We start from the raw sequence: 448,066 nt of genomic DNA, 5'->3' as shown, positions 1-448,066 counted from the left end.
ACCTCGATGCCGGTGCGCTTGAGCCATACCGACTGGCCCTGATCGTCATAGATCGCGACCTCGCCGGGCTTGAGGTTCTTCAGCCGGTGGTTCTGGTCGTTGGTCGCGATGATCACGCCGTTCGAGCGGTCGCCGCCGATGAAGACCACGACGCCGTGGCAGCCTGGCAATGGCATCGACGTGAAGCCATACTCGGCGACCCGGATGGTGTCGTCGCGGATCTCAGCGGCGCTCAGTAGCACCTGCTGCCGCTGCACCATGCCGGAGTCGTCGCCGGTCGTGATGCGCCCGCGGCCCACCACGAGCAGCATGCGCCGCCAGAGCTTTTCGATGGCCGATATTTCAGCACTCATCTGCGCACCTCGTTGCCCCATGGATCGCCGATACCAGGATTGGCCGGGATGTCGTTGAACGTCGGCAATTGAAGAATTGGGATCGGCAGAAACGCCTCAGGCCGCATGATCGTCAGCGCAGCCGTGGTGCCGTCCGCATCGCGCCGATAGGTCACCTGCGTGACGAGCCACACCAGCTTGTTGTCCTCGTCGCCGCACTTCAGGGTAGGCAGCGACAGCGGCACCAGCGTGTTCGGCGTCCACAGCACGCCTGCCTGGTCGCGCCAGCTGTCGGTGACGAGGTTGAGCTGCTGCGAGCGCCCGATGCGGCGGTTTGCTTCCCATGTCGCTCGCTTCTGGGCGAAATCTCGGCCACCCGTGGGCGACTCCGAAATGATGTCGCGCGATCGATGCCTCGGCACGCCTTCGTCGGTTGCCATGGCCTGCAGGTTGCCGCCTTCGCCGACATCATTCATGACCTCGAGGCTTTGCTGGAAGCAAAGGTACACCGAGTACCGTTGATCCATCGACGTCGCCATGCTCGCGCTCTGGACGTTGACGCCTTCCGTGAAGCCGCTGGCGGCCACTACTTGCGCGGCCTGCGAAAGGATCAGGCTTCCGTCGGGCTGGTCGTATGCGAGCAGCGCGCCGTAGCGACACACGCGCTCGATGATCTCGAATGCGGTCTCGCCGTGCATCAGGTTGAACAGCTGGACGATCTCGCCCTTGCTGCCCGGCGCGCTCACGGTGATGGCATAGGGTTGCGCGAGCTTCTGGGCGATCCCGAGAGCATCGGAACCAGCGATCTGCATGCCCGGCCACTCGGCCGAGCAGTCGACCAGGTCCGCGCACTTGCTTCGACCGATCACCGTGACGGTGTGCTGATACGGCGCGAGCGCATAGTGAACACGATCGATCGCCCCGGTCAGCACCAGATCGGGCCCGAGGAGCACAGTACAGGCGTCGCCCGGCTGCACCACGAACGCGTCGGCTTCGCCCGGATAGCGCTCTGTCAGCGAGATCTCGAAATCGGACGGACAGTGCTCGATTCCACGGGTGACGCGGACAGTTGACCACCCGCTGAGTTGTCGACCGCCGACAGAAAGGGTAAGTTCGTCAGTCATTTGATTCCTTCTTGGGTTGACCGCGCTCCGGGCTGAAGCGCGTGTTTGGATGCCGGGCCATGACCGGCGGAGTGGCCGGGACGAGTGCGACGTACCTCATGCACCGCCTCGTTTGAAGTGGTCAAGCAAGTCGGTGCGCATGTGCAGCGGCGTCCTCAGGCATTCGGTCCGCATCTGTCTCCGGGCATCCTCGCTGTCGCCGAACTGATCGCAGACGCGCAGGGCGGCCTCGATCAGTTCGGCCGCGGTGTGTTCGGCGTCGCGAAGGAACTTGATCAACTCCGGTTTGTGGGCCACCAGCAATTCGCGCAGAGGTGGCGTCAACCGATCGGCAGGCTTCAGCACCAGCTCGGCGCCGTCGGCCCTGACCGTCATTCCGGCCGCGTAGATCGCGCGGCAGATCTCGACGGGGCTCACAGCCGGGCCTCCACAGTCGCGCTTTCGCAATCTGCCTGCGAAGTAAGCGAAGAATCAGGGCTGGCGCGGGTTTCCGCTTGATTTTTCGATCCGCGCGACCCGCGAAGTTGCGAAGTATCTATGCCTTCCCGCGGCCATATTTCGCCAACTTCGCTTTCTTTGCGAACATCAAAATCGGTCGCAAAGCCGCGTGGTTGCTCATTCTTCGCCACTTTCGCATTCTTAGCGCCGATCATTCGATAAACCTTGGACGAACGGCCTTGCGTCGGGATCGTCTCGACTTCGATCACGGGTGGAGTAGCTACAAGAAGCTCCTCAAGCGCAGCGTCGATCTTGTCCTTGTTGAGGTGTCCGCCGAAACATTCAGTCGTGATCGCGCTGCGCGTCGCTGTACCCCTCTCGCTGAGGAACCTTACGATGCGGTCCGCCGTGGCGCTGATCTCGGCGGCGGTCTCCTCATCCATGGCCGTCGCGAAGACGAACTTCACGGAATCGGACCAGTACCGAACCCAGGCGAGCGCGGCCTCGATGTGCTGCACATCGACTTCCTGGCTGATATCGCAGATCGCAAAGAGCATGGCCAGGCGAAGCAGCGTCGGGGCACGCCGCTCGAGCAGCGCGCTCACCAATTCGCCCGCACTCTGGTCGTTCAATTCCCCGAGGTACAGCTTGGCGTACAGCTTTTGCGCGGCGGGCGTGAGCACGGCTCGATGCGCATCGGTGTCCACCGGTCGGTCGGCGCCAACCGCCTTCAGCACCGTGATGATCTGCTCGGCGAATTCGTCGATCTTGTTCTGGGGCGTGGCCTGCGGAAACGGCAGGACGCGGTTGCGCTCGGCCCACACCAGCAGGAAGCGGTTGGCAAAGCCGTTGGTCAGCTCGCGAGCTGCGAGCATGGTGCGCATCTCGCCCGGGGTCACGGCACAGGACATCGTGACGTGCGGATCAGTCGCCCACACACGGTTTCCCTTGGTAGCGGGCCGGATCGAGACGCCATCCCAGCAGTCGCGCAGCGCGGCCGACAACGTATTGCCCTCGCGCTTTGTCTGGCTCAGGACGTTGGCGAACTCTGATTCGACGACCCAAAGGCGCTTGTCGTGCACGGCCTCGACCTCGGTCTTGCCTTCGCTGAAGCCGTCATGGATCAGGTAGGCAAGGCCTTCACGAGAGGACAGGCCGCCTCGGTGCACCTGCGGCGGGAGGTGTTCATTGCGCTGACGAATCGCTTTGTCGATGCGGTGAACGATGCTGACGGCATCACCCTTGCGGCCGCGGCCGGTGCGCCCGACATGGATCACGAACAGACGAGCGTGGTGCCAGGTGTTGCCCACCGGCAGGTATGTGCCCCGGCCCACCGCGGCGCTCATGTAGGCAATCATGTTGGCCGCCACCGCGAAGGGGTTGGCCTCCGTGGTCTCTGCCGCTGTCCGAGCGATCTCACCTATCAGGCCGTGAAGACATGCGGGCTCGGGCCGAGGTGCATTGCGATGGAGGTCGACGTGGTCATCGTCGGCATCGGAGACGGGCTGCGCTGCGTCGACAGCCTTCTTGATCACGTTCATCCCTGCATCTCCACCGCGCCGGCGAGTCGGTGCAAATCGTTGAAGTCAGTGTCATGGTCACCGCGCGGCAGGCCTTGGAAGTTCGGCACAGCAAGGAGGCCGCCGACAGCGCGAGCGGCCTCAGTCGCGGCGGCCAGGCCAGGATTGCCCTCGGTTTTCCAATCGTCGTCCCCGGCGAGCACAAGGGTGATGCACGGGAACTTCGAGCGCAGCGCCTTTGCGACCGGCAGCATGTTGCCGCTGTTGAACGCGATCGCCACGGCATGGCCGGTGTCTTCATGGATCGTGGCGCCGGTGGCATACCCCTCGCACACCACCAGCCGACCCGCGGGCTTGCCGATGGCGTGGTAGCAGCCCTTCACGCGGCCGCTGGGCATGAAGCGCTTCGATCCATCCGGTGCGATGCTCTGCAGGCTGTGCATGCGACCGTCGCCGTCACGCATTGGAATCAGCAGCGTGTGGCCGGCCTCGAGGCGGATGCCGTGGGCCTGGACGGCTTTGGAGCTCAGGTAGGGATGCTGGGCCGCCGGGACAGCAGCGGTCCATCGGATGGCAGCTGCTGCGGCCGCCTCGGCCTGGCGCTGGCGTTGCTCGGCATCGTGTTGCCGGCGCAGGGCATCCATGCGCCGCGAAAACGCCTTGCGCTCGGCTGGGGTCAGCTCGCGCCCATGCTGTCTGGTCTCAACAAGGCCGCAGCGAAAGCAGTGGGCCACCCCGTGGTCGTCGGCCGCGATGGTGACGCCCATCGTCTTGTCATTGGGCTTGCGCCCGCAGGCCGGGCACAAGACGCGATGGTCGCCGATGGAAAGGTCGGTCCAGACGATCATGCGGCCCCACCGATCTGCCGGAGGAATTCCTCGACGTCATGGAAATGGGTAAAGCTCCGGGCCTGGCCCCAGCGGCTGACAGTGCAGATCACGCGGCCGTCGCGGTTGCGCGCCACAGTCATCTCGTGCCCGGCCAAGGCAAACTTGGCTTTGAGCGTGGCCACCGTCTTGCTGTCCGCGCCGACGTGGCCGACAATCAAAACCTCTTCAGTGGTTTCCCCTGCGAATTGCCCGCCTGCCAGTGGGCTTTCGCGCTTCTGGGGCCCCGTCATTGCGCCATCTCTCCCTGCTTGTCCCGCCAAGCAATCAGCTCGTCGAGGCGGAAGACGGTGACACGAGGCCCGATCTTCACGGGGCGCGGAAAGTCGGGTCGCTCTTTCACCCACCGCCAGAGCGTCGTGTTCCCGATATTGCCGAGGAGTGCCCGAGCTTGGGGCGGCCGGACGGAGCGGGTTTCGATCTTGTCCATGTAGCTCTCCATGTAGTTCCGCGGTGCCTAAAGCGGCTGCGGCATGGAGAGGGACTGTCGTCCTGCAAAAACTACTGAACCAACCCTTCACTAGCGTCCTGAACCGAGTTCAGTCGCATTTGATTTTCTTTCCTCAGCTGTTTCCGAATATGGTCCGCAGAGCACCCATATCTCTTCGCAAGGATGCTGGCCACGTCCCTGCTGCCTTTGCCCTCTTCGACCAGCTTTTGACGTTCCTGGCGAAGCCTCTCAGGTGCTGGAACCTTGGAACTGGCTCGGCGTTTGACCGCGCTGGCCAAGCCACCAACTCGAGCGCTTCGGATCATTTTCTCGTAGGTAGCAGCCTTGAGCGGGCCGCCATCGATCCAGTCAATCAGGGTAGTTGCAGCGCGCGAGATAAAAGTAGCGACTTGGTGTCCAGGCTGCGCGTGCCGCAGCGCAAACTCAAGATCGATCATGATGAAGAAGTACTGCATCGCAGCGCGCTGCTTGGCATCCCACCTTGGCGCCTCGGCAAGTTCCTCATCTGACACGAGTTCCAAGGCTGCGATGCGGCTTTCGAGGGATTCGCGCAGCGTCGGAAATACCCGCCGCAGCTCCGCACGTGCGCGCTTGACCAATTTTCTGATCTCCCCACGATAGCTCTCCTCGTCATCGCCGAGCGTCAGGATTGGATGTTCGAAACCGTAGTAGCGCTCTTCACGACGGGGCAACACATCAAACTCTGGAATCTTGAGCCAGTTGTCTGGGTCCGCTTCGTTGATTTCCCAAGCGGCAAATTGAGCCTTGGTTAGCTTCATCGAGCAGCGCGCTGCAGCGGTAAGACTTTTGCCTTGTGCGGGCGCGATTCACAGAAATCCGCCCACGCCTGCATCATTTGGAGCCGCTTGGCGAGCATGTCGCCTCGTCGATAGGCTGCCTCAACCTTGCTTTCGATCGTGTGCGCGAGCGCCATCTCGGCGAGCTCGCGCGGAAAGTTCGTGCGCTCTGATGCCCAGTCACGGAACGTCGAGCGGAACCCGTGCGGTACGGCGTCGACGCCCATGCGGCGCATCACGGCGCTCAGCGTCATATCGCTCAGGACCTGGCCCTTCACGCCCCAAAAGACCACGTCTGAGCCTTCAAAGCGAGGGGTCGATTCAAGCAGCTTGATCGCTTGCTTGGAAAGTGGCACCCGATGTTCGCGGTGCCCTTTCATCCGCTCAGCCGGAACCGTCCAGAGCTTGGCCTTCAGGTTGAACTCGCTCCACAGCGCGCCACGGACCTCGCCTGACCGCGCTGCCGTGAATATGGCGAACTCGAGTGCGCGGGCACCCATTCCCGGAGCGGCACGCACCGCGGATATGAATCCCGAGACGGCATCCACCGCCACGGCGGGATGGTGTTCAACCTTCGATACCTTGGACGGCTTGGGCAGCAGCTGCTCAAGGTGGCCTTTCCATCGTGCCGGGTTGTCACCCTGCCTGTACCCTCGCACGGTCGCCCAATCGAGCACAGCTTCAATGCGACCACGCACACGAGTCGCCGTCTCGGTCTTCTCCTTCCAGATCGGCCGTAGGACTTCCAAGACGTGGGTCATGGTGATGTCGCGCACCAAGAGTTCGCCCAGCTTGGGATCGGCGTAGGTCTTCAGCGTGTTCGTCCACTGCTGACGGTGCTTTGGGTTGCGCCACTCTTCGCCCTTGTCCTCGATGAATGCCTTGTAGCACTGGGTGAAGGTCTTGGCAGTAGCGTTCTCGGCCATGAGCAGCGCCCTCGCCTGCTTGCGCTGCTCCACGGGATCGATGCCCTGCATGACCTGCTCCCGCGCCCGACGGGCCGCTTCCTTGGCCCCAGCAAGGGTGACATCAGGGTAACCGCCGAGCCCAATGTCCTTGCGCCGGCCGCCCACCAGGACGCGAAGCATCCAAGATCTTGCGCCGCCTACCTTGATGAACAGGTGCAGGCCAGCCACACCGCCGACGGCATGCCGCCCCGGATCCTTCAACCGACCAACCTGCAGTGCGCCGAGCTCTACCGCCTTCTTGGGCATCCCCACTCCATGTACATCTGTTCCCACAATGTATGCGGAATTAATCGGAACTACAAGGATCGACGTGGAACCGAGAATATGGGCTCTTCCCTGCTAGTCTCTGCAAATCTGGCATACCGCGGGACAACTCGGGCCATCTTTTTGCGGACGCCTGCTCCGCCAGACATGGTTGCGCCGTCCACCGCAGCCCACCCTCGCCTTCTCAAAAGCCCCTGTCCACGGGGCTTTTTCACGTGCGGCTTCCGTGACAGGATGTCCACCCTCTTGATGCGCGACCCGGGCCGGTCCAGTCCTGTGGTGTAAATTGCGCGCCGGGAGGAGAACACATGTCCAAACTGGCAAGAATGCTGGGCGCCGTGCTGGCGCTCATGGTGGTGGCACAGATCACGGTCGCACAGACGATCAAGGAAGTCAGGCAGCTCGAAGGCATCACCGAATACGCGCTGCCCAACGGCTTCAGCCTGCTGCTGGTGTCGGATGCATCCAAGCCGACGACCACGGTCAACCTGACCTACCGCGTGGGCAGCGGCCATGAAGGCTATGGCGAAACGGGGGCTGCGCACCTGCTCGAACACATGCTGTTCAAGGCCAGCGCCACCGTCGCCGACCCCAAGCTCGAGATGACGCGCCGCGGCGCGCGCTGGAATGGCACCACCCGGGTGGACCGCACCAACTACTTCGCCAGCTTCAACACCGACCCCGAGACGCTCGACTGGATGATCGGCTGGCTCGCCGAGGCGATGACGCAAGCGAAGATCCAGAAGAGCGATCTCGACAGCGAGATGACGGTCGTGCGCAACGAACTCGAACGCGCGGAGAACGTGCCCGCTGTCGTGCTCGGCTCGCGCATGGTCTCGGCGGCCTACGACTGGCACGGCTACGGCCATCACACACTGGGCGCGCGCTCCGATGTCGAAAACATCTCCATCGAACGGTTGCGAGCCTTCTACGTGCGCAACTACCGTCCCGACAACGCGGTGCTGGTGGTGGGCGGAAGCTTCGATACCGCAGCGGTGCTGGCCAAGGTCGAGAAGGCTTTCGGGCCCATCGCCCGGCCCGCGACACCGATCGAGCCGGCCTACACCGTCGAGCCGGCGCAGGACGGCGAGCGCAGCGTCACCGTGCGCCGCGCAGGCGGCAGCACCAGCGTGGCCGTGATGTACCACGTGATGCCGGCCACCTCACGCGAGTTCGCGGCCGTGGCCGTGCTGGCGCAAATGCTGAAGCTGGACAACGGGCCGCTCGGCGAAGCGCTGACGCGGCGCGGTACCGGCGTCGCGCAATGGGCCTACACGCTCAACGCGCGCGAGCCGGGATATCTCATGGCCGGCCTCACGCTGGCCGACAACGCGGACGAAGCCGGCGCGGCGCAGGCCGCCCAGGCGCTCGTGCGCACGATGGAAACGCTGCAAGTCGCCGACGCGCAGGTTCAACAGGCGCGCACCCTGGCGCTGAAGTACATCAACGATGCCCAGCGCGATCCCGAAGCTCTGAGTCTCGGCCTGAGCGAGTCGATTGCGTGCGGCGATTGGCGCCTGTGGTTCGCGATGCGCGACTGGATCGAAGGCGTGACGCCGGCCGATGTGCGGCGCGTGGCGGCCAACTACTTCCTGGCTTCGAACCGCACACTCGGCAGCTACCTGCCCGCGAAGGCGCTGCCGCTGCGGGCCCCGCTGCCGCCGCCGGTGGACGTGGCCGCGGAACTGGCCGACTACAAGGGCAAGGCCGTGGTGGCCACTGCGGTCGACTTCGAACTGACACCCGAGAACATCGAAGCGCATACCGTTTACCGGCGCCTGACCGTGAAGGGCGAACCCGGACTGCGCCTGGCGATCTTGCCGCGCCCCACCAAAGGCGATCGCGTCAGCGGCACGCTGCGGCTGCATTGGGGCACGGCCGAAACCATGAACGGCCAGGCCGTGCTGGCCGGCATGGTCGGCCCGATGCTGATGCAGGGAACTCGCCAACGCAGCGAAGACGATATTGCCAAGGCCCTGCTGGCGCTCGACGCCCGTCTGAGTATTGCCTCGGGTGCGGGGGGACTCACGGCCAACTTCGAACTGCCGGCCGGCAACATGCGTGAATTCGATGCCTTGCTGTCCGAACTTCTGCACGAGCCCAGCTTCGGCGAAATCCCCTTCGAACGCCGGCACAAGGCCATGCTCGCCATCATGCAGAACGTCCGGTCCGACCCGGCCGTGGTGGCCGACAATGCCTTGCAGCTCGTCTTTGCCGCACCCGCGAGGGACCAGGCCGGCCGCGACGCGGGCCGCTACGCCATCGGAGACCCGCGCACCGCGCGCACGCAGGAGCAATCCGAAGCGCTCGCACGAGGCATCACCGCTGCCCAGTTGCGCAGCTTCTGGGTACGTTTCGCGAGCGCCGCCCATGGCGAGCTGGCACTCGTCGGCCCGGTGCAGCCTGACGAGTTGGCTGCGCAGTGGCAAAGGGAATTCGGCGAATGGGAAGCGCCCGAGCCGCGCCGGCCCTGGTTCTTCGAATGGCCGACGGACCTCGATCGCATCCCGCCCTTGCCACCGCTGCAGGTGCCGGACAAGGCCAATGCCGCCTACGTGGCGCGCATCCCCTTGGCCATGGACTCCGACGATGCGGACTTTCCAGCGCTCTATGCCGGCATTCAAATGCTCGGCGGACGGCCAGGGACGGCGCTTTGGAAGCGGGTTCGTGAAGAAGAAGGCTTGAGCTACGGCGTCAGCTCTTCCTTGTTCGTGCCAGCACACAGCAGTCTGCAGCCCGAGGGCCGTGCAGCGTCGATCAGCCTCTCCGCGAGCTTTGCGCCGCAGAATCGCGAGAAGCTGCAGGTTGTTGTTCGCGACGAAATCTCGAGGCGTTCGGCTCACGGCTTCAGCGGCATCGAGGTGAGCTTCGCACGGCGTGCGATCCTGAGCGCGCGGGCCAATGCGCTGGCGCAACCGGCGAATCTGGCTGGGATCCTCGCGAACAACCTGCGCTATGGCCGCGATATGACACGCTATGCGCAACTCAACGCAGCCTATGACAAGCTCGACGCCGACACAGTGAATGCCGCGCTCAGGAAGTATCTCCGGGTGGAGCGCATGGTGGAGATCACTGCCGGCACTTTCCCGCGGGAGCGCGAGGGCGCCGGCAGCAACTAGCGCGTTCGTTTGACCCTGCATGCAGTACGCTCTCAGCCTTGCAAAAGATCCACGAGAACCCCATGCGATGCAGTGTCTGTGGCGGGCAGTCTTTCACCGCGCACCCAGTGCTTTGGCCGGCCCTGATCAATGAGTGGCAGCTCTCCGATATCGAAGCTGCCTACATCGACCGCCAACAGGGAGAGACGTGCAACGGATGCGGCTCGAACCTGCGCTCCATCTCGTTGTCCGATGCCCTGCTGTCCTACCTCGGCTTCGGCGGCACCTTGCGCCAAGCGACCCAAGTGGCGGCGGCCCAGGCGCTGCGCCTGCTGGAACTGAACGAGGCCGGCAACCTGAGCCCGGTCCTCCGCGCGTTTGGCGGTTACGCATTCGGCGCCTATCCAGAGGTCGACATGCACTCGATTCCATTCGCCAACGAAACCTTCGACGTCGTGGTGCACTCGGACACGCTGGAACATGTTCCCCATCCGGTTCACGCGCTCGCCGAATGTCGGCGCGTTCTGAAACGCGGCGGCGCGCTGTGCTTCACGGTGCCGGTCATCGTGGGCCGCATGAGCCGCGATCGCAGCGGCCTGTCGAAGAGTTTTCACGGCAGCCCGGCCACGGCCGTCGACGACTATGCGGTCCAGACCGAGTTCGGTGCGGATGCGTGGACCTATGTCATGCAGGCTGGATTCACGAAACTCTCAATCCATGCGGTTGCGTATCCTGCAGCGATTGCCTTCGCAGCGCTCAAGGATTGAAAAACCTCGGCGATCGCCTTCGGCCGCCTGCCCCGGCCAGAGCCGGAAGCTGCCGGAGACTCTCGCAGGGACTTTTCATGCGGGGCCATCGCAGTGAGGTCAGCCGGGCTTACCATCCTCCCCCTGTCGTTCTTCAATCTTTCCAGGAGCCTGGATGGCCCGACCTCACACATCTCGCGATCGAGCGCCGGCATCGCTCGATCAAACCCTCGACAAGACGGAAGCGGTCGCAGCCGATGTGCAGCGCGCATCCGACAACCTCGCGGTCATCAATACCGTGCTGGAGCAGGAGCTGCCCGACGACATCCAGGTGGGCGAGGTGGCCCAGGCCATCGAACATGCCGGGCAACTCGAAAAGAAGCTGGCGCAATCGGCGGAAACGCTGGCCGAGGTCAATGCCGCGCTGACCCAGGAAATCGAGCGGCGCGTCGAGGTCACGGCCGAGCGCGACGAAAACCAGGCCATGATCGACAAGCTGAATACCAAAGCCCGATCGTCCCGCGGCGCATCGACCGAGGGCTGACGCACGGCCGTCTGCTTTCTCCTACGCGATAGCGCGCTGCCGGCTCCTGGGCACTGCCCGGACACAAAGATTAAGTTGAGCAGCTAGTTTCGTAGGCATCCAGACGCATGGCCCTCTTCACGTTCCTTGTCGAAGACAACAGGACCATCCGAGAAAACCTGATCCCCGCACTGGAAGATCTGGCCGGCGTGCAAGTCGTCGGTTGCGCTGAAACGGAGGCCGCCACCATCGAGTGGCTCGCCGCCCATGCCGACGAATGGCAACTCCTGATTGTGGACCTCTTCCTCAAGGAAGGCTCCGGCCTGGGCGTGCTCAGAAGCTGTGCCAGGCGCGCACCGCAACAGCGCGCGGTGGTGCTCAGCAACTACGTCAATGCCGACATTCGTTCGCGCTGCAAGGCACTGGGCGCCGACGCCGTGTTCGACAAGTCGAGGGATCTCGAAGCCTTCTTCGACTATTGCAACAGCGACGCTGCGCCGACCGGCAGCACCTAACGAAAAAGGGGCCCGAAGGCCCCTTGTCTTTTGGCGCGATGCGCTCAGCGCACGACGGCGATCTGCACGCGCTGGCCACCCTTGTAGGTGTAGAGCGTCAGCGCACCGTTCTTGATGTCGCCCTTTTCGTCGAATGCGATCGGACCGGTCAGGCCCTTGTATTGGATCTTGCCGACTTCAGGCAGGTACTTCTCGGGATCGGCCGAGCCGGCCTTCACCATCGCGGCAGCCAGCACCTCCACAGCGTCGTAGACATACGGTGCATAGATCTGGACCTCGACGCCGTTCTTTTCCTTGAACTTCGCCTTCCAGGCCTCCAGCGGTGCCTTGAAGTCGCCTTCGACACCACCGGCTTCGGCGCAGACGACCTTGTCTTCGCCGATCGCGTCGCCGGCCAGCTTGGCCAGCTCGGCCGTGCACAGGCCGTCGCCGCCCATGAACTTCACGTCCATGCCGAGCTGCTTGACCTGCTTGAGCATCGGGCCGCCGACGGCGTCCATGCCGCCGAAGAACAGCACGTCGGGCTTGGCGCCCTTGAGCTTGGTCAGGATGGCGTTGAAGTCGGTCGACTTGTCGGTCGTGAATTCATGGCCGACGATGGTGCCGCCGGCAGCCTTGGCGGCCTTCTCGAATTCTTCAGCGACGCCCTGGCCGTAGGCGGTGCGGTCGTCGATCACGGCGATGTTTTTGCCCTTGAGCGTTTCGACCGCGTACTTGCCCAGCGTGCCGCCGAGCTGCGTGTCGTCAGCCACCACGCGGAAGGCCGTCTTGAAGCCCTGGCGTGTGTACTTGGGGTTGGTCGCCGAGGGCGAGATCTGCGGAATGCCGGCATCGCTGTAGATCTTGGAAGCCGGGATCGTGGTACCAGAGTTCAGGTGACCCACGACGCCGTTGACCTTGCTGTCGACCAGCTTCTGGGCAACCGCGGTGCCTTGCTTGGGATCGCCTGCATCGTCTTCGGCCACCAGCTCGAACTTGGCAACCTTGTCGCCGATCTTGACATTCGCGGCATTCAGATCCTCGATGGCCATGCGTGCGCCCAATTCATTGTCCTTGCCGAGGTGGGCGATGGGGCCGCTGGTCGGCGCGACGTGTCCGATCTTGACGACCAGTGCATCGGCGGGAGGCGCAGCCGCAGGTGCCGCTGCAGTGGGTGCGGGAGCCGCCGCGGGCGCAGCAGCTTCTTCCTTCTTGCCGCAGGCCGCGAGGGTGATAGCAGCAGCCAGTGCGACCGCAGTCCATTTCAATTGCATGGGAACCTCCAGAACATTGATGAATAGAGTTGAAAACCGGTCTTTCGATCCGGGCACAGCCACCGAGCAAGTACCGCGCCGAGGATGCACAGCGCCCTCGCGCTTTCGACCCGGCGCGCAGTTTAGCCCAAGGTTTGCGCGCGCAGCGCTGGCGTAGACCCTGTGTTGTCCGAAAGCTCGTGGGCCAGCGCTTCACTCACCAACGCACGCAAAACCGTCTCGATTTCATTGCGCAATCTGGGGATCAGGGCATCGAGTTGCTGCTGAACGGCAGCTGACACCGCGTCGCTCAGATGCTCCTCCAGGGACAGGTCGACGCGCTGCAGCACGCGATGCAGCAACTGCTCCTCGAGCCGGAAGATCTCGGCTTCGGACCGCTGCGCCTGCGGGTCCAGCGCGATGGTGCGCGACGGCTCGCTCACCGCTGGCGGCGGCACATCCGCAGGCAAGGTCGCCTCGGCGACAGGCGCGGCCTCCGGCGGCAGTTCGAGGACCGTCGTCAAGGTGGGAACGAAGCGAGGCGGTGTGCGCTGCGTGCCGGCCATCAGCTGGAGCTTCCTGCAAAGTCGTGGCGCTGGATCGCATAGCCGCGATCCGCGTAGTGCCGCCAGCGCTTGCGGGCTGCGGAGCGATCGGCGTCGTCGTCGCCGCTGACCGTGTCGATCAAGCGTTCGAAGCGCTCGAAGCCTGCGGGCAGTTCGGCGCCGAGATTCAGCAGCACCTGGCGGTGGGGCGATGGCGCATCGGCGCTGTCCGCCAGAACGACCGGCGAGCGCGACACGGTCTGCGGCTCGGCGGTGCTGCGGCAATGGGCGATGAATTCCGGCGGCGAGAAGGTCCACAGCATCTGGTCGAGCGCATCCAGCGTCGCGCCGTCGGCGACCACCACCACGCGCGCATTGCGGCCGCCGACCGCCTTGCGCAATAGCCGGCAGGCATAGCCCAGCTTGTCCGGCATGTTGAAGTGGAAGTCGATCTCGGTCACTTCGCCGACGCAGTCTTGCGAGCCTTGCGCGCCTTGGGCGACGCAGTCTTCGCGTTGTCCGAGGAAGCCCGGCCCAGCAGGTAGGCCAGCAGCAGTCCGACCGGCCGACCGGTCGATCCCTTGGCCTGCCCGCTCTTCCACGCCACGCCCGCGATGTCGAGATGCGCCCAGGGGAAGTCGGTGGTGAAGCGTTGCAGGAACTTGGCCGCGGTGATCGCACCGCCTGCGCGGCCGGCGATGTTGGCCACGTCGGCGAAGTTGCTCTTGAGGCCCTCCGCATAGTCTTCGTCGAGCGGCATGCGCCAGCAGCGGTCCAGCGACTCCTCGCCCGCGGCCTGCAACGCGCTCGCCAGCGCTTCGTCGGTCGCGAAAAGACCGCTGCGCACACCGCCCAGTGCGATCACGCAGGCACCGGTCAGCGTCGCGATGTCGATCACCGCGGCCGGCTCGAAGCGCTTGGCGTAGTTGAGCGCGTCGCACAGGATCAGGCGGCCTTCGGCGTCGGTGTTGAGCACCTCGATGGTCTGCCCGCTCATGCTCGTCACCACGTCGCCCGGCTTGAGCGCGCGGCCGTCGTTCATGTTCTCGCAGCTCGGGATCAGGCCGATCACGTTGATCGCGGGCTGGATGTCGCCGAGCGCGCGGAACACGCCCAGCACGCTGGCTGCGCCGCACATGTCGAACTTCATCTCGTCCATCTCGGCCGCCGGCTTGAGCGAGACGCCGCCGGTGTCGAAGGTGATGCCCTTGCCGACCAGCACCACGGGGGCCTGGTCCTTGGGCGCGCCCTGGTAGCGCAGCACGATGAAGCGCAGCGGCTCGGCGGACCCCTGGGCCACGCCAGCGAAAGCGCCCATGCCGAGCTTCGCGACCTCCTTCGGGCCCAGCACCTCGCACTTCACGCGCGGCAGCGCGGCCAGCTTGCCGGCGGCATCGGCCAACAGCGAAGGCGTGCAGTAGTTGGCCGGACGATTGCCCCATTCCTTGGCCAGCTCGACACCTGCCACCGTGGCAGCGGCCTGGTCGAAGGCGCCGCGCTGCGCGGCCGAATCGGCCACGCCGAAGACCAACTGCCGGATCGTGCGGGGCTCGGCCTTCGACTTGGTCGTGGTGTAGACATAGCTCGCATCGGCCGCCGCCACCACGGCGCTGCGCAGACAGGCAGCGTCCACGGCGCCGGCGAACACGATCGCGAGGCGCTTGGGGTTGGCGGCCTTGGCTGCGTTGACGGCCGCCGTCACCGCGCTTCGCACCGACGTGGGCTTGCCGTCGCCCGCCGAGACCAGCAGCACGCGCGGCGCAGCGATCCCTGGCGGGCGGTAGAGCGAAAGCAGTTTGCCAGCCTTGTCGGGCAGGTCGCCGGCCTTGCGGGCTTCGGCGATCAACGCCGAGAGCGCATCCTTGGAGGTGCCGGCCTGGGACGCCACGAGGACGATCAGCGCGTCGGTTTTCTCGGCCGCGGCCTGAGCGATGGAGAGGGTCTTGAGTTGAAAGTCCATAATCCTTTTTTTCCCTCGACGATGTTATTCCATTCCTCTCTACGCAAGGAGCTGTCGCGCAGCTTCGGCGCCACGCTCGTGGTGCTGGTCACCATCGTCATGACGATGATGCTGATCCGCACGCTGGGCCTGGCGTCCAAGGGCAGCGTCAATCCCTCCGAGGTCTTCCTGGTGATGACCTACACGGTGCTCGGCTACATGCCCACCATCCTCAGCCTCAGCCTGTTCATCGCCATCGTCGGCACGCTGTCGCGCATGTACAGCGACAGCGAAATGGTGATCTGGTTCTCCAGCGGGCGCGGCCTGGCCGATTTCGTCGAACCGGTGTTCCGCTTCGCATGGCCGGTGCTGGTGCTGATCGCGATGTTCGCGCTGATCGGCTGGCCGTGGGCCAATTCGCAGACCCAGGGCATGCGCGATCAGTACGAGCACCGCAGCGACATCGAGCGCGTGGCGCCGGGCGAATTCCGCGAGTCGGCCGGACGCAACCGCGTGTTCTTCATCGACAAGGACACGCCCGATGGCGCCACGGCATCGAACGTCTTCATCTCCTCGGTCGAGCGCAACCTGCAGATCACCACCTCGGCCCGCAGCGGCCATGTCGAGACCATCGGCGATGCGCGCTACCTGCTGCTGAGCAACGGCCAGCGCGTCGAGCGGCCGTTGTCCAGCACGGAGCTGAAGATCAGCGAATTCCAGACCTACGGTGCCAGGACCGGCGGCGACTCGGGCAATTCGGGCGACGCCGAGCCGGCCCGCTCGCTCACCACGCTCTCGCTGCTGCGGAAGCCGACCCTGATGAACCTCGGCGAGCTGGCATGGCGCTTCGGCATGGTGCTGGCGGGGGCCAATTTCGTGCTGCTGGCACTCGCGCTGTCCAGCGTGAATCCCAGGGTCGGGCGCAGCGGCAACCTGCTTTTCGCACTGTTTGCGTTCGTCATCTACTACAACATGATCAACCTCGGCCAGAGCTGGGTGTCGACCGGCCGTTACGGCATGGGCGGCTTCCTGCTTGCGCTGCATGGCGGGACCCTGCTGATCGGCCTGGCCTGGCTTGCCAAGCGACACTACAACTGGAGCCTGCTGCCACGTCGCGCCGGCAGGTCACCCGCGAACGAATCCCACGCGTGAAAACCATCCGTCGACTGATCTACGTCGAGGTGATCAAGGCGGTGGCCTTCGTCACGCTCGGCTTCCTGAGCCTGTTCTTCTTCTTCGATTTCGTCGACGAGCTGCAATCGATCGGCAAGCCCACGAGCCTGGGCTACGGGGCCGGCCAGGCGCTGATCTACGTCACCCTGCTGATCCCCAGCCACCTGTACGAGCTGCTGCCGATCACGGTGCTGATCGGCACCATCTTCGTGATGGCGAGGTTCGCCCAGAGTTCCGAATACACGATCCTGCGTACCAGCGGCCTCGGACCCTGGCGGGCGTTGCGGGCGCTTCTGCTGCTGGGTCTCGGCTTCGTGGTGCTGACCTTCGCCGTGGGCGACTATGTCTCGCCGATTTCGGATCGCACGGCCCAGCTGCTCAAATCGCGCTATCAGAACGTCTATGCGCTGGCCGGCAATACCGGCGCCTGGCTGAAGGAGAAGCAAGGCGACAAGTCCTATGCGGTCAACGTGATCTCGATGGGCCGCGACGGCACCCTCAAGGACTCGCGCATCTTCGAATTCGATGCCAAGGGCTTTCTCGTCGCACAGACCTCGGCTTCGCTCGCGCGCATCGAGAACGGCCAATGGCGGCTCTTCGGCGTCGAGCGCCAGCAGTACGAAACGAGCGGAACCGGTGACAAGGCGCGTGTCGTCACGAGCACGTTGCCGACCCTCGTCTGGCCGAGCTCCCTGTCCAGCGAAATGGTGTCGGTCGCCCTGCTGCGCCCGGACCGCATGCGCACGCTCGACCTGTTCGAATACATCCGCCACCTCGATGCCAACGGCCAGACGGCGCAGCGCTACGAGATCGAGTTCTGGCGCAAGGTGTTCTATCCGCTGTCGTGCCTCGTGATGGTCGTGCTCGCCCTGCCCTTCGCCTACCTGCACTTCCGCCAGGCGGGCCTGGCGACCTACGTGTTCGGCGGCGTGATGATCGGCATCAGTTTCTTCCTGCTGAACAACGTGTTCGGGTACCTGGGCAACCTGGGCAACTGGGTGCCGTGGTTCACGGCGGCGGCGCCGGGAATGATCTATTCGGTGATGTCGCTGGCCGCATTCACCTGGCTGGTATTGAGGCGCTAGCGACGATGGCTGCAATCGCCGGCATCGTGCTGTTCGCGCACGGTTCGCGCGACGAGCGCTGGCGCCTGCCGGTGGAGGCCGTGGCCCGACGCGTTCAGGCGCTGGACCCGTCCGTCCGCGTGGCCTGCGCCTACCTCGAGCTGGTCGCTCCCGATCTGCGCGAAGTCACGGCCGGCCTGATTGCCGGCGGCGCCACCGCCATTCGCATCGTGCCGCTTTTTCTCGGCATGGGAAGGCACGCGCGCGAAGACCTGCCGCATCTGGTCGACGAGATGCGCCGCCTTTATCCCAATGTGGCGTTCTCGCTGGCCAGGGCCGTCGGCGAGGAGCCGGACGTGATCGAACTGCTGGCGTTGAAGGCATTGGGCCGATGACCGGACGCCGATCCGACATAGACTCCGAAGGCATAATAAAAACCGAATTAAGACGGAATTTGTTATGAATCTTCACCAGTTCAAGTTTGTGCAGGAAGCGGTGCGGCGCAACCTCAATCTGACCGAGGCGGCCAAGGCGCTGCACACCTCGCAGCCTGGCGTGTCCAAGGCCATCATCGAGCTCGAGGAGGAACTGGGTGTCGAGATCTTCGCGCGCCACGGCAAGCGCCTCAAACGCGTGACCGAACCGGGCCAGCACGTGCTCGCGAGCATCGAACTCATCATGCGCGAGGTCGGCAACCTCAAGCGCATCGGCGAGCAGTTCAGCGCGCAGGACAGCGGCACCCTGTCGATCGCCACCACGCACACGCAGGCGCGCTACGTGCTGCCGGTGCCGGTGGCCAGGCTGCGCGAGGCCTATCCGAAAGTCAACGTGAGCCTGCACCAAGGCTCGCCCGATCAGGTCGCGCGCATGGTGATCGACGAGATCGCGGAGATCGGCATCGCCACCGAATCGCTGGCCGACTACGCCGAGCTCGTGACCATGCCGTGCTACGAGTGGCAGCACGTGCTGGTGCTGCCCAAGACCCATGCGCTGGCGGACAAGGAACGCATCTCGCTCGACGACCTGGCGAACGAGCCGATCATCACCTACCACCCGTCTTTCACCGGCCGCACGCGCATCGACCATGCGTTCGCACAGAAGAAGCTCACGCCGCGCATCGCGCTCGAAGCCATCGATTCCGACGTGATCAAGACCTATGTGCGGCTCGGCCTCGGCGTCGGCATCGTGGCCGAGATGGCAGTGCGCGACGACTCCAATGCCGATCTCGTCGTGCGTCCGATGGGCCACGTGTTCGGCGTCAACATCGCGCGTGTCGCGTTCAAGCGCAGCGCCTACCTGCGCAACTTCGTCTTCAAATTCGCCGAGTTGCTGTCGGACCGGCTCGACCGCAACCTGATCGCCAAGGCCTTGGCCGGTCACAACCAGGACTACGAACTGTGAGCTCCGCCCTTGCCCGCACGCCCGCCGTCACGACCAAGCTGCCTGCGGTCGGCACCACCATCTTCACCGTGATGTCGGCACTGGCCGCCGAGAAGAATGCGGTGAATCTCGGCCAGGGTTTCCCGGATTTCGATTGCGATCCGAGGCTGCTCGAAGCCGTCACGCGCGCGATGGCGGCCGGCCACAACCAGTACCCGCCGATGCCCGGCATCCCGGCGCTGCGCCAGGCGATCGCCTCGAAGATCGAGACCCTCTACGGCCACGGCTACGACCCGCAGACCGAGATCACCATCACCGCCGGCGCCACGCAGGCGATCATCACCGCCATCCTGGCCGTGGTGCGGCCGGGCGACGAAGTGATCGTGCTGGAACCCTGCTACGACAGCTACGTGCCCAACATCGAACTGGCCGGCGGCAGAGTGGTGCGCGTGCCGCTGACGCCGGGCACCTTCCGTCCGGACTTCGACAAGATCGCGGCCGCCCTCACGCCGCGCACGCGCGCGATCATCGTCAACACGCCGCACAACCCGAGCGCCACGGTGTGGACCGAAGCCGAGATGCGCGCGCTCGAGTCGCTGCTCGCACCCACCGATGTGCTGGTGATCTGCGACGAGGTGTACGAGCACATGGTCTATGCCGGCGCCCGCCACGAAAGCGCGAGCCGGTTCCCGGACCTGGCCGCACGCAGCTTCATCGTGAGCAGCTTCGGCAAGACCTATCACGTGACGGGCTGGAAAGTCGGCTACGTGGCCGCGCCGGCGCCGCTGTCGGCGGAATTCCGCAAGGTGCACCAGTTCAACGTGTTCACGGTCAACACGCCGATGCAGCATGCGCTGGCGAGCTACATGGCCGATCCGGCGCCGTACCTCGAACTCCCGGCCTTCTACCAGCACAAGCGCGATCTGTTCGCGGCCGGCCTCGCCAGCACGCGGCTGAAGCTGCTGCCCAGCGCGGGAACCTACTTCCAGTGCGTCGACATCAGCGAAGTCAGCGACCTGGGCGAAGCCGACTTCTGTCAGTGGCTGACGAGCGAGATCGGCGTCGCGGCCATCCCGCTGTCGGCCTTCTACGGCGATGGATTCGACCAGCGCGTGGTTCGCTTCTGCTTTGCCAAGAAGGACGAAACGCTGCAGGCGGCCATCGACCGACTGGCACGGCTCTGACATCCGCGGTAGAAGAGTCCTGACCGCGGGAAGGCGCGCCTTCCGTCGAGGGTGCCGAAGGAAGGCGTCGAGCATCGGCTCTTCCAAACATTCCGCCCTAGGAGAACTCCATGTCCCTGTCGTTGATCCTGCTGATCATCGTGATCCTGCTTCTGGTCGGCGCGCTGCCGAGCTGGGGCTACAGCCGCAGCTGGGGTTATGGTCCGAGCGGCGGCCTCGGTCTGGTGCTGGTCATCGTGATCGTGTTGCTCGTGATGGGCCGCATATAGAGCCCCCAGGCGTCGTTCGATACCCCTGCAGAAAGACCCGCTTCGGCGGGTTTTTCTTTACCTGCTCGGTTCGATGATGCCCGCTCAGCTCTCGCCGCGCGGCACGCCGGTCGCCAGACGGCCGCCTCCTGCAGTCGCGGCAGGCCGCAGATGGCGGCGCTGCGAATAGAAGTCCAGCACCCAATAGATGACGAACGACACCGCGACCGCCGAGACATAGAAAAGAATCGGCGAGCGCAGACCCGTCTGCTTGAGCAGGAAGTAGACCGACATGTGAACCAGGTAGAGCGGATAGGAAATATCACCCAGCAAACGCAGGACTGCGGATGCGCGCGCGTTCTGGATCGGCCTGCGCGCCAGGCGCACGAAGGCCCAGAGCACCAGGGCGAGGGTGCAGGCTTGCAGAAGGTTGTCGACGATGTCGTGCGTGAAGAAATCGGGCACCCCGCCGTGCTTCCAGCGCCAGCCGAACTGAATGGCCGCCGCGAGCAGGATATGCACCGTGAAGATAAGTGCGATGTCTTTCAGGACCGGCACTGGGTTCTGCAAATTCCTCGCCAGCCGCAGCCCGGCCAGCCAGATGAACGCCAGCAGCAACAAATTGGCGCCGTATCCGAGGCCGGCATAGTAGTCCAGATGGAACAAGGTGCGTCCGCAGGTGTACGCCACGTAGCAGCCGAATGACACGAACACGAGCTTTCGCAAGGTCGAGTCCTTCAGCGTGAAGAACAGGGGCGTGAGGCTGTAGAGCCAGAACTCGAGCGCGAGGCTCCATGCAGGCCCGACGAAGGAGGTCGCGGTGACGATCTGATTGAGGAACAGCACGTTGGCCAGCAGCGCCAGCACGGGGGGATGCGATCCGTGCTCCATCACGAACACGATGTACGCAAGGACGATGCTCGCCAGGTAGACCGGGTAGATGCGCTTGACCCGGCGAATCAGAAATCCGTCCGGCACCTTGATGAAGGAAGCACCGATGGAGTAGCCACTGATCAGCAGAAAGCCCAGCACCGCTTCGAAGGCACCGAGCTTCGGGATCAGGCTCCAGGCGCCGATGGGAACGTATTCGCGCAGGTGGTCGAAGGCAACGATGGAGGCGAGCAGAAACCTGAGCGCGGCCAATAGGCTCCATTTCTCGAACTGCGGCAGTTGCATCACGTGTTCCTAGGCTGATGGGGGGCCAAATTTCATCGACCCCACACGGCGAGGCGGGCTGGATCCCAATCGTAACGCAATGCATACTTTTGTATGCGAATATTTTCTCGCCCAAACGGCATATTTACATCGATAGCAGTGCCCAGAGCTTGTCCAGCCGCTTGACGCTCACCGGCTGCGGCGTGCGCAGCTCCTGGGCGAACAGGCTGACCCTCAACTCCTCCAGCAGCCATCGCAGTTCGCTCATGCGCTCGTCGACCTTGCCCTTGCGCTCGGCCACCAGGCGCCAGTAGCGCTGCTCCTGCGGCCGCAGCTCGGCCATCCGCTGCGTATCGCGCGCGGGATCGGCGCGCAGCTTGTCCAGGCGCAACGTGATGGCCTTGAGGTAGCGCGCGAAGTGCTGCAGCTGCGGCCACGGCGTTCCGATGATGAAGTCTCGGCCGATCAGGCGCTGCAGCTGCTGCGACGCATCCGCCGCGGTATCGGGCGCGGCCTTCGAATCCCTGATCTTGCGCAGCGCCGTGCCGTACTCGACGAGGATCACGCCGGCCAGCCGCGCGACCTCGTTGGCAATCAGCGTGAGGCGGCCGCGGCCTTCCTCGACGCGGCGCTTGAATGCGGTCTCGTCGGCCGGCAAGGGATCCTGCAGGAACGCACGCTCCAGCGCGACATCGATGATCTGCGCGCGCAGGTCCTCGAGCGTGCCGAGCGGCATGTAGAGCACCGCCATCTTCTGCAGGTCGGGGATGTTCTTCTCGAGGTATTTCAGCGCGTCCCTGAGCTGCAGCGCGAAGAGCCGCCGCAGGCCCGCGCGATGCTTCGCTGCCGCGACGGCCGGCTCGTCGAAGACTTCGATCGTGACCGCGTCGCCGCCGTCGATCAGCGCCGGAAAGCCGATCAGCGATTGCGCGCCGCGCCGGACTTCCATGAGTTCAGGCAGCTCGCCGAAGGTCCAAGCGGTATAGCGCTGTCCCGCGGGCGGCGCGGCTGCGGCCGGTTCCGCGGACCGGGCAACGCCGGCATCGGCGACCGATCTTTCCGGCCCTCCGGCGCCTGCGGGCGGCACCGAAGCCCTGACATTCAGGACGGCCAGTGCCTGGAACGCGCCGCGCGCCTGCGCGCCGAGCTCCGCCTTCAGCGCGCCCAGATTGCGCCCCATGCCGAGTTGCCGGCCATGCTCGTCGACCACGCGCAGGTTCATGAAGAGATGCGGCGGCAGCATGTCGAGCTTGAAGTCGGCGCGCTTCACGTCGAGGCTGGTCTCGTCGCGCACGCGCTTGAGCACGGCATCGGTCAACGCGCCGGCACCGAAGACCTCGGGCGCCGAGAGCTGTTCGGCGTAGCGCGCCGCGGATTCAGGCAACGGCACCAGCCGCGCGCGCGGCTTCTGCGGCAGGCTCTTTTGCAGCGCCTGGATCTTGTCCTTCAGCATGCCGGTGACCAGCCACTCGCAACGCTCCTCGCTGACCTGGTTCAGCACGAAGAGCGGCACCGTGACGGTGAGGCCGTCGCGCGCATCGCCGGGCTCGTGCAGGTAACTTGCCGCGCAATCGACGCCGCCGAGGCGCACGGTCGCCGGGAAGGACTGCGTCGTGATGCCGGCCGCCTGATGCCGCATCAACTCGTCGCGTGTGAGATACAACAGCCGCGGCTGTTCCTTCGACAAGCGCCGGTACCAGTTCTCGAACATGACGCCACTGGCCGCGTCGGCCGGCAGCTGGGCATCGTAGAACGCATAGATCAGCTCGTCGTCGACCAGCACGTCCTGCCGGCGCGACTTGTGTTCGAGCCCCTCGACCTCGCGCACCAGCTTGCGGTTGGCGGCTAGAAACGGCAGCCTGCTTTCCCACTGCCCGCCGACCAGCGCTTCGCGAATGAAGATGTCTCGCGCCGCGACCGGATCGACCTTGGTGAAGTCGACGCGCCGTCCGCTGTACACCACCAGCCCGTAGAGCGTGGCGCGTTCCAGCGCCGTGACCTGGGCGCTCTTCTTTTCCCAGTGCGGATCGAGCAGCTGCTTCTTCAGCAGATGGCCGCCGACCTGCTCCAGCCATTGCGGCTCGATGTTGGCGATGCCGCGGCCGAAGAGCCGCGTGGTCTCGACCAGTTCGGCCGCGACGATCCAGCGCCCCGGCTTCTTCTTCAGATGCGCGCCGGGATGGCGATAGAACTTGATGCCGCGCGCGCCGAGGTAGGCCTCGTCGTCCTCGGGCTTCCAGCCGATATTGCCGAGCAGACCGGCCAGCATCGACAGATGCAATGGTTCGTAGCCCGCCGGCTCGGCGTTGATGCGCCACTTGTGCTCGGTGACGACGGTCAACAATTGCGAGTGGATGTCGCGCCATTCGCGCACGCGGCGGATGTTGATGAAGTTCTGGCGCAGCAACTGCTCGTACTGGCGGTTGCTGAGCTTGTGGCTGTCGCCATGGCCGCCGCGCGCATCGTGGATCCATTTCCATAATCGCAGGTAGCCGCTGAACTCGCTCTTCTCGTCGTCGAACTGCGAATGCGCCTGGTCGGCCTGCTGTTGCGCTTCCATCGGCCGGTCGCGCACGTCCTGCACGCTGAGCGCGCTGGCGATCACCAGCACTTCCTCGAGCGCGCCGCGCGTGCGCGCTTCGAGGATCATGCGGCCGACGCGCGGATCGAGCGGCAGCCGCGCCAGCTCGCCGCCGGTCGGCGTGAGTTCATTCGCATCGTCCACCGCGCCCAGTTCGTTCAGCAACTGGTAGCCGTCGGCGATCGCGCGCCGCTGCGGTGCTTCGAGAAAAGGAAAGCGCTCCACGTCGCCCAGGTGCAGCGACTTCATGCGCAGGATCACGCCCGCGAGCGAGGAGCGCAGGATCTCGGGGTCGGTGAAGCGCGGCCGGCCTTCGAAATCCTTCTCGTCGTAGAGCCGGATGCAGATCCCGTCCGCCACCCGGCCGCAGCGTCCGGCCCGCTGGTTGGCCGCGGCCTGGCTGATCGGCTCGACCAGCAGCTGCTCGACCTTGCTGCGGAAGCTGTAGCGCTTGACGCGCGCGGTGCCGGTGTCGATCACGTAGCGGATGCCCGGCACGGTGAGCGAAGTTTCGGCGACGTTGGTGGCCAGCACGATGCGGCGGCCGGTGTGGCCGTCGAAGATGCGGTCCTGCTCGGCCTGCGACAGGCGCGCGAACAGCGGCAGCACCTCGGCGCTGCGCATCAGCGGCTGGTGGCTCAGGTGCCGCCGAAGATGATCGGCGGCCTCGCGGATTTCGCGCTCGCCGGGGAGAAAGACCAGGATGTCGCCCGCGTGGTGCGGATCGCGCCAGAGCTCATCGACGCCCTCGGCGATGGCGTCGTTCAGGTCATGGTCGCGCGACTCCTCGAAGGGCCGATAGCGCTGCTCGACCGGAAACATGCGCCCCGACACCATGATCGTCGGCGCCGGTCCCTTGGCAGAAGCAAAGTGCTGCGCGAAGCGATCGGCATCGATCGTGGCCGAGGTCACGATCACCTTCAGATCGGGCCGTCGCGGCAATATCTCGCGCAGGTAGCCGAGCAGGAAGTCGATGTTGAGCGAGCGCTCGTGCGCCTCGTCGATGATCAGCGTGTCGTAGGCCTTGAGCAGCGGATCGGTCTGCGTCTCGGCCAGCAGGATGCCGTCGGTCATCAGCTTGACGGAAGCGTCGCGCGACAGCCGGTCCTGGAAGCGCACCTTGAACCCGACCACTTCGCCCAGCGGCGTCTTCAGTTCCTCCGCGATGCGCTTGGCGACAGAGGACGCCGCGATGCGCCGCGGCTGCGTGTGGCCGATGAGCCGCCCCTTGCCAGCCGGCGCGTTGAGCTTGCCGCGCCCGAGCGCCAGCGCGATCTTGGGCAGCTGCGTGGTCTTGCCCGAACCGGTCTCGCCGCAGACGATCACGACCTGGTTCGCGGCGATCGCGGCCATGATTTCGTCGCGCCGGGCCGACACCGGCAAGGACTCGGGAAACTCGATTCGAAGAGGAGACGAAGACAAGGCGGGCAGTTCGGGGAAAATCGCCGATTATCTTGCGCCGGCCTTTCCGCCGCTCCCACCCTCCCCATGTCCACCGTTTTCAACTTCACCTTCGTCCCCTGGTTCCGCTCGGTGGCGCCCTACATCCACATGCACCGCGGCAAGACCTTCGTGGTTGCGATCGCGGGCGAAGCCATCGCGGCGGGCAAGCTTCCGAACATCGCGCAGGATCTGGCGCTGATCCAGAGCATGGGCGTCAAGGTGGTGCTGGTGCACGGCTTTCGCCCGCAGGTCAACGAGCAGCTGCGCGCCAAGGGCCATGCGGCGCGCTACTCGCACGGCATGCGCATCACCGACGAGGTCGCGCTCGATTGCGCGCAGGAGGCCGCAGGCCAGCTGCGCTACGAGATCGAGGCCGCATTCAGCCAGGGCCTGCCGAACACGCCGATGGCCGGCTCCACCGTGCGCATGATCTCGGGCAACTTCATCACGGCGCGGCCCGTGGGCGTGGTCGACGGCGTCGACTTCCAGCATTCGGGCCTGGTGCGCAAGGTCGATGCCGTGGGCATCCGCCGCGGGCTGGATTTCGGCGCCATGGTGCTGATGTCGCCCTTCGGCTTCTCGCCCACCGGCGAGGCCTTCAACCTCACGATGGAAGAGGTCGCGACCAGCGTGGCGATCTCGATCCAGGCCGACAAGCTGATCTTCCTGACCGAGATCCCCGGCATCCCCCTCGACACCAGCCGGCCCGTCGGCGAGGACAACCCGATCGACACCGAGTTGCCGCTCGACACCGCGAAGAAGCTGCTGGCCTCGCTCGCGCCGGCGCAGCGGCCGACCGACACCGCGTTCTATCTGCAGCACTGCGTCAAGGCCTGCGAGGCGGGCGTGGAGCGCAACCACATCCTGCCCTTCTCCGTCGACGGCTCGCTGCTGCTGGAGGTCTACGTGCACGACGGCATCGGCACGATGGTGATCGACGAGAAGCTCGAATCGCTGCGCGAGGCCACGGCCGACGACATCGGCGGCATCCTCCAGCTGATCGAGCCCTTCGAGCGCGACGGCACGCTGGTCAAGCGCAGCCGCACCGAGATCGAACGCGACATCGGCCAGTACACGGTGATCGAGCACGACGGCGTGATCTTCGGCTGCGCCGCGCTCTACCCCTATCCCGAGGCGAAGACCGCCGAGATGGCGGCGCTGACCGTGTCGCCGCAATCGCAGTCGCAGGGCGACGGCGAGCGCATCCTCAAGCGCATCGAACAGCGCGCCAGGGCGCTGGGCATCGAAAGCATCTTCGTGCTGACCACGCGCACCATGCACTGGTTCCTGAAGCGCGGCTTCCAGCAGGTCAACCCCGACTGGCTGCCCGAAGCGCGCAAGCGCAAGTACAACTGGGACCGCAAGAGCCAGGTGCTGGTCAAGCGGCTGTAGCCCTGACGCACACACGACAATCCAGGCCATGAACCCCCTGCTCGCCAAACTGCAGCCCTACCCCTTCGAGCGGCTGCGACAACTCTTTGCGGGCGTCACGCCCAATGCCGATTTCAAGCCGATCAGCCTCGGCATCGGCGAGCCCAAGCACGCGACGCCGCAGTTCATCAAGGACACGCTGTGTGCCAGCCTCGGCGCGCTGGCCGCGTACCCGGCCACGGCCGGCGAACTCAAGCTGCGCGAGGCCTTCACCGGTTGGCTGAAGCGGCGCTACGACCTGCAGCTCGACCCGGCCACGCAGGTGCTGCCGGTGAACGGCTCGCGCGAGGCGCTGTTCGCGCTGGCACAGACCGTGGTGGATGCGACGAAGACGCCGACGCCGGTGGTGCTGTCGCCCAATCCCTTCTATCAGATCTACGAAGGCGCGGCCCTGCTCGCGGGCGCCGAGCCGTACTACGTGCCGAGCGTGCCCGGGCGCAACTTCGCCGTCGACTGGGACAGCGTGCCCGAGGATGTGTGGCGCCGCACGCAGCTGGTGTTCGTCTGCTCGCCCGGCAACCCGACCGGCGCCGTGATGCCGCTCGACGAATGGCGCAAGCTGTTCGCGCTGTCCGACCGGCATGGCTTCGTGATCGCCGCCGACGAGTGCTACAGCGAGATCTATTTCCGCGACGAGCCGCCGCTCGGCGGGCTCGAGGCCGCGGCCAAGCTGGGCCGCAACGACTTCCGCAACCTGATCGCCCTCACCTCGCTGTCCAAGCGCAGCAACGTGCCGGGCCTGCGCAGCGGCTTCGTGGCCGGCGATGCCGCCATCATCAAGTCCTTCCTGCTGTACCGCACCTACCACGGCAGCGCGATGAGCGGCGCGGTCGCCGCGGCCAGCATCGCGGCCTGGAACGACGAGGCGCACGTGGTCGACAACCGCGCGCAGTACCGTGCCAAGTTCGCCGCCGTGACGCCGCTGCTCGAACCGGTGCTCGACGTGCGGCTGCCCGACGCCAGCTTCTACCTCTGGGCCGGCATCCCGGCTTCATGGCAGGGCGACGATCCGGCCTTCGCCCGCGCGCTCCACGCTCACTACAATGTGACCGTGCTGCCCGGCAGCTATCTCGCCCGCGAGGTCGGCGGCCACAACCCAGGCCGCGGACGCATCCGCATGGCGCTGGTGGCGGACACCGCCGAATGCACCGAGGCTGCGCAGCGCATCGTGAACTTCATCCAGAACCGAGCTTTCTCATGACCCAACAACTTCAGCAGATCATCGACGCCGCGTGGGAAGACCGCGCCAGCATTTCCCCCAGCAGCGCGCCGAAGGAAATCCGCGATGCCGTCGAGCACGTGATCGTCAAACTCAACAACGGCAAGCTGCGGGTCGCCACACGCGAGAGCGTGGGCCAGTGGACCGTGCACCAGTGGATCAAGAAGGCCGTGCTGCTGTCGTTCCGCCTCAAGGACAATGAACAGATCCAGGCCGGCGCGCTGGGCTTCTACGACAAGGTGCAGACCAAGTTCTCGCACCTGTCGGCCAACGAACTCCAGGAAGCCGGCGTGCGCATCGTGCCGCCCGCCGTGGCACGCCGCGGCAGCTTCATCGCCAAGGGCGCGATCCTGATGCCTTCCTACGTCAACATCGGCGCCTACGTCGGTGAAGGCACGATGGTCGATACCTGGGCCACGGTCGGCTCCTGCGCCCAGATCGGCGCCAACGTGCATCTCTCGGGCGGCGTCGGCATCGGCGGCGTGCTGGAGCCGCTGCAGGCCGGCCCGACCATCATCGAGGACAACTGCTTCATCGGCGCGCGCTCCGAAGTGGTCGAAGGCGTGGTGGTCGAAGAGAACTCGGTGCTGTCGATGGGCGTGTACATCGGCCAGAGCACGCCGATCTACGACCGCGCGACCGGCGAAGTCAGCTACGGCCGCGTGCCCGCGGGCTCGGTCGTGATCAGCGGCACGCTGCCCAAGGACAATGGACGCTACAGCCTCTACGCCGCGATCATCGTGAAGCGCGTGGATGCGCAAACGCGTGCCAAGACCTCGCTGAACGACCTGCTGCGAGACTGATCTCAACCCTGACGCCGAGGAGTGGACCGATGAACACGATGGAGCGAATTCTTCGCCTGATGGCCGAGCGCAAGGCCTCCGACATCTACCTTTCGGCCAACTCGCCGGCGCTGATCCGGATCAATGGCAACTGCCTGCCGATCAATGCGCAGGTGCTGCCGCCCGAGGCGCCGCTCAACCTGCTGGCCGAGGTGGTGCACGAAAGCCGCATCGCCGAACTCGAACGCAGCGGCGAACTGAACATGGCGATCGCGCTGCCTGGCGCCGGCAATTTCCGCATCAGCGCCATGCGCCAGCGCGGCAGCTACGCGGTCGTGGTGCGGCACATCGCATCGGTCATTCCGTCCTTCGACGAGCTGAATCTGCCGGAGATCCTCAAGACGCTCATCATGGAAAAGCGCGGCCTGATTCTGATGGTGGGCTCCACCGGCGCCGGCAAGAGCACCACGCTGGCGTCGATGCTCGACTACCGCAACGAGAACGCCACCGGCCACATCCTGACGGTCGAAGAGCCGATCGAATTCACCTTCACCAACAAGAAGTCGATGGTGAACCAGCGCGACGTAGGCAGCGACACGCAGTCGCTGCAGATCGCGCTCAAGAACGCCCTGCGCCAGGCGCCCGACGTGATCCAGATCGGCGAGATCCGCGACCGCGAGACCATGACGGCCGCGATCGCCTATGCGCAGTCGGGCCATCTGTGCGTGGCCACGCTGCATGCCAACAACAGCTACCGCGCGCTGAACCGCATCCTGAGCTTCTATCCGGTCGAGGTGCGTGCCACGCTGTTGGGCGATCTCGGCGGCGCACTGCGTGCGATCGTCGCGCAGCGCCTGCTGCGCACGCCCGCGAACACGCGCGTGCCGGCGCTCGAAGTGCTGCTGAACACGGCCCTGGTGGCCGACCTGATCGGCCAGGGCGACTTCTCGGCCGTGAAGGAGGCCATGGAGCAGTCGATGGCCGAAGGCTCGCAGACCTTCGAGGAGGACATCGCGCGCCTGGTCGTGGGCAACGTGGTCACGCGCGAGGAAGGCTTGTCGCAGGCCGACTCGCCGACCAACCTCATGTGGCGTCTGCAGAACCGCACGGCGCCGCCCGCGCGCAACGAGGACCGCGCCCTGCTCGACCAGGTCGAAGAGCCGACCTTCACGGACATCACGCTCGACGTCCGGTTGTAGAACTGAACCCCCGATGTCGCGAACGCTGCAGCTTGCCGAACAACTGATCTCCCGCCCTTCTGTCACGCCCGAGGATGCGGGCTGTCAGCAGATCCTCGGCGAGCGCCTGGCGGCCCTCGGCTTCCGGCTCGAAACCATCGAGGGCGGGCCGGCCGACTTCCGCGTGACCAATCTCTGGGCCGTGCGCCCGGGCTCCGCCGACGCGACGTCGGCGCGGACCGCGGCCTTCGCGGGCCACACCGACGTGGTGCCCACCGGCCCCATCGAGCAGTGGCGCAGCCATCCGTTCACGCCCACCCATCGCGACGGCCGGCTCTACGGCCGCGGTGCCTGCGACATGAAGACCTCGCTGGCGGCCTTCGTCGTCGCGATCGAGGAGTTCCTCGCCGCCACGCCCGAGCCGCGCCTCACGCTCGCCCTGCTGCTCACCAGCGACGAGGAAGGCCCCGCGCGCGACGGCACGGTGGTGGTCTGCGACACGCTGGCTGCGCGCGGTGAACGCATCGACTACTGCATCGTTGGCGAACCGACCTCGGTCGAGCGCTGCGGCGACATGATCAAGAACGGCCGGCGCGGCACGCTGAGCGGCAAGCTGACCGTGAAGGGCGTGCAGGGCCACATCGCCTATCCGCACCTCGCGAAAAATCCTGTGCACGCATTGGCGCCGGCACTGGCCGAACTGGTCGCCATCAACGAGGCCGGCGGCTGGGATGCCGGCAACGCGTTCTTCCAGCCGACCAGCTGGCAGGTGAGCAACATCCATGCGGGGACCGGCGCCAGCAACGTGATTCCGGGCTCGGCGGTGATCGACTTCAATTTCCGCTTCTCGACCGAATCGACCCCCGAGTCGCTGCAACAGCGCGTGCAGGCGGTGCTCGACAGCCACGGGCTGGACCACACGCTCTCATGGACACTCGGCGGCCTGCCCTTCCTCACGACGCCGGGCGAACTGGTCGAAGCGGTGCAGCAGGCGATCCGCGACGAGACCGGCATCGAGACCGAGCTGTCGACCAGCGGCGGCACCAGCGACGCGCGTTTCATCGCCAGGATCTGCAGGCAGGTGATCGAGATGGGCCCGGTCAACGCGAGCATCCACAAGATCGACGAACACATCGCAGTCGCCGAGATCGAGCCGCTGAAGAACATCTACCGGCGCACGCTGGAACGGCTCGAAGCGCTGCTGCCGACATGAGCAGCGTGATCGAGCTGATCGAAGCCGGCGCAACGCAGCTGACCGACGCCGGCGTCGCCTTCGGCCACGGCACCGACAACGCGTTCGACGAAGCAGCCTGGCTGGTGCTGTGGCGGCTGCAGCTGCCGCTGCACGAACTCGACGCGGTGACCGATCGCCCGGTCTCGCCGTCCGATGCGGCGCGTGTCGCCGAACTGTTCGCGGCCCGCATCGCTTCGCGCAAGCCGGCGGCCTACCTCACGAAGGAAGCGTGGCTTCAGGGCGTGCCCTTCTACATCGACGAGCGCGCCATCGTGCCGCGCAGCTTCATCGCGGAGCTGCTGGCGGACGGCAGCATCGATCCGTGGCTCGGCGCGCACACGCGGCGCGTGCTCGACCTGTGCACCGGCAACGGCAGCCTCGCGGTGCTGGCGGCGCTGACCTATCCGGAGATCGCGGTCGACGCCGCCGATCTGTCGGCCGAGGCGCTCGAAGTGGCGGCCATCAACGTGACGCGCCATCAGCTCGATGCACGCATCACGCTGCTCGCGTCCGACGGGCTCGCCGGCGTGCACGGTCCCTACGACCTGATCCTCTGCAACCCGCCCTACGTCAATACACAAAGCATGGCCGCGCTGCCCGCCGAATACCGTGCCGAGCCCGCGCTGGCGCTGGCCGGCGGTGCCGACGGCATGGACTTCGTGCGCCAGCTGTTGCACGATGCACCCCGATGCATGACGCAGGCGGCGGTGCTGGTGCTGGAGATCGGCAATGAGCGCGCCCACTTCGAGGCCGCGTTCCCCGCGCTTGAGGCCGTGTGGCTCGAAACCTCGGCCGGCGAAGACCAGGTGCTGCTGCTGACCCGCGACGCGCTGGCGACCCTGGCCGGCTGAACGGGCGCGCGGCATGACCGTGCTCGCGCCGACCTGCAGACGCAAAGAATGAACGTCCTTCTCGACACCCGATTGCCGCGCACGCTCGACGCCTGGGTGCAGTCGATGCTGGCCGACGGCCGCCCCGGCCTTCGCATCGATGCGTGGCTGTTCGAAGGGCTGGCCGCACGACGTGCCGCCGAACAACGCCTCGCGGAGGCCGGCATCGCGGCACGCTTTCACAGCGCCTACAAGCCATTGGTCCATCACTTCCAGGAAGAGGTCGACCTTGCCGGGCTGGCCAGCGTGACGGTTCACTGTCCGGTGCATCCGATGGCATCGGCGCGCCGCTTCGCGCTGGAGGCCTATCCGCTGGCGGAGATGCTTGCGGGCGTCGAACTGCAGCTCGTGCCGCAGACACCGTCCGAGGCCACGCCGTGCCACGAAATCGAACTGCGCTGGCACGATGGCAGGCAGCGCACCGACTGGGTCTTCGCACCCAACCGCGTGCACCAGGATGTGCTCTTCAACACCCTGCTGTCGCCCTGCGCCTGGATGAAGATCACGCAAGGCGAAGCGCCGGTGACGGACGGCGCGCGGCCCTCCGACTACGAAGCGCTGTTCCGGCTCGCGATGGACACGCTGCGCCAGCATCCCTGGCCGGCCACCGAACCCTGTTTCGAACGGCTCGACATCCGCATCGATCTGCCGGGCGTCGCGGCCACGGCGGAGAGTGGTGCACCCTGGGTCGATCTTCACGAGGCGCTGCACGAGGATCTGTACTTCTCGCTGCTGGAGCTGTTCCAGCAGCGCAGCGGACGGCCGCCCGGCGATCGCCGCTTGCAGCCGGGCCAGATCGTGCCGGACGTGCGCGTGAGTGAAGGCGAAGTGGGCTTGCGCATCGGCTTGCGCGAATACCCGGCACCGATCGCCGATGAAGCGGCCGCGAACGACATGCCGCTCGACAGGATTACGGCCCCGCTCGGCTTCGCGCGCATCGCGCAGGAACTTGCCGGGATTCCCGGTCAGCGCTTCGAAGCCACGAGCCGGCAAGGCCGGGCCGTGGTCGGCATCTACCATCCAGGCGCCGGTCCGGCGGTGATCGTCAGCGGCGGCCAGCATGCCAACGAGACCTCGGGCGTCGTCGGCGCGCTGCGCGCCGCGCGGCATCTGGCCGCGCAGCCGGACGCGCACTTCGCGCTGATCGCGCTCGAGAACCCCGACGGCTACGCGCTGCACCGCGAGCTCTGCGCGCACTCGCCGCAGCACATGCACCATGCGGCACGCTACACGGCGCTGGGCGACGACGTCGAATACCGCGAGCATGCGCCCTTCCACGAGCGCGAGGCGCGGTACGAAGCGCTGCGCCTGTCGGGCGCCGCATTGCACATCAACCTGCACGGCTACCCGGCCCACGAGTGGACGCGCCCGCTGAGCGGCTATCTCCCGCGCGGCTTCGAACTGTGGACGGTGCCCAAGGGCTTCTTCCTGATCCTGCGCTACCGCAAGGGATGGGCGGACACGGCGCGGCGGCTCGCCGAGCATGTCTGCGGCCGGCTGGCAGAGCGGCTCGAACTCATGGCCTTCAACGCGGCCCAGCTCGCCACTTACAATACGCATGCTGGCGAGCTTCCCTTCGAAGTCATCCACGGCACGGCCTGCTCCCTCAGCGAGGTCGACCGCCCCGGACCCGCCCTGACCCTGATCACCGAGTTTCCGGACGAAACGATCTACGGTGGTTCCTTCGTATTTGCCCACGACACCCAGACCGCCGCCGTGCTGGCCGCGGTCGAAGCCATAGGCCTGATTTCGCCGAGTCCATGATCACCCTGAAGAACGTCATCCTGCGCCGCAGCGCCAAAGTGCTGCTCGACGGCGCGAGCGTCACCATCAACCCCGGCGAGAAGGTCGGGCTGGTGGGACGCAACGGCGCCGGCAAGTCCACCTTGTTCGCGCTCTTCAACGGCACGCTGCACGAGGACGGCGGCGACTTCTCGCTGCCACGCCAGTGGCGCATGGCCCAGGTCGCGCAGGACATGCCCGAAACCGAGGAAGGCGCCAGCGATTTCGTGGTCGGCGGCGACACGCGGCTGGTGGAACTGCGCCAGGCCCTGGCGGCCGCCGAAGCGGCGCACGAGACCGACCCCGACGATCACGACATGGGCATGGCCCTGGCCCATGCCTACACCGACCTCGCCGATGCGGGCGAGCACGATGCGGTGCCGCGCGCCCAGGCGCTGGTCCTCGGCCTCGGCTTCAAGGTGCACCAGCTCGACCAGCCGGTCAACAGCTTCTCGGGCGGATGGCGCATGCGCCTGCAACTGGCGCGCGCGCTGATGTGCCCGAGCGACCTGCTGCTGCTCGACGAACCCACCAATCACCTGGACCTGGACGCCCTGGTCTGGCTCGAGTCCTGGCTGCAGAAATACGCCGGCACCATGATCGTGATCAGCCACGACCGCGAATTCCTCGACGCCGTGACCGACGTCACGCTGCACATCGAGCATGCCAAGCTCACGCGCTATGGCGGCAACTACAGCGCCTTCGAAACGCTGCGTGCGCAGCAGATGGAGCTGCAGCAGTCCGCCTTCACCAAGCAGCAGGACAAGATCGCGCATCTGCAGAAATTCATCGACCGCTTCAAGGCCAAGGCGAGCAAGGCCAAGCAGGCGCAGAGCCGGGTCAAGGCGCTGGAGCGCATGGAAAAGGTGGCGCCGCTGCTGGCCGAGGCCGATTTCACCTTCGAATTCAAGGAGCCGGGCAACATCCCGAACCCGATGCTCTCGATCAGCGATGCGAGCTTCGGCTACCGGGCCGAAGGCGAGCCGCCGAAGACCATCCTGCGCGGCGTGAGCCGCTCGGTGCTGGCCGGCCAGCGCATCGGCATCCTGGGTGCCAACGGACAGGGCAAGTCGACGCTGGTCAAGACCATCGCGCGCGAAATGGGCGCGCTGGCCGGGACGGTGACCGAGGGCAAGGGCCTCAACATCGGCTATTTCGCGCAGCAGGAACTCGACGTGCTGCGCCCGCAGGACACGCCGCTCGAGCACATGGTGCGCATGGCGCGCGAGCTCGGCGCGAGCGTCAAGGAGCGCACCGGCGAGCAGGACCTGCGCGGCTTCCTCGGCAGCTTCAATTTCAGCGGCGACATGGTCAAGCAGCCGGTTGGCACGATGAGCGGCGGCGAGAAGGCGCGCCTGGTGCTGGCCATGATGGTCTGGCAGCGCCCCAACCTGCTGCTGCTCGACGAGCCGACCAACCATCTGGACCTGGCGACGCGCGAGGCCCTGGCCGTCGCGCTCAACGAGTTCGAAGGCACGCTGATGCTGGTGAGCCATGATCGGGCGCTGCTGCGTTCCGTCTGCGACGAGTTCTGGCTGGTCGGGCGCGGCGTCGTCGCCGACTTCGACGGCGATCTCGACGACTACCAGCGCTACCTGCTGGACGAGGCCAAGCGCCAGCGCGAAGAGGCCAAGGCGGCCACGCGCGACGCGATCGCCGCTGTCGCCGTGGCCGAAGCGCCGCCGCCCGCCGTCCAGGCAGCGAAGACGCAGGCGCCCGCGGCCCCCGAGGCGGCGTCCGGCAGGACTCAGCGCAAGGCCGACGCGCAGGACCGCCAGCAGCGCAGCGACCAGGCCAAGCCGCTCAAGCGCGAGCTCGCGCAGATCGATCAGCGACTCGCCAGCGCCGGCGCCGAGAAGGCCTCGCTGGAAGCCCGGCTGGCCGCGCCGCTTGCAGCGGCGGAGATCGCCGAGGCCGGCAAGCGGCTCAAGGCCCTGAACGACGAGATCGGCGAGCTCGAGGAGCGCTGGCTGGCCCTGTCGGATCAGCTGGAGGCGCTCGCCGCATAACGAATAGGCGTGATAGGCTGCACGAAGCATGCCTTCGGCCATCGAACTTGCCCAGGGGGATCCCCAGCTCATTGCCGCGATCCAGCGCAGCCGGCGCCTGCTCGGGCGCAAGGCGCTCATCGCTGCCGCGGCGAGCGCGGTCCCGCTGCCGGGTGTCGACTGGGCCGCCGATGCTGCCCTGCTCACGCGGCTGGTTCCGCAGATCAGCGCCGAATTCGGCCTCTCGGTGACCCAGATCGAACGCCTGGCGCCGCACGAGCGCGACCGGATCCAGAAAGCGGCATCGGCGGTCGGCGCCTTGCTGGTCGGCAAGTTCGTGACGCGCGAGCTGCTGCTCAGGCTGGCGCGCCATGCCGGGATCCGGCTGACGGCGCAGCAGGCAGCCAAATACGTCCCGGTCGCGGGCCAGGTGGTATCTGCCGCGCTGGGCTACGCCGCGCTGCGCACGCTGGGCGAGCTGCACATCCGGGATTGCGTCAAGGTCGCGCAGTCTGTCGGACGCAGGCTTCCCTCGCCTCTGGCCCCCGAGGAAGGAGGGCCGGATAGGCCGCGAACCCCTTCGCGCCTCACTCGAACATGGGATCGCCTGCGGCTGCGATGAGGCCGACCATCGCAGGCCGTTTGCCCCCACAGGCTGTTGGCCTACCACGACACGCGATCCTGGACAATTGGCCAAGAGGGTCATAATCACCATACTCGGGTACGGATGCGGAGACGACCGGCAAAGGCGACACGAGACAGATCAAGGTGACGTCGTTCCGCACGGCGAAATCGGAGGAGCGGAAGATGAATGAGACAGACCTTGCAGCAGCGATAGAAAGGCTCATGGCCCGAGTCGACTACTACCTGCACTGCGAATTGGACGAAGAGTACGACCACGATCGGCCGGATACCGCGCGCCACCTGCTCGAAGCAGCGCTGAGGCAGGAACTGCTGCGCGCCAGCGCAGTCGGCATGGTGTCTGCCATCACCACCGCCGGCGCTTCCGCCCTGGACGACGAAACCCCCTGACACCGCTGCCGAAGCCTGCAAGCAGTCCTTGCAACGCTGATTGGGCTCGTCCCGCACCGGCCGGTGCGCTGGCGAACACGGTGCGCTAGAGTCGACCGCAGTGGACAGCCTCGACCTGATCAAGACCTTCTGCGAAGTTGCCGCGCACGGCAGCTTCTCGCGCGCCGCCAAGAAGCTCGACATGTCGAAGGCTTCCGTGAGCAAGTACGTGGCCGAGCTGGAAACCCGCTTCGGCGTGCGGCTGCTCAATCGCTCGACACGTTCCGTGAGCCTGACCGATGCCGGCGTGCTGCTGCTCGAGCGAAGCAAGCCCGTTCTCGAAATGGTGGAGCTCACCCAGGCCGAACTCCAGGAGCATGCGAGCCGGCCCACCGGCCGCCTGCGCATCGCGGCACCGCACGGCATGGGACAGGGCGATCTGCCCAAGCTGCTCGGGCAATTCATGGGGCACTACCCTGAAGTCAGCCTCAGCGTGCAATTCAGCAGCCGCACGATCGACATGGCCGAAGAAGCCATCGACCTGGCGCTGCGTTTCGGCCCGATCGAGGACGACAACCTGATCGTGCGCAAGCTGGCGCTCGTCAAGCTGGCCGTCTGCGCATCGCCGGCCTACTGGAAGAAGCACGGCACGCCGCTGCATCCTGCCGAGCTGTCCGACCACGAGGCGCTCACCCATTCGCGTTCCGGCCCGCATCCGCAGTGGCGCTTCGAAGTCGATGGCCATCCGCTCGACGTGGCTGTCAAAAGCCGGATGGATGCGACCGAGAACGCCGCATTGGTCCAGGTGGCGCTGCAGGGCTTCGGCGTGGTCTATATGCCGGCCCTCATGGTGCAATCGCACATCGACCATGGCGATCTGGTGCCTGTGCTGCAGGACCATGTTCGCAACGACATGTGGCTTTCCGCCGCCTACCTGCAGCGACGCCACAACAGCGCAGCCTTGCGGGCACTGCTGGATTTCCTGCAGACGCGGATCGGCGTGAAGGATGTCGCAGGGCGCTGAAGCGCAGGGATGCGGGTCGTCTGGCGGGGACGCCTCGCATCCGACGCAACCCGCCGATGCCCAATTTCGAATCCGGGTCGCACTCGGCCGGGCCGGCGATCGACGCCGCCCTCTCTTTATCTATGACTCTTCCGGCTAGCCCGTGAAGATGTTGTAGTCCGCACGATTCGCGTCATAACAGCTCAAGGGAAGGTGAGCCGCGCAAGCCGATCAAGAAGCCCAAGCGCACGCGGGGCGCAAGGCTGAGAAGAAAAGCGCATGACGATGATCACAGGCTCTTCGGGGCCTTCTTCGTGACGTGGAAGTGCCGGCAATCGGCGTGGCGACAAAACTAGATGCCACAGCCCTCAGCCAAACGCTTGTTCGCCAGATCCAGTCTTTCATTCATCCAGCCAAGCTTCGACTCATCGAAATCGCCGTCGCCCTCTTTCATGTAGTTCAGCATGGTGCCGATGCCTCTATCCATGCCGCGCAGTACGTGCCAAGGCCGTTCACAGGGCTACAGGCAAGGAAGATCTGATCTACCTCTCGTCGGAGTTCCTGCAACGTAGCTATCGGGCCTGACAGCTGTTCACGAGGAGTTTGAGGCCAGGCGGACTGCGTCTTGCCAGCGAAGGCGTAGGTCACCGAATTTTGAGATCTGCCCTTCTCTCTCAGCTTCCGCTGCGGCGGCGGCCTGCGTGGCCTGTTCTACCGTATGGGCATGCCATCCAAAGCCCGCTGCCACTGCGACAAGAACAGCTAGCACGAGCGTCCAAAAGACAAGTCGTTTCGTCATGGCAACAGATTGTGGAGCAGTAGTGCGGAAGTCCTTCTGGCAACAATCTGACAATGAAGCAGCCAAAGAAAATGCCTGCCACCGAATAGATAGCAGGCCTTCTATATTCCACGCGGGTTGAATGGTAGGACGTACAAGATTCGAACTTGTGACCAACGGATTAAAAGTCCGCTGCTCTACCAACTGAGCTAACGTCCCACTCTCGATTTCATCGACCCTGCGTTGCGCGGACGAATCCGGCAAAGCCCGAAATTATAGCGTGGTGCCGCGAGCCAGCCGGTCCATGACCCAGCCGGCGGCGCACTGGCCGAAGGTGGCCGTGACGCTCACCATCGAACCATAGCCATGGCAATTGAGCGAGCCATCGCCTTCCATGGCGCACGAGGCATCCGGGGGTGCGACGCTCTCGCGGCTGAAGACGCAGCTCACGCCGATCTTGCGTCCCTCGCGCGGCGCACCGTGCATCTTGCGCAGGCGCTGGCGCAGCTGCGCCAGCAGCGGATCGTGGGTGACCAGCGCGAGGTCATCGATGTCGACCTTGTGCGCCAGCCGCTTTCCGCCGGCCGCGCCGGCCGTAACGAAAGCCGTGCCCGACTCACGTGCCCATGCGGCCATCACGAGCTTGGCGCGCACCTGGTCGCAGGCATCGATGACGGCGCTCACCGGTCCGTGGGCTGCCTCTGCGCTTGCCAGCAGCGCCGCCCAGTTGCCGGGCTCGACGAATTCGTCGATCGCAAGAACCTTGCACGCCGGATTGATATGGGCAATGCGCTCACGCATCGCTTCGACCTTGGCCTGGCCCACAGTGGTGTCGAGCGCGTGGATCTGGCGATTGATGTTGGATTCTGCAATGTGGTCGAGATCGATCAGCGTCAAGCGGCCGACCGCGCTGCGTGCGAGCGCCTCGACCGCCCATGAGCCGACACCGCCGATGCCGGCGACAAGCACGTGGGCATCGCGCAGACGCGCCGCTCCTGCCACGCCGTAAAGGCGCTCCAGTCCGCCGAAGCGACGGGCCAGATCGGCATCGTCCGCCTGGACGATGGGAGACAGGGTGCTCGACACGCTGCGCGCCCGGCGCTATCGGAGTCGGGAGAGGCGCTCTCGCCCGGCCTGCGCGGCTTCCGACTGGGGATAGGCCTTGACCAGATCTTCCAACGTGCGCCGCGCCGCGCGCGTGTCCTTCAGCTCGATCTGGCAATTGGCGATCGACAGCACGGCCTCGGGCGCCTTCGCATGGTCGGGCGCGAGGGAAAGCATCGACCTGAAATTGGCGATCGCCTCGTTGTAGTTGCGCGTGGCGTACTGCGCATTGCCGAGCCAGAACAGGGCCGAGGCGTTGTAGCCGCTTTGCGGATAGCGCTTCACGAAGTCGGCGAACGCGGTCTGTGCCTGCGCGAACTGGCCGCCGCGAAACACGCCGAGCGCGGCATCGAAGTCGGCCTTTTCCTTGGGATCGGCGGTGAATTCGCGGCCGTCCACCGACACCTTGGTCGGCTCGTTCTGCTTGAGCTTGTCGCCGATCGCGGTCTGGTTCTGCTGCAGCTCGGTGATGCTGCGCGTGAGCTGCTCGTTCTGCCCGGTCAGGCGCTGCATGTCGCCGCGCATCTGCTCGATCTGGTTCTGCAGATCGAGCAGGCTCCGCCGCAACTGCGCGTTGTCGTCAGTTTGGCGTTGCTCGCTCTGCTGGCGCATGGCTTCGACGCGCTGGCGCAGATCGAGGATCGCCTTGCGAGCCTCGTCGTCCTCGAACAGCGCGGCGTGCGCGCCCAGCGAGGCGCATAGCAAGGCGGCGGCAATGGCCGCGCCTCGCAAGGAGGCGCGTTGCCTCATTGCCGGTAGGAGATCTCGGCGCGGCGGTTCTGCGCCCACACTTCTTCACCGGTACCCTGCACCGCCGGCTTTTCCTTGCCGAAGCTCACGGCCTCGACCTGGTTGTCGGAGACGCCGAGCAGATTCAAGGCCCGACGCACCGCTTCCGAACGCTTCTGGCCGAGCGCCAGGTTGTATTCGCGGCCGCCGCGTTCGTCGGTGTGTCCTTCGATCGACACATGACGTGCCGGGTTGGCCTTCAGGAAACGCGCATGCGCATCGATGAGCTGCTGGAACTCGGGCTTGACCGTGTAGCTGTCGAAGTCGAAATAGATGATCCGCGCGACGCCGACCGGGCCTTGCGCCGTGCCGGCGTTCGGGTCGATGGTCACCGGCGCCACACCGCTGGCTGCGCCGCCCGCGCCGCCCACGCCGCCATTGCGGTCGACCACCGGCGTGTCGTTCAGCTTGGTGCCGGACGAGCAACCGGCAATCAGCGCCACGATGGCCAGCGAATAAATCGTACGTCTTAACATTTCGAACTCCTCATGTGAATCATTGCTTTAGAAACGGACCCCAGTCCGGTTCCCGGATGTCTCCCGCCTGTCCTGCCAGTCGAGCTTTTATTTTTCCGTCGAGCGTGGTGGTCATCAATGCCTCGCGGCCTTGCAGGCGCGTGGCATAGACGATCAGCTTGCTGTTGGGGGCAAAACTCGGCCGCTCGTCGGCCGAGGTGTCGGTGATCGATTGGACATTTCCGGTCGCCAGTTCCATCACCTGGAGTTTGAACGCACCGCCAATGCGAGAGATGTAGGCCAACCACCGGCCATCGCCGCTGATCGCAGGAGAAATGTTGTAGGTGCCGGAGAAGGTCACGCGCGTCGGATTGCCGCCGCCGGCGCCCATCTTGTAGATCTGCGGTGCACCGCCGCGGTCGCTCACGAAGTAGATCGTGCCGCCATCGGCCGAATAGAACGGCTCGGTGTCGATGCTGTTGCTCTGCGTGAGCCGGCGCGGTTCTCCACCGTTCGAAGAGATCGTGTAGAGCTGCGACCCGCCGTCGCGGCTCAGCGTGACCGCCAGCGTGCTGCCGTCCGGTGCCCAGGCCGGCGCGCTGTTGGAGCCGCGGAAGTTGGCCACCAGGCGACGCTGGCCGCTGGAGACGTTGTGCACGTACACCACCGGCTTGCGCGACTCGAAGGACACATAGGCCAGCTGCGTGCCGTTGGAAGACCAGCGCGGCGAGATGATTGGCTCCGGACTGGCCAGCGCGGCCTGCGCGTTCTCGCCGTCGGCGTCGGCCACCCAGAGGTTGTAGCGCGCGCCGTTCTTCGTGACGTAGGCGATGCGGGTCGAGAAGATGCCCTTTTCTCCGGTCAGCTTTTCGTAGACGTAGTCCGCGATGCGATGCGAAGCCAGACGCAGGTCGCCTTGCGGCACGGTGTAGCTCTGGCCACCGAGGTCTTGCCCGCGGACCACGTCCCACAGCCGGAAGAGCACCTCGTAGCGGCCATCGGCCAATCGCTTGACGCTGCCCACGACCAGCGAATCGGCCGTGCGCTGGCGCCACAGGCTCAGGTCCGGATGGGAGGCCTCGTCCAGATCCTGCCCGGACGCGTCGACGCCGCGAAACTGCCCGCTGCGTTCGAGGTCGGCCTGGATGATGGCGGAGATCTTTTGCGGCGACGCATCCTGCCCCTTGAACGGAACCAGCGCGATCGGCAACTGGGTCAGCCCCACGCCGGAAACCTCCACCCGGAACTGGGCAAGGACCGGAAACGCGGGAGAGGCAACAAGAGCCGCAATCAGGGTGCGACGGGCCAGGAACGATGAAGAAGGGGTTGGGGAGATATCTTGCAACGGCTTGTTCATGCAGTTCGGAGAAGTTTCCGGCGATTAAGTTTCAAAGCCGGACGGGGCTCCATGGTACACATTGCAATGGATGCAGCGTCACAAGACGTAGAGGAAACCGGCTTGGTCCTACAGGCGCGACCGTAGAATCCGCCGCCATGCAGCCTTCCCCCGCCGCCGAGATCGCGCGCCCCCCTCTGAAGCGCCGACTCGCGCGACTCATGTCCTGGTTCGGCGGCTCGCGTCGCTGGTGGGTGATCGGCATCGTCTCCGCGATGCTGGCCGCGCTGACCGAACCCCTGATGCCCGCGCTGCTGAAGCCGCTGCTGGACCGTGGCTTCTCGCGCGGACAGCTTGCGCTCTGGACCGTGCCGGCAGCCATCATCCTGCTGTTCGCGGTGCGCGGTCTCGCGCAGTTCGTCTCGCAGTACGCGCTGGCGCGCATCGCCAACGAAGGCATGCAGCGGCTGCGCCGCGTGCTCTTCGAGCGCCTGCTGGCGGCCGAACTCGCGCTGTTCTCGCGGCAATCGGCCAGCGCGCTGTCGAACACCGTGGTCTACGAAGTCCAGACCGGCGCGATGCTGCTGGTGCAGGCGCTGCTGGGCGTTTCGCGCGATGGCTTCACGCTGATCGCGCTGCTCGCCTACCTGCTCTATCTGAACTGGAAGCTCACGCTGATCGTCGGCGTGCTCGTGCCCGGCGTGGCCTGGATTATGAAGGTGCTGTCCAAACGCCTCTACCACCTCACCCGCCTCGGCCAGCAGGCCACCGACGAACTCGCCTATGTGGTCGAGGAGAATGTGCTGGCCCATCGCATGGTGCGTCTGCACAACGCCGAAGCCGGGCAGACCGCCCGCTTCGAGCGCCTGAGCCACAGCCTGAATCGGCTCGCGGTGAAGTCGACCATCGCATCGGCCGCGATGACGCCGCTCACGCAACTGCTGGCCGCGGTCGCGCTGTCGGTGGTGGTGATGATCGCGCTCTGGCAAAGCGGCGAGCAGGGCCTGACGGTAGGCGGCTTCGTCGCCTACATCACCGCGATGCTGATGCTGATCGCGCCGATCCGCCGGCTCGCCGACATGGCCAATCCCATCACGCGCGGCCTGGCGGCGCTCGAGCGCGGGCTCGCGTTGATCGACAGCGTCGCCTCGGAACCGCAAGGCCGCTTCGAGCTGCCTCGCGCCGAGGGTCACATCGAGCTGCGCGACGTGCGGGTCAACTACCGCGGCGACGACGAGGCACGCGCGCTCGACGGCGTCAGCCTCGCCATCGAGCCCGGCGAGGTGGTGGCCTTCGTCGGACCTTCCGGCTCGGGCAAGACCACGCTGGTCAACCTGCTGCCGCGCTTCGTGCTGCCGAGCGCCGGCCAGGTGCTGCTGGACGGCCACGAGACCGCCGAATGGCAGCTGCGAAGCCTGCGCGCGCAATTCGCGATGGTCAGCCAGGACGTGGTGATGCTCAACGACACGTTGGCCGCCAACGTCGCGCTCGGTGCATCGATCGAGCGGCAACGCGTGCTGGAATGCATCGCAGCGGCCAACCTGACCGGGCATGTCGACAGCCTGCCGCAGGGCATGGACACCGTGCTGGGCCACAACGCCACCCAGCTCTCGGGCGGCCAGCGCCAGCGGCTCGCGATCGCGCGGGCGCTCTACAAGGACGCGCCGATCCTGCTGCTCGACGAGGCCACCTCGGCGCTCGACACCGAATCCGAGCGGCTGGTCCAGGACGCCCTCCAGCGGCTGATGCAAGGCCGCACCACGCTGATCGTCGCGCATCGGCTGTCGACCATCCAGCATGCCGACCGCATCGTCGTGATGGAACACGGCCGCATCGCCGAGCAAGGCAGCCATGCGCAGCTGATGGCGCTGGACGGGCTCTATGCGCGGCTGCAGACCAATGCGATCAAGAAGACCCCCGCGGGCCAGACAGCCACGCTCTGAAACACGCTGGCGCCCTGCCCCTTCGCGAAACACCGCGGAACCGGCTTTGCCGGGCCGCAGGTGTTGCCCCCGGCAGGGGGTTGGCGAAGCGACACGAAGTGCGCGCAGCCTGGGGGCGAGCTAGAGAAGCACGATGTCGTATTGGCCCTGGCCCATCGCAGGCTCCGCCTGCAGCGAAATGGGCTTGCCGATGAAGTCGCTCAGCCCCGCAAGATGCTGGCTCTCCTCGTCGAGAAACAGCTCGATCACCTGCGGCGAGGACACGATGCGGAACTCGCGCGGCGTGAACTGCCGCGCCTCGCGCAGGATCTCGCGCAGCACGTCGTAGGCCACGCTGCGCGCGGTCTTCACGATGCCCTGGCCCTTGCAGGCGGCGCAGGGCTCGCACAGCATGTGAGCCAGCGATTCGCGCGTGCGCTTGCGCGTCATCTCGACCAGGCCCAGCTGCGAGAAGCCGCCCGCCGTGGTCTTGACCCGGTCGCGCGCGAGCTGCTTGCGAAACTCGGCCAGCACCTGCTCGCGATGGTCGTCGCGCGCCATGTCGATGAAGTCGACGATGATGATCCCGCCCAGGTTGCGCAGCCGCAGCTGGCGCGCGATGGCCTGGGCCGCCTCGAGGTTGGTCTTGAAGATCGTGTCGTCGAAATTGCGCGCACCCACGAAGCCGCCGGTGTTTACGTCGACCGTGGTCAGCGCTTCCGTCTGGTCGACGACCAGGTAGCCGCCCGACTTCAGGTCGACCCGCCGGCCAAGCGCCTTCGCGATCTCCTCGTCGATCGCATAGAGGTCGAAGATCGGCCGCTCGCCCTTGTAGAGCTGCAGCTTGCCGGCTGCCTGCGGCATGAACTCGAGGCCGAACTTGAGCAGCGCATCGAACTGCTCGCGCGAGTCGATGCGGATGGTCTGCGTGTCTTCGCTGGTCATGTCGCGCAGCACGCGCTGCAGCAGGCTCAGGTCCTGGTGCAGCAGCGACATCGCGGGCATGCGCATCGACAGCTCGCGGATGCGCGACCAGGTCTTGCGCAGGTAGGCGATGTCCTCGGCCAGTTCGGCGTCGCTCGAATCCTCGCCATTGGTGCGCAGGATGAAGCCGCCCGTGTTGACCGGCAGCACACCGCCGCTCTCGGCAACGGCAGCGGCCTCGATCAGCGTCTGCATCCGCGCGCGCAGCGCATCGCGCAGGTCGGGCGGGATCTTCTGCGAGACGCCGACATGGTTGTCCTGCGGCAGGAACACCAGCAACCGTCCGGCGATGCTGATCTGAGTCGACAGCCGCGCGCCCTTGGTGCCGATCGGATCCTTGATCACCTGCACCAGCAGCGACTGACCTTCGAACACCTGCTTCTCGATCGGCACCATGGCGCTCGCGTTGCGGTGATCGCGTTCGGGCTGCACGCTGCTCGGCCGCGAGCCCGGCGTGAAGGGCGTCACGATGTCGGCCACGTGCAGGAAGGCGGTGCGGTCCAGTCCGATGTCGATGAAGGCCGACTGCATGCCGGGCAGCACGCGCGAGACCTTGCCGAGATAGACGTTGCCGACCAGGCCGCGCTCGAGCGTGCGCTCCACGTGAAGCTCCTGCACGGCACCTTGTTCGACCAGCGCGACGCGGGTCTCCTGCGGCGACCAGTTGATCAGGATGTCTTGAGTCATTGGCTCGCCCCCCAGGCTGCACGCACTTCGTGTCGCTTCGCCCACCCACCTACCAGGGGGCGCCACCGGCGGGCCGGCGGAGCCGGACCCTCGGCGGCCTTGGCATGGGGTGGTGGCAAGGCGCTTGTCATGGTCTCAGAGAGTAAAGCCGACTTTGCGCAGCAATTGCGCTGTCTCGAACATCGGCAGGCCCATGATGCCCGAATGCGAGCCGCTGATGTGTTCGACGAAGGCCGCGGCGCGTCCCTGGATCGCATAGGCACCGGCCTTGCCCAATGGCTCGCCGCTTGCCACGTAGTCGGCGATGCGCGCTGCACCAACGGCGGCGAAATGCACACGCGACACGCTGAGCGCCGCGTGCCTGCGCTGGCCGTGCTGCACTGCGACCGCAGTCAGCACGCGGTGCGTGTGTCCGGCGAGCAGGGCCAGCATGCGCTGCGCATCGCGTGCATGCTCGGGCTTGCCCAGAATCGCCCGGCCCAGCGCGACGGTGGTGTCGGCGCAGAGAATGGGCGCCGGGGGCAGGCCCAGGCGCCGATGCCGCGCCACCGCCGCATCGAGCTTGAGGGCCGTGACACGCTGGACATAGGCCGCGGGCGCTTCGCTCTTCATCACCGCCTCCAGTGCTTCCGCGTCTTCGTCGGGCGCGGCCAGCAGCAGTTCGTGGCGAACCCCCAGCTGCGTCAGCAACTGTGCACGGCGCGGACTCTGCGACGCCAGGTAGATGAAGCCGACCTTCATTCGCGGTGGTACGGATGGCCGGCATTGACCGACCATGCCCGGTACAGCTGCTCGACCAGCAACACCCGCGCCATCGCATGCGGCAGCGTCAGATCGGACAGCCGGATGCGCTCGTGCGCCGCGGCCTTGAAGGCGGGATCGAGCCCATCGGGGCCGCCGATCACGAGTGCGACGTCATCGCCCTCGCCTTGCCATGCCTGCAGACGGGCCGCGAGCGCCTTGGTGGTGAGTGCGGTGCCGCGCTCGTCCAGCGCCACGACGCGCATGCCCTTGGCGATCGACGCTTCGATGCGATCGCGCTCGGCGGCATGCAGCGTCTCGATCGTCTTGGAGCCGCGCGGCTCGGTCTTGACCGCGCGCAGTTCGAGCTTGAGTTCGGGCGGGAAGCGCTTGGCGTAGTCGTCCCAGGCAGTCTGTGCCCAGTCGGGCATGCGCTGCCCGACTGCGACCACCAGCAGCTTCATGACTTCGGCGAGGGGGTCTTGCGCGTGGCTTTCCTGGCCGTGGGAGCGGCCTTCCTCGAGGCGCCGGCCGTTGCGGCCTTTTTCGCGGGCGCCTTGTTCACGATGACTTTCTTCAGCACCGGTTTGGTCGCTGGCTTCTTCGCCACGAGCTTCGGCTTGGCCGCTTGCTCAGCGGCGCGGATCGCCGTCTTGGCGGCGCTGGTGCGGCGCAGGGAGGTGGTCTTTGCCGACGCCGGCTTGTTCTCGACCAGCTTCAGGACCGGAGGCGCTGCGGGCTTGGAAGCACCGAGCTTGGAACGCACCGGCTTGTCGCCCCAGATTTCCTCGAGATGGTAATACTGCCGGATCGCCGGCTGCATGATGTGCGCGACCGCCGCGCCGCAGTCCACGATGATCCATTCGCCATTGGCCTCTCCCTCGACGCGGGGCTTGCCGAAGCCGGCGTCGCGCACCGCATCGCGAACGCTGGCGGCGAGCGCCTTGGTCTGACGGTTGGATGTGCCGGAGGCGACGATCACGCGCTCGAAGAGCGGCGAGAGATGCTCGGTATCGAAAACCTGGATGTCCTGCGCCTTGACGTCTTCCAGCCCATCGACGATGGCTCTCTGGAGTTTCTGGGTGTCTTTCTTGGCGGCGGCTTCAGTGGTCATCAGGCGGAGTGGTAGAGGTGATGTCGGTCAATATAGCGTGCAACCGCCGCAGGAACCAAGCTGGAAATATCTTCGCCGTGCGCAACGCGTGTCCGGATCTCGGTCGCGCTGACGTCCATCGCGGGAAGCTCGAGGGGCTCGAAGCGCGCGGTGGCTGGCAGGTCAGGCAGGATTCTAGGGTCAAATCGATCGGCAAAGCCCGCGGCTGTTGCGCGATACGCTACAGAAACGATAGCGATCGACAAGATGTCCCGCCAGCCATGCCAGTTGGGAAGGGCCGTCGCCTGGTCGGCGCCCATGATCAGCACCAGTTGCGCCGCCGGCCGTTCCTGCTGCAGCTCGCGCAGGGTGTCGAGGGTGTAGGACGGCCCCGCGCGCCGGATCTCGCGGACATCGATCACCGTGTTCGCGAGGCCGGCAAAGGCCAGCTGCGTCATCGCCAGCCGATGCTCGGCAGCGCTCAATGCATGCTGCTTGTGCCAGGCCTGGCCGGTCGGAAAGATGCGCAGTTCGGCCAGTGCCAGCTGCGCCAGCGCCGCCTCGGCCAGGGCCCGGTGCGCGTCGTGCGGCGGATCGAAGGCGCCGCCGAACACGCCGATGCGCAGCGCCTGCCGCGCGTCGCCGGGGGGCGCGCCCGTCACAGCCATTCGCGCCGCACGATGAAGTGCTCGTACAGGGCGGCCTCCGCACTGCCCGGCGCGGGCTGTTGGCGATAGGCCCAGCTCGCGAGCGGCGGCATCGACAACAGGATCGATTCGGTGCGACCACCCGACTGCAGGCCGAAATGGGTGCCGCGGTCCCACACCAGATTGAACTCGACATAGCGCCCGCGGCGGTAGAGCTGGAAGGCCCGCTCGCGCTCGCCGTAGGGCGTGTCGCGGCGCCGCTCCATGATCGGCAGATAGGCCGGCAGCAAGGCGTCGCCGACCGAGCGCAGCATGGCAAAACTCCGAGCGAATTCCAGCTCAGCGAAATCGTCGAAGAAGATGCCGCCGATGCCGCGCTGCTCGTTGCGATGCTTCAGGAAGAAATACGCGTCGCACCACTTCTTGAAGCGCGGATATTTGTCGTCGCCAAAGGGCGCGAGCGCATCGCGGCAACTGCGGTGGAAATGCACCGCGTCGTCCTCGAAGCCGTAGTACGGCGTGAGGTCCATGCCGCCGCCGAACCAGCACACCGGCGGCGCGTCGGCTGGCAGCGCGGCAATCATGCGTACGTTCATGTGCACGGTCGGCACATAGGGATTGCGCGGATGGAACACCAGCGAGACGCCCATCGCTTCGAAGGGCGCGCCGGCGAGCTCGGGCCGGTGCTGCGTCGCCGAGGGCGGCAGCTTCGGCCCGCGCACCTGCGAGAAGCCGCAGCCCGCGCGTTCGAACAGCGGGCCATCCTCGAGGATGCAGGTCAGGCCGCTGCCCTGCAAGGGCTCGCCCGGTTCCTTGTGCCAGGCATCGCGCACGCAGGCCGTGCCGTCCGCCGCCTCGAGCGCTGCCACGATGCGCTGCTGCAGCCCGCGCAGGTAATCGCCGACCGCTTCCGGCTGCGAGGGCATCAGCTCTGCGCGCCGCGCGCGTGGACAGCGCGGTGCCCGATGTCCTTGCGGTACTGCGCGCCGTCGAACTGGATGCGCGCCGCCACCGCATAGGCGCGCTGCTGCGCCTGTTTGACGCTGTCGGCCAGCACGGTCACGCAGAGCACGCGGCCGCCACTGGTGCGCAGTTCCTTGCCGTCGAGCGTGGTCCCCGCATGGAACACCACGGCATCGGGCGCTTCGGGCGGAATGCCGACGATGCGATCGCCCTTGCGCGGCGCGAGCGGATAGCCGTGCGCCGCCATCACCACACCGAGCGCGACGCGGCGGTCCCAGTCGAGTTCGACCTGGTCCAGCGTGCCGTCGGTCGCATGCCAGAACACCTCGAACAGATCGGACTTCAGCCGCATCATGATCGGCTGCGTCTCGGGATCGCCCATGCGGCAATTGAATTCAAGCGTCTTCGGGTGGCCGGCGGCATCGATCATCAGGCCGGCGTAGAGGAAGCCCGTGTAGGGAATGCCGTCCTTCTCCATGCCGCGGATCGTCGGCAGGATGATCTCGCGCATGGCGCGCGCGTGGACCTCCGCGGTCACCACCGGCGCCGGCGAATAGGCGCCCATGCCGCCGGTGTTCGGCCCCTGGTCGTCGTCCTGCAGGCGCTTGTGGTCCTGGCTGGTGGCCAGCGCGGTCACGTTGCGGCCGTCGCACAGCACGATGAAGCTGGCCTCTTCGCCCGCAAGGAACTCCTCGATGACGACGCGCGGCGACGCCCTGCCGTCCTCGCCCTCGTTGTGCGAGACGCCGAACTTGTTGTCGACCAGCATGAAGTCGATCGCCTCGTGCGCCTCCTGGACCGTCATGGCGACCACCACGCCCTTGCCGGCCGCCAGGCCGTCGGCCTTGACGACGATCGGCGCGCCCCGGGCGTCGACGTAGGCGTGCGCGGCCGCGGCATCGGTGAAGGCCTCGTACTCGGCCGTCGGAATGCGGTGGCGCTCCATGAAGGCTTTCGAGAAGGCCTTGGAGCTTTCGAGCTGCGCCGCCGCCTTGGTCGGCCCGAAGATGCGCAGCCCGTTGGCGCGGAACTCGTCGACCACGCCGGCGGCCAGCGGCGCCTCGGGGCCGACCACGGTCAGCGCGATCTTTTCCTTCGCGGCCCAGGCCCGCAGGGCGGCGGGCTCGGCCAGGTCGATGCATTCGTAGCGCGAATCGGTGCGCGTGCCGCCGTTGCCGGGCGCCACGTAGACCTTGCTGACCCGTTCGGCCTGCGCCAGCCGCCACGCCAGCGCGTGCTCGCGGCCGCCTCCCCCGATCACCAGTACCTTCATGCGCAGGCTTTCATGGGTTGTGTCATTCGGACAGCGCGGCGTTGTGGTAGATCTCCTGGACGTCGTCCAGGTCTTCCAGCACGTCGAGCAGCTTCTGCATCCTGGCGGCTTCGTCGCCGGCCAGGTCGATGGTGTTCTCGGCCCGCATCGTGACCTCGGCCAGCTCGGGCTTCAGGCCCGCGGCCTCGAGCGCGTTCTTGACCGCCTCGAAATCGCCGACGGCCGTCAGCACCTCGATCGCGCCTTCGTCGTCGGTGACGACGTCCTCGGCGCCGGCCTCGAGCGCGACTTCCATCACCTTGTCCTCGCTGGTGCCGGGCGCGAACACGAACTGGCCGCAGTGCTTGAACTGGAAGGCGACCGAACCTTCGGTGCCCATGTTGCCGCCGTGCTTGGAAAAGGCATGGCGCACCTCGGCGACGGTGCGCACGCGGTTGTCGGTCATGGTGTCGACGATGATGGCGGCGCCGCCGATGCCGTAGCCTTCGTAGCGGATTTCCTCGTAGTTGACGCCTTCGAGGTTGCCGGTGGCCTTGTCGATGTTGCGCTTGACGGTGTCGGCCGGCAGATTGACCGCCTTGGCCTTCTCGACCGCCAGCCGCAGGCGCGGATTGGCGCTCAGGTCGCCGCCGCCGGTGCGCGCGGCCACCATGATTTCACGGATGGCGCGGGTCCAGAGCTTGCCGCGCTTCTCGTCCTGCCGGCCTTTGCGGTGCTGAATGTTCGCCCATTTGCTGTGTCCGGCCATGGCTTTCTATCTCGCTATCTTGTGTTTTCGAAGCAGGAAGCGAGTTTACTGTCCGCCGCGTACAACGCCCGGCGCATGCCTACAGGGCCGTCGATGCCTTTTGGGGATAATCGTCCAGGCTGATGCACCACGGCCCGGAAGGGGCATGGACCCCGAACCCTTTGAAGCCCTTGCGCATGAACACCACAACGACGAACGAAGCCGCAGCGATCGCGCAGGACACCTGCGACGTGTTCGTGATCGGCGGCGGCCCGGGCGGCTCGACGGCGGCCGCGCTGCTCGCCCGCCAGGGCCGCAAGGTCGTGATGGTCGAGAAGGCGCACCACCCGCGCTTTCACATCGGCGAATCGCTGCTTCCCGCCAACGTCGCGCTGTTCGACAAGCTCGGCGTGCGCGACCAGCTCGAGCGCATCGGCATGCCCAAATGGGGCGTCGAGTTCGTCTCGCCCGATCACGACTTCGTGACGCGCCTCGAATTCTCGGAGGCCTGGGACAAGACCATGCCCTATGCCTGGCAGGTCCGGCGCTCCGAGATGGACGAGATCCTCTTTCGCAACGCGGCAGCACAAGGCGCGCACACGATCGAAGGCTGCCGCGTTCGCGACGTCAGTTTCGATGCCGACGGCGCCACCATCCAGACGGTGCTGGACGACGGCGCCAAGCGCAGCTGGCGCGCCGGCTTCGTCATCGACGCTTCGGGCCGCGACACCTTCCTCGCCAACAAGTTCAAGGCCAAGGAGAAGAACCGCAAGCACAACAGCTCCGCCCTCTTCGGCCACTTCACCAATGCCGAGCGCGCGGCTGGCAAGCTCGAAGGCAACATCACCATCTTCTGGTTCGACCACGGCTGGTTCTGGTACATCCCGCTGGCCGACGGAACCACCAGCATCGGCGCCGTGTGCTGGCCCTACTACCTCAAGTCGCGCAGCAAGCCGTTGAAGGATTTCTTTGCCGACACCATCGCGATGTGCGCGCCGCTGGCCGAGCGACTGAAGAACGCCACGCTGGTCGACGATGCCGCCTACGCCACCGGCAACTACTCCTACACCAGCAGCCATTGCAGCGGCGAGCGCTACCTGATGCTGGGCGACGCCTTCACCTTCGTCGATCCCGTTTTTTCTTCCGGCGTCTATCTGGCGATGCACAACGCCTTCGAAGGCGTGGAGGTGGTCGGTGCCGCACTCGACCGGCCGCGCCAGGCCGCGGCAGTGCGGCGCCGCTTCGAGCGCTACATGCGCAAAGGCCCGCGCGAGTTCACGTGGTTCATCGTCCGCGTCACCAATCCGACCATGCGAGAGTTCTTCATGACCCCATCCAATCCGTTTCGCGTCGGCGAGGCACTCATGTCGCTGCTGGCCGGCGACATCCACGGCAAGACGCCGATCTGGCGCTCGCTGCGCATTCTCAAGCTGATCTACTTCGCCGTCTCCGCGGGCAATGCGAGACGAAGCTGGGATGCCTGGCAAAGACGCCGTCGCAACATCCGCGACCTCGGGCCGCTCGCCGGCGAAAACATCGTCGAGGCCAAGTGACCGCGCGCGATCCCCTCGGGGCCCCTCCCCTGCGCGTCGAGCGGCTGTCGCTGCCCGACAGTCTGGCCCTGGCCGCGGACGGCCGTTCGCCCTTCGGCGCGCTCGGCTACGGAACGCCCGACGATCTCGCATGGATGCCTACCGTCAACGCGCGCGTGCTGTCGCAGGCGGGCGCGATGGCCGATGTCTGGCATGCCAGCGAGCACATCGAGTCGGGCACCACCGGCGTCGTGCGCTGGCGCTGCGACGGCCACTGGATGCTCGGCGCCATCGACCTCGACGAAGCGGTCGAGAAGGAAGGCCTGGCCGTGCTGGCGCAGCGCGCCTACCACGACCTGTTCGAAGCTCTGGCGCAGACCGGTTGCGCGCACCTGCTGCGTGTGTGGAACTACCTGCCGCAGATCAACGGCGACGGCGGCGGCATGGAACGCTACCGGCAGTTCAACCTGGGCCGGCAGCAGGCCTTCATCGACGCCGGCCAGGCCGCGTTCGAAGGCGCGCCCGCCGCCTGTGCGCTCGGCATCCGGCAGGGCGCGCTGTGCATCCGCTTCCTGGCCGGGCGCGTCGCGCCCCTGCCGGTCGAGAATCCGCGGCAGGTCTCGGCCTACCGCTATCCGCCGACCTACGGCCCGCGTTCGCCAACCTTCTCGCGCGCCGCACTGGCGGAGATCGGCGGCGGCGACGTGGCGCTCTTCATCTCGGGCACGGCGAGCATCGTCGGGCACGAGACGGTGCACATCGGCGATGTCCGCACCCAGACCCAGGAAACACTGCGCAACCTGGCCGCGGTGATCGAGGCGGCCAATGCGCGCGCCACCACCCGCTTCGATCTTTCGCGCCTGGACTGCGTGGTGTACGTGCGCCATGTCGACCAGGCACCGATGGTGCGCCAGGTGCTCGAGGAAACGCTGGGCGCGGCGTCTCACACCGTGAGCCACGCCGTCTATCTGGAGGCCGACATCTGCCGCCAGGACCTGCTGGTGGAGATCGAGGCCCACGCGGTCACCGACGGCGCGTTGCGCCCCTGAATGCGCCGGCACCCAATGAACCCGCAGCTTCGCTGGGCCCTCTCGATTCCGCTGGCCCTGCCGCTCTATGCCCTGCTGCTGGGCCTGGGCAGCATCTCGCTGGTCTGGAACCTGATCGCGATGCTGCTCTATCCGGTGCTGCCGGCGGCCACCGGCCGTGCGCTCGGCCGCAGCGTCATCGCGCGGGCCTACCGTTTCTTCTGGGCCGCCGCCTCGGCCACCGGCATGATGCGCATCGACGCCGGCTGCCTGGACGCCCTGCGCGACGAACAGGGCCTGATCCTCGTGGCCAATCACCCGACGATGCTCGATGCGCTGCTGCTGGTGGCGCGCCTGCCGCGCAGTGCCTGCATCATGAAGGCCGACCTGATGCGCAACGTCTTCCTCGGTGCAGGCGCGCGGCTGGCGCGGTACATCTGCAACGACTCGGCGCGCACCATGGTGCGGCTCGCCGTGGCCGACCTCAAGAACGGCGGCCAGCTCGTGATCTTCCCCGAGGGCACCCGCACCGTCACGCCGCCGCTCAATGCGTTTCGCCCCGGCGTCACGTTGATCGCCAAGCTGGCGCAGGCGCCGATCCAGACCGTCTTCATCGATACCGAATCGCCCTACCTCGCCAAGGGCTGGCCGCTGTGGCGCGTGCCGCCGCTGCCGATCGTCTTCACGCTGCGACTCGGCCAGCGCTTCGCGCCTTCGCACGACAGCGACCTGCTGCTGCGCCAGATCGAACAGTACTTCCGCCATCCCTCGGAACAGCGCGCCCCCGAGGCGCAGCCCGCATGCCAGACGCCTCGCGCACCCACCTTGTCCTGATTCCCAGCTACAACACGGGTGAGCAGCTGTTCTCCACGGTCCGTGCGGCGCGTGCGCAGTGGAATCCCGTGTGGGTGGTGGTCGATGGCAGCACCGACGGCACCGGCGAGCGCCTGCAGCAGATGGCAGCCTCCGACCCCGGCCTGCGCGCGTGGCTGTTGCCGACCAATCAGGGCAAGGGCGCTGCGGTACTGCACGGCCTGCGCGCGGCTGCAGAGGCCGGCTTCACGCACGCGCTGACGATGGATTCCGACGGCCAGCACCCGCCCGATCTGATTCCGACCTTCATGCAGGCCTCGCAGGCCCGGCCCGACACCATGGTCCTCGGCCGTCCCGTGTTCGATGCCAGCGCACCGCTGCTGCGCGTGCGCGGCCGGCGCGTCTCCAACGGCTGGACCCAGGTCGAGACGCTGTTCGCGGGCATCGGCGATTCGCTCTACGGCTTTCGCGTGTACCCGGTCGCGGCGTTGATCGCCATCATGGCGCGGGAACCCTGGATGCGGCGCTTCGACTTCGACACCGAAGCCGTGGTCCGCCTCGCCTGGCGCGGCGTGAAGCCGGTCAACATCGACGCGCCGGTCAAGTACCTCACGGCCGCCGAGGGCGGCGTCTCGCACTTCCGCTACGTGCGCGACAACCTGCTGCTGAGCTGGATGCACGGCAGGCTCTTTCTGGAGTTCATCGTGCGGCTGCCTTCGCTCGTGCTCCGCAGGCTGCGTCGACGGCCGCCCTTCCAGCCCTGAGCAGGCTCAGATCATTCCGCCGTTGATCGAGATGATCTGGCCCGTGATGTAGGCCGCTTCGTCGCTGGCCAGGAAGCCGGCCAGCGCCGCCACTTCCTCGGGCGTGCCCGCGCGTTTGACCGGCACCAGCTGGTTGATCATCGCGGCGTCGAAAGCGCCGTCGGCCATCGGCGAGGCGATGATGCCCGGCGCGATCGCGTTGACCGTCACGCCGCGCGCCGCCACTTCGAGCGAGAGTGCCTTGGTCGCGCTGTTGAGCGCGCCCTTGGCGGCTGCATAGTTGACCTGCCCGCGGTTGCCGGCCAGCGCCGCGACCGACGAGATGTTGAGGATGCGGCCCCAGCGCGTGCGCAGCATCGGCAACAGCAAGGGCTGGGTGACGCGGAAGAAGCCGTTGAGCGAGACGTCGATCACCCTGTGCCACTGCTCGTGCCTCATGCCGGGCAGCACCGCGTCGTCGTGCACGCCCGCGTTGTTGACGATGACCTGCACCGGGCCGCCCTCGAGCATGCGCTCGCAGGCGGCGCGCGCCGCATCGTCGCTGCGCAGATCGAACACCACGCATTCGGCCTTGCCGCCGGCGGCGACGATGGCGGCGGCCAGTTGCCCGACCGCTTCGGGCCGCGAGTTGGCATGCAGCAGCACGGTGGCGCCGTCGCGCGCCAGGCGCTGCGCGATGGCCGTGCCGAGCGCGCCGCTGGCGCCGGTGACGAGAGCGCGTTTTCCTGTGAGAGTCATGAGAGAACCTCCGCCCTGCGGGCTGCGGTGCGAGCGCCTTCGGGCGGCCGGGCGGCGCTCATGGACTTTCCTTGCCGGCCAGCGGCGTGTTGAGGACGACCACCGCCCGGCCTTCGGCCAGCGCCCGGCCTTGCGCGTCCTTCACTGCGAATTCATAGAGGATCTGGTTGACATCGCCGGACATGCGCTGCGCATGCACATGGAGCGTGCCGGCCACGTCGTCCAGGCGCTCGACCGCCAGCCGCACATTGCGCGCGCTGGCGAGAAAGCCGGCCGAAGGCTCGCTGCCCTCTGCCGCCAGCAGGCCGCCATGCAGCGCCATCGCCTGCGCCGCGTACTCGATCGCGTTCGGCGACAGCAGGCCGCCGGCGGTGCGCAACGGATTCTCGGCCCGCGCATGCGTGGTGGTGGTGCAGTGAATGGCCTGCGCGTCCCACGATTCCAGCCGCTCCAGCAGGCACATGGTGCCGCTGTGCGGAATGCGTTGCGCGATGCCGGCCCGATCGAGCGTCTGGGGCACAGTCATGAAAACTCCTTGAGATCGGCCACGAGCAGCACGTTGGCGAACGGCGTGCCTTCGCTCATCGGCAGGCTCTGCACGGAAAAGCCAAGACGCTGCAGCAACGCCATCCAGTCCTTCAGCGGCCGGCCCCAGGTCGGCGAGACCCGATGGCCGCGCACGCGCGTCACGGTGCGGTCGACATACTGGCTGATCGCGAAGGCGCGCCGGTCGGCTGCATCGCCGATGCGCAGCAGCAGGCGGCCACCGGGCTGCAGCGCGTCGCGCACGCGGCGCAGCACGCCTTCCTGCGCCTCGAGGTCGACGTAGTGCAACACATCGAGAATCACCACCAGATCGGTCGCGGGCAAGGCAGCGGTGCACATGTCGGCACAGAGAAAGCGCGGCGCCGGTTGCAGATGGCCCACCGAAGCCTCGGCACGCGCCACGTCCTTCGGCATCAGTTCGATGCCGGTGTAGTCGGCCGGCGTCGCCGTGACGCACCAGGAGGCCGGCCAGCGGCCCGGCTGCGACTGCATCGCACCCATGGCCGACAGAAGGCTGGCGAACAGGCCCTGGCCGCAGCCGATGTCCACCACCCGGCTGCGGCCCTCGCCGATCAGCCCGCGCTCGACCAGTCCGCGGAACACCGGATCGCGACCGAGCTTGCCGCGCGCGAAATGCCACGCGAACTTGCCGGCCTTCTTGTACGGCGCAGTGGCGGCCTCGTGCAATTGACGCCACGCGGCGTCGGTCGACACTCGTGCATTCATGCGGCCAGCGCTTCCGGCAAGGTGACGGCACGCAGCCCATCGGCACGGATGCGCGCCAGCAGCGGCGGCAGCACTTCGAGCACCACGGGCCTCCCGGCCGCGGTGCGCGCCGCATGGCCGTCGTGCAGCAGCAGGATGTCGCCGGCCGCGAGGCCGCGCGTGAGGCGGGCCAGCACGGTGGCCGCATCGCGCTCGCGCGTGTCGAAGCCGCGGCGCGTCCAGCTCACCAGCAAGAGCCCCAGCCGATGCAGCACCGGCGCGAGAAAAGGATTGCGCAGGCCCGCAGGCGCGCGAAAGCAGCTCGGGCGCTGACCGGTGGTTTCTTCGAGCACCTGCTGCGCGCGCGAGATCTCGGCCGCGAAGCCGCGCGGCCCGAGGAAGGAAAAATTGTGGCGATGCTGTGCCGTGTGGTTCTGGATGCTGTGGCCGCGCGCGACGATCTCGCGCGCCAGCGCCGGGTGCGCGAGCACGCAGTCGGCGATGCAGAAGAAGGTGGCGCGCTGGCCGTGCGCGTCGAGCAGGTCCAGTACCCGCGGCGTGACCTCGGGGTCGGGGCCGTCGTCGATCGTCAGCGCGATCTCGCGCCGGTCGGCCGCGGCCTTCGGCAAGCGCGTGACGTTCGGGCCCAGCAGGCTGCTGCGCGGCGTGAGGCCGGCCGCGGTGATCAGCACATGGTTGAGCACGATCGCGCCGATGGCCCACGGCGCCGCGCCCGGTACGAACACCGCTGCGCCGACGGCCAGCAGATGCCAGCCCACGCTGGCGCGCACGATCGGCGGCCAGGGCCAGGATTCGGGGGCGGAAGCGATGGTCGACATGACGGCGGATTTTCCCATCAGCGCCGGGGCGGGGCCGGTGCGCGCGCAAAGGCGGCCGACAGCAGCAGCGCCAGCAAGGCGCCGGGCGCGACCACGCGTCCGATCGACGACAGTGCCGGAATGTTCGATATCGCGATCAGGCCAAAGGACACCACGGTCGTGAGATTGGCCAGCATCAATGACGCCAGCGTGTCTTCGTCGGCGCGGCCGGTCTCGCGCAGCTGATCGAAGAAGAGCGCGTAGTTGGAGCCGACGGCGACGATCAGCAGCAGGCCCACCAGGTGCAGGATCCCGAGCGGCACCTGCAGCGCCGCCATGCCGCCGAGCGTCAGCACCACCGCGACCACCAGCGGCTGGCACACCGCCAGCAGCCGACGTCCGGAACGCAGATAGAGGCCCAGCAACACCACCACGGCGAGCGCGCCCAGCATGACCTGCACGAAAGCCTCGTGCAGGTAGCGCTTGTAGAGGCTCGCGAGCTCGTCGCCGACGTTCACCACCTGCACGTCGGCCATGCCGTCGAGTGCCGCCGCGAGGCGCGCCGCATCGAAGCTGGCGCCGGGGTGCAACGCGATCAACGTCGACCAGCCGCCGGCCTGGCGCTCGAACATCAGCGCGTTGATCACGGCCTCGAGCGGGCTGTCCTGCAGGTCGGCGCGCTCGATCATGGGCTGCGTCCTGGCGGCCTCCACATCGGCAATGAAGGGCTCCAGCCGCGAGGCCGGCAAGGGCAGGCCCTGCGTCGCTTCGGCCAGGCGCGCGCGCAAGGTCGCGGCGTCCGGCAGGCTTGCGATGCGCGCGGCCTGCGCCGCCTCGCTCGGCAGCAGGCGCGAGACGGTCTCGTAGCCGGCGAGTTCGCCCTTGTCCACCAGCGCGTCGAGGCGCATGCCCGCCGCCTCCGTGCTTCGCAGCGTGGACTGCACGTCCGCGCCGTGGATCACGATCAGCGTGCCGCCGTCGCTGGCGCCGATGTCGCCGCGCAGCTCGGCATCGAGTTCCTGCGCGGCCTTGGGCACCGGGCTCATCGCGCCGAGATTGGCGCGCCACAGATCCCCGCCCTGCCACAGCACCAGCGCCAGCGCCGCGACACCAAGGCCGACGAACACCCAACGCAGCCGCGGCAGGTTGCGCACCAGCACGCCGGCGACCCGCGCCATCTGCCCGCGCATACCCATGCCGGTCGCGCCATCGGGCGCGAGCACGGGCAGCACGTAGCGCGCCACCAGCGCGGCGGCGATCAGCCCGGCGAGCGAGAACACCCCCAGTTGCGCGAGTCCCGGAAAGCCCGAGAAAACGAGCGCGGCAAAACCACACACCGAGGTCAGCAGGCCGAGCCGCACCGTCGGCCAATGGATGTCGCGCCAGCGTTGCCACCCGGTGCCCGGCACGGCCGCGCCGCGCGCCTGGATCAGGTAGTAGATCGCGTAGTCGACGGTCTCGCCGATCAGCGTGCTGCCGAAGCCCATGGTGAGGCCGTGCACGCCGCCGAACACCACGCTGACGGTGGCCGTGCCCGCGACCACGCCGGTGGCCACCGGCAGCAGCGCGATCACCAAGGCGCGCGGCGATGCGAAGGCCAGCAGCAGCAAGGCACCCATCACGATGCCGCCGACGATGGCCAGGTGGATCGCCTCGCTCTTGATCTGGTCGCGGCTCTGGACCGAGAACACCGGTGCGCCGCTGAGTTCCAGCCGCGGTCCCGTGCCGGCCATGTCGTGCGTCGCGGCATCGAAGGCGCCCTGAATGCGCGCGATCGCCGCCGCGACCGCATCGAGGTCGCTGCCGGCGGCGCGTGTGGTCGCCAGGATCAGCGCGCGCGGCGCACTGCGCGACACCCACACGCCCTCCTCGCTGCGCGGCGAGCTCGCCGGGATCAGCGCCTCGGCGATGCGCTGCGTCTCGCCGATGGGGTCGCGCTCCAGCAGCGGCTTGAGCGCGTTGCCGGCCGGTGTGCCGAGCATCGACAGTGCATCGACGATGCCGTCGCGCAATCCCGCGGCGGTGAAGCGCTCGGGCGTGACATCGGACGAGAGGCGGAACCGGTGGTCGAAGACCCAGGTGCCGGCCGACTTCCATTCGCTGGTGTCGCCGTTCTGGACCTGGTCGAAAAGCCGGCTCTCGCGCATCGATGCCGCCACCGCACGGGACACCACCGCGCGCTGCGCCGCATCCTTGCCGCCTTCGATGCCGATGAAGATCGTGCGCGACGCGATGCCGCTTTGCAGCTGCTCGATCAGCACGCGCTGCCGCGCATCGGGGCTCTCGGGCAGGAAGGCCGACAGGTCGGCGCTGAAATGGGTGCGCGCGATCAGCGTGATGCCGACCAGCAGCATCAGGAGCCAGATGCCGAGCGCCAGCGCGACATGCCGCCGGCTGGGTGCAGCGCCGCGCGTCATCACGGCGGCGAACGCGAAGGCGCCGTGGCCGGCGTGCCGGCGCTGCGTTCGGGCGTGATGGTCATCACCGAGCGGTCGCCGCCGATGAACACCATCTCGACCCCGAGCACCTCGCCGCCGCGTCCGCTGAGAACCAGCATGCGCACCTGGGCGGCCAGCCGCTCGTCGATCGGTGTCAGCGAGAGCGTCCAATGGTCGCTGGAACCCGCGACCGTGCTGCGGAAATAGCGCTGCAGGCTCTGCGTGTTGCCGCTCAGCGTGCCGCGCATGGCTTCCACCAGGCCGAGCAGTTCGGGCATGCTGTCGAGCGTGAGCGTGCGGGTGCGGCCGCCACGCGACAGCGTCAGCGTGTTGCCGTCGACGCTCATCGTTTCAGGCCGCGGCGTCAGCGTGCGCCGGGTCAGCTTGTCGGGCGCGGTGAAGCTCAGCACGCCGCTGGCATCGAGCGGGCCTTCGAGGCCGTGCACGAAGCGCTGTTCGGTGAAGCGCGCCTCGCCCTTCTTCTGCCGTGCCAGCAGGCCCATCAGCTCGGGCAGATCGAAGGCCCAGGCCGACGAGGCGGAGAACGCCAGCACGATCAGCAGGCCTCGGCACCAGCGGTCAAACCGAATCTTCGAGCCAGAAATCATGGAAGTTGAACCAGTTGTAGGGGTAGGCACGGCACAGCGCCTCGAGCCGCGTCACGTAGCTTTCGAGCGCGGCGCGGATGCGCCGCTCCCGTTCCTCGGGGTTGGTGATGCGCTCGCTGAAATCGGCCAGCGGCTCGAAGAGCACATCGTAACGGGCGCCGCCGGCATAGAGCCCGGCCATGAAGAAGACCTTGCGCCGCAGAAGCGCGGCGAGCCGGAACGGGCCATCGTTGAAGAGCGCCGGCGCGCCGAGAAAAGGCAGCGCGATGCTGCTGCCGCGCTGCTGGCCCGCTTCCTCGGGGCCGGACAACGTGCGGTCCGCCAGCAGGCCTGCGAGGCCGCCGGTATCGAGCCAGTCGCGCAGCGCCAGCATCGAATGCGGCCGGCCCAGCGCGATCACGTGCGGCCGCAGTTCGGGCAGCGCGATCGCATTGAGCACCGCGTTGATCTGCTGCGCGTTGTCCGGGTACATCAGCATCGCGAGCCGAAGATCCTCGGGACAGTCGCTCTGGTGCTTGCAGGCGCCGAGCGCCTCGAAGCTGCCGACGTGCGCACCGAGCAGGAAGGCGCCCCGGCCCGCCTGCGCTTCGGCCTCGACCGGCACGTTGCCCTGGACCTTGACGTCGAACAGGTCCATGCGGCCGCGCAGGAAATAGATGCGGTCCAGCACCGTCGATGCGAAGGCATGAAGCAGCTTGTAGCCGTCGCTCCATCCCGCATTCGGCCCGATCGCACGAAACAGGTAGCGCTTGATGTGACGGCGCGGCGTCGGCGAGAACAGCAGGAAGTACACGCTGATCAGGTGCAGCACCCCCCGCGCGAGCGGGCGCCCGCACTGGATGGCGATCCAGCAGATCACGCGCAGCGCCAGCATGTTGCTGCGCTCGGGCGTGCGCGACCATTCGGCCTGGCGCGACTTGGTGCCGCCGGCCTCGGGTGGCGGTCCGCTCATGCCGGCGCGCTCGCCGCCGGCGTCCAGCGCCCGCTGGCAGCGATCACGCCGTCGCAGCGGACCTCGAAACGCAGCCCGCGCGAGGCGCCCGTTTCAGGGACGAGATCGATCACGAGCGCGCTGCCCGGGCGCACGGGCGCGAGGAACTTGGCCGCGGCCAGCGTCGGCTGCGCGCCGATGCGGGCCGCCAGCGCGGGAACGCCGCGGATCACCTCCAGCACCTCGGACAGCAGCAGCGCGCCAGGCAGGAGCGGCTGGCCCGGAAAGTGGCCGGCGAAAGCCGGATGGTCCTGCGGCACGTCGCGCGTGATCTGCACCGGCGTGCCGTCCGAGGCCAGTTGGGCCAGTGCGAACTCGCGCAGCGAGCGCGCCGTGAGCTTGCCCGTGCCCTCGCGCGGAAACGCCGCAACCTGCACCACGCGGCGCGGCACGAACACCGCCTCCAGGCGCTCGCGCAGCGCCGCGATGATCGCGTGCGCATCGAGCGTCGGCGCCACCACGAAGGCGACCGGTCGCACCACGCCGTCGGTCACGTCGTCGGGCAGCCAGAACGCCCCGTCGACGACGCCGGGAATGCTGTTGAGATGGTGGTTGAGGTAGCCCAGCGAACTGCGCCGGCCGGCGACGTGGATCAGGTCGTTGGCACGGCCGAACAAGCGGAAGCGGCGCGCATCGAGCAGCTCCAGCACGTCGGCCATCGGCGTCGGTTCGGGAATGAAGTCGCCCTCGAAGACGAAGCGCTCGGCGCCCTTGTCGTCGCGCTCGGCATGCACGCGGATCTCGCCGAAGGTTTCCCAGATTTCGCTCTGGGTCGGCCGCCGCGTCGCGACCTGGCCGGATTCGGTGCTGCCGTAGATCTCGATCAGCGCACCGCCCATCGCCTGCTCCGCCTGCGCCGCGAGCTGCGGCGAGAGCGGTGCCGTGGCCGACAGGATCAGGTCCACCGGCGGCAGCTCGATGCCGGCCAGCAGCAGCGTCTTCAGGTGGAAGGGCGTGGTCACCAGCGCGCGCGGCTGCGGCACCGAGGCGAGCGTGCGCGCCACGTCGGCCGGAAAGAAGGGCCGACCGCTGTCGAATGCGGCGCCGCCCAGCATGGCCAGCAAGGCCGAGGACTCGAGTCCGTAGCTGTGCTGCACCGGCACCGTCGCGACCAGCGTCAGCCCGGCCAGCGAAGGTCGCCCGAGCATGCCGGACAGGCGATCGACCGCGGCAGCCACGTCGCCGACCAGCGTCTCCCAGGTCTTGGCATGCGGCTGCGGCGTGCCGGTCGAGCCCGAGGTCAGCAGGCTCACCGCATGCAGGCCGGCGTCGATCGCAGGCACGGGCTGATCGGGTGAAGCCACGGCAGCGGGCTGTGCCTCGAACAGCACGCGCGGCATGCCGGGCGTCTCGGTGTTGGCGGCGTCGGCAATGGCAAAAGTCCGGCCGCCGGCGTCGCACAAGCGGGCCAGCGTGTCGGGGCGCGCATCGGGCGGCAGCAGGCTGGTCAGTCCGCGCACCAGCGCGGCGCCCAGGCTGACGGCGAAGGCATAGCGATCGCCACAGAGATTGACGGCCGGACCGCCCGCAGGCAGCGTGGGGGCGAAGCGCGCCACGTCGGCGAGGAACTCGCGCGCACTCACCGGCACGCCATGGCGCCAGGCCAGCGGCTGGTCGAGGTCGCGGCTCGCGAGCAGCGGCAAGAGAGAAGAATGGCTCAACGTCGGAAGCTCGTCGTTCAACGGCGCGCGGCGGGATCGGCCGGCGCGCCATAGAAGGCGCGCACGGCATCGATCATGCGTGTGCGCTCGAATTCGGGATGCAGGCGATAGCGCAGCAGATGCTCGCCCACGAAAAGACCGACGATGCACAGCGGCGTCAGCAGATTGGCCAGCACCGACCAGGCAGCGAAGGACAGGCTCGCATAGACCGCGACCGAGGCCACGGCCATCAGCGCGAAGTACAGCGTCCAGACACGCGTCACGTTGCCGGTGTAGGTGCACATGGCCGGCGACATCGGATGCACGCGCGCGGCGAACTGGCCGATGAGGGACAGGCCGTCGCCGCGCAGCGAAGCGCCGAACCAGCCGCACAGCAGCACATTGATGCTCACGTGCTGCAGCATGTAGAGCAGGTTGGGGTCACCGATGCCGCCGCGCAGCACGAAGGCGAACGCAACCAGTCCGGCCACAGCGCCCAGCACCATGCCCCAGGCACCGAAGCGGCTGGCGACGATGCCCCATGCGGTGAGCCACAGCGGTCCGAGCAGCACCACCACGGCCCAGGGTGCGGCCGCATGGTAGAGCATCATCCATTGGGAAACGCCGGCATAGCTCACCCCCGCGATCAGCAGGAGCGCCATGCGCCATCGAGACATGGATCAGGAAGCGCCGCGATTCTGCGCGACGTGCGTCGCAAGACTGCGCAGCGACTCGAAGATTTGCTGATTGCGCTCATCGTCGGAGCGCAGCTGGAAGCCGTACTTGCGCGACACCTCGAGTGCGACTTCGAGGATGTCGATCGAGTCGAGCCCGAGCCCTTCGCCATAGAGCGGCGCCGTGGGCACGATGTCCGAAGGTGCGACCTCGAGATTGAGCGACTCGACCAGCAGCACGGCCAGCTCGTTCTCGAGAGGAGATTGTTCGGACGCGTCGCCAACGGCGGAAAGGGGGGACTGGGCACTCGATGACAAGGCAAACTCCGGGAACTTTTTCGGGAACTATCGCACGGTCCGGAATTATAGGAGGCCGGCTTCGATAGACTGCTCCTCGTACCAACGAACGGACCCCCCATGGCCGACCCCTTGCTGATCGCCCGCCACGACACCACCGAATGCAGCCTGCTGCCGGGCCTTGCCAACCGGCACGGCCTGATCACCGGCGCGACCGGCACGGGCAAGACCGTCACCCTGCAGACCATCGCCGAGAAGCTCTCCGGCATCGGCGTGCCCGTGTTCATGGCCGACGTCAAGGGCGACCTGACCGGCATCAGCCAGCAGGGCAGCATCGGCGACAGGATGGCCGCCACGCTGAAGGAACGCGGGCTCGAGCAGCCCGCCGCCCTCGCCTGCCCGGTCACGCTGTGGGACGTGTTCGGCGAACAGGGCCACCCGGTGCGGGCCACGATCTCGGACATGGGCCCGCTGCTGCTGGGCCGCATGCTCGACCTCAACGACACCCAGGCCGGCGTGCTGAACATCGTCTTCAAGATCGCCGACGACAACGGCCTGCTGCTGCTCGATCTCAAGGACCTGCGCGCGATGCTGCAGCACGTCGGCGAGAACGCCAGCCAGTTCACCACCCAGTACGGAAACGTCAGCGCCGCCAGCGTGGGCGCGATCCAGCGCGGCCTGCTGCAGATCGAGAGCCAGGGCGGCGACAAGTTCTTCGGCGAGCCGATGCTCAACATCGCCGACTTCATGCAGACCGTCGGCGGCAAGGGCGTCGTGAACATCCTGGCGGCCGACAAGCTGATGAGCTCGCCGCGCCTCTACGCGACCTTCCTCTTGTGGCTGCTGTCCGAGCTGTTCGAGCAACTGCCCGAGATCGGCGACCCCGAGCAGCCCAAGCTGGTGTTCTTCTTCGACGAGGCCCACCTGCTGTTCAACGAGGCGCCCAAGGCGCTGGTCGAGCGCATCGAGCTCGTGGTGCGGCTGGTGCGCTCCAAGGGCGTGGGCGTGTTCTTCGTCACGCAGAACCCGCTCGACATTCCCGACTCGGTGCTGGCCCAGCTGGGCAACCGCGTGCAGCACGCGCTGCGCGCCTTCACGCCGCGCGACCAGAAGGCGGTGAAGGCCACGGCGACCACCATGCGGCAGAAGCCGGGCCTGGACATCGAGGCCGCGATCACCGAGCTGGCCGTCGGCGAGGCACTGGCGAGCTTCCTGGACGACAAGGGCCGGCCGACCGTGACCGAGCGCGTCTATGTGCTGCCGCCCGGCAGCCGCATCGGCCCGATCACGCCCGAGCAGCGGCAGGCGCTGATGGCGAACTCGCTGGTGGCCGGTGTGTACGAGAAGACGGTGGACCGCGAGTCGGCGTACGAGAAGCTGAAGGGCCGCGCCGATTCCGCGCCCGATGCGCCCGTGGCTGCAGGCCCGGCGGGCGCACCGGCCACGCAAGCCTCGGGCGGCGGCGTGATGGGCAGCCTCAACGAGATCCTGTTCGGCTCGACCGGTCCGCGTGGCGGCAAGCACGACGGGCTCGCGCAGACGATGGCGAAGTCCGCCGTGCGCACCATGGGCACCACCGTCGGCCGCGAGATCCTGCGTGGCGTGCTGGGCGGGATCTTCGGCGCCAAGACGCGGCGCTAGCTTCAGAACCGATACAGGCCGGGTCGCCGGATCGGCGTGCGCATCGCCGCTTCGCGATGCGAGCCGTGACGATGATCGTCGTCATGCTCTAAAGTGTGTTTTTGGAGAACGCCATGCCATCCGTCGATGCCCCGTCGCTCAATCCTCCACCGGGGTCCGCCGCGTCGCCGCGCCACATTCGCCTGACCTCGCACGCAGGCGGCTTCGGCGCCCTGCCGATCCACTGGGGCGCGGCCACCGCGACCGAGCGCGGACCGGTCGTCGGCACCACCACCAAGCGCGCGCACCGCAACGTGATCGGCACGCACAGCGGCTCCTACAGCGTGTACCGCGCCCTGGCCGTGGCTTCGGGCGCGCTCGATCCGAAGCACAAGGCCGACCTCACCAACACCTCGCCGACCGACGTGATCGGCCCCTATCCGCAATGGAGCGAGCCCGGCCGCATCGTGTCGCTCGATCCCTGGGGCGCCTTGGTGGCCGACGTGTTCTCGGCCGAGCTCGCGGCCGGCTACGACATCCGGCCCACGATCGCCATCACCAAGGCGCACGTGATCCTGCCCGAGGTGATCGAGGCGCTGCAAAGCGGCCGCCTCAAGGCCGACGGCAAGTTCCTCACCGCCGGCGGCGCGGCGATGGTCACCAAGGCGGCGATCGAGCCGGTGTGGTTCCTGCCCGCGGTTGCGAAGCGCTTCGGCTGCTCCGAAACCGACCTGCGCCGCGTGCTGTTCGAGGAAACCGGCGGCATGTACCCCGAGCTCGTCACGCGCTCCGACCTCGAGGTGTTTCTTCCACCGATCGGTGGCCAGACGCTCTACATCTTCGGCAACCCGCGCGACCTCGCCAACCCGGAGGTCGAGCTCACGGCCCGCATCCATGACGAATGCAATGGCTCGGACGTCTTCGGCTCCGACATCTGCACCTGCCGGCCCTATCTCACCCACGCGATCGAGGAATGCATCCAGGGCGCGCAGCGCGGCGGCGTCGGCCTGATCGCCTATTCGCGCAAGGAAGGCCGCGCGCTCGGCGAGGTCACCAAGTTCCTGGTCTACAACGCACGCAAACGCCAGGTCGGCGGCGACACCGCCGACCAGTATTTCGCCCGCACCGAGTGCGTGGCCGGCGTGCAGGACATGCGCTTCCAGGAGCTGATGCCCGACGTGTTCCACTGGCTCGGCATCCGCAAGATCCACCGGCTGGTGTCGATGAGCAACATGAAGTTCGACGCCATCACGGGCTCGGGCATCGAGATCGGCACGCGCGTCAACATCCCCGACGAGCTGATCCCGGCCGACGCGCGCGTCGAGATGGACGCCAAGATGGCGGCCGGCTATTTCACGCCCGGCGCGGTGCCGGACGCCGAGGAACTGAAGAAGGCCAAGGGCCGAGGACTGAGCGAATGAGCAAGGACAACTACGGACTGGACCCCGACCGGCCGACCGCCAATGCGGCCGTGCGCAGCGCCGATGCGCACGGCCACGTCGACCCGCTGGTCGAGCTGCGCGACGACACCCGCCAACCCGCCGGCGCCGCGGCCGTGCTGCGCACCACCGCCGCGATCCGCGAACGCGCGGCGGCGCTGCTGGCGCGCGCGCGCCGCGGCGAATCGAAGTGGTTCACCATCGGCGACGACAACGCGATGGAGGACACGGCCCGCACCGTGTCCGAGGTGACGCGCGACCGCTATCCCTGGAACCCGATCCCGTACCACAGCCGCTGGCGCCATTTCGAGGCCGGCGGCGTGAACCGCCTCGCGGAACTCGACAAGCTGCTGGGCCGCGCCGACCTGCGCCAGCGCGCCCGCGCCCACATCGACCTGGTGCTGGTGAGCGTGCTGCTCGATGCCGGCGCCGGGCCCGACTGGCTCTATGTCGAAGCGTCCACCGGCCAGCGCTTCACGCGCTCCGAAGGCCTGGGCGTCGCGAGCTTCCATGCCTTCACGAGCGGCCTGTTCTCGTCCGACCCCGACCAGCCGCTGCAGGCCGATGCGGCCGGCCTGCGCGCCCTGGTGACCGACCGGCTGGGCGATGCCTTCCAGGCCAGCACCGCCAATCCGCTGGTCGGGCTTGCGGGCCGTGCCACCCTGCTGCGCCGCCTCGGCGAAGCGATGCACGAGCAGCCTGAGGTCTTCGGCGACGATGGCCGTCCCGGCGGCCTGTTCGATGCGCTGGTCGGCCCCTACGGCCCTGCCGCGCCGCCGACCGCCGAGATCTCCGCGCACGAGATCCTGTCGCTGCTGCTCGAATCGCTCTCGCGCATCTGGCCGATGGCCAATGCGATCGACAGCATCGCGGCCGACGGCAGCGACACCGCCGGCGCGATCGGCTCGGGCGATCCCGCGCTCGCGCTCGGCGACTGCTGGCGCCACAGCGCCGTCACAGGGCCCGGACTGACCAACGGCTGGATGCCCTTCCACAAGCTGTCGCAGTGGCTCGCCTATTCGCTGCTCGAGCCCTTCGAATGGGCCGGCGTCAAGGTCCGCCACGTCGACGCGCTGACCGCCTTGCCCGAATACCGCAATGGCGGCCTGCTGATCGACAGCGGCATGATCGTGCCGAAGGATGCGGCCTTGCTGGAGCGGACCTGGAAGGTGAGCGACGAATTCATCGTCGAATGGCGCGCCCTCACCGTTGCCCTGCTCGACGAACTCGCGCCGCGGGTGCGCAAGGTGCTCGGCCGCAGCGACGAGGAACTACCGCTGGCCCGCGTGCTGGAAGGCGGCACCTGGGCCGCAGGCCGCACGCTCGCACAGCGCCTGCGCGACGGCGCGCCGCCGCTGCGCATCGAGAGCGACGGCACCGTCTTTTAGACTCCACCCATGAACAACGTCCACCTCATCGACCATCCGCTGGTCCAGCACAAGCTCACGCTGATGCGCCGCAAGGAAGCCAGCACCAACAGCTTCCGCCGCCTGCTCAACGAGATCAGCATGCTGATGGCCTACGAGGTCACGCGCGACATGCCGATGCAGGACCTCGAGGTCGAGACACCGCTCGAGACCATGACCGCCAAGGTGATCGACGGCAAGAAGCTGGTGCTGGTGTCGATCCTGCGCGCCGGCACCGGCATCCTCGACGGCATGCTCAGCGTGGTGCCGGGCGCGCGCGTCGGCCACATCGGCCTGTACCGCGATCCCAAGACGCTGACCGCGGTCGAGTACTACTTCAAGATGCCCGGCGGCATGGAAGAGCGCGATGCCGTCGTGGTCGATCCGATGCTGGCCACCGGCAACTCGGCGGTGGCGGCGGTCGAACGCCTGAAGGAACTCAATCCGAAGTCGATCAAGTTCGTGTGCCTGCTGACCTGCCCCGAAGGCATCAGGACCTTGCAGGCCGCGCATCCCGACGTGCCGATCTACACCGCCGCGATCGACCGCGAACTCGACAGCCACGGCTACATCCTGCCCGGCCTGGGCGACGCCGGCGACCGCATCTTCGGCACCAAGTAGCCGTCAGGCGGCCGCCGTCGCGGTGCGCACCGCGAGGCCCGAAGGCGCGAGCTTGGCCTCGTGCTTGGCGATTGCCGCTTCGTTCGCCACTTCCTCGACCCGCCGGCACAGACCCGGCGTGACGCGCACCGCGCCGATGGAGAGCGCGGCGAAGGAGAACAGCCGCGCGGTGCCATGGCGGTCCTCGGCCTCGATGCCGCCGGCCGCGCGCGCCGGCTCGTCGTAGAAGTCCGCCGCCTCGCGCGCGAAGTCCTCGATGATCAGGCGGCAGCGCTGCTCCCAGTCGCGGCTCTGGAACAGGACGATGAAATCGTCGCCGCCGACATGGCCGACGAAATCGCGGCGCTCGTCGCAGCGCGCGCTCAGGAGCCGCGCCACCGCGCGCAGCATCTCGTCGCCGAGCCAGTAGCCGTAGTGGTCGTTGAAGGGCTTGAAGTTGTCCAGGTCCGCATAGCACGCCACGAAGTCGGCGCCACTGGCCAGCAGGCGCTCGATGTGCATGCTGATCGGCACGTTGCCCGGCAGGAAGGTCAGCGGATTGGCATGCCGCGCCGACTCGATGCGTGTCTCGGTGACCGCGCGCACCAGCTGGTCGCCGGTTCCCAGGCCCAGGTAGCGGCCGTTCTCGGCAATGATGAAGCCGTCGCTCAGGTAGCGCTGGTCCTGCGAGGTCAGGATGCCGATCAGCTCCTCGACATCGTCGTCGAGCTCGACCACCCGCGGCGTGCGGTTGGCATAGTCCACGGCGGGCCGGCGTCCGTGCACCTCGCGGAAATAGAGCCGCGCGTAGTGGTCCATGAAACTCTGCCGGTTGATCAGCGCCACCGGCTTGCCCTGGTCGACCACGGCCACCGCATGCAGGTCGGTGCGCCGCTGGAACAGCGCGGACACCGCGTCGTTGGTGGTCTGCGGGCCGATGTCGGGCGCCCGGATGATCGGCAGGCCGCGCAGCACGCCGACCCGGGCCAGCTGCCTCACGCCCGGCATCACGGCGATGCGCTTGTCCTTGACGACGCCCATCACCACGGCCGGTGCAGCCGTCGCCGGCGCCTTCTGCGGGCGGCCCAGCAGGTAGCCCTGGCCGTAGGCGACGTCGAGGTCGCGCAGCACGCGAAGGTCGTCCGCGGTCTCGATGCCTTCGGCCACGAGCCGGGTGCCGAAGGCCTCGCTGATGCCGCGGATGGCGCGCACCATCTCGAAGTTCTCGGTGTGGCTGGCAATGGCGTGGGTGAAGAACTTGTCGATCTTGACGAAGTCGGGCTTCAGCTCGGCCCACAGGCGCAGGCTGGAATGGCCGTCGCCGAAATCATCCAGCGCCAGCAGCGCGCCGATCGCATGCAGGCCTTTCACCGCCTGCTGCAGCACGCGGATGTCGCTGCTGCGTTCGCGTTCGGTGAGCTCGATCACCAGCGTGCGCGCCGAGACCTGCGAGGTCGCCAGCATGCGCTCCAGCAGGCACGAGGGCGTGCCGGTCATGGCATGCACGAGGCCGTCGGCGCTCAGGTTCACGAACAGCAGCCCGGGCTGGCCCAGGCGACCCCAGGCGTGCAGCGTGACGTCGACGCAGCGCAGTTCGAACTCCCTGGACATCGATTCGCGCGCCGCCAGCTGCAGCAGTTCGGCCGGCATGTGGAAGGGCCCATCGGCCGGGCCGCGGATCAGCGCTTCATGGCCATACACGGAACCCTTGCGCAGGTCCAGCAGCGGCTGGAAGACCGGGTACAGGCCGCCGCTGTCCATCAGGCGTTGCAAGGGGCCGTCGGCGTTCGGGCGTGGCCGGGGCGGGGCAGCGACGGCCGCGTCTGCGGGGTTCATGGTCGGGTGATGCATTCTGGAAATCCTGCGGCAGCATAGGAAGGTCGCACGTCGGCCGCATGACGCGCGCGCGATTCGATGCCCGCGGCGTGACATCCCTCACGAAGCTCGCCGCCGCTGCCGTGCCCTGCGCGCCCGGCTCGCGGCGGCACGCTCGTCCTGCCCGAGCGAATTTCGGCAGCGGCCATCGCGAAAAATGATTCTTTGTGCAGCAGAACCAGATGCCTAGCATCCGTCACAGCCCTGACATGCGCGCCTCTTTGCGTTCCGCGATGGTCAGCCGCACGGTCTCTTTCGCAATCTTCAAAGAGGAGTCTCCATGGAAGCTTCATCGAACATGCATCGCCGGCAACTGCTCAAGGCCTCGCTGGCCACCAGTGGACTGGCGCTCGGCGGCCTGATCTCCGTGGATGCGCTGGCGGCCGACAAGGCCGAGATCAAGATGCAGCTCGGCTGGATCGCCGGCGGCAACCAGATCGGCGAGGTGGTGGCCAAGCGCCTGGGCTACTACGAGCAGGAGGGTGTCGACTTCAGCATCATTCCCGGCGGTCCGAACGTCGATGGCGTGGCGGTCGTGGCGGCGGGCCGGCAGGAAGTCGGGCAGGTGTCGTCCAGCCCCTCGATCATGCTCGCCGTGTCGCAGGGCTTGCCGATCCAGTGCTTTGCGATCGGCGCCCAGCGCCATCCCTACTGCTTCTTCTCGCTCGAAAAGAAACCGGTGCGCAAACCGGCCGACTTCGTGGGCAAGAAGGTCGGCATCCAGTCCACCGGCGTCGTCCTGCTGCGCGCGCTGCTGGCCAAGAACGACATCCCCGAGAAGGACGTCAACATCATCCCCATCGGCGCCGACATGTCGCCGCTGCTGAACGGCCAGGTCGATGTGGTGACCGGCTGGCTCACCAACACCACCGCGCTCAAGGTGCTCGGCAAGGATCGCGTCGATCTGAGCCTGTGGGATTCGGGCGTGAAGCTCTATGCCCTGCCCTACTACGCCACGCCCGACACGCTGAAGAAGAACAGCAAGGCGATCGCCGGCTTCGTGCGCGCCACGGCCAAGGGCTGGCACTACGCGCAGGCCAACCGCGACCAGTCGGTCGATCTGCTGATCAAGGAATACCCGAACCTGGTGCGCGCCGACGAACGCGAGGCGCTGGATGTGATGCTCGCCTACGCCTTCACCGACACCACCAAGACGCAAGGATGGGGCACCATGGATCCGGCGATCTGGCAGGACCAGATCTCGCTGTATTCGCAGCTCAAGCAGTTCACCGCCAAGACGCCGAAGCTGGAGGACGTCATGACGATGGACATCCTCAAGACCACCGCCGCTGCCCGTACGGCGAAGGCCTGACGCGCGATGGCCGCCGTGCTGAACACCGATGCGCCCGCGATCGCGGCGCGCGACATCGGCGTGCGCTTCTTCACCGAGCGCCGCGACGTGGTCGCCCTGCAGTCCCTCGACCTCGAGGTGAAGCACGGCGAATTCCTCACGCTGCTGGGCCCGTCGGGCTGCGGCAAGTCGACCTTCCTGCGCGTGGTGGCCGACCTGCAGCCGGCGAGCCGCGGCAAGCTCAGTGTGCTGTCGGTCGCGCCCGAGGTGGCACGCGGCCATCGCGACATCGGCTTCGTGTTCCAGGATGCCGCGCTGCTGCCGTGGCGCACTGCGCTCGAGAACGTCCAGCTGCCGCTGCAGGTCGGCGGCGGCGCCGCACGCAAGGGCCGGCGCACGCCGCAGGAACTGCTGGAGCTGGTCGGCCTGAAGGACCGCGCCAACGCCTATCCGCACGAGATGTCGGGCGGCCAGCGCCAGCGCGTGTCGATCGCGCGCGCGCTGGTCTGCGACCCGAAGATCCTGCTGATGGACGAGCCCTTCGGCGCGCTCGACGAGATCACGCGCGACCGGCTCAACGAGGAACTGCTGCGCGTGTGGAAAGAAACCGGCGTCACGATCCTGTTCGTCACCCACAGCATCCATGAGGCGGCCTTCCTCGGCCAGCGCGTGCTGATGATGGCGGCCAATCCGGGCCGCGTGCGCGAGATCGTGCCGGTCGAGCTGCCCGACGAGCGCACGCTCGACATGCGCGACACGCCGGCCTTCGTGCAACTCACCGCACGGCTGCGCCGGCTGCTGGAAACCTGCTGAGAGGAATCGACCATGAGCGCCACAGCCCTTCATCCGGTTCCATCGAGCGCGCCGGCCGCCGATCCGGAATACGCCGCATGGGCGGTGCAACGGCGTCGCCGCCTGCGGCGCAGCCGCATCCTGCCGGCGCTGGGCATCGTCGGTCTGATCCTCGGCTGGTGGGCCATCGTCGTCTGGTTCGGCGTCAAGCCCTTCGTCGCGCCCTCGCCCTGGGTGGTGGTGGACACGCTCTGGACCAAGCGCGACGTGCTGCTGAGCAACCTGATCCCGACCGCCATCGAAGCGGGCGGCGGCTTCCTGCTCGGCAACCTCGCGGCGATCCTGATCGCGACCGTCTTCGTGCACAACAAGACGCTGCAGGAGATCTTCTTCCCGGTGGTGCTGATGTTCAACGCGATCCCCGTGGTCGCCAAGGCGCCGATCCTGGTGCTGATCATGGGCAACGGCATGGAGCCCAAGATCACGATCGCGGCGCTGGTGTGCTTCTTCCCGACGCTGGTCAACACGGTGCGCGGGCTGGAATCGGTCAATCCGCAGGCGATGGAATTGATGCGCGTGCTGTCGGCCAGCAAGACCGAGATCTTCTTTCGCCTGCGCCTGTTCAACGCCCTGCCCTTCCTGTTCTCGGCGCTGCGCATCGCAGCCTCGATGGCGGTGATCGGCGCGGTGGTCGGCGAATGGGTCGGCGCCAATGTCGGCGTCGGCGCCATGATCATCCAGGCCACCTTCAATTTCGATTCGGCGCTGCTCTATGCGGCGATCCTGATGAGCGCCAGCCTCTCGGGATTCTTCTTCCTGCTCGTCGTCCTGGCGGAGCGCTGGATCATCCGCTGGCAACCGGAAGACGCGCATTGAGGCCGCTGGGGTCCAGCAATCGCGAACGAATGCAAAGGAGTTGGTCATGAGCCGAATCGGAGACTGGATTCAGGAGCCCGCGCACGACGTGCGCGTGGCGGCCGAAGCCGACGTGGTGGTGGTGGGCGGCGGCCCGGCCGGCCTCGCGGCGGCCTACGGCGCCGCGCGCAACGGTGCCCGCGTCACGCTGCTGGAGCGCTACAACCATCTCGGCGGCCTGGCCTCGGGCGGCATGGTGCTGGTGCTCGACGACATGTGGGACAGCCACCTGCGCGAGATCTCGGTGCGCGGCACCTGCATGGAAATGATCGACCGCATGGCGGCGCTCGGCCTCGCGGCCTTTCCGAAGAGCCATGAATGGGGCAGCGCACCGGCCAGCATCGACAAGTGGCTGCGCTGGGGCACCTTCGATTTCCACAGCAAGGAGAAGCCGCACCCGATCTGCTTCGCCGCCGCCTTCGATCCCGACGCGTGGAAGCGGGTCTCGATGGAGAAGGTCAAGGAGCTCGGCATCGAGCTGCGGCTGCATTCGTGGTTCTCGCGCACGCTGGTGGAGGACGGCAAGGTGAAGGGCGTGATCTGCGACACCAAACAGGGACGCGAGGCGATCCTCGGCGGCGTGGTGATCGACACCACCGGCGACCTCGACGTGGCCGCCTCGGCCGGCGCGCCGCACGTCGGCGGCAGCTACATCATGACCACCGTGTTCCGCCTCGGCGGCGTCGACACCGACGAGGCCGAGCGCTTCGAACGCGAGGAGCCCGAGGCCTTCGAGGAGATCGACCGCGAGATCAAGCGCCTGCTCGGCGGCAGCTGGGCGCAGTGGTGGCTGAAGACGCCGCTGCCCGGCGTGGTCTGGTGCAACTGCCCGCACATGCCGGGGCTGGACGGGCTCAAGGTCGACGATCTCACGCGCGCCGAGGTCAACGGCCGCAAGGCGATCCACGAGGCGGTGAGCGTCATCCGCGCCAGGCTGCCGGGCTTTCGCAACTGCTTCGTGGTCGACCTCGCGCCGCAGACCGGCGTGCGCCAGACACGACTGCTCGAAGGCGAGTACGTGATGACCAAGGACGACGTGATGCATCGCGCGCGCTTCGCCGACAGCATCGCGCGCGGCCGCGACTACTACTACCCCTACCGCACGCTGGTGCCGCGCAGCGTCGACAACCTGCTGGTGGCCGGCCGCCACTATTCAGCCACGTCGGCGGCGCAGAAGATCTCGCGCGAGATCCCGCCCTGCATGGCGATGGGCGAGGCCGCGGGCGTGGCCGCCGCGCTGGCGCTCGATGCCGGTGTCGCGGTGCGCGATGTCGACGTCGCCGCGCTGCAGCGCACGCTGCGTGCGCAGGGCGCCGATCCGGGCGACCAGGGCGGACCCAACGCGGATGTGCCGCCGCTGGCATTGGCCGCACAACGCGAGGTCACGGCATGAACACCCATGACACCACGAAGCTGCCGCTCGCCGGCGTGCGCGTGATCGACTTCACGCAGGTGATGATGGGCCCGGTCTGCACGCAGATGCTGGCCGACCACGGCGCCGACGTGATCAAGATCGAACGCAAGGGCGCGGGCGACCTCAGCCGCTCGACCTTCGCGCCGGTGGCCGGGCACGACAACCCGATCTTCTGCAGCCTGAACCGCAACAAGCGCAGCGTCGAGATCGACCTGCGCGACGCGGCGCAGATGGACCTCGTGAAGGCGCTGATCGCCGACGCCGACGTGGTGGTGAGCAACTTCCGCGCGGGTGTCATGGAGCGACTCGGCCTGAGCTACGAGGAGTGCCGGCAGCTGAACCCGCGCATCGTCTACGCGATCGGCACCGGCTTCGGCGAGACCGGGCCCTATGCGCACAAGGGCGGCCAGGACGTGCTGGCCCAGGCCATGACGGGCGTGATGGCGCGCCGCGCCGACGACGACATCCCGGTGTCGATCTACCCGACCGCGCTGGCCGACTACACCGCGGGCATGCACCTGGTGCAGGGCATCCTGTTCGCGCTGCTGCAGCGCGAGCGCACGGGCGAAGGCCAGAAGATCGCGGTGTCGCTCTACAACTCCATGCTGGCGATGCAGATGCAGGAAGCGGCCATGATCATGATGGCCGACTCGGAAGTGAACTGGGCCGCGATGCCGCTGTCGGGCGTGTTCCAGACCACCACCGGGCCGCTGGTGCTGGTCGGCGCCTTCAAGCCCAATCCGCTGCGCGACATCTGCGCGGCGCTCGACCTGCCCGACCTGTCGCAGGAAGCGCGCTTCTCCAACCTCGAACAGCAGTTCGCTCACAAGGCGGAGCTGCACGGCATCCTGCGCAGCCGCTTCGCCAGCGACACGCGCGACCACTGGCTGGTGCGGCTCGAAGCGCAGGACCTGCTGTCGGCGCCGGTGCGCGACATGCGCGAGGCGCTGGTCGATCCGCAGACGCTGCACAACGAGATGATCCTCGAGGGCGCGGCGGCCGACGGGCGCGCCCTGCGCTTTGTCGCCAGCCCGATCCGGATGTCGGGCGCAGCCACCGGCATCCACCGCGAGCCGCCCCGGCTCGGCGAGCACACGCAGGAAGTGCTCGCGCAAGCGCGGGCGCTGCTGGCGGGAGCTGCGGCATGACGGTGCGCTACGCCGTCGAGGCGCACGTCGCCCGCGTCACCATCGACCGGCCCGCGGTGATGAATGCGGTGGACCTCGCGACCGAGGCCGAACTGCAGCGCATCTGGAAGGACATCGAGCAGCGCGACGACGTGCGCGTGGTGGTGCTGAGCGGCGAAGGCGAGCGCGCCTTCTGCGCCGGTGCCGACCTCAAGAACCCGTCGGTCAAGGGCGTCGAGTACTGGGCGGCCGCGCGCGAAGGCGGCTTCGGCGGCATCGCGCTGCGCGAGACGCTGGACGTGCCGGTGATCGCGCGCGTCAACGGCCTCGCGCTCGGCGGCGGCTTCGAGATGGTGCTGGGCTGCGACATCGTCGTGGCCTGCGAGGAAGCGAGCTTCGGCCTGCCGGAACCACTGGTGGGGCGCATGCCGCTGGACGGCGGCATGACACTGCTGCAGCGGCAGATCCCGTTTCGCCAGGCCATGGGGATTCTGTTCACAGGCCAGCGCGTGAGCGCGCGGCGCGCGCTCGAACTCGGTCTCGTCAACGAAGTGGTTCCGCGCGCCGAGCTCGACGCGGCCGTTCAGCGCTGGGCCGATCAGATCCTGGCCTGCGCGCCGCTCTCCTTGCGCGCCATCAAGCAGGTGGTGCGCCGCACCTCGACGCTCTCGCCCGCCGACGCGCAGGCGGTGCGGCTGCCGGCCGTCATGGCGGCGCTGCAATCGCAGGATGCCGACGAGGGCGTGCTGGCGTTCCAGCAGAAGCGCAAGCCGCAGTGGCTGGGACGCTAGGGCACCCGGGGCGATCCGCATGACCCACGTCATCGGCTCCGCCTGCATCGACGTCAAGGACGGCGCCTGCGTACTGTGCTGCCCGGTCGATTGCATCTACGAAGGTCAACGCACGCTCTACATCCACCCGGACGAATGCATCGACTGCGGCGTCTGCATCTCGGCCTGTCCGGTGCAGGCGATTTACGAGGACCGCCGTCTGCCGTCCGACCAGGCGAACTTCCTCGCGATCAACAAGGAATTCTTCGAGCCGCAGGTGTCCGGCCTCGGCGCACCGGGCGGCGCCTGCGACATCGCGAAGCCGGTCTGCGATCATCCGGTGGTCGTTGCCTGGCCGGTCGCTCGAACACCGCCCTGATCACGTGCAGCGGCTCACCGGAGACTCCGCGCCATGCACGCCAGCGTTCTGAAGTATTTCCTGGAAGTGGCCCGTTGCGGCTCGGTCCGCAAGGCCTCGGAGAACCTGTTCGTCGCCTCCAGCGCGGTCAACCGGCAGATCCTCAAGCTCGAGGAGGAACTCGGCCTCGAACTGTTCGATCGCCTGCCCGGCGGCATGCGCCTCAACACCGCCGGCGAACGCCTGCTCAAGCACGTGCAGGAGACGCTGCACGACTTCCAGGTCACGCGCGCCGACCTGCATGCGCTCAAGGGCGAGCACACCGGCCACATCAAGATCGTGGCGATGGATTCGATGTTCGAAGACGTGCTGCCGGCGGCGGTCGAGGAGTTCGCCGAGCTCTTCCCCGCCGTCACCTACACCCTCACCTCGGTCGCGCCGATGGATGCGCCCGCGATGGTGTTGTCGGGCCAGGCCGATGCCGCCGTGACTTTCGTCAGCCGCCTGCCGCCCGGCGTCAAGACCGCCGCGACGGTGAACCTGCCGCTGGGCGTGATGATGCCGCCCGGCCATCCGCTGGCGACGCGCGAATCCATCAGCCTGGCCGAATGCGTGGGCCAGCCCTTCCTGCGCTCGCTCGGCCAGCCGCCGATCAGCAGCTCGATGTGCCCGGAGTTCGGCGACTTCTGGGATCAGCTCGAATTCACCGCCACCTGCAACTGGACGCCGACGGTCAAGCGGCTGCTCATGGCCCGGCTCGGCATCTCCTTCTTCTCGAAGACCGCCTTCATCGGCGAGCTCGGCCGCGGCGAGCTGGTGTGGCGGCCTTTCGAGCTGCCCGCGCTGCGCGACCTCAAGGTCGGCATCGTGGTGCCCGCCCACCGCGACCTGCCTGCGGTGACGCAGAACTTCATCGGCCGCATGGCGCGCCGCCTCAAGCAGGTCGAGGCCGCTGCAGCGGCGGTCTGAGCCCGAACCCGGCGACGGCGGCAGAATCGCTTCCATGCTCGATCTTCTCGTCACCCACGCCACCCTGCCCGACGGCCGCACCGGCATCTCGATCGCGGTGCAGGACGGCCGCATCGCCGAAGTCACGCCCGGGCTCGACGCGCCCGCGCACGAGAAGCTCGATGCGCAGGGCCTGCTCGTCGCGCCGCATTTCGTCGACCCGCACTTCCACATGGATGCCACGCTCAGCCACGGCATGCCGCGCGTCAACCGGAGCGGCACGCTGCTCGAAGGCATCGCGCTGTGGGGCGAGCTCAAGCCGCTGCTCACGCCCGAGGCGCTGATCGAACGTGCGCTGGCCTACTGCGACTGGGCCGTGGCCAAGGGCTTGCTCGCGATCCGCAGCCACGTCGACACCAGCGACCCCAGCCTGCTCGCGGTCGATGCGCTGCTCGAAGTCCGGCGGCGCGTGGCGCCCTACCTCGAGCTGCAGCTGGTCGCGTTCCCGCAGGACGGCGTGCTGCGAACGCCCGGCGGCGTCGACAACCTGAAGCGCGCGCTCGACAACGGCGTGGACGTGGTCGGCGGCATCCCGCATTTCGAACGCACGATGGCCGACGGCGCCGCCAGCGTGAAACTGCTGTGCGAGCTCGCCGCCGAACGCGGCCTGCCGGTCGACATGCACTGCGACGAATCGGACGATCCGCTGTCTCGCCACATCGAGACACTGGCCTTCGAGGCGCAGCGACTCGGCCTGCAGGGCCGCGTCACCGGCTCGCACTGCACCTCGATGCATTCGATGGACAACTACTATGCGAGCAAGCTGATGCCGCTGATCGCCGAGAGTGGCGTGAGCGTGATCGCCAATCCCCTGATCAACATCACGCTGCAGGGCCGGCACGACAGCTACCCCAGGCGCCGCGGCATGACGCGCGTGCCCGAGCTGATGGCGCACGGCGTCAACGTCGCCTTCGGCCACGATTGCGTGATGGACCCCTGGTACGGCATGGGCTCGGCCGACATGCTGGAGGTCGCGCACATGGGCCTGCACGTCGCGCAGATGACCAGCCAGGACGGCATCCGCCAGTGCTTCGATGCCGTCACCACCAACGCCGCGAAGCTGATGCATCTCGAAGGCTATGGGCTCGAAGCCGGCTGCGACGCGAGCTTCGTGCTGCTGCAGGCGCGCGACCCGGTCGAGGCGATCCGGCTGCGGGCGACGCGGCTCAAGGTGTTTCGCCGTGGCCGGCTGGTGTCGGAAACGCCCGGCGCAACGGCGGCGCTGCATCTCGATGGGCGCCCGGGCGAGACTGCCTTCATGCCGAGGCGAGCTGCCGGGCCATCGCCCCGCTAACGTTGCCGCGGCGACGCCCGCTCCAGCGCATCCCGGCGCATGATCTCCTTCACCATCGCGGCGAACTGCCTGCCCAGCTCGCGGCGCACCGCCATCTTGCCGATCACGGGCGGCACGGCGAAGTCGGGGACCAGGCGTCCTGAATAGGACAGCCGCACTTCGCCGCTCGGCAGGTCCTGCAGCGTGTAGCGGCCCTCCATCTCCCGCAGGTTGCCGCCGACCGCGCGCGCGACGATGCGCTCTCGCGGCGACTCGACCACCGCCAGCCGGACCTCGACGGGTTGCTGGAAGAACAGGAAGCCGAATTCGCCCGTCTGCTCGACGACCAGCTTGTCGCCGTCGCGCTGGACCACGCGCGAACTGTGCATGTCGGGGATGAATTCGGCCAGATGGTCGTAGTCGGAAATGACGTCCCACGCGGTGCGCGTGTCGACCTGCATGTCGGCGGAGGCCGTCACGGTGATCGCACCGTCGCGGCCGGAGGTCTCGATGTTGAGCTGCTGCGCCAGCGCGGCCACATGGGCACAGAGCGCGCACGCCAGGATCAGCGCCGCCGTGCCCGCGCGTGCGCTCACGACAGCTTCCCAGGCACCAGTGAGGCCTGGCTGTCGACGCTGTGTGCACGAATGCTGAAGCGCAGGCTCAGGCGGTCCTGCACCTGGATCGCGCCGCCGAGGATCGAGAAAGGCTGGATGCCGAAATCGGACTGGTTGAATTCGAGCGCACCGGCCACGCTCAGCGCGTCGCGGCCGGTCGTCATCTGCGCCGGAATCTCGAAGCTGCGGGTCACGCCATGCAGCGTGATCGCGACGTTCAGCCGAACGCCCGTCGACGTCCGTGCGAGCCCGCTCACATGGATCTGCGCGAACGGGAACTGCTGCGTCTGGAGCACCTTGTCGAGCATGTTGGCACGCGTGCCGGCGATGTCGGCCTCGGTGGGCTGCGTGTCCAGGCCGGCCTCGGCGCGCAGCGCGGGCTCGTCGACCGCGAGCGTGTCCAACGCAACGTACAGATCCGCACGCCCTTCCTCCGGCGCGATGGCGCCCTGCGTGGCATGGCTGGCAACGATGTGGTCGTGCCCGAGTCGCGCGAGCGAACCGCTGCGCCGCACCGTGATCGACACCAGCGAGGCCGCAGGGTCGATGCGGTAGACGGGTCGGCCCTGCGCCGCGGCCCGCGCGTAGGTATCGGCGGGAAAATCCTTCGGCAGCTGGTGCGCCGCGGGCGCCGCGACAGGCGCTGTCTCGCGCGCCGGCTGCGCGCATCCGGCAATGAGCGCAGCGAAAACCACTGCAAGCTGCACGCGCCGCAAACCCATTCGGGAAACACCGCGGATCCGGCTCTGCCGGTCCACCGGTGTTGCCCCCTGCAAGGGGGTGCAGCGCCACACGAAGTGGGCGAGGCTGGGGGTGAGCTTCATCTTTTCAGCCGCACGTGGAATTTGACGGCCACGTCGGCACCGATCACATCGGTCGCCGTCCACTCGCCGGTGCCGATGCCGAAGGGCCCGCGCTTCACGCTGAACTCGCCGTCCATCGTCGCGCCATCGGCTGCGGCATGGAAGCTGAACGGCACCTCGACCGTCTGCTGCCCGCCCTTCAATGCCAGCGTGCCGCGGGCGACATAGCGATCGGAAGTTCCGCCCGTCGGCGCACGCCGGATGTCGGTCGCATGAAACTCGGCCTGCTGATGGCGCGCGAAGTCGAACCACTCGGCGCCGGCGATCGCCTTGTTGATGTCGGCGCTCGCCATGTCCGCGCTCGCCACCCGGATCGTGACGTCCAGATGGCCGCCGGCAGGCTTGTCCGGATCGAAGCCCAGGCGCACGTCGAAGTCCTTGAAGACGCCCGGCGCCGGCGTCTTCTCGAAGCTGGCGGCGAACTCGAGCTTGCTGCCGGACGGATCCATCTTCCAGTCGGCGGCGCGCGCTGCATTCACGAAGACAAGGGCCGGCACGAGCGCCAGCGCGGCGAACTTCTTCATCTCGAAGCACCTCTTGCCGGCAGCATCCGGCGCAGCACGTCGTCATGCTTGACGAAGTGATGGCGCAGCGCGGCGCCGATGTGCAGCACGAGCAACGCGGCCAGCGCGACGAAGAGCGAGAAGTGCACGGCGGCCGCGAGGTCCGCGGTCTGCTTGTCCGGCGCCACAATCGCGGGCAACGGGATGAGCCGGAAGATGCGAAAGGGCACGCCGGCCGCGGCGTTGAGGACCCAGCCGCTCAGCGGCATGGTGATCATCAGCAGGTACAGCAGCACGTGGCTCGCGCGCGCCGCGGCGCGCTCCCAGGCCGGGGTGTCGGCGGGCAGCGCGGGTGTCGGCGTGACCAGCCGCCACAGCAGGCGCAGCACGACCAGGGTCAGGATCAGCATGCCCGTCGACTTGTGCCAGATGAAGAGATCGAGCTTGGTGGGCGAGAGCCGCCAGCTCGCCGCGAGCCAGCCCAGTGCGAACTGCACGAAGATCAGCGCCGCGACGAGCCAGTGAAAGCACTTGGCCACCGCGCCCCACGGCGCATCGGCGCGTCGGGAGGCGCACCCACCGGCCCTGGCCCATGGAAAGTTCACTCGCATCGCGTGGAGTGTCGCAGCTTGGCCGTCGGCGCGTGCAAAAATGCGCGGCCCTGCCCCGCCGGCCATCGCACCGGCGGGGCAGATGCCGCGTCCTTTGTCACTTGCCGAGGAGTCGCGCCTTGTCCGCCCCGCTGATTCTGACGGACCGCATCGCGCGCACGCCGCATGCTGGTGCTGACCGAGGGCGTGGTGCAGCACTGGATCGTCGATTATTTTTCGCCGCAGATGATGCGCTTTCGCGATCGGCCCGCGATCCGGCGCGGCATGCAGAACGCGCCGTGGCGCTTCCGGCCCGAGGACTGCGACCGTTTTCCGCTGCTGCTGCTGCTGCTGCGCAGCTGGATCAGGCTGTCGTGGCCCTTGTCGCCGCCGGACAAGCGCGACGCGCTCATGAAGATGGCAGGGTACGTGGTGTTCGAGCAGGCCTGAACCACATCCGCGACATGGGCGCGCTCGAAGGCGAGACCGTTCTCAAGGCTGACGAACGCTGACCCCGGCTTCGACCGGCGCGGTTTCGAGCTGCGCCGACAGCTCGGCCAGCGCCTCGCCGACCGGACGTTCGATCTTGAGCGTCAGCAACGCGTCGGCCCGCGTGCGGCCCAGGTTCACCGCGGCGACCGGCTTGCCCGCCGCCACCGCGGCCTGGACGAAACGGAAGCCCGAATACACCATCAGCGACGAGCCCGCCACCAGCACCGCGTCGGCCTCGGCCAGGCCCGCGTGGGCCGCGGCGACGCGGTCCCTCGGCACGCTTTCGCCGAAGAACACGACGTCGGGCTTGAGCACGCCGCCGCAGCGCGGACAGGCCGGTACGTCGAAGCACGAGAAGTCGCGGCCGTCGAGATCGGCATCGCCATCGGGCGCGGCACGCGCCTGCAGCGCAGCCCAGTCGGGATTGCGGCGCAGCAGCTCGGCCTGGAGCGCCGCGCGCGGGCTGCGGGTTTCGCAGCCCATGCAGCGCACGGTGTCGATGCGGCCATGCAGGTCGATCACGTCCCGGCTGCCGGCAGCGTGGTGCAGGCCATCGACGTTCTGCGTCAGCAGCCGGCCGATGCGCCCCGCCGCCTCCAGCCGTGCCAGCGCGCGATGCGCTTCGCCGGGCCGCGCACGGCCCATGGTCGGCCAGCCGAGCAGGCTGCGCGCCCAGTAGCGGCGGCGCGTGGCCGCTTCACCCATGAAGGCCTGGTAGGTGACCGGCGAAGGGCGCTTCCAGTCGCCGTTGCGATCGCGGTAGTCGGGGATGCCGGAATCGGTGCTGCAGCCGGCGCCGGTCAGCACGAAGAGCCGGCGGTGGCGTGCCGCGAAGTCGGCGAGCGCGGAACGTGGGTCCATGCAGGCAAGCATACGCGGCGTGCCGCGCAAGCGCCGTGTGCGAGCCCGGCAGACCTGTCAGGCGTCCGTGGCCACGCTGAAGCCGACGGTCGTCATGCCGTCCTTCGAGCGCGCGAACACATTGCCGTGGTGCATCACCGCCACGGCCTTGACGATCGACAGGCCGAGGCCGTGGTTCTCGCCGCTGTTGCGGCGCGAGGTGTCGACGCGATAGAAGCGGTCGAACAGGCGCGGCAGCTGTTCGTGGCTGATCGGCGCGCTGGGGTTGGAAAAGCTCACCTCGGCCGCGCGGTCGTGCGCGCCGATGCGCACCAGCACGCTGGCGCCGGGGCGCGAATGCTGGATCGCGTTCTGCAGCAGGTTGGTCAGCGCGCGGCGGAACAGCGAGGTCTCGATCGGCGCCACCGCGTCGCCCTCGACCTGTACCGTCATGCCGGCCTCGTCGAGCAGCAGGTCCAGGAACTCGACCGTTTTGCCGACTTCCTGCGCGATCGACGAAGCCACCAGCCCGTGGGCGCGCACGCCCTGCTCCGCGCGGGCCAGGAACAGCATGTCGGCGACGATGGCGCGCAGGCGCTCCAGCTCCTCCAGGTTCGACTGCAGGACTTCCTGCAGCTCGGCCGCGTTGCGCTGGCGCGCGAGCGCCACCTGGGTCTGGCCGATCAGGTTGGCCAGCGGCGTGCGCAATTCATGCGCGACGTCGTCGTTGAAGGTTTCGAGCTGCCGATAGGCCGCGTCGAGCCGGTCGAGCGCCGCATTGAAGGAGCCGCCGAGATCGGCCAGCTCGTGCGGCAGGGCCGGCAGCTGCAGGCGCTGCGCGCGGTTGTCGGGACCGACGCGCTGGGCGTCGGCCGACAGCCGCTGGACCGGCTGCAGGCCGATGCGCGCGATCCAGTAGCCCAGGCCGGCCGCCAGCGCGGTGCCGGCGAGCGTCAGCAGCGCGAGCGCGGTCTCGAAAGTGCGCACGGTGTTGCTGAAGGGCTCGAGGTCGACGCCGGCCATGAAGCGCACCTCCGGACGCAACTCGGTGGCCGGCATCGTCTCGGCACGCACGCGCATGCGCACGCGATGCGGCGGCGTGCCGACCGGGACTTCCACGCTGCCCTGCTTGCCGGTGTCTGCAACCTGCGGCATGTCGTCGCCATAGCGGTACGCGGGGTCCGCGCTCCACATCCAGGAGCGGGTGCGCGTGTCCGCGGCGCTCAGGGTCTCGAGCTTTTCCTGGATGCGCTCGCCGAGGTTCGTGGCGCGCCCATGCTGCAGCATGTACGACATGTCCTCCAGGCGCGCGTCGATCTGCTCCTGCTGATGGCGCGCCAGTTCGCGCGACAGCACATGGTGCAGCGCGCCGCCGACCAGCGCGAAGCCCATCAGCGCCGCGGCCGCGAACATCAGAGCCAGCCGGATCGCGATCGAGTTCTTCATGGCTTGTCTTCGGCGCTGCGGTCCTCCAGCACATAGCCCATGCCGCGGATGGTGTGCAGCAGGTTCTGACTGAATGGTGCGTCGATCTTGGCGCGCAGGCGCTTGATGGCGACTTCGACCACGTTGGTGTTGCTGTCAAAGTTCATGTCCCACACCAGCTCGGCGATCACCGTCTTGGAGAGGATCTCGCCCTGGCGGCGCGCCAGCACCGCCAGCAGCGCGAACTCCTTGGCCGTCAGGTCGATGCGCTGGCCTTCGCGTATCGCCTTGCGCCCGAGCAGGTCGATGCGCAGGCCGCCGACGCGCAGCAGCGTCGATTCGTGGCTGCGGCCGCGCCGCGTCAGCGCCTGCAGCCGCGCCAGGAGTTCGAGGAAGGAGAAAGGCTTGACCAGGTAGTCGTCGGCGCCGTCCTGCAGGCCGCGTACGCGGTCTTCCACGCCGTCGCGCGCGGTCAGCATGATGACCGGCGTGTTCTTCACGCTGCGCAGCGACTTGAGCACCGAGAAACCGTCGAGGCCCGGCAGCATCACGTCGAGCACGATGACGTCGAAGTCGAAGTGCAGCGCCATGTGCTGGCCGTCGATGCCGTCGAAGGCGAGATCGACCGCGCAGCCCTGCTCCGTCAGGCCCTGGTAGAGGTAGTCGGCCGTCTTGCGTTCGTCTTCGACGATCAGCACCTTCATTCGGCGGGCACTCCCACCGCCGCTTCCGGCGGCCTGTGTTGCTGCTGCCGCGCCGCCTTGCGCCGCACGTACCAGTGGTGCGCGCGGTCGAGGTAGAGGTAGATCACCGGCGTGGTGAAGAGGGTCAGCATCTGCGACAGGATCAGCCCGCCCACCATCGCATAGCCCAGCGGTCGCCGCAGCTCGGAGCCGGCGCCGTGGCCGAGCATCAGCGGCAGGCCGCTCAGCAGTGCACACATGGTGGTCATCATGATCGGTCGGAAACGCAGCAGGCAGGCCTCGAAGATGGCGTCGCGCGGCGACATGCCCTTGTCGCGCTCGGCATGGAGCGCGAAGTCGACCATCATGATCCCGTTCTTCTTGACGATCCCGATCAATAGGATGATCCCGATCAGCGCGATCACCGTCAGATCGTACCCGCCCGCCATCAGGATCAGCAGCGCACCCACGCCGGCCGACGGCAGCGTGGACAGGATGGTGAGCGGATGGATGTAGCTCTCGTAGAGCAGGCCCAGCACGATGTAGACCGAGACCAGCGCAGCGGCGATCAGGTAGGGCTGCGTGCGCAGCGAATCGCCGAAGGCCTGCGCCGTCCCCTGGAAGGTGCCGCTCAGCGTGGGCGGAACGCCCATCTCGTTCTGCGCCGCGGTGATCGCGTTCACCGCCTGGCCGAGCGAGAAGCCGGGCTTGAGGTTGAACGAGATCGTGATGCCCGGGAACTGGCCCTGGTGGTTGATCGCCAGGTAGCCCATCTTGCTGGTGTCGATCTTGACGAAGGTCGACAGCGGGATCTGCTGGCCGTTGATCGGCGAAGTGAGATAGAGCTTGTCGAACAGCCTGGGATCCTTCTGCAGCGCGGGCGTGATCTCGAGCACCACGTTGTAGCTGTTGAGCTGCGTGAAGTACTGCGCCACCTGGCGCTGGCCGATCGCGTCGTAGATCGTCGCGTCGATCAGCGCCGGCGTGATGCCGTAGCTGGAGGCGCGCTCGCGGTCGATCGTCACCTTGGCGGTGGGCGCGGCGTTCTGCTGGTCGGACGTGACGTCGGTGAGCTCGTTCAGCGTGCGGAAGCGCTGCTCGAGCCGAGGCGCCCAGTCGTTGAGTTCATCGAGGTCGGAGTCGGTGACCGTGTACTGGTACTGGGTGCGCGACAGCCGTCCGCCGACGTTGATGTCCTGCCCGGCCTGCATGTACAGGGTGATGCCGCTCACCTTGGCCAGCTGCGGGCGCAGCCGCGTGATCACCTCGTCGGCCGTCGACTTGCGGCCTGCGTCGAGCGGCTTGAGGCCGATGAAGAAGTTGCCGGAATTGAAGGTGCTGGCGCCGGCCTGCATGCCGAAGGTGCTGACGTCCGGATCCTTGCGGATGATGTCGGCCAGCTTCAGCATGCGGCCGTGCATCACCTCCGAGGACGAATCCTGCGCGGCGGCGGCCGAACCGAAGATGAAGCCGGTGTCCTGCTGCGGGAAGAAGCCCTTGGGAATGATGACGAAGAGCACCACCGTGGCCGTCACCGTCGCCAGGAAGGTCATGAGCGTGATGAAGGGATGGCGCAGCACGACCGTGAGCCCGCGCTTGTAGCCGTTCAGCATGGCATCGAAGCCGCGCTCGAACAGCTGGAACAGCTTGCCGTGCTGCTCGCCGTCCTTGCCGCCCGCATGCAGCTTGAGGAATTTCGCGCACAGCATCGGCGTCAGCGTCAGCGAGATCAGCACCGACACCACGATGGTCAGCGTCACGGTCACGGCGAACTCGCGGAACAGCCGCCCGACGATGCCGCCCATGAGCAGGAGCGGAATGAACACCGCGATCAGCGACACCGAGATCGAGATGATGGTGAAGCCGATCTCGGACGCGCCCTGCAGCGCCGCGTCCAGCGGTTTCATCCCTGCTTCGACGTGGCGGTAGATGTTCTCGAGCATCACGATCGCATCGTCCACCACGAAGCCGACCGCGATGGTCAGCGCCATCAGCGAGAGGTTGTCCAGGCTGTAGCCCACGACGTACATCACGGCCGCGGTGCCCAGCAGTGCGAGCGGAACGGTCACGCTCGGAATGGCGGTGACCGTGGCGTTGCGCAGGAAGACGAAGATCACCCCGACCACCAGCGCGATCGACAGCAGGAGCGTGAACTCGACGTCCTTGACCGAGGCGCGGATGGTCTGCGTGCGGTCGATCAGCTGGTTGACCGTCACGCTCGGCGGAATCGAGGCCTTGAGCTTGGGCAGCGCGGCGTTGATGCGGTCCACCGTCTCGATCACGTTGGCGCCCGGCATCTTGGTGATCGCCAGCATGATAGAGCGGCCATCGGTGATGTTGTTGTCGGCGGGCGCGGCGGCGCCGGCGAAGCCCCAGGCCGCGATCTTGGCGTTCTCGGGTCCGTCGAGCGCGATGCCGATGTCGCGCACGCGCACCGGTGCGCCGTTGCGCCAGGCCAGGACCATGTCGTTCCATGGCGCGGCCTTGAGCAGTTGGTCGTTGGTGTAGACGTTGAAGGCCTGGGTGTCGCCGTCGACCGTGCCGGTGGGTGCGCTCACGGTGGTGTTGGCGATCACGCCGCGAACGTCTTCCAGGCTCAGGCCCAGCGCCTTGAGCTTGGCCGGGTCGGCCTGGATGCGCACCGCGGGCTTCTGCGAGCCGAAGATGTTGACCAGCCCGACGCCGTCGATGCGCGAGATCTGCTGCGCCAGCACGTTGTCGGCGTAGTCGTTGACCTGGATCAGCGGCAGCACCTTGGACTGCACGCCCAGGATCAGCACCGCCGAGTCGGCCGGGTTGATCTTGCGAAAGCTCGGCGGGCTCGGCAGGTTCTTCGGCAACTGGCCGGTGGCCGCGTTGATGGCCGTCTGCACGTCGAGCGCGGCGCCGTCGATGTTGCGGTCGAGTTCGAACTGGAGCGTGATCTGCGACAGGCCCAGCGAGCTGGTCGAGGTCATCTGGGTCAGCCCCGGGATCAGCGAGAACTGGCGCTCCAGCGGCTGCGCCACGTTGGCCGCCATGGTCTCCGGACTGGCGCCCGGCAACCGGCCTGTCACCTGGATGGTCGGGAAGTCGACCTGCGGCAGCGGTGCGACGGGCAGCAGCGGCCACGCGACCAGGCCGACCAGCAGCACCGCCAGCGCCAGCAGCGAGGTGCCGATCGGGCGCTTGATGAAGGCGGCGGAAATGCTCAAGGCTTCGCTCCCGATGCGACGGCCTGCGCGGCCGCAGGGCGCGTCTCGGTGACGCGCGCGCCGGGCGTGAGGCGGTACTGGCCGTCGACCACGACGCGGTCGCCCGCGGCCAGGCCACTGGCGATCGTGGACTTGCCGTCGGTGGTGTCGGTCACCTTGATCGGCTGCACGCGGACCTTGTCATCCGCACCCACCACGTAGGCGAAATAGCCCTCTTCGCTGCGCTGCACGACCGCCGATGGCACGGTCAGCGCATTGACACGCTCGCCGAGCACGATGCGGGCATCGACCGACTGCCCGGGCCACAGCTTGTGCTCGGCGTTGGCGAACTGCCCCTTCAGGGCGATGGTGCCGGTGGTGGTGTCGATCTGGTTGTTCAGCAGCACCAGCTTGCCACTGGCCAGCACCTCGCGGGTGGAACGGTCGATCGCCTGCACCTGCAGCGGCTCTTTGCTGCTGCGCAGCGCGTTGTTGACGGCCTGGAAGCTGTCTTCGGGCAAGGTGAACTGAACCGCGATCGGATCGATCTGGTTGATCACCAGCAGCCCGTTGGCATCGGCCGCATGCACGATGTTGCCGGGATCGACCAGGCGCGCGCCAATGCGGCCGCCGATCGGCGCCGAGATGGTGGTGAAGTCGAGCTGGACCTTGGCAAAGTGGATCTGCGCGTCATCGCTCTTGAGGGCCGCCTGCAGCTGGTTGACCAGCGCGCGCTGGGTGTCGAGCGTCTGCTGGCTGGTGGCGTCTTCCTTGATGAGGTCGCTGTAGCGCTTGAGGTCGGCGCGCGCGTTGGCGAGCGTCGCTTCGTCCTTGGCCTTCTGCGCGACCACCTGTTCGAGCTGGGCCTGGTAGGTGCGCGGGTCGATGCGCGCCAATACCTGGCCGGCCTTCACGTCCTGCCCTTCGCGAAAGTCGACGCTGTCGAGCTGGCCATCGATGCGCGGGCGCACGGTGACGGATGCCACGGTCATCACCGAGCCCACGCCGGTGGCGGCGATCGGCACGGTCTCGCTCTTCACGAGCGCGGTGCTGACCGGCACCGGCGGCGGACCGGCGGAGGGCCGCGGCGCCGGCTTCGAAAACCAGCGCCAGGCGCCGAACGCGATCAGGATCACCGCGATCAACATGACGACGGTGGAAAGCCGGCGCGAGCGCTGGCGGGGGGACGATGCGGGGGACTCCATGCTCTTCACTTCCCGGCCGAAGCCGTCTTGTCGGTTGCCTGCGGGCTGGCGGCGTCACGCGTCTGCAGCTGGTCGGCGTTCCAGCCGCCGCCCACCGCCTTGACCAGGGCGACGCTGGCGGCAAACTGCCGCCCCTGCAGCTCGAGGGACGAGCGTTCATTGGTCAATGCGAGCGCCTGGGCGGTGACCACGCTCAGGTACGTGGTCGTGCCGGCGCGGTACTGGCTGAGCGACACGCGTTCGGCATCGCGCGCCGAGGTCACGGCCTGATCCTGGGCTTCGCGCTCCCGTGCCAGGAGGTCGAGCGCCGCCAGGTTGTCCTCGACTTCCTGGAAGCCGGCCAGCACGGTCTTGCGGTACTGGGCGGCCGAGGCGTCGAAGGCGGCGCGCGCCTGCGCCACCTGGGCGCTGCGCTGGCCGCCGTCGAACAGCGTGCCGGCGACGGCGGCACCCAGGGCCCAGACCTTGTCGGGCGCGGCGGCCCAGCTCACGAGCCCGGCGCCGCTGAAGCCGCCGCTGGCGGTCAGCGCGAGCGTCGGGTAATAGGCCGACTGAGCGAGGCCGATGCCGGCATTGGCCGAGGCGGCGCGGCGCTCGGCGCCGGCGATGTCCGGCCGGCGCTCCAGCAGTTCGGAAGGCACGCCAACCGGCACCTGCGGCAGCCGCAGCGCCAGCGCATCCGGCGGCAGCGAGAACTGCGAGGGCGTCTTGCCGAGCAGCACCGCGATCGCATGCTCGAGCTGCCGCCGCGTGAGGTCGGTGTCGATGGCCTGCGCCTGGGCGTCCTGCAGCGTGGTGTTGGCCAGGGCCACGTCACCGCGGGTCACGATGCCGGCGCGGTACTGGCTTTGCGTGATCTGCAGCGACTTGCGGTAGGCCTCCAGCGTGCGTTCGTAGAGCTTCTGCTGGGCATCGGCGACGCGCAGTTGGATGTAGTCGTTGACCACCGCAGCCTGCACCGTGAGATGCGCCGCGGCGAGATCCGCCTCGCTGGCCTGGGCGGTGTCACTCGCGCCCTCGACTGCGCGCCGCACACGGCCCCAGAGATCGGGCTCCCAGGCGGCGTTCAGCGACCACGCATGGCCGTTGCCGAGCGTGGTGGGCCCGGGCGCGCTGCGGCTGCGCGCGCGGCTGCCCGCGACATTCACGCCGACGGTCGGGTACCAGGCCGCCTGCGCGTTCTGCACCAGTGCCTGGGCTTCGCGGTACTGGGCTTCGGCGACGCGAATGTCCTGATTCGCGGCATTGGCTTCGGCGACCAGGGCATCGAGCCGCGGGTCGCCGAAAGCCGTCCACCAGGGCTGGGTCGGGTCCACGCTGGAGGGGGTGGCCGCCTTCCAGTTGCCGCCTTCCCTGTAGCTCGGGGCGACTGCGCCTTCGGGCGGCGCGGGGCGTTGATAGTCCGGCCCCACCGCGCAGGCCGTGAGCGACGCGGCCAGTGCAAGGCACAGCAGGCGCGGCAAGAATTCAGGACGATGCAATCCGGGCATGCTGGTCACTCTAGGGAGCGCGCGGGGACAACAACCTGTCGGTCAGATGACATTGCTGTCAGCGCCGTGCCCCGAGCGTGCGGTGCGTCACATATTTCAAGCCCCGGCGGTCAGCGCGCGCCACATGTGGACTTTCGCCAGGAAAACGCCGTCGAGCGCCATGGCACAGGGCTCGACGCCGAAGATGCTGAAGCCGCATTGCTCGTAGAGGGCCTGCGCCGCAGCATTGCCCTCCGTCACGGTGAGCTGGACCAGCCGGACGCCTTCGCGCGCGGCGGCACGGTCGAGCACGGCCTGCACCAGCCGTCGCCCGAGGCCGCTCTGCCGGGCTGCCGGCGCCACGTACATGCCGAACAGGTTCGCCTTGTGGCGCGACTTCTCGCGCGATTCGAAGGACAGGCCTGCGGCGCCCGCGAGCCGGTCGGCATGGAACGCGCCGAGGACGATCTGCGCTGCGCCGGGCGAAGGATCGAGCCGCGCTTCCCACCATGACAGCGGCAGCACCGCGCGTTCACCGGCGCTGGACGTGAACGCGTCGGGATGCCGTTCGTAGGCCTCGAGCATCAAGGCCCGGTAGGCCGGCGCATCCGCGGGGGTGAGACGGCGAATGGTCATGGCGTCACAACGCCACCGCCTGGGCGTCGTAGATCTGCAGCGTCGGCGGCTCGGCCGCGAGCGCGCCGGCGGCCCTGGCGAAGGCACGCGAGGCCGGTACGGCGAAGTGCGCCAACAGCGCCGCGCGGTCGGCCCATTGCTCGACGAACACCAGCCGCAACGGGTCTTCCGCGTCGCGGTGCACGGCGTGCGAGATGCAGCCCGGCTCGGTGCGCGAGCGGCGCACGTGCTCGAGGCTCAGGGCCAGGGCTTCATCGACGCTGCCGGCCCGGGCAAGGATGCTGCCAGTCACCAGAATCATGGAGATCTCCTGTCGGCCTCGGTTGGAGAAGATCGGCTCACGCCTCTTCGGGCAAGGTGTAGGCGAAATCGTAGAAGTGCTTGCCGTCGGCGATCCGGATGGCCAGTGTGCCGCTCAGGCTGGCGAGCTGGCCGCTGCCCGAATCCGGCACCACGGTGATGGACAGCTGCTGCTCGCCGCGCGTCATTGTGCCGCTGTGCTGGAGCACGAAGCTGCCCGCGCGGCCGTGCAGCGTGGCGGTCACGCGTTCGATCGCGACATAGCCGGCGGAGCCCTGCGTGGGTGTACACGCGCTGAGCATCTCGCCCTTGCCGGTGCCGTCGAGGTCGCCGCTGAACTGCTTGTCGAGCGACATCCTGGCGAGCGTCGCGCCGCCCGCCTGTTCGTCCTGCGATTGCGCTTTCATCTGGACTTCGAAAGTGCCTGTTGCATGCTTCGTCATCGGGACCTCTTGGAGGAATGATCAGACCGCGGGCGCGATCGCCTCGGCATATTCGTACAGCGCGCCGAGGATTTCCTCGCCGCGTTCGTCCGCGGTCTCGGCCAGCACATCGATCTCGGCGAACAGCGCATCGACATTGCGCGCGCCGCCCTCGCCTTCGAGCAGCCGTGCGGCGCGATGGGCTTCCCAGCGCTCGGCCTCGTCGGCATTCAGCGTCTCGGCGAAGTTGCGCGCGCGGTAGCGGAACAGCAGCTCCTCGAGGCGCGCATCGTCGAAGCCGGTGCGCGCCTGCGCGAGCTGCGCGGGCGAGAGACCGCGCAGCTGCACGAGCCGCCGCCGGTCGGCATTGCCGACGAAGCCGCCATAGAGGTCCTCGTCGACATCCGGCGCCGCCTCGCGCGGCCGCTCGTACACCTGCGGCCAGATCGCGCTCATGTCGGGCAGGTTCGCGGCGGCGGCGGCGTGGCGCATGGCGGCCTCCAGGTCGATGCCCCAGCGCTCGGCCATCGCGGGCGCGAGGGTCTTGAGATTGCCCACCACCATCGGCGACTTGTTGAGGTGCACGCCCTTGACGGGCAGCCGCACGACGCCTTCGGGCAGGTCGGCATTGCGCGTGAACAGGCGCAGGCGCAGCGTCGCCACGTCGAGGTCGCGCAGCTCGTTGGGATCGTGCGCGAGGTCCCAGGCCAGCAGCTCGTTCTTGTTGGTGGGATGGCTCGCGAGCGGCCACATCACGCCGAGGCAGCCGCGATCGGCGGGAAACATGCCGGAGACGTGAAGAAAGGGCCGCGCCGTTTCCCGTGTCGCCGGCAGGCCGAGTTCCGTGGCGACGCGATCCTTGCGATGCAGCGAGAAGGCAAAGTCGAACAGCTTCGGCTGCCGGTCGCGGATCAGCCGCGCCAGTGCGATGGTGGCGCGAACGTCCGACAACGCATCGTGGGCCGATTCGTGCAGGAGCCCGTTGGCGCGCGCCAGGTCTTCGAGCTTGAAGCTCTGGCTGCCGTCGGCCTTCTTCGGCCATTCGATGCCGTCGGGCCGCAGCGCATAGGTGAGCCGCACGACGTCGAGCAGGTCCCAGCGCCCGCATTCGTTCTGCCATTCGCGCGCATAGGGATCGATGAGGTTGCGCCAGAACAGGAAACGCGTGACCTCGTCGTCGAAGCGGATCGTGTTGTAGCCGACGCCGATGGTGCCGGGCTGAGAGAAGGCCTGTTCGATCTGCGCTGCGAACGCATGCTCGGCAATCCCGCGTTCGAGGCACAGCTGCGGGGTGATGCCGGTGATCAGGCAGGCCTCCGGGCTCGGCAGGTAGTCGGGCGCGGGCCGGCAATAGACCATCAGCGGTTCGCCGATCTCGTTGAGCTGCGCGTCGGTGCGGATGGCGGCGAACTGGGCGGGCCGGTCCCGGCGCGGCACGGCGCCGAAGGTTTCGTAGTCGTGCCAGAGGAAGGTTTGAGCGGGCATGTCAGAGCAGAGGAGAAAACAATCGGGCCATCGCATCGCCGAGCCGGCGCACGAAGCGCTGCGGCCGGTGGCTGCGCACCGGCGCCGCGCTGTGGAGGTCGGTCTCGAACTGCGCGGCCAGCGGCCCGGCCAGGGCCGGGCCGTAGATCACGGCCGAGACCTCGAAGTTGAGCCGGAAGCTGCGGTTGTCGAAATTGGCCGTGCCGATCATCGCGCAGTTGTCGTCGACCACCAGCGTCTTGGAATGCAGCATGCGCGCCTTGTATTCGTAGACTTTGGCACCGGCACCGATGAGTTCATCGTAATAGGAGCGGGCCGCGGCGCTCACGATCAGCGAATCGCTGCGCCGCGGGACCAGCACCCGCACGTCGACGCCGCGCAGCGCGGCGCTGGTGAGCGCCATCAGCGCCGGCTCGCCCGGCACGAAGTACGGCGTCGTGAGCCACGCGCGCTCGGATGCCGAATGGATGGCCGCGACGTGCATGCGGTGGATGGCTTCGAGCGAGCTGTCGGGCCCGCTGGTGACGATCTGCACCGGGATGTCGCCCGCGCTTTCCTCGGCCGGCAAGCGGGGCATCAACTGCTCGATGCTGGTGTTCATCTGCCCCGGCGCCTCGCCTGTCGCATAGGTCCAGTCCTCGAGAAAGGTGGTCTGCAGCCATCGCACCGCACTGCCCTCGATGCGCAGGTGGACGTCGTGGTAGGCGTCCGCGCAGGTCCGCGCGTCTTCCTCGTCGGTGATGTTGACGCCACCGGTAAAGCCGACGCGGCCGTCGCAGACGACGATCTTGCGGTGGGTGCGGTAGTTGGTCACCGGCCGCAGGCGCCGGCCGATGCGCGTGTCGTGAAAGAGCCCGACGTGGATGCCGGCCGCTTGCATCGGCGCCATGAACTTGCGACCGATCCGCTTGGAGCCGAGCGCGTCGAGCAGCAGGCGCACCGTGACGCCCTGCCCTGCACGCTCGATCAGCAGGTCGCGCAGGGCAGTGCCGATCCTGTCGGGCTCGAAGATGTAGTACTCGAGATGCACGTGATCGCGTGCGGCGCGAACGGCCTCGAAGATCGCGTCGAAGGCGCATGCGCCTCCGGAAAGCAGCTCGGCCTTCGTCGCGCTCGAAACGGGCAGCCCGCAGGCCGCGACGCCGAGCGCCGCCAGGTGGCGCAGCGCCGCGGGCGCCCGCTCTCCCGCCTCCCGCAACATTGCCACATCGGCCGGCGCCTGCGCGTTGGCGCGACTGCGCAGCCGCTTGAGCCGCTGCTTCTTCAGGCGCTGGGGGCCGAGAAAATAGTAGATGACGAAGCCAGCCAGCGGCAGCAGCGCCAGCGACAGGATCCAGCTCATCGTCGACACCGGCGCCCGCTTCTGCATCACGATCCAGACCGAGAGCACAGCGATATAGCCGCTCCAGGCCAGGGAGAGGCCAGTTTTCCATTCGGGACTGAGGACGGGAAGGATCAAGGCAGGAGAACAGATACGCCAGCCAAAAAAAAGCCGGCAGCGAATGCTACCGGCCTTTCTCCCCACACCAGGAACACCGCGGATCCGGCTCAGCCGGTCCGCCGGTGTTGCCCCCGGCCAGGAGGTAGGCGAAGCGACACGAAGTGCGCGCAGCCTGGGGGCGAGCAAGCGCTACCGTGCCTCGGCCTCCTCGGCCTCGGGCTTGGCCCGCCCTTCCTTCTTCGAGAGCGGCTGGATGTCGAGCTGCACTTCTTCCTTGTCGTCGAGGTCGACCGTCAACCGGCCCCCCTCCTGCAGCCTTCCAAACAGCAGTTCGTCGGCCAACGCGCGCCGGATCGTGTCCTGGATCAGGCGCTGCATCGGCCGTGCACCCATCAGCGGATCGAAGCCCTTCTTGGCCAGGTGCTTGCGCAACGTATCGGTGAAGGTGACATCGACCTTCTTCTCGGCGAGCTGCGTTTCGAGCTGCAGCAGGAACTTGTCCACCACGCGCAGGATGATCTGCTCGTCGAGTGCCTTGAAGCTCACGGTCGCGTCCAGGCGGTTGCGGAACTCCGGCGTGAACAGGCGCTTGATGTCGGCCATCTCGTCGCCCGCCTGGCGCGGGTTGGTGAAGCCGATGGTCGCCTTGTTCATGGTCTCGGCACCCGCGTTGGTCGTCATCACGATGATGACGTTGCGGAAGTCGGCCTTGCGTCCGTTGTTGTCCGTCAGGGTGCCGTGGTCCATCACCTGCAGCAGCACGTTGAAGATGTCGGGGTGCGCCTTCTCGATTTCGTCCAGCAGGAGCACCGCGTGCGGCTTCTTGGTGATCGCCTCGGTCAAGAGGCCGCCCTGGTCGAAACCGACGTAGCCGGGAGGCGCGCCGATCAGCCGGCTCACCGCATGACGCTCCATGTACTCCGACATGTCGAAGCGGATCAGCTCGATGCCCATGATGTAGGCGAGCTGCTTGGCCGCTTCGGTCTTGCCGACGCCCGTCGGGCCGCTGAACAGGAAGGAGCCGATCGGCTTGTCCTCGCGGCCGAGGCCCGAGCGCGCCATCTTGACGGCCGAGGCCAGCACTTCGAGCGCCTTGTCCTGGCCGAACACCACGCTCTTGAGGTCGCGCTCGATGGTCTGCAGCTTGCCGCGGTCGTCGTTGGAGACGTTGGCCGGGGGAATGCGCGCGATCTTGGCGACGATTTCCTCGACTTCGGTCTTGCTGATGGTCTTCTTGCGCTTGTTGGCCGGCAGGATGCGCTGGGCGGCGCCCGCCTCATCGATGACGTCGATCGCCTTGTCGGGCAGATGACGGTCATTGATGTACTTGGCACTCAGCTCGGCCGCGGCCTGCAGGGCCGCCACGCCGTACTTGACGCCATGGTGTTCCTCGAAGCGCGACTTCAGGCCCTTGAGGATGTCGACCGTCTCCTGGACGGTCGGCTCGACCACGTCGACCTTCTGGAAGCGACGCGACAGGGCCGCATCCTTTTCGAAGATGCCGCGGTATTCGGTGAAGGTGGTCGCGCCGATGCACTTGAGCTGGCCGCTGGACAGCGCCGGCTTGAGCAGGTTGGACGCATCGAGCGTGCCGCCCGAAGCCGCGCCGGCACCGATCAGGGTGTGGATCTCGTCGATGAACAGGATCGCGTTGGGCTTGTCCTTGAGCGACTTGAGCACGCCCTTGAGCCGCTGCTCGAAATCGCCGCGGTACTTGGTGCCCGCCAGCAATGCGCCCATGTCGAGCGAGTACACGTGCGACTCGGCGAGGATCTCGGGCACGTCGTTCTGCGTGATGCGCCAGGCCAGGCCCTCGGCGATCGCGGTCTTGCCGACACCGGCTTCGCCCACCAGCAGCGGGTTGTTCTTGCGCCGGCGGCACAGGATCTGGATCACGCGCTCGACCTCGTACTCGCGGCCGATCAGCGGGTCGATCTTGCCTTCCTTGGCGAGCTGGTTGAGGTTCTGCGTGAACTGCTCGAGCGGAGATGACTTCTCGTTCTTCTCGCCGCCGCCCTCCTCGCCCTCGCCCGACGACGATTCGCTGCTGCCCTTGGCAGCCTCGGGCGGATCGCTCTTCTTGATGCCGTGGGCGATGAAGTTCACCACGTCGAGGCGCGTGACGCCCTGCTGATGCAGGTAGTAGACCGCGTGCGAGTCTTTTTCACCGAAGATCGCGACCAGCACGTTGGCGCCGGTGACTTCCTTCTTGCCGTTGCCGGTGGACTGCACGTGCATGATGGCGCGCTGGATCACGCGCTGGAATCCCAACGTGGGCTGGGTGTCCACATCGTCGGTGCCTGCCACCTGCGGCGTGTTGTCCTTGATGAAGTTGGTGAGCGACGCCCGCAGGTCGTCGACATTGGCCGAGCAGGCGCGCAGAACCTCTGCGGCACTCGGGTTGTCCAGCAAAGCGAGCAGCAGGTGCTCCACCGTGATGAACTCGTGGCGCTGCTGCCTGGCTTCGACAAAAGCCATGTGCAAGCTGACTTCCAGTTCCTGGGCAATCATGTGATTTCCTTTTGCCTTGCTGTAAATAATTTCTCAGATGGGTTGGAGCGCGCTTTATTCAACCGGTTCACTGACGCACTGCAACGGATGCCCGGCCTGGTGCGCCGCCTCCATCACCTGATTGACCTTGGTGGCCGCCATGTCGCGGGAATAGACCCCGCAAACGCCGCGGCCGTCCAGATGGATCTTGAGCATGATCTGGGTGGCTGTTTCCCGGTCCTTGTTGAAGAACTCCTGGATGACGACGATCACGAACTCCATCGGCGTGTAGTCGTCGTTCAGCATCACCACCTGGTACATCTGGGGCGGGGCCGTCTTCTGCGGTCGCCGTTCGAGCACGACCGAGTCACCGTCGTCCCGCGCTGGCTTCTGGGCCGGCGGCGTGGGTGGGGTCGAAGGGATTCTGGTTGCCATAAAAATGATTCTATAGAGCGTGCGGGTGCGGTGCCGGACCCTCTAAAAATGGTGGCGTCCTGGCGACAATCAAGTGACCGCAGCGTGAACTCTGCCGCGCTGGCGCAAAACCTTCGCGGCGGCCGGGCCGGCTGCGGTGGCGCCGAGCCAGTTCTCTTGGCGCCGAGGTCAATGTCGCACGAAAACAAAAAACCCCAGCACCTGCAAGGCACTGGGGCTGACGCGGGGCATCCGGTGGGCGCCGGACGGGCCTCACATGTTGTCGATCATGACCTGGCCGAAACCCGAGCAGCTGACCTGCGTGGCGCCTTCCATCAGGCGCGCGAAGTCGTAGGTGACCTTCTTGCTGGCGATGGATTTCTCGATCGAGCTGATAACCAGGTCGGCAGCTTCCTTCCAGCCCATGTGACGCAGCATCATCTCGGCCGAGAGGATTTCGGAGCCGGGGTTGACGTAGTCCTTACCGGCGTACTTGGGCGCCGTGCCGTGCGTGGCCTCGAACATCGCGACGGTGTCGCTGAGGTTCGCCCCGGGCGCAATGCCGATGCCACCGACCTGCGCGGCCAGCGCGTCGGAGATGTAGTCGCCGTTGAGGTTGAGCGTGGCGACGACCGAGTATTCGGCAGGCCGCAGCAGGATCTGTTGCAGGAACGCGTCGGCGATCGAGTCCTTGATGGTGATTTCCTTGCCCGTCCTGGGGTTCTTGAACTTCATCCAGGGACCGCCGTCGACCAGTTCGGCGCCGAATTCCTTGGCCGCCAGGCCATAGGCCCAGTCGCGGAAGCTGCCCTCGGTGAACTTCATGATGTTGCCCTTGTGCACGATCGTCACGCTGGGCTTGTCGTTGTCGATCGCGTACTGGATCGCCTTGCGCACGAGGCGCTCGGTGCCTTCGCGCGACACCGGCTTGATACCGATGCCCGAGGTGTTCGGGAAGCGGATCTTCTTGACGCCGAATTCGTCCTGCAGGATCTTGATGAGCTTCCTGGCCTTGTCGCTCTCGGCCTCGAACTCGATGCCGGCGTAGATGTCCTCCGAGTTCTCGCGGAAGATCACCATGTTGGTCTTGTGCGGTTCCTTGACCGGGCTGGGCACACCCTCGAAATACTGGATCGGGCGCAGGCAGACATACAAGTCGAGTTCCTGGCGCAGCGCCACGTTCAGCGAACGGATGCCGCCACCGACCGGGGTGGTCAAGGGACCCTTGATCGATACCACATAGTCGCGCACCGCGTGCAGCGTCTCTTCGGGCAGCCAGACATCGGGACCATAGACCTTGGTCGACTTTTCGCCGGCAAAGACCTCCATCCAGTGGATCTTCTTCTTGCCGCCGTAGGCCTTGGCGACCGCCGCGTCGACCACCTTGAGCATGACCGGCGTGATATCCAGGCCGGTGCCATCGCCCTCGATGAACGGAATGATGGGCTGGTCAGGCACATTGAGTGAATTGTCGGCATTGACCGTGATCTTCTGGCCTTCGGTCGGAACCTTGATGTGCTGATAGCTGGACATGAGAACGGAACTCTGGGTGGATTTAAGGGCCGAAAAGCACTTTGTTTTCAGATGGCTGAATAGCTTTAGAATTTTAGACGCAACCGGAGGAGCCCGAAGATTCTGTCAACCGAGCCCATCCTGGTCTCGTTGTTGGCTGACCTTCTGCTGGCCGGGAGGCGTTTTCAATCCATCTCCACAGAGGAATCCGTAATGAGCAAAGTTCTCGCAGTCATGATCGCCGGCCTGTTTGCGGCTGGCGCATATGCCCAAGGCAGCACCTCGCAAGAAGCCCAGCCCCAGCTGAACACCAAGCCGCAAGTGAAGGCCCAGGCCAAGGTGGAATCGAAGGCCCCCGGCGTCAAGGCGCAGGGCGGCGACGAAGTCAAGACGCCCGAAGGCGGTGCCGTCGGCGCCGACAAGGCTGCCGTTGCCGGCGAAAAGCGCGCATCGACGCGCGATACCCGCCGCCGCAACAAGGACGGCAGCCTCAAGCGCCGCAGCACGCAAGGCGGCACGCCCCAGTAAGCGCCCCGCGCTGCTGACGAAAAAAGCGTTCTGCGGAACGCTTTTTTTTCGCCTGCGCGACCCAGGCCTTCGCATGACGCCGGCGTCGAAGACAAGGTAAGCTTCGCACGCAAATTTGGTCGTGCCCGCAACAGCGGGCATTGTTGTTTACGGTGTCCGCCAGAAAGTCCACCATGCTGCGACGAATTCTTAGCCTCCTTGTGTTCTCGGTCCTGACGACGGCATTTGCGCATGCCCAGGAACCGCAGATGAATCTTCAGCGCACGAAGTTGTCGGTCGGCATGTACCAGATCGACGCACAGGTCGCGCAGACGCCCGAACAACGCGAGATCGGTCTGATGTTCCGCAAGGAGATGCCGCAGTTCGAAGGCATGATCTTCGTGTTCGAGCAACCGGCCACGCAGTGTTTCTGGATGCGGAACACGATCCTCCCGTTGACTGCGGCCTTCGTGGCCGACGACGGTCGCATCGTGAACCTGGCCGACATGCAGCCGATGACCGAAAACTCGCACTGCTCCGAGGAGCCGGTGCGTTTCGTCCTCGAGATGAACCAGGGTTGGTTCGCCCACAAGAACATCAAGAAGGGCGCGAAGCTCGGCGGCGTGTTGTTCGCGAACAGGCACTGAACGCCACGCCCCATGAAAAAAGCCGACCCACGAGTCGGCTTTCTTTCGGGCTGAATCGGATCAGCCGAAGTTCTTCGCCACGAAGTCCCAGTTCACCAGCTTGGCAAGGAAAGTCTCGACGAACTTGGGACGCAGGTTGCGGTAGTCGATGTAGTAGGCGTGCTCCCAGACGTCCACCGTCAGCAGCGCCTTGTCGGCCGTGGTCAGCGGCGTACCGGCCGCGCCGGTGTTGACGATGTCCACTGTCCCGTCACCCTTCTTGACCAGCCAGGTCCAGCCCGAGCCGAAGTTGCCCACCGCGGATTTGACGAACGCCTCCTTGAAGGCCGCATAGCTTCCCCACTTGGCGTCGATGGCCTTGGCCAGCGCGCCGGTGGGTTCGCCGCCGCCCGCAGGCTTCATGCAATTCCAGAAGAAAGTGTGATTCCAGATCTGGGCCGCGTTGTTGTAGATGCCGCCGCTGGACTTCTTGACGATCTCTTCGAGCGTCATCTTTTCGAACTCCGTGCCCTTTTGCAGGTTGTTCAGGTTCACGACATAGGCGTTGTGGTGCTTCCCGTAGTGGTACTCCAGGGTTTCCTTCGAATACTCGGGCGCCAGCGCGTCCATCGGATAGGGCAGAGGAGGAAGAACGTGTTCCATGTTGTATCTCTCAGGTTGGTTGTGGGATGAAGGATTCTAGAAAGGAATTAGGCGGCCGGCGTCGGACGCTTTCCCGTTGTCCCTGTTCTCAGCACCGTCAGATCGACAGCACCGTCGGCCAGACGCGCGCTGACCTCGTCGCCGGGCGCAAGCCGAGCCACGCTCGTGATCGCGTGACCCGTCGCGTCCGTCAGCCACGCATAGCCGCGCTGCAGGACCAATGCAGGATCCAGCAGCTGCAGTCGAAGTGCCGCCCGATCGAGCCGCTCGTGATGCCGGGTCAGGACGTCCCCGATCCTGCGTGGCAACTCGGCCTCCAGCGACTGCCGGGACTGCGCCAGGCGCTGCACTCTGGACAGAACCGCGTAGTGCAATCGCTGCGCCTGATGTGCCAGGCGCAGCTGCTGCCGCGCCGCCAATGCCGAAGGACGGCCGAGCCGGCTGGCCGCCAGGTCGAGGCGTTGGCTCAGCGCATCCACCCGAGCAGACAGCGCTTGGGTCAGGCGCTCTTCGAGCAATTCCAACGCACCCAGCCAGAGCTCGCGCGGGGCCGCGACGAGTTCGGCAGCGGCCGTGGGCGTCGGGGCACGCAGATCGGCGCAGAAATCGGCAATGGTGAAGTCCGTCTCATGGCCGACGCCGCTGATCACGGGCACCGGACTCTGGACGATCGCGCGGGCCAGCATCTCGTCATTGAAGGCCCAGAGATCCTCGATCGATCCCCCGCCGCGCACCAGGAGGATCACCTCGACGGCCGGCTGCAGGTCATACAGCGACTGCAGCGACCGAACGAGTTCCGCCGGCGCGTTCGCACCCTGGACGGCCGCCGGCGCGATCACCACCGGAATATGCGGCACGCGGCGGCGCAATGCGGTCACGACGTCGTGCAGTGCGGCCGCCCCCAGGGACGTGACGACGCCGATCGCGCCCGGCATGGCAGGCAGCGGTCGTTTGCGCGCGGTATCGAACAACCCTTCGGCTTCCAGCTTGGCCTTGCGCTGCAGGAATTGCTCGAACAGCGCGCCCTGCCCCGCGCGGCGCAGGCTCTCGACCACCAGTTGCAGATCGCCGCGCGGCTCGTAGACCGCCAACCGGCCGCGGACCTCGACCTGGTCACCGTCGCGCGGCGAGAAATCGAGCAAGCCGGCAGCGCGCCGGAACATGGCGCACCGCAGCTGACCGGACGCATCCTTCAGCGAGAAATAGCAATGCCCGCTGGCCGCACGGGAAAAGCCCGAGATCTCACCCCTTACCGCCACCGGATTGAAGCGCGCATCGAGCGCATCCGCAACGGCGCGGCACAGGGCGCCAACCGCCCATACCCGGGCCGTCGACGCCGGATAGGGCTCGCGTTCACCCATGGGCAGCCCTGTTACAGATCAGCAGTCGTCCACAGCCGACGAGCGCTCGTCCTCGGCACGGACCGAACCGGCACCACATGCACGGCTTTCCGTGCAAAACATTGATTTCATTGGAAAAAGCGGTGCTCAAAATTCGATCGATTCAATGGAAGGCCCTGGGCATGCGGGTCTGGATGAGTTGCTCGGCTTGTTAGCCACAAAGTTATCCACAGAAACTGTGCGGCAACGCCTACAGCGAATACAGGTCGAAGGCCAGACCGGCTCGGTGGATAATCGCCGCGCATTTGCAGTCCACCAGGACGGAGGATTTTTTTGTTTTCCATCATAGTTGCTGCGGGTTGGCCCATCTGGCCGCTGCTCGCCTGTTCGGTGATCGCCCTGGCGCTGGTCATCGAGAGATTCACGAACCTGAAAACCTCCAAAGTCCTGCCTCCGAAATTGCTCGATGAAGCCATCACGGTATCGCGCGCCGCCATTCCAGGCCCCGACGTCGTGACCAAGCTCGAACGGAACTCGGGGCTCGGCGAAGTGCTGGCCGCCGGCTTTCGCGCCATGAACGCCAATCCGCTCTCGACCGAGGACGACCTGCGTGCGGCGATGGAGGCCGCCGGGCGCATGGTCGCGCACCGGCTCGAGCGCTACCTGCCGGCATTGGCAACCATCGCATCGGCCGCACCTCTGCTCGGCTTGCTGGGCACAGTGATCGGAATGATCGAGATCTTCGGCTCCCAGTCACCGGCCAACGGCGCGGTGAGCTCCGGCAATCCGGCGCAGCTGGCACACGGCATTTCCGTCGCGCTCTACAACACGGCCTTCGGATTGATCATCGCGATCCCGTCGCTGATCTTCTGGCGCTATTTCCGCAGCCGCGTCGACGAGTACCTGCTGAACCTGGAACTCGCCGGCGAGCGCTTCGCGCGGCACCTGAACGCCCTGCGCCGATGAGAATGCATTTTCGCCATGGCTCGCGCGATGAACCCGAGATCAACCTGATCCCGTTCATCGACGTGCTGCTGGTCATCCTGATCTTCCTGATGTTGTCGACCACCTACAGCAAGTTCACGGAGATGCAGATTCGCCTGCCGGTGGCCGATGCCGAGGCGCAGCACGACTACCCGAAGGAAGTGGTCGTCGCGGTCTCGGCCGACGGGCGCTATTCGGTCAACAAGACGATCCTGCCGGACCGCAGCATCGAAACCGTGGCGTCAGCGCTCGGTGCCGCAGCGGACGAAGCCAAGGACAACGTCGTGATCATCAGCGCCGATGCCAGCGCCTCGCACCAGTCGGTGATCACGGTGATGGAAGGCGCGCGCCGCGCGGGCCTCATGCGCATCACCTTCGCCACGCAGACAGCCGCGCAAGCGGGACGCTAGCCTTGGCCTGGCTGCAGCGAGCCTGGCTGCAACGCGGCTTGATCGCGCGGCTGCTCTGGCCGTTGTCCCTCCTCTACGGCGTGCTGGCCGGCTGCCGGCGGGCGCTCTATCGCTTCGGGATACAGCCCGTCGAACGGATCGGCGTGCCGGTGATCGTGGTCGGCAACGTCGTCGCGGGCGGCTCGGGCAAGACGCCGGTGGTGATGGCGATCGTGCGGCACCTGAATGCACGCGGCATCACGGCGGGTGTGGTGTCGCGCGGCTACGGCCGGTCGACCGACGACTGCCGCGAGGTGTTCGACGACAGCGATCCTGACAAGGTCGGCGACGAACCCGCGCTGATCCGGCGCTCGACCCATGCGCCGGTTTTCGTCGCCCGGCAGCGTGCGGCAGCAGCCCGCGCCCTGCTTGCGCGCCATCCTGCGATCCAGGTCATCGTGAGCGACGACGGCTTGCAGCATTGGGCGCTGGCGCGCGACGTCGAGATCTGCGTCTTCGACGATCGCGGCACCGGCAATGGCTGGCTGCTTCCGGCCGGCCCCTTGCGCGAGCGCTGGCCCCGCTCCTGCGACTTGATCCTTCATACCGGGCGCCACCCGGCATTTGCCGGATTCGGCGCCCGCCGCATGCTGGCCGACCATGCGCTGCAAAGCGACGGCACGGCCATTGCGCTGTCCTCGTTGAGCGGACGGCACCTGATCGCCGTCGCCGCGATCGCAAAGCCCGACGCGTTCTTCCAGATGCTTCGCGAGGCCGGTCTGAGCCTGGCGCAATGCATCGCATTGCCCGATCACGACGATTTTCATCACTGGACGTCCCCGCCCAACAACGGCAGCCACACGCTGATCTGCACGGAAAAGGACGCCGTGAAACTGTGGCGAACAGCCCCTGCAGCCTTGGCCGTCCCTCTGGTGTTCGAACCCGCGCCGGCCTTTTTCGCCGCGCTCGATGCGAAGCTATCATCCCTCGATGGACACCAAGCTGCTTGAACTGCTCGTCTGCCCCGTGACCAAGGGCCCGCTGACCTGGAATGCAGAGAAGCAGGAACTTGCCTCGCGCAGCGCACGCCTCGCTTATCCGGTGCGCGACGGCATCCCCGTGCTGCTCGAGACGGAAGCACGCACCCTTTCCGACGAAGAATTGGGCCTTTGAGCCGGGCCGCGGCAAAGCGTGGTTTCGTTCACCGTTCTCATCCCTGCCAGGCTGGCGTCGACGCGCTTGCCGGACAAGCCGCTGGCCGACATTGCCGGCCTGCCGATGGTGGTTCGCGTTGCGCAACGCGCGCATCAGTCTGCCGCACGCAGCGTCGTGGTGGCCGCGGACGATGCGCGCATCGTTGCCGCTTGCGAGGCCCATGGCGTGCAAGCCCTGCTCACCCGCACCGACCATCCCAGCGGCAGCGATCGCCTCGCCGAGGCTTGCACCCTGCTCGGCCTCGCGGACGATGCGATCGTCGTCAACGTGCAGGGTGACGAGCCACTGATCGATCCGGCGCTCATCGATGCCGTGGCCCACACTCTGGACTCGCATCCCGATGCGGTGATGAGCACGGCAGCACACGCGATCGACTCGGTCGACGATTTCGTGAATCCGAATGTCGTGAAAACCGTGCTCGATGCGCAAGGCAACGCGCTTTACTTCAGTCGCGCGCCGATCCCATGGTGGCGCGACGGCTTTGCAGGGAAAGGCCCGACCACATTGCCGCGTGCACCGCAAGCGCTGCGTCATATCGGCATCTATGGCTACCGCGCCGGGTTCGTGCGCCGGTTTCCGGATCTGCCGCCGGCACCGATCGAGGGCACCGAAGCGCTGGAACAGCTGCGCGCACTGTGGCACGGGCACCGCATCGCGGTGCATGTCAGCGACCATGCGCCAGGGCCGGGCATCGATACGCCGGAAGACCTGGCCCGCGTGCGCGCGCTGCTGTCGGCCGCGTAGCCAGCCTCGCCCTGGTCCGCGATTCGGCCGCGGGACGCATGCTATCCTCGATCCAACTCCGCCCTGCGCCGCTCACGTGGCGAGTGTGCATGGCGCGACAGAATTCAAAGAACCGTCCGAGGACACCATGAGACTGATTTTGTTGGGCGCCCCCGGGGCAGGCAAAGGCACGCAAGCCGCCTTCATTTGCCAGAAATATGGCATTCCCCAGATCTCCACCGGGGACATGCTGCGAGCCGCGGTCAAGGCGGGTACCGCGCTCGGCCTGCAGGCGCAGGCCGTCATGGCATCCGGCGCACTCGTGAGCGACGATCTGATCATCAACCTCGTCAAGGAACGTCTCGCACTGCCGGATTGCGCGAACGGTTTTCTCTTCGACGGCTTTCCTCGCACCATTCCGCAGGCCGAAGCCATGCGCGCGGCGCAGGTCAACCTCGACTATGTGCTCGAGATCGACGTGCCTTTCGCAGACATCGTCGAGCGCATGAGCGGTCGCCGCTCGCACCCGGCCTCGGGACGCATCTACCACGTCAAGTTCAATCCGCCGAAGACCGAGGGCAAGGACGACCTGACGGGCGACGACCTGGTCCAGCGCGAGGACGACAAGGAAGCCACCGTGCGCAAGCGTCTCGAGGTCTATAGCCAGCAGACACGTCCCCTGGTCGACTATTACGCGGCATGGGCCAAGGCCGAGCCGGCTGCGGCGCCGAAGTACCGCGCCATCAGCGGTGTCGGCACGGTCGATGAGATCACTCAGCGCGCGCTCACGGCGTTGAGCAGCTGATCGGCCCCCTTCGCGCGAACATTCCGGTTCTCTCAGGCGGTCGATGGGCTGCCCAGGAGTTCCAGCATGAGGGCGATGCGCGCCTTCACCGGCGTCAAGGCGCCGACGCTGGGTATCGATTCCGCTTCGCCGGCTTTCGGCAGGATGCGCCCCTGCGCGCATCGCGTCGCACGCACCACGGCCACACCGGCGGATTGCGCCCGAAGTGCTGCCTCTTCGAGCGCATGGTGAAGCGTGCCGTTGCCGGTGGCCGCGAGCACCAGGCCTTGTACCGGCTCTGCCGCACCGAGCCGGCGCTCCTGGAGCAGTGAATCGACGATGCTCCCGCGCGCCTCTGCGTGGCTCACCAGGATCTCGACCCGAGGCCATGTCCGCGCTTCGATCATCCGTTCGAACAGGCCTGAGGCGACATCGGCGGCCGCGCCGGGCCAGCTTCTGTGGAGCCGCACAACGCCTTCCTCGACATAGCCCAACGGGCCCGCGTCACCGGAATCGAATGCATCGAGCCGATAGGTGTGGACCTTGCGCACATCGAACGCGCTGTGCACCGTCCCTGCACACACGGCCACGACGCCGTGTGCACCTGGCATCGCAGCGACCACGAGGGCATCGCGCACGTTCTGCGGTCCGTCGGGTGCCAGGGCAGTGGCCGGCCGCATCGCGCAGGTCAGAACCACGGGCTTGTGCGGCGAAAGCACCGATTGCAGGAAGAACGCCGTCTCTTCCAGCGTGTCGGTGCCATGCGTGATGACGATGCCCGCCACGTCGGGCTCGGCGAGCCAGTGAGCGCAGCGCAGGGCGAGCTCGCGCCAGACCACCGACGTCATGTCCTTGCTGTCGATCTGCGCGACCTGCTCCGCCAACAATGAAATTCCGTCCGGCGCCTCGATGCCGCTCAGCAGATCCGACACGCCCACCTGGCCGGCGGCATAGCCGATGTTGTCACCGGGCGCCGCCGCCCTTCCGGCGATGGTGCCGCCCGTCCCCAACACGATCACGCGGCGCCGGCCGTCTCGAATGTCCTGGGCCATGGCTTGCCAACTTTCTAAAACTGGTTAAAAATACAGGTACTGGATATTCAGCCAGTGCCGCAAGGAGTCATTCATGCAGTTTGCCGTCAAGCTTACCGCCCGTCAGCAGCAGATTCTCGACCTCATCCAGAGTGCCATCGCGCGCACCGGCGCTCCGCCCACTCGCGCCGAGATTGCCGCCGAGCTCGGCTTCAAGTCGGCCAATGCAGCCGAAGAGCATCTTCAGGCGCTGGCCCGCAAGGGTGTCATCGAACTCGTGAGCGGCACTTCGCGCGGCATCCGCCTCAAGGGCGATGCGCTGCGCTCCCTCAACGAATCCCGCAACAACCAGTTCTCCCTGTCCCTCCCCGGCATGGCCCAGTTGGCGCTGCCGCTGATCGGCCGTGTGGCCGCAGGCTCGCCCATCCTTGCGCAAGAACACGTCGATCAAACCTATTACGTGGAAAACACGCTGTTCCAGCGCCAGCCCGACTACCTCCTCAAGGTTCGCGGCATGTCCATGCGCGACGCCGGCATCATGGACGGCGATCTGCTCGCCGTCCAGGCCACCAAGGAAGCCCGCAACGGGCAGATCGTGGTGGCACGGCTGGGCGATGAGGTGACGGTCAAGCGCCTCAAGCGCAATAAGCAGGTCATCGAGCTGCATGCGGAAAATCCCGATTACCCCACCATCGTGGTTCAGCCCGGCGAGCCCTTCGAGATTGAAGGCCTTGCAGTCGGCCTGATCCGCAACACGATGCTGATGTAGCTGCGGCAGCCATCGCATGCAGCCGCATGCGCGAAGATCCCGGCCGCAACAGGTGGCGGGCGTATGGCGAAGGCCATCACCCTGTCGAAGCCGATGAAAGCAATCCTGCCTGTGTTCAACCTCTGATTTTCTGGAGTTCACATGGGAATCGCTCTTCTCAGCATTGCTGATTTTTTCACACCACTGCAATCGCTGGCGAGCCGCTGGATGCCGGCTCGTCGATCGCGCCGCACCGCTTCGGCTGGCCTGCGGTATGTGAGTGTTCGGCCCAGCTGCGCGGTGCACCCCGGCGCATCGGCGCAGGCCGAAGTGCCAGCGCCGATGCGTCCCTTGCGCGTCGTGCGCACGGTCGACGCCCAGCAATCTGGCGGGCGTGCCAGTCGCGTGTTGATTTCGGGCCGCATGGTCGACGTCTGCGCCGAGCTCGATCGGCTGGCCGCCCTGGAGGCCGCGGACGCAACACCACGAGCAGCCGGACTGCATTGACACGGAGCGGCCTGTCGCCGGCGCAGGTTCCAGACCCGCGCCGCGGACGTTCGCCGAGACGATGACCTCGCCGCACGCGCATCTGGCCGAACCGTGTCCAGCCACGCGCCGACACGGCGCGTTGGCAACGCGAGGCACAATGGCACGCCATGAACATTGTGATCCTCGACGACTATCAGGACGCGGTGCGCAAGTTGCGCTGCGCCGCCAAGCTCGATGCATACGCAGCCAAGGTCTATACCAATACGGTCAAGGGCATCGGACAGCTCTCGATCCGGCTCAAGGACGCTGATGTGATCGTGCTGAACCGCGAACGCACCCAGGTGTCCCGTCAACTGATCGAGAAGCTGCCCAAGCTCAAGCTGATCTCGCAGACAGGGCGCGTCGGCGCACACATCGATGTGCACGCCTGCACCGAGCAAGGCATTGCGGTGGCCGAAGGCACGGGTTCGCCGCTGGCACCTGCAGAGCTCACCTGGGCGCTCATCATGGCCGCGATGCGCCGCCTGCCGCAATACATCAGCAACCTCAAGCACGGCGCGTGGCAGCAGTCGGGCCTCAAGTCGGCCTCGATGCCGCCCAACTTCGGGCTCGGCTCGGTGCTGAAGGGCAAGACCCTCTGCATCTGGGGCTACGGCCGCATCGGCCAATTGGTCGCCCGCTACGGACAGGCCTTCGGGATGCAGGTGGTGATCTGGGGCCGCGAAGAAAGCTGCGCCAAGGCAAGGTCCGACGGCCTGCAGGTGGCCCCCAACCGGGACGCGTTCTTCATGGCTGCCGACGTGCTGTCGATCCATCTGCGCCTGACGGACGACACGCGCGGGCTGGTGACGCTGGAAGATCTGTCGCGCATGAAGCCGACCGCACTCTTCGTCAACACCTCGCGGGCGGAACTGGTCGAACAGGATGCCCTGCTCGCCGCGCTCAATCGCGGCCGGCCCGGACTGGCGGCGATCGATGTGTTCGAGAGCGAACCGCCGCTGCAGGGCCACGCGCTGCTGCGGCTGGAGAACTGCATCTGCACGCCGCACATCGGCTACGTCGAGCAGGACAGCTACGAGATGTACTTCGGCCAGGCTTTCGACAACGTCGTCAGCTTCATCAAGGGCAACCCCACCAACATCGTCAATCCCGGCGCGCTGCAGGTCCGTCGTTGAAGCAGCCCGCATTGCCGGCTGCATCGTGGGCGTTGCTGGCGGGTAACTTCGTGATCGGCACGGGCGTGATGGTGGTGCCCGGCACGCTCAATGAACTCAGCACCTCGCTGGAGGTCAGCGCCGCGACCGCCGGCCAGCTGATCACCGCAGCAGCGGTCGTGATGTGCCTGGGCGCACCCCTGCTGGCTGCCGTGGTCGCGGGGTGGGATCGCCGCATCCTGCTGAGCTGCACGATGCTGTGGTATGCCGCCGGACATTTGCTCGCCATGCTGATGCCCAACTTCGGCGGCCTGCTGGCGGTGCGCATGCTCACGGTCGTCGCGCCTGCCATCTTCACCGCACAAGCGGCCGCGTGTATCGGCATGCTGGTGCCCACCGAACAGCGAGGCCGCGCCGTCACCTTCGTCTTTCTGGGTTGGTCCGTGGCCTCGGTGCTGGGCTTGCCGATCGGCGCGGTCATCGGCGGCCACTTCGGGTGGCGGACGGCCTTCGCGGCGATCGCGTTTCTTTCCGTGCTGAGCGCATACGGGATCTGGTCCCGGCTTCCGGCCGGCATCCGCCCCGCCGCGTTGTCGCGCGAGGCCTGGGGACGCGTGCTCAGGAATCCCTTGCTGATGGGCGTCGTGTCCGTCACTGCCCTGCAAGGTGCAGGGCAATTTGTCCTGTTCAGCTATTTCGCGCCCGTTCTCCGGCAGACCCTGGGCGCGAACGCAAGCGAACTGGGCCTCGTCTGGGGCTGGTTCGGCATCTGCGGCCTCGCGGGCAACGTGCTGGTGAGCCGCTACATCGACCGCATCGGTGCGTCGCGCATGGTGTTGATCACCACGGTGCTGATCGGCGTGAGCCTGCTTCTGTGGCCGCTCGGAATCACGCTCGGATGGCTGGCGTTGATCCTGGTGCCCTGGGGCTTGGGCTGCTTCGCGGCCAATTCGGCGCAGCAGGCGCGACTGGTTTCGCTCGCGCCGGTGCTTGCGCCCGGCTCGGTCGCGCTGAACAGTTCCGGCATCTACGTGGGGCAGGCCGTCGGCGCTGCCACGGGCGGCTGGTTGCTGGCCCATGAGGCCGCCAGCTGGATGAGCTGGGTCGGCCTCGTGACGATGCTGTTGGCGCTGGCGCTCAGCATGGCGGTGGACCGCGCGCAGCTGGCGCGCGGCGCAGCGCTCAGCGTTTGACGGGCTTGACGGGCCGCGGCGCGATTTCCGCCTCGGTGGTCGGATCGAACAGTTCGAAGTCGATCACATTCGGGTCGATCGGCGGTACTGGCTTGGGCGTTTCCATCGGCGCCGCAATGGTCTCGTAAGCCGTCCTGTCGAATTCCGCAAGATCCATCTCGCCGACAGCTGCACTGTGCGACGCGCCATGAACCGGGCCCGGCGCCGCCACCGGCGCATCCGGAACCAGGACCGTATCGTGCTGCAGGCCGTGGTCGATCGCGCCATAGATCGATGCCGGCAGCGTCGGCCCATCCGTCACGGGCTCGGGCGGACTCTCGGGCTCGACAGGCGCCGAGGCCGTCGGTTGCTGGTCGTGCGCATAGGTATCGAGGAACGAATGCGGCGTGACCGGTGCGGGCGGCGCACTGTCCGGATCGATCACTTCCTTGGCCACCGAATACAGCAGCAGCAGCTCCTGGTAGGCGGCAAGGTCGAAGGCGTCTTCTTCGTGCGAACCGGGCTTGCGGAACACCAGTTCCTCGATCAGGGCCAGGGTGCCTGGCGCCGGCCACTGCGACTCGATGCGCGCCAGGGCACTGCGGTAGTGCTCGAGTCCTCTGCCCGTGTCGGTGAACTTCTCGAACACCGGCACATCGGCATTGAACGCACGCTCGAATTCCTCGGCCAGCCGCGCATAGTCCTCCTGGCGTCCCAGCGAGTGGAAGATCCGCAGGAGGTCGAGGTATGCCAGGGCGCTCGTGCCGGGATTGGCGGCGATGTGCTCGCGCAGCACCGCGATCGCCTGGTCATGCTGGCCCAGCGAGAGAAAGAAGTCCGACTGCTGCTGCACGTCGAACAGCTCTTCGGTGTTGACCGGCCGCACCGGCGCGCCATCGGGCGTACGCGCCGGATGCGGTATCGGTTCGTCGAAGCCGCTGTCCTCGTCGGGCTCCAGCGCCGCGAAAGGCGCGGCACCGAAGGTGGTGGAATTGGCGCTGCGACGTGCAGACGCCGGATCCTGGTCGGCATCCGAATCGAGTTCGTCGTCGAACGAAACGCTGCGCGGATTCGACCGAGTCGGCGGCTCCTCTTTGCGCGGTGACGCTTCGCCCCACCAGGCAGGTGCCGCAGCCCGTCGTGCCAGGCGCCACAACATAAAGATGGCCAGCAGAGCGAGCAGCAAGAGAAAGATCAGCGCATAGACGAGCGGGTTGCGATAGCGGCTCTCGCGCGCCTCGGCAAGTTCGCTTTGCACTGCGAGCAGGGTACGCTGGTTCTGGGCAGTCTGTTGACGCAAGGTCGCCAGGGTGGCCTCCAGCGTCTGCATGCGTTGCGCGTCGCGCTCGGCGGTTTCGGATCCGCTGCCCGTCATGGCACGCCACTGGCTCGCTGCCTCGGCGCGCCGGGCCGGATCTTCGGCGACCGGCCCCGCCGCAAGTTGCGAAGAAGTCTTGAGCCCCGCCTCCACGGCGGGAACGGGCTCCATCGGCTCCAGCTGAAGACGGGGTGCGCCAGTCACCACCTCGTGCTTCGGCTCGGCGGCCGGTTGCGGCGTCGGCGCAGCGGCACGCGGCGCGGCCGGCGCTTGCGCGACCACGACCCGATGCGGCACCGGTGCAGGACGGTGGCGCGGCGGCGGCGCGTTGCGATCACGCGCTCGCGCAACGGCTGCGGACGAGCTGCTGCGCCGTCGCTGAGACAGGTTCGACGACGTCCCGTTCTCCTCGCCGAACGATGACCCACGCGCGGCCCCCTGCGACCTATCGGACGATGCCTGCGGACCCGACGAAGAAACACCTGGCAAGGCGACATCCGCTGGCACGTCGGCGAGCAGCACGAAGACACGGGTGGACTTCATGTCGCAGCCCGCACGCACCGTCACCGTGACCACGGGCTCTTCAACCGGCGCTCGGGAACGGATGCGCATGCGCGGGTTGCTCGGACCTGAGCCTGGTTCAAGCGCTACAGTCACACGTCCATCGGCCACGGGCGTATCGCCCTGCACGACATCGGCACCCAGACACAGGGAATCCCCCGAGTCGGCGGCATCGAGCGAAAGCGGGATCGCCATGTCAAGCGGCTTGCCGATCCAGGTAGACCCCTGGGGCCGACCGATCGTCAAGGCGGATGATTCAATGGCGAATCCCAGGAGGACCAGGACCGTCGCAAGGCGTGGGAATTGCAAAATAAGCGGGGGTGCGAAAGGCAATCAAAAGTTGACACATTCTGACACGAGGGTCAGGGCTATTCATTCACCGAGGGACAATTATCAAATGACTGTGAACTTTTCCAACATAGGTGTTATCGGCGCTGGCGCCATGGGGCGCGGTATTGCCCAGATTGCAGCACAGGCCGGAAGCCAGGTTTTCCTGCTCGACAGCTTTGCAGGTGCAGCGTCGCGTGGACGCGACGCTCTCCTCGCGCAATGGCAAAAAATGGCCGACAAGGGCAAGCTCGATGCGGCACAGCGCGAGGCCTTGTCCGCGCGGGTGCACGCCGTCGAATCGCTGCAGGCCCTCGCCGGCTGCGATCTGGTGATCGAGGCCGTCATCGAGGACCTGGAGGTCAAACGCAAGCTGTTCCTCGAGCTCGAAAGCGTGGTGGCGCCCACGGCCACGCTGGTGACCAACACCTCGTCGCTGTCGGTCACCGCGATCGCGGCGGCGCTGGCGCATCCCGGGCGCGTGGCCGGGTTCCACTTCTTCAACCCGGTCCCGCTGATGAAGGTGGTCGAAGTCGTGGCCGGCTTCAAGACCGACCCGGAGGTCTGCCGGCAACTCGCCGGCTACGCGGCGCAGATGGGCCACACCGCGGTCCAGGCGAAAGACACGCCCGGCTTCATCGTCAACCATGCGGGACGCGGCTACGGCACCGAGGCCCTGCGCATCGTCGGCGAAGGCGTCGCGGATTTCGCCACCATCGATCGCATCCTCAAGGACCAGGCCGGATTCCGCCTCGGCCCGTTCGAGCTGCTCGACCTCACGGCGCTCGATGTCTCGCATCCGGTGATGGAATCGATCTACCGCCAGTACTACGAGGAGCCGCGCTACCGGCCCAGCGTCATCACTGCCCAGCGCCTGACGGCCGGCGCCCTCGGGCGCAAGACGGGTGAAGGCTTCTACCGCTATGTCGATGGCGTGATGCAACAGACGCCCGAACCGCCCGTGCCGGTGGTCGACACGACGCCTGCGGTGTGGGTGTCGCCGCGCGCGGCCCGGCGGCCCGAGTTGCTGCGACTGGTGCATGAGCTCGGCGCGCAGCTCGAAAGCGGCGCAACGCCCTCTTCCGCCGCACTGATCCTGGTCGCCCCGCTGGGCTTCGACGTGACGACCGTGGCCGCCGTCGAGCGACTCGATGCGACCCGCACGCTGGGCATCGACCTGATGGTGGACGATGCGGCGACCAAGCGCCGCGTGCTGGCGACCAATCCGGCCACGCGCCGCGACATGCGCGACGCGGCCCACGCGCTGTTCGCGCGCGACGGCAAGGCGGTGAGCGTGATCCGCGACAGCGGCGGCTTCGTCACGCAGCGCGTGATCGGCAGCATCGTCAACATCGCGGCCGACATGTGCCAGCAGCAGGTCTGTTCGCCGGCCGATCTCGAAGTCGCCGTCCGGCTGGGCCTCGGCTATCCGCAGGGTCCGCTGGCGATGGGCGATCTGTACGGCCCCACCAACGTGCTCGAAGTCCTGTTCAACCTGCAGACCGTGTACGGCGATCCGCGCTATCGCCCGAGCCCCTGGCTGCGCCGACGCGGCGCGCTCGGCCTGAGCCTCACCCACGAAGAAGAGTAGCGAGAAACGGATGACCGCAGAACTGAAAAGCACGAGCGAGGGGCACACCATGGTGCTCACGCTCTCCAATCCCGCGCAGCGCAATGCCCTGGGTCCCGAGATGTACGCGGCGGGCATCGAGGCGCTCAACGGCGCCGAGAACAGCGACGAGGTCCGGAGCGTGGTCATCGTGGGCGAAGGCGCATGGTTCTGCGCCGGAGGCTCGCTGCAGCGGCTGACTGCCAACCGCGAGCGCGAGCCCTCGGTGCAGGCCGAGAGCATCGAGGCATTGCACACCTGGATCGATTCGATCCGCACCTTTCCCAAGCCCGTCATCGCGGCGGTGGAAGGTGCAGCGGCCGGCGCCGGCTTCTCTCTTGCGCTGGCCTGCGATTTCGTCGTCGCGGCGCGCGACGCGGTGTTCGCGGCCTCGTACAGCAACGTCGCGCTGTCGCCGGACGGCGGCCTGAGCTGGCATCTCGCGCAGTCCCTGCCGCGCCAATTGGCCAGCGAGTGGCTGATGCAGGGCGAGCGCATCCAGGCACCGCGCCTGCATGCGCTCGGCCTCGTCAACGAACTCACGGAAAGCGGCCAGGCGCTGGCGACGGCCCTCGCGCTGGCAGGCCGGCTCAATGCGCGCGCGCCCAATGCGCTGGCCAGCATCAAGGAGCTGCTCAGCGACGCGCGCGGCGCGACGCTGGTCTCGCAGCTGGGCCAGGAGCGGGATCATTTCGTTCGCAACCTGCACCACGCCAACGCCGGCATCGGGATCGCCGCCTTTCTCGCCAAGCAGACGCCGCGCTACGAATGACGCCGCGCGTCTCTCGCGCGACAACCCTTCGCCCACCAGTCACCGACAGGACAGTCCATGGACGATCCCATTCTTACCATCGAAGAACGTGAGGCGATCAACAGTGGTCGCTGGTTCTCTTCCCTTTCCCCATCCCTTCGCCACGACATCCTCCGATGTGCTTTCGTCAAACGCTTCAAGGACGGCGAGCTGATCGCCGCGCGCGGCGATCCGCCCGAGCAGTGGATCGCATGCGCGAAGGGAGCGGTGCGCGTGAGTTCGACGGCAGTATCGGGCAAGCAGGTCACGCTGACCTATGTGGAGCCGGGCATCTGGTTCGGCGACGTGGCGATGTTCGACGGCGACCGGCGCACCCACGATGCGTATGCGCATGGCGACTCCACCATCCTGTGCGTGGCGCGCGCCGATTTTCGCAAGATCCTGTCGAACCACGTCGAGCTCTACGAAGCACTGATGCGCCTGCAGGCGCGCCGCATCCGCACCTTGTTCGGGCTGGTCGAGGACCTCAACACCCTGCCCCTGCGCGCCCGGCTCGCCAAGCAACTGATCCATCTGGTTCGCAGCTACGGCGTGCCGAACCTCGCGGACGGCAGCCAGATGCGCATCGGCCTGCAACTCGCGCAGGAGGAATTGGCACAACTGCTCGGCGCATCGCGCCAGCGCGTGAACCAGGAACTCAAGGCCATGGAGCGCGAGGATGCGATCCGCATCGAACCGGCCGGCCTGGTGGTGCTGGACCGCGCCGCGCTGATGCGCATCTCCGAAGCCGACGACCAATAGCGACCTCAGAGACATGACCCAGGACTTCGACAACTTCGTCGGCACCCGTGCCGTCTCCAAGCAACATCTCTTCGACGTCGATGCACTGACGGCCTGGCTCGAAAAGAACCTCGACGGCTTCAAAGGACCGCTGGCGGTCGAGATGTTCAAGGGCGGCCAATCCAACCCGACCTACAAGCTCGTCACGCCGTCGCAAAGCTACGTGATGCGCGCCAAGCCGGGGCCGGTCGCCAAGCTGCTGCCCTCGGCCCATGCGGTGGAACGCGAGTTCAAGGTCATGCGCGGTCTTGCCGGCACCAACGTGCCGGTGCCGCGGATGTATGGCCTGTGCGAGGACGAATCGGTGATCGGCCGCGCCTTCTACGTGATGGAGTTCATGGCCGGCCGCGTCCTCTGGGACCAGTCGTTGCCTGGCATGAGCAATGCGGAGCGCAGCGCCATCTACGATGAGATGAACCGTGTCATTGCCGCGCTGCACACGGTGGACTTCGCCGCGCGCGGCCTGGCCGACTACGGCCGGCCGGGCAACTACTTCGAGCGCCAGATCGGGCGCTGGAGCAAGCAGTACCTCGCCTCGGTCACGCAGCCGATCCCCGAGATGGACCGCCTGATGGAATGGCTGCCGGCCCACATGCCGGCCAGCGCGCGCGACGCGCAGATGAGCTCGATCGTGCACGGCGACTTTCGCCTCGACAACCTGATGTTCCACCCCACCGAGCCGCGCGCCATCGCCGTGCTCGACTGGGAGCTCTCGACGCTGGGCCATCCGCTGGCCGACTTCAGCTACCACTGCATGTCGTGGCACATCGCGCCGGGATCGTTCCGCGGCATCGGTGGCCTCGACCTCGAGAGCCTGGGCATTCCGACCGAAAGCGACTACATCCGCAAGTACTGCGAGCGCACCGGCATCACCACGCCCGAGGCGCTCGCGCCGGACTGGAATTTCTACCAGGCCTACAACCTCTTTCGCATGGCCGCGATCCTGCAAGGCATTGCCAAGCGGGTCGAAGCCGGCACCGCATCGAGCGAGCAGGCGGTAGCCTCCGGTCGCGGCGCACGTCCGATGGCCGAAATGGCCTGGCAATTCGCACAGCGGGCCTGAGGCCTTACCCCATTCACAGGAGGCAGCATGGATTTCGATTATTCGGCCAAGACCAAGGACCTCCAGAAGCGCGTCGCCGCCTTCATGGACAACCACATCTACCCGGCCGAAGCCGAGTACAGCGCCGAGCTGGCGGCCAACACCGCGGCGGGCAAGCGCTGGACCGCGCTGAGGACCGTCGAGAAGCTCAAGGACAAGGCCAAGGCCCAGGACCTCTGGAACCTGTTCCTGCCGGTCGACAGTGCCGCCGCCTCCGGCTACGAGGGCGCGGGCCTGACCAACGAGGAATACGCACCGCTGGCCGAGATCATGGGCCGCGTGCCATGGGCCAGCGAAGTCTTCAACTGCTCGGCGCCCGACACCGGCAACATGGAAACCATCGCGCGCTACGGCTCCGAGGAAATCAAGGCGCGCTGGCTCAAGCCGCTGCTCGAAGGCCAGATCCGCTCGGCCTTCGCGATGACCGAGCCCGACGTGGCCTCCAGCGACGCCACCAACGTCGCCACCCGCATCGAGCGCCAGGGCGACGAGTACGTGATCAACGGCCACAAGTGGTGGATCTCGGGCGCTGCCGATCCGCGCTGCGGCGTCTTCATCACCATGGGCAAGAGCGACCCCGACGCGCCGCGGCATTCGCAGCAGAGCATGGTGATCGTGCCGGCCGATGCCAAGGGCATCCGCATCGTGCGGCCGCTCAACGTGATGGGCTACGACGATGCGCCGCACGGCCACGTCGAGATGTATTTCGAGAACGTGCGCGTGCCGGTGGGCAACATCCTGCTGGGCGAGGGCCGCGGCTTCGAGATCGCGCAAGGCCGCCTCGGCCCGGGCCGCATCCACCACTGCATGCGCCTCATCGGCCTGGCCGAGCGCGCGCTCGAGCTGATGTGCCGGCGCGCGTCCTCGCGCGTGGCCTTCGGCAAGACCGTTGCGTCGCAGACCGTGACGCAGGAACGCATCGCCGAAGCGCGCTGCAAGATCGACATGGCGCGCCTGCTCACGCTCAAGGCGGCCTGGTTGATGGACGTGGCCGGCAACAAGGTCGCCAAGACCGAGATCGCGATGATCAAGGTGGTCGCGCCGAGCATGGCCTGCCAGGTGATCGACTGGGCCATGCAGGTGCATGGCGGCGGCGGCATGTGCGACGACTTCCCGCTCGCCTACGCCTATGCCGGCGCGCGCACGCTGCGCTTCGCCGACGGTCCGGACGAAGTGCACCGCAATGCGATCGCGAAGTGGGAACTGGGCAAGTACGGTACCGGCAAGACCGACAACGAGATGCCCGTCACCCGGTTCTGATCAAAGCTTCTTCTGCAGGAACATCGCCGAGCCGAAGGCCGGATCGAGCTGGAAGCCGGCGAAACCTTCGCGTTCGTACGCGCGCAGCGCGCTCGCGTTGCCCGACAGCACTTCGAGCGTGAGCTTGCAGGCGCCGCGTGAGCGCGCCTCGGCCTCCACCCGGCGCAGCATGCGCTGGGCTACACGCCGGCCGCGGTGGCTCGCCAGCACGACGACATCGTGCACGTTGACCAGCGGTTTGCACGCGAAGGTCGAGAAGCCCTCGATGCAGTTCACAAGGCCGATGGGCTGCTCGCCGTCATAGGCCAGCACGCTGAAGGCCTGCGGCCGGGCCGCCAGCGCGCCGGGCAGTGCGGCCCGCACCTCGGGTGCCAGCGGCGTCCCGCCGCCGGCCGGGTCGCACGCATAGGCGTCGAGCAGCGTGACCACTGCTTCGGCATGCGCGGGATGTCGATAGTCGGCCATCACGAGTTCGATCACGCGGATTCCTTCTTCAGGCGCGCATTGCGCGTCAGCCCAGGGTGGCGGCGAGGCGGTGTGCGCAAGCCTCGGCCTGCGCCGCATCGCGCGCCTCGACCATCACACGCACCAGTGGTTCGGTGCCGCTCGCGCGGATCAGGACACGGCCCGCTTCGCCCAGTTCCGCTTCGGTGCGGAGGATCTCGTCGGCGAGCTCGACATTGCCCTTCCAGTCCTGGCCTTCGGCTAGGCGGACATTGACGAGGGTCTGCGGAAACAGCGTCATGCCAGCCAGCAGCTCGTCCACCCGCTTGCCGCTGCGCACACAGGCCTGCAGCACCTGCAGCGCGCTCACGATGCCGTCACCGGTCGTGTGGCGGTCCAGCGCGAGCAGATGGCCCGAACCCTCGCCGCCGAGCAGCCAGCGGCGCTTCTCGAGTTCCTCCAGCACATAGCGGTCGCCCACGCGGGCGCGCACGAATTCGACGCCCTGCGCGCGCAGCGCCATCTCGACGGCCTTGTTGGTCATCAGCGTGCCGACCACGCCGGAAGGCTTCTCGCCGCGCACGATGCGCTCCATCACCATCAGGTAGAGCAGCTCGTCGCCGTTGAAGAGCCGCCCGCTCGCATCCACCAGCTGCAGCCGGTCTGCGTCGCCGTCGAGCGCGATGCCGTAGCTGGCGCCTTGCGCGCGCACCGCCTCGATCAGCGCCTGAGGATGCGTGGCCCCGAAGCCCTTGTTGATGTTCAACCCGTCGGGCGCGCAACCGATGCTGACCACGTCCGCGCCGAGCTCGTGGAACACCTGCGGCGCGACCTGGTAGGCCGCGCCGTGCGCGCCGTCGACCACCAGCTTCAGCCCGCGCAGCGTGAGGTCGTAGGCGAAGGTGCTCTTGCAGAACTCGATGTAGCGGCCCGATGCATCGTTGAGCCGGCGCGCCTTGCCGATCTGTGCCGAATCGGCCCAGACCGGCGGCTCCTCGAGCGCCGCTTCGACCGCCAGCTCCCATTCATCGCTGAGCTTGGTGCCCTGCGCGCTGAAGAACTTGATGCCGTTGTCGGGGTAGGCGTTGTGGCTGGCGCTGATCACCACGCCCAGGCTGGCACGCTGCGCGCGCGTGAGGTAGGCCACGCCCGGCGTCGGCAAGGGGCCGAGCAGCACGACATCGACGCCCGCGGAATTGAAGCCCGATTCGAGCGCCGATTCGAGCATGTAGCCCGAGATCCGCGTGTCCTTGCCGATCAGCACCGTCGGGCGCGCCTCGGTCTTGCGGAGCACGCGGCCCACGGCATGCGCGAGACGCAGCACGAAGTCGGGCGTGATCGGCGGCTTGCCGACCGTGCCGCGAATGCCGTCGGTGCCGAAGTATTGTCTTGTCATGGGTCTTGCCCTTCTTCTTGTCCTTGCTGTTTCATCGCTTGCCACACGGCCAGCGCCGCGACGGTCTCGCGCACATCATGCACGCGCACGACCGACGCACCGTGCTCGACGGCCAGCACGGCCGCTGCCACGCTCGGCACCATGCGCCCGGCCGCTGCCTCGATGCCGGCCACGGCGCCGAGCGAGGACTTGCGCGACCAGCCGGCGAGCACCGGCCAGCCGGCGGCGATCAGCTCATACTGGCGTGCGAGCAAGGCGAAATTCTGTGCGGTGGTCTTGCCGAAACCGATGCCGGGATCGACCACGATGCGCGCCGCGTCGACGCCGAGCGCCACCAGCGCCTGCGCGTGCTGCGCCAGGAACGAGCGTACCGCGGGCACTGCGTCGCCCTCCATCGGCGCCGTCTGCATGGTCTGGGGGTCGCGGTGCATGTGCATCAGGCAGATACCGCACGACGGGTGCTGTGCCACCGCTTCGCGCGCGCCCGGCCTGCGCAAAGCCCAGATGTCGTTGACGATGTCGGCGCCGAGCTCGAGCACGGCGCGTATCACTTCGGGCTTGGAGGTATCGACCGAGACCGGGACCCCGAGTTTGAGCGCCTCGCGCAACACCGGCAGCACGCGCGCCAGCTCCTGTTCCAGCGGAACGGCCGGACTGCCCGGTCGGGTCGACTCGCCGCCGATGTCGAGAATGTCGGCACCCTCCTCCACCAGCCGCACGCAATGCCGCACGGCCGCCTCGGTCGAGGCATGCGCGCCGCCATCGGAGAAGGAATCCGGCGTGACGTTGACGATGCCCATCACGCGCGGCTGCGCGAGGTCGATCGCGAAGCGCGTGGTACGCCAGACTGCCGTCATGCCGAAGCGGCCCCATGAAAAAACGGGGCCCGAGGCCCCGTCGATCGCCAGCGCAACATGCTCGGTCAGGCTGCGGTGGGTGCAGGATCCGGGTTCACCGCCGGCGTGCCGCCGCTGCCACCGCCACTGCCCGACGGCGGGATGCGCGGGGCCCAGTCCTTGGGCGGGCGCGGTGCGCGGCCGGCCATGATGTCGTCGAGTTGCTCGGAATCGATGGTTTCCCATTCGAGCAGCGCCTTCGCCATCGCGTGCATCTTGTCGCTGTTCTCCTCGATCAGGCGGCGCGCCAGGGCGTACTGCTCGTCGATGATGCGGCGCACCTCGGCATCGACCTTCTGCATGGTCGATTCGCTCATGTTGGTGGTCTTGGTGACCGAGCGGCCGAGGAACACTTCGCCCTCGTTCTCGGCGTAGACCATCGGGCCCAGCGATTCGGTCATGCCATAGCGCATCACCATGTCGCGCGCGATCTGCGTGGCGCGCTCGAAGTCGTTGCTGGCACCGGTGGTCATCTGGTGCATGAACACTTCCTCGGCGATGCGGCCGCCGAACAACATGCTGATCTGGTTGAGCATGTATTCGCGGTCGTAGCTGTAGCGGTCCTGCGCAGGCAGGCTCATCGTCACGCCCAGTGCCCGGCCGCGCGGGATGATCGTGACCTTGTGGACCGGGTCGCACTTGGGCAGGAGCTTGCCGATCAGCGCATGGCCGGATTCGTGGTAGGCCGTGTTGCGGCGCTCTTCCTCGGGCATGACCATGCTCTTGCGCTCGGGGCCCATGAAGATCTTGTCCTTGGCCTTCTCGAAGTCCTGCATCTCGACCACGCGCGCATTGCGGCGGGCGGCCATCAGTGCGGCCTCGTTGCACAGGTTGGCCAGGTCGGCGCCCGACATGCCGGGCGTGCCGCGCGCGATGATGCTCGGGTTGACGTCCTGGCCGAGCGGCACCTTGCGCATGTGCACGTTGAGGATCTGCTCGCGGCCGCGGATGTCGGGGAGCGTCACGTAGACCTGGCGGTCGAAACGGCCCGGGCGCAGCAGCGCAGCGTCGAGAATGTCGGGCCGGTTGGTCGCAGCGACCACGATCACGCCGAGGTTGGTCTCGAAGCCGTCCATCTCGACCAGCATCTGGTTGAGGGTCTGCTCGCGCTCGTCGTTGCCGCCGCCGAGGCCGGCACCGCGCTGGCGGCCGACGGCATCGATTTCGTCGATGAAGATGATGCAGGGCGCGTTCTTCTTGGCGTTCTCGAACATGTCGCGCACGCGTGCCGCGCCGACGCCGACGAACATCTCGACGAAGTCCGAGCCCGAGATCGAGAAGAACGGCACCTTGGCTTCACCGGCAATGCCCTTGGCCAACAGGGTCTTGCCGGTACCGGGCGGCCCGACCAGCAGCAGGCCGCGCGGGATGCGGCCACCGAGCTTCTGGAACTTGGCCGGGTCCTTCAGGAAGTCGACGACCTCCTTGACTTCTTCCTTGGCCTCGTCGCAGCCCGCGACGTCGGCGAAGGTGACCTGGTTGTTGTTCTCGTCGAGCATGCGTGCCTTGCTCTTGCCGAAACTGAAGGCGCCTCCCTTGCCGCCCCCCTGCATCTGTCGCATGAAATAGACCCAGACGCCGATCAACAGCAGCATCGGCCCCCAACTCACCAGCAGCGTCATGAGCAGCGAACCTTCTTCGCGCGGCTTGACGTCGAACTTGACGTTGTTGGCGATCAGGTCGCCGATCAGGCCGCGATCGAGGTAGGTGGCGGTCGTGCGGATCTTGCGGTCGTCGGTGGTGATGGCGACGATCTCGCTGCCGCTCTGACCTTCCTGGATCGTGGCGCTCTTGATGCGGTTGCCGCGGACTTCCTCGAGGAAGTCGGAGTAGCCGATATTGCCTGCACCGGCCGTCCCGCGAGTGTCGAACTGCTTGAACACAGTGAACAACACCATCGCAATGACGAGCCAGACGGCAACCTTGGAAAACCACTGATTGTTCAAACGAAGCTCCAGTCGAAGGCGCGTTGCATCGAAAAAAGAAAACGCGCTGAGGGCACGCAATTGGCACCCATTTTAGGCTTTTCAACCTGCGAAACGTGGCAATTTTCCGTGAGCGGCCATAGGGGCCGAGCGGTTTTAGGCCGAATTGGCGAAATCGCGCCGGCGTATCAATTCGTATCCGCCCTTTTGATTCCCATGCCCACCATGAAGGTCTCGGACGATTTGTCGCGCGAGGCCTTGGGCTTCATCGGCTTGACGACGCGGAAGTTGTCCTTGAAAAGCTTCGTCAGCTCGCTGTAGCCGCTGCCATGGAACAGCTTGGCGACCAGTGCGCCTTCAGGCTTCATGTGGTGCTGCGCAAAGTCGATCGCAAGCTCCACCAGGTGCGCGATGCGTGCCGCGTCGGCCGATTCGATGCCCGAGAGGTTGGGCGCCATGTCGGAAACCACCACATCGGCGAGCCGGCCACCCATGGCGCGCTCGAGCCGCTCCAGCACCTCGGCCTCGCGGAAATCGCCCTGAAGAAAAAGCACGCCCTCGATCGGCTCCATCGGCAGCATGTCCAGCGCGATGATCGTGCCCGCGAGTTCGCCGACCGCCGCACCCGTCGGCGACAGCCTGCGCCGCACATACTGGCTCCAGGCGCCCGGCGTCGAGCCCAGATCGATCACCAGCTGTCCGGGCTTGATCAGGCCCAGCGTCTCATCGATCTCCTTGAGCTTGTAGGCGGCGCGCGCCCGATAACCCTCCCGCGTGGCCAGTTTCACATACGGGTCGTTGATGTGGTCATGCAGCCATGCCTTGTTGACCTTCTTGCTTTTCGGTTTGGGGTTCATTGACACTCGATAATACGGGGATGCCCGCCATTCAACTGACCCCCGCGCAGCGCAAGGTGCACCGCTCCGAAGCGCACCATCTGGATCCGATCGTCATGATCGGCGGCGACGGACTGACGCCGGCCGTCAAGAAGGAGACCGATGCCGCCCTCAAGGCCCACGGCCTGATCAAGGTGCGCGTCTTTTCCGACGACCGGACGGCACGCGAAGCCATGCTGCAGACGCTCGCCGACGAACTGGACGCCGCGCCGATCCAGCACATCGGCAAGCTGCTGGTCCTCTGGCGGCCGGTGCCCGACAAGGAACGCGCCGTCGACGAGGACCGCATGCCCGGCCCGCGCGACGTCAAGGTGCTCAAATACAGCAAACGCGGCGGCCAGCGCCCCGAGATCAAGACCCTGCGCGTGCTCGGCAACCAGCGGCTCACGCCGGGCGGCACCGTCAAGCGCGCCAAGGCCAAGAGGCCGCTGTCGGTCAAGAAGCGCCGACAGGCCGACTGACAGTGACGGCCGTGGAGACGAAGCCTGGGGTTGCGCCAGCGACCCGGCACGTGCTGTGCATGAAGTGGGGCACCAAGTACGGCCCCGACTACGTCAATCGCCTCTATGCGATGGTGCGGCGCCATCTGAGCGGCGAATTCAGCTTCGTCTGCCTGACCGACGACAGCGAAGGCATCCGCAGCGAGGTCCGCTGTTTCCCGATTCCGCCGCTCGACCTGGAACTCGCGCCGGGACAGGTGGACCGCGCATGGAAGAAGCTCACCACCTTCGAGCAGGACCTGCACGGCCTGCGCGGCACGGCGCTCTTCGTCGACCTCGACGTGGTCGTGGTCGGCAGCCTCGATGCCTTCTTCGAGCAGCCCGGCGAATTCCTGATCATCCACGACTACGAACGGCCCTGGCGCCGCCGCCGCATCACGGGGAACTCCTCGGTCTATCGCTTCGAGCTGGGTGCGCATCCCGACGTGCTGGCGCATTTCCGCGCGAACATGGACGCGGTGCAGGCGCAGTACCGCAACGAGCAGACCTACCTGTCGGACTTCATGTACCGCAAGGGGCAGCTCGCCTACTGGCCCGAAGCGTGGTGCCCGAGCTTCAAGTACCACGGCATCCCGACCTGGCCCACCAACTACTGGCGCGAACCCTTCGTGCCGCCGGATGCGCGCATCGTGGTCTTTCACGGGGAATGCAATCCGCCGGACGCGCTGGCGGGCCGGCGCAACCGGCGCTTTCGCTTCATCCGGCCGGCGCGCTGGATCACCCAGTTCTGGAAGGCCTGATCAGGCAGTCCGGCGGCCCATCCGCCACAAGAGAATGCCCGCACAGACCCATTGGCCCAAGTACATGCCGCTGCCGAGGCCATGCCAGAGCCTGAGGTTCTCGCGCGCGAGGATGTGAGGTGCCACCGCATACTGCTGCAGCAGGGCCAGCAGCAGCGCGATCACGGTCAGGGAAATCGTGGTGCGCGCAGGGCCATCGATGGATGCGCCGGCGCCGGCCCGGGCGTGGACCAGCAGCACCAGCCCGCAGCCGAGTGCGATCCAGGTCTGCGCGGCGAACAGCTCGCCAGCGAAATTACCCGCGACGACCGGGTTGCCGAGGCGCGCGAACAGCATCGGCACCACCAAAAGGCGGCCAGCATCAGCGCGATCCGAGCCTTCATGCGCTCTCCGTCAGAGGTAGCTGACCTTGACGATCTCGTAGTGCTTCACGCCGCCGGGCGCCTGCACCTCGGCGGTATCGCCCTCCTCCTTGCCGATCAGCGCGCGCGCGATCGGGCTGGACACGTTGATGAGCCCAAGCTTCAGGTCGGCCTCGTCCTCGCCCACGATCTGGTATTTGACCGCTTCACCGGTCTTCTCTTCCTCGAGCTCGACCGTGGAACCGAAGACGACCTTGCCGCCCGCATCGAGCCCGGACGGATCGATGATCTGAGCGGCCGACAGCTTGCCTTCGATGTCCTGGATGCGGCCCTCGATGAAGCCCTGACGGTCCTTGGCGACCTCGTACTCGGCGTTCTCGCTGAGGTCACCCTGGGCCCGGGCTTCAGCGATCGAGTTGATCACCCACGGCCGATCGACGGTCTTGAGCCGGTGAAGTTCTTCGCGCAGCTTCTCTGCGCCGCGCTTGGTGATGGGAATGGTTGCCACGTTGTTTGCTCCATAAAGCGAAACCGCCGAACGATGCCGTTCGGCGGTCGAAGGGAGAGAAGATCAGACGAGCGAGCGTCCGGTCAGCCGGCTCAGGATGGCGAGCGGGCTCGAATCCGGATTGTATTGCCTTGCGGCGGGCAGGTGCAGCGTCTGCTCGAGCATGTACTGCCCGGACATCACGGCGTGCGAGGTCTGGTCCGAGAAACACACCCACACCGAGCCCGCGGGAAAGGGCACGGTCTCCTGCTCGGCGCTCTTCTGGTAATCGAGGTCCGACTTCATGCCATCGTGCAGCTGGAGCATCAGATGGTCGTACTCGCTGCGCAGCGACTTGGTCACGCGCAGCGCGCGCAGCAGCCGGGCCTGGATGCGCGAGTAAGGCTTGGCGCGCGGCAGGAAGCGCCGCGCCACCGTCTCGAAGGGCTCGCCGACGCGCCACACGCGCGGCGCGCCTTCGGGGTTGACGTTGGTGAACACGCGCAGGATGCGCTCGCCGTAGTTGGGCCGCGACGGGAACGAGTCGACGTGCAGGCGGCGATCGTCGGCGCGCCACGACTGCACGCGCGTTTCGACCTGTGCGGGCCGGTAGCTGGTCGGCGCCAGGCGCAGCGCCGGCGTGTAGTGCGGCAGCAGTCCGTGGATCAGCTGCTGCGCCTGCGCCCGGAAGCGCCCGACCATCGCCGCGACCGCGCGCTGCATCGCCTCGTCGCCGGCCACGCCCTTGAGCCGCCCGTTCGCATCGAGGCTGATGTTGCGGACCTCGGGCGACAGCACCGAAGGCGCAAGCAGCGCACGCTCGGCAGGCAGCAGCTCGAAGCCCAGGCGCGGAAAATAGAGCACCTTGCCGGCTTCGAGCGCGGCGATCCAGGCCTCGTTCGGCGCCGCGGCACCCCAGTCGGCCAGGTCGAGTTCGACGAGCTGGGTTGCCATCGGCGAATGCCTACGCCAGCACGAGCTGGGCGAGCTGTTCGTGCATCTCCTGGATGGAGATCACGCCCAGTTCGTCCATGTGCCGCATGCCTTCGACAGCCGCTTCGGCACCGAAGATGGTGGTGAAAGTGGTCACGCGGGCCAGCAGCGCCGAGGTACGGATCTGCCGCGAATCGGTGATCGCGTTGCGGCGTTCTTCCACCGTGTTGATGACCAGCGCGATCTCCCTGTTCTTGATCATGTCGACGATGTGCGGCCGGCCCTCGGTGACCTTGTTGACCACCGCGCAGGTGATGCCCGCCGCGTTGATCGCCGCCGCCGTGCCCTTGGTCGCGATGAGCTCGAAGCCCAGCGCGGCCAGTCCGCGCGCCACCTCCACCGCACGCGGCTTGTCGTTGTTCTTGACCGAGACGAAGACCTTGCCCGACTTCGGTAGGTGCGTGCCGGCGCCGAGCTGCGACTTCACGAAGGCCTCGCCGAAAGTCTTGCCCACGCCCATCACCTCGCCGGTCGATTTCATTTCCGGCCCGAGGATGGTGTCGACGCCGGGGAACTTGACGAAGGGGAACACCGCCTCCTTGACGCTGAAGTAGGGCGGTGTGACCTCGCGCGTGATGCCTTGCGAGGCCAGCGACTGGCCCGCCATGCAGCGCGCCGCGACCTTGGCAAGCTGGATGCCGGTGGCCTTGCTCACGAAAGGCACGGTGCGTGATGCGCGCGGGTTCACTTCGAGCACGTAGATAACGTCCTGCCCGTCCTTTTCCTGGATCGCGAACTGCACGTTCATGAGGCCGACGACGTTGAGCGCCTTGGCCATCGCCGCGCTCTGGCGCTTCAGCTCGGCGATCGTCTCAGCCTTGAGGCTGTAGGGCGGCAGCGAGCAGGCCGAGTCGCCCGAGTGCACGCCGGCCTGCTCGATGTGCTCCATCACGCCACCGATCAGGGTGGCGCCATCGGCATCGCGCAGGCAGTCGACGTCGCATTCGACCGCGTCGTTGAGGAAGCGGTCCAGCAGCACCGGCGAATCATTGCTGACCTTGACCGCCTCGCGCATGTAGCGCTCGAGGTCGCGCTGCTCGTGCACGATTTCCATCGCGCGGCCGCCGAGCACGTAGCTCGGGCGCACGACCAGCGGATAGCCCAGCGCGGCCGCCTTTTCGAGCGCCTCGGGCTCGGTGCGCGCGGTGGCGTTGGGCGGCTGGCGCAGTCCGAGTTCATGCAGCAATTGCTGGAAGCGCTCGCGGTCTTCGGCCGCGTCGATCATGTCGGGGCTGGTGCCGATGATCGGCACGCCATTGGCCTCGAGGTCGAGCGCCAGCTTGAGCGGCGTCTGGCCGCCGTACTGCACGATCACGCCGGTCGGCTTTTCCTTGTCGACGATCTCCAGCACGTCCTCGAGCGTAAGCGGCTCGAAGTACAGCCGGTCGCTGGTGTCGTAGTCGGTCGAGACGGTCTCGGGATTGCAGTTGACCATGATGGTCTCGTAGCCGTCCTCGCGCATCGCGAGTGCCGCATGCACGCAGCAATAGTCGAACTCGATGCCCTGGCCGATGCGGTTGGGTCCGCCGCCGAGCACCATGATCTTCTTCTTGTCCGTGGGCGCGGCCTCGCACTCGTCTTCGTAGGTCGAGTACATGTAGGCGGTGTTGGTCGCGAACTCGGCCGCGCAGGTGTCCACGCGCTTGTAGACCGGACGCACGCCGAGCGCACGGCGCTTGTCGCGGACCGCGGCGTCGGTGGTCTTCAACTGGCGCGCGAGCCGGCGGTCGGAGAAGCCCTTTTTCTTCAGCGCGAGCAAGGTGTCACGATCGATGTCGTCGAGCGACTTCGTCTCAAGCTCCAGCTCGATCTTCACGATCTCCTCGATCTGCACCAGGAACCACGGATCGATCTTGGTCAGCGCGAACACTTCGTCCACGCTCAAGCCCATCGCGAAGGCATCGCCGACGTACCAGATGCGGTCCGGGCCGGGCTCGCCCAGTTCTTTTTCGAGCACTTCGCGATCCTGCGTCTTCTCGTTGAGGCCGTCGACACCGACCTCGAGTCCGCGCAAGGCCTTCTGGAAGGACTCCTGGAAAGTGCGGCCCATCGCCATCACTTCGCCGACCGACTTCATCTGCGTCGTCAGGCGCGAATCGGCCTGCGGGAACTTCTCGAACGCGAAGCGCGGGATCTTGGTGACCACGTAGTCGATGCTGGGCTCGAAGCTCGCCGGCGTCGCGCCGCCGGTGATCTCGTTGCGCAGTTCGTCGAGCGTGTAGCCCACGGCCAGCTTGGCCGCCACCTTGGCGATCGGAAAGCCCGTGGCCTTGGAGGCCAGCGCGGACGAGCGCGACACGCGCGGATTCATCTCGATCACGACCATCCGGCCGTCCTTCGGATTGATCGAGAACTGCACGTTGGAGCCGCCGGTGTCGACGCCGATCTCGCGCAGCACGGCCAGCGAGGCGTTGCGCAGAATCTGGTATTCCTTGTCCGACAGCGTCTGCGCAGGCGCCACGGTGATCGAGTCGCCCGTGTGCACGCCCATCGGGTCGAGGTTCTCGATCGAGCAGACGATGATGCAGTTGTCGGCCTTGTCGCGCACGACCTCCATCTCGAACTCTTTCCAGCCGAGCAGCGATTCCTCGATCAACAGCTCGTTGGTGGGCGAGGCTTCCAGGCCGCGCTTGCAGATGGTCTCGAACTCTTCGGGGTTGTAGGCGATGCCGCCGCCGGTGCCGCCGAGCGTGAAGCTGGGCCGGATCACGACCGGGAAGCCGACCGTCTTCTGCACCGCCCAGGCATCCTCCAGCGAATGCGCAATGCCCGAGCGCGCCGAGCCCAGGCCGATCTTGGTCATCGCGTCCTTGAACTTCAGGCGGTCCTCGGCCTTGTCGATGGCTTCGGGCGTGGCGCCGATCAGCTCGACCTCGTACTTGTCGAGCACACCGTTGCGCCAGAGGTCGAGCGCGCAGTTGAGCGCGGTCTGTCCGCCCATGGTCGGCAGGATGGCGTCGGGGCGTTCCTTGGCGATGATCTTCTCGACCGTCTGCCAGGTGATCGGCTCGATGTAGATGACATCGGCGGTGGCCGGGTCGGTCATGATCGTGGCCGGATTGCTGTTGATCAGGATGACCTTGTAGCCCTCCTCGCGCAGGGCCTTGCAGGCCTGCACGCCGGAGTAGTCGAACTCGCAGGCCTGGCCGATGATGATCGGGCCGGCGCCGATGATGAGGATGCTCTGGAGGTCGCTGCGCTTAGGCATTCTTCTGGCCTTCCTTGTGACTTTGCATGAGTGCCGTGAAGCGGTCGAAGAGATAGCCGATGTCGTGCGGACCCGGCGAGGCCTCGGGATGGCCCTGGAAGCAGAACGCCGGCCGGTCGGTGCGCGCCAAGCCCTGCAAAGTGTTGTCGAACAGGCTGATGTGGGTGGGCCGCAGGTTGTCCGGCAAGGTCTTCTCGTCGACCGCGAAGCCGTGGTTCTGGCTGGTGATGCTCACGCGGCCGTTGTCCAGGTCCTTCACCGGATGGTTCGCCCCGTGGTGGCCGAACTTCATCTTGAACGTCTTCGCGCCGGAGGCCAGCGCCATGATCTGGTGGCCGAGGCAGATGCCGAAGACCGGGATGCCGGTGTCGATCAGTTCGCGCGTGGCTTCGATGGCGTAGTCGCAGGGTTCCGGGTCGCCCGGGCCATTGGCCAGGAAGATGCCGTCGGGCCGCAGCTTGAGCACGTCGGCCGCGGACGTTTGCGCGGGCACGACCGTGATGCGCGCGCCGCGCTGGGCGATCATGCGCAGGATGTTCTTCTTGACGCCGTAGTCGTAGGCGACGACGTGGAACTTGGGCGTGATCTGCACGCCATAGCCCGCGCCGAGCTTCCATTCGGTCTGCGTCCATTCATAGGTTTCCGCGACCGACACCACCTTGGCGAGGTCGAGTCCGGACATGCTGGGCGCGGCCTTGGCGGCGGCGATGGTCTGGTCGATCAGCGCCTGCGTCACGGCTTCGCCCTGCGCCAGTCCGCGGATGCTGCCGTTCTGCGCGCCCTGCGTGCGCAGATGCCGCGTGAGCCGGCGCGTGTCGATGTTGGCGATGGCGACGGTGTTGCCGCGCACCAGGTACTCGTTCAGCGTGGCGCCGGAGCGAAAGTTCGATGCGAGCAGCGGCAGGTCCTTGATGACCAGGCCCGCGGCCTGGATCCTGCCGGATTCGATGTCTTCCTCGTTGACGCCATAGTTGCCGATGTGCGGATACGTGAGCGTGACGATCTGCTGGCAATAGCTCGGGTCGGTCAGGATTTCCTGGTAACCGGTCATGGCGGTGTTGAACACCACTTCGCCGGTCGTGGCGCCGGTGGCACCGATCGAGTTGCCGAGAAAGACCGTGCCGTCTGCAAGCGCCAGGATGGCGGGCGGGAAATTTCCCTTGAGAGACAAAAGCACTGGGATCTCCGGATGGATGACGCCCAAAGCGAACCCAAGAGAGGACTCGGGCGGCGCGACTTTCGTCGAGGAGTTGGCTTGCGTGCGCTGTGGGCGGGGTGTGAGCGGGAAAGCCCTTGATTATAGCCGGCGGCGCCTCAAGAACCCGCCGCGGTGGCGCTCGCATGCAGGCAAATTGCCGCGGCCGCGGCGACGTTGAGCGACTCCTCGCCGCCCGGCTGGGCGATGCGCACGTGGCGGGCGGCACGGGCCTCGAGCGCGGCGCCGACGCCCTGCCCTTCATGGCCCATCAGCCAGGCGCATGGAAACGGCAACCGGGCCTCGTGAAGCCATTCACCGCGGTGCGAGCTGGTCGCGATGCAGGGCACGGCCAGCGCATCGAGCGCATCGATCTCGACGCCTTCGATCAGCCGCAGGCCGAAATGCGCACCCATGCCGGCGCGCAGCACCTTGGGCGCCCACAGTGCCGCGGTGCCCTTGAGCGCGATGACCTGGGTGAACCCGAAGGCCGCCGCGCTGCGCAGGATGGAGCCCACATTGCCGGCATCCTGCAGCCGGTCGAGCACCACGGTGGGCGCGTCGGGTGCGATCGAAGGCCGTGCCGGGACGTCGAGGACGAAGCCCATCGGCGCGGGCGAGCCCAAGCCACTCACGCCGGCGAGCAATGCGTCGGCGATCACGACCGTCCTGTCGGCGACATCCGCCCATTCCACCCGTGCGCTCGGCCAGACGGACTCGGCGAACACCGCGACCGCCGGCCGCAGCCCGCGTTCGCGCGCGGCCCGGCACAGATGGTCGCCCTCGAGCCAGATGCGGCCGGCCTTGCGATAGCCGCCCGGGTCCTGCGCCAGCTTGCGCAATTCCTTCAGCAGCGAGTTGTCGCGGGAAGTGACGCGGTCAACCTCGCCGACACTCATAAGACGACCTCCGCCCTGCGGGCTGCGGTGCGAGCGCCTTCGGGCGGCCGGGCGGCGCTCATGGCGCGGTCCGGACGTCGACGCGGGTTTCGACCCGCACCTCGATGCTCGCCGCCATCGACATGTCGGCCTGGGCCGCCGTCCTGGCGAGGGCCGCGGCAACCGGACTGAACGATCGACGGTGATGCACGCAGGCGCCATGACGCAGCAGCGCTTCGAGATGCTCGGGCGTGCCATAGCCCTTGTGGGCAGCAAAGCCGTAGTGGGGAAATTCGGCGTGCAGCTCTGCACACAACTTGTCGCGATGCACCTTGGCCAGGATCGATGCGGCCGAGATCGCCTTGACCCGCGCGTCGCCTTGCACGATGGCTTCGGCCAGCACGTCCAGCGTCGGCAAGCGATTGCCGTCGACCAGCACCTTGGCCGGCTTCAGCCGCAGGCCCTCGACGGCGCGCCGCATCGCCAGCATCGTGGCCTGGAGGATGTTGTGGGTGTCGATCTCCTCGACGCTGGCCTGTGCGACCGAACAGCACAGCGCGCGGGCGAGGATCTGCTCGTTGAGACGCTCGCGCTGCAGCGCGGTCAGGGTCTTGGAATCGGCCAGGCCGCGGATCGGCCGCTGGTCGTCGAGGATCACGGCCGCGGCCACGACCGGGCCGGCCAGCGGGCCGCGGCCGGCCTCGTCCACGCCGGCCAGGAGCCCGGGGGCATCCCACATCAGCTGGGCCTGCTCAGCCTTCAAGAACTTTCTGGATCGCATCGGCGCACAGTGTCGGCGTATCGCGCTGCAATTCGGCATGCAGCGCGCAAAAACGTTGTTGCAAGGCGTGAACCTTGTCCGGCGAAGCCAGCCAGGCCAACGTGGCCTCGCACAGCGCCTCGGGCGTAGCCGCCTCCTGCAGCAGTTCCGGCACCACGAAGTCGCCGCACAGGATGTTCGGCAGGCCGACCCATGGCTGCAACTGCTGGCGGTGCATCAGCCGCCACGACAGCCGGTTCATGTTGTAGGCGATCACCATCGGCCGCTTGAACAGCGCCGCCTCCAGCGTCGCGGTGCCGCTGGCGATCAGGGTGACGTCGCAGGCGGCCAGCGCGGCATGCGACTGGCCGTCGAGCAGCGTGACGCGGCCCGTCATGCCGCTGGCCTGCAGCAGCTGCTCGACCTCGGCCCGCAGGCCGGGCAGGATGGGCGCGATGAACCTGAGCGCGGGCTGCGCCTTGTGCATCAGCGCTGCGGCCGCGAAGAAGCGCGCGGCGAGATAGCGCACTTCGGAGCGCCGGCTGCCGGGCAGCAGCGCGACGACCTGCTCGTGCGCGCCGAGACCGAGCGCCGCACGGGCACCGGCCTGGTCCGGCGTCATTGGAACCACGTCGGCCAGCGGATGGCCGACGTAGCTGGCCGCGATGCCCTGCGCCGCGAGCAATGCGGGCTCGAAGGGAAAGATACACAGCACATGGCTGGCCGCCGCGCGCAGCTTCTCGGCGCGCTCCGGCCGCCAGGCCCAGATCGACGGGCAGACGAAATGGACCGTCTTCATGCCGCGGCTGCGCAGCGCGGCTTCGAGGTCCAGGTTGAAATCCGGCGCATCGACGCCGATGAAGAGCTGCGGCCACTCGCGCAGGAGGCGCGCCCGCAATTGACGCCGGATGCCGGCGATCTCGGCATAGTGGCGCAGCACCTCGACGTAGCCGCGCACGGCGAGCTTGTCCTGCGGCCACCAGCTTTCGAAGCCGCGCGCAAGCATCTGCGGGCCGCCGATCCCGGCCGCCTGCATGTCGGGCCAACGCGCCCGCAGCCCGTCGAGCAGCAAGCCGGCCAGCAGGTCGCCCGAAGGCTCGCCCGCGACCAGCGCGAACTGGCGTGCCGCAGCGGTCATCGCTCGTTCAACGCGCAATGCCGCGCGTAGCGTGGGTCAGGAAGCCGCTCATCAGCGCGACATCACCCGCCGACTCCGGCACTTCGGTTGCGAGGGCATCGATTGCGGTGCGGGCTTCTTCGAGCGTCTTGCCCTGGCGATAGAGCAGCCGATGCATCTGCTTCACTGCCGCGATCCGTGCCGCGGAGAAATCACGACGCCGCAGACCGACCACATTGAAGCCGCGCACGGCGAGCGGATTGCCGTCGACCAGCATGAAGGGCGGCACGTCCTGCGAGACTGCGCTGGCGAAGCCGACCATCGCGTGCGCACCGATCGACACGAACTGGTGGATGCCCGTCAAGCCGCCGATCGTCACCCAGTCGCCCAGATGCACGTGGCCGGCGAGTGTCGTGTTGTTGGCGAGCGTGGTGTGATTGCCGACCTGGCAGTCGTGTGCGATGTGGGTGTACGCCATGATCCAGTTGTCATGGCCTACGCGCGTGACGCCGCCGGCCCCGGGCACGCCGATGTTGAAGGTGCAGAACTCGCGGACGGTGTTGCGGTCGCCGATCTCGAGCTGGGTCGGCTCGCCCGCGTACTTCTTGTCCTGCGGCACGGCGCCGAGCGACGAGAACTGAAAGATACGGCTGTCGCGCCCGATGGTGGTGCGGCCTTCGATCACGCAGTGCGCGCCGACGGTGGTGCCCGCACCGATCTTCACGTCGGGGCCGATCACGGTGTAGGGGCCTACCGTGACCGAGGTGTCGAGCTGCGCCTTCGGATCGACGATGGCCGTCGAATGAACCTGGGTCATGCCGGCCGGAGCATCAGCTGATCTGGCGCATGGCGCACATCAGGGTGGCTTCGCACGCCAGCTCGCTGCCGACCAGCGCACGCCCCTTGAACTTGGAAATGCCGGCCTTCATGCGCTCGATCTCGACCTCGAGCGTGAGCTGGTCGCCCGGCTCCACCGGCCGCTTGAAGCGCGCACCGTCGATGGCGGCGAAGTAATACACCGTGTTGTCGTCCGGAACGATGTCGAGCGAATGAAAGGACAGCAGCGCTGCGGCCTGCGCCATCGCTTCGAGCATCAACACGCCAGGCATTACCGGGCGGTGCGGGAAATGGCCGTTGAAGAAGGGCTCGTTCATCGTCACGTTCTTGAGCGCAGTGATCCGCTTGCCCTTTTCCATCTCGAGCACGCGGTCCACCAGCAGGAACGGATAGCGGTGCGGCAGCAGTTTGAGAATTTGATGGATGTCGAGCTTCATGGTTGCGGATCCTGTTTCGTCGCTTTTTCGAGTGCCTTCAAACGCTCCCTCAACCCATGCAATTGCTTGAGCGTGGCGGCGTTTTTCTCCCAGGCCGCATTGTCGTCGATGGGAAACATGCCTGTGTACTGGCCCGGCTTGTGGATCGATCGCGTGACCACGGTCGCCGCCGAGATGTGCACGCCGTCCGCCAGGGCCAGGTGCCCGAGCACGATGGCGCCGCCGCCGATGGTGCAATGGGCGCCGATGACGGCGCTGCCCGCCACGCCGACGCAGCCGGCCATCGCCGTGTGCTTGCCGACGCGCACGTTGTGGCCGATCTGGATCAGGTTGTCGAGCTTGACGCCATCCTCGATCACCGTGTCCTCGAGCGCGCCGCGATCGATGCAGGTGTTGGCGCCGATCTCCACATCGTCACCGATGCGCACCGCGCCGAGCTGCTCGATCTTGACCCACGCGCCTTCGTGCGGCGCCAGCCCGAAACCATCGGCACCGATCACCACGCCCGGATGCAGGAGGCAGCGCGCGCCGATGACGCAGTCCTCGCTGACCGTCACCCTGGACTTCAGCACAGTCCCGGCACCGATGCGCGCGCCCCGCTCGACGACGCACAGCGCGCCGATGCGGGCGTCGGAAGCGACGTGCGCCTGGGAATCGATCACTGCGCTGGGATGGATGCGCTGTGTCTCGGCCACCGCATGCGTCTTCTTCCAGAGCTGCGTGAGGCGGGCGAAATACAGGTACGGATCGGCCGTCGCGATGAACGCGCCGCGCGCGGCCGCGGCCTCCCGCATCGCAGGCGAGACGATCACGCACCCGGCCCGCGAGGCCGCGAGCTCCTTGCGGTACTTGGGATGACTCAGGAAACTGAGGGCATCGGCCTCAGCCGTTTGGAGCGGCGCGAGCCGCTCGATGGACAGCGCAGGGTCGCCCTGCAGTTCGCCCCCGAGGGCTTCGATGATCGCGCCGAGCCGCAGTGCCACGCCGATTCGCGGCGTTACTTGCCGCTGGCAGGGGATGATGAAGGAGGCGTGGCGGAAGAAGCGTTCAGCGCCTTGATCACCTTGTCGGTGATGTCGTGCTTGGGATTGATGTAGATCGCTTCCTGCAGGATCGCGTCGTACTTCTCGGCCTCGGCCACCTGCTTCACCACGCGGTTCGCGCGCTCATAGACCTGCTGAAGCTCTTCGTTCTTGCGCGCATTCAGATCTTCCTGGAACTCGCGGCGGCGGCGCTGGAAGTCGCGGTCCTGGTCGATCAGGGTGCGCTGGCGCGCAGCACGCTGGCTATCGGACAGCGTGGGCGCCTCGCGGTCGAACTTCTCGGAGGCCGCCTTGAGCGCGTCGCCTTGCGCCGTGAGATCCTTTTCGCGCTTCAGGAATTCGGCCTCGAGCTTGGCCTGCGCCGCCTTGGCCGGCTGGGCCTCGCGCAGCACACGATCGGGATTCACGAAGCCGATGCGAAAGGTTTCCTGCGGCTGTGGCTGCGCGTGAACAGGCGCCGCAATGAGCGCGCAGGCGGGAATCAGCAGTGCACCGGCGGCGCGAAGCAAGAGGTTCATTAGAAAGAGGTTCCGATCTGGAATTGCACGCGTTGAATTCTATCCTTCGCGATCGGGTGCAGCAGGTCGGAGTCGTCCTCCTTCTGGTAGCGGATCGGGATCGCGTAGGCCAGCCGCAGGGGTCCGAGCGGCGAGATCCAGCTGACACCCAGGCCGATGGAGGCGCGGATCTTCTGCTGGGCCTTCCATTGCGCATCGGTGACGTACGGCTGACGGTCGCCGAACACGTTGCCGGCGTCGAAGAAGCCGTAGAGGCGCAGCGTGCGGTCGTTGCCCGCGCCGGGGAACGGCGTGCTGAGTTCGGCGTTGAAGATGGCCTTCTTGGTGCCGCCGAGTGCGGCGCCGTCCGTCTGGCCCAGCAGCGGAACGTCCTTGGGGCCGAGCGAGTTCTGCTCGAAGCCGCGGACCGAACCGAGGCCGCCCGCATAGAAGTTCTTGAAGATCGGGAACGCCTTGTTGCCGATCGCCTTGCCGTAGCCCACCTCGCCGTTGATCGAGGCGGTGTATTGCTTGTTGATCGGGAAGAATTGCTGGTACTGGTAGCTGGACTTGAAGTACCGCATGTCGCCCCCCACACCGACCTCGAGGTTGGCGCGCTGCAGGCGCCCCTTCGTCGGCACGAGTGCGCTGTCGCGATCGTCGCGCGACCAGCCGACGGTCAGGGGAATGCCCCAGATGTTGTCCTTCGAACAGGACGTGATGATGTCGAACGCATTCGCCGTGCAGCCGAAATAGGTCTGGTAGGCGTTGGGCACGAGGAACGTGAAGTTGGTGCCGGGGTTGAAGTGGTAGCGCTCGATGCCGGCGCCGAAGAAGACGGTATCGACTTCGCTGAACGGCACGCCGAAACGGATGCTCGCGCCGTCGTTGACCAGTTGATAGTCGCCGTCGGCACTGTAGTAGGGCCGTGTGGTCGTGTGGTAGAGGCTGAAGCTGCGCGAGATGCCGTCCTTGGTGAAGTACGGGTCGGTGGCAGTCACCGAGAGCGTGCGGGCATAGTGGCTGGTATTGACCTGCACGCCCAGGAAGTTGCCCGAGCCGAACACGTTCTCCTGCGAGATGCCGAAGGTGAGCGACACCTTGTCGGCACTGGAGAAGCCGGCGCCCAGTTGCAAGGTGCCGGTCGGCTTCTCGGTCACGCTGATGGTCAGATCGACCTGGTCGGGCGAGCCCGGGACTTCCTGCGTGTCGACGTTGACCTCGGTGAAGAAGCCCAGCCGGTCGACGCGGTCGCGCGACAGCTTGATCTTGTCGCCGTCATACCAGGACGCCTCGTACTGGCGGAATTCGCGGCGGATCACTTCGTCGCGCGTGCGGTTGTTGCCGCTCACGATCACGCGTCGCACGTAGACACGGCGTGCAGGTTCACCCTGCAGGGTCAGCGAGACGCGGTTGTTGACGCGGTCGATCTCGGGCTCGGCCTGGACGCGTGCGAACGCATAGCCGAAGGTGCCGAAGTAGTCGGTGAAGGCCTTGGTGGTCGCCGTCACGTCCTCGCCGTTGTAGGGCTCGCCGGGCTTGATGGTCACCAGCGACTTGAACTCGTCGTCGCGCCCGAGGTAGTTGCCGGCGAGCTTGACGCCGGCAACGACGAACTTCTCGCCTTCGGTGATGTTCACGGTGACCGACAGGTCCTTGCGGTCGGGCGAGAGGGCGACCTGCGTCGAGTCGATGCGGAACTCGAGGTAGCCGCGGGTGAGGTAGTAGGAGCGCAGCGTCTCGAGGTCGGCGTTGAGCTTGGCGCGCGAGTACTGGTTGGATTTGGTGTACCAGCTCAGCCAGCCGCCGGCGTCCTGGTCGAACAGGTCGAGCAGCGTGGATTCGCTGAAGGCCTTGTTGCCGACGACGTGCACTTCGCGGATGCGCGCGGCCTCGCCCTCGGTCACGGTGAAGGTGAGGTTGACGCGGTTGCGCTCGATCGGCGTGACGGTGGTGACGACCTGGGCGTTGTAAAGGCTGTGGCTGACGTACTGGCGCTTGAGCTCCTGCTCCGCGCGGTCGGTCAGCGCCTTGTCGTAGGGGCGGCCATCGGTCAGCCCGACCTCGCGCAGCGCCTTTTGCAGCGCGGCCTTGTCGAACTCCTTGGTGCCGACGAAGTCGACATCGGCGATGGTCGGCCGCTCTTCGACGATCACCACCAGCACGTTGCCGCTGACGTCGATGCGCACATCCTTGAAGAGCCCCAGGTCGAACAGCGCACGGATCGCCGCCGAGCCGCGCTCGTCGTTGTAGGTGTCGCCGACGCGCACGGGCAGCGAGGCGAAGATCGTGCCGGGCTCCACGCGCTGCAGGCCTTCGACCCGGATGTCGCGAATCGTGAAGGGCTCGACGGCCCAGGCTGCCGTGGCAGCCAGTGCACCGGCGATCACCGCGGCGACGCTACGCAGGCGAAAGCGACTGAATGATGTGTTCATCTGTGAATTGAGCCAGCGCGCAAAGGGCCGGCGGAAAGTTAACCAAAGAGCCGCGTCACGTCGTTGAAGAGTGCAATCGACATCATGACAAGCAGCAGCGCCACCCCGCCGCGCTGAAGCCGTTCCATCCATGCGTCGGAGACGCTTTTGCCGGTCAGGCCCTCCCAAAGATAATACATCAGGTGACCTCCATCGAGGACCGGCAGCGGCATGAGATTCAGCACCCCGAGGCTCACGCTGATGAGTGCCAGGAACAACAGGTATTGCGTGAAGCCCATGCTCGCGGACTTGCCGGCGTAGTCGGCGATGGTCAGTGGCCCGCTCAGGTTCCTGAGCGAGGCTTCGCCGACGACCATCCTGCCCATCATCCGCACGGTGAGGGCCGAGACCTCCCAGGTGCGGACCGTGCCGCGCCAGACGCCGTCGATCGGGCCCTGCCGCACGGTGACGGTCTCGGGCAATGCGCCGACATAGGCACCGATGCGGCCGACCTTGGCCGTTCCTTCCACGCGCACATCGGGCGCGACCTCGATGGGGATGATGTGGCCCGCGCGCTCGACCTGCCACATCTGCCTGTGCGCTTGGCCGCCTTCGACGGAACTGCGGATCACCTCGCGCAGTTGCTGTCCATCGACGATGTCCGTGGCACCGACCGACTGCACGAGGTCGCCGCTGCGAAGGCCCGCGCGCGCCGCCGCGCCGCCGGGCATCACTTCGCCGATCTCGGGACGGCTCAGCGGCGCGATGATGCCGATCTTGCGGAACATCTGCGCATCGGCATCCTTGGCTTCGATGCGGCTCAAGGGCAACACCAGCTGGCGCGCCGGCCGGCCGCCGTCGCCGGCGATCTCGAGCGTCAGGTCGCGGCCGTCGAGCGCGCCGCGCGTCATGCGCCAGCGCAGGTCCTCGAAGGACTGCACCGGTTCCAGGTCGCCGTCGAAACCGGCGCGCGTGATGTGCTCGCCGCCATGCAGACCCGCCTGCTCGGCCAGCGAGGCCGCCACCGGCCGCGCGAGCGCGGCGACGGGTTCCTGCACACCGATCCAGTTGACCAGCGTGTAAAGCAGCACTGCGAGCAGCAGGTTGGCGATCGGGCCGGCGGCCACGATCGCGGCGCGCGAGCGCAAGGGCTGCGTGTTGAAGGCGAGATGGCGCTCCTCGGGCGCGACCGGGCCTTCGCGCTCGTCGAGCATCTTCACGTAGCCGCCGAACGGAAAGGCGCCGATCACGAACTCGGTGCTTTGCCCCGCATGCTGGCGCCTGGGTTGCCAGCGATACAGGGTCTTGCCGAAGCCGATCGAAAAGCGCAGCACCTTGACGCCGCAGGCCACGGCCACCCGGTAGTGGCCGTACTCGTGCACGGCGATCAGCACGCCGAGTGCCACGATGAAGGCGATGACTGTGAGCATCAGGATCTCCGGAAGTTGGAGGCGTCAGGCCGCATAGCGCAACGCTGCTGCATGGGCCGCGGCCCGCGCGCTGGCGTCCAGCGCCAGCAGGTCCGCGAGCGATGCGGGCTTGGAGGGCAGGACCGCCTCCAAAGTTTCCGTGTTGACTGCATGGATGCGATCGAAGCGCAGCCGCCGATGGAGGAATGCATCGACCGCGACCTCGTTGGCGGCGTTCAGCACCGCGGTCGTTCCGGGTGCGGCGCGCAGCGCATGCCAGGCAAGCTGCAGACCGGGGAAGACCGCCGCATCGGGCGTGGCGAAGGTGAGCGCCGCCAGTTGCCGGAAATCGAGCGGCGCCGCGCCGCTCTCGATGCGCTCGGGCCAGGCCAGGCCGACGGCGATCGGCACGCGCATGTCGGGCGTGCCGAGCTGCGCGATCACCGAGGCATCGGTGAACTGCACCATCGAATGCACGACGCTCTGCGGATGGATCACCACCTCGATCTGCTCGGGCGCGACGCCGAACAGATGGCGCGCCTCGATCACCTCGAGCGCCTTGTTCATCATGGTGGCGGAGTCCACCGAGATCTTGCGGCCCATCACCCAGTTGGGATGCGCACAGGCCTGCTCCGGGGTCACGGTGCCGAGCGTGTCCGGCGAGCGCGTGAGGAAGGGGCCGCCGGACGCGGTGAGAATGATCTTGTCGACGCGCCGTGCCCAGGTGGATGGATCCTCGGGCAGCGACTGGAAGATCGCCGAATGCTCGCTGTCGATGGGCAGCAGCGTCGCCGCGCCCTCTCGCACCGTGGCCATGAAGAGCTCGCCGCCGACCACCAGCGCTTCCTTGTTGGCCAGCAGCAGGCGCTTGCCGGCACGGGCGGCCGCGAGACACGGCGCGAGCCCGGCGGCGCCGACGATGGCTGCCATCACGGCATCGGTCTCATCGTGCGATGCGATCGTTTCGATGGCGTCCTCGCCGCCGAGCACGCGCGTCGGCAGGCCGTTCTGCGCCAGCTTCTCTGCCAGCAGGCGGGCGTGCTGCGGACTGGCCATCGCCGCGTACTTCGGCGAGAAGCGCGCGCACTGGGCCAGCAGTTCGTCGACCTTCGTCGCCGCCGACAGCGCGAAGACCTCGAAGCGCTCCGGATGCCGTGCGATCACGTCGAGCGTGCTGACGCCGACCGAACCCGTCGAGCCGAGGACCGTGATGCGTTGTCTTTGCATGTTCACAGGAAAGCCAACATCATCGCAATGGGCAGCGCCGGCAGTAGCGCGTCGACGCGGTCGAGCACGCCGCCATGCCCCGGCAGCAGGTTGCTGCTGTCCTTCGCGCCGGCACTGCGCTTGATCAGCGACTCGACCAGATCGCCCACCACGCTCATCGCTGCCAGGAACACCACGCCGATCAAGAGCAGCCACCAGCCGCGCTGCGCCAGCCGCGTGTAGAGACTGGCGACCGAGGCCTGCGCGGCCGCATCGGCCCAGACCCACGCCAGGGCCAGCACGATCACGCCGGCCATGCCGCCCCAGACCCCTTCCCAGCTCTTGCCGGGACTGATCGCGGGGGCCAACTTGTTGCGCGTGAACCGCAGACCGAAGGCGCGGCCCGCGAAATAGGCGAACACGTCGGCCACCCACACGAGCACCAGGACCGACAACAGGAAATTGATGCCGACCCTGCGCGCCTGCACCGCCGCCAGCCAGGCAACCCACAGCGCCAGCAGTCCGCCGACCAGGCGCAAGGCCCTGGGCACCCGCGGCCAGCCCGGCACCGCGCCACGCAGCAGCCACGCGCCGCCCAGCACCCAGGCGGCACTGGCGACGATCCAGACCGGCAGCAGCGATACGTCGAGCATGCCCAGCCACCACGACAAGGCGCAGAGCGCGATCATCTCCACCCCCAGCAACACGGACAGGTTCGAACCGTAGCCGTTGAGCCGGCCCCATTCCCAGCCGCCGGCGGCGACCAGGACCAGCATCACGCAGGCAAAGGGGACGTAGGACGGATAGAAAAGCGCCGGCAGCAGGATCGCCAGCAGGACGATCGCAGTGATGATGCGTTGTTTGAGCATGCGCTCAGGCGGTCTGCTGATCGCGCTGCGCGTTGCCCGCGATCTGCGCGGACGTCTTGCCGTACCGGCGCTCGCGGCGCTGGAACGCTGCGATCGCCTCGTCGAGCGCGGCTTCATCGAACTCGGGCCACAGCCGATCGCTGAAGAACAGCTCGGCGTAGGCGCTCTGCCAGAGAAGGAAGTTGGACAGCCGCTGCTCGCCGCCGGTGCGAATGAAGAGATCGGGATCCGGAACATGCGCGAGCGCCATCGCCGCATCGAGGTTGGCCTCGGTGAGCGCTTCGCCACGCGCGACGAGTTGCGCCGCTGCGCGCGCGATGTCCCAGCGGCCACCATAGTTGAAGCAAACGTTGAGCACGAGGCGGGTATTGTGCGCTGTCGCCGCCTCCGCCTGGACAAGGCCGGCTGCGATCCTCTCGGACAGGCCGCCGCGCTCGCCGATGAAATGCAGGCGCACGCCGTCCTTGATCAGCTTCGGAACTTCACGGCCGAGCGCGACGACCATCAGGTCCATCAGGCCCGAGACCTCTTCGATCGGCCGATTCCAGTTCTCGGACGAGAAGGCGAACACCGTGAGGACCCGGACGCCGCGGTCCGTGCAGGCCTTGACGCAGCGGCGCAGCGACTCGACCCCCTGCTTGTGCCCCGCGATGCGTGGCAGAAAGCGGCGCGTGGCCCAACGCCCGTTGCCATCCATGACGATGGCAATGTGATGAGGAATGGCGGCAGCGGTCGTCATGTCAGACGGCCATGATCTCCGCCTCTTTGGCCGCTATCAGCCGATCGATCTCGCCGATGTGGCGGTCGGTCACTTTCTGGATCTCGGCCTCGGCGCGCTTCTGGTCGTCTTCCGATGCCAGCTTGTCCTTGACCAGTTTCTTGATCGCGTCGTTGGCATCGCGGCGCAGGTTGCGGGTCGCGATCTTCGCGGACTCGCCCTCGTTGCGCACCAGCTTGGTCATCTCGCGGCGGCGCTCCTCGCTCATCGGCGGCAGCGGCACGCGGATCAGGTCGCCCATCGACGCCGGATTCAGACCGAGGTCGCTCTCGCGGATCGCCTTTTCGATCTTCGCGCCCATGCCCTTTTCCCACGGCTGGACGCTGATGGTGCGCGAGTCGAGCAGCGATACGTTCGCCACCTGCGACAGCGGCACCGAGGAGCCGTAGTAGTCGACGTGGATCGAATCCAGCAATGCCGGATTGGCGCGGCCGGTGCGGATCTTGGTGAGGTTGTTCTGGAAGGCGGCGAGCGACTGGTTCATCTTGGCGTCGGTCGCGCTGCGGATCTCTGCAATGGTCATTTCTTCTTTCTCCTCAGGCGTGGACCAGGGTACCTTCGTCCTCGCCCATGACGACGCGCCGGAGCGCGCCATTCTTGAAGATCGAGAACACCTTGATCGGCAGGTTCTGATCGCGGCACAGCGCGAAGGCCGTGGCGTCCATGATGCCGAGATTCTGTGCGATGGCCTGGTCGAAGGTGAGCGACGCGTAGCGCGTGGCGCTCGGGTCCTTCTTGGGGTCGGCGCTGTAGACGCCATCGACCTTGGTGGCCTTGAGGACCAGCTCGGCGCCGATCTCCGCACCGCGCAGCGCCGCCGCCGTGTCCGTCGTGAAGAAGGGATTGCCGGTGCCGGCGGCGAAGATCACCACCTTGCCCTCCTCGAGGTACTGCAGCGCCTTCGGACGCACATAGGGCTCCACGACCTGCTCGATCGCGATCGCCGACATGACGCGGGCGATCAGGCCCTGCTTGTTCATCGCGTCGGCCAGTGCCAGCGCGTTCATGACGGTGGCCAGCATGCCCATGTAGTCGGCGGTGGCGCGGTCCATGCCGACCGAGCCGCCGGCAACGCCGCGGAAGATGTTGCCGCCGCCGATCACGACGGCCACCTCGACGCCCATGTTCACGACCTCGGCCACCTCGCCCACCATGCGGACGATGGTGGCGCGGTTGATGCCGAAGGCATCGTCACCCATCAATGCCTCGCCCGACAGCTTCAACAAGATTCGCTTGTGGGCCGGGCGGTCGTCGGACATGGATGGTTTCCTTTGGGGTTGGCGGGGCGAGTGTAAAACGTGGCTGCGGGAAGGCGGCCGGCGGCGACGGACGCCGCCGGCCTCGGGCGTGACTTAGGACGCAGCCTTGGCGGCCGCGACCTGCGCCGCCACTTCGGCCGCGAAGTCGTCGACCTTCTTTTCGATGCCTTCGCCGACCACATAGAGCGTGAAGCCCTTGATGGTGGTGTTGGCGGCCTTGAGCATCTGCTCGACGGTCTGCTTGTCGTTCTTCACGAAAGCCTGGTTGTGCAGCGAGACCTCCTTGAGGTACTTCTGCACGCCGCCCTCGATGCGCTTGGCCACGATCTCGGCCGGCTGCGGCTGCTTGCCGGCGGCTTCGGCGACCTTGCGGTCTTCCTCGGCCTTGCCGGCAGCGACCGCACGTTCCTTCTCGATCAGGTCGGCCGGCACGTCGGCGCTGGAGATCGCGACCGGCTTCATGGCGGCAATGTGCATCGCAACGTCCTTGGCCGAGGTGTCGTCGCCTTCGAACTCCACCATCACGCCGATGCGCGTGCCGTGCAGGTACGAGGCCAGCTTGCCATTGCCGGCGAAGCGCTTGAAGCGGCGGAAGCTCATGTTCTCGCCGATCTTGCCGATCAGGCCCTTGCGCACGTCCTCGAGCGTGGGGCCGAAGCCGTCCTGCGCGTAGGGCAGCGCACCGAGCGCAGCCAGGTCGGCCGGATTGTTCTTGGCGATCAGCATCGCGGCGGCATTGGCCATCGCGAGGAAGCTGTCGTTCTTGGTGACGAAGTCGGTTTCGCAGTTGATCTCGACCATCGCGCCGGCATCGCCGTCGACGAAGGCGGTGACCACGCCTTCGGCCGTGATGCGGCCCGAGGCCTTGCCGGCCTTGTTGCCCAGCTTGATGCGCAGCAGCTCTTCGGCCTTGTCCATGTTGCCGTCGGCTTCGGTCAGGGCCTTCTTGCATTCCATCATCGGCGCGTCGGTCTTTGCGCGCAGTTCGCCGACCATGCTTGCGGTGATTGTTGCCATGTGTGTTCTCCGTTCGGTTTTTCGTTGCGGCACCCTCGGGGTACCGCGAAATTCAGATTAAAAAAAAGGGGCAACGAAGCCCCTTCTTCAGGCTGGCCAGGGCACAGATCAGGCGGAAGCGCCCTCTTCCACTTCGACGAACTCGTCGCCACTGCCTTCGGCCACGGCCTTGACCACGTCGCTGGTGGCGCTGGAGCGGCCTTCGATGATCGCGTCGGCGATGCCGCGGGCATACAGCGTGACGGCCTTGGAGGAGTCGTCGTTGCCCGGGATCACGTAGTCGATGCCTTCGGGCGAGTGGTTGGAGTCGACCACGCCGATCAGCGGAATGCCGAGCTTCTTGGCTTCGGCCACGGCGATCTTGTGGAAGCCCACGTCGATCACGAAGATGGCGTCGGGCAGCGCGGTCATGTCCTGGATGCCGCCGATGTCCTTCTCAAGCTTCTCGATCTCGCGGGTGAAGGTGAGCTGCTCTTTCTTGCTCAGGGCGTCGAGGCCGGCTTCCTGCTGGGCCTTCATGTCCTTCAGGCGCTTGATCGAGGTCTTGACGGTCTTGAAGTTGGTCAGCATGCCGCCGAGCCAGCGGGTGTCGACGAAGGGCACGCCGGCGCGGCGCGCTTCGGCGGCCACGATCTCGCGGGCCTGGCGCTTGGTGCCGACCATCAGGATGGTGCCGCGGTTGGCGGTGAGCTGCTTGGCGTACTTCATCGCGTCCTGGAACATCGGCAGCGATTTTTCCAGGTTGATGATGTGAATCTTGTTGCGATGGCCGAAGATGAACGGGGCCATCTTGGGGTTCCAGAAGCGGGTTTGGTGACCGAAATGGACACCGGCTTCCAGCATTTCGCGCATGGTGGTCGACATAGAAGTAACTCCAAAGGTTGGGTCTAAAATCCAGCCCGTTTTGTGCTCTTGCGAAGAAGGCGCACAACACCTTGAAAGGGCTGGTTTGCGGATGTGTTTCGCACTCGGTAAATACCCTGAGCGAAACCCAACGAGTATAGCACGCACCTGCTCTTCTTCCCCCGTACCGACACCCGACCATGCCCCCTGACCTGCACGCCACCCGCCTCGCCCTGCTGGCGGGTTCCACCCATGCGGGCGCCGAGATGGAGCGGGCGATCGAGGCGGCCGAATCGCCGGCCTGCCGGCACGTCTTCGTGCGCACGATGTTCGACGAGGCGCGCGCGGCGGCAGCGGCCGCCGCACCGCAGCAGCGCCTCGCCGGCCTCGCGTTCTCGGTCAAGGACCTCTTCGACATCGCCGGTCAGCCGACGCCGGCCGGCTCCGTCGTGCTGTCCCATGCGCCGGCCGCCAAGGCGGATGCCCCGGCCGTCGCACGACTGCGCGCGGCGGGCGGTGTTCCGATCGGCCGCTCCAACATGAGCGAGTTCGCCTTCTCGGGCGTGGGCGTCAACCCGCACCACGGGACGCCGACCAACGCGGCCGATGCCGCCGTCGCGCGCATCCCGGGCGGCTCGTCGTCCGGCGCGGCGGTCTCGGTGGCGGCCGGTGCTGCCTTCATCGGGCTGGGCTCCGACACCGGCGGCTCGATCCGCATTCCCGCGGCGCTGAACGGCATCGTCGGGTTCAAGAGCACCGCGCGGCTGGTGCCGACCGACGGCGCCCTGCCGCTGTCGACCACGCTCGATACCGCCTGCGCCATGACGCGTTCCGTGCGCGACGCGATCACGGCGCACGAGATCCTCGCGGCGCGCCGCGTCACGGCCGGCGCCGCACCGCTGGCCGCCTATCGGCTGGCGGTGGTCAAGGAGCTGTTCCAGGACGGGCTCGATGCCACCGTGGCACGCGCCTTCGAACGCACCTTGCGCGCCTTGCGCGACGCCGGTGCGCGGATCGAGGAAATCGCCCTGCCTGAACTGGCCGACCTGTCATCGATCAATGCCACCGGCGGCTTTTCCGCCGCCGAATCCTATGCCTGGCACCGGCTGCTGCTGGAGCGCAGCGGCGCCGGCTATGACTCGCGCGTGGCGCAGCGCATCCTCAAGGGCGCCACCATGAAGGCGCACGAGTACATCGACCTCGTCCATGCGCGCCGCGGCTGGATCGCCCGCATGGAGCGCGCCATGGCGCCGTTCGATGCGATGCTGTCGCCCACCGTGCCGATCACCGCGCCGCCCATCGCCGCCGTCGCGCCCGGTGCGCTGCGCGATGACGAGTTCTTTCGCGTCAACGCGCTGCTGCTGCGCAACCCGTCGGTCGTCAACATGCTCGACGGCTGCGCCATCTCCCTGCCCTGCCATACGCCGGAGGAGCTGCCTGTGGGGCTCATGCTCTGGCATGCGGCCCTGCGCGACGATGCGGTGCTGGCGATCGCGCTGCAGATTGAAAGCGCGCTCGCGCCACAACAACAACAATAATCGGGACAAGGTCGGCGTGGCGCCGATGCATCTCTCACCGCAAAGAACCGAATGAAAATCGCGATCGTGGGCGCCGGCATCATCGGCGTCACCACCGCCTGGGAGCTGGCCTGCGACGGCCACGAGGTCGTCGTCTTCGAGCGCCGCGGCGCTGCGGCCGAGGAATCCAGCTTCGCCAACGCCGGCGTGGTTGCGCCGGGTTACGTGACGCCGTGGGCGGCGCCGGGCATGCGCGTCAAGGTGCTGCGATCGCTCTTGTCCACCCATGGCGCGATCAAACTGCGCTGGCCGCTGTCGGCGCGCGATATCGGCTGGATGTCGCGCTGGCAACGGGCCTGCAAGCTCGAAACCTACCTGGCCAACCGCGCGCGCATGCAGCGCCTGGCCTTCTACAGCCGCACGCGCCTGCACGAGATCACCGAGGCACAGGAGCTCAGCTACGAACGCAGCGATGGCTATCTCGTGCTGCTGCGTTCGAAGCGCGAGAGGAAGCTGATGCAGGCCGGGCTCGAGGTGCTGCGCACGGCGGGCAGCAATTTCCGCGAGATCGATGCCGACGAGGCGCGCCGGATCGAACCCGCGCTCAGCACCGACACCGCGCTCGCAGGCGCGATCCATCTGCCGGACGACGAGGTCGGCAACTGCCGCCAGTTCGCCTTGCTGCTCAAGTGGGAGGCCGAGGCGCTGGGCGCGCAGTTCCACTTCAACTGCGACCTGGCGCCGCTGAAGCGCTCGGCACCCACCGAAGTCTCGCTCGCGAGCGGCTCCGAGGGCCATCGCTTCGACGCGGTCGTGATGTGCGCCGGCGTCGCGTCGTCGCAGCTGCTGGCGCCGCTGGGCCTGCGCATTCCGCTGGCGCCGGTCTACGGCCATTCGATCAGCGCCAACATCCGCGAGCCGCTCAACGCACCGCACAGCGCGGTGATGGACGAGCGCTACAAGGTCGCGATCTCCCGTCTCGGCATGCGCGTGCGGGTGGCCGGCAGCGCCGAGCTCGGCGGCTCGCTCGACACGATGAACCCGGCCTCGCTGCAAACGCTCTACAAGGTCCTGCACGACTGGTTCCCCGGTGCGGCCACGCTGCAGGCCGGCGTGCAGCAGTGGAAAGGCGCGCGCCCGATGCTGCCCGACGGACCGCCGATCATCGGCGCGAGCGGCGTGCCCGGCGTGTGGCTGAACCTGGGTCACGGCTCGAGCGGCTGGGCGCTGTCGTGCGGCAGCGCGCGCGTGCTGGCCGACCTGGTCGGTGGCCGCGATGCGGGCGTCGATCTCGAAGGACTCGGCATCGAGCGTTTGCTGCAATACTGATGCGCCCGCCGCGCCGACGCTCATGCATTGCATCACCTCCGCCACTGCCGCCGATCTGTTCGACATCGCCGCTTCGCGCCGGATCGAGCAGGCTGCGGCGGCGAAGCTGCCGCCGCATGCGCTGATGCAGCGCGCCGGCCTCGCGGTCGCGCGTCTCGCGATGGCGGTCGCGCCGCATGCACGCACGGTCTGGATTGCCTGTGGCCCGGGCAACAACGGCGGGGATGGGTTCGAGGCCGCCGCCCGGCTTCAGCGCCGCGGCTTCATGACGGTGCTCACCCGGGTCGGCGACGAAGGCCGCCTGCCGGCCGACGCGCTGGCCTCGCTGCAGCGCGCACGCGCGGCCGGCGTGACGCTGGCCGATGCGCCGCCGCAGTATTTCGACCTCGCGATCGATGCCTTGCTCGGGATCGGGAATCTGCGCCCGCCCACCGGCGCGATGGCCGACTGGATGCAGCGCATGTATGGCAGCCCGGCGCCGGTCCTCGGGGTGGACACGCCCTCGGGCCTGAACACGGACACCGGCACGCTGTCGCTCGAATTGCCCGCGCACGGCGGACCGCGCGTCTGCCTGAGCCTGCTGACGCTCAAGCCCGGCCTCTTCACCGCGCAGGGGCGCGATGCCGCGGGCGACGTCTGGTTCGACGACCTCGGCGTCGGCACCGGCGCCGAGCCGCCCTCGGCGCGATTGGCCGGCGCGCCGGCGACGCCGCCGCGATCGCATGCATCGCACAAGGGCAGCTATGGCGACGTGGCCGTGATCGGCGGCGCGCCGGGCATGGCGGGCGCGGTCCTGCTCGCCGCCTCCGCCGCGGCGAGTGCCGGCGCCGGGCGCGTCTTCGTCGTTGCGCTCGACACCGCCATGATGGCGCTCGATCCGCTGCAGCCGGAACTGATGTTCCGTCGTTCCGACACGCTCGACCTCGCGGCCATGACGGTCGTCTGCGGCTGCGGCGGCGGCTCGGCCGTGCGCGCGCTGTTGCCGCAGGTTCTGCAGACCGCCCGCGCGCTGGTGCTGGATGCGGATGCGCTCAATGCGGTCGCGGCCGACGGCGCCTTGCAAGGGCTGCTCGAGGCGCGTGCCCGGCGCCGCGCCGCCACGGTGCTCACGCCACATCCGCTGGAAGCGGCACGCCTCTTGAACACCGGCACGGCAGACATTCAAGGCGATCGGCTGCATGCCGCGCGCCAACTGGCCGAACGCTTCGGCGCCGTGGTCGTGCTGAAGGGCTCGGGCACCGTGATCGCGAGCGCGGGAGAAACACCGGTGATCAATGCCAGCGGCAATGCGCGCCTGGCGACCGCGGGCACCGGCGACGTGCTGGCCGGCATGGTCGGGGCCGCACTGGCCGCCGGCCGCCCCGCGATGGCAGCGGCCTGCGAGGCCGTCTGGCGCCACGGCGACCTGGCCGACCGGTGGCCGGCCGAAGTCCCGCTCACGGCCGGCGCACTGGCACGCGGCCTGCCGCGGGCGCGCGGCTGAGGCCGGCCTATCCGCGCCCGACGAAGGGCATCTTGGTCGCCATGATCGTGTGGAACAGCACGTTGGCTTCCAGCGGCAGATTGGCCATGTAGAGCACCGACTGGCCGACGATGGCGACGTCGATCATCGGCTCGATCGCGATCTCGCCGCTGGCCTGCGGCACGCCCTTGCTCATGCGTGCGGCGAGCTCGGTCATCGCGTTGCCGACATCGACCTGGCCGACTGCGATGTCGTACTTGCGGCCATCGAGCGAGGCCGTCTTGGTCAGGCCCTTCACTGCATGCTTGGTCGCGGTGTAGGCGATCGAATTGGGCCGCGGCGTGGTGGCCGAGATCGAACCGTTGTTGATGATGCGGCCGCCACGCGGCGTCTGCGCCTTCATCGTGCGGAAGGCCTGCTGGATGCAATAGAACATCCCGCTCAGGTTGATGTCGACCACGCCGCGCCATTGCTCGGGCGTCCATTCCTCGAACGGGCCGGGCGGGTTGCCGACGCCGGCATTGTTGAACAGCAGATCGACGCGGCCGAAGCGCTCGACCGCGGCGGCGAACAGCGCCTGTACCGATGCGGGATCGGCGACGTCGGCAGAGACCGGCAGCGCGCGGTCGGCCGCGCCCGACTCGGCCGCCACCTGCGCCAGCGGCTCGAGCCGGCGACCCGCCAGCACCACGCGCCAGCCATCGGCCAGCAAGGCCAGTGCGGCCGCGCGGCCGATGCCGCTGCCGGCGCCCGTGACGACCGCGATGCGGCTCTGCTTCTCGTTGCTGCTCATGCGCTTCTCCTTCAACGGCGCGGCTTGCGCCCCTTCATCTTGTTGGCGGCCTTCTTCACGGCCGATCGGAATGCCTGCATCGCCGATTGCGGCGCGACGGCGGCGGCAGATCGCTCGCCGCGTTCGCTGCGTTCGGCGACCGGCGCGGCCTTGCTGCGCGCGCTGCGCTTGGCCGAGGCCTTGGCCGGAACGCCGCCGGTCGCAGCGCCCTTGTCCTTCATGGCGCGCGCGCTCAGCTCCTCGCCCTCGCGCACCAGGCGGAAGTCGATCTTGCGGCCGTCGAGGTCGACGCGGCTGACCTGCACGCGCACCCGCGTGCCGATGGCATAGCGGATGCCGGTGCGCTCGCCGCGCAGCTCCTGCCGCTGCTCGTCGAACTTGAAATACTCGCCGCCGAGTTCGGTGATGTGCACCAGTCCCTCGACGTACATCGCATCGAGCGTGACGAAGATGCCGAAGGTGGTTGCGGCAGTGACCGTGCCGCCGTATTCCTCGCCGAGATGCTCGCGCATGTACTTGCACTTGAGCCAGGCTTCCACATCGCGGCTGGCCTCGTCGGCGCGCCGCTCGTTGGCGCTGCAATGCAGGCCTGCGGCCTCCCAGGCCAGCACTTCCTTGGTCGGCGCGATCGTCGCCTTCTGCGGCTTGGTGCTCGGCGCCTTGACGCGGGATGCGAGTCGCTTGGCCAGCTTGGCGTGCGCTTCGCCCGGCGTCGGCAGCATCGGCAGCTGGTACCGGGTCTTGCCGAGGATGGCCTTGATCACGCGATGCACCAGCAGGTCGGGATAGCGGCGGATCGGGCTCGTGAAGTGCGTGTAGGCCTCGTAGGCCAGGCCGAAGTGGCCGCTGTTGATGGGCGTGTAGATCGCCTGCTGCATCGAGCGCAGCAGCATGGTGTGGATCTGCTGCGCGTCCGGCCGCTCCTTGGTCGCTTCGGCGATGGCCTGGAACTCGCCCGGCTTCGGGTCGTCGGTGATCGACAGGCCGACACCCATCGCCTTGAGGTAGCCGCGAAGGATTTCCTTCTTCTCGGGCGTCGGGCCTTCGTGCACGCGGTAGAGGCCCGGGTGCTTGCCCTCGGCGATGAAATCGGCGCTGCAGACGTTGGCCGCCAGCATCGCTTCCTCGATCAGCCGGTGGGCCTCGTTGCGCGTGCGCGGCACGATCTTCTCGATGCGGCCGGCGTCGTCGCAGATGATCTGCGTCTCGGTGGTCTCGAAGTCGACCGCACCGCGCTTGCTGCGCTGCTTGAGCAATGCGCGATAGACGTCGGCGAGGTTGAGCAGGTCCTTGACGCGGTCCTTGCGCTTCGCGGCTTCGGGGCCGCGCGTGTTGCCGAGGATGGCCGCGACCTCGGTGTAGGTGAAGCGCGCATGGCTCCACATCACGGCCGGGTAGAACTGGTAGGCGTAGATCTCGCCGTCGGTCGCCACCAGCATGTCGCAGACCATGCACAGGCGCTCGACCTCGGGATTGAGCGAGCACAGGCCGTTGGACAGCTTCTCGGGCAGCATCGGTATCACGCGGCGCGGGAAGTAGACGCTGGTCGCGCGGTCGTAGGCGTCGATATCGATGCCCGATCCGGTCTGCACATAGGCGCTGACGTCGGCGATCGCGACCAGGAGACGCCAGCCCTTGCCGCGGCCGACCTTGGCGGGCTCGCAGTACACCGCGTCGTCGAAGTCGCGCGCGTCCTCGCCGTCGATGGTGACCAGCGGCACGTCGGTCAGGTCGATGCGGCCCTTCTTGTCGGCCGGCCGCACCTTGTCGGGCAGCGCCTTGGCCTCGGCCAGACAGGCTTCGGAAAACTCGTGCGGCACGCCGTACTTGCGCACCGCGATCTCGATCTCCATGCCGGGGTCGTCGATTTCGCCGAGTACTTCGCGCACGCGGCCGACCGGCTGACCGAACAGCGCCGGCGGTTCGGTCAGCTGCACCACGACGACCTGCCCGACCTTCGCCGTGCCGGTCGCACCCTTGGGGATCAGGACGTCCTGTCCGTAGCGCTTGTCCTCGGGTGCGACGAGCCAGATGCCGCCTTCGTGCAGCAGGCGGCCGATGATCGGCTGCTCGGGGCGCTCGATGATCTCGACCACGCGGCCCTCGGGCCGTCCGCGCCGGTCCTGGCGCACGACGCGCGCCTTGACGCGGTCTTTGTGCAGCACCGCACGCATCTCGTTGGGGGGCAGATAGATGTCGGCTTCGCCGTCGTCGCGCTGCACGAAACCGTGCCCGTCGCGATGTCCTTGCACCGTGCCTTCCACTTCATCCAGCAAGCCGCTGGGATGGCCGTTATTTTTGATATGATCTCTCTCTTTCCTGAAATTCAAAACGCGCTGCAGGGACTTGTTCCAAGCAGCATGTGGGCCCAGATGGCGGAATTGGTAGACGCACTAGTTTCAGGTACTAGCGAGTAACATCGTGGAGGTTCGAGTCCTCTTCTGGGCACCAAGTTTATATAGACCCTTGTCGGGTTTCTCCATTCAAGCCACCGGTCTCCGGTGGCTTTTTTGTTGTCTGCTCGCGGCATCGATCAAACAGGCAGCGCGATCAGGTCGTGGCCTTCGGCGCCGACGATGCGGGCCCGCGTGAATTCACCGACCTTCAGCGTCTTGCTGATCTTCTCCGGCGGCAGCAGCCGCACGATGCCATCGATCTCGGGCGCATCGGCATACGAGCGGCCGACGCCGCCCTTGCGGCCCATGCCGGGTGCCGAATCCACCAGCACCTGCATCGTGGCTCCGACGCGCCTCTGCAGCTTGGCGATCGACACCGCTTCGGCCACTTCCATGAAGCGCGCGCGCCGCGCCTCGCGCTCGGCCGCCGGCAGCATGCCCGGAATGTCGTTGGCCACGGCACCCTCGACCGGGCTGTAGGCAAAGCAGCCGGCGCGATCGATCTGCGCTTCGCGGATGAAGTCGAGCAGGTGCTCGAACTCTTCTTGCGTCTCGCCGGGGAAGCCGGCGATGAAGGTGCTGCGGATCACGAGCTCCGGGCACACCTCGCGCCAGCGCGCGATGCGCTCCAGGTTCTTCTCGCCGCTCGCCGGCCGCTTCATGCGCCGCAGCACATCGGGATGGCTGTGCTGCAGAGGCACGTCGAGGTAGGGCAAGACCTGCCCGCTTGCCATCAGCGGGATGATCTCGTCGACGCTCGGATACGGATACACGTAGTGCAGCCGCACCCATGCGCCGTAAGGCTGCGCGATCTCGCCGAGCGTGCGCACCAGTTCGAGCATGCGCGTCTTCACCGGCTTGCCGTCCCAGAAGCCCGTGCGGTACTTGACGTCGACCCCGTAGGCCGAAGTGTCCTGGCTGATCACCAGCAGTTCGCGCACGCCGCCCTCGAACAGCGCCTTGGCTTCCGCGAGCACGTCGCCGACCGGCCGCGACACCAGATCGCCGCGCATCGACGGGATGATGCAGAAGGTGCACCGATGGTTGCAGCCCTCGCTGATCTTCAGGTACGCATAGTGCCGCGGCGTGAGCTTCAGACCCGCGATGCCGAAAGCCCCCGGCACGAGGTCGACGAAGGGATCGTGCGGCTTGGGCAGGTTGGCGTGGACCGCGTCCATCACTTCCTGCGTCGCATGCGGCCCGGTGACCGCCAGGACGCTCGGATGCATCTGCCGCACCAGATTGCCGCCCTGCTCGCCGGTCTTGGCGCCGAGGCAACCCGTCACGATCACGCGGCCGTTCTCGGCCAGCGCCTCGCCGATGGTGTCCAGGCTTTCCTTGACGGCGTCGTCGATGAAACCGCAGGTGTTGACGATCACCAGGTCGGCGCCTTCGAAGGTCTTGGAGGTCTGATAGCCCTCGGCGCTCAGCCGGGTCAGGATCAGTTCGGAATCGGTCAAGGCCTTGGGACAGCCCAGGCTCACGAAACCGACTTTGGGCACGGCCGGCGCGGCAATTCGTTCAGGGGAGGCAACTTCGCTCATATCCCCCTATTGTCCCAGCTATCGGCCGTGGCGCCCGGTCTAGGGCCGCTTGATGCCAAAGACGCCCAGAACCTGCTCGGTGTTCTTCTGCATCTGCTCTTGCATCTGCAGGAACACGGTCTTGGATTGCTCCACGTAATTGCCCATCATGCCCTGCAGCATCGGCGACTGCATGGTCATGAATTTCGACCACATCTCGGGCGTCAGGCCTTCGGCCTTTTCGGCCAGCTGCGCCTGCACCTCGGCCATCGCCTGGATGTTCTTCTCCAGGTAGACGCCCATGTAGCCCTGCATCGTCTGGCCATAGAAACGGATGATGCTGGCCAGCACCTGCTCGGTGAACATCGGCGCGCCGCCGGCTTCTTCCTCGAGGATGATCTGCAGCAGGATACTGCGCGTGAGGTCGTCGCCGCTCTTGGCGTCGCGCACCACGAACGCCGATTTGTTCATGACCAGCTGCTTGACCTCGGCGAGCGTGATGTAGCTGGAAGTTTCCGTGTCGTAGAGCCTTCGGTTGGGATATTTCTTGATCACCCGCTGGACCGGCTTGGCACCGGACTTCTTGCTCTGCACTACGGACTCCTTCAGTGTGACGCCATGGCGCGCAATCAATCGATTCTAGAAAGCCGCTTTGCTGCACCGCGCCAAGGTTTACCCTGACCGGCGGCGCTTCGGACGTCAGTCCAGCGAGGTGGCGTATTCGGCGCCGCACACCTTGCAGGATGCCGACTCCGGACGCTCCTCGGTGGTCTCGCGGTAGTGCAACGGGCTCTTGATGCCGTTGAAGACCCAGCAGCGCGGGCAATGCTCCTGACCCGCCACCGGCAGGTAGCCGCGGGCGCGCTGTTCGGCGCGCTCGCGCGTGACCGGCGCGCCCTGGCGCACGGTGCGGGCGACGTCCTCGGCCGCCATCGTGCCGGCGCGGCCATTGGCCCGGTCGTTGAGTCCGTAGACCACGCGGGCGAACTCGAGCGGCGCCTGCCGCACCAGTGTGGCGAGGCGGAGTTCTTCGAGTGCCGGGTCGGTCTCGGCCGCGGGCGTGGTCATCGGGGCGTGTGATTCATGCTGTGGAACGGTGATGAGCAAGTTACCACAACTGGCGGCGAATTCGCCAGCCGACGAAGGCCATAGGACTTCTACACTTGGCATACTTCCCGGCCGGCCGACTGCCCTGCAAGCTGGCATCCTCGCGGCCCAAGAGCGCTCGCCCAATCCCGTCGGGCGATGCACCATCATGAAGATCCTCCTCTATTCCCATGTCTTCCATCCCTCGACCGGCGGGGTAGAAACCGTTTCGATGGAACTGGCCCAAGGCTTCGCGCGCAGCGGCATCGAATGCAGGGTGCTGACGAGGACGCCACGAGAACCCGGCCGGGCCTTCCCCTTCGAAGTGATCGACAACCCGGACGGCAAGCGCTCGCGGGAACTCGTTCGCTGGGCCGACGTGGTTCTGTTCAATGGAGCCACGCTCTCGCTCACGCCCTGGGTGCTGCTGTATCGCAAGCCCTTTGTCTGGGTGCACACCGCTTATCAGGCCGCGTGCATCGACGGCGCCGGGTGGTACGACGGCGCTCGCGCACCGCTCACGCCGCTCGCTTCGGTACGCCACCACGCGGCCCTGCGCGGCTGGAAGCATGTCGTGCGCGATGCACTCAAGCTCGGTCTGCGCCGATTTGTCGCCACGTGGCTGGTGACGAAACATGTCGCCATCACCGACTGGATGCAGCAGGCGAACCCGCTTCCGCGGCAGGTCCGCATCTACAACCCATTTCCGACCGAACGCTTCGAGGCGGCATCGAGCGCCACGCAGGCACCCGAGTTCGACTTTCTCTATCTGGGCCGGCTGGTTTCCGAGAAAGGTGTCGACACGCTCGTCAAGGCGTTTGCGACCGTGGTGTCGCAGCGCCTGAATGCGCCACCGCGGCTGTTGATCATTGGCGATGGCGAACGCCGGGCCGAGCTCGAAGCCCTGGCCGAGCGGCTCGGCGTCGCTTCCTCGATCGTGTTTGCCGGCAACCAGCATGGCGCGGCGCTCGTCGACTGGGTGTCCAAGGGCCGCATCGCCGTCGTCCCTTCCGTCTGGTGCGAACCGATGGGTGGCGTGGTCGTCGAAATGATGGCCGCCGGCCGCAACCTGATCGTGTCCGAACGAGGCGGACTCGCCGAATGCATGGGAGACGCGGGCCTGGTGTTCGCCAACGGTGACGACGAGGCGCTGGCCCGGCGCATGCGCCAGCTCCTCGACGATCCCGCACTGCAGGCTGCGCAATCGGCGCGCGCCAAAGAGCGGGCTCTGGAATTCGCACCAGGGCCGCTCGTCGAGCAGTACATCAGGATGTTGGCTGAAATTGCAGGCCCACGCACGCCGCACGGATAGGCAGCAGAGTCGAGGCAGAAGAAGAAGCGAATCTCCCCGAGGGGTGAAGATGCTGAGTCTTCAGAGGAGAAAATTGGTAGGCGCGATTGGACTCGAACCAACGACCCCCACCATGTCAAGGTGGTGCTCTAACCAGCTGAGCTACGCGCCTAAGGATGTGTCCGAGAGGCCGAATTGTAGCAGGCCGCGAGAGCGCTTTTTCAGCGTCGCCGCGCAGAACGCACGCCGGCCACCGAAGCGACCACGTGAAGCACCTGCACAAGCCGCGCGGCGTCGGCGATCTCGATGGTGAAGGTCATCCACGCCGTGCCCTTGACGGACTGCGTCTGCACGCCGATCACGTTCATCTTCTCGCGCGCGAACACGTCGGAGATGTCGCGCAGCAGGCCTTGCCGGTCGGCCGCCTCGACGGCGACGTCGACCGCATAGACCGAGCCCGCATCCGGCTTCTGCGCGCCCCACTCCACGTCGATCACGCGCTCGCGGTCGCGCGTGGCCATCATGCGAAAGTTGCTGCAGTCCGCGCGATGGATGCTGACGCCGTGGCCGCGCGTCACGAAGCCGCGGATCGCATCGGGCGGCGCGGGCTTGCAGCACTTGGCGAGCTGCGTCATCAGCGACGAGACACCGACCACCAGCACGCCGCCCTTGCCCGCGTTGCCGCCAGCGCGCGCCTTCTTGATGATCACGCCGTCGTCGGGCCCGGGCGCGGGCTCGGGCGGCCGCAGCAGCATCTCGATGTTGCGCAGCGAAAACTCGTCCTTGCCCACCACCTCGAACAGATCGTCCGCGGCCTTGAAGCCGAGCTGCGATGCGAGATCGTCGAGCTTCAGCGCCGTCTTGCCTTCGCGCTGCAGCACCTTCTCGACCGCCTCGCGGCCGCGCGCCACGGTCTCGTGCGTGATCTGCGCGTTGAACCAGGCCCGGACCTTCGCGCGCGCCCGATGGCTCGCGAGATAGCCCAGCTCCGCATTGAGCCAGTCGCGCGAGGGGCCGCCTTCCTTGGCGGCGATGATCTCGACCGTCTGCCCGTTCTGCAGCGGCGTGTTGAGCGGGACCATCGCGCCGTCGACGCGCGCGCCGCGGCAGCGATGGCCCAGGCTGGTGTGGACCGTGTAGGCGAAGTCGACCGCCGTGGCGCCCTGCGGCAATTCGACGATGGCCGCATCGGGCGTCAGCACGTAGATGCGGTCGTCGAACAGGCCCTGTCCCTGCGAGCCGCCCGACAGGTCGCGCTCCCACGCCAGCAGTTGGCGCAGCACCGCGATCTTGGCGTCGTACTCGCCGCTCGCCCAGACGCCCGCATAGCCCTTGTGGCCGGCTTCCTTGTAGGCCCAGTGCGCCGCCACGCCGTGCTCGGCATGGTCGTGCATTTCCTCGGTGCGGATCTGGATCTCGATCGGCTTGCCCGCGTGGCCGTCGACCACCTCGCGCACCACCGTGTGCAGCGACTGGTAGCCGTTGGGCTTGGGCCGCGCGATGTAGTCGTCGAACTCCTCGTCGATGGGCTGGAAATGCGAATGCACCCAGGCCAGCGCGCCGTAGCAGTCCTTGACGTCGGCGACCACGACACGCAGCGCCATGATGTCGAACACCTGCCCGAAGTCGAGCGACTTGCCGCGCATCTTCTTGACGATGCTGTAGATGTTCTTCGGCCGGCCCTGCACCGTGGCCTTGATGCCCTCGCCCGCCAGCGCGCGCTCGAGCCGCGCGCGCAACTGTTCGACATAGCCCTCTCGCTCGATGCGCTTCTCGTCGAGCAGCCGTGCGATGAGCTTGTAGGTCTCGGGTTCCAGGAAGCGGAACGAGAGGTCTTCGATCTCCCACTTGACCTGCCAGATGCCCAGCCGGTTCGCCAGCGGCGCGAACACCTGCAGCGATTCGCGCGCGACACCCTCGGGCACCGGCTTCTTGCTGGCCGCCGCATGGCGCAGGGTCTGCAGGCGCGATGCCAGCCGCAGCATCACCACGCGCAGATCGCGCGAGAAGGCCAGCAGCATCTTGCGCACGTTCTCGGTCTGCGAGCCGGCGCCGTCGGCCAGATGCGCGCTCGCAGTGGCCGAGCGCGCCTGCTTCTGCACGTGCACGAGCTTGGTGGTCTCGACCGCGAGCGCGGCGAAGTTGTTGCCGAACACCTTGGCGATCACTTCCTGCGGCCGGTTCAGGTGCTGGCACGAGTAGACGAGGTAGCTCGCTGCCTGCATGGCCTCGGAGCCGCCCATGCGCGCGACGATCGTCGCCACCGCATCGGCATGCGAGAGCGTGTTCTCCCCGGTGTCGAGCATCTCGTCGGCGATCAGCGGCTCGGCAAAGGCGCGGGCGCGCGCCAGCATGTTCTCCATCACCGGGCTGCGCTCGGCGGTCGCCGCGGACAGCGGGTAGTCGACCACCATGGGATCCGGCGCGCCAGTCACTTGCAGGGATTGCTCGCGTTTCACGGCGCCCTCCATCGGGCCGGCCCGCAAGACCCACAGGCGATGGGAGGGGATGCAGGCTCGGTCATGGGACGGGAAAAATCGCGAAGAAAATGAATGTCTCGGTGCATCCTAATTCATTCGGAGACACCCCATGCGCTCGACCCCAAACCCGTACTTGCCGCGGGGTTCGGAAGCGGCAGCCGCCGCTATTTCAACTGCACCGATCCGGAGACGTTGACGACCACGCTGGTCTTGCCGGGCTCGACCGGCACCGGCGCGTCCGATGCCATCTTGGCCGAGGCCGACATCGCCATCATCCGCGGCTGCATGGGGCCGCCCTGGTTCGCATTGACCGACACTTCGCGCAGGGTATAGCCGCCGAAGCCGAAGCCCTTGGCCAGCTCGTCCGCCTTGTGCTTGAAGTTGTCGATCGCCAGGGTCTGCGCTTCGGTCTCGACCTTGGCCCGTTGTTCGCGGCTCAGGCCGAAGCCGATGTTGCCGATCGACAGCGTGGAGATCCGGCCTGCGGTCTGCGTGATGCGCGGGAAGTCCTTGCCCTCGAGCACCAGTTCGGCGGAGCCCTGCCAGCCGTTGATCTTGCCCTCGCGCGTGTAGCGCGGCGACAGGCTGAAGTTGCCCGTGCGAACGTCGAACTCGCCCGGCTGCACGTTCTTGCGCGCCTCCGCCAGCGCGGCATCGAGCGCCGTCTTGAGCTGTGTCTGCACCGTTGCCGCGTCCGCCGCGTCGCGCGTGGTGGCGAGCGTGATGCTCAGCAGGTCCTGCTGCACCTCGACCGTCCCGCTGGCCGAGAGCTGCAACACGTTCTGCGGTGGTGTCCATGGCGCGCCCTGCGCCCACGCGGCACCCGAGCACATCAATACGGCGCAAGCCGCAATCCGTCTGAAATGGTTCAAGGCAGGAAATCCCGAAGTGAATGAGAGAAAGCGCGGCTCGCCCCGCAGGGCGCGACGCTCAAGGACGCTGGCCCGGCAGCGTGCCGCCGCCCATCATAGGATTGGGCACCATGCGCTCGGCCGGCTGCGATTCCGCCGATTGAACCACCTGCGAGCGCGGCATCCATTGGCGGCGCACCTGCTCGCGCAGTTCGGCCAGTTCGGCAGGCGTCAGATGGCGGCCGGCCGCTGCCTCCTCGCGCCGCACCTCATCGCGACTGGCGGCCCGGTGCGCATCCACCGCGTCCCGCAGCTCGCTGCGGCGGGGTCCGCTCGCAGGCAGCACCTCCACCGAGTCGGCCCAGGCCGAAAGGCACAGGCTCGCGAGCAGAAAGGGCAAGGTGAGAAGAGTCGGCTTCATGGAGGATCGGTCAGGCATGTGGAGTCACTGTGCCATCTCCGAGCTACGCGCAAACGTCTGGACGGCTAGCGCCCGCAAGTTTTGTAACTTAGTGTCAAGGAGTAGGTAAAAGGCGCTCAATGGCACCCCAACACCCTCAGAATTGGTGCTGTTACAAATTCAGCGTTGTTGAAATGAATCAAGCTCCCGCCCGCACAGACAAGATCGTGATCGTCGACGACGACGCGCGCATCCGCGACCTGCTGCGCCGCTACCTGACCCAGGAAGGATTCGAGGTCATCGTGGCGGAAGACGGCAAGGCCCTCAACCGCATCCTGCTGCGCGACACCGTCGACCTGATCGTGCTCGACCTCATGATGCCCGGCGAGGACGGCCTGTCCGTCTGCCGCCGCCTGCGTGCCGCCAACGACCGCACGCCGATCATCATGCTCACCGCCAAGGGCGAGGACGTGGACCGCATCGTCGGCCTCGAAGTCGGCGCCGACGACTACCTCGGCAAGCCCTTCAATCCGCGCGAACTGCTGGCACGCGTGCATGCCGTGCTGCGGCGCCGGCCGCCGCTCGAGGCGCCAGGCGCGCCGTCGACCGACAACGAAACCGTGAACTTCGGCCCCTTCAGCTTCGACCTCGGTTCGCGCACCCTCAGGAAGGACGGCGAGGAACTCTCGCTGACCACCGGCGAGTTCGCGATGCTCAAGGCGCTGGTGCGCCATCCGCGGCAGCCGCTGTCGCGCGAGAAGCTCGCCCAGTTGGCGCGCGGCCGCGAGTTCGAACCCTTCGACCGCAGCCTGGACGTGCAGATCTCGCGCCTGCGCAAGCTGGTCGAATCCGACGCCGCCGCGCCGCGCTACATCCAGACGGTGTGGGGCGTCGGCTACGTGTTCGTGCCGGACGGCACGACCTGAGAAGCTGACCGACGTGGCCGCCCTCGGCCCCAGGACAACGTCACCCAGCCCCTTGGCGGACGACGGCCCGCAGGTCACGCTGCCAAGTCCGCTGGAGAACCTCGGCCCGCCGAGGCGCCGCGCGCGGCTGCAGCTCGGCCTGAGTCTTTTCTGGCGCACATTCTTCCTGCTGGTGCTGCTGCTGATCGGCTGCACGGTCGCCTGGCTGCAGACCTTCCGCGCGCTCGAGTACGAGCCGCGCGCCATCCAGACCGCGCACCAGATCGCCTCGCTGGTGAACCTCACGCGCGCCGCGCTGGTGTATTCCGACGCCATCACGCGCGTGTCGCTGATCAAGACCCTGGCCGACCAGGAAGGCGTGCGCATCCTGCCGCGCGAGCCGGTCGACCGCTTCCTGCCCTACACCAGCGGCACCCTCGACCAGCGCGTCACCGAAGAGCTGATCGACCGCCTCGGCGAAGGCACCACCATCGCCAGCCGCGTCAACGACGAGCCCGGGCTCTGGATCGGCTTCACGATCGAGAGCGATGCCTACTGGCTGCTGCTCGACCCCACGCGCTTCAGCCGGCTCGACCAGCGCACCTGGCTGGTCTGGCTGGCGACGACGATGGTGCTGTCGCTGGCCGGTGCGGCCTTGATCACGCGGCTGATCAACCGGCCCCTCAAGCAGCTCTCGCAGGCCACGCTGCAGGTGCGCGAGGGCGAGTACGAGGCGCACCGGCTCGACGAACGGGCCCGCACCAACGAGATCCGCGCGGTGAACGTCGGCTTCAACCGCATGGCCGACCAGCTCGCCAAGATCGAGCAGGACCGCGCCGTGATGCTGGCCGGCATCTCGCACGACCTGCGCACGCCGCTCGCGCGGCTGCGGCTCGAAACCGAAATGAGCGTGGCCGACGAGGATGCGCGCGACCACATGGCGGCCGACATCGCGCAGCTCGACGCCATCATCGACAAGTTCCTCGACTACGCGCGGCCCGACCACGTCGAGTTCAAGCCGGTGCTGCTGCGCGACGTGATCGATGCCTGCGCCTACGCGGTGCAGGACCACGAGGACATCAAGATCACCGTCGACATGCCAGCCGACCTGCGGGTGATGGCCGACGAGGTTGAGCTTCAGCGCGTGATCTCCAACCTGATCGAGAACGCGCGGCGCTACGGCAAGTCAGCCGCCACCGGCGTAGCCGACATCACGATCCAGGCGCAGGCGCACAACGACGCCGTGCTGATCAAGGTGCGCGACCACGGCGCCGGCGTCGCGCCCGCGCTGCTGTCGCAATTGACCAAGCCCTTCTTCCGCGGCGACGTGGCCCGCACCTCGGCGGCCGGCGCTGGCCTCGGCCTGTCGATCGTGACCAAGAACATCGAACGCATGGGCGGCACCTTCGCGCTCACCAGCACGCCGGGCCGCGGCCTTGCGGCGCACATCCGCATGCCGCGTGCGGCATCCTCCAAGGCGGACGTGCCGGCGGCCAAACCGGTGACAGCGAAGCCGCCGACGCCTCAGCGATGAATCAGGGCGATGGCGCGCGCCTCCATCGCTTTTCCTTCGCCCACCGCACCCAGTTTTTCGGCCGTCTTGGCCTTGACGTTGACTTCGTCGACCGCCAGCCCGAGCACCGCCGCGATGCGCGCGCACATCGCCGGAATGTGCGGTGCGAGCTTGGGTGCCTGCGCGATCACGGTGCTGTCGATGTTGCCGATCTGCCAGCCCGCGGCGCGCACGCGGCGCGCGGCTTCGGCCAGCAGCACGGCGGAATCGGCGCCGCGGAATTGTGCATCGGTGTCGGGGAAATGCCGGCCGATGTCGCCGAGGCCGGCCGCGCCGAGCAGCGCATCGGTGATCGCATGCAGCAGCACGTCGGCATCCGAATGTCCGAGCAGGCCCGTGGGGTGCGGCACCTCGACGCCGCCCAGGATCAGCTTGCGGCCCGCCACCAGTTGGTGGATGTCCCAGCCTTCACCGACACGCATCTGGAAGGCCGTCATGGCATCGCGCTCCGGCTGTGCAGCACCGCCTCCGCCAGCGCGAAGTCCTCCGCATAGGTCAGCTTCAGGTTCTGCGCGCCGCCCGGCACCAGCAGCGGCGCGAGCCCGACCGCCTCGATCGCGCCCGCCTCGTCCGTGACCGCATCGCCGGCGCGCTCCAGCGCATCGAGCAGCATGCCGATACGGAACATCTGCGGCGTCTGTGCGAGCCATTTGTCGGCCCGCATCAGCGTGCCGGCAACCCGGCCTTCGGGCGTCGCGGCCTTGAGCGTATCGGCCAGGCGATGGGCCAGCAGGCCGCCGACGGCATCGTGCTCGCAGGCGGCGATCAGCGCCTCGATCTGCGTCGGCGTCACGAGGCAGCGCGCGGCATCGTGGACCAGCACCCAGTCGTGCGGGCCGGCGCCGACATCGCGCAAGGCGCGCAGACCTTGCCGCACGGTGATGGCCCGCGTGGTGCCGCCCACCCGCAGCAGGTGTTCGCCCTCGGCCGGGAAATGCGGCAGTGCGGTGCCCACCTCCTTGTCGTCGGGCGACACCACCAGCGCGATGCCCGCGAAGACACCCGTCAATGCGCGAAAGGCCTCGATCGTGTGCGCCACCATGGGCTGCCCCGCGAGCCGCTGGTATTGCTTGGCGAGCGTGCCGCCCGCGCGGCTGCCCGCGCCGGCACAGGGGATCAACACATAAAGGCGCGAGAGGGACATGGAGCTTTGGCACGGGCCAGCGGCGATGGGGCAGCCATTCTAGAATCGCTGGTCACACCCCTCGCCGCACGGCGCGGGGTGTTCTGCATTTCCCAGGCACTTCATGGACCTCCCCCCTCTCTCAGCCGGCAAGCGCTTCACGCTCCCACGGCCTCCGTTGTCGGCCGACACCCTGCTGCTCGCGCAACTGGCCGAGCGCGAAAAGAAGGCGGACCGCGCGACCGCCGTGTTCACCGCCGACGCCAACGACGCGCAACGGCTGATCGACGAGATCGCGTTCTTCGCGCCCGAGCTTCGCTGCGCCCTGTTCCCGGACTGGGAGACGCTGCCCTACGACAGCTTCTCGCCGCACCAGGATCTGATCAGCGAACGCCTTGCCACCCTCTGGCGCATCAGCCAGAAAGAGGCCGACGTGGTGTTCGTTCCGGCCACCACCGCCCTCTATCGGCTGGCGCCGCCGGCCTTCCTGGCTGGCTACACCTTCCACTTCAAGACCCGGCAGAAGCTGCAGGAATCGAAGCTCAAGGCGCAGCTCACGCTGGCCGGCTACAGCCACGTGACGCAGGTCGTGAGCCCCGGCGAGTACGCCGTGCGTGGCGGCCTGATCGACCTGTTCCCGATGGGCTCGCAGGTGCCATTCCGCGTCGACCTGTTCGACGACGAGATCGACTCGATCCGTACCTTCGACCCCGACACCCAGCGCAGCCTTTACCCGGTGCCCGAAGTGCGCCTCCTGCCCGGCCGCGAATTCCCGATGGACGACGATGCGCGCGCGCGTTTCCGCAGCCGCTGGCGCGAACTCCTCGAAGGCGACCCGACGCGCAGCCGTATCTACAAGGACATGGGCAACGGCGTCGCGACCGCCGGCATCGAGTACTACCTGCCCCTCTTCTTCGAGGAGACCGCGAGCGTCTTCGACTACCTCGGCGCCAACACCACCGTGGTGCTGCACGGCGAGCTCGAGCCCGCGTTCCAGCATTTCTGGCAGGACACCCACGAGCGCTACCGGCTGGTGCGCGGCGACCCCGAGCGGCCGGCACTGCCGCCGGAGGCGCTGTTCCTCAACGCCGAGCAGTTCTACCAGCGCGCCAAGCCGCATGCGCAGCTGGCGATCCGATCGGGGCCGGACGACGCGGCCACGCCCTACGCCGAGTTCGAGCCGCTCCCCGCCTTCGCCGTTGTCCGCGGCGCCGACGATCCGCTGGTCAAGCTCAAGGCCCATATCGCCGCCACGCCGCACCGCGTGCTGCTGATCGCCGAGAGCGACGGCCGGCGCGAGAGCCTGCTCGACTTCCTGCGCGCCAGCGGCATCCATCCGCCGGCCTTCGATTCGCTGGCCGAGTTCGAGGCCTCGCCCGACGAGAAGACAGGCATCGCAACCGCCGCGCTGGTCGCCGGTTTCGCGTGGCGCGAACAGGGCATCGACTTCGTCACCGAGACCGAGCTCTTCGCGACCGCGCCGGCGACCCGGCGCCGCAACAAGAAGCAGGAGCAGGTCAGCGACGTCGAGGCGCTGATCAAGGACTTGAGCGAACTCGCGATCGGCGATCCGGTCGTGCATTCCGCGCATGGCATCGGGCGCTACCGCGGCCTCGTCAACATGGACCTCGGCCAGGGCGTCGATGCCGACGGCAAGCCGCTGGTGCAGGAAATGCTGCACCTCGAATACGCGGACAAGGCCACGCTCTACGTGCCCGTCTCGCAGCTGCACCTGATCAGCCGCTACACCGGCGTCAGCGCCGACGAGGCGCCGCTGCACAAGCTCGGTTCCGGCCAGTGGGAAAAGGCCAAGCGCCGCGCCGCCGAACAGGTGCGCGACTCCGCGGCCGAGCTGCTCAACATCTACGCACGGCGCGCGGCGCGCGAAGGCCATGCCTTCCGCTTCTCGGCCGCCGACTACGAAGTCTTCGCCAACGATTTCGGCTTCGACGAGACCGCCGACCAGAAGGCCGCGATCCACGCCGTGATCCACGACATGATCTCGCCGCAGCCGATGGACCGGCTGGTCTGCGGCGACGTCGGCTTCGGCAAGACCGAGGTCGCGCTGCGCGCCGCCTTCGTCGCGGTGACGGGCGGCAAGCAGGTCGCATTCCTGGCGCCGACCACGTTGCTGGCCGAGCAGCACCACCAGACGCTGGTCGACCGCTTCGCCAAGTGGCCGGTCAAGGTCGCCGAGATGAGCCGATTCCGCTCGACCAAGGAAATCAACACCGCCGCCAAGGGCCTGGCCGACGGCACCATCGACATCGTGGTGGGCACGCACAAGCTGCTGTCGCAGTCGGTCAAGTTCAAGAACCTGGGCCTGCTCATCATCGACGAGGAGCATCGCTTCGGCGTGCGCCACAAGGAAGCCATGAAGGCGATGCGCGCCGAGGTCGACGTGCTCACGCTCACCGCCACGCCGATCCCGCGCACGCTGGGCATGGCGCTCGAAGGCCTGCGCGACCTGAGCGTGATCGCCACCGCGCCGCAACGCCGCCTCGCGATCAAGACCTTCGTTCGCACGGAAGGCACGGGCGTGATCCGCGAAGCCGTGCTGCGCGAGCTCAAGCGCGGCGGCCAGGTCTACTTTCTGCACAACGAGGTCGAGACGATCCAGAACCGGCGGCAGAAGCTCGAGGAGATCCTGCCCGAGGCGCGCATCGCAGTCGCCCACGGCCAGATGCCCGAGCGCGAGCTGGAGCGCGTGATGCGCGACTTCGTCGCCCAGCGCTACAACCTGCTGTTGTGCTCGACCATCATCGAGACAGGCATCGACGTGCCGACCGCCAACACCATCGTCATGAGCCGCGCCGACAAGTTCGGCCTGGCCCAGCTGCACCAGCTGCGCGGCCGCGTCGGCCGCAGCCATCACCAAGCCTATGCCTACCTGATGGTGCCCGACATCGATGGCCTGACCAAGCAGGCCGCACAGCGGCTGGATGCCATCCAGGCGATGGAGGAACTGGGCTCGGGCTTCTACCTCGCGATGCACGACCTCGAGATCCGCGGCGCCGGCGAGGTGCTGGGCGAGAACCAGAGCGGCAACATGATGGAGATCGGCTTCCAGCTCTACAACGAGATGCTGGCCGAGGCCGTGCGCTCGCTCAAGGAGGGCCGCGAGCCCGACCTGCTGTCGCCGCTCAACGTGACGACCGAGATCAACCTGCATGCACCCGCCCTCTTGCCCGACGACTACTGCGGCGACGTGCACCTGCGCCTGTCCTTCTACAAGAAGCTCGCCACCGCGAAGACGCCCGATCAGATCGACACCCTGCTGGAGGAAATCGTCGACCGCTTCGGCAAGCTGCCGCCGCAGGCGCAGACGCTGATCGACATGCACCGGCTGCGCGTGCTCGCGCGGCCCTACGGCGTGCTCAAGGTCGATGCGGCGCCGGGCGTGATCCACATCACCTTCCGAAAGGATCCGCCGATCGATTCGATGCACATCATCAGCCTGATCCAGAAGAACAAGCACATCAAGCTGGCCGGCAACGAGAAGCTGCGCATCGAGCGCGAACTCAAGGAACCGAAGGACCGCGCGCAGATGGTGCGCGACGTGCTGCGCAGCCTCGGCCAGCCCAAAGTACAGGAAGCGACCGCCGCATGACCGCCCACGACATATCGCCCGGCCTGATCGTCCGGCATTTCACGCCACCGCTCGCGCTGGCCGATTTCAAGCTGATCTGCTTCGACATGGACTCGACGCTGATCAACATCGAATGCATCGACGAGATCGCCGACGCGGCCGGCAAGAAGGCCGAGGTCGCCGCCATCACCGAGGCCACGATGCGCGGCGAGATCAAGGACTTCAAGGAAAGCCTGCGCCGCCGCGTCGCGCTGCTGCAGGGCGTGCCGGTCGATGCCTTGCAGCGGGTCTACGACGAGCGGCTGCGGCTCAACCCCGGCGCGGCCGAACTGGTCGCGGTCTGCAAGGCGGCCGGTCTCAAGGTGCTGCTGGTGTCGGGCGGCTTCACCTTCTTCGCGAACCGCGTGAAGGAACGCCTGGGCATCGACTTCGCACGCTCCAACCTGCTCGACGAAGCCGATGGCGAGCTCACCGGCCGCGTCGCGCCACAAAGCTGGGGCGATATCTGCGACGGCGCGGAAAAACGCCGCACGCTGCTGGAAGTCGCGTCGTTGCTGGGCATCTCGCCGGCCGAGGTCATTGCGGTCGGCGATGGCGCCAACGATTTGCCGATGATGGCCGAGGCCGGGCTCTCGGTGGCCTACCACGCCAAGCCCAGGGTGCGCGAACAGGCGATGGTCGCGATCAACGAAGGCGGCCTCGACCGCCTGCTCGACATCTTCACGGAGAAGCCATGAGCAAGGACAGCAAGGACAATGCACGGGACGAGGCCGCGCCCGCCGCATCGGCCACGGTGCATGGCGACCGGCGCTTCGGCGTCGAGCACGGCGCCATCCACAAGCCGATCCACACCTCGGTCCAGTACGGCTTCGATCGGGTCGAGGACCTGATCGGCGTGTTCCAGGGCACCCTGAAGAACAGCTTCAACTACGCCCGCCAGGGCACGCCGACGACGGCGGCGCTGGAAGCGAAGATCACGCAGCTCGAACAGGGCCTCGGCACGCTGTGTTTCTCGACCGGCATGGCCGCGCTGTCCGCGGTCTTTCTCACGCTGCTGCGCGCGGGCGACCACGTGGTTTCCAGCGCCTTCGTCTTCGGCAACACCAACAGCCTGTTCGGCACGCTGCAGGACCTGGGCGTCGCGGTCAGCAAGGTCGATGCCTGTTCGGTGGAGAACGTGCGCGCCGCGCTGCGCCCGAACACGCGCATGGTGTTCGTCGAGACCATCGCCAACCCCGGCACGCAGATCCCCGACCTCGACGCCATCGGCGCGCTGTGCCGCGAGCACGGCCTGCTCTACGTGGTCGACAACACCATCACCTCGCCCGCGCTCTTCAGGCCGAAGCGCGTGGGCGCCGGGCTGGTCGTGAACTCGCTCACCAAGACCATCGCCGGCCATGGCGCCGCGCTCGGCGGCGCGGTCACCGACACCGGCGAATTCGACTGGCAGGACTATCCCAACATCGCACCGAGCTACCGCAAGTCGGACGCGCGCCAGTGGGGGCTGATGCAGATCCGCAAGAAGGGATTGCGCGACATGGGCGCATCGCTCTCGCCCGAGCAGGCGCACCGCATCAGTCTCGGCGCCGAGACGCTCGCACTGCGCGTCACGCAGACCAGCGCCACCGCGCTCTCGCTGGCGCGCCACCTGCAGGCGCACGAGGCCATCGCGGCCGTGCACTATCCGATGCTGGAAAGCCATCCGCAGCATGCGATGGCGAAGCGCCATTTCAAGGCCGGGTCGTGGCTCCTCGGCTTCGAGCTGCGCGACCGCGCGCGCATGCCGGCAGTGCTGAACCGCCTGCAATTGCCGATCAAGGCGACCGGCCTGGGCGACAACCGCACGCTGATCATTCCGGTCGCGCCGACGATCTTCTGGGAGGCCGGCCCCACCGTGCGCGCCGAGATGGGCATCGCCGACGGACTGGTGCGCGTCTCGGTCGGCCTGGAAGCGGCGGACGAACTGATCGAGGACTTCGACCAGGCGCTGCGCTGACGACCTACTCGGCCGCGGGCTCGACCGGCCGCGCCGTTCGCTGGCCGGGCCGGGCCAGGATCTCGACATAGGCCTGCGCACCGCCCTCTTTCGCGACGCCATCCACCCGCCCGATGAGCGCGGAAAGATGGACGGCTTCGGCGGTCTCGGCCGAAAGGCCGAAGCGGCAATCGAAATCCCAGAAGTCCGCGCCCTCGGGCAAGGCATGCGCGCGCTCGCGCTTGAGGTACTTGCGGATCTCGTGCTTGACGGCATCCAGGACCCGGTCGGGGTTCTTGCCTTCGGGTCGCAGCTGAAAAGTTTTTCTCATGGGGAAGCCTACAGCGCCGCACCGAGGCGCGCGATGCCTTCCTCGATCTTCTCGACGTTGGCCGTCGCGAAGCTCAGCCGCAGCGTCGCCACATCGGGCTTCTCGGCGAAGAAGGGTGCGCCCGGCACGAAGGCCACGAGCTTCTCGATCGCGCGCTTGGCGAGCACGTTGGCATCGGCGATCTTGCCGTTGGCGCCGGTGAGGCGCGCCCAGAAGAACAGACCGCCGCCCGGCTGCTCGAAGGTGATGGCGTCGCCCAGCTCGCGCTTCAGCGCCGCGCCCATGGCCAGCGCGCGCTGGCCGTAGACCTTGCGCACGTTGGCGAGCGTGTCGGGCATGCGGCCGCTCTTGAGGTACTGCGCGGCCGTCGCCTGCGCGAAGGTGCTGGTGTGCGCATCGCTGAACTGCTTGCACATGGTCGCCTTGGCGAGCAGTTCCGCCGGCGCGATCATCCAGCCGATGCGCAGGCCCGGGCTCAGCACCTTGCTCATCGAGCCGCAATGCGCGACCAGTTCGCGGCTGCCCGGCACGTCCTGGGTCAGCGACATGATCGAGGGCGGCGGCGCCTTGCCGAAATAGAGATCGCCGTAAGGGTCGTCCTCGACGATCAGCGTCTGGTGCTTGACCGCCATCTCGAGCACCTTCCTGCGCCGCTCCAGGCTCAGCATCGCGCCGCTCGGATTGCCGAAGGTCGGGATCAGGTAGACGAACTTGGGCTTGTGTTCGGCGATGAGCTTTTCGAGCTCGTCGGTGCGCACGCCGTCGGCGTCGATCGGCGCGCTGATCAGGTGGGCGCCGTAGAGGCGGAAGCACTGGATGGTCGCCAGGAAGGTCGGCCCTTCGACGATCACCTTGTCGCCGGGCGAGATCAGCGTCTTGCCCAGCAGATCGAGCGCCTGCTGGCTGCCGGTGGTGACGATCAGGCCGGAGGGCGCGACATCGACGCCCTTGCTCTTCATGAAGGCGGACAACTGCGTGCGCAGCGGCTCGTAGCCCTCGGTCGCGCCGTACTGCAGGGCGCCGCCGGGTTCCTCGGACAGGGCTTTCGCGCTCGCCTCCTTCAACCCTTCGACATCGAACATCGCGCTGTCGGGAAAGCCGCCCGCGAAGCTGATGATGCCGGGCGTGCCGAGCAGCTTGAAAAGTTCGCGGATGGCGGAGGTTTCGACGTTGTCGAGGCGGGATGCGAATTGCATGAAGAACCTTCTGTTCGGGAGTTGCAGGGCGCCATTGTCGCAAGTCCGCGCGCACAAGCCATAGACTGCGCCTCACGATGAAAAAATCTGAGATCAGCCTCTTCTTCGCCACCCTGCAGGCCGCCAACCCGACGCCGGAAACCGAGCTCGAATACACGACCCCCTTCGAGCTGCTGGCCGCCGTGCTGCTGTCGGCGCAGGCCACCGATGTCGGCGTGAACAAGGCGACGCGCAAGCTCTATCCGGTCGCGAACACGCCGCAGGCCATCCTCGACCTCGGCGTCGAAGGGCTCGAGGGCTACATCAAGACCATCGGTCTCTACCGCAGCAAGGCCAAGCACCTGATCGAGGCCTGCCGCATGCTCGTCGAGCAGCACGGGGGCGAAGTGCCAAGGACACGCGCCGAGCTCGAAGCCCTGCCCGGTGTCGGCCGCAAGACGGCCAACGTGGTGCTCAACGTCGCGTTCGGCGAGCCGACCATGGCGGTCGATACCCACATCTTCCGCGTCGCCAACCGCACCGGTCTGGCGCCCGGAAAGACGCCGCTCGAGGTCGAGCTCAAGCTCGAGAAGCGCGTGCCGCCCGAATACCGGCTTCATGCACACCACTGGCTGATCCTGCATGGCCGCTACGTCTGCATCGCGCGCAAGCCGCGCTGCTGGGACTGCGCGGTGGCGCCCTGGTGCGACTACAAGCCGAAGACGCCGGCGCCCAAGGCCTGAGCGCGCTTGCGCTTCAGGCCTCGATCGTCACGCACTCGCCGAAGGCGATCGGCTGCGACGGCCACTGGTCCGCACGGGCCACGCAACGCACGCCTTCATGCAGCAGCCACGCGGCGCGGATCACGCCCGCATGCGTGACCCACACCGCATCGCGACCGGTTGCGCGCCATGCATCGAAGGCCTCGCCGACGCGCTGCATGAACTGGCGCGTGCTCTCGCCGCTGCCGCCGGCACGCAGGTCGGCGAAGTCGCGCATCCAGGCATCGAACCCGGCACGGTCGATCGCGGACCACGGCGACTTCTCCCAGATCCCGAAATCCATCTCGGCCAGCCGCGGGTCGGCATGCGGATGCAGATCGGGCCGCAGTGCCGAGAGCGCCTGCGCGAGGCCGGCGCAGCGCTGCAAGGGCGAGCACGCCATGGCGATGCCGGCCGGCAAGTCCGGCGCGATGCGCTCGGCCACTGCCCGTGTCGCCTCGGGCGGCACCGGCACGTCGGTCCGGCCGTAGCAAAGGCCGGCCGCTGCCGAGGTCTGTGCATGGCGCACCAGGCGCAGCTTCATGCGCGCCACGCAAGCGCAAGGTAGAGCGCGAGTTCGCAGACCTGCTGCGTCGCGCCCAGGCCGTCGCCGGTGAAGCCCTGCAACCGGCGCTGCAGCAGCCGCGCCACGCACACCGTGGCGAGCGCGCCCAGCAGCAAGGCCATCCCTCCATGCAGCGCACCCATCACCCACAGCAGGAGCGCGGCCGCCGGCACCGACCAGGCGATGCCCACCAGCAAGGCGCCGCCGCCGATCGCATCGGCCAGCGGTTTGGCCTTGCTCGCCGCGCCCTGATCGCCGACATAGGGCAGCCACCGGATCAGGAACAACGGCGCGAGGCGCGAGAGCACATGCGCGCCGACGAGCGCGGCGGCCACGCACGCAGGGCCCTGCCCCGCGAGCACGGCCAGCAATGCGGCCTTCAGGCCCAGCGCAAGCACCAGCGCGATGGCGCCGAAGGCGCCGATGCGCGAGTCCTTCATGATCTCGAGCGCCCGTGCGCGGTCGGCCGAGCCGCCGAGTCCATCGGCCACGTCGGCCAGTCCGTCTTCGTGGAAGGCGCCCGTCATCCACACGGTGGCCGCAGTCGACAGCACGGCCGCAGCCACTGCACCGCCGAGGCCCGGCAGCCCGGCCTGCGCGCCGACGAAAACACCCGCGCCCACCGCGCCGACCAGCCAGCCGATACCCGGAAAATGCGCCGCGCTCGCACGCAGCATCGCCGGGCTGAAGCCGACCCAGCCGGCCAGCGGCCCGGTCACCGGCACGCGGGTGAAGAACTGCAGCGCCAGCAGGAAGTGGCGCACGCCATTCACGGCGTGTCCTGCTTGGAGACGCCGGCCGATTCGAAGCTCGCCATCTCGCGCAGGATGCGGCAGGCCGATTCGAGCAGCGGCCACGCGAGCGCCGCGCCCGAGCCTTCGCCAAGCCGCAGGTCGAGTTGCAGCAGAGGCGTCAGCCCGAGGCAGCTCAGCAGCAGCCGATGGCCCGGCTCGGCCGATTCATGCGCCGCCACGCAGCGCTGCAGGATCTGCGGGCGCAGCACATGGGCCACGAGCACGGCCGCGCTGGCAATGAAGCCGTCCACCACGATCACGCGCCGCTCCTCGGCCGCCTGCAGCACCACGCCGACCAGCGTCGCGATCTCGAAACCGCCGAAGGCCGCGAGCGCGGCGAGCGGCGCGTTCGCATCGGCATGCAGTTCCAGCACGCCGCGCAGCACCTTGCGCTTGTGCGCGCGTCCGGCCGCGTCGAGGCCGGTGCCGGCACCGGTGCAGCCATCGATGTCCTGGCCGGTGAGCCGCGCCAGCAGCATCGAGGCTGCGGACGAATTGCCGATGCCCATCTCGCCCAACAGCACCGCATTGCCGGGCAGCGCGCGAACGATCGCCATGCCGTTGGCGATGGCCTCTTCGCATTGCGCCTCGGTCATGGCGGGGCCGAGCGATGCGTCGGCGGTGCCCGGCGCGATCTTGCGGATCAGCAATCCTTCGCGCGCGGCGAAGTCGTGCCGCACCCCGCAGTCCACCACGGTCAGCGCGAGCCCATGCTGGCGCGCCAGCACGCTCACGGCCGCGCCGCCGGCCAGGAAGTTCTCGACCATCTGCCAGGTCACGTCGCTCGGATAGGCCGACACGCCACGCGCCGCAAGGCCATGGTCGCCGGCGCAGACCAGCATCTGCGGCGCAATCAGCGCGGGCGACTCGCTGCCGAGGATCGACCCCAGCCGCAAGGCCAGCGTCTCCAGCCGGCCGAGCGCGCCGACCGGCTTGGTCTTGTTGTCCAGCAGATGCTGCAGCCGCGTGGCGAGCGCCGCATCGTTCAGGTCGTCGATGGGAGGAAGTTCGAGTGTCATTGGATCAGGGAGCGCAGCACGCCCGCGTCAAAGTGGGAATCGATATGGTCGGCCAGGCCGTCGAACACGGTGTCGAGCGAGCGCGCGGCAATGCCGAACAGCGCCCGCAACACGCCCGCATCCTCGAACAGCCCATGCAGATAGAGGCCGAGCACATTGCCCGTGCCATTCTGCCAAGCGAGCTCGTCCGGCATCACGGCGATGGCGCGCTCGCCGGCGGCCGCCATCGCGGCGTGCTCGGCCGTGCGGCCATGATGGATCTCGTAGCCGCGCACGGCCAGGCCGGACAGCGCGGCCCACGGCCCGGTCAACGCGCCGAACGCGGCTTCGCGATGCCGCACCGTCTTGTCCGGCGCGAAGACCGTGACCAGCGGCAGCAGCCCGAGGCCGGGACCATTGCCGTCCACGCCATGCGGATCGATCAGCGCCTCGCCCAGCATCTGCAAGCCGCCGCAGACGCCCAGCACCCCGCCGCCGCGCGCCGCATGGGCGGCGACCGCGCGGTCGAGGCCCTGCGAACGAAGCCATGCGAGATCGCTGCTGGTGTGCTTGGAGCCGGGCAGGATGATCCAGTCCGCGCCCGCCACATCGGCCGGGCTGCGCGCCCAGCGCAGGCGCACGCCGGCGATGTTCTTCAGCGGCTGGAATTCGTCGAGATTGCTGATGCGCGGATAGGCGATCACGGCGATGGTGCGGGTGACCTCGCCCGCCGACACGCTGCGGTCGTCGAACACGCCGTCCTCTTCGGGCAGGCCGTGCTGCCACCACATCGGCAGCGTCGCGACGGTCGGAACGCCGGTGAGTTCCTGCAATTGCTGCGGCGCGGGCGCGAGCAGCGCCGCATCGCCGCGGAACTTGTTGAGCACGAAGCCGGCGAGCCGCGCACGGTCGTCCTCGGGCATCAGCGCCCAGGTGCCGTAGAGGTGCGCGAAGGCGCCGCCGCGGTCGATGTCGGTCACGAGCAGGCAGCGCGCATCGGCATGCCGCGCGACGCGCAGGTTGACGATGTCGCTGGCCATCAGGTTGATCTCGGCCGGCGAACCGGCGCCTTCGATCACCACGACCTCGTGGTCGGCGCGCAATGCGTCCAGCGCCTGCGCGATCCGTGGCCAGACACGCTCGCTGCGGCCGCGCCACGGCAGCGCCGAGAGCGCGTCATCCACCTGCCCCATCAGGACCACCTGGCTGTGCGTGTCGCGCTCGGGCTTGAGCAGCAGCGGGTTCATGCGCACGTCGGGCTCGGCGCGGGCCGCGAGCGCCTGGAAATACTGCGCGCTGCCGATCTCGCCGCCGGCCACGACCCGCGCGTTGTTGCTCATGTTCTGCGCCTTGAACGGCGCCACCTTGCGGCCCTGCCGTGCATACCAGCGACACAGCGCGGTGGCCAGCCAGCTCTTGCCGGCGCCGCTGGTGGTGCCGAGCACCATCACGCAGCGGGCCTGGCCAGGTCCCTTGTTTGGATTCATCGGCGCATTGTCCTTTACCACCCGGCGGACGCCGGCCGGCCGTGACATCCATCACGCTTCGGCACGGCAAGCCGTTACGGGCGAATCCATCGACGCGCCTTGGCCGTACTCGCCCTGAATCAACGAGGTGAGAGAGCCACGGTCCATGCCCTTACGCGATATCGCGCTCACGGTGGAAGAGCGCGCCACGAATCAATTCTTCTGGGTCCTGGTCGAAGCAGCGGACAGTGACTCGCCGGATGCCATCCACTACCGGCCGCTCCATTGCGCCTCGGCGCCTCAGTCGAGCTATTCGAGCGCGCTGGTGTTCGGTGTCGCGGCGCTGCGCAGGCTGGTCCAAGCGCAGGCGGTGCGCAGGTCCGAACCAGCGGGCTAGAAGGCGGCTGGGTTCGACCTGCAGGCAAACCCGACTTCAACCGCGTGCTGCGTCGCTCAATCGAGCCTCAGATCCGCGATTTTCACCACCTGGGTCCATTTGATCGATTCGGCCTGAACGAAAGCTGCGAAGTCCTTCGGGCCGCTGTACGCCACCTCGTCGCCTTGCGCTTCGAGCGCGGTCCGCACGGCCGGATCCTTGAGCGCGGTGGCCAAGGCAGTGTTGAGTTGCTTCACCACCCCGGCAGCGGTGCCTGCGGGCGCGAAGAGGCCCCACCACGCGTTGGCCTCGAAGCCCTTCATGCCCGACTCGTCCAGCGTCGGAAGATGGGGGAACGCCACCGAACGCTTCTTGCCGGTGGTCGCCAGCGCGCGAATCTTGCCGGCCTTCACCATGGCCTGGACCACGGGAATATGGTTGATCGAAAACGCCACGTCTCCGCTGATCAGTGCGGTGAGTGCAGCCGGCCCTCCGCTGTAGGGAATATGCGCCGTGGAAAGCTTGTTGGCCTGCTTGAACAGTTCCGCGGCCAGATGCGGAAAGGTACCGTTGCCGTTGCTGGCGTAGAACGCACGTACGCCCTGCTCCTTGAGGTACTTCGTCAGCTCGGCCACATCCACGGCAGGCACCTTGGAGCCGGTGACCAGCACGAGCGGCCCCGAGCTGATCTGCCCCACCGGCGCGAAGTCCTTCTTCGCGTCGTAGTGGAGGTTCTTGTAGAGGGCGGGACCAAAGACCTGTGTGGCCGAGCCGCCCAGCAGGATGGTGTAGCCGTCGGGTTTTGCCTTGGCGACGTAAGTGGCGCCGATGGTGCCGCCGGCGCCCGGCTTGTTCTCCACCACGACGGGCTGGCCGAGGGCGATTGACATCTTCTGGCCCACCATCCGCGCCACGACGTCGACGACGCCTCCGGCCGCAAACGGCACGACCAGCGTCACGGGCCGCGACGGAAAAGCTTGCTGGGCGCCGGCAGGCAGCGCGCAGGCGGCCAGGGCGAAGGTCATCATCAGATCGCGGCGGGAAATAATCATTTCGAGTCTCCTGGATTTCACGAGATCAGCATGGGCTGCTGCGGTTGGGGCGTCGATTGCTGGCGGCTCGCAATGGAGCCGCGCAGGGACCACACGAGAAGATCCTTGACGAGTCGCTCGCGCAATTCCTCGTGCTCGGAGGCGTTCCACAGGTTCCTCAGCTCGCCTGGATCCGTGTGCAGGTCGTAGAGCTCGCCGTAGTTCTCTCCGAGGTAGAACACCACCTTCCAGCGCTCGTCGCGGCGCATCACCATGTACTCCGCGCCGGTCTGGATGTGGTCGCGCGCAAGTTCCGAATACGCCTCGGTGCGGATCGCAGGCGCTTCTCCCTTGAGGATCGGCCACAGCGACTTCGCTTCGAACGACGTCGGCGGCGTGATGCCCGCGGCTTCGAGCACGGTCGGCGCGATGTCCATGAGCTGGACCAGCGAATCGTTCATGCGCTGGCCCACCATCGACTTCGACCAGATGATCAGCGGCACCTTCACCGAGCCCTCGTACATCGTCCATTTCTGGATGTGGCCATGGTCGCCAAGTGCATCGCCATGGTCCGACGTGAAGATGACGATGGCGTTCTCAAGATAGCCGCGCTCGTCCAACACCTGCATGATCTCGCCGACCTTGTCGTCGATCATCGTGACGTTGGCTGCGTAGTGGCGGCGGACTCGCAGCAGTTCGTCCTTCGACGGCCGGTCTTTCCAGGACACGGAGTCGTAGTTGTTGCGAATCATGTTACTGCGCAGCTGGCCGTGCGATGCCGGCTGGGCGGCGAGCTCTTCATCGCTGGTCTCCGGCACCGGGATGTCCACGTTCTCGTACTGTTCGAGATAGCGCGGCAACGGATCGTACGGAGGATGCGGCCCCGGAAAACCGATCTGCAGGAACAGCGGTGCGGCCGACTGGCGCTCCCTCAGCCACCACACGGCGTTGTCGCCGACGAACATGTCGGAGTGCATGTCTTCGTCCAACTGCCAGGGAAAGGCCCCCAGCGCATTGCGGTAGGCCTGCGGATCCTCCGAGAAACGCGTGTAGCGGCTCGGCTTTTGCAACTTGCGCGCGTGCAGCGCCTTGTCCCATTCGTCATACAGCGCGCGCGGGTGCTCGTGCAGGAAGAGCGGGCGGTCCTTGTTCTCCATGAAGAAGCGCTGATGAAATCCGCCCTTGGCGTCGTACGGGTTGATGTGCATCTTGCCGATGTTCACGCAGTGGTAGCCGGCATCGGCCAGGCACCGCACCCATGTCGGCTCCCACGGATGGAAGTTGGTGAAGACGCCCGTCGCGTGCGGGTACATCCCGGTGAACAGGCTCGCCCGCGAACCCACGCACACGGGCGAGGTGACGTAACAGTTGGTGAACGCTGCGCCCTCGCGCGCGAGCCTGTCGAGCACCGGGGTCTTCATCCACGGCGCACCCAGTGCATGGATGGTGTCGTGGCGCTGCTGGTCCGTCATGATCAGGATGATGTTGGGTTTCTCGTTCATGTCTTGGTCCTTGTGTCTTGCAGCGTGAGATAGGGCCGGAGCGCTTCGATCCGCGGCCGCGCGCCGAGGCCGGGTTCGTCGCCGAGGGTGATGGCGCCTTCGCGAACCGGCGGCAGCGCGCCGGCCAGCAACTCGCGCAAGGGATTGGGGTTGGCGTCGACTTCAGCGTAACCGTCGCCGCCGATCGCCGCCTTCAGGTGCAGACTTGCAAGCAGCCCGATGCCGCCGCCCAGCCAGTGCGGGCACAGCCATGCCGATGACGCTGCCGCCTGCTTTCCCAGAGGAAGACAGCCGCTGAAGCCGCCCCACTTCGCCACGTCGGGCTGCAGAACCTTGAGCGCACCGGACGCGAGGAAGCGGCCGAAGTCGCCTCCGCGCAGGTTCTCCCCGGAGGCAAGAGGAATCGCGCTTGTGCGCGCGAGCTGCACCCACGCATCGAGCGGCGCATCGGCGGCGAGGGGCTCTTCCAGCCAGATCGGACCGAAGCTCTCGAGCCGCTGCGACATGTGCACGGCCTCTTCGACATCCCAGGCCTGATTCGCGTCGACCATCAGCGTCGCCGATTCGCCCAGCGCGGCTCTCAGCGTGGCGAGGTTGGATTCGTCGCGCTCGGCGCCGAAGCCCACCTTCAGCTTGAACCTCGTATAGCCTTCCTGCGCCTTGGCCGCCGCGAGGCGCTCGGGCTGCGTGGGATTGAGCCCGGAGGCATAGACCTCGACGCGAGCCGACGTTCCACCAAGCAGGCGCCACAGCGGCTGCCTGGCCTGTTGCGCGACGAGATCCCACAGCGCGATGTCGACACCCGCTGCCACTTGCGCCAGGGGGCCGGGTTCGCCCGACTGGATCGCCAGGATGCGAATCGCTCGTTCGATCGCCGCATGGCATTCGGACGGCGATTGCCAGGCGCGCGAAAGAACAAGCGGCGCGACAGTGGCCATCAGCAGCCGCGCCCGGTGCTCGGCGCCCACCGTCGGAAAGTTGCACCAAGCCTCGCCCCAGCCTTGCGCACCGTCTGCATCCGTCACGTGGACCACGACCGCGGCGCGGTCGTTCAGCATACCGAAGGACGTTTGCACAGGCGTCTCCACCGGTACCCGGTAGACAGAAACCCCCATGGATCGAACGTCGACGGGATGCATCAGTTCTCCAGGTACACGGAGTGTTCCGTCGTGTAGAACGCGGCTGCGCTCGGGCCCACCGAATAAGCGCCGACGCCGGAAGCCTTGATCCCGCCGAAGGGCATATGGCTGTCGGGCACGGTACCGTGGTTCACATGCAGCATGCCGGTTTCGCACTCTTCGACAAAGCGTGCAATGACCTTCGCGTCGTTGGAGAAGAGCGCGGCGGTCAATCCGTAGTCGACGTTGTTGAGGATCGCGATCGCATCGTCGAACGTGTCGTAGTGGACGATGCTGATGACCGGCCCGAAGATCTCCTCGCGCGCGGCAGCCGAATGCGGTTCGACACGATCCAGGATCGTCGGTGCGAAGAAGTAGCCACCTTCGCAGCCCTGGACTTCCAACCCCTGCCCGCCCGCGACGACCAAGGCCCCTTCGCTGCGGGCCTTGCTCACGGCGGACATCACATGCTCGAACTGGGAGAGATGGGTGACGGGACCGAGCTGTGTGGCCGCGTCCATGCCATCGCCGACGCGCATCCTGCTCGCACGCTGCGCGAGACCCTTTGCAACCCGCTCACCCAGCGCACGGCGCACCAGCACGCGGCTCACCGCCGTGCAGCGCTGGCCGGAACACATCAGGGCCGCGCTTGCGACCTGATCGAGACAAGCATCGAGATCGTCCGCATCGTGGATCACGACGGCGTTCTTGCCGCCCAGCTCCAGCGAAAGCTCGGCGAGATTGTTCGCCGTGGCGGCAATGATGCGCCGGCCCGTGCCGACGGAGCCAGTGAACGTGACACCGTGCACCCCACGATGGCCGACGAGCGCGTTGCCGATGTCCGGGCCGCCATGCAGCACTTGCAGGAGCCCGTCGGGCAACATCCCTGTCGCAAGCTCGCCGAGGATGCAGGCTGCTGCAGGCGTGAATTCCGATGGCTTGATGATCGCCGCGTTGCCGAACCCCAGGGCCGGTGCAATCTTGCGCATCGGCGTCATGACGGGAAAGTTCCACGGGGTGATCGCGACGATCACCCCGCGCGGCCGGCGCAGCACGATATTGCGCACGCCTGCGCGCAGCGCGGGCACGTGTCGCGTGCCTTCGGCGGTCATCACGTGCTGCAGCATGAAACGGCTTTCCGAGCAGGCCTTGGCAATCTCGCCGCGACTTTCGAGGAGCGTCTTGCCCTGTTCGGCTGTGATGGCCTCGGCGAGCCGTTCCTTGTTCGCTTCGATCGCGTCGATGAAGCGGGCGAAGGACGCGCAGCGCTCCGGCGCTGGAAGCTTGCGCCACGCGCGTTGCGCGGCCGCTGCGGCAGCAACCGCTTCGTCGACCATTGCGGCCGTCGCCTGGCCATAGGTTCCAACGGGTTGCGAGGGCCGTGCAGGGTTCACGGTCCGGAGCGTCGATGGCGAGTCGCGCCAGATGCCGCCGATGAGGCTTCCGTAGACGAACTTCATGCGAGTGCCCCGAGTCCTGCCGAGCTGGCCTGCCGCGCTGCGGCGATGACCATGTCGGCGCCCTTCTCGCCGATCATGATGGTCGGCGCGTTGATGTTGCCCGACGTCATCCTGGGCATCACCGAAGCGTCGATGACCCGCAGCGCCGAGACCCCGTTGACCGCGAGCTCCGGCGATACCACAGCGCGTGCATCGCTGCCCATGCGACAGGTGCCGCTGGGGTGAAAAACCGTGCTGCCATGGTCGCGACCGAAACGCAGCAGGTCGTCTTCGGTCCGGTGCGTGGAATCGGGAAGCACCTGCGTATCCACAAGGTCCCGAAAAGCCGGCTGCGCATAGATGTCGCGCAGCATCCGCACCCCGTCGGCCATGGTTCGGCGATCGATCTCTTGCGTCAGGTAGTTGGCCTGGATGCGAGGCGCAGCCATCGGGTCCGCCGAAACGATGCCGACCATGCCGCGCGATTCGGGGCGGCATTGGCAGGCAGTGGCGGTAAAGCCGGAAAATCGATGCAGCGGCTCCCCGGGCTTGTCCACGGAAAGCGGCATCACGCTGAATTGGATGTCCGCACGGCTGCCGAGCGCATACCGCGTGCGCGCGAAGCCGCCGACCTGCCCGGCACCGACGGTCAGCGGTCCACGATTGAAGAGCATCCACTCCAGGCCCATCGATGCCAGCCTCAGCGGGTTGCGCACATGGTCGTTCAGCGAATGCGGCTTGCGCAGCTTGACGATCGTGCGGGCCTGGTAGTGGTCCTGCAGATTGGCACCGACCTCGGGCGAATCGACGACCACCGGCACGCCGGCCTGGCGCAACAGGGCCGCCGGGCCCACGCCGGACAGCTGCAGCACCTGCGGCGACTGGATCGCGCCGGCGCAGAGGATGACCTCGCCGTCGGCGATGGCGCTGGTGCGCGAACCGTTGCGGATCCATTCCACGCCGGCAGCGCGCGTGCCGGAGAACAGTACGCGCGTGACGTGCGCGGCGGTCACCACGGTCAGGTTCGGGCGATGCAGAACGGGCCGCAGGAATGCGACCGAGGCGCTGGACCGCCAGCCACCCGCGATGGTGAGGTGAAAGGCGCCGACACCGTAGTCCGTCTCGCTGTTGAAATCTGAGTTGCGGGGCAGCCCGAACTGTTGCGCCGCGTCGAGCCAATGGCCGCAATAGGGATGGTCGTCGCGCAATTCGGAGACGCCAAGCTCGCCTTGGGTGCCGTGATACCGGGACTCGGGGCCGGCGAATGCCTCGGACTTCTTGAAGTATGGCAACACGGATGCGTAGTCCCATCCTGTCGCGCCTTGCGCGGCCCATGTGTCGAAGTCCTCGCGCTGGCCCCGCAGATAGATGAGGCCGTTGATGGAACTCGACCCGCCCAGAACCCGGCCGCGCGGCCACGCGATGCGGCGCCCGTTCAGCGCGTCGCCGCCTTCGGCGTCGAACACGCGGGAGAACTTCGAGTTGTAGATGGTCTTGAAGTAGCCCACCGGCAAACGCAGCCAGAGATTGCGATCGGCCCCACCGGCCTCGAGCAGCAGCACGCGCACAGCGGGGTCGGCGGAAAGCCGGTTTGCCAGCACGCACCCAGCGGAACCGGCGCCGACGATGATGTAGTCGTAGCCGCCGCTCGATCGGTCGGAGCCCGTGAACTGCTGCATAATTGCTTAAATGCCTAAAAGCTAAAAGAATGGTTAATAGTACTTTAGAGCAGAAAGGCGCGTCAAGCCCTCTCGCAGACAGCCCGATGCCGCTCTATCTGCAGATCGCGGACATCCTGCGCGCGCGCATCGACAAGAAGGAGTGGCCGGCGGGCGGCCTGATCCCGACGCTCGAGGCGCTTGCCGAGGAGTTCCGCGTGGCCCGCGTGACCGTCAGGCAGGCCGTCCAGTTGTTGACGAAGGAGGGACTGCTTTCGCCACGGCGGGGGCTTGGCACGGCCGTGACGAAGAGAGACGACGAGCCGAACACGGTGGTGATGAAGACGTCGCTGCAGTCCCTGGCGCAGATGTACGAATCCACCAGCGCGAAGATGCTGACCTTCGACGAAGCCCACGGCACGCCCAAGGTCGGTTCCGAAGTGGGCAAGCTCGGCAAGAACTATGTTTACATGCGGCGGCTTCACTTCACGGAAGGCAGGCCCTATGCGCTGATCTCGCTGTACCTGCTGCAGGACATCTTTCAGCGCTCACCGGACGAATTCAGAACGCACGCCGTGATCCCGCAGTTGCTCCGCATGAAGAACGTACGCATCCAGCGCGCACATCAGACGATGTCGATAGCGACCGCTGACGCGGAAGCCGCGCGTCTTCTCAAGGTGAGGCCGGGCACGCCCGTGGCGCATGTCAGCCGCGTTTTCCTGGACCGGAACGAGCAGGTGCTGTATTACGCGGAGGTGATCTATCGCGGCGACTGGGTCAAGTGGGAGATCGAGTTGCAGCCTTGAAGCTCTGGCCCGCCGGCGCAGCTTCGGCCACCGCCGTCTCCCACCCACCCCCCAGCGCGCGAATCAACCCCACCGTCGCCTGGTACTGCGCCGAGCGCACCTGCAGCGCCTGGCGCCGGTTGCGCAGTTCGCTGCGCCGGGCGTCGAGCAGGTCGAGCTGGCTGACATAGCCATTGCGGTAGCGCGAATCGGACAGCGCGGTCGCGCGGGTTGCCGAGGCGACGGCCTTGGCCTGCACCTCCGACTGCGCGTCCAGGATGCGCAGTGCCGACAGCTGGTCCTCGACCTCCTTGACGGCCGTCAGCACCTGCGTGCGGTAGCTCGCCAGCGCGCCGTCGAGTTGCGCCGATGCGCTCTGCACGCCGGCCTCGCGGCGGCCGCCGTCGAAGAGCGGCAGCGACAGCAGCGCGCCAATGCCCCAGGAGCGCGCCGACCACTTGAACAGATCGCCGGCAGTCGACGATGCATAGCCCGCGCCGCCCGTGAGCGAGATGTCCGGGAACCACGCGGCCTGCGCAACGCCCACGCGCGCCTGCGCCGCCAGCACCGATTTCTGCGCCGCCGAAATATCGGGCCGCCGCGCCAGCACGGTGCCGGGAATGCCGGCCGGAATCACCGGCAAGGCGGCCGACCATGCGTCGGTCCGGAGACCGAAGTTCGATGCCGTATCGCCCACCAGCACGGCGAGCGCGTGTTCGGTTTCCGCGCGCTGACGGTCGAGCGTCAGCGCGTCGGATTCGGTGGCGGCCACTTCGGTCTCGACGCGCGCGACGTCGAGTTCGGCCAGGTCGCCGGCCTGGTAGCGGCGCTGCGTGAGGCGCAGCGTGTCGCGGTAGGCATCGACGGATTCGCGCACCAGCGCGCGCTCGGCATCGAGTGCGCGCAGCGACAGATAGGTCTGCGCGGTCTCGGCCTCGACCAGCAGCTTCGTGCTCTGCAGCAGGCCGGCGCGCGCATCGGCATCGAGCCGCGCCGCATCGCTGGCCTGCGACAGGCGGCCGAACAGATCGACCTCGTACGAGACGTTGGCACCGGCCGTGAGCAAGGTCTGGGCATTCGGACTCTGGACCCGGTCCAACCCTGCCGCGCGGTTCGCGCCCGCGCCGACGCCGATCTGCGGCGCACGGTCGGCATCGGTGCTGCGTGCCAGCGCACGTGCCTCGGCCAGGCGCGCGGCCGCGCCCTGCAGCGTGGTGTTGTTGGCATCGGCGCGTTCGACCAGCGCATCGAGCACCGGGTCATTGAAGGCGCGCCACCATTCGCCGCGCGGCTGCGCTTCGGCTGGCTGGGCGCGTGTCCACGTGCCTTCCTTCGGCGCGACGGCTGCGCCCTGTTCCTTGAATTGCGCCGGCGCGTTGACGGGCGGCAGTTCGGCCGGCGCGGTCGCGCAGCCGGCCAGCACGAGCGCCGCCAGCAGCGGGACCAGCGCGGCGTTCCAGCGCCGGCTCAGAGTTTGAAGATCGCGTGTCATGGTGCGTTGTCCTTTTCGAGCGGCCCCGAGGCCGCGGTCCGTGTCATCAGTCATGCGCCTTGCGCGGTGATGCAGGCATCGGCCGCAATCCGCCACCACCGGCCGCAGCCGACGGTGCAGCGGCCGGCTGGTCGCCCGACACGAAGGCATCGATATGCGGCACCTCGCCGTGCAGCTTGAGCGGCCTGTTGCCGGTCAGCCGGCGCAGCAGCACGTAGAACACGGGCGTCAGGAACAGGCCGAAAGCCGTCACGCCGAGCATGCCGGCGAACACCGCGACGCCCATCGCCTTGCGCATCTCGGAGCCCGCGCCGGTGGACAGCACCAGCGGCAGCACGCCCATCACGAAAGCCAGCGAGGTCATCAGGATTGGGCGCAGCCGCAGGCGGCTGGCCTCGATCGCGGCCTGGATCGGCGTTCGGCCGGCGAACTCCAGCTCGCGCGCGAACTCGACGATCAGGATCGCGTTCTTCGCGCTCAGCCCCACCAGCACGATCAGCCCGATCTGCGTGAACACGTTGTTGTCGCCGCCCGAGAGCCAGACGCCGGTCATCGCGGCCAGGAGGCCCATCGGCACGATCAGGATGATCGCGATCGGCAAGGTCAGGCTCTCGTACTGCGCGGCCAGCACCAGGAACACCAGCAGGATCGCGAGCGGGAACACCAGCAGCGCGGAGTTGCCGGCCAGGATCTCCTGGTAGGTCAGCTCGGTCCATTCGTAGCTCACGCCCTTGGGCAGGGTCTGCGCGGCAATGCGCATCACCGCGTCCTGTGCCTGGCCAGACGAATAGCCGGGCGCCGGGCCGCCGTTGATGTCGGCCGCGAGGTAGCCGTTGTAGCGCATCGCGCGTTCCGGGCCGAAGCTCGAGTTGACCTTCATCAGGGCCGACAGCGGCACCATCTCGCCGCTGGTCGAGCGCACCTTCAGGAGGCCGACGTCCTCCGCACGCGCGCGGAACGGCGCGTCGGCCTGCACGCGCACGCTGTAGGTACGGCCGAACTTGTTGAAGTCGTTGACGTACAGGCTGCCGAGGTAGATCTGCATGGTGTCGAAGATGTCCGTCACCGGCACGCCGAGCTGGCGTGCGCGCGTGCGGTCGATGTCGGCATAGAGCTGCGGCACGTTGACCTGCCAGCTGGTGAACATGCCGGCCAGCTCGGGCGCCTGCTGGGCCTTGGCCATGAAGGCCTTGACCGCCGCGTCCATCTGCTCGTAGCCGACCGAGGCGCGGTCTTCCAGCTGCAGCTTGAAGCCGCCCGTGGTGCCGAGTCCCGCCACCGGCGGCGGCGGGAACATCACGATGAAGGCGTCCTGGATGCCCGCGAACTGCTGGTTGAGCTGGCCCGCGATCGCACCGCCGCTCTGGTCGGCGCGCTGGCGCTCGGCAAAGGGCTTGAGCGTGGCGAACACGATGCCCGAGTTCGAGCTGTTGGTGAAGCCGTTGATCGACAGGCCCGGGAACGCGATCGCATCCTGCACGTTCGGGTTCTTCTTCATGATGTCGCCCATGCGCTGGATCACCTCGTCGGTACGGTCCAGCGTGGCGCCGTCCGGCAGCTGCGCGAAGCCGATCAGGTACTGCTTGTCCTGCGCCGGCACGAAGCCGCTCGGCACGGCCTTGAAGAGGCCGAAGGTGACGCCGATGAGTGCCAGGTAGACCACCAGCATCAGCGTCTTGCGCGAGATCACGCCCTTGACGCCGCCGCTGTACGCCTGGGCACCGCGCCGGAACAGCCGGTTGAAGCCGCGGAACAGCCAGCCGAAGACACGGTCCATGCCGCGCGTCAGCGCATCCTTGGGCGCGTCGTGGCCGCGCAGCAGCAAGGCAGCGAGCGCCGGCGACAGCGTGAGCGAGTTGATCGCCGAAATCACGGTCGAGATCGCGATGGTCACCGCGAACTGCCGGTAGAACTGGCCCGTGAGCCCGCTGATGAAGGCCAGCGGCACGAACACCGCGACCAGCACCAGCGCGATCGCGATGATCGGCCCCGACACCTCGCGCATCGCGCGGTAGGTGGCCTCGCGCGGCGTCAGCCCGGCCTCGATGTTGCGCTCCACGTTCTCCACCACCACGATGGCATCGTCGACCACGATGCCGATCGCCAGCACCAGCCCGAACAGGCTCAGCGCATTGATCGAGAAGCCCAGCACGTGCAGCACGGCGAAGGTGCCGATCACCGAAATGGGCACCGCCAGGAGCGGAATGATCGAGGCGCGCCAGGTCTGCAGGAACAGGATCACGACCAGCACCACCAGCATGATCGCTTCGAGCAGCGTGTGGATCACCGATTCGATCGAGGCGCGCACGAACTGCGTCGGGTCGTAGGCGATGCGGTACTCCACGCCCTCGGGCATGTTCTTCTGCAGCTCGTCCATGGTCTTGCGCACGTTGGCCGAGATGTCGAGCGCGTTCGAGCCCGGCGCCTGGAACACGCCCATGCCGACCGCCGGGTCGTTGTTGAGCAGCGAGCGCAGCGAATAGTCGGCCGCGCCGAGCTCCAGGCGCGCGATGTCGCGCAGCCGCGTCACCGCCCCGTCGGCCCCGGTCTTGACGATGATGTCGCCGAACTCGTCCTCGTTCTGGAGCCGGCCCTGGGCATTGATCGAGAGCTGCATGTCCGCACCCTGCGCACCCGGCGACTGGCCGACCACGCCGGCCGCGGCCTGCACGTTCTGGCCGCGGATCGCGGCCACCACGTCGTCCGCCGACAGGCCGCGCTGCGCGACCTTCTGCGGATCGAGCCAGACGCGCATCGAGTAGTCGCCGCCGCCGAAGATCTGCACCTGGCCTACGCCCTGGATGCGCGACAGCGGATCCTTGACATTGAGCACCGCGTAGTTGCGCAGGTAGTTCATGTCGTAGCGGTTGTTCGGCGACACGAGGTGCACCACCATCGTCAGGTCGGGCGCGCTCTTGACGGTCGTGATGCCCAAACGCCGCACTTCCTCGGGCAGCCGCGGCTCGGCCTGCGAGACGCGGTTCTGCACCAGCTGCTGCGCCTTGTCGGGATCGGTGCCGAGCTGGAAGGTCACGGTCAGCGTCATCACGCCGTCGGTGGTCGCCTGGCTGCCCATGTAGAGCATGCCTTCGACGCCGTTGATCTGCTCCTCGATCGGCGTCGCCACCGTCTCGGCGATCACCTTCGGGTTCGCGCCGGGATACTGCGCGCGCACCACCACCGAGGGCGGCGACACCTCGGGGTATTCGGAGATCGGCAGGCTGCGCAGCGCGATCAGGCCGGCGATCAGCATCAGCAGCGAGAGCACGCCGGCGAAGATCGGCCGGTCGATGAAGAACTTGGACAGATTCATTTTGGGATTCCTCCGGAAGCCCGGATCAGGATTTCGCGGCGACCACGGCCTGCGCCTGCGGCGGCTCGGCGCGGGCGTCCATGGTCACGCTCTGCGGCGCGACCAGCGCGCCGGGACGGATGTGCTGCAGGCCGTTGACGACGATGCGCTCGCCGGCCTTCAGGCCCTTGCTCACCACGCGCAGACCGTTCACCGGCGCGCCGAGCGTGACCTCGCGGTACTCGGCCTTGTTGTCGTCGCCGACGACCATCACGTACTTCTTGTTCTGGTCGGTGCCGATCGCGCGTTCGCTGACCAGCAGCGCGCTGTCGCTGCGCGCCTGCCCCATGCGGATGCGCGCGAACTGGCCGGGGATCAGCGCGCCGTCCTTGTTGTCGAAGGCGGCGCGCACGCGCACCGTGCCGCTGCGGGCGTCGACCTGGTTGTCGATCAGCTGCAGGCGGCCTTCGTAGGGCGTGCCGTCGAGGCCGGCGGTGCCCATCTGGACCGGGATGCCGTCGATCCTGCTGCGCGCGCTGGCGCCGCCGGGCAGGTCTTTCAGCGCCCGCACGACGACTTGCTCGTCGACATCGAAGCTGGCGTAGATCGGGCTTACCGACACCAGCGTCGTGAGCACCGGCGCGCCGGGGCCGGCGGCGACGAGGTTGCCGACCGTGACCTCCAGCTTGCCGATGCGGCCGGACACCGGCGCACGCACCTGCGTGTAGCCGAGGTTCAGGCGCGCGCTCTGCAGCGAGGCCTGCGCGGCATGCAGGTTGGCTTCGGCTTCGCGCCCGGCATTGACGCGCTCGTCGAGTTCACGCTGCGCGATGGCCTGCTCGTCCCACAGCCGGCGCGCGCGTTCCTGCTCTCTGCGGCTGAAGGACAGGCGCGCCTGCGCCGAGGCGACCTGTGCCTCGGCCCGCTCGACCTCGGCCGCATAGGGCGCGGGGTCGATGGTGATCAGCAGCTCGCCCTGCTTGACCAGCGAGCCTTCGCGAAAGTGCACCGCCTGCACCGCACCGGCCACGCGCGAGCGCACGTCGACCCGTTCGACCGCTTCGAGCCGGCCCGAGAACTCGTCCCAGGCATTGACGTCGGAGGCGGCGACGGTGGCCACCGAGACCGGCGTCGCGCGCGGCGCCGCGACCGCCTTGGCGTCGTTCGCCTCGGCATTGAAGCTGTGCAGGCCGAGCACCGCGCAGGCGATCGCGATCGCCGCGGTCAGGCCGGTCACGGTGGGCCAGACGCCGCGGCGGGCCAGGGAGGAGAGCTTTTGCTTCGTCATGATGAAACGTCCTTTTGGGTGACTCTTGGGATGCAAAGGGCCGCCCTGCGCGGATGGCGCGGGGAAGCCGGAAAACGGATCGATCGGTGGGCGCGGCGTCCCGGCATCGGGAAGGCAGGCGTCGCTCGGGAAAATCACTCTCCCCGCACGGTGGTTGTGCCACCGCATCGACAGAGAAACCATGACCTCGCCCATCAGGGGCGGTTCGTGCGACAGGGGCCTTCAGGGCCCTGGCGCCGCGGCCCGCCTAGTGCGGTGGCGGTGCCGCGCTGAAGAACTCGCGGAAGTGCTGCTGCACCGTCGCCTCGCAGGCTGCGCAGCCCGAGCTTTCAGGCTCGTACAGTGCATCGGGCCAGTTGTCGGCACCCGGCAGCACATGCCGGGTCACCGGAATGCCGGCCTCGCTCAGCCGGCGCGCGAAGTTCATGCCTTCGTCGCGCATCGCGTCGTCCTGCCCGACCAGCACCAGCGTCGGCGCCAACTGGGCCAGCCGCAGCGAGGCGCCGGGCACCGCATAGGGATGCGTGGTGTTCATCGGACAGGCCAGGTACTCCTGCCAGCCCGAAGCCCATCGGCAATTCGGCGTATCGCCGCTCGCCTTGCGCAGCGAGGCCGTGCCCGCGCAGGGGTCCAGCATCGGCGACAGCAGGATCTGGCCGGCCAGCGGCGGATGTGCCCGGTCGCGCGCCATCAGCGCCACCGCGGCGGCCAGGTTGCCGCCGGCTTCCTCGCCGGCCAGGAACATGCGGGCGCCCTTGCCGGCCATCTTCACGCGCTGCTTGTAGAGCCATTCGAGCGCCGCATAGCCGACCTCGATCGGCTCGGGGAACGGCGCCTTGGGCGCCAGGGGATAGTCGAGCGACACCACCACCGCGCCGGCCCCCGCCAGCAGGCGTGCCACGTTGCGGCCGTTGTCCAGATCGCCGCAGACGAAGGTGCCGCCGTGGAAATGCAGCACCAGCGGCACCGTGGCACCCCGCGCCCGCTGGCCGTACAGGCGCGCCGCGACCGGCTCGCGGTCGGGCAGCTCGATGCGGATGTCGGTTTCGGCGCCCGGTGCCGCCACGGGGGCGGCAGCAGGGTGCGGAGTCGGACGGGATGACATGGACAACCTCAGTGGGTGAACGATGGCTTGAATATAAGCCGCGCATTGACCACCGCAACGGGCCATCGAACCCCACTCTGTTTCCAATCAATCAACAATCGCTTCGGGGCAACATGTGAGAATCCCGCTCCGCCGGCGTTCGCCGGCCCCATGGAGAAACATCGAATGGACCAGATCCAGGGCATGCGGATCTTTGTCCGCGTCGTCGAGGCGGGCACTTTCACGCGCGCCGCCGACTCGCTCGGGCTGCCCAAGGGCACCGTGACCAAGCAGATCCAGGCGCTGGAGTCGCGCCTGCGCGTGAAGCTGCTCAACCGCACCACCCGGCGCGTGACGGTCACGCCGGACGGCGCGGCGTATTTCGAGCGCACCGCGCGCCTGCTGAACGACTTCGACGAGATCGAGGCCAGCATGACCAACGCGCAGGCCAACCCGACCGGGCGCCTGCGGCTGGATGTCGGCTCGGCGATGGCACGGCTGGTGATCCTGCCGGCGCTGTCGACCTTCTGCGACCGCTACCCCGACATCCAGGTCGACCTTGGCGTCAGCGACCGCACGGTGGACCTGATCACGGACAACGTCGACTGCGTGATCCGCGGCGGCGATCTGACCGACCAGTCGCTGGTCGCGCGCCGCATCGGCACCCTGCCCTGGATGACGGTGGCCTCGCCGGCCTACCTCAAGCGCTACGGCACGCCGCAGCATCCGGCCGACATCGAGAAGCGGCACTTGGTGGTGAGCTTCTTCTCGGGCAGCACGCGGCGCATCTTTCCCCACGAGTTCGTCAAGGGCGACGAGCACATCGAGCTCGCGGGGCCGTACCGCGTGTCGGTCAACGACAGCAATGCGCACATGACGGCGGTGCTCGGCGGCTTCGGCATCTCGCAGGTCATCACCTACATGGCCGAGCCCTACATCGCGAGCGGCGAGCTGGTCGAGATCCTGCACGACTGGATCCGGCCGCCCCTGCCGGTGCATGTGGTCTATCCGCCCAATCGCCACCTGAGCGCCAAGGTGCGGGTCTTCGTGGATTGGGCGGCAGAGCTGTTCGCCAAGCATCCGAGGCTGCAGCGCAGCTGAGCACCGACCGGACCTGTCGAGCGCTCAGGCGTCCGCTGCACGGGGCTTCACACGGTCCGCCAGTGCGATGGCCGCCGCGTCCTCGCCGCCGGGCACCGCGATGCGCGCATGCTCGACGAAGCGGCCGTCCTGCCAGCGATAGATCAGGGCATCGACATCGCTGTCGCCCAGCGTCATCCGCGCCGGCTGGCCCGCGACATCGCGGGCCAGCTGCGGCACCACCAGATAGCGCGTCGCGCCATGGACGAAGGTCTCCACCGCGCGCGCCGGCGGTGTCGAGTTCCTGAATGCAATGCATGGAGACGTCCGAGAGAAGTGAATGCGGCCAGCCTAGAAGCCGAACAGCCGCGCCGGGTTGTCGCGCAGGATTTTTTCTCGCGCCGCGGCATCGGGCACCCAATCGGCCAGGAGCTCAAGCAGTTCGCCGGTGTCGCGCCCGCCTTCGGGAATATGCGGCCAGTCGCTGCCCCAGATCACGCGACCGGGCACGGCTTCGACGATGGCCTGCGCGACCAGCCGCTCATCATGTACCCGCGCAACGCGGGCATCGGCCTCTACTGGAAAGTGCAGGAGCTGTGCGCCAAGGCCGGCTTTCGGCCGCGGATGGTGCAGGAGGCGCGCGATGCGTCCACCATCATCGGTCTCGTGGCCGCGGGGGGCGGCATCGCACTGGTGCCCAGCGACACCCAATGCATCCAGCTGGCGGGCGTGGTCTATCGGCGCCTGCTCGACAAGGAGGCGGTGTCCACGCTGCACCTGGCCTATCGCACGGCGCACGAGAGCGCCTACCTGCGCCTGTTCCTGGAACGGCTCCGGGCGGCGCCGCCGGCTTCACGGCGTGCCGGGCGCTGAGCCGCGACGCTCGGCCGTCCATGCGTGCCGCAGCGCTCGCTGGCTCGCGGGCGGCAACACACCGAGGCGCACATGGTCCGGCAGGCCGAAGGATGCGGTGTCGCGCAACTGGACGCCGGCATCGCGCAGCGCCGCGGCCCGCGCGGCATGGGGCGTGTCCGGGCGCGCGCAGAAGAAGTTCGCGACGCTGGGCAGGCAGGTCCAGCCGAGCGCTGTGCACATCGCCTGCTGCTCGGCCTTCCAGTGACGAAGCTGCGCCAGACTGTGCCGCAACCAGGCCTGAGCGTCCTCTTCGGTCCAGGCCGCGAGCAGCGCCACGCCATGCGCACCGAGGGGCCAGGAAGGCGCCAGCCGATCGAGGCGCGCACGCATTCCCTCTTCGCCGGCCGGCGCGATCGCGTAGGCCGCGCGCACGCCCGTCAGGCCCAGCGCCTTGTTCGGCGTCCAGAGCTGCCAGACGCGCGCCTTCTGCGCCGCGCCGAGCCCCAGGCGTCCTTCCAGGCGCAAGGGCTCATAGGCCAGATCGAGGACGCAGACGGCCTGCGCAGGCAGTGCGTCGATCACGCCCTGCAGGCCGTCCTGGGCCTGGCCGAGCGGACTCGACGGATCGCAGCACCAGACCAGGTCCGCATCGGCCGACGGTGACGGCGCGCATTGCACTGACAAGCCCCAGGCCTGGGCGGCGCGCAGGCAGTCGCCGTAGCTGCAAGGCGGCAGCGACACTCGGCGCCCGCCCTGCTGCGCGACGGCCGCGCTGATGCGTGCGATGAATTCGCTCGCGCTGGCCGCGATCAGGATGCGTTCGTCCTCGACACCATGGAACGCGGCGAGCCGGGTGCGCAGCGCGGTGAAGCGCGGGTCCGGGTAGCGGGCGGCGTCGGCAGCTTGCAGCGCGTCCAGCGCGGCGGGGCATGGCCCGCAGGCATTGCCGTTGGTGGAGAAATCGTGCGGCACGGCGCCTCGGGCGTCGGGGCCGCCGTGGACCGGGCCTGGATCCTCGAAGGCGCTCATGGCCATCCGATCGCCGACAGGCCCGCGATGGCGATCGCGGCGCAGACGGCCCATGCGATCACTGCACGCGAGGCCAGGTCCACGGCGCGCGAGGTGTCGGCCGAGGTCGCGGCTCGACCGGCCGCATGGAGCGTGTAGACGCCGGGCTTGGCGAGGCGCACATCGAGCAGCATTGCCATTGCGGCCATGGGCCAGCCGCTGTTGGGGGACGGGGTTTGATCGGCTTCACGGCGGATCGCCCCCACCCCGGCCTTCCCCCGGAGGGGGAGGGAGCAAAGCAAGAGCACCAGCGCGGTGAGGCGCGCGGGCGGCCACGAGAGCAGGTCGTCCGCGCGCGCGGCCCACTTGCCGGCCCATTCCCAGACACGGCCAGCGCGCTCGCCGCGGTAGCCCCACATCGCATCGGCCGTGTTGGCGAAGCGGTAGATCGCGGCGCCGGGCAACCCGCCGAGCACGAACCAGAACAGCGGCGCGACCAGCGAATCGTTGAGGTTCTCGGCCAGCGATTCGATCGCGCTTTCGCGCACTTCGCACTCGCTCAGCTCGTTCACGTCGCGGCTCACCAGCCTCGCAAGCTGCGCGCGGCCTTCTTCGAGCGAGCGGCCGAGCGCCGCCTCGACCGCGAGCACTTCGTCGCGCAGCATGCGCCAGGCGAGCAAGGGCTTGAGCGCGAGGCCGATGAGCACGGCAGCGGCCCAGGGTGGGAGGCGTTCGGCGATGGCAGCGACGATCCATGCGGCGCAGAAGACCATCGCGGCACCGCCCCACCAGGCAGCCGCGCCGGCGACGAGGCGTGGAAGATCGCACGCGCGTGACGCCATCTCTGCACGCGGCGCGATGCGTCGCCCGATCCATCCGAGGTAGCGGCCGATCCAGACGACGGGATGCCAACGAGGGGGAGGCTCGCCGAGCCAGCAGTCGATGGCCATGGCGAGCAACAAGGCCGCGACACTGATCAGCGCTGTCGTGCCCCCACCCCGGCCCTCCCCCAAAGGGGGAGGGAGCCAAACCGCCGGCGCGAACATCTCAGTCTTCAATTCCGCGCTGAGCGGGAATACCAGCTTTGAACGCATGCTTGACCATCTGCATCTCGGTCACCGTGTCGGCCAGTTCGATGATCTCGGGCGGGCAGCGGCGCCCGGTCAGCACGACGTGCACTTCCTTCGGCCGTGCGCGCAGTGTGTCGAGCACGCCTTGCAGCGGCAGCCAGCCGTAGATCAGCGGGTAGGTGACCTCGTCGAGCACCACCATGAAATGCTCACCCGAGAGGATCGCCGCCCTCGCCTTCTCCCAGCCATCGCGCGCGAGCTGCGCCGAGCGTTCCAGGTCCTGGCTCTTCCAGCTGAAGCCGTCGCCCAGGCCTTCGATGGGGATGCCGATCTGCTCGAACATGCGGTGCTCGCCGAAACGCGCGCTCGGCACCTTCATGAACTGGTAGATCTTCACCGCCTTGCCGCGGCCGTGCGCGCGCAGCGCGAGGCCGAAGGCGGCGGTGCTCTTGCCCTTGCCGTCGCCGGTGTTGACGATCACGATGCCGCGGCGCTCGCCTTCGGGCTTCTCGTAGGGTCTTTCGCTGGGCGGAGTTTCGATCTGCATGGGTGTCCTTCCTTCTTTCGTCAATGCGGTATCGCCATCCAATGGCCGGCCACGCGGTGAACCGTCACGCGCCCGTCGAAGACCGCTTCGAGCGCTTCGTGCGTCGCGGGGTCGTCGCAGGCGCCGTGGTGCAGCACGCGCCCCTCGGCCATCACCACCATCGCATCGGCGGCGAGCGCGGCGTTGAGTTCGTGCAGCACGCTGACGACCGTGCGTCCTTCGGCGGTCAGTGCGCGCGCGGTCTGCATCCAGTCGGCCTGATGCGGCGGATCGAGGTTGGCCAGCGGCTCGTCCATCAGCAGCAGCCCGGCTTCGACCGCCAGCGCGCGCGCCAGCAGCACGCGCTGCCGCTCGCCACCCGACAGCTGGCCGAGCGGCCGGCCGCGCCATGCCCAGGCCTGCGTACTGCGCAGCGCGCGTTCCACGGCGGCGCGATCGAGCGCGCTCGGTGCCGCGAGCCAGCGCTGGTGCGGCAGGCGGCCGAGCATCGCGACGTCGTAGACCATCAGGTCGTCGGCGCTGCCCTCGCCCGCGCCGCCCTGCCCGAGCCAGGACAGCCGCTGCGCGCGCGCGCGTCCGGACAGCGCAGCCAGCGGCTCGCCGAACAGATGCACGCCGCCCGTGTGCGCGAGCAGGCCCGCGAGCACCTTCAGCAGTGTCGACTTGCCGGCGCCGTTCGGCCCGACGATGCTGGTCCAGCGGCCGGACGCCAGCGACAGATCGATGCCGTGCAGCACCTCGGTGACGCCCAGCGTGGCGCGGACCTGCCGGGCCTCGAGCGCGATCTGCTGCGCGACGGGCGTGGCCATCAGAAGCCTCCGCGCGCGCTGCGCCGGTGCATCAGCCACAGCAGGTAGCTGCCGCCCAGCACCGCGGTCAGCACGCCGACCGGCAGTTCCTGCGGCGCGATCAGCCAGCGCGCCAGCAGATCGGCCGCCATCAGCAGCAGGCCGCCCATCGCGGCCGACAGCACCACCAGCCGCGCATGCGTGGTCTTGACGGCCGAGCGCACCAGGTGCGGCGCTGCAAGCCCGACGAAGGCGATGAGCCCGGTCTGCGCCACGGCCGTGCCCGTGGCCAGCGCCAGCACCGCGACCAGCGCCGCGCGCATCGCGCCCAGCGGCAGGCCCAGGCTGCTGGCAGTCGCCTCGCCGAGCGCCAGCCCGTCGAGCACCGGCGCCAGCGCCCAGCCGCACAGCAGGCAGAGCGCGCCCAGCCCGCCCATCACCGCACACGCGCCCCATCCCACCAGGCCGGTGCTGCCCAGCATGAAGCCCTGGATGGCCTGCAGGATGTCGGCCGATGCGATGGTGACCAGGTCCTTGACCGCACCGAGCACCACGCCGACGATCACGCCCGCGAGCAACAGCCGCAGCGTCTGCTGCACGCCGCGCGCCAGCAGCAGCGTGAGCAGCACGGCCAGCACCGCGCCGAGGAAGGCCGCGCCGGTCAGGCCCAGGCGCACCACCCATTGCGTGCTGGTCGGCGACACGCCGAACATCCACAAGGCCAGCGCCACGCCGAGCGAGGCGCCCGATGCGCTGCCGAGCAGATAGGGATCGGCCAGCGGATTGCGAAACAGCCCCTGCGCGACCGCGCCCGCCAGCCCGAGCAATGCGCCGGCCAGCCAGGCGCCCAGCGTGCGCGGCAAGCGGATGTCCCACACGATCTGCATCGCCACCGGATCGTCGCGCACCGCCAGCACGCGCTCGAAACCGGTGCTGCCGATGCCAGCGCCGAGCACGAGCAGCGCGGCGCTCAGCAGCAGCAGCGCCAGACCGAGCGCGAGCGCGCGGCGGTGCTGGCTCTTCATCCGCGCTCTCCGCGCGTCTTGTCGGTCTTGTCGAGCAGGCATTGCGCCATCAGCCGCGCGGCCTCGCCCATGCGCGGGCCGGGCCGCACCAGCACGTCGGATTCGGCGGCGGTGAAGCGGCAGATGCGGCCTTCGCGCACGGCGCGGATCGCACCCCAGCCCGGCCGCTGTTCCAGACCTTGCGCGCTGCGCGCGCCGACCATGATCAGGTCGGGATTGGCGCGCACCACGTACTCGGGATTGAGCTTGGGGAAAGGCCCGAGCGAAGCCGGCACGATGTTCCTCGCGCCGAGCCGCGCGAGCGTCTCGCCGATGAACGAAACTTCGCCGGCCGCATAGGGCGCGCTGTTGACTTCGAAGTACACGCGCGTGCGCTTCATCACTTCCGCGGGCAGCGATTGCGCCGCGGCCGAGACGCTGGCATCGATGGTGCGCCATACCTGCTGCGCATCGTCGACGCCGAGCGCACGGCCCAGCGCGTCGAGCACGCGCCGCACGTCGGCATGGCTCTTCGGTTCGAGCACCAGCACCTTGAGGCCGAGGGCCTCGAGCCGCTGCGTCACGCGCGAGGACTTGGCCAGCAGCACCAGATCGGGCTGGAGCGCGACGATCGCCTCGACATTCGGATCGAGCCCGCCGCCGACCTGCGGCAGCGCACGCACCGGATCGGGCCAGTTGGAATAGCGGTCGACGCCGACCAGCCGGGCGCAGGCGCCGAGCGTGCAGACCGATTCGGTCAGCGAAGGCAGCAGCGACACGATGCGCTGCGGCGGCCGCGGCAGATCGACGCGGACGCCGCGCTCGTCGGACACGACCACCGCTTGCGCGGCGAAGGCCAGTGCGCACAGCAGCACGGCGGACGCCAGGCGCAGAAGACGGTTCATCGGGGTTCCTTCAAGGCGAGCGGCAAGCCGGCCGCCATCAGCGTGACGCGGTCGCAGGCGGCTGCGACCTCCTGGTTGAGACGGCCCAGCGCATCGACGAAGGCACGCACCTCGCGGCCGAGCGGGATCACGCCGAGGCCGATCTCGTTGCCGACCAGCACGATGGGACCGCGCGCATCGGCCAGCGCCTTCAACAGCAAGGCTTGGGCGGTCACGATCTGCGGCGGCGCCGGGCTCAGCGCGGCATCGAGCGGCATCAGCAGGTTGGTGAGCCACAGGGTGAGGCAGTCGACTAACACCAGCGTTGCGGGCGCGCTGTGCGCATCGATGGCCTCTGCCAGCGCGACCGGCTCCTCGACCGTGACGAGCCCGGGCACGCGCTGGGCGCGATCGGCCCGATGGCGCGCGATGCGCTCGCGCATCTCGTCGTCGTGCGGCATGGCGGTCGCGATCAACACCGCATGGCGGCCCGGCGACGCGGCGAGCCAGTCGACGGCGCGCTGTTCGGCGCGCCGCGACTTGCCGCTCTTCTGGCCGCCGAGGATGAATTCGCGCTCAGCCATGGTCGAAGCCGATCGGCGCTGGCAGGAAGAGCCGCGCGGTGGCCGCGAAACTGGAATCGAACCACGCGTGGAAATAACTCGCGCGCACCGGCCCCTGCACATAGAGCGCTTCGCCTGCGCTCGCCGTGCGGCCGCCACCGGGCCGCACCGTATGGGCCGAGGGCGCCAGCGGTGTCTCGCAACTCGAGAAATGGAAGGTATGCCCGCGCAAAGTTGCGTCTCCGAGTGTCAGTTGCTGCGGCCCGAGACCCGCGAGCCGCTTGTGCATTCGCACATGGCCCGGCAGCAGGCCCCACATGCGATGCGCCTGTCCGTCGGCCGTGGTCAGCGTGTCGAACAACGCCATCATGCCGCCGCATTCGGCCCAGACCGGCTTGCCCTGCACGACATGGCGCGCCAGCGACTCGCGCAAGGCAACGTGGACGGCGAGCGCACCCGCATGCAGCTCAGGATAGCCGCCCGGCAGCCAGACCGCATCGCAGGGCGGCAGCACCTCGCCGGCCAGCGGCGAAAAGAACGAGAGCTGCGCACCGAGCGCGCTCAGCACATCGAGATTGGCCGGATAGATGAACGAGAAGGCCGCGTCGCGCGCGATCGCGAGGGTGCGGCCGGCCAGCAGCGGCGCGCTCGGCGCGGGCTGCGCCGGCGCGACCGCATCGAAGCGAACGCGCGGCAGCCCTTCGACCGGCAGCCGGCCCAGCGGCGTCGCGGCCAGCGCATCGGCGGCGGCATCGAGCCGGGCCATCGCATCGCCGAGCTCGCCGGTCGCGACCAGGCCGAGATGGCGTTCGGGCAGCGCGAAGTCCGTGCCGCGCGGCAAGGCGCCGAGCCACTGGTCCGGCTCGCGCAGCGCGTCCTTCAGCATGCCGGCATGGCGTTCGCCGGCCACGCGGTTGGCCAGCACGCCGGCCCATGGCAGGCCGGGCCGGAAGTTCTGCAGCCCGTAGGCCAGCGCGCCGAAGGTGCCGGCCATGGCCTGCGCATCGATCACGGCCATCACCGGCAGACCGAAGCGCTCGGCCAGATCGGCCGCGCTGGGCGACCCGTCGAACAGGCCCATCACGCCTTCGACGATCACCAGTTCCGCCGCGCTCGCCGCCGCATGCAGGCGCGCGCGGCAATCGGCCTCGCCGGTCATCCAGAGATCGAGCGAATGCACGGGCGCGCCGCTCGCGAGCGCGAGCCAGTGCGGGTCGAGAAAATCGGGGCCGCACTTGAAGGCCCGCACGCGGCGGCCCTGGCGCGCATGCAGCCGCGCGAGCGCCGCGGCCACCGTGGTCTTGCCCTGCCCGGAGGCCGGCGCGGCCACGAGCAGCGCGGCGCAGGCGGCAGGGGCCGCCGGGTCGCCGGCGTGCGCGTTCAGTGCGGCGTCCACTTGAGGCCGACGTAGGCCGAACGTCCCGCCATGGCGTAGGTGTTGGCCAGCATATAGTCCTTGTTGCCCACATTGTCGATGCGCGCCACCAGGCTCAGCTCGGGCGTGAGCTGCGTGCTGGCCACGAGGTTGAGCAGCGTGTAGCCGCCGAGCGTGATGGTGTTGGCCGAATCGTCGAAGCGCTTGCTCGAGGCCTGCACCTCGGCGCCCAGCAGCCAGCCGCCGACGCGCCAGTCGGCGCCGAAGCTCGCATGACGGCGCGCGCGGCGGGCCAGCAGGTTGTCGTTGCTGCGGTCGTGCGGATCCTGGAAGTCGAGCGAGCCGCGCAGCGTGACCTCGCCGATGCGGTCGTCGGCCGTGAGCGTGATGCCTTCGTACTCGGCGCGCCCGGTGTTGGCATAGCAGCCGAAGCCCGAACCGCAGGCCGTGGCGCCGCCGTCGAAGTTGATCAGGTTGGTCACGCGGTTGCGGTAGACCACGAAGCCCGCGTGCGTCGCGCCCTGCGTGTACTGCAGGCCGGCCTCGACGTTGCGGCTCTCTTCAGGCTTGAGGCTCGCCGAACCGTACTGGCTGAAGCGCTGGAACAGCGTCGGCACGCGGAAGGCGTTGCCGGCCGACACGGTGGCGCGCCATTGCGGCGTGATCGCGAAGCCGTAGGCCGCGCTGCCGGTGGTCTTGCCGCCGAACTCGCTGTCCTCGTCGTGGCGCACATGCAGTTGCAGCGAGTGCGGACCCTGCACGTAGCTGTAGCCGAGCGAGAGTGCGTTCTGGGCCCGGTCGCGCGACAGCTCGGGGCTGGTGGCCGAGGTGGCGGCGTTGTCGAGCGCGTCCTCGCGGCGTTCCAGCGCCGCGGTGAACAGGTGCGGACCGAAGCGGAATTCGTTCTGGAACAGGTAGCTGCGCAGATGCGTCTCGGTCTGGTAGAACGAAGGCTCGGTCTTGTAGAGGCTGTCGGAATCGGTCACCTGCACGCGCGTGCTGTAGACGTCGCTCCACTTCGCGAGCCAGGCCACGCTGGCGGTGCGCAGCCGGTTGTAGCCGATGTCGTCGGGGAAGAACAGGATCGGCTTCTTGACGCCGGAATTGTCGTAGCGCGCAGCCATGTCGTTGTAGAGCAGCGAGGTCTCGATGCGCTGCGAGGGATCGATCTGGAAGCCGAGCCGCAGGTTGCCCGAGGTGCTGTTGTAGCCGTCCTTGTCGGGGTCGGTGATGCCGACCTTCGAGATGTCGCGCTTGCTGACCGGCTGCACGTTGAAGCCGGTGTTCTCGTCGTGCGCGACGCCGAGCGAGTAGTCGAAGGCGCCGCTCGCGCCGCTGACACCGGCCTCGAGGTGGCGCAGGCCGTAGCTGCCGAAGCCGACACCCGCGTAAGGCGCCACGCCGGCCTCGCCCTTCTTCGTGAAAAGCTGGATCACGCCGCCGATCGCATCCGAGCCGTAGACCGCGGCGGCCGGGCCGCGCAGCACCTCGATGCGGTCGATCTGCGCGAGCGGAATGCTTTCCCAGGCGGCGCCGCCGGTGGATTGCGAGTCGACCCGCACGCCATCGATGTAGACCGCGGTGAAGCGCGTCTCGGCGCCGCGCAGGAACACGCTGCTGGTGTTGCCGGGGCCGCCGTTGCGTGTGATCTCGACACCGGGCAGGCGCGCCAGCACGCCGGCCACGCCGACCGCGCCGCTGCGCTCGATGGTCTCGCGGTCGATGATCGAGACGTCGCTGACGAGGTCGGACACGGGCTGCGCGACGCGGTTCGCGGTGACGACGGTTTCGCCGAGCGATGGCACCGCCTGCGCAAAGGCGTTGCCGCCGATGGCCGAGACGAGCGCGAGCGGAAGGCAGGCGAGCCGAAGGCGCGCAGGCGCGGATGCGCGGGAGAGGCGCGAGGAGGAAACACAGGTTTTCATGGGAACGACAAGAGATCAAAGCCCGCCACCGGCTTCCCCGCCAGTGCTTGGACGTCATGGCTGCCTGCAGGATCGCGCATGCGGCAGCCGCCTCGTTGGCCGGTATCCGGGCTGACAGCACTGCCCTCGCCGCCTTCCCAGGTGCCTGTTTCAGGGCACCCAGTGGCTGATTGACGAGGGTGGCATCCTTGATCGGGATGCCGGCTGCTTGACCGTTGCGGGGGCAGCGCAGGCTGGCTCGGCCCGGTGTGGGGCTTCGACTCCTGCTTCCCGTTGAACTGCGCCGCGTGAACCGCGGCGCGAGCACCAACGAAAGCATTTTAAGCTCGCCCGTCCGTGAGCCGCCGCGGAACCGGCTTCGCCGGGCCGCGGGCGGCGGCGCCTGCAAGGGGGTTGGCGAAGCGACACGAAGTGCGCGAAGCCTGGGGGTACATACAATGCTTCCATGCCCGCACCGAGCCGTATGGACCAGATCGCCGAGCGCGTCGAACGTTTGCTCGTACGCCACGAAGAAGTGCAGCGCACCAATGCGTTGCTGCAGGAGCAGGTGGACGCGCTCACGCGCGAGCGCGATGCGCTCAGGTCGCGGCTGGCTGCGGCGCGCACGCGGCTCGACGCCCTGCTCGAGCAGTTGCCGGCAGATCCCTCACAAGATTCGACCTCCTCCCGATGAAACAAATCGAAGTCCAGATCATGGGCCAGAGCTACCTGCTCGGCTGTCCCGAAGGCGGCGAGCAGCAGTTGCGCGACGCAGTCGAACGCGTCGATGCCGCGATGTGCAAGATCCGCGATGCCGGCAAGGTGAAGGCGCGCGACCGCATCGCGGTGCTGGCCTCGCTCAATCTCGCCTTCGACCTGGGCCAGCGCGAGGCCGCGCTCGCGGCGTCCGCATCTGCACCCGTACCCGCGCCTGCGCCTGCGCCCGCGAGCGAAGCCGGTGCGGTCGATGACGCCGCCGGCGAAACCCAGGCCTCGCAACTGATCCAGCGCCTGGACCATGCCCTCGCAGGCGACGGTCTTTTACTCTGAAGGACGACATGCACACGCCTTTGCAGGCGTAAAATCGGCACCGTCTGCGGTGACTGTCGGGCTTAATATTTCCTTGTACCAATGCTCTCCGGAGCAGGGCTTGGTATATCGCTTGGCGGGTGTGATCATCTCGCGTCAGATGAACCCGAAGCCTTGCTGCCCTCGCCCACCTGAACCCTGGTTCAGGATGCGAGTCCGGCCTCACTCGCAGACACCTTTTTCGACGACAACGGCCTCCTCGCGGGGGCCGTTGCTTTTGGATGTCCGAACGGCGATGGCCTTGGGTTTTTCGTCTTGGGCCAATGAAACGACCTTTATCTGTCTTGGCGCTCAGTTCATCGGTGCTACGCCGGCCAGCAGATGCTGCAGCATGCGCTGCACGTTCAACGGCAACTCGTCGTGCTGGCGCACGCAGGCCATCAGCTTGCGCTGGGCCCATGCATCGGTGAGCGGCACGCCGACCAGGCGCATCGACTTCGCACAGCGCACGGCCGCGGCCTGCGGAACGATGCCGATGCCGATGCGCTGCTCGACCATCCGGCACACGGCCTCGAAGCCGCGCACCCGCACGCGATAGACCAGGCGCTTGCCGAGCCGCTTCGCATGCTGCGCGAGGTGCTCCTGCAGCGGACTGCCCGGCGCCAGACCGACGAACTCGTGCTCGACGATCTCGGCAAAGGCGATGCGCCGCCGCCGCGCCAGATCGTGCCCGCGCGCAACGACGAGCACGAGGTGGTCGCTGCGGAACACGAAGCGCTGCAGCCCGCCCGCATCGACCGCATCCGAAACGATGCCGATGTCGCACAGGCCGGCGCGCACGGCATCGGCGATGTCCTGGCTCGCCTGTTCTTCGAGGTCGACCGAGACGTGCGGATGCGCCGCCAGGAAGCCGCTCAAGACCTCGGGCAGATGCTCGGTCATCGCGGAGGTGTTGCACAGAAGACGGACCTGCCCCTTGAGCCCGGCGCCGTACGCGCCGAGCTCGGCGCGCATCTGCTCCATCTGCGCGAGCACGAGCCGCGCATGATGCGCCAGCGTTCTGCCCGCGTCGGTGGCGCGCACGCCCTGTTTCTCGCGCACCAGGAGCGGCGTCGCCAGCACGTCCTCCATGCCCAGCACGCGCTGGCTGGCCGAGGCCAGCGTCATGTGCGTGCGCTGCGCGCCGGCGGTGATGGTGCCGGCATCGACGATGTTCAGGAACAGGCGCAGATCGATGAGGTCGAATCGCATGCGCCCAAGGTATCACGACAGCCTCAGCCTGCCACTGAGGACGGGTCTGCGATTTCCGCATTTTCGAGCGGCCGCATCGCCGGCAGACTGCGTGGCATGGACGGCCTGCCCTTCATCCATCCGATCGCCGCGACCGCCGCCATGGCCTGGCTGGCGGTGGCGGCCGTCTTCCTGGCGGCGGGCATCGTCAAGGGCGTCGTCGGCCTCGGACTGCCGACGCTGTCGATGGCGCTGCTCGCGCTGTGGATGCCGCCGGCCGAGGCGGCGGCGCTGCTGATCGTGCCTTCGTTCGTGACCAATGTCTGGCAGTTGCGGCCGTGGCCGGCGATCGGCCCGGTGTGGCGCCGTGTCGGCGCCATGCAGGCCGGCATCTTCGCGGGCACGCTGGGCGGTGCGCTGCTGTTCGGCGCGCCGGCCGGTGCCTGGGCCACGGTCGCGCTGGGCATCGCGCTGATCGGCTACGCGGCCTGGGGCCTGGCGGCGCGGCCGCTCCATGTGTCGGCCGGCCGCGAACGATGGCTCGGCCCGGCGGCGGGCGCGTTGACGGGAGTGGTGACCGCGTTCACCGGCGTCTTCGTGGTGCCGGCCGTCGCCTACCTGCAGGCGCTGAACATGACGCGCGACGAGCTGATCCAGGCCATGGGCCTGTCCTTCACCACCTCGACGGTGGCGCTGGGCATCGCCCTCGCGGGACACGGCAGCTATTCGGGCTCGCTGATCGGCGAATCGCTGGCCATGCTGGTGCCGGCGCTCATCGGGATGGCGGCCGGCCAATGGATCCGCTCGCGCCTGTCGCTCGCGACCTTTCGCCGATGCTTCTTCGTCGGGCTAGTCCTGCTGGGCGCCTACATGATCGCGCGGCAGCTCGCCGCCTGAACGCTTGCGGGCTACGGGTTGGCGAACAGCGCCTGGTGCTGCTCGCGCAGCAGCGCCTTCTGCACCTTGCCCATGGCATTGCGCGGCAGCTCGGCGACGACGAAGCAGCGCTTGGGAATCTTGAAGTTGGCCAGCTTCGCCTTGAGCTCGGCCAGGATCGCCTCGGCGTCCAACGTGGCGCCCGCCTTCGCGATCACGATGGCCACGCCGACCTCGCCGAAGTCCGCATGCGGCACGCCGACGATCGCGCTTTCGGCCACGCCGGCCATCTCATTGATGTAGCCCTCGATCTCGGCCGGGTAGACGTTGTAGCCACCGCTGATGATCAGGTCCTTGCTGCGCCCGACGATGGTGACGTAGCCGAGGCCGTCGATCTTGCCGACGTCACCGGTCCTGAAGTAGCCGTCCGCGGTGAATTCTTCCTTCGTCTTCTCGGGCATGCGCCAGTAACCGGCGAACACGTTCGGTCCGTCGACCTCGATGTGGCCGATCTCGTCCGTCGTGCAGTCCTCGCCCGCATCGCTGCGCACGCGCAGCTGCACGCCCGGCAGCGGAAAGCCGACCGTGCCGCCGCGGCGCTCGCCCTGGACCGGGTTGTAGGGGTTCGAGGTGAGCATCGCGGTCTCGCTCATGCCGTAGCGCTCGAGGATCGTGTGGCCGGTGCGCTCGCGCCATTCGTTGAAGGTCTCGATCAGCAGCGGCGCAGAGCCCGAGATGAAGAGCCGCATGTTCGCGCAGGCCTTGCGCGTGAGCCCGGGCTCGGCCAGCATGCGGCCGTAAAGCGTGGGCACGCCCATGAAGACGGACGCCTCGGGCAGCCGGTCCACCACGCGCTTCGGATCGAACCTGTCGAGCCAGATCATCCGGCTGCCGTTGAGCAGCGCGCCGTGGATCGCGACGAACAGGCCGTGCACATGGAAGATCGGCAACGCGTGGATCAGCACGTCACCGCCCTCGGCCTCGCTGCGCCAGCCCCAGTAGTCCTTCAGCACTTCGGCGTTCGACAGCAGGTTGCGGTGCGTGAGCATCGCGCCCTTGCTGCGGCCGGTGGTGCCGCTGGTGTAGATGATGGCGGCGAGGTCGTCGTCGTTCTTGTGCGCGATTTCGTGGCGATCGCTGCAGCGCGAAGCGACTTCGAGCAGCGTGCCGGTGCGGTCGCCGTCGAGCGTGAAGACGTGCGGCGTGCCGGCCGCGGTCGCGATGGGCGCGAGCCAGGCCGCGTTGGCGCTGCTGCAGACCACCACCGCGGGCTCGGCGTTGCCGATGAAGTAGCCCATCTCGGCGCTGCGGTAGGCGGTGTTGAGCGGCAGGAACACGTAGCCCGCGCGCAGCGTCGCGAGGTACAGGATCATGGCCTCGACCGATTTCTCGACCTGCACCGCGATGCATGCGCCCTCCTCGAGATCCAGCGCCTTCAGCAGATTGGCGATCATCGCGCTGGCGCGGTCGAGGTCGCGCCACGAATAGCGAAGGCCGGTGTCGGTTTCGACCGCGATGCGGTCCAGGTCGGCCGGAAAGCCCGCGCGCAGCGCGGCAAAGAGGTTGGCGTGGGTCTTTGCGTTCATGGAGTGTCCTGGAAGCGAAAGCCTAGAGAAAGAGACCGTCGATGTCGCCCGACACCGCCACCTTGCCCTGCGCCAGCAGCGCGCGGTGCTTGTCGAGCCGCTTCAGATCGTAGAGATAGTTGACCATCAGCCCGTAGGATTGCTTCAGCCCCTTGGCCGACAGGTCGCCGGCCCAGTCGAGCTTCTCGACGCGCGCGCCGTTGCCGAGATGGAAGCGCGCCACCGGATCTACCGGCTTGCCGTCGGCAGTGGCGCGGCCGAGGTATTCGGCCGCCGACTGCAGCAGCAGCTGCCGCACCGGCGACTTGGCATCGAGCGTCCTGGCCTCTTCGGCCGCCGACAGGAAGCGCTCTGCCGTCGGCGGCAGCGAGCCGAGCACGCGACCGAGTTCGGCGGCGCGCTTCTCGTCGAGCTTCGCGAGCAACGTGCCCGCATGCTTGGCCAGCCAGCCGCGGAAACCCGGGATCGGCGATAGCGTCGCGAAAACTTTCAGACGCGGCAGCTCGCCCTGCAAGGTCTCGACCACACGCTTGATCAGCGAATCGCCGAAGCTCACGCCACGCAGGCCGGTCTGCGTGTTGCTGATCGAATAGAAGATCGCGGTGCTGGCCTTGTCGGGCTGCACCAAGGCCGCCGCTTCATCGAGCAGCGGCTCGATGCCCTCGCTGATGCGGTTGACCAGCGCCACCTCGACGAAGATCAGCGGCGTGTCGGGCAGGCGCGGATGGAAGAAGCCGTAGCAGCGGCGGTCGCTGTCGAGCCGGTTCTTGACGTCGGCCCAGCTCTTGATGTCGTGCACCGCCTCGTACTGGATGAGCTTTTCGATCAGCGAGGCCGGCGAGTCCCAGCTGATGCGGCGCAGATCGAGGAAGGCGACGTCGAACCAGGTCGAGAACAGGTGTTCGAGCTCGGCATCGAGCGGCAGCAGGCGGCGGTCGTTCCTGAGATGCGGCAGCAGTTCGGCGCGCAGGTCGACCAGGAAGCGCATGCCGTCGGGATCGATCGCGAAGCGCTGCAAGAGGCGCGCGCGCGGCGCGGCCAGCGCGCGGCGCAGATGCACCTCGGCCTGGCCTTCGTCGGGCGTGCCGGCCGCGGCTTCGTGCTTGTCGCGCGCGCTGCTGAGCTTGCGCGCATCGGGCGCGAAGCGCTCGCTCATCAAGAGCCACACATCGTGCCGCTCGCCAGGATCGCGCCCGGCATACCACTGCACGACCGCATGCGCGCGCCGGCCGGCCTCGACATCGCTCACGCTCGGATCGAGCACCGCCTGCAGTTCGGCCAGCGCGCGCCGCAGCGTGCGCGGCGCCATCGCCTCGCCGGGGCGACGCAATGTGGCCTCGAGCCGTTCGGCGAGCGGACGCGCATCCCCGAAGAGTGCGGTCTTGGCGTCACCCGCCTTCTTGATGCCGGCCGCGGCCGTCGACTTGACGGCCGCGTCGCCGGCCGTCTTGAGGCGCGAGACACCGCGCGTGATCCAGTCGCCGGCGGCCATGACGATCAGCCGCGCGCCGGCATCGCGGCACGCGCCGGCCGCGCGCTGGCATAGAGCCAGACACCGAACACGATCATCGGCACGCAGAGCCACTGGCCCATGCTCATGTTGAGCGCGAGCAGGCCGAGGAAGTCGTCCGGCTCGCGGAAATACTCGGCGATGAAGCGCATCAGCCCGTAGCCGATCAGGAACACTGCCGACACGCGGCGCTCGCGCCGATCCTTGCGCGCATAGAGCCAAAGGATGGTGAACAGCAACAGCCCTTCGAGCAGGAACTGGTAGATCTGCGACGGATGGCGCGGCTGCATCGATCCGCTCTGCGGGAACACCATGCCCCAGGGCAGATCCGGGCTGCAGAAGCGGCCCCAGAGTTCGCCGTTGATGAAATTGCCGACCCGGCCCGCCGCCAGGCCGGTCGGCACGCAGGGCGCGACGAAGTCCATCACCTGCCAGAAGCGCCGCGAACGCGAGTGCGCGAAATACACCATCGATCCGATCACGCCGAGCAGCCCGCCGTGGAAGCTCATGCCGCCCTGCCAGACGAAGAAAATCTCCAGAGGATGCGTGAGGTAGAAGCCCGGCTTGTAGAACAGGCAGTAGCCGAGCCGGCCGCCGATGATCGTGCCCATCACGCCGAGAAAGAGAATGTCCTCCACGTCCTTGCGGCTCCAGGCCTGCGGCCCGGCCAGAGAGCGGAACGGCTCGTGCCGCAGCCGCCGCGTGCCGAGAAAGTAGAACAGTGCGAAGCCGACCAGATAGGTCAGGCCATACCAATGGACGGCGATCGGACCCAGTTGCAAGGCAACCGGATTGATCTGGGGATACATGATCATATGGAGAGCTATTGTGCCAACGGATGCGAGAGCCCTTGGTCCTCGACGAATCGGACGAAGCGCGCAAGCGCCGCGTTGTCCGCACGGCTCGGCCAGACCAGGCTGGTCTCGCAGCCCGGCAGCGGCGCGGCGGTACGGCGGCGCCCGGCCGGCGCGAATTCGCTGGCCGCACGATAGACCACGCCGGCGCGGCGGAATTGCATGACGCTCTCCGGCACCCAGGCGATGCCGAGGCCGCCCCAGACCAGGTTGACGATGGTCTGCATCTGGATCGCCTCCTGCGCGATCACGGGCGCACGGCCGGCCGCGTGGTAGAGGCCGAAGATCGCATCGTGCAGCGAGGGCACGATGCGCCGCGGAAAGATCACCAGCGGCTCGGCCAGCGCGGCGGCCAGCGGCACTTTCTCGACCCGCGCCAGCGGATGCTTTGCCGGCAGCGCCAGCACCAACCGCTCCTGCGCCACGGCGAGGCGCTCGAGGCCGGGCGGTGCGAAGCCGGGCGAATGCAGCATCAGGCCGGCGTCGATCTCGCCGCGCGAGAAGGCTTCGAGCTGCACGTCGCCGGTGGCCTCGACCAATTCGAGCGCGACCTGCGGGCAATGCAGGCGGAACTCGCGCACCCACGCCGGCAGGCGCTCGAAGCCGATGGTCGAGACGAAGGCCAGGCGCACGCGGCCGACCTCGCCCGCCGCGGCGGCCCGCGCCCGGGCCGGCAGCGCCTGCGCGCGAGCGAGCAGTTCGCGCACTTCCGGCAACAGCGCCTCGCCGGCCGGCGTCAGCGCCACGCGGCGGCGCGTGCGGTCGAACAGCATCACGCCCAGCGTTCTTTCCATCTGCGCGATGGCCTGCGTCACGGGTGGCTGGGTCAGGTGCAGGCGGGCGGCGGCGCGGCCGAAGTGCAGTTCCTCGGCCACGGCGACGAACTGGCGCCAGGCACGCAGGTCGATGGGGTTTTCCTTCATATGCACAGCATATCAATCGGCCGTCCAAATCGGATTGGAAGCAATCAGTCAATCGTCGGATACTTGGCTTCCCCCGATTCCCCCCGACAAGAGACACCATGGCCACTTCACCGATCCAGATCAACCGCCGCAGCGCCAACATCGTCGAAGGCAAGAGCCGCGCACCCAACCGCTCGATGTTCTACGCGATGGGCTACCAGGAAGGCGACTTCAAGAAGCCGATGGTCGGCGTGGCCAACGGCCACAGCACCATCACGCCCTGCAACTCGGGCCTGCAGAAGCTGGCCGACGCGGCGATCGCCGGCATCGAGGAAGCCGGCGGCAACGCGCAGGTGTTCGGCACGCCCACCATCTCGGACGGCATGGCGATGGGCACCGAGGGCATGAAGTACTCGCTGGTCAGCCGCGAGGTGATCTCCGACTGCATCGAGACCTGCGTCGGCGGCCAGTGGATGGACGGCGTGCTGGTGGTCGGCGGCTGCGACAAGAACATGCCCGGCGGCCTGATGGGCATGCTGCGCGCCAACGTGCCGGCCATCTACGTCTACGGCGGCACCATCCTGCCGGGCAGGTACAAGGGCCAGGACCTGAACATCGTCAGCGTGTTCGAGGCGGTCGGCCAGAACGCCGCCGGCAAGATGAGCGACGAGGAACTGCGCGAGATCGAGATGCGCGCGATCCCGGGCACCGGCTCCTGCGGCGGCATGTACACGGCCAACACCATGAGCTCGGCCTTCGAGGCGCTCGGCATCTCGCTGCCCTATTCGTCGACCATGGCCAATCCGCACGACGAGAAGGCCAACTCGGCCAAGGAGTCGGCCAAGGTGCTGATCGAGGCGATCAAGAAGGACCTCAAGCCGCGCGACATCGTGACGAAGAAGGCGATCGAGAACGCCGTGGCCGTGATCATGGCCACCGGCGGCTCGACCAACGCGGTGCTGCATTTCCTGGCCATCGCACATGCGGCGGAGGTGGAATGGTCGATCGACGATTTCGAGCGCATGCGCAAGAAGGTGCCGGTGCTGTGCGACCTGAAGCCCAGCGGCAAGTACCTCGCGGTCGACCTGCACCAGGCCGGCGGCATTCCGCAGGTCATGAAGGTGCTGCTGAATGCCGGCCTGCTGCACGGCGACTGCATCACCATCACCGGCCAGACCATCGCCGAAGTGCTGAAGGACGTGCCCGACGCGCCGCGCGCCGACCAGGACGTGATCCGTCCGATCGGCAAGCCGATGTACGCCGAAGGCCATCTGGCGATCCTCAAGGGCAACCTCTCGCCCGAAGGCGCGGTCGCCAAGATCACTGGACTCAAAAACCCGGTCATTACCGGCCCGGCGCGCGTGTTCGACGACGAGCAATCGGCGCTCAAGGCGATCCTCGACGGCAAGATCGTGGCCGGCGACGTGATGGTGCTGCGCTACCTCGGCCCCAAGGGCGGCCCCGGCATGCCCGAGATGCTGGCGCCCACCGGCGCGCTGATCGGCGCCGGCCTCGGCGAAAGCGTGGGCTTGATCACCGACGGCCGCTTCTCGGGCGGCACCTGGGGCATGGTGGTCGGCCACGTGGCGCCCGAAGCGGCGGCCGGCGGCACCATCGCTTTCGTGCACGAGGGCGATTCCATCACCATCGACGCGCACGAACTCAAACTGGAACTCAACGTGCCGGAAGCCGAGATCGCGAAGCGCCGCGCGGCCTGGAAGGCACCGGCCCCGCGCTACACGCGCGGCGTGCAGGCCAAGTTCGCGTTCAACGCATCGAGCGCGAGCTCGGGCGCAGTGCTCGACAAGTACTGAGCCGCTGCCGAGCCGCTCAGCGGCCGCCGCGGCGGCGGTTGGAGCGGCCGTTCAGCATGCCGAGCGCGCTGCGCTGGCGATCGATGCGCTCCTGCTTGCGCGCGTTTTCCTTTTCGATGACCTTGCGTTTGGTGTAGCCCGACATGTCCGCGTAGGCCCACCACACCATCGCGAGCCCGAAGGGAATCAGCACGACCCACCAGCTGAGCCTGCCGACAAAGCCGACCTCGAAATATTTGAGCACCATCCCCAGCACGCCCAGCAGCAGAAACCACATCGCGGATCCCTCCTTTTTCTTCAGGGACGCGTCGAGGCGGCCGCGCACAGCGCTGCCTACAATCGCGTTGGATCGACTTTAACCCACCCACGCCACGCAACCCCATGAAAAAAGCGCTCATCCTCGCCGCGCTGGGCCTCGGCATCGCCGTCCCGGCGTTCGCCGACCTCGCCCTCGCCAGTTCGAAGAACTGCATGAGCTGTCATGCGGTCGATCGCAAGGTGCTCGGGCCTTCCTTCAAGGACGTGGCGGCGAAATACAAGGACAACAAGGGCGCCGTCGACCTGCTCGCCGCCAAGATCATGAAGGGCGGCTCCGGCGTCTGGGGGCCGGTGCCGATGCCGGCCAACAACCAGGTCAACGAAGCCGAGGCGAAGAAGCTCGCGGCCTGGGTGCTGTCGACCAAATAGCGGCGCTCAGACCGCCGGCGGCATCACGGCCGCGGAGCTCGCCGGCCTGCGCTCGAAGCGGTCTTCCAGCTGCCCGAGGTGGGCAGCGACCGTGTTGTCGGTCTGGTCGGCACGCAGGCGGATCGCGTTCTCGAGCTGTTCCACGCGCGCCAGCAGGGCGGCATGGCGTTCGGCATTGCGGGCCATGTGGGCGTTCTCCTGGCTCTCGAGAAAGTTGCGCAGCTCGGTGAAGCGCGAGGCTTCGGCCCGATCGGCCAGATCGCGCTGGGCCTGCAATTCCTTCGTGTGGCGGCGCGACTCGAAGAACACCGTGCTGTGCAGGTAGACGACGTAGGCCGCGAAGAAGATCGCCAGCAGCGCCGTCAGCCCGAGCATGATCAGACCCAGCGGCGCGGTCACCTGCATGAAGCCCAAGGACATCACCGTGGGCGCCGCGAGCACGCTCCAGTTCAGCGCGGCCAGCGCCGCGATCAGCAGCACGACGACTGCCAGCACACCAGTTCTCAATCCCATGGTCTCTCCTCGAGCATCGATGGGCCTTTGTAACCCATCCGCGCCACCCAGCCTGTCAGACGAAGGAGCCCATTCCGGAAACACCGCAGATCCGGCTCAGCCGGGCTGCAGGTGTTGCCCCCTGCAAGGGGGTTGGCGGCTACACGAAGTGAGCAAGCCTGAGGGTGTGCTCAGTACGCTTGGCCCAGTTGCTCGAGGATGGCCGGATTCTCCAGCGTCGAAGTGTCCTGCGTGATGGCCTCGCCCTTGGCGATGCTGCGCAGCAGCCGGCGCATGATCTTGCCGCTGCGCGTCTTGGGCAGGTTCTCGCCGAAGCGGATGTCGCGGGGCTTGGCGATCGGGCCGATCTCCTTGGCCACCCAGGCGCGCAGGTCGGCCGCGATCTGCCGGGCCTCCTCGCCATCTGGCCGTCCGCGCTTCAACACCACGAACGCGCACACCGCCTCGCCCGTCACGTCGTCCGGGCGCCCCACCACCGCGGCCTCGGCCACCAGGTCGGTCTTGGACACCAGCGCCGATTCGATCTCCATCGTGCCCAGACGATGGCCCGAGACGTTCAGCACGTCGTCGATGCGCCCGGTGATGCGGAAGTAGCCGCGGTCGGCGCTGCGCACCGCGCCGTCGCCTGCCAGGTAAATGGTGCCGCCCATCTCTTCGGGGAAGTAGCTCTTCCTGAAGCGCTCCGGGTCGTTCCAGATGGTGCGGATCATCGCCGGCCAGGGCCGCTTGATGACCAGCATGCCGCCGGCGCCGTTGGGGATGTCGCGGCCGGTCTCGTCGACGATCGCGGCCATGATGCCGGGCAGCGGCAGCGTGCAGGAGCCGGGCACCAGCGGCGTGGCGCCGGGCAGCGGCGTGATGACGTGGCCGCCGGTCTCGGTCTGCCAGAAGGTGTCGACGATGGGGCATTGCTCGCGCCCGACGTTCCGGTGGTACCACATCCAGGCTTCGGGGTTGATGGGCTCGCCCACGGAGCCGAGGATGCGCAGGCTGGACAGGTCCCAGTTCTTCGGATGGACTTTCTCGTCGGATTCGGCGGCCTTGATGAGCGAGCGGATGGCCGTGGGCGCGGTGTAGAAGACGGAGACTTTGTGTTTCTCGATCATCTGCCAGAAGCGCCCGGCATGCGGGAAGGTGGGGATGCCTTCGAACATGAGCTGCGTGGCGCCGGCGGCCAGCGGGCCGTAGGCGACGTAGGTGTGGCCGGTGACCCAGCCGATGTCGGCGGTGCACCAGAACACGTCCTCGGCACGGATGTCGAAGGTCCAGTCCATGGTGAGCTTGGCCCACAGGAGGTAGCCGCCGGTGGAATGCTGCACGCCCTTGGGCTTGCCGGTGGAGCCGGAGGTGTAGAGGATGAAGAGGGGGTGCTCGGCACCGACGGGCACGGGGGCGCATTCGGTGCTCTGGCCCTGCAGCGCCTGGTCGAAGGTCTGGTCGCGGCCGGCGACCATGTGGCACGGCGTCTGGGTGCGCTGGTAGACGAGCACCGACTTGATCGACTCGCAGCCGCCCAGCGCGATGCCGTCGTCGACCACCGCCTTGAGGGGCAGTTCCTTGCCGCCGCGCAGCTGGTAGTTGGCGGTGATGACGGCCACGGCGCCGGCGTCGATGATGCGCTCTTGCAGGGCCTTGGCGGAGAAGCCGCCGAAGACGACGCTGTGGGTGGCGCCGATGCGCGCGCAGGCTTGCATGGCGATGACGCCTTCGACGGTCATGGGCATGTAGATGACGACGCGGTCGCCCTTTTTGATGCCCTGGGCCTTGAGTGCGTTGGCGAACTGCGAGACGCGCGCGAGCAGTTCCTTGTAGGTGAAGCGGGTGACGGCGCCGTCGTCGGCTTCGAAGATGATGGCGGTGCGGTTCTCCACCGGGGTGCCGATGTGCTTGTCCAGGCAGTTGGCGCTGGCGTTGAGTTCGCCGTCGTCGAACCATCGGTAGAACGGGGCCCTGGATTCGTCGAGGGTCTTGGTGAAGGGCTTGGTCCACGCGACGTTGTCGCGCGCCAGGCGCGCCCAGAAGCCTTCGAAGTCGTCGGCGGCTTCCTTGCACAGGGCCTCGTAGGCGGCCATGCCGGCGATGCGTGCGCCCTTCATGGCGCGCGCGTCCGGCGGAAACACACGGGTCTCCACCAGGATGGATTCGATGTTCTTGGATGCGCTGCTCATTCTCTCTGTCTCCTATGCCAACGGTATGACGGGCGCTAATGTCGGCGGGCGCACTTACGCGTCACTGACGCGAACATGTTAACGGCAGGGCTGTGCTGTGGAAGGCGGCGCGGGCATCCTAGAATCGCGCGCTTCCCCTCGCTTGCCCAACCCACTTCCCAATGTCGAATCCCGATCCATTCGCCGTGATCAGCGGCAGGACCCAGCCGCTGCGACCGCTGCCGAACCTGATCTTCGCCAGCCGCTGGCTGCAGCTGCCGCTGTACCTCGGCCTGATCGTCGCGCAGGCCGTGTACGTGGTGCACTTCCTGGTCGAGCTGGCCCACCTGGTACAGGCAGCGTTCGGCAGCAAGGGGGCGCTCGAAGCACTGATCACCAGCATCGGCTACAAGACCACGGCACCGATCACCACGCTCAACGAGACGGTGATCATGCTGGTGGTGCTGGCGCTGATTGACGTGGTGATGATCTCCAACCTGCTGATCATGGTGATCGTCGGCGGCTACGAGACCTTCGTGAGCCGCATGGACCTCGAAGGCCACCGCGACCAGCCCGAATGGCTGAGCCACGTGAACGCCTCGGTGCTCAAGGTCAAGCTGGCGACGGCCATCATCGGCATCAGCTCGATCCACCTGCTGAAGACCTTCATCAACGCGGACAACTACACCGATCGCGTGCTGATCGCGCAGACCGCGATCCACATCACCTTCCTGCTCTCGGCCATGGCCATCGCGGTCACGGACCGGCTGATGGCCAGGCCGCCCGACGCCCACTGAAGACGCACCGCGGGCTCAGCGTCCGGTCATCGCCTCCGGCACCACCCAGGCGTCGAACTGTTCCGCCGCGAGGTGCCCCGAGGCGATCGCGGCCTCGCGCAGGCTGGTGCCTTCCTTGTGCGCCTTCTTGGCAATGAAGGCCGCCTTGTCGTAGCCGATGTGCGTGTTGAGCGCGGTCACCAGCATCAGCGAGCGCTGCACCAGCTCGGCGATGCGTTCGCGGTTCGGCTCGATGCCGACCGCGCAGTGGTCGTTGAAGCTCGTCATGCCGTCGGCCAGCAGGCGCACGCTTTGCAGGAAGTTGTGCGCCACCATCGGGCGGAACACATTGAGCTCGAAGTTGCCGGAAGCGCCGCCGATGTTGATCGCGACGTCGTTGCCGAACACCTGCGCCGCCAGCATCGTGACCGCCTCGCTCTGGGTCGGATTGACCTTGCCCGGCATGATCGAGGAACCCGGCTCGTTCTCCGGGATGCTGAGCTCGCCGATGCCGCTGCGCGGGCCGCTGGCCAGCCAGCGCACGTCGTTGGCGATCTTGTTCATGCTGGCGGCCAGCGTCTTGAGCGCGCCATGCGCATGCACCAGCGCATCGACCGAAGCCATGGCCTCGAACTTGTTGGGCGCGGTGACGAAAGGCAGGCCGGTGAGCCGGGCCAGCTCGGCCGCGACCTGCTCGGCATAGCCCTTGGGCGCGTTGAGGCCGGTGCCCACCGCCGTGCCGCCGAGCGCGAGCTCGCACAGGTGCGGCAGCGCGGCGCGCACGTGCGCCTCGCCATGCGTCAGCTGCGCAGCATAGCCCGAGAATTCCTGGCCGAGCGTGAGGGGCGTTGCATCCTGCAGGTGCGTGCGGCCGATCTTGACGATGTCCGCGAAGTCCTTCGATTTCTTCTCGAGCGTGGCGCGCAGCTTCGCGATCGCCGGCAGCAGCCGGTGGGTGATCGCATCGACCGCGGCCACGTGCATCGCGGTCGGGAAGACGTCGTTCGACGACTGGCTGCGGTTCACGTCGTCGTTGGGATGCACCCGCCGCGCTTCGCCGCGCTCGCCGCCCAGCAGCTCGCTCGCGCGGTTGGCCAGCACCTCGTTCACGTTCATGTTGGTCTGCGTGCCCGAGCCGGTCTGCCAGACCACCAGCGGAAACTCGCCGGGATGCTGGCCGGCGATGACCTCGTCGGCGGCCGCGACGATGGCCTTCGTCTTCTTCTCGTCCTGAAGCCCGAGTGCGTGATTCACCACGGCCGATGCCCGCTTGACCTGTGCCAGCGCCCGGATGATCTCGCGCGGTTGCTGTTCACCCGAGATGTCGAAGTTCTGCAGCGAGCGTTGCGTCTGCGCGCCCCACAGTTTGTCGGCCGGCACCTCGATCGGACCGAAGGTGTCGCGCTCGACGCGGCTCTTGAGGGGTGTCGTCATGAAAATGCTCCGCTGCCAGCAAGAAAAGAGTGCGGGTGCGACGCGCACGCACCGGATGACGGGCCAGTATCGCCGCGAACGGGAACACCCTTCCCGAACAAGCGTTTTCCCTTGGAGGCTGCCGCCGCAGCGCAAAGGCCGGCCCCTTCGGCAAGCATCGCGTCCCGCTTTCGATATAGGCCGGAAACGTGACATTTAGTACTCATTTATTGACCCATTCTATTTATCATTTTGGATTAGGCCGGCCAGAGACCCGGCTATCGGAGCGAGCGATGAGAATGGATGAAAACAGCACCGTGGCAACCGCGCAGGCTCGCCCGGCGTGCCGCGTCTGGGCCGACGATGCCCAGGCGTTCACCACCCTGGCGATCGGCCGCCTTCACCACAACTTCCACGAACATCCGCTGCTGCAGCTCGACGAGCTCGAGCGGCTCGCCCATGATCTCGTGCCGTTGCGCCAATGCCGCTTCGTCAAGCCAGGCATCACCCAGGCGTCGAACTTCCACCATGACCCCACGCATCCCGACGGGCTCGGCATCGACGAGGTGTTTCGCCGCATCCAGGAGGCGGGCTCCTGGGTCGCGCTCTACAACGTCGAATCGATTCCGCGCTACCAGGCGCTGCTCACCGAGATCCTCGACACGGTCCGCCCCATGATCCGGCGCGATCAGGGCAGGACCTTCCTGGAGACCGGATTCATCTTCATTTCGGCACCGCCCTCGGTGACACCCTTCCACATCGATCGCGAGAACAATTTCTGGCTGCAGTTGCACGGGCGCAAGACCATGAACGTGTGGCCCCACACCGACCGGGTCACCGTGGCGGCCGACGTCGTCGAGGACTACATCGTGGCCCACAACGCCTCGAAGGTGAAGTTCAAGGAAGAGCTGCGAGCGCGCAGCCACGAGTTCGACGTCGGGCCGGGCGATGGCGTGTATTTTCCGAGCACCTCCCCGCACACCACGCGCTCGGAGCGCGACTGGGTGCGGCCGGGCGACGGTGTCTCGGTGTCCTTCGGCGTCAATTTCTACACGGACGCCACGCGCCGCACTGCGCGCGTGCACCAGGTGAACCGTCTGTTGCGCAGGAGTCTGGGCATGGCGCCCACCTATCCCGGGATGTCGCGCCCGATCGATGCGCTGAAGGCGCCGCTGGGCCAATTGATCGGCGTTTCGCGCCAGATGGCCAAGACCGTGCTGGCCCCGTTGCGCGGCCGCAGCGCGTTGCCGCCGCCGCCCGGCTCCTACTGACGGCGGCGCCCGAAGCCGGGCGCAGACGATAATTGGAGCGGCAAAACAACCGCTCCACGCCCATGACCACCATTCAACAGGCCGACCTGATCGAGTCGGTCGCAGCTGCGCTGCAGTACATCAGCTACTACCACCCGACCGACTACATCGCTCACCTGGCCAAAGCCTATGAACGCGAGCAGAGTCCCGCGGCCAAGGACGCGATGGCGCAGATCCTCACCAACAGCAAGATGAGCGCGACCGGGCACCGCCCGATCTGCCAGGACACCGGCATCGTCAACGTGTTCCTGAAGGTCGGCATGGACGTGCGCTGGGCCGGCTTCACCGGCAGCCTGGACGACGCCATCAACGAAGGCGTGCGCCGCGGCTACAACCATCCGGACAACACGCTGCGCGCCTCGGTCGTGGCCGATCCGCAGTTCGACCGCAAGAACACCAAGGACAACACGCCGGCCGTGATCTTCACCGAGATCGTGCCCGGCAACACCGTCGAAGTGACGGTCGCAGCCAAGGGCGGCGGCAGCGAGAACAAGAGCAAGCTGGTGATGCTGAACCCGGGCGACAGCGTGGTCGACTGGGTGCTCAAGACCGTGCCCACCATGGGCGCCGGCTGGTGCCCGCCGGGCATGCTGGGCATCGGCATCGGCGGCACGGCCGAGAAGGCCGCCCTGCTCGCCAAGGAAAGCCTGATGGACGACCTGGACATGCACGAGCTGCAGGCCAAGAAGGCATCGGGCGCCGAGTTGACGAAGGTCGAGGCCCTGCGCATCGAGCTCTACGAGAAGGTCAACGCGCTCGGCATCGGCGCGCAGGGGCTGGGCGGACTCTCGACCGTGCTCGACGTCAAGATCAAGATGTATCCGACGCATGCCGCCAGCAAGCCGGTGGCGATGATCCCGAACTGCGCAGCCACCCGGCATGCCCACTTCGTGCTCGACGGCTCGGGGCCGGTGTACCTCGAGGCGCCGTCGCTCGACCTCTGGCCCAAGATCGACTGGGCGCCCGACTACGACAAGAGCAAGCGCGTCGACCTCGACAAGCTCACGCCGGCCGAAGTCGCAAGCTGGAAGCCGGGCGACACGCTGCTGCTCAACGGCAAGATGCTGACCGGCCGCGACGCCGCGCACAAGCGCATCGCCGACATGCTGGCCAAGGGCGAGAAGCTGCCGGTGGACTTCACCCACCGCGTGATCTACTACGTCGGCCCGGTCGACCCGGTCAGGGACGAGGCCGTGGGCCCGGCCGGCCCGACCACTGCCACGCGCATGGACGGCTTCACCGAGATGATGCTCGCACAGACCGGCCTGATCGCGATGATCGGCAAGGCCGAGCGCGGCCCGGTCGCGATCGAGGCGATCAAGAAGCACAAAAGCGCCTACCTGATGGCGGTCGGCGGCGCGGCCTACCTCGTGAGCAAGGCGATCAAGACGGCCCGCGTGGTCGGCTTCGCGGACCTCGGCATGGAAGCGATTTACGAGTTCGACGTGGTCGACATGCCGGTCACGGTCGCGGTCGATGCCGGCGGCACCAGCGCGCACATCACCGGGCCGGCCGAGTGGCAAAAGCGCATCGCGAGCGGCGAGTTCAAGACCATCGCGCTGGAACCGGCTTGAGCATCGTGCCGATCGGCGATCGGACGAACGCCGCTCTGCCGATCGGCGTGTTCGACAGCGGCGTGGGCGGCCTGAGCGTGCTCAACGCGCTGCGAAGCGAACTGCCGCGCGAGCACTTCGTGTACTTCGCGGACACGGACCATGCGCCCTACGGTGAGCGCAGCGATGCCTACGTCACGCAGCGCAGCCTCGAGGTCACGCGCTACCTGCTCGAAGCGCATCGCATCAAGGCGCTGGTGGTCGCCTGCAACACGGCGACGGCCGCCGCGATCCATCGGCTGCGCGCCGATCACCCGAGCTTGCCGCTGATCGGAGTCGAACCCGCGCTCAAGCCGGCAGTGGCGATCAGCCGGACCGGGCGCATCGCCGTCATCGCGACGCGCGTGACGCTGGAGAGCCGCAAGTTCGAGGCGCTGCACGCATCGCTGGCCAGCCAGGCGCACTTCAGCATCGTGCCCTGCGATGGCCTCGCGGGTGCGATCGAGCGTTCCGACGCGGCGCAGATCGCGGCGCTGTGCGAACGGTATCTCGGCGCGGCAGGCCGCTTCGGCACCGAGCCAGGGCAGATCGACACGCTGGTGCTGGGCTGCACGCACTACCCTTTCATCGCCGACGCGCTGCGCCGCTGCACCGGCGACACGGTGCGTTTCATCGATACCGGGGCGCCGGTCGCGCAGCAGACGCGGCGGCTGCTCGCCGCGGGCCATCGCCTGAACGATGAAGGACCGGACGGCAGCGTGACGCTGGTCTGCAGCGGCGCGCCGGAATCGCTCGACACCGCAGGTGCGCGCTGGCTCGACCGTCCGTTCCGCTGCGCCACGCGGGCATCCGCCCTCGTTCCGACCTCCGCGTGATCCATCGCATGCGCCGCTACCCTTTCGTCGCCGGTCTTCTCGCCACCTTCTGCATCGCCGGCCATGCAGCCTGCGACACCGGCCTTGCAGAGCGCATGCATGCCAAGCTCCACCCCCAGCGCCAGCTCGACCACGAACGCGCCGTGTGCGAGCCCTGGCGCGGCTTGCCGGGCCGGTTCATTGTGGTGCTGCCCCTGCCACGGCCGTCATCGCGCCCCGACGCGAGCGAATTCGATCTCGACGTGCTGGTCGTTCAGCAGGCCGACAACGGCAACACCGACCGGGCGAAGATCGTCAGCCGGCTCTTCGAGGAAGCGGCACTGACCGAAGACGCCGTGCGCATCAGCGCGATCAAGGTCGACACCGCGCGCTACGTGCTGGCGCCGGATGCGCGGGCTTTCGGGCTGCGCATCCTCCACCAGGGCTCGTCGCGCGATCATCCCTATTCGAACGAGACGCTCACGCTGTATCTGCCGCAGGGGCAGCGGCTCGTCAAGGTCCTGGACAAGTTCGAGACCGTCATGGAGCTGGGCGCATGGGACACCAGCTGCGAAGGCAATTTCGAGACCGTCCACAGCAGCCTTGCGCTCGCGCGCAGCACGAGCAACGGCCTGGCCGACCTGAACGTGCGCGAGACGCGCTCGGAGAGCCGCTCCATCCTGCAGGGCGAGGAATGCGTGACGCAGGACAGGCCGGCGAAATTCAAGTCGACGATGCTGCGCTACAACGGCAAGAGCTACCGCGCGTCCGGGAACGTCGCCGCGGATTGAGCGGTCGGCGGCGCGCCCTTCGGCTCAGGCATTCTCGCGGCGCAATGCCGCGGCGCGGCCTCGCTGCAGGTCGATCGGCAGCAGCAATGCGAGACCGCCGACAAACAGCACGCTGGTCGCGAGGATCGCGATGCGCTGGTTGCCGCCCGTCGCCCAAGTGATCGCGCCGTAGCTCAGCGGCCCGACGATGCTGGCCAGCCGGGTGGCGAAGGTCCAGAGCCCGAAGAACTCGGCGAGTTGCCGCGGCGGCGCCAGAACGCCCGTCATCGCTCGACCCGCCGACTGGCTCGAGCCCATGGCCAGCCCGGCGATCGTCGCAGCCCACCAGAAGCCGCCCTTGGTGCTGACCGATGCAGCAATCACGCACACGACGATCCAGGCCACCAGCGTGCCCGCCAGCGAGGGCTTGTGGCCGAGCCGGTCCTGCAGGTAGCCGAAGCCGAAGGCGCCCAGCGCTGCCGCGATGTTGAGCACGAAGATCAGCATCATGGTCTCGCTGGCGACGAAGCCGATCACCTGCTCGGCATAGATCGCGGCCAGCGTGATTGCCACCGCCACGCCGCCCTGGTAGCAGACCGTGCAGGCCAGCAGCCACATGAAGTCGCGGTAGGCGCGCGCTTCGCGAAAAGTGGCACCGAGCTGCTGCCACGCGCCTTGCCGCCCGGCGGCAGCCTGCGGCACCGCGCGCTCGGGCAGCAGCGCAAAGGTGGCACAAGCCGCGACACCGTAGATCGCCGCGGTGATCAGCATAGTGACCGGCACGAAATGCGCAGCCGGCAGACCGCGGGCCTGCGCCCAGAGCACGTAGGCCAGGCAGAGGCCGAGCGCCAGCATGCCGCCGAGATAGCCGAACGCCCATCCCCAGCCGCTGACCTTGCCCATGCCTTCGGCCGTCGCGAGTTCGGGCAGGAAGGCGCCCGTCAGCGATTCGCCGTAGGAGTAGAAGGTGTTGGAGACGATGACCAGCGCCATCGCCAGTGCGACCGCAGACATGCCGCCGATATCGGACGTGAGCGCGAGCGCCGCGGTACCCGCGACGCAACCCGTCGTCGCCATCGCCAGCACGCGCTTCTTGGCCGCATGCAAATCGGCCCAGGCCCCGATGGCCGGCATCGTGAACATCACGATCGCGTACGAAATGCTGAGCGCCACCGTCCAAGCGAAAGGCCCCCAGGGCGCACCCTTCGCAATGCCGCCGACGAAATAGGCAGCGAACACCGCCGTGATGACCACCGTGGTGTAGCCCGAGTTGGCGAAGTCGTACATGGCCCAGCCGAAGACCTCGCGCTTGCGCACGCCCGGCTGCAAAGCGGATTGGGGAAAAAGGGCCACGCGACGTCTCCAGACAAGAACCGCCGCGAGCATAGCGGAGCACGAAGTGGACCCAGCGCATTCCAGGCACGCGCCGCGGAACTGGCTATGCCAGGCCGCAGGCGGGGTCCCCTCCTCGGGAGGTGGCGAATTACACGAAGCGAAGCGCAGTGAAAAGCCGGGAGGCTAATGAAGATGCCGAGGACGACGACCGCCGCCATGGCCGCCGCTGCCCGCACCGCCGGTGCCACCGCGCGGGCGCTTGCCGATCTCGAGCGAATTCACCAGCGCGTCGAAGCGGTCTCCGAACAGCTTGTCGATCTCGGCGACCACGCCACCGAGCTCGGCGCCGTCGAAATGGCGCTCCATGAGGCTGACGACATCCTCGACCAGCAGGTCGCGCTGCACCTGCATGATCGCGGCCGGATTGGGGCCGACGAACAGCATCAGGAAATCGTCGCGCGATTCTTCGTCGGGGTCGCCCTCTTCCTCGTCGAAGTCGGTGTCGTAGAAGGTGACCTCGAGGGCCGCACCCTGCTCCGAGAGTTCGTTGAGTGCCATGCACATCTCGTCGAGCGCCTGACGGAAATCGTCGTCGCCGGCAACCGTCCAGCAGATCTGGAGCATGTGCTCCTTCTGCTCGAAGCGGATGCCGGGCTCTTCTTCGTAGACGCTGGTCGCGCCGTCGGCCAGCGACTTGGCGCCGGCATATTTCCAGAGCGGCCCGAGCGCCTCCTGGATCTGGTCGAAGCTCACGTCGGAACGCAGCGGCACGTCGCCATGCACGTGGATTTCAAACGGAGCGTTGTAGCGAGGCATGTCTTGCTCCCTTGTGATGTGGTGGTGCCCGGAACCGGGGTCGAACCGGTACGCCCCTTATGCAGGAAGCGGCGGATTTTAAGTCCGATGTGTCTACCAATTTCACCATCCGGGCGTCGGGTCGGATATCGACGATACCCCAAACAAAAGCAGCTCCGACAACGAAGGTTGGCGGAGCTGTTCGATGAGGGTCATGTAGGGTGGAGGCGCGACCCGGAGTCGAACCGGGCTAGACGGATTTGCAATCCGTTGCATAACCGCTTTGCTATCGCGCCACGCTGCTTTGAACTCGCGAAAAAAAGGGAAGCCTGAGCTTCCCTTTTTCAAAACTGGAGCGGGAAAAGAGTCTCGAACTCTCGACCTCAACCTTGGCAAGGTTGCGCTCTACCAACTGAGCTATTCCCGCGTTTCGAGCCTCGAATTATATAGCAGTTTTTCGGGCTCCCGCAACTCTCGATGCTCAATGTTTGACCGGCCCTTCGACGGGTTGCGGCGCGCGCTGCTTGGCCAGCTCCGCGACCGCAGCCGCGGATGCGGCCACCTCTTCGTCGGACAGCGGCGTGGGCATTTTCTCGAGCGCGATCTCGAGCACCTTGTCGATCCACTTCACGGGGACGATCTCGAGGCCGTTCTTCACGTTCTCGGGAATGTCCTGCAGGTCCTTGGCATTCTCTTCAGGGATCAGCACGGTCTTGATGCCGCCGCGCAATGCAGCCAGCAGCTTCTCCTTCAGGCCGCCGATCGCCGTGACTTCGCCGCGCAAGGTGATCTCGCCGGTCATCGCCACGTCGCTGCGCACCGGGATGCCGGTGAGCGCCGACACGAAGGCCGTCGTCATCGCGGCGCCCGCGCTCGGGCCGTCCTTGGGCGTCGCGCCGTCGGGCACGTGGATGTGGATGTCGCGCTTCTCGAACACCTCGTCCTTGATGCCCAGGCGCCGTGCGCGGCTGCGCACCACCGTGCGTGCGGCCTCGACCGATTCCTTCATCACGTCGCCGAGCGAACCGGTGCGGCTGATCACGCCCTTGCCGGGCATCGTCACGGCTTCGATGGTCAGCAGGTCGCCACCGACTTCGGTCCATGCGAGGCCGACCACCTGGCCCACCTGGTTCTGCTTTTCGGCCAGGCCGAAGCTGTACTTGCGCACGCCGAGGAAGTCGTTGAGGTTGGCACCATCGACGGTCACCTTGGGTTCCATCTTCTTGAGCAGCAGGCCCTTGACCACCTTGCGGCAGATCTTGGACAGCTCGCGCTCGAGCGAGCGCACGCCGGCTTCGCGCGTGTAGTAACGCACGATGTCGCGCACCGCCGCTTCGGTGATGAGCAGCTCTTCTTCCTTCACGCCGTTGTTCTTCATCTGCTTGGGCAGCAGGTACTTCAGCGCGATGTGGGTCTTCTCGTCCTCGGTGTAGCCCGCGAGACGGATGACTTCCATCCGGTCGAGCAGCGCCGGCGGGATGTTCATCGAGTTCGAGGTGGCGACGAACATCACGTCGCTGAGGTCGAAGTCGACCTCGACGTAGTGGTCGCCGAAGGTGTGGTTCTGTTCCGGATCGAGCACTTCGAGCAGCGCGCTCGACGGGTCGCCGCGGAAATCGGTGCCCAGCTTGTCGATCTCGTCGAGCAGGAACAGCGGATTGCGCGTGCCGACCTTGTTGAGGCTCTGCAGCACCTTGCCCGGCAGCGCGCCGATGTAGGTGCGGCGGTGGCCGCGGATCTCGGCCTCGTCGCGCATGCCGCCCAGCGCCATGCGCGTGTACTTGCGGCCGGTCGCCTTGGCGATCGACTGCCCGAGCGAGGTCTTGCCGACGCCCGGAGGCCCGACGAGGCACAGGATCGGCGCCTTCACCTTATCGACGCGTTGCTGAACCGCGAGGTATTCGAGGATCCGGTCCTTGACCTTCTCGAGGCCATAGTGGTCCTCGTTGAGCACTGCCTCGGCATTCGCGAGGTCGTGCTTGATCTTGGTCTTCTTGCTCCACGGCAGGCCGATGAGCACGTCGAGGTAGTTGCGCACCACCGTGGCCTCGGCCGACATCGGCGACATCAGCTTGAGCTTCTTGAGCTCGCCCTCGGCCTTCTTGAGCGCTTCCTTGGGCATCTTGGCGAGCTTGATCTTTTTCTCGATCTCCTCGATGTCCGCGCCCTCCTCGCCTTCGCCGAGTTCCTTCTGGATCGCCTTGACCTGCTCGTTGAGGTAGAAGTCGCGCTGGTTCTTCTCCATCTGGCGCTTCACGCGGCCGCGGATCTTCTTGTCGACGTTGAGGATGTCGACCTCACGTTCGAGCTGGCCGAACAGGTTCTCCAAGCGTGCCTTGATGTCGTCCAGGTCGAGCACCGCCTGCTTGTTGTCGAGCTTGAGCGGCAGGTGTGCCGCGATGGTGTCCGCGAGCCGGCCCGGATCGTCGATGCTGGAGATCGAGGTCAGAATCTCGGGCGGGATCTTCTTGTTGAGCTTGACGTACTGGTCGAACTGCTGCATCACGGCACGGCGCAGTGCCTCGATCTCGGTGCCCTTCTGGGCCGCGGCGTCGACGATCTCGACCGGCGTCACGTTGGCCGAGAAATGGGTCTCGCCGTCGTCGATGCGGTTGACGCGCGCGCGCTGCTGGCCTTCGACCAGCACCTTCACGGTGCCGTCGGGCAGCTTCAGCATCTGCAGGATCGTGGAGATGCAGCCGACCTCGAACATGTCCTCGACCGAGGGCTCGTCCTTGGCAGCAGCCTTTTGTGCCACCAGCATGATGCGGCGCTCCGCTTCCATCGCGAGTTCGAGCGCCTTGATGCTCTTGGGGCGGCCCACGAACAGCGGAATGACCATGTGGGGAAACACGACCACATCGCGCAGCGGAAGCAGCGGCAGATCGAGTTCGTCGGCAGGCAGGGGGGTATGACCGGACATGGAAATCCTTTACTTGATCATGGAAAGATGGTTGGCCGCGCGCGCTTTTCAAGCCTGCGGACACGGTATTCGCCGAAGACGCCGGACGCCCGGAGGGAAGCGGCCGGCCCGAAGTTCACTCAGGCCTTCTTGGCCGCCTCGCGGTACACGAGCAGCGGCGGCTTGTTTTCGTCGATTGTGGATTCTTCGACCACGACCTTGTCGACGTTGGTGGCATTCGGCAGTTCGAACATGGTGTCGATCAGCGATTGCTCGAGGATCGAGCGCAGTCCGCGCGCGCCCGTCTTGCGGGCCAGCGCCTTGCGCGCGATCGCCTTGAGCGCCGCGGGACGGATCTCGAGGTCGACGCCTTCCATGAGCAGCAGCTTGGTGAACTGCTTGACCACCGCGTTCTTCGGCTCGGTCAGGATCTGCACCAGCGCGTCTTCGCTGAGCTCGGCCAGCGAAGCGACGACCGGCATCCGGCCGACGAGTTCGGGGATCAGGCCGAACTTGATCAGGTCCTCCGGCTCGACTTCCTTGAACACCTCGGTGATGCTGCGCTGCTTCTTGCTCTTGACCGAAGCGCCGAAGCCGATGCCCGAGGCTTCGGTGCGGTTCTCGATCACCTTCTCGAGGCCGGCAAAGGCACCGCCGCAGATGAACAGGATGTTGGTGGTGTCGATCTGCAGGAAGTCCTGGTTGGGGTGCTTGCGCCCGCCCTGCGGCGGCACGCTGGCCATGGTGCCTTCGATCAGCTTGAGCAGGGCCTGCTGCACGCCCTCGCCCGACACGTCGCGCGTGATCGATGGGTTGTCGGACTTGCGCGAAATCTTGTCGATCTCGTCGATGTAGACGATGCCGCGCTGCGCGCGCTCCACTTCGTAGTTGCAGCTCTGCAGCAGCTTCTGGATGATGTTCTCGACGTCCTCGCCGACGTAGCCGGCCTCGGTCAGCGTGGTGGCGTCGGCCATCACGAAGGGCACGTCGAGCATGCGCGCCAGGGTCTGGGCGAGCAGCGTCTTGCCGGAGCCGGTCGGTCCGATCAGCAGAATGTTGCTCTTGCTGAGTTCGACATCGTCGCTCTTGGCCTTTTCCTTGTGGCGCAGACGTTTGTAATGGTTGTAGACCGCGACCGCCAGCATGCGCTTGGCGGGCTCCTGGCCGATCACATAGCTGTCGAGGTTGGACTTGATCTCGAGCGGCGTGGGCAGGTCGCTGCGCGCCTCGCGCGTCTCTTCACCGGCGGGAAGCTCGTCGCGGATGATCTCGTTGCACAGGTCGATGCATTCATCGCAGATGAAGACCGAAGGTCCCGCGATGAGCTTCTTGACCTCGTGCTGACTCTTCCCGCAGAACGAGCAGTAAAGCGTTTTTTCGCTGGAGGAGCCTTTTTTCTCGGCCATGGGCAAATGCCTCGTAACAGGGGTGTAGCAATGATAGCGAAACAAAAACGGCGTTCTCCGTGTGGAAAACGCCGCTGTTGCCGGGACGCCGCAGCGCCTTGGAACTCAACTGCGCTTGGCGATCACTTGGTCGATCAGGCCGTATTCCTTGGATTCGTCCGCGGTCAGGAAGTAATCGCGTTCGGTGTCGCGCGCGATCTTCTCCAGCGACTGGCCGGTGCGCTCGGCCAGGATCCGGTTCATCTGCTCGCGCGTCTTGAGGATGTCGCGTGCGTGGATCTCGATGTCGGTGGCCTGCCCGCGGGCGCCGCCGAGCACCTGGTGGATCATGACCTTCGAATTGGGCAGCGAAAAACGCTTGCCCTTCTCGCCGGCCGCCAGCAGGAAGGCGCCCATGCTCGCCGCGAAGCCGATGCACAGCGTCGACACGTCGGGCTTGATGAACTGCATGGTGTCGTAGATCGCCATGCCGGCGCTCACGCTGCCGCCGGGGGAGTTGATGTAGAACGAGATGTCCTTGTCGGGGTTCTCGCTCTCCAGGAACAGCAGCTGCGCGACCACGAGGTTGGCGGTCTGGTCGTTGACTTCGCCGACCAGGAAGATCACACGCTCCTTGAGCAGGCGCGAATAGATGTCATAGGACCGCTCGCCGCGACCCGATTGCTCGATGACCATCGGAACCATGCCGAGGCCCTGAATTTCCTGTGCGCTCATGTTTGCTCTCCAGAGGGGTTGGTACTGTACCCAGACGACATGGGGCTCGTGCTGCAAAGCACAAGCCCCATGGATCGCAGGCCGGCCGGCGTGCTCAGCCCTGTTGCGCCATCAGCTCGTCGAAGGACACCGACTTGGCATTGACCTTGGCCTTGCCGAGCACGAAATCCGTCACGTTGTTCTCGATCACGACCGCCTCGACCTCGGCCAGCCGGCGGTTGTCGCTGAAATACCAGCGCACCACGTCGGCCGGCTTCTCATAGCTGGCCGCGAGTTCGTCGATGTGGGCCTTGATCTGCTCCGGCTTGGCCTGCAGGTTGTTGGCGCGCACCAGCTCGGCCACCACCAGGCCCAGGCGCACGCGGCGCTCGGCCTGCGGGCGGAACACGTCGTCGGGGATCGGCGCCTTGTCGGCATCCTTGATGCCGCGCTGCTTGAGTTCGGCGCGCGCGCCCTCGACCATGCGGTCGACCTCGGCCTGCACGCTCGACTTCGGCAGGTCGAGTTCGGCGTTGGCGATCAGCGTGTCCATCACCGCGTTCTTGTTGCGGGCCAGCAGGCGGAACTTGACTTCGCGCTCCAGGTTGCGCTTGATGTCGGCGCGCAAGCCCTCGACCGTGGCTTCGGCGATGCCGAGCGACTTGGCGAGCTGCTCGTTGACTTCGGGCAGGTGGGTGGACTCGATCTTCTTCACGGTGACCATGAAGTCGGCCTGCTTGCCGGCCACGTCCTTGCCGTGGTAGTCGGCGGGGAACGAGAGCGGGAAGGTGCGGCTGTCGCCGGCCTTGAGACCGCGCACCGCGTCCTCGAATTCCTTGAGCATCTGGCCTTCGCCGATGATGAATTGGAAGTCCTCGGCCTTGCCGCCCTGGAAGGGTTCGCCGTCGATCTTGCCTTCGAAATCGACCGTGACGCGGTCGTCGTTCTGCGCGGCGGCGTCCTGCGCGCGCTGCGCGAAGGTGCGGCGCTGCTTGCGCAGGATGTCGAGCGTCTTGTCGATCGCCTCGTCGCCCACGTCGGCGCTGAGCTTGTCGACAACGGCTGCGGACAGGTCGCTGATCTTGACGTCGGGGAAGACCTCGAAGACGGCGTCGAACGCGAGTTCGCCTTCGGGCGAGTCTTCCTTCTCGGTGATGCGCGGCTGACCGGCGACGCGCAGCTTGGCTTCGTTGGCCGCCTGCGAGAAGGCCTCGCCGACCTTGTCGTTCATGACCTCGTAGTGGACGGTATAACCGTAGCGCTGGGCCACGACGTTCATCGGCACCTTGCCTGGACGAAAGCCGTCCATCTTGACGGTGCGGGCCAGCTTCTTGAGGCGCGAATCGACCTCGGACTGGATGGTGCCGACGGGCAAGGTCAGCGTGATCTTGCGTTCGAGCTTCTCGAGGGTTTCAACGTTCACGGTCATTTTGTGTCTTCCTTGTGAGGGTCTGTGTCTGGTGCGCGGGGCCGGACTCGAACCGGCACGCCATTGCTGGCGTCAGGACCTAAACCTGGTGCGTCTACCAATTTCGCCACCCGCGCGGTCCCGTATTTCAGGCAACCGCGCATTTTAAACGCTAACCAGACCCTCTTCCGGCTGCACCTCACCCTCGCGCCGGACCCGGAACCAGGCGGCATACATCGCAGGCAATGCCAGCAGCGTCAGCACAGTGGCGACGATCAGCCCGCCCATGATCGCGACCGCCATCGGCCCCCAGAACACGCTGCGCGACAGCGGGATCATCGCCAGCACCGCCGCCGCCGCGGTCAGCACGATCGGCCGCAGCCGCCGCACCGCGGATTCGACGATGGCGTCCCAGGTCGGCACGCCGGCCGCGCGGTCGTGCTCGATCTGGTCGATCAGGATCACGGCGTTGCGCTGGATCATCCCCATCAGTGCGATCACGCCGAGCAGCGCGACGAAGCCGAAGGGCCGGTCCAGCACCAGCAACGCCATCGCCACGCCGGCAATGCCCAGCGGCCCGGTGATGAACACCAGCAGCGAACGGCTGAAGCTGTGCAGCTGCAGCATCAGCAGCGTGAACACCAGGAACAGCATGATCGGCACGCCGGCCACGATCGAGGCCGAGCCCTTGCTGCTCTCCTCGACCGCACCGGCGACCTCGATGCGGTAGGCGCCGTCGCCGTCGGCATGCCATTTGGCTTCGAGTTCGCGCAGCTTCGGCAGCAGCTGGCCGGTGACGGTCGCGCCCTGAAGCCCTTCGACGATGTCGCCCTGCACGGTGATCGCGTAGTCGCGGTTCTGGCGCCACATCACGCCGGGCTCCCAGGTGAAGACCGCCCTGGCGATCTGCGCCAGCGGAATCGACGCGCCCGAACTGGTCGGCAGGTAGGCATTGCCGATGTCCGAGATCGCCTCGCGCTCGTCGGGCGACTGCCGCAGCACGATGTCGATCAGCAGATCGTTCTCGCGGTACTGGCCGACCGTCGTGCCGCTGAACATGGTGCGCGAGGCCTGCGCGATCGCCTGGCTCGTCACGCCGAGTGCGCGCGCCTTGGCCTGGTCGACGTCCAGGCGGATCACTTTCACCGACTCGTTCCAGTTGTCGTTGACGCCGCGCATGTTGGGGTTGCCGCGCATCACCGCCTTCACCTCGTCGGCATGCACACGCAGCTGGGCGGGGTCGGTGCCGATCACGCGGAACTGCACCGGGTACGGCACCGGCGGCCCGTTGGGCAGCAGCTTGACGCGGCCGCGCGCCTCGGGCGCCTCCTCTGCGAGCACGGCCGGCAGCTTGATGCGCAGCGTCTCGCGCACCTTCAAGTCCTTGGCCAGCACGATCATCTGCGACACGTTGCTCTGCGGGAAAACCTGGTCCAGCGGCAGATAGAAGCGCGGCACGCCGGATCCGATCCAGCTGGTGACAGTGGCGATGCCTTCCTCTTTCAGCAGCCGCGCCTCGACCCGTTTGGCCACCTGCTCGTTGGCCGCGAAGGAGGTGCCTTCAGGAAACCACAGTTCGACCAGGATCTCGGGCCGGCTCGAATCGGGAAAGAACTGCTGCTGCACGCGGCCCATGCCGGCGATGCCGAGCGCAAAGGTCAGCAGCGTCGCGCCGATGGTGAGCCAGCGGTGTTCCACGCACCCGTTCACCATGCGGCGGAAGGTGTTGTAGAAGGGCGTGTCGAAGAGTTCGTGCGGCGGCGCTTCGGGGTCGTGCGGCTTGACCTTGAGCAGCAGCGTGCCGAGGTAGGGCACGAAGTACACCGAGACGATCCAGCTCAGCACCAGCGCGATCACCGTGACCGCGAAGATCGCGAAGGTGTATTCGCCCGTCACCGATTTCGCAAGGCCGATCGGCAGGAAGCCGGCCGCCGTGATCAGCGTGCCCGTGAGCATCGGCTTGGCCGTCACGTCGTAGGCGAAGGTGGCGGCGCGCACCTTGTCGTAGCCTTCCTCCATCTTGCGCACCATCATCTCGACCGCGATGATCGCGTCGTCGACCAAGAGGCCGAGCGCGATGATCAGCGAGCCGAGCGATATCTTGTGCAGCCCGATGCCGAAGTAGTTCATGGCCAGGAAGGTCACGGCCAGCACCAGCGGAATGGTGATCGCCACCACCAGCCCGGGCCGGATGTCGACGTACCAGCCGAAGCGCCCGCCCTTGTGCAGCCCGAGCGCGATGAAGCTCACGGCCAGCACGATGGCCACCGCCTCGATCAGCACGCCGACGAATTCGTTGACCGAGTCGGCGACCGACACCGGCTGGTCCTGCACCTGCGCGAGGTTCACGCCGACCGGCAACTGTTTCTGGATGCCGGCCGTGGCGAGCTTCAGCGCCTTGCCGAGCGCGATGATGTCGCCGCCCTTGGCCATCGAGACGCCGAGCGCGATCACCTCGTTGCCCTGGTGCCGCACCTTGACCGCCGGCGGATCGACGTAGCCGCGGTGGATGTCAGCGATGTCGCCCAGGCGCAACTGGTTGCCGGAACTGCCCCGGATCGGCATCGCGCGCAGCTGCTCGACGCTGGTGAACTGCCCGGCAACGCGCACCTGCACCACGTCCTGCGGCGACTGGATGGTGCCCGCGCTCTCGACCGCGTTCTGCGATCCGATCTGCGCCAGCACCGCATTGAAGTCCAGCCCGAGCTGCGCCACGCGCTTTTGCGACACCTCGACGTACACCTTCTCGTCCTGGATGCCGAACGGATCGACCTTGGCGACGTCCTTCACGCGCAGCAGCCGCTGACGCACGTCGTCGGAAAAGGTCTTGAGCTCGGCATAGCTGAAGCCGTCGCCTTCCAGCGCGTAGATCACGCCGTAGACATCGCCGAAATCGTCGTTGAAGAACGGCCCCTGGATGCCCGCCGGCAAGGTGCTGCGCATGTCGCCGATGTCCTTGCGCACCGTGTACCAGACGTTCGGCACGTCGGCCGACTTCGACGAATCCTTGATCTCGAAGATGATCTGCGACTCGCCGGGCTTGGAGTAGCTGCGGATCTTGTCCGCATAGGGTGCTTCCTGCAGCGTGCGCTCGAGCTTGTCCGTCACCTGCTCGGCCATCTGCTGCGCGGTCGCGCCGGGCCAGTAGGTGCGGATCACCATCGCACGGAAGGTGAACGGCGGATCCTCGTCCTGCCCGAGCTGGAAGTAGGACGCGAAGCCCAGCACGATCAGCACCACCATCAGGTAGCGCGTGAGCGGCGCATGGTCGAGCGCCCATTTCGAGAGATTGAAGCCGGGCTTGCCGGTCTCGGCGGTCTGCGAGCTCATGAACGCGGACTCAGCGCAGGGCGACCGCAGCAGCGGTCGCGGGTGCCGGCATCCTGCCGTCCTGCTGCGCCGGGCCCGCCGGCGCTGTGGCCGACTTTTCCCGGTAGATCGACACCTTCTGCCCCGGCGACAGCACGTGCACGCCGGCCACCACCACCAGCATGCCCGGCTCGATGCCTTCGGCGATCACCGCGTCGTTGCCGTCGGCGGTCGCGACCTGGACCGGCTGCGAACGCACGGTCATGCTGTCCTTGTCGAGCACCCAGACCGCCGTGCCCTTTCCTTCCTGGCGCAGCGCGCTGGTCGGCAGCTTCAGCACCGGCGCGCCGGCGTGCGACAGCGCCTGCGGCCGTGCGTAGACCGTCGCACCCAGCGCCGGCGCTGTCGCCGGATCGATCGCCACCTTGACCGCATAGGTGCGCGTGACGGCATCGGCGCTGGCCGCCACTTCACGCACCTTGCCCTCGAGCGCGCTGCCGCCGGCCCAGCCGCGCACGCTGACGGGTGAACCCGGCTTGATGAGCGCCGCGCGGTCTTCGGGCACGGCGAACACCACGTCGCGCGCGCCGTCCTGAGCGATGCGCAGCACCGGCATGCCGGCCGAGACGACCTGCCCCGGCTCTGCCTGGACCGCGGTCACGATGCCGGGAACATCGGCCACCAGCGTCGTGTAGGCGGCCTGGTTGCCCTGCGAGCTCAGCTGCGCCTGCGCCTGCTCCAGTTGGGCCTGCGCGGCCTTGTAGGTGGTCTCGCGCTTTTCCAGGTCGGCGCCGCTGATGAATTTCTGCTCGAGCAATTGGCGATAGCGCTTGAGGTCCGCGGCCGCCAGGTCGCGGTTGGTCAGCGCGGCGGCCTGCTGCGCACGCGCGGCCTCGGCAGCGAGCCGAAAGTCCTGAGGGTCGAGCTGCGCCAGCACCTGGCCCGCCTGCACGTGCTGGCCGAGGTCGACCTGCCGGCGCGTGATCTTGCCGGCCACCCGGAAGCCGAGGCCGGATTCGATGCGCGCCTGCACCTGCCCGGAAAACTCCGGCTCGGTGCCATAGGCGCTGGTACCGACGGCCATGACCTTGACCGCGCGCACCGGCTCCTCGGCGGCAGGCGGCCGCGAGCAGCCGGCCAGCGCGAGGACGGCCAGCAACAGCCAGGCGCGGGGGTGAGTCGGAGAGAAAAGCGACGCGGTCATGGAACACCCTTGAAAAGCCGAACGGGGTCATTAATGACCAGCCGGTTAGTAATCTAGGGTATACGCCAATCGCTGTCAATGACAGCCTGCGCGGCGTCGCTAAGTCCGCTGTCCCATTTCGACCAGCCGGTTGCCGGGCAGTTCGAAGTAGTCGGACGCGCGTCCGGCGTTGCGCTGCATCCATCCGAACAAGGCCCGGCGCACCGGGTTCATGCCCGGCAACTGTTCGTCGCCCACCGAGGCACGGGAAACGAAGTACGAGGTGGTCATCGAATCGCAGGCCAGGCCCTTCTGGTAGGCCAGGATACGGATGAATTCGGGCACGTCGGGCCGCTCCATGTAGCCATGCCGCGCGGTGACGACCCACACGCCGTGGCCGAGCGGCTCGGCCTCGATGCGCAGGCGAGCGTCGACGCGCGGCGTGTCGCAGGTCAGCACGCGCAGCACGATCACCTGTTCGTGCAGCACCTGGTTGTGCTTGAGGTTGTGCAGCAGCGCATGCGGCACCGAATCGGCATCCGCGTTGAGGAACACAGCCGTGCCCCTGACCCGGTGCGGCATATGGGCCGCCAGCGACGCGACGAAGGGCACCAGCGGCAGGCGCTCCGCCTCCGCCGCCTCCAGCCCCAGGCGGCGGCCCTTGGCCCAGGTGGTGAACACGATCATCACGAGCACCGCCACCGCCAGCGTGATCCAGCCGCCTTCGGCGATCTTGAGGCTGTTGGCGATCACGAAGGTCACGTCGACCACCGCGAACAGCAGCACGCTGATCACGACCGCCACGCGGTTCCAGCGCCAGAGCCGGAACGCCACCACGCCGGCCAGCAGCGTGGTGGTGACCATCGTGATCGAGACCGCGATGCCGTAGGCCGCCGACAGCGCGCTCGAACTGCGAAAGCCCAGCACCAGCAGCAGCACGCCCACCATCAGCAGCCAGTTGATGCCAGGCACGTAGATCTGTCCGATGGCGTCGCCCGAGGTCTGCACCACGCGCATGCGCGGCAGGTAGGCCATGCGCATGGCCTGCGCCGTGAGCGAGAACGCGCCCGAGATGACCGCCTGCGACGCAATCACCGTGGCCATCGCGGCCAGCACCACCATCGGCAACACCGCCCACGAAGGAAAGAGCCGGAAGAAGGGGTTGTCGATGGCCGCGGGATTCGCCAGCACCAGCGCGCCCTGGCCGAAATAGTTGAGCACCAGCCCGGGCAGCGCGATGAAGAGCCACGCCAGCCGGATCGGCTTCGCGCCGAAATGCCCCATGTCCGCATAGAGCGCCTCGCCGCCGGTGAAGGCCAGGAAGACCGCGCCCAGCACCGCGAGCGATTGCGCATGGTGAACCACGAGGAAGCCGATCGCGTAGCGCGGATCCAGCGCGGCCAGCACCTGCGGCTGCCGCAGCACCTGCCACAGGCCCGCCAGTGCGATCACGAGAAACCACAGCAGCATCACCGGGCCGAACACCTTGCCCACCACCCCGGTGCCCTTGCGCTGCACGGCGAAAAGGCCGATCAGGATCAGCATCGTGATCGGGATCACGAAGTGCTGCAGGCCCGGCGCCTCCACCTCCAGCCCTTCGACCGCCGACAGGACCGAGATGGCGGGCGTGATCAGGCTGTCGCCATAGAACATCGCGGCGCCGACCAGGCCCAGCAGCCCGATCGCGTGCCAGACCCAGGGCCGGGTCGTCGGGCCGGTGACCGCGTTGCGCGCCAGCGCCTGCAGCGCCAGGATGCCGCCCTCGCCGTCGTGGTCGGCACGCAACACGAACACCACGTACTTCAGCGTCACGACGAACATCAACCCCCAGAAGATCAGCGACAGCAGCCCCAGCACCGCCTGCGGCGTGAACGGCACGCCGTGCGCCGGGTTCATCGTCTCCTTGAAGGCATAGAGCGGCGAAGTGCCGATGTCCCCGAAGACCACGCCCAGCGCGGCGATCATCAGGGCGGGACCGGCGTGCGCACGAGGCGCAGCATCCGCGGGATTCAGTTTCTGCGTCGTCGTGTTCATCGAATGGAGCCGTTGGCGGGGCCGATCGTACCGGGTCGTGCCGCACAATCCGCCGCGTGCCATCCACCCACTACGAGAATTTTCCGGTCGCCTCCTGGCTGTGCCCACCGCGATTGCGGCCGCCGATCGCCGCCATCTACGGCTTCGCGCGCACGGCCGACGACATCGCCGACGAAGGCGACGCCGACCCGGCGCAGCGGCTCGACGACCTGCATGCCTTCCGCGCCGATCTCGGCGCCGTGGCACGCGGCAAGGCGCCTTCGGCGCGCTGGCCCGGCGTGTTCGGTCCGCTCGCGCAGGCAATGCACGCGTTCGCGCTGCCCGAGCGGTTGCTGGCCGATCTGCTCTCGGCCTTCATGCAGGACATCGAGAAGACGCGCGACGGCAGCGGCTATGCCGACCGCGGTGGACTGCTGGACTATTGCCGCCGCTCGGCCAACCCGGTCGGCCGCCTGCTGCTGCATCTCTACGGCGTCGATGACGCGATCGCGCTGGCGCAGAGCGATGCCATCTGCAGCGCCTTGCAGCTCATCAACTTCTGGCAGGACCTCAGCGTCGATCTTCCGCGCGGCCGCTTCTATCTGCCGCGCGCCGACAGCGCGATGCACGGCCTGGCGGGCCGGGACTTCAGGACGTTCAGGCCGCTCGCGCCCGCCGCGCCGCCGCCGGCCGCCATCGCACTGGTGGCGACCGAAGTGGCCTGGGCCCGCGCACTGATGCGCGAGGGCGCGCCGCTGGTGCACCGGCTGCCGGGGCGTGCGGGCTGGGAGCTGCGCTTCGTCGTGCAGGGCGGCCAGCGCATCCTCGACCGGATCGAGGCGCAAGGCTGCGATAGCTTCTCGCGGCGCCCGACCCTCGGCAAGGCCGACATGCTGCCGATGGCCTGGCGGGCCTTCGGGATGCGGAGACAATCGCCCGCATGATGAGGCCCTCACGATGAATCCCGAGCAGTACGTCCAGGACAAGGCGGCGGCCTCGGGCAGCAGCTTCTACTACGCCTTCCTGTTCCTGCCGAAGCCGCGGCGCGCAGCCATCACCGCCTTCTATGCGTTCTGCCGCGAGATCGACGACGTGGTCGACGAAGTCAGCGATCCCGGCGTCGCGGCGACCAAGCTCGCATGGTGGCGCACCGAGGTCGCCCAATCCTTCGCCGGCCAGCCGCACCATCCGGTGATGCAGGCGCTGATGCCGCATGCCGCGGCCTACGGCATCGAGGAACGCCAGCTGCACGAGGTCATCGCGGGCTGCCAGATGGACCTCGAGCAGACGCGCTACCTCGACTTTCCCGCGCTGCGGCGCTACTGCCACCTGGTGGCCGGCGTGGTCGGCGAAGGCGCGGCGCGCATCTTCGGCCAGACCGATCCGCAGACCACCGCCTATGCCCACAAGCTGGGCCTGGCGCTGCAGCTGACCAACATCATCCGCGACGTCGGCGAGGACGCCTTGCGCGGACGCATCTACCTGCCGGTCGACGAGCTGCAGCGTTTCGACGTCAAGGCGCACGAGATACTGAACCGCGTGCACTCCGAACGCTTCGTCGCCCTCATGAAATTCCAGACGGCGCGCGCGCAGGCGGCCTACGACGAGGCGATCGCCCTGCTCCCGCCGGCCGATCGCCGGACGCAGAAACCGGGGCTGATGATGGCCAGCATCTACCGCACCCTGCTGCGCGAGATCGAGCGCGACAACTTCCAGGTGCTGCATCAGCGTGTCAGCCTGACGCCGGTGCGCAAGCTCTGGCTGGCCTGGCGCGTGCAGGCGCTCGGCAAGCTATGACGGCACCCCCTCGGCGGCGGCCTTCGCGTCCATGAAGGTCGCGATCGTCGGCGCCGGCTGGGCCGGCCTGGCCTGCGCGATCGAAGCCACGCGCGGCGGACATTCGGTCAGCGTTTTCGAGGCCGCGCGCACGCTCGGGGGACGCGCACGCGCATTGCCGGCGCAGATGCCAGACGGTCAGCCGGTGATGCTCGACAACGGCCAGCACATCCTGATCGGCGCCTATGCCGCCACGCTGGCGCTGATGCGAACGGTCGGCGTCGATCCCGAGACGGTGCTGCTTCGCTTGCCGCTCACCTTGCGTTTTCCGGATGGCGGCGGTCTGCAAGTGCCCCGATGGCCGCCATCGCTCGACCTGCTGGCCGGCATCGTCCATGCGCGCGGCTGGTCCTGGCGCGACAAGACCGCGCTGCTGCGCACCGCCATCGGCTGGCGCGCGAGCGGCTTTCGCTGCGAACCCGGCGCCACGGTGGCCGCGCTCTGCGGACCGCTGACGCCGCGCGTCGTGCGCGAACTCGTCGAGCCCCTGTGCGTCTCGGCGCTCAACACGCGCATCGAACAGGCCAGCGGCCAGGTCTTCCTGCGCGTGCTGCACGATGCCCTGTTCGCCGAACGCGGCGGCGCCGACCTGCTGCTGCCGCGCGTCGATCTCGGCGCCCTGCTGCCGGATGCAGCGGCGCGCTGGCTCGGCGTGCAGGGCGCGACGGTCCATGCCGGCACGCGCGTCCACGCCGTCGTGCGTCGCACGATCGGCTGGGAGATCGATGGCCAGCACTTCGATCGCGCGGTTCTCGCCTGTTCGCCATGGGAAGCCGCGCGCCTCGCCGCTGGCGCGGAGCACGCCGACGCGACGGCCTGGTCGCGGACGACCGAGGCACTGCAGCACGAAGGCATCGCCACCGTCTATGTCGCGGCGAACGCCTCGCTGCCCGCGCCACTGCTTGCATTGCGCTCGGGCATCGGCGCACCGGCGCAATTCGTCTTCGATCGTGGCCAGCTCGGCGGGCCTCGAGGCTTGCTCGCCTTCGTCGTCAGTGCGAGCAACGAGGCGCGTGACGCGCTGCAAAGCCAGGTGCTGGCGCAAGCCCGGCAACAGCTCGGGCTGAGGGACCTGCGCGCCGTGCAGACCGTGGTCGAACGCCGCGCGAGCTTTGCCTGCACGCCGGCGCTGGTGCGGCCGGGACTGCACATCGCGCCGGGCCTGCTGGCCTGCGGCGACTATATCGATGGCCCCTATCCTTCCACCATCGAAGGCGCGGTGCGCAGCGCGCTCGCGGTGGTGCAGGCACTCTGACGCTGCGCGGCCGCTGCCCTTGGTCTTCGGTCTTCGGTCTTCGGTCTTCGGTCTTCGGTCTTCGTCATGTTCGAGACCCGCATCCGGATCGACTGGCCGCCGAGCATCTTCGATACGCATTGAACTCTGCTGAGCGCAAATAGAAGTTCTAACGCATTGATTTGGAATTATCAAATCAATGCGAGAGTGCAAATCTGAACAATGATGGCGAAATGCAGAGAGTCCTCGCAATGCGGCGAATGGCTCTCGGCGAGTGGGTACTATTGCCCATCGCACTTTTCTTGCATCCAATCGCGCAGATGATTCTTTGTGGAGATTGAATCCATCATTCATCGCACTCACTCATCTCGACGAATCCGGATGCCGCATCGAATGTCGAATGGAAATGAAAAAAACGGTTCGTATCAGTGCCGATCTTCTGCCGGCTTCGCTGGGCATGCGATTCGACGCATTGTTCAATGTCGCCCGGACGCGCAGCATCGTTCAGTGGGAGTCCGTGGCACCGATCGGCGCGGATGTCGTGGTGGTCGATCGAGCCATTGAAGTGCGCGCGGATGCTGTTGCCCTTGTCATCGGCGATGCGCCGAAGCAGGCATGCCCGATTCAGGCCGTTCGACTGGAAGCCGCATACGGTGTCGCATCGCTCATTGCGGCACTCGACCTGGCGGCCGTTCGTATTCTCAATCTCCGGGATGCCAACAACAAGTCGCAGCCGATGCCGCTCGGCGGCGACATCGCACTCGCTTTCAAACTCCGGCATTGGGTCAGCCTGGATTCGGGAATGGCAAGTCCCGCGCATTCGAGAGCATTGGCGGCCATGGCGAGAAAAGCGGTGACACGGGACTGGATTGTCAAGAATTGCGAATTGAGTGCCACCCAGATCGATGCATTGCTGAATGCCCTGCAACGCAGGGATGCCCTGTATATCTCCGAAGCGCCCGCCGCCGCACTCGTCAATACGACCATCGGCGATCGCCAGGCCACGCCCGGCTTTATCGGCAAGCTAAGGCAATGGCTTTCCGGCGCACGATCGACGCCGGTGCCCACGGGGCCGCACACCTCATGAATGCACCACGCATCGTGCTTTTCGGCGAGATGGGCATCGGAAAGACAACGGCCGTGCGCGCGCTCTGCGGCGACACGGTGGTGGATTGCGATGTCGCCAATCTGGACACCGAGCGCCACGCGAAGGCCACGACCACCGTTGGCGCGGACTTCGGCATCGTGCGCTTGGGCAACGGCGATGAATTGCACGTCTACGGCAGTCCCGGTCAAAGCCGCTTCGATTTCATGCGCCGCTGGCTGCTCAGCTTCGCGATGGGCGTGATGGTGCTGGTCGATCTCGCGGAGGCCGATGCCATCGACCATGCGCAGCACGCCATCGCGATGACAAGCGAACTCGCGCCCGAAGCGGCCGTCGTCGTGCTGGTTGCGCGGCCGGCGGATCCCGCGCTCATCCAGCACTTTGCCGAAGAACTCGCCGGCCGTGTCGGCTGGGCGGTTCCGGTGATGCAGGTCGACGTACGGGACAGGCAGCAGATGCTCGATGCGCTCGAACTGCTGGTCGCCGTGCTGCCGGACCCCACGTACTGACCAGCACCATGACCAATTCCCGCCACCGCAAGCCATTCGTCTCGGCGCATCACGCCAAGCGAGACCGGTATGTCGCCGTCCTGAAGCAACACACCGAGTCGCACTCCAAGGTGACGACCGTGGTGCTGGCGACGCCGGATGGCTTCGAGGTCGCCGCGGTCCACTACCAGGGCGAGCCTCGATCGGCCCAATTCGCAGCCATGGCGGGTTCGCTGATCGCCGTGGCGCGCGCCGCCAGCCGCGAAGTGGGCCATGAAGGCTGCGACGGCCTGATCGTGGAGAGTCCGAACGGCAAGTTGCTCATACGCCCGGTGGGCAAGGGCGACGGGCTGCTGCTGTGCATGGTGCTGGCACCCGGCATGCTGCTGGGTGCCGCCCTGTGGGCCGCCGATGAGATCGGCAAGGCCATTTCTTTGATCTAACGTTCTGCAATTGCAATGAAAGGGAGTAGATAACCATGGCATCCATCGAACAATCCTTGAGCCAGGCCATGTCGATCGACGGCGCGATGTGCGCCGCGCTCGTCGACAGCAACTCGGGCATGGTGCTGGGCCAGGCCGGCTCCGGCGTCGACATCGAGCTGGCGGCTGCCGGCAATACTGAAGTGGTGCGCGCCAAGATACGCACGATGCAGTCGCTCAAGTTGAACGACAGCATCGACGACATCCTGATCACGCTGGGCAAGCAGTACCACATCATCCGCCCCATCGCGTCGAACGCGGGCCTGTTCTTCTATATCGTGCTCGACAAGGCCCGCGCCAACCTGGCGCTGGCGCGCCGCAAGGTGCAGGACGCCGAAGCCATGATCAAAGTCTAGGCCGACCTGAGCGTCCGGGCGGCGGCAGGGGGATGTCTGTCGTCCCCTTCCGCAGGGACATACAGCGCATGCATTCGCGCCGATCATTCCTGCGCAGGAGACACGCAGATGAACCGGCCGATTCCGTACGAATTCGAACCCCACCCCGGCCCGGCCGACATGCAGCAGATCGTCATCATCGGCGCGGGCCACGCAGGATTCCAGTGCTGTGCATCCCTGCGCCAGGAAGGCTTCGGCGGCAAGATCCTGCTGGTGGGCGATGAAGCGAGCCTTCCCTACCAGCGACCGCCGCTCTCCAAGGCTTACCTTCTCGCCAAGGCATCGGCTTCCGATCTGCATTTCCGTCCCGAACGCTTCTTCCAGGATCAACACGTGCAGCTCGTGCAGACACGCGCCGAATCCATCGATCGGACGGCGCAGCGAATCTCGCTGCAATCAGGCCAGCGCATCGCTTACGACCACCTCGTGATAGCCACCGGTTCGAGCCCGCGGAAGATGGCCCTGCAGGGTGCCGATCTCGACGGCGTCGTGGGTCTGCAGACCCTGGGCGACGCAGACGGACTGCGACCACGTCTCCAACCCGGTCGGCGCGCCGTGGTGGCCGGCGCAGGCTTCATCGGGCTCGAGTTCGCCGCCGTCGCCCGCACGCTCGGGCTCGACGTCACCGTCATCGACGTCGCAGCGCGTGCATTGGCCCGCGCCGTGTCGCCCGAATGCGCGCGAACCATCGCCGATTCGCACACGGAGAAAGGTACGCGCCTGCTGTTCGGCTGCGGCGTCTCCGCGCTCGAAGGACGAAACGGCAAGATCGCCGCCGTGCATACCGCGGACGGCAAGACGCTTCCGGCGGACATCGTCGTCGTCGGCATCGGTGCGCAGCCCCGAACGCAGCTTGCAACGCAGGCCGGACTGGCCGTCGACAACGGCATCTCGGTCGACGAAAAGCTGCTCACCTCCGATCCGGCGATCTCTGCCATCGGCGACGTGGCAGGTTTTCCCGACGCGGCATCCGGTCGGCGGATACGGCTCGAATCGGTTCAGAACGCGTCCGACCAGGCCCGAAGCGCGGCCGCACGACTCATGGGCAAGGCGGTCTCGCACAACGCGGTCCCGTGGTTCTGGAGTGACCAGGGCGACATCAAGCTGCAGATTGCCGGCCTGCGTTCGGTGGATGACGAGCACGTGGTACTGCCAGAGCCGCAAGGGCGGACGCACACCGTCCTCTGCATTCGCAACGAGCGGCTGGCGGCTGTGGAAACCATCAACCGCCCGGGCGATCACATGCTCGCACGCCGGCTGCTGGCAAAGGGCGTTCGCCTGGCCGCCGAGCAGGCAAGGGCACCCGCCTTTCAGCTCAAGGATCTGCATTGAGCCATCGGCCGCCCCGGCGCGGCGGCATCAGGCCTCGATCTCGCCGCGATCGAGCAGCAGTTGCCGGATGTCCTTCTTCGCGATCTTCCCGTAGCCGGACTTCGGCAGCATGTCCCAGAAGAACACGCGCTGCGGCCAGCGATAGCGTGCGCAGCGGCCGTCCAGATGCGCCATGAGCGCATCGCTGTCCACCTGCGCGCCTTCGCGACGGACCACGATGGCCACGCCGACCTCGCCCCATCTGGCATCGGGCACGCCCAGCACCGCCACCTCCGCAACGGCGGGATGCGTCAGCAGCACTTCTTCCACTTCGCGCGGATAGACGTTGGAGCCGCCCGAGATGTACATGTCGGATTCACGGCCCGTGATGTAGAGCAGCCCGCGCGCGTCCATGCGGCCGAGGTCGCCGGTGTGGAACCAGCCGCCGCGCAGCGCCTTCCCGGTGGCCTGCGCGTTGTCGTGGTAGCCCGAAAACACGGCCGGCCCCCGGCAGCAGATTTCACCGACCTCCCCCGTCGGCAGCCGCTGGAGCGCGGCATCGAGGATCGCCACTTCCATGCCGGTGCGCGCCCGGCCGCACGATCCGATGTTCGCATTCGGGTCGGCATCGTCATCCGAATGCATGGCGGGCGGCAGCACGGTGATGTTGCCGGTCACCTCGCCGAGCCCGAAGTACTGCACGAGCACCTTGCCGAGCTTCTGCAGCGCCAGCTTCTGGTCGGCGCGGTACATGGGCGCGCCGGCATAGATCATGTAGCGCAGCGAACTGTGGTCGTAGCGGTCCACCGCCGGGTGCTCCACCAGGAGCTTCACGATCGTGGGCACAGTGAAAAGATTCGTGACCCGATGCTTCTCGATCGCCTGCCAGACCGCCTCGGCGTCGAGCTTCTCGCTGGCGGGCAACACCGTCGCCGCGCCGCGCGCCACGTTCAGCAATGCGTGAATGCCCGCGCCGTGCGACAGCGGCGCCACCGCGATGGAACGGTCGTGCTCGGTCGTTCCCGGGATCAGGTCGGCCAGATGGTTCGTCACGACGAAGGCCATCTGCCCATGCGTGAGCACACCGGCCTTGGGCCGTCCGGTGGTGCCCGAGGTATAGAAGAACCAGAGCGGATCGTCGCTGGCGACGGTCTCGTGATCTGCGGACTGGCCGCGATGTTCGCGCACCAGTTCCTCGTAGGCGTGCTCACCCGCACGCGGCCGGCCGATCGCGATCACGTGCTTCAGCGCCGGCGATGCTTCGCGCACGGCATCGGTGTGGCCCGCGAACACGTCTTCCACGATCATGGCGCTTGCCCCGCTGGACGCACCCAGGTAGGCGACCTCCGGCGGCGTCAGGCGAAAGTTGGTCGGCACCCAGATGCAGCCCAGCCGGAAAGCGACCCAGCAACTCTCGAACATCTGCAGGTTGTTGCGCGACTGCACGAGGATGCGGTCCCCCTTGCGCAGCCCCAGCTTGTGCAGCGCCACGGCCATCGCGGCCACGCGCTGTTCCATCTCGCCCCAGGTCCAGGTCGGCCCGCCTTCCTGGATCAGCGCCGGCCGATCCCCGAACAATTGGGCCGTCTGCGTGAGCAGGCGCCCGAGGTTCATGACCTGCGCCGCATTCACGAGACGGACTCCAGAATGCTGAGATAGCTGGCCACGGCCGAGCCGCCCATGTTGAACACCGCACCCATGCGCGCGCCATCCACCTGCATGCCGCCGGCGGTGCCGGAGAGCTGCATGGCGGCCATCACATGCTGCGACACGCCGGTCGCGCCGATCGGGTGACCCTTCGACTTCAACCCGCCCGAGGGATTGACGGGCAGCCTGCCGTCCTTGCGCGTCACGCCGTCGAGAATCACGCGCGCGCCCTGGCCGTGCGGCGCGAGGCCCATGGCTTCGTACTCCAGCAATTCGGCGATGGTGAAGCAATCGTGCGTCTCGACGAAAGAGAGATCGCCCAAGCTCGCATCGGCCGAGGCCAGCCCCTTCTGCCACGCCATCGCAGCACCTTCGAACTTCGTCGGGTCGCGGCGAGACATCGGCAGGAAATCATTGACATGGGTGCGCGAGCGCCAGCGCACCGCCGGCGCCCGGGCGCCCGGCAGCGGCTCGGTCGACAGGACCAGCGCCGCGGCGCCGTCGGACACCAGGGAGCAGTCGGACCGCTTCAACGGCCCCGACACGAAGGGGTTCTTCTCGGACGGCGTGCGGCAGAAGTCGAAGCCGAAGTCGCGCCGCATGTGCGCGTAGGGGTTGTGCATGCCGTTGGCGTGGTTCTTCGCCGCGATGGCGGCCAACGCGTCCGACTGGTCGCCGAAGCGATCGAAGTAGCTCGTCGCGATGCCGCCGAAGATGCCGGCGAAGCCGGCCGGGTCGCTGCCCTCTTCCTTGACGTAGGCGCACTTGATGAGCGTGGCGGCCACCTCCGGCGTTCGCAGCCCGTTCATCCGTTCCATGCCGATCACCAGCGTGCGCTTCATGCGGCCTGCAGCCATCGCATCGAGCGCCGCCCAGATCGCTGCCGAGCCGGTGGCACAGGCGTTCTCGGCGCGCACGGCCGGCGTGTGGCGCAAGGCGGGTATCGCCACGGCAGGCAGCGCGGCGGTGAAGTCCTGTCCGACGAAGCCAGCGTTGAAGTGGCCGACGAAGATGCCGTCGATATCGCCAGCGTCCACGCCGGCGCTGTCCAGTGCCGGCTGCACCGCATCGCGAATGAGCTGTTCGAGTTCGACGTTGTCCAGTTTGCCGAAGGCCGTGTGGCCCCAGCCGACGATGTAGGCGTTGTTCATGAGGGTCCCTTGAAATGAAGGATGGAAGATTCAGGGTGCGGCGGGCCGCAGGGCTGGACACGACCATGCCGCTGCACCAGGGTCAGGGCAATCACGCCCGTGGATGCCGCCAGCACGCCGGTGGTGAGCGACAGCACGGCCGCGCTGCCGCTCCTGTAGAGCAGCCCCATCCAGGTGCCGCAGAGGAAGGCCGCGGCGGCGAACACAAAGCCGCCGAGCGCGGAGGCAGCGCCGGCCTGCAGCGGGAACGGCGTGGCCATGCCGACGTGGCCGCAGGGCTGGTGGATGCCGTAGGCCAGCAGCATCAGCCAGAGCCCCGCCGTGAGCGTGACGGGCGAGTGCGCATCGGCAAGCTGCGGCACGATCAGCAGCGTCGCCGCCGCCAACGACAGGAAGCCGGCGCGGCGCACCGAAGCCACGATGCCGTCCGCCGCGATCCAGCGCCGGCACAGCATGGTGCCGATGAGGTACGTGATCGACGCACCGCCGATCACGAGCCCGAAGCCCACGCGCGTGACGCCGAAGGTCTCGATGAAGAGATAGGCCGAACTGGAAAAGAAGCCGAAGTTGGCCGCGTAGCCGAAGGAATTGAGCAGGGTCCAGGACCGGAAGGCCGGGTTGCGGGCGATGCGTGCATAGCCCGCGAACAGCGGCCGCAGCCGCAGCGCATCGGGTTTGAGCGCAGGTGCCGTCTCGGGCACACGCAGCAGCACCAGCACGGCGCCGCCCACGCCGCACAGCGCCATCGACCAGAGCGTGGAGCGCCAGCCCAGCGCCTCGGTCAGCAGTGCGCCGGTCACGGGGATCAGCATGGTCAGAAAGGCCAGCATCGACATGGCCATGGTCATGACGTGCGTGCCGCGTTGCTGCTCGAACAGGTCGCGCACGATGGCGCGACCGCACACCATGGTGGCGGCGATGCCCAGGCCCTGCATGGCGCGCGCAGCAATCAGCACCTCGATGCCCGGTGCCAGCGCACCCAGCGCTGCCCCGGCGGTGTAGAGCAGAAAACCCGTCAGCAGCACCGGCCGCCGGCCGAAGCGATCGGCGGCCGGCCCCCACAGCAGCTGGCTGAGGCCGAAGCTGAACACCAGCACGGCCAGCGTGAGCTGCACCACGCCCACCTTCGCCGCGTACTCGTTGCGGATGGCGGGCAGCGCCGCCAGGTAGAGGTCGGTGCCCAGCGGCTGCATCGCGGTGGCCAGGGTCACGACGACGACGATCAGCGCCAGCCCCATGGCGGCCTTGGCGTTCAAGCTGTCATGGCGCCAGCATTCCGCGCTGCTGCAGCCAGCCACGGATCAGTTCCGTCGCTTCCTGCAGCAACTCCGGCTGGCCGGCGTAGTAGTGCGTCGCGCCCTTGATGATGCGGAAGGTCTTGTCGGGCGAGGCTGCTGCCTCGAACAGCATCTTCGGATGCGTCTGGGGTGCCGCGTCGTCGGCGCTGTTCTCGATCACCAGCAGCGGCGCGCTGATCCGCCGGGCGCCTTCCAGGCCATTGCCGCAGGAGTCGTCGAGCGACCATTGCGACAGCCACGAACGCAGGGTGGTGAAACGCGCCAGCCCCACCGGGCCGGTGTTCACCGTCTCCGGGTTGCCCATGTAGCACCAGTGCGGCTTGCGGTCGTTGAGGTCGAGCGTGGGGTCGAGAAATCGCGGATCGGCAAGGGTGCGGTGCACGATGAAGGGACGTTCGATCTCGCCGGTGCCGCGCGCCTTCAATTCGGCCAGCGTCTGCTTCGCCCAGGCCGTGATGCGCCGCATGCGTGCCAGCTGTGCGGCACGGTAACGCTCGATGTAGGCGGGCGAGTACGGCGGCTGATGGGGGTTGCGCGGATCGTAGATGTCGAGTTCGAGGTCGCGGCTGTCGGGATTCAGCTCATCCGTCACCGAGGGGTCGATGGCCTCGGCCAGCAAGTGGGCGCGTGAAAGATGCGCCGCCTGGTAGACCACGGCGTCGGCCGGGATCAGTCCGGCGCCTTTCACATTGACCGGGTCGCCGGCGGGTGTATGGGTGATGGAGGGCGCCTGCGCCTCGGCCTGGTAGCTCACGGCCAATGCGCCGCCGCCGGACCAGCCGACCAGCACCACCTTGCGGTAGCCCCAGACCTCCTTGGCGTGACGGATGTAGGCACCCAGATCGAGGAACACCTTCTCCATGATCAGCGCGGTGTCGTTGCGTTGATAGCGGCTGCCGGCGCACAGCACGTGCGCGCCGGTCGCTGCCATGGCGCGCGGCACCGGCAGCAACTGCAGCGTGGAGGCCGGGTGCATGAACACCATCAGCGTTTCGGATTCATGGCCGGCGGGCCGCAAGCGAATGCCCTCGAGGTTCACCGCCCCCTGGTTGCCGGAAAAGCCGTAGGTTTCGGTGAAGGCGGCGCGCTCCTCGTATTGGAGATGCACCCATTCGGTCTCGACGTTGAAGGCTGCGTTCATGGCGTCAATGTACGCCGCGGCTTCGGCCGCCACAGTCCCCCGGCGGCGGTACATGCCGGCACGCCGTCCCCTTCGAGGGGACTGACATCGACATGCCCCCGCCGGACAGTTGCACCATGACAGATTCCTGGCTGCAACTCGAAGACAAGGTCTGCGTCGTCACCGGCGCAGCAGGCGGCATCGGCACCGAGATCGCGCGCGAACTCGCGCGGGTCGGCGCCAGGGTCGCGTTGCTCGACCGCGATGAAACTGGCGCGGCCCAGGCCGCCGCCGGCATCGCGCAGACGGGTGCGCGCGCCATCGCGGTCGGCTGCGACATCACCGACAGAACGAGCGTGGAGCGCGCCGCGGCGGCCGTGGCGCGCGACCTGGGCCGCTGCGACGTGCTGGTGAACAACGCGGCCACCATCTACGCCGCGGCGCTGATGGACATCGAGCTCGACCGCTGGAACCAGCTGATGGCCGTGAACCTCAGCGGCTTCCTGCTGTGTGCGCAGGCCTTCGGCCGGCAGATGATGGCCGCGGGCGGCGGCAGCATGGTGCACGTCGCCTCGATCTCGGGGCGCGTGCCGCAGCCGTACAGCGGTCCGTACAGCGTGAGCAAGGCCGGCGTGAAGATGCTGTCGCAGTTGCTGGCGGTCGAACTGGGCGAACATCGCATCCGCAGCAACGTCGTCAGCCCGGCGATGGTGCGCACGCCGCTCACCGAAGGCATCTACCGGCAACCGGCGGTGCTCGCGAGGCGCGAATCCATCGTGCCCGCGGGGCGCATCAGCGGACCCAAGGACATCGCCGACGTGGTCGCCTTCCTGGCCAGCCCGCGCTCGGGCTACGTGAACGGACAGGACGTGCTGGTCGACGGCGGCCTCAGCACCACCTGGCTGTCGCTGATCCCGCGGCCGGGCTTCGAGAAGCAGGACGCGCAAGCATGAGCCGCCCGGCCGTTCCGAAGGCGAATACCGAAGCGCTGCTGCGCGAAGGTACTCCAGTAAACCGTGCGCGGCCGGGCGGCCTGGCGGCGCTCGCCACGGTCCACTTCTGCAGCAGTGCCATGATGCGCGCCTGCGATCCGATGCTGCCCTCGCTGGCACAGACCTTCGGCGTCACGGCCGGGCGCGCTGCTCTCACCGTCTCGGTCTACGCGGTGGCCTATGGCCTGCTGCAATTGCTGTTCGGCCCCCTCGGCGATCGCTACGGCAAGCGGCGCACCATCGGCTTCGCCGCGCTCGGCTGCGTGCTGGGCAACGTGCTCGCGATGTTCGCGGCGAGCCTCGAGATGCTGGTGCTGGCGCGCTTTCTCGCCGGCGCCGCCGCGGCAGGGATCATCGCGCTGGTGCTGGCCTGGGTGGGGGACACCGTGCCCTACGACGAGCGGCAGCCGGTGCTGGCGCGTTTCCTCATGCTCTCGCTGGGCGGAATGATCGCCGGACAGTGGGTGTCGGCCGTCTTCACCGAGTGGCTGGGCTGGCGCGCCGTTTTCGCGCTGCTGGCCGGAGTCTTCTGCATCGGCGGCCTGGCGATCAGCCTGAACCGCGAGGTGCGCACGGAGGCCGTGCGCGCGCCCTCCCCGCATGGCCACGTGCGCGACATCGTGCGGGTGCTCTCCGAACCCTGGGCACGCTGGATGCTGCTGGTGGTGGCGGCAGAGGGCGCCTTCGCCTTCTCCGGCCTCGCCTTTCTGCCGGCCTATCTGGTGCGCGAGTTCGGGCTGGCCCTGTCGGCTGCGGCCGGCGTGGTCGTCCTGTACGGCATCGGCGGCTTCTTCTACGCCTTCGCGGCGCGCCGCCTGCTGGCCAGGCTCGGCGAGAGCGGCATGGTCTTCACCGGCGGCATCGCGCTCGGCATCGGCTGGCTGGTGCTCGCCGTGGGCCGCCACTGGGCGCTGGCGCTACCGGCGTGCCTGGTCGCGGGCGTGGGCTTCTACATGCTGCACGGCACGCTGCAGACACTGGCCACGCAGATGGTGCCCGCGCTGCGCGGAACGGCCGTGAGCCTGTTCGCCTCCACGATGTTCCTGGGCATCGCCGCCGGCGTGGCAGGCGCCTCGGCGGTGGTCGACCGCATTGGCGCGCGGCCGGTGTTCATGGTCTGCGCGGCGGCGCTGCTGGCGATCGGCGCGGCGTTGGCGCTCAGTCTGCGGCAGCGGGCTGCGGCAACACGCCTGCGCCCGACGTCCTAGCGCATCAATCCGCGACGCGTCCAAGGCCTGCGCGAATGATCATCCCGGGCGCCGGGTCGAGCAGGTTGACCTCGCTGCGCTCGAACAGTGCCGTGCCGTATTGCCTGCGTTGCGCGGCGAAGGCCGCCTGCAGTGTCTCGTCGCCGTCCATCGACCTGCGCCCCGCGTGCCACGCAGCCGCATCGGGCCATGCATAGAGCAGCACGATCTTCTGCATGCCGGCACCCGCGGCCGTGTCCCAGACGGCCAGAACCCGGGCGCCGGCCTTGCGCACGCGCGGCAGCCACGTCTCCTGAAGAAAGGCGTTGGCATGCGCGTTCTGGCCTGGCGCGATCTGCTGCTGGACCAGCTCGTGCAATCCGCCGATCGCCGTCCCGGCATCGCGTGCCAACGGCGCGGGCCACGCCGCGTTGGGCTTGAGGAAGAACAGATCGTGCCGCTCCACCATCTCATGCCCCGCATTGGTCTCGGCGCGGATGCGCCACCACTCGGCGTCCGCATAGAAGCTGGCCCACACCGCCTCGCGTTGCGCGTAGTCGCGGTAGGCCATCAGGTAGACGAAGCGCGGCGCGTCGGGACCGGCCACGGCATTCCAGCGCGCCACGCAGTCCACGCCGTGCTTGGCGAACAGTGCCGGAAAGTGCTCGTTGAAGCGCGCGTGGACGTCGGCCATGCGCCCCGGCGCGACGGCGTAAAGACGAAGCTCGTAGATCATGGAACGCCACCTTAGCGGCCCGGCGGCGGCTGTCTGTCCCACCCGAGGGGGGCATACCACGCGCAAGCCGCTGCCTATGCTCGCCGGATGAAAGCAATCATCTCCACAGCGCAGGGTGCGCAGTCGGCCGACGTGCCGCCGCCGCAACCCGGATCCCACGAAATCCTGGTGCGCGTGAAGGCGGCCAGCCTCAACCGCGCCGATCTCGCCGGCCTCGCCGCGAAGGACGGCAAAGTGATCGGCATGGAGTGGGCGGGCGAAGTGGTGGAGGCCGGCCCGCAAGCCGGCCCCTGGAAAGCCGGCGACCGCGTGATGTGCACCGGCGCCGGCGCCTATGCCGAGTACGCGGTCACCGACGGCGGCCGTGCCTGCAGGATTCCCGACAGCACCCTGCCCTTCGAGGAGGCCAGCGTCCTCACCCTGGCGCTGCAGGCCATGCACGACGCCATCGTCACCCACGGCCAGCTGCGTCGCGGGCAGGACGTGCTGATCCACGGCGCGAGTTCCGGCGTCGGCCTCATGGGCCTGCAGATCGCGCGGCTGCTCGGCGCGCGCCGGGTGATCGGCACCTCCACCCATCCACAGCGCCGCGCGCGGCTGGCCGAATTCGGTGCCGACCTGGCGCTCGATCCCGGCGAAGCCGACTGGCATGAGCGCGTGCGCGAGGCCACCGGCGGCAAGGGCGTGGACGTGGTCGTCGACCAAGTGACGGGCGCGCAGTTTGCACAAACCATGCAGACCGCTGCGACCGGCGGACGCATCGTCAACCTCGGACGCCTCGGCGGCGCCGGCGGCAGCTTCGATTTCCAGCTGCACGCGCTGCGCCGGCTCAGCTATGTCGGCGTCACCTTCCGCTCACGCTCGATCGAGGAGATCCGCACGCTCAACGCGCGGATGCTCGCCGACCTCGGCGAGGCCATCGCCGCCCGGCAGCTGAGGCTGCCGATCGACAGCCGCTTCCCGCTGTCCGACGCCGCCGCAGCGCTCGCGCGCATGAGCAGCAACGCGCACTTCGGAAAGATCGTGCTCACCGTCTGACGCACGCCCCAGAGAACAAAGAACCCACAAGCAATGGCCCACATCACCATCGTCTACTACAGCAGCACCGGCCACACCTGGCAGATCGCGCGTTCCATCGAGGAAGGTGCGCGCGCTGCCGGCGCGCAGACACGCCTGCGCAAGGTCCGCGAACTCGCGGATGCGCAAGCCATCGAGGCCAAGCCGGCCTGGAAGGCGCACCTCGAGGCCACGCAGGACGTGCCCGAAGCCACGCTCGACGATCTGGACTGGGCCGACGGCTTCGTCTTCGGCACGCCCACGCGCTTCGGCCTGCCGGCGGCGCAGCTGAAACAGTTCATCGACACGCTCGGCCCGCTGTGGGCGCAGGGCAAGCTGCAGGACAAGGCGGCCGCCGCATTCACCGGCGCAGGCAACCTGCATGGCGGCCAGGAATCGACGCTGCTCGCGATGCACAACGTCTTCTATCACTGGGGATCGATCATCGTGCCCGTCGGCTACACCGACCCGCTGCTGTATGCGGCCGGCGGCAACCCCTACGGCGTGAGCTTCACCGACGGCCGCGGCAAGGGATTGCCCGAGGAAAAACTCGCCGCCGCGCGCTTCCAGGGCCAGCGCGTCGCACGCTTCGCCGCCCTGCTCGCGACGGCCCGCGGCTGAGGCGAGTCGATCCGAAAGGCCCATGCTAGGCTCGTGCGGATGGACCCATCCCCACCCATGATCGATGCAAAGTCTCCAGGAAACGGCGACGGCGGCGGGGGCGCGAGCGACGAAGATGCCGGCGGCGTGCAGGCCGTGGATACCGCGGTGCGCGTGCTCTCCGCGCTGATCGACACCGGCGCGCCGCTGATGCTCAAGACGGTGGCCGAGCGTGCCGAGATGCAGCCGCCGAAGGCCCACCGCTACCTCGTGAGCTTCTGCCGCGGCGGCCTCGCCGAACGCGATTCCGCGAGCGGCGGCTATCGGCTCGGGCCGCTGGCCGTGCGCATCGGTCTGGCGGCACTGCGCCGGCTGAACGTCGTTCAGGTCGCATCGCCGACGCTGGGCGAAATGCGCGACGAACTCGGCTTCACTGTCGGCCTCGCCGTCTGGGGCTCGGCAGGTCCGACCTACGTGCGCTTCGAGGAAACCAACGATGCGCTCGTCATCAGCGGCCGGCCGGGCTCGGTGATGCCGATGCTGACCTCGTCCACCGGGCAGCTCTTCGGTGCCTACATGCCCGCATCGGTGACGGCACCGTTCATCGAGCGCGAACTGGCAGGCGTGCAGCACCCGGGCGCCATCCCGAACAAGATCGCCCGCACGATGAGCAAGGCCGACGTGCGGGCCCTGTTCGAGGCCGTGCGCAAGCGCAAGCTCGCGCGCATCGAGGGCGACCTCAATCCCGGCCTGCACGGCATCTCGGCGCCGGTCTTCGATCACGCCGGCGCGGTGGCGGGCGTGATCACCGTGATGGGTCCGGCCGGCCGGATCGACACCCGTTTCGACGGCCCGGTCGCCAAGGCCCTCGCGGCGCGCGCCGAAGACGTTTCGCGGCGCATGGGCTGGGGTTGAACCGCGGCGCGGCACCCATCGAAGGGTTTATCCGGAGACACACGAGATTTCAAAGAGCGTAATCTGATTACGGAGTTCGAAACTTGCCCGGAACACAGAAGTCCGGGCAGCTGGCGCCCCAGGGCGCATCCCAGCACCCAGGAGACAACCATGATGACGGTGATGATTCAGGACCGGCCAGCGGTCGCCCACAGCTCCGAGACGCTCCTTGCGCAGCTCGTCGACTGCATGGGCAACGAGCGTTTCGGCCCGGCCTTCGCGAACTATCTCCACTCGCTGTGCGGCGCCGATCACTTCGCGGCCTTTCGCCTCGGACGCGACGAGCTGCGCGAAGTCGCGGCCTGCTGCGTGCAGCCCGAACGCACCGCGCGCGACCGCGTCGAGAGCTATGTCAACCAGGGCCTCTGGAAGCACGACCCGGCCATGACGGAGGCGCAGCGCCGCGTCGACGGTGCCACCGCCACCATCATCCACGTCGACTTCAGCGACCACGAGTACGACGACCTGCGTCCGCGCGTCTACCCCCACGTGCGGGACCGCATCCTGCTGTGCGGCCGCGGTGCCAGCGGCGCCTTCGGCCTGAGCGTGCTGCGCGCCGACCCGCACACGCCCTTCGCGCACGAAGGCATCGAGAAGCTGGCCCAGGCGGCGGAGTTGCTGCTGGCCATGCTGTCCAAGCACGCGGACGTCTGCCAGAGCCGGCCCAACGTGGCACAGGCGCTGACCACGCTCGACGAGATCGAGAGCTGCATCGTCGCCACCAGCGCGCTGCCGCGGCGCGAGGCCGAGGTCTGCGCGCGCATTCTCTACGGCCTGTCGTCGGTGGGCATCGCGCTCGATCTCTCGGTGAGCGAAGAGACCGTCAAGACCTACCGCAAGCGCGCGTATCAGCGCCTGGTCATCGGCAGCGAACGCGAGCTGCTGACCTGGTACCTCGCACGCTGGGGCCGCTGGAGCGCCGAGCGCTTCCAGACCGCCGCCTCCAAGGCGCTTCACTGAGCGTATCCGGCGTCCCCTGCAGTGGGACAGACCGTGGCGCGCGGCTGTGCGCCAATGGAGCCAAGCCCATGTGCCGCCGATGCCCTCCTTCCAGCCCTTCGCCGTCCAGCTGATCCGCGAGGACCATGAAGCCCTCGCGACAGTGCTCGGGGCGCTGCGCAACGCCGTCGAGCGTGTCGGCCGCTCGGGCCAGGCGCCGGATTTCGACGAGCTGCGCGCAATGCTGTTCTACCTCGACGAGATGCCTGCGCGCATGCACCACGCCAGCGAGAGCGAGCTGCTTTTCCCGAAGATCCGCGAGCGCTGCCCCGCGCTGCATCCGGTGCTCGATCGGCTCGAGGCCGAACACGAGCGCTGCGATTGCGCGGTGCGCGAACTGGCGCACGCCCTCACCGCCTGGGAAGTGATGGGCGAGGTGCACCGCGAATCCTTCCAGCTGCTGCTGCACGCCCACGGCACGCTCTACCTCGGTCACATGGAAGTCGAGGAAAGCTACGTGCTGCCGGTGGCGGCCGACTACCTTTCGCCGGCCGACTGGCGCGAACTGGCCGAGGCGCTCGCGCACCAGCGCAACGACACCGACCCATCGATGACGCAGGGCCACCGCGCCCTGTTCGCGCGCATCAAGGCCCATCCTTCCCTTCAGAAATGACCATGAAAGACATCGACATTCCCGTTCTGATCGTCGGCGGCGGAGGCTGCGGCCTCGCCGCGTCGCTGTTCCTCTCCCGCCAGGGCATCCGCAGCCTGCTGATCGAGCGCCATCCCGCGCCCGGGCGCCTGCCCAAGGCGCGCTACATCAGCCAGCGCACCATGGAACTGCTGCGCCAGTTCGACGCGGCCCAGCGCGTCTACGAGCGCTCGATGCCGCTCAAGCACATCTCGCACATCCGCTGGTGCACCTCGCTCGCCGGCGACGGCGAGCTCGACCGCCGCACCTTCTACCGCATCGAATCCTTCGGCGGGGGTTCGCTCGCGCAGCACTACGCCAAGGACAGCCCCTGCGAGTCGACGCTGTATCCCCAGGTGCGCATGGAGCCGCTGCTGCGCGAGATGGCCGCGGCCGAAGACCTTGCGCAGGTGCGCTACAACCATCAGCTGCAATCGTTCGGGCAGGATGACAGCGGCGTCACCGCGCTGGTGCTCGACCGTGCCAGCGGCGAGGAATTCCGCGTGCGCGCCAGGTACCTCATCGGCGCCGATGGCGGCAAGACCGTCGGGCCCGCCGTGGGCGCGGTGATGACCGGCGCGACCGACCTCGCGCACATGGTCACCGTGTACTTCCGCGCGGACCTCTCGCAGTACTGGGACGACGACGATTCAATGACGACCTGGTTCGTGAACCCCGAAGGCGGTTCGTGGGCCAGCGGCGTGCTGGGACAGCTCGGCCCCACGCGCTTCGGCCGGCACTCGCAAGAGTGGATGTTCCACTTCAGCTTCCGGCCCGACGATCCCTCGCGCTTCGAGGAAGCCTCGCTGCTGCCGCGCATGCGCGAACTCCTGAAGATCCCCGATCTCGACCCCGACATCATCGGCATCGGCCACTGGACCGTCGAAGGCGTGCTGGTCGACCGCTACCGCTGGGGCCGCGTGCTGCTGGCCGGCGACGCGGCGCATCGCCATCCGCCCACCACCGGCCTCGGCCTGAACTCCGCGATCCAGGATGCGCACAACCTCGCCTGGAAGATCGCCGCGGTGCTGAAGGAACAGGCGCACGACAGCCTGCTCGACAGCTACGAGGCCGAGCGCCGGCCGGTCGCTGCCGCCAACATCCAGTGGGCGCTGATGACCTTCCAGAACCACCAGCTCACCGACGCCGGCATCGGCCTGGTGCGCGGCAATGCCGAACTGAGCCAGGCCAACTTCCGCCGCTTCTTCGCCGACGACCCGGAAGGCCGCACCCGCCGCGCACGGCTGGCACAGATCATGGAAGTGCAGCGCATGGAATGGCAGGCGCACGACATCGAGCTCGGCTACCACTACGACATCGGCGCGGTGATGCCTGACGGCACGCCCACGCCCGAACGCGACCCGCTCGGCCAGACCTACGTGCCGACCACCCGGCCCGGGCATCGGCTGCCGCACGCGTGGCTCGAACGCGATGGCCGGAAGATCTCCACGCTCGATCTCGTGCAGCCGGGCCGCTTCGTGCTGCTGACCGGGCGCGGGGCATCGGCCTGGGCCGATGCGGCGGCCACTGTGGCGCGGCGCGGCGGCGTGCCGCTCGACGTGGTCGAGATCCACGACGAAGCCGCGGTGCGCGATGTGGAAGGCACCTGGCGCTGCCTGCGCGGCGTGTCGTCCGACGGCGCGATCCTGGTGCGGCCCGACCAGCACGTGGCCTGGCGCGCCATGGGCCGCAGCGACGCGGCGCAGTCCCAGCTGGCCGCGGCCTTCTCGAGGATTCTTCAGCGCGACCTCACGGCATAGACGAAGCGACCCGAACGAAGAGACATCACCATGCAAAGACGCTCCCTGCTTTCCCTGCTCGCCACCGGTTCGCTGGTCCCGGCGGCGTTCCCGGTCCTTGCGCAGGCGGCCTGGCCCAGCCAGCCGATCCGCCTGATCGTTCCCTACCCGGCCGGCGGCGGCACCGACTACTTCGCGCGGCTGGTCGCGCCCGGCATGGGCGAGGCACTGGGACAGCCCGTGATCGTGGAGAACCGGCCGGGCGCCTCCGGCATCATCGGCGCGACGGCGGTGGCCAGGCATTTGCCGGCCGACGGCTACACCTTCCTGCTCGGCGACATGACGACCTATGCCGTCAATCCCAGCATGTTCGAGAAGCTCGCCTACGATCCGCTGAAGGATCTGGCGCCCGTGACCATGACGGCCAAGTTCGACTTCCTGCTGGTGGTCAATCCCACGGTGCTGCCGGTGCGCAACGTGCCGGAGCTGGTGGCGCTGGCGGCGCGCATGCCGCAGGGGCTGAACTATGCCTCCCCGAGCGTGGGCACCACGCACCACCTGGCGACCGAGCTGCTTGCCCGCGAGACCGGCATGAAGGTGGTGGCCATCACCTACAAGGGCGGAGGTCCGGCGGTGCAGGATCTGCTCGGCGGACAGGTCGGCATGATGTTCCTCGATCGGGCGTCGGCGCGCTCGCACATCGAATCAGGCCGGCTGCGCGCGATCGCCGCCGCCGGCGCCCATCGCATCCCGGCCTACCCCGACCTGCCGACCGTCGCCGAGCAAGGCATCAAGGGCTTCGAGGTCGAAGGCTGGCAAGGCTTCACCGTGCGCGCCGGCACGCCCGCGCCGGTCGTGCGCGCGTTGAGCGCCGCGTACCTCAAGGCGATCGCACCCGCCGAGGTGAAACAGAAGCTCAACGAGAACGGCATCGATCCGGTCAGCGGCACGCCGGAACAGTTCACCCGCTACATCGAGGCGGAGACCGAGAAGTGGCGCCGCGTGGTTCGCGAGCGGAACATCAAGGCCGAGTAGCGACTGCTGCAGGCCGCGACCCGGTCGCGGCCGATCGGGCCTCTGCTCGATCACGCAATCAGGCCCGCACGGCCGAAGTAGTGGTCGGCGATCACCGGATCGTTCGCCAGCGCGCAGGCCTCGCCCTGGTGAACGACGCGGCCCTGCTCCAGCACCGCGGCGCGGTGCGCGGTCTGCAGCGCGAGGCGCGCGTTCTGCTCGACCAGCAGGATCGTCACGCCCTCGCGGTTGAGCTGGACCAGCGCGCGAAACACCTCCTTGATGATCACCGGCGCCAGCCCGAGGCTCGGCTCGTCGAGCATCAGCACCCTGGGCCGCCCCATCAATGCGCGGCCGATCGCCAGCATCTGCTGCTGGCCGCCCGACAGCGATCCCGACAGCTGGTTGCGCTTGTCCTTCAGCACGGGAAACAGCGCGTGCACGCGGGCGAGGTCCTCTGCATCGCTGCCGCGCACGCCCGCCGCCTGACGACCCAGGTCGAGGTTCTCGGCCACCGACAGCGGCGCGATCACGCGCCGCCCCTCGGGCACCTGGATGATGCCGGCACGCGAACGCAGGTGCGCAGGCAGCCGCCCCAGCGGACGGCCTTCGAAGAGGATCTCGCCGCCGGCGGGCACGATGCCCGACAAGGCATTGACGAGGCTCGACTTGCCGGCGCCGTTGGGGCCGATCAGGGCGAAGATCTCGCCCTTCTTCACCGTCAGGTTCACCCCGCGCAGCGCCTGGATGCCGCGGTAGTGGACGTCGAGATGTCGGATGTCCAGCATGTGTCAGGCTCCCAGATAGGCTTCGATCACCTTCGGATCGCGTCCCACGGCCTGCGGCGGTCCATCGGCGATCAGCCGGCCCGAAGCGAGCACGTAGAGATCCGAGCACAGCGACATGACGAAGCGCATGTTGTGCTCGATCAGCAGCACGGCCACGCCGCTCGCGGCCACCTTGCGAAAGATGCCCGCGAGGCTCTCGGCCTCGGCGTCGTTCATGCCGGCCACCGGCTCGTCGAGCAACAGCAGCCTGGGGCTGGTGGCCAGCGCGCGCATCATCTCGATGCGACGCTGGTGACCATAGGAAAGGCTGCCCGCGCGGTGCTCGGCCAGCGCCGTCATGCCGAACTCATCGAGCAGTTCTCGCGCGCGCTCGTTCATCCGGCGTGCCTCGGCGCGTGCCGACGGCAACCCCAGCAGGTTGGCGAGCAGCCCGGACTTCTCGTGCCGATGAAAGCCGGCGACCACGTTCTCGACCACGGTCGCGTCGGGCACCAGCCGGATGTTCTGGAAAGTGCGCGCCACGCCGGCGCGCGCCAATGCGGGCGCCTCGTCGCGCGAGACGTCGCGCCCGTCGAGCAGCACCCTGCCGGCGGTGAGATGCAACAGGCCGGTGATCAAGTTCACCACCGTCGTCTTGCCGGCGCCGTTGGGCCCGATCAGGCCGGTGATCCGGCCGGCCGGCACCTGCAGGCTGAGGCCGTCCACCGCGGGGACGCCCCCGAAATGCCGGGCCACGCCCTCAAGGACCAGGGTTGCGGTCATGGGCGCGCGCCCCCTTCGATCGAGGTGTTGACAGTGACGGTCTTCGTGATCGCCGGCAGCGATGCCTGTCCCGCGCGCGCGCCGCCGGCCCGGTGCCGCAGGCGGCGGTCGCGCAGCATGGCGATCAGCGTGTCGGCCACGCCGCGCGGCAGGTACACGATGACCAGCATCAGCAGGATGCCTTCCACCACATTGCGGTAGTCGGCGAACACGCGGAAAAGCTCGGGCAGCGTGGTGAGGATCGCGGCGCCCGCCAGCGCACCCCACACCGACGTGCGGCCGCCGAGCACCACCATCGCGAGCACAGTCACCAGCATGCCGAAGCCGAACTCGCCGGGGGTGATCGCATAGCTGCTGGTCGCCTGCAGCGCGCCGCCCAGGCCCGCCAGAAAGCCCGACAGAACGAACGCGATGCGGTGGTAGTGCGGCACCGAGATGCCCAGCGACACCGCCACCGTCTCGTCCTCGCGGATCACGTCCATGGCGCGGCCGATGCGGTAGCGCCCCATCGCGCCCAGCACCGCCACCACCACGACCACGGTCAGCAGCAGCTCGCCGGTGCCCGCCACCTTGGGGATGCCGTTGACGCCGAGCGCGCCGTTGGTGACGCTGACCCAGTTCTGCGTGGCCGACAGCACGATCTGCACCATCGCCAGCGTGGCCACCGCCTGGAACACGCCGCGCAGCCGCGACAGCGGCATGGCCAGCAGCCCGCTCGCGACCGCGCCGAGCAAGGTGCCGGCGACGATGGCCGCGAGCGGCGTCCATCCGGCCTTGGTGATCAGCAGCGCGCACGCATAGGCGCCCAGGGCCGCGAAGCCCGCAGTGCCGAGCGAGAACACGCCGGCGCGCAGCACGACGTACTGGCTCATCGCCAGCAGCGCGTAGACCAGCACATGGTCGAGCAGCGACTGGTAGGTGTAGAAGAAGTTCATCATGCGCGTTGCACCCGCATCGCGGCGGTGGACTGGCCGAAGAGCCCCGTCGGCCTGAGCAGGATGACGACGAAGAGCGCGATGAACACCACCGCCTCGGACACGCCCGACGACACGTAGGCCACCGCGAGCGTCTGCACGATGCCGATCGCGAGCCCGGCGATCAGCGCGCCCGGAATGCTGCCCAGCCCGCCGAGGATGATGATCGCGAAGGCGCGCAGCAGCAGCGGCTCGCCCATCGCGAAGTGCACCGAGTTGAAGACCAGCCCGATCAGCACGCCGGCCATGCCCGCGAGCGCGCCCGAGATCAGGAACACCTGCATGTTCACCGGCCCCGGGTTGATGCCGAGCAGGCGCGAGGTCTGCTCCGAGTAGGCGACGCAGCGGATGCGCTGGCCGAAGCCGGTGCGGTAGAGGTACCAGAACAGGCCGAACACCATCGCGATCACCAGCCCCACGATCACCAGTTGCAAGAGTTGCACGCGCACGCCGCCGATGGTGTAGACCACCACCGGGAACGCGTCGAACGGAAAGCGCATGACCGCCGTGTTCGACACCTTTTGTGCAATCGCCAGCAGCACGAGGTCGGCACCGATGGACGACACGATGGCCGAGAACTCCGGCGCATTGCGACGCCGCAGCGGACGGAAGGCGAACACATCGAGCGCCACCGACACCAGCCCCCCCGCGAGCATGCCCAGCAGCAGCGCAACGTAGATCGGCGCGTCGAGCATCGTGACCGCGTACAGGCCCGCGAACGCACCCCACATGAACACCGAGCCGTGGGCCATGTTCATGATGTGGTTCACGCCGAACAGCAGGGTGAACCCGAGTGCGAACAGGGCGTAGACGCTGCCCACGACCACGCCATTCAGAAGTTGTTGCATCAGCATGGCCGGCATCATCGGGACGCGGCCGCCGCTTGTATGTCCCCCGGCGGTGGTACGGATCGGCCCGCAGCCCATGCGGCCAGCCTGCGCGTCCCCTGCGATGGGGACTGACGCGGGTCCGGCGCATCGCGACACTGGCCGCATGCGACCACCCCCGGGGACCCTCATGCGCTTTCCGCACCTGCCCGTCGAAGACGAACTCGAGATCCGTTCCGTCTTCGCCCGCTACGGCCATCTGGCCGACGCCGGCGATCCCGACTTCGTCCAGCTCTTCACCGAGGACGCCAGCTGGACCCGCGCCAACTCGCCGCCGGCCTCGCAGGGCGGCAGCGGTCTTCCGCCGGAAACCATCCGCGGCCGCGACAAGCTGCTCGCGCTGATGGACGAAGTGATGAGGAAGAAATTCAGGCAGCGCATGCACCACCAGATGACCGACTTCTACGCCGTGCCCGGCGCCAGCGCCGACGATGCCATGGGCCATGCGCGCGCACTCATCACCGATTGGCGCGACGGCCCCGGCAAGATCGCCATGTTCGGCAAGTACGACCTGCGCTTCCGGCGCACCGACATCGGCTGGCGCATCAGCGACGTGACGGTCCGCGTTCTGCCCAGCCAGGAGTGAGGCCATGAACCACGCCGCCACCAACGACATGGCCGACGCGCCGGTCCTCGACGAGGACCCGTTCTCGGACGAGAACATCGCCAACCCCTACCCGCTCTTCGAGCGCATGCGCGAGATGGGGCCGGCCGTCTTCGTCGCGCCGCACGGCTACTACGCCGTGACCCGCCATGCCGAGGCCGGCATCGTGGCGAGCGACCACGCGCGCTTCACCGTCGAGGGCGGCGTCGGCATGAGCGACATCCGCAAGCCCGGCGCCTGGCGCACGCGCAGCCCGATCTCGGAGATCGATCCGCCGGAGCACACGCGCGTGCGCGCGGCACTGCAGAAGATCCTCTCGCCGCTGGTCGTCAAGACCTGGAAGGACAAGTTCGCCCAGCGCGCCGAGGAGATTGCCGAGCAGGCCGTGGCCCGCGGCCGCATCGACGGCGTGGCCGACATCACCGAAGCCTTCGTGCTCGAGGTGTTTCCTGCCGTGCTCGGCATCGACGTGCCGCCGGAGCGCATCAAGCTGACCGGCGAGCTCAACTTCAACCAGCTCGGACCCAACAACGAACGCGTCGCGCGGACCCTGGAGCGCGCCGCGCCGATCATGGACTGGTACCAGCAGGTGCTGCAGCGCGATCACATGCGCCCGGGCGGCTTCGCCGAGAAGATCTACGAGGCCGAGGACGCGGGCGATTTCGACGCCGGCACCGCGCCGCTGCACGTTCGCTCGTTCTTCCGCGCGGGTGTCGACACCACCATCGCCGGCATCGGCTCCACGCTCAAGCTGCTGTCGGAACACCCCGAGCAGCTGGCCCTGGTGAAGGCCAATCCCACGCTTTTGAAGAGCGCCTTCGAGGAAGCACTGCGCATGGAATCGCCGGCGCAGGTCATGTTCCGCACCACCACCGGCGAGCTCGAACTCGGCGGCGTGCGCCTGCGGGCCGACACCAAGGTCGGCTACCACATGGGCGCTGCCAACCGCGACCCGCGCCAGTGGGAAGACCCCGACCGCTATGACGTGACGCGCCAGACCGCCGGGGTGCATCGCGCCTTCGGCGTGGGCGCGCACGTGTGCATCGGCCAGATGATCTCGCGGCTCGAGGCCGAGAGCATCCTCGGCGCGCTCATCCGCCGCGTGCAGCGCATCGAACCGGCGGGCGAAGCGCGCTGGCGCCCCGTCAACACGCTGCGCACGCTCGACGTGCTGCCGCTCACGCTGGTGGCCGGATAACGGCCGTCACCTCCCGATCAACCATACCAAGGAGACACCCATGACCCTGCATCGCAGAGCCGTACTCGCCGGCGCCATCGCCCTTTCGATCAGTGGCCTGAGCCACGGACAGGACAAGGAAATTCCCGTCGGCGTCTTCAACTCGCTGACCGGCACCTACGCCTTCGGCGGCGTGCCGATCCAGAACGGCATGAAGCTCGCGCTGGAGGAAGCCAATGCGAAGGGCCTGCCCGGCGGCAACAAGTTCAGGATCGTCGAGGCCGACACCGCCGGCGACAAGGGGCAGACCATCAGCCTGGTCAACCAGTTCGTCAAGCGCGACAACGCGATGCTGATCCTGGGCCCGACCGTGAGCGCCGACGCCCTGGGCGCCGCGCCCGTGGCCAACGACCTCAAGGTGCCCATCCTCGCCATCGGCAGCTCGCCCGGCATCCTTGCCACCGGCCCCTGGGCCTTCAAGATCCAGGCCACGCCCGTGGACATCATGGGCTATCTCGGCAAGCTGGCGGTCGAAAGGCTCGGCGTCAAGCGCATCGTGCTGCTGCACGACCAGAGCAACGACGGCTACATCGGCCAGAAGGACGCCCTGGCCGACTACCTGCGCAAGGCCGGCGTCACGATTGCCGCCGACGAGAAATTCGTCTCGGCCGATTCCAACTTCCTCGCGCTCGCCACCAAGGTCGCCACCATCCCGACCGACGCCATCTTCATCGCCGCGCCGGCAGAGGTTGCGGCCAACCTCATCCTGCAGATCCGGCAGGCCGGCCTCGATCCCAAGGTCAAGTTCGTCGGGCCTTCCACGCTCGGCTCCGCCGGCTTCGTGAAGGCGGGCGGCAAGGCCGTGGAAGGCACCTACTTCGTCTCCGACTATTCGCCCAACGACCCGTCGCCGATGAACCAGGCCTTCGTGAAGGCCTACCAGGCCAAGTACAAGAGCGTTCCCGACAACTGGGCCGCGATGGGCTATGCCCTGGGCCAGGTGGCCGTGCAGGCCGTGAGGAACGCCGGGCCGAGTCCCGATCGCACGAAGATCCGCGACGAACTGGCCAGGCTCAACAAGGTGCCGATGGTGCTGGGGAACGGGACCTGGAGCGTCGATGCGGGGCGCAACCCGAGCTATGGCGGCGTGCTGCTGCAGGTCAAGGCAGGGAATTTCGTGACCGTGCAGTAGGGCTCGCGCACGACGCGGGCGCAGGCATCCCGCGATGCCTCACGCCCCTCAGGCCGTCATGCCGCCGTCGACGTTGTAGACCCCGCCGGTGACGAAGCTGGCCTGCGGTCCGAGGAGCCAGAACACCAGGTTCGCCACTTCCTCGGCCGTCGCGGCCCGCTTCAAGGGCTGGTTCAGGAAGTGCTGCTTGAGCGCCGCCTCGGCCTGCGCCTTGGTGCGCCCATCCACCCGGAAGGTGCTGCGCAGCAGCGGCGTATCGATCGGCCCCGGGCAGATGGCGTTGATCCGGATTCCGTGCGGCGCGAACTCCAGCGCCGCCTGCTGCGTCATCCGGATCACGGCCGCCTTCGAAGCACCGTACACACCCAGCCCCGCTTCGGCGCGGCTGCTGCGCTGCCCCGACACCGACGCGGTGTTGACCATCGTCCCGCCGCCCTGCGCCCGCATCGCACGGCCCACGGTCTGCATGCCCAGCAGGACGCCGCGCACGTTGACGGCGAAGATCCGCTCGAAGTCCTGCATGCGGACATCGAGCAGCGGCGATTGGGGGCCGACGATGGCGGCGTTGTTGTGGAAGAGATCGATACAGCCGAACTTGCGCATGGCCGTGTCGACGTAGCGCTGCACGTCCGCTTCCTGCGCCACGTCAGCGGCCACGCCGATGGATCTTGCAGGGTCCAGCGCTTCGAGTGCGCGCTGCAATGCGGCTTCGTCGCGGTCGACCACCGTGACGCGGGCACCGGCATCGAGCAACTGCCGCACGAGCGCCAGCCCGACGCCGCTGGCCCCGCCAGTGACGACGGCCACTTTGTCCGCGAACATGGCCGCCGTCATTGCAGCGTCACCGGCAGCGCGCTGGGTGCGCGAAAGACGAAGGTATGCATGTGCCGCGTGTCGTCGGGTTCGGCCAGCCGCATGCGCGGAAAGCGCTTGGCGAATTCCTCGAACACGATCTTCATCTCCAGCCGCGCGAGCGGCGCACCGAGGCAGAAATGCACGCCGTTGCCGAAGGTGAGCTGCTTGCGCGCATTGGCGCGCCGGATGTCGAAGCGATGGGGATCCTCGAACACATCCTCGTCGCGATTGGCCGACGCGAAGGACAGCATGATCGGCGCGCCCTCGGGAATCCGCACGCCGCGGAACGCGACGTCTTCGAGGGCGACGCGGCGCCAGCCGATGACGGCGCCGGCATAGCGCATGCCCTCTTCCACCGTGTTGGCCGCCAGCGCAGGATCGGCGCACAGCGCTTCCCACTGGCCGCGGTTCTGCAGCAGGCTGCGGAAGGTGTTGGTGAGCTGGTTGGTCGTCGTCTCGTGGCCGGCGAAGGCGACGCCGAAGGTGTGGGTGATGATCTCGGGGATGGTCATCACGGCGTCGTCGCCGTTGCGGATGGCGAGCATGCGGCTGGTGAAGTCGTCCTGCGGATGCCTGAGCCGCTCGTGGACCATCTCGGTGCAGTACTGCCAGAACGCGACCATGTTGCGCGCGCCTTCGATCTGCTGCGCGTGGGTGGCGGGACTGAAATCGATGACGCTGCGCGCACCCGCCCAGTGCTTGACGTCGGGAATGTCCGAATCGGGAATGCCCAGGACCTTGAAGACGACCTGCGCCGGCAGCTCGTAGTTGACGTCGCGCAGCAGGTCGACCGGATCCTGTCCGTCGATGCGGTCCAGCACCTCGTTCACCAGGCGGCGGATGTGCGACTCGAGCTTGACGAATTCGCGCAGATTCAGCACCTGGCCGGTGACGCCGCGGATGCGCTTGTGCACGGCGCCGTCCAGGCTCGAATGGCTGCCGGTCTGTGCATAGCCGCCCTCCTTCAGGATGGCCTGCGCGTCGGGGTGCATGGGCGTGACGGGCCGCGTGGTGTTCTGCGACGAGAAGCGCGCGCCGTCGTGCAGCACCGCGTAGACATCGGCATGCCGGGTCAGCACCCAGTAGCCGATCTCTTCGCTCCAGAAGACCGGTTCGTCGCGCCGCTGGCGTTCGAATGCGGCGTGCAGTTCGGGGCTGTAGTACGGCTTGAAGTCGCTGTTGGCCGGATGGAAGGGGCAAGCGTCGATCGCGTTCATCGTGGATCTCCTTCAGGGGTGGTCAGCGCATCAACATGCCGCCGTTGACGTCGAGGGTGGCGCCGGTGACGAAGCCGGCGCCGGGCGAGACGAGGTACGACACGGCGGCAGCGATTTCCTCGGGCAGGCCGATGCGGCCCAGCGGCACGGCCGCGGTGCCGAGGTACTTCCGGTCACCGGCGCCGGCGGGCACGGTCTGGTGCAGCATGGGCGTGTCGATCGGTCCGGGCGCGACGGTGTTGACCGTGATGCCCAGCGGCGCGGCCTCGCGCGCCACCACCTTCGACAAGGCCAGCACCGCGCCCTTCGACGCGCTGTAGGCCGCTCCGCTCTGCATGCCGCCCATCTGGCCGGCGAGCGAGGCGACGGTGACGATGCGGCCGTGCTCGACGGCCCTTCCGTCGCAACGGCGCAGCATCTCGCGCACACACAGGAAAGTGCCGAGCGCGTTGACGCGCATCACGGCGTCCCATTCCTGCAGCGTGATGTCGACCGTGGGCAGCCGGCCCGGCGACGGCTGGGCGCTGAGGATGCCGGCGAAGCAGACGAGCACGCCGACAGGGCCGAGCCTGTCCTGCACCGTGTCGAAGGCGGCGCGCACGCTGTCCTCGTCGGCCACGTTGCAGGCCAGGCCGATGTGACCGGCGCCGGGCAGCGTGGCGGCGGCGCGCCGGGCGGCCTCCGCATGCAGGTCGGCGACGGCGATGGTCAGTCCCTCTTCGGCCAGCCTGCGGGCGCTGGCCAGCCCCAGCCCGCCCGCGGCGCCGGTGATCAATGCGATGCGCATGAAAAAACTCCAGGGATTCAGTGGTCGGGATGCGCGTCGACCCAGCACTGCACCAAGGGCTCGCTGAGGTAGGCGCTGGTCGTCTGGCCGCCGTCGACCGCCAGCACCTGGCCGGTGACGAAGCCCGCGTCGTCGCTGCACAGAAATGCGGCCGCGCCGGCGATCTCTTCGGGCAGGCCGGGCCGGCCCATCGGCGTGGTGCCGACGATCGTGGCCTGGAAGCGCGCGGTGCCGAGGCGCCCCGCGGTCTGCGGCGTCGCGATGATGCCGGGTGCGATGGCGTTGACGCGGATGCCCTGGTCGGCGTAGTCCGCGGCCAGGTTGCGCGTGAGGCCGATCACGCCGGCCTTCGCCATCGAGTAGACGGCCTGGCGCCGGTAGCCGACCACACCCAGCGTGGATGCGATGTTGAGCACCACGCCGCCGGACCGGATCAGTGCGGGAAAGGCAGCGCGCGTGATCATGAAGGTCGCCTTCTGGTTGATGCCGGCGTACTTCTCGTAGTCGGCGTCGGTGGTTTCGTGGAAGGGCGGGCAGTTGCCGAGGCCCGCGTTGTTGACCAGCACGCGAATGCCGCCGAACGCGCGCAGGCATTCCGCGACGATCGCCTGCGGCGCGCCCTCGGCGGTCACGTCGGCCACCAGGGTGCACAGCGTGTCCGAGCGCGGCAGCGCTTCCAGCGCCGCCGCGTTGATGTCGACCGCGAGCACCCGTGCGCCCTCCTCGTGCAGCCTCAGCGCAATGGCCCGGCCGATGCCGGAGGCGGCGGCGGTGACGATGGCCGGCCGGCCCTCGAAGCGCTTCATGCCACTTCCCAGATGTCGTACACCGGCCCGTCGGGCTCGCGGGTTCCGGTGCCGATGGCGATCCGGTCGTTGAGCCATTCGAGACCGGGCGCGGCCGTTTCGAACTGGACGGCGACGCGGAAGTAGTCGGCGCCGCGTGGAATCGGCTCGCGGTTCACGATCTTCTTCATGATCGCCGGCGTGGGTCCGTTTCGCCGCCCGCTGTAGGTCATGTAGACCAGGCCGCCGGTGTCGGTCTCGAGCACGAGGCGCACGTCCAGGTGCAGCCCGCCATCCGGGCGCTCGAGCACGACGTCGGCGCCGCCGGGCAGCACGCGCCCGCGCAGGCGCTCGCCGTCGAAGCGGCCTCCGCTCACGCACATCACGCGCCGCGTGTAGCCGTGCGGCACGGCGCCCACGAGTTGCGGCGGCGCAGAGACCTCCGCCTTGATCGTGAACAGCGGGCGCAGCGCGATCGGGGTCATGCCTTCTCGTCGTAGCGCTTGCGCACGTCCTTGATGAGCTCGAGCAGCGCCTCCGGCACGTCGCGCCCTTCGGCCTTCGCCTGGCGCTTGCAGTCTTCCCACAGCTTGAGGTCGGCGTAGCCCTTGTCGGTGTGGCGGTTCCACTCCTTGTCGAGCGGCGTGGTGACCTCCAGCCGGATGCCCGCCGGATCATGGAAGTAGATCGACAGGATCAGACCCTTGTGGTCGGTCGGCCCGATCACCTCGACGCCCTGCGAGGTGAGCCACTCGTACCACTTCATCACCTCGGCGCGGTCCTTCGCCTGCAGCGCGATGTGATTGAAGATGTCGTAGGCCGGATGGCTGGCCTTCGACGGCGGCGGAACGCCCGGCGCCTCGAAGAAGGCCAGGGTCGAGCCGTCGCCCATGCGGAAGAAAATGTGGAAGTAGGGAATGGCGTCGCCGGTCGACGGCACGCTGTCGTCCAGCACCGTGCTGGCCAGCTCCATGCCCATGATGCGGGTGTAGAAGTCGGTGGTGGCCGCCGCGTCGGGCGTCACCCATGCGGCGTGGTTGAGCATCATCGGCGTGAGGCCGGGATTGGGTGCCAGCGGTGTCGGGGGCTTGGCGCTGACCTGGGATGCGGTGACTTGCATGAAGCGTTTCTCCGTGTTGAATGCGGTTCTTACAGTTGCGGGTCCGCGATGCGCACGGCAATGCCGTCCAGCGCATCGCTCATGACGATCTGGCACGACAGGCGGCTGCCCGCTTCGCGCGGTGCGGCCGTGTAGTCGAGCATCTGGCTTTCGGTGTCGACCACGGGCGGGATCCGCTCGAGGAAGGCGTCGTCGACGATCACGTGGCAGGTGGCGCAGCTCATGACGCCGCCGCAGTCGCCGACGATGCCTTGCACGTCGTGGGTGGTGGCGGCCAGCATGAGGCTCTGGCCGTTGGCCACGTCGAGCTCGGTGCGCTCGCCGTTCGGATGGATGTAGATGGCACGGGGCATGGTGTGACTTTCTCTCAGGCGCGTGCGCGCGTCAGTCCCCTCGACGGGGACGTTCGCCGGCACGTCGCGCGGCCAGGCGGCGCAGGCTGCTGTTCACCAGGCCGACGAAGCCCTGCGGCATCAGGAACATGCACAGGATCAGGAAGCCCGCGAAGATGGCCGAAGGCGCGGACTTCGAGATCTGGTCGGCGACATTGGGAATGAACTGGATGAAGGCCGCGCCCACCAGCGCGCCCGAGATCGTGCCGAGGCCGCCCACCACCACGCCCACGAGAAAGAACACCGACACGAACATGCCGAAGCTGTCGGGTGCGACGAAGGCCGTGGCGATCGCACCGAGCGAGCCGGCCACGCCGGTGTAGAGCGCGCTGATGCCGAAGGTCATCGCCTTCACATAGGGCACGTTGATGCCCATGGCGGACGCCGCGATCGGTTGTTCGCGTATCGCGATCGTGGCCCGGCCGAGCCGGCCCCGCAGCATGTTCCACGCGCAGAGGAACATCAGCACCGCCACGGCCAGCACCACGAGGTAGAGCCACTGGTCGGACGAGAGCTTGAGCCCGAAGGGCGCGTCGGGCTTCATCAGCGCGATGCCCTGCACCCCGCCGGTCCAGGGCTCCAGCGCCTTGTGCTTGAGCAGCTGCGGCGTGGCCAGCGCGAGTGCAAAGGTGGCCAGCGCGAGGTAGTGGCCCTTCAGGCGCAGCGCAGGCCAGCCGAACAGGAAACCGAATGCGAAGCACACCACCGCCGACACCGGCAGCGTGGCCCACCACGCGAAGCCGGCGTGCTCCATCAGCACCGCCGTGACGTACGCGCCCAGCGCATACAGCGCGCCGTGGCCCAGCGAGAGCTGGCCGTTGTAGCCCACCAGCATGTTGAGCCCGAGCACGCCGATCGCGGTGATCAGCGTCATGGTGGCAAGGAAGATGCGGTAGTCGGACAGCGCGAAGGGCACGGCCAGCGCCGCGAGAGCCAGCACGCCCAGGGCGAGCGCTCGCCACGAGCTTCGCGCGGCGCGGGTGGATGGCGGGACCAAGGTGGAGGGCTGCTCGCTTGAAAGAGGCAATGCCGACATGCTCAGACCCTCGCCACCAGCTTGCGGCCGAAGATGCCCGAGGGCCGCACCAGCAGCACGCCGACGATCAGCAGCAGGGCCAGCGAGAGCTTGAGCTCGGTGCCCACCACATAGGTCCCGGCCAGGTTCTCGATCACTCCCACGATCAGCCCGCCGGCCACCGCGCCCCAGGGGTTGTCGATGCCGCCGAGCAGCGCCGCCGCAAAGGCGTAGATCAGCACGCCGCCCATCATGTTGGGCTCGAGGAAGACGACCGGCGCCACCATCAGCCCCGCCACCGCGCCGATCAGCGCCGAGAGGCCCCAGCCCAGCGAGAGCATCCACGAGACCGGGATGCCGGCGAGCCGCGAGGACACCGGGTTCTCGGCCGAAGCGCGCATCGCGAGCCCGATCCTGGTGAAGCGCAGGAATGCATACAGCACCGCCATCACCAGGAGGACCACCACCACGGTGCCGAATTCGTGGCCCGAGATCAGCGTGCTGCCGCCGAAGACCTTTTCGGGGAACGGACTCGGGAAGGGCTCCAGCTGGTGGCCGAAGATCCATCCCGCCAGCGAATTGATGCCGACGAAGAGGCCGATGAAGACGACGATGACCGACAGCTCCGGAACGTCCCCCAGGGGCCGCAGCACCAGGCGTTCGATGGCGAAGCCGGCAACGAAGCCGAAGGCCAGGGTCGCGATCGCCGCGGCCCAGTACGGCAGCCCCCATTTGAGCAGCAGGAAGGCGATGAAGGTCGAGAACATCGCCATCTCGCCCTGCGCGAAATTGATGTGGTGGGTCGACTGGTAGATCATCACCAGCGCCAGGCCGAGGCAGGCGTAGATCGCGCCCATGGCGATGCCGGAGGCGATCTGTTGCAGCAGGCTGTACATGGAATGGGTCCTTCTCAGAAGCCGAGGTAGGAACGGCGGATCTGCGCGTCGTCGCGCAACTGCTTCGCGGTCCCGGAGATCACGGTGCTGCCGGTTTCGAGCAGCCACGCGTGGTCGGCCAGGTCGAGCGCGCGCGCCACGTTCTGCTCGACCAGCAGGATGCCCACGCCCTCCTGCCGGTTGACGACGCGCATGATGTCGAAGATCTCGCGGATGATCAGCGGCGCGAGGCCGAACGAGGGCTCGTCCATCAGCAGCAGCCGGGGCCGCTGCATCAGCGCCCGGCTGATGGCCAGCATCTGCTGCTCGCCGCCCGAGAGCGTGCCGGCCTGTTGCTGACGCCGCTCGCGCAGCCTGGGAAAGTACCCGAACATGCGCTCCATGCCTTCGTCCACCTCCGCCTTGCGCCGGCGCAGGTAGGCGCCGACGCGCAGGTTCTCTTCCACCGTCATGTTCACCAGCGTGCCGCGTCCGTCGGGCACGTGCGCCATGCCGAGCGCGGCGATCTTCTCGGTGCTGTGGCCGTCGATGCGCTGGCCGGCAAGGCGGATCTCGCCGGTGCGGCGGATGAGTCCGCTGAGCGCGCGCAGCGTGCTGGTCTTGCCCGCGCCGTTCGCGCCGAGAAGGGTGGTGATCCCGCCTTCGGCGACTTCGAAGCCGATGCCCTTGAGCACGCGGGTCGGGCCGTAGAAGGCCTCGAGGTTCTTCACTTCCAGCAGCGCGGCCATCAGGCGGTCTCCGTTCCCAGGTAGGCGCGCACCACCTCCGGATCGGCCTGCACCTCGGCCGGCGGCCCGTCGGCGATCTTGCGGCCGAAATTCATCGCCACCACCTGGTCGGACACGCGCATCACGAGATTGAGGTGGTGCTCCACCAGCAGCACGGTGACGCGGAACCGGTCGCGCACGTCCACGATCAGCTGGCGCAGGCCATCCACCTCTTCGTGATTGAGGCCTGCCGCCGGCTCGTCGAGCAGCAGCAGCTGGGGCTCGGCCACCAGCGCACGCGCCATCTCGACGCGCTTGCGCGTGCCGAAGGACAGGTTCTTCACCGGCGTCTCGGCCGCTTCGGCAAGGTCGAGCAGGCGCATCACGCCGTCGGTGCGCTCGCGCACCTGGGCCTCCTCGCGCCGCACGGCAGGCAGACGGAAGGCATTGGCGAGGTAGCCGGTGCCGGTGCGGCAGTGGCGCCCGACCATCACGTTCTCGCGCACCGTCATGGCCGGGAACAGCGCCACGTTCTGGAAGGTGCGGCCGATCCCCGCGGCCGCGATCGCGTGCTGCGGCTGGGCCAGCAGATCGATGCCATCGAAAGTGATGGCGCCGGAGGCCGGCGTGTAGAGGCGGCTCAGGCAATTGAAGAGCGTGGTCTTGCCTGCCCCGTTGGGACCGATCAGCCCGCAGATCTGACCGCGCCGCACATCGAAGGAGATGCCATCAAGCGCGACGATGCCGCCGAAGCGGACACACAGCTGGCTCACGCGCAGCAGGACATCGGAGGGTGAAGACATGGCCGCAGTATTCGGGCGGCGCGCCGGACCGTCAGTCCCCTGCGCGTGGTACAGACGCGGCGTTGTCCCTTGCCATGGGGACAGACGCCCCGCGCGCTCGCTGCCACATTCGGCGCACTCAATCCCATGTGGAGGTGTTCGCCATGGACTACGGACTGCAGGGCCGCCTGATCTTCATCACCGGCGGCGGCAGCGGCATCGGCCGCGCGATCGGCATCGAAGCCGCGCGCGGCGGCGCCCGGGTCGCGGTGGTCGATGCCGTGGCCGAACGCGCCGCGAACGTCGCCGCCGAACTGCGCGACCTCGGCGCGCGGGCGATCGCCCAGACGCTGGACGTGCGCGACGCGGCCGCCTGCGAGGCCGCCGTCGTGCGCGTCGAGGAACAGATGGGCGAGATCGACGGCATGGTCGCCTGCGCCGGCATCTCGCCACCTTCCGCCGCCGATACGATGCCCGACGAACTCTGGACGCGTTGTCTGGACGTCAACCTGACCGGCATGTTCCGCTCGGTCCAGCCGGTGGGCCGGCGCATGGTGGCGCGGCAGCGCGGCGCGATCGTCACGGTCGCGTCGATCGATGGCCTCGGCGGCCACGCGGGCCGCGCGCACTACAGCGCGTCCAAGCACGGCGTGATCGGCCTCACGCGCGCATTGGCCATCGAATGGGGACGCTTCGGCGTGCGCGTCAACGCGCTCGCGCCGGGCGTGGTCGACACGCCGCTCCTGAAGGCCAACATCCCGTCGGACCACCTGCAGTACGCGATGGTGGACCGCAACCCGCTCGGACGCCTGTGCCGGCCGGAAGAACAGGCCGGCCCTGGCCTCTTCCTGCTGTCCGATGCGGCCAGCTATGTCACCGGCTCGGTGATGACCGTCGACGGCGGCAGCGCCGCCGGCTTCTTCACGCGCTGGAACGGCGCCGACCTCGGCTCGCGCGCGCTGCTCGAGGCCGGCGCGTACGGCACACCCCCTCACTCTCCTGAAGGACACACACCATGAAAAACCTCTTCGACCTGCGCGGCGAGCGCATCCTCGTGACCGGTGCGGGCGGCGCCATCGGCGGCGCCACGGCACGCGTCTGCGCGGCGCTGGGCGCCGAACTGTTCATCGCCGACCTCACGGCGCCGACCGCGCTGGCCGAGGAGCTGAAGGCCCGCGCCGCCTCGCTCGACAACACGAAACGCGAGGACGTCAACGCATTGCTCAAGGACATCGGCGAGATCGACGCGCTGATCGACACGAGCGGCTACTACGTCAAGGGCGACTGGCTCGACGGCGGCGACGAATGGGAAGCGCTGTTCGAACGCACCATGGCCGTCAACGTCAAGGGCCCGGTCAACCTGTTGCGCGCCGTGCTGCCCGGGATGATGAAACGCGGCAGCGGCCGCATCGTGCTGACCAGTTCGATGGCCGCACGCAATGCCGGATCGACCCTGGCCGTGGAGCCGGCCTATGCGGCATCGAAGGGCGGCCTCTCGGCGCTGGTGCGCTACTTCGCCCGGCAGGCTGCGGCCTCCGGCGTGGTCGTGAACGGCGTGGCGCCGGGCCCGATCCTCACGCCGCTGCTGCTCTCGGCCAAGCAACCCTTCACCGTCGACCAGTATCCGATGCAGCGCCTGGGCCAGCCGGAAGAGATCGGCTGGCCGGCCGCCTTCCTGGCTTCGCGCGGCGCCAGCTTCACCACCGGCGCGGTACTGGACGTCAACGGCGGCATGTGCTTCTCCTGAAATGAACCCGCTCGACGCGCTGTGGGAGCCGGTGCGCATCGGCCCCGTGCAGACACGCAACCGGATCTACCTGCCCGCGCACCAGGTGAGCCTGCCGCCGCCGGCCTATGGCGCCTACCTGGCCGAACGCGCGCGCGGCGGCGTCGGCCTGATCGTGACGCATGGCTTTCACGTGCACCCGGCCAGCGCGCGCGCGGGCGTCTCGCCCTGGGAACCGGCCTGGGCCGATGCGGTGCAGGCCTTCGTCCAGCCCAGCAAGCGACACGGCGTTCCGGTGTTCGTGCAGGTCACGCACATGGGCGCCAGCGGCACGCGGCGCACCGACGACATCGACCACTGGGGCGCGGTGATGGCGCCCTCGCCGCTGCCCTCGCCCGTGCACCGCGCGATGCCCAAGCCGATGGAGGAAGAAGACATCCGCGAGGTGATCGCCGGCTTTGCGGCCACCTGCGCCAACGTGCAGGCAGGCGGCGGCGACGGTGTGGAGATCCACGGCTCGCACGGCTATCTCGTCAGCAACTTCCTGTCGCCCTACTGGAACCGGCGCGACGATGCCTGGGGCGGCGACACCGAGCGCCGCGCGCGGCTGGCACTGGAGATCGGCAAGGCGGTGCGCCAGCGCTGCGGCAGCGAGTTCGTCGTGGGCATCAAGCTGAGCCTCGACGAATACCTCGGCGAGGCCGGCACCACGCCGCGCGAGACCGTCCGCGTCGTGCAGTTGCTGGAACAGGCGCGGCTCTTCGACTACGTGTGCCTCTCGCACACCGACTACCACCAGAACCACAAACTCGTGCCGCCGCAATCGAGCGGAGAAACCGCGCCGCTCGCCGCCGGCGCAGCGCCGGTGCGCGCGGCGTTGGCGGGCCGCATTCCGCTCTTGATCCAGGGCTCGGTGCGCAGCATCGAGAAGGCGGCGGAGATCGTGCAGCGCGGGCAATCGGACCTCGTCGGCCTGGTGCGCGCGCACATTGCCGACCCCGAGATCGTGCGCAAGGCGCAACAGGGCCGCGCCGAAGAAACGCGCCGCTGCGTCGGCGCCAACCAGGGCTGCTGGCGCCGGCTCGGACAGAACGTGAGCTGCACCGTCAACCCGGTGGCCGGCCGCGAGCTGCAATTCGGCGCGGCCGTCGTCATCAAGCCGCCCGCCGGCGCACGAAGGGTTCTGGTGATCGGCGGCGGCCCCGCCGGCCTCAAGTTCGCGGACACCGCGGCGGCGCGCGGGCACCGCGTCACGCTGTGGGAGCGCAGCGGCCAGCTCGGCGGCCAGATCCGCAAGGCCGGCCTGTTGCCGGACTACGCATCGTGGAACTTCCTGGTCGACGACCTGGAAGCCTCGGTGCGGCGACGGGGCGTGGAGATCGTCCTGCACCGGGAGGCCACGGCCGCGGCGGTCGCAGCCGCCGGTGCCGACGAGGTCGTGGTGGCCACGGGCGCGCGCTGGCAGACCGGCGGGCGCTCGATGTTCCGCACCGACCGAGACACGATGGCTGGCGCGGAATTGCCGCACGTGATGGATGTGCTCTCGGCGCTCGACCAGCTCCCGGTCTGCGGCCGGCGCGTGCTGATCGTGGATGACAACGGCGACTACCTGCCGCTGGGCCTGGCGCGATTGCTGGCGGCCACGGGGCGCGAGGTCACGGTGGTCACCGCCGATGCGATGCTCGGGCACAAGCTCGAAGCCACGCTCGACTGGCCATGGCTGATGCCGCGCGTGACCGAAGCCGGGGTCGCGATGCGCGCCTCGACCCGGGTCGACAGCATCGCGCCGGGCCACGCCATTCTGAGCAGCACGCTCGGCGGTGCGGCCGAGGCGCTGGCAGCCGACACGGTCGTGCTGTCGATGCAGCGCACCAGCGAGGATGCGCTCTACCACCAGCTGAGCGCGCGCGGCCTGCCCGTGCGCCGCATCGGCGATTGCGTGGCGCCGCGCGAAGTCGACGATGCGGTGCTCGAGGGGTTTCGCGAGGCGCAGGCGACGGCCTGAATCGGCCGGACATTCGCACAAGGAAAAAGGCCGCGCATGCGGCCTTTTTCCTGGAGATCCTTTCCGCCATCAACGCTCGATCGTGATCAGCTCCGTCATCGGCTTCCACGACTTGCCGTCGAACTGCGCCAGGCGCGCCTGGCGGATCGGGTAGTAGTCGTCGGCACTGAAGTTGATCTTCATGCCCGGCAGCAGCATGCCGAGTTCCACATCCTTGAGGCCCTGCACCTGCTTGAGGAAGTTCTCGCGCGTGAGGTTGTCGCCGCAGCGCTCCAGCACCAGCGCAGTGAGCTGCGCGCCCATGTAGGTGTAGACCGAGGTGGTGTCGCCCGGATCGTCATTGGGGAGGTATTTCTTGAAGAAGGCCAGGTACTCCTGCATCGCCTTGTCCTGGGTCCAGGTCGGATCGGACGGCGTCTTGAACCAGTAGCTCGACACCAGGCCCACCGCGTTGTCGAGGCCGGCCGGCGCGAGCACGCCGGTGATGGAACTCGAGACATAGGGCACGATGTAGAAAGGCTTCCAGCCGATCGCGGCCACCTTCCTGATCGCCTGGGCCTGCGCCTTGTTCGAGGTGAACGCCACCAGCACGTCGGCGCCCGAGGCCTGCAGTTGCAGGATCTGCGAATCGACGGTCGGGTCGCTCATCTCCTGGCTGACTTCCTTGACGATGTTGCGCTGCTTGTCGCCCAGGGCCTTGCGAAAGCCGCGCATGTACGACTTGCCGACATCGTCGTTCTGGTAGAGCACGCCGATCTTGGCCTGCGGCCTCGATTCGGCCAGATACTTTCCGTAGATCGACCCTTCGATGTCGTAGGCGAAGGAAAACGGCACCGTCCAGGGCGTGGCCTTGGCGTCGTGCAGGCCGGGGCTCGACGCATAGAAGAACACCTGCGGCACCTGCTTGGCATTGAGGTACTTCTGCACCGAGGTCTGCGCGGCCGTCCCCATCGAGTTGACCATCGCCAGCACCTGATCGGACTCGACCAGCTTGCGCGTGCCCTCCACCGTCTTGGGCGGACTGTAGGCATCGTCCACGGACAGCAGATTGATCTTTCGTCCGTGGATGCCGCCCCTGGTTTCGTTGAGCATCTTGAAGTAGGCCACCGACATGCGGCCGACCATCGCGTAGGCCGAACCGGGACCGCTGTACGCCACCGTCTGGCCGAGCTTGATCTCGGTGTCGCTGGCGCCGGGGCCGTAGTTCTTCTGGGCATACGCCCCCGCGCCGGATGCGAGGGCGATGGAGGCCGCGAGGGCAAGGAGGGAAGCGCGCATGTTGTGTCTCCTGAGTCGTTCGATGGATGGGCGCGAGTAAATCAAGCTGCGGACGGAACGTCTGTCCCCATCCCGCGTGACAGCGCACGCCGCCACGGAATCTCAAGGCGCGTCCCGTCCCCGGTAAGGGGACAGACGGCGCCTAGGGCAAACCCCAAACTCGACGCATTTCCCACGTCAGGAGCCTGTGCATGACCTCCAACGCCGAAGCCGTCGCGTTGCGCGAAGCGCCCGTGCTGGACATCGATCCCTATTCGATCGAGGTCCTGCGCGATCCCTATCCGTTCCATGAAGCGCTGCGCGAAGCGGGGCCGGCGGCCTACATCCAGCCGCACGGCATCTACGCCGTGGGCCGTCACGCGGAAGCGAAGACGGTGCTGTCGGACCACGCGCGCTTCACCAATGCCGGCGGCATCGGCATCCAGGACATCCGCAGGCCGGGCGAGTTCCGCATACCGAGCCGGCTGCTCGAAGCCGATCCGCCGGACCACACGAAGATCCGATCGGTGGTGACGCGCCTGCTCTCGCCGCTGGTCATCCGCAAGTGGAAGGAAGGCTTCGACCGCAAGGCCGAGGCGCTGGTGGACGAGTTGCTGGCGCGGCGCGAATTCGACGGTGTGGAAGACTGCGCCGAACGTTTTATTCTGGAAGCCTTTCCGGCGGCCGTCGGCGTGCGCCTGCCGCGCACCGAGACGCTGGCCATTGGCGAGATGCGTTTCAACCAGAGCGGCCCGCGCAACGCGCTCTACGAGCGCGCGATGGAGGCCGCGCAACCTTATCTCGCATGGTTCGAGGAGAGCGTGTCGCGCCAGGGCGTGATCCCCGGCTCGATCGCCGAGCTCCTGTTTCGCGCGGAGGACGCGGGCGAGCTCGATGAAGGCATTGCCTCGAACGTGGTGCGCAGCTTCGTGGGCGGCGGCACCGACTCGACCATCGCGGGCATCGGCTTCACCTTGCACCAGTTGGCGAAGAGCCCGGCCCAATGGGAGCGCGTGCGCAGCGAGCCCGCGAAGGTCAAGGCGGCCTTCGAGGAAGGCATCCGGCACGAGACACCGTTCCAGGTGACCTATCGCACCACGCGCGGGGAAACCGAGCTCTCCGGCGTGCGCCTGAACGCCGACACGAAGATCGGCGTCTTCATGGGTGCCGCGAACCGCGACCCGCGGCAATTCCCGGAGGCCGAGCGCTTCGATGTCGATCGCCCTGCCCTCGCCGGCAACCACGTGGCATTGGGCCACGGCATTCATGCCTGCATCGGCCAGATGCTCGCGCGCCAGGAATCCGAAGCACTGATCGGCGCACTGAGCCGCCGCGTGGCCCGCATGGAACTGACCGCGCCGGCCACCTATCGCCCGATCAACCAGATGCGCACGCTCGACAAGTTGCCGATGCGCATCGTGCCGGCGTGAGCGCCAACGGGCCGTCGAGCGGCCCAAGCCGCTTCCCATCGTTCGCCAGGAGACTTTCACCATGATCGAAACCGACGTCCTCGTCATCGGCAGCGGTGCCGCCGGCCTCACCGCGGCCATCACCGCGCGTCAATCGGGTCTGGAGACGCTCGTGATCGAGAAGACCGCGCTCTTCGGCGGCACGACCGCCTACTCCGGCGGCGCGCCGTGGATCCCGTGCAACCACGTCATGCAACAGATCGGCCTGGACGATTCCCGCGAGGCCGCCGAGACCTATCTCCATGGCGTGCTGGGCGATGCCTACCGGGAAGACCTCGTCGCGAGCTACCTGGACAACGCGCCCGCGATGCTGAAGTTCATGGAACGGAATTCGCAGGTGCGCTTCAAACCGTTCCCGCTGCCGGACTACGAGTCCGAGCTGCCGGGCGCCGCGCGCTGCCGCTCGCTGCTGACCGAGGCCTTCGACGGCCGCCTGCTGGGCCATCGCCTCGCCGATCTGCGGATGCCATTGCCGCAGCTCATGCTGTTCGGCAGCATGCAGATCGAAGGCGCCGACATCCACCCGATGCGGCACGCCTTGAAGACCTGGGCAGGGTTCAGGCACACCGCGGGCGTCATGCGACGCTTCATGCTGGACAAGCTCCAGCACGGCCGCGGCACCCGCATCGTCAACGGCAACGCGCTGGCTGCGCGCCTGTTTCATTCCGCCATCCAGGCCGGCGTCACCTTGTGGAAGAACTCGCCCGCACTCGAACTGACGCTGAAGGACGGACGCGTGACCGGCGCGGAAATCGAGCACGAGGGCCAACGCATCCGCGTCGCCGCACGCTGCGGCGTGCTGCTGGCGACCGGCGGCTATGGCGCCAGCGAACAGATGCGCAGGAAGCACATCCCCTTCGCGGAACATCACCACTCGCTGCAGCCGGAAGGCAACGTGGGCGATGGCGTGCGGTTGGGCCGCAGCGCAGGCGGGATGCACGATCCCGCGCATGCCGGCGATTGCATCTGGACGCCGGTGTCGGTGCTGCGCAAGCCCGACGGCAGCATGGTCAGGTATCCGCACATCTTCATCGACCGCGCCATGCCCGGCTGCATCGCGGTGGGTCCGGATGGGCATCGATTCGTCAACGAAGGCACGTCCTACCAGAGCTTCGTCGGCACCATGCACCGGCGCGGCATCACGACCGCGCATCTGATCGCCAATCGGGACTTCCTGCGCACCTATGGCCTGGGCCTGGCGCGCCCTGCCCCCTTCAGTGCGCGTGCGCTCATCGATGCCGGCTACCTCGTGGAAGCCCCGACGCTCGCGCAGCTCGCCGGCCGGATCGGCATCGACCCGGCCGAACTCGAAGCGACGGTGCGGCGCTTCAACGAGGGCGCCGCTCGCGGCGAAGACCCCGAGTTCGGCAAGGGGGCCGATGCGCACTCCCGCTTCCGGGGCGACCAGACCCATGCGCCCAACCCGGGGATCGCCCCCATCGGCAACGGCCCCTACTACGCCGTCGCGCTCCATCCCGGCGATCTCAGCACGGTGGGCGGCCTGGAGACCAACGGCCAGGCGCAGGTTCTGACGCCGCAGGGCAACCCGATCGAAGGGCTGTATGCGGCCGGCCTCGACATGAATTCGATGATGCGCGGCCGCTATCCCGGCGGCGGCAGCAGCATCGGCCCGGCCATGACTTTCGGCTACATCGCCGCGCGCCACATGGCCGGCACCCGGACACGGACTGCGGTGATCGAGGAGGAGGCGGCCGCAGCCTGACACGCCCGACAGGCCGGCCACCGATCCTTGCGGGCGGACAACGTGGTGTGGTGGTGTCTAGGCCGTGTCGAGCGCCACGCACAGCGCGTGCAGATTCGGCACGATCAACTGCGGGCGCGCGCCGTGTTCCCACGGCCGCTCGTCGCGCACCAGCCAGGCGGCCTGCATGCCGGCATCGAGCGCACCGACCACGTCGAGCGCCGCGTCGTCGCCGACGTGCAGCACGTCCTTCGGCAACAGGCCGACCGACGCCGCCGCGGCACGAAAGATCGGCGCATGCGGCTTGCCGCTGCCGAAGGCGCGCGCATTGAAGGCGGCGCGGAACCAGCGGCCGACGCCCGTGAGATGGACATCGGCGTTGCCGTTCGAGATCGCGACCAGCGGATAGCGCTCGCTCAACCACTTGAGCGCCGGCAGAACGTCGTCGTAGAGCGTCACGCGCTGGCGCTCGGCAAAGAAGATCTCGAAGGCGGGATCGGCCAGCGCCGGGTCTTCGCCCCCGCGTCGCAGCGCCGTGCGGATCGATTCGCGGCGCAACGCGCTCAGATCGTGGGCCAGGTCGGAGCGCTCCTTGGCGGTGGCTTCGCGCAACTCGCTCAGCATGCCGGGCGTGAGCAGCAGCGCGGCCGTCTTCGGCGCTTCGCGCGACAGCCATGCGTGCAGCGCGCGCTCGGCGCGTTCGATGGTCGGCCAGATCGGCCACAGCGTGTCGTCGAGATCGAGCGAGATCGCAGCGATGCGCCGCACGTCGAGGGCCAGGGGATCAAGGGTCGCGGAATCCATGACCGAGAATATCGCATGCCCTTTCGCGCCGAACCGCCCGCCCCCGAGAGCCCCCAGGAGCGCACTGCGGTGCTCTGGTGCAACCTCGGCTCACCCGACGAAGCAACGGCGCGTGCCGTGCGCCCCTACCTGGCCGAGTTCCTCGGCGACCCGCGCGTGGTCGAGATTCCGCGCGCGCTGTGGGCGCTGATCCTGCACGGCATCATCCTGCGCACCCGGCCCGCCAGGTCGGCCGCCAAGTACGCGGGCATCTGGACCGCCGAGGGCTCGCCGCTCAAGGTCTGGACCCGGAAACAGGCCACCTTGCTGGCCGGATGGCTGGGCGAGCGCGGCCATCGCGTGACGGTGCGCGACGCCATGCGCTACGGCCAGCCGTCGATCGCGGCGCAGCTCGATGCGCTCAAGGCCGAAGGCGTCACGCGCGTGCTGGTGCTGCAGGCCTATCCGCAGTATTCGGCGACCACCACCGCCAGCGTGATCGATGCGGTCAACGCATGGTCGGCCCGCGTGCGGCGGCTGCCCGAGTTCCGCTTCGTCAGCCACTACCACGACGAGCCGCTCTACATCGAGGCGCTCGCGCAGAGCGTGACCCGCCACTGGCAACAGAGCGGCCGGCCCGACCAGTTGCTGATGAGCTTCCACGGTATTCCCGAGCGCAACATCCGCCTGGGCGATCCGTACCAGCGCCAATGCCTCGCCACGGCAAGCCTGCTGGCCCGGCAGTTGAAGCTCGAGCCCTCGCAGTACCGCGTCACCTTCCAGTCGCGCTTCGGGCGCGCGAAGTGGCTCGAGCCTTATACCGAGCCCGCGCTGCGAGCGCTCGGCGCGGCCGGCGTCTCACGCGTCGACGTGATATGCCCGGGCTTTCCGGCCGACTGCCTGGAGACGCTGGAAGAGATCGCGATGGAAGGCCGCGACGCCTTCCTGCAGTCGGGCGGCAAGGAATTCCACTGCATCCCCTGCCTCAACGACAGCCCGGCCTGGATCACGGCGCTGGCCGCGATCGCGGAACGCCACCTGAGCGGCTGGCCCACACAGCGTTCCTCCTAGAGACGGCCGAGATAGTCGAGCTTGCCGAGCGGCACGCCGCTGTGGCGCAGCACGTCGTAGGCGGTCGTCACGTGGAAGAAGAAATTGGGCAGCGCGAACTGCAGCAGATAGCGCTCGGCGGTGAACTGGATCTCGGTGCCGCGCACCTTGATGACGACGGCGCGGTCTTCGTGGCCGTCGATCAGCGCGCGGTCCACCGTGCGCAGGAATTCGACCGTCTTCGCGACGCGGGCCTGCAGCTCTTCGTAGCGCGTTTCGGTATCGGGAAAGCTCGGGCCGGTGATGCCCGCGATGCGCGCGGCGCCGAGCTTGGAGGCGTCGCTCGCGGTCTGCACCTGGCCGGCCAGCGTCAGCATGTCGGGCGCCAGGCGCGCGGCGACGAAGGTTGCCGGATCGATGCCCTGCGCGCCCGCATGGGCCAGCGCCTTGTCGAGCACATGCGAGAGCTGCCCGAGCCCGCGAATGAAAACCGGAATGGAAGCCTCGTACAGCGACAGCGCCATGGGAATCTCTCTTTGGAATGGAAGGGGCGCGATTGTCGCGCGCCGCTCAAGAATTCGCTTGAACGAAGCCGGACACCCTTTCGAGCTGCTCCGGTACGTTGAGCGCGGGTGCATGGCCGCAACCCGGCACCTCGAAGGCCTCGAAGCGCCCCTTCGCGCCCGGCCCGCGGCGATGCATCGCTTCGACCGTCTCGCGCAGCACCAGGTCGGATTCGGCCCCGCGCAGCAGCAGCACGGGCGCTTCGATGGCGTCGTAGTGCTGCCAGATCGCGTAGTCCTCCGGATGGGCGCTGAACTGCCGCACCATCGCCGGGTCGTAATGCGGCGTGACGCGGCCGTCGGGAAGCCGGCGTGCCGAGGTCTCGGTCAACCGGCGCCACTGCGCGTCGCTGAGCCAGCCGTAGGGCTTGTAGACCGTGCGGAAGAAGGCTTCGAGTTCCATCACCGTGTCGAAGGCCGGCGGCTGCCCCGCATAGGCGCGGATCCGCTCGACGGCCGATGCCGCGATCTGCGGCGCGGTGTCGTTGAGCACCAGGCTCGCGATGCGCGGCTTCATCGACGGCTCGGCCAGGCCCGACGCGCAGACCATGCCGATCGCGCCGCCCATCGAGGTGCCGACCCAGTGCACGCGCGCGAGCTGCAGCGCATCGCAGAGCCCGGCGGCGAGCCGCGCGTAGAACGAGAGCTGGTACTCGTCGTCCGGCGCCGGGCTCCACTGGCTCAGCCCGCGTCCGAGGGTGTCGGGGCAGATCACGCGATAGCCGCACGCGACGAAATGCGCGGCGAGTTCGTCCATGTCGCGGCCGGTGCGCGCCAGGCCGTGCCAGGCGACGACCACCGGCGCATCGCGCTCGCCCCAATCCATCCAGTGGATCTCGCGTCCGGCGATCTGCACGAAATTCGATGTCGGCCTATTCATCGCAAGCTCCTCGCCCTCAGTCGTCCGACGACACCGGTCGGAAAGTAATAGACCGAGAGCACGAACAGCACGCCCAGCCACAGCAGCCAGCGGTCCGGCGAGAGAAGCGCCGCCAGCCAAGGCAGCGCGCTGGCCGATTCGCTCGCCAGACGCAGCAGATCCTGCAGGTAGCTCTGCGCGACGACGAAGAGCACCGCGCCCACCACGGCGCCATACATCGTTCCCATGCCGCCGATGACCACGATCAGCAGCACGTCGATCATGATCTCGAAGCTCAGCGAGGTGTCCGGCCCGTTGTAGCGCAGCCAGATCGCGAGCATCGCGCCGGCCAGCGTCGCGAACAGCGCCGACAGCACCGACGCCGTCGTGCGATAGACCACCACGCGGTAGCCGATCGCCTCGGCGCGGAACTCGTTCTCGCGGATCGCCTGCAGCACGCGGCCGAAGGGCGAGTTGACGATGCGCAGCAACGCGAGCACCAGCACCACCGCGACCACGAAGAGCAGGTAGTAGCACAGCAGCCGGCCGTCGAGCGAGACGCCCAGGAACGGATCCTCGCGGAACTCGAAGCTCGGCGAGATCAGCTCCGGCAGCTTGAAGGTCAGGCCGTCCTCGCCACCGGTGAAGGCGGAAAGCTGCGAGGCCAGCGTCTGGAAGGCCGAGGCCACCGCCAGCGTGATCATCGCGAAGAAGATCGCGCGCACCCTGAGCGAGAAGAGACCGATCGCGAGCGACAGCACCAGCGACAGTGCCAGCGCCGCGCCGAGCCCGGCCCCCATCGCGCCCCACCCCGCGCCCAGCCGCGTCGCCGCGATCGCGATGCCGTAGGCGCCGATGCCGAAGAACATGGTGTGCGCGAAGCTCACGATGCCGGTGTAGCCCAGCAGCAGGTCGAAGCTCGCGACCAGCACGATGAACACCAGCACCTTCGCTGCAACGCTGAGCGCCTTCACCCCCGGAAAGATGAAGGGCGCGAACGCCAGTCCGAGCACCAGCGCGACCAGCAGCACCGCGAGCACGCGGCTGCGCGGCAGGTCGTTGGACAGGAGACGCTTCAGCATGATCATCCGCTCATCTGTTCGCCACAGGGTAGACGCCTTGCGGGCGCCACAGCAGCACCGCGACCATCAGGAAGATGCTCGCGAACTGCGTCGCCGTGGGCAGCAGGAAGCCGACGTAGTTGGTCATCAGGCCGACCAGCAAGGCACCGATCAGCGCGCCGGTGGTCGAGCCCAGGCCGCCGATGATGATGACGATGAAGATCAGCACATTGACCTGCGCGCCCATCTGCGGCACCAGGTTCTGCTGGAACAGGCCCCACATCACGCCACCCAATCCGGCCAGCGCGCTGCCGACCACGAACACGCCGACGAACAGCCGACCGATGCGATAACCGAGCGACTCGACCATCTCGCGGTCCTGCACGCCGGCGCGGATCAGGAGGCCGATCTTGGTGCGGCCCAGTGTCCACGCGAGCAGGCCGAACACCACGATGCCGACGGCCACCGCCAGCAGGCGGTACTTGCTGATCGCCGCATCGCCGACGAACAGCGAACCGCGCAGCGCCTCGGGCAGCGGCAGCGGAATCTGCGCCGGGCCCCAGATCACCTTGATCAGTTCCTCGCCGATGATCATGCCGCCCATGGTGATGAGGATCTGCTTCAGGTGCTGGCCATAGACCGGCCGCACGATGAAGCGCTCGAAGGCGAGGCCGACCGCGCCGGCCGCTGCCATCGCGACCAGCATCGCGGGAAAGACGGCGACCAGGTTGCGCCAGAGTTCGCCCGAGCCCGTCCAGTCGCCCATCGCACCGAGCACGCTGCTGGCGACGAAGGCGCCGAGCGCGATGAAGACGCCGTGGCCGAAATTGAGCACGTCCATCAGCCCGAAGATCAGCGTCAGGCCCGAGGCGATGATGAAGATGATCATGCCCATCGCCAGGCCCGCGACGGTGAGCGTGAGCCAGGTCGATGCGGAGCCGGTGAGCGGCAGCGCGATCAGCGCGATGACCGGCACGAGCAGCAAGGGCTTCCAGTCGAACTCGATCTTCATAACGCCAACCCCAAGAGCGACTGCTGCAGTTGCGCGTCCGCCGAGAACGCCGCCATGCTGCCGCTGTGCACCACGCGCCCGTTGTCCATCACGGCCACCGTGTCGCCCAGGCGCTGGGCGAAGTGGATGTTCTGCTCGACCAGCAGGATGGTGACGCCGCTGCGCTTGAGTTCGCCGAAGGCGTCGATCATGTTGTTGATGATGGCGGGCGCAAGGCCCTTGCTCGGTTCGTCGACGATCAGCAGCTCGCGTGGCTCGACGATCGCGCGCGAGACGGCCAGCATCTGCTTCTGTCCGCCCGAGAGCTTGCCGGCCGGATGGTTCCAGAACTTCTCCACCGCCGGGAAGAGCTTGAAGATCCATGCGAGGCGCGCCTCGTCCAGCTGCTCGGCATGCCTCGCGCCGCGCGCGGCCAGCAGCATGTTCTCCTTGACCGTGAGGTCCGAGAAGATGCCCATGTTCTCCGGCACATAGGCGATGCCGAGCCCGGCGATCTGCGGCGTGTGCAGCGCCGTGATGTCGGTATCCCCGAAACGCACGCGGCCCTGCGATGCAAGCCACAGGCCCATGATGGTCCTGAGCGTGGTGGTCTTGCCCGCGCCGTTGCGGCCCAGCAGCATCGTGAGCTGGCCGCGCGGCACGGCGAGGTCGACGCCATGCAGGATGTGGTACGCCCCGATGTGCGTGTGCACGCCCTCGAGGCTGAGCAGATTCGCACTCATGTGTCTTGCTCCTTCCCCCTCTGGGGGAAGGTTGGGATGGGGGCCGCCTCCTTCGCGACCCCAAGGTAAGCCTCCTGCACGATGGGTGACGCGATCACCTCTGCAGGCTCGCCATCCGCCACCAATTGCCCGTTGTGCAGCACGATGATGCGATCGGCGAGCTCTCGCACCACGTCCATCTTGTGCTCGACCAGCAGGATGGTCTTGCGCTTGTCCTGCTTCAGCTTGCGGATCAGGTCCAGGATCACCGGCGCCTCGGCAGCATTCATGCCGGCGGTCGGTTCGTCGAACATGAAGACCTTGGGCTCGAGCGCCATCAGCAACGCCACTTCCAGCTTGCGCTGGTCGCCGTGCGGCAGGCTTGCGACGACTGCATGCTCCCTGGCCTTGAGGTTGATCTGCGCGAGCAGTTCATCGGCGCGCTCGGTCAGCGCGCGGTGATCGCTCCAGATGCTCCACAGATTGAGCCCGCGCCGGTGCGCGCCCCCGCGCGTGGCCTGCACCGCGAGCCGCACGTTCTCCAGCACCGTGAGGTGCGGAAACAGGTTGGTCAACTGGAACGCCCGCCCGAGCCCGGCCCGCGTGCGCGCCGAGGCCGGCAGGCCCGAGAGCAGTTGGCCGTCGAGCGACACCGTGCCCGCGCTCGCCTTCAACTGACCCGAGATCAGATTGAAGTAGGTGGTCTTGCCCGCGCCGTTCGGCCCGACGATCGCCGTCAGCGTGCCGGGTGCAAAACTGCAACTGACATCGTTGACCGCGATGTGGCCGCCGAAGCGAACGGTGAGTCCGCGCGTCTCCAGCATGCGCCGGCTCAGCGCTTGTTTCGGATGGGGATGTCCATTTCTTCGGGCTTGATCTCGTGCACGAGTTCAGGCACGCCCCACGCGAAGGCCGGGTCCACCTTGATCTTGAAGTGGTACATGCTCTGCATCGCCTGATGGTCTTCCTTGCGGAAGGTCATCTTGCCCTTGGGCGTGTCGAAGCTCATGCCTTCCATGGTCGAGATCAGCTTGTTGGTGCCGGTGTCGCCGCCCGTCTTCTTGAGCGCGGTCACGATCGCCATCGCGGCCGAGAAGCCGCCGGCCGTGAAGAAGTCCGGCGGCGACTTGAATTCCTTGTAGTGCATCGACACCATCGCATCGTTGACCGGGTTCTTCGGAATCCCGAAGTAGTAGTAGGCCGCGCCCTCCATGCCGGGCAGGCTCTTGTAGGCCGCCATCGCCGGCAGGATGTTGCCGCCGGTGGAGATCTCGATGCCGTAGCGCTTGAGGTCGAGGTCCACGATCTTGAACGGGTTGCCCGCGCCGGCCCAGACGATCCAGATGATCTTGCGGCCCGGCTGGTCCTTGAGCTTGTCGATCAGGTGCTGCGCGCCGGCGGTGAAATCGGTGGTGGCCGGCGGCAGGTATTCCTCGTGCACGACCTTGGCCTTCTTGATCGCATCCTTGAAGGCCTTGACGCCGTCGCGGCCGAAGGCGTTGTCCTGCGCCAGCGTCGCGATCGTCACGCCGGGCTTGTCGACCGCCACCGCGTTGGAGATCGCATCCTGCGAGCTGTTGCGGCCGGTTCGGAAGATGTACTTGTTCCACTTGTCGCCGGTGATCGAGTCGGCCACCGCGGGCTCGACCAGCAGGATCTTCTTGTACTCCTCGGCCACCGGCAGCATCGCGAGCGCGACGCCCGAGGCCGTCGGGCCGATCGCGAGCGCGGCCTTGTCGTCGGCATAGGCCGCCGCGAGCAGCGACTTGCCGAGATCGGGCTTGCCCTGGTCGTCCTTCTCGATCACGACCAGCTTGTGGCCGTTGACCATCATGGTGCCGCCGGTCGCGTAGTCGAAGCCCATCATGAGGCCGGTCTGTGTCTGCTTGCCGTAGGCCTCGAGCGGGCCGGTCTTGCTGTAGATGTGGGCGATGCGGATGTCGTTGGACTGGGCCCAGACCGGTGCGGTGAAGGCGGACGCGGCGAGGGTGGCGATCGCTGCAATGGCGACGACGTGGCGACGATGCATTTGTTTTGTCTCCTGAAGATGATGGCTGAATACTGCAAAAGCTGTACCAGCTCGCCCCCAGGCTTCGCGCACTTCGCGTCGCTACGCCAACCCCCTACCGGGGGCAACACCAGCGGGCCGGCCGAGCCGGATCCGCGGTGTTTCACGAATGGCGTTGCTTCGCTTGGCGTGGCTGAGGGGGAGACAGTCAGATTGCCTCATTTTCAGACATCTGCCTGTTGTTCAGTCAGGGTTTTCCAGACGTTCGTAGAGGGTTGCGCGGGAGATGCCGAGCAGGCGCGAGGCAGCGAGCTTGTTGCCGCTGGTGGCGGCCATCGCGGCGGCGATGGCCTTGCGTTCGAGTTCGGCGATCTGCTGTGCGAGGGGGCGCAGCAGCGTGGTCGATGGCTGCGCGGGGTCGGCGGGCGGCGGCTCGGCGGGAGCGATCTTTTCCAGGCCGGCCTCGCGCAGGATGCGCTCGAGCTGCGCCGCGTCGATGCGCTGCGAGTCGCTGCGCATGGTCACCTGCTCCAGCACATTGCGCAGCTCGCGGATGTTGCCGCGCCAGTGCTGCGCGGCGAGCAGCGCCAGCGCATCGGGCGTGAGTTCGGGCGGCGCCTCGCCGCTGCGCAGGGCCATGTCCTCGCCCAGCGCCTCGACCAGCGCCGGGATGTCGGCGCGCCGCTCGCGCAGCGGCGGCACGCGCACCGGCAGCACGTTGAGGCGGTAGTACAGGTCTTCGCGAAAACGCCCTTCGCGCACCAGTGCCGCGAGGTCGCGCGAGGTCGCGGCGATCAGGCGCGCATCGAAGGGCACCAGCTTGTTCGAGCCCAGCGGTTCGATCTCGCCCTCCTGCAGCGCGCGCAGCAGCTTGGCCTGCAGGCCGAGCGGCATGTCGCCAATCTCGTCGAGGAACAGGGTGCCGCCGTCGGCCAGCTTGAACTTGCCTTCGCGCGCCTTGCGATCGGCGCCGGTGAAGGCGCCGGGCGCGACGCCGAAGAATTCGGCTTCGAGCAGCGTGTCCGGCACGGCGGCGATGTTGACGCTGACGAACAGCTTCTTTGCGCGTGCCGAGGCCGCATGGATCGCATGCGCCAGCAGCTCCTTGCCGGTGCCGGTCTCGCCGAGCAGCAGCACCGGGCTGGACGACTGCGCCGCGCGCCGCGCATGGCGCTTGACCTCGACCGCCGCCGGACTGCTGCCGATGAAGCTCGCGAAGGTGTACTTGGAACGCCGCTGCCCGTCGGCCGATTGCTGGTAGAGCGGGTTGTTGCGCTGGCTCGCGAGCTCGCGCCGCGCATCGTCGAGGTCGCGCTGCAGCAGCGCGAACTTGCTGATGAGCGGCTGCAGCGTGGTCTCCGGATGGTCGAACAGCACGATGCCGATGGCACCGATGACCTCGCCCACCGCGCCTTCGCGCTCCTCGCGCAGCGGAATGCGGCTGACGACGAAGGTGCCGGCCTTGTTGGTGAGCAGGTCGATCAGGAAGGCCTCGCCGGTCTCCAGCACGCGGCGCATCTGCGTGTTGGGGATCACGTCCTCCACCAGATGGCCGAGGAACTGGTCGATCGACGAGAAGCCGAGCGCCGGCAGGAACCGGCGGTAGCCTTCGTTGACCCACACGATGCGCCCGCCGCGATCGACCAGGAACATGCCCTGGCTGATGCTGGAAAACAAATGAAACATCGAGCGCGCGGCAAGTGCAAGGATGCCATCGGCGTCGAGAGGCAGTGCGGGTTGAACGGCGGTGGCGGCTGGCATGGCTGGATCGTAGCGCGAGCAAAGCCCGGCGCCGCACTGAGTCGCGACCGGACAATGCGCCGCCCACCTACCCCGGCACGCTCCGGCTTCGCACACCGTGGGCGCCCGTGCAGCGGCAACATGCCTTCTTGTCCACCGACCGGAGCTTGCGCCATGCATCGATTCCGTCTTCAGGCCACGGGCCTCGCCGCTGCACTGCTGATGGCGGCCGCCGCTCATGCCCAGCCGGCACCCGAGCTCGCGCAGGCACAGCAGCGCTACGAGCGCGAGATCGCGGCCTGCAACAACGGCAGCCTGCCCGCGCCCGCACGCGAAGGCTGTATCCGCAATGCGGGCCAGGCGCTGGACCGCGCACGCGGTGGCCCGGCGACGGATGTCGTGGCACCCACACCCGACGGCCGCGCGGTCATCGTCAGCCCGGCAGGCGCGACGCCGCCATCGAGCGGCTCCGATGCCACGACCTCGCGCGACGGGCGCGCGACCATCGTGCTGCCGGCGGACGCTCCGCCAGCGAAATAAGTCACGGCGGCCGGTCGGGATTGGCCCGTCGCGACCGGGCCATTGGCTCCTGCGAGCGATGCGAAAAACGGTGGCGCGCACGACACTGCCTCTGCTTGCTGTCACGCATCCCTTAGCCACTCGGAACGCCATCATGGACACACTGCTGCTGATCGCCTTCAACCTCGTCTTCGTTCCTTTCCTTCAGGAAGCGGAAGCACTGGGTCGGGAACAACGGCAAGTCCCTGGCGTTCCGAGTGTGCTCAGGCTTGCACGCACGCGCCGGGCGCGCTGGTTCAAACCCTTCTGCGTGCTGGCGCTTCTCTTCTACGGCGCCCTCATCACTGTGCCGGCAAGACACCACTACCAGGGCATGATCCTGGCGTTGGATCTGCTGCTGATGCAGGTCTTCCTCTGGACGGTCGTTATCCGAAAGATCCTCCAGACGGCGCGCAAGCAAGCCGGCAAGGCGGAGCGCTTTCCCTACGGCCCGCGCCCGCTCTCCTCGCTCACGGTCTATTGATGCGTCGGGCGCTCAGCCCGCGTTCACCGCCCGCAGCTTGCGCTCGCCCATCCGCCGGGCCACGCGCGGCAGGATCATGACGGCCAGCACGATGACGATCAGCACGATCGACATCGGCCGCTGGAAGAAGACCACCGCGCTGCCCTCGCCGATCGACATCGCGTTGCGCAGCTGGGCCTCGGCCAGCGGCCCGAGGATCATGCCCACCACCACCGGCGCGGTCGGAAAGTCGAAGCGCCGCATCAGCACGCCGAGCACGCCGATCACATAGAGCAGGAACAGGTCGAACGCACTCTGGCGCATGCCGTAGGCGCCCACCGTCGCGAAGATCAGGATGCCCGCATAGAGCTGCGGCTTCGGAATCTTCAGCAGCTTGACCCAGAGCCCGACCATCGGCAGGTTGAGCACCAGCAGCATCACGTTGCCGATGTAGAGCGAGGCGATCAGCGCCCACACCAGCGCGGCCGAGGTGGTGAAGAGCTGCGGCCCGGGCTGGATGCCGTAATTCTGGAAGGCACCGAGCAGGATGGCGGTGGTGTTCGAGGTCGGGATGCCGAGCGTGAGCAGCGGAATCAGCGCCGCCGTCACCGTCGCGTTGTTGGCGGCTTCGGGACCGGCCACGCCTTCGATCGCGCCCGCCGTGCCGAACTCGGACCGGGCCTCGCCCTTGGCCAGCTTCTTCTCGGTCGCATAGCTCAGGAAGGTCGGGATCTCGGTGCCGCCGGCCGGAATGCAGCCGAAGGGCGTGCCGATGGCCGTGCCGCGCAGCCAGGCCGGCACCGAGCGCTTCCAGTCGCGCGCGCTCATGTGCACGCGGCTCAGCCTGTTCTGTGCCTCCACGACCTTGCCTTCGTAGAGCACCGCATACAGCACCTCGGCCACCGCGAACAGGCCGACCGCGACCAGCACGATCTCTATGCCGTCGAGCAGTTCGGGAACGCCGCCGGTGTAGCGGCCCTGGCCCGAGATCTGGTCGAGCCCGACACAGCCCGCGGCCAGGCCAACGAACAGCGCCGTCATGCCACGCAACGTGCTCTTGCCGAGCACCGCGCTCACGGTCGTGAAGGCCAGCAGCATCAAGAGGAAATACTCGGGCGGCCCGAGCTTGACCGCGAAGTCGGCCACGAAGGGCGCGAACAGCGTGACGATCACGGTCGCGATCGTGCCGGCGACGAAGGAGCCGATGGCCGCGGTCGCGAGCGCCGCGCCCGCGCGGCCGCTCTTGGCCATCTTGTTGCCCTCCATCGCCGTCACCATGCTGGCCGTTTCGCCCGGCGTGTTCAGCAGGATGGACGTGGTCGAGCCGCCATACATGGCGCCGTAATAGATGCCCGAGAAGAAGATCATCGAGGCCGTGACGTCGACCTTGCCGGTGATCGGCAGCAGCATCGCCACTGCCACCGCCGGCCCGATGCCGGGCAGCACGCCGACCGCCGTGCCGAGCGCGCAGCCGACCAGGCACCACAGCAGGTTCGCCGGCGTGATCGCCAGCGCGAAGCCATGCATCAATGCATTGAAGATATCCATTCAGATCCACCCCGTGGCGCTCAGGCCTGGCAGGTTGATGGCGAGGAATTTCGTGAAAGTCCAGAACACCGGCGCCGAGATCAGGAGGCCTGTCACGCAGTCGACAAGCCAGGTGCGCGGCGCATTCACGCCGCCCTGCCCGCTGGCCCGGCGCAGGCCCTGCACCGCGAGCAGGTAGCACAGCGTGCAGCTGAGGACGAAGCCGAGCGTCGTGATCAGCGCCGCATTGAGCAGCAGCCCCGCCGACACCCAGACGAAGCCGGCCCAGTCACTGTGCGTCGCGCCCGAAGGCGCATCCATCTCGCGAAAGCCGCCGGTGCGGGCCTCCCAGACGATCCACGCACCGCACACGGTGAGCGCGACCGCCACCAGCCACGGCAGGAAATTGGGCCCGACGCCGCCGTAGCCGGCCTCGGACGAAATGCCGATCGCGCCGAACGCGAGCGCCAGGCCCACGACCAGAACGCCGACCCCGACCAGGGTTTGCGGCCAGAGCGCTGCTGGCGTGTCAGCGGACGCCCCGACCGGAGGGTTCGAGCTTGTTGTCATTTGTTCTGTGCTCCAAAAAGCAATCGAGGTGCCGCCTGTCCCTTCCAGAAACACCGCGGATCCGGCTCTGCCGGGCCGCAGGTGTTGCCCCCTGCAAGGGGGTTGGCGAAGCGACACGAAGTGCGCGAAGACTGGGGGTGGGCTTAGACCATTCCCGATTTGGCCATCGTCGCGCGCAGGCTCGCGAACTCGTCATCGACGAACTTGGCGAAGGCGTCGCCCGACATGACGGCCGGCGTCCAGTCGTTCTTCTTCAGCGCCTCGTTCCACGCCGGGGTCTTGAGCGCAGCCAGCACCATGTCGGTCAATGCCTTGCGCTGCTCGGCCGTGATGCCCGGCGCGCCATAGACGCCGCGCCAGTTGCCGATCTCGACGTCGATGCCCTGCTCCTTGAGCGTCGGCACGTCGATGCCGGGCAGCCGCGTGCCGGAGGTGACCGCGATGGCCCTCATCTTGCCGGCATGGATGTACTCCGCGAATTCGCTGTAGCCGCTGCCGCCGACGGTGACGTTGCCGCCCAGGATGGCCGCCGTCGCCTCGCCGCCGCCGCGGAAGGCGACGTAGTTGATCTTGGACGGGTCGACGCCGACCTTCTGCGCGATCATCGCCGCCGCGATGTGCTCGGTGGAGCCGCGCGAACCGCCGCCCCATTTCACGCTGCCCGGATCCTTCTTGAGCTGCTCGACCACGTCCTTCATGGTCTTCAGCGGCGAGGCGGCCGGCAGCACGAACACGTTGTATTCGCTGGTGATGCGCGCGATCGGCGTGGCCTGCGACAGGTTCACCGGCGGCTTGCCGGTGATGATGCCGCCGAGCATCACGGCGCCCATCACCATCAGCGCATTCGAGTCGCCCTTGGAACCGTTCACGAACTGCGCCAGCCCCAGCGCTCCGGCGGCGCCGCCCTTGTTGTCGTAGGTGACGGTATCGGCCAGCTTGCCGTCGGTCAGGGCCTTGCCCAGCGCGCGGCCGGTGGTGTCCCAACCGCCGCCCGGGTTGGCCGGGATCATCATCTTGACGTTGGCCGCGGCCCAGGCCGAGAGTGGCAACGAACCGGTGGCCGCGAGCGCGGCCAGCGATTTAAGGAAAGTGTCTCTGCGCATCCGTGTCTCCTTCGAAAAATCAAACCTGACCAGAACCTGATCGCCGCTATGATGCGCCGCCGCCCTGTCAGTTGGCTGTCGCGCGCATTGGGGTAAACACTGAAATTCAGGGCATGAAGCTGCTGCTAATCGAAGACGATCCGTCGATGCAAACCACGCTGCAGCGCACCCTGGGCCGCCGCCGGATCGACGTGCGCATCTGCGGCGACGGCGCCCTGGCGCTGGCCCAGTGGCGCGCGCTCGAGCCCGACGTGGTGGCGCTCGACCTCAACCTGCCCCATGTCGACGGCCTGCAGGTGCTGGCCCAGGCGCGCGCGGCCGGGTTGCGGACGCCGGTGCTGCTCCTGACTGCGCGCGGCACGGTGGGCGACCGGGTCATGGGCCTCAACGCCGGCGCCGACGACTACCTGCCCAAGCCCTTCGACCTCGACGAACTCGAAGCCCGGCTCCGGGCGCTGAACCGCCGCCACGGCAACGCCGGGCCGGAGCCTTCCGGCAGCCCTCGCGAGGTCGGCGGCCTGCGCTACGAGATCGACAGCGGCGCGATCTACCACCGCGCCGAGGTGCTCGAACTCACGCCGCGCGAACTCGCGCTGCTCAAGGCCCTGATGGTCAAGCCCGGCCATGCGATCGCCAAGGAACGCCTGTTCGAACTCGTCTTTCCCGGCGAGGCGGAGGTGCAGTACGAGGCGGTCGAGGTCGTGGTCTACCGGCTGCGCAAGAAGCTGGCCGGCACCGGCGCCGCGCTGATGACGCTGCGCGGCCTGGGCTACCTGCTGCGCGAAGAAGAAGAAAAAAAGGCATGAGCCGCGCCTCGTCGCTGCGTGCCCGGCTGCTGCTCGGCATCCTGGTGCCGATCGCGCTGTTCATCGTGATCAACAGCGTGAGCCTGTACCGCCAGAGCCTCGCGGCTGCGACCACGGCGTACGACCGCACGCTGCTCGCCTCGGCCAAGACCATCGGCGAGCAGTTGGACGTCGAAGGCTATGACGAGGCCGCATCGCTGCGCGCGATCGTTCCCTACTCGGCCCTCGAAGCCTTCGAGGCCGACAACCAGAGCCGCATGTACTACCGCGTGTCGGCGCAGGACGGCGAGATGATCTCGGGCTTTGCCGAGCTGCCTTTCTGGCGCGGCAAGCTGCCCGACCGTCCGCCCTATGCGGCGCTGGTCGATTTCTACGACGACCGGTTTCGCGACCGGCCAGTGCGCGTGGCGGTGCTGCTGCAGCCGGTCGCGAGCGCGCGGGGCCGCGGCATGGCCGTGGTGCAGGTGGCGGAAACGCTGGAACTGCGCGAGACGCTGGCGCGCCGGCTGCTCGTCGCCACGCTCTGGCGCCAGCTGGCGCTGCTCGGCGTGATCGCAGGCGTCACCGTGGGGGTGGTGCAGCGCGCGACGCGGCCGGTGCGCGAGCTGGGCCGCGCGATCGAGGCGCGCGCGGCCGACGACCTGTCGCCGATCGACGCACCAGACGCGCCGCGCGAACTGCGGCCGCTGATCGACGCCACCACCCAGGCCATGGGCCGCCTGCAGCGGCTGCTCGACCACCAGAAGCGCTTCGTGCGCGACAGCGCGCACCAGCTGCGCACGCCGCTGGCCGTGCTCAAGGCGCAGGTGCAGTCGGCGCAGCGCGGCGACGTGCCGGCCGCGCAGGCGCTGGGCGAGATCGCGCACACGGTGGAGCGCGCGACCACGCTGGCCAACCAGATGCTGTCGCTCGCCAAGGTCGAGCAGTTGCGCCAGCAGCCCGAGTCGATGGTGCTGGACCTCGGCGAGATGGTGCGTCAGGTCGCGCTCGACCTCTCGCCGCTGATCGCCGACAAGGCGCTCGACTTCGAGCTCTCAGCCGCGCCGACGCTGGTGCGCGCGCACCGCTGGATGCTGCAGGAACTCGCGCGCAATCTGCTGCACAACGCCATCCGGCACAGCCCACAGGGCGGCGCGCTCGCCGTGCGCGTGCAGGCCGAGGGCGACGATGCCGTGCTGGCGGTGCAGGACGAAGGCCCCGGCATTTCCGCCGAGCTGCGGCAGCGCCTCTTTGCCCCCTTCGCTGCCGGCGACATCGCCAGCGGCTCCGGGCTGGGCCTGGCCATCTGCCGCGAGATCGTGCTGGCGCTGGGCGGCCGCATCGCATTGGACAACAGGGAATCCGGCGCACGCAGGGTCGGGCTGGACGCTGTCGCGCGGCTGCCGCGCGTCCGCGACAATTCCTGAACCATGGACCGTCTACGCATCGACAAATGGCTCTGGGCCGCGCGCTTCTTCAAGACCCGCTCGCTCGCGGCCGACGAGATCGGCAAGAACCGCATCCAGGTCAATGGCGACATCGCCAAGGCCTCGCGCGAGGTCAAGGCGGGTGACACCGTGTCGATCCGGCTCGGCAGCCTGACCCGCGTGGTACAGGTGCGCGGCCTCAGCGGCCAGCGCGGGCCGGCGCCGGTCGCGCAACAGCTCTACGAGGAAACGCCTGAAAGCCTCGCGGCGCAGGCGGTGGCGCGCGAGCAGCGGCGCATGGGCACCGAGCCGGCGCTCAGCATCGAGCAGGGACGGCCCACCAAGCGCGATCGGCGCAGCCTCGAGGGCGTGGCGCGGCACCCCGAGTGGGACAACCGCTGGAGCGCTTCGCTGGACGCCGAGGACGAATAGGTACGTCCAAAAAAAACGGCTCGCATGAAGCGAGCCGAATGATTGCGCTTTGAGCAATCCCCTAAGAGAAACCGAGACTGCAGTTTGAACCCTATTGCGCTGGAATGCACGTGAACTAATTGGCATGAACGCGCTTCAATCAAAGGCCCTCGCCTGTTCGGGGGACCTCATTGGTACACATCCCGGGGCACCGCACGCCGGCGCCCTTCCAGCCCTGTGCAAGGAGACCTCCCGTCATGGCCAGTTTCAAGAAATACCGCGTCGGCCGCAAGTTCAAGCTCGCAGACGTCGACCCGGGCGACACGCCCTTCCTCGGCGGCTCCGAGTCGGCGCAGCGCGAGCAGCTCGACACGCTGGCCGTCGAGCTCGACGACCTGCAGAACGTGCTGCATGCCGAAGGCCGGCGCAAGCTGCTGCTGGTGCTGCAGGGCATGGACACGAGCGGCAAGGACGGCACCATCCGCTGGGTGTTCTCGCGCACCTCGCCGCTGGGCGTACGGGTGGCCGCGTTCAAGGCGCCGAACGACGAGGAACGCGCGCACGACTACCTGTGGCGCTGCCATGCGGTGGTGCCGCGCACGGGCGAGATCACGGTCTGGAACCGAAGCCACTACGAAGACGTGCTGGTGCCCGTGGTCGAAGGCTGGATCGACAAGGCAGAGACCGCGCGCCGCTATGCGCAGATCAACGACTTCGAACGGCTGCTTGCCGAGACCGGCACGGTCGTCATCAAGTGCATGCTGCACATCGGCAAGGACACCCAGCGCGAGCGGCTGCAGGCGCGCGTCGACGAGGTCGGCAAGCGCTGGAAGTTCAGCATGGGCGACCTGGCCGTGCGCACGAAATGGGATGCCTACCAGCGCGCCTACGAGAAGGCGCTGGCCGCCACCTCGAGCGCGTGGGCACCCTGGCACGTGATACCGGCCAACAGCAAGCGCCATCGCAACCTGATGATCGCCCGCCTCCTGGTCAAGACGCTGCGCGAGATGAAACTCACGCTGCCGCCGTCCGATCCGGCGCTCGACGGGCTGGTCGTCAAATAAGGAGCGCCCGGCACGGCGCTGTCTCTCCCCCAAATGGTGTATTGAAATGTAACGGCGCTGCTGCCAGACTACGCGCCTTCCCCATTTCGAACCACCGATGGCAGGACTTCGATGAACGCATTCACATACATGGACTTGCTCGTGGCGCTCTTTTCGGTGGTGGGCGCCGGCGTCCTGATCATGGTCGCGGTCAGCCGATCGCCGAAGATCCTGCACGACGAGATCACGCAGCGCATCGAGCAATCGATCACCGTGATCGACGAACTCAGGCACGACCGCCACGGGTCGTGAGTACCGCCGCGGCCCGCTCAGCGCGGGTCGGGCTGGCTCTCGTACTTGTTGCGATAGTCGAATTCGAGCTTGGCGCAGAAGCGCCGCTTCGCGTCCTGCTGCGTTGGATCCGGAAAGTCCTTGACCTGGGCCCGGCAGCGATCGATCTCTTTCGCCTGGGCCTCCTTGTCGCGGGCGCTGCAGGCCGCCAGCGCCAGGATCGGCAGCAGCGACACGATCAGCAGGCGTCGGGGAAGCGTTGGGCTCATCTCGGCATCCTCTTCAAAGGGAACCATCATAGGCAGCGCCGCAAGGCCCGCCGCGCCTCATTGCTTTGCCGCGCCCGGCCTTCCTTCGATCGCGGCCTTCAGGTCGGCCGGCACGTCGATCGCGCGATGGGTGTCGAGGGAGGTCAGCACCAGCACCTGCCGCATCTGCATGCGCAGTTCGCCGCCGGCGCCGACACAGCGCAATGCCAGCGTCAGCGAACGGCCGCCGAGGCGCTCGACTTCGAGCGACAGCGCGACACGGTCGCCCATCCGGCTCACCGCCCGGAAATCGGCTTCGAGCCGGACCGTCGGCAAGCCGATGCGGCGCTCGATCACCAGCGCGCGATAGCCGATGCCCAGCGCCTCGTCGACCCAGTCCTCGACCAGCCCGTTGAACATCACGAAGTACTGCGGATAGAACACGATACCGGCCGGATCGCAATCCGAGAAACGGATCAGCCGCTCGCGCACGAAGGGCATGGCGCCTGGCCGCTGCGCCGCATTCATGCGTCGTTGCGCACCAGGTGCACGCGCAGCTGGCCCAGGTGGGTGTGCAACTGCTGCACCGTGCCCACGTCGAGCGAGGAGAACATCTCGAGGACCCACTGTTCGTGCTCCTTGGCCATGGCCTCGAAGCTGCGCCGGCCCTTGGGCGTGAGGCTCACGATCCACGAACGGCGATCGTCGGGGCTGCTCTTGCGCACCACCGCGCCCTCGCGTTCGAGCTCGTCGGTCAGGCCGGTCACGTTGCCGCCGGTCACCATCAGGTAGCGCGACAGCACGCGCATGGTCAGGCCCTCGCGGTAGCGGTAGAGCTGCGCCATGTAGTCGAAGCGCGCCAGCGAGATGCCGAAGCGTTCGCGCAGGCGCGTGCGGATTTCCTTTTCGATCTGCGTCGTGCTGGCCAGCATGCGCAGCCACAGCTTGAGCACCGCGTGGTCGCCACTGCCGGCGCGCGCCTCGTGGCCGAGTTCGCGCGCGTCGCTCAAGGCGGCGTGCGAGGCATCGTGGCTCTTCATGTCACCTCTCCGCCCGACACCGAGATCGACTGCCCGTTGATCGATGCCGCGCCTTCGCCGCACAGCCAGCGCACCGCGTCCGCCACCTCGGCCGGCTGCACGATGCGCTGCTGCGGATTGCCGGCGGAGAACTCGGCCATCGCGTCCTGCGCGCTGCGGCCGGTCTTGGCGACCACGTTGGCCACGCTGGCACGGAGGATGTCGGTGTCGGTGTAGCCCGGACAGACCGCGTTGACGGTCACGCCCTTCTTCGCCACCTCGAGCGCGAGCGAGCGCGTGAGCCCGACCACGCCGTGCTTGGCGGCCGCATAGGCGCTCACGTACGGATAGCCCTTCTGCCCCGCCGTGCTGGCGATGTTGACGATGCGTCCCCAGCCTGCCTGCAGCATGTCGGGCAGCGCCGCCTGCGCGCACAGGAAGCTGCCCGTGAGATTGACGCCGAGCATGCGCTGCCAGAGCTCGGCCGAGGTCTTGAGAAAGGGCGCGCTCTCGGCCTGCCCCGCGTTGTTGATCAGGATCGCGAGCGGCCCGCGTGCCGTGCGCGCCTCGGCGAACGCGGCGGCCACCGACTGTTCATCGGCCACGTCGGCGACCACGATCCCGTGGCCGCTGCCCGGCAGCTCGCCGGCAAGGCGCTGCAGCGTCTCGCGCTGGCGGCCCAGCAGCGTGAGCCTGGCGCCGGCGGCGGCCAGCGTGCGCGCGATCTCGGCGCCGATGCCGCGCGCAGCGCCGGTGACCAGCGCATGTCGGTTCTCGAGAAAGGCAGATTCGGGCATCGATGTCTCCAGCGCACGCAACAGGGTTCGGTGCAATTAGTTTACTTCTAAATCATTTCGGCGCTGCGCAACGGCCGGCGGTCGAGTGCATCGGCCGGCCTCCTCAGGCCCTGGGCGGCGGCCGCGACGCAGGTCCGCGGTCCCACGTGGCGGCGGTGACGCCGCGCTCGCGCAGCCTGAACTTCTGCACCTTGCCGTTCTCGGTGCGCGGCAGATCCGCGAAGAGCTCGATGTAGCGCGGCACCGCGAAATACGGCAGCCGCGTTTCGCAATAGCGCACGAGTTCGGCCATGTCGACGGCCACGCCGGGCCGTGCGACGAGCGCCGCCATGACCTCGTCCTCGGCAAGTTCCGAGCCCACCGGATAGACCGCCACGGCCGCGACCGACGGATGGCCGAGCAGCACCTGCTCGACCTCGTAGGAAGAGATGTTCTCGCCGCGCCGCCGGATCGCGTCCTTGAGGCGGTCGATGAAACGGAACGCGCCGTCCGCCTCGCGCAGCACGCGGTCGCCGGTGTGGAACCACAGGTTGCGCCAGGCCTCGACCGTCTTGTCGGGCATGCCGAAATAGCCGGTCGCGAAAGCGAAAGGCTCATCGGCGCGCAGCAGCAGTTCGCCCGCCTCGCCGTCGGGCAGCGCGGCATCCGTCGCATCGGCCACCCGCGCCTCGAAGCCCGGCTGCAGCCAGCCCATCACGCCCGAACGGGGCGCATCCGGGCGCGTCGCGATGACGAAGTTGGTCTCCGTCGAGCCATAGCCTTCGAGCAGCCCGACGCCGGTGCGCCGCGCGAAAGCCTCGCCCGCCGAGGCCGGCACGCCGGGCCCGAGGCCGATGCGCACGCGGTGCGCGCGCTCGTGCGCGCCTTCGGGCTGCGCGAGCAGGATCGGCACCATGGCGCCGAGCAGATAGACCACCGTGGCGCCGCAATCACGCATCGCCGACCAGAAGCCCGAGGCCGAGAAGCGCGGCGCATAGACCACCCCGGCGCCCGTGAGCGCGGCCTGCGCGAAGGTGTTGAGCGCATTGATGTGAAAGAGCGGCAGCGTGGTGCACAGCACGTCGTCGCGGCCGACATCAAGGATGCGCGCCGTGTGCACGCCCCACCAGTAGTACTGCGCATGCGGACAGATCACGCCCTTCGCGGGACCGGTCGTGCCCGAGGTGTAGAGGATCGCGAGCGTGTCGCCCGGCTGCACCTCGGCCGGCTCCGCGGCAATGCCGGGCGCGGGAAAGGCTTCGACCGGCACGTCGCCGCAGTGGTCCGCCGCCGCGTCGCCCTCGCCCACCGTCCAGATCGCCGCGAGCGCGGTCTGCGACAGGTCGGCGGTGCGCAGCCGTTCGATGAACGCGTCGTCGATCAGCAGCAGCCGCGCACCGCTGTTGGCCAGGAAGTACTGGATCTGCGGCCCCATCGATGCGGTGTTGATCGGCACCGCCACCGCGCCGATCCAGCCGCAGGCCAGAAAGGTCTCGAGGCATTCGACGCGGTTGCCGCACATCAGCGCCACGCGCTCGCCGCGCTGCACACCCGCGCGCTGCAATGCGGCCGCACGCCGCGCGACGATGGCGGCCGCGTCGGCATGCGTCCAGCGCGTGCCGGCGATCGACAGCAGCGGCCGCGCACCGAAGGCCTCGGCCTGCCTGCGCAGCATCGCCGGCAGCGTTCGTGCCGCGGGCGGCAGCACGTCGAAGGCGTTCTCAGTCATCGTCGTGCGTGCCGCCGCCGAGGTAGGTGGCCTGCACCCGCGGATCGCTGGCCAGTTCCTGCGACTTGCCCGACAGCGCGATCTCGCCGGTCTCCAGCACGTAGCCTTCGTCGGAACTCTCGAGCGCCGCGCGCGCGTTCTGCTCGACCAGCAGGATCGACACGCCGTCGTCGCGCAGCTTTCGCACGATGGTGAGGATGTCGCGCACGATCAGCGGCGCGAGGCCGAGGCTCGGCTCGTCGAGCATCAGGAGGCGCGGCGCCGACATCAGCGCCCGGCCGACGGCGAGCATCTGCCGCTCGCCGCCCGAGAGCGTGTTGGCGCGCTGCGTCCTGCGCTCGGCCAGCCGCGGGAAGCGGTCGTACACCGATTGCAGCCGCTGCTTCAGCGCATCGCTGCGCAGCCGCTTCGTGTAGGCACCGAGCTGAAGGTTGTCCAGCACCGTGAGTTCGCCGAAGAGTTCGCGCTTCTCGGGCACCAGGCACAGGCCGCGCTCGACGCGCGATTCGACATCGAGCGCGTGCAGATCCTCGCCCTCGAAGCGCAGCACGCCCTTCGAGGGCAACAGGCCCATTGCGGCCGCGAGCAGCGTGGTCTTGCCGGCGCCGTTGGGGCCGATCACCGAGATGATCTGGCCCTTGGCCAGCGACAGCGACACGCCGCGCACCGCATCGACTTGCCCGTAGGACACATGCAGATCGCCGATTTCGAGCATCGCAGTCATACGACACTCCCGAGGTACGCAGCCTGCACGCGCTCGTCCGCCCGCACCGCCGACGGCACGCCCTCGATCAGCTTGGAGCCGAAGTTCATCACCACCAGCCGATCGACGAGTTTCATCACGAAGTCCATGTCATGTTCGACGATCAGGATCGTCACCCCCTCCTCGCGCAGCTTGCGCAGCAGATCGCCGAGCGCCATCTTCTCCTTGCGCCGCAGGCCCGCGGCGGGTTCGTCCAGCACCAGCAGCACCGGGTCGGCGGCCAGCGCACGCGCGATCTCCAGGATGCGCTGCGTGCCGAGCGGCAGGCTGCCCGCGAGCTCGTGGGCGCGATCGCCGAGGCCGATGCGGTCGAGCTGGCGCCGGGCCTCCTGCAGGATCTGGCGCTCCTCGGTGCGGTCCAGCCGCAGGCCCGCGCGCAGCAGGCCGGCGCGCGTGCGCGAATGCGCGCCGAGCGCGACGTTGTCCAGCAGGTTCATGTGCGGCCGCAGCTTGACGTGCTGGAAGGTGCGCGCCAGCCCCAGCCGCGCGACCTCGCGCTGCGGCATGCCGGCGATGTCGTGGTCCAGGAAACGCACGCGCCCGGCCGTCATCGGCAAGGTGCAGGTCAGCAGGTTGAACATGGTCGACTTGCCGGCGCCGTTGGGACCGATCAGGCCGATGATCTCGCCCGCGTTCACATCGAAGCTCACCTCGTTCACCGCCACCAGCCCGCCGAAGCGCTTGACCGCACCATCGACCGACAGGATGCGCGTGCCGCGCTCCGGCAGCTTGCGGTGCGCCAGCGGCGCGACCGGCACCGCGAGCTCGGCCGCCGGCGGGCCCGACGCCGCGAAGCGCCCGCGCGTCATGCGCCGCACGAAGCCCATCAGGCCGCCGCGCGCGAAGTGCACCAGCAGGATGAAGAGCGTCGCGAACGCGATCGCCTCGAGCTGGCCGGCGCGCTGCGTCAAGAGCGGCAGCACGTCCTGCAGGCCGTTGCGCAGGATCAGCACCAGCGCCGAGCCCAACAGCGCACCGCCGAGTTGCCCCAGGCCGCCGGCCACCGCCATCAGCAGGTACTCGATGCTGGCCTGCACGTCGAAGGGCGCCGGGCTGACGAAGCGGTTCATGTGTGCATAGAGCCAGCCTGCCAGCCCCGCGAACAAGGCGGCCGTGACGAACAGCGACAGCCGCACGCGGTACGCATCCGCGCCCACGCTGGCCAGCAGCGTGGCGCCGCCGCGCAGGCTGCGGATGGCCCGGCCCGGCCGCGAGCCCAGCAGGTTGTAGCTGAACAGGAACGACAGCCCGACGATCGCCCAGATCAGGTAGTAGATCGCGCGCGGCTCGATCAGCGACCAGCCCGCGATCCGCAAGGCCGGAATGTTCGACAGCCCGGTGTGACGGCCGAGCGCATCGACGTTTCCGAACAGCATCGCGATCGACAACCCCCACGCGATGGTCGACAGCGGCAGGAAATGCCCGCCCAGGCGCAGCGTCAGCATGCCGATGAACAACGCCGACAGCCCGGTGAGCAGCAGCGCAAACAGCAGGCCGATCCAGGGCGACACCGCATGCGCGGTGGTCAGCCAGGCGGTCGAATAGGCCGCGATGCCAACGAAGGCCGCTTGCCCGAAGGAGGTCGCCCCGCCGACGCCGGTGAGCAGCACCAGCCCGAGCGCGACCAGCGCGCCGACGCCGATGTCATTCATCAGCGAGACGGTGAAACTGCCGATCAGCAGCGGCGCGATCGCAATCGCGACCACGATCACGCCGACGAGCAGGCGGACGTTCGAACGGTGGTTCATTGGTCCACCTCTTCTTCCTCTTCCTCGACGTGCCGGCTCATGAAGGATTGCAGCATCAGCACCGGGATCAGCAGGCTGAACACGATCACGTCCTTCAGTGCGCCGCTCCAGAACGAGGCGAAGCTCTCGACCAGGCCGACCGCGAGCGCGCCGACCGCCGTCATCGGATAGCTCACCAGCCCGCCGATGATCGCGGCGACGAAGGCCTTCAGGCCGATGATGAAGCCCGAGTCGTAGTACATCGTGGTCACGGGCGCGATCAGCACGCCGATCAGCCCGGCCAGCAGCGAGGCAGCGCCGTAGGCCAGCATCGCGGTGCGCGCCGGCCGGATGCCGACCAGCCGCGCGCCGACGCGGTTGACCGCGGTCGCGCGCAGCGCCTTGCCGGCCACGGTGCGTTCGAAGACGAGGAAGAAGAGCCCGCTCAGCACGATGGCCGAGGCCACCATCAGGATCACCTGCCCGCTGACGGTGAAGCTGTCGCCGATCGACAGCGCCCCGGTCGCCAGCGGATTGGTGCGCGAGCCCTCCGGCCCGAAGAACAGCAGGCCGAGGCCCGACAGCAGGAAGTGCAGCGCCAGCGACACGATCAGCAGCACCAGCACCGAGGCATCGGCGATCGGCTGGAACACGATCCGCGCGAGCAGCGGCGCGATCGGGACCACCAGCAGCACCGCGGCCGCGATCCTGAGCGGCGCCGGCGCGCCGAAATGCGCCGCCAGCCACGCCAGCGCGCAGGGCACGGCGGGCCCCACGGCCCAGAGCGCGATCGACTTCGGAATGCGCGCGAACTCGCGCCGCCGCGCGAGGCCGACCACCTCGGTCAGCGTCGCCAGCGCTGCCAGCGTCAGCACCAGGCCGATGGTGGCCGGCACGCGGCCGGTCTCGAAGGCGGCCAGCGTCAGCGCGGCGAAGGCGGCGATGTCGCCGAAGGGCACGAACACCACCCGCGTGACCGAGAAGATGAGCACCAGCCCGAGCCCGGCCAGCAGATAGACGGCACCGTTGGCCAGCCCATCGGTGATCAGGATGAGCGCCACGTCCCATGTCATTGGAAATTCCTCCCCATGCCTTTTTTCTCGACGCGCGCGTTCAGGGCGCGAGCTTCCATTGGCCGTTGTCGAGCTTGACGATCACGCGCGCACGCTGGTCGACGCCGTACAGGTCGCCGGGCTTGAAGGTGTAGACGCCGTGCGTGCCCACCACTTCCTTGGTGCTGAAGATCGCATCGCGCAGCGCGGTGCGGAACTCCGGCGTGCCGGGCTGCGCCTTGTTGCCCACACGCGCGGCGGCATCGGCGAACACCAGCCAGCCGTCGAAGGAATAGGCCGAGAAGGCATCGGTGGTCGGGGCGTTGTTGACCTTCTGGAACACCTCGCGGAAGGCCAGGCCGATCTTCTTGGTCGGGTTGTCGTCGGGCAGCTGCTCGGCCACGATCACCGGGCCGGTCGGCATCAGCGCGTCCTGGCCGGCGGCGCCGACCACGCGCACGAAGTCGGGGTTGATGAGCCCGTGCTGGCCGTACACGCCGCCCTTGAAGCCACGCTCCTTCAGCGCGAGGAAAGGCAAGGCGCCGGGCGTGCCGGCGCCGCCGGTCATCACTGCGTCGGGCTTGAGGGCGACGATCTTCAGGATCTGCCCGGTGACCGAGGCGTCGGCGCGCGCATAGCGCTCGTTGCTCACCACCTTGATGCCGGCGGCCGGCGCGGCCTTCATCAGCGCGTCGTAGACCAGGTCGCCCCAGGCGTCGGAAAAGCCGATGTAGCCGACCGTCTTCACGCCGTTGCGCTTCATGCGCTCCACCACCGCGTCGATCATGAGCTGCGTCGGCTGGGCCACGGTCATGACCCAGGGGTTGTCCTTCGGATCGAGCGCGATCGGCGTCAGCCCGATCATCGGCGTCTTGTCCTCGCGCGCCACCTGCGCCATGGCGATGGCTGCCGGCACGCCCGAGGTGCCCATCAGCACATCGACCTTGTCTTCCTCGATCAGCTTGCGCGCATTGCGGCCGGCCGTGGTCGGATCGGAACCGTCGTCCAGCACGATGAGCTGCACCTTGCGACCGTTGATCTCCGGCTTGTAGGCCTGCGCGGCCTGCATGCCCTTCACGTAGGGCACGCCGAGCGACGAGTTGGGTCCCGAGAGCGAGACGCTCAGCCCGACCTTGTAATCGGCAGCCAGCGCGCCGGAAGCGAAACCGGTCATCGCGGCCACGGCGGCGGCCGCGATGGCGCCGCGGGTCAGGGTCTGGGTCAGGCTCTTCATGTCTTTGCTCCTGGAAGGGTGATGGATACGAGTGGGAAAGCGCGTTCAGATGAACAACTGGATGGCCGGCAGCGCACGCTCGGGCTGCAGCAGGTCGATGCGCTTCTGGCGGATCAACAGGCCGCCCGCGCCGCGCACCAGTGCGTGGTGGCAGACGCCGGTGAGCAGCACTTGCTGCTCGCCGCGCATCTCGATGTAGATGAAGGGCGTGCGCAGCGCGGCCGTGCCGGCTGCCGCATCGATATGCTCGATGCGCGAGCACTGCAGCACGTGCTGGCAGTGGCTCGGCGGATGCTGCGAATGCGCACGCGGATTCTTCAAGCGCTCGATGCGCAGCTGCAGCAGCAGCCGGTCCTCGTAGGCGATGGAGTTGTGCGAGAGCGGATCGGCCTGGCGCGCGCCGAGCAGCGGCACCCAGTAGCGGCCGTCCTCGGCGAACAGCGCGAGCCACTCGTCGAAGCGGCCTTCGTCGATCAGTGCGGCTTCGGCGGCGACGAAGTCGCACAGCGCGGTCGGCGCGAAAGTGGTGTCCACCGTCAGGCTCATGCCGCGGCCTCCACCATGTCCATCGTCATGAACTCGGCCCAGGCGCGGAACTGGTTGCGCATCAGAAGCTCGTTGGTGCCGTTGGTGGTCTGCGCCGGCGCATCGAATTCGCCGGCCTTGTAGTCGCGGTGCAGGCTGACCCATTCGTTGCCCTCGCCGCGCAGGCCCTTCTGCATGCTCTCGAACAGATGCACGTCGTCGTGCGCGACCACCGACATCGGCGAGAACACGAGCCGGTTGTAGCTCATCGCGCGCTCGAACAGCAGCTCGGGCGCGCCCGCCGCGCGGAAGGCCCAGGCCTCGACCAGCGTGCGGTCCGCGGCCAGCGGCCGGATCACGCGGATCGCCTGCGGCGAGCCCTTGACCGACAGGCTCGGAAAGAACACCGAGTTCTGCGGCGAGCGTTGCAGGATGTCGGCCGCGCGCTCGGCGCCATGGGCCTCGCGCATCGCCTGCTCGTACGCGGGCAGCGGCGCGTAGTTCGAGTGGATGCTGAAGTTGACACCGAGCACGCTGTGCCCGTGCGCGAACACGCGCCCGCCCATCCTGTCGAAGAAGTCGTAGCCCGAGCCGAAGGGCAGGATCTGCTCCATCGCCATCGGCTTGGGCTCGTCGGCCGCGCGGCCCTGCCACAGCGCATTGGCGGCGGCCGTCGCCGATTCGTGGGTCGACATCGGATGCACCGTGTCGTTGATGTTCTCGAGGTACATCTTCCAGTTGCAATGGATGACGTTGCGCATCGCGCCGCCGGCCAGCGTCAGGCGGCCTTCGGGCGAGCGGTCGACCATGTTGTCGATGGCCTGCAGCACCTCGCCGAAATAGGCTTCGAAGTCCGGGCCTGCGTCGCCGAGCCGCACGAAGACGAAGTCGCGGTAGACCGCCACATGCTTGAGCGCGACCAGCCCCTGCCCCGATTCGCATTGCTTCAACCGCGTGCCCTCGTAGCCGCTCTTGAGCGGCACCGCGAGCGGCGCGCCGTCGAGCTTGTAGGTCCACGCGTGATACGGGCAGCGGAAGAACTTGCCGGCGTTGCCGCATTCATCGCTGACCAGTTGCGTGCCCTTGTGCGCGCAGCGGTTGTAGAACACCCGGATGCCGCCATCGGCCTGCCGCACCATCATGAGCGGCCGGCCCGCGATGTCCTGCGCCCGGTAGTCGCCCGCATTCGGCACCTGGCTCGCGTGGCCCAGGTAGTTCCAGGTGTTGGCGAAGAAGTGATCCTGTTCGAGCGCGAACAGCTCCTCGCTCAGGTACAGGTCGCGATGCACGCGGTCTTCCTGTACCAGCGCGCGGATGACGCGAGCGTCATTGCGATAAGCGCTGGTCATCTCAAAAGCATCCTGTCCATCGTGCTCCCCGCATTCGCGCGCGAACACCGCGGAACCGGCCTCGCCGGGCCGCCGGTGTTGCCCCCGGTGAGGGGGTTGGCGAAGCGACACGAAGTGCGCGAAGACTGGGGGAGAGACATTACGGCACCAGCTTCCACTGGCCCTTCTCCATCTTGATGATCACCACGGCACGTTTGTCCGAGCCGTAGCCATCGCCGCCCGCCTTGAAGTTGTAGACGCCGTGCGTGCCCACCAGCTCCTTGGTGCTGACGATCGCATCGCGCAGCGCCGTGCGGTACTGCGCCGTGCCGGGCTCGCCCTTGGCGCGCGCGGCCGCATCGGCAAGCAGCAGGTAGGCGTCATACGTGTAGGCCGAGAAGGCATCGGTCGGGACCACGCCGTTGTTGGTCTTCTCGTAGGCGGCGCGAAAGGCCATCGACACCTTCTTGATCGGGTTGCTGTCCGGCAGCTGGTCGGCCACCAGCACCGGTCCGCTCGGCACCTCCAGGCCTTCGATCGAGGCGCCGCCGACGCGCACGAAGTCGGCGTTGATGAGGCCGTGCGTGCCGTAGATGCGGCCCTTGTAGCCGCGCTCCGCGAGCGCGAGGTAGGGCAGCGCGCCCGGCGTGCCCGAGTTGCCCGCGAACACCGCGTCCGGGTGCTGAGAGACGATCTTCAGGATCTGCCCCGCCACCGACGAATCGCTGCGCCCGTAGCGCTCGTTCGCCACCACCTTGATGCCCGCAGGCCCGGTGGCCTTCAGCAGCGAGTCGTAGGACAGGTCGCCCAGCGCATCGGAAAAACCGATGTAGCCGACCGTCTTCACACCCGCCTTCTTCATGCTGTCGACCACCGCCGCCACCATCAGCGGAAAGGGCTGCGACACCGTCACCGTCCATGCCGCGTCGGCGGGCGCGAGCGTGACCGGCGTGGGCGAAATCAGCGGCGTATTGAGCTCGCGCGCCACCGCCGCGATCGCCATCGCCCCCGGCACGCCCGAAGTGCCGATCAGCACGTCGACCTTGTCGTCCACCACCAGCTTGCGTGCATTGCGCCCGGCCGTGGTCGGATCGGAAGCATCGTCCAGCACGATCAGCTCGACCTTGTGACCCGCGATCACCGGATGCTCCGCGATCGCCGCACGAATCCCCTTCTCGTACGGAATCCCGAGCGCCGCGACCGGCCCCGACAGCGAACTGATGAAGCCGATCTTCAGATCGGCCGCGAAGGCCTGAGCAACGCCAAAGGCGAGTGCGGAAACAGCGAAGCAGCGAGCAAATGTACGAGTCATATGAATTTCGAGAGAGGCGCGTCAAGCGCCGAGTCACTTCCAGAAATACCGCGGATCCGGCTCAGCCGGTCCGCTGGTATTGCCCCCGGCAGGGGGTGGGCGGCCACACGAAGTGGGCAAGCCTGGGGGCGAGCTAAGGAACCAGCTTCCACTGGCCCTTTTCGAGCTTCACGACCACGCGCGAGCGGTCGTCGGAGCCGAAGCGGCTGTCGGGCTTGAAGTTGTAGACGCTGTGCGTGCCGACCAGTTCGTGCGTGCTCTCGATCGCGTCGCGCAGCGCTGCGCGGAACTGCGGCGTGCCGGGCTCGGCCTTGACGGAGGCGCGCTTGGCGGCATCCATGGTCACCAGCCAGGCGTCGAAGCTGTAGGCCGAGAAGGTATCGGTGGGCACTGCGCCGTTGGCCTTCTGGTAGGCGTCGCGGAACGCCATCGCGACCTTGCGCATCGGGTTGCCGGCCGGCAGCTGGTCGGCCACCACGACCGGGCCGGTCGGCACGATCACGCCTTCGACGGCGGGGCCGCCGACGCGGATGAAGTCGGGGTTGATCAGCGAATGCATGCCGTACAGCTTGCCCTTGTAGCCGCGCTCGGCGAGCGACAGGTAAGGCAGCGCGCCGGGCGTGCCGGAGGCGCCGGTCATCACCGCATCCGGGTGCAACGCCACCGTCTTGAGCACCTGGCCGGCCACCGAGGAGTCGGCCCGCGCGAAGCGTTCGTTGTTGAGCACCTTGATGCCGTACGAGGGCGCGCCCTTGGTCAGCGCGTCGTAGACCAGATCGCCCCAGGCGTCGGAGTAGCCGATGTAGCCCACCGTCTTGACGCCCGACTTCTTCATGTTCTCGAGCATCGCGCTCATCATCAGCGAGGCGGGCTGCGGCAGCGTGAACATCCAGGCGCCGTCTTCCTTGGGAAGATCGGCGTACGCGATCGAGATCTGCGGCGTCTTGGTTTCGCGCGCGACGGCCGCGATGGCCAGCGACGACGGCGTGCCGGCCGAGCCGATCACGATGTCGACCTTGTCCTCCTCGATCAGCTTGCGCGCATTGCGCGCGGCGGTCGAGGGATCGGAGGCGTCATCGAGCACGATCACCTGCACCTTGTGGCCGTTGAGGTCCGGCATGTAGGCCTGCGCGGCCCGGATGCCCTTCTCGTAGGGAATGCCGAGCGAGGACACCGGCCCCGACAGCGAGGTGATCAGGCCGACCTTGAGGTCGGCCGCCTGCGCGCCGGCGGCGCCCAGGGTGGCGATACCGAGGGCGAGGCTCGCGGCGCGGATTCGGGTCAGGACTTTCATGGCAGTGCTCCGGAAGTGGACAGGGTGAAGACGAGTGAACGGCGAACGAAGAGCTGTCTCGGGGCGGGATCGCGACGCAAGCTTCGCGCCAACCGCATGATTTATGAAATGTTTAGGTGTCAACGATACTAGCGAGACGCCGCCGCGCTGACAATAGAAGGAACGCGAAGACGACGGCGCGCGTACCAGACTCATGGCGGCTACAGGGCCAGGCTGCCGACGCTGGTGCCGCCGCACACATAGAGCACCTGACCGGTGACGAAGCTGTTGGCCGCGTCGGCGAAGAAGCTCACCGCGCGCGCCACGTCGGCCGATTCGCCGAGGCGCTTGACCGGGATCGAGGCCGCGAGCGCGCGTTCCTTCTCGCTGCCCTGCTCGACCACGTCGTAGAACATGTCGGTGCGGATCGGCCCCGGCGCCACCACGTTGACCGTGATGCCGTCGGCCGCGAGCTCCAGCGCCCAGGTGCGCGCCATGCCGAGCATGCCGGCCTTGGTCGCCGAATAGCTGGTGCGTGTCGCGAGACCCACCGCGGCGCGCGAGGACAGCAGCACCACGCGGCCGAAATGGCGCGCGCGCATCGCGGGCAATGCGGCCTGCACGAGCAGGATCGCACAGCCGAGATGCAGTTCGACGAGCGCATCGAGATCCTCGAGCTTGACATCCGGCAGCAGCGCGGCACGAATCACGCCCGCGTTGTGCACCACGGTCGTCACGTCGAAGCGATGCACCAGCTTGTGCACCGCCTCGGAGGTGGCGGCGCGGTCCATCAGGTCGACCTCGATGCTGTGCATCTTCGGATGCGCGATGTCGCTCGGGCGGCGCGCGAGCGAGATCACCTCGTAGCCCTTGTCGAGCAGGTCCTGGCAGATCGCGCGGCCGATGCCCGCGCTGCCGCCCGTGACGGCGGCCACCTTCGGCGCGCTCACGATCCGCCCTCCACCAGGGCCAGCACGCGCAAGGGACTGCCGCTGCCCTTCTCGATCTTCAGCGGCGGACAGATCAGCACCGCGCCGGTCGGCGGCAAGAGGTCGAGATTGCACAGGCACTGCAAGCCATAGCGTCCCGCGCCGTGCATGTAGTAGTGGCACGGATAAGGCGGACGCAGGTGATAGCCCTGCCCCGCATCGGTGCCGATGGCCTCGGAGCCGAAGCCCAGCACGTCGCGCTGCTCGACCAGGAACTGGACCGCCTCCGAGCTCGGCCCGGGCGTGTGCTGGCCGGTCTCGTCGAAGTTCTGGTAGGCCTCGGGGTCGTGGCGCTGCGACCAGTCGGTGCGCATCAGCACCCAGGCGCCCTTCGGGATGCGGCCGTGCGCCGCCTCGAAGCGCTCGATGTCGGCCACCGTCATCAGGTAGTCGTGGTCGGCCTTGACCTGTGCGGAGCAGTCGATCACGCAGGCTGCGGCGACGAAGTTCTGCACGGCGATGGTGTCGACCGAGTTGTTCGGCAGGTCGCGGCCCGAGATCCAGTGGATCGGCGCATCGAAGTGGGTGCCGGTGTGCTCGCCGCACGAGAAGTTGTTCCAGTACCAGCCCGGTCCGCGCTCGTCGTACTTCGACACCTCCTCGATGCGGAAGGGCCAGCACTGGCCCATCTCGGGCGGCAAGGCGATCTGCGGGAATTCGGGCGTCAGCGTTTGCGTGAGGTCGACCACGCGGATGCGGCCGGTCGCCATCGCGCTCACGAGGCCGCCGAGGATTTCGGCGGCGGAGCTCAGGGTGCTTGTGGTCATGTGTTGTTCCTTCGGGCTCAGCTGCCGCCGGCCGCGAGTTCGCGCTCCAATATCTTCGGGTTGTCGCGCCAGCGCTCCAGCCATTCCTGCGCGACGTCGCCGGGATACACGTCCTCCACGCCATCGCGAAGCGCCTTCACGATCGCACTTGCCAACGCGCCTGGCGCGACCTTCGGCGGCGGCACGTGCTGGTTCCACTCGTCGTCGATCGGCCCCGGAAACACATTGATCACGCGGATGCCGGCCGGCCGCATCTCGGCGCGCAGGCACTGCGCGAGCGAATGCGCCGCCGCCTTCGACGCGCTGAAGGTGCCATGCGGCGGAAAGTTGCTGAGCGCATAGATCGACAGCAGGTTGACCCACGCGGTCGCGCCCGTCGTGCCGTCGGCCGAGCGACCCTTGAGCGCCGGACCGAACTCCTGCGCCAGGCGCAGCAGGCCGAAGTAGTTGATGTCCATCTCGGCGCGCGCGACATCGGTGCCGCGCCGCGCGCCGATGCCGAAGCTGCGATGCACCTCGGCGTTGTTGATCACGATGTCGACCTTGCCGCCGATCTCGCCCGCGAGTTCGCTCACCGAGCGGCCGTTGGTCAGGTCCAGCGGCACCAGCGTGACTTGCGGCAGCGCCGTGATGTCCTCCAGGCCGCCCGTCTTCTTCCACGGCTCGGCATGACCGACCCAGACGATGTCGGCACCGGCCTTGACCAGCGCGCGCACGATCGCCTGCCCCACTTCGGTCTTGCCATCGGTGACCAGCGCCTTGCGGAACTTCGGGTCGCTGGTCATTTCCCTGAGCATCTTGTCGTCGGCCATATGGGCGCTCCCTTCGTTCGGAAATCCAATCAATACCGCCTGCCCGGCGCGATCGAGCCGCGCGCCGACGCGCACGCGCGCCGGCGCCTCGCCCACCTCGCCGTGCATGTGCACCATCAGCGTCGGGCCCGCATCGAGACGGATCAGTCCCAGGCGCCAAGGCAGCCGCTCGCGGAAGAACAGGTCGTTGCTGTGGTGCAGCGTGGTGGTGGCGAGCAGTTCGCCCTCGCCCGACTGCGCGCGCCAGCGCAGGCGCGCCGACAGGCACTTGTGGCAGGCTTCGCGCGGCGGGTACTGCACGGTGCCGCAGACCTCGCAGACCTGCAGCTCGAAACGGCCCTCGGCCGCCGCGGCCGTGATGCCGAGCGCGACGCGGCCGCGCGCCCAGGGCGGCAGGTTCATCTGCCGCGTGCGCAGGACCGGGTTCTTGCGCTTGGGGTGCATGAGCGGCATCGTCATGCGGACCTCCCGAGGATCACGGCACCGGTGCACAGGCAGCGGTCATACGTGACCATGCCGAAGCCCGCGACCAGGCCCAGCCGCGCATCGGACACGGCGCGCGGTCCCGCATCGCCGGTGAGCTGGCGGATCGCCTCGGTCATGCCGAGAAAGCCGCCGGCCGCGCCGGCCTGCCCGGCCGAAAGCTGGCCACCGCTGGTGTTGTTGGGAAAGCTGCCGTCGTGCGTCAGCGTGTTCGCCTGCACGAAGGCCGCACCCTCGCCCTTGTCGCAGAAGCCCAGGTCTTCGAACTGCATCATCACGATCACCGGGTAGTCGTCGTAGGTCTGCACGAAATCGAGCGCGGCGGGCTGCACGCCGGCCTGCGCATAGAGGTCGTCGCGATCCGCCAGCCAGCCGCCGCGCACCATCACCGGATCGTCGGCAAAGGCGTTGTGGCGCTCGATCGCGCCGCGGACCACGGCGTGCGCCAGGCCCAGGTCGCGCGCGCGTTCTTCCGTCATCACGAGGAAGGCCTCGGCGCCGGCACAGGGCATCACGCAGTCGAACAGATGGATCGGGTCGGAGATCGGCCGCGCGCCCATGTACTCGTCGAGGGTCAGCGGCTTCTTGAACATCGCGTTGGGATTGCCGAGCGCATTGCTGCGCTGCGCGACCGCGATGCGGCCGAAGTCCTCGCGCCGGGCGCCGTAGGTGCGCATGTAGTGGGCGGTGATGAAGGCGAAGATCGAGTTCGGGCCGCCCGAGCCGTAGGGATAGGTCGCATCGCGCGCGAAGTTGCTGAAGGCACCCAGCGTCTGGCGGAACGAGTCGACATGGTTGGTGTCGGCGGCGACGCAGGCGACCACCTCGGCATCGCCGGCCTGCACAGCGCGCGCCGCTCGCCGCAGGCACATCACGCCCGAGGCGCCGCCGGTCGGCACATGGTCGAGCCAGCGCGGTGACAGGCCCATGTGCTGCGTGACGCCGACCGCGGTGTCGGGCGCGAGCGAGAAGCTGCTGAGGCACAGGCCGTCGATCTGCGCCTTCGGCACGCCGCTGGCGTTGACCAGCGCCTCGAGCGCCTGGCCGATGAACCAGTGGGCGCCGAGCGTCGAGTAGCGCACATAGGGCACGGTGACCGGCACGGCCACTGCGACGCCCTCGTAGGAGAGACGCCGGCTCATGGGGTTTGCCTCTTCTTCATCGACCGCGTGTCGACGCAATGCGATTGGCCCGGGAGCGCCTGCGCCATCTCGCGCAGCTGGCCGCGCTGGATCTTCTGCGACGGCGTCAGCGGCAGCTCGGGTACGAAGGCGACATAGCCGGGCGCCTTGTAGTAGGCCAGCTGATCGAGTGCATGCTGCACGATGCCGGCGGCGACGGTGGCGAAGTCGGCCTCGGCCACCGACTCGCGCGCGACGATGCAGGCCAGCACCTCGTCGCCGCGCACGCTGTCGGGCGTCGCGGCCACAGCCGAGGCCTTGACCGCCGGATGCTGGTTCAGCACGCTCTCGACCTCGACCGCCGAGATGTTCTCGCCGCTGCGGCGGATCACGTTCTTCTTGCGGTCGACGAAGAAGAAGTTGCCTTCGGCATCGCGCCGCACGAGGTCGCCGGTATGGAACCAGCCGCCGGCCCAGGCTTCGCGCGTGGCGTCCTCATCCTTCAGGTAGCCCGAGAAGAAGGCACGCTTCGGATCGCTGCCCGCGGAGCGCACCCACAGCTCGCCCGGTGCGCCGGCTTCGGCGTCGCGGCCCTGGTCATCGACGAGGCGGATCTCGACGAAGTCTTCCTGCCGGCCGAAGCAGCTCCGGCCGACCCGGCGCGGCTCGTGGTGCGCCATGATGCAGGCCGCGACGCCGGTCTCGGTCATGGCCCAGGCCTCGACCAGCGGAAAGCCGAAGCGGGCCTCGAAGGGCGCGTGGTTCTTGGGGTCGACGCCGGCGCCGAAGGCCCAGCGGATCGCATGGTCGCGATCGGCCGGCGACGGCGCCGCCGCGAGCAGCATGGCCGGCATCACGCCGAGGTAATGCACGATGGTGGCGCCGCTTTCGCGCGCGCTCTGCAGCCACTGCTTGGGATGGAAGCGGTCGAGCTGCACCAGGCAGCCGCCGGCCACCAGCACCACCATCGTCGAGCAGGCCATGGCGTTCATGTGCGTGAGCGGCAGCGGCGTCATCACGCGCTCGGTGTCGCGGCGGATGCTGCAGACGCCGTCGAGTGCCGCATACCATTCGCCCGCATTCAGGAAATAGGTGTTGCTCAGGATGCAGCCCTTGGGCCGGCCGGTGGTGCCCGAGGTGTAGAGCAGCGCGCATTCGGTATCGGCGCCGATGGGCTGGCCGGCGCGCGGCGGTGCGGTCTTCGCGGACGGCACGTCGCCGTCCGCATGCATGGTGTCGAAGGCGATGCCCGCCTCTGCCGCGGCGGCGTGCAGGTCGGCCGCGCGCTCGGGCAGCGTGACGGCCAGGCCGATCTCGCTGTGGCCGATCAGGTAGGCCAGCTCCGCGGAGCGCATCTCGCCATTGATCGGCACCACGCTCGCACCGAGCGCATTGAGCGCGAACCAGTGGAACAGGAAGGCCGGGCGGTTCTCCAGCAACAGGCCGACGCGATGCCCATGGCCATGGCCGGCCTTCGCATAGGCGGCGCGCAGGCGCTCGACTTCGGCGGCGGCCTCGCCCCAGCGGATCGGGCCGGCCGCGATCCCATAGGCCGCGGCCGTCACCGATTCGGTGAAGAGAAACTCGGCATCGGGCGTGCGCGCGGCCGTGGCCGAGAAGACGTCGTGGACGGTGGCGTGCATCGTGGCGCTAGATGAAAAGCTGGATGGCCGGCAGTGCGGCATCGCAATTGAGCATGTTGACGCGCTTGAGCGTCATGCGCAGCGCGCCGTCCTGCAAGCTCAGGTGATGGAAGAAGGTGCCGACATAGAACTGCAGTTCGTCGCCCTGCGATTCGGTGTAGTGGAATTCGGTGCGCAGCACGAAGCGGTTGGCGGCCTCGTCGAAGGTCTCGACGCTCGGCAGCTGCAGCAGGTGGTGGCAGCGGCTCGGCGGCTGTTGCGAGAAGGCTCGCGGGCTTTTAAGGCGCTCGATGCGCAGGTCGCGCAAGAGCTTGTCTTCGTACAGGTGCGAGGTGTGCTGGATGCCGTCCTGCTGGTCGGGCACCAGCGGCACCCAGTAGTAGGCGTCGTCGGCGAAGAGCGCATTCCATTCGTCGTAGCGCCGGTCGTCGAGCAGGCGCGATTCGTTGACGACGAAGTCGATCAGGTCCTGGCGTGTGATGGCGGTCATCGTGGTGGGCCTCACATCATCGCGGTCATGTAACGCTCCCATGCGCGGTACTGGTTGCGCATGGAAATTTCGCTGGTGCCGACTGTCGTCACATCCTTCTGCCCGACCTCGGCCGGGTCGAAGTCGCGATGCAGGCTGACCCATTCGTTGCCGCTCGCATGCAGGCCGGCCTGGATGCCGCGATAGGCCTGCAGGTCGTCGTGTCCGACGACCGAGAACGGCGAGTTGATCAGGCGGTTGTACATCGTGGTCCGGTGCAGCAGCTCGGGCGGCGCACCCTTGAGGCGGAAGGTCCAGCTCTCGACCAGCGTCTTGTCGACCGCGATCGGCTTGACCACGCGGATGGCCTGGATCGCGCCCTTGATCGTGAGGTTCGGGTAGTAGACCGTGTTGTGGCGCGCGAGTCCGAGGATCTGCGCGGTGCGCTCCTCGCCGTAGGCCGCCTTCATGGCCGCGTCGTACTCGGGGATCGCCGAGTACTTGCTGTGGATGCTGTAGTGCACGCCCGAGAAGCTGTGGCCGTTGTCGAACACGCGCACGCCCATGTCCTCGAAGAACTTGTAGTCCGAGACGAAGGGCACGAACTGCTCGACCGCCATCGGCTTGGGCGCGTCCGCGGGCTCGCCGGCCCAGAGCTTCTTCGCGGTGCCGGCGGACGATTCATGCACCACCATCGGATGCATGGTGTCGTTGAGGTTCTCGACGAACATCTTCCAGTTGCACTGGTGCACGAAGCGCAGGCAGCCGCCCGCGATTTCCAGCTCGCCTTCGGGCGAGCGGTCCGCCATGTTGTCGATGGACGAGAGCGACTCGCCGAAATAGTCCTCGAAATCCGGGCCGCCATCGTTGAGCTTGACGAAGATGAAGCCGCGGTACAGGCGCACGTGCTTCACCGGCGTCAGGCCCTTCGACGATTCGCACTCGGGCAGCGCCGTGCCTTCGTAGCCGTTCTTCAGCGGAATCGACAGCAGCGAACCGTCGGTCTTGAAGGTCCAGGCGTGGTACGGGCAGCGGAAGAACTTGCCGGTGTTGCCGCAGGGCGCGCTGACCAGGCGCGAACCCTTGTGGGCGCAGCGGTTCATCAGCACGCGCACGGATGCATCGCTGTGGCGCACCACGATCAGCGGCCGTCCGGCGATTTCGTTGCGGATGTAGTCGCCCGGCTTCGGCAGCTGGCTGTCGTGGCCGACGTAGTTCCAGGTGTTGGCGAAGAAGTTCTCCTGCTCGAGTTCGAACAGCTCGGGGTTGATGTAGAGGTCGCGGTGCACGCGATCTTGCTCGACCAGGGCGCGAATGGCCTCGGGGTTTCCACGATAGGACGTCATCGTCGGGTCTCCTAGATGTCCAGCACCAGGCGCGCGCCCTTGGCGCGCGAGATGCAGATCTGCATCACGTTGCCTTCGGCCTTCTCGCGCGCCGTCAGCACGTAGTCGCGATGGTCGATCTCGCCTTCGAGCACCGGCGTCGCGCAGACGCCGCATTCTCCGCGCTTGCAGTCGAACATCGGGTCGCAGCCATGGTCGATCAGGCAGTCGAGGATGCTCTGGTCGGCCGGCACGGTGTAGCGCTGGCCGGACTGGGCCAGCTCGACCTCGAAGGGATGGTCGCCCTCCTCCACCATCGGCGTGGTGAAGAGCTCGAAGTGCACGCGTTCGTGCGTCCAGCCGCGCTTCTGGGTCGCGGCCAGCACGGCGTCGAGCATGACCTTGGGACCGCAGACATAGAGTTGGTCGTCGGCAGCGCAGCCATCGAGCAGCGCCTCGACGTCGAGCGGCGCGCCGGCTTCCACGTCGGCATGCAGCACGAGGTCCTCGGACAGCAGGCCTTGCAACTCGGGCAGGAAGGCCATCAGCGCGCGGCTGCGGCCCGCATAGTGCATGCGCACCGGCGCGCCCTCGGCCTTGCGGCGCGCGGCCATGCTGACCAGCGGCGTGACGCCGATGCCGCCGGCGATCAGCACTGCCTTCGCACCGCCTTCATGCAAGGGGAAATCATTCTTCGGCACTTCGATGGTCAGCGTGTCGCCCTCCTGCAGCCGCTCGTGCATGAAGCGCGAGCCACCGCGGCCATCGTCCTCGCGGCGCACGGCGATCAGGTAGTCGTGCGGCGCAGCGGTCGCGTCCGGCTGCGGCTCGGTGTTGATCAACGAATAGTGCCGCCAGTCGTGGCTGCCATCGGCCAGCGTGACCTTCACGCGCACGTGGGCACCGGCCGTGTAGCCAGGCAGCGCCGCGCCGTCCGCGGCGCGCAGGCGGAACATGCGGATCAGCGGATTCAAGGTGCGCGCTTCGACGACGCGCAGGTCGAGGGTGGCGGCTCGTTCGTGGGACATCGCGTCGGTTTCCTCTCAGGCGAGTGCGTGCTGCGCCAGCGCGGCGCGCAGCTTGTGGCCATGTTCGTCGGCCAGCGCCGCGTCGCGCAGTTCGCGCAGCGTGGCCGGCGCCAGCGCGGTGCCGGCGCGCTGCGCAGCTTCCATCACGACCTCGTAGTTGCGCAGGCCGCGCTCGTGGGTGTCGCTGTAGCCCTTGACGAGGCGCTGGCATTCCGCGATCTCGACCGCCAGCGCAGGATTGAAGGCGGCCGTCTGCGCGATGCGCGCCAGCCATTGCTCGATGAGCCGGTTCTCCTCGGTGAAGCGCATCGTCGAGCGGCGCCAGCGCTTCATGCCGGCCACGCAGCGCAGCATCAGGAAGCCGTGCAGCGAGCTGGTCTGGATCACGCGGCCCTTCTTCGTGAAGCGCTCGACCAGCCGGCGCGGGGCGCTCGAATTCATCAGCCAGCGGCCGATGCCGCCGGGCAGCGTTTCGCAGATTTCCTGCAGGCGCGGATGCATGTATTCGTTGATGGCCAGCACCTGGCCGGACTGCACGCGCGCCTCGCCGCGCACGCGCTCGAAGCGCGTCGCGCGGGTCTTCAGCGCGGCGACGCGGGCCGTGTCCTCGTAGGACATCCAGAGCGCGAGATGGCGCGCGGTCGTTTCAGCGAGGCGGCCGTCGTCGTTCGCTTGCAGCGCATGGATCTTCTGCATGCGGTCGAGGTAGGTGCCGGCATAGGCCGGGTCCTGGTAGTCGATCAGGCGGCGCACGCCTTCGAACAGGATCTCGTGCGCCGAGGCCGGAAACTGCTGCACGCGCTCCACCAGCGCGCGCACGGCGGGATCGCGAGGCTGCGGCGCGGGCTTGGCGGCCGGCGGCGGCGCGGTCTCCGATGCGTCGGCGTCCGGCGCTTTCTGCGCGCGATCGAAGGCAGCGCCGAAGGCTTTGAGGCTGGGCTTCACGCCGACGCCGCCGCGCTCCACCGTGGCCTCGAACTGCGCCCGGCCGAAGGGCAGCACGCCGGCGCCCGCGAGCGCACCGAACAGCACGGCGCTGATCACGCTGCCCGCGCGTTCGGCGGCCTCGGCCATGTCGAAACGGATGAAGCGCTTGGCGGCGCCGTCGGCATGCGCGAGCAGCTGCGCGCTATCGACGCGGCCGTCGCCCATCGCGCTTTTCTCGGCGATCGAGTAGACGCGGTGGGTCGAGGCGATCAGCGTCGTGCGATCGCGCGTGACCAGTCCGCGCTGCACCGCGCGGCCGGCTTCCATCAGCTCGGAGGCCAGCACGATGTCGACGTCGCCGGGCAACGGCATCAGCGCCAGCACCGGCTGGCCACCATCGGCCGCGGCCTGCGCGCCGGGATAGAGCTCGACGTAGTAGATGGTCGCGCCGGTGCGCTGCGCGACGCCGGGCACCGAGGTGGTCTGCGCGATGAAGCCGTTGTGTTCGCCGAGATCGACGATCCAATCGGCCAGTACGCCGCCGCCCTCGCCGCCCATGGCAAGGATCGCAATCTTGATAGGTTGAGTTGCCATGGTCAGAACGCCATCCGTTCGCGCCGCCGCGCATCGCCGCGCTGCAGCCAGCCGATCACGGCCGCGCGCACGCGTTCGCGAAAGCGATCCCAGCCGTTCGGGTTGCTGACGATCTGCGCCTTGTAGAACGAGGGGCACAGCACGGCCGCATGCGAGACCTCGCCGCAGACGCCGCAGCCCACGCAGCTGTCGAGCACCGTCGCGATCGGGTCGGTGCGCAAGGGGTCGGGATTGGGCTTGATCGACAGCGAAGGACAGCCCGAGAGGCGAATGCACGAATGGTCGCCGGTGCAGGTGTCGGCATCGACGCCGAACTTCTCGCGCACCATGCGCTTGCCGTCGGCGATCGCCTTGCGCACCAGCGGTTTTTCGCGGCGCTGCTTGTTGAGCATGCATTCGGATTGCGCGATCAGGACCTTCGGGCCCTTCTCCGTTGTCGTCAGCGCTTCGCGCAACGCATCGCGCATGCCTTCGATGTCGTAGGTGCGGCGCAAGGTCTTCACCCACTTGACGCCGACACCGCGCACCGCCTGCTCGATCGCGTGGCCGGTGCTGCGCGTCGGATTGATCGCGGCGGACGACAGCACGTCCTGTCCGCCGGTGGCCGAGGTGTAGTTGTTGTCGACCACGATCGTGAGGTTGTCGCTGCGGTTGAAGACCGCGTTGGCGACGCCGCTCGTCAGGCCGTTGTGCCAGAAGCCGCCGTCGCCCATCATCGAGATCGCGCGCTTGCCGGCCGGCACGTTGAGCGCCGCGGCGCCGGCCGAGCCGAGGCCGTAGCCCATGGTGGTGTTGCCGAGGTTGAAGGGCGGCAGGATCGAGAACAGATGGCAGCCGATGTCGGCGCTGATGTGGTGCGGGCCGAGCTCGCGCTCGACCAGCTTCATCGCGCTGAAGATCGGCCGCTCGGGGCAGCCGGTGCAGAAGCCCGGCGGGCGCGCATGCACGGTCTCCTCGATCGGGCGCGAGGGCTCCGGCGCCGAATCGACCCCGATCGGCGCCACCGCGGTCAGCGGGATGATCTTGCGTGGCGGCGCGGGCAATGGCGGCACGCGCTCGTAGCACTCGAAGAAGGCGCGCGCGCCCTTGAGCACCGCGGCCGCCGTGTATTCGCCGGCGACCGGCAGCATGTCCTTGCCGTGCAGCGCGGCGCCGACGCCGGCCTGGCGCAGGATGGATGCGAGGTTCTGCTCGACGAAATTGGGCTGGCCTTCCTCGACCAGCAGCACGGCGCGCTTGTTCTTGCAGAAGCGCACGACCTCGCTGTCGATCACCGGGTAGGCGACGTTCATCACGTAGAGCGGCACCTTCGATTGGCCGTAGACGTCGGCCAGGCCGAGCCGCTCGAGCACGCGCACCAGCGTGTTGTAGCTGCCGCCCTGGACGATGACGCCGATGTCGTCGGCATCTTCGGCGAAGAATTCGTTGAGCCGGCGCGCCTCGATGAAACGCACGGCCGCGGGCCAGCGGTCCTGCACCTTTTCCTGCTCGTGCGTGAAGCTCGCGGGCGGCAGCACGATGCGGCTGGTGTCGCGCTGCGGGCTTTCGAGCGCCTCCTTCAGCGTGAAGGCGGAGGGCCGGTTGTCCGAGGCGACGAACTGGCCATGCACGTGGCAGGCGCGGATGCGCAGCTGCAGCATCACCGGCGTGCTGCTGGCCTCCGAGAGCTCGAAGCCCTGCTTGACCGCCTCGACGATGGACGGCAGGTTGGGCCGCGGATCGAGCAGCCAGATCTGCGACTTCATCGCGAAGGCATGGCTGCGCTCCTGCATGATCGACGAGCCTTCGCCGTAATCTTCGCCGACGATCACCAGCGCGCCACCCTTCACGCCGCCCGAGGCAAGGTTGGCCAACGCATCGGACGCCACGTTGGTACCCACCGTGGCCTTGAAGGTGACCGCGCCGCGCAGCGGGTAGTTGACCGAGGCGGCCAGCGTCGCGGCGGCGGTGGCTTCGCTGGCGCTGTTCTCGAAGCGGATGCCCTGCTCCGCGAGGATGTCCTGCGCGTCGGCCAGCACGTCCATCAAATGCGAGATCGGCGCGCCCTGGTAGCCGGCCACGTAGGCGACGCCGGACTCCAGCAGCGCCTTGGTCACCGCCAGGATGCCTTCGCCGCTGAAGACCTCGCCGGCGCCGAGCCGCAGTTTCTTCACTTCCTCGACAAAGGACCGTTCAGCCATGATGCTCCTTGAAAACCCTCGGACCGATTGGACCGAAGTGCGTATATTCTTTAGAAGTCAATCTATCCACAATCATGAATAACCCTAGACACGCAAGCAATGTGCCCGCCAAGCTGCCGCGCAACGGCACGGCGGCCGCAGCGGCCGTGCCCCGGCGCTTCGTGGACGATTACCTGCCGGCGCTGCTGGCGCAGGCCAGCCACCTGATCTCGTCGGAATTCCACAAGGTCGCGCGCGAGCACGGTTTCTCGGTCTCGGAGTGGCGCGTGATGGCGACACTGGCCGGCGGCGATGCGATGAGCATCGGCCGGCTGGCGCAGGTGGCGGTGATGAAGCAGCCGACGGTCACGCGCATGCTCGACCGCATGAGCGCCAGCGGCCATGTCGAGCGCCTGCCCCACGACAGTGACCGCCGCATCACGCTGGTGCGCATCACCGAAGCCGGCGAGCGCACGGTGAAGCGGCTGATGGAACTCGCGCGCGAGCACGAGCACCGCGTGCTGGAGCCCTTCGGCCTGGCCAGCGCCGAGGCGCTGAAGACCACGCTGCGGCGGATGATCGAGCTGCACGAGAACGCGCCCTCGGAAGAGACGCAAGAGGACGAGTGAGACAGCGCACGGTGACGCCGCGCCACGAAACATCTTGAGCGCCAGCGGGCCGATCTGGCACCATCTCCGTTCCTTGGTACGGCAGGAGAAATTCCATGCAATCCGCTTCAACGCGCTCGGTCACGGCCATCAGCCCCGACCGCAAGGTGCTCACGAGCCAGGGCCTGCCCTACTTCATCGGCATCTCCGGCCACAGCGCCGGCGCGCTCGGGCTGTCGATGCATCTGGTGGTGATTCCGCCGGGCGCGCGCTCCGAGCCGCATCTTCACGAGGGCCATGAAACGGCGATCTACGTGCTGCAGGGGCGCGTCGAGACGCTGTACGGCGATGGGCTGGCGCAATCGGTGATCAGCGAGGCCGGCGACTTCCTGTTCATTCCACCCGACGTGCCGCACGTCGCAATCAACCTCAGTGCTACGGAGCCGGCGCGCGCCATCGTGTCGCGCAACGACCCGGCCGAGCAGGACAAGGTCCGGCCCTATCGCATGGAGCGCCGCGAGACCTGAGTCGATGCATGTCATCCTGGTTCACGGCCTGGGGCGCACATCCGCATCGATGCTGCTGCTCGCCGGGCGCTTGCGCTCGGCCGGCATGACCACCCATCTGTTCGGCTATTCGGCCGCGTTCGAGCGCTGGCGCCCTTGTGTCGAGCGTCTGCGCAGATTCATCGCCGCGCGCACGCAGGGCGAGCGCTTCATCGTCGTGGGGCATTCGCTGGGCGGTGTCCTGCTCAGGGCAGCGCTGCCGGGCCTGGCATGCGCGCCGGAACTCGGCGTCTTCCTCGCGCCGCCGAGCACGGCCTCCCGCTTCGCGGTCAAGCTGTCCAAGTGGTGGCTGTTTCGCTTGCTGACGGGCGAGATGGGCCAGTTGCTGGCACGCCGCGATTTCATGGAAGGCCTGCCGATTCCGGACATTCCCTTGCGCATCTATGCGGGCACCAAGGGTCCGCGCGGCCGGTGGACGCTGTTCGGCAACGAACTGAATGACGGCATCGTCTCGGTGAAGGAGGTGCAGCTGGGATCGATGCCCCTGCAACTGCTGCCGACCTTCCACACCGTCATCATGAATTCACGCCAGGTGGCCGCCGACATCGCGACGCTCGTGAAGCCGTAGCACGACGCAGAGCGCCGTGCTCACGCGATCACGCGACAGCGGGGTCCGGCACCAGCACCGCGCGGCCGCGGTGCCCGCGCTGCGCGATCCATTCGAGCGCGCTCGCCGCTTCGGACAGCGCGAAGCTTCGAACCTCGAGCCGCAGGCGGCCATCGCCCAATCGCGCCAGCAAGGCCGGCGCCATCGCGCGGCCGACGGCATCGCGCCGGAACATGTTGAGCGGCAGCAGGCTGACGTCGCGCAGCATGAAGTTCGCGAGCTCCAGCCTGAGTTCGTTGCCGGCGGTGTAACCGATCAGCACCGCGCGACCGCCGGCGACGACTGCCGGCAGCGCGGCCGCCAGCACCGGTCCGCCGACCGTGTCGATCAGCGCATCGACACCGAGCCCGGACAGCGCGTCGGCTGCGCCGTCGAACACCACGGCGTCCACACCAGCCGGCAGCGCGGCCGCAGCGGCCGCGTCGCTCACGACCGCGCTCGCCTTCGCGCCGAGTTCGAGCGCCAGTTGCAGGACCAGCGATCCGACCGCGCCGGTGGCCCCCGTCACGAGCACGCGCTCGCCAGCCTGGAGTTTGGCGATCTCATGCAGCGCGACCCAGGCCGAGGTGCAGGGCGAGAAGAAGGCCGCGCCGAGCGGCATCGGGACGTTGTCGGGCAGGAGGCCGAGCGCTTCGTCGGGCGCGGCGATGCATTCGCGCCAGGTGCCGTCAGTCAGCGTGCCGAGACCGGCGCCGCGCAGCCAGACGCGCTGGCCAGCCTGGAAGCGATCGCTCTCGATCACGATGCCGGCCGCTTCGACGCCGGGCACATAGGGCAGCGGCGGATGCCGCAGAAAGCGTCCGCCCCAGACCGTGCGGTCGATGTGGCCGACCGTCGCCGCCTGCATCCGCACGAGGCTCCGTCCTGCGCTGCGCGCAGGCGGATCGATCTCTTCGATCGAAGGCGGCTGGCTCCAGCCGTGGATGCGCACGGCCTTCATCGCAGGCCGTCCAGGAAATCGAGCACCGCGCGCGCGAAGGCCTCGGGCAACTGGTCGGGCAGCGGCACCATGCCGCCCTCGATGTCGACGACACGCGCGTCATGCAGGTGCGCGGCCAGCTCGGCGGCATGTGGCGACGCGAACGGATCGTCCGGCGCGCGCACGACGAGCACCGGTTGCGTGACGCGGCCGATGCGGTCTTCCATGCGGTACGAGGCCACCGCGCGATGTCCGCCCTCGATGTCGCCCGATGCCTTCAGGCCGTCGAGCACGAAAGCCTCCAGCAGATCGGGCCGTCCCTTCGGATAGAAGGATTGCCGGTTGCGCCACATCTGCATCAGGTGCGCGCCGTCTTCGCGGCGTTCGACCGCATCGATCGGCGGCCGCCCGGCGCGCGCACGGCGGAAAGCCTCGTCGGTGAACGGCGTGGACGAGAGCACCAGCGAGGCGACGCGCTCGGGAAAGGCCGCGGCCAGCTCGACGGCGATGACGCCGCCGGTGTGATGGCCCACGACATGCGCACGGCGAATGCCGAGCGCATCGAGCAGCTCGGCAGCGACCTGCGCCCAGCGCTCGATGCTCGGCGGCCAGGGCAGCGGCGCCGAATCGCCGAAGCCCACCGTGTCCATCGCGATCGCGTGGTAGCGCTGGCCGACGAGGGGCAGCACCGTGCGGTACTCGGTCCAGCTGCGCGGCGACTGGTGCAGGAACAGCACCGCGGGCGCGGCCGGATCGCCGGCGGATGCATGGTGGACCTGCCCGATCGACAGGTCGGCGAAGGCGCGGCGAATGCGCGGTGCGCTCATGGCATGGTCCTCAATCGATGGTCTTGTCGGCGGGCGGTTGCCACAGGCCCGCATGCCTGAGCATGCCGAGCGTGCGCAACAACACGTCGCCGCGGTAGGCCGCGACGTCGCGGCCCTGGTAGTCGTAGAAGCCGCTGCCGGTCTTGAGGCCGAGGCGGCCCTCGCTCATCATGCGGTCGAGGATGGCGGGCGCCTGGTAGCGCGCGGCATCGATCGAGGCCGACATCTCGCGGCTCGCGTGATGCAGGATGTCGGCGCCGCCGAAGTCGATGAACTCGACCACGCCGAGCGCCGCGAAGCGCAGGCCGAGGCCGAAGCGCGTGGCCTTGTCGATCTCCTCGGCGGTGGCAGCGCCCTCCTCGATCATGCGCGCCGCTTCGTTCATCACCAGCGCCTGCAGCCGCGGCACGATGTAGCCCGGCGTCGGGCCGCAGACCACGGGCAGCTTGCCGATCGATTCCATCAGCGCCCTGGCGCGCGCGAGCACGGCCGGGTCGGTGCCGGCGTGATGGCTCAGCTCGACCACCGGGATCACGTAGGCCGGATTCAGCCAATGGATGTTGAGGAAGCGCTCGGGTCGTTTCACGAACTCGGCGATCTGCGTGACCAGGATGCTGCTGGTGGTCGAGGTGAGGATCGCATCGTCGCGGCAATGCGCATTGATCTGCGCGAAGGCCTCGCGCTTGGCGGCGAGCGTTTCGGGCACGCCTTCGAACACCAGTTCCGCCGCTGCCAGCGCACGCGGCGCGTCGTCGGCCCGCACGATTTCGACGCGAGCCGCGATCGCAGGCACCTGCTCGCCGGCGAACACGCCGAGCCGGGCCAGGCCGTGCAGGCTGGATTCGATCTCGGCGCGCGCCTCGTCGCGCAGTGCGTGCCATGCCGCGTCGTCGCGCACGCGCAGGTCGATGAGCGAGATACGATGGCCGGCATAGGCGAAGGCGATCGCGATGCCGCGCCCCATGCGACCGGCACCGACGGCCGCGAAGCGCGGCGCGGACTCAGGCGCCGTCATGCAGACGCTCTTTCAGCGCATCGCGGCTCAGCCCGCTCAGGCCCAGCGCTTCGAAGGTGCGCGCGCCCTGGCGCAGGTCGCGGCCCAGAAAGCCGCCGACGATGGCCAGCAGGCCGTGCGCGATCGGCGCATCGACGCCGGCATGGCGCGCGGCCGAGGCGAGGAAGGCGAGGCCGAGCTCGGTGTCCTCGGTGATGTAGCGATGGCCATAGAGGTCGATGTTCTCGCGCCAGTCGCCCGACTTCACGAGCTGCTTGTGGGCGTCGCCGTACATCCACTGGTCGTTGTTGTAGTGGTCGGCCAGCGGGTAGTGCGGGGCGGTATGGCCGAAGGCCTCGCGCACCGCGATGCGCTCCAGGTCGAGCCGGTCGGTCACGGCGCGGACCGCGCGCTGCGTGCCTTCGTTGTGGATGTCCCAGCGCTCGAAGTGCTGCAGCGGCGCGGCGTTCATCACCATCAGCGGCGGGTGGATCACCGGGCCCGCGTTCATCAGCGCGCCCGACAGCGCGTCGCCGCAGCCATGCACGCTGGGGTAGGCCTCGCGGATCCGCGCGATCGCTTCCTTTTCCTTGCGCGCCGGATAGACGCCGGTCGGCAGGCGCACCGCGCGCACGGTGACGTTGACCTCGCGCTCGCCGTGCTTACGCGCGAGGTACGGCAGCGTGCCGGTTTCGGCCCACGCCACGTCGGCGCGGCTGCCGGCCTCCCGCGCGATCTGGGCCATCACGTAGCTGCCGAAGGTGCCCGGCGGCAGGAAGACGACCTGGCCGTCGGCCAGGTGCGGCGCCATCGCACGCGCGATGTCCGCCTGCGCGATCGCGGGCGATGGGATCACGATCAGCTCGGCGCCGCGCAGGGCGTCGCCGATGTCCGCGGCGGCGGCGGCGATCTTCACGTCGCGCGCGCCCTCGGCGTCTTTCAGGCGAATCGAACCGGCCTCGATGACAGCAGCGAGCGCCGCCGCATCGCGACGCCAGAGGCGCACCTCATGGCCGGCTTCGGACAGGTCGGCGGCGGCGGCATAGCAGCCGTGGCCTCCGCCCAGGATGGCAATTTTCATGAACCGGCACTCCGCGAGATAGAGAGGGATGGACCGCCGCGCATGACGGCGCGCGGCGTGCAGGTACATTACTTTTCAAATGTTTATATGTCAACCAGATTGACCCGAAGAAGGGTCAGCGGTGCCGGGTCCGCCATGTCCAGGGCGGCACCGGCTGGGCATCGCTCCAGAGCCCGCGCCGGGCCCGGTGCGCGTCGCGTTCGGCGCGCTCGTAGGCCAGGCGATCGGGGATGCGTTGTTCGCCGGCGTATTGGCGATACCACCACGCCATGCCGCGCTCGATCTGCATCCGGTTCACGTCGATCTCGCCCAGCCGCACCACGCCCACCGAACGGCCGTAGCGGTCGAGCCGGTCCACCTGCACCTGCACGGTCTTGCCGGCGATCAGTTGCGCCAGGCTCGCGCGCGAGCGGCGGCCGAAGGGCTGGCTCCATTCGGGCGCGTCGATGGCGCCGAGTCGGATGCGGTGCTGCACCTTCAAGGCATCGAGCACCACGATCGTGTCGCCATCGGCCACGGTGACGACGCGGCCGTCGATCCGTTCGGCCTGTGCATGAAGGGCCGCCAGCGCCAGCAGGATGGCGGCCAGGGCTCGAGGGACGGACGGATGCGCGCCGCGATGCAGCGCGGGAATCACGGGACGGCGCGGCCGCTGCTGCTGCCGTCGCCCTGCGAAGGCCACCATGCACGCCACCAGGGGCGCTTGCGCTCGCGCGCGGGCGCGGCGGCGCTGGTCATCAGTTCCGCGGCGACCGATGCACGGACACGTTCGCGCAGCGCCGTCTCATAGGCATGCGCGGGCGCCCGCGCGCTGCGGTCGCCGCGCAGAGCCTGCCGGCGCCATGCCTTGGCGTGCTCCGCGAGTTCATCGTCCGTGAGGTCGTCAGGGTGAGGGAGAGACTGCGTCATGCTGGATGACATTGTGGCGCGAAGCGGGCGCTCAACGCCCGATGAAACGCCTTTCAGGCGTCATCGCCCGTCAGGCTTTGCAGCCTTTAGCCAACACTCGGGCGGCGCGGCTCAGGCGTACCTGGGTGCGTTGCCCCGGCTGAAGAATGCCGCACGCAGGCTTCCCTGGCGCGCCGCGTCGGTGTCCATGAAGTCGTCGAACACGGTCGCCAGGCGCAAGGCTTCCTCTCGGGGCAGGAACTGCGTGTCGTACAGGAAGCGCAGCTGGCAGTCCCCCACGGTGATCGCATCGCCATTCTTCAGCGCATGCTCCCAGATCCGTTCCTTGTTGACGAAAGTGCCGTTGCGGCTCGACGTGTCCGTCAACATGAAGCGGTCGCCGGTCCAGCGGATCGCCGCATGGTGCCGGCTGACGCTCCGGCTGTCGATGTGGACACCGCAGGCGGGATCGCGCCCGATGGTCGTGAGCGGCCCGCGGATATTGACCTGCTTCACGCTGTTGTGTCGGGCTAGAACGATGAGTCTGGACATGGCCTGCTCGCTATTCGATGGATCTGCACTGCTTCCATTTCGGCGGCCACTGTTCTTTTCTGAAGCCGCGTCGATCAAAGAAAAACAAAAAGTTGAGAGCACGCAAACTTAAGTTTTGCAGCAAGCGGCCGATAAGGAAGGACAGCGGTTGTGCAGCACCCGCGACAACCCGACCTCCAGAACGCAGCTTCCATGACCGCTCATCTCCTGCCCCACCCTCTTCTTCGCTCCGCGAGCGAAGGAATCAGCCCGGCCTTTCATCACTGGCAAGTTCTGACCGATGCCTATGCGAGGCAGCTCGAAGCCTTGCGCCGCCGGGAACCCGGTGCCTCGGCCGCGCTGACCCGAATCTCCAGTGACCTGGCGGCGTTTCAGAAGGATCCGACCCATTTCGGGCCGCTCTCCCGCTAGACGCAAAAAGCCCGTCTTCTTTCGAAGACGGGCTTTTCGACCGTTGCGGCGAAGACGCCGCGCCGGAATCAGCGCACCCAGTGGCAGACGCGGTGGTGGTGCGGGCCCGTGTGGCACACCTTGTGACGGTGCGGCGCAGCGGAAGCGATGGTGGGTGCCAGGACGGCGAGGCCGGCGAAGGCGACGAGGCTGGAGAGAATCAGTTGCTTGATCTTCATGGGGTTCTTTCTGAAAGCGGTGGCACCAAAAGGTTACGTCTGTCGAGTGACGCCCCTGTTGAACGGCGCGCAGGGTCAATCGGATGACGCCGCGGCAGAAGAAAAAAGCATGAAAGCGCAAGAAGGGCCGACGGCCCTTGCGCGCGACAGACCGGCTAGAACGGCAGTGCGTGCTTCGGAAACAGTTTGCGCGCGATGAGCCGGAAGGCCAGATCGGCCACCAATCCCATCAGGCCCAGCGTCAGGATGCCTGCGAAGGCATTGGCGGTCTTCAGGAACAGGCGTGCGTTGTAGATCATGAATCCCACGCCTTCGTTGGCCGCGATCATCTCGGCCGCGACCACGCTCATGAACGAGAAGCCCATGCCCACCCGCATGCCCACCAGGATGGCTGGCACAGTCGCGGGCAGGACGACCCGCCACAGAACCTGCCGCCGGGTCGCGCCGAGGCACAAAGCGGCGCGGCTCGGCGTTTCATCCACCGCGGCGGCGCCGGCCATCGTGTTCATGAACACGGTGAAAAGAGAAGTGTAGATGATGATCGCAACCTTCGATCCTTCGCCGATGCCGAACCACAGGATGGCGACACCGAGGAACGCGATCGGCGGCACGAAGCGGAAGAAATTGAAGAACGGCTCGACCAGTTGGCGAACGAATCCGATCCGGCCCGCGGCGAGCGCCAGCGGAATGGCCGCGGCGCAACCGACCGCCCAGCCCACCAGGATGCGGAAGTAGCTGATGCCGACGGCATGGGGCAGCGTTCCGTTGGCCGTGAGCTCCACCAGCGCCTTGCCGACCGCAAGCGGCGAAGGAAAGAAGAAAGGCGAAGAAAACGCGGACACGAGCGTCCAGAGCGCCAGTGCCATCAGCAGCGCCAGCAGCGTGATGCCGTACCGGCCCACGCGCCATCCGCGTGGTGCCTTGGGAAGTTCCACGGTCGCGGGAACCTGTTCGATCGCATCCATCACTGCGTGGCCTCCTGGTGCTGCGCGTGCCCGGCTTCGGCGTCGATGGCCTCGCTCAGGCGATTGAAGAGATCGATGAAGCCGGCGGTCATGCGTTCGCGCGGCCGCGGCAGATCGACCTCGAAGATCTCGCGGATGCGCGAGCCGGGTCCGCGCGTCATGATGCCGATCCGGTCGGCCAGCCAGATGGCCTCGGCGATGTCGTGGGTCACGAAGACCACGGTGCGCCGCGAAGCATCCCAGATGCGCGTGACTTCCTTTTGCATGACGCCGCGCGTGTAGGCATCGAGCGCCGCGAAGGGCTCGTCCATCAGCAGGATGTCGGGACTGTTGGCCAGCACCCGCGCGATCTGCACGCGCTGCTTCATGCCGCCCGACAGTTCGCGCGGCAACTTGGAACGATGGTCCCACAGGCCGACCAGCCGGAGCATGTCGTCCACGACGCCGCGCCAGTTCGTGCCCGCCAGGCCGCGCATGCGCGGCCCGAAGGAAACGTTCTCTTCCACGGTCAGCCAATCGAACAGGGCGCGGTCGGACTGGAACACCACGCCGCGGTCCTTGTCCGGCTTCGTCACGGCGTGGCCCCGGATGTCCACCTGGCCCGCCGTGGGCGTGACGAAGCCCGCGATCAGGTTGAGCAGTGAGGTCTTGCCGCAGCCGGACGGGCCGAGCAGGCAGAAGAACTCGCCGTCGCGCACGTCGAGCTGCACGCCGCGCAACGCCAGGTAGGCGCTTCCGTCGCGACCGCCGGAGAAATTCATCTCCACGTCGCGCATGCGAATGGCACTGGGCATCATCTCGGCCTAGTACTTGTACTTGGACAACAGCACGCGGCCCGGCGCCACTTCCTTCAGCCATTTGCTGCTGATCCAGGCGCCCATGTCGGGCATGCCGTCGAGTTCCTTGTTCGCCTTCAGGTAGTCGCCGTAGGTGTAGTACATGTCGATCTGGCCGTCCGTGAGATTCGCCGGCCAGCCGCCGGGCCAGCCGCCGTCCTTCCAGATCTTCTTGACGTCGTCCGGCGTGAGCTGCAGCGCCTTGGCGGTGATCCTGGCGCCGGCATCGGGATTCGACTTCAGCAGATCGACGGCGTCGATCCACGCGGCCACCAGCTTCTTCATGCCGTCGTCGCCGTTCTTCCTGACCCAGTCGCAGGTCACGTTGACGACCGACACGTCCCGGAACGCGGAACCGATGTCGCCGAAGCGATGTACCGCCGAGCCGCCCACCTCGAGCGCCAGCGACGGCGTCGGCTCGGGCCAGATGATGCCGTCGACACTGCCCTTGGCCAGTGCGATCGGCAGATCTTCCTCGGCGATGTTGACGGTCTGCACCTTGGCCCGGTCGATGCCCTGCTTGGCGAGCCACATGTGCAGCGCGACCTCGCCGATGCCGCCCTTGCGCGTGCCGATCTTTCGCCCTTCGAGTTGCCTGGGCTGGGTAATGTCGGCCTTGGTGACCATGTTGACCGTGTTGACGTCGACGAAGGCGATGCCGCCCTTGAAGCAGGCCTTGCCGCTCTTGAGCAGCGGCAACAGGATGCGGGTGTTCGGGAACGCGACGTCCAGATCGCCGGCCAGCGCGGCCTCCATCGTGGCGATGCCGGAGTTGAAGATGCGCGACTCGATCTTGAGTCCATGCCTGGCCGCGATGCCGTTGCTGCTGTCGGCCAGCACGAACACCGGCCCGAACAGCACGTTGGACGCCGCGCCGATGCGCAGTGTCGTCAGGTTCTGGGCGAACGCCGCTTCGCCCAGCGCGAGAGTGGCAATCAGAGCGCCGGCGACGCATCGCAAGGCACGCAGACCGAGGGCAGGCATCTTCATTTCTATCTCCTTGTTGACTGAACGTGAAGCCGGGCTTCGCCTTGCAGGGCAGCCGCCGGCCGTCTGAACTCATTCATTGGCTGCGCACCGCCGCTTCCCACAGGCCGGCGATCGCCTCGCCGTTCGCCTGGCCAAGTTCGATGTCGACCCGGTCCAGCGTGCCTTCGAAACGGAAAGGCGCTTCGTAGCGATCGGACACCGGCGAGGGACTGTTGAGGCCGCACTGCGTGCTCAGCAGGCCGAAACCCGCGGGAAAAGCCATCGGCAACACGGCGGATGCGAGCGGCTGGTCGTCCAGCGTCAGCACTGCGCGAGCGCCGTCCTTCTCGATCGTCACCTCGCAGCCGAGCACGTGCGCACCGGTCGGCAGTGCCCCATCCGCGGACACGACCGTGTGCCGGCCCGCGAGGTTGTAGTCGAAGCACAGCCGGTTGTGCTGGATGAACAGCGAGAAGCCGGCGGCGCGGCGACCGTAGGCCAGCAGCACGCCCTCTTCGCTGGTCGCTGCACGGTCGATGCGGGCGCGGATGCGGAACGGCCGCAGCGCGAAGTTCGGACCCGTGACCGGCGTCAGCAGGCGCGTGCCGGGATAGAGCCTGAAGTGCAGCCGGCCATCGGTGGCCGGATCGCGCGCGAAGGCACGCGCCTGGGCGCGATCGTCCAGCGGCATGACATGGAAGGCCTCCGCTTCGCGCCACCAGAGCGCGATCATCTCGCGCAGCCGCTCGGGCTCGTCGGCCGCGCGGTCGACGGTCTCCGAGTAGTCGCTCTGCAGATCGTAGAGCTCCCAGCGGTCGGCGTCGTAGTCGTCGCCGGAGCGATGGTGGGTGACGGCCTTCCAGCCGCGGTGGTAGATGCCGCGCTGGCCGCCCATCTCGAAGTACTGGGTCTCGCGGGTCGACGCGGCCTCCGGGTCGGCGAACGAATAGGCGATCGAGGTCCCGTGCACCGGCAACTGTTCGACGCCGCGATAGACCGCGAGCGCCGGCACGCCGGCCAGATCGAGCATGGTGGGCGCAAGGTCGATCGCATGGTGGAACTGAGTGCGCAGTCCCGCTTCGCCGAGCGCTGCCGGCCAGTGCACGATCAGCGGCGCACGCACGCCGCCGCCGAAGGTGTACTTCTTGTAGAACTTGAGCGGCGTGTTGCCGGCCTGCGCCCATGCGGCCGGATAGTGGTTGTGGGTCCAGGGGCCGCCGAGCTTGTCGATCTCGGCCAGATTCTCCTCGAGCGAATCGGGCAGGCCAAGAAAGTAGCGGTACTCGTTGACCGAACCGAACTCGCCGCCCTCGCCGCTCGCGCCATTGTCCGACAGCACGACGAACAGCGTGTCGCGCAGCTTGTCGCGCTTTTGCAGGAACTCGACCAGGCGGCCGATCTGCGCATCGGTGTGCTCGGTGAAGCCGGCAAAGACCTCCTGCATGCGCGCGACCAGCCGGCGCTCGTCGGCACTCAGCGTGTCCCACGCGCGAACGCCCGGATTGCGCGGCGCGAGTGCGGTGTCCGGCGGCACGATGCCCATCTGCTTCTGGCGCGCCAGCACCTTGTCGCGCTCCGCATCCCAGCCCGCATCGAAGCGGCCGCGGTACTTGTCGAGAAAGGATTGCGGCGCCTGGTGCGGCGCGTGGCAGGCACCGAACGCGAGGTAGAGGAAGAAGGGGTTGTCCGGCGTGGCCGACAGATGGTCCGACAGGAATTCCTGCGCCCGATCGACCAGGTCTTCGCTCAGGTGGTAGCCCTCGCGTGATGGCGGCGGCACATGGTGCTGGTCGTACCAGAGCTCGGGCGCCCATTGGTCGTCCTCGCCGCCCAGAAAACCATAGTAGCGATTGAAACCGCGCTGCGTGGGCCAGTTGTCGAACGGGCCGACCGGGCTGCATTCGGCGGGCGGCACCAAGTGCCACTTACCCAGCGCATAGGTGCCGTAGCCGCCCTCGCGCAGCATCTCCGCGAGCGTCGCCGCGCGCGCCGAGATCGCCCCGCGTGCGTTGTCGAATCCGGTATCGAAGTCGGCCAGGTAGCCCATGCCGGCCGCGTGATGGTTGCGGCCCGTGAGCAGGCAGGTGCGCGTCGGCGAGCACATCGCGGTGACGTGGAAGTTGGTGTAGCGCAACCCGCGGCTGGCCAGGGCGTCGATCGCCGGCGTCTCGGTCGATGCGCCATAGCAGCCGAGCTGCGCGAAGCCGCAGTCGTCGAGCACGACCCAGACGATGTTGGGCGCATCGGCCTTGGGGCGCGGTCGGCGCGGCCAATGCGGCGCTGCTTCGTGGACCGTGCGTCCCGTCATGGCAGCGCGTGGGTCGTCTTGCTGTTTCTGCATTCGAATCTCTCCGTGTCCATCGACAAGCGAGGCCTCAGCCGCGCAGCGCGTGCATGACCGGCCGCAACGCGGGATAGCCGGCAAGGTAGTTGCGGTAGAGCGCCTCGTAGCGCGCGACGGCGTCGGGGTACGGCTGCGCACGATCCACCAGATGCACCCAGCCCTGGCCCACGGTCTCGACCGCGGTCAGGCCGGCGCCGAGCGCGGCCAGCATCGCGGCACCGAGGCTGGCCTCGACCTCTTCGTGGATCGTGCGCACCGGTCGGCCGGTGACGTCGGCAATGATCTGCATCCAGAGGTCGGACCGGCTCGCGCCGCCGACCACCACGAGCGCATCGTCCAGCGGCTGGCCTTCGCGGCAGCCGGCCTCGATGTTGTGGCGCAGCGCGCAGGCGACGCCTTCGAGCACCGCACGGTAGAGATGCTCGCGCCGGTGATGCAGGCCGAGGCCGATGAAGGCGCCACTGGCCCTGGGATCCCAGATCGGACTGCGCTCGCCCATCAGGTAGGGCAGGAAGAGCAGGCCCTGCGCGCCGGGCGGGAGCTCGCGCGCAGCCTGTTCGAGCTGCGCGTGCGCATCGGCCGTGTGTGTTGCCCTGCCCTGTTGCGGCTGCATGAGATCGAGGAACCAGGTCACGCTGGCCCCGGCGGTGATCGCGCCGCCGAAGACATAGAGATCGCGCAGGCCGCCGACCACGTGCGGCATGCTGACCAGGCCGTCGCGCGCATCCGCGTGCTGGCGGATGGTGCCCCAGCACATGCTGGTGCCGATCATCGCCACGTGGCTGCCGGGCCGGTTGGCGCCGGCCGCGAGCGTCGCGACGGCAGCATCCACGCCGCCGGCGATCACCGGCAGGCCGATGGGCAGCCCGAGCGTCTGCGCCCAGTGCGCCGTGAGCCCGCCGACTGTCTCGCTCGACTCAACCAGCCGCGCCGGCATCATCGACGCCGGAATGCCCAGCGCGTCCAGCATTTCCGCCGACCAGCGCCGCGCCTTCATGTCGTAGACGCCGCCGATGTTGCCGGCCGAGCTGTGGTCCACCGCGACCTCGCCCGTGAGCTGCGCATTGACGAAGCTGTTCGGCGGCAGGAAGGCGCGCGTGCGCTGCCAGGCATCCGGCCGTTTCTCGCGCAGCCAGAGCATCTTGGTGAAGCCGTGATAGCTGTCGACGCCGTTGCCGGTGATGTCGTACAGGCGCTCCAGGTCGACGTGGCGGCGCACCCATTCGACCTCGTCCTGCGCACGCCGGTCCATCCAGATCAGGCAGGGGTGCGTGGGCTGTCCTTCGGCATCGACCGGAATCCCCGAGCCGCCGTAGAGCGAACTCACGCACAGCGCCTTCACCGAGGCCGTGTCGATCGCCGCCTCGCGCACCACGCGCGCGATGCAGCGCACGACGGCCGTCATCCAGACCTCCGGCCATTGCTCGGCCCACAGCGGTTCGGGCGTGTCGACCTGGTAGGCCTCGGAGGCCTGCGCGAGGATGCGGCCGGCCTCGTCGACCAGCAGCGCCTTGGTGCTCTGCGTGCCGATGTCCACGCCGATGACATGGCACGTCGCGCGGCTCATGCTGGCGCGCCCGGTTTGAGCAGCACCTTGATGGAGTCGAGCGAGTTGGCAAGACGGAAGGCTTCTTCCCATTCCGCCAGCGCGAAGCCATGCGTGACGATGCCGCGCGAGGTGACCAGACCGCGCTCGAACAGATCGATGGCCACCGGATAGCAATAGGGACCGAGATGCGCACCGCGCACGTCGAGCTCCTTGCGGTCGCCGATGATCGACCAGTCGACGCTGGTCTCTTTGCCGAACACGCTGAACTCGACGAAGCGCCCGAGCTTGCGCACCAGCTCCAGCCCCTGGCGCACGCCGACCGGCGCGCCGGTGGTTTCGATGTACACGTCGCAGCCATAGCCGCCCGTGAGCGCATGGACGATCGCCTTGGCATCCTCGCGCTCCGGATCGATGACGACATCGGCACCGAAGGCCTGCGCCAGCGCGCGCCGCTGCGGCACGAGGTCGATCACGACCAGCTTCTTCGGCGTCTTGAGCTTCGCGACCTGCACCATCGAGAGCCCCAGCGGCCCGGCGCCGGCGATGACCACCACGTCGTCGAGCTGGATGTCGCCGCGGTTGACCGCGTGGATCGCGCAGGACATCGGCTCGATCATCGCCGCGTCCTCGAGCGACAGGCTCTCGGGCACCTTGTGCACGCGCGCCGTCGGCGGAATGCGCATGTACTCGGCCATGCCGCCATCCGCGACCTCGCGCTGGAAGCCGAAGATGTTGTGGACCTCGCACATCCAGTACTGGCCGCTGGTGCAGTAGCGGCACTTGTTGCAGGGCACGATCTGTTCGGCGATGACGCGGTCGCCCACGTCGACGCCGAAGTGCTGCGCCGCGCCGGCGCCCACCTGCACCACGCGCCCGAAGAATTCATGGCCGGGAATCACCGGTGCCTTGACCCATGCGGGTTGGCCGCCACCACCCCAGAACATTGCGGCACCCGAGTAGCACTTGCAGTCGCTGGCGCAGATGCCGCAGGCACTGATCTCGATGACCAGCTCGTGGGCGCCGGCTTGCGGCCGCGCCGGTCTTTCGAGCCGGTAGTCCTCGGGGCCATGGCAGACGACGGCCTGCATGCCTTGCTGGGATTTCGCTGTCATTTCGGTGCCTTGGCTGGTCATTGCATGATTTGCACAATCGATTGTGCTATTCTGCATTCAACGCCATGACGGTCGATCCGCATTTACCCGCAGAGCACAATGCGTGCGCAACGGGACAAGCCGACTCGCCAATGAGCCTCAAGAAATCCACCATCTACGACCTCGCCAAGCTGGCGGATGTCTCGGCCTCCACCGTCAGCGCCGTGCTCGCCGGCAACTGGCGCGAGCGGCGCATCGCCGAAGCCACGGCCCTGCGCGTGCAGCAGATCGCCGAGCAGCACAAGTTCAACGTGAACCGGCAGGCCAGCGGGTTGCGCAAGAGCCGTTCAGGCCTGATCGGGATGATCATCCCCCTGCACGACAACCGCTTCTTCAGCGGCATGGCTCAGACCTTCGAGAAGCTGGCGCGCGAGCGCCACTGGTACCCGATCGTCGTCAGCACGCTGCGCGACCCGGCGCTCGAACTCGAAACCGTGAGCACGCTCATCTCCTACCGGGTCGAGTACCTGCTTGTCGTCGGCGCAACCGACCCCGACTCCGTCAGCCGCGTGTGCCGCAACCACGGCGTCGCGCATGTCAATGTCGACCTCCCCGGCACGCAGGCGACCTCGGTGATCAGCGACAACTACTGGGGCGCGCAGCAGCTCGCGCTCGGCCTCATCGATCGGTCACGCGCGCTGCGATCGAGCAAGCGCAACAAGGCCTTCTTCCTGGGCGGATTGGCCGGCGACTACGCGACGCGGCGGCGCATCGAAGGCTTCAGCGACGTGGTGCGCGAACGCTTCGGCAGCATCGAGCCCGCGCAGATCGATGCCTGCGGCTACGAATCCGATCTGGCCGAGGCTGCCACTGCCGCGCTCTACCAGCGCCTGGGCGGCCTGCCGCGCGCGCTGTTCGTCAATTCGACGATCGCGCTCGAAGGCGTGGTGCGCTTTCTCAAGACGTTGCCCCACGATGAACTGACCCAATGCAGCTTTGGCTGCTACGACTGGGATCCTTTTGCGAGCGTGTTGAGCTTTCCCTTGCTGATGGTCCGGCAGAACGTCGAGGGCTTGCTGCAGGAGGCCTTCGGCATCATCGACGCCGGCTCGTTCGCGGACCGGAAGATCATCGAGATCAGGCCGCAGTTGCTGTCCTTGTAGCGGATTCGGGCGAGCGATCCCCACCGGACTCGCACAGGCCTCACTCGGTGGGCCGCGCAAGCGGGGGGTTCCGCTTTTTCAAGCCGTCCTTGATTTTCAGGAGCGGCGTTTCGATCAGCCAATAGCTCAACGTTGCGGCCGCGAAGGCCTGCACGATGTTGAACGGAAAAGCGAACGCCAATGGCGACTGCTTGAAAAGAAAAAGCTGCTGCCAGAGATAGAGACTGTAAGAGATGGTCCCGACGAAAACGAAGACGCGCGTTCTCAGAATTCTCGAGAGCCAGAACTGCTTCATCGTTGTCACGGCCATGATGATCAAAGCGACGATCGACGCCGTGACCGTCGCACCATAGGTCACCGACCATGCGCCGCCAAGCCTTGCCCCCAGTTCGGGTATGAGAAATATCAGCGCAATGAAACTTGCCGTCACGAGAGCAGAACTGTATTTTTTCGATTCGAGAAAGGTCTTGATGCGCTCCTGATTCAACGCCGTGTAGCAACCGATCAGTATGGAATCCACACCGGTGTGGAGCATCATCAGCAACTGTCCACGCAGGGACGGAACCAGGAAATAGGAAGCGATTCTGATCAAGGGGATGGACAGAATCAGCAAGACCAGAAGTCGTTCACTGCGCCTTCGCAGCAGGAAAATCAGTAGAGGTGGCCAGAACCAATAGAACTGCTCCTCGAGTGCAAGCGTCCAGAAATGCCCCAGATACCACGTTCCGTCGCCATGGGCCGCATTGATCGGGCCGAGGCCAAGAGCCTCCGAGTAGTTCCATACATGCAGCGCGGCGAATGCGAACTGCTCGTACGCGATGTCGATCACCTGACGGTACGTCAGGAACGCAAGGACCACCAGGAAGACGTAGAAGGCCGGCCAGATCCGCAATGTACGGCGGAGGTAGAACCGAACCAGATCGATCTTTTGGGTTGCCTTCCATTCCGAGTTGAGGATGTTGGTAATCAGGAACCCGCTCAGCACGAAGAATATCTGGACGCCAAGGCCGCCATTGGTGAAGAAATTCAAAGGCTGAAGCCAACCGGTGTACCCCCCGGCAACCGTGGCAGACGCGTGCGCGAAAACAACCATCATGACCGCGAGGCAGCGTAGACCGGTGAGTTCAGCTATCCGTGCCTTCATATTCCTTCTTCGGACCTTGCGGTCGCGGCTCTGCGTTGAGCGCGAAAGAGTAGCACGAAGGTCGCACATCGTTAGGGCGCATGCGCCATCCCACCGGCAGCGGCTGCCAAGTTTTACCGGCAGTCGATCGAATAATGAAAAAGCCCCGTCGCAGATGCTGCGCGGGGCTTTGGGAGATTCAACGATATGAATATTGGCGGAACCGGAGGGATTCGAACCCTCGATGAGGCTCTACACCCCATACTCCCTTAGCAGGGGAGCACCTTCGGCCACTCGGTCACAGTTCCTGAACCTTGGATTATGCCAGCTTCACGCGACCGGTTGATCGAGATCGAAGGCCTTGTGCAGGGCGCGCACGGAGAGTTCCATGTACTTCTCGTCGATCACCACCGAGGTCTTGATCTCGCTGGTGGAAATCATCTGGATGTTGATGCCCTCCTCGCTCAGCACGCGGAACATCTTGCTGGCGACGCCGACGTGGCTGCGCATGCCGATGCCGACGATGCTGACCTTGCAGATCTTGGTGTCGCCCACGATCTCTGCCGCGCCGAGCGTGGGCAGCACCTTGGCCTTGAGCAGATCGACGGCCTTGGCGTAGTCGTTGCGGTGGACGGTGAAGCTGAAGTCGGTCTTTCCGTCCTTGCTCAGATTCTGGATGATGACGTCGACCTCGATGTTGGCGTCGGCGATGGCGCCCAGGATGTGGTACGCGATGCCCGGCTTGTCGGGCACGCCGAGCACGGAGATCTTGGCCTCGTCGCGGTTGAATGCGATGCCGGATACGACGGCTTGTTCCATTTTTTCGTCTTCCTCGAATGTGATCAGCGTGCCGGACCCGGCTTCTTCATCGATGTCGATGTCCCACGGCGTGAAGCTGGACAACACGCGCAGCGGCACCTTGTACTTGCCCGCGAATTCGACCGAGCGGATCTGCAGCACCTTGGAGCCCAGGCTCGCCATCTCGAGCATTTCCTCGAAGCTCACCGTGGCCAGGCGGCGCGCCTCGGGCTCGACGCGCGGATCGGTGGTGTAGACGCCGTCGACGTCGGTGTAGATGAGGCATTCGCCGGCCTTCATCGCCGCCGCAATCGCGACGGCGGAGGTGTCGCTGCCGCCGCGTCCCAACGTGGTGATATTGCCCGCGTCGTCCACACCCTGGAAGCCGGTGATGACGACCACACGGCCGGCATCGAGGTCGGCGCGCACGCGTTCGTCGTCGATGCTTTCGATGCGCGCCTTGGTGAAGGCGCTGTCGGTCTTGACCTGGACTTGCCAGCCCGCATAGCTGACCGCCTGCAGCCCCTCGGCCTGCAGCGCGATCGCCAGCAGGGCCGACGACGCCTGCTCGCCGGTGGCGGCCAGCATGTCGAGTTCGCGGCCGTGGGTGTCGTCGGGACGGCTGGGCGCGAGTTCCTTGGCGAGGCCGAGCAGGCGGTTGGTCTCGCCGCTCATCGCGCTCGGGACGACGACCATCTGATGGCCGGCACGTGCCCACTTGGCAACGCGCTTGGCGACATTCCGGATGCGCTCGGTCGAGCCCATCGACGTGCCGCCGTATTTGTGAACGATCAATGCCATGGGTGAAGTCAAAGAGAAGGATTCGGATGCCGCATGCCGGCCTCCAGGCGCCCGGCCAGATCCCGTTCTCAGCGCGAGGGCTGCAGGCTACGGCAAGGGCGAAGCATTGTACCAATGCAGCACGTCGCCCTCGCGCTCGACGCGGCCGCCCGCGATCTTGAGCCGGATGCGATGGCCGCGCGTGCTGCAGGCCTCGATCTGGCCGAGCAGTTGCTCCAGTTGCGCCTCGCTCGGCACCGCGCCGTGATCGCGTTTGAGCCAGTGGCGCAATGCATTTGCCAGGCGCTCACGCGGCAGCGCGCGCAGCGCGGCCAGCGTCGGCGGCGAGCCGGCACCGGCCAGGTCGGCGGCCGCGGTTTCCGCCAGCAGCACCGAGGCCTTGGCCGCATTGCGCGCCGAGCGCGCGAAGGTCTCGCGGAACTGGGGCAAGGCGTTGGCGAGCGCAGGCAGCACCAGTTGGCGAATGCGATTGCGCGTATAGCGCAGATCGGCGTTGCTGGGGTCGTCGATGGACGGGGTGCCGCTGGCGACGATCCATTCGCGCAGCGCACTCGCATGCACGCCGAGCAGCGGCCGATGAAAGTGCACGCCGTGCCGCGCGATCTGCCGCGGCATGCCGGCCAGGCCGTCGAGTCCCGCGCCGCGGCTGAGCGCGATCAGCATCGTCTCGACCTGGTCGTCGGCGTGCTGGGCCAGCGCGACATGCTGCAGGCCATGTTCCTTGGCCAGCGTGGCCAGCGTCGTGTAGCGCGCGCGGCGCGCGGCGTCCTCGGGACTTTCGCCGGGCGCATGGCGGGCATCGATGCGGCCCGCATGCAGCGGCACGTTCAGCGCGCGGCAGATGGCCGTGCAATGCGCTTCGAAATCATCGGCCGCACGCTGCAGGCCGTGATGCACATGCAGAGCCTGGACCTGCCCCGGCCAACGCTGCGCCGCAGCATAGAGCAAGGCGGTGGAATCGGCGCCGCCGCTGTACGCGATCGCCAGCGGCAACGGCGCCGCCCAGGACGCGAGCGCTGGGGCGGCGGGATTCTCCATCGGATGCGGCGGACTGCAACGGCCCGCACCAGGTGATGCGGGGCGTCTACTTGCCGCTGTCGGCCTTGGTGTCGGCGTAGCGGCCGTAGCTCTGCAGGCGCTCGTAGCGGCGGTCCAGCAGTTCCTTCGGCCGCAGGTCGCTGACCTGCCGGAAGGCGTCGTTGAGCGCGCGCTTCAGGAACGCGGCCATCTGCCGGTGGTCGCGGTGCGCGCCACCGACAGGCTCGTTGACGACCTTGTCGACCAGGCCGAGCGCCTTCAGCCGGTGTGCGGTGATGCCGAGCGCGTCGGCGGCTTCCTGCGCCTTGTCGCTGGTCTTCCAGAGGATCGATGCGCAGCCTTCGGGGCTGATCACGGAATAGATGGAGTACTGCAGCATGAGCAACTGGTCGCCCACCGAGATCGCCAGCGCGCCGCCGGAGCCGCCCTCGCCGATGATGGTGACGATGATCGGCACCTCGAGCTGCGCCATCTCGAAGATGTTGCGGCCGATGGCTTCGGACTGGCCGCGCTCCTCGGCATCGATGCCCGGATAGGCGCCGGGCGTGTCGACGAAGGTGAAGACCGGCAGCTTGAACTTCTCGGCCGTCTTCATGAGCCTGAGCGCCTTGCGGTAGCCCTCGGGCTTGCTCATGCCGAAGTTGCGCGCGGTGCGCTCCTTGGTGTCGCGGCCCTTCTGGTGGCCGAGCACCATGCATGGCGTTCCATTGAAGCGCGCCAGGCCGCCGACGATCGAGAGGTCGTCGGAAAAGTGGCGGTCGCCGTGCAGTTCGACGAAGTCGCTGAAGATCTCGTTCACGTAGTCGAGCGTGTAGGGCCGCTCGGGATGGCGCGCGATCTTGGTGATCTGCCAGGGGGTCAGGTCGCTGTAGATGTCCTTGGTGAGCTGCAGGCTCTTCTTGCCCAGCTGATCGATTTCTTCCGAGATGTCGACCGCCGATTCGGACTGGACATAGCGCAGTTCTTCGATCTTGCTTTCGAGTTCAGCGACGGGCTGCTCGAAGTCGAGGAAGGTTCGTTTCGCCAACGTCTTCTCCTGTTTTCAATATGCGACCGGTAGCGGGTCGAGCGATCGCCAAATATACCAAGTCGCCACACTGCAGTAAGGTGCCCAGGCCACGGCCACCTCGCGGGCGTCGCTGCGGCTCACCGGATCGCCCGAGAAATAGTTGTGGCTGATGCCGTTGATCAGCCCGAGGTCGTCCAGCGGCAGCACGTTGGGCCGCATCAGGTGGAAGATGAGGAACATCTCCGCCGTCCAGCGGCCGATGCCGCGGATGGCGACCAGTTCCGCAATGATCATCTCGTCGGCCATGGCTTCCCAGGCGTTGACGTGCACTGCGCCCGAATCGAAATGGAGCGCGAGGTCGACCAGGTATTCGATCTTGCGCGCCGACAGGCCGGCCGCGCGCATGTCGTCGACCTTGAGCTTGAGCACGTTGGCCGGCGCCATGCGGCGCGGCAGCTGGGCGAAGCGGTCCCAGACGGATTGCGCCGCCTTCACCGAGATCTGCTGGCCGACGATGCTGCGCGCAAGCGTGGTGAAGGCGTCGCCGCGCGATTCGAGGCAGGCGTCGCCGAAGCGCGGAATCAGCCGCTTCATCACGCGGTCCTTCCGGGCCAGATGCTTGCAGGCCTCTTCCCAATAGTCGGGCGTGAAGACCTCGATGGTCGGTGTCTTGGCGGCTGGCATCTTTTCTTATTGTTCGTTCACTTCGCTGCAGCCCAGGTGGTGCCCGTCGGCGAGTCCTTGAGTTCGATGCCCTGTGCGAGCAGGTCGCGGCGGATGCGATCCGCTTCGGCGAAATTCTTCGCGGCCTTGGCTTCGGCGCGCTGCTGGATCAAAGCCTGGATCGAGGCCTCGTCCAGCGTCGTACCGGCCTGCAGGAAGCGTTCGGGATCGTCCTGCAGCAGGCCGAGGCAAGCGCCCAGCGCCTTCAGCAAGCCGGCCGTCGCATCCGACTGCGTGCGATTGACCTCGCCAGCCAGATCGAACAGCACGGCCACCGCTTCCGGCGTGCCGAAGTCCTCGTCCATCGCGGCCTTGAAGCGGGCCGCGTAGGGGTCGTGCCAGTCGATCGCGATCTGCGCGGGTGCGACACGATGCAGCGCGGTATAGAGCCGCTTGAGCGAGGCACGGGCGTCGTTCAGGTGCACGTCGCTGTAACCGAGCGGGCTGCGGTAATGGGCCCGCACGACGAAGAAGCGGATGGTCTCGGCGTCGAACTTCTTCAGCACGTCGCGGATGAGAAAGAAGTTGCCCAGGCTCTTGGACATCTTCTCGTCGTCGATGTTGATGAAGCCGTTGTGCATCCAGGTGCGCGCGAAGGGCTTGCCGGTCGCGCCTTCGCTCTGCGCGATCTCGTTCTCGTGGTGCGGGAACTGGAGGTCCGCGCCGCCGCCGTGGATGTCGAAGGTTTCGCCGAGCAGGTCGCAGGCCATCGCCGAGCATTCGATGTGCCAGCCGGGACGGCCGGGGCCGAACTCGCTCGCCCATTTGACCTCCTCGGGCTCGGTGGGCTTGGCGCTCTTCCAGAGCACGGGGTCGAGCGGGTCGTCCTTGCCGTCGAGCACGGCGACGCGTTCACCGGCGTGCAGTTCATCGAGTGTCTTGCCGCTCAGCTTGCCGTAGCCGGGGAACTTGCGCACCGCGTAGTTGACGTCGCCGTTGGGCGAGCGGTAGGCCAGACCCTTGTGCTCCAGCGTGGCGATCATCGACAGCATCTGTGGAATGAACGCCGTGGCGCGCGGCTCGTGTGTAGGCCGTTCGACCCCGAGCGCGTCGGCATCCTGGTGCAATGCATCGATCATGCGGTCAGTGAGCGTTCGGATGCTCTCGCCGTTCTCCACCGCGCGGCGGATGATCTTGTCGTCGATGTCGGTGATGTTGCGCACGTAGTCGACCGCGAAGCCCGATGTCCTGAGCCAACGCTGCACCACATCGAAGGCGATCATCGATCGCGCATGGCCGAGGTGGCAGTAGTCGTACACCGTCATGCCGCACACGTACATGCGCACCCGGCCCGGTTGCAGCGGAGAAAAATCCTCCAGTTCACGCGTGAGCGTGTTGTAGATGCGAAGACTCATGAGGCTCGGAAAGCGCCAGTTCGCGCTCGCGTGATACGGGCGAAAGACAACGGTTTTTTCAGGGGTGGAGGCGTTGCAGCGGCGAGGGAGTGAACATGCCCCCTCGGCTACAATCGCCCGCAGTATAAACGGCCGCCGCCGGGTATTTCCCAGGTGTTTTCGAGGCCTGCGCCACCCTCCTTTTCTCGAGGCTTCATGAAGCACGCCGCTCGTCCCCTGTCCCTTTTGCTCCGCGTCGTCCCGGCCGTCCTGTTGGCGCTCACGATGGCAGCCGCGCATGCCGACGACTACTCGGACGTCAACGGCCTCCTGCGCCAGGGCAAGTCCGACGAAGCGTTGACCAAGGCCGATGCCTACATCGCCGGCAAGCCGCGCGATCCGCAGATGCGCTTCCTGCGCGGCGTGATCCTGACCGAACAGAAGAAGCAGGCCGACGCCATCGCGACCTTCACGCAGCTCACGCAGGACTTCCCCGAGCTGCCCGAGCCCTACAACAACCTCGCCGCGCTGTACGCCGCGCAGAGCGAGTTCGACAAGGCACGTGCCGCGCTCGAGATGGCGATCAAGCTCAACCCCAGCTACGCGACCGCGCACGAGAATCTGGGCGATGTCTATGTCCGGCTGGCGGCGCAGTCGTACAGCCGCGCACAGCAGCTGGAGCCCGGCAACACCACGGTGCCGCCGAAGCTGGTGCTGATCCGCCAGATGTTCGATGCGCCGGCCAACAACAGCGCACTGCCGCCGGCGCCCGCCGTCATTCGCAAGCCCGTGCGCGGCAAGTAGCCCGCACGCGCACCGGCGTTCGCCCCATCGTTTCCTGAAGGGAGTTTCATTGAGCATGCATGCCTTCCCACGCCGCTCGGCCCTCGTCCTGGCCGCTGCGTTGGCCGTTTCGAGTCTGGCCTGGGCGCAGGCCGCGCCGCGAGTCATGTTCGTGACCTCGGCCGGCGACTTCGTGGTCGAACTCGCGCCCGACAAGGCGCCCAAGACCGTCGAGAACTTTCTTCAGTACGTCAAGGACAAGCACTACGACGGCACGGTGTTCCACCGCGTCATCGACGGCTTCATGATCCAGGGCGGCGGCTTCACGGCCGACCTGCAGCAAAAGCCCACGCGCGCGCCGATCCCGCTCGAGGCCGGCAATGGCCTGAAGAATGACAAGTACACGATCGCGATGGCGCGCACCGGCAATCCGAATTCCGCCACCTCGCAGTTCTTCATCAACGTGAAGGACAACGCGATGCTCAACGCGCCCAATCCCGACGGCTATGGTTACACCGTGTTCGGCAAGGTGGTTGCGGGCACCGACGTCGTCGACAAGATTCGCGCCGTGCGCACCGGCAACAAGGGCGGCATGCAGGACGTGCCGCTCGAACCCGTCACCATCCAGTCCGCCACCGTGGCGAAGTAAAGCAGCAAAGGAACCCTCATGAGCAACCCCCAAGTCGAACTGCACATCAAGGACCAGGGCGTCATCACGCTCGAACTCGATCAGGACAAGGCACCGAAGACGGTCGAGAATTTTCTCGCCTACGTGACCAAGGGCCACTACGACAACACGGTGTTCCACCGCGTGATCCCAGGCTTCATGGTGCAAGGCGGCGGCTTCGAACCGGGCATGACCCAGAAGCCGACCGGCGCCGAGATCCAGAACGAAGCCAACAACGGCCTCAAGAACGACAACTACACAGTGGCGATGGCGCGCACCAGCGCACCGCATTCGGCCACCGCGCAGTTCTTCATCAACGTGGCCGACAACGGCTTCCTGAACCACACGGCGCCGTCGGCCCAGGGATGGGGCTATGCCGTGTTCGGCAAGGTCGTCGGCGGCAAGGAAGTGGTCGACAAGCTCAAGGCCGTGAAGACCGGCCGCAAGGGCTTCCACGACGACGTGCCGCTCGAGGACCTGGTGATCGAAAAGGCCGTCGTCAAGACGGAGTGAAAGCGATGGCCGGCGCATGACGGCTTTCGCCGAGCTCGTGGCACCGGCGGCGTGGCGCACGGTCGATCTCGTTTCCGATCTCCATCTGCAGGTCGCGGAGCCGGCCACCGTCGAAGCCTGGCAGGGCTACCTGCAGACCACGCCGGCCGACGCGATCTTCATCCTCGGCGACCTGTTCGAGGTCTGGGTCGGCGACGACGCGGCCGCCCTGCCCGGCTTCGAGGCGCAGTGCGCCGGGATGCTGCGCCTTGCGGCCGAGCGCCAGCCCATCTTCTTCATGCACGGCAACCGCGACTTCCTGGTCGGTGCCGCCTTCGCCGCGCAGAGCGGACTGACGCTGCTGGACGATCCGACAGTGCTGGTCCTGCACGGCAGGCGCTGGCTGTTGAGCCATGGCGATATCCTGTGCCTCGAGGACACTGAGTACCTCGGCTTCCGTGCCCAGGTGCGCACGGCCGCCTGGCAGGATGCGTTTCTCGCGCGCCCGCTGGACGAACGCCGTGCGCTCGCGCGCTCGATCCGCGCCCAGAGCGAAGACCGCAAGCGCAGCCCCGGCCGAGTCTGGGCCGATGTCGATGCCGAGGCTGCACGCACCTGGCTGCGGCAGGCCGACGCGCCCACGCTGATTCACGGCCACACGCACAAGCCGGCAACGCACGCGCTTGGCGAAGGGCTCGAACGCATCGTGCTGAGCGACTGGGATGCGAGCGCCCATCCGCCGCGTGTGCAATTGCTGTGTCTGTCCGGCGCCGGCGCGCAGCGCGTCGATCTGCGCTGATGTTCCGCTGGTTGCGCAACCTGCGCGCTGTGCGTCCGATCCCGGATGCCGCCTGGCAGGCCACGCTGGCGCGCTATCCCTTTCTCGCCGAACGCTCCGGCGCCGATGTGGAGCGCTTGCGAAGCCTCGCCGCCGAGTTCCTGCGCGACAAGGAATTCCATGGCGCACATGGCTTCGTGATCACCGACGAGGTCGCACTCTCGATCGCCGCGCAGGCGGTGCTGCCCGTGCTGCACCTGAAGGGCGGCCTGAACTGGTACGCCGATTTCGTCGGCATCGTGGTGCATCCTTCGGAGGCCGTGGCACACCGCACCACCACCGACTACGCCGGCGTGGTCCATGAGTACGACGAGGTGGTGGCCGGCGAGGCGATGGACCGCGGACCGGTCATGCTGAGCTGGCAGGACGTGCTGGCCAGCAGAGTCACGCGCGATGCCGGCTACAACGTCGTCATCCACGAGTTCGCTCACAAGATCGACATGCACAGCGGCGCGGCCGACGGCTGCCCGCCCCTGCCACCGCGCTTCGCGGGGACGGCGACGCCGCGCGATGCGCGCGCCGCATGGTTTGCCGTGCTGCAGCCGGCGTTCGACACCTTCCGCGAGAAGACCATCCTGGCCGAGCGCTTCGGCGGCGAAGCGCCCTGGCTCGACCCGTACGGCGCGCAGTCGGTGAGCGAATTCTTCGCAGTGGCGTGCGAAGCCTACTTCGTCAACCGCGCGCAGCTGGCGAACGACTTCGCTGCACTGGTCGCGATGTTCGACGCGTTCTTCAGGCCCGACGGGCGCTGAGCCCCGTGGCGCCCGCGCGCCCGCGGGCGGTCGGCTGCTACTTGCGCAGCAGCGCCTTGAGCGCGTTCTGCAGACGGCGTGCCGAAGCGGCATCGTGCGCCGCAGCCAGCACCTTGCCCGCATCCTGCCCCCAGGTCTGTGCGGGAGCGGGATCGCCGCGCCGCGTCAGCAGCTTGAGCTGCAGCGCACGGCGTGCCTCGAGCTGCTCGGCCGGCGTCGGCACTTCGGCGGCCATCTCTAGCCGCAGCAATGCCTCGGCCGTATCGCCCGCTTGCGGCGACGCCCCCAGCGACTGGGACCAACTGCTGCGCACCGCCGGCGAGACGGCCCGCCCGAGTTCCTGGACGCTCGGCAACGCCGCCGCATCGCGCTTCTCCCATGCGGCCAGCAGTTGCGTCAGCGCTTCGCCATGGGCCTGCGCCGCGAGCTTGCGCAGCGAGAGTTCGGCACGCTCGAGCGCTTCGCGTTGCGCGCGGAACGCGGCATCGCCCAGACGCGGCCCGCGGTCTTCGAAACGCGGCGGGCGATCGCCGAAGCGGCCGCCACCCGGCACGGCGCGATCGCCGCCGCGCGGCGAACGGTCATTGGGCCGGCCGCCCGGGGCACCGGATGCGCCACGGCTGTCGCGTCGATCGCGGTCGCCGAACTTGCCGCCGCGCCCCTGCGGCGCGACTTCGGCTTTTCGGTTGCCCGGACGGTCGTCGCCGCGCACGGCGATCACAGGTTTTGGCGCGGGTTTGGGCGCAGCCGCAGGCGCGGTCGCCTCGGGCGCTTCGGCATCGGAACGGGCCGATGGATCGGCACCGTCTGCGGGCGCGACCAAGTCATCTGCAGGGGCCGCTTGTGAATGCGCATGCGCGCCCGCCGGCAAGGCCTCGGCATCTTCCGGCGCGGGTGCATGCCCAGCACTCTCGCTGAACTCGGCTGCGGCCTGGCCCGGGGCCACGGCTTCGGTCGCACCTTCGGAAGGCCCATCGGAAGCTGCCGGCGTCGTCGCCTTCGGCACGGGGGCCGGGCCGGGCGGCGGCGCCTCGCCGCGCAGTGCGGCTTCGAGCTGGGCCACGGCTGCACGAATCTTCTGCGCGTCGCCGGTGCCGTTGGCCGCCTCGAGCGCCTTCGACGCATTGAGCACGTTGCGATCGTGCTCGCTCATGGCGGCCGAGACCTTCTCGCGTTCGGCGGTCTTGCGGTTGAAAGCTTCGTCGATGGGCGCGCGGAAGGCGTCCCACAGTTTCTGCTCGTGCCGACGATCGAGCGGCACGGTCTGCGCTTCGGCCTGCCAGCGCTGTTGAAGCGCCTTGACGGCATCGATGCGCAACATCGGCGCGGCGCCGAGATCGGTGGCCTCGGCGATCATCGCCTGACGCCGCTCGACGCTGGCCTTCTGGGCCGCCTCGAACGGCGCGCGCGCGGCGCCGAAGGCCTCGTTCCAGTGCGGCTGCAACTCGGCGAATACCTTTTCGCCGACATGGCCGGCGTCGCGCCAGCGATCGGCGAACTGATGCAGCGCGCGGTTGTGCGCCTTCAGGTCGGACGCGTCCGCGTGCTCGGCGGCCCATGCCTTCACTTCCTCGATCAGCGCCAGGCGCTGGGCACGGTGCTCGGCCGCGTCGGCGCGAACCTTCTCGAGCCAGGCCTCGACCACCTTGTGGGCTTCGTTGCAGGCTTCGTCGAAACGCTTCCACAGCGCATGGTTCGGCGCGCCGCCCTGGTCGGCCTGTTTCCACTGGTCACGCAGGGCGCGCAGCGTTTCCTGCATCTTGCGCCCACCGAGTGCCTGGCCTTCGGGACGCTTGAGCAGGCCTTCGGCCTTGGCGACCAGCTCTTCGCGCACCTTGTCGGCGCTCCAGCGCTGCCAGCCTTCGAGTTCGCCGGCGGCGACCAGGGCGGCGTGCACGCGAGCCTCGAGCGGCGGTTCGACCAGCTTGCCGTGTTCCTTGAGGACCGCTCGCAGCGCCGCAGCGGCGCCAGCACTCGCCTTGCCGTGGCCCTGGGCGGTTTCCTGTTCGAGCCGGGTCAGAGCGGCTTGCACCGCGTCCTGCGCAGCGGCCCGCTTTTCCGGGTCGACCTTCGGCGCCGTGGGCTTGGGCGCAGCGGCAGGCGTTGCCTCGGCCGCGCCGCCGCGCGCCACGCGAATTTCGTCGGCCCACACCGGCACGGGCGGCAGCGGTGCGGCCGGATCCGCGGCGGCCGCCAGCGTCTGCGCCAGTGCGGCATGGAAAGCATCGGACACCACCAGCAGCTGGGCCTTGGACGATTCGAGCTGCGGCGCGAACTTGGCATCCAGGCTGTTCCAGTTGCCATCCGCTGTGATGTCCGCGGCCTGCTGCTGCCAGTGCGCGACGTCGGCGCGCAGCGCTTCCTCGGCCGCCTGCGCATCGCGCCAGCCCTTGGTGGAAAGCACCTCGAAGCGCTGGGCCAGCAACACGGCCGCCTCGCGATGAACCTGTGCGCGGTGCTGCAGATCCTCGATGCCCTTCACGCGTTCGGCCAGCGTGGCCTTGAAGCCAGCCAGCGGTTCGCGCGACAGCGGCGCCCCGGCCTTGGCCGCGTCGCGCTGCCAGGCGAGCGCATCGGCGATGTTGAGCTTGGGCTGCGCGAGCAGTGCCTCGGCCTTCTGCGCCCACTCGGCGGCGATGGCCTCCTGGCCCTTGGCGCGCTTGAGCTCGTCGAGTTTTTCGCGCAACAGCCGCGCGGCACCCTTGTCGCGGCCGCTCAGTTCCTTGAACACCTCCTGCATCTGCTCCGGCGCCGGATTGCCCGCGAGCCATTCGCGGATGCGCTGCGCGCGCTCGCCCGAGGTGGGCGCAGTGAAGGCGCCGCCGGTCATCGTGTCGAGGGACTGGAGGTCGTGGGGCTTGGTGGAAGTTGAAGTCACTGCGCGAATGTCGTTATCTGAAGAGGAAAAGCGAAGGCGCCGGCATTTGCCGGCGCACTCCGCCATTTTCACCGAGTTGCGGCCGACCGGCTCAACGGGTCGCCAGATTCAGTTCTGCACCGGGTTTCCAGTTGGCATCGCCGGCCTTCGTGCGCACCGCGCCGAGGAACAAGCGCTCGCTGGGCAGCTTCTGGGCCAGCAGGTAGTCGCGCACCGCGGCGCCCCGCTCCACGGCCAGTTGGCGAATGGCTTCTTCGTCGACCGGAACGGTGGGCAGCAGCAGATCTTCCATCTCCTTGGTCGGCAGATCCTTGGCCAGCCCGATCATGTTGCGCGGCTTCTTGACTTCGGATCGCTTGTAGACCGCGGCCAGGAATTCGGGGTACTCGGCATCGGTCAACGGCGCGACCTCGGCGGCATCCTTGTTGTTGCGCACCGCAGCGCGGCGCTTCTCGGCCAGCGCCATCTGGCGCAGGCGCTGCCGCTGATAGGCCTCGCGTTCCTGGTCGAGGCTCGCGGTTCCGACCACCGTCATCTGCAGGGCGGGACGGTCGGTGAGGGCCTTGGCCACCTTGTCGAGGCTTTCCCTGGCTGCCGGCGACAGTTCGGCACTGCCGGGGGCGAAGGCGATCATGCTCGAGTCGCCGCCCCCGCCACCGCCGAGCCCGCCCGTCAACAAGCTGAACGGCGCCGTCACGGCCTTGACGATCAGATTCACGATCGCCTTGAAGATCAGCGGCCCGATGCTGAACTGGGGGTCATTGAGCGAGCCGCTGATGGGAAGGTCGACGTCGATCACGCCGTTGCGGTCGGCCAGCAGCGCCACTGCGAGCCGCACGGGCAGGCTGGCCGGCGCGCCCTCGACCTGGTCACCGAACTGCAACTGGTTCAGCACCAGCTTGTTGGTGGCGCTGAGCTGCCCGTCGGGTGCGATCTTGTAGCTGACGTCCATGCTGAGCTTGCCGCGCTCGATGCCGTGGCCCGCATAGCGCACCGAGTACGGCGACAGCGGCGGCAGGTCGAGGTCCCGCATCTTGGCCGTGATGTCGAGTTCCAGCGGTTTCGCGAGCGGATTGAGCTTGCCGGTGATTTCGAGCGATGCGGTCTGCTGTGCCTTGCCCCGCAATTCGAGATCGGCCAGCGCGGGCTTGTCGCCCTGCGGCTTGGACGAAAACGCACTCAGCTTGCCGGTCAGCTCGGTGAGATCGGCCGAATAGTTGGGCTTGACGAACAGGTCGGTGAAGTCGATCCGCCCGTTGACCAGGTTCATCGGACCGAAATGGATGACCGGCGCGGGGCCGCTCGCGCTGTCGGTGACTGCGGCGGTGGCCACGGGCGGCGAAGCTGGTGGAGCGGGCTCGGGTGCGCCTCCCACCATCAATTCGGCCGGCACCGGCGCACCACCGGTCTTGGGGGTGGGTCGCGCCACGGCCGTCGTGCGGGTGCCGCCGAGGCTGCGCTGCGTGGTGGCCTCGCCTGCCGCGGGGCTGGCGGCCGCGAGGGCCGGCTGGCCCGGCTTCTTGGTCAAGTCCTGCAGATTGAGACGGCCGGTGGGATCGACGATGACGCGCGCGAAGAAGTCGGTCAATGTGGTTTCGCGCACGTCCACGCTCAACGGGGCGCTCGGCACCATGCTCACCTGCAGGCCGCGCAGATTCAGCGTTTTCCAGCTCAGCAACTGGTTGTTGCGCGTGGCACCGGGCGACTGGGTGAGCGTCGCGCTGTTGGCGCGGAAATCCTCCAGGGAAGTGTCACCCGCCAGCTTCAGGTTCATGCCTGCAGGCACTGCCGCGTACTTCACGGTCCCGCGGTAGCTCGCGAACGCACGGCGGACGTCGATGTTCAGCGCATCCGCGTAGTAGGCCTTGAAGACATGGGCCGGAATGGAGACCGCTTCGAGGCGGCCTTCGGCCGAGATCGGCTTGAGCGCGACCGTGCCCTTATAGTCGAAACGCCCCGCTTCCGCGCGGCCGGCGGCGATGCGTCCCGACAGCTGCAGCGGAGATGCGGCGCTGCTGTCGGGTGCGATCTTCTGCGCCTGGAGCTTCAGCGCGCTGATCTCGAAGGCCACCGGCGTGGCGCTAGCCTGGTCCGAATAGGAGAGCGCGCCGTTGTCGACCGCCACGGTGCCGATCGAGAGCGCCCAGGGCTTGGTGTTGGCGCCCGAGGCCACTGCGGCTTCGGCCGCCTTGGCATTCTTCGGCGCTGCCACCTTGGCATCGGCCGTGCCACTCTGGCTGCCGCCGGGTGGCGCCTTCAGCCAGCGTTCGAACATCCAGCGCTTCTGGTTGTCCCGCTCGACGCGGACCTTGGGATTGGTGGCCGTGAAGGATGCGATGGCCAGCGTGTGCTGGGTCATGTCGACTTCGGCATCGACAAGTTCGAATCGCCCGACGCTCGCCAGTGCGGTCTTGGCCTGCGTCAACGCCAGTCCGTCGGCCGCGACGCGGCGCGCCTTGAACTTGAGCTTGGGCTGGGCCCATGCGATGTCGATCTGTCCGCTGAGCTTGCCGTCGAGGGTCGGCTCGAGGCTTTGAGCGAGATACGGCGCGGCAAGCGACAACGGCAACGCATCGACCTCTGTCTGGACGTTGGCCACCTTGTCGGTCGCCTCGCCGCTGAACTTGACCGCCGCGCCGCCGACGGAGGTCGAACCGCTGAATAGCGCGGGCTTGGTCATCGGCCAGGTCACCGCGCTGGCTTCGACATCGAGTTGCTTGACATCGATGGCCGCGGCCGGCTGGGTGGTTTGATCGCGCCAGCCGATTTCGCCGCGGCTCAAGGCCACCTTGTCGACCTGCACGTGCAGGCCCGGCTGTGGAATCGCCTTGGGTGCCGCTGCGCTGGCCGGCGTCGCGGGCGCGGCCACCTTCTCCGTCACGCCCGTGGCCGGATCGGTGGCGAGCAGGTTCAGTTGCCCCTGCGCATCGCGTGCCACCACCAGGTGCGGCGCAGCCAGTGCCACCTCACCCAGGTGAACGACACCGTCCAGGGGCCGCACGTCGGCCAGCGTGATCTTGAGCGACTCGAAGCCGAGCAGATCGCGCTTCCTTGAGTCCGCCAGCTTGATGCCGTGCGCCTCGACCATGCCGGTGATCCGCAGGCCGCCTGTAGCGGCGCGCTCGAAATCGATCTTGAGATCTGCATCCAGCGTGCCGGCCTGCAGCGCCACCGGCAGACCGCCCGGGATGTAACCGAGGTAGGGTATCAGGTCGAGGCCCTTGAAGTTCAGCTGGGCATCGGTCTTGCGGTTGTCGGCGAAAGGCGTCGTGAGCGCCGCCGAGTCGAACTTGCTGCCGTTGAGAACGAAGGCGAGCTTGGGCTCGGTCTTGATATCGCGTTTCGACGGCAGGTTGCTGAGGAACGGCACATTGAGAACGAAATCGCGCAATTCATGCTTGCGCTTGACGGTCTGGTCGTCGAAATCGACCGACCCGCCGGCAATGGTGATGTTGTAGATCGCGAAGCGCGCGGGTTCGCTGCTCTTGGGCGCATCCGGCGTCGAGGAGAGCTTGGCCAGGATGTCGTCGATGTCGTATTTGCCGTCCGCCAGGTGCGTCAGCAGGATGGCTGGCGACTGGACCGTGACCGCGTCGATGACAGGCGCAAGCCGCAGGATCGATTGCAACTCGGCGTCGACGTAGATGCGCGAGATCGCCACCTGCGGCCCGCTCGCATCGGCCTTGGCGATACGCAGGTCGTTCAGGGTCAGCTCGAGCGTCCAGGGTTTGAAATCGATCTTGCCGACCGTGACCTGGCGACCCAGTTTCTCGCTGGCGATCTTCTGGATCTGGCTCTTGGCAATCGGCGGCACCGCCAGCCACGTGAGGACCCAGAAGGCCAACAGTATCAGCAGCGCGAAGACCCCGCGGCGCACCCATTTGTTCTTTGTCAGCGAAGCAGCGTTCATCAACGCCAAGTGTGCCCCAAACTCTGCCGGCTTCCCACAAACAAGAAAGCCCGGAGTCTCGACGCGAAGTCCAGTCTCCGGGCTCGATGGCGGGTGAAACGCCCATGCCATCTTTTCGCTCGACCGGAAGTTCAATCGTTCCGGCCATGCTGGCAGCAAGAGATTGCCACCATGGGGCCTCGGCCGCTGAACCCTTGGATTTCTCCTCGGGCTGCCGGACCTTGGTTAACGCCTGAAGCTCAGGCTTCTTGAGGGTAGGCGGACACGGACCGAATTGCAAATGACGTTTTCAATGAAACCTCGATGATCGATTCACGCGAAGATTACTCACATTTTCTTACCGTTAAATAGAATAAGAAGTCTATTTGTTATTCTTGACCGGGTATTTGGCCACTTCTAGAATGCCCCTTGCCCCAGCTGCCGACGCAGCCGGGCCTCACCGAATCCGCTGCCGAATTCCACCGGCTTGATCAGGCGGCCGCGCCAAATTTCCTCCTTCTTTCCGCGCGGGGCCTGATTCGTACCAATCCAAGCGCCGCCGCCTCTGAGCATCGCCCGTCGGGCCTTGTGACTGGGTGCCGCACAGAAAGGAAGAGCGATGAAACAGGCGTTTGCAGCCATGGCCCGCGGGCTCCGGACCTTTGCGTCCGATGTGGCTGACGGCTTTTTTGAAATCACCCACAACGGGTTTGCCCTGGTCGGCCTGGCGATCGTGTTCGCCGCCCTGGCGCTCGTCGCGCGGCCCGACCTGCGTCAATCGAGCGAAGATCAATTGATGGGCTGGCTCCAGTCTCGCAAGCCGGCACCCGAGGCGAGCGCCCTCGAACTCGAACCCACCGCCATCGAACGGACCACGGCAGCCAGCCCGCTGGACCTGCCCCGGCAGCAAGCCGCAGTCGCCTATTGGCTGAGCAAGAAATACCGGGTGGCCGTGGAACCGCTGAGCGTGCTGGTGGCCGAGGCGTTCGATCTCGGCAAGCGCACGAAGCTCGATCCGACGGTGATCCTCGCCATCATGGCAGTCGAATCCAGCTTCAATCCGTTCGCACAGAGCCAGGTCGGGGCCCAGGGCCTGATGCAGGTCATGACCCGCGTGCACGGCGACAAGTACGAAAGTGCCGGCGGCACGCTCACCGCCTTCGATCCCGTCACCAACATGCGTGTCGGGGTCAAGGTGCTGCAGGAATGCATCGCGCGCGCCGGCTCTCTCGAGGGGGGTCTCAAGTATTACGTCGGCGCCGCCAACCTCACGGACGACGGCGGCTATGCGGGCAAAGTGCTCGCCGAGCAGGAGCGCCTGCGCCAGGTCGTCAACGGCCGCGCGCCTTCGACGGTGCCGACGCCGCCGGCCATGCGCACGCAGCCGCTCCCGGTGGTGGCGCCCGCCAAGCCGGAGACGAATAACACTCAGAACGTGGCGCTGCTGTCGAATCTGTAGGCCTTTTCGGGACGGCGGCCACTGTCGTCAGCTACACTCGGCCGGCACGCGACTGGCGATAGGCGCAACCCTCTTCAGGTGCATTGCGCTGACGTGGACTACCACTGGGAAGCGTGCCGCCCGCGATCCCGCGCAGGCGTTCCGCCGTTCGCCTGGGCAGCCCTTGTTTGGTTGAAGAACAAGGACCATCGTCTCAAAGGACTGCCATGTACAACCGCAACATCCTGGTCGAACAGACCGACCCCGAAATCTGGGCTGCCATCCAGGCCGAAAACGCCAGGCAGGAACACCATATCGAGCTGATCGCGAGCGAAAACTACGCATCGCCGGCGGTGATGGCCGCACAGGGCTCCCAGCTCACCAACAAATACGCCGAGGGCTACCCGGGCAAGCGCTACTACGGCGGCTGCGAGCACGTCGACGTGGCCGAACAGTTGGCCATCGACCGCGTCAAGCAGCTGTTCGGCGCCGAGGCCGCCAACGTCCAGGCGCATTGCGGCGCCTCGGCCAACGAGGCCGTGATGCTGGCCTTCCTGAAGCCCGGCGACACCATCATGGGCATGAGCCTGGCCGAGGGCGGTCACCTGACGCACGGCATGCCGCTCAACATGAGCGGCAAATGGTTCAACGTCGTGAGCTATGGTCTCGACGCCAAGGAAGAGATCGACTACGACGCGATGGAGCGCAAAGCCCGTGACGCCATGCCCAAGCTGATCATCGCGGGCGCCTCGGCCTATTCGCTGCGCATCGATTTCGAACGCTTCGCCAAGGTGGCCAGGGACGTCGGCGCGATCTTCATGGTCGACATCGCGCACTACGCAGGCCTGGTCGCAGCGGGCGAATATCCCAATCCGGTGCCGCATGCGGACGTGGTGACCTCGACCACCCACAAGAGCCTGCGCGGTCCGCGCGGGGGCATCATCCTGATGAAGTCGCAACACGAGAAGGCGATCAACAGCGCCATCTTCCCCGGCCTGCAAGGCGGCCCTCTGATGCACGTGATCGCGGCCAAGGCCGTGGCCTTCAAGGAAGCGCTCTCGCCGGAATTCAAGGCCTACCAGCAGCAGGTGGTCAAGAACGCCCGGATCGTCGCCGAGACGCTCACCGAACGCGGCCTGCGCATCGTGAGCGGCCGCACCGAGAGCCATGTCATGCTGGTCGACCTGCGCGCCAAGGGCATCACCGGCAAGGAGGCCGAAGCCGTACTGGGCAGCGCCCACATGACGATCAACAAGAACGCGATCCCGAACGATCCGGAAAAGCCGATGGTCACCAGCGGCGTGCGCATCGGCACCCCGGCGATGACGACCCGCGGCTTCAAGGACGAAGAGGCGCGCGCCACCGCGAACCTGATCGCCGATGTGCTGGAGAACCCGCGCGACGCAGCCAACATCGCCGGCGTGCGCGACAAGGTCCACGCATTGACGAGCCGCTTCCCCGTCTACTTCTGATTTGGCGACGGCCGCATGAAATGCCCTTTTTGCGGTCACCTCGAAACGCAGGTCGTCGAGACCCGCGTCTCGGAAGATGGCGACTTCGTGCGGCGCCGGCGGCAGTGCGGTGCCTGCGACAAGCGCTTTACAACCTACGAGCGGCCCGACGTGAACTTCCCCGTCGTGGTCAAGAAGGACGGCAGCCGTGCCGATTTCGACACGGGCAAGGTGCGCGCATCGATGATGCTGGCGCTGCGCAAGCGACCGGTGACCATCGAGCAGATCGACATCGCGCTGCTGCGGATCGAACAGAAGCTGCTGGCGAGCGGCCTGCGCGAAATCGAGTCCACCAAGGTCGGCGAACTTGTCATGCGCGAACTCAAGCGCATGGACAAGGTGGCCTACGTGCGCTTCGCATCCGTGTATCGCAGCTTCGAGGACGTGGACGAGTTCCGGCAACTGCTCAGGGATATCTGATCAGCGCCAGCAGTCGTCGGCCGTCACGCCAGGCCTTGCGTCGACGATGGTCCGGCGCCCGGCGCTGTTGATTTGCAAGGTGCCGCAGCGGTCGCCCTTCATCGCGCCGGCAGGAATGGCCGCAAGCGTGAACGAACCGGGCTGCAAAGTGCCTGTCACGAAGTCGATCGTGTAAGTCTGCGCACCTTGCCTGGGCACGACCATCAGGGCATCAGGCAGCACCATGTCGGCTTCCGTACCGACGGCCCTCTTGAAATTGTCATTCTGACTGTAGAAGCGCTGCATGTACTGCATGGCTTCCATCAACTGCGCCCGAGCTTCCGCACGCCTCGATTTGCGTATGGACTCGAGGTAGCTCGGCAGTGCGATCGATGCGAGGATGGCCACGATGGCGACCACGATCATGACTTCGATCAGGGTGAAGCCGAGCGCGCGGTGCCGGGACGCGAAAGACGTTTTCATCGTGCGGCCTCGTCTTCAATACGACGGCGGCGTGATGATCTGCCGCCATTGCCGCCCGGTGGGCGATTTGAGCAATTGGGTCTTCTGCTCCTCGGTCGTGCGACCGGCCGTGTTCGAGCCGTTGCCGCCAGGCCCGGCGCTGCTCGAGCCGCTGCGGCCAGATCCTGCGTTGCTCGAGCCATTGCCCTCGGAGCGAACCGTACCCGCGCCTTCGAGGCCGATCAGCGAGCCTGAATAGTGGAGGATCGTTCGCTTGCCGGTGGTAGAGAAAAGCGTCACGGCGGCTGTCGCGTCGTCCGCGCCGTCGAGCTTGCCGTCGCCGCTGGTGTCGAAGGTCGGTCCTGGGAGGCCCGGAGCCCCGCTGAACGGATCCACGACAAAGGTGTAGGACCCCAAAGATGCCGGCGCGCATCCGTTCCCCGTGGCGGCCGGGACCATGGTGTCGATGATCACGCGGCCGCCATCGACTTGCGGCGCAGAAATCGACCGCAGCCCCGCGGCGATCGTCAAATGGACCTGCCAACCGCGTTTCTGTGCATTGGCGCCGGAGCCATAGTCGACCGGGTTGTTGCTGATCGCGAAGTAGCGCCCCGTCGCGCCGCCGACCGCCAGGTTGGAGAGGGTCTGCGTCACCAGACTCGCGTTGTCGGTGATCCTGTCGCCGCTATTGCTCGAAGGCGTTCCGATGGCGACCGTGTCCCATACGCCGTAGATGCTGCGCTCGGCCAGGACGTCCTGGTCACCCGCATCCTGGAGCTTGCCGGTGCCGACGAAAAGCATCGTCCCGCCCAGCGGATGGCGCGTGAAGGCTGGCGCGGCAGTGATCGGCTCGGGCTGGCCCTGGCGGTTCGCCGCCTTGAAGAACGGCAGTCCGCCGAACGCCACCCGCCACTCGGAAGGCGTGGGAGATGACAGGTCGAACTTCCACAGATTGCCCGCCAGGTCGCCGGCATAGGCGGCCACGACGCGCTGCGTGCCGTCGCGAACGAGGGTCACGCCGCCCAGGCCGTTGGGCGCCGCGAGCGAGCCGACGCCCGTGTCCAGGACCGCCAAGCGCGATCCGGTGATGGCATCGATCAGGTACAGCTGCGCCCGGCCGGTTGCGCTTTCATAGCCATTGCCGATCACGACGACCCAGCGGCCATCCTTCAGGATGCCGGCGGCCGGCGCTTGCAACACGTAGCCGAGTTCGGAAAAAGACGGGTTCGTGGCATCGATCTCCCACAGGATGTCGCTGCCGCCGGGTGTGGATTGGGCGCGCGTCAACGGCACCGGGTCGCCTTTCGCGGGAAAGGCCGCAACCGGCACATTGATCGCGAACAGGTTCTTGGCGCCGGCTCCCCCTGCGCCGAGAACGAGGTTGCGCCACTTGGAGGCCGAACCATCGTAGACGTCGGTCTCGGTCAGCGGCCCATCGACGAAAAAGCGATGCGCGTAGGCAGGATCGGCCAGCTGCTTGACGGTGCCGAGCACGGCACGCGGCATGAACGCGAAAGATTCGATGCCATCGGTCGCATCGAACGCATGGAGCATGCCGTCGTTGGCGCCGACGAACAGTTGGGCCTCGCGAAACTTCTTGGCGTTGATGAAGCGCTGATAGCTGGACTGCCCCGGCGTCGAAGTGGCAAGGAAGTCGTACTGGCCGTCGAAGAGATCCTTCACCAGGGCCGGCGAGGAATTCACGATGTCCCCGATCGCGCCCGTGCGCTTTCTGAACGTGGTGCCCTCCCCCGTGCGATCTCCGCGCAGGTAGGGAATCAGCGCCGACGCATTGCTCGCATCGAGCTGCGAGGTCATGCCAGCCGCATCGAGCGCAGAGAGCGTGAAGGGCACGCCCTTGGTCGCCGTGTTCGTGAAGGTGAAGATATTGCGGGCGGACGCTGCGGGAAGCTGCTGCGACGCCAGCCAGACGTTGCTGCCATCGGTGAGTTTCACTGCCTGGACGTCGCCGTTCCAGTCGGTCGCACGATAGCTCGGAACATATTCGAGCGTCGAGCTGGAATAGCTTCGACTCGATAAGGCCACGCCGGCCTCGCTGCTGTCACGGGTCTGGATGTCCTGGATGATCGAAGTCAGCGCCGCGGTGTAGTCGGTGATGCTGGACGCGCTCCTGGCAATCCCCCGGCTGTTGATGGCGGCGTGCCAGAGATCGTCCACCTTCGAACTGTCGTCGCCGACGGTGCCCCAACTCGCGGTCCCGGCCTGGAGGGCCGGCAAGTCCTCGGGGTTGCGCAGCTTGCCGTTCACACCGAAGGCAATGGTGTAGTTGACCATGTGCTGCCAGAAAGCCGGGTCGCTTCCGGTCACCGGCATGTCGTTCGGCAGGTCAGGGCGCAGATCGTGATTCCAGTAATACATCGCCACGTCGGCAAGCGAAGACTCGCCGGGACCCGCGTAAGGCGGCGCCGGATGGTATTGGTAGCTCGTCTTGCCGTCGGCACTCGTGATCAGCGGGCCCACCGTGTTGTCCGCATCAGCGTTGGCGCCGGCAGTCTGGGCGGCGGTGCTGTTCCACAAGCCGTCGGTCATCAACACGTGGTAGGCGCGCCGGCAACTCAGATGGTTCGCGGGGCTTTCTCCGACGGACGGATCGCTCGCCCAGGGCGACTGGGCATCGGTTCGCGAAAAGTACTGCCCGACGTCGTCCATCGCACGGCGAAGCGGCGTGCCGTTCGGTTGCGTGCCCGCGCTCTGGAGCTGCGCATAGAAGTTGTCCTTGGGCGTGCCGATGAACGGGCGCACTCCCATGCGAACGGCGTTGTTGTTGACGCCATCGACAAGCGTGGGGACTTCATTGATCGTTCCGTAGCCGACACGGTAGCTCGGAGGCACCAGGGCGAATGCTTCGGACGTCCCGCCGATGGCCACCCGCAGGCGCGAACGCGCATAGACGAACCAGTTCGTGAAGTTCTGGATTTCCTCGGCGTAGGTGCACAACGTCGGGGACACGCAATCCACACGATTCGGGTTCTTGGGAAAGGTTTGTGGCCACCCCGGAAGGTTGGTGATCAAGTTCTGGCGGTAGTCGCTGAGCAGGTCGCCGCTTGCGCCGGCCTTGAGGGTGTAGTACTGCGCGATGGGAGCGGAACGCTCGCTGTCGACGCAGTTCGCCAGGTCGGAGCACCATCGCGCAGTCATCAGCTTCGGAAGCCCGGTGAGGTCGACCGTCGTGGCGGGCGCCCGAGGGTCCACGGGTGCGGCATTGGCGGGATAAGTGGGAAAGCGCGTGCCGTCGGACTTGAGCCATGGCCGGTACGTCACGGCCGGGTTGTAGTAGAGCGGGTTCCTGGTCGACCGGGCTTGCCGCGCCAGCAGGCTGCTGCCGTCATAGGTGATGACCGCGTTCTTGAAAATGCCAAAGCCCCATGGAACGACGCCTGCGTACACGACGCCGTCCGGCGTGGTGCACATCGAATCCGGAAAGCATTCGAAGTCCATCGATCCGGAATCGTCCAGCGTGAACATCAGATTCGGTGGCACCGTGACGTTCGTCGTCACCAAGGGCAGTTGCGAGATCGCAGCCTCCGCACGGACTGTCACCAGGACGGCCGCCACGGTCCATGCGATGCGTTTTTTCTTCATGCGCTCCTCCCTTCCTTTCGCTCTCACTTGTCGCCCGGCGTCACCAGGGACTGCAGCCAGACTTCACCCCCCGCGTCGGGCTTTCCGGCCGTCGTGTGGAAATCCGCGCTGAAGCCGACGGCCGTGATGAGAAAGGCCGGGCGTCTGGCCGACTCCCCTTGCAGCGAGGTGCTTTCGACCATGCATCTGGGCAACATCGGCAAGGCCCGTGCCGCGGCGTCGCTGGAATTGATTTGAGCTGCATCGACCTGTATCGCCTTGTTGGCCGACGGCTCCCAATTTGCCCGATCGGCCCAGAGCGAAGGCTTCGTGCCATCGAGCGGGTCGGGGTTGGGCGGCACGATCGTCGTGCCACTCTGCACGCCGCCGGACTTGAGCATCTGGTCTTCGCAATAGCGCAATGCGGCCTCGGCCGCCTGGAAGGCGACAGTGTTGGTTCTCAACGCCTTCGAGACCTGTTCTTCGGACGTGGCACGCTGGACCGCCAGCACGGCGACCAGCGAGATGATGATGAGCAGGACCAGGGACATGATCAGAACCACTCCGCGCTGCATGCGCGAGCCTCGGTCGGTCGTTGCGCGGGTCATGGCGCCGTCGCGGCAAAGCCGCCCCGGTTCCGCAGCGTGAACACGCTGCTGTAGGCACGCCGAATCAGGTGGTCCGAAGAAGGCGCGACCTTGCCACGGCAATCCAGGTAGCTGCCCGCGGCGTCGGGGCTCGGATCGCCGCTGCGCAGCACGATGCACAGCTTGACCGACACGACGCGCGACCATCGCTGGTCGACCGAGCCCGGCAGGGCCTCGACGCTCGCCGCGTCGTCGACATATCGCTCGACCGCCTTGCTTTGCCCGTCGTCGGCGATGCCGAAGCCGACCGTCATGTCCTCCACGTACTGAAGGATGGCCTGGGACTGATAGGCAATCTTGCTGCCGTTCCCGCCGCAATACAGCTCGGGCGTTCCAGTCCTGGCGCCGATGCGCACCTGGTATCTCGATTCGATGAGCGTGTAGGGAACGCCGAGCGCTCCCGTCGCGTTCGCCCCGACGGCCTGATTCAGGCAGTCCCGGGCAGGCGGAAGCAGGGCCTGAACGCTGGGAATGTCATCGGGGTCGGCGCCCTCGAAGCGGATGGCGAGGGCCGCGGCGCCGGTGCTTCCCGGCGCGCAGGCGAGCAGATCGAAATCCACCGTCGGATCGACGAAGCCGCGGTCGCACGCGCGCACGCCGGCGCCGGAGAAGTTGCGGTCCGGCGTCGGCACCGAAGCACCATTGACCGTCGCCGCGCCCGGTGCGGCGAAGACCCTCGGAATACTGAAACCAGCCATGCGCAACTGCAAACCGATAACCGAGAGCGCGACCGCCGCGTCCTCGTCCATCCGTGCCACCGACGTGGCCTGGCGGCTGCTGACTTGGGTCGAGATGTAGATCGCGAACAGCGCGCCGAGCACGACGAGCCCAAGGGCGATGCTGATCATCAATTCGAGCAGGGTTCGCCCACCCTGGCGCTGAAGCCGCCGACGAGGCACAGTATTCACAACGTGATCCGGTAGTACATGCAGCGCGGCTTCACCGTGCCGGCCGCAAGGCCGGTGACGGCGACCGCGGGACAGTCGTTCGCGCCGGCCACGGAAAGGCTGGCCTTGGCGTCGTCGGCCGCGCCCACCGTCGCGTCGGGATCGCTCCACAGGATCCAGATGTCGGTCGCCAACGGGTTGACGGCATCGCGCTGCACGAACCCGTCGCCGCCGGGCAGACGCCGGCGCAATTCCTGCGCCCACTGTGCAAGGTCGATGGCCGCGAGATCGGCCGCGCTGCAGGGCGAGGAGGCGCAGGCCGGGATCGTCACCGCAGCGGTCGAATAGGCGTCCGTCTTGATGTAGCTCCCGGCCTCGAAACCGTCGACATTGCCGCGCATGCGCTCACCCAACTCGGCCGCAAGCTGCACGCCGATCGATTGGAACTGCGCCATCTTCACGTAGCGCAGTGAAGCCGCGGTCAGTCCGGCCAGGCCCAGGAGCCCGAACGACAGGACGAGCATCGCGATCAGCACTTCCAGCAGCGTCGAGCCGCCCTGTGCGGCGCACCGCACCGGGCGACGGGGGGCGAATGCGGTCATGTCGAGCAGGAGGCGGTGTCGTTGACCAGGCGCGCGCGGCCGACGATGCCGAGGCAGATCAGGCGCATGAAAGTGGAACCGCCGGTGCCCGGACGGAACAGGAAATTGGAAGCGCCGGTTCGCATGAGCCCTGTCGGCAAAAACTGGAGGTCCACGTTCAGGTTCTGCGTGATGGATCCGCTGCGCGCGAGCGTCCCCTGGGAACGCAGGAGCATGTCGCCGCCGTTCGCGTCGAACGCGCCGTCTGCGTTCAGGTCGGCGAACACGATCCATCCCGATGCCCAGTCCGAGCCTGCGCTGCACGACGGCATGGCCGCCGTATCGACGTCGGCGCTACGGCATACGCTGACCACCATCCCGCGCTTCATGGCTTCGGCGCGCGCGAAACTCAGCGTCGACATCAGCGCATTCACGCTGTTGGCGACGCCGTTGCGATCGATCAGACTGCGCATCGAAGGCACCGCCAGCGTCAACAGGATGGCGGAGATGGCGAACACCACCAGCATTTCGATCAGCGTGAAGCCCTGGCATCTTTCGATCCCTCGGCGCGCCCCGGCCAAAGCCGAGCAGAATGGTCGTTCCATGTCGCATGACCCACATGCGGCAAAGCGCGTGCGGAGTTGTCTCCCTGATTTAATTCGGCGAATTCTATGGATAACGTCTCGCAGCGATCGGCAAATCGACCAACGGGCCAAATTGCCGGACTAACGGCAGATGGCGTTTAAATATCGCGAAATATCGCAAATTGCAGACTCATACCGGCAATCCAATTCGTCATTCAATTCGCGTAGATATGAATAGAAATTTCCTGCCCATGGCGCGTGCGTTGGCGCTTGCTCGACAAGCGGGCACGGATACCGACCCGAATCCGCGCGTCGGTTGCGTGCTGGTCGACCCCAGCGGCGCGATCCTGGGCGAAGGCTGCACGCAGCCGGTGGGCGGTCCGCATGCCGAGGTCATGGCGCTGCGAGATGCCGCGAGCCGCGGCAGCGACGTAACGCAAGCCACGGCCTACGTGACCCTGGAGCCTTGTTCCCACCACGGCCGGACCGGCCCTTGCTGCGACGCGCTGATCCGCGCCGGCATTCGCAAGGTCGTCGCGTCGATGCCCGATCCGAATCCTCTCGTCGCGGGCCAGGGCTTCGAGCGCCTGCGTGCCGCAGGCGTCGAGGTCGAACTGGACGCGGGCGCAGAGGAAGTCCGCGAACTCAATCTCGGCTTCTTCAGCCGCATGGTCCGCAAGACACCCTGGGTGCGGCTCAAGGTCGCGGCTTCGCTGGACGGCAGGACCGGCCTTCACAACGGCGTGAGCCAATGGATCACCTCGGAGGCCGCGCGCACCGACGGCCACGCATGGCGCGCGCGCGCCAGCGCAGTGCTGACGGGCGTCGGCACGGTGATCGAGGACGACCCCCGCCTCGATGTCCGCCTGGTCGGGACGCCGCGCCAGCCGCACCTCGTGGTCGTCGACAGCCGGCTGCAAACGCCGCCCGAGGCGCGCATCTTCATGGCGGGCCGCGCGGTCTGGATCTACGCCGCAGTGCGAGACGATGCCAGGGCAGCGGCCCTGGAAGCGCGCGGCGCGACCCTGCGCTACCTGCCCGATGCGCGGGGCAAGGTGGACCTCGCCGCCATGCTGAAAGACCTGGCGGCCCGCGAAATCAACGAGTTGCACGTCGAGGCAGGCCACAAGCTCAACGGATCGCTGCTGCGCGAAGGGCTGGTCGACGAATTGCTGGTCTATCTGGCACCGAAGCTGATCGGCAGCGGCCTCGACATGGCCAGCGACCCCTACGCGGCGGGCCCGCTGACCGCGCTCTCGGCGGCCATGCCGCTCGATTTCAGGTCGGTCGACAGGCTCGGCCCCGACCTGCGCATCGTCGCCCGCGTGGCCGGCCGCGACCTGTTTTAGGGTTGGCCCCGACCCCCTGCCGCTTCTCTGCGAAAATGCGGCGATGTTCACCGGAATCATCACCGGCGTGGGGCGCATCGCCGCCGTCCACGACCTCGGCAGCTCTTCGTCCCACGGCAAGCGGCTCAGCATCGCGACGCCTGTCGGCTACCTCGACGATGTCGGCCTCGGCGACAGCATTGCGCTCAACGGCGCCTGCATGACCGTCACCACGCTCGATCCCGCGCAGCAGCTGTTCACCATCGACATCTCGGCCGAATCGCTGGCCAAGACCGCCGGCCTGGCCGAAGAGGCGACACGCGTCAACCTCGAAAAGGCGCTGCGCGCCAGCGACCGGCTCGGCGGCCACATCGTGTCCGGCCATGTGGACGGCATCGGCACCATCAGCCATTTCGCCCCGGTGGGCGAGAGCTGGGAATTGCGCGTGCTGGCGCCGCCCGAGCTCGCTCGCTTCTTGGCGTACAAGGGCTCCATCACCATCAATGGCGTGAGCCTCACCGTCAATACCGTGAACGACCGCGCCGACGGCAGCGAGATCAGCATCAACCTGATCCCGCACACGGTCGACCACACGGCGCTCGGCAGCCTCACGGCCGGCAGCCGCGTCAACCTCGAGATCGACACCGTCGCCCGCTACGTGGAGCGCATGCTCCAGGCCGGCGCCCTTCCCTCCGCACAGAAAGACAGCAGCCCATGAACGCATCCGTCACGCCGATCGCGGCCTCCCGCAGCGGCCCGGCGCCCGCGCCGATCTCCCCGGTCGAAGAGATCGTGGCCGAGATGCGCGCCGGCCGCATGGTGATCCTGGTCGACGAGGAAGACCGCGAGAACGAAGGCGACATCGTCATCGCCGCGGACCACGTGACGCCCGAAGCGATCAACTTCATGGCCCGCCATGCGCGCGGCCTGATCTGCCTGACGCTCTCGCGCGAGATGTGCGAGCGGCTGCAGCTGCCGCCGATGGTGGCGCGCAACGGCGCCAAGCACGCCACCGCGTTCACCGTCTCGATCGAAGCCGCCGAGGGCGTGACCACCGGCATCTCGGCGGCCGACCGCGCCCGCACCGTGCAGGCCGCGGTCGCGCGCGACGCCGTCGCGGCCGATCTGGTCCAGCCCGGCCACATCTTTCCGTTGCAGGCGGTCGACGGCGGCGTGCTGATGCGCGCGGGCCATACCGAGGCCGGCTGCGACCTCGCCTCGATGGCCGGCTGCTCGCCCGCCGCGGTGATCTGCGAGGTGATGAACGAGGACGGCACCATGGCCCGGCTGCCCGATCTGCAGGTGTTCGCGGCCGAGCATGGCCTCAAGGTCGGCACCATCGCCGCGCTCATCGAGCACCGCAGCCGCAACGAATCGCTGATCGAGAAGGTCGGCTGCCGCGAGATCCACACGGCCTGGGGCAACTTCACCGCCCATGCCTTCCGCGACAAGCCGAGCAAGGGCGTGCACCTGGCGCTGGTGCGCGGCCGATGGGATGCGGGCGACACGGTGGACGTGCGGGTGCACGAACCGCTCTCCGTGCTCGACGTGCTCGAAGTCAACCGCTCGCTGCACTCGTGGAGCCTCGATGCCAGCCTGGCCCACATCGCGGCCCAGGGCAAGGGCGTCGCCGTGCTGCTCAACTGCGGCGAGACGGGCGCTGAACTGCTGTCGCAATTCGACGGCACCGCGCGCCCCGCCCAGGCGCCGGAGCGCGGCCGCATGGACCTGCGCAGCTACGGCATCGGCGCGCAGATCCTGCGCGAATGCGGCGTTCACACCATGAACCTGCTCGGCACGCCGCGCCGCATGCCCAGCATGGCGGCCGGGTACGGCATGGAGATCGCCGGCTACATCACCAAGGAAGAAAAATGAAGACGCGACTCGCAAGGCGGATCCGCTGATGCAACACGCGAACAAGGGCACCGGTGCGCCGCTCGACGGCAAGGGCCTGCGCATCGGCATCGTGCAGGCGCGCTTCAATGAAGACATCACCGATGCGCTGGCGAAGGCCTGCCGCAGCGAACTCGCCGCGCTGGGCGTGGCCGATGACGACATCGACCACTTCAGCGTGCCCGGCGCACTCGAAGTGCCGGTCGCCTTGCAGGCGCTGGCCCGGCGCGGGCGCTATCACGCGCTGATCGCGCTGGGTTGCATCATCCGCGGAGAAACCTATCACTTCGAACTGGTGGCCAACGAATCGGGCGCCAGCGTGAGCCGCGTCGCGCTCGACCATCGCCTCCCGATCGCCAACGCGATCCTCACCACCGAGAACCTCGAACAGGCGATCGCCCGGCAGACCGACAAGGGCCGCGACGCGGCACGCGTCGCTGTCGAGATGGCGCAACTGCTCGCCACCTTTTCATGACCGAATCCACCAAGGCCGAGAACAACGGCAAGCCGCGCCAGTCGCGCACCGGCCTCACCAGCACCGGCGCGCGCAAGGCCTCCGCCAAGTCGAACCGCAGCCGCGCCCGCGAGTTCGCGCTGCAGGCGCTCTACCAGCACCTCGTCGGACGCAACGAGGCCGCGGCGATCGACGAGTTCACGCGCGACCTCGCTGGCTTCCACAAGGCCGATGCGGCGCACTATGACGCGCTGCTGCACGGATCGATCGAAGGCGCTGATCGGCTCGACGCGCTCATCGTGCCGCTGCTCGACCGCAAGCTCGAGGAGATCTCGCCGATCGAGCACGCGGTGATGTGGATCGGCGTCTACGAATTCCAGCACTGCCTCGACGTGCCATGGCGCGTGGTGCTCAACGAGTGCATCGAACTCGCGAAGGAATTCGGCGGCACCGACGGCCACAAGTACGTGAATGCGGTGCTCAACGGGCTCGCGCCGCAGCTGCGGCCGGCCGAGGTCGAAGCCGACCGCGCCAGCGGAAAGGCCCGGCCGTGAGGATTTCGAAGCGCGCCGAGCGCATCGAGCCTTTCTATGTGATGGAGGTCGCCAAGGCCGCCGCCACGCTGGCATGCGAGGTGGCGCACACCGAGCGGCCGATGATCTTCCTCAACATCGGCGAGCCCGATTTCACCGCGCCGCCGCTGGTGCAGGAAGCCGCCGCACGGGCCGTGCGCGCCGGCGCGACGCAGTACACGCAGGCCACGGGACTCGACCGCCTGCGAGAGCGCATCAGCGGCTGGTATGCCGAGCGCTTCGGCGTCGACGTGCCGGCGCGTCGCATCGTCATCACGGCCGGCGCATCGGCCGCGCTGCAGCTGGCCTGCCTCGCGCTGATCGAGGCCGGCGACGAAGTGCTGCTGCCCGATCCGAGCTATCCCTGCAACCGCCATTTCGTCACCGCGGCCGACGGCCGCGCCGTGCTCATCCCGACCACCGCGGCCGAACGCTTCCAGCTCAGCGCCGCGAAAGTCGAAGCCGCCTGGACCCCGCACACGCGCGGCGTGCTGCTGGCCTCGCCGTCCAACCCGACCGGCACCTCGATCGCGCCCGACGAACTGCGCCGCATCCACGACGTCGTCACGCGGCGCGGCGGCATCACGCTGATCGACGAGATCTACCTTGGCCTCTCGTACGACGCCACCTATGGCCAGACCGCGCTCGCCATCGACGACCAGGTCATCAGCATCAACAGCTTCAGCAAGTACTTCAACATGACCGGCTGGCGCCTCGGCTGGCTGGTGGTGCCCGACGTTCTCGTGCCGGCGATCGAGCGGCTGGCGCAGAACCTCTTCATCTGCGCCAGCACCGTCTCGCAGCATGCGGCACTGGCCTGCTTCGAGGCCGACAGCATCACCGAATACGAACGACGCCGCGCCGAGTTCAAGGCCCGGCGCGACTGGTTCATTCCGCAGCTCGATGCGCTGGGCCTCAAGGTGCCGGTGGTGCCCGACGGCGCCTTCTATGCCTGGGCCGATTGCTCGGCCTTCGGCGAGAAGCTCGGCATTTCCGGCAGCTGGGATTTCGCCTTCGAGGCCATGAAGCAGGCGCATGTCGCCATCACGCCCGGCCGCGACTTCGGCACCGACCAGACCGGCCGCTTCGTTCGCTTCTCGACGGCCAGCTCGATGGCCCATCTCGAGGAATCGGTCGCGCGGCTGCGCGCATGGGCCAGTGCGGCCATCGCCGCATGAGCGCAGCGCCGGGCCGCCCCAGGCAAGCTCGCTCCCGCTTGGCGGGAAGGCGCGAAGCGTCAAGGGTGCACCCATGACTTTTGTCTTTCCCATCCGCGTCTACTGGGAAGACACCGATGCCGGCGGCATCGTGTTCTATGCCAACTACCTGAAGTTCATGGAGCGCGCGCGCACCGAATGGCTTCGTTCGCTGGGCGTCGCCCAGGGCCGGCTGCGCGAGGAAAGTGGCGGCATCTTCGTGGTCAGCGAGACGCAGCTCAAGTACCATCGCCCGGCGCGGCTCGACGACGAACTGCTGGTTACAGCCGATCTGCGGGAGATCGGCTCCGCGTCGCTGATAATCGGTCAACGCGTGCTATCAAAATCAGAGCAAGGCCGTGCCGAGGGCGTTTCGCCCGAGCCCTTGCTGCTGTGCGAGGGCACGATCCGGATCGGCTGGGTCGATGCCGTCACGCTCCGACCTTCGCGTATGCCGCGGCAAGTTTCGGGAACCCTCGAGCGCTATGCGGGCTCCATGTCTCAACCTCATCAGCCATGAATCAAGAACTGTCGATCCTCAATCTCCTGGTCCATGCCAGTCTTCCGGTGCAGTTTGTGGTGGCGCTGCTGCTCATCGTGTCGGTTGCCAGCTGGGCTGCCATCTTCCGCAAGTTCTTCTCGCTCAAGCGCACGCGCGCGCTCAACGACGACTTCGAGCGCGAGTTCTGGTCCGGCACCAGCCTGAACGAACTCTTCGCGTCCGCCGCGCAGAACGCCAAGTTCGCCGGCCCGATGGAGCGCATCTTCGCTTCCGGCATGCGCGAATACCAGAAGCTGCGCGAACGCCACGTCAGCGATGCCGGCACCCTGCTCGACGGCGCGCGCCGCGCGATGCGGGCGAGCTTCCAGCGCGAACTCGACGCGATCGAGCAGAACCTCTCCTTCCTGGCCACCGTCGGCTCGGTCTCGCCCTATGTCGGCCTGTTCGGCACCGTGTGGGGGATCATGCATGCCTTCACCGGCCTGGCGGCGCTCGCGCAGGTCACGCTCTCGACCGTGGCGCCCGGCATCGCCGAGGCCCTGGTCGCCACCGCCATCGGCCTGTTCGCAGCCATTCCGGCCGTGGTGGCCTACAACCGCTTCGCACGCGAGATCGACAAGATCGCGATCGCGCTCGAGACCTTCATCGAAGAGTTCTCGAACATCCTGCAGCGCAACCTGACGGCGCACGTCAACCCGGCCTCGGTCACGCCGGCCACCGGGCGCTGAGGCGGAGTACCGCACCATGCCCGCCATGTCCTCCCGCGGCCGAGGCCGCCGCACGATCAACGAGATCAACATGGTCCCGTTCATCGACGTGATGCTGGTGCTCTTGATCATTTTCATGGTCACGGCGCCGCTGATCACGCCGAGCGTGATCAACCTGCCGAGCGTCGACCGCGCCAACAAGCAGCCCGACAAGCCGATCGAGATCGTCATCAAGAGCGACGACGAAGTGCAGATCAAGAAGGATCCGTCGATGGGCAGCGGCGGCATTTCCATTCCGATGACGCAGATCGGCTCGGCCGCCAAGACCGCGCAGGGCGGCGACGACCAGCGCCCGGTGATCATCAGTGCCGACAAGTCCGTCAAGTACGAAACCGTGGTCAAGGCGATGAACCAGCTCAAGCGCAGCGGCGTCGACCGCGTCGGGCTGTCGGTCACGACCACCGGCGCCAGGTAAGGCATGTCGCTCGCCGCCGACCGCCCCGAGTTCGCACCGCCGCCGCAGCGCGGCACGCCGCGCGCCGTGGTGCTTGCGCTGATCGCGCACGCGCTGCTGATCGCGGCGCTGACCTGGGGCGTGAACTGGAAGCGCGAAGCGGAGGACGAGGCGGTCGAGGCCGAGCTGTGGTCTTCGACCGTGCAGCAGGCCGCGCCACGGCTGTCGGCGCCGCCGACGCCCGTGCCGCCTGCGCCGGCCCCGAGGCCCGCGCCACCGCCGCCTCCGCCACCTCCCCCACCACCGCAGGCCGTGAAGCCGCCCGAGCCCACGCCCGCGCCGCGCGCGCCCGACATCGCCCTCGAGCGCGAGAAGAAGCAAAAGGAACAGAAAGAGCAGAAGGAGCGCGAGCTCGAGCAGCAGGCGCAACAGCAGAAGAAGCTCGACGCCGCCAAGAAGGCCGCGCAGGACAAGAAGGACGCCGAAGCCAGGCAGCGCGCCGAGGACGAGGCCGAGCGCAAGAAGGAAGAGCAGCAGAAGCAGGCCGAGCTGAAGAAGCAGCAGGACGCCGCGGCCAAGCAGGCCGAAGCGGCGAAGAAGAAAGAGGCCGACGCCAAGCAGGCGGCACAGCTGGCGGCGGACCGCGCAGCCACGCTCAAGCGCATGCAGGGCCTCGCGGGCGCAAGCGGCGACGACAACTCGAAGGGAACGGCGCTGAAGTCCTCGGGCCCGTCGGGCAGCTACGGCGGCCGGGTCGCGGCGGCCGTGCGGCCCAACGTGGTGTTCCCCGATGCCGATCTGGTGAGCGGCAATCCGGGCGCGGAGTTCGATGTGCGTCTGGCGCCCGATGGCACCATCGTCGGCACGCCCACGCTGACCAAGTCCAGTGGCCTGCCCGCCTGGGACGAAGCCGCGCTGCGTGCCCTGGAGAAGACGGAGAAGCTGCCGCGCGACATCGACGGCACCGTGCCGCCACGGCTGATCGTCACGCTGAAGCCCAAGCGCTGAAGCAGCGCTTCAGCCGCTATTCGTAGACCACCGCCGCACGCCCCGCATCGGCCTGCGCCATCCAGCTCGCCAGCGCCGCATCGGTCGGAAAGAACTTCGCGCGTTCGCCCAGCTGCAGTTCGACCTGCGCGCCGCCGCGCGCCATCGACAGCCGCACGCCGAGCCCTTGCAGCAGCTCGCCATGCTCGCTCTGTTCGGTGCGCGGCGGAAACTCCTTCACCAGCCGCGCGATGTCCGGCGCCTTGCCGTTGACCGCCACGCGCAGGAACTTGCCGAAGCGGCAGCGCGCCGTCGCCAGGTCCCACACCTGCTGAACCTGGAAGCGCGCCTCGAAGCCGCCGCGGCCAGGCTGCAGCCGGCCGCTCACGATCACCAGTTCGTCGTCCTTCAGCACGTTGCGGTTGGCGTTGAAGAGCGCCTCGTCGGCCGTCGCATCGATCGCGCCCGACTTGTCGTCGAGCTTGAAGATCGCGAGCCGGCCGCGCTGGCCGTTGATGACGCGGAAGTCGCTCACGATGCCCGCGATGACCTGCTGCTCGCGGCTGTCCATGAGCTCGTCGATCTCGCGCTTGCAGAAGCGCCGCACCTCGTGCGCGACCTCATCGAACAGGTGCCCCGACAGGTAGAAGCCGATCGCCGTCTTCTCGTAGGTCAGGCGTTCCTTCACGCCCCAGGGCGTGGCATCGATCAGGTCGGGCTCGGCCGTCGCGCTGCCGTGCTCGCTGTCGCCGAAGATGTCGACCTGTGCCGCATTGGCTTCGGTCGCGCTGGCGAACTCGAAGGCGCGGTCGAGCGAGGCGACCAGCGCGGCGCGGTTCTGCTGCAGCGAATCGAAGGCGCCGGCCTTGATCAGCGCCTCGACCGTGCGCTTGTTGATGCGCTGGCGGTCCACGCGCACGCAGAAATCGAACAGGCTCTGGAACGGACCACCCTCTTCCCGCGCCTTGACGATCGCCTCGACCGCGAGCTGGCCCGTGCCCTTGACCGCGCCGAGGCCGTAGCGGATCACCTTGTCGGTGACCGGCTCGAAGCGATGGTGGCCGCGATTGACATCCGGCGGCTCGAAGGTCATGCCGAAATTCTTCTGCGCGTCCTCGAACAACACCTTCAGCTTGTCGGTGTCGTCCATTTCCACCGTCATGTTGGCGCAGTAGAACTCGGCCGTGTAGTGGACCTTGAGCCAGCCCGTGTGATAGGCCAGGAGCGAATAAGCGGCCGCGTGCGACTTGTTGAAGCCGTAGCCCGCGAACTTCTCCATCAGGTCGAAGATCTCGTCGGCCTTGGGCTGGTCGATGTGGTTCTTGGCCGCACCGGCGCGGAAGATCTCGCGGTGCTCGGCCATCTCCTCGGCCTTCTTCTTGCCCATCGCGCGGCGCAGCAGGTCGGCGCCGCCGAGCGAGTAGCCGCCCAGGATCTGCGCCGTCTGCATCACCTGTTCCTGGTAGACCATGATGCCGTAGGTTTCCGACAGCATCTCCTCCACCAGCGGATGCGGATACTCGACCGGCTCGCGCCCGTGCTTGCGCGCGACGAAGCTCGGGATCAGGTCCATCGGACCCGGGCGGTACAGCGCGTTGAGCGCGATCAGGTCTTCCAGCCGCGTCGGCCGCGCATCCTTGAGCATGCCCTGCATGCCGCGCGATTCGAACTGGAACACCGCCTCGGTCTTGCCTTCGGCAAACAGCTTGTAGGTGGGCGAATCGTCGAGCCGGATGTTCTCGTAGGCGAAGTTCTCCTGGCCCTTGTGGCGCGCGACGATGAAGTCCTTCGCGATCTCGAGGATGGTCAGCGTCGCCAGGCCCAGAAAGTCGAACTTGACGAGCCCGACCGCCTCGACATCGTCCTTGTCGTACTGGCTCACGGCCGAGTCGCTGCCGGGCTGCTGGTAGAGCGGACAGAAGTCGGTGAGCTTGCCCGGCGCGATCAGCACGCCGCCCGCATGCATGCCGATGTTGCGCGTCATGCCTTCGAGCTTCTGCGCCAGCTCGACCAGCATGCGCACTTCCTCTTCCTTCTCGATGCGGGCCGCGAGTTGCGGCTCCATCTCGATCGCGTAATTGTTCTTGTCGCCTTCGGGCTTGGGCGACGGCGGATACTGGATCGTGACCGGCTGGCCGGGCTTGTTCGGAATGAGCTTGCTGATGCCGTCGCAGAACATGTAGCTCATGTCGAGCACGCGGCCGACGTCGCGGATCGCGGCGCGCGCGGCCATGGTGCCGAAGGTCGCGATCTGGCTCACGGCGTCGCGGCCGTACTTGTCCTTGACGTAGTCGATCACGCGGTCGCGGTTGCCCTGGCAGAAGTCGATGTCGAAGTCGGGCATCGAGACGCGCTCGGGATTCAGGAAGCGTTCGAACAGCAGCTTGTATTCGAGCGGATCGAGATCGGTGATCTTGAGCGCATAGGCCACCAGCGAGCCCGCACCCGAGCCGCGGCCCGGGCCGACCGGGCAGCGGTTCTTCTTGGCCCAGTTGATGAAGTCGCCGACGATCAGGAAGTAGCCCGGGAAGCCCATCTTGAGGATGGTGTTGATCTCGAACTCGAGCCGTTCGACGTAGCGAGGCCGCTCGGCATCGCGCTTGGCGGCATCGGGATAGAGATGCGCGAGCCGCTCTTCCAGCCCCTCGAACGAAGCGACGCGGAAATAGGCCTCGATCGGCATGCCGTCGGGCGTCGGGAAGTTCGGCAGCTGCGGCTTGCCGAGCGTCAGCGTGAGGTTGCAGCGGCGCGCGATCTCGACCGTGTTGGCGAGCGCACTCGGCACGTCGGCGAAGAGCTGCGTCATCTCGGCCGACGACTTGAAGTACTGCTCGCGCGTGAACTTGCGCACGCGGCGCGGGTTGCCGAGGATCTCGCCTTCGGAGATGCAGACGCGCGCCTCGTGCGCCTCGTAGTCCTCGGCGGTGGCGAACTGCACCGGGTGCGTGGCGACCACCGGCAGCCCGAGCCGCGCGGCCAGTTGCACGGCCGCGAGCACGTGCGGCTCGTCCTCGGGTCGGCCGGCGCGCTGCAACTCGATGTAGAAGCGATGCGGGAACAGGCCCGCGAGCTGCAGCGCGATCTCCGCCGCGCGTTCGGCCTGGCCTTGCAGCAGTGCCGCGCCCAGCGGTCCGGCCTGCGCGCCCGACAGGGCGATCAGCCCCCCCTGCAGTTCTTCGAGCCAGGCCAGCTTGACCACCGCCTGGGCCTGGCCCCGGCCGACGTTCTGGGTCCAGGCGCGTGCGAGCAGTTCCGACAGATGCAGATAGCCTTCGGTGTTCTGCACCAGCAGCACGATGCGCGTCAACGACGCGATGTCGCTGCCCAGCCCTTCGAGGAAGACCTCGACACCCAGCACGGGCTTGACGCCCTTGCCGCGCGCCTCCTTGTAGAACTTGACCGCGCCGAAGAGGTTGTTGAGGTCGGTGATGGCCAGTGCAGGCTGGCCGTCGGCCGCGGCGGCCTTGACGACTTCGTCGATGCGGTTGGTGCCGTCGACGACGGAGAACTCGGTGTGCAGGCGCAGGTGAACGAACATGGGTCCATTGTAGAAAGCGCCACCCCACGATGTGATGTGGCCATCCCTACAATCGCGCCCCGTGCAAGAGATTTTGAATATCGCCGCCTACAAGTTCGTGCCGATCGACGACGGCGCGGCAGTGCGCGAGACGCTGCGCGCAAGCACCCATGCACTCGGCCTCAAGGGCACCGTGCTGCTCGCGCCCGAGGGCATCAACCTGTTCGTGGCCGGCGCGGCCGATGCCGTGGACGCATTTCTCGATGGCCTGCGCGCCGACGCGCGCTTCGCCGACCTGGAGGCCAAGCGGAGCTGGTCCGAAGCCCAGCCCTTCCGCCGCATGCTGGTCAAGCTGAAACGCGAGATCATCCGCATGGACCATCCCGCGATCCAGCCCGCGGCCGGCCGCGCGCCCGGCATCGATGCGCCGACGCTCAAGCGCTGGCTCGACCAGGGCCATGACGATGCCGGCAAGCCGATCGCGCTGCTCGACACGCGCAACGCCTTCGAGGTCGACCACGGCAGCTTCGACGGCGCCATCGACTGGCGCATCGGCAAGTTCACCGAGTTTCCCAAGGCGCTGCGCGCGCATCGCGAGGCGCTCGCGGGCAAGACGGTGGTGAGCTTCTGCACCGGCGGCATCCGCTGCGAGAAGGCCGCCATCCTGATGCGCGAAGAAGGCGTGGCGGACGTGCTGCAGCTCGAAGGCGGCATCCTCAAGTACTTCGAGCAGGTCGGCGGCGCGCACTACCACGGCGAGTGCTTCGTCTTCGATGGCCGCGAGACGCTGGCGCCCGATCTGAGCGCGCGATCGAAGCATGCGAGCGCCCGCGCGTCCGAGGATCCGGACCTCGCGCGCAAGCGCTGAGAAGAAGGCCGCGCCTCAGACCGGCGTGCTTTTCGTATCGGGCTCTTGCACGCCGAACGGATGGCCGGGCAGCGGAATGAATTCGGTCTCGCCGGGCACTTGCCCCATGCGCTGCGCGGCCCAGTCGGCGCCGGCCTCGAGGATGCGTTCGCGCCGGCTCGAAACGAAATTCCAGGTGATGTAGCGCGGCCCGTCGAGCGGTTCACCGCCGATCACCACGACGCGAACGGCGGCCTGCGCGCTCAGCACCCCGCCCTCGCCTTCGGGCAGCATCGCCATGGTGTGCTGGGCCACTGGCGCCCCGTCCAGCGACACGTCGCCGTCGACGGCATAGATGGCCAGCTCCTTCGCCAGCGCCGGCAGCTCGAAGCGCACGCCGGCCGGCAGCGCGAGGTCGAGGTAGACCGTGTGCGACAGGGTCGCCACCGGCGAGCGCGCACCGAAGGCCTCGCCGACCAGCACGCGCACGGCGACGCCCTGCACGTCGAGCGCGGGGATGTCGGTCGCCGCCGTGTGCGAGAAGGCCGGCTCGTCCTCTTCGTGCGCCAGCGGCAGCGCGGCCCAGAGCTGCAGGCCGTGGTTCACGTAGCTTGCATCACGCAACCGCTCGGGCTTGCGCTCCGAATGCACGATGCCGCGGCCCGCGGTCATCCAGTTGATCGCACCGGGCAGGACCTCCTGCACCGAGCCCAGGCTGTCGCGATGCTTCATCGCACCCTCGAACAGGTAGGTCACGGTGGCGAGGCCGATGTGCGGATGCGGCCGCACATCGTGCTGCATGCCCGGCCGCTCGCTGGCCGGTCCGAAATGGTCGAAGAATACGAAAGGGCCAACCGAGCGTCGCTGCGCCGACGGCAGCAGACGCCGGACCTTGAAGCCCCCGCCGAGGTCCTTGTCATGGGGTTGCAGCAGCAGGGGTCCGGTCGTCATATCGTCTCTCCATGGTCGGCGTTGGACGAGTCATTTGACCAGTTCGGCCACCCGTTTGCCAAATGCGCGTGCGGTTTCCAGATCGCCGCGCGACATCTCGGCCGGACTCGCATCGGAAGGCGAGGTGGTCAGCAGGCCGCCATAGCCGCCGACGTAGTTGATCGCGTCGCGCGTTGCCGCCTTGTCGTTGCTCGGCAGGATGCCGAGCCCGGCCCACAGGCCGCCGTGCTGCATGGCCAGGTGCCAGAGGTAGGTCACGGTCGCGACCTTGTCGCCGTTCATGGTGGCGCTGTTGGTGAAGCCGGCGAACAGCTTGTTGCGCCAGCCCTGCGTGTACCAGACCTTGGACGAGGCGTCCGCGAACTTCTTGAACTGCCAGCTCACGCCGCCCATGTAGGTGGGCGAGCCCATGATGATCGCGTCGGCCGCGGCCAGGAGGTCCCAGCCTTCGGCCGGCAGGTTGCCGTCGGCATCGATCGCGAGCAGTTGCGCCTCGGCGCCCTCGGCCACGGCCTGCGCCACGCGCTGGGTGTGGCCGTAGCCGGAATGAAAGACAACGACGATGTCGCTCATGCGGTGCTGCCTGCGCTCAGCGCTTGTCGATGCCGAAGCGGCCGGCGCCCAGCACGGAGAAGGCCAGCAGACCGCCGGCGATCGCCATGTTCTTGTCGAAGTTGAGCTTCATCATCGCGTACTTCGCTTCCGGCATGGCCCAGAAATTGTGGAAGAACAGCGCAGTGGCCAGCACGAACAGCGCCATGACGAAGGCCGTCCAGCGCGTCTTGTAGCCCAGCAGCAAGGCGATGCCGAAGCCGAGTTCGACAATGATCGCGATCACGGCACCGAGTTGCGGCAGCGGCAGGCCCACCGACGCGATGTAGCCGACCGTGCCGGCAAAGCCCAGCAGCTTGCTGATGCCGGCCGGGATGAACAGGTAGGCGATCAGGATGCGGCCGATCAATGCCAGCGTGTCCTGCGGCGACGTGGCCGTCGCGGGGGCAGCATAGTTCGATGCGGTGGTGGTTGCCATGAGAAATAACTCCTGAGTTGATGAGAGAGAGGAAGGAAAGAAAAAATGCGGCCTCAGGCCGCGAGGTCGAACACCAGCACTTCGGCGTCCTTGCCGCCGCCGAGCGTGAGTTGCGATTCGCCTTCGAGCATCGCGGCATCGCCGCCGCCGAGCTTCTGGCCATTGACTTCGAGCTCGCCGCGCACCAGGTGCACGTAGCTCTTGCGCTTCGGATCGAGCGCCAGTTGCGCCTTCTCGTCGCCGTCGAGCAGGCCCGCGTACAGGTGCGCATCGGCGTGCAACAGCACCGAGCCGTCGGCGCCGTCGGGCGAGGCGACCAGCCGCAGCCGGCCGCGCTTCTCGGCCTCGGCGAAGTTCTTCTGCTCGTAGCCCGGCGCGATGCCGCGCACGTTCGGCTCGATCCAGATCTGCAGGAAGTGCGTGGTCTGGTCGGCCTTGTGGTTGAACTCGCTGTGCATCACGCCGCGGCCCGCGCTCATGCGCTGCACGTCGCCCGGCGGGATCGATTCGACATTGCCCATGCTGTCCTTGTGCGCGAGTTCGCCCGAGAGCACGTAGCTGATGATCTCCATATCCTTGTGGCCATGGGTGCCGAAGCCGGCACCGGCGGCCACGCGGTCTTCGTTGATCACGCGCAGGTTGCCGAAACCCATGTGCGCGGGATCGTAGTAGCCGGCAAAGGAAAAGCTGTGGAAGGAGCGCAGCCAGCCGTGATCGGCATAACCGCGTTCCTGGGATTTACGGACTTGCAACATCGTCTTTCTCCTGCCCTCTTCGTCGAAGGCTTTCGAATGCCGCGCCCTGTGCGCAGCGGATGTCTGTGACTTTAGGGTGCGTACCGGTGCGAAGAAGCCTTCACTTTTGATGGCATCATGCAAATCTTTTGAACGATAGGCTCCCATGCCCACCGCCCGCGACGTCCTGACGCCCGACGCCTTGTCGATGCTGCAGACCGTGGCCAGCACCGGCAGCTTCGCCGCCGCCGCCCGTGCGCTCGATCTCGTGCCCAGCGCGCTGAGCTACCGCGTGCGGCAGATCGAGGATGCGCTCGACGTGCTGCTGTTCGACCGCAGCGCGCGCCAGGCGCGCGTGACCGAGGCGGGCCAGGAATTGCTGCGCGAAGCCGCGCGCCTGCTGGGCGAGATCGATGCCGTGGCCAACCGTGTCAAGCGCATCGCGACGGGCTGGGAATCGATGCTCACCATCGCGGTCGACAGCGTGATCGCGCGCGATCCGCTGCTCGACCTGGCCACCGCGTTCTATGCGCTCGAGCCGCCGACGCGGCTCAAGCTGCGCGACGAGACGCTGCTCGGCACCATCGAGGCGCTGACCACCGGCGAGGCCGATCTCGCGGTGGGCGCGGTGCTCGATGCGGCCAGCCTGGCGTTCACCGCGACCGGCATCCGCAGCCGGCCGATCGGCGAGCTGGCCTTCGTCTATGCCGTGGCGCCGCACCATCCGCTCGCCCGGCTCGATGCGCCGCTCAGCGACGCCGTGCTGCGCCAGCACCGCGCCGTCGCCGCGGCGGACTCCTCACGCTCGGGGCCGAGCATGACGGTCAATCTCGTCGGCGGCCAGGACGTGCTCACGGTGCCGACCATGCAGGCCAAGCTCGCGGCCCAGCTGCATGGCCTCGGCGGCGGCTTCCTGCCCGAGCCGATGGCGCGGCCCTACATCGAGGCCGGCCATCTGGTCGAATGCCTGACCGAGCGCAAGGCGCCGATCGCCACCATGCATTGCGCCTGGCGCGCCCGCACCGCCGGCAAGCCGGGCCGCGCACTGCAATGGTGGCTCGCCCAGTTCGAGCACGAGGGCACGCGCCGCGCGCTGCTCGAACGCCATCGCGGCCGATGACCCATGCAACGGGGTTAGAGTCGCCTGAACCGCCCTACCGATACATCGACATACAGAGACCACCATGACCACTCGCCCCGCTGCCGATCGCCACCGATCCACTTCATCGCGCCACTACGCCGTCGTCGGCGCCGGCATCGCGGGCGTGGCGTGCGCACGCACGCTGGTGCAGGCGGGCCATCGGGTCACCGCGTTCGAGCGCGAGGCCACGGCCGGCGGCCGGATGGCGAGCGAATCCACGGCCTTCGGCAAGTTCGACAGCGGCGCGCAGTACTTCACCGTGCGCGATCCGCGCTTCGCCCGCGCGCTCGAACTCGCGCCGCAGCTGTGCAAGCCCTGGAGCGCGAACCTGGTGCGCGTGCTCGACCCGCACGGCCGCGTGGCCGAGGCGGCACTGCCTGCGCTCGAGCCCCATTGGGTCGCGCAGCCGGGGATGGACGCCCTGGTCGCCGCATGGGCCGCGCCGCTGGGCGACAGCCTCGTGACGGACACGCGCGTCACTCACATCGAGGCCGACACGCTCGATGCGCGGCGCTGGCAGCTGCGCACCTCGGGTGCCGGCGATTCGCAGCATGTGTACTCCGGTTTCGACGCCGTGCTGCTGGCCGTGCCGCCGGGCCGCACGCGGGCCTTGCTCGGCGACGGCAAGCTGTCGGCCGCGCTCAGCGAGAAGATCGAAGCCGTGCGCATCGCGCCCTGCTGGACGCTGATGATCGCCTTCCCCCAGGCCAACCAGCCGACGCTGTCGCATCTGGGCCCGCAATGGAATGCGGCCCGCAGCACGCACCATCGGGTCGCGTGGCTGGCCCGCGAATCCTCCAAGCCCGGCCGCGACCGCATCGAGCGCTGGACCCTGCAGGCCAGCGCGGCATGGTCGCAGGAGCATCTGCGCGACGACGCGGCGCGTGTCGCCGCCAAGCTGCTGCGCGCCTTCGCCGAGATCACCGGCATCCGCGCCGAACCTTCTCACGTGCAGGCGCGCTGCTGGCCCGAGGCCCAGACCCAGGTGCCGGTCGGCACGCCGCACCTGTGGGATGCGAAGCGCCGCCTCGGCGTGGCCGGCGACTGGTGCATCGGGCATCGCGTGGAGGATGCGTTCCTCTCGGGCCTCACGCTGGCGCTCGAGGTGGCCTGAACCTCGCGAGGCGATGATCCGGACCGGCCGCTTCGCGCCCTCTCCGACAGGCCCGCTGCATGCCGGTTCGATGGTCGCGGCGCTGGCCAGCTGGCTCGACGTTCGGGCCCGCGGTCCGCGGGCGCGCTGGCTGGTGCGCATCGAGGACGCCGACACCGAACGCTGCCTGCCCGGCATGGGGGAAGCGATCCTCGCCCAGCTGGCCGCCTGCGCCATGCTGCCGGACGCGCCGCCGGTCTGGCAGACACAGCGCATCGGCCTTTACGTCAAGGCCCTGGAACGGCTCGCGGCCGCGCAGCTCGCCTATCCCTGCGGCTGTTCGCGCAAGGACATCGACGAAGCCCTGGTGCGCCAGGGCATGGCGCACCGCCGGCATGGCGAGCGCGTCTATCCCGGCACCTGCCGCGATGGCCTGCACGGCAAGCCGGCGCGGGCCTGGCGCTTCGCGGCCACGAAGTTCCAGGCGACGCAGCCGTCCGGTGCACTGCGCTGGCGCGACCGCCGCCTCGGCGATCAGCAACAGGACGTGGCGCACGAGGTCGGCGATTTCGTGCTGCGGCGCGCCGACGGACCGTGGGCCTATCAGTTGGCCGTCGTGGTCGACGATGCCGACCAGGGCGTGACCGACATCGTGCGCGGCGCCGACCTGGCCGACAACACCGCGCGCCAGATCCTGCTTCAGCGCGCGCTCGGCCTGCCGACGCCGAGCTACCTGCATGCGCCGCTCGTGCTCGGGGCCGACGGCGACAAGCTGTCCAAGCAGAACGGCGCATCGCCGGTGGATACCGCTTCGCCGGGCGCGGCGCTGGCTGCGCTCGATGCGGCGGCGCGGGTGCTCGGACTCGGTCCCACGGCCGCTTCATCGCCGGCCGACGCGCTCGCCGGCTGGGTGCCCGAATGGTGCACTCTCTACAATCCGCGGCCGTGATCATCCCCCCCGCCAACGACCTCCCCCGCGATCCGCCCGCCGATGCCGCCGGCGACGAGACGCACCCGCTGCACCGCCGCCTGAAGAGCTTCGTCAAGCGCGGCGGCCGCACCACCGACGGCCAGGCGCGTGCCTACGACGAATTCGGGCCACGCTTCCTCTTGCCCTATCAACCTGCGCCGCTCGATATCGATGCCGCCTTCGGCCGTCGGGCGTCGACCGTGCTGGAGATCGGCTTCGGCATGGGCGAGGCCACGGCGCACATCGCGGCCCTGATGCCGGAGAGGAATTTTCTGTGCTGCGAGGTGCACGAGCCCGGCGTCGGCGCGCTGCTCAAGCGCATCGGCGAGCAGCAGCTGCAGAACATCCGCATCTGCGCCCACGATGCGGTCGACGTGATCGACCACATGCTGATGCCCGGCACGCTGGCCGGCATCCACGTGTTCTTCCCGGACCCGTGGCACAAGAAACGGCACAACAAGCGCCGGCTGATCCAGCCGCCCTTCGTTCGCAAGCTGGCCGAGCGGCTCGCGCCGGGCGGCTACCTGCACTGCGCGACCGACTGGCAGCCCTATGCCGAGCAGATGCTCGAAGTGCTCTCGCAGGAAACGCTGCTGCGCAACACGGCCGCCGAAGGCTTCGCGCCGAAGCCCGCCTACCGGCCGCTGACCAAGTTCGAGAATCGCGGCCTCAAGCTGGGCCACGGCGTGTGGGACGTGGTGTTCGAGCGCCTCTGACCGGCGCGCTCAGCGCGCGACGCGCCGCTCATTCTCGGCCGGCGCGGCACCCTGCGCCGCCAGCACGTGCCGGTGCGAGGCCATGATGAGCGCGGCCCGGTAGGCCGAGCGGCTGGCCGTCTTGGTGTGGTTGACCAGCGTCTTCCATTCGCGCTCGAGTTCCTGCGGCGAGCGGTCGGTGCGGCGGTTCATCAGGGCCTCGCTGGCATCGATCAGCGCCGCGGCCGAACAGAGGCAGATGTTGATCGCCGACTGCGCGGCGCTGGCGCGAAAGCGCTGTTCTTCGGTCGCCGGCGCGCTGACGGCGAACTCCAGCGGCACGCTGTGGGTGGGTCCGACATAGGGGTCGCCGCGCAGCGCGCTGTCGGCGCGGGCAAGCACTCGTTCGATGGCGGCCAGCGCGCTTTCGAGCAGCGCAGTATCGGATGGCTGTGAATTCATGTCGTTCGCGGAAAGGGCTCCGGAGTCCGCAGGGATGTTGACAGCAGCGCATCGTTTCGCCGCGTGCAAATCGCACAATCAAGATACAAAAGTTCGTGGTTCCGAGGCTGTACCCGATCGCTCAACGTGACTTACTGCCTTCTTCTTTGGCATCGAAGACGCTACATTTTTCGATCGATGTAGCGAGGGGATTTCATGGATCAATCACGCCGGCATTGGCTGGGCGCTGCAGGCGCGGCGCTTCTGTGGGGCGGCGGCCTTGGCGCCGGCCACGCGCAGACGGCCCGTGCCGCGGTGGGCGCAGCGCGCACCGTGGTCCTCGGGCAATCGGTTCCGCTCACCGGCGCGGCCAGCGAGATCGGGCTGGCCTTCGCGGCCGGCTGCCGCCTCTACACGACCCAGTTCAACGAAAGCAACGCGGCGCCCGGCATCCAGCTCAAGCTCGTGCAGCTCGACGACGGCTACGACGCCGCGCGTGCCGCCGCCAACGCGCGCACCCTGCTCGGCGCCCAGAAGGCGGACCTGCTGTTCGGCTTCGTCGGCACCGCGAGCAGCGATGCCGGTGCGGCCATCGCGCAGGACCAGGGCACCGTGCTGTTCGCGCCCTTCGCCGCGTCGGACGGCCTGCGCGGGCCGTCCCACACCAACGTCTTCCACGTGCGTCCCAGCATGGCCGACGAAGCCCTCAAGATCGTGCGCCAGTGCGCGACCGTCGGCCAGACGCGCATCGCGCTGGTCGGCGACGACGATGCCATGGGGCGCGCCGGCCTCGCCGCGGTCGAACAGGCCATGACCGACCTCAAGCTCGGTCCGCTGGTGGCCACCGCGCTGGTGCCCGCGGCCGGCGACAAGCTGGACACGGCGCTCGCCGCGGTGCAGCGGCAGTCGCCCCAGGCCATCGTTCTGGTGTCGCTCTCCGGCACCACGGCCAACGTGATCCGCAAGCTGCGCAAGAGCGGCTACGCGGGCAACTTCACGGCCTTCTCGATCGTCGGCATCGATCCGCTCTACGCAGCGCTGGGCAAGGACATCGGCGGCATCGTGATCTCGCAGGTGGTGCCGTCGCCGCGGTCGTCGGCGATCCCGATCGTCAAGGAATACCTCGGCGCCGTCGACAACTCCGACCAGACGGCTTCCTACGAAGGCCTCGAAGGTTTCATCGCCGCCAAGGCCGTCGGCGAAGCCGTGCGGCGAGCCGGCCGCGGCTTCACGCCCGCGACCCTGCAGCGCGTGATGGCCGGCATGACCGACTACGACGTCGGCGGCTTTCGCATGAACCTGCGGCCCGGCCTGCACGATCCGGCGCGCACCATCGACCTCATCAGCATCAGCGCCGACGGCCGCGTGCTGCGCTGAGCGTGTCAACTTCCTGACAGCGGGCCGCGGCGCGCGGGTCTACAGTAGGGCATCACCCACCGGAGACCAGCGCCATGAACGCCAGCACCGACAGCGAAATCCGCCAACGCGTCAGCGCCGAAGAATGGCAGCTGCGCACCGACCTCGCCGCCTGCTACCGGCTGGTCGCGCTGTACGGCTGGAGCGACCTCGTCTTCACCCACATCAGCGCACGCGTGCCCGGCCCCGAGCATCATTTCCTGATCAACCCTTATGGCCTGATGTTCGACGAGATCACCGCGTCGAGCCTGATCAAGGTCGACAAGGACTGCAACAAGGTGATCGACTCGCCCTACCCCGTCAATCCGGCCGGCTTCGTGATCCACAGCGCGGTGCATGCGGCGCGCGAGGACGTGCAATGCGTGCTGCACACCCACACGCGCGCCGGCATCGCCGTCAGCGCGCAGAAGAACGGCGTGCTGCCGATCAGCCAGCAGTCAACCTTCGTGCTGGCCTCGCTGGCCTACCACGACTACGAAGGCGTGGCCTTCCGCGACGACGAGAAGCCGCGCCTGCAGGCCGACATGGGCGAGGCCAATTTCCTCATGCTGCGCAACCATGGTCTGCTGACCGTCGGCAAGACCATCGCCGATGCCTTCCTCTCGATGTACACCTTCGAAAACACCTGCCAGATCCAGATCGCGGCGCAGGCCGGCGGCGGCGAACTGACGCAGGTGAATCCGAAGATCGTCGAAGGCGTGGGCCTGGCGATGAAGGTGCAGACCGGCGGCCTCGGCGGCGCCTTCGTCTGGCCTTCGCTGATCCGCAAGCTGGACCGGCTGGATCCGAGCTACAAGAACTGAGGCGCGCCGCGCACATCGCGAAGGCCCGGCACCGGCATACACTGGCGGCCGTTGCTTGCCATGGATGCCGACATGAAACGACTCGCCGCTGCCGTGCTGCCCTTGATCGCCATGGCGCCGCTGCACGCGGCCACGCTCGAAACCCGCACGTATACGGTCGAGATCACGCCGATGTGCGGCGAGCGCGTGACCGATTGCGAACAATTCGCCTATGCGGGCACGCACAATCGGAATCGCAGTCGCCTCAACCTGGTCGGCAAGCCGGGGCAAGGCCCCTGCCCGCCCGGCAACGCGCCCTGCGATCCGAGGGGCTGGCAGTTCCAGGACGGCGACGCGAACTACTTCGTCGGCCAGGACGGCTGGTTGGTCATGACGCGTGGCAGGAAGACCCTGCTGCGTGAACATGGCACTTGGCGCGATTGAGCGCCGACACCATGCACGAACGCCTCACCCGCCGAGGCCTGCCTGCTCGCATCGCTGCCCGCCGCAGCACTCCTGACCACCGCCTGCATCCCCATGAAACCATCGATCCGCCCGTCCGTCGTCTCCGCCTTCACGCCCAGCGGCCAGCTGCGCGCCTCCATCAACCTCGGCAATCCGATCCTGGCGCGCAAGGACGCGACCACCGGCGCGCCGGCCGGCGTGTCGATCGATCTCGCACGCGCCTTCGCCGATCGGCTCGACGTCGGCATCGAGTTCGTGGTGTTCGAGTCGGCCGGCAAGTCGGTCGACGCGGTGAAGGCCGAGCAGGCCGACATCGGCTTCTTCGCGATCGACCCGCTGCGCGGCGAAGGCATCCGCTTCACCGCGCCCTACGTGCTGATCGAAGGCGCCTATCTCGTGCGCCAGGATTCGCCGCTCCAGGACAACGCGGAAGTCGACCGCGCCGGGCGGCGCGTGATGGTCGGCAAGGGCAGCGCCTACGACCTCTATCTGACGCGCGAGATCAAGGCCGCGCAGTTGCTGCGCGCACCGACCTCGCCGGCGGTGGTCGATGCCTTCATCGCCGAGAACGCCGACGTCGCCGCCGGCGTGAAGCAGCAACTGGAAGCCGATGCCAGGCGCCTCGGTGGGCTGCGCCTGCTGCCGGGCCGCTTCATGGTGATCCAGCAAGCGATGGGCACGCCGGCTTCGCGCGGCGACGAGGCGGCCGCAGCGTTGTCGGCCTTCGTCGAGGAGATGAAGGCGAGCGGCTTCGTGGCCGATGCGCTGAAGCGCCATCGCATCGAAGGCGCGATCGTCGCGCCCGCCGCGGCCTGAGGCGCGCGCCGCGCACACTTCAGGCGTAGCGCGCGACGCCCAGGCCTTCCATGTCGATCTCGGGACGCCGGCCGCCGATCAGGTCGGCCATCACGCGGCCGGTGCCGGCCGCCATGGTCCAGCCCAGCGTGCCGTGGCCGGTGGCCAGCAGCAGCCTGGCGATCGGCGTGGCGCCGAGGATGGGCGTGCCGTCGGGCGTCATCGGGCGCAGGCCGGTCCAGAACTCGGCGCCCTTCACGCTGCCACCCTGCGGGAACAGATCCGTGACGACATGCTCCAGCGTGTCGCGCCGGCGATCGTCCAGCGCGAGGTCGTAGCCCGAGAGCTGCGCCGTGCCGCCGACCCGGATGCGCTCGCCCAGGCGCGTGACCGCGACCTTGAAAGTTTCGTCCATCACGGTGGATTCGGGCGCGCCCGCCGCATCGCCGATCGACAGCGTGATCGAGAAACCCTTGACCGGATAGACCGGCAGCCGGATGCCCAGCGGCCGCATCAGCTGCGGCGAGTAGCTGCCCAGCGCCACCACGTAGCGGTCGGCATGGACCAGCCCTGCATCGGTGTGCACGGCCGTCACGCCGCTCGCGTCGTGCCCGATGTCGGTGATGGCGATGCCGAATCGGAAGCGCACGCCCGCGGCCTCGGCCAGCCGCGCCAAAGCCTGGGTGAACTTGAAGCAGTCGCCGGTCTCGTCGCCCGGCAGGCGCAGGCCGCCGACGAACTTGTGCCTGACCGCGGCGAGCGCAGGTTCGTATTCGATGCAGCCATCGCGGTCGAGCAATTGATGAGGCACGCGATAGGCCTCCAGGATCCGGATGTCCTTCGCGCTGCCCTCGAACTGCTTCTGCGTGCGAAAGAGCTGCAGCGTGCCCAGCGCGCGCTCGTCGTAGCGGATGCCGGTGTCGGCGCGCAGCTGCTTCAGGCAATCGCGGCTGTACTCGGCCAGGCGCACCATGCGGCCCTTGTTGATCTCGTAGCGCGCCTGCGTGCAGTTGCACAGCATCGAGAGTCCCCAGCGCCACATCGCCGGATCGAGCATCGGCTTGATGACCAGCGGACTGTGCTGCATCAGCAGCCATTTGATCGCCTTCAGCGGCACGCCGGGCCCGGCCCATGGCGCGGAGTAGCCGGGCGACACCTCGCCGGCATTGGCGTAGCTGGTTTCGAGCGCGGGCGCGGGCTGGCGGTCGATCACCGTGACCTCGTGGCCGGCCTGCGCGAGGTAGTACGCGACCGTGGTGCCGATCACGCCGCTGCCGAGGATCAGAACGTGCATGCCAGCCCTTGAAGTGAACCCGTGATCTACAAACCCATCGCCGAGAGCAGTTGCGGCGCCGGCCATCGCTCGCCGCGCTCGGGCCAGGCTTCCAGCAACTCGACCATCTTCGCATTGCGCGGGGCCGCACCGCCATGCGCCTCGGCGAGCCGCGCGACCTCGCCGCAGAAGGCATCGATCTCGGTGCGTCGGCCGAGTGCGAGGTCGTCCGCCATGCTGGAGCGCGCCTTGGCATCGATGCGCAGCATGCGCGCGGCGACCAGCTTGAACAATGGCGTCGGCAGGCGCAGGATGGACGGCATGCGGCGCGCCGGCACGGCGCCGAGCTGTGCCGGCTCGATGCCCGCGCGCTGCAAGGCATCGAGCGCCTCGTCCATCAGTGCGGCGAGGCAGCGCCGGTAGCCGCGCTGCAGCAGCTCGTCGCGCAGCGGCAGGCCCGACAGCGCATTGACCGGGTTGTTGAGATTGAGCAGCAGCTTGCCCCATTGGATCGGCCGCAGATCGGCGTGCTGGTCGAGCGGAACGCCGGCGCGTTCGAACACCGCGGTCCACGGCGCGAGCGCCGGATCGGCCTGCACCGCCAGACGGCCGACGGTGCCGCGATGAAAGGCACCGGGCCCGATCTCCGCCACGTTGTACGGCACCATCGCCGGCAGCACGCGCAGGCCGGGCGCGGCCTCAGCGGCGATGGCCGCGTTCGAGATGCCGTTCTGCAACGACACGACCAGCGTGCCCGCCGGCAGCACCGATGCAAGCTCGGCCGCAGCTTCGGCGGTCGCGCCGCTCTTGACGGCCAGCAGCACCAAGGCCGGCCGCAGTCCCGCCGGCACGCCGTCCGCGAGCAGCAATCGATCGGCCGGAACGTGGTGCCGGGCGCCGTCGAGATCGCTCACCGTGAGGCCCCGCTCGGCCAGCGCATCCAGCACGCGGGGTCGTCCGATGAAAGCGACGCGCACGCCCGCCGCCAGCAGGCTGCCGCCGACGAAGCAGCCGATGGTGCCGGCGCCCATCACGAGAATGTCGACGGGGACGGCGTCAGACATGGGGCCGATCGAATGCCTGTCGCAGCAGCGCGCGCACGCGCTCGTAGGCCTGTGCACGTGCGGCCGGATTGGCACCGGCGTGCACGCCCTGGCCCGGATGGACGCCATTGGGCACGTCGGCACCGATCATCACGGTGAGCCGCGTGTCAGGGCGATAGCCCGACGTAAGTGCCGCCGAACAGCCCGGATAGAAAGCGATCGCGGTGGCGAAGCGAAGCGGCTCGGCCATCACGTCGCGCCGCGTCGCGTCGGTGGCTGCCAGTACGGCGCTGCCGCCGTGCGACCAGCCCAGCAGCGCCACCTTGCGCGCATCGGCCCACGGCTGCGCCGCGACCCAGTCCAGCGATGCCAGCACGTCACGGCGCCGCTCCGTCTGGCCGAGCGCCCGCGCTCCGATGCGCTGCGTGCAGATCTCATGCACGCCGCGTGATGTGAAGCTGTCGGGAAACAACACTGCATAGCCCTGGTCGACGAGCATGTCGCCCATGGCCTGATGGCGCGCATTGAGCTCGCCCTTGCGCGATCCCGCCGTGGCGTAGAGCCCGCCGCAGCCGTGCAATGCGATGACGGTGCCTTGCGGCGGCGTTGCGGGCAGCATCAGCCAGCCGCTGAGCCGCAGGCCATCCCGGCCATCGAAGCTCACGGCTTGCGCGGGGTGGGCCGCGACGGCGCCGCAGAAAACGAGGGAGGCGAGTGAAGCAAGCAGCACGCCGAATGGGCGCAGCCTCCGATTCATCCATGCACACCGCGTAGACATCGACGTTGCGCGGCGCCGGTGTTCAGGCCCGTTGCGCCACCCAGGCCTGCACCGACTTCAGTGCAGCCGGCAGGCCGGCCGCATCGGTGCCGCCGGCCATCGCCATGTCGGGCTTGCCGCCGCCCTTGCCGCCGACCTGCTGGGCAACGAAGTTGACCAGTTCGCCGGCCTTGATGCGGCCCATGGCATCGGCCGTGACGCCGGCCGCGATCTGCACCTTGCCGCCGTCGACCGCAGCCAGCACGATGGCCGCGGACTTGAGCTTGTCTTTCAGCTTGTCCATGGTCTCGCGCAGCGTCTTCGCATCGGCGCCGTCGAGCTTGGCGGCGAGCACCTTGAGGCCCTTGACGTCCACGGCCTGGGCGACCAGCTCGTCGCCCTGCGACGATGCGAGCCGGCCCTTGAGCGAGCCCACTTCGCGCTCCAGTGCGCGCACCTGGTCGAGCACCTGCGCGAGGCGGCCCTGCAGTTCGGCGGGCGGCGTCTTGAGCGTGGCGGCCACGCTGTGCACCGTCGCCTCGAGCTGCTGCAGATAGGCCAGCGCGTTGGCGCCGGTCACGGCCTCGATGCGGCGCACGCCGGCGGCGACGCCGCCTTCGCTGACGATCTTGAAGAGACCGATGTCGCCGGTGCGCGCCACGTGCGTGCCGCCGCAGAGTTCGCGGCTGGAGCCGATGTCGAGCACGCGCACGGTCTCGCCATACTTCTCGCCGAACAGCATCACGGCGCCGGTCTTCTGGGCCGACTCCATGTCCATCACGCGCGCCTGCGTCGCCTGGTTGGCGAGGATCTCGGCATTGACGCGCTGCTCGATCTCGAGAATCTGCGCCGGCGTGACACCGGCGTTGTGCGCGAAGTCGAAGCGCGTCTTGTCGGCATCGACCAGCGAACCCTTCTGCTGCACGTGCGCGCCGAGCACCTCGCGCAAGGCCTTGTGCATCAGGTGGGTGACGCTGTGGTTGCGCATGGTGGCGGCGCGGCGCGCGGTGTCGACGCGCGCGGTGATGGCATCACCGACCTTGAGCGCGCCCTGCGTCTGCGTGCCGTGGTGGCCGAACACGTCGGCCTTGATCTTCTGCGTGTCGTCGACGCCGAACTGCACGCCCTCGGCGACCAGCACGCCGGCGTCGCCGACCTGGCCGCCGCTCTCGGCATAGAAAGGCGTGGTGTCGAGCACCACGATGCCGGACTGGCCCTCGTCGAGCTGTTGCACTGCCACGCCTTCGAGGTAGAGCGCCACGACCCGCGCCTTCTCCTCGAGATGCTCGTAGCCGGTGAAGGTATTGGCCGCACCCGCGTAATCGACCGCGCGGTCCATGCGGAACTTGCCGGCGGCACGGCCGGCGGCCTTCTGCCTTTCCATCGCCGCGTTGAAGCCGGCCTCGTCGACCGCGACGCCGCGCTCGCGGCACACATCGGCCGACAGGTCGAGCGGGAAGCCATAGGTGTCATGCAGCTTGAAGGCCACGTCGCCCGGCAGCACCTTGGCATCGCCGGCCAGCGCCGCATCGAGGATTTCCATGCCGTTGGCCAAGGTCTCGAAGAAGCGCTCTTCCTCGGCCTTCAGCGTCTCGATGATGCGCTGCTGGTCGGCCACCAGCTTGGGATAGGCCGCGCCCATCAGCTTGACGAGGTCGGGCACCAGCTTGTGGAAGAAGGGCTTCTTCTGCCCGAGCTTGTAGCCGTGCCGGATGGCGCGCCGCACGATGCGTCGCTGCACGTAGCCGCGGCCCTCGTTCGACGGAATGACGCCGTCGGCCACCAGGAACGCGGTGGCCCGGATGTGGTCGGCAATCACGCGCAGGCTCTTGTTCTCGAGATCCTTCTCGCCGGTTTCGCGCGAGGCCGCCTTGATCAGCGCATCGAACAGGTCGATCTCGTAGTTGCTGTGAACGTGCTGCAGGATCGCGGCCAGGCGCTCCAGCCCCATGCCGGTGTCGACGCAGGGCGCGGGCAGCGGCCGGACGCTGCCGTCGGGCTGCATGTCGAACTGCATGAACACGTTGTTCCAGATCTCGATGTAGCGGTCGCCGTCTTCATCCGGCGAGCCGGGCGGGCCGCCGGGGATGTCGGGGCCGTGGTCGTAGAAGATCTCGCTGCAGGGGCCGCACGGGCCGGTGTCGGCCATCATCCAGAAGTTGTCGGACATGTAGCGGCCGCCCTTGTTGTCGCCGATGCGCACCACGCGCTCGGGCGGCAGGCCGATCTCCTGGGTCCAGATGTCGTAGGCCTCGTCGTCCTCGATGTAGACGGTGGCCCAGAGTTTTTCGGCCGGCAGCTTGTAGACCTTCGTCAGCAGCTCGAAGGCCCAGGTGAGCGATTCGCGCTTGAAATAGTCGCCGAAGCTCCAGTTGCCCAGCATCTCGAAGAAGGTGTGGTGGCGCGCGGTGTAGCCGACGTTCTCGAGGTCGTTGTGCTTGCCGCCGGCGCGCAGGCAGGCCTGCACCGAGGCCGCGCGCACGTAGGAGCGGCGGTCGGTGCCGAGGAACACGTCCTTGAACTGCACCATGCCCGAGTTGGTGAACATCAGGGTCGGGTCGTTGGCCGGTACCAGCGAACTCGAAGGCACCACGGTGTGGCCCTTGCTCTCGAAGAAATCGAGAAAGGTCTTGCGGATGTCGGCGACGCTGGAAGTGGGCTGGCTCATCTTGGGTCTGGCTTTGCACAAAGGCGGCCGGCTGCGGGCAGCCCCTGCATCGAACCCACCTGACTGCTTGGTTTTCCTGAACGCGCGATTATAGGTTTGGGCCTTCGCCTGACAGCCCTTCGGCCCTTCAGCCCAACTGCAGGATCTCGACCGCGCGCTGGAACTGCAGATCCTGCACCGCACGGTCCAGCGCCGCGAAGCGCTCGCCGCCCAGCGATGCCCTGAGCGCGGGCCCGAGCGCGTCGAACATCGGCATCGCCAGCAGGCTTTGCCGGCGCAGCGTGTCGATCAGGCGCGCCAGTTCGCCGGAATCGACGGGCAGCGCCGCAACGGCCTGCACCGCAGCGGCGCGGGTGCCGGCCTGGACGTCGAAGAAGGGTTGCGCCGCGGCCTGCAGCTTGCGCAGCGCCGCGCCGAGCCCCGGCATCGCACGTGCGGCACGTGCCGGATCGCCCGCCCTGAACGCGCTTTCGCCCTCGGCGGCCAACTGCAGCACGGCCTTGGCGCCGACCATGCCGGCACTCCCCTGCAGCTTGTGCAGCCGCGCCGCCAATGCAGCCTGCGCCGCCGGCGACGCGCCTTCCACGGCCGCGGCATCCGCGTGCGCCAGGTCGCCGAATTCGGCCAGCAGGCGGTGCAGCACGCTCAGCAACAGGTCGGTGTCGCCGCTCAGCCGGTGGAACGCATCGGCAGCGTCGATGCCCTCGACGAGCGGCCATTCCGCGGGCAGTCGAACAACGCTGGAAGTCGCCGGCCGCGCGGCCGGCAGCAGCGCTTCGCGCGTGCGCTGCGCATAGCGGCGCACGCTGCGGATCAGCGCCTGCGCATCGAAAGGCTTGCTGATGAAGTCCGTCATGCCCGCTTCGATCGCGCGCTCGCGCTCCGCCACCAGCGCACTGGCGGTCAGCGCGATCACGGGCAGCTGCGTGAGGCCGAGCTCGCGGCGGATCAGGCGTGTCGCCTCGTTGCCGTCGAGCGTGGGCATGTGGATGTCCATCAGCACGACGTCGAAGGCCTCGGGCGTCGCGCGCAGCCGCTCGACCGCTTCGCGGCCGTCTCTCGCCAGGCTGACCTGGGCGCCCTGGCGTTGGAGGATGTGCTGGCAGACCTCGAGGTTGACCGGGCTGTCGTCCACCACCAGCACGCGCACGCGCGCCAGGCGCAGCGGGCTCGCCTCGGCGACCGCCTCGGGCTTGGTCTTGGCCGGCAGCATGCCGGTGGCCGCCTGGGCGACGTTCTCGTGGGTGACGATCAGCGGCAGGATGACCCAGAATTCGCTGCCCGTACCGGGCGTGCTGCGGACGCCGATCTCGCCGCCCATCAGTTCGACGAGCTGCTTGACGATCGACAGGCCCAGTCCGGTGCCGCCGAAGCGCCGCGTGGTCGAGGTATCGGCCTGCATGAACGGGGTGAACAGGCGGCCGAGCACCGAAGCCTCAATGCCGACACCGGTGTCGGTCACGCACAGGCGCAGCCGCACTTTGGATCCCGCGCGTTCGAGCACCTGCACGTTCAGCCGGACCGAGCCTTCCGCGGTGAACTTGATCGCGTTGCTCAGAAGGTTGACCAGGATCTGCCGGATGCGCGTGACGTCGCCCAGCACGCGCGCCGGCAGATCGTCGCCGGCCTCGAGCAGCAGCGCGATGCCCTTGTCGCCGGCATTCACGGCCATCATCGCCACCACGCCGTCCAGCAGCCCGCGCAGCACGAAGCCGGATTCGTCCAGCACCATGCCGCCGGCCTCGATCTTGGAGATGTCGAGGATGTCGTTGATGACGCCGAGCAGCGAATTGCCGGCGGCGTCGATCTTCTGCAGGAACGAGCGCTGCTGTTCGTCCAGCGCGGTCTGCCGCAGCAGATAGGCCAGGCCGATGACCGCGTTGAGCGGCGAGCGGATCTCGTGGCTCATGTTGGCCAGGAACTCGCTCTTGGCCTTGTTCGCCGACTCGGCCTGGGCGCTGCGCTCGTTGAGCGCGAGGTTCAGGGCTTCCAGCTGCTCCTGGGCCTGCCGCATGTCGGTGACGTCCACCGCCACCGAGATCAGGCCCTGCACGACGCCGTCGTCGTCGTCGTCGGGGATGTAGTGCAGCCAGTAGTGAACGGTCGAGCCGGACGGAATGATCCGCGTGCGCGCGACGCGCTGCAGTTCGCCTCTGAGCGCGGCGCGGATGTGCGGCTCATTCTTCCTGAACAGCTCGGGCCCGAGCAGTTCCTGTTGCGAGATGCCGATCATCCGATCGGCGGGCACGCCCAGCCATCGCTCGTAGGCGCTGTTGGCGAAGGTGCAGCGCAGGTCGGTGGTCCAGTAGGCGACCAGGCCGGGAATGTTGTCGGTCACGATGCGCATGAAGCGCTCGTTGTTGCGCAGCTTCTCCTCGACCTCCTTGCGCTCCGTCAGGTCGATCGCGATGGTGATGAACCCGACCACCTGGCCGTCCGTGTCGCGCAGCGGGCTCACGTTCAGATGCACCGGGACGCGGCTGCCGTCCTTGCGCACGTAGGTCCACTCGCGGGTGTGGGCCGGGCCGCTTCCGGGCGCGGGCGCGAACACTTCGCCCACATCGAGCGGCCGCCCCAGTTCGGTGGTGAGGGCCATGGCGCGGCTGTGCACTTCGAAGGTGTCGTGGAAGCGGTTCATGCCGACCCGGTCCACCACCTCGGCCGCCGAATAGCCCAGCAGCGCCTCGGCGGCGGGATTGAACAGCATCACCAGCCCGTTGACGTCGGTGGCGATGATGGCGCTGGCCGCGCCGATCAGGATCGCCCGTTCGCGCGCCGACAGCGCCTCGAGCTGGGCGGTGCGTTCGCTCACCTGCTGCTCCAGGGTCGCGTTCAGCTGCAGGATGTGTGCCTTGCTGGCGTTCTCGTGGGTGATGTCGCGCACGGTCTGCGCGGCGCCGATCACGCGGCCGTTGGCCGAGCGGATCGGCGCGGCCGCCACCGACACCGCGACCAGGCGGCCATCGCGGTGCCGCCGGAAGGTCTCGAACGCGGCGACCGAATGGCCCTGGGCAATGTGACGGATCAGGGTCTCTTCTTCCGCTTCGAACTCGGGCGGCACCAGCAGCGTCTCCAGCGACTGGTCCACCACCTCGGCCGCGGTGTAGCCGAAGATCTTGGCCGCGGCGCCGTTCCAGTCGGTGATCCGGCCCTCGAGGTCGCGCCCGATGATCGCGTCGTTGGAACTGGTCACGATGGCGGCGAGCCGCGATCGCTGCTCGTCGGCCTGCACCTTGCGGCGCTGCGTGAGCTGATGGATGTACGACAGCAGCGACAGCAGCACCACGAGGGTCGACACCCGTGCCAGCACCGCCCAGGGGCTGCGCAGGTTCAGCTGCGTCGCGAAGGGCGGCAACGCGGTGACCTCGACCTGCCAGGTCCGGCCGAAGAGCTCGAGCGGCAGCGCGGTCCGCAGCGCGTCCGCGGACGCGGCGCCGGCGGACGCGAAGAAGGGTTCGGGCCGACCGGGACGGGTGGCGTCGGACAGGGTCAGCGCGAACTCGCCGTCCTGGAAATCGAAATCCTTCATCACGTCATCGATCACGAGCGGCGTGTAGATCCAGCCCACCGTCTCTTCATGCATCTGCCGCGCCGAAAGCGGCACGCGGCCTTCGCGCTGCGCCCTGGCAGCCGGGCTGCCGACCTTGTAGACCGGCAGCAGCAGCAACAGGGAATGCAGCTTCCGCGGGGCCTGTATCAGCGTGATCGGCGCGGTCAGCGTGGCCATGCCGCTCAGCATCGCGCGCTCCGCGGCCGCATGCCGCTCGGGCTCCGAGGCGATGTCGAGCCCGAACGCCGGATTGGCGGGATCGGACGGCTCCAGGTACTGGATCACATAGCGCTCGCCCTCGTTCGGCCCCAGTTGATGCACCTTGAAGTCGGGCTTGCCGTCAAGCCGTGCCGCGGCGACGAAGGCCGCTTCCTGCGCAACCGGCACGCGCCGGGCGAAGCCGAAGCCGTGCGCGCCCGGGTACTCGCGTTCGATGTCGCGCGATGCGCTGTACTGCGCGAAGCGCAGGCGCGTGATGCCGGTCTCTCCGCCCGCGGCGATGATGGCGCCGCGCGTCCCGCGCAGACCGTATTCGTAGCTGTGCATGCGCACGGCGAGGTGGTCGACCGCACGGCGGGCCAGCGCATCGAAACGTGATCGCTCGAGTTCGTTGTTCTCGTGGACCTGCCACAGCGCCGCGACCACGGCAATGCACAACCCGATCGCGAGCCAGGCCAGTGAGCGGGCGAAGCGCCAGGACCGCACGAAGACGATCAGTCCGGCTCGGGCCCGGGGCCCGGCATCGCAGCCTTTTCTGTCACCAGGCTGACCTGGGCGCGACCGGCGGCCCGCGCGCGGTCGAGCGCCGCGGCGGCCGCATCGGCGAGCGCGTCGACGCTGTCGATGGCTTCGGGCCGCACGGCCTCGCCCTGCAAGGAGGCATCGAAGCAGGCGACGCCGGCGCTGCACGTGAGGTGGCGCGACACCGGCGACCCCTGGTGAGCAATGTCCAGCGCCTCGATCGCACCGAGCGCCGCGTTGGCCACATGCAAGGCGCCCTCGGCCGGCGTCTCGGGCAGGATCAGCGCGAACCGGTCGCGCTCGAGGCGGGCGACGAAATCACTGCCGCGGCGAACGCTGCGCCGCATGCTCTCGGCCACGGATGCGAGGCTGGCCTCGGCAGCCTTGCGATCGTAGAGGGCCTCGAAGGATTCGAAGAAGTCGACCTCGACCAGCACGAGCGAGAGCGGATGCCGCGACCGCCGGGCGCGCTGCCCTTCGCGCATCAGGTTCTCGAGATAGGCGGCTTCGTTGCCCACACCGGTGACGAGATCGACGCGCGACAGGCGGCGAAGGTCGTCCGCCAGTCGCTTGAGTTTGAGCTGAGTCTGCACGCGCGCCGTCACTTGCGCCGGATCGAAGGGCTTGCGGATGAAATCGACCGCGCCCATCTTGAGCACCGCGACCTCCAGTTCCGGCTCCTGGTGGCTGCTCACGAAGATGATCGGGATGTCGGCCAGTGCGGCATCGGCCTTGAGCGCCTCGCACACCTGCAGCCCGCTCATGTCGCCCATCTGCGCGTCGAGCAGGATCAGGTCGGGCGGCGCCTCCCGGCTGAGCCTCAGCGCGTCAGCGCCGCTGGTCGCGAAGCGCACGGTCGAGTAATCCGAAAGGATTCGGCTCAACATCTGGACGATGGCAGGGTCGTCGTCGACAAGAAGAAGGCTCGCCTCGATCGTTGATTTCTTCATCGGAGGCATTTTGCCGGAATCGATTTAGCGTGTTAACAATCCAGGCTCCAAGCCTCGGCAATGGGGCGCACCAACCGGTATTCCTGCACGGGAACCCTGTCGGGGACGACAGGCGCGCAGGTGGAGTTCAATGACAGGCAAATCATGGCTGCAGCCACCCATCGAGATCCCCTACACGACCGGGCCGATCCGGCGCCGGCCCTCTACGTGTGGATCGCACCCGATCCGGCCGTGCAGGCCGCCATCGACGCGCATCGTCGCGCGTGGTGGTGGCCCGAGGGCAGCCATCAGCCCAAGCCGCACCGGCTGCATCTGACCCTCTGTCCGCTCGGTGCGCGCAGCGACGCGGAGATCGAAGGCATCGACGAGGCCCTGCGCGGCGTGCGGCCAGACAGCTTCGAACTCGTGCTCGACCGATCCGGTGTCTGGACGCGCAACGGCGTGGCTGTCGTCCGTCCGCAGGCGCACCCGGGCCTGACGCAGCTGCACCATGCGATCGAGCGAGCGATCTTGCCGTGGACACGGCCCGTTCCGTGGGAGCCGCACATCACCATCGCCCGTCGCGCGCTGGGCGCGGGCGCGCAGCGCATGACGCCGATCCGCTGGCAGGTGCGGGAGTTCGTGCTCGTGCGGTCGTGGCTGCCTCCGCATCGGGTGTGGCATGAGGTGTTGGGGCGCCATCGGCTGGTGTGACGCAGAGCACGACGCGAAGAAGTCCACGAGGCCGCAAGACGCATCATGTCGGCGTGAGCACGAGATGGGGAAGCGCGTCGACGACAAATTGCCTGCTGTTGAATTCGCTGAGCGCGTGCTGATCGGGCTGCGGGTTGGGTCGCGACCACGCCGGACTGAACGCCAGCTTGCAGTTGTGATGAAGCGCCATCGACTTCATGACCGTTTCCACGATCGACGCCTGCCCTCTCTCGAAGGCGGAGGCGTGGGAAGACTTGTAGAGGATCCTCGCCAGCGGCTGCTTGAGGTGATCGATTCCGAAGCCGGGGTCCCCGTCGAGGGCAGACAGGACATCGGGCACGGTCGCCTCCTCCGCATCGACGTCCGAGCCGCGCGCATGAATGCAGCGCAGACGGGAGATGTCGATTTCTCCATCGGCCCTGGCAGACCATTTGAACGTGAAGAACGAAATACATTTCGACTCGGACAGGGGCAGCAGCCACCCCTTTCCCGATCGGCCGTCGGTCAGATCGTAGCTAAGGGCGGCGTTTTCCTTTCCGCTGAAAAATTTCGCAACCCTTCGATTGCCACCGGGTCTCTCTTTGCTCACCAGAAACTCGAAGAACGTCGGATCCGAATTGCGGAAGCAATACATATTCCATTCGAGTTCGACCATCGATTCGAATTTTCCCCGGACTTTCCCGGCCCATGCAGGCCAGCTGAGCACAGGGTCGTCCAGGCTGGTGTCCATGTCGTCGAGTCGAGCGCGCGCGGAACGGCAAATCCTTCGTCTCAGCATGGAACTTGGCCAGGCAGGCTGCCACTGTCGGTATCGTGTGGCTGCTTGTGACTCTTTGGAAAATGGCGTTGCCCAACAGACCGCCATACGAGGCGTTCGGGTCGTCGGGGTCTTGCGATTGACTGTTGATCCAGTGCGCGGCCTTGGAGATGACCCTCTGGAAGCCGTGCGCATCCGCATCGCGACATGCGATCGCTTTCGTCAACTCGACGGCCGCCTCTTCGCATTCGATCTTCAGCTCAGGCGGGAAGTCCCTCGTGATCCCGATCGCGTCGATCACCATGGCATGGACGCCCAGGAGCATCTGGCATTTCTGTTCGTGAAGATCATTCGCGACCTCTTTCAAGACTCCGGTCCAGTGGCTCTCGTCCGCAAAGTCCGGGGCTTCGCGATCTTGCTCGCTACCGACCGGTATTCGACATGGACTCGGAAAGCTCGAGCGAGGAGATACCTCCGGTGATGAATTCGGCGATGCAAATGGCGATCCAGTCATGGTGACTCGTGCTGTGGGAAACGCACTGTGTGACACTGATGGCGGATATGGTTCCATCCCGGTACACAGGGATCGCACGAAGGCCCTTCGATCGGTTCAGAGCCATCGGAGCAAAGAGTAGAATCCGCGCCTGCCGCGGGCGTAGTTCAATGGCAGAACGGCAGCTTCCCAAGCTTCATACGAGGGTTCGATTCCCTTCGCCCGCTCCAGGATCCCACCCACCGGCCCGCATCCGCGCAACGCGATGCAAATCCAACCGGCCCAGCCATGCGTATCTCTTGGGACGCACACGCCCGTGTGCCGCCAACCAAGGAGCGCACATGCCCCAGAACGCCGCCGCCATCCATTGGGTGGAGCAAGGCCTCGTGCCCGACCGCGTCGTGCGGATCGGCATCCGCCGCCTGCTCAAGGCGCGCCTGCTCGAACTGCACAGCGGCGACGCGGCCGCCGGCGCGAGGCTGACGCAGGAATTCGTCGACGCCCTGCGCCAGGCCGAGCTGGCGCCCCTTCCCGAGAAGGCCAATGAACAGCACTGCGAGGTGCCGGCCGCCTTCTTCGCCGCCATGCTCGGCGAGCACCTCAAGTACAGCAGTGGCTATTGGCCGGAGGGTGCAGCGACCTTGTCGCAGGCCGACCTCGAATTCGGCATCCGCGACGAAGCGGGCTGGAGCCGCGCTCGAGGCCTCGCGCCCGGCACGCTGGCTGGGCCGCCTCGCGCACATCGCGCACGCCAACACGCGCAAAGGAAGCCGGCAGAACATCGCCTTCCACTACGACCTGGGCAACGACTTCTATGGCCAGTGGCTGGACCCGGACCTGATCTATTCGAGTGCGCTCTATGCCGACGGCAATGAATCGCTCGAAGAAGCCCAGGTGGCGAAGCTGGACCGGATCATGGCTTTGCTCGAACCCGCGGACGACGCCTCGGTGCTGGAGATCGGCTGCGGCTGGGGCGCGCTCGCCCTGGCGCTGGCGGGGCGTCATCGCGCGCACGTCACGGGCCTCGCCTTGTCGACGCAGCAGCTCGCGCATGCGCGCGGGCGCGTCGCCGAACAGAAGCTGCAAGCGCAGGTCGATCTGCGGCTGCAGGACTATCGCGATGTCGAGGGGTGCTGCGACCGCATCATCTCCATCGAAATGCTCGAAGCCGTCGGCGAGCGCTACTGGCCGGTGTACTTCGAGACGCTGCGCCGGCGCCTGAAGCCCGGGGGCATCGCGGTGCTCCAGGTGATCACGATCGCCGACGCGCAATTCGACCACTACCGGCGCAATCCCGATTTCATCCAGCGCTACATCTTTCCGGGCGGCATGCTGCCCTCGCCGGCGGCGATGGCCGAGCAAGCGTCGCGCGCCGGCTTCACGATCGAGAAGTGCGATGCCTTCGGCGACAGCTATGCCAGGACGCCGGTCGAATGGCGCCGCCGCTTCCTGCGCGCCTGGCCACGCATCGAAGCCCTCGGCTTCGACACCTCGTTCCGTCGGCTCTGGGAGTACTGCCTGTGCTACTGCGAAGCGGGCTTTCGCGCCGGGCGTGTCGACGTGGGTCTCTACAGGCTCAGGTTGGCGTGAGCATCAGGTTGGGGAGCGCATTGGCGACGAATCGCTCCACGCTGAATTCCGCAAGCGCGTGCTGATCGGGCTGTGGGTCAGGGCGTGACCACGCTTCGCCGAAACCGAGTTGGAGATCGTGATGAAGGGCGATCGACTTCATGACCGCTTCCACGATGGAAGCTTGCCCTCTCAGAAAAGTCGAGGAATGGGAAAACGTGTAGAGAATCTTTGCAAGCGACCGCTTGAGATCATCGATTCCGAACGCTGGCGTCCAGTCGAGCGCGGACAGAACATAGGGCGATATCTCCTTGATCGCATCCACGTTCATTCCTTTTGGATGATCGCATTCCAGTTCGGAGATGGTGATATCCCCGGCGGGCGTGGCGGACCATTTGAATCTGTAGACGGAAATCTGATCGCAAGCCGGCACGGGGCCGAGCCATCCGCCTCCCGACTGACCTTCGGTCATGTCGTAGACGAGGTTCATCGTCTTGTCGTGGTCGAGAAACGCGGCGTACTTCCGATTGTTCTGCGACACCTGCCTGCTCACCAGAAACTCGAGGAAATTCGGGCTTGAATGGCGCGCGCAATACCTTCGCCATGCAGGCTGGGCGATGGAATCGAACTTCTCGTTCATCATTTTTTGCCACGAATCCCAATGGCGAGTCAAATCGCACATGTACTGACTTGTGTCGGCTTGCACCGCACCAAAATCGTATGAGTCCTCCGTGTCGGACATCACGGCAACGATCTGCCTGTCCAGCCCCGCGACATCGAACAAGGCGCGGAGAAATACCGTCGCGGCATCTTGGCGCAGGCTGTAGCTCAGATTGTTCGTGTCCTTCGAGAATCGGAGCAGGCATGCCTTCAATGTCGGGATCGTGCACTTGTCGATGACTGCATTGAAAATGGCGTGGCCCAGCTGCCCGCCATAGTCTGCCTTCTGCCCCTTCTCGTCTTGCGAGCGGCTGTTGAGCCATTGAGCCACTGAGGATGTGGCCTCCGCAAAACACTGGAGGGCGCTTTCCGGGTTGTCCACCGTTGCCGCCAGGGCATGGGCCGCTTTCCGGTATTCGACCCGCAGCGGTTCCGGGAAATTTTCCGCGGGTTTGATGATGTCCAGAACCATGTCGTGCACGCCCATCAGGACCTGGCATCTCTGCTCGTGAAATCTGCTCCTCACCTCATGCAGGGCGCTCTCCCAATGGGCTGGATTCAGGAATTCCCAATCCGCCTCGCCGCCTGGTTCGTTGGGGAAGGATTCAGCGCGCAGTTCACCGGGAGGTGTGCGCGCGGGAGACAGGCGCGCCATCAGATGCGATACGAACACGATGAGACCCTGGGTTGCTGGGATAACACCTGAGTGGCACCGACGACGACAAGGTTCCGTCGCGCGGCCGAGCCTACCTGATGCATGAACAACGCAATCAGGATGATGATGGGGATCGGCACGCCGAGGAACCACAGAAGCAATGAGCGCATGAGTTTCTCCGTTGGATAGGTTGAAGTTCAGAGGTCGCGGCGGCGGCCGCCGCAGGTCGCAGCGAGGCTGGCGACGAAGGCACCGATCAGCAGCGAGACGAAGAGCCACAGCGCGCCGTAGGCCGACGCCTTGCGTGCATCGTCGGCCGCGGCCTTGGCCTTGTCCGCGGCTTGCTTCAGCGTGGCCTGCGCGCGGGCATAGGTATCGGTCACGCGCTTTTCAGCGTCCTGCTGGCTCAGGCCTGTGCGCCGGGCGACGACCTGTCCGGCATAGTGCGTATCGTCGGGAGACAGGCTGCCGGTCCGAATGCCGTTGATGAAGATGCGGCCGACCTCCGCCTGGCTGGCGACGCCGGAACGATCGGCGCTGACCGTCGACGAATCCGTCTGCCCACCGGAGGACGCTGACGCGGCAACAGCAGGATCCTTGCGAAACAGCGAGTCGACCCCGTAGCCCATCGAGCCCATCGGCCCGGACGACGAAGCGCCGGCATCTGGCATCTCCGTAGATTGGGAGACGTGAAGATGCGTAGCGGCAAGCAGCGGCACCGTCGGTTGCCCGCCATTCGCCGGGTAGGCCACGCGCCCGACCCCGCGTCGACCGGGCGCCGGGACCTCCGGCAAGCGCAGCAACGCCCATTCGTGAAACACCGCGGATCCGGCTCAGCCGGTCCGCCGGTGTTGCCCCCGGCAGGGGGAAGGCGAAGCGACACGAAGTGCGCGCAGCCTGGGGGCGAGTCAAGCAATCGCGCGGATGACTCCGCCGTCGACCCGCAGCGCCGCACCGGTGGTGCCCGACGCCCGATCGCTGCACACGTAGACGATCATCGAGGCCACCTCGTCGGGTGTGGTGAAGCGCTGCAGCACCGACGACGGCCGCGCGGTGGCGAAGAACTCGCGCTCGACGGTGGCCGCATCGACGCCCTGCGCCTTCGCGAGGTCGGCGACGAAGCCGCCCACGCCCTCCGACGCGGTCGGCCCGGGCAGCACGCTGTTCACGGTGACGCCCGTGCCGGCCAGCGTCTCGGCCAGCCCGCGCGCGACGGCGAGCTGCGCCGTCTTGGTCATGCCGTAGTGGATCATCTCGGCCGGGATCTGCAGCGCCGACTCGCTCGAGACGAACACGATGCGCCCCCAGTCGCGCAGCCGCATGCCGGTGACGAAGTGACGCGACAGCCGGATGCCGCTGAGCACGTTGGTCTCGAAGAAGCGCAGCCAGTCCTCGTCCGGAATCAGCTCGAAGGGCTTGGGCTCGAAGATGCCCAGGTTGTTGACGAGGATGTCCACCTCGGCGATGCGCGTCGTCAGTGCGCGGCATCCCTCGGCGGTGGACAGGTCGAGCGCCACGCCCTCGATATCGGCATCGCGCTGGGCGGCACGAATGCTCGCGAGCGCCGCATCCACGCGCGCCTGCGTGCGGCCATTGACGATCACGTGCGCGCCCTCGGCGGCGAGCGCGCGCGCGACCGCGAGGCCGATGCCCGCGGTGGATCCGGTGACGAGGGCACGCTTGGCGTTGAGACCGAGATCCATGAAAGTTCCTTGCAGAGATGGATGCCGCATCGGGCTTCGTCGAAAGTATGCCCGGCGCTCGTTCCCCCCACGGCAGCCGGGGCATCGGCACGCTCACTTACAATCGAGCCCATGGGTTCCCAGGCTCCCGCTCTCCGACAACACCACGCCGCAACGCTCGCGGCGCGTGCGGATGCGCGCGGCCACGGGGCCGTACCGGCGCTTCGCCAGCCAGCCGCACTTTCCTCCGCCCGGCGATCCGCTTCTTCCTTCATTCTTTAGCGCACCATCGATCGCCGGGCCCGCCACCCGCGCATTGACGCGACCACCCCCGCCGCCGGCGGCACGGTCGCCATCGACTGGAGTGCTTCATGCCCGCAATCATTCACGGCGAGCGCACGCTCACCGAACTCGACCACGTCCGCCTGAGCAAGCTGCGGCAGGACGGCGAGGTCCCGCCCGAATTCGAAGACCTGCTGGACGCCACCGAGGTGGTGCGCTCGCGCGAGGTCGCACCCGACATCGTCACCATGAACTCGCAGGTACAGCTCACGGACCGCCACTCGGGGCAGCGCCAGCAGCTGACCCTGTGCTATCCCCGCGACGCCGCGCCGGGCGCGGGCCTGGTCTCGGTGCTGTCGCCGGTGGGCATGGCGCTCATCGGCCTCAGGCTCGGCGCGACCGCACGCTGGCAAACGCCGAGCGGCGAACAGGTCGACGCCGAGGTGGTCGGGATCCTGTACCAGCCGGAAGCCAGCGGCGACTACACGCGCTGAGCGCGCGTCGCCGGTGTCTTCGCGAGCGCGAGGAAGACGGTCCTTGGCATGGGCTGCCGGTCATGGCCATCCTGTTCGACAATGGGGCACCGGACAAAACTGAACACCATGGACCTGATGCCCTTGCAACTGCGCGCCATCCGCTACGAGGCGGACGGCATTCTTTCCTTCGAATTCCGCCATGCCGACGGCGCCGCGCTGCCGACCTTCACCGCCGGCTCGCACATCGACCTGCACCTGGGCAACGGCATGGTGCGCAGCTATTCGCTGTGCAATCCGCCGACCGAGACGCACCGCTACGTGGTCGGCGTCAACCGCGACCGCGCCAGCCGCGGCGGCTCCGCCTTCGTGCACCAGCAATTGCGCGCGGGCGACATGGTCACGGTGGCCACGCCGCGCAACAACTTCACGCTCGCCGAAGACGCGCCGCACAGCGTGCTGATTGCCGGCGGCATCGGCATCACGCCGCTGTGGTGCATGGTGCAGCGACTCGACAGCCTGGGCCGCAGCTGGGAGCTGCACTACTGCGCGCGCAGCCATGCGGGCGCCGCCTTCCTGTCCGACCTGCGCGCGCTGAAGGCCGGCTCGCCCCACGGCCAGCTGCATCTGCACTTCGACGACCGCATGCAGGGCCAGCTGCTCGATCTCCGACAAGTGGTCGCGACAGCTCGCGAAGGCAGCCACTTCTATTCCTGCGGGCCGCTGCCGATGCTGGCCGCCTTCGAGGATGCCACCGCGGGCCTGCCGCCGGCGCAGGTGCATGTCGAGTACTTCGCGGCCAAGGACGCGCCCTCCACCACCGGCGGCTTCCAGGTCGAACTCGCGCGCTCGGGCAAGGTGCTCGAGGTGCCACCCGGCAAGACCATCCTCGATGCGATGCTCGAAGCCGGCGTCGATGTGCCCTACTCCTGCCTCGAAGGCATCTGCGCGACTTGCGAGACGCGCGTGCTGGAAGGCGTGCCCGACCACCGCGATCTCGTGCTGAGCAAGGACGAGCAGGCCTCCAACACCGTCATGATGGTCTGCTGCTCGGGATCGAAGACGCCGAAGCTGGTGCTCGACCGCTGACGCGCGCCGCGGCGCCGTCAGCTCGACGAGCGCAGCGTCATCGGCGGCGGCGCCGCTTCCGTACTGAAGTCGGCCAGCAAGTCCTGCGATTCGTCGTCGAAGCCCGGCACCGGCTGGGCCTTGGCGAGTGCGAGCCAGACGGAGAAGGGCATGCGCGGCAGCGCACGATGCACGGCCGCGCGCGCGACCACGAGACGCTCGCCGCGCGCGATCAGCACGCCGCATTCGGACGGAATCTCCTCGGGCTCGCCGATCGGATGGCCCTTCGCATCGCAGCCCAGCACGTACCAGCATTCGCCGCCGAGATCGAGATAGGCCGCGCGCTTGTCGGGCTTGCGCAGGTCGCTCAGCAGATCGGCGCGATTCACCTTGACCTCGTGAACGATCGGCTGCGCATAGGCCTCGACGCTGGTGTTGCGGATCGAGAAGACATCGGGCCGCGCGATGCACCAGCGCGGCTTGCCGCCCTCGATCGCGGCCGGCAGCCGCGCGCGCAGGCCAAGGCCGCGCCAGGCCACGCGGCCGGCGCGCGTCATCTCGCGCGCGACCTGCTCGACCAGCGCCTCGTGGCGGGACAGCACGGCGCGGTTGACGACCAGCGTGCGCGCAATGTGCGCGATGCCGTCATCGGTCACGCGCAGGGTCTCGTGGCCATGGGCCGAACGCACGCGCGCCAGCAGGCCGGCGGCGAGCAGCTCGATCTCGATCGGATCGCCGCAGGGCCAGCCGGCCGAGCGGTAGATCTCGCGCAGCCTGCGCGCATGCAGGCGGCCGAGCGCCATCGCGCCGGGCGGCGGATCGGCGACAGGTGCCGGCGCGCCGGGCTCGGTGAGCGGCGGGTCGGAGGCGGGCGGATCGACGACGGGCGGCGGCGCAGGCGGCACGGTCGGCGGCATCGGCACGGGCAGGTCGGGTGCGGGAGGCGGCGGCCCGATGGGCTCGGCGCGCTGCGGGGCAAGTGCAGTCATCGCGCAAGGTTAGCGAAAAGGCGGGCCCATGGCGACCCGCTGCGCGGCTATTTGCGGCGTGCGAGCGGCGCCGCGCCGGCCCGGGCGCGCGATGTCGCCGGCCGGCGCACGGTGGCAGGCGCGGGCGCTGCTGCGCGCCTGCTTCCTGCATTCGCGGTGGTCTTTGCTTTCGCCTTCGCTTTCGTCTTCGCGGGCGCGACGGCGCGGGCCGCACCGCTGTCGCCGGCCCGCGCCGATTGCATGAAGCTGCTTTCGCTCGTGGTCACGCCGACGATCTTCGCGAGCTGCCGGCTCACGCTCACATACGCGTGGCCGATGCGGCTGTCGAAGTAGAGCGAATCGCCGCGCGCGAGGCGCACCACCTCGCCGTTGTCGAAGTGCACGTCGATCTCGCCCGACAGCACATAGGCGAACTCTTCGCCCGCATGCCGCGCAAAGTCCTCGGGTCCGTGGATGTGCCGCGCATGCACGGTGCCGACCACCGGGCTCATCTGCTTGCCGGCGACCTCGGTGCCGAGGAATTCGTAGGCAAAGGACAGGCCGCGGTACACCACGCCCTTGCCGGCGCGCGTGACCACCGGCCCGTCGAGCTGCGCCGGCTGGATGCCCGCACCCGCGAACATCGCGTTCATGTCCATCTGCAGCGCACGGCCCAGTGCCGCGAAGTTCTCGTAGCCGAGCGCGAGCTGGCCGCGCTCGGCGCGCGAGATGGTGGTGATGGAAACGCCCGAGAGCTCGGCCAGCCGGGCCAGCGTCCAGCCGAATTCCTTGCGCGCGGTGCGCAGGCGCTTGCCGAAGGTCTCGCGGTCGAGCATGTTGGGCTCGGCATCGCGACGTGCGACGGGATGTGCTTTCAAGCGGGCGGTCCTCGTGGGTTGTGGGCGGAATTCTGCCAGAGCATCGGCCGGTGCGGGCTCGGAAGTTGCGTATCCGCAAATTGCATGAACGCAAATTCCGACGATGCAACGGAGTGGGATTTACCCGTAGGGTCTGCACAAACTTTTGCGTATCCGCAAATCTCTCACTAAACTTCGCCGCATTCCGATTCATCCACGCACGATGACTTTCTCTTCTCCCGCGACGACGGCCGACTACCTCGTGATCGGCGGCGGCATTGCCGGCGCATCGGTCGCGCACTGGCTCGCGCCGCATGCACGCGTGATCGTGCTCGAACGCGAGGCGCAGCCCGGCTACCACTCGACCGGCCGCTCGGCCGCACTCTTCATGGAGAGCTACGGCACGCCGCAGGTGCGCGCGCTGACGATGGCGAGCCGTGCCTTCCTGCTGCATCCGCCGCCCGGTTTCGCCGAACAGCCGCTCTTGACGCCGCGCGGCGCGATGATGGTCGCGGGCCCCGGCCAGCTGCCGCAACTCGAGGCGCATTGGGAGATCCTGCGCGCCATGGCGCCGGGCGCACAGCGCCTGTCCGCCGACGAGGCGCACGCCCTGCTGCCGGTGCTGCGCCGCGAGCAGGTGCTGGGCGCGGTCTACGAGCCCGATGCCTTCGACATGGACGTGCACGCGATCCACCAGGGCTATCTGCGCGGCATGCGCCGCGCCGGCGGCATGCTGGTCTGCGATGCCGAGGTGAGCGCGATCGAGCGCAGGCCGCAAGGCTGGCGCGTGCAGGCCGGCGGCACCGCGTACGAAGCGCCGGTGGTGCTCAATGCCGCCGGCGCCTGGGTCGATGTCGTCGCCCGGCTGGCCGGCGTGCGGCCGATCGGCATCGAACCCCGCCGGCGCTCGGCCTTCGTCTTCGCACCGCCCGCGGACACCGACACGACGCACTGGCCGATGGCCTTCGGCGCCACCGAGGACTGGTACATCAAGCCCGACGCCGGCATGCTGCTCGGCTCGCCGGCCAACGCCGACCTCGTCGAGCCGCAGGACGTGCAACCCGAGGAGATGGACATCGCGCTCGCCATCGATCGCATCGAGACCGCGACCACGCTCGCGATCCGGCGGCCCATTCGCACCTGGGCCGGCCTGCGTTCCTTCGTCGCCGACGGCGATCTGGTCGGCGGCTTCGACGACGAGGCGCCCGGCTTCTTCTGGATCGCCGCGCAGGGCGGCTACGGCATCCAGACCTCGGCCTCGATGGGCGAGACCTGCGCCGCGCTCGCGCGCGGACTGCCGGTGCCCGCGCATGCGGCGTCTTTCGGCCTCACGGCCGCGATGCTCGGCCCCGCGCGGCTGCGGCGCGCCGGCGATGCGCAGGCCGCGGCGCCGAACTGAACCGTTTTTCTTCTTCATTCACAAGGAGTCCTCGCCGTGCGTGTCTTCAGCGGATCCCTCGCCACCGAAACCAACACCTTCGGCCCGATGCCGACCGGCCTCGCGTCCTTCAAGGACCGCGGCTACTACCCGGCCGGTCAGCATCCCGATCGCATGACCATGTTCTCCGGCCCGCTGTGGGCCGCACGCCTGCGCGGCAAGGAGCGCGGCTGGACGCTGATCGAGGGCATGGTGGCCGGCGCGCAGCCCAGCGGCACGACCACGCGCCAGGCCTACGAGATGCTGCGCGACGAACTGCTGGCCGACCTGCGCGCCGCGCTGCCGGTCGACATGGTGCTGCTCGGCCTGCACGGCGCGATGGTGGCCGACGGCTACGACGACTGCGAGGGCGACCTGTTGCAGCGCGTGCGCGCCATCGTCGGGCCGAAGGTGGTGGTCGGTGCCGAGCTCGATCCGCACAACCATATGACCGCCGAGATGACGGAGAGCGCCGACCTCCTGATCGCGTTCAAGGAATATCCGCACACCGACATCCTCGAACGCGGACTCGAGCTGGTGGACCTCTGCGCGGCGATGGTCGACAAGAAGATCAAGCCCGTGCACGCCGTGGTCGACACCGGCATGGTGGTGATCATGCACACCTCGCGCGAGCCGGCGCGCGGCTTCGTCGACCGCATCCAGGCGCTCGAAGGCAAGGACGGCGTGCTCTCGATCTCCATTTCGCATGGCTTCCCGTGGGGCGACGTGCCCGAGATGGGGACCAAGGTGCTGGTCTACACCGACGGCCGACAGGCCGAGGCCGACGCGCTCGCACGCAAGCTGGCCGACGAGCTGATCGGACTGCGCGATGCGCTCTCCGTGCGCTATCCCGGCATCGACACCTCGCTCGACCAGGCGCTGGCCTTCGATGGCGCGCCGGTGGTGCTGGCCGACGGCGCCGACAACCCGGGCGGCGGCGCGGCCGGGGATTCGACCTTCATGCTGCGCCGCATGGTCGAGCGCGGCATCGGCAACGCGGCGCTCGGCCCGGTGTGGGACCCGGGCGCGGCGCGCATGGCCTTCGAGGCCGGCGCGGGCGCGCGCCTCGCCTTGCGCATCGGCGGCAAGATCAGCCCGCTGTCGGGTGAGCCCATCGACCTCGAATGCACCGTCAAAGCGCTGTGTCCCGAGATGGTGATGACCGGCCTGGCGAACACGCCGATCGCGCTCGGCGACTGCGCGCTGGTCGAGGCCAAGGGGATCGAGATCGTGCTGACCACGCTGCGCAGCCAGGCGATGGGCACCGACCTCTTCACGCAGCTGGGTTGCGACCTGGCGGCGAAGAAGATCATCGTCGTCAAATCCTCGCAGCACTTCTACGCTTCCTTCTCCAAGGTCGCGAAGCATGTGATCTATGCCGGCGCGCCGGGCTCGGTCACGCTCGATCTGTCGACCCTGCCCTATCGCAAGGTGCGGCGGCCCAGGTGGCCGCTGGATGCCGCGGCCTGATCGCCGATCCGCTGTTCCCTGTTCCATTCGCCACCTCACCGGAGACCCGAAGATGAAACGACGCACGCTCGCCGCCCTCGCCACGCTGGGCGCCCTGCTCCTGGCCGGCGCCGGCCTTCCCGCTCTGGCGCAGACCAAGACGCTCAAGGTCGTCGCGCATGCCGACGTGAAGATCCTCGACCCGACTTTCACCACCGCCTACATCTCGCGCAACTTCGGCTACATGGTCTACGACACGCTGTTCGCAGAGGACGCGAGCGGCACGCCGAAGCCGCAGATGGTCGACAAGTACACGAGCTCGAAGGACGGCAAGCAGTGGAGCTTCACGCTGCGGCCCGGCCTCAAGTTCTCCGATGGGAGCGCGGTGACTTCGGCCGACGTGATCGCCTCGCTGCAGCGCTGGGGCGCGCGCGACAGCCTGGGCCGCGCGATGGGCACGGCCGGCGCCGAGTGGAAGGCGGTCGACGCCAACAGCTTCACGCTCACGCTCAAGGAACCCTTCGGCATGGTGCTCGACGCACTGGCCAAGCCCTCGGGCTATCCGCCCTTCATCCTGCCCGAGCGACTCGCCAAGATGCCGGCCACCTCGCCGCTGGCCGAGGTGCTCGGCTCCGGCCCCTACATCTTCAAGCGCGATGAGTGGGTGCCGGGCAACAAGGCGGTGTTCGTGCGCAACCCCCACTACGTGGCGCGCAGCGAGCCGCCGAGCGGCCTTTCGGGCAGCAAGAAGAGCCACTTCGACCGCGTCGAATGGCTCTACCTGCCCGACGCCAACAGCGCCGTCGCAGCGCTCAAGCGCGGCGAGGTCGACTACATCGAGCAACTGCCGCCCGACTACATCACGCCGCTGCGCACCGACCCGAACGTGAAGATCGGCAATGGCGGCGCGTACCAGGGCTTCCTGGTCTTCAACCAGTTGCATGCGCCCTTCGACAATCCGAAGGTTCGGCAGGCACTGCTGATGGCGGTGAGCCAGGAACGCTTCACGGCCGCGATGGGCTATCCGCTCGACATGCGCGTGACCTACTGCGCGACCTACTTCATCTGCGGCGGACCGAACGAGACCGATGCCGGTGCCGATCCCTACCGCAAGCCCGACATCGCGAAGGCCAAGAAGATGCTGGCCGATGCCGGCTACAAGGGCGAGAAGGTGGTGCTGCTGGTGCCGAGCGACATCACCTACCTCAATGCCGAGGCGCTGATGGCCGCGCAGACGATGCGCAGCATCGGCATGAACGTCGACATGCAGACCATGGACTGGGCCTCGATCGGCGCGCGCCGCGCCAAGCGCGATGCGCCCGAGGCCGGCGGCTGGAGCATGTATGTGACAGTGGCCGGTGAATTCGACGTCAACTCGCCGGTCACCAACGCCTACCTGAGCGCGGCCTGCGGCACCACCCTGCCCGGCTGGCCCTGCGACAAGCAGCTCGACGAACTGCGCAGCGCATGGATCAAGGAGACCGTGCCGGCCAGGCGAAAGGAGCTGCTCGATGCCTTCCAGAAGCGCGCCTACGAGGCCGTGCCCTACATCAACGCCGGCCAGTACTCGGCCGCTTTCGCTGCGCGCGCCGACCTGAAGGGCATCGACAAGCTGTGGGCCGGCATGCCCAACGTCTGGGTGCTCGACCGCTAGAAGCCCAAGGCTGCATCGCACATCCATGGGCTATCTCGCCAGACGCCTGCTCTCGACGCTCCCTGTGATGGCGGTGGTGGCGGTGGTGGTGTTCCTGCTGATCCATCTCTCGCCCGGCGATCCGGCCGCGCTGATCGCGGGCGACCTCGCCACCGTCGACGACATCGCCAAGCTGCGCACCGCGCTGGGCCTGGACCAGCCGCTCTGGCAGCAGTTCGTGCTCTGGCTCGGCAAGCTCGCGCGCGGCGACCTCGGCACCTCGATCTTCACGCAGGTGCCGGTGACGCATCTGCTCGCGCAGCGGCTGGAGCCGACGCTGTCGATCGCGCTGCTGACCATGCTGCTCACGCTCGTGGTCGCGGTGCCGCTCGGCACACTGGCGGCGCACCGCGCGGGCAGCTGGGTCGACCGGCTGGTGATGCTGTTTGCGGTGCTGGCGTTTTCGGTGCCGGTGTTCCTGGTCGGCTACCTGCTGGTCTATGCCTTCTCGATCCGGCTGCCGTGGTTTCCCGTGCAGGGCTACGTGCATTTCGCCGAGAGCCCGGGCGGCTGGCTGCGCAGCCTGGTGCTGCCTTGCGTGAACCTCGCGCTGGTCTACATCGCACTGGTCACCCGCATGACGCGCGCCACCGTGCTCGAAGTGCTGCACGAGGACTACATCCGCACCGCGCGCGCCAAGGGACTGGGCGTGCTGCCGGTGCTGGGCCACGCGCTGCGCAATGCGGCGATACCGATCGCGACCACGGTCGGCGTCGGCATCGCGCTCTTGATCGGCGGCGTGGTGGTGACCGAGACAGTGTTCGCCATTCCCGGCGTCGGCCGGCTGGTGATCGAGTCGGTGCAGCGGCATGACTATCCGGTGATCCAGAGCGTGCTGCTGATCTCGGCCGGGGTCTATGTGCTGATCAACCTCCTGATCGACCTCAGCTATCGGCTGTTCGATCCCCGAATCCAGTACTGACCATGTCCGCCACTCTCCCTGTGACCGATGCCGCGACAATGGCCGACGACACGCCCTTCGTGCCGCCGCGCTGGCGCTGGGTGCGCAAGAACCCGACGCTGATCATCGGTGCCCTGCTCCTGATCGCGGTCGCGCTGCTGTCCATCGGCGCGCCGTGGATCGCGACCCATGATCCGCAGGACATCGACCCGCTCGCGCGCATGCAGCCGGCCTCGGCCGAACACTGGTTCGGCACCGATGCGCTCGGGCGCGACGTGTTCAGCCGCGCCGTGTGGGGCGGGCGCGTGTCGATGGTGGTGGGCTTGTCGGTGGCGCTGCTGGCGACCGTGTTCGGCGTGCTGCTCGGGCTCACGGCCGGTTTCGTGCGCTGGACCGACGGCTTCATCATGCGCGTGATGGACGGCCTGATGGCGATCCCCGGCACGCTGCTCGCGATCGCGCTGATGGCGGTCACGCAGGCCAGCCTGACGACCGTGATCGTCGCGATCACGGTGCCCGAGGTGCCGCGCGTCGCACGGCTGGTGCGCTCGCTCGCGCTGACCTTGCGCGAGCAGCTGTACGTCGAGGCCGCGCATGCGGTCGGCACACGGCTGCCGGTGATCCTGCTGCGCCACGTGCTGCCCAACATCGTCGCGCCGCTGGTGGTGCAGGCCACCTTCGTCGCCGCGTCCGCAGTGCTGACCGAGGCCGTGCTGTCCTTCCTCGGCGTCGGCGTGCCGGCACAGACGCCGAGCTGGGGCAACATGATGGCCGAGGGCCGCAACTTCGTCGCCGTGGCCTTCCACATCATCCTCTACCCGGGCATCCTGCTGGCGCTCACGGTGCTGGCGATCAATCTGCTGGGCGACGGGCTGCGCGATGCGCTGGACCCCAGGCTCGCGAGGCAGCTATGACGCAGCCGCTGTCGCGCATCGCGCTGGCCCCCGGCGAACCCCTGCTCGAAGTGCGCGAGCTGCGCACGCACTTCGACACGCTCGCGGGCACGGTGCGCTCGGTCGATGGCGTGTCCCTCACCGTGTGCGCCGGCCGCACGCTGGGCGTGGTCGGCGAATCGGGCTGCGGCAAGAGCGTCACCGCGCTGTCGATCCTGCGCCTCGTGCCCTCGCCACCGGCGCGCGTGAGCGGCACGGTGCGCCTGCGCGGCACCGAGCTGCTGCAGCTGAGCGAGCGCGAGATGCGGCAGATCCGCGGCAACCGCATCTCGATGATCTTCCAGGAGCCGATGACCTCGCTGAACCCGGTGCTGAGCATCGGCCGGCAGATCGCCGAGACGGTGCAGTTGCACCAGAAGGCGAGCCGCGCCGAAGCGTTGAAGCGCGCGGTCGAAATGCTGCGCGTGGTCCAGATCCCCGAGCCCGAGCGGCGCGTCAACGAATACCCGCACCAGCTCTCCGGCGGCATGCGGCAGCGCGTGATGATCGCGCTGGCCCTGGCCTGCAACCCGGAGGTGCTGATCGCCGACGAACCCACCACCGCGCTCGACGTCACGATTCAGGCGCAGATCCTCGACCTCATCAAGCGGCTGCAGAAGGAGCTCGGCATGGGCGTGGTGATGATCACGCATGACCTCGGCGTGGTGGCCGAGAGCTGCGACCGCGTGATCGTGATGTATGCGGGCCGCAAGGTCGAGGAGGCGGACGTGGTCGACCTGTTCGACCGGCCGCTGCATCCCTACACGCGCGCGCTGATGGCCTCGATGCCGTCGATGAACGGCAGCGGCACGCGGCTTGCGGAGATTCCGGGCCTCGTGCCCGCGCCGCACGAACTCGGCCGCGGCTGCGCCTTCGCGGCGCGCTGCCCGCATGCGGATGCGCGCTGCATGGCCGAGACGCCGCGGCTCGTCGCGCGCGGCGGCGACCACACGGCGGCCTGCTTCGCGGTCGAGGAAGGCCGCGTCGACTGGGCGCAGGAGGCTGTCGCATGAATGCCGACGTCCTGCTGAAGGTCGAGCAGCTCCGCAAGCACTACGTCTCGCCACAGCGCTGGCTGTCGAAGCCCAAGCCGCCGGTGCAGGCGGTCGACGATGTCTCCTTCACCGTGGCGCGCGGCGAGACGCTGGCGCTGGTCGGCGAATCGGGCTGCGGCAAGACCACGACCGCGAAGTCGGTGATGCGGCTGGTCGAGCCCACCTCGGGCTCGGTGAAGCTCGACGGCGAAGAGCTGGTGGGACTCTCGCCCGGCGAGATGCGCCTGCGCCGGCGCGAGTTGCAGATCATCTTCCAGGATCCGTATGCGTCATTGAACCCGCGCCTGTCGGCCGGCGACATCGTGGCCGAGCCGCTGAAGAATTTCGGCATGCGCTCGGGTGCCGAACGCCGCGAGCGTGTGCAATGGCTGTTCGCCAAGGTGGGCCTCAGGCCCGAGGCCGCGAAGAAGTACCCGCACGAGTTCTCGGGCGGCCAGCGGCAACGGCTGGGCATTGCGCGCGCGCTCGCACTCAGTCCGAAGCTGATCGTCTGCGACGAGCCGGTGTCGGCGCTCGACGTGTCGGTGCAGGCGCAGGTCGTCAACCTGCTGATGGACCTGCAGGCCGAGCTCGGCATCGCCTACCTCTTCGTCGCGCATGACCTCGCGGTGGTGCGCCACATCAGCCATCGCGTGGCCGTGATGTACCTCGGCCGCATCGTCGAAGTGGCGGACCGCGACACGCTGTTCTCGGCACCGCGCCATCCGTACACCGAGATCCTGCTGTCGGCCGTGCCGGTGCCGAATCCGCGCACGCCCGCGAAACGCATCCTGCTGCAGGGCGATCCGCCGAGCCCGGCGAATCCGCCCTCGGGCTGCCGCTTCCACACGCGCTGCCCGCTGGCGCAGGCCGTGTGCAAGGAGCAGACGCCGGCGTTGACCGAGCGGCCTTCGGGTTCCGTCGGCGGCCAGTGGGTGGCATGCCATTTCCGCTAGAAACAACGAAAGGATTCCCATGTCCGACACCTCGCACTTCGATCTCCTGATCCGCGGCGGCACCGTGATCGACGGCACCAAGGCGCCGCGCTTCGATGCCGATGTCGGCGTCATCGATGGGCGCATCGCCGCGATCGGTGATCTGTCGCATGGCTCGGCTGCGCAAACGCTCGACGCCACCGGCCGCATCGTCGCGCCCGGCTTCATCGACTCGCACACGCACGACGACCAGGCCGTTCTGTCGCAGGCCGCGATGCCGTTCAAGATCTCGCAGGGCGTGACCACCGTGATCGCGGGCAACTGCGGCATCAGCGCCGCGCCGCTGCGCGCGGACATGGACCTGCCGATGCCGCTGAGCCTGATCGACTCGCCACCCGAAGGCCGCTTCACCACCTTCGCGGCGTACCTCGATGCGCTGCGCGCCACGCCCTCGTCGGTCAACGTCGCGGCGATGGTCGGGCACTCGACCTTGCGCGCGGTCACCATGTCCGACCTCGACCGCCCCGCCAACGATCAGGAGATCGCGGCCATGCAGGCGCTGGTGGAGGAAGCGATGCAGGCCGGCGCGATCGGCATGTCCACCGGTACCTTCTATCCGCCCGCGGTGAAGGCGACGACCGGGGAGATCATCGAAGTCGGCCGGCCACTCAGCGCCCGCCGCGCGCTCTACGTGACGCACATGCGCGACGAGGCCGACAAGGTGATGGACGCGCTCGAAGAGACCTTCCGCATCGGCCGCGAGCTCGACATTCCGGTGGTCGTGTCGCACCACAAGGTCCAGAACACGTCCAACTTCGGCCGCTCGAAGACCACCCTGCCCTTCATCCGCGAGACCATGAAGCACCAGTGCGTCTCGCTCGACTGCTATCCCTACACCGCAGGCTCGACCATGATCCGCACCGACCGCGGCATGCTCGAAGGCCGCGTGCTGATCGCCGACAGCCAGCCGCATCCCGAGTGCGCGGGGCGCGACCTCGACGACATCGCCAGGGAATGGGGCGTCGCGAAGGACGAGGCCGCGCGCCGCCTGCAGCCCGGCAGCGCGATCTACTTCCTGATGGACGAGAACGACGTGCAGCGCATCCTCGCCTTCGACGAAACCATGATCGGCTCGGACGGCATTCCGGTCGGCGAGAGCCCGCATCCACGCCTGTGGGGCACCTTCCCGCGCGTGCTCGGCCACTACAGCCGCGACGTCGGCCTGTTCCCGCTGGAGACCGCGGTGTGGAAGATGAGCGGGCTCACCGCGCGCAACTTCGGCCTGCACGGGCGCGGCACGCTGAAGGTGGGCCACCATGCCGACATCGTCGTGTTCGACGCCGCGACCGTGCGCGACGCGGCCAGCTACAGGACGCCGACGCTGCCGGCCGAAGGCATCGACTGCGTGATCGTCAACGGCACCGTCACCTGGCGGCACGGCGCGCACAGCGGCGCGCGCAACGGGCAGGTGATCGTGCGCCGGGACGGGGCGCAGCCGAGGGCGCACTGAGCAAAGGGCACGAGAATGGGCGTGCCGCATCGGCGGCCCCCCCATGACCACCAGCACCACCATCCAGTCCCGGCGCAAGATCATCGTCATCGTCCTGCTGTGCCTGGCCGCGGCCGGTGCCGTCGTGCGCCAGTTCGCCGAGCCCGGCACGCTGCGCAACATCGGCACGCTGATGATGCTGCTGTGGCTGCCGGTCATCGGCAACATCATCAGCTGGCTGGTGGCGCGGATCCGGCGCCCGCCGGCACTTGGCGCCGCGAGCTTCGAGGCGGGCGCGCCGTTCCAGCCGCACGCGCTGGTCGAGCTCACGCTGCGCACGCCGATGCTGCCCTCCGAGGACACGCCGATCCTCGCGGGCGAACATCGCTGCGCGCTGGTGCTCGACAACGAGGGCTTCTCGGCGCGCTGGTTCGTGGCCCCCGGCGAGACCTTCCGGCGCGGCGTGGCACAGACGCTGGAAGTCGAGTTCCTGGCGCCGGCGCTGGCGCTGGCGCGCTTCCAGCCCGGCGCGGCGTTCCGGATGCTGGTCGGCGAATCGTTCGTGGGCGATGGCCGCGTGCTGCGGGTGCTGGCGCCGGCCTGAAGGCCTGCCCGGACCCCGCCACGGGCGATCCGTCTCGGCACGAAGGCGCAGGCCTAGTGAAAGTCGCGGCTCTTGTTGCTCTGCGCGAGCCGGCCTAGCAGCGGCGTGAGGTCCCTGAAGCCGGTGGCCACCAGGTGGCGCACCTCGCCGCCGCTGTCGACGTCGCGCTGCCACGTGCCCTGCACCGCGAGCAGGTGCGAGCGCAGCAGCGGCTCGCGCCAGGCCTCGACCACGTGGTTCCAGACGATCACGTTGACGTTGCCGGTCTCGTCCTCGAGCGTGACGAAGATCGTGCCCTTGGCAGTCTGCGGCCGCTGGCGCCCCATGACGATGCCGCAGGCGCGCGCGGTCTGGCCGTGCGGCAGCGCGCGCAACTGCTCGGCGCTCAGCAGCTGCATGCGCGCGAGGCGCGGGCGCAGCAGCGCCAGCGGATGGCGGCGCAGCGTGAGGCCGAGCGAGGCGTAGTCGCCGGTGATCTCCTCCGCTTCGGGTGCGGCGGGCAATTGCAGCGCGCGCTCGTGGATGGGCACGCCCTTGAGCAGCGCCGGCGAGCGCTTCTGCGCGGTCGCGTCCCAGACCTGCTGACGGCGATGGCCCGAGAGCGTGATCAGCGCATCGGCGGCGGCGAGCGCGGCCATGTCCTTGCCGTCGAGCTCGGCGCGCAATGCGAGGTCTTCGGTGCTGGTGAAGGGCGATGCATCGCGAGCATCGAGCAAGCGCTGGGCGCCGGCCTCGCTGAGGCCACCGATGCGGCGCAGGCCCAAGCGGACGGCAGGTTGGTGGGGATTGCCTTGGCGGTGGGCGAAGCGCCCCCATCCCAGCCTTCCCCCAGAGGGGGAAGGAGGAACAGCCGGGAGCTCTAGGGTGCAATCCCAGCGGCTGCACGTGACGTCGACCGGGCGCACCTCGACGCCATGGCGCCGTGCGTCCTGCACGAGTTGCGAAGGGCTGTAGAACCCCATCGGCTGCGCATCGAGCATCGCGGCCAGGAAGCACGCGGGTTCGTAGTGCTTGAGCCAGCAGCTCACCGTGACCAGCTTCGCGAAGCTGGCCGCATGGCTTTCGGGAAAGCCGTATTCGCCGAAACCCTGCACCTGCTTGAAGATGGCTTCGGCGAAGGCGGGGTCATAGCCGTTCCTTTTCATGCCACCGACCAATGGCTCGTAGAACTTCTCGACTCCGCCCTTTCGCTTCCACGCGGCCATCGAGCGGCGCAGGCGATCGGCCTGGTCGGGCGTGAACTTGGCTGCGATCATCGCGATCTGCATCACCTGCTCCTGGAAGATCGGGACGCCGAGCGTGCGTCCGAGTGCAGGAATGAGATCCGGATAGGGGTAGTCGATCTGGCCGCCCTTGCGCAGCTTCTCTCGGTTCTTGAGGTACGGATGCACCATGCCGCCCTGGATCGGCCCCGGCCGCACGATCGCCACCTCGATCACGAGGTCCTGGTAGCTGCGCGGCTTGAGGCGCGGCAGCATCGACATCTGGGCCCGGCTCTCGATCTGGAACACGCCGATGGTGTCGGCCTCGCAGATCATGTCGAACACCGCCTGGTCGTCATGCGGTATCTCGTGCATCTGCAGCGTGCTGGCGCGCCAGCTGTTGACGAAATCGAGGCTGCGGCGGATCGCGCTCAGCATGCCGAGCGCCAGCACGTCGACCTTGAGCATGCCCATGGCCTCGAGGTCGTCCTTCTCCCACTGGATGACGGAGCGGTCTTTCATCGACGCGTTCTCGACCGGCACCAGGCGCGTGAGCCGGCTCTGGGTGAGCACGAAGCCGCCGACATGCTGGCTCAGGTGGCGCGGAAAACCCTTGAGCTGCTGCGTGAGCTCGATCCACTGGTGCAGCTTGAGCCGCTCTTCGCGCACGCCCGCACGTGTCATCGCCTCGTCCATGCGTTGATCGAGGATGGCTTCGTCGAACCAGTAGTGGTCCTTGGCGAATTCGTCGATCAGCCGCTCGTCGATGCCGAGTGCTTTGCCGACGTCGCGCAAGGCACTGCGCGAGCGATAGCAGATCACGACGGCGGCGATGGCTGCGCGTTCGCGGCCATACTTCTTGTAGATGTACTGGATGACTTCCTCGCGCCGCTGGTGCTCGAAGTCGACGTCGATGTCGGGCGGCTCGTGGCGTTCGCGGCTCAGGAAACGCTCGAACAGCAGGTGGCCGGTTTCGGGGTCGATCGCGGTGATGCCGAGGCAGAAGCAGACCGCCGAGTTGGCGGAGGAGCCGCGGCCCTGGCAGAGGATGTCCTCGCTCCTGGCGAAGCGCACGATGTCCTCGACCGTGAGGAAGAACATCTCGTAGTGGAGTTCGATGATCAGGTCGAGCTCGTGCTGCACCTGCGTGCGCACCTGCTCGGGAATGCCCTCGGGGTATTTGTCGCGCGCACCTTCCCAGGTCTTGCGCACCAGCGTCTGCGCCGGCGTCTCGCCGTTGCCGACGTTTTCCAGCGGGTACTGGTAATGCGCGCGGATCTCGTCGAGCCCGAAGGTGCAGCGGCGTATCACCTCGAGCGTGCGGGCGAGCAGCGCGCGCGGGAAGATGTCGGCCAGCCGCTTGCGTGAACGCAGATGGCGCTCGGCATTGGGCTGCAGCGCGAAGCCGCATTCGCCGACCGGTTTGCCCTCGCGCACGGCGGTGATCACGTCCTGCAGCGGCTTGCGCGAACGCACGTGCATGTGCACGTCGCCCGCGGCCACGAGCGGCAGGCCGGTGCGCTCGCCCAGCGCGTGCAGCGTGGCGAACCAGAGATCGTCGTCCCATTCGTTGGGCATCTCGACCAGCAGCCAGGGCTTGTGCTCGAACAGGCCGGCAATGGTTTCCACATCGGCCTGCAGCGACGGCAGGTCGAAGATTCCGCCCGACGACGCGCGGCGCGGCCCGAGGAGGATTTCGCAGTGGCGCAGCGAGGCGATGTCGCTGTCTTCGAGGCTCACGTGGTAGTCGCCCTTGGGCGCGCGGGTGCGCGCGGCAGTGATGAATTCGCACAGGTTGCCCCAGCCTTCGAGGTCGTGTGCGATCGCGACCAGCCGCAAGCGCTCGAACACGAACTCGCTGCCGTACAGCACGCGAAAGTCCGGGTTGCGCGGATGCGGCGGCAGGTCGGGATTTTCGCGGTCCTGCTCGTCGAGCAGTTCGAGGTAATCCTTGAGTCCCGTGTGGGCGCGCACCACGCCGGCGACCGAGCATTCATCGGTGATCGCGAGCGCCGCGTAGCCCAGCTCGTAGGCCAGCGCCACGAGTTCCTCGGGCGCCGATGCGCCCCGCTGGAAGCTGAAGTTGGAGACGCAGTGCAGTTCGGCATAGTCCGGCAGTTCGCGCACCGGCTTCGCGGCCGCCGTCGGCAGCACATGCACCTTCGACATGCGGGCGCGCAGTTGCTTGTCGCTGAGTTCAGGCATAGAGGCCCTGCAGGTACCAGCGCACTTCGTCCGATGCGAAGCAGGCCGAGGGCCGCTCGCGGTAGATCCACACAAGGCCGGCTTTCGGGCTTTCGGCGATGTAGTAGTCGCGCACGGCCGGCCGGCCGTCGGCCCACCAGCCGGCCTCCAGCCGCTGCGGCCCGACCAGCCTGCGCAACGCACCCTGGTAGCAGGGGTACTCGCCCTGCATCTCCAGCTGCAGCGGCTCGCGCAACAACCACGAAGGGTAAGGCGGCTCCGGCCGCGAAGGCGGCGACGGGGCATCGGTTCGCTTCGCATGCAAGGCCGGCTGCCATGCCTGCCGATGCTCCGGCCGGTGATCGGCCCGTGCGACCGCACTCAGCACCTGCCCTGCGCCGAGCCGCGCGCTGAGCCGCTCGACCAGTTCGTGCAGCTTGTCGCCCTTGCGGTTGTCCTCGGGCAGGAAGCTCGTGCTCGCGCCGGCCCACGGCGTGGTTTCGAGCGAGCGCAGGCGCAGCCAGCTGGCCGGCGCCGCCAGCCAGGTGAGCGCGAGCCGCTCGGCCATCAGTCGGCGCAGGTGCGCCATGTCCTGCGTGGGCTCGGCCGTGCGCACGATGATCTGCTGGTGCGGCGGCAGGTCGACACCTTCGAGGCGCTTCAGGTCCAGCGTCCATTGCAGCTCGACCGCGACCGCGCCGCGCTGCCGCGCGCGCAGCCAGATCTGCAGCGCGGCCAGCAAGCGGTTGGCCGACCACATCAGCTCGGGCGCACCTTCGGCCAGGGCGGGCAGCTCGATCTTCTGCTCGAAGACATCGGGCAGCGTGAGCCAGCGATGGCTTTCGGGCCGCAGGCCATAGGCCGCATCGAGCGCCGCGCGCAATTCCTTGCCGAAGCGGCGCGTGAGCCCGGCGCGCGGCAGCGCCGCCACCTCGCCCCAGGTGCGGCAGCCCAGGTGGGCCAACACGTCGAGGTGATCGTGTGCCGCGCTCAGGGTGCCGAGCGGCAGGCCGCAGGGCAGCTCGGCAGGCGGCGGCTCGCCGCGCGCGAACAGACGCAGCCGTGCGAGCGCGATCAGGCTGGTCGCGCCCTGGGCCTGCTGCACGCGCACCGGCGCTGCCGGGTTCGTGCCAGCAATCAGGCGCATCAGCGCCAGACGGCCGCCCCACAGCCGCTCGCAGGCCGAGACTTCGAGCAACAGCGCCTCGTCGACCCAGGCGACGCGCGGCGTGAAGCCCAGCGCCCACCAGCCCAATGCTTCGGGGGTCGGCAGGACGGCATCGCCCTCAGGCAGCCACCGCAAGGCGATCCAGTGCATGCACTCCTCCTTTCCATGCCTCGATGCGCACCACCGTGGCCGTGCCGGCGGCCGGTTCAACGCCCTCCTGCTGCCGCCGCAGCTTGCGCCGCAACTGGCTGCCCGCGAGCAGCGCCGCCATGCGCTCGCTGCGCGCAGGCAACTGCACCGGCGAGGCCAGCGGCGGGCCGCGGCGCTTGAGGACGCGGATGTCGATCTGCGTACGGTCCTGCTCGCAGGTGGCCAGTTGCAGGCGCAGGCGTGCCGGGGAAGTCGATTGCGCCGCGCGCTCGGGCCGGAACACGAACAGCAGCGCGTCGTGCTGCGCCGCCGCGAGCTGCAGCCGCCGCAATTCGCCCACGCGCGCCTGCGGCAGCCAGGCCAGCACGGCGGTGATGTCGGCACAGCGAAGCGCCTGCTCGCAGGCCCAGAGCCGCGCAGCGGGTGCCTCGCTGCGCACCCACAGCAGCGCTTCGACCGGCAGGTCGTGCGCCGCCAACGCCGGACCGAAGGGCTCGTGCGGCGCGCCGATCAACGCCACCGGGCCGGTGCTGCCCTGCACCGCCTGCGCCAGCGCGGGCAGCAGCAATTGCCAGGCATGCGCCTCGGGCGCGGACTGCAGCAGCTCGGTCATGGCCCCGACCGGCCAGCCACCGCCGGGCAGTTGCGCATCGAGGGCGGCATGGCCGGTGCCGATGACCTGCGCGTCGGCCAGGCCCAACTCGTCGCCGCACCAGACGTGGTGGCGGGCGACAGGGGAAAAGGAGTCGAAGGAAGGGAGGCCCATGATGGATTGGATGACTGTATTTTTATACAGTATTTTCTGCCTCGCATCGCGCTTTTTCTTTATCCCTCCTACATGCCTTTCAGAACCGCCGTGATCAATTTATATCTACTTGGATATAATTCATGAAGCCGATCTGCTTTCTCGGCGACTCCCTTCAATGCCTGAAAGACTTTCCATCGGATGTCCGACAAGATGTGGGATACCAGCTCGACAAGGGGCAACGTGGCGAACAGCCTGACGACTTCAAACCCAGGCCACGTCGAGGCAGCACATCGAGACGGCACGACGCCGCTTCCAGCAAATGATCAAGGAGTGCACATGAACCCTGCTCATACTCATGCCAGCGTCTGGGATGCCATCGCCGACACGCCGGAACAGGCGGCCAATCTCAGGGCGCGCGCGGAACTGATGCAGAAAATCGCCGCCATCGTCAAGGAGAGCGGCTGGACCCAGACCCAGGCCGCAACGCGCTGCGGCATTACGCAACCCCGGATGAACGACCTGTTGCGAGGCCGCGTGTCGCGTTTCTCGCTCGATGCGCTGGTCAACATCGCGACGGCTATCGGGCGTCGCGTTCATGTCGAACTGACGATGGACTGAGACGCGACATGGGAGCCGCAACCCATGAGGGCGTCACGCGCGCCCGGTTTCTGCGCTTCGGCGCCGGTCTGTCGATCTGCACTGCCCTGCCTCCGCTCGCCTTCTCCCAGCCACGGACGGAAACGAAGATGAACACCCGCCCCATCCCCTCCACCCACGAGCTTTTGCCCGTCATCGGCTGCGGCACCTGGATCGGCTTCGACGTCGCGCCCGGCAGCGCCGAATACCAGCGCCTGCCCGGCGTGCTCGACGCACTGTTCGCCGCCGGCGGCAAGCTGATCGACAGCTCGCCGATGTACGGCCGCGCCGAAGCGGCCACCGGCGATCTGCTGGCCGCATCGAAGCAGCGCGAGCGCGCCTTCCTCGCCACCAAGGTCTGGACCAGCGGCCGCGAGGCCGGCATCGCGCAGATGGAGCAGTCCTTCCAGCGCCTGCGCGCCGAGCGCATCGACCTGATGCAGGTGCACAACCTGGTCGACTGGCGCACCCACCTCAAGACCCTGCGCGGCTGGCAGGACCAGGGCCGCGTGCGCTACATCGGCATCACGCACTACACGTCATCGGCCTATGCCGAAGTCGAAGCGGTGCTGCGTGCCGAGAAGCTCGACTTCCTGCAGATCAACTACTCGCTCGATGCGCGCGAGGCCGGACAGCGCCTGCTGCCGCTCGCGGCCGAGCGCGGCGTCGCAGTCATCGTCAACCTGCCCTTCGGCGGCGGCGGCCTGCTGCGCCGCTTGCGCGACAAGCCATTGCCCGGCTGGGCCGCGGAGATCGGCTGCACGAACTGGGCACAGGTGCTGCTGAAGTTCGTGCTGAGCGCGCCGGCCGTGACCTGCACGATTCCCGGCACCGGAAGCCCCGAGCACATGACCGACAACGCGGCAGCCGGCACCGGCCCGATGCCCGACGCGGCCTTCTGGCAGCGGCACGCCGCCTCGCTGGCCGCTTAGGCGTCCGGCCCCCGGCTTCAGCTCTGCTGCAGTCCGAGCTTGTATTCGATGCTGTTCACCAGCCCGACCAGACGCGGCCCGAGGTTCGTCTCCAGGTACTTCCTGTCCGTCGAATAGCTGGGCACTGTCGCGTTGAAGGCGAGCGACATGCCGTTGACCCGCCCGCGCATCGGCACGGCCACGGCGGCGAGCGTCGGCCGCCAGTCGGTCGAGACGATGCAAAAGCCGAGCGACTTGATTTCGTCGAAGGCCAGATCCAGCGCCGGACCGAACTTGTCCCATTCCTCGGGATAGGCTTTCTGGAGTTGCTTGAGGAGGATGGCGCGATCCGGCGCCTCCTGCGCATACAGCAGCGCCCGACCGATGGCCGTGCGCAGGAAGGGCCGCGTCGAGCCGATGTCGGGCTTCGTGTCGTTCGTGTCCTGCCCCTGGACAGTTTCCAGGTAGACGACCTGCAGCCGGTCCCTGGTTCCCATCGACACGGGACCGCGTGCATAGCGCGCCAGTTCGAGCATGGCTGGGCCCGCCACCTGTCGAATGGTCAATTGCGACAGCAGCGGATAGCCGAGCGAGAGAACGGCGGGCCCGAGGGAGTACCGGCCGGTTCTCGTATCGCGTCGAAGGTAGCCCAGGCCCACCAGGGTGAAGGTCAGCCTCGACACCGTGGGCCGTGCCATGCCCAGTTGCTCCGCGATTTCCTTGTTGCCGAGCGTCGCCGCGCCGCTGCCGAAGCAGCCGAGCACCGCGAGGCCATTGGCCAGCGTGGACGCGAATTGGGGATGAGCGACCAGATCCGCGGCGTCCGGGAAGTCGGGACTGGGTCGATCGGCCAAACGAGGTCTCCATCCAAAACGGTGGTTGACATTCTATCGAACCGATCAGACAATTTCATTCCACTATCTTGATTGCAAATCAATATAACGAATCTCTCATCACCATGATCGAAGAAACCGGCCCCACCTTTCCCAGCGCCCTTCGCGGTCGCCCCCTGTTCTCGTTCGTGGTGGTCGCCGACACGCACGTCAACGAAAGCGATGGCGTGTCCAGTTCGCCCTACGAAACCAACCGCCTGGCCAATGCGCGCGCCCGGCGCGTCTTCCTGGACATCGCGGCCATGGATCCGCCCCCGAGCTTCGTGGTGCACCTCGGCGACATCGTTCATCCGGTGCCGTCGCTGCCGACCTTCGACGAGGCGGTGCGTTGTTTCAAGGACATCGCGGCACCGGTCAAGGTCCCGGTCCATCTCGCGCCGGGCAACCACGACGTCGGCGACAAACGCGTGGACTGGATGCCGGCCGACCAGGTCTGCGAGTCCTTCCTGAAGACGTACCGCGCGGCCTTCGGTGCCGACTACCACGCCTTCGACGAAGGCGGACTGCGTTTCATCGTCATCAACTCGCTGCTGCTCAACTCGGGGCTGCCCGACGAGGAACGCCAGAAGCTCTGGCTCGAAGACGAGATCGAACGCGCCGCCGACAAGCGCGTATTTCTCTTCATGCACTACCCGCCCTACATTCATTCACGCAGCGAGCGCGGCAACTACGACAACGTCGACGAGCCGGGCCGGTCCTGGCTGCTGGGGCTGATGCAACGGCCGCAGGTCGAGGCCGTGTTCGCAGGCCACGTCCACAACTTCTGGTACGAACGCGTGGGCGACGCCGAGTTCTACATGCTGCCGTCGACTGCCTTCCTGCGCCACGATTTTTCGGAGTTCTACAAGGTCGCGCCGAGCGTCGAGTTCGGCCGCGGCGACGTCGAGAAGCTCGGCTACTTCGTGGTCGATGTCCATGCCGACGGCCATGTCGCCCATTCGATCCGCACGATGGGCGCGCAGGCGAAGGCCGGCGATGCGACCCTTGCGCGACACGAACGGCTGCTCGCACACCCGAAGACCTCGACCTTCGACAACGTCGGCGTGGAGCTGCGCCATCCATGGGCCGAAAGCATGCAGATCACCGCGACCGGCGGCGTGCAGGAGTTTGGCCGCAAGTGGGCGCGCAACGACTATCCGTTGCTGGCGCTGTGGGAAATGGGCGCGCGCCTGCTGAAGGTCCCGGACATGGACCTCGGCGAAACCGAATCGAGGCAACGGATGCAGGTGCTGGCGCGCCAGGGCCATCGCTACATCGTGACGGCGCTCGGTGCGCCCAAGGCGGAACTGCTCGCGCACGACCTGCAGGCCTGCGGCGTCGCGGCTTTCGAGGTCAATGCCACGCTCGACGGCTTCGCACGCCAGCGCAGTGCGCTGCGCGCACTGCGCACGTCGTCGGGCGCACAGGTCTACTACGCGAAGATCCTGACCTTCGACGACTCGCATTTCGACGGCAAGCATTTCAGCCATTTCGTCAAGGCCGGATTCACGCCCGAGGAACTGGCCGAGCACGAGGAGATGATCCTCTCGGCACACCGCGCCGGCGAGATCGACGGCGTCACGGTCCGCATCGAAGCCGGGCAGTCCCTCGTCGCCGCGGCCGCGACCTTGAAGGCATTCCACGCAGCGACCGGCTGCCTCGTGCTGGCCTCGCTCAAGCTGAGCGGCCCCAGCCTGGCGATCGAGCGCGCCGACGATCGCGCCAACGTGGCGAGCGTCGCCGAGGCCATGATCCTGTCGAAGTCGAGCCCGGGCATCCGCTACGTGTACGACACCTTCATGGACGTGGACCGCGGCTACTTCCCGCGCCATGCCTTCATCGACCGGCGCTTCAATCCGCGGCCCGCAGCGACCGCGTTCACGACCCTCAACGCGCTACTGTCGAGCGCGCAGACCCTCACGCTCGGTGCGCAGACGCACGATGCCGACCTCGCGCTCGCCTTCAAGGCAGACGCGCAGGACTACGTGCTGATCCGGCAGACGACGAGCCGGGTGCTCGACCGCCTGGGCACGCTGGCGCCTTCGGGCATCGCCTACGACCTCGTCACCGGCGAGCGATGCAGCGTGGCCTCGCAGATGAAGACCTTGCAGCGGGCGCTCGACGGCGAAGGCGATGGCCCGCTGCAGGTCGTCCTCGTCCGCCTCTGAGTTCCATTCCAACCTTCGTGCAGGAGTTCCTCATGTCGATCCGTTCCACCGTGCTCGCCCTCGTTCTGGCCGCGTCGGCACCGCTCCTCTCGTGGGCCGAGCCGGCCTACCCGGACAAACCGGTCAAGCTTCTCGTCGGCTACGCACCCGGAGGCTCCACCGACCTGGTCGCACGCCTGATCGCCACCGCGCTGACGGCCCGATGGGGCCAGCAAGTGGTGGTCGAGAACCGGCCCGGCGCCAGCGGGATGATCGCGGCGGAGCAAACCGTGCGGGCAGCACCCGACGGCTACATCCTGCTGCTGGGCTACACGCCCGAGGTCTCGCTCAACAGCCTGGTCTTCAAGAACATGCGCTACGACCCGGTGTCGGACCTCTCCGCGATCGCGCTGGTCGCATCGGCGCCGCTGGTCCTGGTCAGCGGACCGAAGCTCCCCGTCACGGACATGAAATCGCTGCTCGCGCGCAAGAACGCTTCCGAACCGATGACCTACGGATCGCCGGGCATCGGCGGGCAGCAGCACATGGCCGGCGAAATGCTCGCACGCCTGACCGGGCTGCGTCTGACGCATGTGCCTTACCGCGGCACATCGCTGGCCGTCAGTGACCTGATCGGCGGACAGATCGATCTTTTCTTCGCGACCACGCCGCCGCTGCTCCAGCACATCCGCGCCGGCAAGCTGCATGCGCTCGCGGTGGCCGGCCCGCGCAGGGAAAAGCTGCTGCCCGACGTGCCGACGGTGGTCGAGCTCGGCCTGCCGCGCCTGCAGCTGACCAACTGGTTCGGCGTCTTCGGACCGAAGGCACTTCCCGAACCGCTGCAGAAGAAGATCAGCACCGACGTGATGGCCATCCTGTCGCAGCCCGCCTTCGTGCGTTCGCTCGAGGACCAGGGCCTGTCGGCGACGCCGCTTCAGGGCGCTGCGCTGCACGATTTCATCGCCGCGGAGATGAAGAAGTACCAGGCGATCGTCGCGGAGACCGGCATCAGCGCCGAGCCCTGAGTCGCGTCGTCGCAAGAAGACGCGGCACGACAGCCGCGACGGCCGTCAGGCGAAGAAGGCTGCGAGCCGCGCGTTGACCTCGTCCGCGCGCTCGTACTGCACCCAGTGCCCGGCGCCGTCGATCACCGCGCCCTGACGGTTCGCATGGCCCGCGACGAGCTGCGCCACCAGTGGCCGCGAATCGGCCGTCACGTCGTGCTCGCCCCACAGCAGCAACTGCGGCCCCGCAATGGCATCGAGCGCGGCCTGCAGCCCGCCCGCGAGCGACACGTCCTTGCTGCGAAAGCGCGTGCCATGGCAGGAGATGTCGTGGATCACGAAGGCCAGCGCATCGATGGCCGCCTCGTCGTGCAGCATCAGCGCGTGCAGGTTGTGCAGCAGGGCGGCGCGCTCCTCGTCGCGGTCGCGCGCGGCGCGCCAGTTGATCATCTCCACGGTCATGCGGCGCAGCGTGCCGTGGCCGCCGCTGCCCAGCAAGGCCAGCCGCCGCACATCGCCGCGCTGCAGCGCGAAGCGCGATGCGACGAAACCACCGAATGAAAAGCCGCCCAGATCGATCTCGCGGTGCGCGCCGATCAGGCTGTCGAGCGTGCCGCCGAGCGCATCGAGCAAGGGATCGAGCGCCTGCCGGGCCGGCGCCGGCCGCTGCGGCGCATCGGAGTCGTTGAAGCCCGGCATATCGGGCAGCCACAGCGTGCGCGTGGCCGAGAGCGCCTCGATGTTGCGCAGCCAGTGCATCCAGCTGCCGTGGCCACCGTGCAGCAGCACCAGCGGCGGCTGCGCATCGCCGTTGCCGAAGCGGCGCCAGCGCACGCGCACGCCGCCGTGCTGCGGGTCGTGAACGGTGGACAGCGCATCGATGCGCGCGATCAGGCGGCGTGCCTCGGCATCCGCTTCGGCGTCGAAGATCGAGGAATCAGGCACCGGCCGCCTCGCCAAAACGGAAGCTCGACACCGCGATGCCGCCCATGAACGCTTCCTCGTGATACACCCGCACGCCGGCCTCGCCCTCGGCGGCACCGACCGCGACCATCAACGGAATCAGGTGCTCCTCGCGCGGATGCGCCATGCGCGCCGCCGGCGCCGAGGCCCAGTCGAGCAGGCGCTCGACACGCTGCGGCGGCGCCGCGCCGACCACCGCATCGTCGAGCCAGTCGTCGAAGGCCTTCGACACATCGCGCGCCTGCGGTCCGAAGTTGCGAAGATTGTGATAGCTCAGGCCGCTGCCGACGATCAGCACGTTCTCGTCGCGCAGCGGCGCCAGCGCACGGCCGAGCGCGAGATGCTGCGCCGGATCGAGGCCGCGCAGCAGCGACAGCTGGATCAGCGGCACGTCGGCCTTCGGATACATCGCGGCCATCGGCGAGAAGGTGCCGTGGTCGAAGCCGCGTTCGGCATCGACTCCCGCGGGCAGGCCCGCCGCTTCCACCAGCGCCTGCACGCGGCGCGCGAGTTCGGGCGCGCCCGGCGCGTCGTAGTGCACGTGGTAGGTGTGCTCGGGAAAACCGCCGTAGTCGTAGACCATCGGCGGGTGCGGGTTGCCCATCACCGTGAAGGCGGCCTCCTCCCAGTGGGCGGAGATCATCAGGATGGCAGCCGGCGTGCGGCCGATCTGGCGCGGCATGTCGGCCAGCGCGGCGGCGAGGCGGTCGTAGGCGGTGCCCATTTCCTTTTTCATCCAGGGCCACGGCCCGCCGCCATGGGAAATGAAATAGGTCGGAAGGGTCGAGGTGGTCGAGGTGGTCGTGGTGGTCATGAAGGCTCCTTGACCCCGAGTCTAGATATTTCCCATGCAGCGCGTGCTGGCGCTGCCGCCCGCTACAGTGGCGCCTGTCTGGAGACCACGCATCTTGTTTCTTTTCTTCGAAAGACTTCTTCGCCCCTATCCGCCCGCCGAACCCGCGCTGCCGCCCGGGGGCTTCTTCGCCTTTCTCTGGGCCTGCACCGACGGCGTGCGCGGCAAGATCGCCGCGATGGCCCTGCTCACCGCGGCGATGTCGGCCTTCGAGGCGCTGCTGTTCGCGATCCTCGGCCGCATCGTCGACTGGCTCGGCGGCCAGGTGCCGGCGCAGCTCTGGCAGCAGCGCGGCAGCACGCTCACATGGCTGGGCGTGGCGCTGATCGCCAGCATCGGCGTGGTCGCGCTGCAGACCATCGTCAAGCACCAGACGCTGGCGGTGAATCTGCCGATGCGCATGCGCTGGAACTTCCATCGCCTGATGCTGGGCCAGAGCATGGCCTTCTATCAGGACGAGTTCGCGGGCCGCATCACGGCCAAGGTGATGCAGACCGCGCTCGCGGTGCGCGACACCCTCTTCGTGCTGGCCGATGTGATGGTGGCGATGGGCGTCTACATCGCCACCATGATCGTGCTGGCGGCCGTGCTCGATGCGCAGCTGATGACGCCCTTCGTGATCTGGCTCGCGCTCTACATCGGCACGCTGTGCTTCTTCGTGCCGCGGCTCGGCAAGATCGGCAAGGCGCAGGCCGATGCACGCGCGCTGATGACGGGCCGCGTGACCGATGCCTACACCAACATCTCGACCGTCAAGCTGTTCTCGCACACGCAGCGCGAGGCCGGCTTCGCGCGCGCCGCGATGACCGAGTTCATGGCCACCGGCTATGGCCAGATGCGGCTGGTGAGCGCGTTCGAGATCGCCAACCACACGCTCAGCATGGGCCTCACCGCCGGCATGGCCGGCACCGCGCTGTGGCTGTGGTCGCAGGGCGCGGTCGGCGTCGGCGCGGTCGCGGCGGCCACCGCGATGGCCTTGCGGCTGCAGGGCATGTCGCACTGGATCATGTGGGAGATGACCAGCCTGTTCGAGAACATCGGCACCGTGCAGGACGGGATGAAGACCCTGTCGCGCCCGCGCACGGTGCTCGACGCGCCGGATGCCGGCACGCTCGACGTGCCGCGCGGCGAGGTGCGCTTCGAGCATGCGAGCTTCCGCTATGGCGATGCGGGCCGGCGCGTGATCGACGACCTCACGCTGCGCGTCGCGCCCGGCGAGAAGATCGGCCTGGTGGGCCGCTCCGGCGCCGGCAAGTCGACGCTGGTGAATCTGCTGCTGCGCTTCCATGACCTCGAAAGCGGCCGCATCCTGATCGACGGCCAGGACATCGCCCATGTCACGCAGGACAGCCTGCGCGCCCACATCGGCATGGTCACGCAGGACACCTCGCTGCTGCACCGCTCGGTGGCCGACAACATCGCCTACGGCCGGCCCGACGCGAAGCCGGCCGCAATCCAGGCCGCGGCCGAGCGCGCCGAGGCGCACGCCTTCATCCAGACCCTGGGCGATCCGAGCGGCCGGCACGGCTACGAGGCCCACGTCGGCGAGCGCGGCGTCAAGCTCTCGGGCGGCCAGCGCCAGCGCATCGCGATCGCGCGCGTGATGCTCAAGGACGCGCCGATCCTGCTGCTCGACGAGGCCACCAGCGCGCTCGACTCCGAGGTCGAGGCCGCGATCCAGGCCAGCCTGTACCGGCTGATGGAGGGCAAGACGGTGATCGCGATCGCGCACCGGCTGTCGACCATCGCGGCCATGGACCGGCTGATCGTGCTCGACGAAGGCCGTGTGGTCGAGGAAGGCGACCACCGCACGCTGCTCGCGCAGGGCGGCCTCTATGCGCGCCTCTGGGCGCACCAGAGCGGCGGATTCCTGGGCGACGGCGACGACGACGACGAATGGGAAGTGAACCCGCCGGAAAGCAGCGCCGGCTTGCGTCGCGAGTCCTACAGTGCGCGAAGTCCATCGCCGACATCGCGAACCGGGACGGCGGCGCACGCTGAAGCTGTCTTCAACAAAGAGGAGTCCCCGCCGTGAATTCCATCATCTATATCGTCGGTTTGGTCGTCGTCGTCGTCGCCGTTCTGTCCTTTTTCGGTCTGCGCTAGAAACATCTTCCTTCGTTCCCGGGGCCCTTCGCGGCCCCGTTTTTCATGGCGGCACGGGCCGGCGTGGCGGGCATAATTTGGATGTTCGTAAAAAATCGTAATGGCCTGTCGTGAACGGAGCCTCCATGACCGCCCGAGAACTTGAAGCAGCGCTGCTGATCCGATGTACCGATGTCGCGCGGGCGGTCGCGCCGACAGCCCAGGATCAGCGCGAGGCCAACGTTTTCCAGCTGGCAGCGACCGTCATCCGGTCGCAGTTCCCTCGCGAGTCCACGAGTCTGAAACGGGCCAGTGAGCAGTATTTCGCCGCGCATCCCGATGAGCGACTGGCGTCGGGCGACGTCGTCAGGAATGGCTGGGTTGCGAGTCTGTCGCGCCTTCGTGACATGCTCAGTCAGCAACTCAATGGGCATTGAAGGCATGCCGACAAGGCCAGTTTTTCATACCGGGACTGCGCTGGCAAAAGGCCTGCGCGAGCTTTTCAAGCAACTTGAAGAACGACTTTCACTGTCCAGTCCCATCCATGTGTATCTGGCAGGTGGGATGGCAGTTCACCTCTACACGGCGAGTCGTGTCACGACGGATGTCGATGCTGAATTTGGCAGCCGTGTGTTCATTCCGAACGACCTCATCGTAGACGTTGCGTTGGAGGACGGCACACGAGAGTCGGTGTATTTCGACACCAACTACAACTCATCTTTTTCTTTGATGCACGAAGATTATTTGGACGATGCCATTCCGCTGGATCTGGGCGTGGAGCAGATCAGACTTCATGTTCTCTCTCCTCTTGATCTTGCGGTCAGCAAGATTGCCCGCTTTGCCGACAATGACAAAGAGGATATCGCCGAGTTGGTTCGCCTCGGACTGACGACCGCTGACGAGATCGAACAGCGCGCAACAAGCGCCTTGGGAGGCTATGTTGGCGGGCTGGCCATGCTGCGCCTGAATCTGCGGGATGCTGTCGCTCTGGCCCGTCGAATTGAAGCGAAAAACGCGGCGTCTTAGCGGGTTGTGGGATCGCCGAACTTGAAATTGAACTGCGTTGCGCGCCCCTCTGCCTTTCAGGACGCGGTGATCATCGAAGCCGTGCAGCTGATCGAGCAGGCCGGCCCGCTCGACGACGCACAGGCGATGCGCGAAGCGGCCAGCGCACACGCAGACGGCCCGGCGCGCATCGCGGCACGCGCGCGCATCCTCGGCCAACGCATCGGACTGCAGGACGAACTGGCCCGTGCGCGCCATTGGGCGCCGTGGGTGCTGCTGGCGCTGGTGGCGCTGATCGTGCTCGCCGGGCTGACGCTGGCCGGCAGCGTGGTCGGCAACAGCGAGCGCCGCATCAACGTGGTGGTGGCGCTGGCGAGCCTGCTCGGGCTGCATCTGCTGACGCTGCTGCTGTGGCTGTTCGGCCTGGTGGTTCCGCTCGGCGCCTTCAATGCCTCCTTCGGCTGGATCTGGCTCGCCCTCACGGCCCGCGTGGCCGGCGGTCGGCAGGGGCAGACGCCGCTGCTGCTGCGCGCCGCCACCCGGCTGATGGCGCGCGCGCGGCTGCTGCCCTGGGCGCTGGGTTTCGTGAGCCATGCGATCTGGTCGCTGTCGTTCACGGTCGTGATCGCGGCGCTGCTGTTCGCACTCGCGTTTCGCAGCTACACGCTGAACTGGGAAACCACGATCCTCGAACCGGCCTTCTTCGTGCACGCCGTGCAATGGCTGGGCGCGGCGCCGTCGTGGCTCGGCTTTCCGGTGCCCGACGCCAACGCCGTGCTGTCGCCGCTGGCCGCGGCCTCGGGGCAGCGCGCCTGGGCGTTGTGGCTCACCGGCTGCATCGTGGTCTATGGCCTGCTGCCGCGGGGGGTCTTCGCGCTGCTCTGCGCGGCCGTGTGGAGGCTGCGCCGCAAGTCGCTGCGGCCCGACGGCTCGCAGGCCTATTTCAGCCGATTGCTGGCCCGCTTCGACGCCATGGCGCCGCGCCATATCGTCGATGCCGACAGCGGCCCCGCGCCGCGGCGCATGCCGACGAGCCTCAGCGACGGCGAGGTCGGCGACGCAGTGGTGCTGATCGGCTTCGAGTTGCCCGACGAGTTGCCGTGGCCACCGTCCGAAGCCCGGGCGTCCGGCGCGCAGGTGCTGCGCATCGACGGCAGCGCCGGTGCGCGGCGCGCGCTGCTCGACGAGCTGGCCCGGCTGCGGCCGCGCCGGGCCTTCGTCGCCTGCAATGCGGCTTCGAGCCCTGACCGCGGCACAGAGCGCTTTCTGCGCGAAGTGATGGCACTGTGCGGCGAATGCCGGCTGCGGCTGCCCGGCGCCGATGAAGCGGCGCACCGTCGCTGGCACGGCTGGCTGGCCGATGCGGGCCTCGATCGGCTGCTGATCACCGAAGGCGCGGAGACGTTGTCGTGACCGAAGCGCTTCGCATCGCCGTCGTCGGCCACACCAATGCAGGCAAGACCTCGCTGCTGCGCACGCTCACGCGGCGCGTGAATTTCGGCGAGGTCTCCGAGCGGCCGGGCACGACGCGGCATGTCGAAAGCATCGACCTGCAGGTCGATGGCCGCGCCGCCGTGCGCTTCCTCGACACGCCCGGCCTCGAGGACGCGGTCGCCTTGCGCGAACACCTCGATGCGGAGGACCGCAGCCTCACGCCGCCGGAGCGCGTGCGGCACTTCCTGCAAGGCCCCGAGGCGCACGGCGTGTTCGAGCAGGAGGCCAAGGTGCTGCGCGCGCTGCTCGAGGTCGATGCCGCCTTTCTGGTGATCGATGCGCGCGAGCCGGTACTGCCCAAGTTCCGTGCCGAGATCGAGCTGCTCAATGCCTGCGCGCGGCCCGTGCTGCCGGTGCTCAATTTCGTCTGCAGCGCAGCCAGCCGCGAGGCCGAATGGAAGACCCTGCTGTCGGCCTATGGCCTGCACGTGGTGGTGCGCTTCGATGCGGCAGCGCCCTTCGTCGGCGCCGAGCGCGAGCTGTACCGCGATCTCGCCACGCTGCTGCGCGACCGGCGCCGGCAGCTCGATGAGGTGGTCGCCTTTCTCGAAGCCGAGTTCGCCGAGCGCCGCCGCGCGGCAAGCCTGCGCATCGCGGAACTGCTGGTCGACGCGGCCGCGATGCGCCGCAGCGCGACGGCCGCCGAATTCGCCGACGAAGCGCGCCGCCGGCGCCTGATCGCGGCCTTGCAGAAGGCCGTGTTCGACAAGGCCCAGCGCTCGGCCGACGACCTGCTCGCGCTCTACGGCTTTCGCGACGGCGATGCCGACGAGGCACCGCTGCCGCTGGTCGAGGGCCGCTGGACCATGGACTTCTTCCATCCCGAGGCCCTGAAGGACGCAGGCCTGCTGCTCGGCAAGGGCGTGGCCGTCGGCGCGGCGGTCGGCGTGGTGGCGGACCTCGCGCTGGCCGGGCTGTCGCTGGGCGCGGGCGCGGCGCTCGGCGGCGCGATCGGCGGCGCGGTGTCCCAGGGCTGGGGACCGCTGGGCCGCAAGCTCGTCAACAAGCTGCGCGACCTGCACGAGCTCACCGTCGAGGACCGCGTGCTGATCGTGCTTGCAGGCTGGCAGCTGCAACTGCTGCGCGCGCTGGAGCAGCGCGGCCATGCGGCCATCGACCGCATCGCCGCACCGGCCGGCGGCGCAGCGGCGCCACGCGCGCTCGCCGAGCTGGTGCGCGCGGCGCAACCGGCGCGCAGCCATGCCGACTGGGAAACGGGCCTGCGGCTGCGCTGGCGCGAGCCGCCTGCGCGGCAGGCGCTGGTGAGCGAGGTGGCGCAGCGCGTTCCGGCAGCGATCGAGGCCGTCGATGCAGCCGCGACTGCGGCATGATCGCGGACATGGAAAACATCCCGCCCCGCCCGCTCGCGATCATCAAGGTCGGAGACACCTTCGATGCCTTGCGCGATCGGCAAGGCGACTTCGAGCACTGGGTCGCCGCCGGACTCGGCGCGACGCGGCTGCCGGTAGTGGTGCTCGATCCGCGCCGCGGCGATACGCTGCCGGCGCCGGACACGATTTCCGGTGCCGTCGTCACCGGCTCGCATGCGATGGTCTCGCATCGCGAGCCCTGGAGCGAAGCGACCGGCGCGTGGCTGCGGCAACTCGTGGCCCACGACACACCCGTGCTCGGCATCTGCTTCGGCCACCAGCTGCTGGCCGACGCGCTCGGCGGCGAGGCCGGCGATCGCCCGGGCGGCCTGGAGCTCGGCACCGTCGCGATCGAACTCACGGATGAGGCCGCCGGCGATGCGCTGCTGCACGACCTGCCTGCGCGCTTCGACGCGCAGATGGCGCACCGGCAAAGCGCGCTGCGGCTGCCCGCGAGCGCGGTCCGGCTGGCCGGCACCGCGCTCGAGCCGAACCAGGCCTTTCGCATCGGCCGCCGCGCCTGGGGTGTGCAGTTCCATCCCGAGTTCGATGCCGAAGCGATGCGCGGCTATGTCGACCTGATGGCCGACCCGCTTCGCGCGGACGGCCGGGACGCCGCCGCCTTGCGCGAGCGCGTCGCCGGCACGCCGACCTCGGCGCAGCTGCTCGGCCGCTTCGCCCGCATCGCCGAAGAACACGACGCCGCCGCCTGAGGCATCGGACGGCGACTACAGCGACCGGCCGCCACTTGCGCTAAGGTGCATGGCACCTGACCTGCCTTCGGAGCCACCCATGTCGAACTCCCCGCCTTCCCCGGCGCCGGCGCGCAAGCATTTCTCGATGATCCGCGGCTTTCACCTGGCCGATGTGTTCACGCTCGGCAACGCGGCCTGCGGCGTGGGCGCGGTGTTCCTGGCGATGGCCTATGTGGCGAGCCAGTCGCTCGCGCAGTTCCTGTGGGCCGCGGCGCTCGCGCCCGCGGCCTTCATCTTCGACGTGTTCGACGGCCGCATCGCGCGCTGGCGGCAGACCCAGTCCGCACTCGGCCGCGAACTCGACTCGCTCGCCGACGTGATCTCCTTCGGCGTCGCGCCCGCCGCGCTGGCCTTCGCTGCCGGGCTCGACGGCGGATGGGACTGCGTGATCCTGATCTATTTCGTCGGCTGCGGCGTGAGCCGCCTGGCGCGCTACAACGTGACGGCCGAAGCCTTGTCCGAAGGTGCCGGCAAAGTGAAGTACTTCGAGGGCACGCCGATCCCGACCAGCGTGGTGCTGGTGGGCGTGCTCGCGGTCGCGGCCGTTCAGGGACGCATCGGCGCGACGCCGTGGGGCGGGGCGTGGCAGCTCGGCCCCTGGCTGCTGCATCCGCTGTGCCTGCTGTTCGCGCTCTCGGGCACGCTGATGATCAGCAAGACCCTGCGCATTCCAAAACTATGACCTCCCTCAGGCTTCCCCACTTCGTGAGGTCTGCCACCTGCCTCGCCGCCGCCGCACTTCTCAGCGCCTGCGCCACCGCAC

424 protein-coding genes, 9 tRNA genes and 2 riboswitches (2 of these 435 only partly in view) are annotated in these 448,066 nt (G+C 67.7%); of the genes, 177 read left to right on the top strand and 256 right to left on the bottom strand.

Features of this window, described 5'->3' with window-relative positions:
- The 9 genes from WDLP6_RS13075 to WDLP6_RS13035 all read right to left on the bottom strand — a co-directional run.
- Positions 1-353 carry the 5' portion of a phage baseplate assembly protein V gene (locus WDLP6_RS13075; RefSeq protein WP_162592677.1) on the bottom strand. Its footprint begins 319 nt before the window's first position, so the window shows 353 of its 672 coding nt (coding positions 1-353); it begins with the start codon at positions 351-353; its stop codon lies off the left edge, out of view.
- The gene (locus WDLP6_RS13070; protein ID WP_232077051.1) at positions 350-1,456 is read right to left on the bottom strand and encodes a phage baseplate assembly protein; all 1,107 of its coding nucleotides are present in this window, start codon (positions 1,454-1,456) and stop codon (positions 350-352) included. Before WDLP6_RS13070 ends, WDLP6_RS13075 begins: the two co-directional genes overlap by 4 nt.
- Before the next feature lie 96 nt (positions 1,457-1,552).
- A complete protein-coding gene (locus WDLP6_RS13065) occupies positions 1,553-1,873 on the bottom strand; it encodes a hypothetical protein (RefSeq protein ID WP_232077050.1) in 321 nt (106 codons plus the stop codon).
- Positions 1,870-3,435, bottom strand: coding sequence for a DUF3987 domain-containing protein (locus tag WDLP6_RS13060; protein WP_162592676.1), 1,566 nt, complete (start codon positions 3,433-3,435; stop codon positions 1,870-1,872). The genes WDLP6_RS13065 and WDLP6_RS13060 overlap by 4 nt, the downstream gene beginning before the upstream one ends.
- Entirely contained in the window at positions 3,432-4,262 is an 831-nt protein-coding gene (locus tag WDLP6_RS13055; protein ID WP_162592675.1) for a toprim domain-containing protein, read from the bottom strand. Before WDLP6_RS13055 ends, WDLP6_RS13060 begins: the two co-directional genes overlap by 4 nt.
- The gene (locus WDLP6_RS13050) at positions 4,259-4,534 is read right to left on the bottom strand and encodes a hypothetical protein (RefSeq protein WP_162592674.1); all 276 of its coding nucleotides are present in this window, start codon (positions 4,532-4,534) and stop codon (positions 4,259-4,261) included. The genes WDLP6_RS13055 and WDLP6_RS13050 overlap by 4 nt, the downstream gene beginning before the upstream one ends.
- A complete protein-coding gene (locus tag WDLP6_RS13045; RefSeq protein ID WP_162592673.1) occupies positions 4,531-4,731 on the bottom strand; it encodes a helix-turn-helix transcriptional regulator in 201 nt (66 codons plus the stop codon). The genes WDLP6_RS13050 and WDLP6_RS13045 overlap by 4 nt, the downstream gene beginning before the upstream one ends.
- Before the next feature lie 71 nt (positions 4,732-4,802).
- Positions 4,803-5,531, bottom strand: coding sequence for a hypothetical protein (locus WDLP6_RS13040; RefSeq protein WP_162592672.1), 729 nt, complete (start codon positions 5,529-5,531; stop codon positions 4,803-4,805).
- Positions 5,528-6,763, bottom strand: a complete 1,236-nt coding sequence (locus WDLP6_RS13035) for a tyrosine-type recombinase/integrase (RefSeq protein WP_162592671.1) — start codon at positions 6,761-6,763, stop codon at positions 5,528-5,530. The genes WDLP6_RS13040 and WDLP6_RS13035 overlap by 4 nt, the downstream gene beginning before the upstream one ends.
- 326 nt (positions 6,764-7,089) lie before the next feature.
- Between WDLP6_RS13035 and WDLP6_RS13030 the strand changes: the two genes are divergently transcribed.
- From WDLP6_RS13030 to WDLP6_RS13015, 4 genes are all read left to right on the top strand, one after another.
- Positions 7,090-9,900 carry a M16 family metallopeptidase gene (locus tag WDLP6_RS13030; RefSeq protein WP_162592670.1) on the top strand — a complete coding sequence of 937 codons (2,811 nt, stop codon included), beginning with the start codon at positions 7,090-7,092 and terminating at the stop codon, positions 9,898-9,900.
- A 38-nt stretch (positions 9,901-9,938) separates the two neighbouring features.
- Entirely contained in the window at positions 9,939-10,646 is a 708-nt protein-coding gene (locus WDLP6_RS13025) for a class I SAM-dependent methyltransferase (RefSeq protein ID WP_232077049.1), read from the top strand.
- Positions 10,647-10,800: 154 nt separating this feature from the next.
- Entirely contained in the window at positions 10,801-11,169 is a 369-nt protein-coding gene (locus WDLP6_RS13020) for a hypothetical protein (protein ID WP_162592669.1), read from the top strand.
- A gap of 107 nt (positions 11,170-11,276) precedes the next feature.
- Entirely contained in the window at positions 11,277-11,663 is a 387-nt protein-coding gene (locus WDLP6_RS13015) for a response regulator (protein ID WP_162592668.1), read from the top strand.
- 44 nt (positions 11,664-11,707) lie between these two features.
- Here the strand turns inward: WDLP6_RS13015 and WDLP6_RS13010 are convergent, their stop codons facing one another.
- From WDLP6_RS13010 to WDLP6_RS12995, 4 genes are all read right to left on the bottom strand, one after another.
- Positions 11,708-12,916, bottom strand: coding sequence for a branched-chain amino acid ABC transporter substrate-binding protein (locus WDLP6_RS13010; protein ID WP_162592667.1), 1,209 nt, complete (start codon positions 12,914-12,916; stop codon positions 11,708-11,710).
- 122 nt (positions 12,917-13,038) lie between these two features.
- The gene (locus WDLP6_RS13005) at positions 13,039-13,461 is read right to left on the bottom strand and encodes a hypothetical protein (RefSeq protein WP_162592666.1); all 423 of its coding nucleotides are present in this window, start codon (positions 13,459-13,461) and stop codon (positions 13,039-13,041) included.
- Positions 13,461-13,901, bottom strand: coding sequence for a DNA polymerase III subunit chi (locus WDLP6_RS13000; protein ID WP_162567598.1), 441 nt, complete (start codon positions 13,899-13,901; stop codon positions 13,461-13,463). The genes WDLP6_RS13005 and WDLP6_RS13000 overlap by 1 nt, the downstream gene beginning before the upstream one ends.
- Positions 13,898-15,400, bottom strand: a complete 1,503-nt coding sequence (locus WDLP6_RS12995) for a leucyl aminopeptidase (RefSeq protein WP_162592665.1) — start codon at positions 15,398-15,400, stop codon at positions 13,898-13,900. Before WDLP6_RS12995 ends, WDLP6_RS13000 begins: the two co-directional genes overlap by 4 nt.
- 21 nt (positions 15,401-15,421) lie before the next feature.
- On the opposite strand from WDLP6_RS12995, the gene lptF reads away from it, so the two are divergent.
- The 6 genes from lptF (at position 15,422) to WDLP6_RS12965 (ending at position 20,449) form a co-directional block, all read left to right on the top strand.
- The gene (gene lptF / locus WDLP6_RS12990) at positions 15,422-16,531 is read left to right on the top strand and encodes an LPS export ABC transporter permease LptF (protein ID WP_162592664.1); all 1,110 of its coding nucleotides are present in this window, start codon (positions 15,422-15,424) and stop codon (positions 16,529-16,531) included.
- Positions 16,528-17,637, top strand: coding sequence for an LPS export ABC transporter permease LptG (gene lptG / locus WDLP6_RS12985; RefSeq protein ID WP_162592663.1), 1,110 nt, complete (start codon positions 16,528-16,530; stop codon positions 17,635-17,637). Before lptF ends, lptG begins: the two co-directional genes overlap by 4 nt.
- Positions 17,638-17,642: 5 nt before the next feature.
- A complete protein-coding gene (locus WDLP6_RS12980) occupies positions 17,643-18,011 on the top strand; it encodes a sirohydrochlorin chelatase (RefSeq protein WP_162592662.1) in 369 nt (122 codons plus the stop codon).
- 64 nt (positions 18,012-18,075) lie between these two features.
- Positions 18,076-19,017, top strand: coding sequence for a CysB family HTH-type transcriptional regulator (locus WDLP6_RS12975; RefSeq protein WP_162592661.1), 942 nt, complete (start codon positions 18,076-18,078; stop codon positions 19,015-19,017).
- A complete protein-coding gene (locus tag WDLP6_RS12970) occupies positions 19,014-20,180 on the top strand; it encodes a pyridoxal phosphate-dependent aminotransferase (RefSeq protein WP_162592660.1) in 1,167 nt (388 codons plus the stop codon). Before WDLP6_RS12975 ends, WDLP6_RS12970 begins: the two co-directional genes overlap by 4 nt.
- A 110-nt stretch (positions 20,181-20,290) precedes the next feature.
- Entirely contained in the window at positions 20,291-20,449 is a 159-nt protein-coding gene (locus WDLP6_RS12965) for a DUF3309 family protein (protein ID WP_162567591.1), read from the top strand.
- Positions 20,450-20,533: 84 nt separating this feature from the next.
- On the opposite strand, the gene WDLP6_RS12960 is transcribed toward WDLP6_RS12965, so the two are convergent.
- Entirely contained in the window at positions 20,534-21,604 is a 1,071-nt protein-coding gene (locus tag WDLP6_RS12960) for an acyltransferase family protein (RefSeq protein WP_162592659.1), read from the bottom strand.
- Between the two features lie 124 nt (positions 21,605-21,728).
- Positions 21,729-25,517, bottom strand: a complete 3,789-nt coding sequence (gene hrpA / locus WDLP6_RS12955; protein ID WP_232077452.1) for an ATP-dependent RNA helicase HrpA — start codon at positions 25,515-25,517, stop codon at positions 21,729-21,731.
- A gap of 135 nt (positions 25,518-25,652) precedes the next feature.
- On the opposite strand from hrpA, the gene argA reads away from it, so the two are divergent.
- From argA to WDLP6_RS12900, 11 genes are all read left to right on the top strand, one after another.
- Positions 25,653-26,999, top strand: coding sequence for an amino-acid N-acetyltransferase (gene argA, locus WDLP6_RS12950; RefSeq protein ID WP_162567588.1), 1,347 nt, complete (start codon positions 25,653-25,655; stop codon positions 26,997-26,999).
- 28 nt (positions 27,000-27,027) lie between these two features.
- The gene (dapC, locus tag WDLP6_RS12945) at positions 27,028-28,239 is read left to right on the top strand and encodes a succinyldiaminopimelate transaminase (protein ID WP_162592657.1); all 1,212 of its coding nucleotides are present in this window, start codon (positions 27,028-27,030) and stop codon (positions 28,237-28,239) included.
- Positions 28,236-29,060, top strand: coding sequence for a 2,3,4,5-tetrahydropyridine-2,6-dicarboxylate N-succinyltransferase (gene dapD / locus WDLP6_RS12940; protein ID WP_162592656.1), 825 nt, complete (start codon positions 28,236-28,238; stop codon positions 29,058-29,060). Before dapC ends, dapD begins: the two co-directional genes overlap by 4 nt.
- Positions 29,061-29,089: 29 nt before the next feature.
- Positions 29,090-30,238 (top strand): PilT/PilU family type 4a pilus ATPase, encoded by a 1,149-nt coding sequence (locus WDLP6_RS12935; protein WP_162592655.1) that lies wholly within the window; start codon positions 29,090-29,092, stop codon positions 30,236-30,238.
- 13 nt (positions 30,239-30,251) lie between these two features.
- Positions 30,252-31,430 (top strand): succinyl-diaminopimelate desuccinylase, encoded by a 1,179-nt coding sequence (dapE, locus tag WDLP6_RS12930; RefSeq protein WP_162592654.1) that lies wholly within the window; start codon positions 30,252-30,254, stop codon positions 31,428-31,430.
- Positions 31,427-32,302, top strand: coding sequence for a 50S ribosomal protein L3 N(5)-glutamine methyltransferase (prmB, locus tag WDLP6_RS12925; protein ID WP_162592653.1), 876 nt, complete (start codon positions 31,427-31,429; stop codon positions 32,300-32,302). The genes dapE and prmB overlap by 4 nt, the downstream gene beginning before the upstream one ends.
- 48 nt (positions 32,303-32,350) lie before the next feature.
- Positions 32,351-34,105 carry a peptidase M14 gene (locus WDLP6_RS12920; RefSeq protein ID WP_162592652.1) on the top strand — a complete coding sequence of 585 codons (1,755 nt, stop codon included), beginning with the start codon at positions 32,351-32,353 and terminating at the stop codon, positions 34,103-34,105.
- On the top strand, positions 34,102-36,132 hold the full coding sequence (locus WDLP6_RS12915) for an ABC-F family ATP-binding cassette domain-containing protein (protein WP_162592651.1): 2,031 nt from the start codon (positions 34,102-34,104) through the stop codon (positions 36,130-36,132). The genes WDLP6_RS12920 and WDLP6_RS12915 overlap by 4 nt, the downstream gene beginning before the upstream one ends.
- 28 nt (positions 36,133-36,160) lie before the next feature.
- Entirely contained in the window at positions 36,161-36,733 is a 573-nt protein-coding gene (locus WDLP6_RS12910; RefSeq protein ID WP_162592650.1) for a hypothetical protein, read from the top strand.
- A 224-nt stretch (positions 36,734-36,957) separates the two neighbouring features.
- Entirely contained in the window at positions 36,958-37,143 is a 186-nt protein-coding gene (locus WDLP6_RS12905) for a hypothetical protein (protein WP_162592649.1), read from the top strand.
- 100 nt (positions 37,144-37,243) lie between these two features.
- Positions 37,244-38,146, top strand: a complete 903-nt coding sequence (locus WDLP6_RS12900) for a LysR family transcriptional regulator (RefSeq protein WP_162567579.1) — start codon at positions 37,244-37,246, stop codon at positions 38,144-38,146.
- Positions 38,147-39,046: 900 nt separating this feature from the next.
- Here WDLP6_RS12900 and WDLP6_RS12895 read toward each other — a convergent pair.
- From WDLP6_RS12895 to tolB, 5 genes are all read right to left on the bottom strand, one after another.
- Positions 39,047-39,122, bottom strand: a tRNA-Lys gene (locus WDLP6_RS12895).
- A 54-nt stretch (positions 39,123-39,176) separates the two neighbouring features.
- The gene (locus tag WDLP6_RS12890; protein WP_162592648.1) at positions 39,177-39,989 is read right to left on the bottom strand and encodes a tRNA threonylcarbamoyladenosine dehydratase; all 813 of its coding nucleotides are present in this window, start codon (positions 39,987-39,989) and stop codon (positions 39,177-39,179) included.
- A 15-nt stretch (positions 39,990-40,004) separates the two neighbouring features.
- Entirely contained in the window at positions 40,005-40,757 is a 753-nt protein-coding gene (gene ybgF / locus WDLP6_RS12885; protein WP_162592647.1) for a tol-pal system protein YbgF, read from the bottom strand.
- Positions 40,754-41,272 (bottom strand): peptidoglycan-associated lipoprotein Pal, encoded by a 519-nt coding sequence (pal, locus tag WDLP6_RS12880; RefSeq protein WP_162592646.1) that lies wholly within the window; start codon positions 41,270-41,272, stop codon positions 40,754-40,756. The genes ybgF and pal overlap by 4 nt, the downstream gene beginning before the upstream one ends.
- A gap of 19 nt (positions 41,273-41,291) precedes the next feature.
- Positions 41,292-42,608 (bottom strand): Tol-Pal system beta propeller repeat protein TolB, encoded by a 1,317-nt coding sequence (gene tolB / locus WDLP6_RS12875; RefSeq protein WP_232080680.1) that lies wholly within the window; start codon positions 42,606-42,608, stop codon positions 41,292-41,294.
- Between the two features lie 137 nt (positions 42,609-42,745).
- Between tolB and msbA the strand changes: the two genes are divergently transcribed.
- Complete coding sequence (gene msbA, locus WDLP6_RS12870) at positions 42,746-44,530, top strand: lipid A export permease/ATP-binding protein MsbA (RefSeq protein WP_162567545.1); 1,785 nt, start codon at positions 42,746-42,748, stop codon at positions 44,528-44,530.
- Positions 44,531-44,650: 120 nt separating this feature from the next.
- Here the strand turns inward: msbA and rng are convergent, their stop codons facing one another.
- The 8 genes from rng to WDLP6_RS12830 form a co-directional block, all read right to left on the bottom strand.
- Positions 44,651-46,180 carry a ribonuclease G gene (gene rng, locus WDLP6_RS12865; protein ID WP_162592645.1) on the bottom strand — a complete coding sequence of 510 codons (1,530 nt, stop codon included), beginning with the start codon at positions 46,178-46,180 and terminating at the stop codon, positions 44,651-44,653.
- 135 nt (positions 46,181-46,315) lie between these two features.
- Positions 46,316-46,921: a Maf family protein gene (locus WDLP6_RS12860; RefSeq protein ID WP_162592644.1), complete on the bottom strand. Its 606-nt coding sequence runs from the start codon at positions 46,919-46,921 to the stop codon at positions 46,316-46,318.
- Positions 46,918-47,385, bottom strand: coding sequence for a 23S rRNA (pseudouridine(1915)-N(3))-methyltransferase RlmH (gene rlmH / locus WDLP6_RS12855; RefSeq protein ID WP_162592643.1), 468 nt, complete (start codon positions 47,383-47,385; stop codon positions 46,918-46,920). The genes WDLP6_RS12860 and rlmH overlap by 4 nt, the downstream gene beginning before the upstream one ends.
- The gene (gene rsfS, locus WDLP6_RS12850; protein ID WP_162592642.1) at positions 47,382-48,035 is read right to left on the bottom strand and encodes a ribosome silencing factor; all 654 of its coding nucleotides are present in this window, start codon (positions 48,033-48,035) and stop codon (positions 47,382-47,384) included. Before rsfS ends, rlmH begins: the two co-directional genes overlap by 4 nt.
- Positions 48,035-48,682 (bottom strand): nicotinate-nucleotide adenylyltransferase, encoded by a 648-nt coding sequence (nadD, locus tag WDLP6_RS12845; protein ID WP_162592641.1) that lies wholly within the window; start codon positions 48,680-48,682, stop codon positions 48,035-48,037. Before nadD ends, rsfS begins: the two co-directional genes overlap by 1 nt.
- The gene (hemF, locus tag WDLP6_RS12840; RefSeq protein ID WP_174259869.1) at positions 48,673-49,587 is read right to left on the bottom strand and encodes an oxygen-dependent coproporphyrinogen oxidase; all 915 of its coding nucleotides are present in this window, start codon (positions 49,585-49,587) and stop codon (positions 48,673-48,675) included. Before hemF ends, nadD begins: the two co-directional genes overlap by 10 nt.
- Positions 49,587-50,897 (bottom strand): phosphoribosylamine--glycine ligase, encoded by a 1,311-nt coding sequence (purD, locus tag WDLP6_RS12835; protein ID WP_162592640.1) that lies wholly within the window; start codon positions 50,895-50,897, stop codon positions 49,587-49,589. The genes hemF and purD overlap by 1 nt, the downstream gene beginning before the upstream one ends.
- A gap of 22 nt (positions 50,898-50,919) precedes the next feature.
- A complete protein-coding gene (locus WDLP6_RS12830; protein WP_162567538.1) occupies positions 50,920-51,645 on the bottom strand; it encodes a YebC/PmpR family DNA-binding transcriptional regulator in 726 nt (241 codons plus the stop codon).
- A gap of 176 nt (positions 51,646-51,821) precedes the next feature.
- Here WDLP6_RS12830 and WDLP6_RS12825 point away from each other — a divergent pair, with 176 nt between their 5' ends.
- Genes WDLP6_RS12825 through WDLP6_RS12810 form a run of 4 tightly spaced genes read left to right on the top strand, consistent with a single transcriptional unit; the run spans position 51,822 to position 55,761 of the window.
- Positions 51,822-53,177, top strand: coding sequence for an NAD(P)/FAD-dependent oxidoreductase (locus WDLP6_RS12825; RefSeq protein ID WP_162592639.1), 1,356 nt, complete (start codon positions 51,822-51,824; stop codon positions 53,175-53,177).
- Positions 53,174-54,205, top strand: coding sequence for a chorismate transformation enzyme, FkbO/Hyg5 family (locus WDLP6_RS12820; protein WP_162592638.1), 1,032 nt, complete (start codon positions 53,174-53,176; stop codon positions 54,203-54,205). Before WDLP6_RS12825 ends, WDLP6_RS12820 begins: the two co-directional genes overlap by 4 nt.
- Positions 54,206-54,220: 15 nt before the next feature.
- On the top strand, positions 54,221-55,018 hold the full coding sequence (locus tag WDLP6_RS12815) for a lysophospholipid acyltransferase family protein (RefSeq protein WP_162592637.1): 798 nt from the start codon (positions 54,221-54,223) through the stop codon (positions 55,016-55,018).
- A complete protein-coding gene (locus tag WDLP6_RS12810) occupies positions 54,985-55,761 on the top strand; it encodes a glycosyltransferase family 2 protein (protein ID WP_162592636.1) in 777 nt (258 codons plus the stop codon). The genes WDLP6_RS12815 and WDLP6_RS12810 overlap by 34 nt, the downstream gene beginning before the upstream one ends.
- A 6-nt stretch (positions 55,762-55,767) precedes the next feature.
- Here the strand turns inward: WDLP6_RS12810 and fabG are convergent, their stop codons facing one another.
- From fabG to WDLP6_RS12760, 10 genes are read right to left on the bottom strand one after another with little or no spacing between them, the layout of a single operon-like run.
- Positions 55,768-56,499: a 3-oxoacyl-ACP reductase FabG gene (fabG, locus tag WDLP6_RS12805; protein WP_162592635.1), complete on the bottom strand. Its 732-nt coding sequence runs from the start codon at positions 56,497-56,499 to the stop codon at positions 55,768-55,770.
- Between the two features lie 58 nt (positions 56,500-56,557).
- Complete coding sequence (locus WDLP6_RS12800; RefSeq protein ID WP_162592634.1) at positions 56,558-57,025, bottom strand: hydroxymyristoyl-ACP dehydratase; 468 nt, start codon at positions 57,023-57,025, stop codon at positions 56,558-56,560.
- Positions 57,022-57,771, bottom strand: coding sequence for a class I SAM-dependent methyltransferase (locus WDLP6_RS12795; protein WP_162567531.1), 750 nt, complete (start codon positions 57,769-57,771; stop codon positions 57,022-57,024). Before WDLP6_RS12795 ends, WDLP6_RS12800 begins: the two co-directional genes overlap by 4 nt.
- Complete coding sequence (locus tag WDLP6_RS12790; protein ID WP_162592633.1) at positions 57,768-58,607, bottom strand: polysaccharide deacetylase family protein; 840 nt, start codon at positions 58,605-58,607, stop codon at positions 57,768-57,770. Before WDLP6_RS12790 ends, WDLP6_RS12795 begins: the two co-directional genes overlap by 4 nt.
- Positions 58,607-60,985 (bottom strand): MMPL family transporter, encoded by a 2,379-nt coding sequence (locus tag WDLP6_RS12785; protein WP_162592632.1) that lies wholly within the window; start codon positions 60,983-60,985, stop codon positions 58,607-58,609. Before WDLP6_RS12785 ends, WDLP6_RS12790 begins: the two co-directional genes overlap by 1 nt.
- A complete protein-coding gene (locus WDLP6_RS12780; RefSeq protein ID WP_162592631.1) occupies positions 60,985-61,614 on the bottom strand; it encodes a LolA-related protein in 630 nt (209 codons plus the stop codon). Before WDLP6_RS12780 ends, WDLP6_RS12785 begins: the two co-directional genes overlap by 1 nt.
- On the bottom strand, positions 61,586-62,566 hold the full coding sequence (locus WDLP6_RS12775) for an acyl-CoA synthetase (protein ID WP_162592630.1): 981 nt from the start codon (positions 62,564-62,566) through the stop codon (positions 61,586-61,588). Before WDLP6_RS12775 ends, WDLP6_RS12780 begins: the two co-directional genes overlap by 29 nt.
- Complete coding sequence (locus WDLP6_RS12770) at positions 62,563-64,266, bottom strand: AMP-binding protein (RefSeq protein WP_162592629.1); 1,704 nt, start codon at positions 64,264-64,266, stop codon at positions 62,563-62,565. The genes WDLP6_RS12775 and WDLP6_RS12770 overlap by 4 nt, the downstream gene beginning before the upstream one ends.
- Positions 64,267-64,283: 17 nt before the next feature.
- Positions 64,284-64,922, bottom strand: coding sequence for a hypothetical protein (locus tag WDLP6_RS12765; protein ID WP_162592628.1), 639 nt, complete (start codon positions 64,920-64,922; stop codon positions 64,284-64,286).
- Between the two features lie 3 nt (positions 64,923-64,925).
- Complete coding sequence (locus WDLP6_RS12760; protein WP_162567524.1) at positions 64,926-65,237, bottom strand: phosphopantetheine-binding protein; 312 nt, start codon at positions 65,235-65,237, stop codon at positions 64,926-64,928.
- Positions 65,238-65,336: 99 nt separating this feature from the next.
- On the opposite strand from WDLP6_RS12760, the gene WDLP6_RS12755 reads away from it, so the two are divergent.
- The 4 genes from WDLP6_RS12755 to upp all read left to right on the top strand — a co-directional run bounded on the left by WDLP6_RS12755 (position 65,337) and on the right by upp (position 70,302).
- On the top strand, positions 65,337-66,857 hold the full coding sequence (locus WDLP6_RS12755) for a helicase HerA-like domain-containing protein (protein WP_162592627.1): 1,521 nt from the start codon (positions 65,337-65,339) through the stop codon (positions 66,855-66,857).
- 113 nt (positions 66,858-66,970) lie between these two features.
- Positions 66,971-68,257: a GTP cyclohydrolase II gene (locus WDLP6_RS12750; RefSeq protein WP_162592626.1), complete on the top strand. Its 1,287-nt coding sequence runs from the start codon at positions 66,971-66,973 to the stop codon at positions 68,255-68,257.
- The gene (locus tag WDLP6_RS12745; protein ID WP_162592625.1) at positions 68,254-69,663 is read left to right on the top strand and encodes a URC4/urg3 family protein; all 1,410 of its coding nucleotides are present in this window, start codon (positions 68,254-68,256) and stop codon (positions 69,661-69,663) included. The genes WDLP6_RS12750 and WDLP6_RS12745 overlap by 4 nt, the downstream gene beginning before the upstream one ends.
- A 9-nt stretch (positions 69,664-69,672) precedes the next feature.
- Entirely contained in the window at positions 69,673-70,302 is a 630-nt protein-coding gene (gene upp, locus WDLP6_RS12740; RefSeq protein ID WP_162567520.1) for a uracil phosphoribosyltransferase, read from the top strand.
- 3 nt (positions 70,303-70,305) lie between these two features.
- On the opposite strand, the gene WDLP6_RS12735 is transcribed toward upp, so the two are convergent.
- Positions 70,306-72,117, bottom strand: coding sequence for an EAL domain-containing protein (locus WDLP6_RS12735; protein ID WP_232077048.1), 1,812 nt, complete (start codon positions 72,115-72,117; stop codon positions 70,306-70,308).
- Positions 72,118-72,436: 319 nt separating this feature from the next.
- Between WDLP6_RS12735 and WDLP6_RS12730 the strand changes: the two genes are divergently transcribed.
- From WDLP6_RS12730 to WDLP6_RS12690, 9 genes are read left to right on the top strand one after another with little or no spacing between them, the layout of a single operon-like run.
- Positions 72,437-73,468 carry an ABC transporter substrate-binding protein gene (locus WDLP6_RS12730; RefSeq protein WP_162592623.1) on the top strand — a complete coding sequence of 344 codons (1,032 nt, stop codon included), beginning with the start codon at positions 72,437-72,439 and terminating at the stop codon, positions 73,466-73,468.
- Between the two features lie 6 nt (positions 73,469-73,474).
- Positions 73,475-74,260, top strand: a complete 786-nt coding sequence (locus WDLP6_RS12725) for an ABC transporter ATP-binding protein (RefSeq protein ID WP_162592622.1) — start codon at positions 73,475-73,477, stop codon at positions 74,258-74,260.
- A 12-nt stretch (positions 74,261-74,272) separates the two neighbouring features.
- Positions 74,273-75,115: an ABC transporter permease gene (locus WDLP6_RS12720; RefSeq protein WP_162592621.1), complete on the top strand. Its 843-nt coding sequence runs from the start codon at positions 74,273-74,275 to the stop codon at positions 75,113-75,115.
- Between the two features lie 46 nt (positions 75,116-75,161).
- Positions 75,162-76,547 carry an FAD-dependent oxidoreductase gene (locus tag WDLP6_RS12715; protein WP_162592620.1) on the top strand — a complete coding sequence of 462 codons (1,386 nt, stop codon included), beginning with the start codon at positions 75,162-75,164 and terminating at the stop codon, positions 76,545-76,547.
- Positions 76,544-77,716, top strand: coding sequence for a CaiB/BaiF CoA transferase family protein (locus WDLP6_RS12710; RefSeq protein ID WP_162592619.1), 1,173 nt, complete (start codon positions 76,544-76,546; stop codon positions 77,714-77,716). Before WDLP6_RS12715 ends, WDLP6_RS12710 begins: the two co-directional genes overlap by 4 nt.
- The gene (locus WDLP6_RS12705; protein WP_162592618.1) at positions 77,713-78,486 is read left to right on the top strand and encodes an enoyl-CoA hydratase-related protein; all 774 of its coding nucleotides are present in this window, start codon (positions 77,713-77,715) and stop codon (positions 78,484-78,486) included. Before WDLP6_RS12710 ends, WDLP6_RS12705 begins: the two co-directional genes overlap by 4 nt.
- A 19-nt stretch (positions 78,487-78,505) precedes the next feature.
- Positions 78,506-78,844 carry a ferredoxin gene (fdxA, locus tag WDLP6_RS12700; RefSeq protein WP_162592617.1) on the top strand — a complete coding sequence of 113 codons (339 nt, stop codon included), beginning with the start codon at positions 78,506-78,508 and terminating at the stop codon, positions 78,842-78,844.
- Between the two features lie 33 nt (positions 78,845-78,877).
- Complete coding sequence (locus WDLP6_RS12695) at positions 78,878-79,792, top strand: LysR family transcriptional regulator (protein ID WP_162567511.1); 915 nt, start codon at positions 78,878-78,880, stop codon at positions 79,790-79,792.
- Positions 79,793-79,826: 34 nt separating this feature from the next.
- A complete protein-coding gene (locus WDLP6_RS12690) occupies positions 79,827-81,125 on the top strand; it encodes an amidohydrolase family protein (RefSeq protein ID WP_162592616.1) in 1,299 nt (432 codons plus the stop codon).
- Here the strand turns inward: WDLP6_RS12690 and WDLP6_RS12685 are convergent.
- Genes WDLP6_RS12685 through WDLP6_RS12670 form a run of 4 tightly spaced genes read right to left on the bottom strand, consistent with a single transcriptional unit; the run spans position 81,122 to position 83,698 of the window.
- Positions 81,122-81,700, bottom strand: a complete 579-nt coding sequence (locus WDLP6_RS12685; RefSeq protein ID WP_162592615.1) for an SRPBCC family protein — start codon at positions 81,698-81,700, stop codon at positions 81,122-81,124. The genes WDLP6_RS12690 and WDLP6_RS12685 overlap by 4 nt on opposite strands.
- Positions 81,697-82,545, bottom strand: a complete 849-nt coding sequence (locus tag WDLP6_RS12680; RefSeq protein ID WP_232077047.1) for a YceI family protein — start codon at positions 82,543-82,545, stop codon at positions 81,697-81,699. The genes WDLP6_RS12685 and WDLP6_RS12680 overlap by 4 nt, the downstream gene beginning before the upstream one ends.
- Entirely contained in the window at positions 82,542-83,108 is a 567-nt protein-coding gene (locus tag WDLP6_RS12675; RefSeq protein ID WP_162592614.1) for a YceI family protein, read from the bottom strand. The genes WDLP6_RS12680 and WDLP6_RS12675 overlap by 4 nt, the downstream gene beginning before the upstream one ends.
- Entirely contained in the window at positions 83,105-83,698 is a 594-nt protein-coding gene (locus tag WDLP6_RS12670; protein WP_162592613.1) for a cytochrome b, read from the bottom strand. Before WDLP6_RS12670 ends, WDLP6_RS12675 begins: the two co-directional genes overlap by 4 nt.
- Positions 83,699-83,863: 165 nt before the next feature.
- Here WDLP6_RS12670 and WDLP6_RS12665 point away from each other — a divergent pair, with 165 nt between their 5' ends.
- Positions 83,864-84,127: a hypothetical protein gene (locus WDLP6_RS12665; RefSeq protein ID WP_162592612.1), complete on the top strand. Its 264-nt coding sequence runs from the start codon at positions 83,864-83,866 to the stop codon at positions 84,125-84,127.
- 42 nt (positions 84,128-84,169) lie between these two features.
- Here the strand turns inward: WDLP6_RS12665 and WDLP6_RS12660 are convergent, their stop codons facing one another.
- The 14 genes from WDLP6_RS12660 to icd form a co-directional block, all read right to left on the bottom strand.
- The gene (locus tag WDLP6_RS12660) at positions 84,170-85,030 is read right to left on the bottom strand and encodes an NAD-dependent protein deacetylase (RefSeq protein ID WP_232077046.1); all 861 of its coding nucleotides are present in this window, start codon (positions 85,028-85,030) and stop codon (positions 84,170-84,172) included.
- A 57-nt stretch (positions 85,031-85,087) separates the two neighbouring features.
- The gene (locus WDLP6_RS12655; RefSeq protein WP_162592610.1) at positions 85,088-86,455 is read right to left on the bottom strand and encodes a heavy metal sensor histidine kinase; all 1,368 of its coding nucleotides are present in this window, start codon (positions 86,453-86,455) and stop codon (positions 85,088-85,090) included.
- The gene (locus tag WDLP6_RS12650) at positions 86,452-87,138 is read right to left on the bottom strand and encodes a heavy metal response regulator transcription factor (RefSeq protein ID WP_162567498.1); all 687 of its coding nucleotides are present in this window, start codon (positions 87,136-87,138) and stop codon (positions 86,452-86,454) included. Before WDLP6_RS12650 ends, WDLP6_RS12655 begins: the two co-directional genes overlap by 4 nt.
- Entirely contained in the window at positions 87,135-90,311 is a 3,177-nt protein-coding gene (locus WDLP6_RS12645) for an efflux RND transporter permease subunit (protein WP_162592609.1), read from the bottom strand. The genes WDLP6_RS12650 and WDLP6_RS12645 overlap by 4 nt, the downstream gene beginning before the upstream one ends.
- A complete protein-coding gene (locus tag WDLP6_RS12640; RefSeq protein WP_162592608.1) occupies positions 90,308-91,495 on the bottom strand; it encodes an efflux RND transporter periplasmic adaptor subunit in 1,188 nt (395 codons plus the stop codon). Before WDLP6_RS12640 ends, WDLP6_RS12645 begins: the two co-directional genes overlap by 4 nt.
- Positions 91,496-91,500: 5 nt before the next feature.
- Positions 91,501-92,985, bottom strand: a complete 1,485-nt coding sequence (locus WDLP6_RS12635; RefSeq protein ID WP_162592607.1) for an efflux transporter outer membrane subunit — start codon at positions 92,983-92,985, stop codon at positions 91,501-91,503.
- Between the two features lie 96 nt (positions 92,986-93,081).
- Positions 93,082-93,600, bottom strand: coding sequence for a GNAT family N-acetyltransferase (locus WDLP6_RS12630; protein ID WP_162592606.1), 519 nt, complete (start codon positions 93,598-93,600; stop codon positions 93,082-93,084).
- Between the two features lie 4 nt (positions 93,601-93,604).
- A complete protein-coding gene (locus WDLP6_RS12625; RefSeq protein WP_162592605.1) occupies positions 93,605-93,901 on the bottom strand; it encodes a putative quinol monooxygenase in 297 nt (98 codons plus the stop codon).
- A gap of 37 nt (positions 93,902-93,938) precedes the next feature.
- On the bottom strand, positions 93,939-94,343 hold the full coding sequence (locus WDLP6_RS12620; protein WP_162592604.1) for a DUF3224 domain-containing protein: 405 nt from the start codon (positions 94,341-94,343) through the stop codon (positions 93,939-93,941).
- Positions 94,344-94,364: 21 nt separating this feature from the next.
- Positions 94,365-95,807: an exodeoxyribonuclease I gene (sbcB, locus tag WDLP6_RS12615; RefSeq protein WP_162592603.1), complete on the bottom strand. Its 1,443-nt coding sequence runs from the start codon at positions 95,805-95,807 to the stop codon at positions 94,365-94,367.
- Between the two features lies 1 nt (position 95,808).
- Complete coding sequence (gene cls, locus WDLP6_RS12610) at positions 95,809-97,266, bottom strand: cardiolipin synthase (protein WP_162592602.1); 1,458 nt, start codon at positions 97,264-97,266, stop codon at positions 95,809-95,811.
- Positions 97,267-97,437: 171 nt separating this feature from the next.
- The gene (gene clpA / locus WDLP6_RS12605; protein ID WP_162592601.1) at positions 97,438-99,759 is read right to left on the bottom strand and encodes an ATP-dependent Clp protease ATP-binding subunit ClpA; all 2,322 of its coding nucleotides are present in this window, start codon (positions 99,757-99,759) and stop codon (positions 97,438-97,440) included.
- A 54-nt stretch (positions 99,760-99,813) separates the two neighbouring features.
- The gene (gene clpS / locus WDLP6_RS12600; RefSeq protein ID WP_162567488.1) at positions 99,814-100,173 is read right to left on the bottom strand and encodes an ATP-dependent Clp protease adapter ClpS; all 360 of its coding nucleotides are present in this window, start codon (positions 100,171-100,173) and stop codon (positions 99,814-99,816) included.
- Positions 100,174-100,425: 252 nt separating this feature from the next.
- Positions 100,426-101,685, bottom strand: coding sequence for an NADP-dependent isocitrate dehydrogenase (gene icd / locus WDLP6_RS12595; protein WP_162592600.1), 1,260 nt, complete (start codon positions 101,683-101,685; stop codon positions 100,426-100,428).
- A 192-nt stretch (positions 101,686-101,877) separates the two neighbouring features.
- Here icd and WDLP6_RS12590 point away from each other — a divergent pair, with 192 nt between their 5' ends.
- Together WDLP6_RS12590 and WDLP6_RS12585 are read left to right on the top strand one after the other, a co-directional pair.
- The gene (locus WDLP6_RS12590) at positions 101,878-102,192 is read left to right on the top strand and encodes a cell envelope biogenesis protein TolA (protein WP_162567486.1); all 315 of its coding nucleotides are present in this window, start codon (positions 101,878-101,880) and stop codon (positions 102,190-102,192) included.
- 173 nt (positions 102,193-102,365) lie between these two features.
- Positions 102,366-102,818 carry a DUF192 domain-containing protein gene (locus tag WDLP6_RS12585; RefSeq protein ID WP_162592599.1) on the top strand — a complete coding sequence of 151 codons (453 nt, stop codon included), beginning with the start codon at positions 102,366-102,368 and terminating at the stop codon, positions 102,816-102,818.
- Positions 102,819-102,878: 60 nt separating this feature from the next.
- Here WDLP6_RS12585 and WDLP6_RS12580 read toward each other — a convergent pair whose 3' ends face one another.
- A complete protein-coding gene (locus WDLP6_RS12580; protein WP_162567484.1) occupies positions 102,879-103,460 on the bottom strand; it encodes a superoxide dismutase in 582 nt (193 codons plus the stop codon).
- A gap of 47 nt (positions 103,461-103,507) precedes the next feature.
- Positions 103,508-104,821, bottom strand: coding sequence for an exodeoxyribonuclease VII large subunit (gene xseA, locus WDLP6_RS12575; RefSeq protein WP_162592598.1), 1,314 nt, complete (start codon positions 104,819-104,821; stop codon positions 103,508-103,510).
- A gap of 91 nt (positions 104,822-104,912) precedes the next feature.
- Here xseA and WDLP6_RS12570 point away from each other — a divergent pair, with 91 nt between their 5' ends.
- The 7 genes from WDLP6_RS12570 (at position 104,913) to adk (ending at position 108,916) form a co-directional block, all read left to right on the top strand.
- Positions 104,913-105,149, top strand: coding sequence for a hypothetical protein (locus WDLP6_RS12570; RefSeq protein WP_162592597.1), 237 nt, complete (start codon positions 104,913-104,915; stop codon positions 105,147-105,149).
- Positions 105,134-105,766, top strand: coding sequence for a MotA/TolQ/ExbB proton channel family protein (locus tag WDLP6_RS12565; protein WP_162567482.1), 633 nt, complete (start codon positions 105,134-105,136; stop codon positions 105,764-105,766). Before WDLP6_RS12570 ends, WDLP6_RS12565 begins: the two co-directional genes overlap by 16 nt.
- A 2-nt stretch (positions 105,767-105,768) precedes the next feature.
- A complete protein-coding gene (locus WDLP6_RS12560; protein WP_162595076.1) occupies positions 105,769-106,194 on the top strand; it encodes an ExbD/TolR family protein in 426 nt (141 codons plus the stop codon).
- Between the two features lie 2 nt (positions 106,195-106,196).
- Positions 106,197-107,183, top strand: a complete 987-nt coding sequence (lpxK, locus tag WDLP6_RS12555; protein WP_162592596.1) for a tetraacyldisaccharide 4'-kinase — start codon at positions 106,197-106,199, stop codon at positions 107,181-107,183.
- Positions 107,164-107,346 (top strand): Trm112 family protein, encoded by a 183-nt coding sequence (locus tag WDLP6_RS12550; protein WP_093107755.1) that lies wholly within the window; start codon positions 107,164-107,166, stop codon positions 107,344-107,346. The genes lpxK and WDLP6_RS12550 overlap by 20 nt, the downstream gene beginning before the upstream one ends.
- Positions 107,347-107,364: 18 nt before the next feature.
- Positions 107,365-108,132 (top strand): 3-deoxy-manno-octulosonate cytidylyltransferase, encoded by a 768-nt coding sequence (kdsB, locus tag WDLP6_RS12545; RefSeq protein ID WP_162592595.1) that lies wholly within the window; start codon positions 107,365-107,367, stop codon positions 108,130-108,132.
- Positions 108,133-108,259: 127 nt separating this feature from the next.
- Entirely contained in the window at positions 108,260-108,916 is a 657-nt protein-coding gene (gene adk, locus WDLP6_RS12540) for an adenylate kinase (RefSeq protein ID WP_162567479.1), read from the top strand.
- A 32-nt stretch (positions 108,917-108,948) separates the two neighbouring features.
- Here the strand turns inward: adk and WDLP6_RS12535 are convergent, their stop codons facing one another.
- Positions 108,949-109,947: an asparaginase gene (locus WDLP6_RS12535; protein WP_162592594.1), complete on the bottom strand. Its 999-nt coding sequence runs from the start codon at positions 109,945-109,947 to the stop codon at positions 108,949-108,951.
- A gap of 73 nt (positions 109,948-110,020) precedes the next feature.
- Between WDLP6_RS12535 and lexA the strand changes: the two genes are divergently transcribed.
- The 4 genes from lexA to WDLP6_RS12515 all read left to right on the top strand — a co-directional run bounded on the left by lexA (position 110,021) and on the right by WDLP6_RS12515 (position 113,510).
- A complete protein-coding gene (lexA, locus tag WDLP6_RS12530) occupies positions 110,021-110,695 on the top strand; it encodes a transcriptional repressor LexA (protein WP_093107767.1) in 675 nt (224 codons plus the stop codon).
- Positions 110,696-110,836: 141 nt separating this feature from the next.
- The gene (locus tag WDLP6_RS12525) at positions 110,837-111,181 is read left to right on the top strand and encodes a hypothetical protein (RefSeq protein WP_162592593.1); all 345 of its coding nucleotides are present in this window, start codon (positions 110,837-110,839) and stop codon (positions 111,179-111,181) included.
- A 149-nt stretch (positions 111,182-111,330) separates the two neighbouring features.
- Entirely contained in the window at positions 111,331-112,338 is a 1,008-nt protein-coding gene (locus WDLP6_RS12520) for a D-2-hydroxyacid dehydrogenase family protein (protein ID WP_162567476.1), read from the top strand.
- The gene (locus WDLP6_RS12515; RefSeq protein WP_162592592.1) at positions 112,335-113,510 is read left to right on the top strand and encodes an MFS transporter; all 1,176 of its coding nucleotides are present in this window, start codon (positions 112,335-112,337) and stop codon (positions 113,508-113,510) included. Before WDLP6_RS12520 ends, WDLP6_RS12515 begins: the two co-directional genes overlap by 4 nt.
- Here WDLP6_RS12515 and WDLP6_RS12510 read toward each other — a convergent pair.
- A complete protein-coding gene (locus tag WDLP6_RS12510; protein WP_162592591.1) occupies positions 113,500-115,701 on the bottom strand; it encodes a tetratricopeptide repeat protein in 2,202 nt (733 codons plus the stop codon). The two genes, WDLP6_RS12515 and WDLP6_RS12510, sit on opposite strands and share 11 nt — an antisense overlap.
- 64 nt (positions 115,702-115,765) lie before the next feature.
- Here WDLP6_RS12510 and WDLP6_RS12505 point away from each other — a divergent pair, with 64 nt between their 5' ends.
- The 5 genes from WDLP6_RS12505 to WDLP6_RS12485 are packed head-to-tail and all read left to right on the top strand — an operon-like array spanning position 115,766 to position 121,257.
- Positions 115,766-117,286: a 3-hydroxyacyl-CoA dehydrogenase gene (locus WDLP6_RS12505; protein ID WP_162592590.1), complete on the top strand. Its 1,521-nt coding sequence runs from the start codon at positions 115,766-115,768 to the stop codon at positions 117,284-117,286.
- 10 nt (positions 117,287-117,296) lie between these two features.
- The gene (locus tag WDLP6_RS12500; RefSeq protein ID WP_162592589.1) at positions 117,297-118,076 is read left to right on the top strand and encodes an oxepin-CoA hydrolase, alternative type; all 780 of its coding nucleotides are present in this window, start codon (positions 117,297-117,299) and stop codon (positions 118,074-118,076) included.
- A gap of 57 nt (positions 118,077-118,133) precedes the next feature.
- Positions 118,134-118,856: a Crp/Fnr family transcriptional regulator gene (locus WDLP6_RS12495; RefSeq protein ID WP_162567471.1), complete on the top strand. Its 723-nt coding sequence runs from the start codon at positions 118,134-118,136 to the stop codon at positions 118,854-118,856.
- 13 nt (positions 118,857-118,869) lie between these two features.
- A complete protein-coding gene (locus tag WDLP6_RS12490) occupies positions 118,870-119,958 on the top strand; it encodes a phosphotransferase (protein WP_162592588.1) in 1,089 nt (362 codons plus the stop codon).
- A gap of 27 nt (positions 119,959-119,985) precedes the next feature.
- Positions 119,986-121,257, top strand: coding sequence for an acyl-CoA dehydrogenase family protein (locus WDLP6_RS12485; RefSeq protein WP_162592587.1), 1,272 nt, complete (start codon positions 119,986-119,988; stop codon positions 121,255-121,257).
- Here WDLP6_RS12485 and WDLP6_RS12480 read toward each other — a convergent pair whose 3' ends face one another.
- From WDLP6_RS12480 to WDLP6_RS12460, 5 genes are all read right to left on the bottom strand, one after another.
- On the bottom strand, positions 121,258-121,722 hold the full coding sequence (locus WDLP6_RS12480) for a GNAT family N-acetyltransferase (protein WP_162595075.1): 465 nt from the start codon (positions 121,720-121,722) through the stop codon (positions 121,258-121,260).
- A gap of 46 nt (positions 121,723-121,768) precedes the next feature.
- Positions 121,769-123,097, bottom strand: coding sequence for a phosphoglucosamine mutase (gene glmM / locus WDLP6_RS12475; protein WP_162592586.1), 1,329 nt, complete (start codon positions 123,095-123,097; stop codon positions 121,769-121,771).
- Positions 123,094-123,954, bottom strand: coding sequence for a dihydropteroate synthase (gene folP, locus WDLP6_RS12470; protein WP_162592585.1), 861 nt, complete (start codon positions 123,952-123,954; stop codon positions 123,094-123,096). Before folP ends, glmM begins: the two co-directional genes overlap by 4 nt.
- Before the next feature lie 65 nt (positions 123,955-124,019).
- Positions 124,020-125,939 carry an ATP-dependent zinc metalloprotease FtsH gene (ftsH, locus tag WDLP6_RS12465; RefSeq protein ID WP_162567465.1) on the bottom strand — a complete coding sequence of 640 codons (1,920 nt, stop codon included), beginning with the start codon at positions 125,937-125,939 and terminating at the stop codon, positions 124,020-124,022.
- A 167-nt stretch (positions 125,940-126,106) separates the two neighbouring features.
- Entirely contained in the window at positions 126,107-126,775 is a 669-nt protein-coding gene (locus WDLP6_RS12460; protein WP_162592584.1) for an RlmE family RNA methyltransferase, read from the bottom strand.
- Between the two features lie 20 nt (positions 126,776-126,795).
- Between WDLP6_RS12460 and WDLP6_RS12455 the strand changes: the two genes are divergently transcribed.
- Both WDLP6_RS12455 and WDLP6_RS12450 read left to right on the top strand, forming a co-directional pair.
- Positions 126,796-127,275, top strand: coding sequence for a YhbY family RNA-binding protein (locus WDLP6_RS12455; RefSeq protein WP_162592583.1), 480 nt, complete (start codon positions 126,796-126,798; stop codon positions 127,273-127,275).
- 59 nt (positions 127,276-127,334) lie between these two features.
- Positions 127,335-128,054: a glycosyltransferase gene (locus WDLP6_RS12450; protein WP_162595074.1), complete on the top strand. Its 720-nt coding sequence runs from the start codon at positions 127,335-127,337 to the stop codon at positions 128,052-128,054.
- Here the strand turns inward: WDLP6_RS12450 and WDLP6_RS12445 are convergent, their stop codons facing one another.
- The 21 genes from WDLP6_RS12445 to rpsB form a co-directional block, all read right to left on the bottom strand.
- Positions 128,055-128,390, bottom strand: coding sequence for a DUF4149 domain-containing protein (locus tag WDLP6_RS12445; RefSeq protein WP_162592582.1), 336 nt, complete (start codon positions 128,388-128,390; stop codon positions 128,055-128,057). It abuts the gene before it with no gap.
- Between the two features lie 57 nt (positions 128,391-128,447).
- A complete protein-coding gene (gene greA, locus WDLP6_RS12440; protein WP_162567457.1) occupies positions 128,448-128,924 on the bottom strand; it encodes a transcription elongation factor GreA in 477 nt (158 codons plus the stop codon).
- Positions 128,925-128,987: 63 nt separating this feature from the next.
- Positions 128,988-129,857: a Kdo hydroxylase family protein gene (locus tag WDLP6_RS12435; protein WP_162567455.1), complete on the bottom strand. Its 870-nt coding sequence runs from the start codon at positions 129,855-129,857 to the stop codon at positions 128,988-128,990.
- Positions 129,858-129,867: 10 nt separating this feature from the next.
- Positions 129,868-133,104 carry a carbamoyl-phosphate synthase large subunit gene (gene carB, locus WDLP6_RS12430; RefSeq protein ID WP_162592581.1) on the bottom strand — a complete coding sequence of 1,079 codons (3,237 nt, stop codon included), beginning with the start codon at positions 133,102-133,104 and terminating at the stop codon, positions 129,868-129,870.
- Positions 133,097-134,281 carry a glutamine-hydrolyzing carbamoyl-phosphate synthase small subunit gene (gene carA / locus WDLP6_RS12425; protein ID WP_162592580.1) on the bottom strand — a complete coding sequence of 395 codons (1,185 nt, stop codon included), beginning with the start codon at positions 134,279-134,281 and terminating at the stop codon, positions 133,097-133,099. The genes carB and carA overlap by 8 nt, the downstream gene beginning before the upstream one ends.
- A gap of 137 nt (positions 134,282-134,418) precedes the next feature.
- Entirely contained in the window at positions 134,419-135,198 is a 780-nt protein-coding gene (locus WDLP6_RS12420; protein ID WP_162592579.1) for a TrmH family RNA methyltransferase, read from the bottom strand.
- A 58-nt stretch (positions 135,199-135,256) separates the two neighbouring features.
- Positions 135,257-135,958, bottom strand: a complete 702-nt coding sequence (gene rnhB / locus WDLP6_RS12415) for a ribonuclease HII (RefSeq protein ID WP_162592578.1) — start codon at positions 135,956-135,958, stop codon at positions 135,257-135,259.
- The gene (lpxB, locus tag WDLP6_RS12410; protein ID WP_174259868.1) at positions 135,930-137,075 is read right to left on the bottom strand and encodes a lipid-A-disaccharide synthase; all 1,146 of its coding nucleotides are present in this window, start codon (positions 137,073-137,075) and stop codon (positions 135,930-135,932) included. Before lpxB ends, rnhB begins: the two co-directional genes overlap by 29 nt.
- Before the next feature lie 7 nt (positions 137,076-137,082).
- On the bottom strand, positions 137,083-137,871 hold the full coding sequence (gene lpxA, locus WDLP6_RS12405; protein WP_162592577.1) for an acyl-ACP--UDP-N-acetylglucosamine O-acyltransferase: 789 nt from the start codon (positions 137,869-137,871) through the stop codon (positions 137,083-137,085).
- A 13-nt stretch (positions 137,872-137,884) separates the two neighbouring features.
- Positions 137,885-138,328 (bottom strand): 3-hydroxyacyl-ACP dehydratase FabZ, encoded by a 444-nt coding sequence (gene fabZ / locus WDLP6_RS12400; protein WP_162592576.1) that lies wholly within the window; start codon positions 138,326-138,328, stop codon positions 137,885-137,887.
- Positions 138,325-139,311 (bottom strand): UDP-3-O-(3-hydroxymyristoyl)glucosamine N-acyltransferase, encoded by a 987-nt coding sequence (gene lpxD, locus WDLP6_RS12395; RefSeq protein ID WP_162592575.1) that lies wholly within the window; start codon positions 139,309-139,311, stop codon positions 138,325-138,327. The genes fabZ and lpxD overlap by 4 nt, the downstream gene beginning before the upstream one ends.
- 14 nt (positions 139,312-139,325) lie before the next feature.
- Positions 139,326-139,889: an OmpH family outer membrane protein gene (locus WDLP6_RS12390; RefSeq protein WP_162592574.1), complete on the bottom strand. Its 564-nt coding sequence runs from the start codon at positions 139,887-139,889 to the stop codon at positions 139,326-139,328.
- Positions 139,889-142,303, bottom strand: a complete 2,415-nt coding sequence (gene bamA / locus WDLP6_RS12385) for an outer membrane protein assembly factor BamA (protein WP_162592573.1) — start codon at positions 142,301-142,303, stop codon at positions 139,889-139,891. The genes WDLP6_RS12390 and bamA overlap by 1 nt, the downstream gene beginning before the upstream one ends.
- Before the next feature lie 38 nt (positions 142,304-142,341).
- Positions 142,342-143,715, bottom strand: coding sequence for an RIP metalloprotease RseP (rseP, locus tag WDLP6_RS12380; protein ID WP_162595072.1), 1,374 nt, complete (start codon positions 143,713-143,715; stop codon positions 142,342-142,344).
- Between the two features lie 21 nt (positions 143,716-143,736).
- Positions 143,737-144,918 carry a 1-deoxy-D-xylulose-5-phosphate reductoisomerase gene (ispC, locus tag WDLP6_RS12375; RefSeq protein WP_162567435.1) on the bottom strand — a complete coding sequence of 394 codons (1,182 nt, stop codon included), beginning with the start codon at positions 144,916-144,918 and terminating at the stop codon, positions 143,737-143,739.
- Positions 144,919-144,920: 2 nt separating this feature from the next.
- The gene (locus WDLP6_RS12370; protein WP_162592572.1) at positions 144,921-145,766 is read right to left on the bottom strand and encodes a phosphatidate cytidylyltransferase; all 846 of its coding nucleotides are present in this window, start codon (positions 145,764-145,766) and stop codon (positions 144,921-144,923) included.
- Between the two features lie 4 nt (positions 145,767-145,770).
- The gene (gene uppS, locus WDLP6_RS12365) at positions 145,771-146,505 is read right to left on the bottom strand and encodes a polyprenyl diphosphate synthase (protein ID WP_162567430.1); all 735 of its coding nucleotides are present in this window, start codon (positions 146,503-146,505) and stop codon (positions 145,771-145,773) included.
- Between the two features lies 1 nt (position 146,506).
- A complete protein-coding gene (frr, locus tag WDLP6_RS12360; protein WP_162567428.1) occupies positions 146,507-147,067 on the bottom strand; it encodes a ribosome recycling factor in 561 nt (186 codons plus the stop codon).
- A 13-nt stretch (positions 147,068-147,080) separates the two neighbouring features.
- Entirely contained in the window at positions 147,081-147,803 is a 723-nt protein-coding gene (gene pyrH / locus WDLP6_RS12355) for a UMP kinase (RefSeq protein WP_162567426.1), read from the bottom strand.
- Positions 147,804-147,896: 93 nt separating this feature from the next.
- Positions 147,897-148,820, bottom strand: coding sequence for a translation elongation factor Ts (gene tsf, locus WDLP6_RS12350; RefSeq protein WP_162567424.1), 924 nt, complete (start codon positions 148,818-148,820; stop codon positions 147,897-147,899).
- A 108-nt stretch (positions 148,821-148,928) separates the two neighbouring features.
- Positions 148,929-149,684: a 30S ribosomal protein S2 gene (gene rpsB / locus WDLP6_RS12345; RefSeq protein ID WP_162567422.1), complete on the bottom strand. Its 756-nt coding sequence runs from the start codon at positions 149,682-149,684 to the stop codon at positions 148,929-148,931.
- Positions 149,685-149,863: 179 nt separating this feature from the next.
- Here rpsB and WDLP6_RS12340 point away from each other — a divergent pair, with 179 nt between their 5' ends.
- The 3 genes from WDLP6_RS12340 to WDLP6_RS12330 are packed head-to-tail and all read left to right on the top strand — an operon-like array spanning position 149,864 to position 153,992.
- Entirely contained in the window at positions 149,864-151,201 is a 1,338-nt protein-coding gene (locus tag WDLP6_RS12340) for an amidase (protein WP_162592571.1), read from the top strand.
- A gap of 51 nt (positions 151,202-151,252) precedes the next feature.
- Positions 151,253-152,509, top strand: coding sequence for a D-amino acid dehydrogenase (locus WDLP6_RS12335; protein ID WP_162567418.1), 1,257 nt, complete (start codon positions 151,253-151,255; stop codon positions 152,507-152,509).
- Between the two features lie 22 nt (positions 152,510-152,531).
- Positions 152,532-153,992, top strand: coding sequence for an NAD(P)H-hydrate dehydratase (locus WDLP6_RS12330; RefSeq protein ID WP_162592570.1), 1,461 nt, complete (start codon positions 152,532-152,534; stop codon positions 153,990-153,992).
- Positions 153,993-153,999: 7 nt separating this feature from the next.
- Here WDLP6_RS12330 and WDLP6_RS12325 read toward each other — a convergent pair whose 3' ends face one another.
- Positions 154,000-154,764 carry an SDR family oxidoreductase gene (locus tag WDLP6_RS12325; protein WP_162567414.1) on the bottom strand — a complete coding sequence of 255 codons (765 nt, stop codon included), beginning with the start codon at positions 154,762-154,764 and terminating at the stop codon, positions 154,000-154,002.
- An 11-nt stretch (positions 154,765-154,775) separates the two neighbouring features.
- Positions 154,776-157,094, bottom strand: a complete 2,319-nt coding sequence (gene rnr, locus WDLP6_RS12320) for a ribonuclease R (protein WP_443083402.1) — start codon at positions 157,092-157,094, stop codon at positions 154,776-154,778.
- 36 nt (positions 157,095-157,130) lie between these two features.
- Between rnr and WDLP6_RS12315 the strand changes: the two genes are divergently transcribed.
- Positions 157,131-157,215, top strand: a tRNA-Leu gene (locus WDLP6_RS12315).
- 82 nt (positions 157,216-157,297) lie between these two features.
- On the opposite strand, the gene rimO is transcribed toward WDLP6_RS12315, so the two are convergent.
- From rimO to WDLP6_RS12300, 3 genes are all read right to left on the bottom strand, one after another.
- Positions 157,298-158,704, bottom strand: a complete 1,407-nt coding sequence (rimO, locus tag WDLP6_RS12310) for a 30S ribosomal protein S12 methylthiotransferase RimO (protein WP_162592569.1) — start codon at positions 158,702-158,704, stop codon at positions 157,298-157,300.
- 39 nt (positions 158,705-158,743) lie between these two features.
- Positions 158,744-159,277 carry a polyhydroxyalkanoate synthesis repressor PhaR gene (phaR, locus tag WDLP6_RS12305; RefSeq protein ID WP_174259866.1) on the bottom strand — a complete coding sequence of 178 codons (534 nt, stop codon included), beginning with the start codon at positions 159,275-159,277 and terminating at the stop codon, positions 158,744-158,746.
- A 105-nt stretch (positions 159,278-159,382) separates the two neighbouring features.
- Positions 159,383-159,751: a hypothetical protein gene (locus WDLP6_RS12300; protein WP_162567410.1), complete on the bottom strand. Its 369-nt coding sequence runs from the start codon at positions 159,749-159,751 to the stop codon at positions 159,383-159,385.
- 187 nt (positions 159,752-159,938) lie between these two features.
- Between WDLP6_RS12300 and WDLP6_RS12295 the strand changes: the two genes are divergently transcribed.
- Positions 159,939-161,081 carry a glycosyltransferase family 4 protein gene (locus WDLP6_RS12295; protein WP_162592568.1) on the top strand — a complete coding sequence of 381 codons (1,143 nt, stop codon included), beginning with the start codon at positions 159,939-159,941 and terminating at the stop codon, positions 161,079-161,081.
- A 74-nt stretch (positions 161,082-161,155) separates the two neighbouring features.
- Here the strand turns inward: WDLP6_RS12295 and WDLP6_RS12290 are convergent.
- The 4 genes from WDLP6_RS12290 to WDLP6_RS12275 all read right to left on the bottom strand — a co-directional run bounded on the left by WDLP6_RS12290 (position 161,156) and on the right by WDLP6_RS12275 (position 164,812).
- Positions 161,156-161,232: transfer RNA gene (locus tag WDLP6_RS12290), tRNA-Val, on the bottom strand.
- A gap of 49 nt (positions 161,233-161,281) precedes the next feature.
- Positions 161,282-163,474, bottom strand: a complete 2,193-nt coding sequence (locus WDLP6_RS12285) for a RelA/SpoT family protein (RefSeq protein ID WP_174259935.1) — start codon at positions 163,472-163,474, stop codon at positions 161,282-161,284.
- 230 nt (positions 163,475-163,704) lie between these two features.
- Entirely contained in the window at positions 163,705-164,373 is a 669-nt protein-coding gene (locus tag WDLP6_RS12280; RefSeq protein WP_162595069.1) for an SIMPL domain-containing protein, read from the bottom strand.
- 97 nt (positions 164,374-164,470) lie between these two features.
- On the bottom strand, positions 164,471-164,812 hold the full coding sequence (locus WDLP6_RS12275; RefSeq protein ID WP_162592566.1) for a hypothetical protein: 342 nt from the start codon (positions 164,810-164,812) through the stop codon (positions 164,471-164,473).
- A gap of 173 nt (positions 164,813-164,985) precedes the next feature.
- On the opposite strand from WDLP6_RS12275, the gene ompR reads away from it, so the two are divergent.
- Positions 164,986-165,717, top strand: a complete 732-nt coding sequence (gene ompR, locus WDLP6_RS12270; protein WP_106558408.1) for an osmolarity response regulator transcription factor OmpR — start codon at positions 164,986-164,988, stop codon at positions 165,715-165,717.
- A gap of 79 nt (positions 165,718-165,796) precedes the next feature.
- Positions 165,797-167,230, top strand: a complete 1,434-nt coding sequence (locus WDLP6_RS12265; protein WP_162595068.1) for a sensor histidine kinase — start codon at positions 165,797-165,799, stop codon at positions 167,228-167,230.
- On the opposite strand, the gene ispF is transcribed toward WDLP6_RS12265, so the two are convergent.
- Positions 167,221-167,706, bottom strand: coding sequence for a 2-C-methyl-D-erythritol 2,4-cyclodiphosphate synthase (gene ispF, locus WDLP6_RS12260; protein ID WP_162592565.1), 486 nt, complete (start codon positions 167,704-167,706; stop codon positions 167,221-167,223). The genes WDLP6_RS12265 and ispF overlap by 10 nt on opposite strands.
- The gene (gene ispD / locus WDLP6_RS12255) at positions 167,703-168,413 is read right to left on the bottom strand and encodes a 2-C-methyl-D-erythritol 4-phosphate cytidylyltransferase (protein ID WP_162592564.1); all 711 of its coding nucleotides are present in this window, start codon (positions 168,411-168,413) and stop codon (positions 167,703-167,705) included. The genes ispF and ispD overlap by 4 nt, the downstream gene beginning before the upstream one ends.
- Positions 168,414-168,516: 103 nt before the next feature.
- Between ispD and mfd the strand changes: the two genes are divergently transcribed.
- From mfd to WDLP6_RS12240, 3 genes are read left to right on the top strand one after another with little or no spacing between them, the layout of a single operon-like run.
- Entirely contained in the window at positions 168,517-172,002 is a 3,486-nt protein-coding gene (gene mfd / locus WDLP6_RS12250) for a transcription-repair coupling factor (RefSeq protein WP_162592563.1), read from the top strand.
- The gene (gene serB / locus WDLP6_RS12245; RefSeq protein ID WP_162592562.1) at positions 171,999-172,718 is read left to right on the top strand and encodes a phosphoserine phosphatase SerB; all 720 of its coding nucleotides are present in this window, start codon (positions 171,999-172,001) and stop codon (positions 172,716-172,718) included. Before mfd ends, serB begins: the two co-directional genes overlap by 4 nt.
- The gene (locus WDLP6_RS12240; RefSeq protein ID WP_162592561.1) at positions 172,715-173,977 is read left to right on the top strand and encodes a cystathionine gamma-synthase family protein; all 1,263 of its coding nucleotides are present in this window, start codon (positions 172,715-172,717) and stop codon (positions 173,975-173,977) included. The genes serB and WDLP6_RS12240 overlap by 4 nt, the downstream gene beginning before the upstream one ends.
- 4 nt (positions 173,978-173,981) lie before the next feature.
- Here WDLP6_RS12240 and WDLP6_RS12235 read toward each other — a convergent pair whose 3' ends face one another.
- Both WDLP6_RS12235 and WDLP6_RS12230 read right to left on the bottom strand, forming a co-directional pair.
- Positions 173,982-174,287: a DUF6172 family protein gene (locus WDLP6_RS12235; RefSeq protein WP_162567392.1), complete on the bottom strand. Its 306-nt coding sequence runs from the start codon at positions 174,285-174,287 to the stop codon at positions 173,982-173,984.
- Positions 174,288-174,295: 8 nt separating this feature from the next.
- On the bottom strand, positions 174,296-175,483 hold the full coding sequence (locus WDLP6_RS12230) for an aminotransferase-like domain-containing protein (RefSeq protein WP_162592560.1): 1,188 nt from the start codon (positions 175,481-175,483) through the stop codon (positions 174,296-174,298).
- A 77-nt stretch (positions 175,484-175,560) separates the two neighbouring features.
- On the opposite strand from WDLP6_RS12230, the gene nth reads away from it, so the two are divergent.
- A complete protein-coding gene (gene nth, locus WDLP6_RS12225) occupies positions 175,561-176,205 on the top strand; it encodes an endonuclease III (RefSeq protein ID WP_162592559.1) in 645 nt (214 codons plus the stop codon).
- 13 nt (positions 176,206-176,218) lie between these two features.
- On the opposite strand, the gene WDLP6_RS12220 is transcribed toward nth, so the two are convergent.
- The 4 genes from WDLP6_RS12220 to WDLP6_RS12205 are packed head-to-tail and all read right to left on the bottom strand — an operon-like array spanning position 176,219 to position 180,067.
- Positions 176,219-176,767 (bottom strand): histidine phosphatase family protein, encoded by a 549-nt coding sequence (locus tag WDLP6_RS12220; protein WP_162592558.1) that lies wholly within the window; start codon positions 176,765-176,767, stop codon positions 176,219-176,221.
- Positions 176,764-177,561, bottom strand: coding sequence for an adenosylcobinamide-GDP ribazoletransferase (locus tag WDLP6_RS12215; RefSeq protein ID WP_162592557.1), 798 nt, complete (start codon positions 177,559-177,561; stop codon positions 176,764-176,766). The genes WDLP6_RS12220 and WDLP6_RS12215 overlap by 4 nt, the downstream gene beginning before the upstream one ends.
- A complete protein-coding gene (cobT, locus tag WDLP6_RS12210; protein WP_162592556.1) occupies positions 177,558-178,601 on the bottom strand; it encodes a nicotinate-nucleotide--dimethylbenzimidazole phosphoribosyltransferase in 1,044 nt (347 codons plus the stop codon). Before cobT ends, WDLP6_RS12215 begins: the two co-directional genes overlap by 4 nt.
- Positions 178,598-180,067: a cobyric acid synthase gene (locus WDLP6_RS12205; RefSeq protein ID WP_162592555.1), complete on the bottom strand. Its 1,470-nt coding sequence runs from the start codon at positions 180,065-180,067 to the stop codon at positions 178,598-178,600. Before WDLP6_RS12205 ends, cobT begins: the two co-directional genes overlap by 4 nt.
- 145 nt (positions 180,068-180,212) lie before the next feature.
- Here WDLP6_RS12205 and WDLP6_RS12200 point away from each other — a divergent pair, with 145 nt between their 5' ends.
- A complete protein-coding gene (locus WDLP6_RS12200; protein WP_162592554.1) occupies positions 180,213-180,443 on the top strand; it encodes a hypothetical protein in 231 nt (76 codons plus the stop codon).
- Between the two features lie 56 nt (positions 180,444-180,499).
- Here the strand turns inward: WDLP6_RS12200 and WDLP6_RS12195 are convergent, their stop codons facing one another.
- The 5 genes from WDLP6_RS12195 to WDLP6_RS12175 are packed head-to-tail and all read right to left on the bottom strand — an operon-like array spanning position 180,500 to position 187,191.
- Positions 180,500-181,447: a Bug family tripartite tricarboxylate transporter substrate binding protein gene (locus WDLP6_RS12195; RefSeq protein ID WP_162592553.1), complete on the bottom strand. Its 948-nt coding sequence runs from the start codon at positions 181,445-181,447 to the stop codon at positions 180,500-180,502.
- Positions 181,448-181,491: 44 nt separating this feature from the next.
- Positions 181,492-182,955, bottom strand: a complete 1,464-nt coding sequence (locus tag WDLP6_RS12190; RefSeq protein WP_162592552.1) for a sulfatase family protein — start codon at positions 182,953-182,955, stop codon at positions 181,492-181,494.
- A complete protein-coding gene (locus tag WDLP6_RS12185; protein WP_269475595.1) occupies positions 182,952-184,070 on the bottom strand; it encodes a mandelate racemase/muconate lactonizing enzyme family protein in 1,119 nt (372 codons plus the stop codon). Before WDLP6_RS12185 ends, WDLP6_RS12190 begins: the two co-directional genes overlap by 4 nt.
- Positions 184,071-184,093: 23 nt before the next feature.
- Positions 184,094-185,533 (bottom strand): aldehyde dehydrogenase family protein, encoded by a 1,440-nt coding sequence (locus tag WDLP6_RS12180; RefSeq protein WP_162592550.1) that lies wholly within the window; start codon positions 185,531-185,533, stop codon positions 184,094-184,096.
- Complete coding sequence (locus WDLP6_RS12175) at positions 185,530-187,191, bottom strand: GMC family oxidoreductase (RefSeq protein ID WP_162592549.1); 1,662 nt, start codon at positions 187,189-187,191, stop codon at positions 185,530-185,532. The genes WDLP6_RS12180 and WDLP6_RS12175 overlap by 4 nt, the downstream gene beginning before the upstream one ends.
- A gap of 86 nt (positions 187,192-187,277) precedes the next feature.
- Here WDLP6_RS12175 and WDLP6_RS12170 point away from each other — a divergent pair, with 86 nt between their 5' ends.
- Positions 187,278-187,976: a GntR family transcriptional regulator gene (locus tag WDLP6_RS12170; RefSeq protein WP_232077044.1), complete on the top strand. Its 699-nt coding sequence runs from the start codon at positions 187,278-187,280 to the stop codon at positions 187,974-187,976.
- Here WDLP6_RS12170 and WDLP6_RS12165 read toward each other — a convergent pair.
- The 4 genes from WDLP6_RS12165 to WDLP6_RS12150 all read right to left on the bottom strand — a co-directional run bounded on the left by WDLP6_RS12165 (position 187,948) and on the right by WDLP6_RS12150 (position 195,132).
- Entirely contained in the window at positions 187,948-189,447 is a 1,500-nt protein-coding gene (locus tag WDLP6_RS12165; RefSeq protein WP_162592548.1) for an efflux transporter outer membrane subunit, read from the bottom strand. The two genes, WDLP6_RS12170 and WDLP6_RS12165, sit on opposite strands and share 29 nt — an antisense overlap.
- 46 nt (positions 189,448-189,493) lie before the next feature.
- Positions 189,494-192,760: an efflux RND transporter permease subunit gene (locus WDLP6_RS12160; protein WP_162592547.1), complete on the bottom strand. Its 3,267-nt coding sequence runs from the start codon at positions 192,758-192,760 to the stop codon at positions 189,494-189,496.
- Positions 192,761-192,785: 25 nt separating this feature from the next.
- Positions 192,786-194,027 carry an efflux RND transporter periplasmic adaptor subunit gene (locus WDLP6_RS12155; protein ID WP_162592546.1) on the bottom strand — a complete coding sequence of 414 codons (1,242 nt, stop codon included), beginning with the start codon at positions 194,025-194,027 and terminating at the stop codon, positions 192,786-192,788.
- A 247-nt stretch (positions 194,028-194,274) separates the two neighbouring features.
- The gene (locus WDLP6_RS12150; protein WP_162592545.1) at positions 194,275-195,132 is read right to left on the bottom strand and encodes an alpha/beta hydrolase; all 858 of its coding nucleotides are present in this window, start codon (positions 195,130-195,132) and stop codon (positions 194,275-194,277) included.
- 165 nt (positions 195,133-195,297) lie between these two features.
- Here WDLP6_RS12150 and WDLP6_RS12145 point away from each other — a divergent pair, with 165 nt between their 5' ends.
- Entirely contained in the window at positions 195,298-196,212 is a 915-nt protein-coding gene (locus WDLP6_RS12145; protein WP_162592544.1) for a LysR family transcriptional regulator, read from the top strand.
- Between the two features lie 24 nt (positions 196,213-196,236).
- Here WDLP6_RS12145 and WDLP6_RS12140 read toward each other — a convergent pair whose 3' ends face one another.
- Together WDLP6_RS12140 and WDLP6_RS35065 are read right to left on the bottom strand one after the other, a co-directional pair.
- Positions 196,237-196,470: a hypothetical protein gene (locus tag WDLP6_RS12140; RefSeq protein WP_162592543.1), complete on the bottom strand. Its 234-nt coding sequence runs from the start codon at positions 196,468-196,470 to the stop codon at positions 196,237-196,239.
- 72 nt (positions 196,471-196,542) lie between these two features.
- On the bottom strand, positions 196,543-196,701 hold the full coding sequence (locus tag WDLP6_RS35065; protein WP_332105581.1) for an amidohydrolase family protein: 159 nt from the start codon (positions 196,699-196,701) through the stop codon (positions 196,543-196,545).
- Between WDLP6_RS35065 and WDLP6_RS35060 the strand changes: the two genes are divergently transcribed.
- Positions 196,663-197,064 carry a LysR family substrate-binding domain-containing protein gene (locus WDLP6_RS35060; protein ID WP_232077446.1) on the top strand — a complete coding sequence of 134 codons (402 nt, stop codon included), beginning with the start codon at positions 196,663-196,665 and terminating at the stop codon, positions 197,062-197,064. The genes WDLP6_RS35065 and WDLP6_RS35060 overlap by 39 nt on opposite strands.
- Here WDLP6_RS35060 and WDLP6_RS12130 read toward each other — a convergent pair.
- Genes WDLP6_RS12130 through WDLP6_RS12090 form a run of 9 tightly spaced genes read right to left on the bottom strand, consistent with a single transcriptional unit; the run spans position 197,044 to position 206,210 of the window.
- A complete protein-coding gene (locus WDLP6_RS12130) occupies positions 197,044-198,075 on the bottom strand; it encodes an aminotransferase class I/II-fold pyridoxal phosphate-dependent enzyme (protein ID WP_174259865.1) in 1,032 nt (343 codons plus the stop codon). The two genes, WDLP6_RS35060 and WDLP6_RS12130, sit on opposite strands and share 21 nt — an antisense overlap.
- Positions 198,072-199,100 (bottom strand): adenosylcobinamide-phosphate synthase CbiB, encoded by a 1,029-nt coding sequence (gene cbiB, locus WDLP6_RS12125; RefSeq protein WP_162595065.1) that lies wholly within the window; start codon positions 199,098-199,100, stop codon positions 198,072-198,074. Before cbiB ends, WDLP6_RS12130 begins: the two co-directional genes overlap by 4 nt.
- A gap of 1 nt (position 199,101) precedes the next feature.
- The gene (gene cobO, locus WDLP6_RS12120; RefSeq protein WP_162592541.1) at positions 199,102-199,671 is read right to left on the bottom strand and encodes a cob(I)yrinic acid a,c-diamide adenosyltransferase; all 570 of its coding nucleotides are present in this window, start codon (positions 199,669-199,671) and stop codon (positions 199,102-199,104) included.
- 20 nt (positions 199,672-199,691) lie between these two features.
- The gene (locus WDLP6_RS12115) at positions 199,692-200,480 is read right to left on the bottom strand and encodes an ABC transporter ATP-binding protein (protein WP_162592540.1); all 789 of its coding nucleotides are present in this window, start codon (positions 200,478-200,480) and stop codon (positions 199,692-199,694) included.
- Entirely contained in the window at positions 200,480-201,484 is a 1,005-nt protein-coding gene (locus tag WDLP6_RS12110; protein ID WP_162592539.1) for a FecCD family ABC transporter permease, read from the bottom strand. The genes WDLP6_RS12115 and WDLP6_RS12110 overlap by 1 nt, the downstream gene beginning before the upstream one ends.
- Complete coding sequence (locus tag WDLP6_RS12105) at positions 201,481-202,368, bottom strand: ABC transporter substrate-binding protein (RefSeq protein ID WP_162592538.1); 888 nt, start codon at positions 202,366-202,368, stop codon at positions 201,481-201,483. Before WDLP6_RS12105 ends, WDLP6_RS12110 begins: the two co-directional genes overlap by 4 nt.
- Entirely contained in the window at positions 202,365-202,931 is a 567-nt protein-coding gene (locus WDLP6_RS12100; protein WP_162592537.1) for a bifunctional adenosylcobinamide kinase/adenosylcobinamide-phosphate guanylyltransferase, read from the bottom strand. The genes WDLP6_RS12105 and WDLP6_RS12100 overlap by 4 nt, the downstream gene beginning before the upstream one ends.
- Positions 202,924-204,306 (bottom strand): cobyrinate a,c-diamide synthase, encoded by a 1,383-nt coding sequence (locus tag WDLP6_RS12095; RefSeq protein WP_162592536.1) that lies wholly within the window; start codon positions 204,304-204,306, stop codon positions 202,924-202,926. Before WDLP6_RS12095 ends, WDLP6_RS12100 begins: the two co-directional genes overlap by 8 nt.
- Positions 204,291-206,210 (bottom strand): TonB-dependent receptor domain-containing protein, encoded by a 1,920-nt coding sequence (locus WDLP6_RS12090; protein WP_162592535.1) that lies wholly within the window; start codon positions 206,208-206,210, stop codon positions 204,291-204,293. Before WDLP6_RS12090 ends, WDLP6_RS12095 begins: the two co-directional genes overlap by 16 nt.
- Before the next feature lie 80 nt (positions 206,211-206,290).
- A riboswitch (cobalamin riboswitch) is annotated at positions 206,291-206,536 on the bottom strand.
- Between the two features lie 119 nt (positions 206,537-206,655).
- Here WDLP6_RS12090 and WDLP6_RS12085 point away from each other — a divergent pair.
- Together WDLP6_RS12085 and WDLP6_RS12080 are read left to right on the top strand one after the other, a co-directional pair.
- Complete coding sequence (locus tag WDLP6_RS12085) at positions 206,656-206,883, top strand: DUF904 domain-containing protein (protein WP_162592534.1); 228 nt, start codon at positions 206,656-206,658, stop codon at positions 206,881-206,883.
- The gene (locus tag WDLP6_RS12080; RefSeq protein WP_162592533.1) at positions 206,880-207,239 is read left to right on the top strand and encodes a cell division protein ZapA; all 360 of its coding nucleotides are present in this window, start codon (positions 206,880-206,882) and stop codon (positions 207,237-207,239) included. The genes WDLP6_RS12085 and WDLP6_RS12080 overlap by 4 nt, the downstream gene beginning before the upstream one ends.
- Positions 207,240-207,569: 330 nt before the next feature.
- Here WDLP6_RS12080 and WDLP6_RS12075 read toward each other — a convergent pair whose 3' ends face one another.
- Complete coding sequence (locus tag WDLP6_RS12075; protein WP_162592532.1) at positions 207,570-208,469, bottom strand: LysR substrate-binding domain-containing protein; 900 nt, start codon at positions 208,467-208,469, stop codon at positions 207,570-207,572.
- Positions 208,470-208,565: 96 nt separating this feature from the next.
- On the opposite strand from WDLP6_RS12075, the gene WDLP6_RS12070 reads away from it, so the two are divergent.
- Positions 208,566-209,345 (top strand): sulfite exporter TauE/SafE family protein, encoded by a 780-nt coding sequence (locus WDLP6_RS12070; RefSeq protein WP_232077043.1) that lies wholly within the window; start codon positions 208,566-208,568, stop codon positions 209,343-209,345.
- 11 nt (positions 209,346-209,356) lie between these two features.
- On the opposite strand, the gene WDLP6_RS12065 is transcribed toward WDLP6_RS12070, so the two are convergent.
- Genes WDLP6_RS12065 through WDLP6_RS12050 form a run of 4 tightly spaced genes read right to left on the bottom strand, consistent with a single transcriptional unit; the run spans position 209,357 to position 214,197 of the window.
- Positions 209,357-210,910 (bottom strand): malonate--CoA ligase, encoded by a 1,554-nt coding sequence (locus WDLP6_RS12065; RefSeq protein ID WP_162592531.1) that lies wholly within the window; start codon positions 210,908-210,910, stop codon positions 209,357-209,359.
- A gap of 22 nt (positions 210,911-210,932) precedes the next feature.
- On the bottom strand, positions 210,933-212,402 hold the full coding sequence (locus tag WDLP6_RS12060; protein WP_162592530.1) for a malonyl-CoA decarboxylase domain-containing protein: 1,470 nt from the start codon (positions 212,400-212,402) through the stop codon (positions 210,933-210,935).
- Positions 212,403-212,407: 5 nt separating this feature from the next.
- Positions 212,408-213,235, bottom strand: a complete 828-nt coding sequence (gene lgt / locus WDLP6_RS12055; RefSeq protein ID WP_162592529.1) for a prolipoprotein diacylglyceryl transferase — start codon at positions 213,233-213,235, stop codon at positions 212,408-212,410.
- 8 nt (positions 213,236-213,243) lie between these two features.
- On the bottom strand, positions 213,244-214,197 hold the full coding sequence (locus tag WDLP6_RS12050) for a LysR family transcriptional regulator (RefSeq protein WP_162592528.1): 954 nt from the start codon (positions 214,195-214,197) through the stop codon (positions 213,244-213,246).
- A gap of 98 nt (positions 214,198-214,295) precedes the next feature.
- On the opposite strand from WDLP6_RS12050, the gene ilvD reads away from it, so the two are divergent.
- Complete coding sequence (ilvD, locus tag WDLP6_RS12045) at positions 214,296-215,990, top strand: dihydroxy-acid dehydratase (protein WP_162567330.1); 1,695 nt, start codon at positions 214,296-214,298, stop codon at positions 215,988-215,990.
- A gap of 16 nt (positions 215,991-216,006) precedes the next feature.
- Here the strand turns inward: ilvD and WDLP6_RS12040 are convergent, their stop codons facing one another.
- Positions 216,007-216,267 carry a TIGR04438 family Trp-rich protein gene (locus tag WDLP6_RS12040; protein ID WP_162567328.1) on the bottom strand — a complete coding sequence of 87 codons (261 nt, stop codon included), beginning with the start codon at positions 216,265-216,267 and terminating at the stop codon, positions 216,007-216,009.
- A 104-nt stretch (positions 216,268-216,371) separates the two neighbouring features.
- Here WDLP6_RS12040 and WDLP6_RS12035 point away from each other — a divergent pair, with 104 nt between their 5' ends.
- Entirely contained in the window at positions 216,372-216,677 is a 306-nt protein-coding gene (locus tag WDLP6_RS12035) for a c-type cytochrome (protein ID WP_162567326.1), read from the top strand.
- 6 nt (positions 216,678-216,683) lie between these two features.
- On the opposite strand, the gene WDLP6_RS12030 is transcribed toward WDLP6_RS12035, so the two are convergent.
- Positions 216,684-217,190, bottom strand: a complete 507-nt coding sequence (locus tag WDLP6_RS12030) for a LapA family protein (protein WP_162592527.1) — start codon at positions 217,188-217,190, stop codon at positions 216,684-216,686.
- Positions 217,191-217,360: 170 nt separating this feature from the next.
- The gene (gene acs, locus WDLP6_RS12025; protein WP_162592526.1) at positions 217,361-219,358 is read right to left on the bottom strand and encodes an acetate--CoA ligase; all 1,998 of its coding nucleotides are present in this window, start codon (positions 219,356-219,358) and stop codon (positions 217,361-217,363) included.
- A 161-nt stretch (positions 219,359-219,519) separates the two neighbouring features.
- Here acs and WDLP6_RS12020 point away from each other — a divergent pair, with 161 nt between their 5' ends.
- Positions 219,520-220,134, top strand: coding sequence for a YqhA family protein (locus WDLP6_RS12020; protein WP_162592525.1), 615 nt, complete (start codon positions 219,520-219,522; stop codon positions 220,132-220,134).
- Between the two features lie 15 nt (positions 220,135-220,149).
- On the opposite strand, the gene fumC is transcribed toward WDLP6_RS12020, so the two are convergent.
- Entirely contained in the window at positions 220,150-221,547 is a 1,398-nt protein-coding gene (fumC, locus tag WDLP6_RS12015; protein ID WP_162592524.1) for a class II fumarate hydratase, read from the bottom strand.
- A 272-nt stretch (positions 221,548-221,819) separates the two neighbouring features.
- On the opposite strand from fumC, the gene WDLP6_RS12010 reads away from it, so the two are divergent.
- The 4 genes from WDLP6_RS12010 to WDLP6_RS11995 all read left to right on the top strand — a co-directional run bounded on the left by WDLP6_RS12010 (position 221,820) and on the right by WDLP6_RS11995 (position 226,034).
- Positions 221,820-222,797 (top strand): JmjC domain-containing protein, encoded by a 978-nt coding sequence (locus WDLP6_RS12010; RefSeq protein ID WP_162592523.1) that lies wholly within the window; start codon positions 221,820-221,822, stop codon positions 222,795-222,797.
- A 62-nt stretch (positions 222,798-222,859) separates the two neighbouring features.
- Positions 222,860-224,410, top strand: a complete 1,551-nt coding sequence (locus WDLP6_RS12005; protein WP_162592522.1) for a fumarate hydratase — start codon at positions 222,860-222,862, stop codon at positions 224,408-224,410.
- Positions 224,407-225,264, top strand: a complete 858-nt coding sequence (murI, locus tag WDLP6_RS12000; protein WP_232077042.1) for a glutamate racemase — start codon at positions 224,407-224,409, stop codon at positions 225,262-225,264. Before WDLP6_RS12005 ends, murI begins: the two co-directional genes overlap by 4 nt.
- Before the next feature lie 8 nt (positions 225,265-225,272).
- Positions 225,273-226,034 (top strand): hypothetical protein, encoded by a 762-nt coding sequence (locus WDLP6_RS11995; RefSeq protein WP_162592521.1) that lies wholly within the window; start codon positions 225,273-225,275, stop codon positions 226,032-226,034.
- Positions 226,035-226,058: 24 nt separating this feature from the next.
- Here WDLP6_RS11995 and WDLP6_RS11990 read toward each other — a convergent pair whose 3' ends face one another.
- The 13 genes from WDLP6_RS11990 to WDLP6_RS11930 all read right to left on the bottom strand — a co-directional run bounded on the left by WDLP6_RS11990 (position 226,059) and on the right by WDLP6_RS11930 (position 241,078).
- The gene (locus WDLP6_RS11990) at positions 226,059-227,366 is read right to left on the bottom strand and encodes an MFS transporter (protein WP_162592520.1); all 1,308 of its coding nucleotides are present in this window, start codon (positions 227,364-227,366) and stop codon (positions 226,059-226,061) included.
- A 165-nt stretch (positions 227,367-227,531) separates the two neighbouring features.
- Positions 227,532-228,164: a DUF6806 family protein gene (locus WDLP6_RS11985; RefSeq protein ID WP_162567308.1), complete on the bottom strand. Its 633-nt coding sequence runs from the start codon at positions 228,162-228,164 to the stop codon at positions 227,532-227,534.
- A gap of 22 nt (positions 228,165-228,186) precedes the next feature.
- Positions 228,187-228,279: transfer RNA gene (locus WDLP6_RS11980), tRNA-Leu, on the bottom strand.
- Between the two features lie 86 nt (positions 228,280-228,365).
- A tRNA-Cys gene (locus WDLP6_RS11975) sits at positions 228,366-228,439 on the bottom strand.
- A gap of 55 nt (positions 228,440-228,494) precedes the next feature.
- Positions 228,495-228,570, bottom strand: a tRNA-Gly gene (locus WDLP6_RS11970).
- A gap of 54 nt (positions 228,571-228,624) precedes the next feature.
- Positions 228,625-231,066 (bottom strand): endopeptidase La, encoded by a 2,442-nt coding sequence (gene lon / locus WDLP6_RS11965; RefSeq protein ID WP_162592519.1) that lies wholly within the window; start codon positions 231,064-231,066, stop codon positions 228,625-228,627.
- Positions 231,067-231,185: 119 nt separating this feature from the next.
- Entirely contained in the window at positions 231,186-232,451 is a 1,266-nt protein-coding gene (gene clpX, locus WDLP6_RS11960) for an ATP-dependent Clp protease ATP-binding subunit ClpX (RefSeq protein WP_162592518.1), read from the bottom strand.
- A gap of 105 nt (positions 232,452-232,556) precedes the next feature.
- The gene (gene clpP, locus WDLP6_RS11955; protein ID WP_162567302.1) at positions 232,557-233,165 is read right to left on the bottom strand and encodes an ATP-dependent Clp endopeptidase proteolytic subunit ClpP; all 609 of its coding nucleotides are present in this window, start codon (positions 233,163-233,165) and stop codon (positions 232,557-232,559) included.
- 94 nt (positions 233,166-233,259) lie between these two features.
- Entirely contained in the window at positions 233,260-234,573 is a 1,314-nt protein-coding gene (tig, locus tag WDLP6_RS11950) for a trigger factor (protein WP_162592517.1), read from the bottom strand.
- A 29-nt stretch (positions 234,574-234,602) separates the two neighbouring features.
- A tRNA-Leu gene (locus tag WDLP6_RS11945) sits at positions 234,603-234,689 on the bottom strand.
- Between the two features lie 28 nt (positions 234,690-234,717).
- Entirely contained in the window at positions 234,718-237,882 is a 3,165-nt protein-coding gene (locus WDLP6_RS11940; protein WP_162592516.1) for an efflux RND transporter permease subunit, read from the bottom strand.
- Positions 237,883-237,892: 10 nt separating this feature from the next.
- Positions 237,893-239,065, bottom strand: coding sequence for an efflux RND transporter periplasmic adaptor subunit (locus WDLP6_RS11935; RefSeq protein ID WP_162592515.1), 1,173 nt, complete (start codon positions 239,063-239,065; stop codon positions 237,893-237,895).
- Positions 239,066-239,164: 99 nt separating this feature from the next.
- A complete protein-coding gene (locus WDLP6_RS11930; protein ID WP_174259864.1) occupies positions 239,165-241,078 on the bottom strand; it encodes a potassium transporter Kup in 1,914 nt (637 codons plus the stop codon).
- Between the two features lie 56 nt (positions 241,079-241,134).
- Between WDLP6_RS11930 and hpnC the strand changes: the two genes are divergently transcribed.
- The 8 genes from hpnC (at position 241,135) to WDLP6_RS11890 (ending at position 247,929) form a co-directional block, all read left to right on the top strand.
- Positions 241,135-242,001 carry a squalene synthase HpnC gene (gene hpnC / locus WDLP6_RS11925; protein WP_232077041.1) on the top strand — a complete coding sequence of 289 codons (867 nt, stop codon included), beginning with the start codon at positions 241,135-241,137 and terminating at the stop codon, positions 241,999-242,001.
- 13 nt (positions 242,002-242,014) lie between these two features.
- Positions 242,015-242,854 carry a presqualene diphosphate synthase HpnD gene (hpnD, locus tag WDLP6_RS11920; RefSeq protein WP_162592514.1) on the top strand — a complete coding sequence of 280 codons (840 nt, stop codon included), beginning with the start codon at positions 242,015-242,017 and terminating at the stop codon, positions 242,852-242,854.
- 31 nt (positions 242,855-242,885) lie between these two features.
- Positions 242,886-244,148 (top strand): hydroxysqualene dehydroxylase HpnE, encoded by a 1,263-nt coding sequence (gene hpnE, locus WDLP6_RS11915; RefSeq protein ID WP_162592513.1) that lies wholly within the window; start codon positions 242,886-242,888, stop codon positions 244,146-244,148.
- A gap of 379 nt (positions 244,149-244,527) precedes the next feature.
- A complete protein-coding gene (locus WDLP6_RS11910; protein WP_162592512.1) occupies positions 244,528-245,214 on the top strand; it encodes a hypothetical protein in 687 nt (228 codons plus the stop codon).
- A complete protein-coding gene (locus WDLP6_RS11905) occupies positions 245,211-245,741 on the top strand; it encodes a GTP-binding protein (protein ID WP_162592511.1) in 531 nt (176 codons plus the stop codon). The genes WDLP6_RS11910 and WDLP6_RS11905 overlap by 4 nt, the downstream gene beginning before the upstream one ends.
- Before the next feature lie 8 nt (positions 245,742-245,749).
- Entirely contained in the window at positions 245,750-246,163 is a 414-nt protein-coding gene (locus tag WDLP6_RS11900; protein ID WP_162592510.1) for a roadblock/LC7 domain-containing protein, read from the top strand.
- A gap of 35 nt (positions 246,164-246,198) precedes the next feature.
- Positions 246,199-246,558, top strand: coding sequence for a hypothetical protein (locus WDLP6_RS11895; RefSeq protein WP_162592509.1), 360 nt, complete (start codon positions 246,199-246,201; stop codon positions 246,556-246,558).
- Positions 246,559-246,666: 108 nt separating this feature from the next.
- Positions 246,667-247,929, top strand: coding sequence for an NAD(P)/FAD-dependent oxidoreductase (locus tag WDLP6_RS11890; protein WP_162592508.1), 1,263 nt, complete (start codon positions 246,667-246,669; stop codon positions 247,927-247,929).
- A gap of 27 nt (positions 247,930-247,956) precedes the next feature.
- Here the strand turns inward: WDLP6_RS11890 and WDLP6_RS11885 are convergent, their stop codons facing one another.
- The 4 genes from WDLP6_RS11885 to WDLP6_RS11870 are packed head-to-tail and all read right to left on the bottom strand — an operon-like array spanning position 247,957 to position 253,145.
- Positions 247,957-249,522: an acyl-CoA synthetase gene (locus WDLP6_RS11885; RefSeq protein ID WP_232077444.1), complete on the bottom strand. Its 1,566-nt coding sequence runs from the start codon at positions 249,520-249,522 to the stop codon at positions 247,957-247,959.
- A gap of 14 nt (positions 249,523-249,536) precedes the next feature.
- Complete coding sequence (locus tag WDLP6_RS11880; protein WP_162592506.1) at positions 249,537-250,706, bottom strand: acetyl-CoA acetyltransferase; 1,170 nt, start codon at positions 250,704-250,706, stop codon at positions 249,537-249,539.
- Entirely contained in the window at positions 250,703-251,962 is a 1,260-nt protein-coding gene (locus WDLP6_RS11875) for an MFS transporter (protein WP_162592505.1), read from the bottom strand. The genes WDLP6_RS11880 and WDLP6_RS11875 overlap by 4 nt, the downstream gene beginning before the upstream one ends.
- Positions 251,963-251,966: 4 nt before the next feature.
- Positions 251,967-253,145, bottom strand: a complete 1,179-nt coding sequence (locus tag WDLP6_RS11870) for an alpha/beta hydrolase (RefSeq protein WP_162592504.1) — start codon at positions 253,143-253,145, stop codon at positions 251,967-251,969.
- 116 nt (positions 253,146-253,261) lie between these two features.
- Here WDLP6_RS11870 and WDLP6_RS11865 point away from each other — a divergent pair, with 116 nt between their 5' ends.
- Complete coding sequence (locus tag WDLP6_RS11865) at positions 253,262-254,077, top strand: SDR family NAD(P)-dependent oxidoreductase (protein WP_162592503.1); 816 nt, start codon at positions 253,262-253,264, stop codon at positions 254,075-254,077.
- The gene (locus WDLP6_RS11860; protein WP_162592502.1) at positions 254,074-255,324 is read left to right on the top strand and encodes an MFS transporter; all 1,251 of its coding nucleotides are present in this window, start codon (positions 254,074-254,076) and stop codon (positions 255,322-255,324) included. Before WDLP6_RS11865 ends, WDLP6_RS11860 begins: the two co-directional genes overlap by 4 nt.
- A gap of 4 nt (positions 255,325-255,328) precedes the next feature.
- Here the strand turns inward: WDLP6_RS11860 and WDLP6_RS11855 are convergent, their stop codons facing one another.
- A complete protein-coding gene (locus tag WDLP6_RS11855) occupies positions 255,329-256,039 on the bottom strand; it encodes an NIPSNAP family protein (protein WP_162592501.1) in 711 nt (236 codons plus the stop codon).
- Between the two features lie 87 nt (positions 256,040-256,126).
- Here WDLP6_RS11855 and WDLP6_RS11850 point away from each other — a divergent pair, with 87 nt between their 5' ends.
- The 7 genes from WDLP6_RS11850 to WDLP6_RS11820 all read left to right on the top strand — a co-directional run bounded on the left by WDLP6_RS11850 (position 256,127) and on the right by WDLP6_RS11820 (position 263,053).
- A complete protein-coding gene (locus tag WDLP6_RS11850) occupies positions 256,127-257,077 on the top strand; it encodes a quinone oxidoreductase family protein (protein ID WP_162592500.1) in 951 nt (316 codons plus the stop codon).
- Positions 257,078-257,110: 33 nt separating this feature from the next.
- Complete coding sequence (gene wrbA, locus WDLP6_RS11845; RefSeq protein WP_162592499.1) at positions 257,111-257,716, top strand: NAD(P)H:quinone oxidoreductase; 606 nt, start codon at positions 257,111-257,113, stop codon at positions 257,714-257,716.
- Positions 257,717-257,773: 57 nt separating this feature from the next.
- A complete protein-coding gene (locus tag WDLP6_RS11840) occupies positions 257,774-258,610 on the top strand; it encodes an IclR family transcriptional regulator (protein WP_162592498.1) in 837 nt (278 codons plus the stop codon).
- 150 nt (positions 258,611-258,760) lie between these two features.
- Complete coding sequence (locus WDLP6_RS11835) at positions 258,761-259,609, top strand: helix-turn-helix domain-containing protein (RefSeq protein WP_232077040.1); 849 nt, start codon at positions 258,761-258,763, stop codon at positions 259,607-259,609.
- A gap of 79 nt (positions 259,610-259,688) precedes the next feature.
- Positions 259,689-260,261, top strand: a complete 573-nt coding sequence (locus WDLP6_RS11830; RefSeq protein WP_162592496.1) for a hemerythrin domain-containing protein — start codon at positions 259,689-259,691, stop codon at positions 260,259-260,261.
- Positions 260,262-260,263: 2 nt separating this feature from the next.
- Positions 260,264-262,039, top strand: coding sequence for an FAD-dependent monooxygenase (locus WDLP6_RS11825; RefSeq protein ID WP_162592495.1), 1,776 nt, complete (start codon positions 260,264-260,266; stop codon positions 262,037-262,039).
- Positions 262,040-262,069: 30 nt separating this feature from the next.
- Entirely contained in the window at positions 262,070-263,053 is a 984-nt protein-coding gene (locus WDLP6_RS11820; protein WP_162592494.1) for a Bug family tripartite tricarboxylate transporter substrate binding protein, read from the top strand.
- A gap of 50 nt (positions 263,054-263,103) precedes the next feature.
- Here the strand turns inward: WDLP6_RS11820 and WDLP6_RS11815 are convergent, their stop codons facing one another.
- The 4 genes from WDLP6_RS11815 to WDLP6_RS11800 are packed head-to-tail and all read right to left on the bottom strand — an operon-like array spanning position 263,104 to position 266,410.
- A complete protein-coding gene (locus WDLP6_RS11815; RefSeq protein ID WP_162592493.1) occupies positions 263,104-263,820 on the bottom strand; it encodes an ABC transporter ATP-binding protein in 717 nt (238 codons plus the stop codon).
- A gap of 3 nt (positions 263,821-263,823) precedes the next feature.
- Complete coding sequence (locus WDLP6_RS11810; protein ID WP_162592492.1) at positions 263,824-264,582, bottom strand: ABC transporter ATP-binding protein; 759 nt, start codon at positions 264,580-264,582, stop codon at positions 263,824-263,826.
- Positions 264,579-265,520, bottom strand: coding sequence for a branched-chain amino acid ABC transporter permease (locus tag WDLP6_RS11805; protein ID WP_162592491.1), 942 nt, complete (start codon positions 265,518-265,520; stop codon positions 264,579-264,581). The genes WDLP6_RS11810 and WDLP6_RS11805 overlap by 4 nt, the downstream gene beginning before the upstream one ends.
- On the bottom strand, positions 265,517-266,410 hold the full coding sequence (locus WDLP6_RS11800; protein WP_162592490.1) for a branched-chain amino acid ABC transporter permease: 894 nt from the start codon (positions 266,408-266,410) through the stop codon (positions 265,517-265,519). Before WDLP6_RS11800 ends, WDLP6_RS11805 begins: the two co-directional genes overlap by 4 nt.
- Before the next feature lie 139 nt (positions 266,411-266,549).
- On the opposite strand from WDLP6_RS11800, the gene WDLP6_RS11795 reads away from it, so the two are divergent.
- The 3 genes from WDLP6_RS11795 to WDLP6_RS11785 are packed head-to-tail and all read left to right on the top strand — an operon-like array spanning position 266,550 to position 269,416.
- The gene (locus WDLP6_RS11795) at positions 266,550-267,029 is read left to right on the top strand and encodes a nuclear transport factor 2 family protein (protein WP_232077039.1); all 480 of its coding nucleotides are present in this window, start codon (positions 266,550-266,552) and stop codon (positions 267,027-267,029) included.
- Positions 267,030-267,033: 4 nt separating this feature from the next.
- On the top strand, positions 267,034-268,245 hold the full coding sequence (locus tag WDLP6_RS11790; protein WP_162592488.1) for a cytochrome P450: 1,212 nt from the start codon (positions 267,034-267,036) through the stop codon (positions 268,243-268,245).
- 40 nt (positions 268,246-268,285) lie between these two features.
- Positions 268,286-269,416, top strand: a complete 1,131-nt coding sequence (locus WDLP6_RS11785; RefSeq protein ID WP_162592487.1) for an ABC transporter substrate-binding protein — start codon at positions 268,286-268,288, stop codon at positions 269,414-269,416.
- 48 nt (positions 269,417-269,464) lie between these two features.
- Here the strand turns inward: WDLP6_RS11785 and WDLP6_RS11780 are convergent, their stop codons facing one another.
- Genes WDLP6_RS11780 through WDLP6_RS11730 form a run of 11 tightly spaced genes read right to left on the bottom strand, consistent with a single transcriptional unit; the run spans position 269,465 to position 277,993 of the window.
- The gene (locus tag WDLP6_RS11780; protein WP_162592486.1) at positions 269,465-270,238 is read right to left on the bottom strand and encodes an SDR family NAD(P)-dependent oxidoreductase; all 774 of its coding nucleotides are present in this window, start codon (positions 270,236-270,238) and stop codon (positions 269,465-269,467) included.
- 8 nt (positions 270,239-270,246) lie between these two features.
- The gene (locus tag WDLP6_RS11775; protein ID WP_162567252.1) at positions 270,247-271,488 is read right to left on the bottom strand and encodes a cytochrome P450; all 1,242 of its coding nucleotides are present in this window, start codon (positions 271,486-271,488) and stop codon (positions 270,247-270,249) included.
- Positions 271,489-271,510: 22 nt separating this feature from the next.
- Positions 271,511-272,275, bottom strand: a complete 765-nt coding sequence (locus tag WDLP6_RS11770; RefSeq protein ID WP_162592485.1) for an SDR family NAD(P)-dependent oxidoreductase — start codon at positions 272,273-272,275, stop codon at positions 271,511-271,513.
- A gap of 17 nt (positions 272,276-272,292) precedes the next feature.
- Positions 272,293-273,081: an SDR family NAD(P)-dependent oxidoreductase gene (locus WDLP6_RS11765; RefSeq protein WP_162592484.1), complete on the bottom strand. Its 789-nt coding sequence runs from the start codon at positions 273,079-273,081 to the stop codon at positions 272,293-272,295.
- A complete protein-coding gene (locus WDLP6_RS11760) occupies positions 273,078-273,545 on the bottom strand; it encodes a DUF3237 domain-containing protein (RefSeq protein WP_162592483.1) in 468 nt (155 codons plus the stop codon). The genes WDLP6_RS11765 and WDLP6_RS11760 overlap by 4 nt, the downstream gene beginning before the upstream one ends.
- On the bottom strand, positions 273,542-274,180 hold the full coding sequence (locus WDLP6_RS11755; protein ID WP_232077038.1) for a VOC family protein: 639 nt from the start codon (positions 274,178-274,180) through the stop codon (positions 273,542-273,544). Before WDLP6_RS11755 ends, WDLP6_RS11760 begins: the two co-directional genes overlap by 4 nt.
- A 29-nt stretch (positions 274,181-274,209) precedes the next feature.
- Positions 274,210-274,533, bottom strand: coding sequence for a 2Fe-2S iron-sulfur cluster-binding protein (locus tag WDLP6_RS11750; RefSeq protein ID WP_162567246.1), 324 nt, complete (start codon positions 274,531-274,533; stop codon positions 274,210-274,212).
- A 31-nt stretch (positions 274,534-274,564) separates the two neighbouring features.
- On the bottom strand, positions 274,565-275,569 hold the full coding sequence (locus WDLP6_RS11745) for a branched-chain amino acid ABC transporter permease (protein ID WP_232077037.1): 1,005 nt from the start codon (positions 275,567-275,569) through the stop codon (positions 274,565-274,567).
- A 41-nt stretch (positions 275,570-275,610) separates the two neighbouring features.
- On the bottom strand, positions 275,611-276,483 hold the full coding sequence (locus WDLP6_RS11740; protein WP_162567244.1) for a branched-chain amino acid ABC transporter permease: 873 nt from the start codon (positions 276,481-276,483) through the stop codon (positions 275,611-275,613).
- Positions 276,484-276,497: 14 nt separating this feature from the next.
- Entirely contained in the window at positions 276,498-277,211 is a 714-nt protein-coding gene (locus tag WDLP6_RS11735) for an ABC transporter ATP-binding protein (protein ID WP_162592481.1), read from the bottom strand.
- The gene (locus tag WDLP6_RS11730) at positions 277,211-277,993 is read right to left on the bottom strand and encodes an ABC transporter ATP-binding protein (RefSeq protein ID WP_162592480.1); all 783 of its coding nucleotides are present in this window, start codon (positions 277,991-277,993) and stop codon (positions 277,211-277,213) included. Before WDLP6_RS11730 ends, WDLP6_RS11735 begins: the two co-directional genes overlap by 1 nt.
- A 143-nt stretch (positions 277,994-278,136) precedes the next feature.
- Here WDLP6_RS11730 and WDLP6_RS11725 point away from each other — a divergent pair, with 143 nt between their 5' ends.
- From WDLP6_RS11725 to WDLP6_RS11715, 3 genes are read left to right on the top strand one after another with little or no spacing between them, the layout of a single operon-like run.
- Positions 278,137-278,991 (top strand): SDR family NAD(P)-dependent oxidoreductase, encoded by an 855-nt coding sequence (locus WDLP6_RS11725; RefSeq protein WP_162592479.1) that lies wholly within the window; start codon positions 278,137-278,139, stop codon positions 278,989-278,991.
- A complete protein-coding gene (locus WDLP6_RS11720) occupies positions 278,988-279,719 on the top strand; it encodes an SDR family NAD(P)-dependent oxidoreductase (protein ID WP_162592478.1) in 732 nt (243 codons plus the stop codon). Before WDLP6_RS11725 ends, WDLP6_RS11720 begins: the two co-directional genes overlap by 4 nt.
- Position 279,720: 1 nt before the next feature.
- Positions 279,721-281,703: an oxidoreductase gene (locus WDLP6_RS11715; RefSeq protein ID WP_162592477.1), complete on the top strand. Its 1,983-nt coding sequence runs from the start codon at positions 279,721-279,723 to the stop codon at positions 281,701-281,703.
- Between the two features lie 69 nt (positions 281,704-281,772).
- On the opposite strand, the gene WDLP6_RS11710 is transcribed toward WDLP6_RS11715, so the two are convergent.
- Entirely contained in the window at positions 281,773-282,981 is a 1,209-nt protein-coding gene (locus WDLP6_RS11710; protein WP_162592476.1) for an ABC transporter substrate-binding protein, read from the bottom strand.
- Positions 282,982-283,172: 191 nt separating this feature from the next.
- Here WDLP6_RS11710 and WDLP6_RS11705 point away from each other — a divergent pair, with 191 nt between their 5' ends.
- Positions 283,173-284,390: a cytochrome P450 gene (locus tag WDLP6_RS11705; RefSeq protein ID WP_162592475.1), complete on the top strand. Its 1,218-nt coding sequence runs from the start codon at positions 283,173-283,175 to the stop codon at positions 284,388-284,390.
- Between the two features lie 61 nt (positions 284,391-284,451).
- The gene (locus WDLP6_RS11700) at positions 284,452-286,152 is read left to right on the top strand and encodes an FAD-dependent oxidoreductase (RefSeq protein ID WP_162592474.1); all 1,701 of its coding nucleotides are present in this window, start codon (positions 284,452-284,454) and stop codon (positions 286,150-286,152) included.
- Between the two features lie 57 nt (positions 286,153-286,209).
- On the opposite strand, the gene WDLP6_RS11695 is transcribed toward WDLP6_RS11700, so the two are convergent.
- Complete coding sequence (locus WDLP6_RS11695) at positions 286,210-286,935, bottom strand: HAD-IA family hydrolase (RefSeq protein ID WP_162592473.1); 726 nt, start codon at positions 286,933-286,935, stop codon at positions 286,210-286,212.
- A 15-nt stretch (positions 286,936-286,950) separates the two neighbouring features.
- On the opposite strand from WDLP6_RS11695, the gene hemH reads away from it, so the two are divergent.
- A complete protein-coding gene (gene hemH, locus WDLP6_RS11690; RefSeq protein ID WP_162592472.1) occupies positions 286,951-287,985 on the top strand; it encodes a ferrochelatase in 1,035 nt (344 codons plus the stop codon).
- Here the strand turns inward: hemH and WDLP6_RS11685 are convergent.
- From WDLP6_RS11685 to WDLP6_RS11650, 8 genes are all read right to left on the bottom strand, one after another.
- The gene (locus WDLP6_RS11685) at positions 287,982-288,488 is read right to left on the bottom strand and encodes a DUF1993 domain-containing protein (RefSeq protein ID WP_162567233.1); all 507 of its coding nucleotides are present in this window, start codon (positions 288,486-288,488) and stop codon (positions 287,982-287,984) included. The two genes, hemH and WDLP6_RS11685, sit on opposite strands and share 4 nt — an antisense overlap.
- Positions 288,489-288,534: 46 nt before the next feature.
- The gene (locus WDLP6_RS11680) at positions 288,535-289,407 is read right to left on the bottom strand and encodes an alpha/beta fold hydrolase (protein ID WP_232077036.1); all 873 of its coding nucleotides are present in this window, start codon (positions 289,405-289,407) and stop codon (positions 288,535-288,537) included.
- Positions 289,404-290,468 carry a branched-chain amino acid ABC transporter permease gene (locus WDLP6_RS11675; RefSeq protein WP_162592471.1) on the bottom strand — a complete coding sequence of 355 codons (1,065 nt, stop codon included), beginning with the start codon at positions 290,466-290,468 and terminating at the stop codon, positions 289,404-289,406. The genes WDLP6_RS11680 and WDLP6_RS11675 overlap by 4 nt, the downstream gene beginning before the upstream one ends.
- 10 nt (positions 290,469-290,478) lie before the next feature.
- On the bottom strand, positions 290,479-291,459 hold the full coding sequence (locus WDLP6_RS11670) for a branched-chain amino acid ABC transporter permease (RefSeq protein ID WP_162592470.1): 981 nt from the start codon (positions 291,457-291,459) through the stop codon (positions 290,479-290,481).
- Complete coding sequence (locus WDLP6_RS11665) at positions 291,456-292,181, bottom strand: ABC transporter ATP-binding protein (RefSeq protein ID WP_162592469.1); 726 nt, start codon at positions 292,179-292,181, stop codon at positions 291,456-291,458. The genes WDLP6_RS11670 and WDLP6_RS11665 overlap by 4 nt, the downstream gene beginning before the upstream one ends.
- Complete coding sequence (locus tag WDLP6_RS11660; RefSeq protein ID WP_162592468.1) at positions 292,178-292,984, bottom strand: ABC transporter ATP-binding protein; 807 nt, start codon at positions 292,982-292,984, stop codon at positions 292,178-292,180. Before WDLP6_RS11660 ends, WDLP6_RS11665 begins: the two co-directional genes overlap by 4 nt.
- A gap of 8 nt (positions 292,985-292,992) precedes the next feature.
- Positions 292,993-294,189 carry a substrate-binding domain-containing protein gene (locus WDLP6_RS11655; protein ID WP_162592467.1) on the bottom strand — a complete coding sequence of 399 codons (1,197 nt, stop codon included), beginning with the start codon at positions 294,187-294,189 and terminating at the stop codon, positions 292,993-292,995.
- Positions 294,190-294,411: 222 nt separating this feature from the next.
- Positions 294,412-295,929, bottom strand: a complete 1,518-nt coding sequence (locus WDLP6_RS11650) for a sigma-54 interaction domain-containing protein (RefSeq protein ID WP_162592466.1) — start codon at positions 295,927-295,929, stop codon at positions 294,412-294,414.
- Between the two features lie 153 nt (positions 295,930-296,082).
- Here WDLP6_RS11650 and WDLP6_RS11645 point away from each other — a divergent pair, with 153 nt between their 5' ends.
- Together WDLP6_RS11645 and WDLP6_RS11640 are read left to right on the top strand one after the other, a co-directional pair.
- Positions 296,083-296,448, top strand: coding sequence for a hypothetical protein (locus tag WDLP6_RS11645; protein ID WP_162592465.1), 366 nt, complete (start codon positions 296,083-296,085; stop codon positions 296,446-296,448).
- 133 nt (positions 296,449-296,581) lie between these two features.
- Positions 296,582-296,950 (top strand): hypothetical protein, encoded by a 369-nt coding sequence (locus WDLP6_RS11640; RefSeq protein WP_162592464.1) that lies wholly within the window; start codon positions 296,582-296,584, stop codon positions 296,948-296,950.
- 12 nt (positions 296,951-296,962) lie between these two features.
- Here WDLP6_RS11640 and WDLP6_RS11635 read toward each other — a convergent pair whose 3' ends face one another.
- The 3 genes from WDLP6_RS11635 to WDLP6_RS11625 all read right to left on the bottom strand — a co-directional run bounded on the left by WDLP6_RS11635 (position 296,963) and on the right by WDLP6_RS11625 (position 300,129).
- A complete protein-coding gene (locus WDLP6_RS11635) occupies positions 296,963-298,477 on the bottom strand; it encodes a tripartite tricarboxylate transporter permease (RefSeq protein ID WP_162592463.1) in 1,515 nt (504 codons plus the stop codon).
- Positions 298,478-299,026, bottom strand: a complete 549-nt coding sequence (locus tag WDLP6_RS11630; RefSeq protein ID WP_162592462.1) for a tripartite tricarboxylate transporter TctB family protein — start codon at positions 299,024-299,026, stop codon at positions 298,478-298,480. It abuts the gene before it with no gap.
- A 143-nt stretch (positions 299,027-299,169) separates the two neighbouring features.
- Positions 299,170-300,129 carry a Bug family tripartite tricarboxylate transporter substrate binding protein gene (locus tag WDLP6_RS11625; protein ID WP_162592461.1) on the bottom strand — a complete coding sequence of 320 codons (960 nt, stop codon included), beginning with the start codon at positions 300,127-300,129 and terminating at the stop codon, positions 299,170-299,172.
- 113 nt (positions 300,130-300,242) lie between these two features.
- On the opposite strand from WDLP6_RS11625, the gene WDLP6_RS11620 reads away from it, so the two are divergent.
- The 5 genes from WDLP6_RS11620 to WDLP6_RS11600 all read left to right on the top strand — a co-directional run bounded on the left by WDLP6_RS11620 (position 300,243) and on the right by WDLP6_RS11600 (position 304,107).
- Entirely contained in the window at positions 300,243-300,935 is a 693-nt protein-coding gene (locus WDLP6_RS11620; protein ID WP_162592460.1) for a response regulator transcription factor, read from the top strand.
- Entirely contained in the window at positions 300,932-302,341 is a 1,410-nt protein-coding gene (locus WDLP6_RS11615; RefSeq protein ID WP_162592459.1) for a sensor histidine kinase, read from the top strand. The genes WDLP6_RS11620 and WDLP6_RS11615 overlap by 4 nt, the downstream gene beginning before the upstream one ends.
- A 3-nt stretch (positions 302,342-302,344) precedes the next feature.
- Complete coding sequence (locus tag WDLP6_RS11610) at positions 302,345-302,773, top strand: RNA-binding S4 domain-containing protein (protein ID WP_162592458.1); 429 nt, start codon at positions 302,345-302,347, stop codon at positions 302,771-302,773.
- 236 nt (positions 302,774-303,009) lie between these two features.
- A complete protein-coding gene (locus WDLP6_RS11605; RefSeq protein WP_162592457.1) occupies positions 303,010-303,816 on the top strand; it encodes a PPK2 family polyphosphate kinase in 807 nt (268 codons plus the stop codon).
- Between the two features lie 111 nt (positions 303,817-303,927).
- Positions 303,928-304,107 carry a hypothetical protein gene (locus WDLP6_RS11600; RefSeq protein WP_162567214.1) on the top strand — a complete coding sequence of 60 codons (180 nt, stop codon included), beginning with the start codon at positions 303,928-303,930 and terminating at the stop codon, positions 304,105-304,107.
- 17 nt (positions 304,108-304,124) lie between these two features.
- Here WDLP6_RS11600 and WDLP6_RS11595 read toward each other — a convergent pair whose 3' ends face one another.
- The 23 genes from WDLP6_RS11595 to WDLP6_RS11485 all read right to left on the bottom strand — a co-directional run bounded on the left by WDLP6_RS11595 (position 304,125) and on the right by WDLP6_RS11485 (position 329,410).
- Positions 304,125-304,355 carry a hypothetical protein gene (locus WDLP6_RS11595; protein ID WP_162567213.1) on the bottom strand — a complete coding sequence of 77 codons (231 nt, stop codon included), beginning with the start codon at positions 304,353-304,355 and terminating at the stop codon, positions 304,125-304,127.
- Between the two features lie 57 nt (positions 304,356-304,412).
- Positions 304,413-304,862: an acyl-CoA thioesterase gene (locus WDLP6_RS11590; protein WP_162567212.1), complete on the bottom strand. Its 450-nt coding sequence runs from the start codon at positions 304,860-304,862 to the stop codon at positions 304,413-304,415.
- Positions 304,859-305,374: a MarR family winged helix-turn-helix transcriptional regulator gene (locus WDLP6_RS11585; RefSeq protein WP_162567211.1), complete on the bottom strand. Its 516-nt coding sequence runs from the start codon at positions 305,372-305,374 to the stop codon at positions 304,859-304,861. The genes WDLP6_RS11590 and WDLP6_RS11585 overlap by 4 nt, the downstream gene beginning before the upstream one ends.
- The gene (locus tag WDLP6_RS11580; protein WP_162592456.1) at positions 305,371-306,150 is read right to left on the bottom strand and encodes an SDR family NAD(P)-dependent oxidoreductase; all 780 of its coding nucleotides are present in this window, start codon (positions 306,148-306,150) and stop codon (positions 305,371-305,373) included. The genes WDLP6_RS11585 and WDLP6_RS11580 overlap by 4 nt, the downstream gene beginning before the upstream one ends.
- A gap of 103 nt (positions 306,151-306,253) precedes the next feature.
- Positions 306,254-307,858, bottom strand: a complete 1,605-nt coding sequence (locus tag WDLP6_RS11575) for an ATP-dependent acyl-CoA ligase (protein ID WP_162592455.1) — start codon at positions 307,856-307,858, stop codon at positions 306,254-306,256.
- A complete protein-coding gene (locus WDLP6_RS11570; protein WP_162567208.1) occupies positions 307,851-308,582 on the bottom strand; it encodes an ABC transporter ATP-binding protein in 732 nt (243 codons plus the stop codon). Before WDLP6_RS11570 ends, WDLP6_RS11575 begins: the two co-directional genes overlap by 8 nt.
- Positions 308,579-310,369 carry a branched-chain amino acid ABC transporter ATP-binding protein/permease gene (locus WDLP6_RS11565; RefSeq protein ID WP_162592454.1) on the bottom strand — a complete coding sequence of 597 codons (1,791 nt, stop codon included), beginning with the start codon at positions 310,367-310,369 and terminating at the stop codon, positions 308,579-308,581. The genes WDLP6_RS11570 and WDLP6_RS11565 overlap by 4 nt, the downstream gene beginning before the upstream one ends.
- The gene (locus tag WDLP6_RS11560) at positions 310,366-311,421 is read right to left on the bottom strand and encodes a branched-chain amino acid ABC transporter permease (protein WP_162592453.1); all 1,056 of its coding nucleotides are present in this window, start codon (positions 311,419-311,421) and stop codon (positions 310,366-310,368) included. Before WDLP6_RS11560 ends, WDLP6_RS11565 begins: the two co-directional genes overlap by 4 nt.
- 40 nt (positions 311,422-311,461) lie before the next feature.
- Positions 311,462-312,634: an ABC transporter substrate-binding protein gene (locus tag WDLP6_RS11555; RefSeq protein ID WP_162567205.1), complete on the bottom strand. Its 1,173-nt coding sequence runs from the start codon at positions 312,632-312,634 to the stop codon at positions 311,462-311,464.
- 45 nt (positions 312,635-312,679) lie between these two features.
- A complete protein-coding gene (locus WDLP6_RS11550) occupies positions 312,680-313,180 on the bottom strand; it encodes an aromatic-ring-hydroxylating dioxygenase subunit beta (RefSeq protein ID WP_162592452.1) in 501 nt (166 codons plus the stop codon).
- A complete protein-coding gene (locus WDLP6_RS11545; RefSeq protein WP_162592451.1) occupies positions 313,177-314,508 on the bottom strand; it encodes an aromatic ring-hydroxylating dioxygenase subunit alpha in 1,332 nt (443 codons plus the stop codon). Before WDLP6_RS11545 ends, WDLP6_RS11550 begins: the two co-directional genes overlap by 4 nt.
- Positions 314,509-314,647: 139 nt before the next feature.
- Positions 314,648-315,799, bottom strand: a complete 1,152-nt coding sequence (locus WDLP6_RS11540) for an ABC transporter substrate-binding protein (protein ID WP_162592450.1) — start codon at positions 315,797-315,799, stop codon at positions 314,648-314,650.
- 133 nt (positions 315,800-315,932) lie between these two features.
- A complete protein-coding gene (locus WDLP6_RS11535; protein ID WP_162592449.1) occupies positions 315,933-317,093 on the bottom strand; it encodes an ABC transporter substrate-binding protein in 1,161 nt (386 codons plus the stop codon).
- 200 nt (positions 317,094-317,293) lie between these two features.
- Entirely contained in the window at positions 317,294-318,022 is a 729-nt protein-coding gene (locus WDLP6_RS11530) for an SDR family NAD(P)-dependent oxidoreductase (protein WP_162592448.1), read from the bottom strand.
- Positions 318,019-318,828 carry a cyclase family protein gene (locus WDLP6_RS11525; RefSeq protein ID WP_162592447.1) on the bottom strand — a complete coding sequence of 270 codons (810 nt, stop codon included), beginning with the start codon at positions 318,826-318,828 and terminating at the stop codon, positions 318,019-318,021. The genes WDLP6_RS11530 and WDLP6_RS11525 overlap by 4 nt, the downstream gene beginning before the upstream one ends.
- 17 nt (positions 318,829-318,845) lie before the next feature.
- The gene (locus WDLP6_RS11520; protein WP_162592446.1) at positions 318,846-320,099 is read right to left on the bottom strand and encodes an SDR family NAD(P)-dependent oxidoreductase; all 1,254 of its coding nucleotides are present in this window, start codon (positions 320,097-320,099) and stop codon (positions 318,846-318,848) included.
- Positions 320,096-321,265 carry a thiolase family protein gene (locus tag WDLP6_RS11515; RefSeq protein WP_162592445.1) on the bottom strand — a complete coding sequence of 390 codons (1,170 nt, stop codon included), beginning with the start codon at positions 321,263-321,265 and terminating at the stop codon, positions 320,096-320,098. Before WDLP6_RS11515 ends, WDLP6_RS11520 begins: the two co-directional genes overlap by 4 nt.
- Complete coding sequence (locus WDLP6_RS11510) at positions 321,262-322,887, bottom strand: AMP-binding protein (protein ID WP_162592444.1); 1,626 nt, start codon at positions 322,885-322,887, stop codon at positions 321,262-321,264. The genes WDLP6_RS11515 and WDLP6_RS11510 overlap by 4 nt, the downstream gene beginning before the upstream one ends.
- A gap of 7 nt (positions 322,888-322,894) precedes the next feature.
- Positions 322,895-323,377: an aromatic-ring-hydroxylating dioxygenase subunit beta gene (locus WDLP6_RS11505; RefSeq protein ID WP_162592443.1), complete on the bottom strand. Its 483-nt coding sequence runs from the start codon at positions 323,375-323,377 to the stop codon at positions 322,895-322,897.
- An 11-nt stretch (positions 323,378-323,388) separates the two neighbouring features.
- Entirely contained in the window at positions 323,389-324,702 is a 1,314-nt protein-coding gene (locus tag WDLP6_RS11500) for an aromatic ring-hydroxylating dioxygenase subunit alpha (protein ID WP_162592442.1), read from the bottom strand.
- An 11-nt stretch (positions 324,703-324,713) separates the two neighbouring features.
- Positions 324,714-325,709 carry a PDR/VanB family oxidoreductase gene (locus tag WDLP6_RS11495; RefSeq protein ID WP_162592441.1) on the bottom strand — a complete coding sequence of 332 codons (996 nt, stop codon included), beginning with the start codon at positions 325,707-325,709 and terminating at the stop codon, positions 324,714-324,716.
- Between the two features lie 15 nt (positions 325,710-325,724).
- Positions 325,725-327,230 (bottom strand): indolepyruvate oxidoreductase subunit beta family protein, encoded by a 1,506-nt coding sequence (locus WDLP6_RS11490; RefSeq protein WP_174259863.1) that lies wholly within the window; start codon positions 327,228-327,230, stop codon positions 325,725-325,727.
- A 2-nt stretch (positions 327,231-327,232) separates the two neighbouring features.
- On the bottom strand, positions 327,233-329,410 hold the full coding sequence (locus tag WDLP6_RS11485) for a thiamine pyrophosphate-dependent enzyme (protein ID WP_162592440.1): 2,178 nt from the start codon (positions 329,408-329,410) through the stop codon (positions 327,233-327,235).
- A gap of 101 nt (positions 329,411-329,511) precedes the next feature.
- On the opposite strand from WDLP6_RS11485, the gene WDLP6_RS11480 reads away from it, so the two are divergent.
- The 3 genes from WDLP6_RS11480 (at position 329,512) to WDLP6_RS11470 (ending at position 331,131) form a co-directional block, all read left to right on the top strand.
- Positions 329,512-330,018: a MarR family winged helix-turn-helix transcriptional regulator gene (locus tag WDLP6_RS11480; RefSeq protein ID WP_232077035.1), complete on the top strand. Its 507-nt coding sequence runs from the start codon at positions 329,512-329,514 to the stop codon at positions 330,016-330,018.
- 95 nt (positions 330,019-330,113) lie between these two features.
- The gene (locus WDLP6_RS11475; protein WP_162592439.1) at positions 330,114-330,524 is read left to right on the top strand and encodes a cupin domain-containing protein; all 411 of its coding nucleotides are present in this window, start codon (positions 330,114-330,116) and stop codon (positions 330,522-330,524) included.
- Between the two features lie 4 nt (positions 330,525-330,528).
- Positions 330,529-331,131 (top strand): esterase/lipase family protein, encoded by a 603-nt coding sequence (locus tag WDLP6_RS11470; RefSeq protein WP_162592438.1) that lies wholly within the window; start codon positions 330,529-330,531, stop codon positions 331,129-331,131.
- A gap of 28 nt (positions 331,132-331,159) precedes the next feature.
- Here the strand turns inward: WDLP6_RS11470 and WDLP6_RS11465 are convergent, their stop codons facing one another.
- The 7 genes from WDLP6_RS11465 to WDLP6_RS11435 all read right to left on the bottom strand — a co-directional run bounded on the left by WDLP6_RS11465 (position 331,160) and on the right by WDLP6_RS11435 (position 336,431).
- A complete protein-coding gene (locus WDLP6_RS11465) occupies positions 331,160-332,110 on the bottom strand; it encodes a quinone oxidoreductase family protein (RefSeq protein WP_162592437.1) in 951 nt (316 codons plus the stop codon).
- Positions 332,107-332,916, bottom strand: coding sequence for an alpha/beta fold hydrolase (locus WDLP6_RS11460; protein ID WP_162592436.1), 810 nt, complete (start codon positions 332,914-332,916; stop codon positions 332,107-332,109). The genes WDLP6_RS11465 and WDLP6_RS11460 overlap by 4 nt, the downstream gene beginning before the upstream one ends.
- Positions 332,917-332,926: 10 nt before the next feature.
- Positions 332,927-333,931: a 3-hydroxybutyryl-CoA dehydrogenase gene (locus WDLP6_RS11455; RefSeq protein ID WP_162592435.1), complete on the bottom strand. Its 1,005-nt coding sequence runs from the start codon at positions 333,929-333,931 to the stop codon at positions 332,927-332,929.
- Positions 333,918-334,991 carry an NAD/NADP-dependent octopine/nopaline dehydrogenase family protein gene (locus WDLP6_RS11450; protein WP_162592434.1) on the bottom strand — a complete coding sequence of 358 codons (1,074 nt, stop codon included), beginning with the start codon at positions 334,989-334,991 and terminating at the stop codon, positions 333,918-333,920. Before WDLP6_RS11450 ends, WDLP6_RS11455 begins: the two co-directional genes overlap by 14 nt.
- A gap of 115 nt (positions 334,992-335,106) precedes the next feature.
- A complete protein-coding gene (locus tag WDLP6_RS11445) occupies positions 335,107-335,628 on the bottom strand; it encodes a thermonuclease family protein (protein ID WP_232077034.1) in 522 nt (173 codons plus the stop codon).
- Positions 335,625-335,900 (bottom strand): hypothetical protein, encoded by a 276-nt coding sequence (locus WDLP6_RS11440; protein WP_162567183.1) that lies wholly within the window; start codon positions 335,898-335,900, stop codon positions 335,625-335,627. Before WDLP6_RS11440 ends, WDLP6_RS11445 begins: the two co-directional genes overlap by 4 nt.
- A gap of 111 nt (positions 335,901-336,011) precedes the next feature.
- Positions 336,012-336,431: an FHA domain-containing protein gene (locus tag WDLP6_RS11435; RefSeq protein WP_162592432.1), complete on the bottom strand. Its 420-nt coding sequence runs from the start codon at positions 336,429-336,431 to the stop codon at positions 336,012-336,014.
- Between the two features lie 192 nt (positions 336,432-336,623).
- Between WDLP6_RS11435 and WDLP6_RS11430 the strand changes: the two genes are divergently transcribed.
- Positions 336,624-336,842 carry a hypothetical protein gene (locus WDLP6_RS11430; RefSeq protein ID WP_162592431.1) on the top strand — a complete coding sequence of 73 codons (219 nt, stop codon included), beginning with the start codon at positions 336,624-336,626 and terminating at the stop codon, positions 336,840-336,842.
- Between the two features lie 68 nt (positions 336,843-336,910).
- On the opposite strand, the gene WDLP6_RS11425 is transcribed toward WDLP6_RS11430, so the two are convergent.
- From WDLP6_RS11425 to WDLP6_RS11395, 7 genes are all read right to left on the bottom strand, one after another.
- Positions 336,911-337,060 (bottom strand): HHHH-motif protein, encoded by a 150-nt coding sequence (locus WDLP6_RS11425; protein ID WP_174259862.1) that lies wholly within the window; start codon positions 337,058-337,060, stop codon positions 336,911-336,913.
- A 155-nt stretch (positions 337,061-337,215) separates the two neighbouring features.
- On the bottom strand, positions 337,216-338,025 hold the full coding sequence (locus WDLP6_RS11420; protein ID WP_162592430.1) for an ABC transporter permease: 810 nt from the start codon (positions 338,023-338,025) through the stop codon (positions 337,216-337,218).
- Positions 338,025-338,819 carry an ABC transporter ATP-binding protein gene (locus WDLP6_RS11415; RefSeq protein WP_232077033.1) on the bottom strand — a complete coding sequence of 265 codons (795 nt, stop codon included), beginning with the start codon at positions 338,817-338,819 and terminating at the stop codon, positions 338,025-338,027. The genes WDLP6_RS11420 and WDLP6_RS11415 overlap by 1 nt, the downstream gene beginning before the upstream one ends.
- Positions 338,820-338,828: 9 nt before the next feature.
- Positions 338,829-339,851 carry an ABC transporter substrate-binding protein gene (locus tag WDLP6_RS11410; RefSeq protein ID WP_162567178.1) on the bottom strand — a complete coding sequence of 341 codons (1,023 nt, stop codon included), beginning with the start codon at positions 339,849-339,851 and terminating at the stop codon, positions 338,829-338,831.
- Between the two features lie 73 nt (positions 339,852-339,924).
- On the bottom strand, positions 339,925-342,171 hold the full coding sequence (locus tag WDLP6_RS11405; protein WP_197910157.1) for an arylsulfatase: 2,247 nt from the start codon (positions 342,169-342,171) through the stop codon (positions 339,925-339,927).
- Between the two features lie 34 nt (positions 342,172-342,205).
- Entirely contained in the window at positions 342,206-343,741 is a 1,536-nt protein-coding gene (locus WDLP6_RS11400; protein WP_162592428.1) for an FGGY-family carbohydrate kinase, read from the bottom strand.
- A complete protein-coding gene (locus WDLP6_RS11395) occupies positions 343,738-344,835 on the bottom strand; it encodes an alcohol dehydrogenase catalytic domain-containing protein (protein ID WP_162592427.1) in 1,098 nt (365 codons plus the stop codon). The genes WDLP6_RS11400 and WDLP6_RS11395 overlap by 4 nt, the downstream gene beginning before the upstream one ends.
- A gap of 131 nt (positions 344,836-344,966) precedes the next feature.
- Here WDLP6_RS11395 and WDLP6_RS11390 point away from each other — a divergent pair, with 131 nt between their 5' ends.
- Positions 344,967-345,977: a LacI family DNA-binding transcriptional regulator gene (locus tag WDLP6_RS11390; protein WP_162592426.1), complete on the top strand. Its 1,011-nt coding sequence runs from the start codon at positions 344,967-344,969 to the stop codon at positions 345,975-345,977.
- Positions 345,978-346,017: 40 nt separating this feature from the next.
- On the opposite strand, the gene WDLP6_RS11385 is transcribed toward WDLP6_RS11390, so the two are convergent.
- From WDLP6_RS11385 to cysS, 7 genes are all read right to left on the bottom strand, one after another.
- Complete coding sequence (locus WDLP6_RS11385; protein WP_162567174.1) at positions 346,018-347,121, bottom strand: acyltransferase family protein; 1,104 nt, start codon at positions 347,119-347,121, stop codon at positions 346,018-346,020.
- Positions 347,122-347,315: 194 nt separating this feature from the next.
- A tRNA-Ser gene (locus tag WDLP6_RS11380) sits at positions 347,316-347,408 on the bottom strand.
- A 22-nt stretch (positions 347,409-347,430) separates the two neighbouring features.
- Positions 347,431-348,699: an aspartate kinase gene (locus WDLP6_RS11375; protein ID WP_162567173.1), complete on the bottom strand. Its 1,269-nt coding sequence runs from the start codon at positions 348,697-348,699 to the stop codon at positions 347,431-347,433.
- A gap of 87 nt (positions 348,700-348,786) precedes the next feature.
- Positions 348,787-349,737, bottom strand: coding sequence for a tRNA lysidine(34) synthetase TilS (tilS, locus tag WDLP6_RS11370; protein ID WP_162592425.1), 951 nt, complete (start codon positions 349,735-349,737; stop codon positions 348,787-348,789).
- A gap of 46 nt (positions 349,738-349,783) precedes the next feature.
- Positions 349,784-350,764, bottom strand: coding sequence for an acetyl-CoA carboxylase carboxyltransferase subunit alpha (locus tag WDLP6_RS11365; RefSeq protein WP_162592424.1), 981 nt, complete (start codon positions 350,762-350,764; stop codon positions 349,784-349,786).
- Between the two features lie 15 nt (positions 350,765-350,779).
- Positions 350,780-351,430 carry a DNA-3-methyladenine glycosylase family protein gene (locus tag WDLP6_RS11360; RefSeq protein WP_162592423.1) on the bottom strand — a complete coding sequence of 217 codons (651 nt, stop codon included), beginning with the start codon at positions 351,428-351,430 and terminating at the stop codon, positions 350,780-350,782.
- A gap of 17 nt (positions 351,431-351,447) precedes the next feature.
- Entirely contained in the window at positions 351,448-352,824 is a 1,377-nt protein-coding gene (gene cysS, locus WDLP6_RS11355) for a cysteine--tRNA ligase (protein ID WP_162592422.1), read from the bottom strand.
- Positions 352,825-353,019: 195 nt separating this feature from the next.
- Between cysS and WDLP6_RS11350 the strand changes: the two genes are divergently transcribed.
- From WDLP6_RS11350 to WDLP6_RS11330, 5 genes are read left to right on the top strand one after another with little or no spacing between them, the layout of a single operon-like run.
- Positions 353,020-353,607, top strand: coding sequence for a tetratricopeptide repeat protein (locus WDLP6_RS11350; RefSeq protein WP_162592421.1), 588 nt, complete (start codon positions 353,020-353,022; stop codon positions 353,605-353,607).
- Between the two features lie 55 nt (positions 353,608-353,662).
- Complete coding sequence (locus WDLP6_RS11345; protein WP_162595057.1) at positions 353,663-354,235, top strand: peptidylprolyl isomerase; 573 nt, start codon at positions 353,663-353,665, stop codon at positions 354,233-354,235.
- Between the two features lie 18 nt (positions 354,236-354,253).
- A complete protein-coding gene (locus WDLP6_RS11340) occupies positions 354,254-354,766 on the top strand; it encodes a peptidylprolyl isomerase (RefSeq protein WP_162592420.1) in 513 nt (170 codons plus the stop codon).
- A gap of 16 nt (positions 354,767-354,782) precedes the next feature.
- Positions 354,783-355,544: a UDP-2,3-diacylglucosamine diphosphatase gene (locus WDLP6_RS11335; RefSeq protein WP_162592419.1), complete on the top strand. Its 762-nt coding sequence runs from the start codon at positions 354,783-354,785 to the stop codon at positions 355,542-355,544.
- Positions 355,544-356,335: a zinc-dependent peptidase gene (locus WDLP6_RS11330; RefSeq protein WP_162592418.1), complete on the top strand. Its 792-nt coding sequence runs from the start codon at positions 355,544-355,546 to the stop codon at positions 356,333-356,335. Before WDLP6_RS11335 ends, WDLP6_RS11330 begins: the two co-directional genes overlap by 1 nt.
- Before the next feature lie 37 nt (positions 356,336-356,372).
- Here WDLP6_RS11330 and WDLP6_RS11325 read toward each other — a convergent pair whose 3' ends face one another.
- Positions 356,373-359,213, bottom strand: a complete 2,841-nt coding sequence (locus WDLP6_RS11325) for a DUF349 domain-containing protein (protein WP_232077032.1) — start codon at positions 359,211-359,213, stop codon at positions 356,373-356,375.
- 91 nt (positions 359,214-359,304) lie between these two features.
- Positions 359,305-363,123 carry a DUF748 domain-containing protein gene (locus WDLP6_RS11320; protein WP_162592417.1) on the bottom strand — a complete coding sequence of 1,273 codons (3,819 nt, stop codon included), beginning with the start codon at positions 363,121-363,123 and terminating at the stop codon, positions 359,305-359,307.
- A 598-nt stretch (positions 363,124-363,721) separates the two neighbouring features.
- Between WDLP6_RS11320 and WDLP6_RS11315 the strand changes: the two genes are divergently transcribed.
- The 3 genes from WDLP6_RS11315 (at position 363,722) to nrdR (ending at position 366,471) form a co-directional block, all read left to right on the top strand.
- Positions 363,722-364,561, top strand: coding sequence for a lytic transglycosylase domain-containing protein (locus WDLP6_RS11315; protein ID WP_162567163.1), 840 nt, complete (start codon positions 363,722-363,724; stop codon positions 364,559-364,561).
- A gap of 38 nt (positions 364,562-364,599) precedes the next feature.
- Positions 364,600-364,726: riboswitch (ZMP/ZTP riboswitch) on the top strand.
- Positions 364,727-364,767: 41 nt separating this feature from the next.
- Positions 364,768-366,012 (top strand): serine hydroxymethyltransferase, encoded by a 1,245-nt coding sequence (gene glyA, locus WDLP6_RS11310; protein WP_162592416.1) that lies wholly within the window; start codon positions 364,768-364,770, stop codon positions 366,010-366,012.
- A 15-nt stretch (positions 366,013-366,027) separates the two neighbouring features.
- Positions 366,028-366,471 carry a transcriptional regulator NrdR gene (gene nrdR, locus WDLP6_RS11305; protein WP_162567161.1) on the top strand — a complete coding sequence of 148 codons (444 nt, stop codon included), beginning with the start codon at positions 366,028-366,030 and terminating at the stop codon, positions 366,469-366,471.
- On the opposite strand, the gene WDLP6_RS11300 is transcribed toward nrdR, so the two are convergent.
- Genes WDLP6_RS11300 through WDLP6_RS11275 form a run of 6 tightly spaced genes read right to left on the bottom strand, consistent with a single transcriptional unit; the run spans position 366,472 to position 373,214 of the window.
- The gene (locus WDLP6_RS11300) at positions 366,472-366,933 is read right to left on the bottom strand and encodes a type IV pilin protein (RefSeq protein WP_162592415.1); all 462 of its coding nucleotides are present in this window, start codon (positions 366,931-366,933) and stop codon (positions 366,472-366,474) included.
- Between the two features lie 15 nt (positions 366,934-366,948).
- On the bottom strand, positions 366,949-370,515 hold the full coding sequence (locus tag WDLP6_RS11295) for a pilus assembly protein (RefSeq protein ID WP_162592414.1): 3,567 nt from the start codon (positions 370,513-370,515) through the stop codon (positions 366,949-366,951).
- 23 nt (positions 370,516-370,538) lie between these two features.
- Complete coding sequence (locus WDLP6_RS11290) at positions 370,539-371,069, bottom strand: pilus assembly PilX family protein (RefSeq protein ID WP_269475594.1); 531 nt, start codon at positions 371,067-371,069, stop codon at positions 370,539-370,541.
- A 29-nt stretch (positions 371,070-371,098) separates the two neighbouring features.
- On the bottom strand, positions 371,099-371,989 hold the full coding sequence (locus WDLP6_RS11285; protein ID WP_162567157.1) for a PilW family protein: 891 nt from the start codon (positions 371,987-371,989) through the stop codon (positions 371,099-371,101).
- Between the two features lie 56 nt (positions 371,990-372,045).
- Positions 372,046-372,630, bottom strand: coding sequence for a type IV pilus modification protein PilV (gene pilV / locus WDLP6_RS11280; protein WP_162592413.1), 585 nt, complete (start codon positions 372,628-372,630; stop codon positions 372,046-372,048).
- Entirely contained in the window at positions 372,627-373,214 is a 588-nt protein-coding gene (locus WDLP6_RS11275; RefSeq protein WP_269475568.1) for a GspH/FimT family pseudopilin, read from the bottom strand. The genes pilV and WDLP6_RS11275 overlap by 4 nt, the downstream gene beginning before the upstream one ends.
- A 209-nt stretch (positions 373,215-373,423) precedes the next feature.
- Here WDLP6_RS11275 and ribD point away from each other — a divergent pair, with 209 nt between their 5' ends.
- The 10 genes from ribD to tolA all read left to right on the top strand — a co-directional run bounded on the left by ribD (position 373,424) and on the right by tolA (position 381,307).
- Entirely contained in the window at positions 373,424-374,542 is a 1,119-nt protein-coding gene (ribD, locus tag WDLP6_RS11270; RefSeq protein ID WP_162592412.1) for a bifunctional diaminohydroxyphosphoribosylaminopyrimidine deaminase/5-amino-6-(5-phosphoribosylamino)uracil reductase RibD, read from the top strand.
- 43 nt (positions 374,543-374,585) lie between these two features.
- Positions 374,586-375,239 carry a riboflavin synthase gene (locus tag WDLP6_RS11265; RefSeq protein WP_162592411.1) on the top strand — a complete coding sequence of 218 codons (654 nt, stop codon included), beginning with the start codon at positions 374,586-374,588 and terminating at the stop codon, positions 375,237-375,239.
- Positions 375,236-376,396, top strand: a complete 1,161-nt coding sequence (gene ribBA, locus WDLP6_RS11260) for a bifunctional 3,4-dihydroxy-2-butanone-4-phosphate synthase/GTP cyclohydrolase II (protein ID WP_162592410.1) — start codon at positions 375,236-375,238, stop codon at positions 376,394-376,396. Before WDLP6_RS11265 ends, ribBA begins: the two co-directional genes overlap by 4 nt.
- A gap of 28 nt (positions 376,397-376,424) precedes the next feature.
- On the top strand, positions 376,425-376,889 hold the full coding sequence (gene ribH, locus WDLP6_RS11255; RefSeq protein ID WP_162592409.1) for a 6,7-dimethyl-8-ribityllumazine synthase: 465 nt from the start codon (positions 376,425-376,427) through the stop codon (positions 376,887-376,889).
- On the top strand, positions 376,886-377,422 hold the full coding sequence (gene nusB / locus WDLP6_RS11250) for a transcription antitermination factor NusB (RefSeq protein WP_162592408.1): 537 nt from the start codon (positions 376,886-376,888) through the stop codon (positions 377,420-377,422). The genes ribH and nusB overlap by 4 nt, the downstream gene beginning before the upstream one ends.
- Positions 377,419-378,618: a pyridoxal phosphate-dependent aminotransferase gene (locus WDLP6_RS11245; protein ID WP_162592407.1), complete on the top strand. Its 1,200-nt coding sequence runs from the start codon at positions 377,419-377,421 to the stop codon at positions 378,616-378,618. The genes nusB and WDLP6_RS11245 overlap by 4 nt, the downstream gene beginning before the upstream one ends.
- A 73-nt stretch (positions 378,619-378,691) precedes the next feature.
- Entirely contained in the window at positions 378,692-379,156 is a 465-nt protein-coding gene (locus WDLP6_RS11240) for a YbgC/FadM family acyl-CoA thioesterase (protein ID WP_162592406.1), read from the top strand.
- Positions 379,153-379,866: a protein TolQ gene (tolQ, locus tag WDLP6_RS11235; RefSeq protein WP_162567148.1), complete on the top strand. Its 714-nt coding sequence runs from the start codon at positions 379,153-379,155 to the stop codon at positions 379,864-379,866. The genes WDLP6_RS11240 and tolQ overlap by 4 nt, the downstream gene beginning before the upstream one ends.
- Before the next feature lie 16 nt (positions 379,867-379,882).
- Positions 379,883-380,320 (top strand): ExbD/TolR family protein, encoded by a 438-nt coding sequence (locus WDLP6_RS11230; RefSeq protein WP_162592405.1) that lies wholly within the window; start codon positions 379,883-379,885, stop codon positions 380,318-380,320.
- A gap of 3 nt (positions 380,321-380,323) precedes the next feature.
- Positions 380,324-381,307, top strand: a complete 984-nt coding sequence (gene tolA / locus WDLP6_RS11225; protein ID WP_162592404.1) for a cell envelope integrity protein TolA — start codon at positions 380,324-380,326, stop codon at positions 381,305-381,307.
- Positions 381,308-381,323: 16 nt separating this feature from the next.
- On the opposite strand, the gene dnaE is transcribed toward tolA, so the two are convergent.
- Positions 381,324-384,824, bottom strand: coding sequence for a DNA polymerase III subunit alpha (gene dnaE / locus WDLP6_RS11220; RefSeq protein ID WP_162592403.1), 3,501 nt, complete (start codon positions 384,822-384,824; stop codon positions 381,324-381,326).
- A gap of 61 nt (positions 384,825-384,885) precedes the next feature.
- Between dnaE and WDLP6_RS11215 the strand changes: the two genes are divergently transcribed.
- On the top strand, positions 384,886-385,671 hold the full coding sequence (locus WDLP6_RS11215) for a sulfurtransferase (RefSeq protein WP_162567144.1): 786 nt from the start codon (positions 384,886-384,888) through the stop codon (positions 385,669-385,671).
- A gap of 15 nt (positions 385,672-385,686) precedes the next feature.
- Here the strand turns inward: WDLP6_RS11215 and WDLP6_RS11210 are convergent, their stop codons facing one another.
- The 4 genes from WDLP6_RS11210 to WDLP6_RS11195 are packed head-to-tail and all read right to left on the bottom strand — an operon-like array spanning position 385,687 to position 388,386.
- The gene (locus WDLP6_RS11210) at positions 385,687-386,601 is read right to left on the bottom strand and encodes a pirin family protein (RefSeq protein WP_162592402.1); all 915 of its coding nucleotides are present in this window, start codon (positions 386,599-386,601) and stop codon (positions 385,687-385,689) included.
- Between the two features lie 30 nt (positions 386,602-386,631).
- Positions 386,632-387,174: a flavodoxin family protein gene (locus WDLP6_RS11205; RefSeq protein ID WP_162592401.1), complete on the bottom strand. Its 543-nt coding sequence runs from the start codon at positions 387,172-387,174 to the stop codon at positions 386,632-386,634.
- A gap of 16 nt (positions 387,175-387,190) precedes the next feature.
- Positions 387,191-387,631: a DoxX family protein gene (locus tag WDLP6_RS11200; RefSeq protein ID WP_162592400.1), complete on the bottom strand. Its 441-nt coding sequence runs from the start codon at positions 387,629-387,631 to the stop codon at positions 387,191-387,193.
- A 53-nt stretch (positions 387,632-387,684) separates the two neighbouring features.
- Positions 387,685-388,386: a pirin family protein gene (locus tag WDLP6_RS11195; RefSeq protein ID WP_162592399.1), complete on the bottom strand. Its 702-nt coding sequence runs from the start codon at positions 388,384-388,386 to the stop codon at positions 387,685-387,687.
- A gap of 145 nt (positions 388,387-388,531) precedes the next feature.
- Between WDLP6_RS11195 and WDLP6_RS11190 the strand changes: the two genes are divergently transcribed.
- The 4 genes from WDLP6_RS11190 (at position 388,532) to trmB (ending at position 392,285) form a co-directional block, all read left to right on the top strand.
- The gene (locus tag WDLP6_RS11190; protein ID WP_162592398.1) at positions 388,532-389,485 is read left to right on the top strand and encodes a LysR family transcriptional regulator; all 954 of its coding nucleotides are present in this window, start codon (positions 388,532-388,534) and stop codon (positions 389,483-389,485) included.
- 64 nt (positions 389,486-389,549) lie between these two features.
- A complete protein-coding gene (locus tag WDLP6_RS11185) occupies positions 389,550-390,620 on the top strand; it encodes an NAD(P)/FAD-dependent oxidoreductase (protein ID WP_162592397.1) in 1,071 nt (356 codons plus the stop codon).
- 13 nt (positions 390,621-390,633) lie between these two features.
- Complete coding sequence (gene gluQRS / locus WDLP6_RS11180; RefSeq protein ID WP_162592396.1) at positions 390,634-391,548, top strand: tRNA glutamyl-Q(34) synthetase GluQRS; 915 nt, start codon at positions 390,634-390,636, stop codon at positions 391,546-391,548.
- Positions 391,518-392,285, top strand: a complete 768-nt coding sequence (trmB, locus tag WDLP6_RS11175; protein ID WP_162592395.1) for a tRNA (guanosine(46)-N7)-methyltransferase TrmB — start codon at positions 391,518-391,520, stop codon at positions 392,283-392,285. The genes gluQRS and trmB overlap by 31 nt, the downstream gene beginning before the upstream one ends.
- A gap of 9 nt (positions 392,286-392,294) precedes the next feature.
- Here trmB and WDLP6_RS11170 read toward each other — a convergent pair whose 3' ends face one another.
- Positions 392,295-392,726: a hypothetical protein gene (locus WDLP6_RS11170; protein WP_162592394.1), complete on the bottom strand. Its 432-nt coding sequence runs from the start codon at positions 392,724-392,726 to the stop codon at positions 392,295-392,297.
- 195 nt (positions 392,727-392,921) lie between these two features.
- On the opposite strand from WDLP6_RS11170, the gene WDLP6_RS11165 reads away from it, so the two are divergent.
- The 4 genes from WDLP6_RS11165 to WDLP6_RS11150 all read left to right on the top strand — a co-directional run bounded on the left by WDLP6_RS11165 (position 392,922) and on the right by WDLP6_RS11150 (position 396,184).
- A complete protein-coding gene (locus tag WDLP6_RS11165) occupies positions 392,922-394,082 on the top strand; it encodes an ABC transporter substrate-binding protein (protein WP_162592393.1) in 1,161 nt (386 codons plus the stop codon).
- Positions 394,083-394,156: 74 nt separating this feature from the next.
- Positions 394,157-394,924: a class II aldolase/adducin family protein gene (locus WDLP6_RS11160; protein WP_162592392.1), complete on the top strand. Its 768-nt coding sequence runs from the start codon at positions 394,157-394,159 to the stop codon at positions 394,922-394,924.
- 72 nt (positions 394,925-394,996) lie between these two features.
- Positions 394,997-395,347, top strand: a complete 351-nt coding sequence (locus tag WDLP6_RS11155) for a hypothetical protein (protein ID WP_162592391.1) — start codon at positions 394,997-394,999, stop codon at positions 395,345-395,347.
- A gap of 93 nt (positions 395,348-395,440) precedes the next feature.
- Entirely contained in the window at positions 395,441-396,184 is a 744-nt protein-coding gene (locus tag WDLP6_RS11150) for an ABC transporter substrate-binding protein (protein ID WP_162592390.1), read from the top strand.
- 19 nt (positions 396,185-396,203) lie between these two features.
- Here the strand turns inward: WDLP6_RS11150 and WDLP6_RS11145 are convergent, their stop codons facing one another.
- From WDLP6_RS11145 to WDLP6_RS11120, 6 genes are all read right to left on the bottom strand, one after another.
- On the bottom strand, positions 396,204-397,457 hold the full coding sequence (locus tag WDLP6_RS11145; protein WP_162592389.1) for a D-amino acid dehydrogenase: 1,254 nt from the start codon (positions 397,455-397,457) through the stop codon (positions 396,204-396,206).
- Between the two features lie 26 nt (positions 397,458-397,483).
- Positions 397,484-398,500 (bottom strand): 2-dehydropantoate 2-reductase, encoded by a 1,017-nt coding sequence (locus tag WDLP6_RS11140; RefSeq protein WP_162592388.1) that lies wholly within the window; start codon positions 398,498-398,500, stop codon positions 397,484-397,486.
- The gene (locus WDLP6_RS11135) at positions 398,493-399,143 is read right to left on the bottom strand and encodes a dienelactone hydrolase family protein (RefSeq protein ID WP_162592387.1); all 651 of its coding nucleotides are present in this window, start codon (positions 399,141-399,143) and stop codon (positions 398,493-398,495) included. Before WDLP6_RS11135 ends, WDLP6_RS11140 begins: the two co-directional genes overlap by 8 nt.
- A 136-nt stretch (positions 399,144-399,279) precedes the next feature.
- Entirely contained in the window at positions 399,280-401,904 is a 2,625-nt protein-coding gene (gene alaS / locus WDLP6_RS11130) for an alanine--tRNA ligase (RefSeq protein ID WP_162592386.1), read from the bottom strand.
- A gap of 127 nt (positions 401,905-402,031) precedes the next feature.
- Entirely contained in the window at positions 402,032-406,159 is a 4,128-nt protein-coding gene (locus WDLP6_RS11125; protein WP_162592385.1) for a PAS domain S-box protein, read from the bottom strand.
- A gap of 8 nt (positions 406,160-406,167) precedes the next feature.
- Positions 406,168-407,145: a GGDEF domain-containing response regulator gene (locus tag WDLP6_RS11120; protein WP_162592384.1), complete on the bottom strand. Its 978-nt coding sequence runs from the start codon at positions 407,143-407,145 to the stop codon at positions 406,168-406,170.
- A gap of 144 nt (positions 407,146-407,289) precedes the next feature.
- Between WDLP6_RS11120 and WDLP6_RS11115 the strand changes: the two genes are divergently transcribed.
- Positions 407,290-407,838 (top strand): 2'-5' RNA ligase family protein, encoded by a 549-nt coding sequence (locus tag WDLP6_RS11115; RefSeq protein ID WP_232077031.1) that lies wholly within the window; start codon positions 407,290-407,292, stop codon positions 407,836-407,838.
- Positions 407,839-407,881: 43 nt separating this feature from the next.
- Here WDLP6_RS11115 and WDLP6_RS11110 read toward each other — a convergent pair whose 3' ends face one another.
- Entirely contained in the window at positions 407,882-408,568 is a 687-nt protein-coding gene (locus WDLP6_RS11110; protein WP_162592382.1) for a hypothetical protein, read from the bottom strand.
- A 214-nt stretch (positions 408,569-408,782) separates the two neighbouring features.
- Between WDLP6_RS11110 and WDLP6_RS11105 the strand changes: the two genes are divergently transcribed.
- From WDLP6_RS11105 to WDLP6_RS11095, 3 genes are all read left to right on the top strand, one after another.
- Positions 408,783-409,076, top strand: coding sequence for a hypothetical protein (locus tag WDLP6_RS11105; protein ID WP_162592381.1), 294 nt, complete (start codon positions 408,783-408,785; stop codon positions 409,074-409,076).
- Positions 409,077-409,244: 168 nt separating this feature from the next.
- Positions 409,245-409,318: transfer RNA gene (locus WDLP6_RS11100), tRNA-Gly, on the top strand.
- A 400-nt stretch (positions 409,319-409,718) separates the two neighbouring features.
- Positions 409,719-410,678 (top strand): SAM-dependent methyltransferase, encoded by a 960-nt coding sequence (locus WDLP6_RS11095; protein ID WP_232077030.1) that lies wholly within the window; start codon positions 409,719-409,721, stop codon positions 410,676-410,678.
- Here the strand turns inward: WDLP6_RS11095 and WDLP6_RS11090 are convergent.
- The 4 genes from WDLP6_RS11090 to WDLP6_RS11080 all read right to left on the bottom strand — a co-directional run bounded on the left by WDLP6_RS11090 (position 410,665) and on the right by WDLP6_RS11080 (position 413,675).
- Positions 410,665-411,990, bottom strand: a complete 1,326-nt coding sequence (locus WDLP6_RS11090; protein WP_162592380.1) for a hypothetical protein — start codon at positions 411,988-411,990, stop codon at positions 410,665-410,667. The two genes, WDLP6_RS11095 and WDLP6_RS11090, sit on opposite strands and share 14 nt — an antisense overlap.
- Positions 411,972-412,142: a hypothetical protein gene (locus tag WDLP6_RS35050; RefSeq protein WP_232077029.1), complete on the bottom strand. Its 171-nt coding sequence runs from the start codon at positions 412,140-412,142 to the stop codon at positions 411,972-411,974. The genes WDLP6_RS11090 and WDLP6_RS35050 overlap by 19 nt, the downstream gene beginning before the upstream one ends.
- A 27-nt stretch (positions 412,143-412,169) precedes the next feature.
- Entirely contained in the window at positions 412,170-412,643 is a 474-nt protein-coding gene (locus WDLP6_RS11085) for a hypothetical protein (RefSeq protein ID WP_162592379.1), read from the bottom strand.
- A gap of 237 nt (positions 412,644-412,880) precedes the next feature.
- Positions 412,881-413,675 (bottom strand): SDR family NAD(P)-dependent oxidoreductase, encoded by a 795-nt coding sequence (locus WDLP6_RS11080; RefSeq protein ID WP_162592378.1) that lies wholly within the window; start codon positions 413,673-413,675, stop codon positions 412,881-412,883.
- Between the two features lie 350 nt (positions 413,676-414,025).
- On the opposite strand from WDLP6_RS11080, the gene WDLP6_RS11075 reads away from it, so the two are divergent.
- Positions 414,026-414,430 carry a GreA/GreB family elongation factor gene (locus WDLP6_RS11075; protein ID WP_162567050.1) on the top strand — a complete coding sequence of 135 codons (405 nt, stop codon included), beginning with the start codon at positions 414,026-414,028 and terminating at the stop codon, positions 414,428-414,430.
- A gap of 108 nt (positions 414,431-414,538) precedes the next feature.
- Complete coding sequence (locus tag WDLP6_RS11070) at positions 414,539-415,498, top strand: PDR/VanB family oxidoreductase (RefSeq protein ID WP_162592377.1); 960 nt, start codon at positions 414,539-414,541, stop codon at positions 415,496-415,498.
- 17 nt (positions 415,499-415,515) lie between these two features.
- Here the strand turns inward: WDLP6_RS11070 and WDLP6_RS11065 are convergent, their stop codons facing one another.
- Complete coding sequence (locus WDLP6_RS11065) at positions 415,516-416,466, bottom strand: hypothetical protein (RefSeq protein WP_162592376.1); 951 nt, start codon at positions 416,464-416,466, stop codon at positions 415,516-415,518.
- Between the two features lie 47 nt (positions 416,467-416,513).
- Positions 416,514-417,281 (bottom strand): helix-turn-helix domain-containing protein, encoded by a 768-nt coding sequence (locus WDLP6_RS11060; protein WP_162595054.1) that lies wholly within the window; start codon positions 417,279-417,281, stop codon positions 416,514-416,516.
- Positions 417,282-417,525: 244 nt separating this feature from the next.
- Here WDLP6_RS11060 and WDLP6_RS11055 point away from each other — a divergent pair, with 244 nt between their 5' ends.
- The 9 genes from WDLP6_RS11055 to WDLP6_RS11015 are packed head-to-tail and all read left to right on the top strand — an operon-like array spanning position 417,526 to position 427,756.
- Positions 417,526-418,701, top strand: a complete 1,176-nt coding sequence (locus WDLP6_RS11055; protein ID WP_162592375.1) for an NAD(P)/FAD-dependent oxidoreductase — start codon at positions 417,526-417,528, stop codon at positions 418,699-418,701.
- 36 nt (positions 418,702-418,737) lie between these two features.
- Positions 418,738-420,189 (top strand): M81 family metallopeptidase, encoded by a 1,452-nt coding sequence (locus WDLP6_RS11050; protein WP_162592374.1) that lies wholly within the window; start codon positions 418,738-418,740, stop codon positions 420,187-420,189.
- Between the two features lie 52 nt (positions 420,190-420,241).
- Positions 420,242-421,822, top strand: coding sequence for an ABC transporter substrate-binding protein (locus tag WDLP6_RS11045; RefSeq protein ID WP_162592373.1), 1,581 nt, complete (start codon positions 420,242-420,244; stop codon positions 421,820-421,822).
- A 25-nt stretch (positions 421,823-421,847) separates the two neighbouring features.
- Entirely contained in the window at positions 421,848-422,783 is a 936-nt protein-coding gene (locus WDLP6_RS11040) for an ABC transporter permease (RefSeq protein ID WP_162592372.1), read from the top strand.
- A gap of 2 nt (positions 422,784-422,785) precedes the next feature.
- On the top strand, positions 422,786-423,676 hold the full coding sequence (locus WDLP6_RS11035) for an ABC transporter permease (protein WP_162592371.1): 891 nt from the start codon (positions 422,786-422,788) through the stop codon (positions 423,674-423,676).
- A complete protein-coding gene (locus WDLP6_RS11030; RefSeq protein WP_162592370.1) occupies positions 423,673-424,707 on the top strand; it encodes an ABC transporter ATP-binding protein in 1,035 nt (344 codons plus the stop codon). The genes WDLP6_RS11035 and WDLP6_RS11030 overlap by 4 nt, the downstream gene beginning before the upstream one ends.
- A complete protein-coding gene (locus WDLP6_RS11025) occupies positions 424,704-425,684 on the top strand; it encodes an ABC transporter ATP-binding protein (protein ID WP_162592369.1) in 981 nt (326 codons plus the stop codon). Before WDLP6_RS11030 ends, WDLP6_RS11025 begins: the two co-directional genes overlap by 4 nt.
- 19 nt (positions 425,685-425,703) lie before the next feature.
- Positions 425,704-427,173, top strand: a complete 1,470-nt coding sequence (locus WDLP6_RS11020; protein ID WP_162592368.1) for an N-acyl-D-amino-acid deacylase family protein — start codon at positions 425,704-425,706, stop codon at positions 427,171-427,173.
- Positions 427,174-427,216: 43 nt separating this feature from the next.
- Positions 427,217-427,756 carry a hypothetical protein gene (locus WDLP6_RS11015; RefSeq protein WP_162592367.1) on the top strand — a complete coding sequence of 180 codons (540 nt, stop codon included), beginning with the start codon at positions 427,217-427,219 and terminating at the stop codon, positions 427,754-427,756.
- Positions 427,757-427,809: 53 nt separating this feature from the next.
- Here WDLP6_RS11015 and WDLP6_RS11010 read toward each other — a convergent pair whose 3' ends face one another.
- Genes WDLP6_RS11010 through imuA form a run of 3 tightly spaced genes read right to left on the bottom strand, consistent with a single transcriptional unit; the run spans position 427,810 to position 433,226 of the window.
- Positions 427,810-431,163, bottom strand: a complete 3,354-nt coding sequence (locus tag WDLP6_RS11010; RefSeq protein WP_162592366.1) for an error-prone DNA polymerase — start codon at positions 431,161-431,163, stop codon at positions 427,810-427,812.
- Positions 431,156-432,460 (bottom strand): DNA polymerase Y family protein, encoded by a 1,305-nt coding sequence (locus tag WDLP6_RS11005; protein ID WP_162592365.1) that lies wholly within the window; start codon positions 432,458-432,460, stop codon positions 431,156-431,158. The genes WDLP6_RS11010 and WDLP6_RS11005 overlap by 8 nt, the downstream gene beginning before the upstream one ends.
- Positions 432,429-433,226, bottom strand: coding sequence for a translesion DNA synthesis-associated protein ImuA (gene imuA / locus WDLP6_RS11000; RefSeq protein ID WP_162592364.1), 798 nt, complete (start codon positions 433,224-433,226; stop codon positions 432,429-432,431). The genes WDLP6_RS11005 and imuA overlap by 32 nt, the downstream gene beginning before the upstream one ends.
- Before the next feature lie 180 nt (positions 433,227-433,406).
- Here imuA and WDLP6_RS10995 point away from each other — a divergent pair, with 180 nt between their 5' ends.
- Positions 433,407-433,826: a helix-turn-helix domain-containing protein gene (locus tag WDLP6_RS10995; protein ID WP_232077028.1), complete on the top strand. Its 420-nt coding sequence runs from the start codon at positions 433,407-433,409 to the stop codon at positions 433,824-433,826.
- Positions 433,827-433,834: 8 nt separating this feature from the next.
- A complete protein-coding gene (locus WDLP6_RS10990) occupies positions 433,835-434,776 on the top strand; it encodes an aldo/keto reductase (protein ID WP_162592363.1) in 942 nt (313 codons plus the stop codon).
- Between the two features lie 17 nt (positions 434,777-434,793).
- Here the strand turns inward: WDLP6_RS10990 and WDLP6_RS10985 are convergent, their stop codons facing one another.
- Positions 434,794-435,609: an IclR family transcriptional regulator gene (locus tag WDLP6_RS10985; protein ID WP_162567032.1), complete on the bottom strand. Its 816-nt coding sequence runs from the start codon at positions 435,607-435,609 to the stop codon at positions 434,794-434,796.
- Between the two features lie 104 nt (positions 435,610-435,713).
- On the opposite strand from WDLP6_RS10985, the gene WDLP6_RS10980 reads away from it, so the two are divergent.
- Both WDLP6_RS10980 and WDLP6_RS10975 read left to right on the top strand, forming a co-directional pair.
- The gene (locus tag WDLP6_RS10980; RefSeq protein WP_162592362.1) at positions 435,714-437,795 is read left to right on the top strand and encodes a metallophosphoesterase family protein; all 2,082 of its coding nucleotides are present in this window, start codon (positions 435,714-435,716) and stop codon (positions 437,793-437,795) included.
- A 32-nt stretch (positions 437,796-437,827) separates the two neighbouring features.
- Positions 437,828-438,799: a Bug family tripartite tricarboxylate transporter substrate binding protein gene (locus WDLP6_RS10975; RefSeq protein WP_162592361.1), complete on the top strand. Its 972-nt coding sequence runs from the start codon at positions 437,828-437,830 to the stop codon at positions 438,797-438,799.
- A gap of 45 nt (positions 438,800-438,844) precedes the next feature.
- Here the strand turns inward: WDLP6_RS10975 and WDLP6_RS10970 are convergent, their stop codons facing one another.
- Both WDLP6_RS10970 and WDLP6_RS10965 read right to left on the bottom strand, forming a co-directional pair.
- Entirely contained in the window at positions 438,845-439,723 is an 879-nt protein-coding gene (locus tag WDLP6_RS10970; protein WP_162592360.1) for an alpha/beta fold hydrolase, read from the bottom strand.
- Positions 439,716-440,555 carry a DODA-type extradiol aromatic ring-opening family dioxygenase gene (locus tag WDLP6_RS10965; protein ID WP_162592359.1) on the bottom strand — a complete coding sequence of 280 codons (840 nt, stop codon included), beginning with the start codon at positions 440,553-440,555 and terminating at the stop codon, positions 439,716-439,718. The genes WDLP6_RS10970 and WDLP6_RS10965 overlap by 8 nt, the downstream gene beginning before the upstream one ends.
- 94 nt (positions 440,556-440,649) lie before the next feature.
- Here WDLP6_RS10965 and WDLP6_RS10960 point away from each other — a divergent pair, with 94 nt between their 5' ends.
- The 8 genes from WDLP6_RS10960 to WDLP6_RS10925 form a co-directional block, all read left to right on the top strand.
- Positions 440,650-442,629: an ABC transporter ATP-binding protein gene (locus WDLP6_RS10960; protein ID WP_162592358.1), complete on the top strand. Its 1,980-nt coding sequence runs from the start codon at positions 440,650-440,652 to the stop codon at positions 442,627-442,629.
- A 196-nt stretch (positions 442,630-442,825) separates the two neighbouring features.
- Positions 442,826-443,116 carry a hypothetical protein gene (locus WDLP6_RS10955; protein ID WP_162592357.1) on the top strand — a complete coding sequence of 97 codons (291 nt, stop codon included), beginning with the start codon at positions 442,826-442,828 and terminating at the stop codon, positions 443,114-443,116.
- Complete coding sequence (locus WDLP6_RS10950; RefSeq protein WP_232077026.1) at positions 443,106-443,705, top strand: DUF6036 family nucleotidyltransferase; 600 nt, start codon at positions 443,106-443,108, stop codon at positions 443,703-443,705. Before WDLP6_RS10955 ends, WDLP6_RS10950 begins: the two co-directional genes overlap by 11 nt.
- A 21-nt stretch (positions 443,706-443,726) precedes the next feature.
- Complete coding sequence (locus tag WDLP6_RS10945) at positions 443,727-445,097, top strand: DUF2868 domain-containing protein (protein WP_232077025.1); 1,371 nt, start codon at positions 443,727-443,729, stop codon at positions 445,095-445,097.
- The gene (locus WDLP6_RS10940) at positions 445,094-446,509 is read left to right on the top strand and encodes a GTPase/DUF3482 domain-containing protein (RefSeq protein ID WP_162592356.1); all 1,416 of its coding nucleotides are present in this window, start codon (positions 445,094-445,096) and stop codon (positions 446,507-446,509) included. The genes WDLP6_RS10945 and WDLP6_RS10940 overlap by 4 nt, the downstream gene beginning before the upstream one ends.
- A gap of 8 nt (positions 446,510-446,517) precedes the next feature.
- On the top strand, positions 446,518-447,261 hold the full coding sequence (locus WDLP6_RS10935; RefSeq protein ID WP_162592355.1) for a glutamine amidotransferase: 744 nt from the start codon (positions 446,518-446,520) through the stop codon (positions 447,259-447,261).
- A 79-nt stretch (positions 447,262-447,340) separates the two neighbouring features.
- Entirely contained in the window at positions 447,341-447,985 is a 645-nt protein-coding gene (locus tag WDLP6_RS10930; protein WP_162592354.1) for a CDP-alcohol phosphatidyltransferase family protein, read from the top strand.
- Positions 447,982-448,066, top strand: partial view of a penicillin acylase family protein gene (locus WDLP6_RS10925; protein WP_162592353.1) — the 5' portion only. It continues 2,309 nt past the right edge of the window; only the first 85 of its 2,394 coding nucleotides appear in the window; its start codon is at positions 447,982-447,984; the stop codon falls past the right edge of the window. Before WDLP6_RS10930 ends, WDLP6_RS10925 begins: the two co-directional genes overlap by 4 nt.

The organism is Variovorax sp. PBL-E5 (genome assembly GCF_901827185.1).
Classification (GTDB): Bacteria; Pseudomonadota; Gammaproteobacteria; order Burkholderiales; family Burkholderiaceae_C; genus Variovorax.
This window is presented reverse-complemented; position numbering and strand designations above follow the sequence as displayed.

Bases quoted from the DNA above. Each gene is read 5' to 3' on its own strand.
- ribH (WP_162592409.1), top strand. From the start codon at position 376,425: ATGCAACACGCGAACAAGGGCACCGGTGCGCCGCTCGACGGCAAGGGC.
- WDLP6_RS11695 (WP_162592473.1), bottom strand. From the start codon at position 286,935: ATGGATTCCGCGACCCTTGATCCCCTGGCCCTCGACGTGCGGCGCATC.
- WDLP6_RS11650 (WP_162592466.1), bottom strand. From the start codon at position 295,929: ATGCCAGCCGCCACCGCCGTTCAACCCGCACTGCCTCTCGACGCCGAT.
- WDLP6_RS11240 (WP_162592406.1), top strand. From the start codon at position 378,692: ATGACTTTTGTCTTTCCCATCCGCGTCTACTGGGAAGACACCGATGCC.
- WDLP6_RS11880 (WP_162592506.1), bottom strand. From the start codon at position 250,706: ATGAACAACGCCTACATCGTCGGCTGGGGCCACACGGCCTTCGGCAAA.
- WDLP6_RS11120 (WP_162592384.1), bottom strand. From the start codon at position 407,145: ATGAAGAAATCAACGATCGAGGCGAGCCTTCTTCTTGTCGACGACGAC.
- WDLP6_RS11440 (WP_162567183.1), bottom strand. From the start codon at position 335,900: ATGACGCAGTCTCTCCCTCACCCTGACGACCTCACGGACGATGAACTC.
- WDLP6_RS11825 (WP_162592495.1), top strand. From the start codon at position 260,264: ATGAAAGACATCGACATTCCCGTTCTGATCGTCGGCGGCGGAGGCTGC.
- WDLP6_RS11550 (WP_162592452.1), bottom strand. From the start codon at position 313,180: ATGAGCCTGACGGTGGACACCACTTTCGCGCCGACCGCGCTGTGCGAC.
- WDLP6_RS11600 (WP_162567214.1), top strand. From the start codon at position 303,928: ATGAACGCATTCACATACATGGACTTGCTCGTGGCGCTCTTTTCGGTG.
- WDLP6_RS11640 (WP_162592464.1), top strand. From the start codon at position 296,582: ATGGACACACTGCTGCTGATCGCCTTCAACCTCGTCTTCGTTCCTTTC.
- WDLP6_RS11110 (WP_162592382.1), bottom strand. From the start codon at position 408,568: ATGGACACCAGCCTGGACGACCCTGTGCTCAGCTGGCCTGCATGGGCC.
- icd (WP_162592600.1), bottom strand. From the start codon at position 101,685: ATGTCCAGCTATCAGCACATCAAGGTTCCGACCGAAGGCCAGAAGATC.
- WDLP6_RS11630 (WP_162592462.1), bottom strand. From the start codon at position 299,026: ATGACAACAAGCTCGAACCCTCCGGTCGGGGCGTCCGCTGACACGCCA.
- WDLP6_RS13015 (WP_162592668.1), top strand. From the start codon at position 11,277: ATGGCCCTCTTCACGTTCCTTGTCGAAGACAACAGGACCATCCGAGAA.
- uppS (WP_162567430.1), bottom strand. From the start codon at position 146,505: ATGACGACCGCTGCCGCCATTCCTCATCACATTGCCATCGTCATGGAT.
- WDLP6_RS11195 (WP_162592399.1), bottom strand. From the start codon at position 388,386: ATGTTGCAAGTCCGTAAATCCCAGGAACGCGGTTATGCCGATCACGGC.
- WDLP6_RS11570 (WP_162567208.1), bottom strand. From the start codon at position 308,582: ATGACTGCGATGCTCGAAATCGGCGATCTGCATGTGTCCTACGGGCAA.
- WDLP6_RS12080 (WP_162592533.1), top strand. From the start codon at position 206,880: ATGAAACAAATCGAAGTCCAGATCATGGGCCAGAGCTACCTGCTCGGC.
- WDLP6_RS11045 (WP_162592373.1), top strand. From the start codon at position 420,242: ATGAAACGACGCACGCTCGCCGCCCTCGCCACGCTGGGCGCCCTGCTC.
- WDLP6_RS11490 (WP_174259863.1), bottom strand. From the start codon at position 327,230: ATGGCAACTCAACCTATCAAGATTGCGATCCTTGCCATGGGCGGCGAG.
- trmB (WP_162592395.1), top strand. From the start codon at position 391,518: ATGGTGCACTCTCTACAATCCGCGGCCGTGATCATCCCCCCCGCCAAC.
- WDLP6_RS12965 (WP_162567591.1), top strand. From the start codon at position 20,291: ATGTCCCTGTCGTTGATCCTGCTGATCATCGTGATCCTGCTTCTGGTC.
- gluQRS (WP_162592396.1), top strand. From the start codon at position 390,634: ATGATCCGGACCGGCCGCTTCGCGCCCTCTCCGACAGGCCCGCTGCAT.
- WDLP6_RS11685 (WP_162567233.1), bottom strand. From the start codon at position 288,488: ATGGCGCTGTCGCTGTACGAGGCTTCCATTCCGGTTTTCATTCGCGGG.
- hpnD (WP_162592514.1), top strand. From the start codon at position 242,015: ATGAATCCCGAGCAGTACGTCCAGGACAAGGCGGCGGCCTCGGGCAGC.
- WDLP6_RS13055 (WP_162592675.1), bottom strand. From the start codon at position 4,262: ATGATCGTCTGGACCGACCTTTCCATCGGCGACCATCGCGTCTTGTGC.
- WDLP6_RS11340 (WP_162592420.1), top strand. From the start codon at position 354,254: ATGAGCAACCCCCAAGTCGAACTGCACATCAAGGACCAGGGCGTCATC.
- WDLP6_RS12185 (WP_269475595.1), bottom strand. From the start codon at position 184,070: ATGGGGGTTTCTGTCTACCGGGTACCGGTGGAGACGCCTGTGCAAACG.
- WDLP6_RS12180 (WP_162592550.1), bottom strand. From the start codon at position 185,533: ATGAAGTTCGTCTACGGAAGCCTCATCGGCGGCATCTGGCGCGACTCG.
- WDLP6_RS12680 (WP_232077047.1), bottom strand. From the start codon at position 82,545: ATGAAGCTCACCCCCAGCCTCGCCCACTTCGTGTGGCGCTGCACCCCC.
- WDLP6_RS11765 (WP_162592484.1), bottom strand. From the start codon at position 273,081: ATGAAGCGCTTCGAGGGCCGGCCGGCCATCGTCACCGCCGCCGCCTCC.
- WDLP6_RS11735 (WP_162592481.1), bottom strand. From the start codon at position 277,211: ATGGCCGCGCTGCTGGAAGTGAAGAACCTCGAGGCCTTCTACGGCCCG.
- WDLP6_RS12590 (WP_162567486.1), top strand. From the start codon at position 101,878: ATGAGCAAAGTTCTCGCAGTCATGATCGCCGGCCTGTTTGCGGCTGGC.
- WDLP6_RS11505 (WP_162592443.1), bottom strand. From the start codon at position 323,377: ATGACCGCCATCACACGCCAGGACCTGATCGACTTCGTCGTCAACGAA.
- WDLP6_RS12075 (WP_162592532.1), bottom strand. From the start codon at position 208,469: ATGCGATTCGACCTCATCGATCTGCGCCTGTTCCTGAACATCGTCGAT.
- WDLP6_RS12100 (WP_162592537.1), bottom strand. From the start codon at position 202,931: ATGGCTGAGCGCGAATTCATCCTCGGCGGCCAGAAGAGCGGCAAGTCG.
- pyrH (WP_162567426.1), bottom strand. From the start codon at position 147,803: ATGTCCGACGACCGCCCGGCCCACAAGCGAATCTTGTTGAAGCTGTCG.
- WDLP6_RS12030 (WP_162592527.1), bottom strand. From the start codon at position 217,190: ATGGGATTGAGAACTGGTGTGCTGGCAGTCGTCGTGCTGCTGATCGCG.
- WDLP6_RS12810 (WP_162592636.1), top strand. From the start codon at position 54,985: ATGCCAGACGCCTCGCGCACCCACCTTGTCCTGATTCCCAGCTACAAC.
- tilS (WP_162592425.1), bottom strand. From the start codon at position 349,737: ATGGAGAATCCCGCCGCCCCAGCGCTCGCGTCCTGGGCGGCGCCGTTG.
- WDLP6_RS12175 (WP_162592549.1), bottom strand. From the start codon at position 187,191: ATGCAGCAGTTCACGGGCTCCGACCGATCGAGCGGCGGCTACGACTAC.
- WDLP6_RS12625 (WP_162592605.1), bottom strand. From the start codon at position 93,901: ATGATTCTGGTGACTGGCAGCATCCTTGCCCGGGCCGGCAGCGTCGAT.
- WDLP6_RS12335 (WP_162567418.1), top strand. From the start codon at position 151,253: ATGAAAATCGCGATCGTGGGCGCCGGCATCATCGGCGTCACCACCGCC.
- WDLP6_RS11995 (WP_162592521.1), top strand. From the start codon at position 225,273: ATGCGCCGCTACCCTTTCGTCGCCGGTCTTCTCGCCACCTTCTGCATC.
- WDLP6_RS11750 (WP_162567246.1), bottom strand. From the start codon at position 274,533: ATGCCCCGTGCCATCTACATCCATCCGAACGGCGAGCGCACCGAGCTC.
- hemH (WP_162592472.1), top strand. From the start codon at position 286,951: ATGCCCTTTCGCGCCGAACCGCCCGCCCCCGAGAGCCCCCAGGAGCGC.
- WDLP6_RS12720 (WP_162592621.1), top strand. From the start codon at position 74,273: ATGAGCGCCACAGCCCTTCATCCGGTTCCATCGAGCGCGCCGGCCGCC.
- WDLP6_RS12715 (WP_162592620.1), top strand. From the start codon at position 75,162: ATGAGCCGAATCGGAGACTGGATTCAGGAGCCCGCGCACGACGTGCGC.
- glyA (WP_162592416.1), top strand. From the start codon at position 364,768: ATGTACAACCGCAACATCCTGGTCGAACAGACCGACCCCGAAATCTGG.
- clpA (WP_162592601.1), bottom strand. From the start codon at position 99,759: ATGATTGCCCAGGAACTGGAAGTCAGCTTGCACATGGCTTTTGTCGAA.
- WDLP6_RS11855 (WP_162592501.1), bottom strand. From the start codon at position 256,039: ATGATCTACGAGCTTCGTCTTTACGCCGTCGCGCCGGGGCGCATGGCC.
- hpnE (WP_162592513.1), top strand. From the start codon at position 242,886: ATGAAGGTCGCGATCGTCGGCGCCGGCTGGGCCGGCCTGGCCTGCGCG.
- WDLP6_RS12190 (WP_162592552.1), bottom strand. From the start codon at position 182,955: ATGAACGAGAAACCCAACATCATCCTGATCATGACGGACCAGCAGCGC.
- WDLP6_RS11610 (WP_162592458.1), top strand. From the start codon at position 302,345: ATGGACCGTCTACGCATCGACAAATGGCTCTGGGCCGCGCGCTTCTTC.
- fdxA (WP_162592617.1), top strand. From the start codon at position 78,506: ATGACCCACGTCATCGGCTCCGCCTGCATCGACGTCAAGGACGGCGCC.
- WDLP6_RS11465 (WP_162592437.1), bottom strand. From the start codon at position 332,110: ATGAAGGCCGTGCGCATCCACGGCTGGAGCCAGCCGCCTTCGATCGAA.
- pilV (WP_162592413.1), bottom strand. From the start codon at position 372,630: ATGACCGCATTCGCCCCCCGTCGCCCGGTGCGGTGCGCCGCACAGGGC.
- WDLP6_RS12235 (WP_162567392.1), bottom strand. From the start codon at position 174,287: ATGAGAAAAACTTTTCAGCTGCGACCCGAAGGCAAGAACCCCGACCGG.
- WDLP6_RS11315 (WP_162567163.1), top strand. From the start codon at position 363,722: ATGAAACAGGCGTTTGCAGCCATGGCCCGCGGGCTCCGGACCTTTGCG.
- ribBA (WP_162592410.1), top strand. From the start codon at position 375,236: ATGAACGCATCCGTCACGCCGATCGCGGCCTCCCGCAGCGGCCCGGCG.
- lptF (WP_162592664.1), top strand. From the start codon at position 15,422: ATGTTATTCCATTCCTCTCTACGCAAGGAGCTGTCGCGCAGCTTCGGC.
- WDLP6_RS12660 (WP_232077046.1), bottom strand. From the start codon at position 85,030: ATGGACCCACGTTCCGCGCTCGCCGACTTCGCGGCACGCCACCGCCGG.
- WDLP6_RS12755 (WP_162592627.1), top strand. From the start codon at position 65,337: ATGGCCGACCCCTTGCTGATCGCCCGCCACGACACCACCGAATGCAGC.
- WDLP6_RS12725 (WP_162592622.1), top strand. From the start codon at position 73,475: ATGGCCGCCGTGCTGAACACCGATGCGCCCGCGATCGCGGCGCGCGAC.
- alaS (WP_162592386.1), bottom strand. From the start codon at position 401,904: ATGAGCCAGCCCACTTCCAGCGTCGCCGACATCCGCAAGACCTTTCTC.
- rimO (WP_162592569.1), bottom strand. From the start codon at position 158,704: ATGAGCGAAGTTGCCTCCCCTGAACGAATTGCCGCGCCGGCCGTGCCC.
- WDLP6_RS12710 (WP_162592619.1), top strand. From the start codon at position 76,544: ATGAACACCCATGACACCACGAAGCTGCCGCTCGCCGGCGTGCGCGTG.
- tolA (WP_162592404.1), top strand. From the start codon at position 380,324: ATGTCGCTCGCCGCCGACCGCCCCGAGTTCGCACCGCCGCCGCAGCGC.
- WDLP6_RS11415 (WP_232077033.1), bottom strand. From the start codon at position 338,819: ATGCCCAGTGCCATTCGCATGCGCGACGTGGAGATGAATTTCTCCGGC.
- WDLP6_RS11295 (WP_162592414.1), bottom strand. From the start codon at position 370,515: ATGAAGAAAAAACGCATCGCATGGACCGTGGCGGCCGTCCTGGTGACA.
- WDLP6_RS12160 (WP_162592547.1), bottom strand. From the start codon at position 192,760: ATGAATCTGTCCAAGTTCTTCATCGACCGGCCGATCTTCGCCGGCGTG.
- WDLP6_RS13060 (WP_162592676.1), bottom strand. From the start codon at position 3,435: ATGAACGTGATCAAGAAGGCTGTCGACGCAGCGCAGCCCGTCTCCGAT.
- nadD (WP_162592641.1), bottom strand. From the start codon at position 48,682: ATGGCTGTGACGGGCGCGCCCCCCGGCGACGCGCGGCAGGCGCTGCGC.
- WDLP6_RS12585 (WP_162592599.1), top strand. From the start codon at position 102,366: ATGCTGCGACGAATTCTTAGCCTCCTTGTGTTCTCGGTCCTGACGACG.
- prmB (WP_162592653.1), top strand. From the start codon at position 31,427: ATGAGCAGCGTGATCGAGCTGATCGAAGCCGGCGCAACGCAGCTGACC.
- WDLP6_RS12325 (WP_162567414.1), bottom strand. From the start codon at position 154,764: ATGAGCAGCAACGAGAAGCAGAGCCGCATCGCGGTCGTCACGGGCGCC.
- WDLP6_RS12150 (WP_162592545.1), bottom strand. From the start codon at position 195,132: ATGTCATCCCGTCCGACTCCGCACCCTGCTGCCGCCCCCGTGGCGGCA.
- WDLP6_RS11730 (WP_162592480.1), bottom strand. From the start codon at position 277,993: ATGTCTTCACCCTCCGATGTCCTGCTGCGCGTGAGCCAGCTGTGTGTC.
- WDLP6_RS11330 (WP_162592418.1), top strand. From the start codon at position 355,544: ATGTTCCGCTGGTTGCGCAACCTGCGCGCTGTGCGTCCGATCCCGGAT.
- WDLP6_RS10950 (WP_232077026.1), top strand. From the start codon at position 443,106: ATGGGCATTGAAGGCATGCCGACAAGGCCAGTTTTTCATACCGGGACT.
- WDLP6_RS11065 (WP_162592376.1), bottom strand. From the start codon at position 416,466: ATGACTGCACTTGCCCCGCAGCGCGCCGAGCCCATCGGGCCGCCGCCT.
- WDLP6_RS11400 (WP_162592428.1), bottom strand. From the start codon at position 343,741: ATGAGCCGCGCGACGTGCCATGTCATCGGCGTGGACATCGGCACGCAG.
- WDLP6_RS11205 (WP_162592401.1), bottom strand. From the start codon at position 387,174: ATGAGCGACATCGTCGTTGTCTTTCATTCCGGCTACGGCCACACCCAG.
- WDLP6_RS12450 (WP_162595074.1), top strand. From the start codon at position 127,335: ATGAAGTGGGGCACCAAGTACGGCCCCGACTACGTCAATCGCCTCTAT.
- WDLP6_RS12785 (WP_162592632.1), bottom strand. From the start codon at position 60,985: ATGACGCGCGGCGCTGCACCCAGCCGGCGGCATGTCGCGCTGGCGCTC.
- WDLP6_RS12035 (WP_162567326.1), top strand. From the start codon at position 216,372: ATGAAAAAAGCGCTCATCCTCGCCGCGCTGGGCCTCGGCATCGCCGTC.
- frr (WP_162567428.1), bottom strand. From the start codon at position 147,067: ATGACCATTGCAGAGATCCGCAGCGCGACCGACGCCAAGATGAACCAG.
- WDLP6_RS11645 (WP_162592465.1), top strand. From the start codon at position 296,083: ATGCATCGATTCCGTCTTCAGGCCACGGGCCTCGCCGCTGCACTGCTG.
- WDLP6_RS12535 (WP_162592594.1), bottom strand. From the start codon at position 109,947: ATGGCCCAGGACATTCGAGACGGCCGGCGCCGCGTGATCGTGTTGGGG.
- clpP (WP_162567302.1), bottom strand. From the start codon at position 233,165: ATGAGCGCACAGGAAATTCAGGGCCTCGGCATGGTTCCGATGGTCATC.
- fabZ (WP_162592576.1), bottom strand. From the start codon at position 138,328: ATGAAGCTCGACATCCATCAAATTCTCAAACTGCTGCCGCACCGCTAT.
- acs (WP_162592526.1), bottom strand. From the start codon at position 219,358: ATGAGCAGCGCATCCAAGAACATCGAATCCATCCTGGTGGAGACCCGT.
- cobO (WP_162592541.1), bottom strand. From the start codon at position 199,671: ATGCAGATCGAAACTCCGCCCAGCGAAAGACCCTACGAGAAGCCCGAA.
- WDLP6_RS12780 (WP_162592631.1), bottom strand. From the start codon at position 61,614: ATGATTTCTGGCTCGAAGATTCGGTTTGACCGCTGGTGCCGAGGCCTG.
- WDLP6_RS11040 (WP_162592372.1), top strand. From the start codon at position 421,848: ATGGGCTATCTCGCCAGACGCCTGCTCTCGACGCTCCCTGTGATGGCG.
- WDLP6_RS12275 (WP_162592566.1), bottom strand. From the start codon at position 164,812: ATGAAGCCGACTCTTCTCACCTTGCCCTTTCTGCTCGCGAGCCTGTGC.
- WDLP6_RS12650 (WP_162567498.1), bottom strand. From the start codon at position 87,138: ATGAAGGTGCTGATCGTCGAAGACGAACGCAAGACGGCCGACTACCTC.
- WDLP6_RS12200 (WP_162592554.1), top strand. From the start codon at position 180,213: ATGCCCTTACGCGATATCGCGCTCACGGTGGAAGAGCGCGCCACGAAT.
- tolB (WP_232080680.1), bottom strand. From the start codon at position 42,608: ATGAACAAGCCGTTGCAAGATATCTCCCCAACCCCTTCTTCATCGTTC.
- WDLP6_RS11820 (WP_162592494.1), top strand. From the start codon at position 262,070: ATGCAAAGACGCTCCCTGCTTTCCCTGCTCGCCACCGGTTCGCTGGTC.
- imuA (WP_162592364.1), bottom strand. From the start codon at position 433,226: ATGGGCCTCCCTTCCTTCGACTCCTTTTCCCCTGTCGCCCGCCACCAC.
- WDLP6_RS11025 (WP_162592369.1), top strand. From the start codon at position 424,704: ATGAATGCCGACGTCCTGCTGAAGGTCGAGCAGCTCCGCAAGCACTAC.
- WDLP6_RS11150 (WP_162592390.1), top strand. From the start codon at position 395,441: ATGAAACCATCGATCCGCCCGTCCGTCGTCTCCGCCTTCACGCCCAGC.
- WDLP6_RS12115 (WP_162592540.1), bottom strand. From the start codon at position 200,480: ATGGCCACGCCCGTCGCGCAGCAGATCGCGCTCGAGGCCCGGCAGGTC.
- WDLP6_RS12490 (WP_162592588.1), top strand. From the start codon at position 118,870: ATGACCCAGGACTTCGACAACTTCGTCGGCACCCGTGCCGTCTCCAAG.
- WDLP6_RS10980 (WP_162592362.1), top strand. From the start codon at position 435,714: ATGATCGAAGAAACCGGCCCCACCTTTCCCAGCGCCCTTCGCGGTCGC.
- WDLP6_RS11410 (WP_162567178.1), bottom strand. From the start codon at position 339,851: ATGAAGATGCCTGCCCTCGGTCTGCGTGCCTTGCGATGCGTCGCCGGC.
- WDLP6_RS11190 (WP_162592398.1), top strand. From the start codon at position 388,532: ATGCCCACCGCCCGCGACGTCCTGACGCCCGACGCCTTGTCGATGCTG.
- rsfS (WP_162592642.1), bottom strand. From the start codon at position 48,035: ATGACCACTGAAGCCGCCGCCAAGAAAGACACCCAGAAACTCCAGAGA.
- WDLP6_RS12435 (WP_162567455.1), bottom strand. From the start codon at position 129,857: ATGGCAACCCAGCTCGTCGAACTCGACCTGGCCGACTGGGGTGCCGCG.
- WDLP6_RS12170 (WP_232077044.1), top strand. From the start codon at position 187,278: ATGCCGCTCTATCTGCAGATCGCGGACATCCTGCGCGCGCGCATCGAC.
- WDLP6_RS11810 (WP_162592492.1), bottom strand. From the start codon at position 264,582: ATGACCGCAACCCTGGTCCTTGAGGGCGTGGCCCGGCATTTCGGGGGC.
- WDLP6_RS11455 (WP_162592435.1), bottom strand. From the start codon at position 333,931: ATGACGGCGCCTGAGTCCGCGCCGCGCTTCGCGGCCGTCGGTGCCGGT.
- WDLP6_RS11635 (WP_162592463.1), bottom strand. From the start codon at position 298,477: ATGGATATCTTCAATGCATTGATGCATGGCTTCGCGCTGGCGATCACG.
- WDLP6_RS12550 (WP_093107755.1), top strand. From the start codon at position 107,164: ATGGACACCAAGCTGCTTGAACTGCTCGTCTGCCCCGTGACCAAGGGC.
- WDLP6_RS12195 (WP_162592553.1), bottom strand. From the start codon at position 181,447: ATGACCTTCGCCCTGGCCGCCTGCGCGCTGCCTGCCGGCGCCCAGCAA.
- WDLP6_RS11540 (WP_162592450.1), bottom strand. From the start codon at position 315,799: ATGACTCGTACATTTGCTCGCTGCTTCGCTGTTTCCGCACTCGCCTTT.
- fumC (WP_162592524.1), bottom strand. From the start codon at position 221,547: ATGACGACACCCCTCAAGAGCCGCGTCGAGCGCGACACCTTCGGTCCG.
- WDLP6_RS10965 (WP_162592359.1), bottom strand. From the start codon at position 440,555: ATGACCACCACGACCACCTCGACCACCTCGACCCTTCCGACCTATTTC.
- WDLP6_RS12790 (WP_162592633.1), bottom strand. From the start codon at position 58,607: ATGGGAAAATCCGCCGTCATGTCGACCATCGCTTCCGCCCCCGAATCC.
- WDLP6_RS11885 (WP_232077444.1), bottom strand. From the start codon at position 249,522: ATGAACCTCGGGCGCCTGCTCACGCAGACGGCCCAATTGTTCGGGGAT.
- WDLP6_RS11115 (WP_232077031.1), top strand. From the start codon at position 407,290: ATGGCTGCAGCCACCCATCGAGATCCCCTACACGACCGGGCCGATCCG.
- cobT (WP_162592556.1), bottom strand. From the start codon at position 178,601: ATGACACTCGAACTTCCTCCCATCGACGACCTGAACGATGCGGCGCTC.
- WDLP6_RS11085 (WP_162592379.1), bottom strand. From the start codon at position 412,643: ATGCCAGATGCCGGCGCTTCGTCGTCCGGGCCGATGGGCTCGATGGGC.
- WDLP6_RS11790 (WP_162592488.1), top strand. From the start codon at position 267,034: ATGAACCACGCCGCCACCAACGACATGGCCGACGCGCCGGTCCTCGAC.
- WDLP6_RS13020 (WP_162592669.1), top strand. From the start codon at position 10,801: ATGGCCCGACCTCACACATCTCGCGATCGAGCGCCGGCATCGCTCGAT.
- WDLP6_RS11710 (WP_162592476.1), bottom strand. From the start codon at position 282,981: ATGCGCGCTTCCCTCCTTGCCCTCGCGGCCTCCATCGCCCTCGCATCC.
- WDLP6_RS11200 (WP_162592400.1), bottom strand. From the start codon at position 387,631: ATGGCAACCACCACCGCATCGAACTATGCTGCCCCCGCGACGGCCACG.
- ispF (WP_162592565.1), bottom strand. From the start codon at position 167,706: ATGACGGCCTTCCAGATGCGTGTCGGTGAAGGCTGGGACATCCACCAA.
- WDLP6_RS11385 (WP_162567174.1), bottom strand. From the start codon at position 347,121: ATGAAGGCACGGATAGCTGAACTCACCGGTCTACGCTGCCTCGCGGTC.
- WDLP6_RS11605 (WP_162592457.1), top strand. From the start codon at position 303,010: ATGGCCAGTTTCAAGAAATACCGCGTCGGCCGCAAGTTCAAGCTCGCA.
- WDLP6_RS12280 (WP_162595069.1), bottom strand. From the start codon at position 164,373: ATGTGCTCGGGTGCCGCGTGGGCGCAGGGCGCGCCATGGACACCACCG.
- purD (WP_162592640.1), bottom strand. From the start codon at position 50,897: ATGAAGGTACTGGTGATCGGGGGAGGCGGCCGCGAGCACGCGCTGGCG.
- WDLP6_RS12975 (WP_162592661.1), top strand. From the start codon at position 18,076: ATGAATCTTCACCAGTTCAAGTTTGTGCAGGAAGCGGTGCGGCGCAAC.
- WDLP6_RS12340 (WP_162592571.1), top strand. From the start codon at position 149,864: ATGCCCCCTGACCTGCACGCCACCCGCCTCGCCCTGCTGGCGGGTTCC.
- WDLP6_RS11870 (WP_162592504.1), bottom strand. From the start codon at position 253,145: ATGAACGCAGCCTTCAACGTCGAGACCGAATGGGTGCATCTCCAATAC.
- WDLP6_RS12455 (WP_162592583.1), top strand. From the start codon at position 126,796: ATGCCCGCCATTCAACTGACCCCCGCGCAGCGCAAGGTGCACCGCTCC.
- WDLP6_RS12505 (WP_162592590.1), top strand. From the start codon at position 115,766: ATGACTGTGAACTTTTCCAACATAGGTGTTATCGGCGCTGGCGCCATG.
- WDLP6_RS11470 (WP_162592438.1), top strand. From the start codon at position 330,529: ATGCATGTCATCCTGGTTCACGGCCTGGGGCGCACATCCGCATCGATG.
- tsf (WP_162567424.1), bottom strand. From the start codon at position 148,820: ATGGCAACAATCACCGCAAGCATGGTCGGCGAACTGCGCGCAAAGACC.
- WDLP6_RS12800 (WP_162592634.1), bottom strand. From the start codon at position 57,025: ATGACTGTGCCCCAGACGCTCGATCGGGCCGGCATCGCGCAACGCATT.
- WDLP6_RS12020 (WP_162592525.1), top strand. From the start codon at position 219,520: ATGTCGAATCCCGATCCATTCGCCGTGATCAGCGGCAGGACCCAGCCG.
- WDLP6_RS11160 (WP_162592392.1), top strand. From the start codon at position 394,157: ATGAACGCCAGCACCGACAGCGAAATCCGCCAACGCGTCAGCGCCGAA.
- WDLP6_RS11070 (WP_162592377.1), top strand. From the start codon at position 414,539: ATGGACCTGATGCCCTTGCAACTGCGCGCCATCCGCTACGAGGCGGAC.
- WDLP6_RS11405 (WP_197910157.1), bottom strand. From the start codon at position 342,171: ATGCAGAAACAGCAAGACGACCCACGCGCTGCCATGACGGGACGCACG.
- WDLP6_RS11520 (WP_162592446.1), bottom strand. From the start codon at position 320,099: ATGACGATGCCGCTCATGCACCCCAAGCGCAAGAACCCGGTCCTGCGC.
- WDLP6_RS12920 (WP_162592652.1), top strand. From the start codon at position 32,351: ATGAACGTCCTTCTCGACACCCGATTGCCGCGCACGCTCGACGCCTGG.
- WDLP6_RS12165 (WP_162592548.1), bottom strand. From the start codon at position 189,447: ATGACACGCGATCTTCAAACTCTGAGCCGGCGCTGGAACGCCGCGCTG.
- hrpA (WP_232077452.1), bottom strand. From the start codon at position 25,517: ATGGCCGCGATCGCCGCGAACCAGGTCGTGATCGTCTGCGGCGAGACC.
- WDLP6_RS11525 (WP_162592447.1), bottom strand. From the start codon at position 318,828: ATGACCACAAGCACCCTGAGCTCCGCCGCCGAAATCCTCGGCGGCCTC.
- WDLP6_RS11760 (WP_162592483.1), bottom strand. From the start codon at position 273,545: ATGACCCCGATCGCGCTGCGCCCGCTGTTCACGATCAAGGCGGAGGTC.
- WDLP6_RS13050 (WP_162592674.1), bottom strand. From the start codon at position 4,534: ATGACGGGGCCCCAGAAGCGCGAAAGCCCACTGGCAGGCGGGCAATTC.
- WDLP6_RS12670 (WP_162592613.1), bottom strand. From the start codon at position 83,698: ATGCGAGTGAACTTTCCATGGGCCAGGGCCGGTGGGTGCGCCTCCCGA.
- WDLP6_RS11560 (WP_162592453.1), bottom strand. From the start codon at position 311,421: ATGACATGGGACGTGGCGCTCATCCTGATCACCGATGGGCTGGCCAAC.
- ompR (WP_106558408.1), top strand. From the start codon at position 164,986: ATGAATCAAGCTCCCGCCCGCACAGACAAGATCGTGATCGTCGACGAC.
- WDLP6_RS11595 (WP_162567213.1), bottom strand. From the start codon at position 304,355: ATGAGCCCAACGCTTCCCCGACGCCTGCTGATCGTGTCGCTGCTGCCG.
- WDLP6_RS11510 (WP_162592444.1), bottom strand. From the start codon at position 322,887: ATGCACGCCACCGTCCACGACGTCTTCTCGGCCACGGCCGCGCGCACG.
- WDLP6_RS11360 (WP_162592423.1), bottom strand. From the start codon at position 351,430: ATGCCAGCCGCCAAGACACCGACCATCGAGGTCTTCACGCCCGACTAT.
- WDLP6_RS10995 (WP_232077028.1), top strand. From the start codon at position 433,407: ATGTCCGACAAGATGTGGGATACCAGCTCGACAAGGGGCAACGTGGCG.
- wrbA (WP_162592499.1), top strand. From the start codon at position 257,111: ATGGCCCACATCACCATCGTCTACTACAGCAGCACCGGCCACACCTGG.
- WDLP6_RS12240 (WP_162592561.1), top strand. From the start codon at position 172,715: ATGAGCAAGGACAGCAAGGACAATGCACGGGACGAGGCCGCGCCCGCC.
- WDLP6_RS11430 (WP_162592431.1), top strand. From the start codon at position 336,624: ATGACCGCTCATCTCCTGCCCCACCCTCTTCTTCGCTCCGCGAGCGAA.
- WDLP6_RS12635 (WP_162592607.1), bottom strand. From the start codon at position 92,985: ATGCCCGGATTGCATCGTCCTGAATTCTTGCCGCGCCTGCTGTGCCTT.
- WDLP6_RS11895 (WP_162592509.1), top strand. From the start codon at position 246,199: ATGGCATCCATCGAACAATCCTTGAGCCAGGCCATGTCGATCGACGGC.
- cysS (WP_162592422.1), bottom strand. From the start codon at position 352,824: ATGAGTCTTCGCATCTACAACACGCTCACGCGTGAACTGGAGGATTTT.
- WDLP6_RS11275 (WP_269475568.1), bottom strand. From the start codon at position 373,214: ATGGAACGACCATTCTGCTCGGCTTTGGCCGGGGCGCGCCGAGGGATC.
- nrdR (WP_162567161.1), top strand. From the start codon at position 366,028: ATGAAATGCCCTTTTTGCGGTCACCTCGAAACGCAGGTCGTCGAGACC.
- WDLP6_RS11335 (WP_162592419.1), top strand. From the start codon at position 354,783: ATGACGGCTTTCGCCGAGCTCGTGGCACCGGCGGCGTGGCGCACGGTC.
- WDLP6_RS12860 (WP_162592644.1), bottom strand. From the start codon at position 46,921: ATGAAGGTCGGCTTCATCTACCTGGCGTCGCAGAGTCCGCGCCGTGCA.
- WDLP6_RS11860 (WP_162592502.1), top strand. From the start codon at position 254,074: ATGAGCCGCCCGGCCGTTCCGAAGGCGAATACCGAAGCGCTGCTGCGC.
- WDLP6_RS11030 (WP_162592370.1), top strand. From the start codon at position 423,673: ATGACGCAGCCGCTGTCGCGCATCGCGCTGGCCCCCGGCGAACCCCTG.
- WDLP6_RS11320 (WP_162592417.1), bottom strand. From the start codon at position 363,123: ATGAACGCTGCTTCGCTGACAAAGAACAAATGGGTGCGCCGCGGGGTC.
- WDLP6_RS13010 (WP_162592667.1), bottom strand. From the start codon at position 12,916: ATGCAATTGAAATGGACTGCGGTCGCACTGGCTGCTGCTATCACCCTC.
- rng (WP_162592645.1), bottom strand. From the start codon at position 46,180: ATGACTCAAGACATCCTGATCAACTGGTCGCCGCAGGAGACCCGCGTC.
- carB (WP_162592581.1), bottom strand. From the start codon at position 133,104: ATGCCTAAGCGCAGCGACCTCCAGAGCATCCTCATCATCGGCGCCGGC.
- WDLP6_RS12370 (WP_162592572.1), bottom strand. From the start codon at position 145,766: ATGCTCAAACAACGCATCATCACTGCGATCGTCCTGCTGGCGATCCTG.
- WDLP6_RS12085 (WP_162592534.1), top strand. From the start codon at position 206,656: ATGCCCGCACCGAGCCGTATGGACCAGATCGCCGAGCGCGTCGAACGT.
- WDLP6_RS11905 (WP_162592511.1), top strand. From the start codon at position 245,211: ATGAATGCACCACGCATCGTGCTTTTCGGCGAGATGGGCATCGGAAAG.
- WDLP6_RS13040 (WP_162592672.1), bottom strand. From the start codon at position 5,531: ATGAAGCTAACCAAGGCTCAATTTGCCGCTTGGGAAATCAACGAAGCG.
- WDLP6_RS11660 (WP_162592468.1), bottom strand. From the start codon at position 292,984: ATGCTGGAGACGCGCGGACTCACCGTTCGCTTCGGCGGCCACATCGCG.
- sbcB (WP_162592603.1), bottom strand. From the start codon at position 95,807: ATGCCCGCTCAAACCTTCCTCTGGCACGACTACGAAACCTTCGGCGCC.
- WDLP6_RS11155 (WP_162592391.1), top strand. From the start codon at position 394,997: ATGAAACGACTCGCCGCTGCCGTGCTGCCCTTGATCGCCATGGCGCCG.
- dnaE (WP_162592403.1), bottom strand. From the start codon at position 384,824: ATGTTCGTTCACCTGCGCCTGCACACCGAGTTCTCCGTCGTCGACGGC.
- WDLP6_RS12960 (WP_162592659.1), bottom strand. From the start codon at position 21,604: ATGCAACTGCCGCAGTTCGAGAAATGGAGCCTATTGGCCGCGCTCAGG.
- WDLP6_RS11715 (WP_162592477.1), top strand. From the start codon at position 279,721: ATGAACCCGCTCGACGCGCTGTGGGAGCCGGTGCGCATCGGCCCCGTG.
- WDLP6_RS11060 (WP_162595054.1), bottom strand. From the start codon at position 417,281: ATGCTCGACCGCGAGACCTTCGGCAAGCGCCTGCGCACCGCGCGCAAG.
- WDLP6_RS11850 (WP_162592500.1), top strand. From the start codon at position 256,127: ATGAAAGCAATCATCTCCACAGCGCAGGGTGCGCAGTCGGCCGACGTG.
- argA (WP_162567588.1), top strand. From the start codon at position 25,653: ATGTCCACCGTTTTCAACTTCACCTTCGTCCCCTGGTTCCGCTCGGTG.
- WDLP6_RS12480 (WP_162595075.1), bottom strand. From the start codon at position 121,722: ATGGCCGACTATCGACATCCCGCGCATGCCGAAGCAGTGGTCACGCTG.
- WDLP6_RS12695 (WP_162567511.1), top strand. From the start codon at position 78,878: ATGCACGCCAGCGTTCTGAAGTATTTCCTGGAAGTGGCCCGTTGCGGC.
- WDLP6_RS11985 (WP_162567308.1), bottom strand. From the start codon at position 228,164: ATGCCTCGCTACAACGCTCCGTTTGAAATCCACGTGCATGGCGACGTG.
- WDLP6_RS13070 (WP_232077051.1), bottom strand. From the start codon at position 1,456: ATGACTGACGAACTTACCCTTTCTGTCGGCGGTCGACAACTCAGCGGG.
- WDLP6_RS12500 (WP_162592589.1), top strand. From the start codon at position 117,297: ATGACCGCAGAACTGAAAAGCACGAGCGAGGGGCACACCATGGTGCTC.
- WDLP6_RS12795 (WP_162567531.1), bottom strand. From the start codon at position 57,771: ATGAATGCACGAGTGTCGACCGACGCCGCGTGGCGTCAATTGCACGAG.
- WDLP6_RS12070 (WP_232077043.1), top strand. From the start codon at position 208,566: ATGGACGGCCTGCCCTTCATCCATCCGATCGCCGCGACCGCCGCCATG.
- rlmH (WP_162592643.1), bottom strand. From the start codon at position 47,385: ATGAAGCTGCTGGTGGTCGCAGTCGGGCAGCGCATGCCCGACTGGGCA.
- WDLP6_RS12765 (WP_162592628.1), bottom strand. From the start codon at position 64,922: ATGTCTCGATGGCGCATGGCGCTCCTGCTGATCGCGGGGGTGAGCTAT.
- WDLP6_RS10975 (WP_162592361.1), top strand. From the start codon at position 437,828: ATGTCGATCCGTTCCACCGTGCTCGCCCTCGTTCTGGCCGCGTCGGCA.
- WDLP6_RS11495 (WP_162592441.1), bottom strand. From the start codon at position 325,709: ATGTCCCACGAACGAGCCGCCACCCTCGACCTGCGCGTCGTCGAAGCG.
- WDLP6_RS11425 (WP_174259862.1), bottom strand. From the start codon at position 337,060: ATGAAGATCAAGCAACTGATTCTCTCCAGCCTCGTCGCCTTCGCCGGC.
- lgt (WP_162592529.1), bottom strand. From the start codon at position 213,235: ATGATCATGTATCCCCAGATCAATCCGGTTGCCTTGCAACTGGGTCCG.
- WDLP6_RS11675 (WP_162592471.1), bottom strand. From the start codon at position 290,468: ATGCTGAAGCGTCTCCTGTCCAACGACCTGCCGCGCAGCCGCGTGCTC.
- pal (WP_162592646.1), bottom strand. From the start codon at position 41,272: ATGTTAAGACGTACGATTTATTCGCTGGCCATCGTGGCGCTGATTGCC.
- WDLP6_RS12295 (WP_162592568.1), top strand. From the start codon at position 159,939: ATGAAGATCCTCCTCTATTCCCATGTCTTCCATCCCTCGACCGGCGGG.
- lpxB (WP_174259868.1), bottom strand. From the start codon at position 137,075: ATGACCGCTGCGGCACGCCAGTTCGCGCTGGTCGCGGGCGAGCCTTCG.
- glmM (WP_162592586.1), bottom strand. From the start codon at position 123,097: ATGACAAGACAATACTTCGGCACCGACGGCATTCGCGGCACGGTCGGC.
- WDLP6_RS11815 (WP_162592493.1), bottom strand. From the start codon at position 263,820: ATGCTGGACATCCGACATCTCGACGTCCACTACCGCGGCATCCAGGCG.
- WDLP6_RS11535 (WP_162592449.1), bottom strand. From the start codon at position 317,093: ATGAAAGTCCTGACCCGAATCCGCGCCGCGAGCCTCGCCCTCGGTATC.
- WDLP6_RS11475 (WP_162592439.1), top strand. From the start codon at position 330,114: ATGCAATCCGCTTCAACGCGCTCGGTCACGGCCATCAGCCCCGACCGC.
- WDLP6_RS11290 (WP_269475594.1), bottom strand. From the start codon at position 371,069: ATGCAGCGCGGAGTGGTTCTGATCATGTCCCTGGTCCTGCTCATCATC.
- WDLP6_RS10935 (WP_162592355.1), top strand. From the start codon at position 446,518: ATGGAAAACATCCCGCCCCGCCCGCTCGCGATCATCAAGGTCGGAGAC.
- nusB (WP_162592408.1), top strand. From the start codon at position 376,886: ATGACCGAATCCACCAAGGCCGAGAACAACGGCAAGCCGCGCCAGTCG.
- WDLP6_RS12520 (WP_162567476.1), top strand. From the start codon at position 111,331: ATGAACATTGTGATCCTCGACGACTATCAGGACGCGGTGCGCAAGTTG.
- bamA (WP_162592573.1), bottom strand. From the start codon at position 142,303: ATGAACACATCATTCAGTCGCTTTCGCCTGCGTAGCGTCGCCGCGGTG.
- WDLP6_RS11655 (WP_162592467.1), bottom strand. From the start codon at position 294,189: ATGCATCGTCGCCACGTCGTCGCCATTGCAGCGATCGCCACCCTCGCC.
- WDLP6_RS11010 (WP_162592366.1), bottom strand. From the start codon at position 431,163: ATGCCTGAACTCAGCGACAAGCAACTGCGCGCCCGCATGTCGAAGGTG.
- WDLP6_RS11900 (WP_162592510.1), top strand. From the start codon at position 245,750: ATGACCAATTCCCGCCACCGCAAGCCATTCGTCTCGGCGCATCACGCC.
- WDLP6_RS11015 (WP_162592367.1), top strand. From the start codon at position 427,217: ATGACCACCAGCACCACCATCCAGTCCCGGCGCAAGATCATCGTCATC.
- WDLP6_RS12640 (WP_162592608.1), bottom strand. From the start codon at position 91,495: ATGGAGTCCCCCGCATCGTCCCCCCGCCAGCGCTCGCGCCGGCTTTCC.
- ribD (WP_162592412.1), top strand. From the start codon at position 373,424: ATGAATAGAAATTTCCTGCCCATGGCGCGTGCGTTGGCGCTTGCTCGA.
- WDLP6_RS11460 (WP_162592436.1), bottom strand. From the start codon at position 332,916: ATGAGCGCACCGCGCATTCGCCGCGCCTTCGCCGACCTGTCGATCGGG.
- WDLP6_RS12730 (WP_162592623.1), top strand. From the start codon at position 72,437: ATGGAAGCTTCATCGAACATGCATCGCCGGCAACTGCTCAAGGCCTCG.
- WDLP6_RS12485 (WP_162592587.1), top strand. From the start codon at position 119,986: ATGGATTTCGATTATTCGGCCAAGACCAAGGACCTCCAGAAGCGCGTC.
- WDLP6_RS11890 (WP_162592508.1), top strand. From the start codon at position 246,667: ATGAACCGGCCGATTCCGTACGAATTCGAACCCCACCCCGGCCCGGCC.
- WDLP6_RS12675 (WP_162592614.1), bottom strand. From the start codon at position 83,108: ATGAAGAAGTTCGCCGCGCTGGCGCTCGTGCCGGCCCTTGTCTTCGTG.
- WDLP6_RS11755 (WP_232077038.1), bottom strand. From the start codon at position 274,180: ATGCAAGTCACCGCATCCCAGGTCAGCGCCAAGCCCCCGACACCGCTG.
- rnhB (WP_162592578.1), bottom strand. From the start codon at position 135,958: ATGCGATCCAGAAAGTTCTTGAAGGCTGAGCAGGCCCAGCTGATGTGG.
- lon (WP_162592519.1), bottom strand. From the start codon at position 231,066: ATGTCCGGTCATACCCCCCTGCCTGCCGACGAACTCGATCTGCCGCTG.
- xseA (WP_162592598.1), bottom strand. From the start codon at position 104,821: ATGGGTGAACGCGAGCCCTATCCGGCGTCGACGGCCCGGGTATGGGCG.
- WDLP6_RS12905 (WP_162592649.1), top strand. From the start codon at position 36,958: ATGGCCCGAGTCGACTACTACCTGCACTGCGAATTGGACGAAGAGTAC.
- WDLP6_RS12300 (WP_162567410.1), bottom strand. From the start codon at position 159,751: ATGACCACGCCCGCGGCCGAGACCGACCCGGCACTCGAAGAACTCCGC.
- WDLP6_RS11670 (WP_162592470.1), bottom strand. From the start codon at position 291,459: ATGAAGATCGAGTTCGACTGGAAGCCCTTGCTGCTCGTGCCGGTCATC.
- WDLP6_RS12750 (WP_162592626.1), top strand. From the start codon at position 66,971: ATGCCATCCGTCGATGCCCCGTCGCTCAATCCTCCACCGGGGTCCGCC.
- WDLP6_RS12330 (WP_162592570.1), top strand. From the start codon at position 152,532: ATGCATTGCATCACCTCCGCCACTGCCGCCGATCTGTTCGACATCGCC.
- WDLP6_RS12050 (WP_162592528.1), bottom strand. From the start codon at position 214,197: ATGAAGGAAAACCCCATCGACCTGCGTGCCTGGCGCCAGTTCGTCGCC.
- WDLP6_RS11840 (WP_162592498.1), top strand. From the start codon at position 257,774: ATGATCGATGCAAAGTCTCCAGGAAACGGCGACGGCGGCGGGGGCGCG.
- WDLP6_RS11725 (WP_162592479.1), top strand. From the start codon at position 278,137: ATGGACTACGGACTGCAGGGCCGCCTGATCTTCATCACCGGCGGCGGC.
- WDLP6_RS11665 (WP_162592469.1), bottom strand. From the start codon at position 292,181: ATGAGTGCGAATCTGCTCAGCCTCGAGGGCGTGCACACGCACATCGGG.
- WDLP6_RS11700 (WP_162592474.1), top strand. From the start codon at position 284,452: ATGATCGAAACCGACGTCCTCGTCATCGGCAGCGGTGCCGCCGGCCTC.
- WDLP6_RS12460 (WP_162592584.1), bottom strand. From the start codon at position 126,775: ATGAACCCCAAACCGAAAAGCAAGAAGGTCAACAAGGCATGGCTGCAT.
- WDLP6_RS11800 (WP_162592490.1), bottom strand. From the start codon at position 266,410: ATGCTGATGCAACAACTTCTGAATGGCGTGGTCGTGGGCAGCGTCTAC.
- WDLP6_RS11615 (WP_162592459.1), top strand. From the start codon at position 300,932: ATGAGCCGCGCCTCGTCGCTGCGTGCCCGGCTGCTGCTCGGCATCCTG.
- WDLP6_RS11390 (WP_162592426.1), top strand. From the start codon at position 344,967: ATGAGCCTCAAGAAATCCACCATCTACGACCTCGCCAAGCTGGCGGAT.
- WDLP6_RS12130 (WP_174259865.1), bottom strand. From the start codon at position 198,075: ATGAGCGCCTTCGAGGATCCAGGCCCGGTCCACGGCGGCCCCGACGCC.
- WDLP6_RS12560 (WP_162595076.1), top strand. From the start codon at position 105,769: ATGCATTTTCGCCATGGCTCGCGCGATGAACCCGAGATCAACCTGATC.
- WDLP6_RS12145 (WP_162592544.1), top strand. From the start codon at position 195,298: ATGGACCAGATCCAGGGCATGCGGATCTTTGTCCGCGTCGTCGAGGCG.
- WDLP6_RS12830 (WP_162567538.1), bottom strand. From the start codon at position 51,645: ATGGCCGGACACAGCAAATGGGCGAACATTCAGCACCGCAAAGGCCGG.
- WDLP6_RS12220 (WP_162592558.1), bottom strand. From the start codon at position 176,767: ATGAAGCTGCGCCTGGTGCGCCATGCACAGACCTCGGCAGCGGCCGGC.
- WDLP6_RS12090 (WP_162592535.1), bottom strand. From the start codon at position 206,210: ATGAAAACCTGTGTTTCCTCCTCGCGCCTCTCCCGCGCATCCGCGCCT.
- WDLP6_RS10990 (WP_162592363.1), top strand. From the start codon at position 433,835: ATGGGAGCCGCAACCCATGAGGGCGTCACGCGCGCCCGGTTTCTGCGC.
- WDLP6_RS11705 (WP_162592475.1), top strand. From the start codon at position 283,173: ATGACCTCCAACGCCGAAGCCGTCGCGTTGCGCGAAGCGCCCGTGCTG.
- WDLP6_RS11450 (WP_162592434.1), bottom strand. From the start codon at position 334,991: ATGAAAATTGCCATCCTGGGCGGAGGCCACGGCTGCTATGCCGCCGCC.
- WDLP6_RS11300 (WP_162592415.1), bottom strand. From the start codon at position 366,933: ATGAAAACGTCTTTCGCGTCCCGGCACCGCGCGCTCGGCTTCACCCTG.
- WDLP6_RS11055 (WP_162592375.1), top strand. From the start codon at position 417,526: ATGACTTTCTCTTCTCCCGCGACGACGGCCGACTACCTCGTGATCGGC.
- WDLP6_RS12995 (WP_162592665.1), bottom strand. From the start codon at position 15,400: ATGGACTTTCAACTCAAGACCCTCTCCATCGCTCAGGCCGCGGCCGAG.
- WDLP6_RS13030 (WP_162592670.1), top strand. From the start codon at position 7,090: ATGTCCAAACTGGCAAGAATGCTGGGCGCCGTGCTGGCGCTCATGGTG.
- cbiB (WP_162595065.1), bottom strand. From the start codon at position 199,100: ATGTTCGCGCCGGCGGTTTGGCTCCCTCCCCCTTTGGGGGAGGGCCGG.
- dapE (WP_162592654.1), top strand. From the start codon at position 30,252: ATGTCGCGAACGCTGCAGCTTGCCGAACAACTGATCTCCCGCCCTTCT.
- WDLP6_RS13045 (WP_162592673.1), bottom strand. From the start codon at position 4,731: ATGGACAAGATCGAAACCCGCTCCGTCCGGCCGCCCCAAGCTCGGGCA.
- WDLP6_RS11590 (WP_162567212.1), bottom strand. From the start codon at position 304,862: ATGAATGCGGCGCAGCGGCCAGGCGCCATGCCCTTCGTGCGCGAGCGG.
- WDLP6_RS11805 (WP_162592491.1), bottom strand. From the start codon at position 265,520: ATGATGAACTTCTTCTACACCTACCAGTCGCTGCTCGACCATGTGCTG.
- fabG (WP_162592635.1), bottom strand. From the start codon at position 56,499: ATGACTCTCACAGGAAAACGCGCTCTCGTCACCGGCGCCAGCGGCGCG.
- WDLP6_RS12910 (WP_162592650.1), top strand. From the start codon at position 36,161: ATGCCTTCGGCCATCGAACTTGCCCAGGGGGATCCCCAGCTCATTGCC.
- WDLP6_RS12105 (WP_162592538.1), bottom strand. From the start codon at position 202,368: ATGAACCGTCTTCTGCGCCTGGCGTCCGCCGTGCTGCTGTGCGCACTG.
- WDLP6_RS11485 (WP_162592440.1), bottom strand. From the start codon at position 329,410: ATGGCTGAACGGTCCTTTGTCGAGGAAGTGAAGAAACTGCGGCTCGGC.
- WDLP6_RS11795 (WP_232077039.1), top strand. From the start codon at position 266,550: ATGCGACCACCCCCGGGGACCCTCATGCGCTTTCCGCACCTGCCCGTC.
- ilvD (WP_162567330.1), top strand. From the start codon at position 214,296: ATGGCCACTTCACCGATCCAGATCAACCGCCGCAGCGCCAACATCGTC.
- rpsB (WP_162567422.1), bottom strand. From the start codon at position 149,684: ATGTCGACCACCATGCGCGAAATGCTGGAAGCCGGTGTCCATTTCGGT.
- WDLP6_RS11770 (WP_162592485.1), bottom strand. From the start codon at position 272,275: ATGCGCATCGCATTGATCACCGGCGCCGCGGGCGGGCTGGGGCTGGCC.
- WDLP6_RS12915 (WP_162592651.1), top strand. From the start codon at position 34,102: ATGATCACCCTGAAGAACGTCATCCTGCGCCGCAGCGCCAAAGTGCTG.
- lexA (WP_093107767.1), top strand. From the start codon at position 110,021: ATGCAGTTTGCCGTCAAGCTTACCGCCCGTCAGCAGCAGATTCTCGAC.
- WDLP6_RS12420 (WP_162592579.1), bottom strand. From the start codon at position 135,198: ATGAGTGTCGGCGAGGTTGACCGCGTCACTTCCCGCGACAACTCGCTG.
- WDLP6_RS13035 (WP_162592671.1), bottom strand. From the start codon at position 6,763: ATGCCCAAGAAGGCGGTAGAGCTCGGCGCACTGCAGGTTGGTCGGTTG.
- WDLP6_RS35050 (WP_232077029.1), bottom strand. From the start codon at position 412,142: ATGCGCTCATTGCTTCTGTGGTTCCTCGGCGTGCCGATCCCCATCATC.
- WDLP6_RS11265 (WP_162592411.1), top strand. From the start codon at position 374,586: ATGTTCACCGGAATCATCACCGGCGTGGGGCGCATCGCCGCCGTCCAC.
- clpX (WP_162592518.1), bottom strand. From the start codon at position 232,451: ATGGCCGAGAAAAAAGGCTCCTCCAGCGAAAAAACGCTTTACTGCTCG.
- WDLP6_RS11935 (WP_162592515.1), bottom strand. From the start codon at position 239,065: ATGACCGCGTCGCTTTTCTCTCCGACTCACCCCCGCGCCTGGCTGTTG.
- hemF (WP_174259869.1), bottom strand. From the start codon at position 49,587: ATGCCCTCGCAGCCGGAAGCGGTCGGCGATTACCTGCGCGGGCTGCAG.
- WDLP6_RS12060 (WP_162592530.1), bottom strand. From the start codon at position 212,402: ATGGCCGCCGGCGACTGGATCACGCGCGGTGTCTCGCGCCTCAAGACG.
- adk (WP_162567479.1), top strand. From the start codon at position 108,260: ATGAGACTGATTTTGTTGGGCGCCCCCGGGGCAGGCAAAGGCACGCAA.
- WDLP6_RS11785 (WP_162592487.1), top strand. From the start codon at position 268,286: ATGACCCTGCATCGCAGAGCCGTACTCGCCGGCGCCATCGCCCTTTCG.
- ispC (WP_162567435.1), bottom strand. From the start codon at position 144,918: ATGCAAAGACAACGCATCACGGTCCTCGGCTCGACGGGTTCGGTCGGC.
- WDLP6_RS12815 (WP_162592637.1), top strand. From the start codon at position 54,221: ATGAACCCGCAGCTTCGCTGGGCCCTCTCGATTCCGCTGGCCCTGCCG.
- WDLP6_RS11830 (WP_162592496.1), top strand. From the start codon at position 259,689: ATGCCCTCCTTCCAGCCCTTCGCCGTCCAGCTGATCCGCGAGGACCAT.
- msbA (WP_162567545.1), top strand. From the start codon at position 42,746: ATGCAGCCTTCCCCCGCCGCCGAGATCGCGCGCCCCCCTCTGAAGCGC.
- WDLP6_RS11580 (WP_162592456.1), bottom strand. From the start codon at position 306,150: ATGCCCGAATCTGCCTTTCTCGAGAACCGACATGCGCTGGTCACCGGC.
- WDLP6_RS12065 (WP_162592531.1), bottom strand. From the start codon at position 210,910: ATGAACGCAAAGACCCACGCCAACCTCTTTGCCGCGCTGCGCGCGGGC.
- WDLP6_RS11165 (WP_162592393.1), top strand. From the start codon at position 392,922: ATGGATCAATCACGCCGGCATTGGCTGGGCGCTGCAGGCGCGGCGCTT.
- WDLP6_RS11575 (WP_162592455.1), bottom strand. From the start codon at position 307,858: ATGACTGAGAACGCCTTCGACGTGCTGCCGCCCGCGGCACGAACGCTG.
- WDLP6_RS11865 (WP_162592503.1), top strand. From the start codon at position 253,262: ATGACAGATTCCTGGCTGCAACTCGAAGACAAGGTCTGCGTCGTCACC.
- WDLP6_RS11170 (WP_162592394.1), bottom strand. From the start codon at position 392,726: ATGAATTCACAGCCATCCGATACTGCGCTGCTCGAAAGCGCGCTGGCC.
- WDLP6_RS11075 (WP_162567050.1), top strand. From the start codon at position 414,026: ATGCCCGCAATCATTCACGGCGAGCGCACGCTCACCGAACTCGACCAC.
- WDLP6_RS11555 (WP_162567205.1), bottom strand. From the start codon at position 312,634: ATGAAGAGCCTGACCCAGACCCTGACCCGCGGCGCCATCGCGGCCGCC.
- WDLP6_RS12155 (WP_162592546.1), bottom strand. From the start codon at position 194,027: ATGACGAAGCAAAAGCTCTCCTCCCTGGCCCGCCGCGGCGTCTGGCCC.
- WDLP6_RS12110 (WP_162592539.1), bottom strand. From the start codon at position 201,484: ATGAAGAGCCAGCACCGCCGCGCGCTCGCGCTCGGTCTGGCGCTGCTG.
- WDLP6_RS12690 (WP_162592616.1), top strand. From the start codon at position 79,827: ATGCTCGATCTTCTCGTCACCCACGCCACCCTGCCCGACGGCCGCACC.
- WDLP6_RS12825 (WP_162592639.1), top strand. From the start codon at position 51,822: ATGAACACCACAACGACGAACGAAGCCGCAGCGATCGCGCAGGACACC.
- WDLP6_RS10930 (WP_162592354.1), top strand. From the start codon at position 447,341: ATGTCGAACTCCCCGCCTTCCCCGGCGCCGGCGCGCAAGCATTTCTCG.
- tolQ (WP_162567148.1), top strand. From the start codon at position 379,153: ATGAATCAAGAACTGTCGATCCTCAATCTCCTGGTCCATGCCAGTCTT.
- WDLP6_RS11210 (WP_162592402.1), bottom strand. From the start codon at position 386,601: ATGACGACCGGACCCCTGCTGCTGCAACCCCATGACAAGGACCTCGGC.
- WDLP6_RS12445 (WP_162592582.1), bottom strand. From the start codon at position 128,390: ATGCTGTTCGCGCGCCTCGGCAACCCGGTCGTCGCGGGTAATTTCGCT.
- WDLP6_RS11940 (WP_162592516.1), bottom strand. From the start codon at position 237,882: ATGAGCTCGCAGACCGCCGAGACCGGCAAGCCCGGCTTCAATCTCTCG.
- WDLP6_RS11835 (WP_232077040.1), top strand. From the start codon at position 258,761: ATGATGACGGTGATGATTCAGGACCGGCCAGCGGTCGCCCACAGCTCC.
- WDLP6_RS12525 (WP_162592593.1), top strand. From the start codon at position 110,837: ATGGGAATCGCTCTTCTCAGCATTGCTGATTTTTTCACACCACTGCAA.
- WDLP6_RS12285 (WP_174259935.1), bottom strand. From the start codon at position 163,474: ATGGTGGTCGACTACCCGCTGTCCGCGGCGACCGCCGAGCGCAGCCCG.
- WDLP6_RS12230 (WP_162592560.1), bottom strand. From the start codon at position 175,483: ATGCAATTCGCATCCCGCCTCGACAACGTCGAAACCTCCGCCATCCGC.
- clpS (WP_162567488.1), bottom strand. From the start codon at position 100,173: ATGGCAACCAGAATCCCTTCGACCCCACCCACGCCGCCGGCCCAGAAG.
- serB (WP_162592562.1), top strand. From the start codon at position 171,999: ATGACCGCCCACGACATATCGCCCGGCCTGATCGTCCGGCATTTCACG.
- WDLP6_RS11185 (WP_162592397.1), top strand. From the start codon at position 389,550: ATGACCACTCGCCCCGCTGCCGATCGCCACCGATCCACTTCATCGCGC.
- tig (WP_162592517.1), bottom strand. From the start codon at position 234,573: ATGACCGTGAACGTTGAAACCCTCGAGAAGCTCGAACGCAAGATCACG.
- WDLP6_RS11930 (WP_174259864.1), bottom strand. From the start codon at position 241,078: ATGAACACGACGACGCAGAAACTGAATCCCGCGGATGCTGCGCCTCGT.
- nth (WP_162592559.1), top strand. From the start codon at position 175,561: ATGAAAAAATCTGAGATCAGCCTCTTCTTCGCCACCCTGCAGGCCGCC.
- WDLP6_RS11285 (WP_162567157.1), bottom strand. From the start codon at position 371,989: ATGATCAGCATCGCCCTTGGGCTCGTCGTGCTCGGCGCGCTGTTCGCG.
- folP (WP_162592585.1), bottom strand. From the start codon at position 123,954: ATGACGGCAGTCTGGCGTACCACGCGCTTCGCGATCGACCTCGCGCAG.
- WDLP6_RS11080 (WP_162592378.1), bottom strand. From the start codon at position 413,675: ATGGATCTCGGTCTCAACGCCAAGCGTGCCCTCGTCACCGGATCCACC.
- WDLP6_RS11005 (WP_162592365.1), bottom strand. From the start codon at position 432,460: ATGCACTGGATCGCCTTGCGGTGGCTGCCTGAGGGCGATGCCGTCCTG.
- WDLP6_RS12735 (WP_232077048.1), bottom strand. From the start codon at position 72,117: ATGAACCCCGCAGACGCGGCCGTCGCTGCCCCGCCCCGGCCACGCCCG.
- upp (WP_162567520.1), top strand. From the start codon at position 69,673: ATGAACAACGTCCACCTCATCGACCATCCGCTGGTCCAGCACAAGCTC.
- ispD (WP_162592564.1), bottom strand. From the start codon at position 168,413: ATGTCCCTCTCGCGCCTTTATGTGTTGATCCCCTGTGCCGGCGCGGGC.
- lpxA (WP_162592577.1), bottom strand. From the start codon at position 137,871: ATGACCCAGGTTCATTCGACGGCCATCGTCGATCCGAAGGCGCAGCTC.
- WDLP6_RS11565 (WP_162592454.1), bottom strand. From the start codon at position 310,369: ATGAACCACCGTTCGAACGTCCGCCTGCTCGTCGGCGTGATCGTGGTC.
- WDLP6_RS11585 (WP_162567211.1), bottom strand. From the start codon at position 305,374: ATGAAGAGCCACGATGCCTCGCACGCCGCCTTGAGCGACGCGCGCGAA.
- WDLP6_RS11775 (WP_162567252.1), bottom strand. From the start codon at position 271,488: ATGAACGCGATCGACGCTTGCCCCTTCCATCCGGCCAACAGCGACTTC.
- WDLP6_RS11350 (WP_162592421.1), top strand. From the start codon at position 353,020: ATGAAGCACGCCGCTCGTCCCCTGTCCCTTTTGCTCCGCGTCGTCCCG.
- WDLP6_RS11515 (WP_162592445.1), bottom strand. From the start codon at position 321,265: ATGAGCCGGCGTCTCTCCTACGAGGGCGTCGCAGTGGCCGTGCCGGTC.
- WDLP6_RS11910 (WP_162592512.1), top strand. From the start codon at position 244,528: ATGGAAATGAAAAAAACGGTTCGTATCAGTGCCGATCTTCTGCCGGCT.
- WDLP6_RS11035 (WP_162592371.1), top strand. From the start codon at position 422,786: ATGTCCGCCACTCTCCCTGTGACCGATGCCGCGACAATGGCCGACGAC.
- WDLP6_RS11345 (WP_162595057.1), top strand. From the start codon at position 353,663: ATGCATGCCTTCCCACGCCGCTCGGCCCTCGTCCTGGCCGCTGCGTTG.
- mfd (WP_162592563.1), top strand. From the start codon at position 168,517: ATGGACCTCCCCCCTCTCTCAGCCGGCAAGCGCTTCACGCTCCCACGG.
- WDLP6_RS11395 (WP_162592427.1), bottom strand. From the start codon at position 344,835: ATGACAGCGAAATCCCAGCAAGGCATGCAGGCCGTCGTCTGCCATGGC.
- WDLP6_RS11545 (WP_162592451.1), bottom strand. From the start codon at position 314,508: ATGACCAGCGCTTATCGCAATGACGCTCGCGTCATCCGCGCGCTGGTA.
- WDLP6_RS11720 (WP_162592478.1), top strand. From the start codon at position 278,988: ATGAAAAACCTCTTCGACCTGCGCGGCGAGCGCATCCTCGTGACCGGT.
- dapD (WP_162592656.1), top strand. From the start codon at position 28,236: ATGACCCAACAACTTCAGCAGATCATCGACGCCGCGTGGGAAGACCGC.
- WDLP6_RS10955 (WP_162592357.1), top strand. From the start codon at position 442,826: ATGACCGCCCGAGAACTTGAAGCAGCGCTGCTGATCCGATGTACCGAT.
- WDLP6_RS12655 (WP_162592610.1), bottom strand. From the start codon at position 86,455: ATGAAGAACTCGATCGCGATCCGGCTGGCTCTGATGTTCGCGGCCGCG.
- ybgF (WP_162592647.1), bottom strand. From the start codon at position 40,757: ATGAGGCAACGCGCCTCCTTGCGAGGCGCGGCCATTGCCGCCGCCTTG.
- WDLP6_RS11140 (WP_162592388.1), bottom strand. From the start codon at position 398,500: ATGTCTGACGCCGTCCCCGTCGACATTCTCGTGATGGGCGCCGGCACC.
- WDLP6_RS11145 (WP_162592389.1), bottom strand. From the start codon at position 397,457: ATGCACGTTCTGATCCTCGGCAGCGGCGTGATCGGCACCACGGTCGCG.
- WDLP6_RS12620 (WP_162592604.1), bottom strand. From the start codon at position 94,343: ATGACGAAGCATGCAACAGGCACTTTCGAAGTCCAGATGAAAGCGCAA.
- WDLP6_RS12010 (WP_162592523.1), top strand. From the start codon at position 221,820: ATGAGAATGGATGAAAACAGCACCGTGGCAACCGCGCAGGCTCGCCCG.
- WDLP6_RS11375 (WP_162567173.1), bottom strand. From the start codon at position 348,699: ATGGCATTGATCGTTCACAAATACGGCGGCACGTCGATGGGCTCGACC.
- WDLP6_RS11020 (WP_162592368.1), top strand. From the start codon at position 425,704: ATGTCCGACACCTCGCACTTCGATCTCCTGATCCGCGGCGGCACCGTG.
- WDLP6_RS11680 (WP_232077036.1), bottom strand. From the start codon at position 289,407: ATGAATAGGCCGACATCGAATTTCGTGCAGATCGCCGGACGCGAGATC.
- WDLP6_RS11780 (WP_162592486.1), bottom strand. From the start codon at position 270,238: ATGTTCGCGGACAAAGTGGCCGTCGTCACTGGCGGGGCCAGCGGCGTC.
- WDLP6_RS11230 (WP_162592405.1), top strand. From the start codon at position 379,883: ATGCCCGCCATGTCCTCCCGCGGCCGAGGCCGCCGCACGATCAACGAG.
- WDLP6_RS11625 (WP_162592461.1), bottom strand. From the start codon at position 300,129: ATGCGCAGAGACACTTTCCTTAAATCGCTGGCCGCGCTCGCGGCCACC.
- WDLP6_RS12775 (WP_162592630.1), bottom strand. From the start codon at position 62,566: ATGAGCGGACCGCCACCCGAGGCCGGCGGCACCAAGTCGCGCCAGGCC.
- WDLP6_RS12980 (WP_162592662.1), top strand. From the start codon at position 17,643: ATGGCTGCAATCGCCGGCATCGTGCTGTTCGCGCACGGTTCGCGCGAC.
- WDLP6_RS12935 (WP_162592655.1), top strand. From the start codon at position 29,090: ATGAACACGATGGAGCGAATTCTTCGCCTGATGGCCGAGCGCAAGGCC.
- WDLP6_RS13005 (WP_162592666.1), bottom strand. From the start codon at position 13,461: ATGGCCGGCACGCAGCGCACACCGCCTCGCTTCGTTCCCACCTTGACG.
- WDLP6_RS12630 (WP_162592606.1), bottom strand. From the start codon at position 93,600: ATGACCATTCGCCGTCTCACCCCCGCGGATGCGCCGGCCTACCGGGCC.
- dapC (WP_162592657.1), top strand. From the start codon at position 27,028: ATGAACCCCCTGCTCGCCAAACTGCAGCCCTACCCCTTCGAGCGGCTG.
- WDLP6_RS11500 (WP_162592442.1), bottom strand. From the start codon at position 324,702: ATGACGTCCTATCGTGGAAACCCCGAGGCCATTCGCGCCCTGGTCGAG.
- WDLP6_RS35060 (WP_232077446.1), top strand. From the start codon at position 196,663: ATGCGGCCAGTCGCTGCCCCAGATCACGCGACCGGGCACGGCTTCGAC.
- WDLP6_RS11420 (WP_162592430.1), bottom strand. From the start codon at position 338,025: ATGGATGCGATCGAACAGGTTCCCGCGACCGTGGAACTTCCCAAGGCA.
- WDLP6_RS12705 (WP_162592618.1), top strand. From the start codon at position 77,713: ATGACGGTGCGCTACGCCGTCGAGGCGCACGTCGCCCGCGTCACCATC.
- WDLP6_RS12390 (WP_162592574.1), bottom strand. From the start codon at position 139,889: ATGAACCTCTTGCTTCGCGCCGCCGGTGCACTGCTGATTCCCGCCTGC.
- WDLP6_RS12665 (WP_162592612.1), top strand. From the start codon at position 83,864: ATGCTGGTGCTGACCGAGGGCGTGGTGCAGCACTGGATCGTCGATTAT.
- WDLP6_RS11620 (WP_162592460.1), top strand. From the start codon at position 300,243: ATGAAGCTGCTGCTAATCGAAGACGATCCGTCGATGCAAACCACGCTG.
- WDLP6_RS12495 (WP_162567471.1), top strand. From the start codon at position 118,134: ATGGACGATCCCATTCTTACCATCGAAGAACGTGAGGCGATCAACAGT.
- WDLP6_RS12205 (WP_162592555.1), bottom strand. From the start codon at position 180,067: ATGAATCCAAACAAGGGACCTGGCCAGGCCCGCTGCGTGATGGTGCTC.
- WDLP6_RS12580 (WP_162567484.1), bottom strand. From the start codon at position 103,460: ATGGAACACGTTCTTCCTCCTCTGCCCTATCCGATGGACGCGCTGGCG.
- WDLP6_RS12040 (WP_162567328.1), bottom strand. From the start codon at position 216,267: ATGTGGTTTCTGCTGCTGGGCGTGCTGGGGATGGTGCTCAAATATTTC.
- WDLP6_RS11740 (WP_162567244.1), bottom strand. From the start codon at position 276,483: ATGTACAGCCTGCTGCAACAGATCGCCTCCGGCATCGCCATGGGCGCG.
- WDLP6_RS12745 (WP_162592625.1), top strand. From the start codon at position 68,254: ATGAGCAAGGACAACTACGGACTGGACCCCGACCGGCCGACCGCCAAT.
- WDLP6_RS11435 (WP_162592432.1), bottom strand. From the start codon at position 336,431: ATGTCCAGACTCATCGTTCTAGCCCGACACAACAGCGTGAAGCAGGTC.
- WDLP6_RS12005 (WP_162592522.1), top strand. From the start codon at position 222,860: ATGACCACCATTCAACAGGCCGACCTGATCGAGTCGGTCGCAGCTGCG.